At 45.9% G+C, this 461,373-nt stretch carries 377 protein-coding genes, 44 tRNA genes, 22 rRNA genes, 1 other RNA gene and 2 riboswitches (1 of these 446 cut by a window edge); of the genes, 168 read left to right on the top strand and 276 right to left on the bottom strand.

Annotation, left to right across the window (positions count from 1 at the left end; all coding sequences use genetic code 11):
* Positions 1 to 2,063 carry the 3' portion of a DNA mismatch repair protein MutS gene (gene mutS / locus OO778_RS02765; protein ID WP_264910660.1) on the top strand. It extends 529 nt beyond the left edge of the window, so the window shows 2,063 of its 2,592 coding nt (coding positions 530-2,592); its start codon lies beyond the left edge, outside the window; the stop codon is at positions 2,061 to 2,063.
* A gap of 82 nt (positions 2,064 to 2,145) precedes the next feature.
* Here mutS and rpoS read toward each other — a convergent pair whose 3' ends face one another.
* The 13 genes from rpoS to rlmD all read right to left on the bottom strand — a co-directional run bounded on the left by rpoS (position 2,146) and on the right by rlmD (position 16,432).
* The gene (gene rpoS / locus OO778_RS02760) at positions 2,146 to 3,132 is read right to left on the bottom strand and encodes an RNA polymerase sigma factor RpoS (RefSeq protein WP_005393877.1); all 987 of its coding nucleotides are present in this window, start codon (positions 3,130 to 3,132) and stop codon (positions 2,146 to 2,148) included.
* An 80-nt stretch (positions 3,133 to 3,212) separates the two neighbouring features.
* Complete coding sequence (locus OO778_RS02755; protein ID WP_264910659.1) at positions 3,213 to 4,136, bottom strand: peptidoglycan DD-metalloendopeptidase family protein; 924 nt, start codon at positions 4,134 to 4,136, stop codon at positions 3,213 to 3,215.
* A gap of 13 nt (positions 4,137 to 4,149) precedes the next feature.
* Positions 4,150 to 4,776 carry a protein-L-isoaspartate(D-aspartate) O-methyltransferase gene (locus OO778_RS02750; protein WP_046875091.1) on the bottom strand — a complete coding sequence of 209 codons (627 nt, stop codon included), beginning with the start codon at positions 4,774 to 4,776 and terminating at the stop codon, positions 4,150 to 4,152.
* Positions 4,776 to 5,552 (bottom strand): 5'/3'-nucleotidase SurE, encoded by a 777-nt coding sequence (gene surE, locus OO778_RS02745; RefSeq protein WP_005393882.1) that lies wholly within the window; start codon positions 5,550 to 5,552, stop codon positions 4,776 to 4,778. The genes OO778_RS02750 and surE overlap by 1 nt, the downstream gene beginning before the upstream one ends.
* Entirely contained in the window at positions 5,552 to 6,595 is a 1,044-nt protein-coding gene (gene truD / locus OO778_RS02740) for a tRNA pseudouridine(13) synthase TruD (RefSeq protein ID WP_139060522.1), read from the bottom strand. The genes surE and truD overlap by 1 nt, the downstream gene beginning before the upstream one ends.
* Positions 6,596 to 6,641: 46 nt before the next feature.
* Positions 6,642 to 7,118 (bottom strand): 2-C-methyl-D-erythritol 2,4-cyclodiphosphate synthase, encoded by a 477-nt coding sequence (gene ispF, locus OO778_RS02735; protein ID WP_005393886.1) that lies wholly within the window; start codon positions 7,116 to 7,118, stop codon positions 6,642 to 6,644.
* 17 nt (positions 7,119 to 7,135) lie between these two features.
* On the bottom strand, positions 7,136 to 7,840 hold the full coding sequence (gene ispD / locus OO778_RS02730; protein ID WP_104974803.1) for a 2-C-methyl-D-erythritol 4-phosphate cytidylyltransferase: 705 nt from the start codon (positions 7,838 to 7,840) through the stop codon (positions 7,136 to 7,138).
* 1 nt (position 7,841) lies between these two features.
* Complete coding sequence (gene ftsB, locus OO778_RS02725) at positions 7,842 to 8,123, bottom strand: cell division protein FtsB (RefSeq protein WP_005380907.1); 282 nt, start codon at positions 8,121 to 8,123, stop codon at positions 7,842 to 7,844.
* Positions 8,124 to 8,514: 391 nt separating this feature from the next.
* Entirely contained in the window at positions 8,515 to 9,816 is a 1,302-nt protein-coding gene (gene eno, locus OO778_RS02720; RefSeq protein WP_005383785.1) for a phosphopyruvate hydratase, read from the bottom strand.
* A 78-nt stretch (positions 9,817 to 9,894) separates the two neighbouring features.
* On the bottom strand, positions 9,895 to 11,535 hold the full coding sequence (locus OO778_RS02715; RefSeq protein WP_005393892.1) for a CTP synthase: 1,641 nt from the start codon (positions 11,533 to 11,535) through the stop codon (positions 9,895 to 9,897).
* A 211-nt stretch (positions 11,536 to 11,746) separates the two neighbouring features.
* On the bottom strand, positions 11,747 to 12,544 hold the full coding sequence (mazG, locus tag OO778_RS02710) for a nucleoside triphosphate pyrophosphohydrolase (protein ID WP_074191793.1): 798 nt from the start codon (positions 12,542 to 12,544) through the stop codon (positions 11,747 to 11,749).
* A gap of 225 nt (positions 12,545 to 12,769) precedes the next feature.
* On the bottom strand, positions 12,770 to 14,989 hold the full coding sequence (relA, locus tag OO778_RS02705; RefSeq protein WP_005393896.1) for a GTP diphosphokinase: 2,220 nt from the start codon (positions 14,987 to 14,989) through the stop codon (positions 12,770 to 12,772).
* A 123-nt stretch (positions 14,990 to 15,112) separates the two neighbouring features.
* On the bottom strand, positions 15,113 to 16,432 hold the full coding sequence (rlmD, locus tag OO778_RS02700; RefSeq protein WP_074191794.1) for a 23S rRNA (uracil(1939)-C(5))-methyltransferase RlmD: 1,320 nt from the start codon (positions 16,430 to 16,432) through the stop codon (positions 15,113 to 15,115).
* Between the two features lie 192 nt (positions 16,433 to 16,624).
* Here rlmD and barA point away from each other — a divergent pair, with 192 nt between their 5' ends.
* Complete coding sequence (gene barA / locus OO778_RS02695; protein WP_005393899.1) at positions 16,625 to 19,423, top strand: two-component sensor histidine kinase BarA; 2,799 nt, start codon at positions 16,625 to 16,627, stop codon at positions 19,421 to 19,423.
* Positions 19,424 to 19,492: 69 nt separating this feature from the next.
* Here barA and acpS read toward each other — a convergent pair whose 3' ends face one another.
* The 11 genes from acpS to rpoE all read right to left on the bottom strand — a co-directional run bounded on the left by acpS (position 19,493) and on the right by rpoE (position 28,731).
* A complete protein-coding gene (gene acpS, locus OO778_RS02690) occupies positions 19,493 to 19,873 on the bottom strand; it encodes a holo-ACP synthase (RefSeq protein ID WP_012841407.1) in 381 nt (126 codons plus the stop codon).
* Positions 19,874 to 19,883: 10 nt separating this feature from the next.
* Positions 19,884 to 20,618, bottom strand: coding sequence for a pyridoxine 5'-phosphate synthase (gene pdxJ, locus OO778_RS02685; protein WP_264910658.1), 735 nt, complete (start codon positions 20,616 to 20,618; stop codon positions 19,884 to 19,886).
* Entirely contained in the window at positions 20,615 to 21,346 is a 732-nt protein-coding gene (gene recO / locus OO778_RS02680; RefSeq protein ID WP_006743310.1) for a DNA repair protein RecO, read from the bottom strand. The genes pdxJ and recO overlap by 4 nt, the downstream gene beginning before the upstream one ends.
* Positions 21,347 to 21,461: 115 nt before the next feature.
* Entirely contained in the window at positions 21,462 to 22,424 is a 963-nt protein-coding gene (gene era / locus OO778_RS02675) for a GTPase Era (RefSeq protein ID WP_258615592.1), read from the bottom strand.
* Positions 22,417 to 23,094: a ribonuclease III gene (gene rnc / locus OO778_RS02670; RefSeq protein WP_005393907.1), complete on the bottom strand. Its 678-nt coding sequence runs from the start codon at positions 23,092 to 23,094 to the stop codon at positions 22,417 to 22,419. Before rnc ends, era begins: the two co-directional genes overlap by 8 nt.
* Positions 23,095 to 23,114: 20 nt before the next feature.
* Positions 23,115 to 24,014, bottom strand: a complete 900-nt coding sequence (gene lepB, locus OO778_RS02665; RefSeq protein WP_005380933.1) for a signal peptidase I — start codon at positions 24,012 to 24,014, stop codon at positions 23,115 to 23,117.
* Between the two features lie 104 nt (positions 24,015 to 24,118).
* Positions 24,119 to 25,912, bottom strand: a complete 1,794-nt coding sequence (gene lepA / locus OO778_RS02660) for a translation elongation factor 4 (RefSeq protein WP_074191795.1) — start codon at positions 25,910 to 25,912, stop codon at positions 24,119 to 24,121.
* 158 nt (positions 25,913 to 26,070) lie between these two features.
* Entirely contained in the window at positions 26,071 to 26,541 is a 471-nt protein-coding gene (locus OO778_RS02655; protein ID WP_074191796.1) for a SoxR reducing system RseC family protein, read from the bottom strand.
* Positions 26,538 to 27,503 (bottom strand): sigma-E factor regulatory protein RseB, encoded by a 966-nt coding sequence (gene rseB, locus OO778_RS02650; protein WP_005393918.1) that lies wholly within the window; start codon positions 27,501 to 27,503, stop codon positions 26,538 to 26,540. Before rseB ends, OO778_RS02655 begins: the two co-directional genes overlap by 4 nt.
* Positions 27,500 to 28,126 carry a sigma-E factor negative regulatory protein gene (locus OO778_RS02645; RefSeq protein WP_012841405.1) on the bottom strand — a complete coding sequence of 209 codons (627 nt, stop codon included), beginning with the start codon at positions 28,124 to 28,126 and terminating at the stop codon, positions 27,500 to 27,502. Before OO778_RS02645 ends, rseB begins: the two co-directional genes overlap by 4 nt.
* A gap of 26 nt (positions 28,127 to 28,152) precedes the next feature.
* Positions 28,153 to 28,731, bottom strand: coding sequence for an RNA polymerase sigma factor RpoE (gene rpoE, locus OO778_RS02640; RefSeq protein WP_005380946.1), 579 nt, complete (start codon positions 28,729 to 28,731; stop codon positions 28,153 to 28,155).
* A 553-nt stretch (positions 28,732 to 29,284) separates the two neighbouring features.
* On the opposite strand from rpoE, the gene nadB reads away from it, so the two are divergent.
* A complete protein-coding gene (gene nadB, locus OO778_RS02635; RefSeq protein WP_074191826.1) occupies positions 29,285 to 30,898 on the top strand; it encodes an L-aspartate oxidase in 1,614 nt (537 codons plus the stop codon).
* Positions 30,899 to 30,920: 22 nt separating this feature from the next.
* On the opposite strand, the gene OO778_RS25055 is transcribed toward nadB, so the two are convergent.
* Both OO778_RS25055 and OO778_RS02630 read right to left on the bottom strand, forming a co-directional pair.
* Entirely contained in the window at positions 30,921 to 31,403 is a 483-nt protein-coding gene (locus OO778_RS25055) for a protein YgfX (RefSeq protein ID WP_308384594.1), read from the bottom strand.
* Positions 31,351 to 31,611, bottom strand: a complete 261-nt coding sequence (locus OO778_RS02630) for a succinate dehydrogenase assembly factor 2 (RefSeq protein ID WP_005393925.1) — start codon at positions 31,609 to 31,611, stop codon at positions 31,351 to 31,353. Before OO778_RS02630 ends, OO778_RS25055 begins: the two co-directional genes overlap by 53 nt.
* Before the next feature lie 189 nt (positions 31,612 to 31,800).
* Between OO778_RS02630 and ygfZ the strand changes: the two genes are divergently transcribed.
* The 3 genes from ygfZ (at position 31,801) to OO778_RS02615 (ending at position 34,081) form a co-directional block, all read left to right on the top strand.
* Positions 31,801 to 32,769 (top strand): tRNA-modifying protein YgfZ, encoded by a 969-nt coding sequence (gene ygfZ / locus OO778_RS02625; protein ID WP_074191797.1) that lies wholly within the window; start codon positions 31,801 to 31,803, stop codon positions 32,767 to 32,769.
* Positions 32,762 to 33,235 (top strand): YbaK/EbsC family protein, encoded by a 474-nt coding sequence (locus OO778_RS02620; protein ID WP_074191828.1) that lies wholly within the window; start codon positions 32,762 to 32,764, stop codon positions 33,233 to 33,235. The genes ygfZ and OO778_RS02620 overlap by 8 nt, the downstream gene beginning before the upstream one ends.
* Before the next feature lie 639 nt (positions 33,236 to 33,874).
* Positions 33,875 to 34,081 carry a DUF1107 domain-containing protein gene (locus OO778_RS02615; protein WP_005380970.1) on the top strand — a complete coding sequence of 69 codons (207 nt, stop codon included), beginning with the start codon at positions 33,875 to 33,877 and terminating at the stop codon, positions 34,079 to 34,081.
* Between the two features lie 65 nt (positions 34,082 to 34,146).
* On the opposite strand, the gene OO778_RS02610 is transcribed toward OO778_RS02615, so the two are convergent.
* The 3 genes from OO778_RS02610 to OO778_RS02600 are packed head-to-tail and all read right to left on the bottom strand — an operon-like array spanning position 34,147 to position 37,167.
* Complete coding sequence (locus OO778_RS02610) at positions 34,147 to 35,355, bottom strand: FAD-dependent 2-octaprenylphenol hydroxylase (RefSeq protein WP_074191798.1); 1,209 nt, start codon at positions 35,353 to 35,355, stop codon at positions 34,147 to 34,149.
* 31 nt (positions 35,356 to 35,386) lie between these two features.
* Positions 35,387 to 36,565 carry a 2-octaprenyl-6-methoxyphenyl hydroxylase gene (ubiH, locus tag OO778_RS02605; RefSeq protein WP_074191799.1) on the bottom strand — a complete coding sequence of 393 codons (1,179 nt, stop codon included), beginning with the start codon at positions 36,563 to 36,565 and terminating at the stop codon, positions 35,387 to 35,389.
* A 23-nt stretch (positions 36,566 to 36,588) separates the two neighbouring features.
* Positions 36,589 to 37,167, bottom strand: a complete 579-nt coding sequence (locus tag OO778_RS02600; RefSeq protein WP_074191800.1) for a YecA family protein — start codon at positions 37,165 to 37,167, stop codon at positions 36,589 to 36,591.
* A 249-nt stretch (positions 37,168 to 37,416) separates the two neighbouring features.
* Here OO778_RS02600 and OO778_RS02595 point away from each other — a divergent pair, with 249 nt between their 5' ends.
* The 5 genes from OO778_RS02595 (at position 37,417) to serA (ending at position 40,739) form a co-directional block, all read left to right on the top strand.
* Positions 37,417 to 37,725, top strand: a complete 309-nt coding sequence (locus OO778_RS02595; protein WP_005393932.1) for a cell division protein ZapA — start codon at positions 37,417 to 37,419, stop codon at positions 37,723 to 37,725.
* Between the two features lie 8 nt (positions 37,726 to 37,733).
* A non-coding RNA gene (gene ssrS / locus OO778_RS02590) (6S RNA) lies at positions 37,734 to 37,918 on the top strand.
* Positions 37,919 to 37,923: 5 nt separating this feature from the next.
* Positions 37,924 to 38,523: a 5-formyltetrahydrofolate cyclo-ligase gene (locus OO778_RS02585; RefSeq protein ID WP_182020034.1), complete on the top strand. Its 600-nt coding sequence runs from the start codon at positions 37,924 to 37,926 to the stop codon at positions 38,521 to 38,523.
* A gap of 53 nt (positions 38,524 to 38,576) precedes the next feature.
* A complete protein-coding gene (gene rpiA / locus OO778_RS02580) occupies positions 38,577 to 39,233 on the top strand; it encodes a ribose-5-phosphate isomerase RpiA (protein ID WP_005380982.1) in 657 nt (218 codons plus the stop codon).
* A gap of 273 nt (positions 39,234 to 39,506) precedes the next feature.
* Positions 39,507 to 40,739 (top strand): phosphoglycerate dehydrogenase, encoded by a 1,233-nt coding sequence (serA, locus tag OO778_RS02575; protein WP_005393937.1) that lies wholly within the window; start codon positions 39,507 to 39,509, stop codon positions 40,737 to 40,739.
* Between the two features lie 60 nt (positions 40,740 to 40,799).
* On the opposite strand, the gene OO778_RS02570 is transcribed toward serA, so the two are convergent.
* A complete protein-coding gene (locus OO778_RS02570; RefSeq protein ID WP_264910657.1) occupies positions 40,800 to 41,492 on the bottom strand; it encodes an oxidative stress defense protein in 693 nt (230 codons plus the stop codon).
* A 227-nt stretch (positions 41,493 to 41,719) separates the two neighbouring features.
* Positions 41,720 to 42,616: a LysR family transcriptional regulator ArgP gene (locus tag OO778_RS02565; RefSeq protein WP_046875104.1), complete on the bottom strand. Its 897-nt coding sequence runs from the start codon at positions 42,614 to 42,616 to the stop codon at positions 41,720 to 41,722.
* Positions 42,617 to 42,762: 146 nt separating this feature from the next.
* Between OO778_RS02565 and OO778_RS02560 the strand changes: the two genes are divergently transcribed.
* Together OO778_RS02560 and OO778_RS02555 are read left to right on the top strand one after the other, a co-directional pair.
* Entirely contained in the window at positions 42,763 to 43,392 is a 630-nt protein-coding gene (locus OO778_RS02560; RefSeq protein WP_012841398.1) for a LysE/ArgO family amino acid transporter, read from the top strand.
* A 19-nt stretch (positions 43,393 to 43,411) separates the two neighbouring features.
* Positions 43,412 to 43,894 carry a YbaK/EbsC family protein gene (locus tag OO778_RS02555; RefSeq protein WP_046875105.1) on the top strand — a complete coding sequence of 161 codons (483 nt, stop codon included), beginning with the start codon at positions 43,412 to 43,414 and terminating at the stop codon, positions 43,892 to 43,894.
* Between the two features lie 46 nt (positions 43,895 to 43,940).
* On the opposite strand, the gene mscS is transcribed toward OO778_RS02555, so the two are convergent.
* The 5 genes from mscS to OO778_RS02530 form a co-directional block, all read right to left on the bottom strand.
* Complete coding sequence (gene mscS / locus OO778_RS02550; protein WP_005393946.1) at positions 43,941 to 44,807, bottom strand: small-conductance mechanosensitive channel MscS; 867 nt, start codon at positions 44,805 to 44,807, stop codon at positions 43,941 to 43,943.
* A gap of 434 nt (positions 44,808 to 45,241) precedes the next feature.
* Entirely contained in the window at positions 45,242 to 46,318 is a 1,077-nt protein-coding gene (gene fbaA / locus OO778_RS02545) for a class II fructose-bisphosphate aldolase (protein WP_005393947.1), read from the bottom strand.
* A gap of 154 nt (positions 46,319 to 46,472) precedes the next feature.
* A complete protein-coding gene (locus tag OO778_RS02540) occupies positions 46,473 to 47,633 on the bottom strand; it encodes a phosphoglycerate kinase (RefSeq protein WP_005393948.1) in 1,161 nt (386 codons plus the stop codon).
* A 153-nt stretch (positions 47,634 to 47,786) separates the two neighbouring features.
* Positions 47,787 to 48,824: an erythrose-4-phosphate dehydrogenase gene (gene epd, locus OO778_RS02535; RefSeq protein ID WP_104970964.1), complete on the bottom strand. Its 1,038-nt coding sequence runs from the start codon at positions 48,822 to 48,824 to the stop codon at positions 47,787 to 47,789.
* Positions 48,825 to 48,955: 131 nt separating this feature from the next.
* Positions 48,956 to 50,914, bottom strand: coding sequence for a ligand-gated channel protein (locus OO778_RS02530; RefSeq protein ID WP_005393952.1), 1,959 nt, complete (start codon positions 50,912 to 50,914; stop codon positions 48,956 to 48,958).
* Positions 50,915 to 51,054: 140 nt separating this feature from the next.
* Between OO778_RS02530 and OO778_RS02525 the strand changes: the two genes are divergently transcribed.
* Positions 51,055 to 51,948: a LysR family transcriptional regulator gene (locus OO778_RS02525; RefSeq protein ID WP_047008830.1), complete on the top strand. Its 894-nt coding sequence runs from the start codon at positions 51,055 to 51,057 to the stop codon at positions 51,946 to 51,948.
* A gap of 92 nt (positions 51,949 to 52,040) precedes the next feature.
* Here OO778_RS02525 and tkt read toward each other — a convergent pair whose 3' ends face one another.
* Positions 52,041 to 54,035: a transketolase gene (gene tkt / locus OO778_RS02520; protein WP_264910656.1), complete on the bottom strand. Its 1,995-nt coding sequence runs from the start codon at positions 54,033 to 54,035 to the stop codon at positions 52,041 to 52,043.
* Between the two features lie 315 nt (positions 54,036 to 54,350).
* Between tkt and metK the strand changes: the two genes are divergently transcribed.
* The 8 genes from metK to ruvX all read left to right on the top strand — a co-directional run bounded on the left by metK (position 54,351) and on the right by ruvX (position 61,080).
* Positions 54,351 to 55,505, top strand: coding sequence for a methionine adenosyltransferase (gene metK / locus OO778_RS02515; protein WP_005381027.1), 1,155 nt, complete (start codon positions 54,351 to 54,353; stop codon positions 55,503 to 55,505).
* A 401-nt stretch (positions 55,506 to 55,906) separates the two neighbouring features.
* Positions 55,907 to 56,704: a DUF2189 domain-containing protein gene (locus OO778_RS02510; protein ID WP_005381026.1), complete on the top strand. Its 798-nt coding sequence runs from the start codon at positions 55,907 to 55,909 to the stop codon at positions 56,702 to 56,704.
* 68 nt (positions 56,705 to 56,772) lie between these two features.
* Entirely contained in the window at positions 56,773 to 57,270 is a 498-nt protein-coding gene (locus tag OO778_RS02505; RefSeq protein ID WP_264910655.1) for a SprT family zinc-dependent metalloprotease, read from the top strand.
* A 150-nt stretch (positions 57,271 to 57,420) separates the two neighbouring features.
* Positions 57,421 to 58,116: a deoxyribonuclease I gene (endA, locus tag OO778_RS02500; protein ID WP_264910654.1), complete on the top strand. Its 696-nt coding sequence runs from the start codon at positions 57,421 to 57,423 to the stop codon at positions 58,114 to 58,116.
* 116 nt (positions 58,117 to 58,232) lie between these two features.
* Complete coding sequence (gene rsmE, locus OO778_RS02495; RefSeq protein ID WP_005393970.1) at positions 58,233 to 58,964, top strand: 16S rRNA (uracil(1498)-N(3))-methyltransferase; 732 nt, start codon at positions 58,233 to 58,235, stop codon at positions 58,962 to 58,964.
* A 13-nt stretch (positions 58,965 to 58,977) separates the two neighbouring features.
* Complete coding sequence (gene gshB / locus OO778_RS02490; RefSeq protein ID WP_006743090.1) at positions 58,978 to 59,928, top strand: glutathione synthase; 951 nt, start codon at positions 58,978 to 58,980, stop codon at positions 59,926 to 59,928.
* A 128-nt stretch (positions 59,929 to 60,056) separates the two neighbouring features.
* Positions 60,057 to 60,620, top strand: coding sequence for a YqgE/AlgH family protein (locus tag OO778_RS02485; RefSeq protein ID WP_005393973.1), 564 nt, complete (start codon positions 60,057 to 60,059; stop codon positions 60,618 to 60,620).
* Between the two features lie 34 nt (positions 60,621 to 60,654).
* Positions 60,655 to 61,080: a Holliday junction resolvase RuvX gene (gene ruvX, locus OO778_RS02480; RefSeq protein ID WP_005381017.1), complete on the top strand. Its 426-nt coding sequence runs from the start codon at positions 60,655 to 60,657 to the stop codon at positions 61,078 to 61,080.
* 62 nt (positions 61,081 to 61,142) lie between these two features.
* Here the strand turns inward: ruvX and OO778_RS02475 are convergent, their stop codons facing one another.
* Positions 61,143 to 62,249 carry a PilT/PilU family type 4a pilus ATPase gene (locus tag OO778_RS02475; RefSeq protein WP_005381016.1) on the bottom strand — a complete coding sequence of 369 codons (1,107 nt, stop codon included), beginning with the start codon at positions 62,247 to 62,249 and terminating at the stop codon, positions 61,143 to 61,145.
* A gap of 30 nt (positions 62,250 to 62,279) precedes the next feature.
* Positions 62,280 to 63,320, bottom strand: a complete 1,041-nt coding sequence (locus tag OO778_RS02470; RefSeq protein ID WP_005381015.1) for a type IV pilus twitching motility protein PilT — start codon at positions 63,318 to 63,320, stop codon at positions 62,280 to 62,282.
* Between the two features lie 28 nt (positions 63,321 to 63,348).
* On the opposite strand from OO778_RS02470, the gene OO778_RS02465 reads away from it, so the two are divergent.
* From OO778_RS02465 to hemW, 7 genes are all read left to right on the top strand, one after another.
* Positions 63,349 to 64,050: a YggS family pyridoxal phosphate-dependent enzyme gene (locus tag OO778_RS02465; protein WP_053304144.1), complete on the top strand. Its 702-nt coding sequence runs from the start codon at positions 63,349 to 63,351 to the stop codon at positions 64,048 to 64,050.
* Between the two features lie 157 nt (positions 64,051 to 64,207).
* The gene (gene proC, locus OO778_RS02460; RefSeq protein ID WP_256935766.1) at positions 64,208 to 65,026 is read left to right on the top strand and encodes a pyrroline-5-carboxylate reductase; all 819 of its coding nucleotides are present in this window, start codon (positions 64,208 to 64,210) and stop codon (positions 65,024 to 65,026) included.
* Positions 65,027 to 65,078: 52 nt separating this feature from the next.
* On the top strand, positions 65,079 to 65,636 hold the full coding sequence (locus OO778_RS02455; RefSeq protein ID WP_012841393.1) for a YggT family protein: 558 nt from the start codon (positions 65,079 to 65,081) through the stop codon (positions 65,634 to 65,636).
* Complete coding sequence (gene yggU / locus OO778_RS02450; protein ID WP_005393980.1) at positions 65,636 to 65,926, top strand: DUF167 family protein YggU; 291 nt, start codon at positions 65,636 to 65,638, stop codon at positions 65,924 to 65,926. Before OO778_RS02455 ends, yggU begins: the two co-directional genes overlap by 1 nt.
* Positions 65,927 to 66,053: 127 nt before the next feature.
* Positions 66,054 to 66,485 (top strand): DUF4426 domain-containing protein, encoded by a 432-nt coding sequence (locus OO778_RS02445; RefSeq protein ID WP_005393982.1) that lies wholly within the window; start codon positions 66,054 to 66,056, stop codon positions 66,483 to 66,485.
* A 118-nt stretch (positions 66,486 to 66,603) separates the two neighbouring features.
* Entirely contained in the window at positions 66,604 to 67,206 is a 603-nt protein-coding gene (locus OO778_RS02440) for an XTP/dITP diphosphatase (protein WP_074191809.1), read from the top strand.
* An 18-nt stretch (positions 67,207 to 67,224) separates the two neighbouring features.
* Positions 67,225 to 68,403, top strand: coding sequence for a radical SAM family heme chaperone HemW (gene hemW, locus OO778_RS02435; protein ID WP_074191810.1), 1,179 nt, complete (start codon positions 67,225 to 67,227; stop codon positions 68,401 to 68,403).
* 60 nt (positions 68,404 to 68,463) lie between these two features.
* Here hemW and glsB read toward each other — a convergent pair whose 3' ends face one another.
* From glsB to trmB, 3 genes are all read right to left on the bottom strand, one after another.
* Positions 68,464 to 69,384, bottom strand: a complete 921-nt coding sequence (gene glsB / locus OO778_RS02430; protein WP_005393987.1) for a glutaminase B — start codon at positions 69,382 to 69,384, stop codon at positions 68,464 to 68,466.
* Positions 69,385 to 69,482: 98 nt separating this feature from the next.
* Positions 69,483 to 70,511: a DNA methylase gene (locus tag OO778_RS02425; protein ID WP_074191811.1), complete on the bottom strand. Its 1,029-nt coding sequence runs from the start codon at positions 70,509 to 70,511 to the stop codon at positions 69,483 to 69,485.
* 17 nt (positions 70,512 to 70,528) lie between these two features.
* Positions 70,529 to 71,248 (bottom strand): tRNA (guanosine(46)-N7)-methyltransferase TrmB, encoded by a 720-nt coding sequence (gene trmB, locus OO778_RS02420; RefSeq protein ID WP_006743099.1) that lies wholly within the window; start codon positions 71,246 to 71,248, stop codon positions 70,529 to 70,531.
* Between the two features lie 203 nt (positions 71,249 to 71,451).
* On the opposite strand from trmB, the gene mutY reads away from it, so the two are divergent.
* The 16 genes from mutY (at position 71,452) to OO778_RS02340 (ending at position 77,565) form a co-directional block, all read left to right on the top strand.
* Positions 71,452 to 72,528, top strand: a complete 1,077-nt coding sequence (gene mutY / locus OO778_RS02415; RefSeq protein ID WP_074191812.1) for an A/G-specific adenine glycosylase — start codon at positions 71,452 to 71,454, stop codon at positions 72,526 to 72,528.
* 19 nt (positions 72,529 to 72,547) lie between these two features.
* Positions 72,548 to 72,820 carry an oxidative damage protection protein gene (locus OO778_RS02410; RefSeq protein ID WP_005381002.1) on the top strand — a complete coding sequence of 91 codons (273 nt, stop codon included), beginning with the start codon at positions 72,548 to 72,550 and terminating at the stop codon, positions 72,818 to 72,820.
* Between the two features lie 78 nt (positions 72,821 to 72,898).
* Positions 72,899 to 74,038, top strand: a complete 1,140-nt coding sequence (gene mltC / locus OO778_RS02405; RefSeq protein ID WP_005393998.1) for a membrane-bound lytic murein transglycosylase MltC — start codon at positions 72,899 to 72,901, stop codon at positions 74,036 to 74,038.
* A 100-nt stretch (positions 74,039 to 74,138) separates the two neighbouring features.
* Positions 74,139 to 74,214: transfer RNA gene (locus OO778_RS02400), tRNA-Phe, on the top strand.
* A 66-nt stretch (positions 74,215 to 74,280) separates the two neighbouring features.
* A tRNA-Thr gene (locus OO778_RS02395) sits at positions 74,281 to 74,356 on the top strand.
* A gap of 7 nt (positions 74,357 to 74,363) precedes the next feature.
* Positions 74,364 to 74,439 (top strand) — tRNA-Phe (locus OO778_RS02390).
* Positions 74,440 to 74,493: 54 nt separating this feature from the next.
* A tRNA-Asn gene (locus OO778_RS02385) sits at positions 74,494 to 74,569 on the top strand.
* A gap of 70 nt (positions 74,570 to 74,639) precedes the next feature.
* Positions 74,640 to 74,715, top strand: a tRNA-Thr gene (locus OO778_RS02380).
* Positions 74,716 to 74,722: 7 nt separating this feature from the next.
* Positions 74,723 to 74,798 (top strand) — tRNA-Phe (locus OO778_RS02375).
* A gap of 38 nt (positions 74,799 to 74,836) precedes the next feature.
* Positions 74,837 to 74,912, top strand: a tRNA-Asn gene (locus OO778_RS02370).
* A gap of 283 nt (positions 74,913 to 75,195) precedes the next feature.
* Positions 75,196 to 76,821, top strand: a complete 1,626-nt coding sequence (locus OO778_RS02365; RefSeq protein WP_074191337.1) for a methyl-accepting chemotaxis protein — start codon at positions 75,196 to 75,198, stop codon at positions 76,819 to 76,821.
* Positions 76,822 to 77,055: 234 nt separating this feature from the next.
* Positions 77,056 to 77,131, top strand: a tRNA-Phe gene (locus OO778_RS02360).
* A 53-nt stretch (positions 77,132 to 77,184) separates the two neighbouring features.
* Positions 77,185 to 77,260, top strand: a tRNA-Thr gene (locus OO778_RS02355).
* Between the two features lie 22 nt (positions 77,261 to 77,282).
* Positions 77,283 to 77,358: transfer RNA gene (locus tag OO778_RS02350), tRNA-Asn, on the top strand.
* Positions 77,359 to 77,398: 40 nt separating this feature from the next.
* Positions 77,399 to 77,474: transfer RNA gene (locus tag OO778_RS02345), tRNA-Thr, on the top strand.
* A gap of 15 nt (positions 77,475 to 77,489) precedes the next feature.
* A tRNA-Asn gene (locus tag OO778_RS02340) sits at positions 77,490 to 77,565 on the top strand.
* A gap of 283 nt (positions 77,566 to 77,848) precedes the next feature.
* Here the strand turns inward: OO778_RS02340 and OO778_RS02335 are convergent.
* The 14 genes from OO778_RS02335 to OO778_RS02270 form a co-directional block, all read right to left on the bottom strand.
* A complete protein-coding gene (locus OO778_RS02335) occupies positions 77,849 to 79,285 on the bottom strand; it encodes an NAD-dependent succinate-semialdehyde dehydrogenase (protein WP_083612672.1) in 1,437 nt (478 codons plus the stop codon).
* Between the two features lie 596 nt (positions 79,286 to 79,881).
* Positions 79,882 to 79,958: transfer RNA gene (locus tag OO778_RS02330), tRNA-Asp, on the bottom strand.
* Positions 79,959 to 80,004: 46 nt separating this feature from the next.
* Positions 80,005 to 80,121, bottom strand: a 5S ribosomal RNA gene (gene rrf / locus OO778_RS02325).
* A 93-nt stretch (positions 80,122 to 80,214) separates the two neighbouring features.
* Positions 80,215 to 83,104 (bottom strand): 23S ribosomal RNA (locus tag OO778_RS02320).
* A gap of 264 nt (positions 83,105 to 83,368) precedes the next feature.
* A tRNA-Ala gene (locus OO778_RS02315) sits at positions 83,369 to 83,444 on the bottom strand.
* Between the two features lie 45 nt (positions 83,445 to 83,489).
* Positions 83,490 to 83,566 (bottom strand) — tRNA-Ile (locus OO778_RS02310).
* 66 nt (positions 83,567 to 83,632) lie between these two features.
* Positions 83,633 to 85,185: ribosomal RNA gene (locus OO778_RS02305) — 16S ribosomal RNA — on the bottom strand.
* The 16S, 23S and 5S rRNA genes sit together here with 3 tRNA genes alongside, the layout of an rRNA operon.
* A gap of 532 nt (positions 85,186 to 85,717) precedes the next feature.
* Entirely contained in the window at positions 85,718 to 86,971 is a 1,254-nt protein-coding gene (locus OO778_RS02300; RefSeq protein WP_054868202.1) for an HD-GYP domain-containing protein, read from the bottom strand.
* Positions 86,972 to 87,099: 128 nt separating this feature from the next.
* On the bottom strand, positions 87,100 to 88,098 hold the full coding sequence (locus OO778_RS02295) for a LacI family DNA-binding transcriptional regulator (protein ID WP_074191861.1): 999 nt from the start codon (positions 88,096 to 88,098) through the stop codon (positions 87,100 to 87,102).
* 105 nt (positions 88,099 to 88,203) lie between these two features.
* On the bottom strand, positions 88,204 to 88,959 hold the full coding sequence (gene chbG / locus OO778_RS02290; RefSeq protein ID WP_006742368.1) for a chitin disaccharide deacetylase: 756 nt from the start codon (positions 88,957 to 88,959) through the stop codon (positions 88,204 to 88,206).
* Positions 88,960 to 88,977: 18 nt separating this feature from the next.
* Positions 88,978 to 90,300: a 6-phospho-beta-glucosidase gene (locus OO778_RS02285; protein WP_005397437.1), complete on the bottom strand. Its 1,323-nt coding sequence runs from the start codon at positions 90,298 to 90,300 to the stop codon at positions 88,978 to 88,980.
* A gap of 10 nt (positions 90,301 to 90,310) precedes the next feature.
* Entirely contained in the window at positions 90,311 to 90,622 is a 312-nt protein-coding gene (locus tag OO778_RS02280; RefSeq protein WP_031780628.1) for a PTS lactose/cellobiose transporter subunit IIA, read from the bottom strand.
* A gap of 51 nt (positions 90,623 to 90,673) precedes the next feature.
* The gene (locus OO778_RS02275; RefSeq protein WP_005397441.1) at positions 90,674 to 92,008 is read right to left on the bottom strand and encodes a PTS sugar transporter subunit IIC; all 1,335 of its coding nucleotides are present in this window, start codon (positions 92,006 to 92,008) and stop codon (positions 90,674 to 90,676) included.
* Positions 92,009 to 92,096: 88 nt separating this feature from the next.
* Positions 92,097 to 92,402 (bottom strand): PTS sugar transporter subunit IIB, encoded by a 306-nt coding sequence (locus tag OO778_RS02270; protein WP_025767645.1) that lies wholly within the window; start codon positions 92,400 to 92,402, stop codon positions 92,097 to 92,099.
* A gap of 247 nt (positions 92,403 to 92,649) precedes the next feature.
* Here OO778_RS02270 and OO778_RS02265 point away from each other — a divergent pair, with 247 nt between their 5' ends.
* Positions 92,650 to 93,933, top strand: a complete 1,284-nt coding sequence (locus tag OO778_RS02265) for a carbohydrate-binding protein (RefSeq protein WP_256955522.1) — start codon at positions 92,650 to 92,652, stop codon at positions 93,931 to 93,933.
* A gap of 328 nt (positions 93,934 to 94,261) precedes the next feature.
* Here the strand turns inward: OO778_RS02265 and OO778_RS02260 are convergent.
* Positions 94,262 to 94,346 (bottom strand) — tRNA-Leu (locus OO778_RS02260).
* A gap of 190 nt (positions 94,347 to 94,536) precedes the next feature.
* On the bottom strand, positions 94,537 to 95,202 hold the full coding sequence (locus OO778_RS02255; protein ID WP_225461995.1) for an SDR family NAD(P)-dependent oxidoreductase: 666 nt from the start codon (positions 95,200 to 95,202) through the stop codon (positions 94,537 to 94,539).
* Positions 95,203 to 95,429: 227 nt separating this feature from the next.
* Here OO778_RS02255 and OO778_RS02250 point away from each other — a divergent pair, with 227 nt between their 5' ends.
* Together OO778_RS02250 and OO778_RS02245 are read left to right on the top strand one after the other, a co-directional pair.
* The gene (locus OO778_RS02250) at positions 95,430 to 96,698 is read left to right on the top strand and encodes a DUF2254 domain-containing protein (RefSeq protein WP_104970976.1); all 1,269 of its coding nucleotides are present in this window, start codon (positions 95,430 to 95,432) and stop codon (positions 96,696 to 96,698) included.
* A 184-nt stretch (positions 96,699 to 96,882) separates the two neighbouring features.
* Positions 96,883 to 97,362 carry an RDD family protein gene (locus OO778_RS02245; RefSeq protein ID WP_074191859.1) on the top strand — a complete coding sequence of 160 codons (480 nt, stop codon included), beginning with the start codon at positions 96,883 to 96,885 and terminating at the stop codon, positions 97,360 to 97,362.
* A gap of 87 nt (positions 97,363 to 97,449) precedes the next feature.
* On the opposite strand, the gene lptG is transcribed toward OO778_RS02245, so the two are convergent.
* Positions 97,450 to 98,520, bottom strand: coding sequence for an LPS export ABC transporter permease LptG (gene lptG / locus OO778_RS02240; RefSeq protein ID WP_046873614.1), 1,071 nt, complete (start codon positions 98,518 to 98,520; stop codon positions 97,450 to 97,452).
* 3 nt (positions 98,521 to 98,523) lie between these two features.
* A complete protein-coding gene (gene lptF, locus OO778_RS02235) occupies positions 98,524 to 99,624 on the bottom strand; it encodes an LPS export ABC transporter permease LptF (protein ID WP_006742363.1) in 1,101 nt (366 codons plus the stop codon).
* A 200-nt stretch (positions 99,625 to 99,824) separates the two neighbouring features.
* Here lptF and pepA point away from each other — a divergent pair, with 200 nt between their 5' ends.
* From pepA to OO778_RS02210, 5 genes are all read left to right on the top strand, one after another.
* A complete protein-coding gene (gene pepA / locus OO778_RS02230; protein ID WP_005397459.1) occupies positions 99,825 to 101,333 on the top strand; it encodes a leucyl aminopeptidase in 1,509 nt (502 codons plus the stop codon).
* Positions 101,334 to 101,448: 115 nt separating this feature from the next.
* Positions 101,449 to 101,898, top strand: coding sequence for a DNA polymerase III subunit chi (locus OO778_RS02225; protein ID WP_046873623.1), 450 nt, complete (start codon positions 101,449 to 101,451; stop codon positions 101,896 to 101,898).
* 96 nt (positions 101,899 to 101,994) lie between these two features.
* Positions 101,995 to 104,853: a valine--tRNA ligase gene (locus OO778_RS02220; RefSeq protein ID WP_264910653.1), complete on the top strand. Its 2,859-nt coding sequence runs from the start codon at positions 101,995 to 101,997 to the stop codon at positions 104,851 to 104,853.
* 214 nt (positions 104,854 to 105,067) lie between these two features.
* Positions 105,068 to 105,472 (top strand): DUF2061 domain-containing protein, encoded by a 405-nt coding sequence (locus OO778_RS02215; RefSeq protein WP_005397464.1) that lies wholly within the window; start codon positions 105,068 to 105,070, stop codon positions 105,470 to 105,472.
* A gap of 115 nt (positions 105,473 to 105,587) precedes the next feature.
* Positions 105,588 to 106,493 (top strand): bifunctional helix-turn-helix transcriptional regulator/GNAT family N-acetyltransferase, encoded by a 906-nt coding sequence (locus OO778_RS02210; protein WP_104969824.1) that lies wholly within the window; start codon positions 105,588 to 105,590, stop codon positions 106,491 to 106,493.
* Between the two features lie 19 nt (positions 106,494 to 106,512).
* Here the strand turns inward: OO778_RS02210 and OO778_RS02205 are convergent, their stop codons facing one another.
* Complete coding sequence (locus tag OO778_RS02205; protein WP_264910652.1) at positions 106,513 to 107,313, bottom strand: hypothetical protein; 801 nt, start codon at positions 107,311 to 107,313, stop codon at positions 106,513 to 106,515.
* Between the two features lie 166 nt (positions 107,314 to 107,479).
* Complete coding sequence (rraB, locus tag OO778_RS02200) at positions 107,480 to 107,893, bottom strand: ribonuclease E inhibitor RraB (protein ID WP_005381081.1); 414 nt, start codon at positions 107,891 to 107,893, stop codon at positions 107,480 to 107,482.
* A gap of 583 nt (positions 107,894 to 108,476) precedes the next feature.
* Between rraB and arcA the strand changes: the two genes are divergently transcribed.
* The 6 genes from arcA (at position 108,477) to OO778_RS02170 (ending at position 113,065) form a co-directional block, all read left to right on the top strand.
* Positions 108,477 to 109,697: an arginine deiminase gene (arcA, locus tag OO778_RS02195; protein ID WP_006742359.1), complete on the top strand. Its 1,221-nt coding sequence runs from the start codon at positions 108,477 to 108,479 to the stop codon at positions 109,695 to 109,697.
* A gap of 156 nt (positions 109,698 to 109,853) precedes the next feature.
* Positions 109,854 to 110,858, top strand: coding sequence for an ornithine carbamoyltransferase (locus OO778_RS02190; protein ID WP_047009140.1), 1,005 nt, complete (start codon positions 109,854 to 109,856; stop codon positions 110,856 to 110,858).
* 99 nt (positions 110,859 to 110,957) lie between these two features.
* A complete protein-coding gene (locus OO778_RS02185; RefSeq protein ID WP_031780631.1) occupies positions 110,958 to 111,053 on the top strand; it encodes a hypothetical protein in 96 nt (31 codons plus the stop codon).
* 87 nt (positions 111,054 to 111,140) lie between these two features.
* Positions 111,141 to 112,070 carry an aspartate carbamoyltransferase gene (pyrB, locus tag OO778_RS02180; RefSeq protein WP_005397473.1) on the top strand — a complete coding sequence of 310 codons (930 nt, stop codon included), beginning with the start codon at positions 111,141 to 111,143 and terminating at the stop codon, positions 112,068 to 112,070.
* A gap of 15 nt (positions 112,071 to 112,085) precedes the next feature.
* Positions 112,086 to 112,547 (top strand): aspartate carbamoyltransferase regulatory subunit, encoded by a 462-nt coding sequence (gene pyrI / locus OO778_RS02175; RefSeq protein WP_005381086.1) that lies wholly within the window; start codon positions 112,086 to 112,088, stop codon positions 112,545 to 112,547.
* Positions 112,548 to 112,675: 128 nt separating this feature from the next.
* Positions 112,676 to 113,065, top strand: a complete 390-nt coding sequence (locus OO778_RS02170) for a RidA family protein (protein WP_074191857.1) — start codon at positions 112,676 to 112,678, stop codon at positions 113,063 to 113,065.
* Between the two features lie 85 nt (positions 113,066 to 113,150).
* On the opposite strand, the gene OO778_RS02165 is transcribed toward OO778_RS02170, so the two are convergent.
* The 8 genes from OO778_RS02165 to mlaF all read right to left on the bottom strand — a co-directional run bounded on the left by OO778_RS02165 (position 113,151) and on the right by mlaF (position 118,592).
* Positions 113,151 to 113,876: a 1-acylglycerol-3-phosphate O-acyltransferase gene (locus OO778_RS02165; protein ID WP_005381088.1), complete on the bottom strand. Its 726-nt coding sequence runs from the start codon at positions 113,874 to 113,876 to the stop codon at positions 113,151 to 113,153.
* A gap of 146 nt (positions 113,877 to 114,022) precedes the next feature.
* Entirely contained in the window at positions 114,023 to 115,288 is a 1,266-nt protein-coding gene (gene murA / locus OO778_RS02160) for a UDP-N-acetylglucosamine 1-carboxyvinyltransferase (RefSeq protein WP_074191856.1), read from the bottom strand.
* A 9-nt stretch (positions 115,289 to 115,297) separates the two neighbouring features.
* Complete coding sequence (gene ibaG, locus OO778_RS02155) at positions 115,298 to 115,552, bottom strand: BolA family iron metabolism protein IbaG (RefSeq protein ID WP_264910651.1); 255 nt, start codon at positions 115,550 to 115,552, stop codon at positions 115,298 to 115,300.
* Between the two features lie 3 nt (positions 115,553 to 115,555).
* A complete protein-coding gene (locus OO778_RS02150; protein ID WP_005396231.1) occupies positions 115,556 to 115,876 on the bottom strand; it encodes a lipid asymmetry maintenance protein MlaB in 321 nt (106 codons plus the stop codon).
* Positions 115,876 to 116,514: a phospholipid-binding protein MlaC gene (gene mlaC / locus OO778_RS02145; RefSeq protein ID WP_006742355.1), complete on the bottom strand. Its 639-nt coding sequence runs from the start codon at positions 116,512 to 116,514 to the stop codon at positions 115,876 to 115,878. The genes OO778_RS02150 and mlaC overlap by 1 nt, the downstream gene beginning before the upstream one ends.
* A 2-nt stretch (positions 116,515 to 116,516) precedes the next feature.
* Positions 116,517 to 117,005, bottom strand: a complete 489-nt coding sequence (gene mlaD, locus OO778_RS02140) for an outer membrane lipid asymmetry maintenance protein MlaD (protein WP_012841383.1) — start codon at positions 117,003 to 117,005, stop codon at positions 116,517 to 116,519.
* A 2-nt stretch (positions 117,006 to 117,007) separates the two neighbouring features.
* On the bottom strand, positions 117,008 to 117,799 hold the full coding sequence (gene mlaE, locus OO778_RS02135; RefSeq protein WP_074191855.1) for a lipid asymmetry maintenance ABC transporter permease subunit MlaE: 792 nt from the start codon (positions 117,797 to 117,799) through the stop codon (positions 117,008 to 117,010).
* Positions 117,789 to 118,592 (bottom strand): phospholipid ABC transporter ATP-binding protein MlaF, encoded by an 804-nt coding sequence (gene mlaF, locus OO778_RS02130; RefSeq protein ID WP_005396235.1) that lies wholly within the window; start codon positions 118,590 to 118,592, stop codon positions 117,789 to 117,791. Before mlaF ends, mlaE begins: the two co-directional genes overlap by 11 nt.
* A gap of 374 nt (positions 118,593 to 118,966) precedes the next feature.
* On the opposite strand from mlaF, the gene OO778_RS02125 reads away from it, so the two are divergent.
* From OO778_RS02125 to mgtE, 11 genes are all read left to right on the top strand, one after another.
* Positions 118,967 to 119,932 carry a calcium/sodium antiporter gene (locus OO778_RS02125; protein ID WP_005396236.1) on the top strand — a complete coding sequence of 322 codons (966 nt, stop codon included), beginning with the start codon at positions 118,967 to 118,969 and terminating at the stop codon, positions 119,930 to 119,932.
* A gap of 29 nt (positions 119,933 to 119,961) precedes the next feature.
* Positions 119,962 to 120,933 carry an arabinose-5-phosphate isomerase KdsD gene (gene kdsD, locus OO778_RS02120; protein ID WP_005396237.1) on the top strand — a complete coding sequence of 324 codons (972 nt, stop codon included), beginning with the start codon at positions 119,962 to 119,964 and terminating at the stop codon, positions 120,931 to 120,933.
* A gap of 86 nt (positions 120,934 to 121,019) precedes the next feature.
* Positions 121,020 to 121,583 carry an LPS export ABC transporter periplasmic protein LptC gene (gene lptC / locus OO778_RS02115; protein ID WP_005396238.1) on the top strand — a complete coding sequence of 188 codons (564 nt, stop codon included), beginning with the start codon at positions 121,020 to 121,022 and terminating at the stop codon, positions 121,581 to 121,583.
* Complete coding sequence (gene lptA / locus OO778_RS02110) at positions 121,564 to 122,058, top strand: lipopolysaccharide transport periplasmic protein LptA (RefSeq protein WP_005396239.1); 495 nt, start codon at positions 121,564 to 121,566, stop codon at positions 122,056 to 122,058. Before lptC ends, lptA begins: the two co-directional genes overlap by 20 nt.
* 1 nt (position 122,059) lies before the next feature.
* Positions 122,060 to 122,785, top strand: a complete 726-nt coding sequence (gene lptB, locus OO778_RS02105) for an LPS export ABC transporter ATP-binding protein (protein ID WP_074191854.1) — start codon at positions 122,060 to 122,062, stop codon at positions 122,783 to 122,785.
* 50 nt (positions 122,786 to 122,835) lie between these two features.
* On the top strand, positions 122,836 to 124,305 hold the full coding sequence (locus OO778_RS02100) for an RNA polymerase factor sigma-54 (RefSeq protein WP_074191853.1): 1,470 nt from the start codon (positions 122,836 to 122,838) through the stop codon (positions 124,303 to 124,305).
* A gap of 24 nt (positions 124,306 to 124,329) precedes the next feature.
* Positions 124,330 to 124,617: a ribosome hibernation promoting factor gene (gene hpf / locus OO778_RS02095; protein WP_005381114.1), complete on the top strand. Its 288-nt coding sequence runs from the start codon at positions 124,330 to 124,332 to the stop codon at positions 124,615 to 124,617.
* A 2-nt stretch (positions 124,618 to 124,619) separates the two neighbouring features.
* Positions 124,620 to 125,066: a PTS IIA-like nitrogen regulatory protein PtsN gene (gene ptsN / locus OO778_RS02090; RefSeq protein WP_005381116.1), complete on the top strand. Its 447-nt coding sequence runs from the start codon at positions 124,620 to 124,622 to the stop codon at positions 125,064 to 125,066.
* A 14-nt stretch (positions 125,067 to 125,080) separates the two neighbouring features.
* Complete coding sequence (gene rapZ, locus OO778_RS02085; protein WP_006742353.1) at positions 125,081 to 125,944, top strand: RNase adapter RapZ; 864 nt, start codon at positions 125,081 to 125,083, stop codon at positions 125,942 to 125,944.
* Positions 125,945 to 125,946: 2 nt separating this feature from the next.
* On the top strand, positions 125,947 to 126,222 hold the full coding sequence (locus OO778_RS02080) for an HPr family phosphocarrier protein (RefSeq protein WP_005396244.1): 276 nt from the start codon (positions 125,947 to 125,949) through the stop codon (positions 126,220 to 126,222).
* A 148-nt stretch (positions 126,223 to 126,370) separates the two neighbouring features.
* On the top strand, positions 126,371 to 127,729 hold the full coding sequence (gene mgtE / locus OO778_RS02075; protein WP_006742352.1) for a magnesium transporter: 1,359 nt from the start codon (positions 126,371 to 126,373) through the stop codon (positions 127,727 to 127,729).
* Positions 127,730 to 127,790: 61 nt separating this feature from the next.
* Here mgtE and pmbA read toward each other — a convergent pair whose 3' ends face one another.
* The gene (pmbA, locus tag OO778_RS02070) at positions 127,791 to 129,134 is read right to left on the bottom strand and encodes a metalloprotease PmbA (RefSeq protein WP_074191852.1); all 1,344 of its coding nucleotides are present in this window, start codon (positions 129,132 to 129,134) and stop codon (positions 127,791 to 127,793) included.
* A 110-nt stretch (positions 129,135 to 129,244) separates the two neighbouring features.
* Between pmbA and yjgA the strand changes: the two genes are divergently transcribed.
* Positions 129,245 to 129,772 carry a ribosome biogenesis factor YjgA gene (yjgA, locus tag OO778_RS02065; RefSeq protein ID WP_005396253.1) on the top strand — a complete coding sequence of 176 codons (528 nt, stop codon included), beginning with the start codon at positions 129,245 to 129,247 and terminating at the stop codon, positions 129,770 to 129,772.
* Between the two features lie 87 nt (positions 129,773 to 129,859).
* Here the strand turns inward: yjgA and OO778_RS02060 are convergent, their stop codons facing one another.
* Both OO778_RS02060 and rluA read right to left on the bottom strand, forming a co-directional pair.
* Entirely contained in the window at positions 129,860 to 130,822 is a 963-nt protein-coding gene (locus OO778_RS02060; RefSeq protein ID WP_074191851.1) for a D-2-hydroxyacid dehydrogenase, read from the bottom strand.
* Positions 130,823 to 130,915: 93 nt separating this feature from the next.
* Complete coding sequence (gene rluA, locus OO778_RS02055; RefSeq protein WP_005396255.1) at positions 130,916 to 131,668, bottom strand: bifunctional tRNA pseudouridine(32) synthase/23S rRNA pseudouridine(746) synthase RluA; 753 nt, start codon at positions 131,666 to 131,668, stop codon at positions 130,916 to 130,918.
* Between the two features lie 342 nt (positions 131,669 to 132,010).
* On the opposite strand from rluA, the gene OO778_RS02050 reads away from it, so the two are divergent.
* Complete coding sequence (locus tag OO778_RS02050; protein ID WP_074191850.1) at positions 132,011 to 133,276, top strand: divalent metal cation transporter; 1,266 nt, start codon at positions 132,011 to 132,013, stop codon at positions 133,274 to 133,276.
* 108 nt (positions 133,277 to 133,384) lie between these two features.
* Here the strand turns inward: OO778_RS02050 and rapA are convergent, their stop codons facing one another.
* The gene (gene rapA, locus OO778_RS02045; RefSeq protein WP_256964575.1) at positions 133,385 to 136,294 is read right to left on the bottom strand and encodes an RNA polymerase-associated protein RapA; all 2,910 of its coding nucleotides are present in this window, start codon (positions 136,292 to 136,294) and stop codon (positions 133,385 to 133,387) included.
* A 561-nt stretch (positions 136,295 to 136,855) separates the two neighbouring features.
* On the opposite strand from rapA, the gene OO778_RS02040 reads away from it, so the two are divergent.
* Entirely contained in the window at positions 136,856 to 138,232 is a 1,377-nt protein-coding gene (locus OO778_RS02040; RefSeq protein WP_256935779.1) for a PhoH family protein, read from the top strand.
* 67 nt (positions 138,233 to 138,299) lie between these two features.
* Here OO778_RS02040 and tldD read toward each other — a convergent pair whose 3' ends face one another.
* The 26 genes from tldD to OO778_RS01910 all read right to left on the bottom strand — a co-directional run bounded on the left by tldD (position 138,300) and on the right by OO778_RS01910 (position 169,607).
* Positions 138,300 to 139,745 (bottom strand): metalloprotease TldD, encoded by a 1,446-nt coding sequence (tldD, locus tag OO778_RS02035; RefSeq protein ID WP_047009150.1) that lies wholly within the window; start codon positions 139,743 to 139,745, stop codon positions 138,300 to 138,302.
* A gap of 11 nt (positions 139,746 to 139,756) precedes the next feature.
* A complete protein-coding gene (locus OO778_RS02030) occupies positions 139,757 to 140,578 on the bottom strand; it encodes a carbon-nitrogen hydrolase family protein (protein WP_264910650.1) in 822 nt (273 codons plus the stop codon).
* 33 nt (positions 140,579 to 140,611) lie between these two features.
* The gene (locus tag OO778_RS02025) at positions 140,612 to 144,493 is read right to left on the bottom strand and encodes a YhdP family protein (RefSeq protein WP_243328134.1); all 3,882 of its coding nucleotides are present in this window, start codon (positions 144,491 to 144,493) and stop codon (positions 140,612 to 140,614) included.
* 12 nt (positions 144,494 to 144,505) lie between these two features.
* Complete coding sequence (gene rng, locus OO778_RS02020) at positions 144,506 to 145,975, bottom strand: ribonuclease G (protein ID WP_005381138.1); 1,470 nt, start codon at positions 145,973 to 145,975, stop codon at positions 144,506 to 144,508.
* 18 nt (positions 145,976 to 145,993) lie between these two features.
* Positions 145,994 to 146,563 carry a Maf family protein gene (locus tag OO778_RS02015; RefSeq protein WP_104974768.1) on the bottom strand — a complete coding sequence of 190 codons (570 nt, stop codon included), beginning with the start codon at positions 146,561 to 146,563 and terminating at the stop codon, positions 145,994 to 145,996.
* Between the two features lie 4 nt (positions 146,564 to 146,567).
* The gene (gene mreD, locus OO778_RS02010) at positions 146,568 to 147,056 is read right to left on the bottom strand and encodes a rod shape-determining protein MreD (RefSeq protein ID WP_012841380.1); all 489 of its coding nucleotides are present in this window, start codon (positions 147,054 to 147,056) and stop codon (positions 146,568 to 146,570) included.
* Positions 147,046 to 147,945, bottom strand: coding sequence for a rod shape-determining protein MreC (gene mreC / locus OO778_RS02005; RefSeq protein ID WP_005396268.1), 900 nt, complete (start codon positions 147,943 to 147,945; stop codon positions 147,046 to 147,048). Before mreC ends, mreD begins: the two co-directional genes overlap by 11 nt.
* Before the next feature lie 150 nt (positions 147,946 to 148,095).
* Entirely contained in the window at positions 148,096 to 149,139 is a 1,044-nt protein-coding gene (locus OO778_RS02000) for a rod shape-determining protein (RefSeq protein WP_005381144.1), read from the bottom strand.
* 151 nt (positions 149,140 to 149,290) lie between these two features.
* Positions 149,291 to 153,907 carry a DUF6701 domain-containing protein gene (locus OO778_RS01995; protein ID WP_264910649.1) on the bottom strand — a complete coding sequence of 1,539 codons (4,617 nt, stop codon included), beginning with the start codon at positions 153,905 to 153,907 and terminating at the stop codon, positions 149,291 to 149,293.
* A gap of 4 nt (positions 153,908 to 153,911) precedes the next feature.
* A complete protein-coding gene (locus tag OO778_RS01990) occupies positions 153,912 to 154,346 on the bottom strand; it encodes an MSHA biogenesis protein MshP (protein ID WP_213871926.1) in 435 nt (144 codons plus the stop codon).
* Entirely contained in the window at positions 154,336 to 155,046 is a 711-nt protein-coding gene (locus OO778_RS01985) for a prepilin-type N-terminal cleavage/methylation domain-containing protein (protein ID WP_264910648.1), read from the bottom strand. Before OO778_RS01985 ends, OO778_RS01990 begins: the two co-directional genes overlap by 11 nt.
* Entirely contained in the window at positions 155,046 to 155,627 is a 582-nt protein-coding gene (locus OO778_RS01980) for a type II secretion system protein (protein ID WP_264910647.1), read from the bottom strand. The genes OO778_RS01985 and OO778_RS01980 overlap by 1 nt, the downstream gene beginning before the upstream one ends.
* Complete coding sequence (locus tag OO778_RS01975; RefSeq protein WP_264910646.1) at positions 155,624 to 156,112, bottom strand: type II secretion system protein; 489 nt, start codon at positions 156,110 to 156,112, stop codon at positions 155,624 to 155,626. Before OO778_RS01975 ends, OO778_RS01980 begins: the two co-directional genes overlap by 4 nt.
* A gap of 115 nt (positions 156,113 to 156,227) precedes the next feature.
* Positions 156,228 to 156,461 (bottom strand): MSHA biogenesis protein MshA, encoded by a 234-nt coding sequence (locus OO778_RS01970; protein WP_005388453.1) that lies wholly within the window; start codon positions 156,459 to 156,461, stop codon positions 156,228 to 156,230.
* Between the two features lie 73 nt (positions 156,462 to 156,534).
* Complete coding sequence (locus tag OO778_RS01965; protein WP_264910645.1) at positions 156,535 to 157,029, bottom strand: type II secretion system protein; 495 nt, start codon at positions 157,027 to 157,029, stop codon at positions 156,535 to 156,537.
* A gap of 291 nt (positions 157,030 to 157,320) precedes the next feature.
* Positions 157,321 to 157,782 carry an MSHA biogenesis protein MshF gene (locus tag OO778_RS01960; protein WP_264910644.1) on the bottom strand — a complete coding sequence of 154 codons (462 nt, stop codon included), beginning with the start codon at positions 157,780 to 157,782 and terminating at the stop codon, positions 157,321 to 157,323.
* Positions 157,783 to 157,785: 3 nt separating this feature from the next.
* Positions 157,786 to 159,009: a type II secretion system F family protein gene (locus OO778_RS01955; protein ID WP_048626840.1), complete on the bottom strand. Its 1,224-nt coding sequence runs from the start codon at positions 159,007 to 159,009 to the stop codon at positions 157,786 to 157,788.
* Positions 159,010 to 159,017: 8 nt separating this feature from the next.
* Entirely contained in the window at positions 159,018 to 160,742 is a 1,725-nt protein-coding gene (locus OO778_RS01950) for a GspE/PulE family protein (RefSeq protein WP_074191841.1), read from the bottom strand.
* Complete coding sequence (locus tag OO778_RS01945; protein WP_256899829.1) at positions 160,739 to 161,845, bottom strand: tetratricopeptide repeat protein; 1,107 nt, start codon at positions 161,843 to 161,845, stop codon at positions 160,739 to 160,741. Before OO778_RS01945 ends, OO778_RS01950 begins: the two co-directional genes overlap by 4 nt.
* A complete protein-coding gene (locus tag OO778_RS01940; RefSeq protein WP_005397403.1) occupies positions 161,830 to 162,675 on the bottom strand; it encodes an AAA family ATPase in 846 nt (281 codons plus the stop codon). The genes OO778_RS01945 and OO778_RS01940 overlap by 16 nt, the downstream gene beginning before the upstream one ends.
* 44 nt (positions 162,676 to 162,719) lie before the next feature.
* Positions 162,720 to 164,363: a pilus (MSHA type) biogenesis protein MshL gene (gene mshL, locus OO778_RS01935; protein ID WP_074191839.1), complete on the bottom strand. Its 1,644-nt coding sequence runs from the start codon at positions 164,361 to 164,363 to the stop codon at positions 162,720 to 162,722.
* A gap of 20 nt (positions 164,364 to 164,383) precedes the next feature.
* A complete protein-coding gene (locus OO778_RS01930; protein WP_046873588.1) occupies positions 164,384 to 164,716 on the bottom strand; it encodes a hypothetical protein in 333 nt (110 codons plus the stop codon).
* Positions 164,709 to 165,359 (bottom strand): type II secretion system protein GspM, encoded by a 651-nt coding sequence (gspM, locus tag OO778_RS01925; protein WP_047009166.1) that lies wholly within the window; start codon positions 165,357 to 165,359, stop codon positions 164,709 to 164,711. Before gspM ends, OO778_RS01930 begins: the two co-directional genes overlap by 8 nt.
* Complete coding sequence (locus tag OO778_RS01920; protein WP_264910643.1) at positions 165,356 to 166,801, bottom strand: MSHA biogenesis protein MshI; 1,446 nt, start codon at positions 166,799 to 166,801, stop codon at positions 165,356 to 165,358. The genes gspM and OO778_RS01920 overlap by 4 nt, the downstream gene beginning before the upstream one ends.
* Positions 166,802 to 166,812: 11 nt before the next feature.
* The gene (gene csrD, locus OO778_RS01915) at positions 166,813 to 168,822 is read right to left on the bottom strand and encodes an RNase E specificity factor CsrD (protein ID WP_048626836.1); all 2,010 of its coding nucleotides are present in this window, start codon (positions 168,820 to 168,822) and stop codon (positions 166,813 to 166,815) included.
* A 242-nt stretch (positions 168,823 to 169,064) separates the two neighbouring features.
* Positions 169,065 to 169,607 carry a single-stranded DNA-binding protein gene (locus OO778_RS01910; RefSeq protein ID WP_258615631.1) on the bottom strand — a complete coding sequence of 181 codons (543 nt, stop codon included), beginning with the start codon at positions 169,605 to 169,607 and terminating at the stop codon, positions 169,065 to 169,067.
* 277 nt (positions 169,608 to 169,884) lie between these two features.
* On the opposite strand from OO778_RS01910, the gene OO778_RS01905 reads away from it, so the two are divergent.
* From OO778_RS01905 to OO778_RS01890, 4 genes are all read left to right on the top strand, one after another.
* Positions 169,885 to 170,529, top strand: coding sequence for a LuxR C-terminal-related transcriptional regulator (locus OO778_RS01905; protein WP_005397417.1), 645 nt, complete (start codon positions 169,885 to 169,887; stop codon positions 170,527 to 170,529).
* A gap of 158 nt (positions 170,530 to 170,687) precedes the next feature.
* Positions 170,688 to 171,560 (top strand): UTP--glucose-1-phosphate uridylyltransferase GalU, encoded by an 873-nt coding sequence (gene galU, locus OO778_RS01900; protein WP_074191834.1) that lies wholly within the window; start codon positions 170,688 to 170,690, stop codon positions 171,558 to 171,560.
* Positions 171,561 to 171,709: 149 nt separating this feature from the next.
* A complete protein-coding gene (gene uvrA, locus OO778_RS01895) occupies positions 171,710 to 174,532 on the top strand; it encodes an excinuclease ABC subunit UvrA (RefSeq protein WP_074191833.1) in 2,823 nt (940 codons plus the stop codon).
* A gap of 67 nt (positions 174,533 to 174,599) precedes the next feature.
* Complete coding sequence (locus OO778_RS01890) at positions 174,600 to 176,381, top strand: PglL family O-oligosaccharyltransferase (protein ID WP_074191832.1); 1,782 nt, start codon at positions 174,600 to 174,602, stop codon at positions 176,379 to 176,381.
* A 59-nt stretch (positions 176,382 to 176,440) separates the two neighbouring features.
* On the opposite strand, the gene OO778_RS01885 is transcribed toward OO778_RS01890, so the two are convergent.
* On the bottom strand, positions 176,441 to 177,562 hold the full coding sequence (locus OO778_RS01885) for an alanine--glyoxylate aminotransferase family protein (protein WP_047009173.1): 1,122 nt from the start codon (positions 177,560 to 177,562) through the stop codon (positions 176,441 to 176,443).
* Positions 177,563 to 177,782: 220 nt separating this feature from the next.
* Positions 177,783 to 177,961: riboswitch (Lysine riboswitch) on the top strand.
* 101 nt (positions 177,962 to 178,062) lie between these two features.
* Between OO778_RS01885 and lysC the strand changes: the two genes are divergently transcribed.
* Complete coding sequence (gene lysC, locus OO778_RS01880; protein WP_042523508.1) at positions 178,063 to 179,415, top strand: lysine-sensitive aspartokinase 3; 1,353 nt, start codon at positions 178,063 to 178,065, stop codon at positions 179,413 to 179,415.
* Between the two features lie 86 nt (positions 179,416 to 179,501).
* Here lysC and metH read toward each other — a convergent pair whose 3' ends face one another.
* The gene (metH, locus tag OO778_RS01875) at positions 179,502 to 183,182 is read right to left on the bottom strand and encodes a methionine synthase (protein WP_074191829.1); all 3,681 of its coding nucleotides are present in this window, start codon (positions 183,180 to 183,182) and stop codon (positions 179,502 to 179,504) included.
* 191 nt (positions 183,183 to 183,373) lie between these two features.
* Between metH and OO778_RS01870 the strand changes: the two genes are divergently transcribed.
* Positions 183,374 to 184,705, top strand: a complete 1,332-nt coding sequence (locus tag OO778_RS01870; protein WP_053306797.1) for a sodium:proton antiporter — start codon at positions 183,374 to 183,376, stop codon at positions 184,703 to 184,705.
* A 521-nt stretch (positions 184,706 to 185,226) separates the two neighbouring features.
* Here OO778_RS01870 and OO778_RS01865 read toward each other — a convergent pair.
* The 18 genes from OO778_RS01865 to dusA all read right to left on the bottom strand — a co-directional run bounded on the left by OO778_RS01865 (position 185,227) and on the right by dusA (position 203,755).
* Positions 185,227 to 185,303: transfer RNA gene (locus OO778_RS01865), tRNA-Asp, on the bottom strand.
* A 31-nt stretch (positions 185,304 to 185,334) separates the two neighbouring features.
* Positions 185,335 to 185,451 (bottom strand): 5S ribosomal RNA (rrf, locus tag OO778_RS01860).
* 57 nt (positions 185,452 to 185,508) lie between these two features.
* Positions 185,509 to 185,584: transfer RNA gene (locus OO778_RS01855), tRNA-Thr, on the bottom strand.
* A gap of 101 nt (positions 185,585 to 185,685) precedes the next feature.
* Positions 185,686 to 185,802: ribosomal RNA gene (gene rrf, locus OO778_RS01850) — 5S ribosomal RNA — on the bottom strand.
* Positions 185,803 to 185,908: 106 nt separating this feature from the next.
* Positions 185,909 to 188,798: ribosomal RNA gene (locus OO778_RS01845) — 23S ribosomal RNA — on the bottom strand.
* Positions 188,799 to 189,061: 263 nt separating this feature from the next.
* A tRNA-Ala gene (locus OO778_RS01840) sits at positions 189,062 to 189,137 on the bottom strand.
* A 45-nt stretch (positions 189,138 to 189,182) separates the two neighbouring features.
* Positions 189,183 to 189,259: transfer RNA gene (locus tag OO778_RS01835), tRNA-Ile, on the bottom strand.
* Positions 189,260 to 189,325: 66 nt separating this feature from the next.
* Positions 189,326 to 190,878: ribosomal RNA gene (locus OO778_RS01830) — 16S ribosomal RNA — on the bottom strand.
* A 315-nt stretch (positions 190,879 to 191,193) separates the two neighbouring features.
* Positions 191,194 to 191,310: ribosomal RNA gene (gene rrf / locus OO778_RS01825) — 5S ribosomal RNA — on the bottom strand.
* 106 nt (positions 191,311 to 191,416) lie between these two features.
* Positions 191,417 to 194,306 (bottom strand): 23S ribosomal RNA (locus OO778_RS01820).
* 302 nt (positions 194,307 to 194,608) lie between these two features.
* Positions 194,609 to 196,161: ribosomal RNA gene (locus tag OO778_RS01815) — 16S ribosomal RNA — on the bottom strand.
* Positions 196,162 to 196,752: 591 nt separating this feature from the next.
* Positions 196,753 to 197,532: a phosphoadenylyl-sulfate reductase gene (locus OO778_RS01810; protein WP_006743230.1), complete on the bottom strand. Its 780-nt coding sequence runs from the start codon at positions 197,530 to 197,532 to the stop codon at positions 196,753 to 196,755.
* A complete protein-coding gene (cysI, locus tag OO778_RS01805; RefSeq protein WP_053807695.1) occupies positions 197,525 to 199,261 on the bottom strand; it encodes an assimilatory sulfite reductase (NADPH) hemoprotein subunit in 1,737 nt (578 codons plus the stop codon). The genes OO778_RS01810 and cysI overlap by 8 nt, the downstream gene beginning before the upstream one ends.
* Positions 199,261 to 201,132, bottom strand: a complete 1,872-nt coding sequence (locus OO778_RS01800) for an assimilatory sulfite reductase (NADPH) flavoprotein subunit (RefSeq protein ID WP_074191318.1) — start codon at positions 201,130 to 201,132, stop codon at positions 199,261 to 199,263. The genes cysI and OO778_RS01800 overlap by 1 nt, the downstream gene beginning before the upstream one ends.
* A 117-nt stretch (positions 201,133 to 201,249) precedes the next feature.
* On the bottom strand, positions 201,250 to 201,480 hold the full coding sequence (locus OO778_RS01795; RefSeq protein ID WP_005455817.1) for a hypothetical protein: 231 nt from the start codon (positions 201,478 to 201,480) through the stop codon (positions 201,250 to 201,252).
* Positions 201,481 to 201,637: 157 nt separating this feature from the next.
* A complete protein-coding gene (locus OO778_RS01790) occupies positions 201,638 to 202,297 on the bottom strand; it encodes a TIGR04219 family outer membrane beta-barrel protein (RefSeq protein WP_193448365.1) in 660 nt (219 codons plus the stop codon).
* Between the two features lie 98 nt (positions 202,298 to 202,395).
* Positions 202,396 to 202,611, bottom strand: a complete 216-nt coding sequence (gene pspG / locus OO778_RS01785; protein WP_005398086.1) for an envelope stress response protein PspG — start codon at positions 202,609 to 202,611, stop codon at positions 202,396 to 202,398.
* Between the two features lie 163 nt (positions 202,612 to 202,774).
* Entirely contained in the window at positions 202,775 to 203,755 is a 981-nt protein-coding gene (dusA, locus tag OO778_RS01780; RefSeq protein ID WP_046874642.1) for a tRNA dihydrouridine(20/20a) synthase DusA, read from the bottom strand.
* A 321-nt stretch (positions 203,756 to 204,076) separates the two neighbouring features.
* Here dusA and zur point away from each other — a divergent pair, with 321 nt between their 5' ends.
* Both zur and OO778_RS01770 read left to right on the top strand, forming a co-directional pair.
* A complete protein-coding gene (gene zur, locus OO778_RS01775) occupies positions 204,077 to 204,541 on the top strand; it encodes a zinc uptake transcriptional repressor Zur (RefSeq protein ID WP_193304229.1) in 465 nt (154 codons plus the stop codon).
* Between the two features lie 9 nt (positions 204,542 to 204,550).
* Entirely contained in the window at positions 204,551 to 205,012 is a 462-nt protein-coding gene (locus tag OO778_RS01770) for a chemotaxis protein CheX (protein ID WP_005381269.1), read from the top strand.
* A 100-nt stretch (positions 205,013 to 205,112) separates the two neighbouring features.
* On the opposite strand, the gene pgi is transcribed toward OO778_RS01770, so the two are convergent.
* On the bottom strand, positions 205,113 to 206,765 hold the full coding sequence (gene pgi, locus OO778_RS01765; RefSeq protein WP_046874641.1) for a glucose-6-phosphate isomerase: 1,653 nt from the start codon (positions 206,763 to 206,765) through the stop codon (positions 205,113 to 205,115).
* A 306-nt stretch (positions 206,766 to 207,071) separates the two neighbouring features.
* Between pgi and OO778_RS01760 the strand changes: the two genes are divergently transcribed.
* The gene (locus tag OO778_RS01760; RefSeq protein ID WP_046874640.1) at positions 207,072 to 207,491 is read left to right on the top strand and encodes a secondary thiamine-phosphate synthase enzyme YjbQ; all 420 of its coding nucleotides are present in this window, start codon (positions 207,072 to 207,074) and stop codon (positions 207,489 to 207,491) included.
* Positions 207,492 to 207,529: 38 nt separating this feature from the next.
* Here OO778_RS01760 and alr read toward each other — a convergent pair whose 3' ends face one another.
* Both alr and OO778_RS01750 read right to left on the bottom strand, forming a co-directional pair.
* A complete protein-coding gene (alr, locus tag OO778_RS01755) occupies positions 207,530 to 208,606 on the bottom strand; it encodes an alanine racemase (RefSeq protein WP_031777284.1) in 1,077 nt (358 codons plus the stop codon).
* A gap of 13 nt (positions 208,607 to 208,619) precedes the next feature.
* Complete coding sequence (locus OO778_RS01750) at positions 208,620 to 210,020, bottom strand: replicative DNA helicase (RefSeq protein ID WP_005395704.1); 1,401 nt, start codon at positions 210,018 to 210,020, stop codon at positions 208,620 to 208,622.
* Positions 210,021 to 210,241: 221 nt separating this feature from the next.
* On the opposite strand from OO778_RS01750, the gene OO778_RS01745 reads away from it, so the two are divergent.
* On the top strand, positions 210,242 to 211,006 hold the full coding sequence (locus tag OO778_RS01745; protein ID WP_006743223.1) for a DUF481 domain-containing protein: 765 nt from the start codon (positions 210,242 to 210,244) through the stop codon (positions 211,004 to 211,006).
* A 79-nt stretch (positions 211,007 to 211,085) separates the two neighbouring features.
* On the opposite strand, the gene rplI is transcribed toward OO778_RS01745, so the two are convergent.
* The 14 genes from rplI to pilM form a co-directional block, all read right to left on the bottom strand.
* The gene (gene rplI, locus OO778_RS01740) at positions 211,086 to 211,538 is read right to left on the bottom strand and encodes a 50S ribosomal protein L9 (protein ID WP_005381278.1); all 453 of its coding nucleotides are present in this window, start codon (positions 211,536 to 211,538) and stop codon (positions 211,086 to 211,088) included.
* 33 nt (positions 211,539 to 211,571) lie between these two features.
* Positions 211,572 to 211,799 (bottom strand): 30S ribosomal protein S18, encoded by a 228-nt coding sequence (gene rpsR, locus OO778_RS01735; protein ID WP_000090472.1) that lies wholly within the window; start codon positions 211,797 to 211,799, stop codon positions 211,572 to 211,574.
* Between the two features lie 16 nt (positions 211,800 to 211,815).
* A complete protein-coding gene (gene priB, locus OO778_RS01730) occupies positions 211,816 to 212,118 on the bottom strand; it encodes a primosomal replication protein N (RefSeq protein ID WP_005381298.1) in 303 nt (100 codons plus the stop codon).
* A gap of 8 nt (positions 212,119 to 212,126) precedes the next feature.
* Positions 212,127 to 212,516: a 30S ribosomal protein S6 gene (gene rpsF, locus OO778_RS01725; RefSeq protein WP_005381299.1), complete on the bottom strand. Its 390-nt coding sequence runs from the start codon at positions 212,514 to 212,516 to the stop codon at positions 212,127 to 212,129.
* 242 nt (positions 212,517 to 212,758) lie between these two features.
* Positions 212,759 to 213,430: a ribulose-phosphate 3-epimerase gene (gene rpe / locus OO778_RS01720; protein WP_005395709.1), complete on the bottom strand. Its 672-nt coding sequence runs from the start codon at positions 213,428 to 213,430 to the stop codon at positions 212,759 to 212,761.
* A 92-nt stretch (positions 213,431 to 213,522) separates the two neighbouring features.
* On the bottom strand, positions 213,523 to 214,362 hold the full coding sequence (locus tag OO778_RS01715) for a Dam family site-specific DNA-(adenine-N6)-methyltransferase (RefSeq protein WP_047009939.1): 840 nt from the start codon (positions 214,360 to 214,362) through the stop codon (positions 213,523 to 213,525).
* Between the two features lie 69 nt (positions 214,363 to 214,431).
* Complete coding sequence (locus OO778_RS01710; RefSeq protein ID WP_264910642.1) at positions 214,432 to 215,946, bottom strand: AAA family ATPase; 1,515 nt, start codon at positions 215,944 to 215,946, stop codon at positions 214,432 to 214,434.
* A gap of 52 nt (positions 215,947 to 215,998) precedes the next feature.
* Positions 215,999 to 217,099 (bottom strand): 3-dehydroquinate synthase, encoded by a 1,101-nt coding sequence (gene aroB, locus OO778_RS01705; protein ID WP_258614184.1) that lies wholly within the window; start codon positions 217,097 to 217,099, stop codon positions 215,999 to 216,001.
* Between the two features lie 32 nt (positions 217,100 to 217,131).
* The gene (gene aroK, locus OO778_RS01700; protein ID WP_005381319.1) at positions 217,132 to 217,650 is read right to left on the bottom strand and encodes a shikimate kinase AroK; all 519 of its coding nucleotides are present in this window, start codon (positions 217,648 to 217,650) and stop codon (positions 217,132 to 217,134) included.
* A 187-nt stretch (positions 217,651 to 217,837) separates the two neighbouring features.
* A complete protein-coding gene (locus tag OO778_RS01695) occupies positions 217,838 to 219,580 on the bottom strand; it encodes a type IV pilus secretin PilQ family protein (protein WP_080955983.1) in 1,743 nt (580 codons plus the stop codon).
* Positions 219,581 to 219,611: 31 nt separating this feature from the next.
* Entirely contained in the window at positions 219,612 to 220,127 is a 516-nt protein-coding gene (locus tag OO778_RS01690; RefSeq protein WP_005395715.1) for a pilus assembly protein PilP, read from the bottom strand.
* The gene (pilO, locus tag OO778_RS01685) at positions 220,117 to 220,710 is read right to left on the bottom strand and encodes a type 4a pilus biogenesis protein PilO (protein WP_012841351.1); all 594 of its coding nucleotides are present in this window, start codon (positions 220,708 to 220,710) and stop codon (positions 220,117 to 220,119) included. Before pilO ends, OO778_RS01690 begins: the two co-directional genes overlap by 11 nt.
* Positions 220,703 to 221,278: a PilN domain-containing protein gene (locus tag OO778_RS01680; RefSeq protein WP_074191323.1), complete on the bottom strand. Its 576-nt coding sequence runs from the start codon at positions 221,276 to 221,278 to the stop codon at positions 220,703 to 220,705. Before OO778_RS01680 ends, pilO begins: the two co-directional genes overlap by 8 nt.
* Complete coding sequence (gene pilM, locus OO778_RS01675; protein WP_164667087.1) at positions 221,262 to 222,278, bottom strand: type IV pilus assembly protein PilM; 1,017 nt, start codon at positions 222,276 to 222,278, stop codon at positions 221,262 to 221,264. Before pilM ends, OO778_RS01680 begins: the two co-directional genes overlap by 17 nt.
* Positions 222,279 to 222,421: 143 nt before the next feature.
* On the opposite strand from pilM, the gene OO778_RS01670 reads away from it, so the two are divergent.
* Positions 222,422 to 224,983, top strand: coding sequence for a PBP1A family penicillin-binding protein (locus OO778_RS01670; RefSeq protein WP_264910641.1), 2,562 nt, complete (start codon positions 222,422 to 222,424; stop codon positions 224,981 to 224,983).
* Positions 224,984 to 225,034: 51 nt separating this feature from the next.
* Here the strand turns inward: OO778_RS01670 and oxyR are convergent, their stop codons facing one another.
* Positions 225,035 to 225,946: a DNA-binding transcriptional regulator OxyR gene (gene oxyR, locus OO778_RS01665; protein ID WP_005395720.1), complete on the bottom strand. Its 912-nt coding sequence runs from the start codon at positions 225,944 to 225,946 to the stop codon at positions 225,035 to 225,037.
* Between the two features lie 170 nt (positions 225,947 to 226,116).
* Here oxyR and OO778_RS01660 point away from each other — a divergent pair, with 170 nt between their 5' ends.
* The 3 genes from OO778_RS01660 (at position 226,117) to OO778_RS01650 (ending at position 229,170) form a co-directional block, all read left to right on the top strand.
* The gene (locus OO778_RS01660) at positions 226,117 to 226,845 is read left to right on the top strand and encodes a redoxin family protein (RefSeq protein ID WP_005395721.1); all 729 of its coding nucleotides are present in this window, start codon (positions 226,117 to 226,119) and stop codon (positions 226,843 to 226,845) included.
* A gap of 192 nt (positions 226,846 to 227,037) precedes the next feature.
* Positions 227,038 to 228,510, top strand: coding sequence for a dihydrolipoyl dehydrogenase (locus OO778_RS01655; RefSeq protein ID WP_264910640.1), 1,473 nt, complete (start codon positions 227,038 to 227,040; stop codon positions 228,508 to 228,510).
* A gap of 390 nt (positions 228,511 to 228,900) precedes the next feature.
* Positions 228,901 to 229,170: a DUF3624 domain-containing protein gene (locus tag OO778_RS01650; protein WP_012841349.1), complete on the top strand. Its 270-nt coding sequence runs from the start codon at positions 228,901 to 228,903 to the stop codon at positions 229,168 to 229,170.
* Positions 229,171 to 229,376: 206 nt separating this feature from the next.
* Here OO778_RS01650 and argH read toward each other — a convergent pair whose 3' ends face one another.
* The 4 genes from argH to argC form a co-directional block, all read right to left on the bottom strand.
* The gene (gene argH / locus OO778_RS01645; protein WP_046874629.1) at positions 229,377 to 231,251 is read right to left on the bottom strand and encodes an argininosuccinate lyase; all 1,875 of its coding nucleotides are present in this window, start codon (positions 231,249 to 231,251) and stop codon (positions 229,377 to 229,379) included.
* A gap of 253 nt (positions 231,252 to 231,504) precedes the next feature.
* Positions 231,505 to 232,719, bottom strand: a complete 1,215-nt coding sequence (locus OO778_RS01640) for an argininosuccinate synthase (RefSeq protein WP_017821738.1) — start codon at positions 232,717 to 232,719, stop codon at positions 231,505 to 231,507.
* Between the two features lie 84 nt (positions 232,720 to 232,803).
* On the bottom strand, positions 232,804 to 233,595 hold the full coding sequence (gene argB, locus OO778_RS01635) for an acetylglutamate kinase (protein WP_048626700.1): 792 nt from the start codon (positions 233,593 to 233,595) through the stop codon (positions 232,804 to 232,806).
* A 21-nt stretch (positions 233,596 to 233,616) separates the two neighbouring features.
* Complete coding sequence (gene argC, locus OO778_RS01630; RefSeq protein ID WP_264910639.1) at positions 233,617 to 234,621, bottom strand: N-acetyl-gamma-glutamyl-phosphate reductase; 1,005 nt, start codon at positions 234,619 to 234,621, stop codon at positions 233,617 to 233,619.
* A gap of 144 nt (positions 234,622 to 234,765) precedes the next feature.
* Here argC and argE point away from each other — a divergent pair, with 144 nt between their 5' ends.
* The 3 genes from argE (at position 234,766) to OO778_RS01615 (ending at position 239,774) form a co-directional block, all read left to right on the top strand.
* The gene (argE, locus tag OO778_RS01625) at positions 234,766 to 235,902 is read left to right on the top strand and encodes an acetylornithine deacetylase (protein ID WP_012841347.1); all 1,137 of its coding nucleotides are present in this window, start codon (positions 234,766 to 234,768) and stop codon (positions 235,900 to 235,902) included.
* A gap of 272 nt (positions 235,903 to 236,174) precedes the next feature.
* Positions 236,175 to 238,808, top strand: a complete 2,634-nt coding sequence (gene ppc, locus OO778_RS01620) for a phosphoenolpyruvate carboxylase (protein ID WP_074191330.1) — start codon at positions 236,175 to 236,177, stop codon at positions 238,806 to 238,808.
* A 426-nt stretch (positions 238,809 to 239,234) separates the two neighbouring features.
* The gene (locus OO778_RS01615; protein WP_005395734.1) at positions 239,235 to 239,774 is read left to right on the top strand and encodes a PadR family transcriptional regulator; all 540 of its coding nucleotides are present in this window, start codon (positions 239,235 to 239,237) and stop codon (positions 239,772 to 239,774) included.
* A gap of 70 nt (positions 239,775 to 239,844) precedes the next feature.
* Here the strand turns inward: OO778_RS01615 and metF are convergent, their stop codons facing one another.
* The 3 genes from metF to OO778_RS01600 all read right to left on the bottom strand — a co-directional run bounded on the left by metF (position 239,845) and on the right by OO778_RS01600 (position 244,593).
* The gene (metF, locus tag OO778_RS01610) at positions 239,845 to 240,747 is read right to left on the bottom strand and encodes a methylenetetrahydrofolate reductase (protein ID WP_046874624.1); all 903 of its coding nucleotides are present in this window, start codon (positions 240,745 to 240,747) and stop codon (positions 239,845 to 239,847) included.
* A gap of 261 nt (positions 240,748 to 241,008) precedes the next feature.
* Positions 241,009 to 243,417 (bottom strand): bifunctional aspartate kinase/homoserine dehydrogenase II, encoded by a 2,409-nt coding sequence (locus OO778_RS01605; protein WP_264910634.1) that lies wholly within the window; start codon positions 243,415 to 243,417, stop codon positions 241,009 to 241,011.
* A 12-nt stretch (positions 243,418 to 243,429) separates the two neighbouring features.
* On the bottom strand, positions 243,430 to 244,593 hold the full coding sequence (locus OO778_RS01600) for an O-succinylhomoserine (thiol)-lyase (protein WP_005395740.1): 1,164 nt from the start codon (positions 244,591 to 244,593) through the stop codon (positions 243,430 to 243,432).
* Positions 244,594 to 244,818: 225 nt separating this feature from the next.
* Between OO778_RS01600 and metJ the strand changes: the two genes are divergently transcribed.
* On the top strand, positions 244,819 to 245,139 hold the full coding sequence (gene metJ, locus OO778_RS01595) for a met regulon transcriptional regulator MetJ (RefSeq protein ID WP_005381353.1): 321 nt from the start codon (positions 244,819 to 244,821) through the stop codon (positions 245,137 to 245,139).
* Between the two features lie 112 nt (positions 245,140 to 245,251).
* On the opposite strand, the gene OO778_RS01590 is transcribed toward metJ, so the two are convergent.
* The 12 genes from OO778_RS01590 to fkpA form a co-directional block, all read right to left on the bottom strand.
* Entirely contained in the window at positions 245,252 to 246,529 is a 1,278-nt protein-coding gene (locus OO778_RS01590; protein WP_006742766.1) for a malic enzyme-like NAD(P)-binding protein, read from the bottom strand.
* A 203-nt stretch (positions 246,530 to 246,732) separates the two neighbouring features.
* Positions 246,733 to 247,209 carry a bacterioferritin gene (gene bfr / locus OO778_RS01585; RefSeq protein ID WP_005395745.1) on the bottom strand — a complete coding sequence of 159 codons (477 nt, stop codon included), beginning with the start codon at positions 247,207 to 247,209 and terminating at the stop codon, positions 246,733 to 246,735.
* Positions 247,210 to 247,310: 101 nt separating this feature from the next.
* Positions 247,311 to 247,499 (bottom strand): bacterioferritin-associated ferredoxin, encoded by a 189-nt coding sequence (locus OO778_RS01580; RefSeq protein ID WP_031780493.1) that lies wholly within the window; start codon positions 247,497 to 247,499, stop codon positions 247,311 to 247,313.
* 331 nt (positions 247,500 to 247,830) lie between these two features.
* Positions 247,831 to 249,015, bottom strand: a complete 1,185-nt coding sequence (gene tuf / locus OO778_RS01575; RefSeq protein ID WP_012841343.1) for an elongation factor Tu — start codon at positions 249,013 to 249,015, stop codon at positions 247,831 to 247,833.
* A gap of 153 nt (positions 249,016 to 249,168) precedes the next feature.
* The gene (gene fusA / locus OO778_RS01570) at positions 249,169 to 251,268 is read right to left on the bottom strand and encodes an elongation factor G (RefSeq protein WP_005397643.1); all 2,100 of its coding nucleotides are present in this window, start codon (positions 251,266 to 251,268) and stop codon (positions 249,169 to 249,171) included.
* A 75-nt stretch (positions 251,269 to 251,343) separates the two neighbouring features.
* Positions 251,344 to 251,814 carry a 30S ribosomal protein S7 gene (rpsG, locus tag OO778_RS01565; protein WP_005382796.1) on the bottom strand — a complete coding sequence of 157 codons (471 nt, stop codon included), beginning with the start codon at positions 251,812 to 251,814 and terminating at the stop codon, positions 251,344 to 251,346.
* 101 nt (positions 251,815 to 251,915) lie between these two features.
* The gene (gene rpsL / locus OO778_RS01560; RefSeq protein ID WP_004399892.1) at positions 251,916 to 252,290 is read right to left on the bottom strand and encodes a 30S ribosomal protein S12; all 375 of its coding nucleotides are present in this window, start codon (positions 252,288 to 252,290) and stop codon (positions 251,916 to 251,918) included.
* Between the two features lie 177 nt (positions 252,291 to 252,467).
* A complete protein-coding gene (gene tusB, locus OO778_RS01555) occupies positions 252,468 to 252,743 on the bottom strand; it encodes a sulfurtransferase complex subunit TusB (RefSeq protein WP_047010412.1) in 276 nt (91 codons plus the stop codon).
* A gap of 7 nt (positions 252,744 to 252,750) precedes the next feature.
* Positions 252,751 to 253,107: a sulfurtransferase complex subunit TusC gene (gene tusC, locus OO778_RS01550; protein WP_005397648.1), complete on the bottom strand. Its 357-nt coding sequence runs from the start codon at positions 253,105 to 253,107 to the stop codon at positions 252,751 to 252,753.
* Complete coding sequence (gene tusD / locus OO778_RS01545; protein WP_074190101.1) at positions 253,104 to 253,499, bottom strand: sulfurtransferase complex subunit TusD; 396 nt, start codon at positions 253,497 to 253,499, stop codon at positions 253,104 to 253,106. Before tusD ends, tusC begins: the two co-directional genes overlap by 4 nt.
* On the bottom strand, positions 253,496 to 254,218 hold the full coding sequence (locus tag OO778_RS01540) for a transcriptional regulator (RefSeq protein ID WP_031780643.1): 723 nt from the start codon (positions 254,216 to 254,218) through the stop codon (positions 253,496 to 253,498). Before OO778_RS01540 ends, tusD begins: the two co-directional genes overlap by 4 nt.
* 143 nt (positions 254,219 to 254,361) lie before the next feature.
* Positions 254,362 to 255,144 carry an FKBP-type peptidyl-prolyl cis-trans isomerase gene (gene fkpA / locus OO778_RS01535; protein WP_005397659.1) on the bottom strand — a complete coding sequence of 261 codons (783 nt, stop codon included), beginning with the start codon at positions 255,142 to 255,144 and terminating at the stop codon, positions 254,362 to 254,364.
* Positions 255,145 to 255,272: 128 nt separating this feature from the next.
* On the opposite strand from fkpA, the gene OO778_RS01530 reads away from it, so the two are divergent.
* On the top strand, positions 255,273 to 256,259 hold the full coding sequence (locus OO778_RS01530) for a PQQ-binding-like beta-propeller repeat protein (RefSeq protein WP_031780644.1): 987 nt from the start codon (positions 255,273 to 255,275) through the stop codon (positions 256,257 to 256,259).
* A complete protein-coding gene (locus OO778_RS01525; RefSeq protein WP_005381455.1) occupies positions 256,256 to 256,483 on the top strand; it encodes a SlyX family protein in 228 nt (75 codons plus the stop codon). The genes OO778_RS01530 and OO778_RS01525 overlap by 4 nt, the downstream gene beginning before the upstream one ends.
* A gap of 82 nt (positions 256,484 to 256,565) precedes the next feature.
* On the opposite strand, the gene OO778_RS01520 is transcribed toward OO778_RS01525, so the two are convergent.
* The 5 genes from OO778_RS01520 to kefG all read right to left on the bottom strand — a co-directional run bounded on the left by OO778_RS01520 (position 256,566) and on the right by kefG (position 260,874).
* The gene (locus tag OO778_RS01520; protein ID WP_074190103.1) at positions 256,566 to 257,507 is read right to left on the bottom strand and encodes an isoaspartyl peptidase/L-asparaginase; all 942 of its coding nucleotides are present in this window, start codon (positions 257,505 to 257,507) and stop codon (positions 256,566 to 256,568) included.
* Between the two features lie 130 nt (positions 257,508 to 257,637).
* Positions 257,638 to 258,174 (bottom strand): peptidylprolyl isomerase, encoded by a 537-nt coding sequence (slyD, locus tag OO778_RS01515; protein ID WP_005397664.1) that lies wholly within the window; start codon positions 258,172 to 258,174, stop codon positions 257,638 to 257,640.
* A 92-nt stretch (positions 258,175 to 258,266) separates the two neighbouring features.
* Entirely contained in the window at positions 258,267 to 258,467 is a 201-nt protein-coding gene (locus OO778_RS01510; protein WP_005381449.1) for a YheV family putative zinc ribbon protein, read from the bottom strand.
* Positions 258,468 to 258,500: 33 nt separating this feature from the next.
* Complete coding sequence (kefB, locus tag OO778_RS01505; protein WP_170892574.1) at positions 258,501 to 260,297, bottom strand: glutathione-regulated potassium-efflux system protein KefB; 1,797 nt, start codon at positions 260,295 to 260,297, stop codon at positions 258,501 to 258,503.
* Positions 260,281 to 260,874, bottom strand: a complete 594-nt coding sequence (gene kefG, locus OO778_RS01500; RefSeq protein WP_134648346.1) for a glutathione-regulated potassium-efflux system ancillary protein KefG — start codon at positions 260,872 to 260,874, stop codon at positions 260,281 to 260,283. The genes kefB and kefG overlap by 17 nt, the downstream gene beginning before the upstream one ends.
* 209 nt (positions 260,875 to 261,083) lie before the next feature.
* Between kefG and OO778_RS01495 the strand changes: the two genes are divergently transcribed.
* The 6 genes from OO778_RS01495 to crp all read left to right on the top strand — a co-directional run bounded on the left by OO778_RS01495 (position 261,084) and on the right by crp (position 266,696).
* Positions 261,084 to 263,003 carry an ABC transporter ATP-binding protein gene (locus OO778_RS01495; RefSeq protein WP_031780646.1) on the top strand — a complete coding sequence of 640 codons (1,920 nt, stop codon included), beginning with the start codon at positions 261,084 to 261,086 and terminating at the stop codon, positions 263,001 to 263,003.
* Positions 263,000 to 263,488 (top strand): TIGR02444 family protein, encoded by a 489-nt coding sequence (locus OO778_RS01490; RefSeq protein ID WP_005397673.1) that lies wholly within the window; start codon positions 263,000 to 263,002, stop codon positions 263,486 to 263,488. The genes OO778_RS01495 and OO778_RS01490 overlap by 4 nt, the downstream gene beginning before the upstream one ends.
* Before the next feature lie 87 nt (positions 263,489 to 263,575).
* The gene (locus OO778_RS01485; RefSeq protein WP_046874535.1) at positions 263,576 to 264,583 is read left to right on the top strand and encodes a hydrolase; all 1,008 of its coding nucleotides are present in this window, start codon (positions 263,576 to 263,578) and stop codon (positions 264,581 to 264,583) included.
* 33 nt (positions 264,584 to 264,616) lie between these two features.
* A complete protein-coding gene (locus OO778_RS01480) occupies positions 264,617 to 264,829 on the top strand; it encodes a YheU family protein (RefSeq protein ID WP_048626696.1) in 213 nt (70 codons plus the stop codon).
* Positions 264,830 to 264,953: 124 nt separating this feature from the next.
* A complete protein-coding gene (locus tag OO778_RS01475; RefSeq protein ID WP_005397679.1) occupies positions 264,954 to 265,823 on the top strand; it encodes a phosphoribulokinase in 870 nt (289 codons plus the stop codon).
* Positions 265,824 to 266,063: 240 nt separating this feature from the next.
* Complete coding sequence (gene crp, locus OO778_RS01470) at positions 266,064 to 266,696, top strand: cAMP-activated global transcriptional regulator CRP (RefSeq protein WP_005381432.1); 633 nt, start codon at positions 266,064 to 266,066, stop codon at positions 266,694 to 266,696.
* Between the two features lie 145 nt (positions 266,697 to 266,841).
* Here the strand turns inward: crp and OO778_RS01465 are convergent, their stop codons facing one another.
* The 6 genes from OO778_RS01465 to OO778_RS01440 form a co-directional block, all read right to left on the bottom strand.
* Positions 266,842 to 267,633 (bottom strand): DUF1338 domain-containing protein, encoded by a 792-nt coding sequence (locus OO778_RS01465; protein WP_264910614.1) that lies wholly within the window; start codon positions 267,631 to 267,633, stop codon positions 266,842 to 266,844.
* A gap of 249 nt (positions 267,634 to 267,882) precedes the next feature.
* The gene (astD, locus tag OO778_RS01460; RefSeq protein WP_085344616.1) at positions 267,883 to 269,340 is read right to left on the bottom strand and encodes a succinylglutamate-semialdehyde dehydrogenase; all 1,458 of its coding nucleotides are present in this window, start codon (positions 269,338 to 269,340) and stop codon (positions 267,883 to 267,885) included.
* A 28-nt stretch (positions 269,341 to 269,368) separates the two neighbouring features.
* Complete coding sequence (astA, locus tag OO778_RS01455; RefSeq protein WP_258459454.1) at positions 269,369 to 270,388, bottom strand: arginine N-succinyltransferase; 1,020 nt, start codon at positions 270,386 to 270,388, stop codon at positions 269,369 to 269,371.
* A 109-nt stretch (positions 270,389 to 270,497) separates the two neighbouring features.
* Positions 270,498 to 271,709, bottom strand: coding sequence for an aspartate aminotransferase family protein (locus OO778_RS01450; protein ID WP_005397689.1), 1,212 nt, complete (start codon positions 271,707 to 271,709; stop codon positions 270,498 to 270,500).
* Positions 271,710 to 272,070: 361 nt separating this feature from the next.
* Entirely contained in the window at positions 272,071 to 272,658 is a 588-nt protein-coding gene (locus OO778_RS01445) for an aminodeoxychorismate/anthranilate synthase component II (protein ID WP_005397690.1), read from the bottom strand.
* 175 nt (positions 272,659 to 272,833) lie between these two features.
* Positions 272,834 to 275,788, bottom strand: a complete 2,955-nt coding sequence (locus OO778_RS01440; RefSeq protein WP_264910610.1) for an ExeM/NucH family extracellular endonuclease — start codon at positions 275,786 to 275,788, stop codon at positions 272,834 to 272,836.
* 607 nt (positions 275,789 to 276,395) lie between these two features.
* Here OO778_RS01440 and OO778_RS01435 point away from each other — a divergent pair.
* Positions 276,396 to 276,707, top strand: a complete 312-nt coding sequence (locus tag OO778_RS01435) for a hypothetical protein (protein WP_256875587.1) — start codon at positions 276,396 to 276,398, stop codon at positions 276,705 to 276,707.
* Positions 276,708 to 276,762: 55 nt separating this feature from the next.
* Here the strand turns inward: OO778_RS01435 and trpS are convergent, their stop codons facing one another.
* From trpS to nsrR, 5 genes are all read right to left on the bottom strand, one after another.
* Positions 276,763 to 277,779, bottom strand: coding sequence for a tryptophan--tRNA ligase (gene trpS / locus OO778_RS01430; RefSeq protein ID WP_053807770.1), 1,017 nt, complete (start codon positions 277,777 to 277,779; stop codon positions 276,763 to 276,765).
* Positions 277,780 to 277,894: 115 nt separating this feature from the next.
* A complete protein-coding gene (locus OO778_RS01425; RefSeq protein ID WP_005395368.1) occupies positions 277,895 to 278,581 on the bottom strand; it encodes a phosphoglycolate phosphatase in 687 nt (228 codons plus the stop codon).
* A gap of 99 nt (positions 278,582 to 278,680) precedes the next feature.
* Positions 278,681 to 279,427, bottom strand: a complete 747-nt coding sequence (gene rlmB, locus OO778_RS01420; protein WP_005395369.1) for a 23S rRNA (guanosine(2251)-2'-O)-methyltransferase RlmB — start codon at positions 279,425 to 279,427, stop codon at positions 278,681 to 278,683.
* A 70-nt stretch (positions 279,428 to 279,497) separates the two neighbouring features.
* On the bottom strand, positions 279,498 to 282,002 hold the full coding sequence (rnr, locus tag OO778_RS01415) for a ribonuclease R (RefSeq protein ID WP_046874538.1): 2,505 nt from the start codon (positions 282,000 to 282,002) through the stop codon (positions 279,498 to 279,500).
* A 115-nt stretch (positions 282,003 to 282,117) separates the two neighbouring features.
* Complete coding sequence (gene nsrR / locus OO778_RS01410; protein WP_256949954.1) at positions 282,118 to 282,543, bottom strand: nitric oxide-sensing transcriptional repressor NsrR; 426 nt, start codon at positions 282,541 to 282,543, stop codon at positions 282,118 to 282,120.
* 157 nt (positions 282,544 to 282,700) lie between these two features.
* On the opposite strand from nsrR, the gene hmpA reads away from it, so the two are divergent.
* Positions 282,701 to 283,885 carry an NO-inducible flavohemoprotein gene (hmpA, locus tag OO778_RS01405; protein ID WP_074190097.1) on the top strand — a complete coding sequence of 395 codons (1,185 nt, stop codon included), beginning with the start codon at positions 282,701 to 282,703 and terminating at the stop codon, positions 283,883 to 283,885.
* An 84-nt stretch (positions 283,886 to 283,969) separates the two neighbouring features.
* On the opposite strand, the gene OO778_RS01400 is transcribed toward hmpA, so the two are convergent.
* Both OO778_RS01400 and OO778_RS01395 read right to left on the bottom strand, forming a co-directional pair.
* Positions 283,970 to 284,605: a tetratricopeptide repeat protein gene (locus tag OO778_RS01400; protein ID WP_005387944.1), complete on the bottom strand. Its 636-nt coding sequence runs from the start codon at positions 284,603 to 284,605 to the stop codon at positions 283,970 to 283,972.
* A gap of 219 nt (positions 284,606 to 284,824) precedes the next feature.
* Positions 284,825 to 286,141, bottom strand: a complete 1,317-nt coding sequence (locus OO778_RS01395) for an adenylosuccinate synthase (RefSeq protein ID WP_005395372.1) — start codon at positions 286,139 to 286,141, stop codon at positions 284,825 to 284,827.
* A 172-nt stretch (positions 286,142 to 286,313) separates the two neighbouring features.
* Here OO778_RS01395 and OO778_RS01390 point away from each other — a divergent pair, with 172 nt between their 5' ends.
* Positions 286,314 to 286,499: a DUF2065 domain-containing protein gene (locus tag OO778_RS01390; protein ID WP_005381383.1), complete on the top strand. Its 186-nt coding sequence runs from the start codon at positions 286,314 to 286,316 to the stop codon at positions 286,497 to 286,499.
* A 62-nt stretch (positions 286,500 to 286,561) separates the two neighbouring features.
* Here OO778_RS01390 and hflC read toward each other — a convergent pair whose 3' ends face one another.
* From hflC to tsaE, 8 genes are all read right to left on the bottom strand, one after another.
* On the bottom strand, positions 286,562 to 287,542 hold the full coding sequence (hflC, locus tag OO778_RS01385) for a protease modulator HflC (protein WP_005395373.1): 981 nt from the start codon (positions 287,540 to 287,542) through the stop codon (positions 286,562 to 286,564).
* 2 nt (positions 287,543 to 287,544) lie between these two features.
* Positions 287,545 to 288,750, bottom strand: coding sequence for an FtsH protease activity modulator HflK (hflK, locus tag OO778_RS01380; RefSeq protein ID WP_005395374.1), 1,206 nt, complete (start codon positions 288,748 to 288,750; stop codon positions 287,545 to 287,547).
* A 45-nt stretch (positions 288,751 to 288,795) separates the two neighbouring features.
* Positions 288,796 to 290,085, bottom strand: coding sequence for a ribosome rescue GTPase HflX (gene hflX, locus OO778_RS01375; protein WP_264910606.1), 1,290 nt, complete (start codon positions 290,083 to 290,085; stop codon positions 288,796 to 288,798).
* Between the two features lie 38 nt (positions 290,086 to 290,123).
* Complete coding sequence (gene hfq, locus OO778_RS01370) at positions 290,124 to 290,387, bottom strand: RNA chaperone Hfq (protein ID WP_005381379.1); 264 nt, start codon at positions 290,385 to 290,387, stop codon at positions 290,124 to 290,126.
* Between the two features lie 193 nt (positions 290,388 to 290,580).
* On the bottom strand, positions 290,581 to 291,513 hold the full coding sequence (gene miaA, locus OO778_RS01365) for a tRNA (adenosine(37)-N6)-dimethylallyltransferase MiaA (RefSeq protein ID WP_005395375.1): 933 nt from the start codon (positions 291,511 to 291,513) through the stop codon (positions 290,581 to 290,583).
* Positions 291,510 to 293,522 carry a DNA mismatch repair endonuclease MutL gene (gene mutL / locus OO778_RS01360; RefSeq protein ID WP_104969879.1) on the bottom strand — a complete coding sequence of 671 codons (2,013 nt, stop codon included), beginning with the start codon at positions 293,520 to 293,522 and terminating at the stop codon, positions 291,510 to 291,512. The genes miaA and mutL overlap by 4 nt, the downstream gene beginning before the upstream one ends.
* Before the next feature lie 18 nt (positions 293,523 to 293,540).
* Complete coding sequence (locus OO778_RS01355) at positions 293,541 to 295,256, bottom strand: LysM peptidoglycan-binding domain-containing protein (RefSeq protein WP_005395379.1); 1,716 nt, start codon at positions 295,254 to 295,256, stop codon at positions 293,541 to 293,543.
* Positions 295,250 to 295,714 (bottom strand): tRNA (adenosine(37)-N6)-threonylcarbamoyltransferase complex ATPase subunit type 1 TsaE, encoded by a 465-nt coding sequence (gene tsaE / locus OO778_RS01350; RefSeq protein ID WP_005395381.1) that lies wholly within the window; start codon positions 295,712 to 295,714, stop codon positions 295,250 to 295,252. Before tsaE ends, OO778_RS01355 begins: the two co-directional genes overlap by 7 nt.
* Positions 295,715 to 295,991: 277 nt before the next feature.
* On the opposite strand from tsaE, the gene queG reads away from it, so the two are divergent.
* Positions 295,992 to 297,119 carry a tRNA epoxyqueuosine(34) reductase QueG gene (gene queG / locus OO778_RS01345; protein WP_264910601.1) on the top strand — a complete coding sequence of 376 codons (1,128 nt, stop codon included), beginning with the start codon at positions 295,992 to 295,994 and terminating at the stop codon, positions 297,117 to 297,119.
* A gap of 619 nt (positions 297,120 to 297,738) precedes the next feature.
* Here queG and OO778_RS01340 read toward each other — a convergent pair.
* The 13 genes from OO778_RS01340 to orn form a co-directional block, all read right to left on the bottom strand.
* A tRNA-Met gene (locus tag OO778_RS01340) sits at positions 297,739 to 297,815 on the bottom strand.
* 59 nt (positions 297,816 to 297,874) lie between these two features.
* A tRNA-Gly gene (locus OO778_RS01335) sits at positions 297,875 to 297,950 on the bottom strand.
* Positions 297,951 to 297,985: 35 nt separating this feature from the next.
* Positions 297,986 to 298,061 (bottom strand) — tRNA-Gly (locus OO778_RS01330).
* 36 nt (positions 298,062 to 298,097) lie between these two features.
* A tRNA-Gly gene (locus tag OO778_RS01325) sits at positions 298,098 to 298,173 on the bottom strand.
* A 30-nt stretch (positions 298,174 to 298,203) separates the two neighbouring features.
* Positions 298,204 to 298,280: transfer RNA gene (locus OO778_RS01320), tRNA-Met, on the bottom strand.
* 42 nt (positions 298,281 to 298,322) lie between these two features.
* A tRNA-Gly gene (locus OO778_RS01315) sits at positions 298,323 to 298,398 on the bottom strand.
* Between the two features lie 30 nt (positions 298,399 to 298,428).
* A tRNA-Met gene (locus OO778_RS01310) sits at positions 298,429 to 298,505 on the bottom strand.
* 42 nt (positions 298,506 to 298,547) lie between these two features.
* Positions 298,548 to 298,623: transfer RNA gene (locus OO778_RS01305), tRNA-Gly, on the bottom strand.
* A 30-nt stretch (positions 298,624 to 298,653) separates the two neighbouring features.
* A tRNA-Met gene (locus OO778_RS01300) sits at positions 298,654 to 298,730 on the bottom strand.
* A gap of 42 nt (positions 298,731 to 298,772) precedes the next feature.
* Positions 298,773 to 298,848 (bottom strand) — tRNA-Gly (locus OO778_RS01295).
* Positions 298,849 to 298,878: 30 nt separating this feature from the next.
* Positions 298,879 to 298,955: transfer RNA gene (locus tag OO778_RS01290), tRNA-Met, on the bottom strand.
* 42 nt (positions 298,956 to 298,997) lie between these two features.
* Positions 298,998 to 299,073: transfer RNA gene (locus OO778_RS01285), tRNA-Gly, on the bottom strand.
* A 156-nt stretch (positions 299,074 to 299,229) separates the two neighbouring features.
* The gene (gene orn / locus OO778_RS01280; protein WP_005395387.1) at positions 299,230 to 299,775 is read right to left on the bottom strand and encodes an oligoribonuclease; all 546 of its coding nucleotides are present in this window, start codon (positions 299,773 to 299,775) and stop codon (positions 299,230 to 299,232) included.
* Positions 299,776 to 299,902: 127 nt separating this feature from the next.
* Here orn and rsgA point away from each other — a divergent pair, with 127 nt between their 5' ends.
* The 4 genes from rsgA (at position 299,903) to OO778_RS01260 (ending at position 304,544) form a co-directional block, all read left to right on the top strand.
* A complete protein-coding gene (gene rsgA / locus OO778_RS01275; RefSeq protein ID WP_005395388.1) occupies positions 299,903 to 300,967 on the top strand; it encodes a small ribosomal subunit biogenesis GTPase RsgA in 1,065 nt (354 codons plus the stop codon).
* Between the two features lie 116 nt (positions 300,968 to 301,083).
* A complete protein-coding gene (asd, locus tag OO778_RS01270; RefSeq protein ID WP_264910598.1) occupies positions 301,084 to 301,941 on the top strand; it encodes an archaetidylserine decarboxylase in 858 nt (285 codons plus the stop codon).
* A gap of 167 nt (positions 301,942 to 302,108) precedes the next feature.
* Positions 302,109 to 303,524, top strand: a complete 1,416-nt coding sequence (locus tag OO778_RS01265; RefSeq protein ID WP_012841332.1) for an SLC13 family permease — start codon at positions 302,109 to 302,111, stop codon at positions 303,522 to 303,524.
* A 132-nt stretch (positions 303,525 to 303,656) separates the two neighbouring features.
* Positions 303,657 to 304,544, top strand: a complete 888-nt coding sequence (locus tag OO778_RS01260; RefSeq protein WP_264910596.1) for a DMT family transporter — start codon at positions 303,657 to 303,659, stop codon at positions 304,542 to 304,544.
* Positions 304,545 to 304,626: 82 nt separating this feature from the next.
* Here the strand turns inward: OO778_RS01260 and gpmM are convergent, their stop codons facing one another.
* Positions 304,627 to 306,159 (bottom strand): 2,3-bisphosphoglycerate-independent phosphoglycerate mutase, encoded by a 1,533-nt coding sequence (gpmM, locus tag OO778_RS01255; protein WP_264910594.1) that lies wholly within the window; start codon positions 306,157 to 306,159, stop codon positions 304,627 to 304,629.
* Positions 306,160 to 306,706: 547 nt separating this feature from the next.
* Here gpmM and OO778_RS01250 point away from each other — a divergent pair.
* The 5 genes from OO778_RS01250 (at position 306,707) to OO778_RS01230 (ending at position 311,158) form a co-directional block, all read left to right on the top strand.
* Positions 306,707 to 307,141 (top strand): rhodanese-like domain-containing protein, encoded by a 435-nt coding sequence (locus OO778_RS01250; protein ID WP_005395399.1) that lies wholly within the window; start codon positions 306,707 to 306,709, stop codon positions 307,139 to 307,141.
* A gap of 247 nt (positions 307,142 to 307,388) precedes the next feature.
* Positions 307,389 to 307,853, top strand: coding sequence for a protein-export chaperone SecB (gene secB / locus OO778_RS01245; RefSeq protein ID WP_005395400.1), 465 nt, complete (start codon positions 307,389 to 307,391; stop codon positions 307,851 to 307,853).
* A gap of 195 nt (positions 307,854 to 308,048) precedes the next feature.
* Positions 308,049 to 309,086 carry an NAD(P)H-dependent glycerol-3-phosphate dehydrogenase gene (gene gpsA, locus OO778_RS01240; RefSeq protein WP_264910592.1) on the top strand — a complete coding sequence of 346 codons (1,038 nt, stop codon included), beginning with the start codon at positions 308,049 to 308,051 and terminating at the stop codon, positions 309,084 to 309,086.
* A 78-nt stretch (positions 309,087 to 309,164) separates the two neighbouring features.
* Positions 309,165 to 309,986 carry a serine O-acetyltransferase gene (cysE, locus tag OO778_RS01235; RefSeq protein WP_005395410.1) on the top strand — a complete coding sequence of 274 codons (822 nt, stop codon included), beginning with the start codon at positions 309,165 to 309,167 and terminating at the stop codon, positions 309,984 to 309,986.
* A gap of 26 nt (positions 309,987 to 310,012) precedes the next feature.
* On the top strand, positions 310,013 to 311,158 hold the full coding sequence (locus OO778_RS01230) for a murein hydrolase activator EnvC (protein WP_047010262.1): 1,146 nt from the start codon (positions 310,013 to 310,015) through the stop codon (positions 311,156 to 311,158).
* A 73-nt stretch (positions 311,159 to 311,231) separates the two neighbouring features.
* Here OO778_RS01230 and OO778_RS01225 read toward each other — a convergent pair whose 3' ends face one another.
* From OO778_RS01225 to epmA, 4 genes are all read right to left on the bottom strand, one after another.
* Positions 311,232 to 312,188, bottom strand: a complete 957-nt coding sequence (locus OO778_RS01225) for a DHH family phosphoesterase (RefSeq protein ID WP_264910589.1) — start codon at positions 312,186 to 312,188, stop codon at positions 311,232 to 311,234.
* A 144-nt stretch (positions 312,189 to 312,332) separates the two neighbouring features.
* On the bottom strand, positions 312,333 to 312,968 hold the full coding sequence (locus tag OO778_RS01220; protein WP_005395413.1) for a TetR/AcrR family transcriptional regulator: 636 nt from the start codon (positions 312,966 to 312,968) through the stop codon (positions 312,333 to 312,335).
* Positions 312,969 to 312,989: 21 nt separating this feature from the next.
* On the bottom strand, positions 312,990 to 313,364 hold the full coding sequence (locus OO778_RS01215; RefSeq protein ID WP_005395414.1) for a VanZ family protein: 375 nt from the start codon (positions 313,362 to 313,364) through the stop codon (positions 312,990 to 312,992).
* 9 nt (positions 313,365 to 313,373) lie between these two features.
* Positions 313,374 to 314,345, bottom strand: a complete 972-nt coding sequence (epmA, locus tag OO778_RS01210) for an elongation factor P--(R)-beta-lysine ligase (RefSeq protein ID WP_264910585.1) — start codon at positions 314,343 to 314,345, stop codon at positions 313,374 to 313,376.
* Positions 314,346 to 314,781: 436 nt separating this feature from the next.
* Here epmA and frdA point away from each other — a divergent pair, with 436 nt between their 5' ends.
* Genes frdA through frdD form a run of 4 tightly spaced genes read left to right on the top strand, consistent with a single transcriptional unit; the run spans position 314,782 to position 318,113 of the window.
* Positions 314,782 to 316,581 (top strand): fumarate reductase (quinol) flavoprotein subunit, encoded by a 1,800-nt coding sequence (gene frdA, locus OO778_RS01205; RefSeq protein ID WP_005381487.1) that lies wholly within the window; start codon positions 314,782 to 314,784, stop codon positions 316,579 to 316,581.
* The gene (locus OO778_RS01200) at positions 316,581 to 317,339 is read left to right on the top strand and encodes a succinate dehydrogenase/fumarate reductase iron-sulfur subunit (RefSeq protein WP_005381489.1); all 759 of its coding nucleotides are present in this window, start codon (positions 316,581 to 316,583) and stop codon (positions 317,337 to 317,339) included. Before frdA ends, OO778_RS01200 begins: the two co-directional genes overlap by 1 nt.
* Positions 317,340 to 317,341: 2 nt before the next feature.
* Positions 317,342 to 317,725 carry a fumarate reductase subunit FrdC gene (gene frdC / locus OO778_RS01195; protein WP_098414573.1) on the top strand — a complete coding sequence of 128 codons (384 nt, stop codon included), beginning with the start codon at positions 317,342 to 317,344 and terminating at the stop codon, positions 317,723 to 317,725.
* A gap of 10 nt (positions 317,726 to 317,735) precedes the next feature.
* Complete coding sequence (frdD, locus tag OO778_RS01190; protein WP_264910583.1) at positions 317,736 to 318,113, top strand: fumarate reductase subunit FrdD; 378 nt, start codon at positions 317,736 to 317,738, stop codon at positions 318,111 to 318,113.
* Positions 318,114 to 318,214: 101 nt separating this feature from the next.
* Here frdD and OO778_RS01185 read toward each other — a convergent pair whose 3' ends face one another.
* Both OO778_RS01185 and efp read right to left on the bottom strand, forming a co-directional pair.
* On the bottom strand, positions 318,215 to 319,618 hold the full coding sequence (locus tag OO778_RS01185) for an SPFH domain-containing protein (RefSeq protein WP_005395423.1): 1,404 nt from the start codon (positions 319,616 to 319,618) through the stop codon (positions 318,215 to 318,217).
* A 265-nt stretch (positions 319,619 to 319,883) separates the two neighbouring features.
* Entirely contained in the window at positions 319,884 to 320,450 is a 567-nt protein-coding gene (gene efp, locus OO778_RS01180) for an elongation factor P (RefSeq protein WP_005395425.1), read from the bottom strand.
* Positions 320,451 to 320,482: 32 nt separating this feature from the next.
* On the opposite strand from efp, the gene epmB reads away from it, so the two are divergent.
* Together epmB and OO778_RS01170 are read left to right on the top strand one after the other, a co-directional pair.
* Positions 320,483 to 321,505: an EF-P beta-lysylation protein EpmB gene (gene epmB, locus OO778_RS01175; protein ID WP_134648273.1), complete on the top strand. Its 1,023-nt coding sequence runs from the start codon at positions 320,483 to 320,485 to the stop codon at positions 321,503 to 321,505.
* Between the two features lie 95 nt (positions 321,506 to 321,600).
* A complete protein-coding gene (locus tag OO778_RS01170) occupies positions 321,601 to 322,098 on the top strand; it encodes an MgtC/SapB family protein (protein ID WP_005395427.1) in 498 nt (165 codons plus the stop codon).
* A 99-nt stretch (positions 322,099 to 322,197) separates the two neighbouring features.
* Here OO778_RS01170 and OO778_RS01165 read toward each other — a convergent pair whose 3' ends face one another.
* Positions 322,198 to 322,761: a hypothetical protein gene (locus OO778_RS01165; RefSeq protein ID WP_005395435.1), complete on the bottom strand. Its 564-nt coding sequence runs from the start codon at positions 322,759 to 322,761 to the stop codon at positions 322,198 to 322,200.
* Between the two features lie 419 nt (positions 322,762 to 323,180).
* Here OO778_RS01165 and OO778_RS01160 point away from each other — a divergent pair, with 419 nt between their 5' ends.
* From OO778_RS01160 to OO778_RS01145, 4 genes are all read left to right on the top strand, one after another.
* Complete coding sequence (locus tag OO778_RS01160; protein ID WP_005395439.1) at positions 323,181 to 324,476, top strand: site-specific integrase; 1,296 nt, start codon at positions 323,181 to 323,183, stop codon at positions 324,474 to 324,476.
* A 42-nt stretch (positions 324,477 to 324,518) separates the two neighbouring features.
* The gene (locus OO778_RS01155; RefSeq protein ID WP_264910567.1) at positions 324,519 to 325,355 is read left to right on the top strand and encodes a hypothetical protein; all 837 of its coding nucleotides are present in this window, start codon (positions 324,519 to 324,521) and stop codon (positions 325,353 to 325,355) included.
* Between the two features lie 188 nt (positions 325,356 to 325,543).
* Positions 325,544 to 326,098 (top strand): recombinase family protein, encoded by a 555-nt coding sequence (locus OO778_RS01150; protein WP_264910565.1) that lies wholly within the window; start codon positions 325,544 to 325,546, stop codon positions 326,096 to 326,098.
* A 192-nt stretch (positions 326,099 to 326,290) separates the two neighbouring features.
* Positions 326,291 to 327,229 (top strand): hypothetical protein, encoded by a 939-nt coding sequence (locus OO778_RS01145; protein WP_264910563.1) that lies wholly within the window; start codon positions 326,291 to 326,293, stop codon positions 327,227 to 327,229.
* Positions 327,230 to 327,370: 141 nt separating this feature from the next.
* Here the strand turns inward: OO778_RS01145 and OO778_RS01140 are convergent, their stop codons facing one another.
* The 3 genes from OO778_RS01140 to OO778_RS01130 form a co-directional block, all read right to left on the bottom strand.
* Positions 327,371 to 327,910, bottom strand: a complete 540-nt coding sequence (locus OO778_RS01140; RefSeq protein WP_264910561.1) for a hypothetical protein — start codon at positions 327,908 to 327,910, stop codon at positions 327,371 to 327,373.
* Positions 327,911 to 328,280: 370 nt separating this feature from the next.
* Positions 328,281 to 329,927, bottom strand: a complete 1,647-nt coding sequence (gene groL, locus OO778_RS01135; RefSeq protein ID WP_005381509.1) for a chaperonin GroEL — start codon at positions 329,925 to 329,927, stop codon at positions 328,281 to 328,283.
* 77 nt (positions 329,928 to 330,004) lie between these two features.
* A complete protein-coding gene (locus OO778_RS01130; RefSeq protein WP_005381516.1) occupies positions 330,005 to 330,295 on the bottom strand; it encodes a co-chaperone GroES in 291 nt (96 codons plus the stop codon).
* A gap of 240 nt (positions 330,296 to 330,535) precedes the next feature.
* Between OO778_RS01130 and OO778_RS01125 the strand changes: the two genes are divergently transcribed.
* A complete protein-coding gene (locus OO778_RS01125) occupies positions 330,536 to 331,918 on the top strand; it encodes an MATE family efflux transporter (RefSeq protein WP_104974720.1) in 1,383 nt (460 codons plus the stop codon).
* Positions 331,919 to 332,012: 94 nt separating this feature from the next.
* Here the strand turns inward: OO778_RS01125 and pfkA are convergent, their stop codons facing one another.
* From pfkA to OO778_RS01110, 3 genes are all read right to left on the bottom strand, one after another.
* Positions 332,013 to 332,975, bottom strand: a complete 963-nt coding sequence (pfkA, locus tag OO778_RS01120) for a 6-phosphofructokinase (protein WP_048626679.1) — start codon at positions 332,973 to 332,975, stop codon at positions 332,013 to 332,015.
* Positions 332,976 to 333,259: 284 nt separating this feature from the next.
* Complete coding sequence (gene fieF / locus OO778_RS01115) at positions 333,260 to 334,168, bottom strand: CDF family cation-efflux transporter FieF (protein WP_005397530.1); 909 nt, start codon at positions 334,166 to 334,168, stop codon at positions 333,260 to 333,262.
* Positions 334,169 to 334,279: 111 nt separating this feature from the next.
* Positions 334,280 to 334,792 (bottom strand): CpxP family protein, encoded by a 513-nt coding sequence (locus tag OO778_RS01110; RefSeq protein ID WP_264910555.1) that lies wholly within the window; start codon positions 334,790 to 334,792, stop codon positions 334,280 to 334,282.
* A gap of 190 nt (positions 334,793 to 334,982) precedes the next feature.
* Between OO778_RS01110 and OO778_RS01105 the strand changes: the two genes are divergently transcribed.
* From OO778_RS01105 to trmL, 4 genes are all read left to right on the top strand, one after another.
* On the top strand, positions 334,983 to 335,672 hold the full coding sequence (locus tag OO778_RS01105; RefSeq protein ID WP_005397534.1) for a response regulator: 690 nt from the start codon (positions 334,983 to 334,985) through the stop codon (positions 335,670 to 335,672).
* Positions 335,672 to 337,066: an envelope stress sensor histidine kinase CpxA gene (gene cpxA, locus OO778_RS01100; RefSeq protein WP_145533591.1), complete on the top strand. Its 1,395-nt coding sequence runs from the start codon at positions 335,672 to 335,674 to the stop codon at positions 337,064 to 337,066. Before OO778_RS01105 ends, cpxA begins: the two co-directional genes overlap by 1 nt.
* A 176-nt stretch (positions 337,067 to 337,242) precedes the next feature.
* Complete coding sequence (locus tag OO778_RS01095) at positions 337,243 to 337,851, top strand: superoxide dismutase (RefSeq protein ID WP_005397537.1); 609 nt, start codon at positions 337,243 to 337,245, stop codon at positions 337,849 to 337,851.
* A 136-nt stretch (positions 337,852 to 337,987) separates the two neighbouring features.
* The gene (gene trmL / locus OO778_RS01090; RefSeq protein ID WP_005382381.1) at positions 337,988 to 338,467 is read left to right on the top strand and encodes a tRNA (uridine(34)/cytosine(34)/5-carboxymethylaminomethyluridine(34)-2'-O)-methyltransferase TrmL; all 480 of its coding nucleotides are present in this window, start codon (positions 337,988 to 337,990) and stop codon (positions 338,465 to 338,467) included.
* A 69-nt stretch (positions 338,468 to 338,536) separates the two neighbouring features.
* Here trmL and OO778_RS01085 read toward each other — a convergent pair whose 3' ends face one another.
* Positions 338,537 to 339,055 (bottom strand): FxsA family protein, encoded by a 519-nt coding sequence (locus OO778_RS01085; RefSeq protein ID WP_005397539.1) that lies wholly within the window; start codon positions 339,053 to 339,055, stop codon positions 338,537 to 338,539.
* A gap of 430 nt (positions 339,056 to 339,485) precedes the next feature.
* On the opposite strand from OO778_RS01085, the gene aspA reads away from it, so the two are divergent.
* The 4 genes from aspA (at position 339,486) to OO778_RS01065 (ending at position 345,217) form a co-directional block, all read left to right on the top strand.
* Positions 339,486 to 340,937 carry an aspartate ammonia-lyase gene (gene aspA, locus OO778_RS01080; protein ID WP_005397540.1) on the top strand — a complete coding sequence of 484 codons (1,452 nt, stop codon included), beginning with the start codon at positions 339,486 to 339,488 and terminating at the stop codon, positions 340,935 to 340,937.
* Positions 340,938 to 341,112: 175 nt separating this feature from the next.
* On the top strand, positions 341,113 to 342,420 hold the full coding sequence (locus tag OO778_RS01075; protein ID WP_005382378.1) for an anaerobic C4-dicarboxylate transporter: 1,308 nt from the start codon (positions 341,113 to 341,115) through the stop codon (positions 342,418 to 342,420).
* 161 nt (positions 342,421 to 342,581) lie between these two features.
* Entirely contained in the window at positions 342,582 to 344,393 is a 1,812-nt protein-coding gene (locus tag OO778_RS01070; RefSeq protein WP_074190082.1) for a protein-disulfide reductase DsbD, read from the top strand.
* A 194-nt stretch (positions 344,394 to 344,587) separates the two neighbouring features.
* Positions 344,588 to 345,217 (top strand): response regulator transcription factor, encoded by a 630-nt coding sequence (locus OO778_RS01065; protein WP_005397542.1) that lies wholly within the window; start codon positions 344,588 to 344,590, stop codon positions 345,215 to 345,217.
* 2 nt (positions 345,218 to 345,219) lie between these two features.
* Here the strand turns inward: OO778_RS01065 and OO778_RS01060 are convergent, their stop codons facing one another.
* Positions 345,220 to 346,965, bottom strand: coding sequence for a potassium/proton antiporter (locus tag OO778_RS01060; protein WP_047010251.1), 1,746 nt, complete (start codon positions 346,963 to 346,965; stop codon positions 345,220 to 345,222).
* Positions 346,966 to 347,485: 520 nt separating this feature from the next.
* On the opposite strand from OO778_RS01060, the gene OO778_RS01055 reads away from it, so the two are divergent.
* From OO778_RS01055 to OO778_RS01035, 5 genes are all read left to right on the top strand, one after another.
* A complete protein-coding gene (locus OO778_RS01055) occupies positions 347,486 to 347,749 on the top strand; it encodes a DUF4212 domain-containing protein (protein ID WP_005397548.1) in 264 nt (87 codons plus the stop codon).
* Positions 347,750 to 347,761: 12 nt separating this feature from the next.
* On the top strand, positions 347,762 to 349,489 hold the full coding sequence (locus tag OO778_RS01050) for a sodium:solute symporter family protein (protein ID WP_005397550.1): 1,728 nt from the start codon (positions 347,762 to 347,764) through the stop codon (positions 349,487 to 349,489).
* A 256-nt stretch (positions 349,490 to 349,745) separates the two neighbouring features.
* Positions 349,746 to 350,228, top strand: coding sequence for a hypothetical protein (locus OO778_RS01045; RefSeq protein WP_139059577.1), 483 nt, complete (start codon positions 349,746 to 349,748; stop codon positions 350,226 to 350,228).
* 201 nt (positions 350,229 to 350,429) lie between these two features.
* On the top strand, positions 350,430 to 350,807 hold the full coding sequence (locus OO778_RS01040) for a hypothetical protein (RefSeq protein WP_258488038.1): 378 nt from the start codon (positions 350,430 to 350,432) through the stop codon (positions 350,805 to 350,807).
* Between the two features lie 17 nt (positions 350,808 to 350,824).
* Positions 350,825 to 352,210, top strand: coding sequence for a class II fumarate hydratase (locus OO778_RS01035; protein WP_264910545.1), 1,386 nt, complete (start codon positions 350,825 to 350,827; stop codon positions 352,208 to 352,210).
* A gap of 93 nt (positions 352,211 to 352,303) precedes the next feature.
* Here OO778_RS01035 and OO778_RS01030 read toward each other — a convergent pair whose 3' ends face one another.
* A complete protein-coding gene (locus OO778_RS01030) occupies positions 352,304 to 355,735 on the bottom strand; it encodes a PAS-domain containing protein (RefSeq protein WP_264910544.1) in 3,432 nt (1,143 codons plus the stop codon).
* Positions 355,736 to 355,878: 143 nt separating this feature from the next.
* Positions 355,879 to 357,066, bottom strand: a complete 1,188-nt coding sequence (locus OO778_RS01025) for a 3-phenylpropionate MFS transporter (RefSeq protein WP_005397849.1) — start codon at positions 357,064 to 357,066, stop codon at positions 355,879 to 355,881.
* Positions 357,067 to 357,296: 230 nt separating this feature from the next.
* On the opposite strand from OO778_RS01025, the gene OO778_RS01020 reads away from it, so the two are divergent.
* The 9 genes from OO778_RS01020 (at position 357,297) to fis (ending at position 367,096) form a co-directional block, all read left to right on the top strand.
* Positions 357,297 to 359,123: a DUF294 nucleotidyltransferase-like domain-containing protein gene (locus OO778_RS01020; protein WP_074190079.1), complete on the top strand. Its 1,827-nt coding sequence runs from the start codon at positions 357,297 to 357,299 to the stop codon at positions 359,121 to 359,123.
* Positions 359,124 to 359,158: 35 nt separating this feature from the next.
* Positions 359,159 to 359,788 carry a 3'-5' exonuclease gene (locus OO778_RS01015; RefSeq protein ID WP_005382363.1) on the top strand — a complete coding sequence of 210 codons (630 nt, stop codon included), beginning with the start codon at positions 359,159 to 359,161 and terminating at the stop codon, positions 359,786 to 359,788.
* 237 nt (positions 359,789 to 360,025) lie between these two features.
* Positions 360,026 to 361,978 (top strand): acetate--CoA ligase, encoded by a 1,953-nt coding sequence (gene acs, locus OO778_RS01010; protein ID WP_264910540.1) that lies wholly within the window; start codon positions 360,026 to 360,028, stop codon positions 361,976 to 361,978.
* Between the two features lie 303 nt (positions 361,979 to 362,281).
* Complete coding sequence (aroQ, locus tag OO778_RS01005) at positions 362,282 to 362,731, top strand: type II 3-dehydroquinate dehydratase (protein ID WP_074190077.1); 450 nt, start codon at positions 362,282 to 362,284, stop codon at positions 362,729 to 362,731.
* 61 nt (positions 362,732 to 362,792) lie between these two features.
* Complete coding sequence (gene accB / locus OO778_RS01000) at positions 362,793 to 363,257, top strand: acetyl-CoA carboxylase biotin carboxyl carrier protein (protein WP_005397840.1); 465 nt, start codon at positions 362,793 to 362,795, stop codon at positions 363,255 to 363,257.
* A gap of 14 nt (positions 363,258 to 363,271) precedes the next feature.
* Entirely contained in the window at positions 363,272 to 364,615 is a 1,344-nt protein-coding gene (gene accC, locus OO778_RS00995; RefSeq protein ID WP_005397839.1) for an acetyl-CoA carboxylase biotin carboxylase subunit, read from the top strand.
* Positions 364,616 to 364,780: 165 nt separating this feature from the next.
* Complete coding sequence (gene prmA / locus OO778_RS00990) at positions 364,781 to 365,668, top strand: 50S ribosomal protein L11 methyltransferase (RefSeq protein ID WP_005397838.1); 888 nt, start codon at positions 364,781 to 364,783, stop codon at positions 365,666 to 365,668.
* 139 nt (positions 365,669 to 365,807) lie between these two features.
* Positions 365,808 to 366,776, top strand: coding sequence for a tRNA dihydrouridine synthase DusB (gene dusB, locus OO778_RS00985; protein WP_264910536.1), 969 nt, complete (start codon positions 365,808 to 365,810; stop codon positions 366,774 to 366,776).
* A gap of 23 nt (positions 366,777 to 366,799) precedes the next feature.
* Positions 366,800 to 367,096, top strand: coding sequence for a DNA-binding transcriptional regulator Fis (gene fis / locus OO778_RS00980; protein ID WP_000462885.1), 297 nt, complete (start codon positions 366,800 to 366,802; stop codon positions 367,094 to 367,096).
* Positions 367,097 to 367,170: 74 nt separating this feature from the next.
* On the opposite strand, the gene OO778_RS00975 is transcribed toward fis, so the two are convergent.
* The 17 genes from OO778_RS00975 to zntR form a co-directional block, all read right to left on the bottom strand.
* On the bottom strand, positions 367,171 to 368,328 hold the full coding sequence (locus tag OO778_RS00975; protein ID WP_074190076.1) for an MFS transporter: 1,158 nt from the start codon (positions 368,326 to 368,328) through the stop codon (positions 367,171 to 367,173).
* Positions 368,325 to 369,896, bottom strand: a complete 1,572-nt coding sequence (locus OO778_RS00970) for an ABC-F family ATP-binding cassette domain-containing protein (RefSeq protein WP_074190075.1) — start codon at positions 369,894 to 369,896, stop codon at positions 368,325 to 368,327. The genes OO778_RS00975 and OO778_RS00970 overlap by 4 nt, the downstream gene beginning before the upstream one ends.
* 942 nt (positions 369,897 to 370,838) lie before the next feature.
* A tRNA-Asp gene (locus tag OO778_RS00965) sits at positions 370,839 to 370,915 on the bottom strand.
* 46 nt (positions 370,916 to 370,961) lie between these two features.
* Positions 370,962 to 371,078 (bottom strand): 5S ribosomal RNA (gene rrf, locus OO778_RS00960).
* Positions 371,079 to 371,171: 93 nt separating this feature from the next.
* Positions 371,172 to 374,061: ribosomal RNA gene (locus OO778_RS00955) — 23S ribosomal RNA — on the bottom strand.
* Between the two features lie 263 nt (positions 374,062 to 374,324).
* Positions 374,325 to 374,400 (bottom strand) — tRNA-Ala (locus tag OO778_RS00950).
* Positions 374,401 to 374,445: 45 nt separating this feature from the next.
* Positions 374,446 to 374,522: transfer RNA gene (locus tag OO778_RS00945), tRNA-Ile, on the bottom strand.
* Positions 374,523 to 374,588: 66 nt separating this feature from the next.
* Positions 374,589 to 376,141, bottom strand: a 16S ribosomal RNA gene (locus OO778_RS00940).
* 315 nt (positions 376,142 to 376,456) lie between these two features.
* Positions 376,457 to 376,573 (bottom strand): 5S ribosomal RNA (rrf, locus tag OO778_RS00935).
* A 106-nt stretch (positions 376,574 to 376,679) separates the two neighbouring features.
* Positions 376,680 to 379,569 (bottom strand): 23S ribosomal RNA (locus tag OO778_RS00930).
* Between the two features lie 301 nt (positions 379,570 to 379,870).
* Positions 379,871 to 379,946 (bottom strand) — tRNA-Glu (locus OO778_RS00925).
* A gap of 90 nt (positions 379,947 to 380,036) precedes the next feature.
* Positions 380,037 to 381,589 (bottom strand): 16S ribosomal RNA (locus tag OO778_RS00920).
* Between the two features lie 818 nt (positions 381,590 to 382,407).
* On the bottom strand, positions 382,408 to 384,543 hold the full coding sequence (locus OO778_RS00915; RefSeq protein WP_005481757.1) for a lysine decarboxylase CadA: 2,136 nt from the start codon (positions 384,541 to 384,543) through the stop codon (positions 382,408 to 382,410).
* A gap of 115 nt (positions 384,544 to 384,658) precedes the next feature.
* Positions 384,659 to 386,002, bottom strand: a complete 1,344-nt coding sequence (cadB, locus tag OO778_RS00910) for a cadaverine/lysine antiporter (RefSeq protein WP_203346840.1) — start codon at positions 386,000 to 386,002, stop codon at positions 384,659 to 384,661.
* Positions 386,003 to 386,406: 404 nt separating this feature from the next.
* The gene (locus tag OO778_RS00905; protein WP_264910529.1) at positions 386,407 to 386,601 is read right to left on the bottom strand and encodes a hypothetical protein; all 195 of its coding nucleotides are present in this window, start codon (positions 386,599 to 386,601) and stop codon (positions 386,407 to 386,409) included.
* Between the two features lie 97 nt (positions 386,602 to 386,698).
* On the bottom strand, positions 386,699 to 388,267 hold the full coding sequence (gene cadC / locus OO778_RS00900) for a lysine decarboxylation/transport transcriptional activator CadC (protein ID WP_104971041.1): 1,569 nt from the start codon (positions 388,265 to 388,267) through the stop codon (positions 386,699 to 386,701).
* Positions 388,268 to 388,430: 163 nt separating this feature from the next.
* Entirely contained in the window at positions 388,431 to 388,829 is a 399-nt protein-coding gene (gene zntR / locus OO778_RS00895) for a Zn(2+)-responsive transcriptional regulator (protein ID WP_005397290.1), read from the bottom strand.
* Positions 388,830 to 389,094: 265 nt separating this feature from the next.
* Here zntR and purH point away from each other — a divergent pair, with 265 nt between their 5' ends.
* Positions 389,095 to 390,687, top strand: coding sequence for a bifunctional phosphoribosylaminoimidazolecarboxamide formyltransferase/IMP cyclohydrolase (gene purH, locus OO778_RS00890; RefSeq protein ID WP_264910527.1), 1,593 nt, complete (start codon positions 389,095 to 389,097; stop codon positions 390,685 to 390,687).
* Positions 390,688 to 390,841: 154 nt separating this feature from the next.
* A complete protein-coding gene (gene purD / locus OO778_RS00885; RefSeq protein WP_046874616.1) occupies positions 390,842 to 392,131 on the top strand; it encodes a phosphoribosylamine--glycine ligase in 1,290 nt (429 codons plus the stop codon).
* 83 nt (positions 392,132 to 392,214) lie between these two features.
* On the opposite strand, the gene OO778_RS00880 is transcribed toward purD, so the two are convergent.
* Positions 392,215 to 392,913: a DUF1481 domain-containing protein gene (locus OO778_RS00880; protein ID WP_264910524.1), complete on the bottom strand. Its 699-nt coding sequence runs from the start codon at positions 392,911 to 392,913 to the stop codon at positions 392,215 to 392,217.
* Between the two features lie 39 nt (positions 392,914 to 392,952).
* Positions 392,953 to 393,225, bottom strand: a complete 273-nt coding sequence (gene hupA / locus OO778_RS00875) for a nucleoid-associated protein HU-alpha (protein WP_005382524.1) — start codon at positions 393,223 to 393,225, stop codon at positions 392,953 to 392,955.
* A gap of 253 nt (positions 393,226 to 393,478) precedes the next feature.
* On the opposite strand from hupA, the gene OO778_RS00870 reads away from it, so the two are divergent.
* Positions 393,479 to 394,612, top strand: a complete 1,134-nt coding sequence (locus tag OO778_RS00870) for a hemolysin family protein (RefSeq protein WP_005397285.1) — start codon at positions 393,479 to 393,481, stop codon at positions 394,610 to 394,612.
* 79 nt (positions 394,613 to 394,691) lie between these two features.
* Here the strand turns inward: OO778_RS00870 and OO778_RS00865 are convergent, their stop codons facing one another.
* On the bottom strand, positions 394,692 to 395,279 hold the full coding sequence (locus tag OO778_RS00865; protein WP_074190724.1) for a DUF416 family protein: 588 nt from the start codon (positions 395,277 to 395,279) through the stop codon (positions 394,692 to 394,694).
* 66 nt (positions 395,280 to 395,345) lie between these two features.
* On the opposite strand from OO778_RS00865, the gene OO778_RS00860 reads away from it, so the two are divergent.
* Positions 395,346 to 396,269 carry a D-2-hydroxyacid dehydrogenase gene (locus OO778_RS00860; RefSeq protein WP_074190725.1) on the top strand — a complete coding sequence of 308 codons (924 nt, stop codon included), beginning with the start codon at positions 395,346 to 395,348 and terminating at the stop codon, positions 396,267 to 396,269.
* A 2-nt stretch (positions 396,270 to 396,271) separates the two neighbouring features.
* A complete protein-coding gene (locus OO778_RS00855; protein WP_074190726.1) occupies positions 396,272 to 396,844 on the top strand; it encodes a uracil-DNA glycosylase family protein in 573 nt (190 codons plus the stop codon).
* Positions 396,845 to 397,083: 239 nt separating this feature from the next.
* Here OO778_RS00855 and hemE read toward each other — a convergent pair whose 3' ends face one another.
* On the bottom strand, positions 397,084 to 398,151 hold the full coding sequence (gene hemE, locus OO778_RS00850; protein WP_006743188.1) for a uroporphyrinogen decarboxylase: 1,068 nt from the start codon (positions 398,149 to 398,151) through the stop codon (positions 397,084 to 397,086).
* Between the two features lie 246 nt (positions 398,152 to 398,397).
* Positions 398,398 to 399,195 carry an NAD(+) diphosphatase gene (gene nudC, locus OO778_RS00845; protein ID WP_006743187.1) on the bottom strand — a complete coding sequence of 266 codons (798 nt, stop codon included), beginning with the start codon at positions 399,193 to 399,195 and terminating at the stop codon, positions 398,398 to 398,400.
* A 177-nt stretch (positions 399,196 to 399,372) separates the two neighbouring features.
* Here nudC and OO778_RS00840 point away from each other — a divergent pair, with 177 nt between their 5' ends.
* On the top strand, positions 399,373 to 399,864 hold the full coding sequence (locus tag OO778_RS00840) for an Rsd/AlgQ family anti-sigma factor (RefSeq protein WP_031780615.1): 492 nt from the start codon (positions 399,373 to 399,375) through the stop codon (positions 399,862 to 399,864).
* A gap of 187 nt (positions 399,865 to 400,051) precedes the next feature.
* On the opposite strand, the gene rpoC is transcribed toward OO778_RS00840, so the two are convergent.
* The 13 genes from rpoC to OO778_RS00775 form a co-directional block, all read right to left on the bottom strand.
* The gene (rpoC, locus tag OO778_RS00835) at positions 400,052 to 404,254 is read right to left on the bottom strand and encodes a DNA-directed RNA polymerase subunit beta' (protein WP_005397277.1); all 4,203 of its coding nucleotides are present in this window, start codon (positions 404,252 to 404,254) and stop codon (positions 400,052 to 400,054) included.
* A gap of 103 nt (positions 404,255 to 404,357) precedes the next feature.
* Complete coding sequence (rpoB, locus tag OO778_RS00830) at positions 404,358 to 408,386, bottom strand: DNA-directed RNA polymerase subunit beta (RefSeq protein WP_005397275.1); 4,029 nt, start codon at positions 408,384 to 408,386, stop codon at positions 404,358 to 404,360.
* A 252-nt stretch (positions 408,387 to 408,638) separates the two neighbouring features.
* Positions 408,639 to 409,007 (bottom strand): 50S ribosomal protein L7/L12, encoded by a 369-nt coding sequence (rplL, locus tag OO778_RS00825; RefSeq protein WP_005397273.1) that lies wholly within the window; start codon positions 409,005 to 409,007, stop codon positions 408,639 to 408,641.
* 57 nt (positions 409,008 to 409,064) lie between these two features.
* Positions 409,065 to 409,559: a 50S ribosomal protein L10 gene (gene rplJ / locus OO778_RS00820; RefSeq protein WP_005397270.1), complete on the bottom strand. Its 495-nt coding sequence runs from the start codon at positions 409,557 to 409,559 to the stop codon at positions 409,065 to 409,067.
* Between the two features lie 293 nt (positions 409,560 to 409,852).
* Positions 409,853 to 410,554 carry a 50S ribosomal protein L1 gene (gene rplA / locus OO778_RS00815; protein WP_005384683.1) on the bottom strand — a complete coding sequence of 234 codons (702 nt, stop codon included), beginning with the start codon at positions 410,552 to 410,554 and terminating at the stop codon, positions 409,853 to 409,855.
* Positions 410,555 to 410,558: 4 nt separating this feature from the next.
* Positions 410,559 to 410,987: a 50S ribosomal protein L11 gene (gene rplK / locus OO778_RS00810; protein WP_005384682.1), complete on the bottom strand. Its 429-nt coding sequence runs from the start codon at positions 410,985 to 410,987 to the stop codon at positions 410,559 to 410,561.
* A 164-nt stretch (positions 410,988 to 411,151) separates the two neighbouring features.
* Positions 411,152 to 411,700, bottom strand: a complete 549-nt coding sequence (gene nusG / locus OO778_RS00805) for a transcription termination/antitermination protein NusG (protein WP_005384681.1) — start codon at positions 411,698 to 411,700, stop codon at positions 411,152 to 411,154.
* Between the two features lie 13 nt (positions 411,701 to 411,713).
* A complete protein-coding gene (secE, locus tag OO778_RS00800; protein WP_005397258.1) occupies positions 411,714 to 412,094 on the bottom strand; it encodes a preprotein translocase subunit SecE in 381 nt (126 codons plus the stop codon).
* Between the two features lie 266 nt (positions 412,095 to 412,360).
* On the bottom strand, positions 412,361 to 413,545 hold the full coding sequence (gene tuf / locus OO778_RS00795; protein WP_012841309.1) for an elongation factor Tu: 1,185 nt from the start codon (positions 413,543 to 413,545) through the stop codon (positions 412,361 to 412,363).
* Positions 413,546 to 413,647: 102 nt separating this feature from the next.
* A tRNA-Thr gene (locus OO778_RS00790) sits at positions 413,648 to 413,723 on the bottom strand.
* Positions 413,724 to 413,736: 13 nt separating this feature from the next.
* A tRNA-Gly gene (locus OO778_RS00785) sits at positions 413,737 to 413,811 on the bottom strand.
* A 35-nt stretch (positions 413,812 to 413,846) separates the two neighbouring features.
* A tRNA-Tyr gene (locus tag OO778_RS00780) sits at positions 413,847 to 413,931 on the bottom strand.
* A 36-nt stretch (positions 413,932 to 413,967) separates the two neighbouring features.
* Positions 413,968 to 414,043, bottom strand: a tRNA-Thr gene (locus OO778_RS00775).
* 205 nt (positions 414,044 to 414,248) lie between these two features.
* Here OO778_RS00775 and coaA point away from each other — a divergent pair.
* Positions 414,249 to 415,172, top strand: coding sequence for a type I pantothenate kinase (coaA, locus tag OO778_RS00770; protein ID WP_005398335.1), 924 nt, complete (start codon positions 414,249 to 414,251; stop codon positions 415,170 to 415,172).
* 7 nt (positions 415,173 to 415,179) lie between these two features.
* On the opposite strand, the gene birA is transcribed toward coaA, so the two are convergent.
* Positions 415,180 to 416,145, bottom strand: a complete 966-nt coding sequence (gene birA / locus OO778_RS00765) for a bifunctional biotin--[acetyl-CoA-carboxylase] ligase/biotin operon repressor BirA (protein WP_053809528.1) — start codon at positions 416,143 to 416,145, stop codon at positions 415,180 to 415,182.
* Positions 416,142 to 417,185, bottom strand: a complete 1,044-nt coding sequence (gene murB / locus OO778_RS00760) for a UDP-N-acetylmuramate dehydrogenase (protein ID WP_047010309.1) — start codon at positions 417,183 to 417,185, stop codon at positions 416,142 to 416,144. The genes birA and murB overlap by 4 nt, the downstream gene beginning before the upstream one ends.
* 101 nt (positions 417,186 to 417,286) lie before the next feature.
* Between murB and OO778_RS00755 the strand changes: the two genes are divergently transcribed.
* Together OO778_RS00755 and pssA are read left to right on the top strand one after the other, a co-directional pair.
* The gene (locus tag OO778_RS00755) at positions 417,287 to 417,718 is read left to right on the top strand and encodes a GNAT family N-acetyltransferase (RefSeq protein WP_031780708.1); all 432 of its coding nucleotides are present in this window, start codon (positions 417,287 to 417,289) and stop codon (positions 417,716 to 417,718) included.
* Positions 417,719 to 417,789: 71 nt separating this feature from the next.
* Positions 417,790 to 419,130 carry a CDP-diacylglycerol--serine O-phosphatidyltransferase gene (pssA, locus tag OO778_RS00750; RefSeq protein ID WP_031780707.1) on the top strand — a complete coding sequence of 447 codons (1,341 nt, stop codon included), beginning with the start codon at positions 417,790 to 417,792 and terminating at the stop codon, positions 419,128 to 419,130.
* 476 nt (positions 419,131 to 419,606) lie between these two features.
* On the opposite strand, the gene OO778_RS00745 is transcribed toward pssA, so the two are convergent.
* The 10 genes from OO778_RS00745 to OO778_RS00700 form a co-directional block, all read right to left on the bottom strand.
* Positions 419,607 to 419,683, bottom strand: a tRNA-Asp gene (locus tag OO778_RS00745).
* 46 nt (positions 419,684 to 419,729) lie between these two features.
* Positions 419,730 to 419,846, bottom strand: a 5S ribosomal RNA gene (gene rrf, locus OO778_RS00740).
* 94 nt (positions 419,847 to 419,940) lie between these two features.
* Positions 419,941 to 422,830 (bottom strand): 23S ribosomal RNA (locus OO778_RS00735).
* A gap of 322 nt (positions 422,831 to 423,152) precedes the next feature.
* A tRNA-Val gene (locus OO778_RS00730) sits at positions 423,153 to 423,228 on the bottom strand.
* A 28-nt stretch (positions 423,229 to 423,256) separates the two neighbouring features.
* Positions 423,257 to 423,332, bottom strand: a tRNA-Lys gene (locus tag OO778_RS00725).
* 2 nt (positions 423,333 to 423,334) lie between these two features.
* Positions 423,335 to 423,410: transfer RNA gene (locus OO778_RS00720), tRNA-Glu, on the bottom strand.
* 90 nt (positions 423,411 to 423,500) lie between these two features.
* A 16S ribosomal RNA gene (locus OO778_RS00715) occupies positions 423,501 to 425,053 on the bottom strand.
* 316 nt (positions 425,054 to 425,369) lie between these two features.
* A 5S ribosomal RNA gene (gene rrf, locus OO778_RS00710) occupies positions 425,370 to 425,486 on the bottom strand.
* Between the two features lie 106 nt (positions 425,487 to 425,592).
* Positions 425,593 to 428,482, bottom strand: a 23S ribosomal RNA gene (locus tag OO778_RS00705).
* 302 nt (positions 428,483 to 428,784) lie between these two features.
* Positions 428,785 to 430,337: ribosomal RNA gene (locus tag OO778_RS00700) — 16S ribosomal RNA — on the bottom strand.
* Positions 430,338 to 430,891: 554 nt separating this feature from the next.
* Between OO778_RS00700 and OO778_RS00695 the strand changes: the two genes are divergently transcribed.
* Complete coding sequence (locus tag OO778_RS00695) at positions 430,892 to 431,347, top strand: RNA-binding protein (protein ID WP_031780357.1); 456 nt, start codon at positions 430,892 to 430,894, stop codon at positions 431,345 to 431,347.
* Here OO778_RS00695 and murI read toward each other — a convergent pair.
* The 3 genes from murI to btuB are packed head-to-tail and all read right to left on the bottom strand — an operon-like array spanning position 431,310 to position 434,732.
* On the bottom strand, positions 431,310 to 432,113 hold the full coding sequence (gene murI / locus OO778_RS00690) for a glutamate racemase (protein WP_074190020.1): 804 nt from the start codon (positions 432,111 to 432,113) through the stop codon (positions 431,310 to 431,312). The two genes, OO778_RS00695 and murI, sit on opposite strands and share 38 nt — an antisense overlap.
* A 40-nt stretch (positions 432,114 to 432,153) precedes the next feature.
* Positions 432,154 to 432,837 (bottom strand): adenine nucleotide alpha hydrolase, encoded by a 684-nt coding sequence (locus OO778_RS00685; protein WP_264910509.1) that lies wholly within the window; start codon positions 432,835 to 432,837, stop codon positions 432,154 to 432,156.
* Positions 432,838 to 432,896: 59 nt separating this feature from the next.
* On the bottom strand, positions 432,897 to 434,732 hold the full coding sequence (gene btuB / locus OO778_RS00680; RefSeq protein ID WP_258670334.1) for a TonB-dependent vitamin B12 receptor: 1,836 nt from the start codon (positions 434,730 to 434,732) through the stop codon (positions 432,897 to 432,899).
* A 55-nt stretch (positions 434,733 to 434,787) separates the two neighbouring features.
* Positions 434,788 to 434,988: riboswitch (cobalamin riboswitch) on the bottom strand.
* 184 nt (positions 434,989 to 435,172) lie between these two features.
* On the opposite strand from btuB, the gene trmA reads away from it, so the two are divergent.
* Complete coding sequence (gene trmA / locus OO778_RS00675) at positions 435,173 to 436,282, top strand: tRNA (uridine(54)-C5)-methyltransferase TrmA (RefSeq protein ID WP_264910505.1); 1,110 nt, start codon at positions 435,173 to 435,175, stop codon at positions 436,280 to 436,282.
* A 210-nt stretch (positions 436,283 to 436,492) separates the two neighbouring features.
* On the opposite strand, the gene OO778_RS00670 is transcribed toward trmA, so the two are convergent.
* Positions 436,493 to 437,434: a hypothetical protein gene (locus OO778_RS00670; RefSeq protein WP_104969916.1), complete on the bottom strand. Its 942-nt coding sequence runs from the start codon at positions 437,432 to 437,434 to the stop codon at positions 436,493 to 436,495.
* A 444-nt stretch (positions 437,435 to 437,878) separates the two neighbouring features.
* On the opposite strand from OO778_RS00670, the gene OO778_RS00665 reads away from it, so the two are divergent.
* Entirely contained in the window at positions 437,879 to 438,523 is a 645-nt protein-coding gene (locus OO778_RS00665; protein ID WP_104969917.1) for an inovirus Gp2 family protein, read from the top strand.
* Positions 438,524 to 438,564: 41 nt separating this feature from the next.
* Here OO778_RS00665 and OO778_RS00660 read toward each other — a convergent pair whose 3' ends face one another.
* Both OO778_RS00660 and OO778_RS00655 read right to left on the bottom strand, forming a co-directional pair.
* A complete protein-coding gene (locus tag OO778_RS00660) occupies positions 438,565 to 439,011 on the bottom strand; it encodes a hypothetical protein (protein WP_104969918.1) in 447 nt (148 codons plus the stop codon).
* 109 nt (positions 439,012 to 439,120) lie between these two features.
* Positions 439,121 to 440,110: a GTPase gene (locus OO778_RS00655; protein WP_264910500.1), complete on the bottom strand. Its 990-nt coding sequence runs from the start codon at positions 440,108 to 440,110 to the stop codon at positions 439,121 to 439,123.
* A gap of 77 nt (positions 440,111 to 440,187) precedes the next feature.
* On the opposite strand from OO778_RS00655, the gene OO778_RS00650 reads away from it, so the two are divergent.
* Positions 440,188 to 440,397 (top strand): AlpA family transcriptional regulator, encoded by a 210-nt coding sequence (locus OO778_RS00650; protein ID WP_104969920.1) that lies wholly within the window; start codon positions 440,188 to 440,190, stop codon positions 440,395 to 440,397.
* A gap of 58 nt (positions 440,398 to 440,455) precedes the next feature.
* Here OO778_RS00650 and OO778_RS00645 read toward each other — a convergent pair whose 3' ends face one another.
* The 3 genes from OO778_RS00645 to radC are packed head-to-tail and all read right to left on the bottom strand — an operon-like array spanning position 440,456 to position 441,839.
* On the bottom strand, positions 440,456 to 440,887 hold the full coding sequence (locus OO778_RS00645) for a DUF2787 family protein (protein ID WP_020904487.1): 432 nt from the start codon (positions 440,885 to 440,887) through the stop codon (positions 440,456 to 440,458).
* A 38-nt stretch (positions 440,888 to 440,925) separates the two neighbouring features.
* Complete coding sequence (locus OO778_RS00640) at positions 440,926 to 441,375, bottom strand: DUF2787 domain-containing protein (RefSeq protein WP_264910496.1); 450 nt, start codon at positions 441,373 to 441,375, stop codon at positions 440,926 to 440,928.
* Positions 441,372 to 441,839 (bottom strand): DNA repair protein RadC, encoded by a 468-nt coding sequence (gene radC, locus OO778_RS00635; RefSeq protein WP_032473088.1) that lies wholly within the window; start codon positions 441,837 to 441,839, stop codon positions 441,372 to 441,374. Before radC ends, OO778_RS00640 begins: the two co-directional genes overlap by 4 nt.
* 317 nt (positions 441,840 to 442,156) lie before the next feature.
* On the opposite strand from radC, the gene OO778_RS00630 reads away from it, so the two are divergent.
* From OO778_RS00630 to OO778_RS00595, 8 genes are all read left to right on the top strand, one after another.
* Positions 442,157 to 443,260, top strand: a complete 1,104-nt coding sequence (locus tag OO778_RS00630; protein WP_264910494.1) for an AAA family ATPase — start codon at positions 442,157 to 442,159, stop codon at positions 443,258 to 443,260.
* Entirely contained in the window at positions 443,257 to 443,922 is a 666-nt protein-coding gene (locus OO778_RS00625; RefSeq protein WP_264910492.1) for a DUF4276 family protein, read from the top strand. The genes OO778_RS00630 and OO778_RS00625 overlap by 4 nt, the downstream gene beginning before the upstream one ends.
* Before the next feature lie 175 nt (positions 443,923 to 444,097).
* Positions 444,098 to 446,413 carry a DEAD/DEAH box helicase family protein gene (locus OO778_RS00620; RefSeq protein WP_264910491.1) on the top strand — a complete coding sequence of 772 codons (2,316 nt, stop codon included), beginning with the start codon at positions 444,098 to 444,100 and terminating at the stop codon, positions 446,411 to 446,413.
* 1 nt (position 446,414) lies between these two features.
* Entirely contained in the window at positions 446,415 to 448,178 is a 1,764-nt protein-coding gene (locus OO778_RS00615; RefSeq protein ID WP_264910489.1) for an ATP-binding protein, read from the top strand.
* 3 nt (positions 448,179 to 448,181) lie between these two features.
* Positions 448,182 to 449,666 carry a type I restriction-modification system subunit M gene (locus tag OO778_RS00610; protein WP_264910488.1) on the top strand — a complete coding sequence of 495 codons (1,485 nt, stop codon included), beginning with the start codon at positions 448,182 to 448,184 and terminating at the stop codon, positions 449,664 to 449,666.
* A 2-nt stretch (positions 449,667 to 449,668) separates the two neighbouring features.
* Positions 449,669 to 450,853, top strand: a complete 1,185-nt coding sequence (locus OO778_RS00605) for a restriction endonuclease subunit S (RefSeq protein ID WP_264910486.1) — start codon at positions 449,669 to 449,671, stop codon at positions 450,851 to 450,853.
* Between the two features lie 9 nt (positions 450,854 to 450,862).
* Entirely contained in the window at positions 450,863 to 452,005 is a 1,143-nt protein-coding gene (locus OO778_RS00600; RefSeq protein ID WP_264910485.1) for an SIR2 family protein, read from the top strand.
* Between the two features lies 1 nt (position 452,006).
* Positions 452,007 to 453,749, top strand: a complete 1,743-nt coding sequence (locus tag OO778_RS00595) for an ATP-binding protein (RefSeq protein WP_020904476.1) — start codon at positions 452,007 to 452,009, stop codon at positions 453,747 to 453,749.
* A gap of 73 nt (positions 453,750 to 453,822) precedes the next feature.
* On the opposite strand, the gene OO778_RS00590 is transcribed toward OO778_RS00595, so the two are convergent.
* The 3 genes from OO778_RS00590 to fabR all read right to left on the bottom strand — a co-directional run bounded on the left by OO778_RS00590 (position 453,823) and on the right by fabR (position 456,395).
* Complete coding sequence (locus tag OO778_RS00590) at positions 453,823 to 455,091, bottom strand: site-specific integrase (protein WP_140315580.1); 1,269 nt, start codon at positions 455,089 to 455,091, stop codon at positions 453,823 to 453,825.
* A 297-nt stretch (positions 455,092 to 455,388) separates the two neighbouring features.
* Entirely contained in the window at positions 455,389 to 455,754 is a 366-nt protein-coding gene (locus tag OO778_RS00585) for a YijD family membrane protein (protein ID WP_005378634.1), read from the bottom strand.
* The gene (fabR, locus tag OO778_RS00580; RefSeq protein WP_005378632.1) at positions 455,754 to 456,395 is read right to left on the bottom strand and encodes an HTH-type transcriptional repressor FabR; all 642 of its coding nucleotides are present in this window, start codon (positions 456,393 to 456,395) and stop codon (positions 455,754 to 455,756) included. The genes OO778_RS00585 and fabR overlap by 1 nt, the downstream gene beginning before the upstream one ends.
* Positions 456,396 to 456,688: 293 nt before the next feature.
* Between fabR and sthA the strand changes: the two genes are divergently transcribed.
* The gene (gene sthA, locus OO778_RS00575; RefSeq protein ID WP_005393772.1) at positions 456,689 to 458,089 is read left to right on the top strand and encodes a Si-specific NAD(P)(+) transhydrogenase; all 1,401 of its coding nucleotides are present in this window, start codon (positions 456,689 to 456,691) and stop codon (positions 458,087 to 458,089) included.
* Between the two features lie 57 nt (positions 458,090 to 458,146).
* On the opposite strand, the gene dinF is transcribed toward sthA, so the two are convergent.
* Both dinF and OO778_RS00565 read right to left on the bottom strand, forming a co-directional pair.
* Complete coding sequence (gene dinF, locus OO778_RS00570; protein WP_258683943.1) at positions 458,147 to 459,496, bottom strand: MATE family efflux transporter DinF; 1,350 nt, start codon at positions 459,494 to 459,496, stop codon at positions 458,147 to 458,149.
* A gap of 55 nt (positions 459,497 to 459,551) precedes the next feature.
* Positions 459,552 to 460,346 carry a class I SAM-dependent methyltransferase gene (locus OO778_RS00565; RefSeq protein ID WP_005393777.1) on the bottom strand — a complete coding sequence of 265 codons (795 nt, stop codon included), beginning with the start codon at positions 460,344 to 460,346 and terminating at the stop codon, positions 459,552 to 459,554.
* On the opposite strand from OO778_RS00565, the gene OO778_RS00560 reads away from it, so the two are divergent.
* Entirely contained in the window at positions 460,329 to 460,544 is a 216-nt protein-coding gene (locus OO778_RS00560; RefSeq protein WP_258615200.1) for a hypothetical protein, read from the top strand. The genes OO778_RS00565 and OO778_RS00560 overlap by 18 nt on opposite strands.
* A gap of 6 nt (positions 460,545 to 460,550) precedes the next feature.
* On the opposite strand, the gene lexA is transcribed toward OO778_RS00560, so the two are convergent.
* Complete coding sequence (gene lexA, locus OO778_RS00555) at positions 460,551 to 461,174, bottom strand: transcriptional repressor LexA (protein WP_005393778.1); 624 nt, start codon at positions 461,172 to 461,174, stop codon at positions 460,551 to 460,553.
* Positions 461,175 to 461,373 lie beyond the last annotated feature (199 nt).

Raw genomic sequence — 461,373 nt, 5'->3', positions numbered from 1 at the left:
TTCAGCGTACCGCACCACGTGAGCTACTATTCCCAGAAGATTTTGAACCTGTACATTTAATGGCGAGCCGCAATGGTAACCGTCGTCGCCCAGTATGGGAGTTTGAGCTTGATACGGCTAAGCAACAACTCAATCAACAGTTTGGCACCAAAGATTTGGTTGGTTTTGGCGTAGAACATGCATCCCTAGGGTTATGTGCTGCTGGTTGTTTGATCCAGTATGTGAAAGATACACAACGTACGGCTTTACCTCATATTCGCTCTTTAACGTTTGATCATCAGGACCAATCCGTCATTCTTGATGCCGCTACCCGACGCAACCTGGAAATTACTCAAAATCTAGCAGGCGGAACCGATAACACGCTAGCTGCGGTACTCGACCATTGTGCGACGCCGATGGGCAGCCGAATGCTGAAGCGTTGGTTACATCAGCCTATGCGTTGCATTGAAACGTTAAACAATCGTCTTGATGCGATTGGTGAGATTAAAGAACAAGCGCTGTTTGCCGATCTTCAACCAACGTTAAAACAAATTGGTGATATTGAACGTATCTTAGCACGCCTTGCACTACGCTCTGCTCGCCCTCGCGATATGGCTAGACTTCGCAATGCCATGCAGCAGCTACCAGAGCTAGAATCTGTCACCGCTTCTTTGACCCATCCATACCTAGCAAAACTGGCGCAATACGCAGCTCCGATTGACGAAGTATGTGATCTGTTAGAGCGTGCAATTAAAGAAAATCCGCCGGTTGTTATTCGTGATGGTGGTGTGATCGCTGAAGGCTATAATGCCGAGCTCGATGAATGGCGCAAATTAGCAGACGGTGCAACAGAATACCTTGAGCAGCTTGAGCGAGATGAGCGTGAACGACACGGCATCGATACGCTTAAAGTCGGCTACAACAACGTACATGGCTTCTTTATTCAAGTGAGCCGTGGCCAGAGCCATTTGGTTCCACCGCACTATGTACGTCGCCAAACACTAAAAAATGCCGAACGCTATATCATCCCAGAGCTCAAAGAGCACGAAGACAAAGTACTTAACTCGAAATCGAAAGCGCTGGCACTTGAAAAGCAGCTGTGGGAAGAACTGTTTGATCTATTGATGCCAAATCTGGAGAAGCTGCAGAATTTAGCTTCTGCTCTGTCTCAACTCGATGTACTACAAAACCTAGCAGAGCGTGCAGATTCGTTGGATTACTGCCGACCAACGCTTGTGAAAGACGCTGGCATTCACATTCAAGCAGGTCGTCACCCAGTCGTAGAGCAAGTAACAACAGAACCGTTCATTGCGAACCCAATAGAGCTTAACCCAGCTCGTAAGATGTTGATCATCACCGGTCCAAACATGGGTGGTAAATCCACCTACATGCGTCAAACTGCGCTGATTGCATTGATGGCACATATCGGCTCTTATGTACCTGCAGAATCTGCACAAATTGGTTCTTTAGATCGTATATTTACTCGTATTGGAGCGTCAGATGATCTCGCATCTGGTCGTTCTACCTTCATGGTAGAAATGACGGAAACCGCTAATATTCTGCACAATGCAACTAAAAACAGTTTAGTGCTAATGGATGAAATCGGTCGCGGTACCAGTACTTACGATGGCCTATCTTTAGCTTGGGCAAGTGCGGAATGGCTCGCAACACAAATTGGTGCGATGACACTATTTGCAACTCACTACTTCGAATTGACAGAGTTGCCAAACCAACTGCCAAACTTAGCGAACGTTCACTTGGATGCCGTAGAACATGGTGACAGCATTGCCTTTATGCACGCAGTTCAAGAAGGTGCGGCAAGTAAGTCTTACGGCTTGGCTGTTGCGGGCTTAGCTGGCGTACCAAAAACGGTCATCAAAAATGCGCGTAACAAGCTATCTCAGCTAGAGCAACTGGGGCAAAACAGTGACACACCGCGTCCAAGTGCAGTAGATGTGGCTAACCAGTTGAGCCTGATTCCAGAGCCTAGCGAGGTCGAACAAGCTCTGTCAGGTATTGATCCTGACGACTTAACGCCACGCCAAGCTCTTGAAGAGCTGTATCGCTTGAAGAAGATGCTGTAAACAGACTCACACCAACGAGCAAAAAAGAAAAAAGGCTATGGGGAACCATAGCCTTTTGCGTATCTAGTGAAATACGGATTATTTAATCGTCTTCTACGTTAAATAAGTTTTCCATATTCAAACCTTGTTTGATTAGGACTTCACGAAGACGACGTAAACCTTCCACTTGTATTTGACGTACTCGCTCACGTGTCAGACCAATCTCTCGACCAACTTCTTCAAGCGTCGAAGGCTCATAGCCTAGAAGACCAAAACGTCGTGCAAGTACTTCTTTCTGTTTTGGATTCAACTCTTCTAACCAATGAATCAGCGATGATTTGATATCGTCATCTTGAGTCGAGACTTCTGGATCGGAGTTGTTTGCGTCGGGAATAATATCCAACAGCGCTTTTTCACCGTCACCACCGATTGGTGTGTCGACAGAACTGATACGCTCATTGAGACGTAGCATTTTGCTTACATCTTCGACTGGAATATCTAACTGAGCAGCAATTTCTTCTGCGGTAGGTTCGTGATCGAGCTTCTGAGAAAGTTCACGCGCAGTACGCAGATAAATGTTCAGCTCTTTCACGACATGAATAGGTAGACGGATCGTACGAGTTTGGTTCATCAACGCACGTTCGATCGTTTGTCGGATCCACCAGGTCGCATAAGTAGAGAAGCGGAAACCACGCTCTGGATCGAACTTCTCGACCGCACGGATCAAACCAAGGTTACCTTCTTCAATCAGATCGAGTAGTGCTAGGCCGCGATTACTATATCGACGAGAGATCTTGACCACCAAACGTAGGTTACTTTCGATCATACGTTTACGTGCCGCTTCGTCGCCACGCAGGGCTCGTCGAGCATAAAGCACTTCTTCTTCGGCAGTAAGTAGAGGTGAGAAGCCAATTTCACCTAGATACAACTGAGTTGCGTCTAAGCTTTTACTGCTCGCGTCAAATTCTTCACGCGCAGCCGTTTTGCTTTCTGTGGATGATGATTTTTCGAGTTCGTTATCAATGGTCTTCACTGACGCATTGTCAAATGCAAACTCTTCAACTTTGGTTACTGTGTTGCTGATACTCATAACGCCTCCCCCTGGCGAGTTAGCAAGGCATGACAACTCAATATGTCGCTAAATGATGTCGCAAGTTGTTTTTCAAAGTTTTAAGGCAAATAGCGTTTTGGATTCACCGATTTACCTTGATAGCGAATTTCAAAGTGTAGCTTGACTGATTTTGCACCTGAGCTACCCATGGTGGCGATTTTCTGTCCGCTTTTTACACTTTGTCCTTCTGATACCAGCAGCTTGTCATTATGTGCATAGGCGCTTAAATAATTGTCGTTATGCTTTACTATAATTAAGTTGCCATAACCTCGTAGCGCATTGCCTGAATAAACAACGGTGCCGGCTGCGGTTGAAACGATAGGTTGACCACGCTGTCCTGCGATGTCGATACCTTTATTTCCCTGTTCTCCCGCCGAAAAGTTCTTGATTACTCTCCCTTTTGTTGGCCACAACCACTTAGAAACTTTATCACTCTTCGCCGTGGTAACTGGCGCTTTTTGCTTCACTTTTTGGTTATCTTTTGAACCAACATACTCCTTTGTTTTCGATTGTTCAACCTTCTTTGGAGGCTGTTTTTGTACGACTTTAGGCTTAGTCTCTGTAGGTTTTTGACTAGAGTTTTTACTTGAAGTTTTCGGTTTAGAGGCTGTTGATGTTTTCGTCACTGGGGCTGGTGGCGTCGTAACAACAGGAACCACAACGGGTTCAACTTTTTGGCCATATTTAGGGGCGACATATTTCGGAGCCCAAAGTTTTAGCCTCTGTCCAGGGTAGATGGTGTAAGGCTGAGTTAACTCATTGTAACGGACAAGATCATTTACATCTTTATCTGTGACATAAGCTATGAAGTAAAGTGTATCGCCTTTTTTTACCTCATAATAACTCCCTCTGTAACTTCCTCTTTCAAGGCTTGAATAGTCTTTCGTTAAGCTAGAGACAGGTGCAGGAGAATGCGCTGCACAACCAACTAGTCCTGCAGCAAACACAAAGCTAATACCAATATGACGTAATAACTTACTCACCTATCCCTAACCCTTAAGCTAAATCACCCGCAACCAGAGGTACAAATCGAACCATTTCCACAACAGTAGAGAGATATTCATCTCCCTTACGTTCAATTTTTAGTAACTGTTGCTCCTTATCTCCAACAGGAATCACCATCTTACCGCCATCTTTTAATTGTGCGAGAAGTGCTTGGGGGATCACTTCTGCAGCTGCAGTAACAATGATAGCATCGAAAGGACCACGAGCTTCCCAGCCTTGCCATCCATCAGCATGCTTGGTTGAAACATTGTAGATATCCAATTGTTTCAGACGGCGTTTTGCTTCCCATTGCAACGATTTAATTCGCTCAACGGAGTATACATGGTCAACAATTTGCGCCAGTACTGCGGTTTGATAACCGGAACCCGTTCCGATTTCCAGTACGTGACTCGTTGGCTCTAGTTCGAGTAACTCGGTCATACGAGCAACAATATAAGGTTGAGAAATAGTTTGTCCCTGACCAATCGGTAACGCATTGTTATCGTAGGCTTGGTGCATCATCGCTTGAGAGACAAAGCTTTCTCGTGGTAAGCGTTGGATAGCATCCAGAACTCTTTGGTCTTTGATGCCACTGGAGATAAGAAACGCTATCAACCTGTCAGCATGTGGGTTACTCATTACTTCTCTTCCTTTAACCAACTATCCATTGCACGCAGCGACTCATGAGCAGTGAGATCAACTTGCAGAGGCGTCATTGAAACTCGACCATGTTCAATCGCATAAAAGTCGGTGCCCTCCCCCGCATCTTGCTCTTTTCCTGGAGGCCCTAGCCAATAAATATCATGACCTCGCGGATCTTTCTGCTTAATCATATTCTCTGCGTGATGACGCGCACCTAAACGCGTGACTTCGATTTCGCCCAGGTTTTCTGCTGGTAAGTCAGGCACGTTTACGTTCAATAACCGATTCGTTGGAATCGGAGACGCTAAATGCTGTTGCACAATTTGACGTGCAATTTTTGCGGCAGATTCGAAATGACGCTTACCCACCAGCGAAAAAGCAACCGACTGAACACCAAGGAAATGCCCTTCCATTGCTGCAGCTACCGTTCCTGAGTAAAGAACGTCATCACCCAAATTTGCACCATGGTTGATGCCTGATAAAACAAGATCGGGCAAATCATCTTTCATCAGCTCATTCAGCGCGAAATGTACACAATCTGTAGGCGTTCCTTGCACTGAATAGATATTTGGGGCAATTTCAGTTACGCGTAATGGTTGCTCTAGTGTCAGTGAGTTCGAAGCACCTGAACGATTTCGGTCGGGTGCGACAATGGTCACTTCAGCGATATCTCGCAACTCATCAGCAAGTGCATGAATCCCTTGCGCATGTACGCCATCGTCATTGCTGATTAAGACTCTTAGGGGCTTCGCGTTTAGTGAATCCTGTTCCATTAGTATTCTCTTTCTACTTCAACCTCATTAACTAACTCACGAACGATAGATGTTGCAAAAGATCCCGCATCCAGTGAGAAAGTCAGCGTAATGTTGTTACCTTCAACCGTCCAAGATAAATCTTTTGGCTTCAGCGCAATATCGCGACGGTCGTGGCGCATGCGATTACCACGAATCAGCGCCATGAGATCAGGCTCTTCATCTAAGAACGGTTGTTCTAAAGTAAGCGCATCCGCTTGAGTTGGAAGCGCATTATCGCCAGCAAGCGCAGCGGTAATTGCCACTTCACCAGCAGCAAATTGTGCTTGTAGATCTGCGATATTGCTTGCATCAACCAACTGAGTGCCAGAACTTGTCTGTGCAATATCACCATCGATGAATTTATCAAACACACCACTTTCTAGACGAGCAGAAACGATACGGTTGAAGATCCACGAACGCGCCGCTGATAAATACATGCTGCGCTTATTTTGATTACGGGTACGAACGTTTTCGCGTCCCCATCGACGTGCTTCTTCAAGGTTGTTGCCATCATTGCCAAAACGCTGACTACCAAAGTAGTTTGGCACACCAACTTGTTTCACTTTTTCAAGGCGTTGCTCTACATCTTCAACGTCAGTCACTTCAGACAAAGTGACAACAAACTCGTTCCCTATTAAGTCTCCAGGACGCAGTTTTTTGTTGTGTCGATCAGTCGCTAAGATTTCAATACTCGGATATTGAGCTAGGAATGCCGAGAAGTCCGGCGTTTCCCCTTTCGGTAAATGGACACTCAGCCACTGTTCCGTCACGGCATGGCGGTCTTTAAGGCCCGCCCAGCTAACGTCTTTCGACTTTACGCCACAAGCTTTCGCCAACTCATTCGCAACAAAACTGGTATTTTCTCCAGTTTTTCGAATACGCACCATTAGGTGCTCGCCTTCGCCCGTAAAGGCAAAACCTAAATCCTCACGAACCTGAAAATGTTCTGGTTGCGCTTTGATTTTTGCCGATGCAACAGGCTTACCCGTTAGATAAGCCAATGAAGATAAAATATCTGACATGATGTTTTTCCGCTGTTTACACAGCATTAAGGAGCAAGTTGGTTAATTATTGCTTGAACAGAAGCACCACGGCTTCCGTTGCAATGCCTTCTTTGCGTCCAGTAAAACCGAGACGCTCTGTCGTCGTCGCTTTTACGTTAATGTTACTAATATCGGTTTCTAGGTCTTCCGCAATCGCCGCACACATCGCGTCAATATGAGGTGCCATCTTAGGTGCTTGTGCCATGATGGTGACATCGGCATTACCAAGGCGGTAGCCTTGCTCTTTGACACGACGATAAACGTCTTTCAACAATTCGCGGCTATTAGCCCCTTTCCATTTATCGTCGGTATCCGGGAAGTGACGACCAATATCACCCGCAGCAATCGCGCCAAGCAGCGCATCAGTCAAAGCATGAAGAGCAACATCACCATCTGAGTGGGCTACTAAGCCCTGCTCGTAAGGGATAGCAACACCACCGATAATGACCGGGCCTTCACCACCAAATTTATGCACGTCAAAACCGTGACCAATTCGAATCATTTTTTATCCTTTCTTTTTTAGCCGCGCTCACGGCTCAGATAAAACTCGGCTAACGCGAGATCTTCTGGCTGAGTAATTTTTATGTTGTTCGCATTACCCTGGACTAAAGCAGGCGTTTCGCCCAACCACTCTAAAGCCGATGCTTCATCCGTGATGGCTACGCCTTGTTCTAATGCGTCAGCCAGTGCTCGAGTCAGTTGTTGAGTTTTAAACATTTGTGGAGTCAGTGCATGCCACAATGCTTCTCTCTCTACCGTATGACCTATATCTTGTGCTGCATTCGCTCGCTTCATTGTGTCTCTCACTGGAGATGCAAGGATGCCACCCGTTGGGTGAGCGCAGCAAATATCAATCAAACGGTCAATGTCGGATGTTAATACACATGGCCTTGCAGCGTCGTGGACCAATACCCACTCGCTTTCCAGATGTTCATTGACATAGTTTAGCCCTGAAAGTACGGAATCAGCGCGCTCTTTACCACCCGCGACTTGAATTACATCGGGATGGTTCGCGATGGTTAACTCAGGGAAATAAGGGTCACCTTCGGTAATGGCGACAACCACTTTCGAAATTCGTGGGTGCGACAGCAACTTTTCTACAGTGTGTTCCAGCACCGCTTTTCCGTCGATCAATAAATATTGCTTAGGGCGGTCAGCCTTCATTCGACTACCGACACCGGCAGCAGGAACAATTGCGACATGCGATGAGTTCACATCCAACATTTTAATGATTTTCCTCACCTATAATGCGGTAGAAAGTCTCGCCATCTTTAACTAAACCAAGCTCATGACGCGCACGTTCTTCAATCGCATCAAGACCTTGCCTTAAGTCATCAATCTCAGCAAACATTTCATTATTGCGAGCTTGTAGCTTGCTGTTCACTTGTTGCTGAACTTCAATTTCATCTTTTACTGTGTAGTAGTCAGACACTCCGTTTTTACCAAACCATAGAGTGTATTGAAGCAAGCCAAACAGTAGCGTAAGGGCTATAACAAAGATTCGCATATCGCTGCTAACATTCTGTACCGGAAGGAATTAGATAAGGTGACATATATAGCATAAATGCGAGGTTGCCTCTAGGGGAGAAAGGGAGACTCACACGCTCCTTACAAGAAATAAGCAGCAAAATGAAACAAAGACATATGAAGCTATTCTTAGCACTCACCAAAGTAAGACCAAGAAATACAAGCCTATAGATACAAAACCCCCCCGAAAAATCAGGGTATTTCAAAGCTTCAATCTAAGCGGTTAATCCAATGAAGAACTAAGCTTGAACTTCTTTAAGACCGCTTCTTTGAAACATGGAGGAGCGCGCTCATCGCTCTTAAATAAAAAACGCCCCACCGAAGTGGAGCGTTTCTAGAAAGCTATTTAGCTAAACTTATTCAATTAAGAATTAAGCTTGACCTTTAACTTCTTTAAGACCGTTGAAAGGAGCGCGCTCACCTAGAGCTTCCTCGATACGGATTAGTTGGTTGTACTTAGCAACACGGTCAGAACGGCTCATAGAACCAGTTTTGATTTGACCTGCAGCAGTACCTACCGCTAGGTCAGCGATAGTTGCATCTTCAGTTTCGCCAGAACGGTGAGAGATTACTGCTGTGTAACCTGCGTCTTTAGCCATCTTGATTGCAGCTAGAGTCTCAGTTAGAGAACCGATTTGGTTGAACTTGATAAGGATAGAGTTAGCTACGCCTTTCTCGATACCTTCAGCAAGGATCTTAGTGTTAGTAACGAATAGGTCGTCACCCACTAGTTGAAGCTTGTCACCTAGTAGTTCAGTTTGGTGCTTGAAGCCATCCCAGTCAGACTCGTCTAGACCGTCTTCGATAGAAACGATTGGGAATTGGTTAGCTAGCTCAGCTAGGTAGTGGTTGAACTCTTCAGAAGTGAAAGTTTTACCTTCGCCTTTCATGTTGTAGATGCCAGCTTCTTTGTCGAAGAACTCAGATGCTGCACAGTCCATAGCTAGAGTAACGTCTTTACCTAGTTCGTAACCAGCAGCTGCAACAGCTTCTGCGATAACTTCTAGAGCTTCAGCGTTAGATTTAAGGTTAGGAGCGAAACCACCTTCGTCACCAACTGCAGTGCTGTAGCCTTTAGACTTAAGAACTTTAGCTAGGTTGTGGAATACTTCTGCACCGATACGTAGACCTTCTTTAAGAGTCTTAGCACCAACTGGTTGGATCATGAACTCTTGGATGTCAACGTTGTTGTCTGCGTGCTCACCACCGTTGATGATGTTCATCATTGGTAGAGGCATAGAGAACTGACCAGCTGTACCGTTTAGTTCAGCGATGTGCTCGTATAGAGGCATGCCTTTAGCTGCAGCAGCAGCTTTAGCGTTTGCTAGAGAAACAGCTAGGATAGCGTTAGCACCGAATTTAGATTTGTTTTCAGTGCCGTCTAGTTCGATCATTACTGCGTCGATTGCAGCTTGGTCTTTAGCGTCTTTGCCAACTAGAGCTTCAGCGATTGGGCCGTTTACAGCTTCAACTGCTTTAAGAACACCTTTACCTAGGAAACGTGCTTTGTCACCGTCACGTAGCTCAAGAGCTTCGCGAGAACCAGTAGATGCGCCAGATGGAGCTGCCGCCATACCTACGAAACCGCCTTCTAGGTGTACTTCAGCTTCTACAGTTGGGTTACCACGTGAGTCGATGATTTCACGACCTAGAACTTTAACGATCTTAGACATTAATGTTTCCTCTCGTTTCAAATATAAATGTCAATTTTAAAGGGCAGCAGCACAACCTTCGCCGCCGCCCGTATCCTTTTACTTCTCGAATTCGCCGCGTGCGTTTTGGCCCGCAGCCTTAACGAAACCTGCAAACAATGGGTGGCCATCGCGAGGAGTCGATGTGAATTCTGGGTGGAACTGAGCCGCTACAAACCATGGGTGAGCTGGGTTCTCAATCATTTCCACTAACTTCTTGTCCGCTGATAGGCCAGAAACTTTCAGACCTGCTTTTTCGATTTGCGGACGAAGCACATTATTCACTTCGTAACGGTGACGGTGACGTTCATGGATCGTCGCGCTACCGTAAAGTTCACGAGCTTTCGTACCTTTCTCTAGGTGACATAGCTGTGAACCAAGACGCATCGTACCACCTAGGTCAGACTTTTCAGTACGCTCTTCTACGTTACCTGACTCGTCTACCCACTCTGTGATCAAACCTACCACAGGGTACTTAGTCTCTTTGTTAAATTCTGTTGAATGTGCACCTTCCATACCCGCAACGTTACGCGCGTATTCAATTAGTGCAACTTGCATACCCAAACAAATACCTAGGTAAGGCACATTGTTTTCACGTGCATATTGAGCCGCACGGATCTTGCCTTCAATACCACGATCGCCGAAGCCACCTGGAACTAGGATCGCGTCTAAGCCTTCTAGCAGCTCAACGCCTTTTGTTTCGATATCTTGTGAGTCTACATACTTAATTGTGACACTTAGACGGTTTTTCAAGCCAGCGTGTTTAAGCGCTTCGTTCACAGACTTGTATGCATCTGGCAATTCAGTGTATTTACCAACCATACCGATGGTTACTTCACCAGTAGGATTTGCTTCTTCGTAAATAACCTGTTCCCACTCAGAAAGGTCAGCTTCAGGAGCTGTGATGCCAAAGCGAGCACACACAAGATCATCTAGACCTTGAGACTTGATCAATTGAGGAATCTTGTAGATAGAATCTACGTCCTTCATTGAAATTACTGCTTTTTCTGGAACATTACAGAATAGTGCGATTTTCTTACGTTCATTCGCTGGAATAACGCGGTCGCTACGGCAAACTAGGATATCTGGCTGAATACCGATAGATAGAAGTTCTTTTACAGAGTGTTGAGTCGGCTTAGTTTTCACTTCGCCCGCTGCCGCTAGGTAAGGAACAAGTGTTAGGTGCATGAACATTGCGCGCTCACGGCCTAGTTCAACGGCTAGCTGACGAATCGCTTCCATAAATGGTAGTGATTCGATATCACCAACGGTACCGCCAACTTCAACGATAGCCACATCATGGCCTTCAGAGCCAGCAATTACACGGTCTTTGATCGCGTTAGTGATGTGAGGGATAACTTGAATAGTTGCGCCTAGGTAGTCACCACGACGTTCTTTACGAAGTACGTCGGCATAAACACGACCTGCAGTAAAGTTGTTACGCTTGGTCATCTTGGTACGGATGAAACGCTCGTAGTGACCAAGGTCAAGGTCAGTCTCTGCGCCATCTTCTGTAACGAACACTTCACCGTGCTGAGTAGGGCTCATTGTGCCCGGGTCAACGTTGATGTAAGGGTCAAGCTTCATCATAGTCACTTTAAGACCACGAGCTTCTAGAATAGCCGCAAGAGATGCTGCTGCAATACCTTTACCTAGAGAGGATACAACCCCGCCAGTAACAAAAATGTAATTTGTCGTCATGTTTAACCTGAAATTGGTTGAATGAGGGAAATGGAGTGCTTCTGGACGGGAGATAAATATACCAGAAGCTCCTTACCGCCACAACGTGAAATCTATCACACCGTAATTTTTTATTTTTTGCTTCAAATCAAAGTGAGCAAAGACAAACCAAAGTCCGTTTTCGTGTTAAGAGGTAAACTGGCCTCATATTGTATTTTCCGCTTATTTCCCCCTATCTAGACTCTTCTCGCTTTACTTCACCCCAGAAATCGTCGAGCTCTGATAAAGAACAATCTGTAAGCGCTTTGCCTGACTGCTGAACCTTTCCTTCAACTTGTTTAAAACGTCGCGCAAACTTTACGTTTGCTTTTCCTAGCGCGACTTCTGGGTTTTTATCAAGGTGGCGAGCCAAATTGACAGTCGCAAATAGCAAATCACCGAGTTCCAACTCAACTTTCTCTTCATCGGGCTGAACTTGCAGTGCCTCTTCCATGACTTCGTCAATTTCTTCTCGTACTTTATCGACAACCGGGCCAAGTGAATCCCAATCAAACCCAAATTTTGCACATTTTTTCTGAATTTTTGTAGCACGATAAAGTGCCGGTAAAGAGTTTGGTATTGAGTCTAGGATACTTTCTTCCGCTTTGCCTACTAGGGCTTTTTCTTTTGCTTTTTCCGCTTCCCAGTTCGCGTTAATTTCCTCGTCAGATTCAAACTCAACATCTGAAAAAACATGCGGGTGGCGACGAGTCAGTTTTTCGTTCACGGTTTCGACGACATCCGAAAAGTCAAACAGCTCTTGCTCTTTCGCTAGCTGACTGTAAAAAATCACCTGAAACAACAAATCCCCTAGCTCTTCTTTTAGATTGGGCCAATCTCGATTTTGAATCGCGTCCACCACCTCGTAGGTTTCTTCTATTGTATGCGGAACGATGGTGTCAAAGGTTTGTTTTAAGTCCCAAGGGCAACCGTTTTCTGGGTCACGCAACTTCGCCATGATTTGTTCTAATTGTTCAATTGGATGACTCATTTTTTGTTCCTTTAAACCTTTCTACTAAAGAAAAAGGTGAGCGGCCAAAACCACTCACCTTCTACATTATATTTTCTCAGCAGCTTTCACTAAGTAATTGTTACTTTGACAAGGCAACAAGTTTTCGCGACTCCTGAGCATAGCTCGCCTATGTGATGAGCCTGGGCCGGCACTCCGGAGTGAGCGCAGGCAACAACGCTATCAGCTTCAAGTATGACGAGAATTTTAGCCGAGGCGTTTCACCGTCATCACATCCTTAATCTGTTCCACACGCTTCGAAACCCGCGAAAGCACCTCAATATTGGTGACTTCTAGGTCAAAGTCCATGATGGCAAGTTGACGTCTGTAGTCGACTCGGTTCTTCATACTGGTCACTTTGATCTTTTCGTTGGCGAACAGTGTCGTAATGTCTTTGAGTAGACCACCTCGCTCCATCGCTTCAACACGGACGGTGAGGATGTATGACCCGACGAAGCCACTGCCCCAGACAGTATCGATGATACGCTCTGGCGCGTGATGGCGCAGTTCTTCTAACTGCTCACAGTCACTGCGGTGTACTGAAATCCCGCGACCTTGCGTGATGTAACCACAGATATCATCACCTGGAATCGGCTGACAGCAACGCGCTAGGTGCGTCATTAGATTATCGACACCTTCTACAACGACGGCGTCTTTTTTCGGTCGGCTTTGCGCTGGTGATTTGTGCTCTGCTTCTTGCAGTTTTTCCAGTGCTTGCTGGTCTTCTTCTTCTGCCGTTGGCTTGTTAACGAGCGCATTAATATGGTTAATGATTTGGTTGATACGCAAATCACCGCTACCAACACCAACGTAAAGCTCATCTGGTGTTTTGACGTTAAACCGTTTCAGAGCGTAATGCTCAGCATCTTTTAACGTTGCGCCAATTTTTGCTAACTCATGTTCAAGAATTTCACGACCCGCTTCGAGGTTCTTCTCACGGCTTTGCTTTCGGAACCAGGCGTTAATTTTGGCACGCGCGCGGCCAGAATGAACGAAGCCTAATGATGGGTTTAACCAGTCTCGCGATGGGTTAGGCTCTTTCTGAGTGATAATCTCAACCTGATCACCCATATGTAGTTTATGAGTAAACGGTACTATGCGGCCTCCGACTTTGGCGCCAATACAACGGTGTCCCACTTCGGAGTGAATATGGTAGGCAAAATCTAGCGGCGTTGCCCCCATAGGTAAATCGACAACATCGCCACGAGGCGTAAACGCATAGACGCGGTCATCAAAGACTTGGCTACGTAGCTCATCAAGCATTTCGCCAGAATCTGACATTTCTTCTTGCCAATCCAGTAGCTTACGCAGCCACGTGATCTTCTCATCATAACCGCTTCGGCTGCTTGCCCCTTCTTTATATTTCCAGTGCGCTGCAACACCCAGCTCCGACTCTTCATGCATTTGCTTGGTACGAATCTGGATCTCGATGGTTTTGCCTTCTGGCCCTAGAATTACGGTGTGGATCGATTGATAACCGTTTGGTTTAGGGTTAGCAACGTAGTCATCAAACTCGCTCGGTAGGTGCTTGTATTTGGTGTGAACTACGCCCAAAGCCGCGTAACAGTCTTGCAGTTTGTCTGCGATGATACGTACTGCTCGAACATCAAACAGCTCATCGAATGCCAAACTCTTCTTCTGCATTTTTCGCCAAATGCTGTAGATGTGCTTAGGTCGACCACTCACTTCGGCGTTAATACCTGACACTTCCATTTCGTGCGTGAGGTCTTCAACAAAGTCTTTGATGTACTGCTCACGAACGATGCGTCGCTCAGAAAGCTGCTTGGCAATTTGTTTGTAAGTTTCCGGCTGTTGGTAGCGGAAAGCGTAATCTTCAATTTCCCATTTCAGCTGACCGATACCTAATCGGTTTGCTAGCGGCGCATAGATGTTGGCACACTCTTTTGCCGCCGCACGTCGAACTTCATCAGGTGCTTTTTTAACTTCAATAAGGTTACAAATTCGTTCCGCGAGCTTGATAACCACGCAGCGGAAGTCATCCACCATGGCAAGCAGCATGCGGCGTACGTTATCTACCTGAGATGACGCTGCACTGCCTTCCATGTTGACGTTGAGTTGGCCAATAGCCGCCATTTCTTCAACGCCGTCGATTAATTTTATGATTTCTTTGCTGTATTTCTCTTCCAGAATTTCTCTGTTAAAAGCACCACTTGAAACCAAAGGAAACAGTTGTGCAGCCACTAAGGTGGCCTGATCCATAGACAAGGTGATCAAAATTTCGATCATTTCTCGTCCACGCCACAACAACAGTTCCGCTTGCTCGTTATCGGCTAATACCGTCTGGCAATCTCGATATACTTCGATTAAGCGTGAGGCTGTGTTTTTCTCTTGTCCTAGGCTAGCCACCCAGTTTTCGAGTTCAAACTGTTCATCTTGGTTTAAATGCGCGCTTCTTACCGCAACCATCTCATCATCCTAATTATTATATTCGTGTGGTTTGACTAACACCGTCCAGGTTAGTTCTTTTACCTGCGCGTAAACGCTGGCTTTATGACCACCCACCACAAATAAGGGGCCAAAGTCCTAAAGTTAGGACTTTTCAAACAATGCCATCGATTCTAGATGACTGGTATGAGGGAACATGTCCAGCATACCTAATTTAGTTAATTTATAGCCTTGCTCCATCAAGCTTTGGCTGTCCCTAGCAAGGGTAGCAGGATTACAAGAAACATAAACTACACGCTGTGCGCCAAGCTCAGAAACTTGATCGATGATCCCACTTGCCCCCGCGCGTGCTGGGTCTAACAGCACTTTATCAAACTGTTCTGCCGTCCAGACCTGCCCTTCAAAATCTTGCTCAAGGTTAGCGTGATAAAATTGCGCATTATTGATTTGGTTCAAGGATGCATTATTTGTGGCTTTTTCGACCATCTCTGCAACACCTTCAACCCCAACCACGTGCTTAGCTAACTTCGCAATCGGTAAACTGAAGTTGCCTACGCCGCAAAACAAATCTAACACTCGGTCACTCTTTTGCGGGTCTAACCACTCAACCGCTTGCTTGACCATTTTTTTGTTTACGGCTTGGTTCACTTGAATAAAATTATTTGGCGCAAAAGGAATTTTCACGCCAACTTCTTGATAGAAAGGCATATCGCCTTCAACAAGGTTTAGCTGATCTGTTGCTGGCATTAGGTACAGCGATGCACCATGACGTTTTGCCAACTCCGTTAGAGATAGAGTTTCACTCGCTGTCAGAGCACTCAAGTGACGCAACGTAATACACGGCCCATTATCACCAAGTACCAGCTCTACATGACCCAATTGCTCCGGCTTTTTAAACGCTTTTAGTGCTGAATAAATCTCTGGAAGCAGAACGTTCAGTTCCGGCGCCAGCACTGGGCAGTCAGTCACTTGCGCGATTTGCTTACTCTGCTTTTTACGGAAACCAAAATGTAGCTGACGTGTTTTTTTATCGACAAATAAGCTCACTCGCGCACGACGACGATAGGCCAGTGAATCCCCTAATAATGGCGCATCAAGCTCAATATCATTGCCTGAAAATTTTCGCATCAGCTGACGCAGTGTTTGCTGTTTGTGCGTCAATTGTTGGTTATAATCTAGGTGTTGCAAGTCACAGCCACCACACTCGTGGTAATGCGGACAAAATGGCTCCACGCGAGTGTCACTCGGCTTAAGAATCTTAATCAGTTTACCGCGAGCAAATTTACTTTTTTCTTCCACTAATTGTGTGACGACTTCTTCTCCCGGCAATGCGCCATCAATAAACAGCGGTTTTTTCTTTAGGTAAGCAATACCTGCGCCGTGGTGATCTAAACGCTCCACTTGCACCGCTTGATGACGAGTATTGAGTTGGGTTTTCTTTTTCGGTTGAAAGATGCGTGCCATGCTCTATGCCTGATTTATGTCTAATTGCTCTTCGGCTTCACTATTCTTGATTGCAGCCGTTGTGTGATTCGAGTGACTTGATTATGCTTACCGTTTATTAGGTGACGTCACTTCTTTGCTCAACGCCTTATCGTGCGCTTGAGAAATAATGCGTTATTTTCCCATATCCAGACTCCGATGTAATTAGATAACATGACCAGATATGGCTTACGAGCACGTGTAATTACACTGACTCTCGCTCCCACTCTCATCATTGGTTTATTACTGAGCGGTTTTTTCTCATTTAATCGCTACCAAGACCTTGAGAAACAAGTTATCACCACTGGTAACAGCATCATTGAGCCGTTAGCAATTGCCAGTGAAACTCATCTACTATCAGAAAGCCGAGAGGCGGTACGTCGCTTGATAAGCTACGCCCATCGCAAAAACTCTAAACTGGTTCGTAGTATCGCGGTGTTTGATGAACATCATGAGCTCTTCGTGACATCTAACTTTCACCCTAATTTCGAAGCCTTGATGTTCCCTAAAGATAAACCGATCCCGCAACTGGGCAATTCGGAAATCTACGAAAACTCACTGATATTGCGCGTACCTATTTTGTCCGAGGGTCACTATTTAGCGGAGTTATCGAACGAAAGCCAAGGAACCAAAGCAATTGGTTATATTGCCGTTGAGTTAGATCTCTCCTCTTTGAGGCTGCAACAGTATCAAGAAGTTTTCTCTGCTTTTTTAGTTCTTATACTCGGTCTTGGCTTGGCAAGTGTGTTTGCTTCACGTCTGATGCACGATGTTACCCAGCCTATCACCCACATGAAGAATGTCGTTGACCGCATTCGCCGTGGTCACCTAGACGTGCGTATCGAAGGTAAAATGCACGGTGAGTTAGACCAACTGAAAAACGGTATTAACGCCATGGCGGTATCGCTATCGGAATATCACGTGGAGATGCAGCACAGTATAGACCAAGCCACATCAGACTTGCGTGAAACGCTTGAGCAGCTAGAGATTCAGAACGTTGAGTTAGATATCGCGAAGAAACGCGCGCAAGAAGCGGCCAGGGTTAAATCTGAGTTCTTGGCGAACATGTCGCACGAACTGCGTACTCCGCTCAATGGGGTTATTGGCTTTACTCGTCAAATGCTTAAAACACAGCTTTCTAACAGCCAAACTGATTACCTACAGACGATTGAGAAGTCGGCGAACAATCTACTGAACATCATCAATGACATTCTCGACTTCTCGAAACTAGAGGCGGGTAAGCTAGCGCTGGAAAACATTCCGTTTGATTTCCGAGAAAGTTTAGAAGAAGTTATTAACCTACAAGCCACGAGTGCACATGAGAAAGGGTTAGAAATCACCCTAAAAGTGGACCCTAAAATTCCACCGGGTTTAGTTGGGGACCCACTACGTATCCAGCAAATTTTGACGAACTTAGTCGGTAACTCAATCAAGTTTACCGAGCGAGGCAACATTGATGTTAGTGTTGAAATGCGCTCTCAATCTGGGGACTCCGTCGAGTTGCAGTTCATGGTGCGCGATACCGGCATTGGTATTTCTGAACGTCAGCAAGCGCAATTATTCCAAGCATTTAGCCAAGCGGATGCCAGCATTTCACGTCGCTACGGCGGCACAGGGTTAGGTTTGGTTATCACGCAGAAATTGGTAAGCCAGATGGGTGGCGAGATCAGCTTAACCAGCCGCCTACACCAAGGTTCGACGTTCTGGTTTACGGTGCGCTTGCACTCAACAGAGATGCCAATGAGCGAACTGATTGAAGTGGAGCTTCTAACGGGCAAACAGTTGCTGTTGATTGAACCAAACATGCAAGCCGCATCCGTAACCCAACAGATTCTAAGTCAAGAAGGTATCTTAGTAACCTACCGCTCTTCGCTACCGAAAAACGAAGAACAATATGACTATGTATTACTGAATTTAGCGGCGAATCAAACGCATGATGCAGACGTCATTACACCTTGGATAGAACAAGCGAAACGCATGGCTCCGAGTGTGATCCTAGGGACGCCGAGTACCGAACTGGCACTTGCCGACCAAATTATGACAGAGCATCACGTCCAATGCCTGACGAAGCCGTTGTCTCGCCGTAAACTGCTACAAAGCCTGATTAGCGAACATGTCGAATCACCACCAACATTGAGTGCTCCAATTACGCCAAGCGAAGGGGAGCGTTTGCCTCTGACGGTGTTAGCGGTGGATGATAACCCAGCGAACTTGAAACTGATTTCCGCTCTGCTTCGCGAACGAGTAGAAACCGTCACCGCCTGTAGCAATGGCCAGCAAGCGGTGAACCTTGCGACGGAGAAAAAGTACGACTTAATCTTCATGGATATCCAAATGCCACAAATGGATGGTGTGACCGCTTGTCAGCACATTAAAGAGTTGGAGTTAAATAAAGACACGCCAGTGATTGCGGTAACTGCGCATGCCATGGCGGGTGAAAGAGATCGCTTGCTCTCGGCAGGAATGGATGACTACTTGACCAAACCTATTGAAGAGCATGTGCTACAACAGGTTTTGGTTCACTGGAACCCAAATGCTTGTACAGAGAGCATTGGCAAAGTCGCCCCTTCATACGTTGATGAGCCTGAAGGGAGCGCGCCTCAATCCGTTTCTTCGCCTCAGCAGGATGTGATTATTGATTGGCAAGCTGCCTTAAAACAGAGCGCGAATAAAGAGGATCTCGCCAAAGACATGCTGCGCATGTTGATTGAGTTCATCCCTGAAGTAGAAGCAGTCGTTGACCAAGCTCTGGAGCAAGAAGATATCTCCCGTGATGACCTAATTCATGTCATCCATAAGCTGCACGGCAGTAGCTCATATTGCGGAGTGCCTAGGCTGAAATCACTCTGTGCGACGCTTGAGCAAGCACTGCGCTCAGGGATCAGTCTTGAGGAGGTTGAGCCTGAAATGTTCGAGCTGCAAGATGAAATGATTAAAGTCACAACGACTGCAAAATTATACCTTGAACAGTAATCTGCTCGAGAGACAAGAAAGCCAGAGCAGATGCTCTGGCTTTTTAGTATTTTGTTTCAGACTTACAAGCTAGGATTCAAAAATGACCGTCGCCACAGCGTAATGACGCTCATCGGAAATGGACAGGTGAATGTGGTTAACGCCCATCGCATCCGCTATTTGTTTTGCTGTGCCCGTCAATGCGAGCACTGGTTTTCCAAGCGCATCGTTCGAGATGGAAAAATCGTGAAACGTGACCCCTTTTGCGATCCCTGTCCCCAATGCTTTTGAGGCCGCCTCTTTGACCGCAAAGCGCTTAGCAAGATAACGGCCTTGCAGCTTAAGCTGTGAAAATTTAGCCATTTCTTCTTCTGAAAGAATACGCTGAGCAAAAGGCTCACCACTACGAGCTAACGCTTTTTCAATACGCTCAATTTCTGCAATGTCGGTGCCTAACCCTATAATCGCCATCTAGATAGCCCTATGACTGGCGAGCCTCAATCATCAGTGCTTTCATGTCCGCAACCGCTTTATTCAAACCATCAAATACCGCGCGACCAACGATTGAGTGACCAATGTTGAGTTCGTAAATTTCTGGTAATGCCGCAATTGGCGCGACATTGTGATAAGTCAGTCCATGCCCGGCATTAACAATAATACCTAGGTCATGAGCATAACTCGCACCAGCGGCAATCTTCTTCAGTTCTGCTTGCTGTTCGTCTTCTGTCGTCGCATCAGCATAATGACCCGTGTGCAGCTCAATAAACGGAGCACCACACTTTTTCGCAGCTTCAATCTGTTGACGATCAGCATCAATAAAGAGTGAAACTTTAATGCCTGCATCTGTCAGCTTTTTCGTCGCAGTTTTAATTTTTTCAAGCTGGCCTACTACATCTAAGCCACCTTCCGTCGTCAGTTCTTCACGCTTTTCAGGCACTAAACACACAAACTCTGGTTTAGTTTGCAGCGCAATCTCAACCATTTCGTCCGTCACAGCCATCTCTAGATTCATGCGCGTTTGAATGGTTTCACGCAGAATACGTACATCACGGTCCAAAATATGGCGACGGTCTTCACGTAAGTGAATTGTGATACCATCCGCGCCTGCACGCTCAGCAATTTCTGCAGCGTGCACAGGATCAGGGTATTTTGTACCACGTGCATTACGTAGAGTGGCAATATGGTCGATATTGACGCCTAAATAAATTGAGCTCATTTTCCGTTACTCCGTGCTCTGGGGGTCTGAATGAAAAATTCACGACTTTTTAAAGGTTTGCCGCCAAGATACGGCTTTAAGGCTATACGTGTAAAGCGTTTTGCCGCTTTTAGCTGCTCTTTAGTGACGAACCGCCGCTCACTGATAGCAATCAGCTCATTCCCTAAAAACGTAAGGTTATCGCGCCTAACCGAAGCTATGAAGCCTTTTTGTTCCCGGTAACGATACGTCATCTCTGGGTCGACGGGCTCGCCAGTACCTGCACAGTGCAAGAAATCCACGCCATACCCCATAGAAGAGAGCAATGCTAACTCAAAACGACGCAGTGCTGGCTCAGGGTTCTCGTTGTGTGCCAACTCTGTTAACGCATGCAAATAATCATGAAATAGCGCTGGCATCGGCACTTCAGCCATCAAGATACGGCCAATCAGTTCATTGACGTACATGGCTGAGTAGAGATTAATGCCCGTTAACGGTAAACCTAGGCTTATCGGCTCAGCTTGACGCAAAGTCTTCATTGAACCTTTTCCCGACCATTTAAGTAACAGCGGAGTAAAAGGTTGCAATGCGCCTTTTAAGTTCGAACGCTTACTGCGCGCGCCTTTGGCCATTAAAGTCATTCGCCCATATTCCTCACTGAATACATCAAGGATTAAGCTCGATTCACTGTAAGGGCGGCGATGTAATACAAAGCAGCGCTGTAAACCTTCAGAAGACAGATTACTCATCTAAGTCATTGTGCCTAAAAAGTGTGAAATAAAAAATAAGGAGCCAAGCGGCTCCTTATTTTAATCGATACTGAGTTTTCATCGATGTTGGAGCGAAGCATCTTCGCAGCCAAGATTATAAGTCGTCGATATAACCCAACGAGCGCAGTGCTCGTTCATCGTCTGCCCAGCCAGATTTCACTTTTACCCAGGTTTCTAGGTAAACCTTACGACCGAACAACTCTTCCATATCTAAACGTGCTTCACGACCAATGGTCTTGATCTTCTCGCCACCTTTACCAATAACCATTTTCTTCTGGCCATTACGCTCAACAAGAATCAAGGCATTGATATGGAAACCGTCTGTTTCTGGGTTGTAATCAAAACGTTCAATCTCAACCGTTACCGAGTATGGCAATTCTTCACCCGTGAAACGCATTAACTTTTCACGCACAATTTCAGATGCCATAAAACGCTGGGAGCGATCAGTCACGTATTCTTCTGGGAAGTGGTGCGTTGCTTTAGGTAAGTGATTACGCACGTGCTTACGCAGTACATCAATGTTCTTCCCTTGCTTCGCTGAGATTGGCACAACGTCAACGAAGTCCATCTTTTTAGACATCTCCGCCATGTGCAGCATTACTTCGTTACGATCTTGCACGTTGTCGACTTTATTGACACAAAGCACAACTGGGAAGTTCGATTTTTGAAGCTTAGTTAGCACCATTTCATCGTCTTTAGTCCAATGCGTACCATCGACTAAGAAGAACACTAGGTTTACATCACTTAGAGATGAGTTAGCCGCACGGTTCATCAAGCGGTTAATCGCACGCTTTTCTTCGATGTGAAGTCCTGGCGTGTCGACGTAAATCGCTTGGTAATCGCCTTCCGTGTCCACACCCATAATTCGGTGGCGTGTTGTTTGCGGCTTACGTGAGGTGATCGAAATCTTCTGACCCAAGATTTTGTTCAGAAGTGTCGACTTACCTACGTTTGGGCGACCAACAATAGCAATGAAGCCACAGTGCTGGTTTTCTGGCGAGCTTGGCTCACCTTGTGATGCGAAAAACGCATCGATATCGAATTCGTTATCAGCCATTTGTTAATTGCTCAAGTGCTGTTTCAGCGGCCGCTTGTTCTGCCTTGCGGCGGCTGGTGCCTTTCCCGATTACAGGCTTGTCCACACCTGCTACTTCACACTCAACCGTAAACTCTTGGTTGTGCGCTTCACCTTTAATATTAGTCACTGTGTACACAGGCAGCGGTTTTCTTCTGCCTTGTAGGAACTCTTGTAGGCGAGTTTTCGGATCTTTTTGTGAGACGCCTGGTTTAATGGCTTCAAGGCGAGAGTTGTACCAACTCAGTACAATGCCTCGCACAACTTCAAGATCGCTGTCTAGGTAAATTGCGCCAATAATGGCTTCAACCGCATCGGCTAAAATAGAGTCTCGGCGAAAACCGCCACTCTTCAATTCACCTGGACCTAATTTTAAATAATCTCCTAGATCGAATTCACGACCCAGTTCCGCCAATGTATGTCCACGAACCAAAGTAGCACGCATACGGCTCATGTCACCCTCGTTCACTTTCGGGAAACGATGGTACAGATCATCAGCGATGACAAAACTTAAAATTGAATCGCCCAGAAACTCAAGACGTTCATTATGCTTACTGTTGGCGCTGCGGTGAGTCAGCGCCAAGTTGATAAGCCCGGCATCTTGAAACTGGTAGCCGAGCTTTCTCTCTAGTTTATCAATTGGAGAATTCATACTCTCTCGATATAAAATGGTTAGTGAATACCACCGATGCGGTTAAAACGCACACCAGTTGGAATCCATGAAGGTAGAACGCTATCTGCGCCACGATCAAACTCGAAGCTGATCCAAATGGCGACAGCTTTGCCGACTAAGTTTGCTTCAGGAACGAAGCCCCAGTAACGGCTGTCAGCACTGTTGTCACGGTTATCACCCATCACAAAGTACTGACCTTGTGGTACAACCCACTCTGTCGTGCCGCTACGTGGGAAGTATTGCTCCACACGGTTACGAACAAGAGGGTTAACCAAAATATTGTGCTCCACGTTACCCAATTTTTCATCCAGTTGGATCATTGGAATACCGTTCGAGCTAAACTGACTTTCTTCAACATTGCTCAGTTTAACTGGTTTACACGCCGATTCACCTTGGCTTTGCACGCAAAGCTGCTTATCACTTGAATAACGCACGATATCACCAGGCAAACCAACAACACGCTTAATGTAATCCACACTTGGTTGTGGCGGATATTTGAATACCACGATATCACCACGCTCAGGTTTACCTGTTTCAACTAACTGCGTGCGCCATACCGGATCTTTCAAGCCATAGGCGTATTTTTCTACCAAGATAAAGTCACCCACCAACAAAGTCGGCATCATTGAGCCTGATGGGATTTGAAATGGTTCGTAGATAAAAGAACGCAATACTAAAACGAACGCAATCACAGGAAAAATTGAGACGCTATTTTCAACCCACCAAGGCTGACGCTCAACTTTTTGCAAAGTCACTGCATCCAAACCATTAGACGTCTGAGCTTGAATCTCAGCCAGTTTTTCCTGACGCTTTTTCGCGAAAACCAGCTTTTCCAGTAGCCAAACCACGCCAGTTACCAAAGTCGCAATAACCAGCATCAGTGAGAATGTATTCGCCATTAAATTCCCTTATCTAAAAATACGAAAGTGAAAGAGCCGAAACCCTTTCACTTATTTTAATATCTAACGTCTTAAGACCGACAAGTGTGAGACAAAGTTCAACTTTAGTCTTTACCTACGTGAAGGATGGCTAGGAACGCTTCTTGAGGCAGCTCAACGTTACCGATCTGCTTCATGCGCTTCTTACCTTCTTTCTGTTTCTTCAGAAGTTTCTTCTTACGACTTACGTCACCGCCGTAACATTTCGCGATTACGTTCTTACGCAGCTGTTTTACAGTTGAACGTGCGATAATGTGGTTACCAATCGCTGCTTGGATTGCGATATCAAACATTTGGCGAGGGATAAATTCTTTCATCTTCTCTACCAGCTGACGACCGCGAGTCTGAGACTGGTCTTTGTGTGTGATCATCGCCAATGCATCAACGGTGTCACCGTTCAGAAGAACGTCTACACGTACCATATTCGAAGCTTCAAAACGCTGGAAGTTGTAATCCAAAGACGCATAACCACGAGATGTCGATTTCAGACGGTCGAAGAAATCCAGTACCACTTCTGCCATTGGAATATCGTAAGTCACGGCAACCTGGTTACCGTGGTAAACCATATCGACCTGAGTACCACGCTTTTCAACACACAGCGTGATGACGTTACCTAGATACTCTGAAGGTACCAGGATATTACAACGAGCGATCGGTTCACGAATTTCTTCAATATCATTGATCGCTGGTAGTTTGGCAGGACTATCAACGTACAGCAGTTCACCATCCGTTTTTTCAACTTCGTAAACTACGGTTGGTGCCGTGGTGATGAGATCTAAGTCGTATTCACGCTCTAGACGCTCTTGGATGATTTCCATGTGCAGCATGCCAAGGAAACCACAACGGAAACCAAAGCCAAGTGCCGCGGAGTTTTCTGGCTCGTAGAATAGCGATGCGTCGTTTAGGCTTAATTTGCCCAGCGCATCACGGAAGTTCTCGTAATCGTCAGAAGATACCGGGAACAGACCTGCGTAAACCTGAGGTTTTACTTTCTTAAAACCTGGTAGCGGTTCTTCACAGCCATTCTTAGCCATAGTCAGCGTATCACCAACTGGTGCACCAAGGATGTCTTTAATACCACAAACCACCCAACCTACTTCACCAGTACGAAGGATGTCGGTATCTACTTGTTTTGGTGTAAAAATACCAAGACGGTCTACACCCCAAACTTGACCCGTGCTCATCACTTTGATCTTGTCGTTCTTCTTCAGTTCGCCGTTTTTAATACGTACTAGAGAAACAACGCCAAGATAGTTATCAAACCATGAGTCAATGATCAGCGCTTGTAGTGGCGCATCTGGATCACCTTCCGGTGCTGGAATCGCTGACACAATGTTCTCTAGAACGTCATCAACACCGATGCCTGTCTTCGCAGAACAGCGGGTTGCTTCCATTGCATCGATACCAACGATTTCTTCAATTTCTTCTGCCACGCGCTCAGGATCGGCTGCTGGTAGGTCAATCTTGTTCAAGATTGGCACAACCTCTAGATCCATCTCAATCGCGGTGTAACAGTTAGCCAGTGTTTGAGCCTCAACACCTTGACCCGCATCTACAACCAATAGCGCACCTTCACAAGCCGCTAGAGAACGTGATACTTCATATGCAAAGTCAACGTGCCCCGGAGTATCAATGAAGTTCAGCTGATACGTTTCACCGTCTTTAGCGGTGTAGTTTAGCGTCACACTCTGAGATTTAATGGTGATACCACGCTCACGTTCAAGATCCATAGAATCCAGAACCTGTGCGGCCATTTCACGATCGGTTAACCCGCCACAAACTTGGATTAGACGGTCTGATAGGGTCGACTTACCATGGTCGATGTGGGCGATAATCGAAAAGTTACGAATGTGCTTCATAGATTTAGGGTGACTAACTCTTTACAAATAGGGACAGTAAGAAACGCCATCTACTGACGGCATTTCAATCAAGTTGGCAGATTCTACCGAATTTCGTTAACGGGCGCACGTAATTTAAAGTACATACCCAAATAACCTTAAGCGGAGGGGGACAGCGCTTACTGGATTGGCTCTCCAAGTACCCGAACAAGGGTAACTTGGCGCTTGGATTCATCCTCTAACGGACGAGAAACACGTTTTGCGATCCACATTCCACCAGCTGCAAATAATACTGATGCCAATATGATGATACCTTCCCCGCCCGCGGTCAGCGGCGCTAATAGGAAGTGACCAAACATCGCACCGATAATCAAACCAAACAACGGCAGTAAATAAACCGCCATTGCTGATTTTATCAGGCTCGACTCAGGAAAGCCTATCTCGACGACTTGACCTATCTTCACTGATTTATCCGTGCTCAGGTGCCAAGATAAACTCTTGTTACCAATGGCTTTAGTCACAACGCCCGTTCCACAGCTTTTCTGTGAAGAGCAACTACTGCAACTGGTCTGCGGTTCGCAGCTTAAATCAATTTCGTATTGTTTACCGCGACGATGTACGTCTGTCACAGTAGCCAACGCGGTCATCATTGTTGTTTACTCTTTGTTACATTAAATGTGACAGATTGGGCGATACGTTGTGCTGTGGTCGGCGGAATGTCTCCTACAACGGAGATTTCATGTTGACCGCTCACAAAACTGTGTAGCGTTCTTCTGCCTTGGCGAACCAACTGCCCTTTTAACGAATGCTCATCTTTGTTTGCTACGTAAACAGAGAAGCTAAACAGACCATCAGAATACAGCTGGCTCTCCACCATTTGATTAGTAACGGCCATACGATAGCGGTTGAGCTCGTTCGGCTCGAAACCTTCAGGGATCCAACCTACCTGCCAATTACTGGTCCCAATATCGCCTTTTGGCATGGTGAGAACAGCTGGTAATTGAACATCTTGTAGGCCACTCATTAACTCTGCGATTTTTGGATTCACCGTGTAAGAAATAGTGCGATATTGTTCAAGCATCTCACCATCTCGGTCCACAAGGTCGGCACGTAACGGCAATTTACTCTTTTCATCGATCCATAGTACGTATGAATAGCGCAGACCGTCTTTAGGGACGACACGCAGCACTTGTGTTGCTACACCTGCTTCACGAGCTCTACCCACTTTTACATAGTCGTAATACAAGTTTAGCTCATCGATATTGGTGTTGAGCATAGGCATGGTCGGAGCGACCATTTTACCTGACTCTATGGTGAATGGTTCTAAACCCGTTTCGATATAGCTTACTTCTGTGCCACGACGAATCACTTCGCGCACAGGGCCGCTTAAATAAACAAGATGAGCATATTGATCGTCACCATGCGTGGCATGACGATACAGCAACGGCTCAATGCTGTTCTTTTTGATAAGGATATAAGAGAGTTCGTAACTTAAATTCTTACTCGCCTCGCTCATTTGATGCAATAAAGCCTCCGCTGGCTTATCACCAGCAAAGGCTTGAGAAGACATCATACTGAACAGAGCGCAAGCGCTGATCAGAAATTTTTTCATTCAATATCCGGATTCAGATTTGCATCTTGTTGAGATGCATCACTGTTAATTCGTAACTGCAATTCGTAGTCTCGCAGCATAGCATGAACACGCTTACGTTGCTCTTGCATATTTGCTTCACCTACAGAACGCTCAACAGACTCACGAGTTAAACTCACAGGCTCTGCGCTGCCAGCAAACGGAACTGTCTGCAACACAGGCAATTGGTCTGTTTGCGGCGACATTGAATCGCTACCACCGTACTGCTGTACACCTAAAATAACGACAAGCGATACACATGCAGCAACTGCAACTTGACCAAACTGTGTCAACCAACCTGGCAACTGACGTTTTGCTTTTTGCGGTTCTGGTTGCGACTCTTTTGGCGTATCAGCGATTGAGATAACATTTGCACTGTGCGCATCAAACGCACGGTGTGCAGGTTCATCTTCTAACGCTAACGCCACGCTTTCAGCAATATTCCACTCAGGTTTTGCTGGCGCTTCGCCTCGCATCACATCACCGATCAGGTGATAGTTCTGCCAAGCATCACGGCTCTCTTGGTCTTGCTCTAACTCTTGAATTAAAGCCTTATCGACCAATTCTCCATCCATGAGAGCTGAAAGTTTTTCTTTGTCAGCCATTATTTTCACCATAGTTATTACTTGTACTAGCGTTGCAAAAGAGGTCTGATTTTCTTTTCCACCGCCTCACGAGCACGGAAGATACGCGATCGTACCGTTCCTACCGGGCAATCCATCACTTCTGCAATTTCTTCATAACTCAAGCCATCGAGCTCTCGTAATGTCATTGCGGTTTTTAAATCTTCAGGTAAAGCTTCGATTGCACTGAACACCACCCGTTGCAATTCTTTGGACAACGTTAAGTTCTCAGGGTTCGATATTTCTTTAAGTGCACTACCTGTTTCGTAAAATTCAGCATCTTCAGCATCGACATCTGTCGCTGGAGGTCTACGCCCTTGAGCAACAATGTGATTTTTCGCAGTATTCACTGCAATGCGATACAGCCACGTATAAAACGCACTCTCCCCACGAAAGCTGGGAATAGCTCGGTAAGCTTTAATAAACGCTTCTTGTGCTACATCTGGTACATCGCCAGGATTACTAACGTATCTGGAAATAAGATTACATACCTTGTTCTGGTACTTCGTTACCAGCAGATTGAATGCTTGCTTATCGCCATTCTGAACTCGCTCAATCAATACTTGATCGGTCAGCTGCTCGTTCATTCGAGCGGATACTCCTATTTGTTATGCCCCTACTCTTCTCAGATATGGGTACTAATTATGCAAAACGTAGTATTGACACCACTGCTTACTTGAGCACTATTGTGACCCTAACGTGAATGAGAAAGTTCCATGGTTTCTCAAGTTTTTTGTCATTGTTTTTTCACAGTGTGATGTCTATACCCAAATGACCACCGTTGCCTGACTTTAGTCTAAGTTTGACAAGCGAGCATCTTGAGGGGAAATGGGTATAATGAATGATCTCTGTCCCAGATTGTGCTGGGTCGAGCATGGAAAAGCAATGGCATTGACAAACTATTACTTTTCATTTGCATGGCTAATGGCTATCTGAACACCGCGTTACAAATATAACTTAGGAAGCATGCTCATGCTCTGCATGAAAAAGAAGAGTGGCTCAGTCACCGCAGTAACACGGATGTCGATAGGTCTCCCAACTTAGCCCTTAGCGACAGGTGTCGCGATAATGGAATGCACATGGTGTGCAAATAATACACAAGGTGACTTTGTTACCTTAGCTTGGGATTATAAAAGTTATATGAACACAAATCGTGAACATGAGTGTGATGTGTTAGTGGTAGGGAGTGGCGCGGCTGGTTTGTCGTTGGCTTTGCGCGTTGCTAACCACTGTAAAGTGATGGTGCTGAGTAAAGGGCCACGCAGCGAAGGGGCGACCTATTATGCCCAGGGTGGTATTGCTGCTGTATTTGATGAGTCAGACACCATTGATTCACACGTTGAAGATACGCAAATCGCCGGCGATGGTATTTGCGATGAGGACACCGTGAGGTTCATTGCTGAACATTCAAAAGAGTGCGTACAGTGGTTGATCGACGGTGGTGTCCCATTTGATCGTGAAGAGGATGACTCTGACGATAAGCCTCGTTACCACTTAACTCGTGAAGGTGGCCATAGTCGTCGTCGTATTCTTCACGCGGCAGATGCAACAGGTATGGCGATGCAAACCTCTCTGCAAGATAACGCTCACAACCATCCAAATATTCATGTTCTCGAACGTCACAATGCGCTGGACTTAATCACCGAAGATAAAATTGGCGGTGATAAAAACAAAGTTATCGGTGCTTATATTTGGAACCGCAACGAAGAGCATGTCGAAACCGTGCGGGCCAAATTTGTGGTTCTCGCTACAGGTGGCGCTTCAAAAGTTTATCAATACACCTCTAACCCAGATGTTTCGTCTGGTGATGGTATTGCCATTGCTTGGCGTGCAGGGTGTCGTGTGGCAAATATGGAGTTTAACCAGTTCCACCCGACGTGTTTATACCACCCCGAGGCGCGTAACTTCTTGTTGACCGAAGCGTTACGTGGTGAAGGTGCTTACCTGCGTCGTCCCGATGGTTCTCGCTTTATGCCAGATTTCGATGAGCGTAAAGAGCTTGCTCCGCGTGACGTCGTGGCTCGCGCTATCGACTTCGAAATGAAGCGTTTGGGTGCCGACTGTATGTACCTCGACATCAGTCACAAACCTGCGGACTTTATTACGAAACACTTCCCAACCATTTACTCACGCTTGATGGACTTGGGCATTGATATGACCAAAGAGCCAATCCCAATCGTACCTGCTGCGCACTACACTTGTGGCGGTGTCATGGTGGATAGAAATGGCTGCACCGATCTTAAAAACTTGTATGCGATTGGCGAAGTCAGCTATACAGGGCTGCATGGTGCTAACCGCATGGCATCAAATTCACTTCTCGAATGCGTGGTTTATGCTTGGTCTGCGGCGAAAGATATTCTAAAACATCACACTAACGTGGAGCTTCCTTCACAGGTGCCATGTTGGGATGAAAGTAAAGTGACCAACAGTGATGAAGAAGTGATCATTCAGCACAACTGGCACGAGCTTCGTCTGTTTATGTGGGATTACATGGGCATTGTACGAACTGACAAGCGTTTAGAACGCGCCTTGCGCCGTATCCAACTGTTGCAACAAGAAACGCATGAGTACTACAGCAATTTCCGTGTCTCGAACAACTTATTAGAACTGCGTAACCTTTTACAAGTAGCAGAGCTGATGGTTCGTTGTGCGATGCAGCGTAAAGAGAGTCGAGGTTTGCACTACACGCTTGATTATCCGAACCAACTGGAAAACAGCGGACCAACGATTTTGGTTCCAGCTAAACAGCTTTAATTCGACAAAATAAACTATTACATCAACAGGGAGCATTGGCTCCCTGTTTCATTTCCCACTGGCGTAATACCAAAGATAATTGACGGTAATGCTGATCGTCACAGCTATCACGCCAAATCGTGACGCTACGGCCAGACTGCAATCGAAATGTTATCTTGAATGGCAATGTCGATGTATCGACTCGTTGTAACTGATCCTTTTCAGACTCAAGAGCCGCCGAACATTCACTATACTCAAGGGCCTCAAACCTAACCGAGCCATCGCAATGCACATACCAATAACCCTGACTTGTCGGTTTAACAAAGCCTTGGCTCAGTAGTGCCTTAACAATCATTAATAACAAATAAATCGATAATACGAGAGGGATGCTAGAGAGGGTAACGGCCCAAGTCATCAGTAAGAAAAGTATTACATTGAGAACTCGGGCAGTCAGAGAGGGAGAAGCGGTAAAATTAACGAACTTTGCTGAGGTTATGGGCGACAATTTTATCAACCATTGCAGCATGACCTAAGTTTTCGCTGCGGCCATGCCCCATTATCCAAGTAAACAGATCAGGATCATCGCATTCAAGTAAAGAAACAAAGTCACGCTGCTCTTGTTCACTCAGAGTATCAAAGCACTCTTCAAAAAACGGCATAATTACTACGTCAAGCTCAAGCATGCCTCGACGACAAGCCCATTTAATACGCGCTTTTTCTTCCGGAGTGTACATTCACTATTCCTTCATAGATGTCTTGTTGTTAGTGCGGAGTGTAACAAGGGATGTGCTACGTCACTAGTGTGCGGGTCACAATACGATAGTGAAAGCAGACAAATGTTGATTCGTAAATCGCTCCCCTAGTATCTCAAGGTTATTTGGGTATAACATAGCGGAAAAATATCTTCAAAAGGCATTGTAATTATGGAATGGCAAACTCGTTTTTCAGCACTACCTCTCTCAACTCAAGACGCACTTCCAGAGTTATCTATCTCGCTGCTGGACAATTTCGGCATGATCACCATGGTCGGTGACGATAAAAAATCATACTTACAAGGTCAGGTTACCTGCGATGTCGTTTCTTTAGAACAAGACCAATCAACATTAGGCGCACATTGTGATGCGAAAGGTAAAGTGTGGAGTGTGTTCCGCCTTTTCCATCACCACGATGGCTACGGCATGATCCAACCAAAATCGGCGATTGACGTAGAACTTAGCGAAATAAAAAAATACGCCATTTTCTCTAAAGTAACGATTGAAGCTTCTGATGAAGTTATCTTAGGTGTTGCCGGCGTCAAAGCCGATGAGCTTATTTCTTCAATGAGCAAAACGACTGGCAGCGTTCGCCCTGTTGAAGGCGGCACCGCGGTACAAGTTTCACAAAACCGCTGGCTACTGATATTAAGTGCGCCAGCTGCGCAACAAGTCGTTGAAAATACAGATGCTGCCCTTACGACAAATGAGCTTTGGAATCGTTTCGACATTGAAGCTGGTTTACCATTTGTCTCTGCATCCGCGCAGAATGCTCACATTCCACAAGCACTCAACGTGCAAGCTTTAGGAGGCATTAGCTTCACAAAGGGCTGCTACACAGGACAAGAAACGGTAGCACGAGCTAAGTATCGCGGTACAAATAAACGTGCGATGTACATCGTAAAAGGGGCAACTTCTGCTTCATTCAGTGACGAGCCAATTGAGCTCGAACGCAGCGTAGGTGAAAACTGGCGTTCAGTGGGTGCTTTATTAAACCACTACCAGTTCAGCGACAATCACGCGATTGGCCTGATCGTACTGCCCAATAATCTCGATGAAGACACTCGTCTTCGTTTGGTTGCTCAACCAGAATGTGAATGGACAATCGAATCACTGCCTTACAGTCTTGATGATGAGTAATACAATCAATACTCCTTTGATGCAATTTCTCACAGCCCAACACATTCCGTTTCGTCTGTTACCGCATCAAAGACCAGCAACCACTATTGAGGATGCCGCGCAACAACGCGGCATTCGCCCTTCTCAAATGGTAAAAGCGATCTTGCTACGAGACATGGGTAATCAATATGCTCTCGCCTGTGCGCCTGGTGATCGTAGTGTCGATCCCAAAAAAGTGCGCTCGTTACTGCAATGCCGCCGGATGACTTGCGTTGATCAAGCCGACGTTGAGGCCATCACGGGTTACAAAATTGGTACTGTCACTCCACTATTACTCAAACGACACATGCCGATCGTGTTCGATCCTAGCTTACTAGAAGAACAGGAAGTCACGATCAGCAGTGGTGATCGTATGGCTGGACTGGCGCTTTCTATCCAAGATCTTATCCAATTGTGTCAGCCGACCGTAGCTGAGATCTGTCGTTAGTCGTCTAAAAATAATGTAATAGCACGTAGTTTTTCTATCACCACGTGATCTCGCTCATATCTATAAAAATAGACGAGAGAATTTTTAATCACATATAAAACATAAATAGTCACAAAGATAAAACTCGTATATGCTGAATTTGTTGGTTAAGTTTCAAACAAGCACTTAACCAACATAAAGTGAATCAGCTGACTGAATGACAGTATTCATGCCGTCAGCTGTCCACTTTTGTGTAATGCATCTGTGACTATTCGCCCGCTGAAGCGGGCTTTTTTTTGTGCGGAACTTTTTTCTCTTCCTCTTTCTCTAACCATTAGGACGTAAAGTTTGTTCTGTTGGATACCACCTTAATAGAAACAATTAGCAAACAATCATTTTCGTTCTATTCTTAATTCTGTAACAAAACTATTGCTTAATGCGTCACGTAAAAAGGAGTGTATTGTTGTAAGGGTTCCTTGAACGGTGATTTTTTGGGGTAATCCTCACGCTATTTAAGAGATGACACTGTCAAATTGTCTAAGACAACACAAATCTCTGACGCAACACCCTACATCTGTATTTAATACTATGGCTGTCACAATAATTTTCGCGTCCAAAACGTAGAATACCTAGGCTAGGTTAGATAAAAGGAAAGTAAATATGAGACTGTTTAAGCGCTATACACCAAGTATGATTGCTAAACATATAAGTCGTCTTTTTAAAGGAAGAATTTATATTTACGGGGTCGGTAGATTCGAGTTTGATAACGGCAAGTTAATACTGCCGGAGAAAGCAGAGCAACGCCATTTCCGAGCGGTCAAAGAGATCAACCAAGAAATAATGAAACTCCGATGCGCATATGCTTAGCAAAACGTTGATAAAACAAAGGCTGGATTAACCAGCCTTTTGTGTATTTGAAGTTCGCTTTACACCTACTGACGTGCCAGATCAGGCAGATGACCTTTTAGACCAAGCGCACGCTTCATGATCTCATCTTTCGCTCCCGGCAATTGACCCGCTAAACTCAAACCAATGCCACGAACCAGCTTCTTAGCAGGATTCTCTCCAGAGAACAGGTCTCGGAACCCTTGCATTGCAGCGATCATCTTTGCTGCTTCCGCTTTGCGCCAACGCTCATAACCTCTTAGGTTACGTTTGCTGCCAATATCTTGGCCTTGCTTCCATAGCGCTAGCACCTCTTGAGCGAGGCTGGCTGCATCTAATAAACCTAAATTTACCCCCTGGCCCGCTAGAGGATGAATGGTATGCGCTGCATCACCAACCAATGCGACTCGCTCCACAACAAAATCTCGCGCATAACGCATTTTCAGAGGAAACGCGGCACGCTCTCCCACGACTTCACATAGACCAAGTCGTGTATCAAATTCGCTCGTCAATGCTTTGTTGAAATCATGCTCACTCATTGCCAATAGCTGCTCTGCACGATTTGGCTCAGTGGACCAAACAATAGAGCACATATCTGGTTGCGACATTGGCAAAAACGCCAATGGCCCTTGAGGAGTAAAAATCTGTCGTGCAACGCTATTATGCGGAGCAGCGGTTTTAACATTCGCGACCAGAGCATGATGCCCATAATCCCAATGCGTTAACGGAATATCCATTTGATGACGAAGCCACGAGTTTGCCCCATCGGCTCCGACCACTAACTTAGCCGTCATGGCTTGACCATTGTCGAGCGTCAACCAACTTTCTTGTTCGCCCACCGCTAAGGTCGCGCAACGTGCAGGCATAAACATAGTGACGTTATCGAGCTTTTGGACTTGTTCGAGCAGTGCGAGTTGAATCACTCGATTCTCAACAATATGCCCTAAATCAGGTTGTGCCATGCTTTGTGCATTGAACTCAATACTAGCAAAGCTATCTTGCTCCCACACTTCCATACCGTAGTATGGTGAAGCTCGGCGTTGCTCTATCCCCTGCCAAGCGCCAAGCTTACGCAAGATCGTCTCACTAGAACGGCTCAACGCAGACACACGCACATCAGGTAACTCTTTCAACGACTCATCTGGCACCTTGCCTTCTATTACGGCGACACGCAGATCACTGTCCTTGAACGCGGCAGCAAGTGCCAACCCAACCATCCCTCCGCCGATGATGGCGATATCTACACTTTGCATCATTGCTTTTTATTACCTAATTCAGTGCGGCCGTTCATCGTTTTACCAAACCAAGCGTATGGCGCAGTAGCGGCTGCTTAAAAATAGAAAGGTTATCCATCGCTGCTAAGGCTGTATTTCGCCCAATTCGCATCGCGGGTAAATCATTTGAAAAAATATGCACTAAGGCACTGGTTAGCCAGATCGTTTCGCTTCGATCTGCCTCTCTACGCTGACTAAAGCGCATCAAGCCTTGATAAAGACCAACATCATCGCTTTGCTGCACGATTTCTTCTGCTAGCGAGACAACGTCGCGGATACCAAGATTAAAACCTTGTCCAGCTATCGGATGCAGCGTTTGCGCCGCATTCCCAACAATCGCAAAACGATGAGAAATATTTTGCTTTCGATGGCGAAGAAGCAATGGGTAACTTGCACGGCGTCCCACTTTTTTCATCGCGCCTAAACGCCAACCAAAATCTTGTTGTAAACGTTGGAGAAATGCTTGGTCAGATAACTCAAGAACTGCTTGGGCTTCTTCAGGGTGCAGACACCAAACTAAAGACATTCTATTGTCACTCATTGGCAATAAAGCAACAGGGCCATTTTCAGTAAAACGTTCAAAGGCTCTACCTTGATGAGGTTCTTGAGTCACAATATTGGCAATGACAGCCACTTGTTCAAAATCTTGCTCAGAAAGCTCTAAACCAATTTTCTGACAGCAGGTTGAAACAGCACCATCGGCTGCCACCAACAGTTTTGCGTCAAGCTGCTCACCGCTTTTCAACGTAATATGGGTACAGTCTTGCTCGCGCTCGATATCGGTAACAGAGTCAGGGCAAAACAGTGTAATGGATGCGCTGCTATCTAATAATTCTTGATATACGCGACCAACATCGGCTAATTCGACAACATACCCTAGTGCTTCAACGCCAATCTCTTGCTTGGTAATTTCCGTCATCCCAGCATGAGAGCGATCAGAAACGTGAATATGTTCAATGGGTGTGACAAACGGTTCTACTGAAGTCCAGAGCTGTAGTTGACGCAACAGATTGACAGTACCGTAAGACAATGCGATTGAGCGAGAGTCAAAACCAGGGTGCATATCTGACTGCGCTTTAAAAGGCTCAACGACGGCAATGCGGAGCTTTCCCTGGGACAAATGGTCAATCGCCAATGCTAACGTTGCACCAGCCATGGCACCACCAGCAATGACTACATCATATTGCTTCATGCTAACCTCTGGACCATCTACGATTAATGAATAGTAGGCTTTTTATCGCCACTTTCAGGGCGAACACCAAACTCAGCATGAATCGTTAGTACGCAAGCTTTGATGTGTTCAATCACTTGTTCTAGCAATTGCGCTTGTTCACCGAGGTCGTCATCTTCATCAATGCCTAATTTAGCAATCTCTTCTAGGTCAGCCAATGCTTCTTTAGCGTCATCTGACGCTTTATTTAGCGCAACACCTGCTAGACCTAACCCAGAAATAAAGTGGTTTACGAAATCGGACACGCTGTCAGCCAACGCGAATAAGCCTTCTTCTCCCGGCTCATCTGGTAATAATAAAGACAGCTCCATCGACGTGCCCGTGAGTTCATTGACAGTAACGGTGAATACGCTTTGAGCAAACGCTAGCGCGGTAGAAGGCCAACCCATACCATCATTGGTGTAGTCAAACAGAATAGGCTGCCAAGTTTGATCATTAATCGCCAATCCACCACTTAACATGCCGACAAATAAGCCATGTAATTCCGCAGGTGTTACTGCCAGGCTTGCAGATTGCAGTTCAGCAGCAATAGATTGGTATTCAGGAAGGGTGATTTCACTCATAACTTGGCTCATTCTTGCATAATAATGTATTGGTATATCCTACCATCAAGGTTAGTGGTCTGAAACGGCTATCAAATTCAATTTTGAACAGCATTTGCTCAATTTGCCCAATTCCTGTGTGATCTCGTCATCATTTCTCTTTCTGTGATGGGAAATGCTTGAATCTTAATAGCGGTTTTCCTATAGTTTGCTCCTCGGTAGTTGTATGAAGCAACACCTTAGATAGCGCGAATATAGAGTTTATTCATCATGAGCAATCAAGCGATCGACGTTGAAATATTAGGCAAAGTTACACGAGTGAATTGTCCGACAGGACAAGAAGAGTCTCTTGTTGCAGCGGCAAAAGATCTGGATCGCCGATTGAAAGAAATGAGCGAACGTACTAAGGTAACCAATGAAATCCAACTGCTGACCTTCGCTGCATTGAATATTTGTTATGAGTTGCACACCAAGTCATACGAATCAAACGGTCAACAGCAAGAAATTACTGAGCGAATGGAAAAGCTCACTGCGTCTCTTGAGAACGCACTAAGCAAAGTTACGCAAGGACAGCAGTAAATACAAAATTTACCCTGGGGTGTGCGTCAGCAGGATTTAAGTCCCTGAGCCGATAAGCAATACCTAAGGGTTAGTATTTGGTAACTATTGAGCAAGCTCGGCATGCACCGAGAAGCCTACGGTTGTCATTGCTGATCCGCCTTGAACCAGCTGGTTCAAGGGCCACAATCCTCAACGGCACCCTGGGGTATTCTCTCTATGTCAGACCTCTCTCGACAAGACTTCCGCAAACTGATTCGTGAAAAGCGCAACGCATTGTGTAGCGACACGCAATTCCAAGCGGGGATCGACCTTGTCACTCAGTTCTCTCAACTTCCTGAAATCCAGCAAGCACAGCATATTGCTATTTATCTTTCTGCTGACGGTGAACTTGATACCAAGCCGCTCATTGAGTGGTTGTGGCTACAGGGAAAATCGGTTTATCTACCTGTCATCCATCCGTTTTCCAAAGGTCAGTTACTGTTTCTTCTGTACGTAAGTGATGATCAATTGGTCTACAACAAATACGGCATCTTAGAGCCCAAACTGGACATCCGCCACCTCAAGCCCGTTCGTCAACTTGATATCATTTGTACACCTTTGGTTGGATTCGACAGCATCGGCCACCGCTTAGGCATGGGCGGAGGGTATTATGACCGTACCCTGTCTCATTGGTTTATAACCGGAGAAGGTGCCAAGCCTGTTGGTATCGCTCACGACTGCCAACATGTAGAACGCTTACCAATTGAAAGCTGGGACATTCCATTACCTAAGATCGTGACCCCAAGCCGAATATGGCAATGGGAAAGTGGCAAGTAAGCCGCTATAATCACGCCCGCAAACGTTAACGAACATCTATTCAGGAGATTGGCATGACTCAAGATGAAATGAAAAAAGCGGCTGGTTGGGCAGCACTAAAATATGTTGAGAAAGGCAGCATTGTCGGTGTTGGTACTGGCTCTACCGTGAATCACTTCATCGATGCACTAGGCACTATCAAAGACGATATTAAAGGTGCAGTGTCTAGCTCTGTCGCTTCAACTGAGCGCCTTAAAGAGCTTGGTATTGAAGTATACGAGTGTAACGACGTAATGAAGCTGGATGTGTATGTTGATGGCGCAGACGAAATTAACCCAGCACGTGAAATGATCAAAGGCGGCGGCGCGGCTCTGACTCGTGAGAAAATTGTCGCAGCAATCTCTGATAAGTTTGTATGTATTGTTGACGGCACCAAAGCAGTTGACGTACTAGGTCAGTTCCCACTACCTGTAGAAGTGATCCCAATGGCACGCTCTTACGTTGCGCGCGAATTAGTAAAATTGGGCGGTGACCCGGCTTACCGTGAAGGCGTTGTGACTGACAACGGCAACGTAATTTTGGATGTACACAACATGCAGATTACTAACCCGAAAGAAATGGAAGACAAGATCAACGGTATCGCGGGTGTGGTGACTGTGGGTCTTTTTGCTCACCGTGGTGCTGACGTCGTAATCACAGGTACACCAGAAGGCGCAAAAATTGAAGAATAAATAACAGCTCAAATCGACCTATCTGGTTCACTTTTCTGTTATTTCATTACATACGGTGCTGCAAGGCACCGTTTTTTATTCCTTTCTCTAAGAAAATTATCTCTTATTCCGTAATTTTCTTACCCAAAGCAATTTTTTTTTGTTACTTTATTGAAAAGAAGACGCACAAGGAAACGTTTGTCCTCCTACAAAACTATCAATTATCCCCTTTTTAATAGTTTTGCCCAATGTGCGCCACATTAGCCCACCTTTCCATTTTAAGGACGAGAAAAAATGGCCAAAGTTTCACTGGAAAAAGAAAAGATTAAGATCCTCTTGTTAGAGGGACTCCACCCTTCTTCAGTTGAAGTTCTTCAAGCAGCTGGTTATACCAACATTGAGTACCATAAAGGTTCCCTTCCGGAAGAAGAATTGATTGAAGCGGTTAAAGACGTGCACTTCATCGGTATTCGCTCCCGTACGAACCTATCCGAAGAGGTAATCAATGCGGCGAATAAACTGGTTGCAATTGGCTGTTTTTGTATCGGTACTAACCAAGTAAACCTAGACGCAGCAGCAAAACGCGGCATTCCTGTGTTTAATGCACCGTTCTCTAACACACGCAGTGTGGCTGAGCTGGTACTTGGTCAAATCCTACTACTTCTGCGTGGCATTCCTGAAAAGAATGCGCTTGCACATCGCGGTATTTGGAAGAAAAGTGCTGACAACTCTTACGAAGCACGTGGCAAACGTCTTGGCATTATCGGATACGGCCACATTGGTACGCAGCTAGGTATTATTGCCGAAAACTTAGGTATGCGCGTTTACTACTACGACATCGAAAACAAGCTGTCCCTTGGTAATGCGACGCAAGTACATACCATGAGTGAACTACTAAACAAGTGTGACGTAATTTCTCTGCACGTTCCTGAAACGCCAGAAACAAAAAATATGATGGGTGAAGCTGAGTTTGCTCGCATGAAGCCAGGCTCAATCTTTATTAATGCAGCACGCGGCACTGTCGTGGATATTCCAGCGCTTTGCCATAGTTTAGAAGCAGGTCATATTGCGGGCGCTGCGATTGATGTATTCCCAACGGAACCGAAAACGAATGCCGACCCGTTCGAATCTCCTTTGCAGAAGTTCGATAATGTCATTCTCACTCCACACGTTGGTGGTTCAACGCAAGAAGCACAAGAGAACATCGGTGTTGAGGTCGCAGGAAAACTGGCGAAGTACTCTGACAACGGCTCTACGCTTTCAAGCGTAAACTTCCCAGAGGTGTCACTGCCAGAGCACGGTGGTGAATGCTCTCGCTTGCTTCACATCCATAAAAACCGTCCTGGTATTCTTACTCAGATCAACACCATCTTCGCGGAAGACGGCATTAACATTGCCGCACAGTACCTACAAACAGCCGCTGAAATCGGCTACGTAGTGATCGATGTTGAAACCGAGCGCTCAGAAGAAGCGCTAGCGAAACTGAAAAGTATTGAAGGCACTATCCGTGCTCGTATCCTTCACTAATTTGTGAAGCAGAAATAACAAAGGCAGGGAATACCCTGCCTTTTCTTTTTGCACCCAGTATTACTTCAGCTTGTAAACCACGTCAACTTGATCGCGAATAATCATGGTAGAATCCTGGTAGCTGTTTGCCCCTTCTTTACTGTCCATCGCCATCGAGCGCATTAGAACTGGCTGAACGTGCATCTGTCTGTAATTGATCTGCCAGACATCACCCAATTTTTTCTCAAAGCCAGTAGCCAGTGACGCTGCTTTTTCTCGCGCATCTTGGATAGCCGCCATGCGTGCCTTTTGCTGATACTCAGCCTGGTTGCTTACCTTAAGTTGAATATTATCAACCTGATTAATCCCTGCTTCTAACGCCATATCTAGGTACTGGTTTAGGTTTTTTATATCCGTAACCGTCACATCAATGCTACGAGAAGCGCGATAACCAACGAGCTCTGCTTTACCAGATTTAGGGTAGTGGTATTGAGGCGCAAGGTATAAATTCGAGCTGGTAACATTGTCTTTTGATAAGCCAGCATCGGACAGATTTTTCAGAAATTGCTCAACGGTTTTGTCAACTGACTGCTTGGCCTGTTCAGCAGTCATTGTCGTGTCTACCACTTTCACAGAAAACGTCGCCATATCTGGTGTAGCAATAACTTCACCATAACCTGTCGTCGTTACGTGAGCAAATTCAGGCGAGTTCGCCAACACTGAAGCACTAGTAAGGCTGAGTGCAGAAGCCAGCAAAAATGAATACAGTCTCATTCAATAAATCCATCCATACAAAAATAAAGTACTTACTCTCAGCAGAAAGGCTCAAGATTCAGACAAAACTATCACTACTGAGAAAGTGTATGGTTTCATAATAGAAACTTCTGTCGATTATCCAAGCACTCAGAATGACTTCTAACACAACTTTGACTATGTAACATTGGCGTAATTTTTCAACGAAACACTCTATCGGCAATGAACCCATCGCTGCGACAATGAACTTATTGAGGTAAGTGTCGCTGAGCATACCCGACTATCGCGTGTGAGATTTCTTGTAGAACCCCCGTTTCCAGTTGCCAATGATGCCAATAAATCCGATGGGACATTAAAAAACCGGGAGTAACATCAACCAACGCGCCACGCTCTAGCTCGTCGGTAATTTGCAAACGAGGGATTAAGCAATAGGCTACACCAGCTAACGCCACTTTTAGAAACGCTTCAGAGCTGCTGATGTTATGGTGAATGACGCTATCAGGGCTGACATTGAAATGCTCGGTAAGAAAGGTTTTATGTAGGTCATCATATTGATCATACGAAACGGCCGGCGCCTTGGCCAAAGTCTGGTTATTAACGCCTTGAGCAAAGTAACGCTGATAAAACTCCGGGCTCGCGACACAAACGTAATCAACACGTCCCAAGTAATCCGCTCTACAGCCAGGTATCGGCTGGGATTCTAAGCTGATCGCCCCCGTCACTTCGCCACTTTTTAGCTTTTCGATGGAACGAGATTCACCATAGATAGTGAGTTTGAGTTCAACTTGACGCTGCTTCATGACATCTTGCAGTGCAGGCAGTAGCCAAGTAGCAAGGCTATCAGCATTGGTCGCCAAAGAGAGTTGTACAGGTCGAGTACTGGTATCATTCTTGAGTTCGGGCAGAATTTCATGCTCGAGTAAGCGCACTCGACGATAAAGGCCTAATAACTTTTTACCAATCGGCGTTGGCTTGGGTGGTTGACTACGAACTAAAACGGGTTGTGCGAGAAACTTCTCTAATTGTTTAATACGTTGAGAAATCGCTGATTGCGAGACAAATAAATGCTCAGCTGCACGCTCAAAGCTCCCCTGATAAACCACGGCATCTAATGCCTCAATCCATTTATAGTCCAACCCTCTCATCCTGCTCTTCCTCTCCTGATAAAACATCAACCCTTAAATTAGCCTAGCTAATATAATATTAAAATCATTAATTATACTTATTTAGATAAACTCTTTATCTTTCACTCTTCTGAGAATTTATTGGTTATTTTGAAGTGAGGTGAAGTGTGAGCTTGTGGGTTCTATTGCAAGGGTTTGGTTTAGGGGCATCAATGATCATTCCGATCGGCGCACAAAATGCGTATGTCTTAAATCAAGGCATAAAGCGCAATCATCACCTGACGACTGCCACTATTTGTAGCATCCTAGATATGATCTTCATTTCTCTAGGTATCTTTGGTGGTGGTGCGATTCTGTCTCAAAACGAAATCTTACTAACATCGGTGACGCTTGGTGGTATTGCCTTCCTGAGCTTTTATGGATTACTGTCACTTAAGAGCGCGTTTAAGTCAGACAGTGAGTCAGAATCAAAAGGTGAAGTCGTCGCTCGTGGTCGTCGAACGGTCATATTAGGCGCGTTAGCCGTCACTGTACTTAACCCACATTTGTACTTAGATACAGTCGTTATTCTGGGCTCTATTGGTGGGCAGTTTGAAGGCCATGACCGAATTGCTTTTGCACTAGGTACGATGATGGCTTCCTTTGTTTGGTTCTATACCTTGTCGATAGGAGCCGCAAAACTAGGCCCTACCCTATCAAAGCCAAGAGTGAAAAAAGGCATCGACATCGCGGTCGCAGTAATGATGTTCACGATAGCGTATATTTTAGCTAGCGAACTTATTGAAAAGTACTGGTAATCAACAGGACAACATAGACATGGAGTCACTAAAGCGTATCTATGATATCAATAGAGAGCGACTCAACGCGCTCTCTATTCCTTTTAGGGAATGGCAGCATGAAGCCATCTTAGACTTTGACACGGATATAAGAGTTGCGTCCGAGCTTGGATGGACAGGCACGCACACCAAAAGCCTCTTCTTAAAACTTAAAGGACAAGGCTACGCAATTTATCTAACAGAAAAAGACTCTCGCCTCGATGCCAAACAAATAAAAGCCGTCACAGGTAAACGCCCCTCAATTTGTGACGACGATGAAATGGTCGAAGTGTTAGGTTGTTTGCCTGGAGCGGTATGTCCGATTGGCTTACCTGAATATGTCACGCTCATTGTTGATACAACCCTGTATCAACACGAAGAGTTGCTCTACACGCCAGGATTGCCTGAATTCACCTTTGGCTTTGCAGGTAAACATCTAAAACGTCTATTGCTTGCCGGTAATCACATCCTTTATGAGATATAAAAAAGCGAGGCCAATTGGCCTCGCTTTCGAATATCTGCCGCTTGTATTAAGCGTCGATTTTGTTCAGATGAACATCCATTTGTGGGAATGGAATCTCGATACCATTTTCATCCAATGCTTCTTTAATACCTTGCATTGCATCAAAGTATACGCCCCAGTAATCTGCAGTTTTCACCCAGGGGCGAACCACAAAGTTTACTGAAGAGTCTGCCAACGTAAGTACGCCTATTGTGATATCAGGATCTTTCAAGATACGCGGATCTTTTTCTAGCGTCTCGCGAATTACTTTCTTCGTTAGTTTAAGATCCGCTTTGTATGACACACCAATCACTAAGTCGACACGTCGCGTTGCATGACGAGAGTAGTTAGTAATTGCACCACCGATTACTGACGAGTTAGGCACAACAACCATCTTGTTGTCTGGTGTTTTTAGAACAGTTTGGAAGATTTGAATTGCTTCAACACTACCCGCTACACCGCCAATTTCTACGTAGTCGCCAGATTTGAATGGACGGAACGCAACAATGAGTACACCAGCTGCAAAGTTTGATAGTGAACCTTGTAGCGCAAGACCAACAGCAAGACCTGCCGCACCGATTACAGCCACAACTGAAGCGGTTTGAACGCCTAATCGACCAAGAGCGGCGATAAGTACGATTACAAATAGCAAGTAACGAACAAGACCGTGAATAAATTCAACGACAGCCTTATCCATGTTTTTCTTTTCTAGTACTTTAGAAACACTACCAGCGACTGCTTTAACGATAATATTACCGATAAACAGAATAAGCAGCGCAGAGATAATGTTCACACCGTACTGAACCAGTAGATCTGAGTTGTTTGTCAGCCAAGTTTCAGCCTGAGTTAGACCATCCGTTAAAGTGGTATCGATACCCACCGATTCACCTGCCATAATTCTTATCCTCAAAAATAAAGATATATAAATCCAATTGCCGTTAATTTATGAACCTTGTTTTTTAAAGGCTCTTTTCTAAAACAACATCCCTATTGCCCCACTGAACAGTGTCAGATTTTTGGCACAATATCCCAACTTTGACTTTTTTCAAAGTCAGAGTTTCGCAAAGATATGCAAAACAAGACTTTATCAGAGTTTTCTGATATTGGCTTGTTACAGGTTACGCAATGCACTCTTATTTCGCCACTCCTATGACTGATATTCCTATGCTTTTATTTAAAAACGTTAAAGGGGGAACATCCCACCAGAAAATACAACCTGACGCATAAAGATATCAATAGGAAAACAGGGAAAGAAATATAGGGGCAAAATGATAGACATAAAAAAACCCGCTCAAAAAGCGGGTTTTTAAGTAACTTAATCAGTAACGATTATAGTACGTCAACTGCGTTTAGGTCAGCAAATGCTTGCTCTAGACGAGCTACCATTGAAGCTTGACCAGCACGTAGCCATACGCGTGGATCGTAGTACTTCTTGTTTGGTGCATCTTCACCAGTTGGGTTACCGATTTGACCTTGTAGGTAATCGTGGTTTTCAGCTTCGAACTTACGGATACCATCCCAAGTTGCCCACTGTGTATCAGTATCGATGTTCATTTTGATAACACCGTAACCGATAGACTCACGGATTTCTTCTAGAGAAGAACCTGAACCACCGTGGAATACGAAGTTTAGAGAGTTCGCTGGAAGACCGAATTTCTCAGAAACGTGCGCTTGAGAATCACGTAGGATAGTTGGAGTTAGAACAACGTTACCTGGCTTGTACACGCCGTGTACGTTACCGAAAGATGCTGCGATAGTGAAACGGTGGCTGATTGCGCTTAGTTTCTCGTATGCGTATGCAACGTCTTCTGGAGAAGTGTATAGCTCAGACGCATCCATATCAGAGTTGTCAACGCCGTCTTCTTCACCACCAGTACAACCTAGTTCGATTTCTAGAGTCATGTTCATTTTAGCCATGCGCTCTAGGTACTTAGCAGAAATTTCGATGTTCTCTTCTAGAGACTCTTCAGAAAGGTCGATCATGTGAGAAGAGAATAGTGGCTTACCAGTTTGCGCGAAGTACTCTTCACCAGCGTCTAGTAGACCGTCGATCCAAGGAAGTAGTTTCTTAGCTGCGTGGTCAGTGTGTAGGATTACTGGAACACCGTAAGCTTCAGCTACAGCGTGAACGTATTTCGCACCAGCAACAGCACCTAGGATTTGAGCTTCTTGACCTTCAAGTTTTAGACCTTTACCAGCAAAGAAAGCAGCGCCACCGTTAGAGAACTGAACGATAACTGGAGCTTTAACTTTTGCAGCTGCTTCAAGTACTGCGTTTACAGAGTCAGTACCCACACAGTTTACTGCTGGAAGTGCAAAGCTGTTTTCTTTTGCAACTTCAAATACTTTCTGAACGTCATCGCCAGAGATAACACCTGGTTTTACGAAGTCGAAGATCTTAGACATGGATGTAATCCTATTTATCTGTCGTTTTTAAACAAAACTTGTTAAGTTGAAAATCTTGCAAACGTTTGCTCACAACTGAGGCTATTCTAGCAGAGTTCCTCACACGTTGCAGCAAACAAGAAAGCGGGAGAATCACTCCCCCGCTTTGCTTTAATTACTTAGCGCGTGCTTCTAGCATTTCTACTGCTGGAAGAACTTTACCTTCTACGAACTCAAGGAAAGCGCCGCCACCTGTAGAGATGTAAGAAACGTCAGCTTTGATACCGAACTTGTCGATAGCTGCTAGCGTGTCACCACCACCTGCAACAGAGAAGCCTTCAGATGCTGCGATAGCTTCTGAGATACCTTTAGTACCTGCTTCGAAGTTCTTGAATTCGAATACGCCTACTGGACCGTTCCATAGGATAGTCTTCGCGTTCTTAAGGATTTCTGCTAGTTCAGCTGTTGAATCTGGGCCAAGGTCGAAGATCATGTCGTCGTCTTGTACTTCAGAAACGTGCTTAATTTCTGCTTCTGCGTTTTCGTCGAATGCTTTCGCACATGCAACATCAGTTGCTACTGGAATTGCACACTCATCCATTAGCTTCTTAGCAGTGTCTACTAGATCCGCTTCGTATAGAGACTTACCAACGTTGTGGCCAGCAGCTGCGATGAATGTGTTAGCAATACCACCACCAACAACTAGTTGGTCAGCGATTTTAGATAGAGACTCAAGTACAGTTAGCTTAGTAGAAACTTTTGAACCACCTACGATAGCAACCATTGGGCGAGCTGGGTTGTCCATTGCTTTACCTAGCGCTTCAAGTTCGTTTGCTAGAAGAGGGCCAGCACAAGCGATAGGTGCGTGCATACCAACACCATGAGTTGACGCTTGAGCGCGGTGAGCCGTACCGAATGCATCCATTACGAATACGTCACATAGTGCTGCGTATTTCTTAGATAGCTCTTCGTCGTTTTTCTTTTCGCCTTTGTTAAAGCGAACGTTTTCTAGAACAACAAGTTCACCAGCGTTTAGCTCTAGGCCATCTAGGTAGTCTTTTGCTAGCTTAACTTCACAATCTAGTGCGTCGTTTAGGTAGTTAACAACTGGTTGTAGAGAGAACTCTTCAGCGTATTCACCTTCAGTTGGGCGACCTAGGTGAGACGTAACCATTACTTTAGCGCCTGCTTCTAGGCAGTGCTTAATAGTTGGAAGAGATGCGATGATACGTGCATCTGAAGTTACTTTACCGTCTTTTACTGGCACGTTTAGGTCAGCACGGATAAATACACGTTTACCTGCAAGATCCAGGTCAGTCATCTTGATTACAGACATGATGTGTCCTCTCAAATATTGATAATTAAAGTTTTTGAAAACTCGGCAACCCTGCCAAGCCTGTTAATTCTTCAAACTGGTTATAGATGATATGGAGATATCATGGATTTATTTCAAGGCTTGAAATAAAAATTCTCCATCACTTCTTCGTCATTACTGCTCCACTTGCGAAGAAGCTTGCATTGCTAAGGCAGTATCCAGCATCCGGTTAGCAAAGCCCCATTCGTTGTCGCACCAAACGAGCATTTTTACGAGTTGCCCGTTACTCACTCTAGTCTGGCTTCCATCCACAATCGCACTATGGGGGTCGTGGTTAAAGTCGATGGAAACGAGTGGCGATTCAGTATAGTCAACAATGTTACGTAATGTACACTGAGATGCGTTAACAATGGTTTGATTTACGTCATTAACTTTCACATTTGTATTAATTGTGACACTTAAATCCATTGCGGTGACGTTAACGGTTGGGACACGAACAGAAATTGCTTCGAATTTGTTGGAAAATTTCGGGAAGATTCTTTCAATCCCCTTATGCAACTTGGTGTCAACCGGAATAATAGATTGGCTCGCTGCGCGGGTACGGCGTAGATCGTTATGGTACGCATCGATTACTTGCTGATCGTTCATGGAAGAGTGAATCGTGGTTATGGTACCGGACTCAATACCGAAGGCTTCGTCTAACACTTTAATGATGGGAACGATACAGTTGGTGGTGCAAGAGCCATTGGAGACAACACGGTGTTCGTCTTTCAGAGTTCCGTGGTTCACACCATAGATAATCGTATTATCTATGTCGTTTGCGCCCGGGTGTGAAAACAGCACTTTCTTCGCGCCAGCTTCTATATGCGCTTGCCCATCGGCTTGTGAACCAAACACGCCAGTGCAATCCAAGACAATATCGACTTCTAAATCGCGCCAAGGAAGTAGTTCGAGTTCAGAGAGGTGAAGAATGCGAATAGAGTCATATTCGCCGCTGTCATGATGAACATGCAAGTGTTCTTGGTCGTGGGAGATTTTTTTACCGAAGCGACCATGACTAGTGTCATATTGCAGTAGGTGCGCCATCGCTTCTGGCTGCGCTAATTCGTTAACCGCCACAACCTTGATCTGCTGATGTTTTCCGCTTTCATATACGGCTCGCAGAACATTACGACCTATACGTCCAAATCCATTGATCGCAACCTTTAGCATTTATCCTTCGCCCTACCAAAAATTTCGTGTCACAGATACTACCTGATCAGGCTGAAAAACGCACCTGTTGAATCATAGTAAAGCAGGATTAAAAAAGGCCGAGACAATGCTCGGCCTTATTACAACAATAATTAAAATGCGACGTCTAAACCTAACCAGTAGCGACGACCATCTTCGACATATCCGTATTCTTCGTAACTGATTTCCTCATCCAGCAAGTTATAGATCGCGCCTTTAATACGAGTATTATCGGTTAACTGGTATGTCACACCAGCGTCCACAAAGGTATAAGCAGGCTCTACAATACTGTTTCTTGATGGGCCAGTAACCGGATCCATTTCTTTACCTCGGTAAGTGACTTTAGCCCAGCTTTCTAGATCTGTTGTTGTTTGCCAAGTTACATCCACATTAAACAGATGCTTTGGTAACTGTTGCAGCGGCATGCCTTTGTATTCACCTGTTTTTTGCTCTGAGTCGGTAAATGTGTAGCTCGAGCTGAGGTAAATGGTTTCCGTTAATGGCGATGCTAAGGTCGCTTCAATACCTTGTGTGACCGCTTCGTCCACGTTAATGCGGTACGTTGGATCTGCCCCCCATTGGTTTGGTCCATCTGTACAGATGGTATCTGGACAAACAACACGTGTGATCTTGTCTTTGAACTCATTATGGAACGCAGTCAAAGAGACATCTAAACCAGAGTCACCTTGATACAAGACACTGATTTCTTTGTTTAGCGACGTTTCAGGGTCAAGGTCTGGGTTACCGTAGATATTACCGCCGCCACTGACTTGCGCCCAACCAGGAGTAATTTCACGTAATTGCGGAGAACGGAAACCTGTTGCCACGCCACCTTTCACAGTCCAAGATGGGTCAACTCGCCATACACCATAGACACGCGGACTAAAGTGCGCACCATAGTTTTCGTCATGATCTAGACGACCACCAAGCGTAACGCTAAACGGATCGGCGATTCTCCACTCATCTTCAATGAAAACAGCCCACTGCGTATTCGATGTTTCGGTCTTCGATGACGCTTTATTGGAAGTAAAATCTTCAAGCTCGGCGTGAGTAGCATCCACACCGGTTGTCAGCGTATGGTTTCCAATACCAGTCACTAAGCTCGATTTGAACGTGGTGTTGGTGATCGTCATCTCGCGAGATTTGTTCTCGCTCTCTTCACGTTGTAAGTAAGTATCTGAGATGCCAACCGAGTCCCAGTCGCCATTGTGACTTAGCGTTACATAATTACGACGATATTCGTTGAGTGAATCCTCACAACCTCTTCGGCACCCCGTCGTTGGTACGGAAAGGCCAACGTTACCGCGACGACTTTGTGCCGATGTGCCACCCTCTAGTTGCACAGAATGGCGGTCATTAATCTGGTAGGTCAGTTTTGAAGAGATACTTTGCATATCTTTATCTTCATAGCCGTATTCAATATCGTCTTCTTCTCTTGCGGTATACTGACCGTATACTTGGAGAGATAGATTTTCGGCTAGCGGCCCATTGACGAAGAAATTCGCGCTCTGCTCTCCGCCCGAACGACTGTTTTCTTGCAGAACCGTGCCTAGCTGAACATTACCTGTCCACTCCATCGCGTCTTTTCGCGTGATCACGTTAATTACACCACCAATCGCATCAGAGCCATAAAGCGTCGACATTGGACCACGGATAACTTCAATTCGCTCAATCGCTTGAAGAGGAGGCAACCAACCTTGTTCGATACCAGGGCCGTCACTATTTGGGCGAGTTTCACGTGTGCTTTGACGTTTACCATCGACCAGTATCAAAGTGTATTTAGAACCCATACCACGGATACTGATATCGGTAGTGTCACCACCACCTGTTACGACGACACCAGGCACGCTTTTTAGTGCATCAGTCACATCGCGGTAATAACGAGAGTCCAACTCCTCACGCGAAATCACACTAATACTTGCAGGCGCGTCCGCTTGAGATTGCTCATAACTTGATGCAGTTACAACCACTGTTTCCATTTTAGAAACCGCATCATTGGCAAACACATGAGGAACACTGACGAAGGCTAAAATACCAGTTGCAGTAATAACTGGCAGTCTAAGAGTAGACATCTACATCTCCATAATTGATAATGATTATTATTTTCGAAAGTGAATTATTCACAAATAGAATGAGATGCATAGTGAGAGTTATGGAACGGTTCTTCCCATTTATGGAACCCGTGCATAACGCAGTAAGGAGTAAATGAAATATGCACGACTTAGCATCAATTCGAGCCTTTGATGCGCTCAATCAGCATAAGAGTTTGACCGCCGCTGCCAAGGCCCTTAACCAGCCTAAATCAACGCTGAGTCGTCGCTTAGCACAATTAGAAGAAGATTTCGGTCAGGCTCTCACCGCAAGACAAGGTAACCGATTAGTTCTGACAAGGGCGGGAGAAATTTTTGCCCACTACAGTCGCCAGATTCTTGAGCTAAGTGAAGAGAGTTATGACGCACTTCAAGGTTTAACAAACCAAGTTTCAGGGCCGCTGCATATTGTTTGTCACACAGCATTAGTTAGAAGTTGGCTAGGAGGTGTGCTCAACGGCTTTCTTGCCGATAATCCTGACGTTAGGGTTCAACTTACCAGTGACTTTTCTGAAGCGCACCATGACCCAGATTTGTTCATCTGGCTCGGTGAGCGTAAAGATCTCGATTGGCGCAAAGAGGTATTAGGCTCATTTCGTTACACGCCCTTTGCCTCTCCAGCTTATCTTGATAAGCACGGTTCGATCCTGCACCCCAAAGAGCTTGAAGCGCATCCGTGGATCGATTTTGGCTCGGTACAAGAAAATGGATTGATGCTCTCACACCCTCAACACGGTGAGTTCTTTTTAGAGCCATTTGTGAGTCGCTTATACAGCGACAACATCGCAATGCAGATCGACAGCATCGCGAATGGTCATGGTATTGGACTGTTGCCAACTTGGACAGCAAGCGGCTACGAGAAACATCATCCGGGTCGAATCACACCTTGCTTAGAAGGTTGGCTTTCAGAGCCCATCTCCATTAACTGCTATACGCCTGCAGGAAGACCACCACTGCGCTTATCCGTACTTTTAGACTGTATTCACCAAAGCATTCCACAAGGTTGGAAAACCTGACAAAAACAAAAAAGGCCATCGCAATGATGGCCTTTCCAACTTTAGCATCTAACAGTCGTCCTTTACGTTCGACTATTGAGACAATCTAGCAGTTACGCTAGCAATTCTTTTGCTGTGTTCACTACGTTTTCAGTCGTGAAGCCAAACATCTCGAATAGCTGACCAGCAGGTGCAGATTCACCAAATGTCGTCATGCCGATGATGCGACCATCGAAACCAACGTACTTGTACCAGAAGTCTGCGATGCCCGCTTCGATAGCGATGCGTGCTGTTACGTCTGATGGCAATACTGCTTCACGGTAAGCGGCGTCTTGTTTGTCGAATGCATCCGTTGATGGCATTGAAACAACGCGTACTTTCTTACCTTCTGCCGTTAGTTGAGTCGCAGCTTCTACTGCTAGCTCAACTTCAGAACCTGTTGCGATAAGGATTAGCTCTGGCTTGCCTTCGCAATCTTTCAGGATGTATGCACCTTTCGCGATGTTCGCTACTTGCTCAGCTGTACGATCTTGTTGCGCTAAGTTTTGACGAGAGAAGATAAGTGCTGTTGGTGCATCTTTACGTTCAATCGCTAGTTTCCATGCTACGGCAGACTCAACCTGGTCACACGGACGCCATGTGCTCATGTTTGGCGTTACGCGTAGAGATGCCATTTGCTCAACAGGTTGGTGAGTTGGGCCATCTTCGCCAAGACCGATAGAATCGTGCGTGTACACTTGGATGTTCTGAATTTTCATCAGCGCAGCCATACGCATTGCGTTACGCGCGTATTCCATGAACATTAGGAATGTCGCACCGTAAGGAACGAAACCACCGTGCAATGCAATACCGTTGATGATAGCGGTCATACCGAATTCACGTACACCGTAGTGGATGTAGTTGCCAGAGAAGTCATCCGTTTCTAGAGACTTAGAACCAGACCACATGGTCAGGTTAGAAGGCGCTAGGTCAGCAGAGCCGCCCATGAATTCAGGAAGCATTTGACCAAACGCTTCTAGTGCATTTTGCGATGCTTTACGTGATGCAATATTCGCTGGGTTTGCTTGAAGATCAGCAATGATTTGGTTCGCTTTTTCTTCCCATTCTGCTGGAAGTTCGCCGTTTAGACGACGTTTAAGCTCTGCTGCTTCTGCAGGGTAAGCTGCTGCGTATGCTTCGAACTTTTCATTCCAAGCCGCTTCTTTCGCTACACCTGCTTCTTTTGCGTCCCACTCAGCGTAAACATCTGCAGGGATTTCAAATGGACCGTACTCCCAACCTAGGTATTCGCGAGCCGCTTGAATCTCATCGTGACCTAATGGTGCACCGTGACAGTCGTGTGAGCCAGACTTGTTAGGAGAACCGAAACCGATAATTGTTTTAGTACAGATTAGAGTCGGGCGAGGATCCGCTTTAGCCGCTTCAATCGCTGCGTTGATTGCTTCAGGATCGTGACCATCTACCGCTGGGATTACGTGCCAGCCGTAAGCTTCGAAACGCTTAGGTGTATCGTCAGAGAACCAACCTTCAACGTGACCGTCGATAGAGATACCGTTGTCATCCCAAAACGCGATCAGTTTGCCTAGACCTAGCGTACCTGCTAGAGAGCATGCTTCGTGCGAGATGCCTTCCATTAGACAGCCGTCACCCATGAACACATACGTAAAGTGGTCAACGATGTCGTGACCTTCTTTGTTGAACTGTGCCGCTAGTGCTTTCTCTGCGATAGCCATACCAACAGCATTAGTGATGCCTTGGCCAAGAGGACCCGTTGTTGTCTCGATACCAGGCGCGTAGCCGTACTCTGGGTGACCTGGGGTTTTTGAGTGCAATTGACGGAAGTTTTTCAGATCGTCAATAGATAGCTCATAACCGCTTAAGTGCAGTAGAGAGTAAATAAGCATTGAGCCGTGACCGTTTGACAGCACGAAGCGGTCGCGGTCGGCCCACTCTGGGTTTGATGGGTTGTGGTTTAGGTGAGAGCGCCAAAGAACTTCAGCGATATCAGCCATACCCATTGGTGCGCCTGGGTGGCCTGAGTTAGCTTGTTGAACACCATCCATGCTTAGAGCACGAATTGCATTGGCAAGATGTTTACGAGACGACATGTCTGCTCCTGAGTACATTAAGCGAAACGAAAAGTAGGTCATAATTCTCTCAAAGCCCTGTTGGGTGTGCAAACGTTTTCCAGTCCAAAACCTCACAAATATTGCACCTTTCGCGCCAAATCGTTCGAAGTTCTTAAAATTATCAATAGATCAGGCAAACGTTTGGTTATAACAAAAACCAAAAAAGAGCTTGTAATTCGAGCAATCAAATTTAGAATAGACGTCTAGATGTAGATACACCTACAAAAATTAGTATTAATTTGCGCTGGAGAGTTTATCATTCCCCAGTTTTAAACCAGATATAGTGGAGCTAACATGGCTAAGCACCTGTTTACTTCTGAGTCAGTATCAGAAGGTCATCCAGATAAAATTGCAGACCAGATTTCTGATGCGGTTCTTGACGCGATTCTAGAGCAAGATCCAAAGGCTCGTGTTGCATGTGAGACTTACGTTAAAACCGGTATGGTAATGGTGGGTGGTGAAATCACGACTTCAGCATGGGTAGACATCGAAGAGTTAACTCGTGAAACCGTTCGTGAAATCGGCTACGTACATTCAGATATGGGCTTTGACGCAGATTCTTGTGCGGTACTAAACACAATCGGTAAACAGTCGCCAGATATCAACCAAGGCGTTGATAAAGCTGACCCTAAAGAACAAGGTGCAGGCGACCAAGGCATCATGTTTGGTTACGCTTGTAACGAAACTGAAGTACTAATGCCAGCGCCAATTACTTACTCTCACCGTCTTGTTCAAAAGCAAGCAGAAGTTCGTAAAAACGGCACACTACCTTGGTTGCGCCCTGATGCAAAATCTCAGGTAACATTCCAATACGATCAAGGTAACATCGTTGGTATCGACGCGGTTGTTCTTTCAACTCAACACTGTGATTCAATCTCAACTTCAGACCTGCGTGAAGCGGTAATGGAAGAGATCATTAAGCCAGTGCTACCTTCTGAGTGGATCAACAAAGAAACAAACTTCTTCATCAACCCAACTGGTCGCTTTGTAATCGGTGGTCCTATGGGTGACTGTGGTCTAACAGGTCGTAAGATCATCGTAGATACTTACGGCGGCGCAGCTCGTCACGGTGGCGGTGCTTTCTCTGGTAAAGATCCATCGAAAGTTGACCGTAGTGCAGCATACGCAGCACGTTACGTAGCGAAAAACATCGTAGCGGCTGGCATGGCTGACCGTTGTGAGATCCAACTTTCTTACGCAATCGGTGTTGCGGATCCAACGTCTATCATGGTGGAAACGTTCGGTACTGAGAAAGTATCTCACGACATCATCATTGAAGCGGTTCGTCAATTCTTCGACCTACGTCCATACGGTCTACAAGAAATGCTTAACCTTCTTCAACCTATCTACAAGAAGACAGCGGCTTACGGTCACTTCGGTCGTGAAGAATTCCCGTGGGAAGCGACAGACAAAGCTGCACTTCTACGCGATTTCGCTGGCATCAAATAATCAAGCCAAGCAAGAATCAATCAAGCCCTCGCCTATGGCGGGGGCTTTTTATTTTCAGCAACTTTTATCCAGCCATTTCAGCTCATACCGCCCAGCCTCACGAAGTAGTCGTGTTTTTCCCTCATTTTTATACCGAATAAATTTTAAGCAATTATTTGTAAATTATCCCATCTCCGCCAATAGTTAAAATATTGTTAATTCCAATTTAAATAGAGACGTCGGATGCTGGCGACTGTGGCAACAACACTTACGAAAGACACGAGTCAGGCATCTTTATGGCCGATACCAAACTAAGCCAATGCTCAGAAGTAAGCTTGAAAAAGTCGCTTCAAGTTTGACTGAACAAAAACCGCTGTCAGTTGGTATAAGCGGATAATGTGGGAATAAATCAAGGAGGAGTTATGCCTCGAACTGTTAATCCATCGGACTTCCACAACAAGCGAAAGGAAGTGCCAGATAACGAATACGCCAGAACCATACCGTGCAATACGGTCAATCTTTCTGCACCTTTTCATTGGCTCGCATTAGGTCTGCATGATTTCGTGCGAATGCCCCTCATCAGTGCTTTCTATGGCATCTGTTTTATGGCGGCTGCGATAGGTATTGTTTTGCTCGTACAATGGCAAGGCACACACTTGGTCGTCATGCCCAGTTTGATTGTTTATATGTTAATTGGTCCGTTTCTCGCGCTCGGCTTGTATGATGCCAGTTGGGAGAGAGAGCGCGGACACAAAGCAAGCTTGTTCCATTCAATGAAAGCGATCGGTCGTAACTCAACATCTCAATGGGCATTCGCCGTGTTACTCGCAGTGTGTATGATATTTTGGATGCGCATTGCCGCTCTACTTCATGCGCTCTACCCTTCTGTTCAAGGGGCACCTTTAAGTGAGTTTCTACCCTTCCTTGTCATCGGCTCTCTAGTTGGCTTTGTTTTGGCTTGTGTGGTGTTTAGCATTTCAGCCTTTTCTATTCCGCTTATGATGGAGCGTCGCGTAGACATGATGACCGCTGTATTTACCAGCTTTAATGCGGTGAAATCCAACATTCCAGCGATGATTGTTTGGGCAGCGATCATCTGCGGCGGTATTCTTATCGGCTTTGCGACCTACGGGATCGGAATGTTGTTTACCATGCCAATTCTAGGCTACGGTACATGGCATGCTTACCATGCCACCATCAAGAAAAAACACACTCCGTAATTAACTGATGCTATGATCTGGCCCTCGCAAATGCGGGGGCTTTTTTATTTGATTTATCGAGGTGAATTGTGGATATAGAACTAAGCTATAAAGCCAAGCAAGTGATGGCGGACTGCATCGCGATGGCAGAGCAAGCTTTCAAACGTTCTTTCCCTATTCCAACAATCACCTTCAACGTCCGCGGGAAAGCGGCAGGAAAAGCCTACCTTCAATTGAATCAAGTGCGCCTGAATCCCGTTTTATTTCGCGAAAACACCCAAGCATTCTTAGATGAAGTCATTCCTCACGAGGTGGCACACCTGATTACTTATCAGGTTTACGGACGAGTTAGGCCTCACGGCAAAGAATGGCAAGGTGTCATGGAAGCCGTATTTAGAGTGCCGGCCAAAACCACTCACAGCTTTGAAGTAAAATCCGTTCAAGGTAAAACCTTTGAGTATCGTTGTGGTTGTATGACCTACCCTCTATCGATTCGCCGTCATAATAAAGTGCTGCGCAAAGAGGCGACGTACTCTTGTCAAAAATGCCGCCAACCACTTAACTTCACCGGCATTCAATTATCGTAGCCCTTACCTCATAGTGTTACTTGCGTTCCCAAAATAAAGATCGAGTTGATCAAAACCTTCCCTTCGCCACTTATTGTTAACTTACTCATCACTAAAGCTATTTTATGCGTGTTATCATGAATAAAGTCATACTTTATAAAGACTTTTATCATGAAATACTTACTCTCTCTGTTGCTTATCGCGCTTTCTAGCACTGCGATTGCCGCGCCACCGAGCTCATTCTCTGCAGCCAAACGTGAGGCGGTCAAAATTTATCAAGACCACCCAACAAGCTTCTACTGTGGCTGTAACATTCAATGGCAAGGCAAGAAAGGCTTACCCGATTTAGCCTCTTGCGGTTACCAAGTCCGTAAACAAGAAAAACGGGCTGCACGAATCGAATGGGAGCACGTTGTTCCTGCGTGGCAATTTGGCCACCAGCGTCAATGCTGGCAAGATGGCGGACGTAAAAACTGTAAGAAAAAAGACAAAACTTTTCGTTTGATGGAAGCAGACTTGCACAACCTAACTCCTGCTATTGGTGAAGTAAACGGTGACCGTTCGAACTACAACTTTAGCCAATGGAACGGTATCGATGGCGTGAGTTATGGTCGCTGTGAGATGCAAGTGAACTTTAAGCAGCGTAAAGTCATGCCACCAGACCGTGCTCGAGGTTCGATTGCTCGTACCTACCTATACATGAGCAAAGAGTACGGCTTTAAATTATCAAAACAGCAAACGCAGTTGATGAGTGCTTGGAACAAAACCTACCCAGTCGATAAATGGGAATGTGAGCGTGACGAGCGCATTGCCAAAGTACAAGGCAATCATAACCCATTTGTTCAAAAAGCCTGTCGCGCACTCTAGTGCTCCTCTACCTTGAAGCGTTTCAATAACTGATATTGAAACGCTTCTTGCCCCTTGTTTTTTCGGTTTAAAGCATCCATGTTAGGGTTTAAGTTTATTCTCTTGCTGGAAATCTCATGCGTATCCCTCGAATTTATCATCCAGAAACCATTCATCAACTTGGCTCACTTGCTTTAAGTGACGATGCAGCAGGCCATATTGGCCGTGTTCTGCGCATGAAAGAAGGCCAAGACGTTCTCCTATTTGACGGCAGCGGCGCAGAATTCCCAGCGGTTATCAGTGAAGTCAGCAAAAAGACGGTTTTGGTTAACATTACTGAGCGTGTAGAAAACAGTATTGAATCCCCTTTAGACCTGCACCTTGGTCAAGTTATTTCACGTGGCGATAAGATGGAGTTCACTATCCAAAAGTCAGTGGAACTTGGCGTCAATACCATCACACCTCTGATTTCCGAACGTTGTGGCGTCAAGCTTGACCAAAAGCGCTTTGAGAAAAAACTCGCGCAATGGCAAAAAATCGCCATCAGTGCCTGTGAGCAGTGTGGACGCAATGTCGTTCCAGAAATTCGTCCAATTATGAGCTTGGAAGAGTGGTGTAAAGAAGAGTACGATGGCTTAAAGCTCAATCTTCATCCTCGTGCTAACTACTCAATCAACACACTACCAACACCGGTTGAAAAAGTGCGCCTACTGATCGGCCCTGAAGGCGGTTTATCGTCTGAAGAGATCGAGATGACTCGAGAATATCAATTTGAAGAAACGCTACTCGGCCCTCGCGTTCTGCGCACCGAAACAGCGGCTCTGACAGCAATTACAGCCTTACAAGTTCGTTTCGGCGATCTTGGTTAAACGGAGAAAAATAATGATCAAACTCGGCATTGTGATGGACCCAATTTCGTCCATTAACATCAAAAAAGACTCTAGCTTTGCCATGATGCTTGAAGCGCAACGACGCGGCTATGAAATCCACTACATGGAAATGAATGATCTGCATCTCGATCAAGGCGTTGCCATTGCAGATACTAAAGTGGTGGAGCTAAAAGAAGATCCAAACGGTTGGTACGAGTTCAAATCAGAGCAAACGATCGAACTGTCTGAGCTAGACGCTGTACTAATGCGTAAAGATCCTCCGTTTGACACAGAATACATCTACGCGACTTACATCCTTGAGCGTGCAGAAGAACAAGGTGCACTGATCGTTAACAAACCTCAAAGTCTACGTGATTGTAATGAAAAACTGTTTACAGCGTGGTTCCCTGAGCTGACACCAACGACAATCGTGACGCGAAAAGCAGAGAAAATTAAAGAGTTTCGTGAAAAGCATGGTGATGTCATCCTAAAACCGCTTGATGGTATGGGCGGCGCATCTATCTTCCGCGTAAAAGAAAACGACCCTAACGTCTCTGTAATCATCGAGACACTGACCAACCACGGTCAAAACTACGCAATGGCGCAAACCTTCGTGCCAGACATCAGCAACGGTGACAAACGTATCTTAGTCGTAGATGGCGAACCAATGCCTTACTGTCTAGCTCGTATTCCTGCAAAAGGTGAAACGCGCGGTAACCTTGCAGCTGGTGGCACAGGTGAGGCTCGACCACTAAGCGAGACCGATATTAAGATTGCTCAAACTGTGGCTCCTACACTGAAAGAAAAAGGCCTTATCTTTGTTGGCCTTGACGTAATTGGCGATAAGCTAACGGAAATCAACGTCACCAGCCCAACCTGTATTCGCGAAATTGAAGCAGCTTTTGACATCTCAATCACTGGCAAACTGATGGATGCGATTGAGCGTCGAGTAAAAGGCGAATAACTCAAACTGTATTACAGTTAATAGAGAGCGTAGTACATTAACTTAAGCAAACTCATGCACATACCTAGATGGTAAACTGTATGATGTTTGCTTAAGGGCATTTACGAGAGTTAAGGGTCAATATGAGTATGAATCTCACAAATCACTTTTTAGTTGCCATGCCTGGGATGAAAGATCCGTACTTTCAAAACAGCGTGATCTACGTTTGTGAGCACAACGAAGACGGCGCTATGGGGTTGATGATCAATGCTCCTGTTGATATCACCGTCGGCAACATGCTCAAGCAGGTGGAAGTTCAGCCAGTACACCCGCGCCTATTTGAAGCCAGCCTAGATAGACCAGTCTACAATGGCGGCCCAATCTCGGAAGATCGTGGTTTTATTCTGCATAAACCTAAAGATTACTACGAGTCCAGCGTCCAAATGACCGATGACCTCGCTGTAACCACTTCACGTGATATTCTTTCGGTGTTAGGAACAGAAGCAGAACCAAGTGATTACTTAGTGGCACTTGGCTACTCAGGTTGGAGTGCAGGCCAATTAGAAAATGAGCTGGTCGAAAACTCTTGGCTCACCATTGAAGCGACGCCTGAAATTATCTTTAATACACCAATCAACGAGCGTTGGAAGAAAGCGGTCGAAAAGCTGGGCATCGACCCAAGTCATCTTTCAGCAGACTCTGGACATGCTTAGTCCGAAATACAGTTACATTAGATAGAGACACCTTATGTCACGCACAATTATGGCTTTTGACTTTGGAACCAAAAGCATTGGTAGCGCTATTGGCCAAGAAATTACTGGTACGGCTTCCCCATTAAAAGCCTTTAAAGCCAATGACGGTATTCCAAATTGGGACGATATCGAAAAGCAAATCAAAGAGTGGCAGCCAGATTTGCTAGTGGTCGGTTTACCAACTGATCTTCATGGCAAAGACCTTGAGACCATAACCCCTCGTGCACGAAAATTTGCTAAGCGTCTGCAAGGCCGATACGGCTTACCTGTTGAACTGCATGATGAGCGATTATCTACAGCAGAAGCTCGTGCGGAGTTGTTCAGCATGGGCGGCTACAAAGCCCTATCGAAAGGGAATGTGGACTGCCAGTCAGCGGTGGTGATTCTAGAAAGCTGGTTTGAAGCCCTCTGGGGTGAATAAAACACAATACTCAAAACAAGAAAAGGTTGGCAAGTGCCAACCTTTTTTTCGTCTAAACACGCTTAATCCATATCGATCTTAACGTTAGCAAGACTGCCCGTAGAGAATGCTTCGCCACGCTGTGTTTTCAACATCAAGCGCAAATCATTCGCCGAATCGGCACTGTGCAGCGCGTCCTCTTCGCTGATCTTACCTTGCATCACCAACTTATAAAGAGATTGATCGAACGTCAGCATACCAAACTCATTTGAGCGAGCCATGGTTGACTTCAACTCATGCAAATCTCCGCGGCGGATCAAATCCGATACTCGTGGGCTATTTAGCAAGATCTCAAACACACCATGACGCCCCTGCCCATTCTTATCTCGGATCAGCTGCTGACCAACCACACCTTTTAGGTTCATCGACAAATCAAACAAGAATTGTTCTTTTTGATCTTTCGGTACCAAGTGAAGAATGCGCTCTAAAGCTTGGTTGGCATTGTTGGCGTGCAACGTTGCCATACACAAATGGCCCGTTTCGGCGAAGGTCATCGCGTATTCCATTGTTTCACGGCTACGGATCTCACCAATCAAAATCATATCTGGCGCTTGACGCAGCGAGTTTTTAAGCGCAACTTCATAGCTTTCCGTATCTAACCCAACTTCGCGTTGAGTCACGATACAGCGCTTGTGCTCATGCACGAATTCGATCGGATCTTCGACCGTCAAAATGTGTCCCGTCTTGTTGCTGTTTCGATAGCCCGTCATTGCCGCCATTGTGGTGGATTTACCTGACCCAGTAGCACCAACCACCAGCACCAAACCACGCTTGGCTATCGCTAAATCTTGCAACACTAACGGTAACTTTAATTGCTCAAAGGTGGGAATATTGGTTTCAATACGACGAATCACCGCACCCGGTAGTTCCCGCTGAAAAAAAGCACTAACACGGAAGCGGCCACAATCTCTCACAATGGCAAAATTCGACTCACGACTTTTACGAAATTCCTGACGCCGATCTGGCTCCATAGCACTGTCGAGTAATGCCGCTACATCACTCTCGGTGAGTTTTTCACCTTGTGGTCGCAATTCGCCATCCACACGAAATAGAATTGGCGCTCCAACCGTGATGTAAAGATCCGACGCTTTCAGCGCCAGCATGCCTTCGAGAAATTTATCTAGATCCATCTTCCGTATTCACCATTATCTGTATGAACGTTACGAGAATTGCTGCACTTCTAACCCGATCTTACTATCGACCTCTTCACGAGCGACCATACCTTGTGCCATTAACTGACGAGCATTTTGCTCCATGGTTTGCATGCCGTGAGCCGCACCAGTTTGAATGATCGAATACATCTGCGCGACTTTGTCTTCGCGGATCAAGTTACGAATCGCAGGCGTTGCCATCATGATTTCATGGCATGCAATACGGCCACCACCATTACGTTTCAATAATTTTTGTGCGATAACCGAACGAAGGGACTCAGAAAGCATCGATCGCACCATGTCTTTATCACTGCCAGGGAACACATCGATAATACGGTCAATGGTTTTTGCCGCTGAGCTAGTGTGTAACGTGCCGAAGACTAAGTGCCCCGTTTCCGCCGCCGTTAACGCAAGGCTGATGGTTTCTTTGTCACGCATCTCACCAACCAGAATGACATCCGGGTCTTCACGCAATGCGCTGCGCAGTGCGTTTTGGAAACTATGCGTATCACGGTGTACTTCACGCTGGTTGATCAAACATTTATTGTTGTTGTGAACAAATTCAATCGGATCTTCAATTGTGAGTACGTGCTTGTTGTGATTACGATTAATGTAGTCAACAATGGCTGCTAAGGTCGTCGATTTACCAGAACCTGTTGGGCCAGTAACCAGAACTAAGCCTTTTTCAGCGTTCGCAATTTTTTTGAAGATCTCGGGAGCTTCCAGCTCTTCCAAAGTTGGAATGCTACTTGGAATGGTACGGAATACTGCCGCACAGCCACGAGATTGGTTGAAAGCGTTGACACGGAAACGACCAACGTTATGCAACTCAAAAGAGAAGTCGACTTCGAGTTTTTCTTCGAACTCACTGCGTTGGGCATCGTTCATGATTTCGAAAACCAAACGATGCACTTCTTGGTGTGTAAACGCTGGAATGCCTAGTTTTCTCACATCCCCATCAATACGAACCATTGGTGGGACACCTGCAGAAAGATGTAGATCCGAGGCATTATGTTTTACACTAAAATCCAGTAACTCAGTGATATCCATTTAAAATCCTTAAGTCTAAAGTACAGCTATGAGTAGTATTCAACAAAATATTGAACATATCACCTCTCAAATTCGATATGACGAGCAAAAATGTGGTCGAACTCCAGAGTCAGTGCAACTTCTAGCGGTAAGCAAAACTAAACCTGTCGAGGCAATTCTCGAAGCCTACCAAGCGGGACAAACCGCCTTTGGTGAAAACTACGTCCAAGAGGGCGTCAGTAAAGTTCAGCACTTTGCCGAGCATTATCCAGATAATCGAATCGAATGGCACTTCATTGGCCCGATTCAGTCGAATAAATCGCGACTTGTTGCCGAACATTTCGATTGGGTTCACACCATCGATCGAACCAAGATTGCTCAACGCCTGAATGATCAGCGTCCAAGCGAACTTAAACCGCTACAAGTTCTGATTCAGGTTAACACCAGTGGTGAGACATCTAAATCTGGTGTCACTGAAGCGGAAGTATTCGAGCTTGCGGAGTTGATTTCTCGCCTACCCAACCTCACTTTAAGAGGGTTGATGTCGATTCCTGCCAACGTGTCTGACTACGAATCACAACTTCATGAGTTTCAGAAGTTGGCCACATTGAAGCAAACACTCGAAGCTCAGTTCCCAGAAATCGATACATTATCAATGGGAATGAGTGGTGATATGACCGCTGCAATCGAAGCTGGTAGTACAATGGTTCGTATTGGAACCGCTATTTTCGGCGCGCGAGACTACAGCTAAATCAACAAAACGCTCACTAGCGACATAAATTCGTCGTTAAATTAAAGAGTAAATCGCGCAATCATCTTACTCGCCAATAGGAGCAGTAAGTAACAGCGGCGCCATTATACACCTGAGCGCACAACAAACTCTAAATATCATGATGGAAATCAGACAAATGGAACATAAAAAAATCGCCTTCATTGGTGCTGGCAACATGGTGAGAGCCATTGTTTCTGGCTTGGTTGCTAACGGATACCCAGCGCAAAACATTACCGCGACAGCTCCTTCAGAGGCACGCCGTCTTCCGCTAGAACAAGATTTTGGCATCCGTACCACCAGCGATAACATCCAAGCTGCGACCGAGGCGGATGTGGTGGTATTGTCTGTGAAACCGCAAATGATGGCTGATGTTTGTAAACCACTGCAAGCGATCGATTTCACTAATAAACTGGTGATTTCTATTGCCGCTGGCATCAACTGTTCACGATTGGATGATATGCTAGACACCAAATTGAACTTGGTTCGTGTTATGCCAAATACGCCATCACAACTTGGGTTGGGCATGAGTGGTTTATTCGCACCAGCCCATGTAACTGAGCAAGACAAAGCTTTTGCTGCAGAGTTAATGGAAGCGGTCGGTAAAGTATGTTGGGTTGAGCAAGAGTCTGGCATCAATAATGTGATTGCCGCAGCTGGCAGTGCTCCGGCATACTTCTTCCTGTTTATGGAGGCGATGCAAGCAGAAGCGATTGCTCAAGGCTTTGATAAAGACACCGCTCGACTATTGGTTCAGCAAGCTGCATTGGGCGCGGCCAGTATGGTGGTTAGCAACCCAGAAACTGAGCTATCGACCCTGCGTGAGAATGTGACATCGAAAGGTGGGACAACGGCAGAAGCACTGCATACATTCAACGAACATCAACTTTCAGATATTGTTGCTAAAGCCATGCAAGCTGCTGTGGCTCGCGCGGAAGAAATGGAAAAACTGTTTTAATTATTTGGATGAACTCCGTTTAGTATCATCCATCACTTGTTAAGGGTACCTTATGAATTCAATGAGTTTTCTCATCTCAACCCTATTTGACCTGTACATCATGGTCGTAATTTTGCGAATTTGGTTGCAAGCTGCACGCGCAGACTTCTACAACCCATTCTCGCAATTCATAGTAAAAGCGACTCAGCCGGTCATTGGTCCACTGCGCCGCATTATTCCTTCCGTGGGGAATATTGACCTAGCAACCGTGTTGTTTGCCTACGTGTTGTGTGTGCTTAAATTTGTCGTTCTGATCCTGATAGCTTCGAACGGTTCCGTCTCTTTCAGCGCTGATTTCTTGTTCTTAGGCTTGTTATCATTAATCAAAGCCGCTGGAGGTCTGCTGTTCTGGGTACTATTGATCCGTGCAATTTTGAGCTGGGTAAGCCAAGGTCGCAGCCCTATCGAGTACGTATTCCATCAATTAACCGAGCCAATGTGCGCACCAATCCGTCGTATTATTCCGGCTATTGGTGGTCTTGATTTGAGCGTACTGGTGCTGTTTATCGGCTTGCAGTTCGCGAACTTCTTGATGGGTGATATCATTGGTCCAATTTGGTTCCAGTTATAATGTCAGCCGCAGTTTGGCAAGATGGCGAGGACATCATCCTAAAGCTCTATATTCAACCTAAAGCAAGCCGCGATAAAATTGTTGGCTTGCATGGTGAAGAGCTCAAAATCGCCATTACTGCTCCACCTGTCGATGGCAAAGCTAATGCGCACCTAACTAAGTTCTTAGCCAAGCAGTTTAAAATCGCTAAGGGTTTGGTTCACATAGAAAAAGGTGAATTAGGACGGCACAAACAAATTCGGATAGAATCACCTACCCAGATACCGACAGAAATTAAAGCCATCTTATGATGGCTTTTTATTTACAATTTTGTACCACACTTACTAGTACCAACGACTGAGTTCGCATTTTTACCCCGTGACCAAGGTAAAATTGCGACTATGGTTGTTTTATAACAAGTGCTTTGAGGAAGTAACAATGAGCAAATGGATTACCGCATTACTGATCAGCCTATTGTCGTTACCAAGCTTCGCCGATCAGTTTAAAAATATGAAAGATATCGAAGTACACTATGTCGCGTTTAACTCGACATTCTTAACACCGAAAGTCGCACGTAGCTACGATATCAAGCGTAATGGATACCTCGCTGTGGTTAATATTAGCGTGCTAGATAGAGCTTCATTGGGTAAACCTGCATTAGAAGCAAAAATTGCTGGACGCGCGAAAAACCTCATCGGCCAAACTCAGACCTTGTCCTTTCGTGAAGTCAAAGAAGGCAATGCGATATACTATTTAGCCGAACTGCCAATTACCCACGAAGAAACTTTTACTTTCGATATTGACGTAAAAGCTGGAAACAAAGGCTCAGGTAAGCTTAAATTCACCCAGAAGTTTTATGTTGAAGAGTAATTGGGTTGTGATGATCCAAAAGCTTTTGGATCTAAGCAGGCTAAAAACTACTTATTAGTTAAAGAATATCTAGAGGAGAACGATTTGTTCTCCTCTATCACTATTAAAAGAGATTCCCATGAAAAAAATTGTGCTAGCAACTGGTAACCAAGGCAAAGTTCGTGAAATGGCAGATTTATTGTCTGACTTCGGTTTTGAAGTATTAGCGCAAAGTGAATTCAATGTATCGGAAGTAGCAGAAACGGGTACAACCTTCATTGAAAACGCGATCATCAAAGCTCGCCATGCCGCACAAGAAACAGGGCTTCCTGCGATTGCAGATGACTCTGGCTTAGAAGTCGATTTCTTAAAAGGCGCTCCGGGCATTTACTCTGCACGTTACGCAGGCGAGAACGCATCTGATCAAGAGAATCTAGAAAAATTGCTAGCGGCAATGGAAGGCGTACCAGAAGCAGAACGTACAGCACGTTTCCACTGCGTATTAGTCCTCATGCGCCACGAGAACGACCCAACGCCTATCGTCTGCCACGGTAAATGGGAAGGCCGAATTCTAACTGAAGCACACGGTGAAAATGGCTTTGGCTACGACCCAATCTTCTTTGTTCCTGAAAACAACTGTGCGTCAGCCGAACTTGAACCTGCACGTAAGAAACAACTGTCTCACCGCGGTAAAGCGCTCAAGTCGTTGTTTGCTCAACTGTCTGAGCAAGTGTCTCAGTAATCACGAGCGAATTAGACCATGTTAACGCCCCCAGCACTCAGCTTGTATGTACACATCCCTTGGTGTGTACAAAAGTGCCCGTATTGCGACTTTAACTCTCACGCGCTCAAAACCGAGATTCCAGAAGAAGAGTACATCAGTGCTCTTCTAGAAGATTTAGATACTGACATTCAGAAATACCGCCTTAACGAAGTGCCACGTCCACTGCATTCAATCTTCATTGGTGGTGGTACGCCGAGTTTGATTTCGGCAGAAGGCATTGAGCGTCTACTTAAGGGCATTGAAGCGCGTATTCCTTTCAAGCCTGAAATTGAGATCACCATGGAAGCTAACCCAGGCACCATCGAAGCAGAGCGTTTTGTTGGCTACCGCAAAGCTGGTGTAACGCGTATCTCTATCGGCGTGCAAAGCTTTGAGCAACAGAAGCTTGAGCGTTTGGGGCGCATTCACGGCCAAGACGAAGCCGTCAATGCTGCTAAATTAGCGCACCAAATCGGTTTAAACAGCTTTAACCTCGATCTCATGCACGGCTTACCTGATCAAAGCATCGAACAAGCCTTGGCAGATTTGGACAAAGCGATTGAGTTGGCACCGCCGCACCTGTCTTGGTATCAGCTGACCATCGAACCAAACACCATGTTCTACTACAAGCCACCAACGCTACCTGATGATGATGACTTGTGGGATATTTTCGAGCTCGGACACCAAAAACTTGCAGCCGCGGGTTATGTGCAATATGAAATCTCGGGTTACAGTAAGCCGGGCTATCAGTGTCAGCACAACCTCAACTACTGGCGCTTTGGCGATTACCTTGGTATCGGTTGTGGCTCTCATGGCAAACTCAGTTTTACCGACGGGCGTATTATTCGAACGACAAAGGTAAAACACCCGCGTGGCTATTTAGCGGCTTATCAAAATATGGTCAAACCTTATCTGCATACAGAACATGTCGTCGCGGATGAAGACCGTCCATTCGAGTTCTTTATGAACCGATTCCGCTTAATGGAAGCATGCCCGAAGCAAGATTACGTGGACACCACAGGCTTGCCGCTCAGTACGATTCAAGAAACTATTGATTGGGCGTTAGAAATGGGCTACTTGAGTGACACCGCCACTCATTGGCAAATTACTGAAAAAGGGAAGCTCTTCCTTAATGATTTGCTCGAAGCCTTTATGGCCGAAGAAAGCGAAGAGTAAAGCAGCCCAAAAACAAAAAAGCCTCTCAATTGAGAGGCTTTTTATATAGAACATTCAACATTAGAAAATCGAACGGCCAATTCGCTCCGATAGCAATTCAAGCGCCTTAGTACCAGCAAGGGAGTTACCTGAAGGGTCAAGCTCTGGAGACCATACTGCAATGGTCATTTCGCCAGGTACTACCGCGATAATGCCACCACCGACACCAGACTTACCAGGCATGCCAACACGATAAGCAAATTCGCCCGCGCCATCATACAGGCCACACGTTGCTAACAGTGCATTAAGTTGTTTGGTTTGCACGGGAGAAACAACGGGCTTACCCGTTTGTACCGATGTGCCCTTATTTGCCAAATAGCTAAACGTTTTAGCCAAGTCGACACAGCTCATCTTCAGTGCACAAGCGTGGAAGTAGTTTTGCAGCACTGGAATTACTTCATTTTCGAAGTTACCAAACGAGCGCATGAGATAAGCAATCGCCGCATTACGATCACCATGCATCATTTCGGATGCCGCGACGACTTTGTCATACACAATATGAGTATCACCAGAAAGCTGACGTACAAATTCCAATAGGCGCTGACGAGGTGCAGATAAGCGAGTTTGCAACAGATCCGCCACAACTATCGCTCCAGCATTAATAAAAGGATTGCGAGGAATACCTTGCTCCATTTCTAGCTGGATTAGCGAATTAAATGCCTGCCCCGAAGGCTCTTTTCCCACTCGAGACCAAATTTCTTCTTGCTTGTACAAGCACATCGCTAACGTCAAGCTCAATGCTTTTGAAATAGATTGGATAGAGAAAGGTTCATCGGCATCGCCCGCCTTAATAACCTCACCTTCGTTGGTGTATACCGCAATACCTAACTTGTTGCTTGGTACTTTTGCCAGAGCAGGAATGTAATCAGCCACTTTGCCTTGGCCGATTAAAGGGCGCACTTCCGCCAAAATATCTGTCAAAATTTCCACTGTCGGTTTCATTCTCTACCTTCTATTTACAAGAGAACTCGTTGAGCTCAGAGGTAAAAAAAGCCAACGTGTCGTTGGCTTTTCCATAGGGTTCGTTCGACTCAAGTCGATTATGGTTTTACTGCCACAATAATATTGCGGTTGATAGATTGATCAACACGGTGAAGATAACCGATGTAAGGCTCTTCTGAAAGTACCTTCCAACCTTGCTCTTCAAATAATGCCGCGACGTCTTTCCATTTCAATGTAAATTCATTGAAAGACAACACCACTGAACCTTGTTTTTTCAGTACCACTTTCCATGCAGGCAGAGCCTCTTTTAAAAGCTCTAGTGGGCTCCGGTTCAGTTTGCTGTCCTTGGCATTTTTGCTGCCGTGCTGCACACCATAAGGCAGATCAGACACCATCACATCAACTGAGTTCTTTTTCACGACTTGATCAGCGATACGTGTATCAGCCGAATACAGCTTCATAAACTGAAGGTTGCCTTGGTTGTAATCTTCTTTATTTGCTGCAGCTTCAACCACGAAACCATCCGCCACTTTCTTGCCACCCGCAGTGCGCTTTTCTTTGCTCACTTTGTGCTTAAAGCGACCATTCTTCATGAACTTAACGATAAAGGTCTGGATCTCTTGCACCCACTTGGCATTGATCTCTACCCCCACCACGTTCAAACCATGGATCAAGCCTTCAAACAAGGTTGTACCTTTACCACACATTGGATCCATTAAGGTCAGCTGCTCACTTCCCGTATTGGACGCACTAATGCCGATATTCACCATCAAGCGAGTAAACTGCTCGTTTGTTTTCCCGGTATAACGCAGAATCTGACTCATGCTTTCCGGGAAAGTATTGAACGCTGGCGCTTGAATTGGTCGAAGTAAACCATCTTCGCGCACTTCAAATAGTGCATAGTAAATCGAAGAGGCTGCGATTCTTCGCGTCTGCTCATCGCTTAGAGCTTCCTGACAAGAAAACACCAACGCTGCAGGTAAGCCAACCTCTTTACTACCAATTTCTGTCACATCCACGCCTTGTGAAGCTAAAATTGCTTTTAGCTCTGAACAGGCAATGGTCATTGCGCTATCAAAGTAAATTCGGTTATGACCCGGATTCGCTAATATCGCGTAATGGTACATCCCATGAACTCCTCTAGTTACGCGATACGCTTATATTTGATATCCCACACACCGTGACCAAGACGGTGACCACGAGCTTCAAACTTCGTTAAAGGACGGTCGTCTGGACGAGGAACGAAATCACCATCTTTAGCAATGTTTTCGAAACCTGGCGCTTGGTTCATAACTTCAATCATGTGCTCTGCGTAGTTTTCCCAGTCTGTCGCCATGTGGAAAATACCTTCATTAGGGATCAGCTTCTCACGAACCATTTCAGCAAAACCTAATTGAACGATGCGACGCTTGTGGTGACGTTTCTTGTGCCAAGGGTCTGGGAAGAACAACTGCAGTGTCGATAGGCTGCCGTTTGGAATCATATGCTCAAACACTTCCACTGCGTCATGGCACATCACACGCAGGTTAGTAACTCCCGCCTCACGCGCATCCGCAAGACAAGCACCAACACCTGGGCTGTGTACTTCGATACCAATGAAGTTCTTCTCTGGTGCATTCTTTGCCATTTCAACCAATGAAGCACCCATACCAAAACCGATCTCTAGTACAACGGGGTTGTCGTTACCAAACACTTCTTTCCAATCGAGAAGTTCAGCTTTGAAGTCAATACCCATCGTTGGCCAGCATTCATTCATCGCGCTCTCTTGACCTTTAGTCAAACGCCCTTCACGGCGCACAAAGCTGCGGATTTTGCGGATCAGCTTTCCGTCTTCGTTGTATTCGTTAGTGGTTACTTCACTCATTGATTTTGCCTGCACATTGATTAATCAAAGCGGGGATTATCCAAAGAATTTACTGAGGTGCAAGTATTTGTTGAGCTCTTGGCCTATGGCAGCCCAAAAGCAATAGCACACCTCTTTATATCCCTACTGTTTATCCGTTGTACTTCTTGCCCATTATGTGGTGCAATTTTGCACCTAACCAATAATAGAATACAGAGCAAGTCGTGACACCTTTCGCCAATGCCATCCTAGAATGGTATGACGCATATGGAAGAAAAGATCTTCCGTGGCAACAAAATAAGACCGCATACAGTGTCTGGTTGTCTGAAATCATGCTTCAGCAAACTCAGGTCACTACGGTTATTCCGTATTACCAACGTTTCTTGGAGCGTTTTCCAACCGTGATCGATCTTGCCAATGCTGAGCAAGATGAAGTCCTGCACCTTTGGACTGGCTTAGGGTATTACGCCCGAGCCCGTAACCTTCACAAAGCAGCACAAGAGGTCGCCTCTACATACAATGGTGAGTTTCCTCTTGATATAGAGAAAATGAACGCCTTACCGGGGATTGGCCGCTCTACCGCAGCCGCCGTTTTATCGTCTGTGTATAAACAACCACATGCGATTCTTGATGGCAACGTGAAGCGCACCCTATCCCGCTGTTTCGCAGTCGAAGGATGGCCAGGACAAAAAAAGGTTGAAAACCAGCTGTGGGAAATTGCCGAAACGCACACCCCACAAACGGACGTAGATAAGTATAACCAGGCAATGATGGACATGGGCGCAATGGTCTGCACACGCAGCAAACCCAAATGTAGCCTCTGCCCTGTTGCGGATCTGTGTGTGGCAAAACAACAAGGCAATGTGCTCGACTACCCGGGTAAAAAACCGAAAAAAGACAAGCCAATCAAGCAAACTCGTTTTGTAATGCTTCACCACAACACCGAAAATGGTCATGAGGTGTGGTTAGAACAAAGACCACAAACAGGCATTTGGGGTGGCTTATTTTGCTTCCCACAAACCGAACATGTGGATGTAGAAAGCGACATTGAATTGCTACTGGATCAACGTGGCATTCAAGCCAGCAATATCAAGCAGCAGCAAACACTGATTACCTTTCGTCATACATTCAGCCATTACCACCTAGATATCACGCCAATTTTGATTGATTTATCAAAGCAACCGGACGTGATAATGGAAGGCAACAAAGGTCTTTGGTATAACTTATCTAAACCTGAAGAAGTCGGTTTAGCCGCGCCAGTAAAACTATTGCTGGAAGCGCTACCCCACGAACTTCGTTAATTGAATACAAGGAGTCATTATGAGCCGCACTGTATTTTGTGCTCGACTAAAAAAAGAAGGCGAAGGTCTAGACTTTCAACTTTACCCTGGTGAACTAGGTAAACGCATTTTCGACAACATCTCGAAAGAAGCGTGGGCTCAGTGGCAACACAAACAAACCATGTTGATCAACGAAAAGAAACTCAACATGATGGATCCAGAGCACCGAAAACTGATCGAAACAGAAATGGTAAACTTCCTCTTTGAAGGAAAAGACGTTCATATCGAAGGTTACACACCGCCGAGCGAATAAAGTTGCTTGAGTTAAAACAATGACATCACAACCACTTGTGGTGTCATTTTTCTATTACCTTCAATAGCCCTGATACTTATGAAAAAAATTGTCTTTATTGCTGCCGCACTTTTAATGGCTGGCTGTAGCCGTGAATTCGTCGAAAAGATTTATGACGTCAACTACGAGCCCACAAACCGTTTTGCCAATAACTTAGCTGAGCTACCTGGACAATTTGAAAAAGATACCGCCGCGTTGGATGCCCTGATCAATAGTTTCTCTGGTAATATTCAAAAGCGCTGGGGTAAAAAAGAAATTAAGTACGCAGGCAAAAGTAATTACGTCAAATATATCGATAACTACCTTAGCCGTGCCGAAGTCGACTTTCGCAAAGGCGTGATCACGATTGAAACCGTATCACCGACCGAGCCCCAAAAGCACCTCAAAGAGGCGATTGTCACTACCTTACTCACGCCAGACGATCCAGCTCACGTCGACTTGTTCTCCTCAAAAGGAATCACGTTAGAAGGGCAACCATTTCTGTATAAACAAGTTGTCGATCAAGACAATAAGCCAATTCAGTGGTCTTGGCGGGCAAACCGATTTGCGGAGTATCTCATCGCAAACAAGATCAAGACCAAAGACGTTGATTTCAAGAAAGCGTATTACGTCGAAATCCCCATGGTTGAAGACCATTTTTCAACACGCAGCTACCAATACGCCGATATCGTGCGCCGAGCTTCTAAGAAATACGATATTCCAGAAGATTTGATATACGCCATTATTAAAACCGAGAGCAGCTTCAACCCGTACGCAGTAAGTTGGGCAAATGCGTATGGCTTAATGCAAGTTGTACCTAAAACCGCCGGTCGGGACGTATTCAAGCTCGTGAAAAAGCGCTCAGGCCAACCAAGCCCGGAATATTTGTTTAATCCAGAAAACAACATCGATACCGGTACTGCGTATTTCTACATCTTAAAAAATCGTTATTTAAGAGAAGTCCATCACCCAACCTCTCTCGAGTACAGTATGATTTCCGCTTACAATGGTGGTACTGGAGGTGTTTTAAACACATTCCATCGCAGCGATCGCAAACGCGCAATGCAAGATCTTAATTCGTTGCAACCCAACCAAGTTTATTGGGCACTAACTAAGAAACATCCGAACGCAGAAGCACGTCGTTACCTAGAAAAAGTTACAAATTTCAAAAAGGAATTTAACTCAAAGCAAACTTTGTAGTGACAGTTGAATAAAAAGCGTTCGAACAAGCACTTTTTTGAAATTATTTAAAAAAAGTGGTTGACGCAAAGCGGGAAAATCCGTTTAATAGCGCTCCGTCGCCCGGATAGCTCAGTCGGTAGAGCAGAGGATTGAAAATCCTCGTGTCGGTGGTTCGATTCCGCCTCCGGGCACCACAATTTGATTTGTTGGTGTCTTAACGAAATGTTATAACACGGACAAAAGCACAAAGAATAAAGTGTGCCGACTTAGCTCAGTAGGTAGAGCAACTGACTTGTAATCAGTAGGTCACCAGTTCGATTCCGGTAGTCGGCACCATTCTTTTGCCTCGATAGCTCAGTCGGTAGAGCAGAGGATTGAAAATCCTCGTGTCGGTGGTTCGATTCCGCCTCGAGGCACCATATTTGGTGCGCTTGCTTAATTTAAATCATTGGCAAGACACAAAACAGAATAGTTCCTCCTTAGCTCAGTTGGTAGAGCGACGGACTGTTAATCCGCAGGTCACTGGTTCGAGTCCAGTAGGAGGAGCCAACTTCAAGAATTTCATATGAATGAGATTCTTAAAACGAAGAGTTCATCTCTTCTAAAAAGAATAAAGTGTGCCGACTTAGCTCAGTAGGTAGAGCAACTGACTTGTAATCAGTAGGTCACCAGTTCGATTCCGGTAGTCGGCACCATTCTTTTGCCTCGATAGCTCAGTCGGTAGAGCAGAGGATTGAAAATCCTCGTGTCGGTGGTTCGATTCCGCCTCGAGGCACCATTATTTGGTGTCATTGCTAAACACGATACACGAATAATTCCTCCTTAGCTCAGTTGGTAGAGCGACGGACTGTTAATCCGCAGGTCACTGGTTCGAGTCCAGTAGGAGGAGCCATTTTTAAAAGCCGCATCTTTTGATGCGGCTTTTTGGCATCTGCCCTACGTTCATTTCATTCCCCCAGTTTCTCTGTTTCTCTGTTTCTCTGTTTCTAGCATCGCAAAATATTAAGCCCAATCTCTAAAAAACACTTATTTTACGCTAAAAATTTAATCCTCATCATAATTTCAATACGCACTAGTATGCGCTCATATTCATCTTCACTAAGATGCCCGAGTTATTACATTTCTTCTTTTAACTATGCCTTGCATAGTGATGACACTTTATTTGTGAGCCAAATATGAAACTAAAAACTCAAGCCTATTTATTATCTGCGATCATATTGCTAGCACTCCTAGCACTGACCGCAACGGGCTTATGGACACTTCGCGTCGCAAGTAACCTTGATAACAAAGCTCGGGTTACTGAGCTATTCAAAAGTGCGTACAGCATTCTTACCGAAGTAGAAAAAATGGCTATCGAAGGCAAAATGCCAGAGGACGAAGCGAAATCATTAGCCACTCGCCTACTCCGTAATAATATCTACAAAGACAACGAATACGTTTATGTCGCAGATGAGAACATGATTTTTGTTGCAGCTCCGCTTGACCCTCAATTACATGGAACAAGCTTTCACGACTTTCGTGATGGAGATGGCAACAGCGTCGGCCAACTTATCTTAGATGTTTTGGGGCGCAAAACAGGTCAAATCATCGAATATACTTGGAGTCAAAAGCAGGCCGACGGAAGCATTGAAGAAAAACACTCTATTGCCGAGAAAACACCACATTGGGGCTGGGTTGTAGGTACAGGGATCGGTTTTAATGAGGTGAATGCTCGCTTCTGGGCTACCGCCCAATGGCAGCTTGTACTGTGTTTAGTTATCGCGGGGAGTATTCTCGGTGGCCTGATAATCTCGATTCGCAAGATGCTCAATCTACTTGGTGGAGAGCCAAACGATGTGCGCAAAGCCGTTCAAGCTGTCGCACAAGGCGACATTCAGACCAGTTTTGATGCAGTGGCGCCGAGAGGAAGTATCTATCGTGCGGTACAAGATATGAGTCAATCACTAGCCACCATGGTGACAAACCTTGAGAAATCCATGCACGCACTGCGCGCTGAGCTATCTGCCGTAGAATCTCGCTCAAATACGATTGCCGAACTCACCGTATCTCAGCAGCAGTCAACAGCAATGATTGCCACTGCGATGACTGAAATGGCATCTTCAGCCAACCATGTTGCCAACTCGGCAAGTGATACAGCAAACAACACAGACGAAGCCGATAAACAAAGTCAGCATACTCAGAAGCTGATTCACAGTACTGTTGAAAACATTCAAGGTTTGGCTTCTCAATTAAATACTGCAAGTAAAGCGGTCGCCGATCTAGATCAGGATGTAAATAGTATAGTGAAAGTGCTCGATGTAATTGGCGATATTGCAGAGCAAACAAACTTACTCGCACTCAATGCTGCCATTGAAGCAGCACGTGCCGGAGAGCAAGGTCGAGGCTTTGCCGTTGTTGCCGACGAGGTGCGTAACCTGGCAGGCCGAACACAAGATAGCACTAAAGAGATTCAGCATATGATCTCCAACCTGCAAGAAGGTTCCCGTAACGCTATTCACACAATGGAAGTGTGTGCAGAAACCAGTGAGGGCACAGTAACAGAGTCTAAGAATGCCTCTGAAGCTCTGCAGCAAATTGTAACGGCTTTAGAATCTATCACCGCAATGAGTCAGCAGATCGCGACCGCAGCAGCCGAACAAACTCAGGTTAGCGATGATATTGCGCTGCGCGTAAATCTTATCGAGGAAAGCGGAAGCCAGCTCAACTCTGTGGTAACGGAGAGTCAATCAAGCACTCAAAGTTTAGCTTCGCTGGCGGATGAGCTAGAAGGTTGGGTAAACAAGTTCTCTGTAAAGCACTAGGTTAAAGTCAATTGTTTAGTATAAAGCACGTTTTCAAGCGTGCTTTTTTTTGTTTTTATCCATTTACTCTACTTTCAAACTCCTATCTTTCCATTAAAGAAAGCTTAGTTGATGGTGGATTTGTATCAAAAATGCATAAAAACAGCCCACTCCGAGCACATTTTCATCAAACGATATTTTATTTTAATTTTATGGTTGACCTAAGAGCCGAAAAACCGTTTAATACACCTCGTCGCCCGGATAGCTCAGTCGGTAGAGCAGAGGATTGAAAATCCTCGTGTCGGTGGTTCGATTCCGCCTCCGGGCACCACAATTTATTAATTGTTGGTGCTTAGCACGAACAATAGTTAAAGAATATAGTGTGCCGACTTAGCTCAGTAGGTAGAGCAACTGACTTGTAATCAGTAGGTCACCAGTTCGATTCCGGTAGTCGGCACCATTTATTCTTTTAAAAAGACAATTCCTCCTTAGCTCAGTTGGTAGAGCGACGGACTGTTAATCCGCAGGTCACTGGTTCGAGTCCAGTAGGAGGAGCCATTTTTCAGTTAGTAAGTCGATTACTTATTAACGAAAATGTGCCGACTTAGCTCAGTAGGTAGAGCAACTGACTTGTAATCAGTAGGTCACCAGTTCGATTCCGGTAGTCGGCACCACTTATTAAAATTTGTTCCTCCTTAGCTCAGTTGGTAGAGCGACGGACTGTTAATCCGCAGGTCACTGGTTCGAGTCCAGTAGGAGGAGCCATATTAGAAAAAGCCGTATCTCTTGATACGGCTTTTTTGCATTGGTTTAAAGTCAAACTCTTTTCTACTCATGTCACTCAGGAAAGAAAATCAGAGTTTAGATCATTACCTTGAAGGCATCGCTTAACTTAGAGTGGAATATCTGCTCACCAACAACTCTGCTTTCTATCGATAGTCCCACCATAAGCAATGTTCACCAATAAATAATAATCATAGTGGGTGGCACACATCTCCCAGATCAAAAAAGCCAGGTAAAACCCAGCTTTTTGCTTAAATCAACCAACTCAGCTTAAACCACCGAGACAAATATACTTTGTCTCCAAATATTCATCGAGCCCTTGTTTCGCACCTTCTCGGCCAACTCCTGACTCTTTCACTCCACCAAACGGGGCCACCTCAGTAGAAATAATCCCCTCATTGACACCAACCATGCCGTATTCCAGACCTTCGCTGAAAGCAACAATACGCTTGAAGTTATTCGTGTAGAAGTAACAAGCCAAACCATACTCTGTGTCATTCGCCATTCCGAGAACTTGCTCATCATTCTCAAAGGTAATAATAGGTAATACAGGCCCGAATAGCTCTTGCTGAACAATCGACATATGCTGCTTGACGCTATCCAAAAGAACGGGCTCCATAAAGCGCCCAGGGCGTCTCTGCGGAGAGTTGGCAATAGAAGCCCCTTCTTGTACAGCTTGATCGATCACCGCCTCTAGGCGATGTTTAGAAGCCATCGTAATAACAGGGCCTAATGTGACACCTTTCTCTAAACCATTACCAAGCTGTAATTTGTTTAACTTCGACAATACTTTTTCAATAAAAGCTTGTTTTACATCTTCATGGATATACAGCCGATTGGTACAAACACATGTTTGCCCTGCATTACGGAACTTCGAAGCGACAAGCCCTTCCGCAGCCGCATCTAAATCTGCATCTTCAAAAACAATAAAAGGTGCATTACCACCTAACTCCATCGAAACCGCTTTGACAGAGTCACTGGCTTGTTTCATCAAAATCTTCCCGACTCGCGTAGAGCCCGTAAAAGAAACTTTCTTAATCCTAGGATCAGTACTTAGTACTTGGCCAAACTCAGCAGCCTGCTCTGATACCACCACAGGAAGCAGTTCTTTTGGGATTCCTGCCTGATAAGCTAATTCAACAACAGCAATTGCAGTAAGAGGGGTAAGCTCAGAGGGTTTAATCAGCATACCACAGCCTGCCGCCAGGGCTGGTGCTGCTTTTCTTGTAATCATCGCAATAGGGAAGTTCCACGGCGTAATTGCAGCGCATACCCCTACAGGCTGGCGAATAGCAGACAGACGTCGATCTGTCGTGGGTGCAGGTATAACTTCGCCATAAGCACGTTTGGCTTCTTCTGAGAACCACTCGACAAAAGAGGCGCCATACATCACCTCCCCTTTACTCTCGGTTAATGGTTTCCCCTGCTCTAAGGTAATAATTGTGGCAATGTCTTCTGCATTATCAAGGAGTAATTGATACCACTTTTTCAAGCGACGAGAGCGCTCTTTGGCACTTAACTTTGCCCAGCGAATTTGCTCGGTTTTACACTTACCAATAATGTCATCTAATTCCTCAAGAGCACTGGGCTTTAATCGAACTAACTCTTGCTCAGTTGCAGGGTTGATGACCACAATTCCCTCTTCGGAAGACCATTGCTTAAGTACGGATTTCAAGGTTTCATTTTTTATTTGTTGCATCATCAAACTTACTCCTACGAGAACTCCTCTTAGGTTAATCGTTACTAGCAAGATCAGCAAAGAAAACAAAGTTTTCTAAAAGACATGAATGTTCGAATGACTTTACTCTCTTAACAGTCTAGACGCTCATTCTCTTCCAATGACTAAATCAGACTAGCTGACTAGCTGTAGCTATCCATTCTCCTAGGGACTATCCAGAACACTAGAACGATGAATATTTGCGAAGTAGCAGTAGAAAACTCTTATTAGAGAGGAGCGTTAACGAAATGCGCAGTGACAAGAATGCAGACTACGAGCTAGCTTATGCGGATTCTCTGGTCTAATGACCGGCATAACCCATCAGTCTCCAGCATTTACTACAGGCTCGAATCTGTAGAGAAATGGGCAAGATTACATTCAACTAGAATTGTGCAACTCGGTTACAGAGAAAGCTGGTCCTACAGATACCAAAAATCTTAGTCTTTCAAGTGAAGCTTAATATAAGTGGCAGCGGTTCCGGGCTACTAACAGGCCTTTCCGCAGGACTCATTCGATTGAAGGGGAAAATATACTCGCATTAACGAAAAAGCCCCAGTCTTTCGACTGGGGCTTAATATAAGTGGCGGAGTGGACGGGACTCGAACCCGCGACCCCCGGCGTGACAGGCCGGTATTCTAACCAACTGAACTACCACTCCGCAGTGGTATCACTCGCTTGTAATCAGCAAGTGTCCAAAATTTAAAGCCTGGCGATGTCCTACTCTCACATGGGGAAGCCCCACACTACCATCGGCGCTATTTCGTTTCACTTCTGAGTTCGGCATGGAAATCAGGTGGGTCCAAAACGCTATGGTCGCCAAGCAAATTCTTTAATTCGGAAAGCTGTTTCTTAATTCTCGTTCTTACACATTCAACGTTCTTTCATTGAGTCCATCAAAACCCCTTGGGTGTTGTATGGTTAAGCCTCACGGGCAATTAGTACAGGTTAGCTCAACGCCTCACAACGCTTACACACCCTGCCTATCAACGTCGTAGTCTACGACAACCCTTTAGGATACTTAAAGTATCAGGGAGAACTCATCTCAAGGCTCGCTTCCCGCTTAGATGCTTTCAGCGGTTATCGATCCCGAACTTAGCTACCGGGCAATGCGTCTGGCGACACAACCCGAACACCAGAGGTTCGTCCACTCCGGTCCTCTCGTACTAGGAGCAGCCCCTTTCAATTCTCCAACGCCCACGGCAGATAGGGACCGAACTGTCTCACGACGTTCTAAACCCAGCTCGCGTACCACTTTAAATGGCGAACAGCCATACCCTTGGGACCGACTTCAGCCCCAGGATGTGATGAGCCGACATCGAGGTGCCAAACACCGCCGTCGATATGAACTCTTGGGCGGTATCAGCCTGTTATCCCCGGAGTACCTTTTATCCGTTGAGCGATGGCCCTTCCATTCAGAACCACCGGATCACTATGACCTGCTTTCGCACCTGCTCGAATTGTCATTCTCGCAGTCAAGCGGGCTTATGCCATTGCACTAACCTCACGATGTCCAACCGTGATTAGCCCACCTTCGTGCTCCTCCGTTACGCTTTGGGAGGAGACCGCCCCAGTCAAACTACCCACCAGGCACTGTCCGCAACCCCGATGAGGGGTCGACGTTAGAACATCAACACTACAAGGGTGGTATTTCAAGGACGGCTCCACGCAATCTAGCGACTGCGCTTCAAAGCCTCCCACCTATCCTACACATGTAGGGTCAATGTTCAGTGCCAAGCTGTAGTAAAGGTTCACGGGGTCTTTCCGTCTAGCCGCGGGTACACTGCATCTTCACAGCGATTTCAATTTCACTGAGTCTCGGGTGGAGACAGCGTGGCCATCATTACGCCATTCGTGCAGGTCGGAACTTACCCGACAAGGAATTTCGCTACCTTAGGACCGTTATAGTTACGGCCGCCGTTTACCGGGGCTTCGATCAAGAGCTTCGACCGAAGTCTAACCCCATCAATTAACCTTCCGGCACCGGGCAGGCGTCACACCGTATACGTCATCTTGCGATTTTGCACAGTGCTGTGTTTTTAATAAACAGTTGCAGCCACCTGGTATCTGCGACTCTCAATAGCTCCATCCGCGAGGGACTTCACCGTCGAGAGCGTACCTTCTCCCGAAGTTACGGTACCATTTTGCCTAGTTCCTTCACCCGAGTTCTCTCAAGCGCCTTGGTATTCTCTACCCGACCACCTGTGTCGGTTTGGGGTACGATTCCTTACAATCTGAAGCTTAGAGGCTTTTCCTGGAAGCATGGCATCAATGACTTCACACCCGTAGGTGCTCGACGTCGTGTCTCAGCCTTAAGAAGAGCCGGATTTACCTAACTCTTCAGCCTACGCACTTGAACCTGGACAACCGTCGCCAGGCCCACCTAGCCTTCTCCGTCCCCCCATCGCAATTGTAAGAAGTACGGGAATATTAACCCGTTTCCCATCGACTACGCCTTTCGGCCTCGCCTTAGGGGTCGACTTACCCTGCCCCGATTAACGTTGGACAGGAACCCTTGGTCTTCCGGCGAGGAGGTTTTTCACCCCCTTTATCGTTACTCATGTCAGCATTCGCACTTCTGATACGTCCAGCATGCGTTACCACACACCTTCAACCGCTTACAGAACGCTCCCCTACCCAATACTCAAAGAGTATTGCCGCAGCTTCGGTTTACTACTTAGCCCCGTTACATCTTCCGCGCAGGCCGACTCGACCAGTGAGCTATTACGCTTTCTTTAAATGATGGCTGCTTCTAAGCCAACATCCTGGCTGTCTGAGCCTTCCCACATCGTTTCCCACTTAGTAGTAATTTGGGACCTTAGCTGGCGGTCTGGGTTGTTTCCCTCTCCACGACGGACGTTAGCACCCGCCGTGTGTCTCCCGGATAGTACTTACTGGTATTCGGAGTTTGCAAAGGGTTGGTAAGTCGGGATGACCCCCTAGCCTTAACAGTGCTCTACCCCCAGTAGTATTCGTCCGAGGCGCTACCTAAATAGCTTTCGGGGAGAACCAGCTATCTCCAGGTTTGATTGGCCTTTCACCCCTAGCCACAAGTCATCCGCTAATTTTTCAACATTAGTCGGTTCGGTCCTCCAGTTGATGTTACTCAACCTTCAACCTGCCCATGGCTAGATCACCTGGTTTCGGGTCTATATCCAGAGACTGAACGCCCAGTTAAGACTCGGTTTCCCTACGGCTCCCCTAGATGGTTAACCTTGCCACTGAATATAAGTCGCTGACCCATTATACAAAAGGTACGCAGTCACAGGACAAAGCCTGCTCCTACTGCTTGTACGTACACGGTTTCAGGTTCTATTTCACTCCCCTCACAGGGGTTCTTTTCGCCTTTCCCTCACGGTACTGGTTCACTATCGGTCAGTCAGTAGTATTTAGCCTTGGAGGATGGTCCCCCCATATTCAGACAGGATATCACGTGTCCCGCCCTACTCGATTTCACTGAATATGCGTCGTCAGTTACGGGGCTATCACCCTGTATCGCCAAGCTTTCCAGCTTGTTCACCTAACGCCTATAAAGCTTAAGGGCTAGTCCAATTTCGCTCGCCGCTACTTTCGGAATCTCGGTTGATTTCTTTTCCTCGGGGTACTTAGATGTTTCAGTTCCCCCGGTTCGCCTCGTTATGCTATGTATTCACATAACGATACTTACTTATGTAAGTGGGTTTCCCCATTCGGAAATCCCAGACTCAAGTGGTTTTTACTACCTAATCTGGGCTTATCGCAAGTTAATACGTCCTTCATCGCCTCTGACTGCCAAGGCATCCACCGTGTACGCTTAGTCACTTAACCATACAACCCGAAGGAGTTTCGAGTTGATGAACAAGTCACCAAAGTTGTCTCTCATTATTTGAATGAGCGAGAGACATATCGATTTTGCCGGACTCAAATTCCAAGAACACTTGAATGTGTTTTTAGTTGTATTCATAAATGAATACTTTGAGAACTTTACAAACAACAATAAATTGTTGTTTTGTCAGCTTTCCAAATTGTTAAAGAGCGAGATTTTCTGATGAAAACCATTTTTAAAGATTCTTTTTCAAGAACACTTAAAGATGGTGGAGCTATGCGGGATCGAACCGCAGACCTCCTGCGTGCAAGGCAGGCGCTCTCCCAGCTGAGCTATAGCCCCATCAAGGTGTGTCGATACTGTATGCCAATTCCTTGGGAAGGAAATTGGTGGGTCTGAGTGGACTCGAACCACCGACCTCTCGCTTATCAGGCGAACGCTCTAACCACCTGAGCTACAGACCCAGTATCGTCTCTTTACTTTATAAACCGTATCAATCTGTGTGAACACTCATCGCAATAATCATCGTATAAGGAGGTGATCCAGCGCCAGGTTCCCCTAGCGCTACCTTGTTACGACTTCACCCCAGTCATGAACCACAAAGTGGTAAGCGTCCCCCCGAAGGTTAAACTACCTACTTCTTTTGCAGCCCACTCCCATGGTGTGACGGGCGGTGTGTACAAGGCCCGGGAACGTATTCACCGTGGCATTCTGATCCACGATTACTAGCGATTCCGACTTCATGGAGTCGAGTTGCAGACTCCAATCCGGACTACGACGCACTTTTTGGGATTCGCTCACTTTCGCAAGTTGGCCGCCCTCTGTATGCGCCATTGTAGCACGTGTGTAGCCCTACTCGTAAGGGCCATGATGACTTGACGTCGTCCCCACCTTCCTCCGGTTTATCACCGGCAGTCTCCCTGGAGTTCCCGACATTACTCGCTGGCAAACAAGGATAAGGGTTGCGCTCGTTGCGGGACTTAACCCAACATTTCACAACACGAGCTGACGACAGCCATGCAGCACCTGTCTCAGAGTTCCCGAAGGCACCAATCCATCTCTGGAAAGTTCTCTGGATGTCAAGAGTAGGTAAGGTTCTTCGCGTTGCATCGAATTAAACCACATGCTCCACCGCTTGTGCGGGCCCCCGTCAATTCATTTGAGTTTTAATCTTGCGACCGTACTCCCCAGGCGGTCTACTTAACGCGTTAGCTCCGAAAGCCACGGCTCAAGGCCACAACCTCCAAGTAGACATCGTTTACGGCGTGGACTACCAGGGTATCTAATCCTGTTTGCTCCCCACGCTTTCGCATCTGAGTGTCAGTATCTGTCCAGGGGGCCGCCTTCGCCACCGGTATTCCTTCAGATCTCTACGCATTTCACCGCTACACCTGAAATTCTACCCCCCTCTACAGTACTCTAGTCTGCCAGTTTCAAATGCTATTCCGAGGTTGAGCCCCGGGCTTTCACATCTGACTTAACAAACCACCTGCATGCGCTTTACGCCCAGTAATTCCGATTAACGCTCGCACCCTCCGTATTACCGCGGCTGCTGGCACGGAGTTAGCCGGTGCTTCTTCTGTCGCTAACGTCAAACAACGCCGCTATTAACGACGCCGCCTTCCTCACGACTGAAAGTACTTTACAACCCGAAGGCCTTCTTCATACACGCGGCATGGCTGCATCAGGCTTGCGCCCATTGTGCAATATTCCCCACTGCTGCCTCCCGTAGGAGTCTGGACCGTGTCTCAGTTCCAGTGTGGCTGATCATCCTCTCAGACCAGCTAGGGATCGTCGCCTTGGTGAGCCCTTACCTCACCAACTAGCTAATCCCACCTAGGCATATCCTGACGCGAGAGGCCCGAAGGTCCCCCTCTTTGGCCCGTAGGCATCATGCGGTATTAGCCATCGTTTCCAATGGTTATCCCCCACATCAGGGCAATTTCCTAGGCATTACTCACCCGTCCGCCGCTCGACGCCGTTATCATTCCCCGAAGGTTCAGATAACTCGTTTCCGCTCGACTTGCATGTGTTAGGCCTGCCGCCAGCGTTCAATCTGAGCCATGATCAAACTCTTCAATTTAAGATTTTTTTCGGCTCAATGAATACTGAACATTACATAAGTAATGTTTGAATTGACTGTGCTCTTATTGGTTTTCACTTTAGAAAAGTAAAACAAAACAGCTCAAGGCTGCTTCCCAATTCGAATGGCCACTTCGTTTCATTGAAACCTAATTTGATACCGAGGTATCGAATTGGATTATCATCAACGAGTGCCCACACAGATTGATAGGTCTATATTGTTAAAGAGCTTGCTTTGCGAGAATTTTTTCCCTCAGAGCGGAGGTGCATTCTAGCGATTTGGTAGTTAGTGTCAAACACTTTTTTCAACTAACTTTTCGTAGAACCTTTTTACCTCTTCGACATTGCTGAAGCCTTGTGGCGTCTGCCGTGTCGATGGATGCGCATTATAGGGATAAGATTTTCTTTGGCAATACTAAAAATACATTTTTTCTAAAAAAACATGCCAAGTGGATACTTTCCATCCAACCCAAAAATTACCCCGAAATAACACTCAAGATTCCTACAACTTACCCACAAAAACCTGTGGATAACTACTCATCACTATCGAAGAAGTAAGAAATGCGTGAACGCGGATTAAGATACTCTTTGATTTTCTCCGGCAATTTAGACGGATGAATCGCGTTAACTATCTTTATATCCTTTGATGCAAGATCAATGATTGGCGCCTGCGTCCTTGGCACTGATGGGTCGTAAACCAATACATTTGGGAATAATAGATGCGATGCATTCACTGAGATAACCAAGCCCACCATATTATTGGAAAGCTGAACCACAGTGCCTGGAGGAAACACGCCCATAAACTTAATCAGGATATTCAGGTTTTCTTCTTTATATAGGTGTTTACAGTTCTTATATAAATGAGAGAGTGCGGTATAAGGAATTTTTTGATCTGAGACTATAGGTGTATGACACAAGTTATCAAATGCGTTAGCTACAGCAATAATTTGAGCAAACTCGTTGATCTCATCTCCTTTCAGACCTTTGGGATAGCCAGACCCATCTCTTAGTTCATGGTGCTGTGCAATCACAACTCTTGCAACTTCGGGAAAACCTTCTATTTGACTCGCAAGGTCTACTCCATATTTGGTGTGCAACTTTAAGTAGTTAGTTTCTGGTTCCGTCAGCGGTGCTTGCTTTCTTAATATTGCGGTAGGAATTTTTATTTTCCCGATATCGTGGAATAGCGCTGAGAATGAAAGCTCTTTCAACTGCGCAGCTGAGTACCCCTTAGCACGGCCAATCATCATGGCGATAACAGCAACGTTCAACGAATGGAAATAAATATCTTCAAACTCATTTTTACCGTTCATCAGGTGTAGAGTGACATTATCATCACACATTAACTTCTCGACGATATCTTCAATAAGAAGCTTCGCTTCATCAACGGCAGCTGTTGGACGATTACGAATTTTCGTCATGACCGAGCGCATACGCGCAAGAGAGCGCTCAAACTCTTTTTCGCACTGGATAACGCGTCGACGATACGCACTTAACTTTTCTATGCGGTTTTGTTTTTCTTGCCAAAGTTTTTGAGTTTCATGATCTAGCGACGCTTCATTCGTTACTCTATCAGCTTGTATCTGGTCGACTGGAAGTGGTGCGGCATCACTTTGCTCTGGATTAAAGTAAACGAACTTTACACCGAGGTGACGGATCATCTCGACTTGTTCTTGATCTTTAATCTTAAAACTATTGAGTAGAAAAGGGTGATCGTTCCACTTTAGCGGAAGACGGATATGTAATCCGGGTTGAATACGATCGACCGTAAGTTTAATGGCTGCCACTTATTCACTACTGATTTACGTTGCCTAAGAGAGTTAGAATACTAGTAAATTTTGTGAATAAATTCATCAGTAAGTATCAAAACATCAGATGGTCATTTCTAATGACTCATTTAATGAGCAAAAGCAAGCTACTTTAAGGTTCGATCTGCTTTGCGTATTTTAAGCTGAGCCTTGAACGTTGGCTTATCTATTATTTCTTGACCTTTGACTAATCCCATTAATGTTTGTACCGCTACACGGGCCATATCACTGATAGGAAAGTGCACTGCCGACACTGTAGGATAAAGGCTTTCACAAAGGTCAACACTGTCAAAGCTAGTTAAAGAGATTTGCTCCGGTACTGAAATATTGTGCTCGTGTAAGTACTGCATTGCACCGACCGTCATTTCCTCACTGCAAGAAAAGACTGCAGTAACTTCAGGGTGTCGTTGTAAAATTGCAGCCATTGCATCATAACCACTTTGCCGACCATAATTCCCTTCTTCACACCAGCTTTCGTCAATATCGATACCTGCGTCCTTCATCGCATCAACGTACCCAAGCTTTCTTAATAAACTATTATGACGTTGGGATGGACCGGTAATACAGGCGATTTTTCTATGACCACCAGCTAAAAGATGCTCGACGGCAATACGGCTTGCATGATGATGATTAAAAGTAACGCAACGCTCTTCTATTCCTTCAACATAGCGATCCAGAAGAACGAAAGGCGTAGGCTGTTTTGCTAATTCACGTAAATCATCATCTGACAAATAACGACTATGGAGGACATAGCCATCACAACGCAGATCATTAAAACGCTGAATGGCTTCCTTTTCACCTTCTGCAGAATGATGTCCTTGAGCGGTAATCAGAAACTTTTTATGAATATCCAGCTCAGTCTGAACCTGCTCCATCATCTCTCCAAAGAAGCCCCCCGTATAGTAAGTCACCAATAAGCCAACCATATTACTGGATGAGGTTGCGAGTGAACGAGCAATCGCACTCGGGCGATAATTCAGTTGCGCCATAGCTTGCTCTACTTTTTTTCGAGTTTCTTCGCGAAACTTCCCCTCCCCATTAATGATTCGAGAAACGGTAGAGCGATTTACACCGGCGAGTTCGGCGACATCTTTAATCCTTGCCATAATGCTATTGGGTCCAACTGCAATTGTTATTAAATATCCGTTTGTGTCGAACGGCTGCCAGCAATTCGTAAGGTGCTTATAGGGGGCGAAGCTGGCAGCCTTTAATCATACACCGACCATTTGATTGGTAGAAACGAGCTCAGAGTAATCCGTGACAGCTATACCATGTTGAGCTAACTGTTCTTTTAAAATGGGAGAGGTTAGAACTTGTAACTCTAGCTCTCGCTGAAGCGCATAACCACTCTTTAAAATCAGCGCTTGATCGGCCTCTGCCGGGTGGCACATCACCTCAACCAAATCATAGTTTGTCTTTAGACTCAATAAATGCGCCATCAAACCATCTAAACTTACTTTTTGATCGTAAAACTCGTCAGTAAAGACATACCTTGTTGTCATCGATTCTTGACACAAGCCAGTGCCCCGCAGTGGCACTCGGTATTCACTCGCTACCTCTTTAATAACGGGCAAAATTTGAGGGTGAGTATGCGCGTGATGATGGCTATCTAAGTGGCTTAGCTCTAACCCAAGCGATAAAAAATGTTCCACCTGAGCTTTTGCTTCGTCATAAATGACCTGAGTTTCGAAGTCCTGCTTACCCCACAGCTCGTCGTATTTGATAAAATGCGCTCTACCGTTGGTCAAATTAGGGTGCCCAGTTAGAGGTACTCCCGCTGTAAACCTAAGATGAACGCCAATTCTCAAGTCTGGATTATGGCGAGCCAACTCTAAAGCATGTTTCTCAGCATCCATACCGACCATCATGGTGGTTGAATGAACAACACCTTGCTGATGAGCTTTTACGATGCCGTTATTTACACCTCTCGTTAAACCAAAATCATCAGCGTTAAAAATGACTTTCATTGGCGTCCTTCCTTAGTACTACAACGTCGTTAGTTTAAATTGAGGTAAATATGGAGCGTTCACCGCCAGAATATCATCCAGAATTGACTTGGCACGACCAATGTCTGGCACCAATGGGTTGTTGGTTAATGCCATGAGCGCTTTGTCATAATTACCTTCAACAGCAGCGTCTATTGTCAACTGTTCATATGCTTTGACTTGATAGAGTAATCCTTTGATATTGTTTGACAGCTCACCAACCGCAAGAGGTTTCGCGCCCCAACTACCAATCACCGCGCTACACTCAATCACAGCATCGTCGGGGAGGCCGTTAATCGCTCCGTTATTTAAGACGTTAACAACATGAATACTATTACGATTGTTATAAATTGAATCAACCAAGTTTAGTGATGCATCTGAATAATAAGCCCCACCCCGCTCTTCTAACTCTTTCGGCTTATGATCGAGATTAGGATCTTGATAGAGCTTGAATAGCGCATTTTCTGTTTCCATTACCTGCTCAGCACGAGTGCCCTTTTCACCCGCGCTTTGTTTCTCTTCAGCGAGCATAGCATCGGTTTGATAGAAATAACGATGGTAAGGACATGGTATCGCCCCCAGCGCTTTTAGAAATGCTGGATCCCACGGTTCTTCCCAGATGTTCTTCATGCTGAAGTTAGCACCATCACCGACTTTCTCTAATACTGTTTGAGTAATATCTTCTCCATTGAGCCATGCTTTGTGCACCCAAACGAGATGGTTTAATCCGGCAAACTCAAGTTGTAGCTCTTTTGGCTCGCACTCCATCATTTCTGCGATCATCATTTCCATCGAAACCGGCACATTACATAAACCAATGCTCTTTACTTTGGTGTACTTACTGACGGCTTCAGAGACCAAACCCGCAGGGTTGGTGAAATTGAGCATCCATGCATTGGGTGCCAACTCTTCAATATCTTTACATATATCAAGAATAACCGGGATGGTTCGCAGTGCTTTAGCAAACCCACCAGGGCCTGTTGTTTCTTGGCCGATGACGTCGTATTTAATTGGAATTCGCTCGTCATTAGCACGAGCAGCAAGGCCACCCACACGGAACTGCGTCATCACAAAGTCCGCATCTTTTATCGCAGCACGACGATCAAAGTCTGCTTTTATCTCAATCTTTGCACCTGCTTTATCAACCATTCGCTGCGCTAGACCTTTGATAATCTCAAGCTTCTCAGCTCCTGACTCAATGTCCACAAAATGAATCTTCTTAACGGGTAAATATTCTAAGCGCTTAATAACCCCTTCAACCAGTTCAGGGGTATAGCTACTACCACCGCCAATAATGGCAAGTTTGATCGCCTCTCTAGACATTTTTCTCCCCTTATTTGTTCGAGATTTTTTTGTTCAGTGCAACGATTTCTACAGCCATTTCTTGAGCCAAAATCGTGGTCATTAAGTGATCTTGAGCATGTACCATCACTAACGTCATCGGGACTTTCCCTTCCCCCTGATCTTCCTCAATCAACTGAGTCTGAATTAAGTGGGCTTTGTTAATGCACTCTCTTGCTTGAGAGAGCTTCTCCTCAGCCGCATCAAAATCTTGTTCTCTAGATAAACGCAACGCCTCGTAGCTCAAACTTCTGGCTTCGCCAGCATTACAGATGATCTCCATCACAACCAATTCTTGTTCCATCATTTTCTCTCCAAAAATCGGGCCGCGGTAATTGCGGCCCATTAAGCACCGTTAAGCAGTAACACCTTCGCCTGAAGGTTGCGCCTCATCTTTAGTTTCTTTTGTCGTTGGTAGTTCTTGCTCCAACATTTGCTTCTCAAACATTTTGAAGAATGGGAAGTAGATAATTAGATCAAGAATCAATAAACCAATGACGAGCAATACTGGAGCAAAGGTCCAACCGCTACCCCACGAAGCACCTATCAGTGCTGGTGTTGTCCAAGGCGTTGTAGCGACACCCATACCCACAAAGCCGACATGCACAGCAAAGTACGCAATCGTAGCGTTGATGACTGGAGCGAAGACGAACGGGATAAACAAGGTCGGGTTCATCACAACTGGGCTACCGAAGATCACAGGTTCATTGATTTGGAAGAAGCCAGGCACCGCACTCATTCGACCAATACTCTTAAGGTGAACAGAACGGCTAAATGACATCAGCATAACAAGAGCAAGTGTTGCACCAGAGCCACCGATAAAGATGTAAAAATCCCAGAAAGGCTGAGTAAATACGTTTGGAATCGGTTCACCTGCAACAAAGGCTTCGATGTTGGCACCAATGTTGGTCAAGAAAATTGGAGAAAGCAGCCCCACAACAATTGCAGCACCATGGATACCCGCAAACCAAAGTAGTTGGCAAAGCAATAGAGCGCCAATAATGGCAGGCAATGAGTTAGACGCACTAATTAAAGGCTTAAAGACAGCCATGACCGCATCTGGAATCAGCATGTCGTACTGGGTTTGCACGAAAAGGCTAAGTGGATATAAGGTAATAAATATCGCTAAGACTGGTAACAGTACTTCAAATGATCGTGCAATCGCCGGTGGAACTTGCTCTGGCATGCGAATCGTAATGTTGTGCTTTTTCATAAAACGGTAGAGCTCTACCGAGAAGAATGCACACATCACTGCGGTGAAGATCCCGGTTCCTCCCATGTGTGACATAGACAACGCGCCATCTTTAGCAGGGGCCGCGATGAGTAAAAAAGACATCAGCGACAATACAGCACTCGTGATCCCATCCATCTTGTAAGCCTTAGCTAAGCTATAAGCAACGCCGAGCGAAACAAAAATGGTCATGATACCCATCGACATGTTGTAGGGCATCATTATGGTATCAAAATGTGTGGTGGCGAAATCGAGCCAAATTCGACCAAAAGTAAAGGTCGTGTCTTCGGCAAATGGTGGGAATGCAAAAATCAAAATGAAACTACCGACAATAATAAACGGCATTGCAACTATAAAACCATCTCTCATTGCTCGAACATGGGGCTGATTCCCCACTTTTGCTGCTATAGGGGCTATATGCTTTTCGACTGCGCCTATAATTGCGTCATAAAGCTTCATAGAATCCATCCTTATTTTAGGCAAAAGAATCCCGCATCAAATATTTATATTTGATGTACAGTTATCTTTTTTAATTTAAAACTATGGTTTAGTTAATTAATTCTAATGCTTGCTCTAGTACTTCCTCTCCCTTCATCATTCCATAATGCTGAGGAGAAATCGCATCAATGTTTTTACCATGCTCTTGCGCCGTTTTTCTTAGCTCTTCTAGCTGAAAACGTACTTGAGGCCCGAGAAGACAAACATCGTACTCTTTAATTGCATCTTCAAATGCATTCACTGACATCGCATCAATTTTGCACTCAATTCCTTTATTTTCAGCAGCTTGCTCCATTTTTTTAACAAGCATACTGGTTGACATCCCTGCGCTACAGCATAAAAGGATCTTTTTCATAGCCTTACTCCCGTTGTGTAAATTTCAACCTGCAAAAACTGTAGCAAAAATAACCAAGACAAAAAAGCGCAACCGGTTGCATTATTCGTGAACACAATCCCAATTTAGAAAATACGACCTGTTTTTTAGTAATTATTTAGGTCTAGGATAAAAACCAGGAAATAAATTAAGACACCACATTAGGTTTCAAATTATCAATATATTACTACTGACAACGTCGTTATTAATTTCTAAAAAGGAATAGAGAATGAAATTTAATAAATTGGCTATTGCAACGCTTGTAAGTGCCGCACTATCACAATACTCATTTGCTCAAACCGACTCTAAAGGCACCATTTATCTAACGTTTGATGATGGACCAATCAATGCGTCTATTGACGTTATTCAAGTACTTAACCAAGAAGATATCAAAGCGACGTTTTACTTTAATGCTTGGCACTTAGACGGAATTGGTGATGAGAATGAAGACCGTTCGCTAGAAGCCTTAAAGCTCGCATTAGACACTGGTCATATTGTCGCGAACCATAGTTACGATCATATGGTTCATAACTGCGTTGATGAGTTTGGACCTAATAGCGCAGCAGAATGTAATGCTACCGGCGACCACCAGCTTAACTCGTACCAAGATCCTGTTTACGATGCCTCAATGTTTACAGAAAACTTATCTGTTTTAGAAAAGTATCTGCCTAACATTACAAGCTACCCGAATTATAAGGCGACAAAGTTTGCAAGACTGCCCTACACCAACGGCTGGCGCGTGACTAAAGACTTCAAAGCAGATGGATTATGCGCAACGTCTGATGACTTTAAACCTTGGGAACCAGGCTACGTTTGTAATATCAACGACCCGTCAAACAGTGTGAAAGCCTCAATTGCGGTACAAAACATTCTGGCTAATAAAGGCTATCAAACACATGGTTGGGATGTGGATTGGGCACCTGAAAACTGGGGGATAGCAATGCCAGCCAACAGTCTAACAGAGGCAGAACCTTTCCTAGGTTACGTAGATGCAGCATTGAACAACTGTGCTCCTACCACCATCAACCCTATCAATTCAAAAGCACAAGAGTTTCCATGTGGTACACCACTCCACGCAGACAAGGTCATTATTCTAACGCATGAGTTTTTGTTTGAAGACGGTAAGCGTGGAATGGGCGCAACCAAGAATTTACCTAAATTAACGGAATTTATCCGACTAGCAAAACAAGCTGGCTATGTATTCGATACGATGGATAACTACACACCAAACTGGCAAGTTGGTCATAGCTACAACGCTGGCGACTACGTCCTACATTTAGGCACCGTTTACCAAGCAGTGACCAGCCATAACGCACAGCAGGACTGGGCACCTTCCCCAACCTCTAGCCTTTGGACCAATGCTGATCCGGCAACAAATTGGGAAGTGAATGTTTCATATAAAGAGGGAGATGTTGTGACGTACTCTGGCAAACGTTATCTCGTCAACGTCCCACACGTATCTCAAGCCGATTGGACACCTGACTCACAGAACACCTTGTTCACAGCTCTATAAGCTGTTCCCTACTATTATTATGTAGTAGCTTGCGCGAGGTAATACCTCGCGCTTTTTTATTTTTAGAAAAGTAAAAATGGAAAGCAGTAAAGAGTGGACTGACTGGGCCTGGCATTTCTGACGCCACGCTGGATTTGAATTCACAAACCCTAAATACAACAAAGCCCCGACTTACGTCGAGGCTTTATCATATGAATTATGGTACCGGTGGACGGAGTTGATTGGACTGGCATTCCTGCCGCCACCGCGAAGGCAACGCTAACTTTCTTTTGATATTTACGAACACCTAAAACGACGAAAGGCCGCTATAAAAGCGACCTTTCTAATATGGTACCGGTGGGCGGACTTGAACCGCCACGCCCGAAGGCAACGGATTTTGAATCCGTCGTGTATACCAATTTCACCACACCGGCATCTTTGGGCTCTTGCCCTTTGATGGTTGGCATTATACGGAAGCTTTTGACCTGCGCAAGCAGAAATACCTTAAATAACTATCGTTTGCTGATAATTTCGCCACAAAGTGTGACAAAGCTGTACTGATAAGAAACGTACGCTCCATTTCCTACTACTGATCCAGGTGAAAATGTGTATACGTAACTCTTTTTAAATTCTATTCACTGTAATATCAGAAACATAACCATTCCCAATGCTCAACAAAGCTGTATGGAGCATCTCGGCAGCATCTTCCGCTTGCATGAAGTGACTCGTGTCCATCGTGTTGCCGCTTGTTTTCCAGAATTCCGTATCCATTCCACCAGGATAAACCGCGATAATTTTCATTGGCTTTCCTTTTAACTCCAAACGAACCGACTCGATTAATCCTTTGACAGCCCACTTCACAGCACAATACGTAGACTCTTGCGCTTTAGGCTGTTGCGCAGCAGTAGACATAACCATGACCACTTTTATCGGTTGATCTTTGTAACGCTTTACTAACTCTCTTAATACATGAATGGCAGAATTCAGGTTATTATCAATCAGTTTTTGAATCTCTTCCGGCTCCTGCTCTTCCAGTTCGCCAAAATAACCACTTCCTGCACTATGAATGACCATTTCAGGCGGCTGTTTCATCCCATCAAATAGGCGTTTCACATCTTGATGTAATGAGAGGTTGCAAGCTTGATAGCCGACGCTATGAGAGAGTTGTTTAGCTAGTGCGGATAGTTTTTCTGTGTTTCTTCCTATGATATACGTCTCTTTGTCTTCCGCATCATAACGCTTTGTCAGCTCAGCCCCTAAACCGCTACTTGCACCTGTAATTACAATCATGGCTACCTCTTTTCTATCACATACTTTTAATGCATCTATCAATTAAGGTAACAGAATCTTGGTAATTCACACCTCAAGAACACCATTCTTTGAAGCAAGCGGCTTTCTTACTCTCATGATGCATGAAATACCAAGTAGAACGAGGAAGATTTAACCTATGCTTAAGCAAGAATAACTTTCTGAATTTTCTATCTACTTTCAAGTAAGAACTGAATAGGAGCATACGAATGACTGGGTCAAAATGGCAATGGTTACTGAAGCAAATGACGCGCAAACTGTGGGTTCGCACGTCACTTTATGCCTTACTTGCTGTCGCCACCGCCCTAATATCCATTGTTTTAAACCAGTTCATTACTCTGCCTCCTGCAATCAACGTCAGTAAGGATTTGCTTAACAACATATTAAATATCCTCGCGACTTCCATGCTTGCGGTGACCACATTCTCGCTCAATATAATGGTCTCAGCGTACAGTGCCGCTAGTGCAGGGGTAACGCCACGGGCCACCAAACTGTTGATGGAAGACAGCACAACGCAAAATGCTTTGGCAACCTTTCTTGGCTCTTTTTTATTTAGCTTGGTAGGCATTATCGCGCTAGGCATTGGTGCCTATCATCAACAAGCACAAATTTATCTGTTCATCGTGACCATCGCCGTAATCGTGATGATCATACTCACTCTGCTACGTTGGATTCAGCACCTTTCCGTACTAGGGAGGGTCAGTGAAACCACGTCATACGTGGAGCAAGCCTTGTTAGATGCGATAAGAAAACGGGGCAAAGAGCGTTGGCTAGGTGCTCACCCGTGGAGCCACCCAGAACATAAACCCAGAGGAAGCAAGCCTATTTTCAGCCAAGAAATTGGCTACTTACAGCATGTTGATATGCATCATCTAGATAGTATTGCTGAAGCAAACCAATGCACCATCTATCTTGAACGACAACCAGGAAGTTTTGTGTATGTGAGTCAACCATTGGCTTGGGTTTGTGGAGCGTTGCCAGACGAAAACGAAATAACTGCGGCCTTCACGATTCGAACGGAGCGTTCCTATGATCAAGATCCTCGTTTTGGATTAGTCGTCATGGCGGAGATCGCCTCACGAGCTCTCTCCCCCGCCGTGAATGATAACGGTACCGCGATTGATGTTCTTGGGCGTTCTGTACGAGCGCTTTCATTATGGGGAGAGTTACTCAGCGAGCCGCCTACCAAAACTCGATACCCTAGGCTATTTGTGCCCGCATTGAGCTGCCAGGATTTGTTTGATGATGTCTTTTTGCCAATCGCGCACGATGGTGCAGCGCAACTCCAAATACAGATTCGCCTACAAAAAGCCTTGCTGGCTCTTTCTAGTATGCACCCCAAGTTGTTTTTATCACCTGCAACCAAGCTATCAGAAAAAGCTTTAGAGCTCTCCTTGAGCCAGCATTATACCGAAGATGAGAAACACCAACTCTCTCATCTGTCTAATCTAGTTACAGACCAAAAAGCTAATGGTTAGACAAGTAAAGTTCAGTTGAAATAGATTACTGAAAGGCCTTGTACATCATGATATGTGTTCATAACACACAGCAGAAAAGTCACTTCGTTTAAGCATAATTAAAGACTCTGTGCGTTAGGTCTCTTTTCTCTTGGTGAGGGAATCTATATTCTGACGCACAATTTTTAAGGTAAGTGATGGAATAATGACAACGTCTACAACTCTTCCACCTGCTGGTCTCTTTCGTCGACTTGCAGCGTTGATTTACGACACATTGATTATTATCGCAATTGAAATGATGGCCGCAGGTATTGTTATGGCCGTTGTATTTGCACTAAATGCAGCAGGGCTGTTGAGCTATGGCGAGTACGCAGATGCCGCTGATATGCTCGGGAAGCACCCTATATTAAGCCCTCTGTTTACACTGTATCTTGCGGTTGTGTGGATATACTTCTTTGTCTTCTTCTGGACGCGAGCAGGACAAACACTTGGGATGCGCGCTTGGAAACTTCGAGTTCGCAATGCCAAAGACGGCGCGCCGATTACAGTCACTCAAGCCCTGATTCGCATTGCAACATCTGGCTTTGGTTTGGCAAACCTGACTGTACCGATTGATCCCAAGAAACGTGGGTTCCACGACATTTGGGCAAAAACAGAGGTTGTTGTGTTGCCTAAGGCAAACTAACTTATCCGGGAATACAAAAAAGGAAGGCATAATGCCTTCCTTTTACATTTAGTCCGATGAAACATGGTTTATTCGGTGATACTTCAGCTACAGCTTTCTTCTCAGCAGCGCAATCGCAATAGCTAAGAACACCAGGCTCGGGGCCAATGCACCAAACACAGGTGATATGCCATACACCAAGCTTAATGGGCCAAAGAACTCACTGGATATATAAAAAGTAAACCCGGCAACCACGCCCGACAATACCCTTGCCCCCATGGTCACACTTCTGAGTGGACCGAAAACAAACGATAGCGCCATCAACATCATCACGGCAATTGAAAGCGGCTGTGTCAACTTACGCCAAAACGCCAATTCATAGCGAGACGCATCTTGCTCTGATGCTTTCAGATAGGTCACATAATCATACAAACCGCTCAGTGATAACTCTTCAGGCTTTACCGTCACCACAGCTAGCTTATCTGGAGCCAATGACGTATGCCATTCCATCTGTTCGATGTCTTGCTTCGAAATCACGTTTTCATTTTTCATATCCGTGATTTGTACGTCTCGCATCAACCAATTGTTATCTTGTTGATAGTCGACCTCTTCAGCAAAGATAACCTTTTGTAGATTCTTATCATCATCAAAACGCCACATATTTAAAGCATAAAGCTTGTCGTCTTCGACTTTACCTATAAAGATAAAGTCGTTTGCGTCACGAGCCCAAACTCCAGAACGAACTGAGACAATACTACCTCCCGATATCGCAAACGCACGTAAGTCACGCGCCATTTTTTGTGCTTCTGGAGCGCCCCATTGCCCTAACGTCATAACGATAAGCATAAGTGGCACCGCCGTTTTGAGCACCGACAACCCGATATCCAACTTTGAGAAACCAGCAGCTTGCATCACCACCAGCTCAGAGCTTGACGCCAACATACCTAAGCCGATCAGGGCGCCGAGTAATGCCGCCATTGGGAAGAACATTTCGATATCACGCGGCACACTCAGCAACACAAAATACAATGCATGAGTGAGGTCATACACGCCTCGCCCTACTTTACGTAACTGTTCTACGTATTTGATGATGCCCGATAAGCCAACAAACGTCGCTAAAACCAAGGCAGTGGTAGAGATGATGGTTCTACCGATGTAAAGGTCTAAGATTTTGAACACAGCTTACGCGAGCCTCTTCTTACGGAATTTGTCTTTTATTCGTCGAGCAGCAACGCTGTCCATCATATTGGCCATGATTGCGACAATCAGTAACATCGCATTAATAGGCCACATGCCGATTGCCGCCGGAATGTCACCATCTTCTAATGCAGATTTTGTTGCACTAATCGCCAGGAAATACGCTAGATAAATAAGAATCGCGGGCCCCATTTTGGCAAATCGTCCCTGACGCGGATTCACCGCTGACAAAGGAATAACCAACATCGTTAAGAGTGGAATACATACAAATAACGAAATGCGCCATTGCAGCTCTGCTTGTGCTTCTGGGTCTGGGTGTCCAATCAAATCAACCGTTGGGTACGCTTCCCAATCTCGCCCTTTCTTTTTGACCTCACGCTGGCCGATAACGCCTTCGTATTCATCGAATTTTGTGATCATATATTCAACGCGAGTCGGCACACCTTCATAACGCGTGCCTTCTTTCATGGTGATGACCTGACGGCCGTCCGACAGTTCTTTTACTTCACCAGAGGACGAGAACATCACACTCGGCAATACTGAATCTCTCGGGCGCATCTGCGCGACAAAAACGTTGCTCAATGTATTGTCTTTAATGTCATCAATGAACACAACCGATGAACCATCTGGCGTGCCTTGGAATTGCCCTTTCTTTAGCAAGTCAACGCTGTTTTCTGCCGCCACTTGTTCATAAAGTTGCTCTACACGGTCTTGAGACCACGGCGATAACCACAATGCATTAAAAGCCGCCACAGCAGAAGTAATCAGCGCTAAGTACAAGGCCGCTTGTACCAAGAATTTGTTACCAATACCTGTCGCGTTCATCACGACAATTTCGCTCTCTGCATACAGACGACCAAATGTGATCAATATGCCGATATACAGACTTAAAGGCAGCATTAATAGACCCATTGCTGGCATATTCAAACCAACAATCGAGAAAATCAATCCAGCAGGAATATCCCCATCAGAAGCATCAGCAAGAACACTTATGAATTTCTGGCTTACAAACACCAAAAAAAGTACGAAAAAAATCGCAAATTGGCTCTTGAGTGTTTCGCGGATCAAATATCTAACAATAATCACGCTGAAATTACCTATACAAAACTTGTTTTTTTGGTCGAATCACTATAGTTTCCCGTTGAACCATTTATTTTTTTAAAAATTATAAACTAGATGTTAGTCGCTTAATCAGCTCTGCATGTAAGCCTGGAGCTAAAATTCAACAAGTAAGCGATCATTATCTAACATTTAGAGCAATTTGTCTTCAGGATGTAGGAGTACGCATGGAGTTCAGTGTAAAAAGTGGCAGTCCAGAGAAACAACGTAGCGCATGTATCGTTGTTGGTGTGTTTGAACCACGTCGCCTTTCTCCAGTAGCCGAACAACTTGATAAAATCAGTGACGGTTACATCAGTTCACTACTTCGCCGTGGTGATCTAGAGGGTAAACCTGGTCAGATGCTGCTACTGCATCAAGTACCAGGTGTTTTGTCAGAGCGCGTTTTACTTGTCGGTTGCGGCAAAGAACGTGAACTTGGCGAGCGCCAGTACAAGGAAATCATTCAAAAGACGATCAGCACACTTAACGAGACAGGCTCAATGGAAGCGGTATGTTTCCTAACTGAACTGCATGTTAAGGGTCGCGATACATACTGGAAAGTACGCCAGGCTGTAGAAGCGACTAAAGATGGTCTATACACATTTAATCAATTCAAGAGCGTTAAACCTGAAACTCGCCGCCCACTGCGCAAGCTTGTTTTCAACGTACCAACGCGTCGTGAATTAAACTTGGGTGAAAAAGCAATCACTCATGGTCTAGCTATCGCATCAGGTGTCAAAGCTTCAAAAGACCTTGGCAACATGCCGCCAAACGTAGCTAATCCAGCTTACCTTGCTTCTCAAGCTCGTCGTCTAGCGGACGATTACGAAACCGTAACCACCAAAATCATTGGTGAGCAAGAGATGGAAAAACTGGGTATGACCTCTTACCTAGCAGTAGGCCGTGGTTCTAAAAACGAATCTATGATGTCTATCATCGAGTACAAAGGTAACCCTGACTCAGATGCAAAACCGATTGTGCTAGTAGGTAAAGGTCTAACCTTCGATTCAGGCGGTATCTCTCTAAAACCGGGCGAAGGTATGGATGAGATGAAGTACGACATGTGTGGTGCGGCATCGGTATTCGGTACAATGAAAGCGCTAGCGAAGCTAAACCTACCAATTAACGTTATTGGTGTTCTAGCTGGCTGTGAAAACATGCCTGGCAGCAACGCGTACCGTCCAGGTGACATCCTAACGACAATGTCTGGTCAAACTGTAGAAGTTCTGAACACGGATGCGGAAGGTCGTCTTGTTCTTTGTGACGCACTGACTTATGTAGAGCGTTTCGAACCAGACTGTGTTGTTGACGTTGCAACGCTAACCGGCGCTTGTGTTATCGCACTAGGTCACCACATCAGTGGCGTTATCTCTAACCATAACCCACTGTCTCACGAACTAGTGAATGCTTCTGAGCAAGCAAGTGACCGTGCATGGCGTCTACCAATGGCAGATGAGTACCACGAGCAGTTGAAGAGCCCGTTTGCGGATATGGCAAACATTGGTGGCCGTCCTGCTGGTACTATCACTGCGGGTTGCTTCTTGTCTAAGTTCGCGAAGAAGTACAACTGGGCTCACGTCGATATCGCAGGTACTGCGTGGAAATCAGGCGCAGCGAAAGGCTCAACGGGCCGTCCTGTCTCAATGCTTGTCCAATTCCTTTTGAACCGCAGCGGCCAAGAGACAGAAGAGTAATTTCTGAACAACATCTAAAAGGGCCGCAAGGCCCTTTTTTATTATCCTAATTTTCTAAAATGAAAGTGGGACTTAAGATGGTCTTAGGAAGAGACCCAAGGCAAGTGAGAGAATGATGCAAACTGCAACCTTCTACATCATTAACGAAGAGAGCCCGCAAGCAACGGTGGCTGGCTTTGAAGAGTACATTGTGTTTTTGGCGCAGCACTTTGCCCGCCAAGGCGCTAAAGTGTATTTAAACTGCCAAGACAAACCACACGCCGAGCAGCTCGCTGAAGCCTTTTGGCAAGTTGATGCAGACAAGTTCATGGCACATAACCTCGTAGGCGAGGGACCGAAATACGCCACCAATATTGAGATCGGCCATAACGGTGTAAAGCCGTCTTGGAATCGTCAATTGGTAATTAATTTGGCGGAAAATGAGACAACCTTTGCGAACAAGTTTGCTCAAGTGGTAGACTTCGTGCCCTGCGAAGAAAAAGCTAAACAACTCGCAAGAGAAAGATATAAAATTTACCGTCAAGCAGGTTACCAGCTGCAAACGATCGAAATTCAATATCCTTAACGGTCAATCCTTATAGTTAAGGCGATCTTGTTAAGATCCCTCACTTATAAAGATTGACTAAGATTCAACCATCAACGTATCCATTAAAAGAGCGCTATGGAAAAGACATACAACCCAACTTCAATCGAACAAGCTCTGTATCAGACTTGGGAAGAGAAAGGCTACTTTAAGCCACACGGTGACACTACTAAAGAATCATACAGCATCATGATCCCGCCACCGAACGTCACTGGTAGCCTACACATGGGCCACGCGTTCCAAGATACGATCATGGATACGCTTATCCGTTGTGAACGTATGAAGGGTAAAAACACCCTTTGGCAAGTAGGTACTGACCACGCTGGTATCGCAACTCAGATGGTTGTTGAGCGTAAGATCGCTGCAGAAGAAGGCAAAACAAAACACGATTACGGTCGTGAAGCTTTCATCGACAAAATCTGGGAATGGAAAGGCGAATCTGGTGGCACTATCACTAAACAGCTTCGTCGTCTTGGCGCATCAGTAGACTGGGACCGTGAGCGCTTTACGATGGACGATGGTCTATCTAACGCCGTTCAAGAAGTGTTCGTACGTCTATACGAAGACGATCTAATCTACCGCGGTAAGCGTCTAGTTAACTGGGATCCAAAGCTACACACAGCGATTTCAGATCTAGAAGTAGAGAACAAAGATACTAAAGGCCACATGTGGCACTTCCGCTACCCATTAGCAGATGGCGCTAAAACAGCGGACGGCAAAGACTACATCGTTGTTGCAACGACTCGTCCAGAGACCATGCTAGGCGATACGGGTGTTGCAGTTAACCCAGAAGATCCACGTTACAAAGATCTTATCGGTAAAGAAATCATCCTTCCTATCGTTGATCGTCGCATCCCAATCGTGGGCGATGAGCACGCAGATATGGAAAAAGGTACTGGCTGTGTGAAAATCACACCTGCGCACGACTTCAACGACTACGAAGTTGGTAAGCGCCACCAGCTACCAATGATCAACATTCTGACTTTCGACGCGAACATCCGCGACGCAGCAGAAGTATTCAACACTAACGGCGAAGCAAGCGACGCTTACAGCACTGAGCTACCAGCTAAATACCACGGTATGGAGCGTTTTGCCGCTCGTAAAGCTATCGTTGCTGAATTCGACGAGCTAGGTCTACTTGAAGAAGTAAAAGATCACGATCTACAAGTTCCTTACGGCGACCGTGGTGGCGTGGTTATCGAACCAATGCTAACTGACCAATGGTACGTACGTACTGCGCCTCTAGCGAAAACAGCAGTTGAAGCAGTAGAAAACGGCGACATCCAATTCGTTCCTAAGCAATACGAAAACATGTACTTCTCTTGGATGCGTGACGTTCAAGACTGGTGTATATCTCGTCAGCTATGGTGGGGTCACCGCATCCCAGCTTGGTACGACAACCAAGGTAATGTTTACGTAGGTCGCACTGAAGAAGAAGTGCGCAAGAACAACAACCTAGAGTCAGTAATTGAGCTGCACCAAGACGAAGACGTACTGGATACATGGTTCTCTTCTGCGCTATGGACGTTCGGTACTCAAGGTTGGCCAGAGCAAACTGACGATCTGAAAGTATTCCACCCTTCAGACGTTCTAGTAACTGGTTTCGACATCATCTTCTTCTGGGTTGCGCGCATGATCATGATGACCATGTACTTCGTGAAAGACGAAAATGGCAAACCACAAGTACCATTTAAGACAGTTTACGTTACCGGCCTAATCCGTGACGAAAACGGCGACAAGATGTCGAAGTCGAAAGGTAACGTACTTGACCCAATCGACATGATCGATGGTATCGACCTAGAGTCTCTAGTAGAGAAGCGTTGTGGCAACATGATGCAGCCTCAGCTAGCGAAGAAGATCGAGAAGAACACGCGTAAGACGTTTGAAAACGGTATCGAAGCATACGGTACAGACGCACTGCGTTTCACTCTTGCAGCAATGGCATCAACAGGTCGCGATATCAACTGGGATATGAAGCGTCTTGAAGGTTACCGTAACTTCTGTAACAAACTATGGAACGCAAGCCGTTACGTAATGATGAACACAGAAGAGCAAGATTGTGGTTTTGGTGAAGGTGAGATCGAGTACTCACTAGCAGACAAGTGGATCGAGTCTCAGTTTGAACTCGCAGCGAAAGCGTTCAACAACCATATCGACAACTTCCGTCTAGATATGGCTGCAAACACACTTTACGAATTCATCTGGAACCAATTCTGTGACTGGTACCTAGAGCTAACTAAACCCGTTCTATGGAAAGGTACTGAAGCGCAACAGCGTGGTACTCGCCGTACACTAATCACGGTACTTGAGAAGACGCTACGTCTAGCTCACCCTGTGATTCCTTACATCACAGAAACTATCTGGCAAAGCATCAAGCCACTAGTTGACGGTGTTGAGGGCGAGACAATCATGCTACAAACGCTGCCTCAATTCGACGAAGCAAACTTCAACCAAGAAGCGCTAGATGATATCGAATGGGTGAAGGCGTTCATCACTAGCATCCGCAACCTACGTGCTGAGTACGACATCAACCCGGGCAAGCCTCTAGACGTTATGCTGAAAGCAGCGAATGAGAAAGACGCCTCTCGTCTAGAAGCAAGCAAACAAGTATTGATGTCTCTAGCGAAGCTAGAAGCAGTACGCGTGCTTGAAGCTGGCGAAGAGACCCCTGCGTGTGCAACGGCACTGGTTGGTAAGTCTGAGCTGATGATCCCAATGGCGGGTTTGATCGACAAAGATGCAGAGCTTGCTCGTCTAGATGGCGAAATCAAAAAGACTCATGGCGAAATCAAGCGTATCGAAGGCAAACTAGGTAACGAAGGCTTCGTGGCGAAAGCACCGGAAGCGGTTGTTGCTAAAGAGCGTGAGAAACTTGAAGGCTACAAAGAGACACTAGCTAAGCTAGAAGAGCAAAAAACCACTATCGCGGCGCTGTAATCGTTTGATCAGAAGCGAAATACTTCAAGACTTAGATTTATAAAGCACTAAAAATCAAAAGGTTGGCTATCATGGTCAACCTTTTGTATATCTTTCACCAAAAACCATCATCAATAGCTTTCCCCTATCGCAACAATACTCATCATCCATTAGTATTAATGAGAATTATTATCGATAATAAACTCATCGAAACAAACACGATTGAGTAATTATCATGAAAAAGACACTAACTTTCGCAGCACTGCATTTTACTATCGCATTTAGTGTCGCTTACGTACTCACAGGCGACATTTTAATTGGTAGTTTAATTGCCATGATTGAGCCTTCAGTGAACACCGTAGCCTTCTACTTTCATGAAAAGGCATGGGCAAAAGTCCCAGCACTTAAAGCTCGTCAGTGGATGACCAAATTAAAAACCGCAAGCTTTGCGACCGTGCACTTCAGCGTCGCTTTTACCGTGGTTTACTTACTAACAGGTGATGCATTTGTCGGCGGCGTAATGGCGATGCTAGAGCCGAGTTTGAATACGGTGGCTTACTACTTCCACGAGAAAGTATGGATGCGTAAATCATCAGCAAAAACTCCAGCACCGCAGTTTTGTTTACATCACCACGCTTAAACATGGAGGCTCACTACGTCTCCTAACGAGCCAAATGACATTTATCATTGACAAAGTTGCGCACCGCAATTAATTTAATTGCGGTGCGCAGCTTTATTTTTAGAGGTAAGTGATAATGAACGCTCGTCAACTCCGACACTACTCCCGTCAAGCCGTCCGATTGCTTGGTATGCTCGATAAACAATGCGGCGATGTCGCTCTTACCCCGGTACAAGCGCACGCATTAGGTGAAATCCAATTGCAGCCATTGACCATCAACCAACTGGCGCAGCAGCTTAGTGTCGACAAGTCCAATGCAAGCCGCACCATTACTGGTTTGATTAAATTAGGTTTGGTTGAGAGCATCGAAAACCCGAAAGATAAACGAAGCCAACTCGTAGTGCTCACAATTCAAGGACAGCAGGCGTTATCGCAACTAGACCAACAGCAAAACAGCTTTTTTGAGCAGTTGCTTACACAACTTGATGACTGTGAGCAAGAACAACTCAAACTTGGTTTAGAGACTTACCTAAAAGGGCTGATAAAAGTATGTCAGGCAGAGGAATACGTTCTTCGACCTCTTACAAAAGCAGACAACCCGCAAGTGGCAGACGTAATTCGTAAAGTCTCTGCTGAATACGGCTTAACCGCAGACAAAGGTTATGGTGTGGCCGATCCAACGCTTGATGATATGTATTCGGTTTACAATCAATGCGGCGCCGCCTATTGGGTCATTGAACATCGCGGAGAGATCGTTGGTGGCGGTGGCTTTGCCCCTTTAGCTGGTGAGCCAAATGTGTGTGAGCTGCAAAAGATGTACTTCTTACCTCAAACACGAGGACACGGTTTAGCCAAACGCATCGTCGCATTGAGCTTACAACTGGCGAAACAGTTTGGGTATCAGCAGTGCTATTTAGAAACGACCGAATGTCTAAGAGAGGCGGTAGGCTTGTATGAAAAGCTAGGCTTTGAGCATCTCGATGCCCCGCTTGGACAAACAGGGCATGATGCATGTGAAGTCGTAATGCTTAAGGTACTGTAATAAAAAATATTATCAGACGTTAAAGCACAACATGGGTAACGCAAAGCTCCTGGCTCAATGCAACAGTGAAGTTTTGGCGTTGCCCATCCAATTCAACAGACAACTGATAGAGATCATTTGGATCAGGGTCATTAAGATCAGCATACTTTGGCGCTTCAATCTGAAAGAGTGCGCTGGCGTGATCTGCACGAACGTCAATTGGGATATGGTAAGTCATGCCATTAAACTTTACCGCTGCTGACACTAGCCCTGGTGCAAATGTCTGGTAATACAAATCGACCTTAAATTCACACCCGCCACCATGGTGCCAAATCTGCTCGGTTGCCACGCGATCTAAACGCACGTTGCGAATAAACTGCAAGTACGGTTCTTGCCACACGCCCAGTCGCTCATCACTTTTCTTATATTGATGTTCAGAAAGCGGGCACAGTTCTGGCCTATCCTCATCGAATAAAAGATCTTCTTCTTCATCTAGGAACAATATCTCAAAGCGATTACGCCCCATTTGCATGTATGGGCGAATGTCTTTCTTATACACACTTTGCGAGCCATCACAATCAAACACAGCCACGCCGTTCAAACGTACCTCCGCATGGTAATCAACACCACCCATTACCATTTCCACTGCAGGAAATGCCATCATCGCCTCATCCACTTCAATGTCATGCATCAGGTGCCATTCTTGTTGACGGATCGCTTCCTCCGTCAATTCATCAGGCAGGACCAGACTTAAAGGGGCGGGAAAAGTGATGTCATCCTGTGGAATCGAGAGGTCCGTCAGTGGAGAGACTTGCCATAAACCGGCGAGTGAGAGTTGCATATACACCTTGCGCTAGATCAATTTTCACGCATTATAGGGAGAAATCCCCTATAAACTCAATGTGAATTATTTATCACCTCCACATTCATCTGTTGTTGGATGCCATTTTCAAGGTATAAAAAAACCAGCGTTAAACGCTGGTTTTTCTAAAATAAGTGAGCTTTGATTACTCGTCGTCTTCATCTTCTTCAGGGTAAAGCGCATCTTCGCCTTCGTAGTACGTACCCCAACCGTCATAGATGATGTCGTATTTTTCTGCCAAGTGAATCAGTTTTTCAACTTGCGCATCAATGGCTTCTGCGTCTAATGCTGATTCCATGGTTGCGTCACAGCAAAGCAACTTGTTGCCATCTTCATCTTCAGTTTCTTCCGCTTCAAGCACTTCAAAGCCCATCTTGAATGCTTCAACTACCGCTTTTTCTAGCGTGTCAAAATCTTCTGCAAACAGGTGGTGCTCGATTTCGTATAGCGAATCTGGATCGCTGCCATCTTCTAGCAATGCTGCAATGATATCGCGAGTCTCTTCCTTTTGAATCTCAATTAATTCTTCTACTGATAGATATTCATCTTCGTGAGACATGTTTTGGCTCCAGATTAGTTACTTGATAGAAACACTATACCCGATACTGAGTATGCTGATCCGGTGAAATATGGCATGGATTGCGATGAAAAGCCACAAACAAACATCATACCACCGCGATTCTTATCGGTTATTTGAATATAAATATTAAACCGACCACGCAAAGAAACAAAAAATTAACAAAAAATGGCATTTTTTAATATTCAGAACATCCTAACTGACACTTAATGCGGTTATTTTCTCTTTCTGTGCGTGTTTATGGCGCTTTCTTGAATACACTCACGTGTAAAACGAAGAAGCATAACGAATAAATTCACTTTAATAATGCATAATTGAGAATAAAGATGCACGTTTTATGCACTATGCATGTATTCTTTCTCAACGGGAAAATTAGAATAAAAACGCACGCTCTCCACATTTCACAAAATAGAATTTAAACCCAAACCAAGACTTAATCAGCAAAACATCCAAAACTAAAATCTAAAAAATAATAAAAACTCAGAATATAGGCAAAGCGTAGTGATTTGCATCTTTCTAGGAAGCTTGTCATAACTAACGGCTGGAAAATTTGTAAGGATACAAAATGAGCAAGCTGTACGTTGGATCAGAAGTTGGTCAACTTCGACGAGTTCTATTAAATCGCCCAGAGCGCGCCCTAACCCACTTAACTCCATCAAACTGTCATGAGTTACTGTTTGATGATGTTCTTGCTGTAGAAGCGGCCGGTGAAGAACACGATGCGTTCGCACGCACGCTACGCGATCAAGATGTAGAAGTGCTTCTCCTCCACGATTTACTGGTCGAAACTCTCGCCGTTCCAGAAGCAAAACAGTGGCTGCTAGATACTCAGATTTCTGACTTTCGTTACGGGCCAACCTTTGCGCGAGACCTACGCCAATATTTTTCAGAAATGGATGATGAACACCTTGCCAGCATCTTTTTAGGTGGCTTAGCTTACTCAGAGCTGCCGATCACCTCATCTTCTATGCTGCCAAAAATGAAGCGTCCGCTGGATTTTGTTATTGAGCCACTACCTAACCACCTATTTACGCGTGATACCTCATGCTGGGTTTATGGTGGTGTATCGCTCAACCCAATGATGATGCCTGCACGCCAACGTGAAACAAACCACTTACGTGCGATTTATCGTTGGCACCCAATTTTTGCTGGCCAAGACTTTATCAAATACTTCGGTGATGATGATCTGCATTATGATAATGCGAATGTCGAAGGCGGTGATGTGTTGGTTATTGGTAAAGGTGCAGTTCTGATCGGTATGTCTGAGCGCACGACCGCGCAAGGTGTAGAAAACCTTGCAGCGAGCCTGTTTAAGGCAGGACAAGCAACCGAAGTGATTGCGATTGATCTGCCTAAACACCGTTCATGCATGCATTTAGACACCGTGATGACCCATATGGATGTGGACACGTTCTCTGTTTACCCAGAGATCATGCGCAAAGATCTCGACACATGGCGCTTAACACCAAAAGGCAATGGTGAAATGCATGTTGAAGCATCTCATAACTACCTGCATGCGATTGAATCTGCTCTTGGCTTAGATCAGCTGAAAATCATCACCACTGGTGGCGACAGCTATGAAGCGGAACGCGAACAATGGAATGACGCCAATAACGTTCTTACCGTAAAACCGGGCGTTGTGATTGGTTACGAACGCAATGTATACACCAACGAAAAATACGACAAAGCTGGTATCAAAGTACTGACAGTCCCAGGTAACGAGCTTGGCCGTGGCCGTGGTGGCGCCCGCTGCATGAGCTGTCCGATAGAGCGAGACGATATATAACCAATTCGTCCTTTTACATTAAATGAATAAAAACTAAGGTTGATGTGAATGCATCAACCTTTTTTAGTTTTACATAAAAATAATTATTCACAAATAAAGCATTTATATGTTTTAATGCATTCTATTAATTCAATCACACGTACTAAGGGACGAGCTATGGCTTTCAATTTACGTAACCGCAACTTTTTGAAGCTATTGGATTTCTCAACCAAAGAAATCCAGTTCTTGCTCGAACTGTCTGCAGAGCTAAAAAAAGCAAAATATGCAGGAACAGAGCAGAAGACACTTCAAGGTAAAAACATTGCACTCATCTTTGAGAAATCTTCGACTCGTACCCGATGTGCGTTTGAAGTCGCTGCTTTTGATCAAGGCGCTCAAGTCTCTTACATCGGCCCTTCTGGTTCTCAGATTGGCCATAAAGAATCAATGAAAGACACCGCGCGCGTACTTGGCCGCATGTATGATGGCATCGAATACCGCGGTTTTGGCCAATCCATTGTTGAAGAGCTTGGCACTTATGCTGGTGTTCCAGTGTGGAATGGTTTGACTGATGAGTTCCACCCAACCCAAATCCTTGCTGACTTCCTGACCATGCAAGAGCACGGACGCGGTAAGCAGCTGCATGAAATGACCTTCGCTTACCTAGGCGATGCACGCAACAATATGGGCAACTCGCTCATGGTGGGTGCCGCTAAAATGGGCATGGATATTCGCCTTGTCGCGCCAAAAGCGTTCTGGCCTGAAGAAGATCTGGTGGCAACTTGCCAAACTATCGCGCAGCAAACTGGTGCAAAAATCACATTAACTGAAAGCGTGGAGGAAGGCGTGAAGGGTTGTGACTTCCTTTATACCGATGTTTGGGTATCTATGGGTGAATCCGCTGAGGCATGGGATGAACGTGTGGCTTTAATGACACCATATCAAATCAATATGGAAGTGATTAAACAAACGGGTAATCCACATGTGAAATTTATGCACTGTCTTCCGGCTTTCCACAATGATGAAACTACCGTTGGCAAAGAAGTCGCTGAAAAATACGGCATGAAAGGCCTTGAAGTAACAGAAGAGGTATTTGAGTCAGAATACTCCATCGTATTCGACGAAGCTGAAAACCGTATGCACACCATCAAAGCCGTGATGGTAGCAACATTAGGAAGCTAAACTAACAAGCCAAAACAGCTGCTAAAAACCATGATGTAATCGCTTGCGCTCACGAAAGTTAAGCGTATAATGCTCGGCAATTTGTCTGAGGATTAAGAAATGACCAAGCTAATTGCCGACATGAAAACGCGATTTGCTCTAGCTAAGCGACTACGCTTACGTGGTGTTATTTTCGTTAATTCTATTGAATTTTAAAACCTCCCCATTTGGGGAGGTTTTTTTATGTCCAAAATTCCTTTCGGCAATTTGGATGTAGTCATCAATGTTATAGGGAAGAAGATCATGGCGAACTCGCTTTACCAGAAGCACATCATCTCTATTCCAGAGCTTTCACGTGAAGAGCTGGAACTTATCGTAGAAACAGCAGGCAGCCTTAAAAAAGCACCTCGACCAGAACTGATTAAAAACAAAGTCGTTGCCAGTTGTTTCTTTGAACCATCAACGCGTACTCGCTTGTCGTTTGAAACGGCGATTCAACGCATTGGTGGTGACGTGATTGGCTTTGATAATGATGGTAATACCTCTCTGGCGAAAAAAGGCGAAACACTCGCAGATTCAGTACAGGTCATCTCTTCTTACGTCGATGCCTTTGTGATGCGCCATCCACAAGAAGGCGCCGCTCGCTTGGCCTCTGAATTCTCAAATGGCGTGCCAGTGATCAACGCTGGTGACGGTGCAAACCAACACCCAACTCAAACGCTACTCGACCTATACACCATCGCGGAAACACAAGGTCGTCTAGACAACTTGAACGTCGCGTTCGTCGGTGACCTAAAATATGGCCGCACGGTGCACTCTCTGACTCAAGCATTAGCGAAGTTTAATAACATCCGCTTCTTCTTTGTTGCACCAGAAGCATTGGCAATGCCAGATTACATCTGCGAAGAGCTAGACGAAGCAGGCATTCAATATAGCCTGCACACAGACATGGAGAGTGTGATTCCTGAACTGGATATTCTGTACATGACGCGCGTACAGAAAGAACGCTTTGATGAATCGGAGTACGCGCACATTAAATCGGCGTATATTTTGACAGCGGCATTACTCGAAGGGGCGCGCGAAAATCTAAAAGTACTCCACCCCCTCCCTCGCGTGGATGAAATCACAACCGATGTTGATAAAACACCTCATGCTTACTTCTTCCAGCAAGCTCAAAATGGCGTATACGCTCGCCAAGCACTGTTGGCGCTTGTTCTAAACGAAACACTGTAATCGAGGAGAAAACCCATGGCTAAAGAAACTCAATTGCAGGTAGAAGCAATCAAAAATGGCACAGTCATCGACCACATCCCTGCGCAAATCGGCATCAAAGTATTAAGACTGTTCGATATGCACAATTCATCACAGCGCGTTACGATTGGTCTGAACTTGCCATCATCGGCACTCGGTCATAAAGATCTACTGAAAATAGAAAATGTGTTTATTAATGAAGAGCAAGCGAGCAAGCTAGCGTTGTATGCTCCTCACGCGACCGTGAATCAAATCGAGAATTATGAAGTGGTGAAAAAGCTCGCGTTAGAGCTTCCTGAGCGCATCAATGATGTATTTGAATGCCCGAATTCAAACTGTATTTCTCACAATGAACCAGTAGAAAGCAGCTTTAGCGTATTCGAAAAGAAACAAGAAATCCGCCTAAAGTGTAAGTACTGCGAGAAAGTGTTCTCACGTGAGATCGTAACCGAACGATAAACACACCGTACGACTAGGCGTGATACGTTTAAAATACCCCGCAATGCCGGGGTATTTTACTCTTTACCTACCACGGGTTTAGAGGCAAACTGAGAATCTTTATTCCCTACAACTGATGGAAAAATCAAATGACGAAAGTACTTCACACTGAATCTGCACCAGCAGCAATCGGTCCTTACGTTCAAGGCGTAGATCTAGGTAACATGGTTCTTACTTCAGGCCAAATCCCAGTAAACCCAGCGACAGGTGAAGTGTCTGCTGATATCGCAGAGCAAGCTCGTCAGTCTCTAGAAAACGTAAAGGCTGTGGTTGAATCTTCAGGCCTTAAAGTGTCAGATATCGTGAAGCTAACGGTTTTTGTTAAAGACCTAAACGACTTTGGCACGGTGAACGATGTTTACGGCAAGTTCTTTGATGAGCACGGCGTAGCAAACTACCCTGCACGTTCTTGTGTAGAAGTCGCTCGCCTACCGAAAGATGTTGGTATCGAGATTGAAGCAATTGCAGTTCGCAAATAATTGCACTTGCTGACAAACAATAAAAAACGGGTAGCTCAGGCTACCCGTTTTTTATTGTCTTTTCGTGATGATATCGCAGCAAAACTTAAGCGGCATTACGCTGTTTGACTTCTTCATCTAACGATTCAAGCTTCTCTTTCATCTGTTCACGACAGATATTTGCTAGCTCGCGAATGCCCTCTTTACCATAGCCTTCAGTGCTGATTGGAGGTAGCATTTCAACAATCACATGACCATTGTTCCAACGGTTCAGCTTAATTTTATTCGTCGAGCTACATACGATAGGAATGATTGGCACACCTGCACCAATTGCCGCATGAAAAGCACCTGTTTTGAATGGCAGCAAACCACGCCCACGAGAACGCGTGCCTTCTGGGAACATCCACACCGAAACATCACTTTCTTTCATGCTGCTCACGACCTGATCGATAGTACCTTTTGCTTTAGAGCGATTCGCTCGGTCAATCAGAATGTTACCCGTAAGCCAGTAAAGCTGACCAAACAGTGGCATCCAAGCCAAGCTCTTTTTACCTACTGTCACAACTTTCGGAGTCACAGCCGCAGAAACAGTAAACATGTCCCAATTGTTCTGGTGGTTAGCAATGTAAACATGTTGGCCGCGTGAATACGCATCTTCAGGGATACGCAACTCTAACTTAATCCCAAACACACGAGACATCTTGGCAAACAAGCGGCCAAAAGTGAAAACGTGTTTAGGGTTTCGGGGGCTTAACAGGCAGTAACCACAACCACCAATAAACATAACAATCGCAAAGATAGCGACAGCAAATACACGTAACAGTGCAATCATTCTTGTTCTCCAGGAACCGGCTTTTGCCAGATACAGCTATTAATTTCTCTCTTTCCATAAAGGATAACTATGGTCATGAGAGTGATATAAAAAAGCCGAAACTCAGGTTTCGGCTCTCTTGATATCCAAGTTACCTGCGGTGCAGTTTAACTTGCCTCGCTCACTCGCTCAATATTTGCGCCAAGTGCAGCCAGTTTATTTTCGATTTTGTCGTAACCGCGGTCGATATGGTAAATACGGTCAACGATGGTTTCGCCTTTAGCAATACAGCCCGCAATTACCAAACTAGCCGAAGCTCGTAGGTCAGTTGCCATGACTTGCGCACCACTTAATGACTCAACATCACCACAGATAACGGTGTTGCCTTCAATCTCGGCTTTCGCGCCCATACGCATGAGTTCTGGTACGTGCATAAAGCGGTTTTCAAAGATAGTCTCAGTGATCACGCCGCCGCCTTTCGCCATCATGTTTAGTAGCGTAAATTGCGCTTGCATATCGGTCGGGAAGCCTGGATGCGGCGCTGTACGTACACTCACTGCTTTCAGCTCGCGATCAGTCATATCAACTGAAATCCAATCTTCACCCGTTTCGACAAGCGCGCCAGCTTCTTCTAGCTTGGCTAAAACCGCTTCAAGCAAATGAGCGTTAGTGTTACGACATACTACTTTACCGCCAGATACCGCAGCAGCGACAAGGAATGTTCCCGTCTCAATACGGTCGGCAACCACGTTGTGTTTACAACCACCTAGGTGCTCAACACCTTCAATCGTGATCGTATCTGTACCTGCACCAGAAATTTTTGCACCAAGCTTATTTAGGAAATCCGCTGTATCTACAATTTCAGGTTCACGCGCCGCGTTGTCTAGCGTTGTAGTGCCTTCAGCAAGTGCTGCAGCACACATGATGGTGATCGTCGCGCCTACGCTGACTTTATCCATCACGATGTGCGCACCTTTTAGACGACCATCAACCTCAGCTTTAACGTAACCATCTTCAAGCGTAATCGTTGCGCCAAGCTGCTCTAGGCCAGAAATATGCAGATCAACAGGACGAGCACCGATAGCACAACCGCCAGGTAGAGAAACCTGACCTTGACCAAATCGCGCTACGAGCGGACCCAAAGCCCAAATAGAAGCACGCATGGTTTTCACCAAATCATACGGTGCGCAGTATTCAGTAATGCTACTTGGATCGACGTGAACAGAACCATTACGGCTTACTTTCGCGCCTAAACGCTTAAGCAGTTCCATGGTTGTATCGATATCACGAAGGTGTGGCACGTTTGCCACTTCTACAGGCTCTTCCGCCAAGATAGACGCAAATAAAATCGGCAGTGCTGCGTTTTTTGCACCGGAAATGGTCACTTCACCAACGAGTGGTTTATCTGACCCAATAACTCGAAACTTTTCCATCAATAAACCTTAAAGCGACATCAGTTTCTTATCACGAGCCCACTCTTCTGGTGTGAACGATTTAATTGATAATGCGTGAATGTCGTTACGCTGGATGTATTCCATCAGAGGACCATAAATTAACTGCTGCTTCTTAACGCGGCTCATTCCATCGAAACAAGCATCAACAGCAACCACCTCATAGTGGCTACCTTCACCTTTTACATGCACTTCTTGAAGGTTTAGTGCTTCTTCTAATAACTGTTGTACTTTTGCGCTATCCACAATTTACCCCTGATAATTCTGTATGTGTTTGGCCACTAAAGATTCAACATTGCTCAGTTGAAACAAAGTGCGCAGTTGCGCCGGCACGAAACTGAGCATTATATGACAGTTTTGCTTTTTTGCATGCTCTAATAAGTGGATTAACATCACCATTCCTGCAGAGTCGACGCGCTCTATCTCTTTTAACGAGCATTCCAGCTCAGCTTGAGCTGGTTGCCATTGCTGAGCATACGCCCACAATGAGGGCACTGTATCTCTATCAAGTGCCCCTGTTAGCTTAAGAATGTTTTGATCTAATTGCCACTGAGCGGGAGTCTGGGCCATTATTTCTTCGCCTCAAAGCGAACCGGCTCCGCAGCTAATTTTTCTAGATCTTTCGCGACAGATAAAATGCCTTCTTGACGAATTTTGCTATTCCATTCTGACTGTTTGCTAGAGAGTAAACTGATGCCTTCCGCAATCATATCGAACGCTTCCCACTCACCAGATTTGTTGTCTTTACGCAATTTGAACTCTAGCTTGATGTTTGGACGCGGCGTATCGATGATATCAACTTTAATGCTGGTGATACGCTTAGAGTCATCAATACTAGGCTCAGGACCAAATTCAATTTTCTGGTCACTGTATTGCGTTAGCACTTGGGCATATGAAGCAATTAAATACGCGCGAAATGCATCGATAAACTCAAGTACGTCTTCACGTTTCGCTCCTTTTAGGTTTGGACCTAGGAGCTTTAACCCAGCATAGCGGTAGTTGACGTAAGGCATTAGCTCTTCTTCAACAATCACCTTGAGTAAATCTGGGTCTTGTTTGATTTTCGGCTGCTCGGCTTTTAGTCTTTCGAACGTGACTTCAGCCACTTGCTTCATCATCTTATAAGGTTCAGTTTTATCCACTTCTGCTGCACTTGTACCAAACGCGCTAAACACAGCACAAACTGAAAGTAATAATCTCGCTAACATAGTTATTCCTTACTTGAATCGTCTGAACCACCTACGCTGTAAAGCACTTGACCAATTAAGTCTTCAAGCACGAGCGCTGATTTGGTGTCTTCGATGGTATCGCCATCGACCAGCATGACTTCATCGTCAAAAACAAAGCCTGGTACTAAACCAATGTATTGCTCACCAATCAAGCCAGACGTCAAAATTTGTACGCTCGACGTTTCTGGGAATTGATTGTATTTGCTATTGATCGATAGAGTTACAACAGGTAATAAGTTATCTGGGTTAAGCGAAATATTGCTTACCCGGCCAATCACAACCCCACCCACTTTTACTGGCGAGCGAACTTTTAAACTACCAATATTATCGAACTCAGCTTTGAGGGTGTAAGTATCACCAGAGCCAATGCTTTTTACGTCAGCAACTTGAAAAATCATCACAAGAATCGCGCAAATTCCCGCTAATACAAAGCTGCCAACCCATAATTCAGTTTTACGTGTTTGTTGCATGATTAATTCCCAAACATCAATGCGGTCAGTACAAAGTCTAGTCCTAGTACTGCTAAAGAAGAATGCACAACAGTGCGCGTAGTTGCTCGGCTGATCCCTTCCGAAGTTGGAATAGCATCATAACCGTTAAATAGAGCGACCCAAGTAACCGTAATTGCAAACGCAAAGCATTTGATCATACTGTTACCAATATCCTGTCCTAGTTCAACTGAGGACTGCATCGCTGACCAAAAACTGCCATGGTCAACACCTTTCCAGTCAACACCAACAAGCTGAGCGCCCCAAATACCCACTGCCATGAAAATCATAGCCAGTAATGGCATTGAAATAACACCAGCCCAAAAACGTGGCGCGATCACTCTTTTCAGCGGATCTACCGCCATCATTTCAAGGCTAGAAAGTTGCTCCGTCGCTTTCATCAAACCTATCTCTGCAGTTAACGCAGAGCCTGCACGACCAGCAAACAGAAGTGCAGTGACAACGGGCCCTAATTCTCGTAGCAATGAGAGCGCCACCATTTGCCCCAAACTGCCCTCTGCGCCGTAATCCACCAGCACAACATAACCTTGTAGGCTCAAGACCATACCAATGAACAACCCAGATACGACGATAATCGCCAGAGACTGGACGCCTACGGAATAAAGTTGTTTAACGAGCAGAGGAAAGCTTTTGAGCGGTTGTGGCTTAGTAAACAGTGCCCCAATCAGCATGAAAGTCGCACGACCAAATGCTCCGCAGATGGAGAGCGTTCGTCTACCTAGTGAGGCGACAAAATGCATAAAGTTATCGACCATCAAATAAGTCCTTTTCGATACTTTGAGAAGGAAAGCGAAACGGTACAGGACCATCTGCATCACCTTGTAAGAACTGCTGAACGCGAGGGTCAGGATTCTGATTAAGCTCTTCTGGTGTGCCAAAAGCGATAATTTTGCCATCGGCCATCAGATAAACCCAATCGGCAATACTCATCACTTCAGGCACGTCGTGAGAAACGACTATAGAAGTTAAACCTAACGCTTGATTTAGATTACTAATGAGCTCAACCAAGACACCCATGGTGATTGGGTCTTGTCCGACAAATGGTTCATCATACATGATTAAATCAGGATCCAGGGCGATCGCACGCGCCAACGCAGCGCGTCTAGCCATGCCACCCGATAGTTCGCTCGGCATCAATTGTGCCGCGCCGCGTAGACCGACGGCTTCAAGCTTAAGCAACACCATGGTACGAATCAGCTCTTCAGATAAATTCGTATGCTCTCGCAATGGGAAGGCGACGTTATCAAAGACATTCAAATCAGTGAATAAAGCTCCTGATTGAAACAACATGCTCATTTTCTTTCGAGCATGGTAGAGTTTTTTACGCGAGAGAGAGGGAATATTGTCGCCATCAAACCAGATCTCTCCTTGCTCGGGATACAACTGACCACCAATTAAACGCAGCAGTGTAGTTTTACCTATTCCCGATGGTCCCATAATGGCCGTCACTTTGCCCTCAGGAACATGCAGATCAATACCATCAAAGATCTTGCGCTCTCCCCGTGAAAAAGTGAGGTTGTTCACGGTGACTAAATCGTTGTTCGACATATCATCTCTTCTACTGTCGGAGCGTTGCAACTCACGGCATCATCAACCAGACACACAACGGAGTTGAATTTCACGTTTAATAAAGTAACGTCGGTACATTTATTAGGCTGCAATCATAAGCACATTGGCTTTGAATTTAAAGCACTGTTCAATTAAATAAAGTCGAGTATATACCTGCAATTTTTTGTGGATTACGATCAAATCAGCGCAAAGTGTTTAAATCCTAGACAAGAATTGCTGATTTAAATGAACGACATTTGCATACATTTTCGTTACTAACCTTTAATTTATTCGTCGTTTATCTTCCATTTTAGGCCGCAAAAGGTCAAAATTAGCGGTTATTCATTTTACTTATTTAATACTTAGGAATTCTCATGCTCGAAGCCGTAGCGTTGCTTATAGTCGGTCTTGTTTTGCTCGTATGGAGTGCAGATAAACTTGTTTTTGGTTCTGCAGCGATAGCCCGCAACGTCGGTATTTCACCTCTTGTCATCGGCATGACAATCCTTGCGATGGGCTCTTCTGCGCCAGAGATGATGGTTTCTGCAACCGCAGCCTGGGACGGAAAAACCGATACTGCAGTGGGTAACGTTTTAGGCTCAAACATCGCGAACATCGCGTTAATCCTTGGTATTACAGCACTCATCAAGCCTCTGTCGATTAGCTCCGCGGTCATCCGCCGGGAACTGCCATTAATGATTGCAGTAACAGTACTCGCCGGTATTCTGCTTTGGAATAGCCATCTCGGTTTTTATGAAGGTGTCTTATTGTTTGTACTCTTTGGGGCATTTTTATTTGCTATGTTGCAGATCAGCCGCAAAGAACAAAAATCAGGTGATGTTTTTCTTGATGACCAAGAGTCAGAGATCCCAGAAGGCGTCAGCAACCCTAAAGCGATCATGTGGGTGGTTATTGGCCTGATACTGCTTCCTTTGGCAGCAAGCATGCTAGTGGATAACGCGGTGATTATTGCAAAGTATTTTGGCATGAGCGATCTTGTCATCGGTCTGACTATCATTGCCATCGGCACTAGTCTACCTGAGCTCGCAGCATCGCTTGCTGGTGTTTTAAAAGGTGAAGACGACATGGCCGTCGGTAACATTATTGGCTCGAATGTGTTTAATATTCTGGCCGTAATGGGCATTCCTGGCATCATTAATCCATCGGTGCTGAGTGAGTACGCGATGGGACGTGACTTCTGGGTCATGTTAGGCGTTTCACTGTTACTTGTCGCGATGTGTTTGGGTAAATCACGCAGTATTAACCGTATTGAAGGTGCAATCTTGTTTGCATGCTTCCTAGGTTATCAAGTGTACTTATTCGCAAACATGGCCGCTTAATTACCACGATAAATAAGTAGAGAACTGATATGTCCAATCAATTTGATTTTCGCGCTGCTGCTAAACAAGTTCTTGATATCGAAGTTGCTGCTCTGCAAGAGCTGGATACCTACTTTGATGATCAATTTGAGAAAGCGTGCGAACTGATCCTTTCCAACAGCGGCAAAGTAGTCGTTATGGGTATTGGCAAGTCAGGCCACATTGGTAACAAGATTGCTGCGACTCTGGCAAGCACGGGGACTTCTGCGTTTTTCGTTCACCCTGGCGAAGCAGCACATGGCGACTTGGGCATGATCAGCCCTGGAGATATTGTGCTCGCAATTTCTAACTCTGGTGAGTCAAACGAAATTCTGTCTCTATTTCCGGTATTAAAACGCCTGAACATCAAGATAATTAGCATGACAGGCAAGCCAGAATCCAATATGGCAAAACTGTCTGACTTGCACCTGCAAATCACGGTACCTCAAGAAGCTTGCCCACTAGGGTTGGCACCGACCAGCAGTACCACGGCCACATTAGTAATGGGAGACGCATTAGCCGTAGCCCTACTTCAAGCGCGTGGTTTTTCTGCCGAAGATTTTGCCCTATCTCATCCAGGTGGCGCGTTAGGGAGAAAACTGCTGCTTAAGTTGTCTGATATTATGCACTTTGGAGAAGCGTTACCTAAAGTTTCTCCAAACGCATTGATTCGCGATGCCCTGCTTGAAATTTCAGAAAAAGGGCTAGGCATGACCGCTATCGTCGATGAACACGATGCTATGCTTGGTATATTCACCGATGGTGATTTACGTCGCACCTTAGACAAACGCATTGATATTCATACGACCGCGATTGGCGAAGTCATGACGACAAATCCAACCACAGCGCACCCTGATATGCTAGCGGTTGAAGGTTTGAACTTGATGCAGAATAAAAATATTAACGCTCTGATTTTATGTAAAGACGAAAAAATTGTGGGTGCACTGAACATGCACGATTTACTAAAAGCTGGCGTGATGTAATATCAGCACAAACATTTAAATCATTTATTACACAAATAAAGGCAATGGTCAGGGAAGTACTGAGCTAAACGATAGGCCTTCATTATATGAGTTTTACTCGCCTTATTTATTTGCTCTTGATCTTCGTTGTCGCATGGTGCGGTTATTACCTACTGACCCCAAAAGGCAACGACGCAATTCAAGTAGCACCAGATTCTGAACTGCCCATGTTCAGTGGTACTGGACTGGAAAACATCACCTATGGTGAAGATGGTGTCCGCAGTTACATCATCCGCTCCACGAACTTAGACCATTATGCTAAAAGTGGAGATACCATTTTTAATAACCCGACTTTGATGGTTTACCGTGAAGGTAGCGTCATTGAATGGAAGGTGACGGCCACAAGAGCCGTGTTAGATGAAGACCAAGTCTTAACGTTATATGACAAGGTCTTAATGCAAAATCTTCTGCCAGGTGCGAGTTTTGATACCATGGCAACAGACAAGTTAGTCATTAATCTAACCAATCGTGATTTTAAAGCTGATCAACAAGTCATGTTGGTTGGGCCACAATTTGAAACTACTGGAGGCGCAATGCAAGGCAACTTAAAGCAGCATACCGCAACTCTGACAGACGAAGTTCAAGGTCGATATGAAACCGTTACACCTTAGCCTACTGGCACTGGTATTGGCGGCGCCTCAAGCGCTGGCACTTAAGTCGGATACTCAACAACCGGTTTACATTAACTCTGACACCCAACAAGTGGATATGAAGAGTAACCAGGTTATTTTTAAAGGCGATGTATCTCTTAAGCAAGGTAGCATCAATATCGATGCTGATAGAATCGTGGTAACGCGCGATCCTAAAACCGAAGCCATCAAACAGATTCAAGCATTTGGTAAACCTGCCAAGTTTTCTCAGCTGATGGACGATGGTAAGACACTGAGTGGTCAAGCTGTGGAGCTGGATTACCGTATTTCTACAGACGAATTGACCATGAAAGGTCAAGCGCAACTGGCACAAGACAACAACACCATTAAAGGTTCTTCGATTCGTTACCAAATTGGTAAACAAAAGCTAGTCGCTGATAGCTCTAAGGAAGAGCGCGTTACGACCATTTTGCAACCCAATCAGATAGAGAACTAATATGGCAGTACTGAGTGCGAAAAACTTGGCGAAAAGCTACAAAAAGCGCAAAGTCGTAACCGATGTTAGCTTGGAAGTTGAATCTGGTCAGATTGTTGGGCTGCTAGGCCCAAACGGCGCAGGTAAAACCACCTCGTTTTATATGATTGTCGGCTTGGTGCCACGAGATGAAGGCACCATCACCATTGATGATAAAGACATCAGTATTCTGCCGATGCATAGTCGTTCGCGTCTCGGGATTGGCTACCTTCCGCAAGAAGCGTCGATTTTCCGTAAGCTGTCGGTAGAAGATAACATCATGGCTGTACTCGAAACTCGTAAAGAAATGACACGTGAAGAGCGCCAAGATAAGCTGGAAGATTTGTTGGAAGAATTCCACATTCAGCACATCAGAACCAGTGCAGGTATGGCACTATCAGGGGGTGAGCGACGCAGAGTGGAAATCGCTCGCGCTTTAGCAGCCAACCCTCAATTCATTTTGTTGGATGAACCTTTCGCAGGTGTTGACCCAATCTCGGTTAATGACATCAAGAAAATCATCGAGCATCTACGCGATCGCGGCCTCGGAGTGTTAATCACTGACCATAACGTGCGTGAAACACTGGACGTATGCGAAAAAGCCTATATCGTAAGCCAAGGGCACCTAATTGCATCGGGAACTCCGGCAGAAGTTCTCAATAATGAACAGGTGAAACAAGTTTATCTCGGCGAACAATTCCGTCTATGATTATATTAGGAACGGTAAGATTCTGAGCATTACAAGGTAAGTAACACTGAATGAAACCTTCATTACAACTCAAGCTAGGTCAACAGTTAGCCATGACGCCACAGTTGCAACAAGCGATTCGCTTACTGCAACTGTCGACACTCGATCTTCAACAGGAAATCCAAGAAGCCTTGGATTCAAACCCATTATTGGAAGTTGAAGAAGGCCAAGATGAGCCTCTAGCAAACGGTGAAGATAAATCAGCGGTCGAGGCTGCTGATAGCAACAGTGCTAACGAACCAGCAGACATTGACGTTCCAGACAGTTCAGACGTAATTGAGAAATCAGAGATCAGCTCTGAACTTGAAATCGATACCACTTGGGATGACGTCTACAGCGCGAATACCGGTAGCACTGGCTTAGCTCTTGATGATGATATGCCCGTCTACCAAGGCGAAACCACGGAATCATTGCATGACTACCTAATGTGGCAGCTTGACCTGACACCATTCAGTGAAACCGATCGTACGATTGCATTAGCGATTATTGACGCTGTTGACGACTACGGTTACCTAACCCTATCGCCTGAAGAAATTCATGAGAGCTTCGATAACGAAGAGGTTGAGTTAGACGAAGTAGAAGCCGTTCGTAAACGTATTCAGCAGTTCGATCCGCTCGGTGTGGCATCACGCAACTTACAAGAGTGCCTACTGCTACAGCTAGCGACTTTCCCAGAAGACACACCGTGGCTTGCTGAAGCCAAAATGATTCTTGCGGATCATATTGATCACCTGGGGAACCGTGATTACAAGCTCGTTATTAAAGAGACTAAGCTGAAAGAAGCCGATCTCCGTGAAGTCCTCAAACTTATCCAGCAGTTAGATCCTCGTCCCGGTAGTCGTATCACACCGGATGATACCGAGTACGTAATTCCAGATGTGTCCGTTTTTAAAGACAACGGCAAATGGACCGTTTCTATCAACCCAGATAGCGTTCCAAAATTAAAAGTAAATCAACAATATGCTCAATTAGGCAAAGGCAATAGCGCGGATAGCCAGTACATCCGCAGCAATTTGCAAGAGGCAAAATGGTTAATTAAGAGCTTAGAGAGTAGAAACGAGACGCTACTCAAAGTTGCAAGATGTATTGTTGAACATCAACAAGATTTCTTCGAGTATGGTGAGGAAGCCATGAAGCCAATGGTACTAAATGATGTAGCCTTGGCAGTGGACATGCATGAATCCACGATTTCTCGTGTAACAACACAAAAATTTATGCATACACCACGTGGCATTTTTGAATTGAAGTACTTCTTCTCTAGCCATGTTAGTACTGACAACGGCGGAGAATGTTCGTCAACAGCAATTCGCGCACTCATTAAAAAACTGGTCGCAGCAGAGAATACTGCTAAGCCATTGAGTGATAGCAAGATTGCTGCTCTTCTGGCTGACCAAGGGATTCAGGTCGCGAGACGTACGATAGCCAAATATCGAGAATCCTTGGGAATTGCCCCTTCAAGTCAGCGTAAACGCCTATTATAAGGCACTAACTGAAAAGGAAAGTCTATGCAAATCAATATTCAAGGCCATCACGTTGATCTTACCGATTCAATGCAAGACTATGTAAATTCTAAGTTTCAGAAGCTCGAAAGGTTCTTCGACCATATCAATCAAGTACATGTTGTACTAAAAGTTGAAAAAATCACTCAAATCGCGGAAGCTACGCTTCATATAAATCAAGGCGAAATCCACGCATCAGCTGATGACGAAAATATGTATGCCGCGATCGATTCGCTGGTAGATAAATTGGTTCGCCAACTCAATAAGCACAAAGAAAAACTAAACAGTCATTAATCATGCAACTGAGCGAAATACTGTCATTGGACTGCACCAAGAGTGCGGTCCACTGCACGAGTAAAAAACGCGCCCTTGAAATGATCAGCCGCATCGTGGCTGATCAAACGGGCCAAGATTCTACCGAACTGTTCGAGTGCATGCTCAACAGAGAGAAAATGGGCAGTACTGGTATCGGAAACGGTATTGCGATCCCACACGCTAGAATGCAATCGAGCGACAAGGCTATTGCTGTCTTGCTGCAATGTGATGAAGCAATTGAATTCGATGCGATTGATAATCGACCTGTCGACCTTCTTTTTGCGCTCCTTGTACCAGAAGAACAGTGCAAAGAGCACCTCAAGACTCTATCCTCTATGGCAGAACGTCTGAGCGATAAGCAAGTATTGAAACTACTGCGCAATGCTCAGAGTGATGAAGAACTTTACGACATCATGATTCACCAATAAGCAGGACGGACATCATGCGACTAATCGTGGTTAGCGGGCACTCAGGTGCCGGTAAGAGTATTGCGCTGCGCGTACTGGAAGACTTAGGTTATTACTGTGTTGATAACCTCCCAGTGAATTTGCTGGACGCATTTGTTCACTCTGTTGCTGACAGCAAGCAGAATGTTGCGGTAAGCATTGATATTCGCAATATCCCTAAAAAGCTAAAAGAACTGACTGGTACACTGGAGCAGTTGAAAACAGAGCTTGATGTGACCGTGCTTTTCTTGGACGCCAATAAGGAAACGCTACTCAAACGCTACAGCGAAACACGCCGAATCCACCCTTTATCTTTAGGTGGCACCTCTCTCTCCCTTGACCAAGCCATCGAGCGTGAGAAAGAAATTTTAACGCCACTTAAAGCGCATGCCGATCTTGTACTGAACAGCAGTGGACAATCTTTGCATGAGTTGAGTGAAACCGTGCGTATGCGTGTTGAAGGCAGGGATCGCAAAGGGCTTGTTATGGTATTTGAGTCTTTTGGCTTCAAATATGGCCTGCCTTCCGATGCCGATTACGTATTCGACGTTCGCTTCTTGCCCAACCCACATTGGGAACCAGCGTTGCGCCCTCTTACGGGTTTGGATGCCCCTATCGCCGCATTTTTGGAGCAGCACCAATCGGTGTTAAGTTTGAAATACCAAATTGAAAACTTTATAGAGAATTGGTTACCTCTGCTCGAGAAAAACAACCGCAGCTATTTGACCGTTGCAATAGGTTGTACCGGTGGTAAACACCGTTCGGTGTACTTAACTCAGCAAATCGGTGAGTACTTCGCCAATAAAGGACACCAAGTGCAAATTCGCCATACCTCACTAGAGAAAAACACTAAGGAGTAGCTGTGGAGTTAAGTCGTAAAGTATTGATTCAAAATCGCCTTGGCTTACATGCTCGCGCAGCCGTCAAACTGGTCGAACTGGCCCAGAGCTTTGAAGCGGTCATCACTATCGACAATGAAGAAGACAAAACCGCCACAGCAGACAGCGTAATGGGTTTATTAATGCTTGAGTCTGCTCAAGGACAGTACGTCACAATCCACGCTGCGGGTGAGCAAGCAGAAGAAGCACTGGATGCCGTTTGCCACTTAATCGAAGATAAATTTGATGAAGGCGAGTAATTTACTCGCTTTTTTATTACCTCTCACTCTCCTTCCCCTCACTGCTCCAAGAAATAAATTTGCTTAGTATCATAAGTTGTTATTAAAAGGCGCCTAGAATTAAGTTATTATTCAACGCATTGTAAATATCAGGAATTGGGAGGAATGAATGGCAGAGCAAATTGAATTCGACCAAGCTCACCAAGCCCTCCAAGAAGTCACAGAAGCGCTAGAAAATGGCCGCTTCGTCCATGTTCGTCGTCAGTTACAGGACATGGAACCTGAGGATATCGCTCACCTTTTAGAAGCCTCTCCACGAAAAAGCCGTGAAGTTCTCTGGCAACTCACCGACCCTGAAGACTACGGTGAAATCCTCGACGAACTGAACGAAGACGTCAAAGATAGTCTCGTATCCAAAATGGCACCAGAAGCGCTTGCAGAAGCGACAGAAGGCATGGATACCGATGACGTGGCTTATGTACTGCGTAGCTTGCCAGACAACCTGTCACGCGAAGTCCTATCGCAAATGGACTCCTCTGACCGTCTGCGTGTCGAAACCGCCCTGTCCTACCCAGAAGACACTGCAGGTGGACTGATGAACACCGACGTTATCACGATTCGTGGTGACGTAGATGTGGACGTGGTTTTACGTTATCTGCGTATGAAAGGTGAACTACCAGAAGCAACGGATGCACTTTATGTCATTGATGAAGAAAGCAAACTGATTGGTGAACTACCCATTACTCTGCTGATCACGACCCAGCCTGATGTCAAAATTGTCGACATCATGGAAGATGCTGACGAAGCGATCACTGTCGATACCAGTGATTCAGATGTTGCTAGTCTGTTCGAACGTCGTAACTGGGTCTCTGCTCCTGTCGTAGACGAGAATCAGCATCTCGTTGGCCGTATCACTATCGATGACGTAGTTGACGTTATCCGTGAAGATGCCGAACACTCGATGATGAGTATGGCAGGTATGGACGATGACGAAGATACCTTCGCACCCGTTGTAAAATCAGCTCGCAAACGCAGTATCTGGCTTGGGGCCAACGTGTTGGCCGCACTAGCTGCCGCTTCTGTTTCTAACATGTTTGAAGCCACGCTAGACCAGATGGCGGCCATTGCCGTATTGATGACGATTGTTCCTTCCATGGGTGGTGTCGCTGGTAACCAAACCGTCGCACTAGTGATTCGTGGTCTTGCTCTTGGTCATATCGGTGACTCGAACAAACGAGAACTGTTGATGAAAGAAGCCTCGATCGGTTTACTCAACGGCATCATGTGGGCGCTGATTATTGGCGGCATTGTTGTCGCTTGGAAAGGTAACTGGATGCTAGGGGGAATCATTTCCGCAGCGATGCTGACCAACTTATTGGTCGCTGGGGTTGCCGGAGTAACGATTCCAATCCTCTTAAAGAAAATGAACATCGATCCAGCTTTAGCTGGTGGTATGGCGTTAACGACCGTAACGGATGTAATTGGTTTATCAGTATTCTTAGGGCTTGCCACAATACTGATTACCTAACTGCAAAAACTAAAAAGCCTGATGAACACATCAGGCTTTTTTAATTCTGAATTAGGAAAGCTTACTCACCCGCCACTTTCATCGCATCCAGTAAGATTGAACCCGTTTGAATTTGCGAGCGCGTTTCAACGTCGCTACCTACGGCAACAATCTTATTGAACATGTCTTTTAGATTACCAGCAATGGTAATTTCCGATACTGGGTATTGGATTTCGCCGTTCTCAACCCAAAAGCCTGCAGCACCGCGAGAGTAATCACCTGTTACCACGTTCACGCCTTGCCCCATCACTTCTGTCACTAGCAAACCAGTGCCGAGCTCTTTAAGCATTTGTTCGAAGTTTTGACCAGTCGATTTCACGTACCAGTTGTGGATGCCACCAGCGTGACCTGTCGGCGCCATCTTCATTTTACGTGCGGCATAACTGGTTAACAGGTAAGTCGCTAGCACACCGTCAGTGATGATCTCACGATCTTGAGTGTACACGCCTTCGCTATCGAAGGGGCTTGACGCCAAACCACGTAATACATGTGGACGCTCCGAGATATTGAACCACTCAGGAAGCACTTGCTTACCAAGGTGATCAAGTAGAAAAGAAGATTTACGGTACAGGTTACCACCGCTGATCGCCATAACAAGGTGACCAATCAAGCCAGTTGCAACATCAGCGGCAAACATGATTGGGTATTTACCTGTCTTTAAGCGCTGCGCATCTAAGCGGTTAATCGTATTCTCTGCCGCCTTACGACCCACTGTTTCTGGAGTCCATAAGTCATCGCGATGACGTGCCACTGTGTAGCTGTAATCACGCTCCATTTCGCCATTTTGACCAACGCCAATCACACAACAGCTGGTACTGTGGCGGCTAGACGCATAGCTTGCTAATAAGCCATGGCTGTTACCATACACTTTTACACCGTAGTGGCTATCATAACTCGCGCCATCACTTTGCTTGATTGCACTGTCATAACTTAACGCTTCTTTCTCAGCGGCGATCGCCACATCGGCAGCATAGTCAGGATCTGGTGCGTCTGGGTGGAAAAGATCAAGCTCAGGGAGCTCTTGCACCATGTATTCTTTGGCAGCGGGCCCTGCGAATGGATCTTCAGATGTGTAATGCGCAATATCCAGCGCCGCAATAACGGTTTGCTCGATAGCAGCTTCACTTAAATCAGACGTGGAAGCACTGCCTTTACGTTGACCTCGGTAAACGGTAATGCCCAGCGCACCATCGCTGTTGAACTCGACATTTTCTACCTCGCCCATGCGAGTAGATACACTTAAACCAGTGCTTTTGGTAATTGCGACTTCGGCGGCGTCAGATTTTGCCGATGCAAGTTTTAAGGCTCTTGCGACGGCTTGCTCTAGCTCGGTACGTTGCTCAGCAACCTGCTGTTTAATATCCATTGTCTTTCACATCTTGTCTTTGATGAACAATAGGATAACAAGAATTTCGCTTTCTCCCCACGATTCTTGTTAAAATAGTCATAATATTAATCAAAACACAGGCAACTGAAATGGCACGTAAGAATCAAAAAGCGCCATGGGAACCAGAAGAAGAGATCATCTGGGTAAGCAAATCCGAGATGAAGCGAGACATGGAAGAACTGCAAAAGCTAGGTGAGGAGCTTGTCGGCCTCAAACCTGCAGTTCTCGAAAAGTTTCCATTGAGCGAAGACCTGCGAGAAGCAATTGCAGACGCACAACGCTTTAAAAACGAAGCACGTCGTCGCCAATTACAACGTATTGGTAAGTTGATGCGTTATGAAGATCCAGAGCCAATCCAAGCGGCATTGGATAAGATTCGTAACAAGCACTCTCAATTAACGGCGGTATTCCACAAGCTTGAAGCTCTGCGTGATCGCGTGGTGGAAGAAGGCGACAAAGCCATTGATGACGTAATGGAAATGTACCCAGAGGCGGATCGTCAGCGTCTACGCCAATTGGCTCGCCAAGCAGCGAAAGAGAAAAAAGCGGGGAAACCAGCAAAAGCGTACCGCGAAATCTTCCAGATCCTAAAAGGTCTGAACGAAGAAGAGTTTTAATTCGACGGTTCGATGCCAACGAGCATTCAATTAACGAAAAAAGCAGACATGATGTCTGCTTTTTTATCTTTTACTTAAATGTCAGCGTTACACCAAGCGATTAATACGCTCTCCGCGCTCGAAAGCGTTAATGTTCTCAATCAAGATTTCCACTAAACGTTGAATCGATGAGTCGCTGCCCCATGCAACATGCGGTGTAAGTAACAAATTAGGTAAACCCATATTGGCAATCAGCGGATTGCTCTCATCAGCTGGTTCTTGGGTAAAGACATCAAAGCCAGCCGCAGCGATTTCTCCCTGCTTTAGGGCATCCACCAGCGCTTGCTCATTCACCAAGCCTCCACGCCCCGTATTAATTAGAATGGCGTTGGACTTCATTTGCTGTAATTCTGCTTGACCAATCAAATTCTGAGTATGCTTGTTGAGCGGACAGTGCAAAGTCAACGCATCAGAGCGTTTCAATACTTCCTCAAACGGCACATAACCAGGTCGGCATTCTGATGCACCTTTACGCTCAGCAAAGATCACCTGCATGCCTAGCGCATCAGCTAACTGTGCTGTCGCTTGCCCTAAAGCGCCGCTGCCAATAACACCTAGTGTGCTACCACCTATATCCCCGATTGGGTGCGTAAAAAAGCAGAACTGCTTATTACGCTGCCATTCGCCAGCGGCAATATCTTGATGGTAACCAAATAAGTTTCGGCGTAAAGCAAACAGCATCGCCATCACGTGCTCAGGTACCGAACGCGTCGCGTAACCACGTACATTGGCAACCGCAATATCATGCTTAGCACAGTAGTCCACATCGACGTTATTAAAACCAGTCGCGGCAACCGCGATCATCCGCAAGTGTGGTAGTTGCTCTAATACATTTTGGTCAAGCAGGACTTTATTGCTAATCACGATATCTGCATCTGCTAACCTTTCTATTACCTGCTCTGGCGCGGTTAAGTCGTACTCACGCCAGTAGTGCTGAAAGCTAGGTCGTGGGATCTCAATATGTTCTGGGATGGTCGCACGGTCCAAAAATACGATGGTCGGCAAAGACATAACAACTCCTTGTTCACGGCTGAAAGACAGGATACATCAACCACAGTAACGAAATAGCGAACTAGAAAGAACCGTTGTTGACTGCGGCTGGCATTAAGGGTGTGGCAACGTTTTATAATCAGGCAATGTACGTTCTGGCGAAAAATAGTTAAAGATCGCCGCCTCGGCTTCAGGATAAAAGTCACAGGGTACAAAAATACTGCTCAGCTGATCCGTGGCTGGGTGATAAAAACTTAGCTCCGCAGCGTGCAACTCTAAACGTTCTGAAAACTGATACGCCTCTTCGCTTGCATAAAACTCATCACCCACAATCGCATGACCAATCGCCATCAAATGCACGCGCAACTGATGCGATCGACCAGTAATGGGGAGTAACCGCACAACGGTCGTATGGGTGCCATCTGGGTGCACTTCACGCTTCACCACTTGGAATAAAGTTTGAGATGGCTTGCCGTCGTCGAAGCATACTTTTTGTCGCGGACGATTTGGCCAATCACAAATTAATGGAAGGTCAATATTCCCTTCTTGCGGCTCGACATGCCCCCAAACACGTGCGTAATACACCTTGTGGGTGAGACGATATTGGAACTGCTTTTTTAATGCTCGCTCCGAAGGTTTGTTTTTCGCCAGCAGCATCAACCCTGATGTCGACATATCCAAGCGATGCACTACTTGGATTTCTGGATGCACCTCCTTGAGGCGGCTCCACATGCTGTCGTAATGCTCTTCAAGGCGACCAGGAACAGACAGCAACCCTGATGGCTTGTTCACTGCCAGAATGTCGTCATCCTCAAAAACGATATCGACCCAAGGATCGGTGGGAGGGGTATATTCAAGCATTGCCATGGGAGATCTCTACAAAATAAAAACGCCGCGATTATATACCCAAATAGCACCCAGATGCAGGATTCTGAAGAAAAGTCCAAACCAATAACACAAAGTCAATCCTTTAGCATAAAAACTAAAAATAGCACGTTGTAAATTTAGTTTGACAACAAGACGCATAACTGAATAGAGTGCTAGATGCACACAGCATGATATTCGCAAAGAATACTTAAAATAAATACATCAAAACACAGCATTTAAAAGACATTACCGTTGCGCAGTATAGGGCGAGCGCTCAGCTTGTCATGTACTGCGGTATGTATCTCTTTAGAAAGGTACATAAGATAAAAAGGACAATAAGCAATGGACTCCGCCGTTATAGATAAACCCCAATCCAAACTTTCCTTATTTTTTCGTTCGTTAGGCCCCGGCATATTAATGGCATCTGCTGCGGTGGGTGGCTCTCACCTCGTCGCATCAACCAAAGCTGGTGCGATTTATGGCTGGCAACTGGCGGCGCTGATTCTGCTCGTAAACCTGTTTAAATACCCTTTTTTCCGAGCGGGTGTACAGTACACCATGGGGACAGGGCTCACCTTGGTTGAGGGCTACGCGAAATTAGGTCGGCCTTATCTATGGCTATTTCTATTTCTGAGCGTGGTCTCAGCCGTAATCAATACCGCCGCTTTGTTGATGTTTAGCGCTAGCTTGCTGGGCTACTTCATTCCGTTTTCACTATCAATGGCGTCACTCAGTATCATTGTGATTGTCACCTGCCTGATCATATTATTTGCTGGTCATTACAAAGCGCTCGATACGCTATCTAAGGTGATCATGTCGGTGTTAACCATCGCGACTTTACTTGCCGTTTCTATCGCCTTTGGTAACCCTGTTGAGCAAGTGGCCAACTTCGAGCCACCGTCACCTTGGTCGATTGCGGCAATTGGCTTTATCGTCGTAACAATGGGGTGGATGCCAGCACCGATAGAGATCTCCTGTTTAACCTCAGCATGGTTAAAACGCCAATCAAGCCAGCAAGAAGTAACATACCGCTCTGCTCTATTTGACTTTAATGTCGGGTATATTGGCACGGCTTTTCTTGCCATTATCTTTGTATCGTTAGGTTCTTTGATGCTCTATGGTTCTGGCGTTGAACTTGAAAGCTCAGGCGTTGGCTTCTCCCACCAATTGGTTGGCTTATATGCGGCAACAATTGGCGAATGGTCTCGTTATTTGATCGCGGTAATTGCGTTTTTCTGTATCTTTGGCAGCACGATTACCGTTATTGATGGCTACTCACGCGTTATTTCTGACTCTCAACGTCTACTGCGCTCACAACCAGACACTAACCCTAAAACCACATCAGCGATCATGCTGGTGGTCGCCTTACTTGCATTAGGTATTGTGGTTTTCTGGGCTTCTGCGTTATTGCCTATGCTGAACTTTGCGATGATCCTCGCCTTTATGACCACGCCATTCTTTGCTCTGCTAAATTACACATTAGTGAGCAAAACCGAGTTACCTGAGCCTTTGGCTGTTGGACCTAAACTGAAGTGGTTGTCGATTGCAGGCCTGATTTACTTGTTTGGCTTCTTGGCTGTGTTTATCTGGTGGAAGTGGTTGATGTAAATGAGGTAGCTATCAGTGAGTAATGCATTCCGCATAAAGAAACTAAACCGCAAATAAAGAAAAAGGTCTTCAACTGAAGACCTTTTTTAATGAGCAATAAATACTTACTTAGTTGTGGCTCACCACAATCAAACGTAGCGAGTCGAGCTGCACTTGAGCTTGGTTGATGTAACCAGTGAGCTCCTTAATTTGTGCATCAATGGCTTCAATTTCTTCGTCACGAATATTTGGGTTTACCGCTTTCAGTGCTTGCAAACGCTCAAGTTCTGCATTCAAGCTATGCTGCATATCTTGATGAGCTTGCTTGCGTACTTCCTCAACCTTCGCTTCGATAAGATTGTCCCCCGCTTCGATCAAGCGGTGTACGTCTTTCTGTACCGACGTGACCAACTTGCTGCCTAAGTGACGGTTTACAGGGCTGAGCTGGCGGTTAAAGCTTTCAAATTCCACTTGAGCAGACAAATCATTACCACGCGAGTCCATCATTAAACGGATTGGCGTTTTCGGTAAGAAGCGCGCGATACCACTGCGTTTTGGCGCTTGCGCATCTACCGCGTAAATCAACTCAAGAAGAATGGTCCCGACTGGTAGCGCTTTGTTTTTCAGTAGAGATACCGCAGACGTCCCCACCCCTTCACTCATCAGAAGATCGATACCACCTTGGATCATTGGGTGCTCCCAACTGATAAAGTGCATATCTTCACGAGATAAAGCCGTATCACGATCAAACGTGATCGTCGCCCCTTCGTATGGCAGGCCTGGGTAGCTTGGTACCATCATGTGCTCAGATGGGGTCACAATCAGTGCGTTTTCGCCTTTGTCATCTTGGTTCAAACCAATCGTGTCAAATAGAGAAAGTGCGAAGGTGACCAGATTGGTATCACCATCGGTTGATTCAATTTTCTCAACGATTTGTTGTGCTTTTTCCCCGCCATTTGAATGCATTTCTAATAGGCGATCACGGCCTTGCTCCAATTGGGATTTCAGCTCTTTATTCATTTTTGCTGACGCTTCAATGATCTCATCTAGCGTGCTGGTGTCACCAGAAGCAAGGATTTCAATCAGATCATCAGAGTACTTATCGTAAACGGCACGGCCTGTTGGGCAAGTTTCTGCAAAAGCGTTTAAACCTTCATCAAACCAGCGAGCAAGAATGGCTTGCGAGGTACCTTTCAGGTAAGGAACATGAATGTCGATGTCGCGGTTCTGGCCGATACGGTCCAAACGACCGATACGTTGCTCAAGCAAGTCAGGGTTGAACGGCAAGTCAAACATGACTAATTGGTTGGCAAACTGGAAGTTACGACCTTCAGAGCCGATTTCACTACAGATAAGAACCTGTGCACCACCTTCTTCTTGCGCAAAGTAAGCGGCTGCTTTGTCACGCTCAAGGATCGACATACCTTCATGGAAGACGGTCGCACGAATGCCTTCACGCTCACGCAGTGCTTGCTCCAATTGCAGAGCCGTACTTGCACGAGAGGCAATCACCAGAATTTTCTCGCTGCGCTTCTCTTTTACCTTTTCAAGTAACCAATTCACGCGCGAGTCAAACTGCCACCAGCTTGCATCATCGCCTTCAAATTCTTGGAAGATCTCTTCTGGGTAAAGGTTCTTCATTGCACGTGCTTCCGAACTCATCTTACCGCCGATCATCCCAGCAACACGCATTGACGTGGTGTATTGCGGTGGGATATCCATTGGCATCAGGTGCACGTTACGCGCAGGGAACCCTTTGATAGCCGCACGTGTGTTACGGAACAGAACTCGTCCCGTACCGTGACGATCCATCAAGTTGTCGATCAACTCTTGGCGCGCTGACGCTTTCGCTTCTTCGTCCGCTTCACTTTCGATAATGCGGAAAAGTGGTTCTACGTCTTGTTCAGACAACAACTCAGTAATCTGGTTTTTCGCTTCATCAGGCAGTTTTTCACCAGAGAAAAGTGAAGTAATCGCATCCGCTACAGGTGCGTATTGCTCTTCTTCCTCGACAAACGCTTCATAATCGTAGAAACGGTCAGGATCCAGCAAGCGCAGACGAGCAAAGTGGCTCTCACGACCAAGCTGTTCTGGCGTTGCCGTCAGTAGCAGTACGCCCGGAGTGCGTTCAGCCAAGCCTTCCACTACTTGGTATTCACGGCTCGGTTTATCTTGGCTCCACTCAAGGTGATGCGCTTCATCGACAACCAGTAGGTCCCATTCGCCTTCCAGTGCTTGTTCAAAACGCTTGCGGCTCTTGCGTAGGAAGTCCAAAGAACACAGCACGTATTGCTGGGTATCAAATGGGTTTTCTGCATCCGCGAATGCTTCGATACAACGCTCTTCGTCAAAGATAGAGAAATGCAGGTTGAAACGACGCATCATCTCAACCAGCCATTGATGTTGCAGTGTTTCAGGTACCACAATCAAAATACGTTCTGCACGGCCAGACAGCACTTGCTGGTGGATGATCATGCCCGCTTCGATGGTTTTACCCAAACCAACTTCATCCGCCAGTAATACGCGTGGCGCGTGGCGACGGCCAACTTCGTGCGCGATGTAAAGCTGATGAGGGATCAAACCTGCACGCATACCACATAGGCCACGCATTGGGCTCTTATGCTGCTCAAACTGGTTGGTTAGCGCACGGTAACGCAGAACAAAGTTGTCCATGCGATCAATTTGACCGGCGTACAACTTATCTTGAGGTTTATTAAAACGAATTTGGTTACTAAGGAAAATCTCACGCAGAACAACGGCGGTTTCTTGCGTGTCTTCACGAGTACCGAAATAGGTGTATAGACCTTCATCTTCCAGTACTTCTTCAACTTTTAGAGACCAACCTTCTTGGCAGTCGATGACATCACCAACGTTAAAGGTGACTCGGGTAACAGGTGCATCGTTACGTGCGTAAACTCGGTTTTCCTCTGACGCTGCAAACATCAATGTCACAGTACGAGCATCCATTGCTACAACGGTACCTAAACCTAAATCGCTTTCCGTATCGCTAATCCAGCGCTGCCCCAAAGCAAATGTCATGAATTGACTACCTCGTTATTAGTTCTTGATTCGTGTTTCTTGTTGGTCTACTCATGCCCGTAGGCATGGATAATAGTTTAGATCTGATTCTGGCTTCTGCTATGCCGATAGCATTCGTCATTCCAGTATGAACTGAGTATTTTTAAGCCAGCTCAACATGATAAATCGGACGTAGCCTATACGCAGAAAAAGGTCGCTAATCTTACTTGAAGCTGTGATTTAGGTCACGCCGAAACCGCACCAAGCAGAAACTTTTTTTCCCCAAACTATAAATGCAATCAAATTGTAAAATACTCATGCCAATTATTAAGTTGTAGAACGTAAATATTACGTATACTTCTAGTGAGGGGCGTTTAAAACCATTGCATATGATTTAAGCGCGTTAGTACACGATTAGGATCAACACGGGTTTGCAGTAAGTTGTCTTGCTACTCGGTTGCACACTAACCGACATCAGCCCGACAACCTCTATTGCAAGCAATCAGAGTTAGGCCGCTTCACACCTATTTGAGAACGACCTAACCACTCGCATGCAGAGCCGTATTACGGCAAGGAGACGCTATGGGCGATACCGATCGGAAACTGTTTGTACTTGATACCAACATTCTTCTTCATGAACCCTTTGCCATCTTCTCTTTCCAAGAACACGATGTCGTTATCCCCATGACCGTGTTGGAAGAACTCGACCGAATCAAAGACAGCAAACGCGATGTCGCAAGAGACGCTCGCGTGGCTATTCGCGCTTTGGAAGATTTGTTTAAAGAAGCAACGCCCGATGAAATTTCTGAAGGTATTCCTGTTTCTAAAGACAGCCCCGACCAAGGCACCATTTCCATTTTGGCGGATTTTGAACTGCAGGAAACCGTCAAAGCCTTCGCCGACAAAGCCGGTGACAACCGCATACTCAATGCGGTGCTTTATCTGCAAAACAAGCGAGCACCACGTGAAGTGGTACTGATCACGAAAGACATTAACATGCGTCTGCGCGCCAAAGGCGCTGGCGTACGTTTTGTTGAAGACTACCGAACCGATCAACTGATTGACGACATTCAATACCTCACCAAAGGTTTTCAACTGCGTGAGGGGGACTTCTGGAGTGATATTGAGGAAGTGGAAAGTTATGCGCTGGGCGGAAAAACCTATCACAAGCTCAGTCGTGAACCTTTTGAACCAACCTTTATTAACCAATATGTGATTGATGAAGACAGCGACTTTGCTGGCCGCGTGGAAACCATCAATGAAGACAAATTAACGCTACTCGACCTGAGCCGCGAACGCATGATGCACCGTAAGGCTTGGGACATCACACCAAAAAACATCTACCAAGGAATGGCGTTGGATGCCTTACTTGACCCGGATATTGACCTAGTGATTTTAACCGGTGCCGCTGGTAGTGGTAAAACGCTATTAGCCATGGCAGCAGCACTGGAGCAAACCATTGAAAAAGGCATGTTCGATAAAATTATCGTGACGCGTAACACGCCAGACATCGGTGAATCCATCGGCTTCCTACCCGGCTCAGAAGAGGAGAAAATGATGCCGTGGTTAGCGGCGGTGACCGATACCTTGGAAGCGCTACATAAACACGATCACTGCACTGAAGGCTCATTGAAGTACATCTGCGATAAAGCCAATATTCAGTTTAAATCGATCAACTTTATGCGTGGCCGTTCTATTCAAAATGCGTTTGTGCTGCTTGATGAGTGTCAAAACCTCACCGCTTCACAAATCAAAACCATCATCACCCGCTGCGGCGAAGGAACCAAAATCGTCTGCTCCGGTAACTTGGCGCAGATTGACTCCCAATACCTCACCCCTGTGACCTCTGGTTTGACCTACATGGTTGAACGCTTCAAGAACTTTGAAGGCAGCGCGAATATTCACCTTAACGGCGTGGTTCGTAGCCGCTTGGCAGAGTTTGCCGAAGAGAACCTGTAGTCGACATCGACTCACAAAAACAAAAGAGCGCTCTAATGAGCGCTCTTGTTATAACGATTCGAATGAGTTACTCAGTGCCACCCACCGTCAGTGAGTCTAATTTCAAGGTCGGCTGACCAACACCAACTGGCACACTTTGACCTGCTTTACCACATACGCCAACGCCCTTGTCGATACTTAGGTCGTTGCCGACCATCGATACTTGCTGCATAGCTTCAATACCAGAGCCAATCAACGTCGCACCTTTAACAGGGCGCGTAATTTTGCCATTTTCAATCAAGTACGCTTCCGATGCGGAGAACACAAACTTACCCGAAGTAATGTCCACCTGACCGCCACCAAAGTTTGGCGCATACAACCCTTTTTCTACCGTCGAGATGATTTCTTCTGGCGTATGTTCACCTGGAAGCATGTAGGTGTTGGTCATACGCGGCATCGGCAAATGTGCATACGACTCACGACGACCGTTACCTGTTGGGTTCACACCCATTAACCGCGCGTTTAGCTTGTCTTGCATGTAACCTTTCAGCACACCATTTTCGATAAGCGTGTTGTACTGGCCATTCACCCCTTCATCATCCACATTGAGTGAACCACGAAGGTCTTTTAATGTACCGTCATCAACAATGGTACACAGTGAAGACGTCACTTGTTGACCCATTTTGCCAGAGAAAACCGAAGATTCCTTACGGTTAAAGTCACCTTCTAGGCCATGACCTACCGCCTCATGTAGCAATACGCCTGGCCAACCTGAGCCCAATACCACTGGCATCATGCCTGCTGGTGCGGCTTCTGCTTCAAGGTTTACCAACGCCATGCGAATCGCTTCGTCTGCATAATGGAAAGCTTGTTTCACACCATTGCTTTCCGTTAAAAAGAAATCGTAACCAAAACGGCCACCGCCACCAGCGCTACCTCGTTCACGTCGTTCACCTTTTTGAGCGAGCACGCTAATAGACAAACGTACCAAAGGACGAATATCGCCTGCATAAGTACCGTCTGTTGCCGCAACAAGCATCTGCTCATGCACACCGCTGATGCTGATCGAGACTTCTTTAATCAATGGTTCTTTAGTGCGGATGTAAGCATCTAGAGACTTAAGTAATTCTGTTTTTTGCTGCTTTTCCCATTCAGCTAGTGGATTCACAGCCGCGTAGTACGCTTGGTTCTCCGTACGTTTAAACGCATGAACTTTGCCATTTTGCCCTTGCTGAGCAATACCGCGCGCCGCCATTGCACTCTGCTTCAGGCCTTCAGGCTGGATTTGATCAGAGTAGGCAAAGCCTGTTTTTTCGCCAGTTACGGCGCGGACACCAACACCACAATCAATGTTAAAAGAGCCATCTTTGATGATGCTGTCTTCTAGAACCAGAGACTCATGCCAGCTGGACTGAAAGTAAATGTCCGCATAATCGATCTGGCGCGTCGCAATGCTGGCAAGCGTGTCAGCAATGTCTTGTTCTGTCAGACCATTTGGGGCAAGGAGTGCCTGTTCTATTTGGTTTGTGCTCATAGTTAGCTCTTTTATTTCCGTCTCAATTCATTTTGAAAGCGACTGTGTTGAGTCAGCGGCATATTCTGCCTTACTTGTTGGCTTTGTGACAAATCTATCTCTGTCACTAACAAGCCTACTTCATCCTGAAGCTGCTTATGGATACGTCCCCAAGGGTCAACGACCATCGAGTGTCCCCATGTTTTTCGTCCACATGGATGCGCTCCAGTTTGTCCGCTTGCCAAAATCCAACATTGTGTCTCAATCGCTCTAGCTCGCAATAATACTTCCCAGTGAGCTTGCCCCGTCACAGCGGTAAACGCAGCAGGCACCACAATGATATCCGCGCCTTCTTGGCGTAATACTTTATAAAGCTCAGGGAAACGAAGATCGTAACAGATGCTCAATCCAACGCTGCCGATATCGGTTTCCGCCACGACTATTTGATTACCCGCCATAAACGTGTCCGACTCACGATAACTACCATAACCATCGGCTACGTCGACATCAAACATATGCAGTTTGTCATAGTGAGCAATGCATTTACCGTGCGGCGGCAATACAAGCGTTGTGGTCGTGACACCTTTTGCGGTTTGAATGGGCATGCTTCCGACAATCAGTGTTAACTGGTTCTTTCTTGCGATTTCAGAGAGCCGCTGTTGAATCACGCCACTCCCAAGTGGCTCTGCATGTTGATGGTACGCTTCGCGGTTGGCAAACAGCACCGTATTTTCAGGGGTAAGGACAAGCTTGGAACCTTGCTTACTCGCCAAAGCACACTGTTTTTCAATAAAGTCCAGATTCGCGGTGATATCTGGACCCGATGTCATTTGAATAATGCCAACACGTTCCATGTGTTTCCTCCTTATTCCATTTTAGTCGGTGAGTTATTTGGCTTGTTCACGCAGCTTTTCTGGCAGTTTGTATTCACCTTTACTTCGCGAAATTTCTTTTACCGTTGGTGAATCTAGTGGGCCTTTCACTTCATAATTGACTTGAGTGAAGACCTCAACCACCGGAGAAATCACTGTTGAGATGGCTAAAACATACAACGCGGTTTGTGGCGCTACTGCAAACGCGGTCAGCATTGGTAGGCCTGATGTGATGTCTGGGGTGAACTTCACTTCCGCATCGACCATTCTGCTGTTCATATTGGCGATGCCGCGGATCTGCATTTCCCCTGCTAACGCATCCATCACGATATCGTTGGTGATAAATACGCCATCTTGGATTTTGCCCGTGCCTGTGATCGAGTTAAACGCCATGCCTTTGTCGAATACGTCGGTAAAGTCGAGCTGCATCTTACGGATGATAGAATCCAAACTGAACAAGCCTAACAAGCGTGCCGCACCACTGACTTCACTGATCACACCTTTACCAAATTCCGTTGAGACATTCCCTTGCAAGGTTTGTGTCTTCATCGACCAAGGCGCGCCGTCCCATTCCATATTGGCGTTGATCTCAAATGGTGCCTGCTGAATACCTGATGTGATACCAAAGCGCTCCATAAGGTCAGTGTTGTTATCACCTTTCATTTTCATGGTTAAGTTGGAATGGCTATTCTCTTTTGTCAGGTCCCACCAACCGCTCATATCAATACGGTTTTTGCCGCTGCTAAAGGTGATATTTTTCCACTCCAAACGGTTCTCGCGACGCTGTAAATCAACATTCACCTTCCCCACTTTGTAACCTTGCAACCAGAAATCATCGATATTCAAAGTTAAGTTTGGCATCTCAGCGTGAAACTGGCGGTCAAAATTGGTAATCAAAGGTGCGTTTTGATCCTCACTGGCAAAGAGCGAGCTACGCTCTTTGGTCATCTCTTCAAACCCTGGAATATACAGGTGCAAGTGCTCCAAAGAGACCGATAAGTCATACGGTTTCAGATAGTTAGCCTTACCTTTAACCTCTTGACTGTCCACATCGAGTTGCCAGCTCAAATTCTTTTTGCTTGCGGAGAAGTCCACATCATGAAACTCAATCCCACCAAGCTGCAAGTTTGGCGTTTCAACATCAATCCGTGTCGGCAATGGAATACTCGGCGTCTTCATGCTTGCCAGAACAGATGAGGATTGCTTACCTTCCGAGCCCTGAACCAGCTCTGCCCACTGGTCTAAATTAAGCTCAGCGACACGCACTGATGCATCGTGTCCGACAATAGGGCTGATCCTGAAACCACCTTTGCCGACCATTAAATGAGTCGCCGTCAGAACAGGTACGTCGCCAGTTATATCTATCTCGGTTTGATACTTAGCATTTGGTATCTGTAGTCTTGCTGAAATACTTTCTTGGTTGCCGGATGCCTGTAGTTTTGCTTGCCCGGACTCGCCAACTTGTTTCGCTAGCGGATAGGGATATTGACTCGCTAAACGATTTAGCTGCGCCAACACATCAAGTTGATAGGTGAAGCCTACATCATTAAGTTGTAAGTCAATGTCCATTTGCCACGGCGCATGCCCAGAAACAAGCTTTAACCAACGCTCACCAACATAAGGTTTGAGAGGCTCAACGTCCCAATCCCCTAATGTATTAATCGTCACATTGTAGCCCTGTTCCGCACTCTCACCACGAAAATCGAGGGAGATAGGCTGGGTAAGCAACTCTGCAGACAAACCCGATGTGGTGACCACATCATTATCGAAGTGGATACGCCCTGTGGCTTTCTCCAGCGTCATTGGCGGCGCTTCAATATCGACACGGTTTTCTGTTAAATCGGCATAACCCCAAGCACGGGACTCTTTTTCAAAATCAAACGGAATGTTGAGCTGGAACTCAGAGTAAACCGGACCACTCACTTGCAGCGCCGTCAACGCTGCCCCGACCGAGTCCACCAATGGCGTCGCCATCATGTAGTCACGAACTTCATTACCCGGCGCGCTCGCTTTGGCTTCAATCTCAATGTGTCCACCCTCCGCCAACTCAGGGATTCGCCCAGTAATACGCTTGGCATGAACACCATTTAGCGTGGCGGACTTTGAATCCAAATACATGGCATCATTTTCAAACAGCAAGTCCAGCTGCAGATCAGTGATGGTTGGCCACGCCGTATCAAAGCTAAATTTCGCGTCTTTTAAACCGACCCACGCCTGAAACATGCCATTATGATCTTTGTAAGGAAAATCCCCTAACTCGCCATACCACAGCAGCTTAGCCGTATTCACTTTACCGCCTTGAATCGCAGTCGATAGGTAATCCGTTAAGTCTTGTCCAAGTGCCAGAGTCGGCAGGTAACGCCATGTTTCACCTGCGTTATAGAGATCTGCTTCAGCATAAAACGATAAAAATGGGCTTTGTTCTTTTGGAAAATCAAGACGGAATGCTCCTAGTACTTGAAGATCCGGTGTCGCTGCCGTCACTTTATCAGACCACAAGCGCCAGCCACTCTCATCTTGTTGCCAGATAATATCGACTTCACCTTGTTTGATATTCAGCGGAGCTTGAAATACATCACCGTACGGAAATACATCATCAATGACGGTTACTTTCGCTTTTGCCTGATCTAAATCACCAGATACACTGCCCTGTACATGATGGAATCCTGGTAGCAGTTCCCATTGCGTCATCGCAAGTTCATCCAGTTCCGCGGAGTAGCGTAACGTGTCTAAACCACCGTTCATGGACAAGCGAACATCTTCAACTCGGCCTTTCGGTGCCAATTTGTTGATAAGGTCACTGGTCGATTCTGACTCTGGAGCCAATTTGATGAGCGGAATAAGTGCTTCGATATCGAGTTGAGAAAGGTTGAGCGTCCAACCATTCGGTTGCCAATCAAACGCTGCGTCTAGCTCCGGCCAAGGGGTGTTGTCGGTTCGGATCCGAAGTGAGTGACCGTTTACTTTCCAACCTTGTTTATCTGGTCGAAGATTGAAAATACCTGACTCGATAAACAGCTCATGACGACCGTTTTCATTCCACACCAGCTCAGAAGGCAACAGTTCAACATACGCATCATTCGGTTGGCTGTGTTTCAGCGTCAGCCAAGTGTTTAAGCTGACCTTACCCGACTCAGCACCCGACTCTTCTTGCATGTAAGTGGTTAACCAAGGCGTCACTGAGACATCTTGGGCACTTACGTAAAACTCACCAGACACATCACGCAGCGAACCATGGTCTTTAAAGTTAGCGCTCACTAACAGTGAATTCAGACGAACATCGGCAATGTTCACGGTGCCTTCTGCTAAGTGGTGCTTGCCTTGGTTGCTCCAACGGAGCTGCTCGATATCTAAACGGCGAGTCTCACCAGATACCGATTTATACCAAATCCGTGAGTCGGTAATGGTGAAGTCTTCAAACTGACGTAAAAGAAGTGAGTCGAGTTGGTCGATGAGCTTCACTTCGCTCTTGTCCACACTCGGTTCCTGCTCTTGACGACTAGAGGTCGGCAGAATGTCTACGGTGTGAATATCCAGAGCGAGGTTATGGATGGTGAGGTCAGCAACCACCGGTTTGAGTTGCAAAAGAGATTGAATGAGATCGAATTCAATTTGGATTTCTTCAACGGCAAAGCGTGCATCCTGAATATTCGGCAGATTCGCTTCTAAACCGAGTAGCGCGATCGAGGGGTGATTATTGCGCCACGTCCCTGCGACGTTGGCGATAGAAAAGTCAAAACCTGTGTCCTGCTTGACCCAGGTTTTGATCTCATCTTGGAAGTGGTTAAGTTGTGGCAATGTGACGCGCAGTGTGGTTACTAATATGGCCAATAACACCAGTACAGTAACTAAACTCCACGCACAAAAACGCCCAAAACGGTTAACACCAGAATTCACAAATGTTCCAAATTACATCATTACGACGTCAAACTGTTCCTGAATGTACAGGGGCTCAGCCTGAACTCGCACTTGCTTGCCAATAAATACTTCGAGCTCAGCCAATGCATGAGACTCATCACCCAACAGCGCTTCAGCAACAAACGGCGATGCGTACACAACAAAATTATCGGCGTCGTAAGCACGGTTTACACGAGTAATCTCGCGTAATATCTCAAAGCACACAGTTTCAACCGTTTTCACGCTACCACGGCCCTCACAAGTAGGACAGCCAGAACACAAGATATGTTCAATACTTTCTCGTGTGCGCTTACGCGTCATCTCGACTAAGCCGAGCTGAGTAAAGCCGTTGATGTTGGTTTTTACTCGGTCTTTAGCCAGTGCGGTTTCCAATGAGGTGAGCACTCGCTGACGGTGCTCTTCAGACGCCATATCGATAAAGTCGATAATGATGATGCCGCCGAGATTGCGCAAACGCAGCTGACGAGCAATAGCTTGCGTTGCCTCAATGTTGGTATTAAAGATAGTCTCTTCGAGATTACGACGACCAACAAATGCACCAGTGTTGATGTCGATAGTTGTCATAGCTTCAGTTTGATCAATGATCAAATAGCCACCCGACTTTAGCTCCACCTTGCGCTCTAAAGAACGCTGAATTTCATTCTCGGTGTCGTACATGTCAAAGATTGGCTTGTCACCTTCGTAAAGCTCAAGCTTGTCTGTTAGCTCAGGTACATACTCAGAAGTGAATTCTTTCAGGTTTTCATATTCGAGGCGGGAGTCGACCATGATTTTATCGAGCTCTGTGCCGACAAAATCACGTAGAATGCGCTGGGCTAAACCAAGTTCACCGTAAAGCGTTGAACGCGTTTTGTATTTTGAACGACGCTCCATGACTTTTAGCCACAAGCGCTTAAGAAATGCCGCGTCTTGAGAAAGCTCTTTTTCATCTGCGCCTTCCGCTGCGGTACGAATGATAAAACCACCGTGCTCATCACAGTAATGGTTCACCACTTTTTTCAGACGCTCGCGCTCTTTCTCACTCTCAATACGCTGCGAGACACCAACATGGCTGGCCCCCGGCATAAAGACAAGATAACGTGAAGGTAAGGTGATATCCGTCGTTAAACGCGCGCCTTTCGTGCCGAGCGGATCTTTGACCACTTGTACAACAATGTCTTGTCCCTGACGTACCAGCTCAGAGATATCACGGACTTGAAACTGCTGTTTTTCGTTCTCTGCCACACATTCGGTATGCGGGACAATATCTGACGCATGTAAAAACGCCGCTTTATCTAAACCGATATCGACGAAAGCCGCTTGCATACCTGGCAGTACTCGGCTGACTTTGCCTTTGTATATATTGCCCACAATGCCGCGACGCGATTCGCGCTCGATATGTATTTCTTGTAGTACTCCACCTTCAATCATGGCCACACGAGTTTCACTCGGGGTCACGTTAAGCAGCAATTCTGCACTCATGTGCACACCTCAAAACAATTATAAAAATTCTTGAATTAGCTGATCGGTTTCGAACAAAGGTAAGCCTACTACAGCGTGATAACTGCCTTCGATTCGGGTGACAAATCGCCCTCCGAGTCCCTGAATACCATAACTTCCAGCTTTATCGCATGGCTCTCCTGACTGCCAATATTGTTCGATTTCTTCGTGAGTCAGTTGTTTGAACCACACGTCAGTGGTGACGACCACTGAATGTTGTTGTTCCGATGATACGACGCTCACCGCAGTCATCACTTGATGACGACGACCGGATAAGTCAGTAAGCATACGCTTTGAATCTTCAAAACTTTTGGGTTTTTCTAGCACACGTTCATCGCATACTACGACCGTATCAGAGCCCAATACAACGGAATCAGGCTTAGCTAATGCTAAGCCTGCCTGAGCTTTTTCCAAAGAAAGACGCAGCACGTACTCTCGTGCCTGCTCATGAGCCTGTTTAGCTTCCTCAATATCAGGCAATACGATCTCAAAATCATAACCTAGTTGAGCAAGCAGCTCTTTTCTTCTCGGAGAACCCGAAGCGAGAACGAGAGATAAGCTTTTCTTCACCGCTTTACCTTACGTGCCATGCACGACGAACTCGTCGCATTAATAAAAACATCCATGGCCAAAGTATACAGTTTATTGCTGCCGTCCACAGAGATAATGGATTAAATACTACGTCCTGGTTCAAATATTCCCCACAGAATATCAAAACTTCCAATAACGCAGTAAAAAAGGCAATTAAAATCGACTGTTGCCACAATGCCATGTTACGAATCAACAGGAAATTCAACGCCACCAGATAGATGACAATCGACATCATCATGCCGCGAATTCCAAGCGTTGAGCCGATCAAGATATCCCATAATAAACCCAGCACTAGCGCGGTTCCAACGTTCACTCGGTGCGGCAGTGCCAACACCCAATAACACGTGACAAGGAACAACCATGATGGACGTAAAACATCTAACACACCTGGCCACGGAATGGTTTGCAATACCAGCGCAACGAAGAAACTGACACCAATCACCATTCGGCTGCTCACTACATTATTGGCCATCAGTTACCTCTTGTTCTTCTTGCTCTAGCCCTTCATCCACATTGGATCGCAGCACTTTGTGTTGACGATCTTCATTCGGCCAAATCAGCAGTAGGTAACGTAAGCGATCAAACTCTACAACTGGCTCAGCCTTGATTGACGCAAACTCTTGGCGCGTATCGTGATCCACATTGGTAACCGTCGCGACTGGGTACCCTTCTGGGTAAATCCCACCTAGGCCGGATGTCACCAATAGATCGCCAACCTGAATATCAGTACTGGTTGGAATGTGCTCCAGTTGGATTTCATCCATTTCACCATTGCCCGACGCGATCACTCGAATATCGTTACGGATCACCTGGACAGGAATCGCATTTTTCGCATCCGTTAGCAACAGAACACGTGCGTTGTGCGCTGCGACAAACGTGACCTGACCAACAATGCCTTTTTCGTTGATCACTGGCTGTCCGACGTATACACCGTCTATTTGTCCTTTATCAATCACCACTTGATGACGATAAGGTGAGGTATCAACCGCCATCACTTCAGTTACGACTTTCTTTTCATCCCGGACAAATGAAGAGCCTAACAATTTGCGTAGACGTTGGTTTTCTTCTTTATATTGATCGAGCAAGATCAGCTCGCTTTTCAGGCGTAGCACTTCTCGCTTTAAGTTGCGATTGCCTTCAACTAATGCCTGACGAGTATTAAAACGTTCAAATACGCCATCGAACATGCTGCGAGGCAAATTGGCTGCGTATTGAATGGGCGCAACCATACTGTTCAATAAGTATCGGACGTTGGAAAACGTATCTAGACGACTATCAGCCAGCATTAAGCTCGCCGACACGATGACAGCAAAAAACAGACGTAATTGCAGAGACGGACCTCTGCCAAAAATCGGTTTCATCTTGTTTTTGACCTGATTGCTTCCATGATTATTGAGCCTTACTTGGCAACCTAAAAATACTTAAATAAATACTTTTAGGTATGGAGCATGTTTGAATTACAGAGAGAGCAGAAATGAAGGTGAAGCCCGACATGAGCTTCACCTAAACCTTTATTCTTCAGAGAACAGATCGCCACCGTGCATGTCGATCATTTCTAGTGCTTTACCGCCACCACGCGCAACACACGTTAGTGGATCTTCCGCGATAACCACAGGGATACCGGTTTCTTCCATTAATAGACGATCGAGATCTTTCAGTAGCGCGCCACCACCAGTCAGAACCATGCCGTTTTCAGAAATGTCTGAAGCAAGCTCTGGTGGACACTGCTCTAGTGCAACCATGACTGCTGAGACGATGCCAGATAGCGGCTCTTGAAGCGCTTCTAAGATCTCGTTTGAGTTCAAGCTAAAGCTGCGTGGTACACCCTCTGCAAGGTTACGACCGCGAACTTCAATCTCTTGAACTTCATCGCCAGGGTAAGCAGAACCGATTTCGTGTTTGATCTTTTCAGCCGTGGCTTCACCAATCAAGCTGCCGTAGTTACGACGTACGTAGTTAATTACCGCTTCATCAAAGCGGTCACCACCGATACGTACAGACGATGAGTAAACCACACCGTTTAGAGAGATAACAGCAACTTCAGTTGTACCACCACCGATATCAACCACCATTGAACCAGTCGGCTCAGACACGCGCAGGCCAGCACCGATTGCTGCCGCCATTGGCTCGTCGATTAGGTAAACTTCACGCGCGCCAGCACCGAGAGCTGATTCACGAATTGCGCGACGCTCAACTTGGGTAGAACCACAAGGAACACAAACAAGAACACGTGGGCTTGGCTTTAGGATGCTGTTGTCATGCACTTGTTTGATAAAGTGCTGAAGCATTTTTTCGGTTACGTAGAAATCAGCGATTACGCCGTCTTTCATTGGGCGGATAGCGGAAATGTTGCCAGGTGTACGACCAAGCATCTGTTTTGCTGCGTGACCGACTGCAGCAACGCTTTTTGCAGAACCTACACGATCTTGACGAATAGCAACTACAGAAGGTTCATCAAGGACAATACCTTGCCCTTTTACGTAAATTAGAGTGTTGGCTGTACCTAAATCGATAGATAGATCGTTAGAAAACATGCCACGAAGTTTCTTAAACATACTCTTCGCTCATCCTGCAAAAATATAGAAGACAAAAATTGCTCTAAATGTACCAATGCCTCGCTGTCACAGCAAGGTATTGGTACACAAACATGAGCAGAAAGCCTCAATTTCTTGCAGTTTCCTAACTTAAGGCCAAAAACCTAAGTTGTTACTGTCCGGTTAACCCAGGCTCACCACGGTAAATCACACGGTCATTACCACGATGAATACCGAAGGTTACTACGGATGATGGGTTTTCTTCGGAGCCATCATTGTCCCAGTCGTATTTGAGCCAAGGTAAGCCATTTTTTGAATCATCAAGATCTAACCAAACGCGCGTTTGCTGACGAACTTCATTATCACAACCTTGTACAGCGGTTAAACGCTCTCTATTTGCATTTGGTAATATGCCCCCGGTAACTTTAGCACTGGATGTTTCAATGTCTGCTGAATCAAGAACTTGAATATTGATATCACAGGCAGTAACACCATCTGGACTGCTCCAAATCAGTTTATCATCGCCTTGTTCTACAGCAGAAACGGCCGTTCGGTTGTCCTTAGAATTGACAACAAATCGGTTCTTATTCCAGTACTCAACTTTAAGAGGAATGCTGAGTGTATCCCCTTGTCTTCCGCCAATATCATCTAAAACCATACGCCCATACCTAACATCAGGTTGAGATAACAGTTGTTGCTCTACGGTACGAGATTGTTTGCCATCATTACCTTCTGTCAGAAATAGAGTTGGGTCAATATGTGCTGTCTTCGTACTCGCTGTCTTATTAAGAGACAACGCAATTGATGACTCAGTAGAACTATCTGTTGATACTTTGGAGTTAAATGGACCATCTAAATTAGCAGCTTTGCTCCAATCAACAGAATTAACCCAGGTTTTACTCCAAATCGCACCAGACCAGTTTTTACTCGTTAGATCAGAGTCCAAGATACTCAGTCGGTCAGAAAAGCTTCCAGCTAAATGCAAGTCTGCTTTCAAAGAATCGGCAAAACTACCATAGTTCTGCGTAGCATACCCATCAGCGTTATATGCGGTGACTTCAAACTTAACTGACGCAAAGTTTTGCCCCATATAAACAGAGTCATTCTGATTATCAGGATAAGTCCACTCGGTTCCTGTTACTTTAAAATAATCAGGATAGAAGCGACCAATTGTTGACTTGCCATCTGCAATTTTAAAAGCTTTGCTGCCAAGATACAGAGATGTCCCAATATCATCGCCATTTTCATCTTTAGCAACTGGTGCCTCAGCAATAAGCTCGAAAACACCGACTTCTGAAACCGATTGGTCAAACTTCACATTACCGCCAGACCATTTACTTGATTCTGGTAATCTCTCATTCAGAAGTTTGGCTAATGAACCATTAGACGGGTACTTCACTTTATTACTAACCGTAATAGTCTTCTCTTGATAGTTCTCAGCAACTGAACCGTCATCCTGCAGCGCAGAAATAGTTAGTTCAAAAACTTCACCAGCAGCAACAAACCCCGAAGAACAGCCATTTTCACTGTTGGTGCACTCTCCGCTCTTATCACCACTCTTTGCAGTTACTTTCAGTTTTGAAGGAAAACTAACGAAGCTGCCGAATCCATCCGAGTCATCAACGCCTTCAACACTGGCTTTAAGTTTGACCTTTCCAGCTTCAGCGTATCTCAACTTAAAGAATGCCTTGCCTTCATCATCAAAATAAACATTAGGCAGGTATTTATTAGCCTTGGTTAGCTCGACATCTGAACTCCATTCCACAGCCTGATCTTTCACTTTTTTCTTGTAAGAAATCACGACAGGTTGAGAGCTATCGACCGGTGCTATTTCATATGCAATAGACATATTAACACCACGAGACTCACCTTGCTCTTCCGTACGAGTTGAACAAAATGATAGGTAATTATCAGCAGCAGTTTCTCGACTAGCCACAACATCAGCAACATTTACAGCAAGAACACTTTGAGCAAAGGTGACAATACAGTTATCAACTGATAATGGACCACCATTTTTACGGCAACGTGCTCCATCAAAACCAAACTGTGGCACAGAGCTTTGAGCCACACCTAAAGTCACTTCTCCTGCTCTTGAGCCCTGTAAACTAAGTTGTGTCTCATTTTTAAACTGAATGTTTGTACCACCGACCCAGTTGGCAACATTGTTCCCTGCAGATGGAAGTAGAGTAACGGATAGTGGCTTTAAAGAACCCTCATCATATGCATCACTAGGATACTGTTCAGAACAACTTTCATTCATACACGCCCTAAGCGTTACATCAGAAGCCTGACAAGTACTACCGGAACCAGAGTAATCAAACTCAAAGTGGTGAATACCATTAGTGATTTTCTGATATTTATCGGCACAAACTTGGAAGTTATCAATCGCATGCGTGTTCGTGTCATAACCCGTTGAAGCCGTTACCGATAAGCGGAAATTTTCTGGGATATAGTTAAACCCACCTTCCGTTAATAAATCAAACTCCTCAATAACAGGCTCCCCCCAGTCTTCACTATCACCCACCTTTCTCCACACAGATAGGGTAATAGAACCAGAATCTCGAGAGTTTAAAACCACTTTATAACGATGTCGTTGATCTCTTCGGTTATCCAAAAAGCCAGTGTACTTTTTCTCTTTAATAAACGGATAACCTTTTAGCCATTTACCTTGGCTGTCTTGAGCACCGGCACCACGCACCACTACGTTGTCTGCAACAGCATTTCGTGTGACTTGTTCACCGCCTTCTCGTCTGAAATTACCATACTCATCAATACCAATCCCCAGCCAGCCACCAGCGAAACCTTCCGTATCCTCAGTCACATCCGAATGTGGATAATCCTTAAGCTTCATACCGTAACCAAGCGGACCGCCAAACGCCCCCGTTTTAGGAGGAACACTCGCGTCAGAAATCACTAATGCAACCCCATCAGCACCATTACCGCCGTAGGCATAGTGATCAAACTCGACTTCTAAATAATTTTGATCTGACGGGAACACATAATTGTACGCGGAGGCTGTGGCCTGATATTGCTTATTTGAGTTTAAAATGAAACGTTGGTCAGACACGACAGGGGAATCACTAACATTACCCTCGCTGTCTTTAAAGCCCATAACCGACCAGTTTGACAGTGAGCCTGAATTGAAATTTTCTTCTGGCAATAGTGTACATTGCTGAGGCTGAGGCGGAAGCCAACATGATCCTGGATATTTAGGCTTTTCAATTTTTGTTGACTCACGCATATCCAGTCTAAGGCTCGTAACCGCACCATAGATATACTCACTGGTATCAAGCATGATGCTTTTAGCTAAAATAAAGCCTTTGAATACCTGTCCTGAATCCGTTTTAAAATGGAAGCTCGCTTCAGGACCATAAATAACAGGCAAAATAAGTTCGTCTTTAACAGTGCGATAATCAAAATGCGCGTCTTCTAATTTAAAATCTGCTGAGTTAACAGGGCCAACAGGCTGATTTATGCCTACAACATTAAATTTCACATTACTGCCGAAAATAAGTTTCGGGTTTGAACCTTTATTTCTAAACGTTTTTACCGTTAGTTCGGCATTGTCACTGAAGTAAAGGGATAGATCATAGCCAGAGTCATAAACAAACTCTTCAATGGTTCGTTGTCCATCCAACTGCAGCTCTACCGTCTTATTTGTATTATAGCCATTAATATCCAGGCTCTTCAGGTCACGTTTCAGGCGAATAACAACCTTGCCATTAGTCTCACTGAACGAACACGCATCAGAGCCTGACGAGCACACTTTTTCATAGAAGTTCGCATCAGTGTCTTGCATGCGAATCACTAGATCGCGACCGGAATTAAAAGACTCTGTTATAGGCGTAGGTTTGTTCGCTTTGCGTGTTTCAACAAGACCGTCACCACCTCCTGGCTCGGCATCGTCCGGTAAACATCCCATATTATCGTCACAAACCTTTGAATTTGAGTTCTGATAAAGTTGCCAAGCTTGCCCCCCAGAATCAAAACCTATTCTTAGTGTTTGCCAACTTTGGCCATTGGTTTCTTGAGTGTACCTATTTTGGCTATCCGCAAGGTACTCAGGGGACCAGCCTAACACTCTCACTGCCGAGTTAGTCACGATGAGTTCGCTCTCAGCCTGCTTCCACCCTTGAATTGGCTCAGGAAACGATTTACAAACATTGTCAGGTACTGAAAACTCTGGTTCTGGATTGGGCTCTGGTCTCGAAGAAGGTTGACAGTTTAAATCGAATAAGTCTTCATCTTGTTCGAAAAACACATCAGAGCTGTTCGACAGATCATCAAACTCAACTCTACTTTCGATTCCTGGTTTAAGAAGTGTTGTTCCATCATATAAAAAGTAAGACAAGTTTACGGTATAACTATTCCCGCTCTTTTCGATATCATTAAATTCAATACGAATGGTATAAACTGTATCCCCATCTAAATGGTCTTCGTCTTCATTAAAAATACCATCGACATCGTCATTGGCAGACCATAAACGGTATAAAACACTTTTACTATTGCCATTGCCATTAACATTGCCATTGCCATTGCCATTGCCATTGCCATTAACATTACCTTCTTTTTTTAGATAAATAACATCCTCTTTAAGTTCTATTGTGTTGTCTTTTTTCCCTCGAACATAAAATTTGATGTCATCAGTATCGCAGTCATCGCAATACTTAGCTTCAATAGCAAATGAATCTTTGAGTTTTACACGACACGACTCAGTCTCATCCCAATCGTCAGCATGAGAAAAAAACGGCATAGTTATCAAAGCAAACATTAAGACTATCTTGTTCATTGTTCTACTCCCTAACCCAAACTTCTTGCTGACGCTGCACTTGAGACAGCCCTGAACCACAAATGGCGGTTGCTTGCACTCTAAATAAAGACTGTGCCTCTGAGGTTCCCTCATTCAGAACCCCCAACTTTAAACAACTCATCTTATTAATCCTACATGCCGTATTCTGTATAACATTAGGGGTTGCACCGCTGACCTCATTCAAACAAATATCTGCGATATCAGGGTCATCATCGTTAAGCGGGTACAACTGTGTCAGTGCCCATTCGTTGGCAGATTGAGCAACAAACCAAGCTTTTGTGCCTAAGAACTCCCGGGTTAGTCCACTTTGATTTGACCAACTTATTCTCATAAGAGAGGCGGCTAAATAACCCATCACAATAATGACAAAAAGCACCACGATGAGAACATTACCTTGCTGATTTCGTTTACGGAACATTGAGCACCTGCACGTCTTGCTGATACACACTACGCTCCCCATCCTGTAAAAACTCTAAGTTAATATGTACTAGTCCACCACGTTGTAGAGTTGGCTCAACATAACGCATGTAACTCGCTGATGTATCAATACTATCCGTGACAATGACATTATTACGAAGTACTTGACCGTTATCGAAGCAATAACGGACTTCAGAACTGGGTTGGTATATGTAATGACGACCCGAGACCGATGTCGCACCTATCGTACTGGCAGCACCACTGACGACAAATGCTTCTTTCGCTTTGGTTAAACCACTAATATCAATACTTTGGGAAGATGACTGAAGGTCCGCATAGCGGCTAGGGTTAATCACCATGCGATTCTTCTCTGGAATGGACTCAAGATCAGGATCATTACCGACTAAAAATTCAATATCGTTCGCCGTAAATACATAAAAGCCAGAATATTCAATGGGTACAAACTCCAAACAATTGCTTGTCCCAACTGGCTCATGAAAACTATTTGGCACGGCATGGCGAATTTCACGGGACATTTTCTCGATCACAAACTGTGCTTCTGTTTGTATTCGCTGGCGGTCAATGCTGTCTGCGTACCCTTTTATCCCTAGTTTAATATAACCGGCAATACCCAACATGATGATACTACCTATAACTATCGTAACGACCATCTCAATTAAAGTGAAACCACGATCTTTCATCAGTAGTTCCCCTTAAGAGCTGTTAAAGTAAGGGGCTGCGTGTTCCCTGCAAAAATCCTTAATGTTACTTTTTTGTATTCGGTTATTTCATCGGGAGCTTTATCCGTCAGATCATCATAGGCAACGCTAATTTCTAATCTAAAGTTTTTGTACTGCTCAGTACTGTCCGCACCAAGTACATCACTGATATTCCCTCTAGGGATACCATCACACTGAGAAGCCGTTGTAGATGTGCTCCAACACCCGATATAGTCATCGACATCATTGAAATCACTAGGCGTTGTTTCCAAGGAACCGTCTAGTTTTTTATCCGCACCTAATTTATTTACGTCAGTGCAGCTCACTCCATTCTCACCACACCGAACGGTGCCACCATCAAAGTCGCTGTTTTCATCGAAGCCTCGCGCCAATATCTGAGACATAAAGCTTTGAGCTAAAGCTGAGGCACGGGTTTGATAATGGGGATTGGCTGAATCTCGAATCTGAGGAACAAGAAAAGAGGTGAATGCCACCATCGCAATGCCCATCAATACGATAGCGATGATCATTTCAATTAAGGTCATGCCGCGAGCTTTTCTCATGAGCACAATCCTTTTGAAACATAGCCTTGGCTGTTGATATCAACCTCACAACGACTGCCACCATTCTTATTCTCGATGAGTATAGATACACCGCTACTTGCTGAATTCAGGGGATTTCCGAGTAAGCTAAAGTCAATGGGGCTTTCAACATCGCCTTTAATGGAGAACTGAGCAGAATCATCAGCGACAAAATCGCTACGAGAATCTCGCTGACTATCTCCAAGCGCACAGGCGGCCACTGAGCCAATACATGAGCTTGAAACTTGTAGACGAAAATTGTCATCCGAGCCATCAATATTCGACTGCATACGATTCACCTGCACTTGGCGAATAACAGAGATCACGCGTTCTTGTAATGCATATGCAGAGAAATTGCCAGAGCCCATAAAACGGCTGGCTGCAAAAAGTGAAAGGATAGAGAGGAGAACAATCACGAGGATTAACTCCATTAACGTGAACCCTAATGCAGAGCTGCGAATTTTCATAACCCAACCTTAGGCTTAGAACAAGCGAAATAAGTATACGATGAAATTATGAGATTAATGATAGGTTTATAATTTTTCGATTCGAAATGTGAACAGACGAACAAATAACCAATATCTAGTTATTTTGCCCTTTTGAACGGCCAATCTCTTCTTCTATTCGATCGTAAGTTTCTTTATTGCTTAACGTTTCAGAAACATGCTCAGCGGTTTGCTTGGTTTGCTCCCACTTTGCTTCGTAAGTTTCTGGCTCAAAGCTGATAAATCTTGGTAATACCACATAACCGATCACACCTAAGATAATCAGCACAACGACAAACTCAATTGCACTAAGACCCGATGATTTACGCATATGTACTATTCCGAGATTCATAAAAATAAAGAGGTAAAGGCCAGACTAGCTGGCCTCTGTACGATAACTAGACTTAACAATTTTTGTCTACTTTATAAACAGGAACTGCATCAGCGTCTGACTTATCTAGAGCATAACTAACATAGCATTTAGAAGGAGCTGCTGTTAAAGCTTCACCTGTTTGGAAAGTAGCAAATACTGTGCTGTTTGCCTCATCAACATACACGGACCAATCACCACCAGTTCCAGTTTCTAAGCCATCAACCAAGGCGATAATCCCGTCAGCATTTGGAGCAGGGTATCCGACATGAATTTCAGTGCCGTCGTCGAGAGTAGGGTATTTATCAGTGGTAGAATTATATTTTTCAGTTTCAACTCCTTCTATAGCCGCCTTACCATACGCAATACCAGAAGCTCCAGTCATTGCTCCTTTCAAGCCTTGTAATGAAGACTGACGAGCATCAGATTGCAGGTTAAGGAAACGTGGTGCTGCAGTTACCGCTAGAATACCTAGGATTACAATTACCACTACCAATTCGATAAGGGTGAAACCACCTTGTCTTTTCATTGTTTACTCTCTCTATGTAAGCATGCAGTACAACTGCAAAGTTTCGTTTAGGTCACGCGACCATTTTGGATATTGTCAAAACGGTTTGGGGCAGCAACGTTCACTAAAACTGACCGTGAAGTGGATACTGTATCTACCGCTTGAGCAGAATGACGATTCGCCATTATTCAGTTCATGCTGCAATGAGAAAAACACATTATTGTTTACCCTCTATTACAGCTTCTTACTTATGGTAATGATTGCATTATACCGACTTTCAATACCAATTATAGTGATTAGGTGTCAAAAAATTCACTCCGCCGACATTCCGACGTCTATTTTCAGTTGATTAGCTATTGAAATAACTACAATCGACTGACCATTTTCATAAGTATAGTGACAGACATAACGATCAGTTTCGATGGCTCCACTGATATCTATTAACTTATTGGTCATTATTTTACGTTGTGGATAATGCACTGCTAGCCAATAACCACAATCTAAAACACCTTGTTGAGTAAAGGGAGATACTAGCCCGCCCTCAGTCATGGTGAGATTAAAACCATCCATCAGCATATGTTCTGGCTCGCCTTTTACGAGCCAAGCTTGACGATAACGCTGAACACTATCTTGCATCCAAACTCTCGCCAACTTCGCTCCGGTCACTTGCGCCTGCTCGGTAACAGGACGTAATTTGACCGCCAAGCCAACAGCAATGATGGTCGCAATTACCCCAAAAACGATTAGCGTCGCTCGACTTTGATTTTCAACCACCTATTAGCCGCCTTTGATGATGTCTAGCATTCCCCACATTGGCAGGAAGATACCCAGTGCCAGCACCATGACCATGCCGGCGACAATCACCAAAAGTAGCGGTTCTATTCTTGCGGTTAGTGTTTTTAGATCGTAATCAACTTCTCTATCGTAAAAATCCGACACTTCTAGCAGCAGCTCATCAATACGACCAGTTTCTTCCCCTACTGCAATCATCTGAATCACCAAAGGGGTAAAGATTTTACTGTTGATGGCAGTCACTGAGATGGTGCTACCCGCTTCAATCGCGGATTTCATCTCAAGAATTCGATTTTCTAAAAAGCGGTTCCCCAGAGCTTCCCCGGCTAAAGCTAAAGACTGGTTAAGTGGAACGCCTGACTTAAGCATCAACGAGAAGGTTCTGGCAAAACGGGAAAGCTGCGCGCGATTAACGATATCGCCCACAATTGGAAGCCGAAGCCGAAACTTATCGAACTTTTCCCGACCATCAGCCGTCGCCACCCAGGCTCTGAAAACCGCAAACGCGCCAATCATTGCCACAATCAACAACACCCAATAATTAACAAAGAAATTAGAAGTAGCGATCAAAATACGCGTCGGCAGTGGTAACTCAACACCAAAGCGCGTAAACATCGATGCAAACTCAGGGATCACCAAGATATTCAATATAAACATGGCGATAGTGATAAAGATAATGACAAACGTCGGATAACGCATCGCCGCTTTGATGCGTTTACGAGTCTCGAGTTCCTGCTCGTAGTAATTCGCCAGTTGCAATAGTGCTTGATCGAGTCGACCCGTATTCTCACCTACATTGATCATAGAAACGAACAGTGGGCTGAATACTTTGCTGTGTTGCTGCATCGCAGAAGACAAACCTCGGCCATTACTCAGTTCAGAAACGACATCTTCCAGTGCCTCTTTGAGCTGTTTGTTTTCACAATTTTGCAGCAGGCCACGCATAGAACGCAGCAACGGTACGCCCGCTTTAGTTAAGCTAAACAACTGGCGAGAGAAAAGAATGATCACTTCCAATGGAATGGCTGGCACAAATAGCTTAGACAAGCTCATTTGGCTTTTTGCCGACTCTTTCTCTAACCGCACATTGAGCGGGATGATCCCTTTGTTCATCAACGCTTCCGCTGCAGCTTCTGAGTTCACTGCCTCGATTTTGCCGTTAGTGGATGAGCCGTCTAGAGTACGACCTTGATAACGAAAAGTTGGCATTCACTTACCTATATGAAAATGGGATCAGTCTTACCAGAAGCGTCACCTTCACCTAGGGTCATCACTTCATCCAAGCTGACGGTGCCTTGCAGCGCCAGTTCCATCGCCGAGGCAAGCAGCGGCTTATAGTTTTCTGAGCGACGCGCGGCTTGGGCAAAGCCAACCGCATCATTGGCGCGCAGTTTATCCATCATTTCTTGCTCCAGTTCGAGCATTTCAAACACACCGATTCGGCCTCGATAGCCAGTCAAGTTACAGTTTTGACAGCCTGCACCTTTATAAAAAGTGGTGCCCACTTGGTTTGGAAAACGCCCAGCTAACCACTGTTGGCGTGAATCGTCTAGATGGTCTTCTGTTTTGCAATCTGGACAAACACGGCGAACAAGACGCTGCGCCACCACAGCTCTGACCGCACTAGCAACCAAGTAACCCGGTGCGCCCATATCGATCATGCGTAACGCACTGTCGACAGCATCATTGGTGTGAAGAGTGCTCAATACTAAGTGACCCGTTAGTGCAGCTCGTAGACCAATTTCTACCGTCTCTTGGTCACGCATCTCACCAACAAGAATGATGTCTGGGTCTTGACGCAAGAAGGTTCGAAGCACACGCGAGAAAGTCAGATCGATCTTACTGTTTACCTGTACCTGAGTGATGCGAGGCAGGCGATATTCAACCGGGTCCTCTGCTGTAATGATCTTTTTCCCAGGTTCGTTGAGCTCACTTAATGCGCCGTAAAGCGTGGTGGTTTTACCTGAACCTGTCGGCCCCGTAACCAAGATCATGCCGTGCGGACGAGCCAACTGTCGACGTAAACGAGCAAGCAAATCTGGCGGCAAACCTGACTCTTCTAATGGACGCAAACCAGCAGACTGGTTAAGCAGACGCATTACCACGGACTCCCCGTATTGCGTTGGTAGCGTCGACATACGAATATCGATTGATTGACCACGCACTTTGATATTGAATCGGCCATCTTGTGGCAAGCGCTTCTCAGAGATGTCTAGGTGCGCCATCAACTTCAATCGAAGAACCAAAGCCGATGCGATATTCACTTCATTCAGGATGGTTTCATGCAGTACACCATCAATACGCTGACGTAAGCGCAATATCTGATCGTCTGGCTCAATATGAATATCCGATGCCCCGACTTGTACCGCATCTTCAAACATGGAATTAACCAGCTTTACAACGGTAACTTCCTCACTGTCGGTTCCATCAATACCGTAATCGAAGCTTTGCTCGTCTTTATGCTCTTCATGCAACTGTTCCGCGAAAGAAGCGATCTCTTTAGTGCGGCGATAATAGCGGTCAAAGCTTGAAATGAGTTGGCGCTCTGAAGCCACAATGAACTCAAGGTTGTATTCACCTAGCAAATTCATCAGTGACTCTTGGATGAACAAATCTGCAGGGTCACTCATAGCAACGCGCAACGTGTCCCCATTTCGAGCAACCACCATCGCACGTAAGCGACGTGCGTGTACCTCTGGTAGAATCTGTACCGCTTCCGCATCCACAGGTGCGCGACCAAGATCGATCAATGGCAAACCAAGTTGTTGGGACAAGAAGTCCAACATTTGCTTCTCAGTAATAAAGCCGAGATCAATTAACGCATCGCCTAGCTTCTGCCCGGTACTACGTTGTGCGTTTAGTGCTTGCTGGATTTGTTCTTCAGAGACGATGCCTTCTTCAACCAGAAGATCGCCTAAGCGTTTTCTCAACTGAATTTTCATTGTGCATTCTCCAGCTGTTTCAAGATGCTCAAACGGTCACGAATAAACGCTTGCGATTGATTCGAAATGCCAACTTTACCCAGAGCTTGGTTGTAAGAGTTGATCGCGGCGGTAAACGTCAGCGCGCGCTCTTGTTGAATCGCTAAACCTAGCCACCAGCGCGCATTTTCCGGCTCACGCTGAGTAAGGAGTTGATAACTCTCAAGCGCAATATCATTCTGCTTGTGTTTTTGTGCCAATGCCGCACGCATCGCCAAGTAATCTCGACTTGGTATTGGAGGCAAATGCACAAGCGGACTCAGCGCCGCTTCAGGTTGATTAGCTTTCACTAACAACTTAGACAAGGCTAAACGAAGTACTTGGTTGTTCGTGTCAAGGTTGATGCCTTCTTGGATAATCTCATACGCTTTACGCGTGTCGCCTTTGCCAAAGTACAACGCCGATAATTTTTGACGCGTGTCTGCATTCATTGGCTCATAACGTAACGCCTCAGCATAAGCCGACAACGCCGTTTGCATATCGTTAGCATCCAGTGCTTTTTCCGCTCGGCTAACCGCTTTAAGAGATAGCTGGCGGTGCGTCAACTCAACCTGCTCAATACGCATTGAACTGTTTTCTGCTGTCGTGCGGGTTACGTGATTAGATTGCTCATCGCTTGGCATCGTTGCCACTTGCGCGAGTAGCACTGCATCTTCAGAGACCGCATTTACCTCCGCTCTTGGCGTGAACCTATCAGCCTCTGGCATATGAAGCTGTTGCGCAGCCGGTTGTGTCACTGGCTTCGTGTAAACCACATGGGCTGTCTCGGGCGTCATTTTACTCGTTGGCGAATGAGTACGCTCTGATGATGTGATTGACAAAGCATTCACTGGCGACAATAGCATGGTTTCTGTTTGAGCAGATGAAAGCTCGCCTGAAGGGATAGGACCGCGAGAGACCGCCCAGCCGCCCACCGCAAGGCTTAACGAGAAACCGGCAACGAGCCAAAGCCAAGGTTTACTGCGTGAAGCGTTGGGAATGTCCGCACGAGTAAGCTCTGACGGTGATGTTTTTTCAGCGAGTTCTGATAATGCTTTATTGATGGCACTCAAGGTTGACTCCATCCCCAAAATACGGGTGTTTTAAACTTAGGTTTACGGGCATCAAACGTATCGTGCATAGCTGCGTAAACGTGATGATTTTTTAATAGTGTGCAACGATCATTAAATGCCGCAAGCAACGACTTGTGGCTAATTTGGTTGATCAAACGTGGAATCCCCATGGATGAACGCCAAATCGCTTTTTTCTGCTCAATAGAAAAAATGTGCGCTCCATTGCCTGCCTTGTCTAAACGATTATTGATGTAAGCCACGCCTTCATCGATAGAAAGAGGACGCAGCTGACAACTAAACGTAATACGTTGACGAAACTGCCTTAGCTCGTGGCTGGCTAACCGCTCATCCAACTCCGGTTGTCCGAATAACACCAGTTGAATGAGTTTATCTTGTTCCGTTTCTAGGTTACCGAACAGACGCAATGTTTCTAAAGCTTGTGGAGAAAGAGCTTGCGCTTCATCGACGATCAAGACGGTTTTCTTTCCCGCAGAATGCACTTGAATCAGGTGTTCTTGAATGAGAGAAACAATACGTAGCGGGTCATCGTTATCGATGCCTAACTCTCTGGCGACAGCAAACTGCAACTGCTCTCCATTCAAAACTGGATTAGGTAAGTAAATCAGCTCGACTTCAGATTCAATCTGCTCAATTAACTTACGACATACCATGGTTTTTCCGGTGCCGACTTCTCCCGTCACCTTAATCACCCCTTCTCCCATTTGCACAGCGGCTAAAATGGTTTGGATCGCCTCATAGTGAGGGACTAACCCCAAGAACATTTCTGTGTTTGGGGTTAACGAAAAAGGCTGAACTCGAAATCCAAAATGTGACAAGTACATACTCGAATCACAAACTCATTGAAAAACGGAACCTTTCCCCGCGCTTATTGCGCATCTGGGAACCACTCTTGCAGCAGATCACGAGAGCGCTCTAGCTCTTTCTGCCAAGAGTTCACACCAACTACGGTCGGTTTTAGCAAGATGACCAATTCTGTTTTCTCAGTCACGTTATTTACGTTGCGGAACAAATGCCCCAATGCGGGCACATCGCCTAAGAATGGGACTTTAGAAACAAGCTCACGATTTTGCTGTTTCATCAAACCGCCGATAACCACAACATCGCCATCTTTAGCACGAATAACCGAGTCAGATTCACGAATAGAGCTTTTTGCCAATGGCAATTGGATGTTTTGGAACTCACCGCCCAAGTTCAATTTCTTCACTTCTTCCGAGACTTCAATAACCGCAGGGTGAACATGCAGGAACACATTGCCTTTGTTATCAATTTGCGGAGTCACATCGAGAGAGATACCTGAGAAGAATGGTGTCAATTCCACTTCTGGAACGGCATTTGAGTTTTCACCGTTGCCTGCATTGCTCGATAACTCGGTAACAAAATACTCATCGGTACCCACTTTGATGACCGACTTTTGGTTGTTGGCTGCGGTAATACGAGGGCTCGAAAGAACGTTCAAGTCACCTTGCGTAGACATAAAACTCAACACAGCATTGAAGTTGCCATCAGAGATAGTCACGTTGGTTTGGCCGCCCAATAGCGTGCCAATCGCATCCAACGGTGGTAATGCCGACGCTGGACGGTTCACGACGACACTACCCGAGTTACCAATTGACGCCGATAAGTTCGACCAGTTGATGCCTTGTTGGTAGCCATCATTCAACGTCACTTCTAGAATTTTAGCTTCAAGAATGACCTGACGCTGCATGCGCTCCTGCGATACACCTAAGAACTCACGGACTTCTCGAATATCATCTGGAAACGCTCGAACCGTAATCACTCCTGCTTGTGGTGTTACAACAACGCTTTGTCCTTTGCCTGAACCAATTAGATTCGCAACGGCTTGCTGCAGCATCGGCCAGAAGTCACTTTCAGTGATGGTTTCGATGCGCGTACCGCCCGTAGAAGTCGTCGAGCTATCGCCGTTGTTACTTCCATTGTCAGAGTCTGATGAGTCAGAACTGTCTGAGCTACCGCCAGAATTAGACGTACCAGCCGAGGTCACTGAGCCCGTGACAATGCTCGTCAATGATCGACCAGAGCGTTTGAACTGGAGGTAATCAACAGGAATGGTTACCGTACGCATACCAGCAGGGTAGATTTGAATAACTTTGCCAGACTTCACCACATCATAGCCATACATGTTCTGTACAACGCTCAGGACTTCATCCAACGTAACATCTGACAAGTTGACGGTGATATTACCTTGTACCGCAGGATGAATCGCCACGCTGTACTCAGTACCTTTGACTAGCGAGGCAAAAAAGCTTCGTGCATCGACCGCATTCGCTTGAATACGGAAACGCTTCGAGGTACCTTGCTCTGAAGCAACATTCGAGTCTAAGTTAGGCATCAGGTCCGCTTCGACAGAAGAAGGAATTTCTTCTAACGTGCGGCTGTTCGCTTGATTGATAGATTCATTGAGCGCTTCTTTGACTTCCACTGGGTCACGATGACCCATTGAACATCCCATTAAAGAAGCAATCGTTATTCCTACAACTAATTTGCGCATATCTGATCAGGCTCTGGTTATTATTTTTTTACGTTTAAACCAAAAAGCTCTAGGTCCCACTGACGGTTACCACGCTTTAAAGTTACAAATTCACTATTAATGCTCGCGACGCGATAACCCTTAAATAGCTCGCCTTTTTCAACAAGCTTGTTATCCATAATCGCGACACAAGCAGTACTTGGCTTACACACAATACTGTTGAGCGTAGGCAGTCGGTACTGTTTTGCTTTTGGTTTCGCTGACGTTTCAACCGCAGGCTTTTCCCAGCCAAGTGGTGCCGTTGGATCTTGGTTCGCCCAAGCGGTTCCTGCCGCAGCCATGACAAGTAATGAGATGATGAGTTTTTTAACCACCAATAAACTCCTCTCGAGATCCTAGTGTGTAGACTTCCAACACAAGCTTCGCTTTCGGGTACTCTTCGACTTTGTAACTAAAGCTGCGCCAATAATAACTGGCAGGAAGGCTCTCCAACTTATTTAGATAATTGGCAATAGAAAAGTAGTCGCCAGTCAGCTCCATGCGTACAGGGTGCACGTAGTAACCAGAGTATTGCGATGCTTCTTTATCTTCCGTAATTGGCTCAGATGGCAAAGTTTGCAAAGACAAAAGGTGAATGCCACTTTGCTGCTCTAATACATTTTCCAGCAGCTCAGCCATTTGCGAAGGTGTAATAAGGTGTTCGATGATCTCCGCTAGCTGCATCGAAAGGTGCTGACTTTCTGTTAGCAGGTTAGATATCGAGCGATCAATCTCAGCGTTTGGATCTTTCTTCAGCTGCGCTTGAATACGTAGCGTGTCGATTTCAATCTTTTGATTGGCTTGCTTTAAATTGCTTAGTTGCCTCTCATTACTGATGATCTCGTTAAGCTTTGGTTCCAGTACCAGCGTAAAAAGCAACATGATCACGACAACTAAACCACACAGCGCGATAAGCAATTTTTCACGCGCGCTCATTTCGCCAAAGCGCTCTTCTAATGAGAGCCAGAATTCGTTCATTTCTCTTTATCCTCGCGCGTTTTTAGCTCAAACGTCACAATATCCTTATCATTTCGGCCAATTTTGACGTCGTCAAATGTCCGGCCAACCAAGCTAATTTCATTTTTAAATTGGTTAACCCAACTTGGTACTGAGCTCGGCTTTTTCGCCAGTCCCTTCAGATCTAAGGTATGGTTATTGATTCGAATTTCGGACAAAGAAATTTCTTGGTTTCCTAGCTTAGCTAATGATTGCATCACGCCAGAGTAACCCGTGCGCTGCGAGTCATCGTATTTCCCGACGGCTTTAAGCGAGTCTCGCTTCGCCTTGACTTCACGCTCTAAGCGGGCTTTAGCTGCCAGCTTATTATTGTCGGGTTGATGCTTACGTAGCTTGACTTGATAGCGTTCAAGCTCTGACTTCATGATATCGCCTTTGCTTTTTACAATAGCAATTTCATCTTCTAAACCACTGCTCTGCCAAGTCACATAGCCGTAAGAGAGTAGAATGGCCGCAGCCGCGACACCCCAAGATAACGCGATATTTCTTAGTGTCAGGAGCTCTTTTTTCGGCTTTAAGTAATCAGGGTATAAGTTAACGCGTCGAGTATTAGAAGCAGCAGCAGCATCTGCTAAAACGTGTCCTGATAGCTCATGTTCTGGTGGTAATAACGGAGAAACTTTAGTGCTTAAACGGTAGTTCAGAGACTGAACAAGCTCACTCTCATCCTCCTCATCACAACACACTTTCAATTGATGCAGCTGCACATGGCGCAACTGAGAAGAAAGATAATCAATCGAACGTTGCAGTTCTAACGAGAGGCTATCCATCTGTAACTCGCTAGACGGAACCCCCGTTAACGGTGGCGTCACACTTCGAATCGAACGATGGAACGCGATAGTATTTTCGACAAAAGCGCTAATACGGAAGTGACCACGCACACTGCGTTGTAATAATAGGAAGTTACCTAGTTCACCTGCGGTCTCTCCCCAAATGTCGTCTTCAGGAAGAATAGCTTCTAATGGCAACTGGGCGCGACTGGCCAGTAACACGATCTTATCCAACATTTTTCGTGATAAGACGTAAGCTTGCACTTTGGTTGAATTGGGTAGCTCTACCGCATCTGCAATGATGTCAACGGCACGCTCAGAGAGCAGTTCTTTCAACAAAAACGGTAATGCTGCAGGCCATTCTTGGCGCGGCATGACAGGTTTGTCGATTTGATACATCTGATAATAGTTATGAGAAAGGACAACCGTCAGAGAATCATACGCACTCGCAGCAACGCTCAATGCTTGCTCTACGGCTTTCTCCCAATTGGATTCAGAAATATCAAATTGGTATGGGCGACCACTTTTTATTGAAGATGATAAATAAACGGCGTCTGGCTGAATAACCAAAAAGCAGGAACGACCACCACCAGATGATCGTTTGAGCTTGTCGAGTAGTGCTTTGAAATCCATGATTATTATCTTTATTTTTTACGCCAGCGATTTCGTCTTCCCAATTTCACTTGGGATTCTGATTGAGAACTTGGCAATGCTTGTGGACGAGGAAGAAACTGCTGCTCTGCAGAGAAGTAGCGCCCTTGCCCACCATAAACCCCGAGCTCAATTAACGTGTTGAGCTCGTTTTGATTCTCAATTCCCACTGCTATGATTTTAGTTTTACTGTTTGCCGCAGCACCTAGCATGCTGCGGACAAATAGCTGGTTCTCATGTCGCTGGTCGATTTTTGCTACTAAACTGCGATGAAGTTTAAGGTAACGAATATCCACTTCTTTTAAATAGTGAGTGCTGACGATGGTCCGTCCAGCCTGCCCAACCATTAAGTGGCACCCTAAACCGGCCAGCATTTTAGCGACTGGTCGCATAAAGTCTAAGTGTCTTACAAATTGTGCTTCAACAAACTCAAAACTGAGACACTTTCTCTGTTCACGTGACAACTGTAAGAGTTCATCACGAAACCATTTAAAGTACTCTCGGTTAGAAAAAGGCGTTACATTCAAATTGAGCGCATACGATCTTGAGTTATCAAAATTATCCTTAAATTCTCTTAAGAATTTATTAATAACTGACTTATCCATTTGCGCTTCATAACCAACCTGTCTGATCGCAGAAATAAACCGAGACGCTTTAACAATGCCATTCTCAGGATCGCGAATCCGACATGTTAACTCTTCATATAATGATTTTTTATGCGTTGCGTCACTTATTGGGTGCACAGATTGTGCGTAGAGTATCACATTTTCTGGTGTAAGTGCTGTGTCAAATAACGTTCTCCACCTCACACTTCCGCGAGCTTCTTCATCGTGGTTCCATTTTTTGAAGCGACTCCAATTATTGTTATTTTGTAGTTGCGCACTACGCAAAGCTGTCTCTGCTTCATCGATGATTTGGCTGTGTCGCTCACCCTCTTTATAAGTAGTGATGCCTATATGGCACCAGTTGTCTGGGTCGAGTGGCTCTGGCGGAATTAATTTTTCTAACTGGCGAATGCATTGTGATGCCAAATTAGCCACATCTTTGGCACTTTGATGCGGCAGAAATAACGCAAAATCAGCATCGTAATAACGAGAAAACACAACATCAGGGTATCGCTGAACTAAGTTGGATAATAAACTCCCAACTTCAACAATAAACTCATCCGTTATTTGCTTATCTTGCTCTTCTTCAACCAACTTCCAATCTTGAATGCGCACCAGCAACACGGCACCGCGAGCCCCACTTTCTAGTAACGCCGATTCCAGTTTGCTATCAAATAGCACTCGATTGGCGGTACCTGTTAACTTATCAAGGAAGGTTTGAGTTCGAATAAAGGTATCAAATCGGCTTCGCTCTTGACGCGCATCTTGTAACTCTTCAATTAATACATCGAGCGCTTCACTGGCAGTATAAGGCCATTCTTTTTTGTCACCTTTTGCATACTGCTCTACCCGACCAGCAAGGATCATCCTGCCTCGCTCTTCGAGCATTTCAGAGCCTTCTAATTGCTCCTTAAGCCACGCAACACCGCGCATTAAACAGAAGATGATCAGGATAACGGCAAGCGTGATCGACCAAAGCGCCTGCATTGAGTAGCTGTAACCTAAGTAAGGCGGGATCGCTTTAAAATGAATCGTGTAATCTTGATTGTGAGTCAGTTGGTATTCTGTCTCAAACAAGACTGACGCTTCCATTTGATGAGAAGTATCTTTGAAGCGATAAACAACCGCATTGTTGGTCGACAATGTCATTTCGACAATATTGGAAGCCTGCAGCATTTTCGGCATCCAGCGCTGCATAGAATAAGCAGCGTCAGGATCTTCCATCTCCTTGTCGACCACCTCTACGATCCCTTCTAAATAATGGGTGAGATATTCCTGCCCAAGACGTTTAAAAGAGAGGGTGCCACCGACAAACAAGATAAACATGGCGCAGATGACGATCATGGTGACAAAAGCCACCAGCCGTGTGCTTAACTTAAGAGTTGGGGTATACCTCATGAATACCAAATTCCTTTTTTATTCATCATATACCTTATTGAAATATTTATACTTGATAAGAGTTCATCAAACAATCGGATTCGTCTGATAGTGAGAGGCTGGAGCATAAAGAACATCACACTCATTGATAAGTTTTATTGTTACGCCTAACCTTGCTGAGATAAGCCTTTGAGATCATTAGATAGCGACAATAAAAAAGACCGCGATATTCGCGGCCTTTTCGATTCAAGCATAAGCAGAATTTAGAACGGGATATCGTCGTCAAAATCCATTGGTGGCTCATTGTACTGCTGCTGTTGTTGCTGCGGAGCCTGCTGTTGTTGCTGTTGCTGTTGCTGAGGCGCATTGTACTGCTGCTGAGCTGGTTGTTGAGGCTGACCCCATCCACCTTGCTGCTGCTGTTGACCGCCCATTGGTGCGCCGCCACCTTGACCACGACCGCCAAGCATTTGCATCACGCCGTTGAAGCCTTGAACAACGACTTCAGTTGAGTAGCGATCTTGACCGCTTTGGTCTTGCCATTTACGAGTTTGCAGTTGGCCTTCAATGTATACTTGAGAACCTTTACGCAAGTACTCACCTGCTACTTCCGCAAGTTTGCCGAACAACACAACACGGTGCCATTCCGTTTTTTCGCGCTGTTCGCCAGTCGCTTTATCACGCCATGAATCAGAAGTCGCAATAGTAATGTTTGCTACTGCACCGCCGTTCGGCATGTAACGAATTTCAGGGTCGTTACCTAGATTCCCCACCAAAATAACTTTGTTAATTCCACGGCTGGCCATGATGTGCTCCGTTTCACTCTGGATATATAAAATTTTAGCGCATTAGAATAGCACGCTTTAATGTTTTGATTAAAGTCTAATACCATTGTGATCTAATGAGTCATCTACTAGAACCCAAATCGCATTTCAACTTACGCATGTAGCACTTTTGATTCGCGTTGCAGACAGCGTTTCGTGAAGCTTTGAATTCGAACGCATTTATTCAGTAAAGCTATGGTTACAACCTCTCTTTAATGCCAACTTATGGCCTTTATTGAACACTGGGAGATTTGAACACGTGAGAAAGTCGGCTTACGCAAGAAAGCTATTTCTGATCAGTATGGAAGATAATGCGCAAAAAAAGGTGGCGGCACTCGAAAAGTACATTGATATGAGTATCCCGGTGATTTCGACCGAAGCACTCATGGAAGCTAAGCCACAGCATCGTAATAAAATCCTACTGATCGACTTCAGTGAACATAAATCACTCGTTCAATCGATCAAAAACTTACCGCTGGTATGGAAGAACTTTGAAACCGTTGTGTTCAATGTCCCTAAAAGGCTGACCACGGATGAGCTTCTTTCATTTGGTCAATTAAAGGGGCTGTTCTATTCCGAAGATACGCTAGAGCAAATTGGAGAAGGGTTAAAGGGCATTGTTAACGGTCAAAACTGGCTGCCGCGTAATGTAACCAGTCAACTTTTACACTATTACCGTAACGTCATTAACACTCATACTGCCCCAGCCACGGTAGACCTAACCATTCGCGAGCTGCAAGTACTGCGTTGCTTGCAAGCTGGCGCATCGAACAGCCAAATGGCCGAGGAATTATTTGTCAGTGAATTCACCATCAAATCGCACTTGTATCAGATATTCAAAAAGCTATCAGTGAAGAATCGCGTTCAGGCTATCGCGTGGGCAGATCAAAACTTAATGTCATGATGCGATGCCGCGACTCTAATGACTGAAATGACGAGTCGCTCATCTTTTTTCCGCACTGAGTCTCACACTTTTTCCTACTTTATTCATGATTCATTGACGACTCTCGTGTTAAAGTTATGCGCAGATTCTTGATAATAACGAGATAGGATATTCCCCCAATGATTAAAAAATGTCTGTTCCCTGCTGCAGGCTATGGCACTCGCTTCTTACCGGCAACGAAATCTATGCCAAAAGAGATGATGCCAGTCGTGAATAAACCGCTTATTGAATACGGCGTTGAAGAAGCAATTCAAGCTGGTATGAACGGCATGTGTATTGTGACGGGTCGTGGCAAACACTCTATCATGGACCACTTTGATAAGAACTACGAACTGGAACACCAGATTAGCGGTACCAATAAAGAAGAGCTATTGGTAGATATCCGTGAAATCATTGAATCTGCAAACTTCACTTACATCCGTCAACGCGAGATGAAAGGCTTAGGCCACGCGATTCTGACCGGGCGTGAACTGGTGGGTGACGAACCATTTGCCGTCGTTCTTGCTGATGACCTTTGTGTCAACGAAGAAGAAGGCGTGCTAACTCAAATGGTGGCGCTATTTAAACAGTTCCGTTGTTCTATCGTTGCCGTACAAGAAGTCCCAGAAGATGAGACTCACAAATACGGCGTTATCTCTGGTGAAATGATCAAAGATGACATCTACCGCGTAGACGACATGGTAGAAAAACCTGAGAAAGGCACGGCACCAAGCAACCTTGCGATCATTGGTCGCTACATTCTGACCCCTGATATTTTCGAACTGATTGAAAACACAGAGCCAGGTAAAGGTGGTGAAATTCAAATCACTGACGCGCTACTTAAACAAGCAAAAGCGGGCTGTGTCTTGGCTTACAAATTCAAAGGCAAACGCTTTGACTGTGGTAGTGTTGAAGGTTACATCGAAGCAACCAACTACTGTTTTGAAAACCTGTATCTAAAAGATGAAAAAGCCTCAGAGTTAGGTAAACACGCAACCCAAAAAGCGGTATAAAGCATCGTCGTAGTACGAAATTATTGTTTCTAAAGCCCAGCATTATGTTGGGCTTTTATTTTTACTGTTTTTTTATCCAGTAATTTTCTTTGCACATTTCTCACACTATGTAATACTTGCCCCACTTGGTTATACATAGAGCAAAAACGATGGATAAAATAGAAGTTCGCGGTGCCCGAACCCATAACCTCAAAGACATTAATCTTACAATCCCTCGCGATAAACTGATTGTCATTACTGGACTAAGTGGCTCCGGTAAATCCTCTCTCGCTTTCGATACATTGTATGCAGAAGGCCAACGACGCTACGTAGAGTCTCTCTCTGCCTACGCTCGTCAGTTTTTGTCTCTGATGGAAAAACCCGATGTCGACCATATTGAAGGGTTATCACCCGCGATTTCTATTGAACAGAAGTCTACTTCTCATAACCCGCGTTCAACCGTAGGTACAATTACCGAAGTCTACGACTACTTACGTCTGTTGTATGCTCGTGTGGGTGAACCCCGCTGTCCAACGCACCATACCCCTCTTGCCGCACAAACCATCAGTCAAATGGTGGACAAAGTTCTAGAGATGCCAGAAGGCAGCAAAATGATGCTGTTGGCACCCATTGTCAAAGAGCGTAAAGGTGAGCATGTTAAAACGCTTGAGAATCTAGCGGCTCAGGGCTTTATTCGTGCGCGTATTGATGGAGAGACATGCGATCTATCTGATCCTCCAACGCTAGAGCTACATAAAAAGCACACCATTGAAGTCGTGGTCGACCGCTTTAAAGTTCGTCCCGATCTGCAACAGCGCTTAGCCGAATCTTTTGAGACCACGCTCGAGTTATCAGGAGGAATTGCGGTTGTCGCGCCAATGGATGGCGACGGTGAAGAGATTATTTTCTCCGCCAACTTCGCTTGTCCACAATGTGGTTACAGCATGCAAGAGTTAGAGCCGCGACTTTTCTCATTCAACAACCCTGCTGGTGCATGTGGCACTTGTGATGGTTTGGGTGTGCAGCAATACTTCGATCCAAGCCGAGTAATTCAAGATGATTCATTAAGCTTGGCACAAGGTGCGATTCGCGGTTGGGATCAAAAGAACTATTACTACTTCCAAATGCTCACGTCATTGGCTGATCATTATGGTTTTGATCTCCATGCACCTTTTAATTCTCTGCCAAAGAAAACGCAAGATGTCATTCTAAAGGGCTCAGGTCGTACTGAGATTGAGTTTAAATACATCAACGATCGTGGCGATATTCGCGTTAAACGCCATCCATTCGAAGGTATTCTGAATACCCTAGAACGTCGCTATCGTGATACAGAATCCAACTCTGTCCGTGAAGAGCTTGCGAAGTACATCTCCACTAAATCTTGTTCAAGCTGTGGCGGTACTCGTTTACGCCTTGAAGCACGTAACGTGTTTATTGCTGATACGACGCTACCTGAGATTGTTGAACTCAGCATTGCTGATGCATTGGAATTCTTCCATTCCTTGAAACTGGAAGGTCAACGAGCCCAAATCGCTGAAAAAGTGATGAAGGAAATCAACGATCGCCTGCAGTTCTTGGTTAACGTTGGTTTGAACTATCTGAACCTTTCTCGCAGCGCCGAAACGCTCTCTGGTGGTGAAGCACAACGTATTCGTTTAGCAAGCCAAATTGGGGCGGGTCTTGTTGGTGTGATGTATGTTCTGGACGAACCGTCGATTGGTCTCCACCAGCGAGATAATGAACGCTTATTAAAAACGCTTACTCATTTGCGCGACTTGGGGAATACCGTACTCGTGGTAGAACACGATGAAGATGCTATTCGCTGTGCGGATCATGTCATAGATATCGGTCCTGGCGCTGGCGTACACGGTGGTAATGTTGTCGCGGAAGGCACCATGGAAGAGATAATCGCAAATCCGAATTCTCTGACAGGTCAGTACTTAAGTGGCGTTAAAGAAATCGCAGTACCGAAAGATCGCACGCCGCGTGATCCGAAAAAAACGGTTGAGCTCTTAGGCGCAACAGGTAATAACCTTAAGAACGTTAATCTCTCTATTCCTGTTGGGTTATTCAGCTGTATTACAGGGGTATCTGGCTCAGGTAAATCAACGCTGATTAATGATACTTTCTTTAAAATTGCTCACACCCAACTCAACGGAGCAACAACGGCTCAACCTTCACCTTATAAATCGATTAAAGGCCTAGAGCACTTCGACAAGGTTATCGATATCGATCAAAGCCCAATTGGTCGTACACCTCGCTCTAACCCTGCAACCTATACGGGGATCTTTACCCCAATCCGTGAACTGTTTGCAGGCACACAAGAGTCGCGTTCTCGCGGTTACAAGCCTGGACGTTTTAGCTTTAACGTACGCGGTGGTCGTTGTGAGGCCTGTCAAGGTGATGGTGTCATTAAAGTTGAAATGCATTTCCTACCAGACGTTTATGTGCCATGTGATGTATGTAAAGGTAAGCGCTACAACCGTGAAACACTTGAAGTACGTTACAAAGGCAAAACCATTGATGAAGTGCTAGAAATGACGGTCGAAGACGCCCGAACGTTCTTTGAACCCGTACCTGCTATAGCACGTAAGCTACAGACTCTAATGGATGTTGGCTTGTCTTACATTCGCCTAGGTCAAGCGGCAACGACACTCTCCGGTGGTGAAGCACAGCGTGTGAAACTAGCGAGAGAGCTATCCAAGCGTGATACGGGAAAAACCTTGTACATTTTGGATGAACCAACAACCGGCCTGCACTTCCATGATATCCAGCAGTTGCTCACTGTATTGCACAGACTTCGCGACCACGGAAATACTGTCGTGGTGATCGAGCATAACCTAGATGTCATTAAGACTGCGGACTGGATTATCGATCTAGGGCCTGAAGGGGGACAGGGTGGCGGCGAGATAATCGCTCAAGGCACACCTGAAGATGTGTCGCAAATCGAGGGTTCGCACACAGCTCACTTCCTTAAGCCTATGTTGAAGTAGAAAAAACAGGTAAAGTACCGAGACCAGCAAGTGCTGGTCTTTTTTCATTCAAAACAACGCAATAACTATGGCTACTATACATGTAAGTGGAACAAAGCTTTCTCCCGAAAAAGTACAGGTTCCCCTCAATCGCAAGTTTCTCATTGCCTTGGCAACACTATTTGTGTTGGCAATGCACTTTTTCATGCCCAACCCCGGCGGTTCAGGACTTTCACTTTCCTTCAATGCGACAACTTGGATTGCTTTTAGCTTTGCATTAGGCATTGGGTGCTACCAACTCGCGAATAATCGAGCGCTACGTTACTCAAAATTAACCATCGGCTTGTTCATTAGTGCTCTTATCATGACGGTGCCCATTCTGTACCCAAATGCGAATAGCAGTTTGGCAGCCAACAAGCTCATTGGTCTGTGGTGTGGTGTCCTGTTCTTTATTGTCTTACAACAATTTCATTTCAGTAATAAACATCGCCAACGCCTATTATGGTTCATTGTCCTTGCGGTTGTTATCGAAGCCATTTTTGGTCTGACACAATATCTGTATCTCAAACCAGGCAATCCGTTTGGTTACGACACGGTGGCCAATCGTCCTTATGGTATTTTCCAACAGCCCAATGTAATGGCCAGCTTTCTTGCGACAGGGTTGGTGATTGCTAGCTATTTACTTGCACGTCAGCCCTACAAATACGACCGTAAGTTAAGCGATGTTTACCTTCTCTATGCCGTGCCAGTTTTAACCTTACCACTAATTGTGGCGTTGGCTTCACGCACTGGTTGGTTAGCATCGATCATCGCCGTTTTGTTGGTCATCCCATACATGTATCGCTTTGCAACCAAAGGGCGCTTTATCCGCTGGGTTACGTCGCTTGTCACTGGGCTCGCACTCTCAGTCGTTGTCATGTATCTTGCCTTTCCTGATGGAAGTGGGTTAGCCGCAGAAAAAGTAAATATGGAGTCTCCTCGAGCGTATACTTTTCCACAAACATTAGACATGGTGATTGAAAAGCCTTTTACTGGTTATGGATATGGCAAGTTTGAATCTGAGTACATGCTGTATACGGCTCGTCAACATGCCCTAAATGAGAATTACCCAGTTGGTTTGCCAGCCATGGATCATCCGCATAATGAGCTACTTTACTGGGGAGTAGAAGGTGGCTTGCTGCCAATACTCGGCATCTTCTTAGCGATGGCACTGGTACTGTATCGAATCTATCAAGCCAAACGCGGAACTCGTCTTGCGTTGCTGGCCTTGTTTATACCTATCGTATTGCACTCGCAACTGGAATACCCTTTCTACCACTCTCTCGTGCATTGGTTGATCTTCGTTATCCTGCTGTACTGGGTAGATCAGCGCGTCTCTCGTTATCGACAAGTCGGCTTTAGTAATGTGACCAAAAGCTTGCTGCGTGTTTTTAGTTTGGTACTTCCCGTTGCGTTTACGTTTTACATGGTAAGCGCATTGCATACGAACTATGTATTGACGAAGTTTGAGACCACTAGGCCAACTAACCCTGATATTCTGAATCAAGTCAGTAACCCTGTGGTTTGGAAAGATAGGTTTGATTGGGATGTCTATAGCACATTTTTAAACATTGGGCTGTACCAACAAGATGCAACCTTGATTCAGCCTTATATCGATTGGTCGCTAAAAATCATCAAAGATAAGCCTCGCCCTGCATTTTATAATAATTTGATTTTGGCCTACCAAGGCTTAGATGACTCAAGTAAAGCGGAGCAAATCAGAGCTGAAGCGCAGTTTTTGTTCCCGAAGATTGATTTCAGTGACGTCAATTACCGACCACCTTCTCAAGCAATCTCTGCCTCACCAGCCCCCACTTCAGGAGCTGAGTAATAAATACAAAAAAGCGAAGGGATGACCTTCGCTTTTCTTTATCTCATTGCGGTATAGCTTTATTCAGTGAGTGACTCTTCTAACGCTTTTAAGCACAGTGCAACGTTTTCAGGTCGAGCGCCGTAACCCATTAAGCCAATACGCCACGCTTTACCAGCTAATGCCCCGAGGCCTGCACCAATTTCTAGGTTATAGGTTTCTAGCAAGTGAGCACGAACTTTTGCTTCATCAATTCCTTCAGGCACGTAAATCGCATTTAATTGTGGCAACCGATGGGCTTCGTCCACAACAAATTCAAAGCCTAACTTTTGTAAGCCATTTTTGAGTTTTTCATGCATCAGTTGGTGACGAGCCCAAGCGTTTTCTAATCCTTCATTTTTCAGTATCAATAAAGCTTCATGAAGCGCATACAAGCTATTAACTGGCGCCGTATGATGGTAACTACGCTTGCCTTCTCCACTCCAATACCCCAAAACTAAACTCTGATCGAGGAACCAACTCTGTACTGGTGTTGTTCTTGCTTGAATCTTTTCAATCGCGGCAGGAGAAAACGTCACTGGTGAGAGCCCTGGTACACATGACAAACATTTTTGACTGCCAGAGTAAACCGCATCCAGTTGCCATTCATCCACTTTTAACGGCACACCACCAAGCGATGTCACCGCATCAACAATAGATAATGCATTATGCTGTTTCGCCAGCTTACCCAATGCTTGAGCATCACTGACTGCACCAGTTGAGGTTTCCGCATGCACAAAAGCAAGAATTTTTGTATCTGGGTGCTGTTCGAGTGCTTGCTCGACTTTATCAATGGAAACAGGCGTCCCCCATTCATCATCGACGATAACAACTTCACCACCAGCACGGACGACATTTTCGCGCATGCGTTCACCAAATACACCGTTACGGCAGACGATCACTTTATCGCCTTCCTCGATTAAGTTTACAAAGCAGGTTTCCATCCCTGCACTGCCTGGCGCTGAAACTGCAATAGTGAATTCATTGTCAGTTTGAAAGGCATACTTCAATAGCTGCTTGAGCTCATCCATCATACCGATAAACAGAGGATCAAGGTGACCTACCGTAGGACGGCTTAGTGCTTGTAACACTTGAGGATAAATATCAGAAGGACCAGGTCCCATTAAAATACGGTGAGGCGGAATAAAGCTTTGGATCGACATGTCAGCTCCTTGATTATCTTTTATCCTGAGCATTCTAAAAGTTCTATTCAATAACATGGCTCAGGTGTAGGGTTCTTCACCCTAATAGATTTTTCCTCTATCAGCAATTAGCCGTAAGTATGGAGGTCAAACCAGTGTCACAAAATCGTTAATAAAAAACACCATAAAGGTTGAAATATTGATTGACATTAAGGCCTCAAAACCGTTCAATGTTTGAGCTTTATGTAGAAGAGGAGCGCTACCCAGGTAGATGATTTGTGGAACCGCAATTCCAACACCAATCATTGAGGGGGAGTAGTGCCGAGGTAAGTCAAAGTTGCAGGGTTTGACTTGTCGGTTGAATTGGGCTGAATCCCATCAACTGTCATCAGCGCTGTCTGATGAAGGGCTTCTGAGGGTAAATTTTTCAAATAGCATTCTAAATACCTCTCTTTTTGCTCTGTTCCTTTTCTCACTAAACATTGGATGTACAATTTTTTAGGAAGTCGTGGGAGAACGCAGTGAGCGCATTTAACGTAGCTAAATTCGGTGGAACCAGTGTTGCCAACTTTGAGGCAATGAGTCGTTGTGCCACCATTATCGAAAACAATCCAAATACTCGCTTGGTCGTGAGCAGCGCTTGCTCTGGCGTCACCAACCTATTGGTAGAACTCGCCAACGGTGTTCAGGATCAAACGCACCGTACTGAGCTGCTGCAAAATTTGGCCAACATTCATGACGCCATTTTAACTCAGCTCGAAGACAGCACGAAAACTGCTGCCGAGGTGTATGGCATATTAGATACCGTAACCAGCCTGGCCGAGGCTGCATCTATCCAAGCTAGTGCGAAGTTAACCGATCATTTAGTCGCATGTGGTGAACTCATGTCGACGCACATTCTAACTCAGTTAATGTGTGAGCGAGGCATTCAAGCAGTGCGCTTTGATATCCGCGATGTGCTGCGTACTGATGACAACTTTGGTCGCGCGGAGCCAAACATTGAAGCAATTTCGACGCTTGCGCAAGATAAACTCGTACCACTTTGCCAACAATCCGTTGTTGTTACTCAAGGCTTCATAGGATCTGACGAAGCAGGTAATACAACAACACTAGGTCGAGGAGGCAGCGATTACAGCGCCGCCTTAATTGCTGAGAGCGTCAAAGCGGCAGGGTTAGAAATCTGGACTGATGTACCGGGCATCTACACAACAGACCCGCGAATTGCGCCAAAAGCCTCACCAATTCCCGAGATCAGCTTTAGTGAAGCTTCAGAAATGGCTAACTTTGGCGCTAAAATCCTTCACCCTTCTACGCTAGTACCCGCATTGCGCCACGACATTCCGGTATTTGTAGGGTCATCGAAAGAGCCAGAAAAAGGAGGAACTTGGATTCGCCACCAAGTCGAAAGCTCACCGTTGTTCCGTGCGCTAGCTTTGCGTTGTAACCAAACCATGGTAACGCTACGCAGCGCCAATATGTTCCACGCATACGGCTTCTTAGCAAAGGTCTTTGAGATCCTTGCAAAACATAAGATCTCTGTCGATTTGATCACGACATCTGAAATCAGTGTATCGTTAACACTTGATCAAACTGATACCTCTGGCGGAGCACCACAGCTGCCGCAAGCTGTACGAGAAGAGTTAGAAGAGTTATGTAAGGTAGAAGTTGAACATGACCTATGCCTCGTTGCTCTCATTGGTAACAACATGAGTGAGAGTAAAGGCTACGCGAAACAGGTTTTTGGCACGCTAGAAGACTTTAACCTACGCATGATTTGTTATGGTGCTAGCCCTCACAACTTATGCTTCTTGCTCCATGAATCGGTATCGAAACAAGCCATACAAAAACTCCACACCGAGTTGTTTGAGAAGTAAGTTCAACTCAATAAAACAAAGGGCTGCGTATCTGCAGCCCTTTGTTGTTTCAATAGTTGTTACGTTTGGACGAGGTAAACATCAATTTAACCGTTAATGTTTGGCCCTAACCATTTTTCAGCCTCGATCCTATCCCACCCCTTACGATCGGCGTAACTCTCTAGCTGATCTTCTTGGATCTGTGCGATCGCAAAGTAACGTGAGTCAGGATGAGAGAAATACCAACCAGAGACTGACGCGCCCGGATACATTGCATAGCTGGAGGTTAGAGTCATGCCAATATTCTCTTCCACATTAAGTAGCTCCCAAAGCGGTCCTTTTTCAGTATGCTCAGGGCACGCTGGATAACCTGGTGCAGGGCGAATACCTTGGTATTTTTCACGAATGAGATCATCGTTAGATAAATCTTCATCCGCAGCATAACCCCAAATTTCTTTACGGACACGCTCATGCAAATACTCAGCAAACGCTTCGGCTAGGCGATCCGCCACCGCTTGAATCATAATTGCGTTGTAATCATCTCCCTGTGCTTTGTATTCATCAGCAAGCTCTCGTTCACCAATACCACCAGTGACAGCAAATGCCCCTATCCAATCATGTTTACCCGACTCTTTAGGTGCGATGTAGTCGGATAAACAATAGTTGAATCCTTTTGGTTTCTCGGTCTGTTGTCGCAAGTTACGTAATACTTTCACAACGTCGGTACGAGTTTCATCAGCATAAACTTCAATGTCGTCCCCCACGCTCGCAGCAGGGAATAAGCCACACATTCCACGCGCTTTTAACAGGCCTTCTCGCTCAACTCGATCAAGTAACTCGTTGGCATCTTCGAATAAACGTTTTGCTTCTTCACCAACTTCTTCATGTTGGAAAATTGTTGGATACTTACCCACAAGTGACCAAGTCATAAAGAATGGTGTCCAATCGATGTATTGACGTAATATAGCCACATCAAAATCATCGAAGATATGAATGCCAGGCTTAACAGGCACTGGAGGAGTATAAGCTTCCCAATCGATCGCAACTTTATTCGCTCGAGCCGCTTCTAATGTCACTGGTTTGGTTCTCGGTTTCTTTCGATTATGTTGATCACGTACTCGTTCGTAATCAGCTTCAAGTTTTTCAACAAATTCAGGGCGACGTTCATCTGACAATAGAGAAGTACATACGCCCACTGCACGTGAGGCGTTGTTCACGTAAACCACTGGATGCTTGTAATTTTGCTCAATCTTAACTGCTGTATGGGCTTTTGACGTTGTTGCGCCACCGATGAGAAGAGGTAAGTTAAAGTCGAGACGCTCCATCTCTTTTGCAACATGCACCATTTCGTCTAATGAAGGCGTGATCAACCCTGATAAACCAATAATATCGACGTTTTCTTCTTGCGCTACTTTTAAGATCTTTTCGCAAGGAACCATGACACCAAGATCGATAATTTCGTAGTTATTGCACTGCAATACAACGCCAACGATATTTTTCCCGATATCATGTACATCACCTTTGACCGTCGCTAGCAAAATCTTACCGTTTGTTTGTCCCACCTGCTTTTCTGCATTGATGTAGGGCTCCAGATGCGCGACTGCTTGCTTCATCACTCGTGCAGATTTTACGACCTGAGGAAGGAACATTTTACCTTCACCAAACAAGTCTCCGACGACGTTCATCCCATCCATTAGTGGGCCTTCAATCACCTCTAATGGCTTTGAAGCATTGACACGAGCCTCTTCGGTATCATCAACGATAAACTCGGTTATTCCTTTCACTAACGCGTGTTCTAAACGCTTTTCAACAGGCCAAGTTCTCCACTCAAGTGCAGAGGCATCCTCCTCTTTACCTACCCCTTTGCCTGCGTATTCCGCCGCGATATCTAACAACCTCTCAGTGGCATCATCGCGACGGTTAAGAACGACATCTTCCACAGCCTCACGCAGCGTTTCCGGCACGTTATCGTAGATTTCTAACTGACCCGCATTCACGATCCCCATATCCATACCATTCTTAAAACAGTGGTAGAGGAATACCGCATGAATCGCCTCACGAACATAGTTATTCCCTCGGAAAGAGAACGAGACGTTAGAAACACCACCCGAGATCATAGCGTGTGGTAAATCACGTTTGATATCGCCAACGGCTTCAATGAAATCCACCGCGTAGTTATTATGCTCCTCGATACCCGTAGCAATGGCAAAAATGTTTGGGTCAAATATGATGTCTTCTGGTGGAAAGCCCACTTCATCAACGAGAATTCGGTAAGCGTTGGTACAAATTTCCACTTTGCGCTCACGTGTATCTGCTTGCCCTATCTCATCAAATGCCATCACAATCACAGCCGCACCATAACGGCGAATCAACTTAGCTTGTTCAACGAATTTCTCTTTGCCTTCTTTGAGAGAGATCGAGTTAACAATGCCTTTGCCTTGGATGCACTTAAGACCGGCTTCAATAACCTCCCACTTGGAAGAGTCGACCATGATTGGTACTTTTGAGATTTCAGGTTCTGACGCACAAAGGTTTAAAAATCGAACCATACAAGCTTGTGCATCCAACATGCCTTCATCCATGTTGATATCGATAATTTGAGCGCCATTTTCAACTTGTTGACGAGCCACATCGAGCGCTTCATCGTACAGCTCTTCTTTAATCAAGCGCTTAAAACGCGCAGAACCGGTTACATTAGTACGCTCACCGACATTGATAAATAAAGAGTCTTTATCAATAGCGAGTGGCTCTAGGCCAGACAAGCGACAAGCGACGGGAAGGTCAGGTAATTGACGAGGGGCGATATTTTCAACCGCAAGTGCCATTTGGCGAATGTGCTCAGGAGTTGTACCACAGCACCCACCAATCAAGTTTAAAAAGCCACTTTGAGCCCACTCTTGAACATGCTTAGCCATATCTTCTGGCGATAAATCGTATTCGCCGAATGCATTCGGAAGCCCGGCATTTGGGTGAGCGGAAACAAAAGATTCTGATATACGCGAAAGCTCTTCAACATAAGGACGAAGCTCATCTGGGCCCAGCGCACAGTTCAAACCAAACGAAATCGGTTTAACATGACGTAATGAGTTGTAAAACGCTTCTGTAGTTTGACCTGATAATGTTCTACCAGAAGCATCAGTAATAGTCCCCGAGATCATCACAGGTAACTCAATACCCATCTCTTCAAACACACTTTCAACAGCAAATGAACAAGCCTTAGCGTTAAGAGTATCGAAGATGGTCTCGATAAGAATAAGGTCAGAACCACCTTTAATCAGCGCTCGAGTCGATTCAGAGTAAGCCTCAACTAACTCGTCGAAAGAAACATTTCGATATCCGGGGTCATTTACATCAGGAGAAATAGAACAAGTCCGGTTCGTCGGCCCTAAAACCCCTGCGACATAACGCGGTTTATCGGGTGTTTTTGCGGTCCATTCGTCTGCAACTTCACGTGCAAGCTTGGCAGCTGCAAAGTTAATTTCTTCACTTAGGCTTTCCATCTCGTAGTCAGCCATCGCAATGGTTGTTGCGTTAAACGTGTTGGTTTCGAGAATATCTGCACCCGCTTCTAAATATGCAGCGTGAATTTCCTTGATAAGTTGAGGCTGACTTAGAACCAACAGGTCGTTGTTACCCTTTAGATCACAATGCCAATCCGCAAAGCGCGTTCCTCGATAGTCTTGCTCTTCAAGTTTGTATCCCTGAATCATGGTTCCCATACCACCATCAATCAAAAGAATACGTTGCTTCAATTGAGCTTCAATCTGTTGTCTTACATTACTTCCCACAGTACAACCTCATTCCTTTAGTTATCATTCCATCCTATCACACAAACTTCAGGAGTCTAGACGTCTAAACGTGGAATTAATGATTATTTTATCTCCTTCTTAACTTACAAAATAATCGCGAAAAAATGTTTGCTATTTAAGCAGCATCAGCCGAGAATCCCATTCATAAAATGTTACAAATAGAGAGCTCTATGTCGGTCTATCATACTTTATGTTTTCTATCCGCAGCTGCAATGCTAATTGCTTTTGTAAACAGCAAGATAGGAAAGATGCAAACCACCATTGCGATTACCGCAGGTTCAATGGTGCTTTCACTTCTAATCTTAATTGCAGGTCAAAACAACTGGTTCCACCTCACCGAAATTGCGACAGAAACGGTCACAAGGATCAACTTTGAAGATTTCTTGCTCAAGGGCATTCTTGGCTTCTTACTATTTGCGGGTGGATTAGGCATCAAACTCCCGAACCTTAAAGATCAAAAATGGGAAATTACCGTTTTGGCTCTCGGAGCCACCCTATTTTCCACTTTCTTTATCGGGTTTGCGCTCTACGGATTCTGTCAGTTAATTGGCATCCAATTTGATTTGGTCTACTGCTTACTATTTGGTGCTCTAATATCGCCAACTGACCCAATCGCTGTATTGGCTATAGTTAAAAAGCTCGATGCTCCCAAACGTATCTCCACCCAGATTGAAGGAGAGTCGCTCTTCAATGACGGCTTCGGTTTGGTTATCTTTGTCACTCTATTTACGATTGCATTTGGTACTGAGGCACCAACTGTAGGTAGTGTCACCTTACTCTTCATCCAAGAAGCTATCGGTGGTATCACTTATGGTTTCGTCCTCGGTTTGCTATTCCACTACTTAATCAGTGCCACCGATGATCACTCAATGGAATTGTTACTTACCATTGGTGTCCCAACGGCAGGTTACGCATTTGCTGAATACATCCATGTATCAGGCCCACTCGCGATGGTTGTATCCGGTATTATGATTGGCAACTGGACACGCTTTATCGGCTTTTCAAAAGAGAGTGAAGACCACCTTGACCACTTTTGGGAGCTCGTCGATGAGTTCTTGAATGGCGTGTTATTCCTACTGATCGGTATGTCGATGCTGCTATTTGAATTTCACAAAGAAGACTGGATCATGATGGCTATTTCAGTCCCTCTTGTACTAGCAGCTCGCTATCTAAGTGTATTTCTTTCTTACATAGGCTTTAAACGTTACAGAAAATATAATCCATGGTCAGTGCGTATTTTGACGTGGGGCGGTTTACGCGGAGGCCTGGCGCTAGCGATGGCACTTTCTATTCCATCTGGTATTTGGGTGATTCAAGATAAGTTAATCGATGTAAAAGAGATTATTCTTGTAATGACCTACTCCGTCGTTGTTTTCTCTATCCTCATTCAAGGCTCAACAATCACCCCAATGATTGAAAAAGCAAAAGCAGAAGAGAAAAAGATGGAAGAGAACAACCAAGCAATAACCACTCCGGAACATACGGAGCCAGTGGACTCTTAAAGACACGTAACTTAATAGATAAAAAGCAGCTACCTAGCTGCTTTTTTCATAACTAATTTTCAGACTCCCCTTCAAGGACGAATGCTCCTTATTCTTTGATATACCTTCAAATATACTAAGAATCGCTACGCTACATTTTCATAGATACTAACTATTGCCGATAGATAGTATTCATAGACGAGCCTTTTAATTTACCCATTTTCATCTGTATCACTTCTCTTCCCTTGGCAATATAGGCTCTTCGCAAACATCAAAGCTAAACTTCCACAACACTAACAATGAGCGACTTTGTATTTGTATAGAGAAAGAAGCATTGAGGATGATTGCGAATCACTATCCAAACGGACTAGAAATCACACAGAACTGCGCATCAACTCGTTCATGAAAGGGCCTAGAAATCATAAAAAGAAAGGAGTATATCTCTCGATACAAGATTTCAATATGATGGAAATGAGGGTTAAGGGATGCCGGGTAACCAAAACGAAAAAAGCCCCAGTCTTTCGACTGAGGCTTAATATAAGTGGCGGAGCGGACGGGACTCGAACCCGCGACCCCCGGCGTGACAGGCCGGTATTCTAACCAACTGAACTACCGCTCCGCACTGGTTAGACTCTGGAGTCTAAATAAGAACCTGACGATGTCCTACTCTCACATGGGGAAGCCCCACACTACCATCGGCGCTACTTCGTTTCACTTCTGAGTTCGGAATGGAAATCAGGTGGGTCCAAAGCGCTATGGTCGCCAAGCAAAATTCTTTACGTTTTGTTTTAAGCTTTAACTTAAAGCGCAAAACAAACAGTAAATGGTGCTGATACCCAGAATCGAACTGGGGACCTCATCCTTACCAAGGATGCGCTCTACCGACTGAGCCATATCAGCACATTATCTGTGTCCGTGAGGACTAAAAAAGCCCGCTTTTTCAAACGGGCTCTCTTAACTTTTGTCTTCACCTTCTTAAAAAGGCAAAAACTAAATTTAAAGCCTGGCGATGTCCTACTCTCACATGGGGAAGCCCCACACTACCATCGGCGCTATTTCGTTTCACTTCTGAGTTCGGCATGGAAATCAGGTGGGTCCAAAACGCTATGGTCGCCAAGCAAATTCTTTAATTCGGAAAGCTGTTTTTTTAATTCTCGTTCTTACACATTCAATGTTCTTTCATTGAGTCCTGGTTACCCAAAATCAAAACCCCTTGGGTGTTGTATGGTTAAGCCTCACGGGCAATTAGTACAGGTTAGCTCAACGCCTCACAACGCTTACACACCCTGCCTATCAACGTCGTAGTCTACGACAACCCTTTAGGATACTTAAAGTATCAGGGAGAACTCATCTCAAGGCTCGCTTCCCGCTTAGATGCTTTCAGCGGTTATCGATCCCGAACTTAGCTACCGGGCAATGCGTCTGGCGACACAACCCGAACACCAGAGGTTCGTCCACTCCGGTCCTCTCGTACTAGGAGCAGCCCCTTTCAATTCTCCAACGCCCACGGCAGATAGGGACCGAACTGTCTCACGACGTTCTAAACCCAGCTCGCGTACCACTTTAAATGGCGAACAGCCATACCCTTGGGACCGACTTCAGCCCCAGGATGTGATGAGCCGACATCGAGGTGCCAAACACCGCCGTCGATATGAACTCTTGGGCGGTATCAGCCTGTTATCCCCGGAGTACCTTTTATCCGTTGAGCGATGGCCCTTCCATTCAGAACCACCGGATCACTATGACCTGCTTTCGCACCTGCTCGAATTGTCATTCTCGCAGTCAAGCGGGCTTATGCCATTGCACTAACCTCACGATGTCCAACCGTGATTAGCCCACCTTCGTGCTCCTCCGTTACGCTTTGGGAGGAGACCGCCCCAGTCAAACTACCCACCAGGCACTGTCCGCAACCCCGATGAGGGGTCGACGTTAGAACATCAACACTACAAGGGTGGTATTTCAAGGACGGCTCCACGCAATCTAGCGACTGCGCTTCAAAGCCTCCCACCTATCCTACACATGTAGGGTCAATGTTCAGTGCCAAGCTGTAGTAAAGGTTCACGGGGTCTTTCCGTCTAGCCGCGGGTACACTGCATCTTCACAGCGATTTCAATTTCACTGAGTCTCGGGTGGAGACAGCGTGGCCATCATTACGCCATTCGTGCAGGTCGGAACTTACCCGACAAGGAATTTCGCTACCTTAGGACCGTTATAGTTACGGCCGCCGTTTACCGGGGCTTCGATCAAGAGCTTCGACCGAAGTCTAACCCCATCAATTAACCTTCCGGCACCGGGCAGGCGTCACACCGTATACGTCATCTTGCGATTTTGCACAGTGCTGTGTTTTTAATAAACAGTTGCAGCCACCTGGTATCTGCGACTCTCAATAGCTCCATCCGCGAGGGACTTCACCGTCGAGAGCGTACCTTCTCCCGAAGTTACGGTACCATTTTGCCTAGTTCCTTCACCCGAGTTCTCTCAAGCGCCTTGGTATTCTCTACCCGACCACCTGTGTCGGTTTGGGGTACGATTCCTTACAATCTGAAGCTTAGAGGCTTTTCCTGGAAGCATGGCATCAATGACTTCACATCCGTAGATGCTCGACGTCGTGTCTCAGCCTTAAAGAGAGCCGGATTTACCTAACTCTCAAGCCTACGCACTTGAACCTGGACAACCGTCGCCAGGCCCACCTAGCCTTCTCCGTCCCCCCATCGCAATTGTAAGAAGTACGGGAATATTAACCCGTTTCCCATCGACTACGCCTTTCGGCCTCGCCTTAGGGGTCGACTTACCCTGCCCCGATTAACGTTGGACAGGAACCCTTGGTCTTCCGGCGAGGAGGTTTTTCACCCCCTTTATCGTTACTCATGTCAGCATTCGCACTTCTGATACGTCCAGCATGCGTTACCACACACCTTCAACCGCTTACAGAACGCTCCCCTACCCAATACTCAAAGAGTATTGCCGCAGCTTCGGTTTACTACTTAGCCCCGTTACATCTTCCGCGCAGGCCGACTCGACCAGTGAGCTATTACGCTTTCTTTAAATGATGGCTGCTTCTAAGCCAACATCCTGGCTGTCTGAGCCTTCCCACATCGTTTCCCACTTAGTAGTAATTTGGGACCTTAGCTGGCGGTCTGGGTTGTTTCCCTCTCCACGACGGACGTTAGCACCCGCCGTGTGTCTCCCGGATAGTACTTACTGGTATTCGGAGTTTGCAAAGGGTTGGTAAGTCGGGATGACCCCCTAGCCTTAACAGTGCTCTACCCCCAGTAGTATTCGTCCGAGGCGCTACCTAAATAGCTTTCGGGGAGAACCAGCTATCTCCAGGTTTGATTGGCCTTTCACCCCTAGCCACAAGTCATCCGCTAATTTTTCAACATTAGTCGGTTCGGTCCTCCAGTTGATGTTACTCAACCTTCAACCTGCCCATGGCTAGATCACCTGGTTTCGGGTCTATATCCAGAGACTGAACGCCCAGTTAAGACTCGGTTTCCCTACGGCTCCCCTAGATGGTTAACCTTGCCACTGAATATAAGTCGCTGACCCATTATACAAAAGGTACGCAGTCACAGGACAAAGCCTGCTCCTACTGCTTGTACGTACACGGTTTCAGGTTCTATTTCACTCCCCTCACAGGGGTTCTTTTCGCCTTTCCCTCACGGTACTGGTTCACTATCGGTCAGTCAGTAGTATTTAGCCTTGGAGGATGGTCCCCCCATATTCAGACAGGATATCACGTGTCCCGCCCTACTCGATTTCACTGAATATGCGTCGTCAGTTACGGGGCTATCACCCTGTATCGCCAAGCTTTCCAGCTTGTTCACCTAACGCCTATAAAGCTTAAGGGCTAGTCCAATTTCGCTCGCCGCTACTTTCGGAATCTCGGTTGATTTCTTTTCCTCGGGGTACTTAGATGTTTCAGTTCCCCCGGTTCGCCTCGTTATGCTATGTATTCACATAACGATACTTACTTATGTAAGTGGGTTTCCCCATTCGGAAATCCCAGACTCAAGTGGTTTTTACTACCTAATCTGGGCTTATCGCAAGTTAATACGTCCTTCATCGCCTCTGACTGCCAAGGCATCCACCGTGTACGCTTAGTCACTTAACCATACAACCCGAAGGAGTTTCGAGTTGATAATCAAATCACCAAAGTTGTCTCTCATTATTTGAATGAGCGAGAGACATTCGATTTTGCCGGACTCAAATTCCAAGAACACTTGAATGTGTTTTTAGTTGTATTCCTAATGGAATACTTTGAGAACTTTACAAACAACAATAAATTGTTGTTTTGTCAGCTTTCCAAATTGTTAAAGAGCTAGATTTTCTGATGAAAACCATTTTTAAAGATTCTTTTTCAAGAACACTTAAAGATGGTGGAGCTATGCGGGATCGAACCGCAGACCTCCTGCGTGCAAGGCAGGCGCTCTCCCAGCTGAGCTATAGCCCCATCAAGGTGTGTCGATACTGTATGCCAATTCCTTGGGAAGGAAATTGGTGGGTCTGAGTGGACTCGAACCACCGACCTCTCGCTTATCAGGCGAACGCTCTAACCACCTGAGCTACAGACCCAGTATCGTCTCTTTACTTTATAAACCGTATCAATCTGTGTGAACACTCATCGCAATAATCATCGTTTAAGGAGGTGATCCAGCGCCAGGTTCCCCTAGCGCTACCTTGTTACGACTTCACCCCAGTCATGAACCACAAAGTGGTAAGCGTCCCCCCGAAGGTTAAACTACCTACTTCTTTTGCAGCCCACTCCCATGGTGTGACGGGCGGTGTGTACAAGGCCCGGGAACGTATTCACCGTGGCATTCTGATCCACGATTACTAGCGATTCCGACTTCATGGAGTCGAGTTGCAGACTCCAATCCGGACTACGACGCACTTTTTGGGATTCGCTCACTTTCGCAAGTTGGCCGCCCTCTGTATGCGCCATTGTAGCACGTGTGTAGCCCTACTCGTAAGGGCCATGATGACTTGACGTCGTCCCCACCTTCCTCCGGTTTATCACCGGCAGTCTCCCTGGAGTTCCCGACATTACTCGCTGGCAAACAAGGATAAGGGTTGCGCTCGTTGCGGGACTTAACCCAACATTTCACAACACGAGCTGACGACAGCCATGCAGCACCTGTCTCAGAGTTCCCGAAGGCACCAATCCATCTCTGGAAAGTTCTCTGGATGTCAAGAGTAGGTAAGGTTCTTCGCGTTGCATCGAATTAAACCACATGCTCCACCGCTTGTGCGGGCCCCCGTCAATTCATTTGAGTTTTAATCTTGCGACCGTACTCCCCAGGCGGTCTACTTAACGCGTTAGCTCCGAAAGCCACGGCTCAAGGCCACAACCTCCAAGTAGACATCGTTTACGGCGTGGACTACCAGGGTATCTAATCCTGTTTGCTCCCCACGCTTTCGCATCTGAGTGTCAGTATCTGTCCAGGGGGCCGCCTTCGCCACCGGTATTCCTTCAGATCTCTACGCATTTCACCGCTACACCTGAAATTCTACCCCCCTCTACAGTACTCTAGTCTGCCAGTTTCAAATGCTATTCCGAGGTTGAGCCCCGGGCTTTCACATCTGACTTAACAAACCACCTGCATGCGCTTTACGCCCAGTAATTCCGATTAACGCTCGCACCCTCCGTATTACCGCGGCTGCTGGCACGGAGTTAGCCGGTGCTTCTTCTGTCGCTAACGTCAAACAACGCCGCTATTAACGACGCCGCCTTCCTCACGACTGAAAGTACTTTACAACCCGAAGGCCTTCTTCATACACGCGGCATGGCTGCATCAGGCTTGCGCCCATTGTGCAATATTCCCCACTGCTGCCTCCCGTAGGAGTCTGGACCGTGTCTCAGTTCCAGTGTGGCTGATCATCCTCTCAGACCAGCTAGGGATCGTCGCCTTGGTGAGCCCTTACCTCACCAACTAGCTAATCCCACCTAGGCATATCCTGACGCGAGAGGCCCGAAGGTCCCCCTCTTTGGCCCGTAGGCATCATGCGGTATTAGCCATCGTTTCCAATGGTTATCCCCCACATCAGGGCAATTTCCTAGGCATTACTCACCCGTCCGCCGCTCGACGCCGTTATCGTTCCCCGAAAGTTCAGATAACTCGTTTCCGCTCGACTTGCATGTGTTAGGCCTGCCGCCAGCGTTCAATCTGAGCCATGATCAAACTCTTCAATTTAAGATTTTGTTCGGCTCAATGAATACTGAACATTACATAAGTAATGTTTGAATTGACTGTGCTGAATCCGAAGATTCAATGGTCACTTCGTTTCATTGAAACCTAATTTGAAACCGAAGTTTCTAATTGGATTATCATCAACGAGTGCCCACACAGATTGATAGGTTTATATTTTTAAAGAGCTTGGCTTTCAGTGCCTTAGCACTTAAGCGAGTTGCGTATAATACGCTTTCCACTTTGAAAGTCAACATAAAACTCTAAAAAGATTAGAACTTTATGGTGACTTGCTTAAATCTCAAGCAAGTGCAAAATAAAGCCTGGCGATGTCCTACTCTCACATGGGGAAGCCCCACACTACCATCGGCGCTATTTCGTTTCACTTCTGAGTTCGGCATGGAAATCAGGTGGGTCCAAAACGCTATGGTCGCCAAGCAAATTCTTTAATTCGGAAAGCTGTTTTTTTAATTCTCGTTCTTACACATTCAATGTTCTTTCATTGAGTCCTGGTTACCCAAAATCAAAACCCCTTGGGTGTTGTATGGTTAAGCCTCACGGGCAATTAGTACAGGTTAGCTCAACGCCTCACAACGCTTACACACCCTGCCTATCAACGTCGTAGTCTACGACAACCCTTTAGGATACTTAAAGTATCAGGGAGAACTCATCTCAAGGCTCGCTTCCCGCTTAGATGCTTTCAGCGGTTATCGATCCCGAACTTAGCTACCGGGCAATGCGTCTGGCGACACAACCCGAACACCAGAGGTTCGTCCACTCCGGTCCTCTCGTACTAGGAGCAGCCCCTTTCAATTCTCCAACGCCCACGGCAGATAGGGACCGAACTGTCTCACGACGTTCTAAACCCAGCTCGCGTACCACTTTAAATGGCGAACAGCCATACCCTTGGGACCGACTTCAGCCCCAGGATGTGATGAGCCGACATCGAGGTGCCAAACACCGCCGTCGATATGAACTCTTGGGCGGTATCAGCCTGTTATCCCCGGAGTACCTTTTATCCGTTGAGCGATGGCCCTTCCATTCAGAACCACCGGATCACTATGACCTGCTTTCGCACCTGCTCGAATTGTCATTCTCGCAGTCAAGCGGGCTTATGCCATTGCACTAACCTCACGATGTCCAACCGTGATTAGCCCACCTTCGTGCTCCTCCGTTACGCTTTGGGAGGAGACCGCCCCAGTCAAACTACCCACCAGGCACTGTCCGCAACCCCGATGAGGGGTCGACGTTAGAACATCAACACTACAAGGGTGGTATTTCAAGGACGGCTCCACGCAATCTAGCGACTGCGCTTCAAAGCCTCCCACCTATCCTACACATGTAGGGTCAATGTTCAGTGCCAAGCTGTAGTAAAGGTTCACGGGGTCTTTCCGTCTAGCCGCGGGTACACTGCATCTTCACAGCGATTTCAATTTCACTGAGTCTCGGGTGGAGACAGCGTGGCCATCATTACGCCATTCGTGCAGGTCGGAACTTACCCGACAAGGAATTTCGCTACCTTAGGACCGTTATAGTTACGGCCGCCGTTTACCGGGGCTTCGATCAAGAGCTTCGACCGAAGTCTAACCCCATCAATTAACCTTCCGGCACCGGGCAGGCGTCACACCGTATACGTCATCTTGCGATTTTGCACAGTGCTGTGTTTTTAATAAACAGTTGCAGCCACCTGGTATCTGCGACTCTCAATAGCTCCATCCGCGAGGGACTTCACCGTCGAGAGCGTACCTTCTCCCGAAGTTACGGTACCATTTTGCCTAGTTCCTTCACCCGAGTTCTCTCAAGCGCCTTGGTATTCTCTACCCGACCACCTGTGTCGGTTTGGGGTACGATTCCTTACAATCTGAAGCTTAGAGGCTTTTCCTGGAAGCATGGCATCAATGACTTCACACCCGTAGGTGCTCGACGTCGTGTCTCAGCCTTAAGAAGAGCCGGATTTACCTAACTCTTCAGCCTACGCACTTGAACCTGGACAACCGTCGCCAGGCCCACCTAGCCTTCTCCGTCCCCCCATCGCAATTGTAAGAAGTACGGGAATATTAACCCGTTTCCCATCGACTACGCCTTTCGGCCTCGCCTTAGGGGTCGACTTACCCTGCCCCGATTAACGTTGGACAGGAACCCTTGGTCTTCCGGCGAGGAGGTTTTTCACCCCCTTTATCGTTACTCATGTCAGCATTCGCACTTCTGATACGTCCAGCATGCGTTACCACACACCTTCAACCGCTTACAGAACGCTCCCCTACCCAATACTCAAAGAGTATTGCCGCAGCTTCGGTTTACTACTTAGCCCCGTTACATCTTCCGCGCAGGCCGACTCGACCAGTGAGCTATTACGCTTTCTTTAAATGATGGCTGCTTCTAAGCCAACATCCTGGCTGTCTGAGCCTTCCCACATCGTTTCCCACTTAGTAGTAATTTGGGACCTTAGCTGGCGGTCTGGGTTGTTTCCCTCTCCACGACGGACGTTAGCACCCGCCGTGTGTCTCCCGGATAGTACTTACTGGTATTCGGAGTTTGCAAAGGGTTGGTAAGTCGGGATGACCCCCTAGCCTTAACAGTGCTCTACCCCCAGTAGTATTCGTCCGAGGCGCTACCTAAATAGCTTTCGGGGAGAACCAGCTATCTCCAGGTTTGATTGGCCTTTCACCCCTAGCCACAAGTCATCCGCTAATTTTTCAACATTAGTCGGTTCGGTCCTCCAGTTGATGTTACTCAACCTTCAACCTGCCCATGGCTAGATCACCTGGTTTCGGGTCTATATCCAGAGACTGAACGCCCAGTTAAGACTCGGTTTCCCTACGGCTCCCCTAGATGGTTAACCTTGCCACTGAATATAAGTCGCTGACCCATTATACAAAAGGTACGCAGTCACAGGACAAAGCCTGCTCCTACTGCTTGTACGTACACGGTTTCAGGTTCTATTTCACTCCCCTCACAGGGGTTCTTTTCGCCTTTCCCTCACGGTACTGGTTCACTATCGGTCAGTCAGTAGTATTTAGCCTTGGAGGATGGTCCCCCCATATTCAGACAGGATATCACGTGTCCCGCCCTACTCGATTTCACTGAATATGCGTCGTCAGTTACGGGGCTATCACCCTGTATCGCCAAGCTTTCCAGCTTGTTCACCTAACGCCTATAAAGCTTAAGGGCTAGTCCAATTTCGCTCGCCGCTACTTTCGGAATCTCGGTTGATTTCTTTTCCTCGGGGTACTTAGATGTTTCAGTTCCCCCGGTTCGCCTCGTTATGCTATGTATTCACATAACGATACTTACTTATGTAAGTGGGTTTCCCCATTCGGAAATCCCAGACTCAAGTGGCTTTTACTGCCTAATCTGGGCTTATCGCAAGTTAATACGTCCTTCATCGCCTCTGACTGCCAAGGCATCCACCGTGTACGCTTAGTCACTTAACCATACAACCCGAAGAAGTTTCGAATTGACGGTAAACAACCAAAGTTGTCTCTCATTATTTGAATGAGCGAGAGACATGTTCGATTTTGCCGGACTCAAATATGAATAACATCATTGATGTTATTCCCAAGAACACTTGAATGTGTTTTTAGTTGTATTCCTAATGGAATACTTTGAGAACTTTACAAACAACAATAAATTGTTGTTTTGTCAGCTTTCCAAATTGTTAAAGAGCATAGTTAGCCCCAAGCTTGCGCTTGTGAACTATCAATCTGTGTGGACACTTGTCTTAATAATCATCGTATAAGGAGGTGATCCAGCGCCAGGTTCCCCTAGCGCTACCTTGTTACGACTTCACCCCAGTCATGAACCACAAAGTGGTAAGCGTCCCCCCGAAGGTTAAACTACCTACTTCTTTTGCAGCCCACTCCCATGGTGTGACGGGCGGTGTGTACAAGGCCCGGGAACGTATTCACCGTGGCATTCTGATCCACGATTACTAGCGATTCCGACTTCATGGAGTCGAGTTGCAGACTCCAATCCGGACTACGACGCACTTTTTGGGATTCGCTCACTTTCGCAAGTTGGCCGCCCTCTGTATGCGCCATTGTAGCACGTGTGTAGCCCTACTCGTAAGGGCCATGATGACTTGACGTCGTCCCCACCTTCCTCCGGTTTATCACCGGCAGTCTCCCTGGAGTTCCCGACATTACTCGCTGGCAAACAAGGATAAGGGTTGCGCTCGTTGCGGGACTTAACCCAACATTTCACAACACGAGCTGACGACAGCCATGCAGCACCTGTCTCAGAGTTCCCGAAGGCACCAATCCATCTCTGGAAAGTTCTCTGGATGTCAAGAGTAGGTAAGGTTCTTCGCGTTGCATCGAATTAAACCACATGCTCCACCGCTTGTGCGGGCCCCCGTCAATTCATTTGAGTTTTAATCTTGCGACCGTACTCCCCAGGCGGTCTACTTAACGCGTTAGCTCCGAAAGCCACGGCTCAAGGCCACAACCTCCAAGTAGACATCGTTTACGGCGTGGACTACCAGGGTATCTAATCCTGTTTGCTCCCCACGCTTTCGCATCTGAGTGTCAGTATCTGTCCAGGGGGCCGCCTTCGCCACCGGTATTCCTTCAGATCTCTACGCATTTCACCGCTACACCTGAAATTCTACCCCCCTCTACAGTACTCTAGTCTGCCAGTTTCAAATGCTATTCCGAGGTTGAGCCCCGGGCTTTCACATCTGACTTAACAAACCACCTGCATGCGCTTTACGCCCAGTAATTCCGATTAACGCTCGCACCCTCCGTATTACCGCGGCTGCTGGCACGGAGTTAGCCGGTGCTTCTTCTGTCGCTAACGTCAAACAACGCCGCTATTAACGACGCCGCCTTCCTCACGACTGAAAGTACTTTACAACCCGAAGGCCTTCTTCATACACGCGGCATGGCTGCATCAGGCTTGCGCCCATTGTGCAATATTCCCCACTGCTGCCTCCCGTAGGAGTCTGGACCGTGTCTCAGTTCCAGTGTGGCTGATCATCCTCTCAGACCAGCTAGGGATCGTCGCCTTGGTGAGCCCTTACCTCACCAACTAGCTAATCCCACCTAGGCATATCCTGACGCGAGAGGCCCGAAGGTCCCCCTCTTTGGCCCGTAGGCATCATGCGGTATTAGCCATCGTTTCCAATGGTTATCCCCCACATCAGGGCAATTTCCTAGGCATTACTCACCCGTCCGCCGCTCGACGCCGTTATCGTTCCCCGAAGGTTCAGATAACTCGTTTCCGCTCGACTTGCATGTGTTAGGCCTGCCGCCAGCGTTCAATCTGAGCCATGATCAAACTCTTCAATTTAAGATTTTGTTCGGCTCAATGAATACTGAACATTCCTTTGCTAATAAATAGCTAAAGTAATGTTTGAATTGACTGTGCTGAATCCGAAGATTCAATGGTCACTTCGTTTCATTGAAACCTAATTTGATACCGAAGTATCTAATTGGATTATCATCAACGAGTGCCCACACAGATTGATAGGTCTATATTGTTAAAGAGCAACTCTTCTTTGTGATTGACATCACTTCGGAAGAGGCGGCCATTCTAGCGAGATAATTTATTGTGTCAAACACTTTTTCAAATTATTTCGTTTTTCTTTTCAGCCTTGCCGACTTTGCTTAAACCCTTGTGAGCCCTTGCCCTGTCGACGAGGAGGCATTATAGAGATCGCGCTCACATTGGCAAGCGTTATTTTTCAAAAATTGCAAAAATAATGGTTAAGCGATGAGTTTTCGATCAAAGCTTTATTTATTCAACTTTACCCCAAGAACTCGCACAACTTATCCACAGAGTTATTCTATAAAGCGTGTTTTTCAGGTGCTATAAATAAAGAGAGCTGCTTTATTGCAGCTTTCTTTATTTACTCTAAACTCGATTTAAAGGTCACTATGGTTATATGCCGGACCCATCTTGTTCTGAACCATCATCTTCATGTAAACCACACTCTCGTTTTAAACCAAAGAATCGAGTTTCTTCCTCTGACATTCCCGGCTCCCATTTACGAGTGGTATGAGTATCACCAACTGAAAGGTAACCTTCATCCCACAATGGGTGGTATTTAAGGCCGTGTTGTTCTAAGTAGTAATGAACGTCTTTATTAGTCCAGTCAATTACTGGCAAAAACTTAAACACACCGTTCTGAATTGATAGTATCGGTAAACCTGCTCGTGATTTACTTTGCTCTCGACGTAGTCCAGAGAACCACGTTCCAACATTAAGCTCTTTTAGCGCTCGACGCATTGGCTCCACTTTATTGAGCTTGTTGTATTTTTCAATTCCCTCTACACCCTGCTCCCATAACTTTCCATATCGAGCCTCTTGCCAATTCGCACTTTCTTTCGCTCGATAAACTTTTAAGTTTAGGTTGAGAGCATCTGTCAGCTCATCAATGAATTGATAGGTTTCAGCAAACAGGTATCCTGTATCGGTTAGAATGACGGGGATATCCGCTTTGACTTGAGTCACTAAATGAAGCATAACCGCGGCTTGAATACCAAAACTAGAAGAAACCGCAAACTCGCCCTCTAGATTTTCTAAAGCCCACTTTACTCTATCTTGTGCCGAAAGCTTTTCGAGCTCGACATTAATTTGAGCAAGACGGAGGATTTGCTCCGTCTTTGTTAATGTCAATAACTCTGTAAGCTCAAGCCTGGATGCTACAGAATCAAGCATGAAAGTCCCTCTTTGATACGAGCACTTCTTGGATAATACCAGCACGAATTGTGAAATCGCCGAAGGCTTCGCCTTCTTCACGCTCTTTCGACCATCGAGCCACCAGCAGATCAATCTCTTCTAAGATTTGCTTATCCGTGATGTTCTCTTTGTACATTTTTGGTACTCGAGTACCAGCACGGTTACCACCTAAATGTAGGTTGTAACGACCTGGCGCTTTACCAACTAAACCAATTTCAGCCAACATGGCACGACCACAACCGTTTGGACACCCAGTTACACGCAAAATGATGTTGTCATTTTCTGGTAGGTTGTGCTTTTCCAAAATCCCCTCCACATCAGTAACAAACTGAGGAAGGAAACGCTCTGCCTCTGCCATCGCTAGCGGACACGTTGGAAAGGCAACACACGCCATTGAGTTTTTGCGCTGCTCACTGATATTGTCATCCATCAAGCCATGTTCACGAGCGATCTTTTCGATCTTCGCTTTTTCGCTTTTAGGTACCCCCGCAACAATTAAGTTCTGGTTGGCAGTCATACGGAAATCGCCTTTATGGATTTTGGCAATTTCAGCAACACCCGTTTTAAGTGGTTTACCTGGGAAGTCCAGCAGACGACCATTTTCGATGAAAAGTGCTAAGTGATGTTTACCATCAATTCCTTCTACCCAACCAATACGGTCACCACGCTCAGTAAACTCGTACGGGCGGCTTGCTTCAAACTGAATGCCTGCTCGCTTTTCGACTTCGGCTTTAAAGACATCAGTACCTACACGGTCAAGTGTGTATTTGGTTTTGGCATTTTTACGGTTTGAGCGATTACCCCAATCACGCTGAGTGGTAACCACCGCCGCTGCAACATCAAGCGTTTTCTCTAATGGGATGAAACCTAAGTCATCAGCGCGGCGCGGATAAGTTGACGTATCGCCATGCGTCATCGCTAAGCCGCCGCCGACCAGGACGTTAAAACCAACCAGCTTGCCGTTATCTGCAATCGCTACGAAGTTGAGATCGTTAGCGTGTACATCTACGTCATTTTGCGGTGGGATAACCACTGTGGTTTTAAACTTACGTGGTAAGTAGTTCTTGCCTAGAATCGGTTCGTCTTCTTCCGTGCTTTCTACTTTTTCACCGTCCAGCCAAATCTCAGCGTAAGCACGTGTTTTCGGAAGCAGGTGTTCACTGATCTTCTTCGCCCATTCGTAAGCTTCTTGATGAAGTTCTGATTCAACCGGGTTCGTGGTACACAACACGTTTCGGTTTACATCACCCGCGGTTGCAATCGAATCAATGCCAATACTGTTGAGCGTTTGATGCATCAACTTAATATTCGGTTTTAATACCCCATGAAACTGGAACGTTTGGCGAGTCGTCAGACGAATACTTCCATATAAAGAGTGCTCCGTTGCGAACTTGTCGATCGCTAACCATTGCGTTGGCGTGATGATGCCTCCAGGCATGCGAGCACGAAGCATCACGTTATGCAATGGCTCTAGCTTTTGCTTTGTGCGTTCATTGCGGATATCACGATCGTCTTGCTGATACATACCGTGGAAACGAATTAACTGGAAGTTGTCGGCAGTAAAGCCACCAGTAATACGGTCCTGTAAATCTTGCTCAATGGTGCCACGTAATAAGTTACTTTCTCGCTTCAGGCGCTCGTTATCAGATAGCGGCCCTAGCTCTTCGCCTAATACAATCTGCTTGTTATTTTCAGTAGAAAAAGTCATTAGTACACATCCCTCTGATAACGTTTCGCTTTACGTAGGTCATTAATAAATTGTTCTGCATCGTCACGCGGCATCTTGCCTTCTTGTTCAGCAACGATAACCAGTGCGTCGTGCACATCTTTTGCCATACGCGTTGCATCACCGCAGACATAGATATAAGCGCCTTCTTGGATCCACTGCCACACTTGAGCTGCGTTTTCTAAGATGCGGTGCTGTACGTAAACTTTTTCTACTTGGTCACGACTAAAAGCAACATCCAATCGGCTTAGTACTCCTGACTTGAGGTACTTCTGCCATTCCACTTGGTATAAGAAGTCTTGAGTGAAAGTACGATCACCAAAGAACAACCAGTTTTTGCCTTCAGCATCACGGTTTTCACGTTCCTGAATAAAGCTACGGAATGGTGCGATCCCAGTGCCCGGACCAACCATGATAATTGGAGTGCTATCATCTTCCGGCAGTTTGAAGTTGTTGTTATGCTCCACAAATACTTTAACTTCATCTCCCTCTTCGAGACGCTGTGCTAAGAAACTAGACGCACCACCATATCGTTTTTCGTCGTTTTGTTCGTACTCAACCAAAGCAACCGTTAGGTGTACTTCTTCATCGACCTCTTCTTGGCTTGATGCAATAGAGTAAAGGCGAGGAGTAAGACGACGAAGCAAACTAATCAACTCATCTGCGGTTAACTTGGTTTTCTTCTCTGCCAATACATCAACAATTTGAGTATTTGCAGAGTACTCGCGAAGTTTATCTTTATCGTCAACCAGCTTTTGTAGCTTCTTGCTACCGGATAACTCGGCAAACTTTGTAATGAGCTGTGGGTTAGATGTTGTGATTTCATATTTACTCACGAGAGCACTATGAATTGACAAGCTTTCGCCATCAACATCAACGGTTTCAACCCCAGACAAACCGACCTTACCAAGAATGGCATTAGCAAGTTCTGAACTATTTTCAAACCACACACCTAGCGCATCACCAGGCTGATACGTTAACCCCGAACCTTCCAAGTCAATTTCTATATGACGAACATCCTTTCCAGAATCACGACCCGTGATTTTTTGACTGGTCAGTAACGTCGCTGTGTATGGGTTTTGTTTATTGTAAGGAGAGTGCGCAGTCGCAGCTTGACCCACAGGAAGTTGAACCACATCCGCTTCAGTGCCAGAAGAAAGCGTATCTTTTACCTTACCTAACGCATTCTTACGCCATTCAGCTGCTGGTGCTTCATAATCCACATCGCAATCAAGACGATCGATAAATGGGGTCGCGCCTAACTTTGATAGGTAAGCGTCGAAGTCTTTACCGGTTTGACAGAAGAATTCGTAGCTCGAGTCACCCAGAGCAATAACGCCATATTGAAGGTTTGACAGCTTAGGAGCTTTCTTAGATTGCAAAAACTCGTGTAGCTCTATAGCGTTATCTGGTGCTTCGCCTTCGCCGTTCGTCGATGCCACAATAATGACATGCGTTTCTTTGGCTAAGTTTTTACCTTTGTAATCACTTGCATCAAAAAGTTCGACAGCAATTCCTTCTGCTTTTGCTTCCTGTTCTAGAGCTTCAGCAACGCCTTTAGCGTTGCCAGTTTGGGAAGCAAAAATAATACTCAACTTACCTGCAGGCTTCGCTGATACGGCTGCCGTCGCTTGTGCAATTGGCGTTACCGCTGTATTTGGTTGATTTTGAGCTAATCCCCAAAAATACCCACTGACCCAAGCAAGTTGCTGTGAAGACAACTCAGAGACAGTTTGTTGGAGTGAGCTAATTTGTTGGTCATTCAGAGGGCTTGCGATTGGAGGATTTCCTCCTTGCCCATTATTATCTTCAGACACATTCTTGTGAGAATACTCATTCTTTTGAAAAGACATTATCACGACATCCCTATTCATTGCGTGACGATAGAGTACCCACTCTCCTTAATAACAAGAAAGAATAGAAGTGAATGTTTTATAACTTTTTGGAAGTAAGAACGGCTTACTTTTTGCTCATCGATCTTCAATGCGGACTTGTTGAAAGCCTACTGCCATTGCCGATTTTGACGCTGCATCCAAATCTTCATAAAGACATTCTTCACCATGACTGTCCGTCAGAAAAACAAAACCACCGCGCGCATGTCTGAACTCCACAACCCAGCCACCCTCTTGGATTGCAGGTTCAATAATCGCTTCGACAAGCTGATTTTCACGGAATAGATGTCTTAGTTCGTTTATTGTCATCGCTATCCCTGCTTTAACTTTCACATTGCTCCTAGGTAAGCATGGTCTAAGTCAGCAAAATAGGCAGAAAATTCGATTGGATATAATGAAGTGATATAAAAAAACGCCGCTTATAAAGCGACGTTTTAAAAAAATCGAGTATCTAATCTGGCTGCATTTAGAATGCGTATTCTGCACTCACAAAAAAGCCGTTAGCAAAAATAAACTCTTTCCCTAGATCCGACATGAATTTCTCGGACTCCAAATCAATCACGCGGTAACCACCACGAAAAGCCAGTTGAGCTTTTTCGAGCGGTACATGGTATTGAACACCGGCCATGAAATCAGTGCTTTTGATACCTTTGTTGTCACCAAAGTTTATCTCACCAATCACATCAAAATTTGTGTCCGGAACTTGAATCTCTGCGTAACCGTACCAAGCCCAAATCAGCTCATCAAACTCTTCTATACGCTTGTTTGAGCCAGCATCAATGTATTTAGTGTCACTTAAATTACTGAATGTAACACCCGCATCAAAATGCAATAAATCATGCTCCAGAACTTGGTAGTACATGGTGAAATCGAGCTTATCGAACCCCATGTAATCCGCATCAACACTTGAGTAGCGAAGGCGCGCATTAGGAACGTATTTAACATCATGTTCAATCGCCGCGTAAAATGCGCCTGTTGTGCTGCTATCTCGTCTTACTTCATTTACTTTAGTGTCAGCAGCCCAGATCTCTGCGCCGACTTTCGTCGATACAGAATAATCTGCAAAAACAGGAAAAGATACTGCCAACGATAATGCTGTTAAAGCGATGGTCGCTTTATTTGTCATGTAGTGTGTACTCCGAGATAGCTGATGTTCACGTTGAAGACGTGAGAGGAAATATACCATACTCTCACGTCTCTCTATCAACTAAATCATGTCACTCGTTATTTATAGCGGGGCTGGGCAACGTAATTCTTGAAGAACCAAACACCCAATGCAATCACGATTAACCATGGTAATAGTTTGAGTACCGCTCCGACCATTCCCAGTAAAAACATCACAACTAACGCAATACCGGTTGCTGCGAATACGGTCATCATTGTGATACCGGTAACCAATAGGGTCGCCGCAAAGACTAAAATAAAGATTAGCTCCAACATAATCACTTCTCCATTTGTTTTTAATAAACAGAGCAGTTTCCATACCAACTTACCAAGATGACGATAACACAATGATTTTTATTCAAAAATAAAGCCAGAGGCATTTCTGCACTCTGGCTTACTTGTTCTTTAGTTGGTAATTTTAGCCAACCACTGGTGAATTTTACACATTCAATTCTTTTGGAATCTTCGCTAACGCGTCTTGCAGCACTTCTAAACCAGAACCCGGCTTGTGCGCATTTTCACTGATATGACGACGCCATTGACGAGCACCTGGCATGCTTTGGAACAAACCTAACATATGACGGGTAATATGACCAAGGTACGCACCTTTCGCTAATTGCGCTTCAATGTATGGGTACATTTCTTCAACAATTTCGCTGCGTTTCTTCACTGGAGCATTAGAGCCAAACAACTCTTGGTCTACCGATGCCAGTAAATATGGGCTTTGGTATGCTTCACGACCAATCATCACACCGTCAAGATGCTGAAGATGTGCTTTTGCTTCTTCTAATGATTTCACGCCACCGTTAATCGCAATCGTTAGGTGTGAGAAGTCTTGCTTCAATTGGTAAGCGCGTGGGTAATCCAATGGTGGGATCTCACGGTTTTCTTTCGGACTAAGACCACTTAACCAAGCTTTACGCGCGTGGATAGTGAACTGCTCACAGCCTCCCTTTTCTGAGACAATAGAAACAAAATCCGTTAGGAACTCGTAAGAATCTTGATCATCAATACCAATACGAGTCTTGACTGTCACAGGAATATCAACCACGTCCTTCATTGCAGCGACACAATCCGCAACCAACTGTGGTTCCGCCATTAGACAAGCACCAAAGCGACCGTTTTGTACACGGTCAGACGGGCACCCCACATTGAGATTAACCTCATCGTAGCCACGCTCTTGAGCCAGTTTGGCACACTTTGCCAAGTCTTCTGGATTTGAACCACCCAACTGAAGGGCCAACGGATGCTCTTCTTCGTTGTAAGCCAGGAAATCTCCTTTTCCATGAATGATCGCACCTGTCGTCACCATTTCAGTGTACAGCAGGGTTTCTTTGGTCATTAAGCGATGGAAGTAGCGACAATGACGATCGGTCCAGTCGAGCATTGGTGCTACGGAGAGCCTGCAAGAATGAGTCATGATATAAACACCCGTTTTTATGTTGCCAAGGTCGAGCGCAGCAGTACGCTCAAAAAATAAGTCGGGTATTGTATACCCAAGCACTTCTAGGTGCTAGTTTCAGCGAGAATGATTTGGTTGTCTGGCTAGCCAAATGCTTAGGAATGCGCAGCAGTAATACGAATCTGTCACTCGTTGATTCATTCTGTGATGACTATTCCGACTTCACACCACCACCGACTTGCTTTAATTCATGATTTTCGTTCTGATAGTGGGTAAAATGAAGCATTTCTAAACGAACTTCGTATAGAAATGATTTATCATAGAGCACGTCCGATAGTTATGGTGAAAGGTTTGAACCCAACAATCATTGAACAAATTGAAAGTATCTGCGTAGAGCGTGGAGTACGATTGACTCCGCAACGCCGACGCGTATTTGAACTCATTTGTTCTAATCGCCGCGCCTCAAGTGCGTATGAGCTATTGGAGCAACTAAAAGAGAGTGAGCCTCAGGCTAAGCCTCCCACTGTTTATCGAGCATTAGATTTTCTCCTAGAGCAAGGCTTCATCCACCGAGTGGAATCGACAAATAGCTTTATTACTTGTTGTTCTTTCAATACTCAGCAGCACTTTTTCCAATTACTAATTTGCGATAAATGTGGTGATGTCGTTGAACTCGAAGATGAGACGCTGATATCCTTGTTAGCCGAAAACGCCGAGAAGCATGGATTCAAACTGACCAACCAAGTTATTGAAACTCATGGTGAATGCCAGGCCTGTTCCTCCGAGACGAAAGAAAAAGTATAGAAGAACGTTATGCGCGCTGAATTTGTAAACCCGTTTTTAGCTTCTTTAATGAACGTGCTAAAAACCATGGCTTCTCTTGAGCTGAAGCCACAAAAACCGCGAATCAAAAAAGATGAGATCGCACGAGGTGACGTTTCTGGTCTGATTGGCATGGTAGGTCCACAAACTCGTGGTTCAATGTCGATTACCTTTGATGAAGCGCTAGCTCTAGAAATCATGCAGAACATGCTTGGTGAGCGTCCAAATGGACTCAATGAAGAGGTCACCGATATGGTGGGTGAGATCACCAACATGGTTACTGGTGGTGCGAAACGCATTCTGGCGGAAAGTGGTTTTGATTTTGATATGGCAACACCGGTAGTGGTTTCTGGCCGAGGCCATACGATTCGCCACAAGTGTGAGGGCTCAATCATCATCATGCCTTTCTCTTCCCAATGGGGAAATGCCTTTATCGAAATTTGCTTCGAATAAAAGAGAAAAAATAGGTTGGCACTGGCCAACCTATTTTGTTTTTGCCTCAGGCAATAAAAAAGGTCAGCATTTGCTGACCTTTTCTTTATCTATTCAAACATTAAGCTTTGAACGCTTTAAATGCGTTGATTAGGCCGTTTGTTGAGCTGTCATGCGAGCTGATTTGAGACTCGTCTGCAAGCTCAGGTAGGATTTGGTTAGCCAGTTGTTTACCTAGCTCCACGCCCCATTGGTCAAAGCTGAAGATATTCCAGATAACACCTTGTACGAAAATTTTGTGTTCGTACATTGCGATCAAGTTACCTAGCGTACGAGGCGTGATTTGCTTCACTAGGATAGAGTTTGTTGGACGGTTACCTTCAAACACTTTGAATGGCGCAATCGCTGCCACTTCTTCAACGTTCTTACCTGCTTTCACCAACTCTTCTTTCACTGTTTCTTCACTCTTACCAAACGCTAGTGCTTCAGTTTGCGCAAAGAAGTTGGACATCAGTTTTTGGTGATGATCGCTAGCTGGGTTGTGGCTGATTGCAGGTGCAATGAAGTCACATGGGATCAGCTTAGTGCCTTGGTGAATCAGTTGGTAGAACGCGTGCTGACCGTTGGTACCTGGTTCACCCCAAATAATAGGGCCCGTTTGGTAAGTCACAGCATTGCCTTCACGGTCAACGTATTTACCGTTTGATTCCATGTTACCTTGCTGGAAGTATGCCGCGAAACGGTGCATGTACTGATCGTAAGGTAAGATAGCTTCTGATTCCGCACCGTGGAAGTTGTTGTACCAAATACCGATAAGCGCAAGGATCACAGGGATGTTGCTTTCTAGGTCTGTTGATACGAAGTGCTTGTCCATCTCGTGAGCACCTTCAAGCAGCTCAACGAAGTTGTCGTAACCTACCGCTAATGCGATTGATAGACCGATTGCAGACCATAGTGAGTAACGGCCACCAACCCAGTCCCAGAATTCGAACATGTTCGCGGTATCAATACCGAACTCAGACACGGCTGTCGCGTTCGTTGAAAGCGCAGCAAAATGCTTAGCCACGTGCGCTTGATCACCCGCAGACTCTAGGAACCAATCACGAGCAGTGTGCGCGTTAGTCATGGTTTCTTGCGTTGTGAACGTCTTAGACGCGATCAAGAATAGCGTCGTTTCTGGGTTAACTTTCTTCAACGTTTCAACGATGTGCGTACCATCAACGTTAGATACGAAGTGAAGGTTTAGATGATTTTTGTATGGTGCTAGAGCTTCCGTCACCATGTAAGGACCAAGGTCAGAACCACCGATACCGATGTTCACGATATCTGTAATTGCTTTACCTGTGTAACCTTTCCACTCACCGCCGATAACGCGTTCAGTGAATGATTTCATTTTTTCTAGAACCGCGTTCACTGCTGGCATTACGTCTTCGCCGTCTACCATTACTGGTGTATTCGCGCGGTTACGTAGTGCAGTGTGAAGAACAGCGCGACCTTCTGTTTGGTTGATCGCTTCGCCACTGAACATCGCTTCAATTGCAGATTTCAGCTCAGTCTCGTTCGCAAGAGCGAACAGGTGCTTCAGAGTTTCCTCATTGATGAGGTTCTTTGAGTAATCGACTAGGATGTCTGAGCCGAAACGTGCAGAGTATTTGTCGAAACGCGCTGCGTCTTGAGCAAATAACTCTTTAAGATCCATATCTTGTGCAGATTCGAAATGCGCAGTTAGCGCTTTCCAAGCTTGTGTTTGCGTTGGATTGATATTTTTCAACATGGTCTTTATCCCGATGTTACAGTAGGTTCCATTCCTTACAGTCTAGCGAAAACTGTGGAATCCCCGATTTAGCAAATAGAATATTAATTAGATGTTTGGGCGAATTGCCACAAAACAAGTCTTTGTAATTTTTTTTCAGGTGCCAATTATGACTGAGAGATTTTACACTCACATTGAGTTAGGTCACGTTCCCTGCCCTGAAAATGAACAATTCACTTACGATGACAAGAATCATATCACTTACTAATGACAGGCTCTAATTGGAATAGGATAGACGCCAATTTATAAATTTCCAAAGGAACACGTATGTGGGCACAAAAAACACTGCAATTAAAAGCGAGAAGCCGCGGTTTTCACCTAATAACTGATGAAATTGAACAACAATTACCACAAATAAACGAGCTTTCAGTAGGTTTATTACATCTATTTATTCAACATACCTCCGCCAGTTTGACCTTAAATGAGAATGCTGATCCAACCGTGCGTATGGACATGGAAGCGCACTTCAATAAGTTTGTGCCAGAGCGTGCTCCTTATTATCAGCACACCTATGAGGGGGATGACGACATGCCAGCACACATTAAAGCATCCCTACTTGGCAGTAGTGTGACGATACCAATCCAAAATGGTCGATTAGCTTTAGGAACATGGCAGGGCATTTACTTGGGTGAGCACCGAGACTTTGGCGGCGGCCGCCGCGTTATTGCTACGATTAACGGTGAGTAGATAAAACAAAGGCTAACCTTATGTTAGCCTTTCGCTGTTTATTTTGAGTACTCCATCTCGACGCGAGGCGTTAGCTTAGTCACGAGTTCATACGCAATGGTACCAATGTGACCCGCCACTTCTTCTACTGGGAGCTCTTTCCCCCAAAGAATCGCTTCGTCGCTGACTTTATCCGTTGCGTCTGGTCCCAAATCGACCGTCAGCATATCCATGGAAACTCGACCTGCAATAGGTACTTTACGGCCATTAACCCACACCGGCGTACCGTTTGGAGCACTTCTTGGGTAACCGTCGCCATACCCTACTGCGATGACCCCAACTTTTGTATCTCGCTCACTGGTCCAAATACCACCGTAGCCAACACTTTCACCCTTTTTCACTTCACGTACCGCAATAAGGTGGGATTTAAGTGTCATGACAGGCTGATACCCAAGATCTTGCGCCGTTTTGTCATCGAATGGCGACACACCATACATGATAATACCCGGACGAACCCAATCTAAATGGCTTTGAGGCCATGCCAATAACCCCGCAGATGCCGCCAGTGAACGTTCCCCTTGGCAACCAGAAGTCAACGATTTAAACAGCTCAATCTGTTGTGGGGTAATATCGCTATCCAGCTCATCTGCACAGCCAAAGTGGCTCATGTAACGCAACGGCTTGGCTACGTTTGGACACTCTTTCAACCGCGTGACAAACTCATCATATTGCTCAGGGCGAACGCCAAGACGGTGCATCCCACTGTCAATCTTAAGCCACACGACAACCGGAGTTTCAAGGTCGGCTTGCTCCAAAGCGATAAGCTGCTCTTCACAATGCACCACGGTTTGGATGTTGTTCGTCACAAGAACAGGTAAGTCACCTGGAGAGTAAAAACCTTCTAGCAATAGAATCGGCTTTACTACTCCACAAGCGCGCAGTTGCAATGCTTCTTCAATGCGAGCCACACCAAACGCATCCGCATGGTTGGCATGTTTTGCAACGTGACGTAATCCGTGACCATAGCCATTGGCCTTCACTACAGCCATCACTTTACTTTGGGGCGCTTGCGCTTTCACGCGCTGTAAGTTGTGCTGCAACGCAGACAAATCAATGCACGCCTTGGCCGCTTTCATATAGCTCATGGGGTTACTCATCATCAATATCGAATGCAGGACCCGCGTAGTTGTCAAAGCGCGAGTGTTGACCTTGGAAGGTGAGACGCACAGAGCCGATAGGGCCGTTACGTTGCTTACCAATGATGATTTCTGCCGTACCTTTGTATGGGCTATCTGGGTGATACACCTCGTCACGGTAGATGAACATGATCAAGTCGGCATCCTGCTCGATAGAGCCCGACTCACGCAAGTCCGAGTTTACTGGGCGTTTATCTGAACGTTGCTCTAGGGAACGGTTAAGCTGAGACAGCGCCACGACGGGCACATTCAGCTCTTTTGCCAGCGCTTTCAGAGAGCGCGAAATCTCCGCAATTTCCAGCGTACGGTTATCAGAGAGTGCAGGCACGCGCATAAGCTGAAGGTAGTCGACCATGATCATCGACAGACCGCCATGTTCACGTGCGATACGGCGAGCGCGTGAACGCACTTCGGTCGGAGTTAGACCGGAGCTGTCATCAATGTACATGTTTTTCTTCTGCATCAAGATACCCATAGTAGAAGAAATACGCGCCCAGTCTTCGTCATCCAACTGACCCGTACGGATCTTGGTTTGGTCAACGCGAGACAAAGAGGCCAACATACGCATCATCAACTGCTCGGCTGGCATCTCTAGCGAGAAAATAAGCACAGGCTTCTCTTGTTGCATGGCCGCATTTTCACACAAGTTCATCGCAAAGGTCGTTTTACCCATCGACGGACGCGCTGCGACAATCACCAAATCAGAACCTTGCAAACCTGCGGTTTTCTTATTGAGGTCAGTGAAACCTGTGTCGACACCCGTCACACCATCTTGCGGCGTTTTATATAACAACTCGATACGTTCTAACGTCTTTTCGAGGATGTTATCGACATTTTGTGGCCCTTCGTTTTCACTGGTTCGTGACTCAGCGATGGCGAAAACTTTACTCTCCGCCATATCAATCAGATCTTCCGAACTTCGACCTTGAGGATCGTAACCCGCATCCGCAATCTCATTCGCGACACCGATCAAACCACGGACGATCGCACGCTCGGCAACAATATCAGCGTACGCGTTAATGTTAGCGGCACTTGGCGTATTTTTCGCCAAATCTGCAAGGTAAGCAAAACCGCCCACATCTTCTAATTGCTCGTGACGCTCCAGGTATTCCGATAAAGTAATAAGATCGAGAGGCTTGCCCGCTTCAAGAATTGTTTTTACACCTTCAAAAATTAGGCGATGCGGACGACTATAGAAATCACTGCTTACAACACGTTCAGCAACGGTGTCCCAACGTTCATTGTCCAGTAAGAGACCACCAATTACTGATTGCTCGGCTTCTAGTGAGTGAGGTGGCACTTTGATTGCGTCGACCTGACTGTCTGAAGGTTTGCGATTTCTGTTTTCCGCCATGACTTTGCTCGATAACTACTATTGACCCACGATTATAACCTTAACCTAACTGAGATGCTTCCCCGAAGCGACAATTACTTGTTAAGAAATCAACATGCGAACCGCACAAGTAATAGCCTGGTTCTTCCGCCCAGCTCTAATAAAAATTAACCTACCATTGACCCAACAAAATATCTGTATCAGTATCATGCCCCTCCTTTTTAATTACGTTCGAGGTTGATGTGTCCCGATACTGGTTACTTAGCTTTAGCCTACTATGCGCTAGTGCATCGTATGCTGACGAATCAGTACAGCCAGAGCAAAATATTGATGTGCCCGACCCATTAAAAACCGAGGTGGAGTTCGGCTATCAAGCTCACACAGGTAACACGGACTCTCGTTCCCTGAATGCTCGTTTGAGTGCTGAATATACGTCAGGTCGACACCGTTCTAATGGTGAATGGAAGTACTACAACTTGTACAAAGACGGTGAAGAAGACAAACGCTCATCCACCTACGCCCTACAGAGTGACTACAAGTTAGGTCCTAAAACGTATTTGTATGGCAGCTTTAAAGGGGTGGATTCTCGTTACAGTGCCTATTTTAAAGACTACACATTATCAGGCGGTTTGGGTTACCAGTTCTCCTACACTGAAAACTTCATTTTAGAGGTAGAAGTCGGTCCTGGTTTTCGTTATCAAGAACCAAATTTAGATGAGATAGATGATGACGACATTGTCTTTCCCGATATCGTTCGAGAAGGCATTTTTCGAGGGAATATCAATACGACTTGGCACGCACTAGATAATTTGAGTTTCGCGGCTGATATTACGTTGGTAACAGGTAAAAGTAACACTCGGGCCGATAGTGAACTCAGCGTGACCAATGATATTACTGAAGATATTGCACTGAAACTGGCACACTCTCGTCAGTATCACGATAAAGTGCCTGAAGGCTTAAGCAAAGCGGATAGCGTATTTTCCGTTAATTTACTCTTCGCTTTTTAACCCGTTTTTTCTCCCAGTTTTAGAAATAAAAAAAGCACCTCCGAAGAGGTGCTTTTTAGTATTTCGTCTTGATACTGAATTACTCAGCAGCAACAACTTGTAGGTTCACAGTTGCGAAAACTTCAGAGTGAAGTTGAACGCTGATCTCGAACTCACCAGTTGTACGTAGAGCACCTTCAGGAAGGCGAACTTCGCTCTTAGCAACTTCAACGCCTGCAGCTGTGATAGCGTCAGCGATGTCACGAGTACCGATAGAACCGAATAGTTTGCCTTCGTCACCAGCTTTAGAAGCGATAACTACAGCTTCTAGAGCGTTAACTTTCTCTGCGCGAGCTTCTGCAGCAGCTAGTTGCTCAGCAACTTTAGCTTCTAGTTCAGCACGACGAGCTTCAAACATTTCAACGTTAGCTTTAGTTGCCATAACTGCTTTACCTTGTGGGATAAGGAAGTTACGAGCGTAGCCAGATTTAACGTTTGCAGTATCGCCAAGACCACCTAGGTTACCAATTTTATCAAGTAGAATAACTTGCATTGCTTAATCCTCTTTCTTAATAAAATGAACCGATTACTGATGCTTGTCAGTGTACGGTAGTAGAGCTAGGTAGCGTGAACGCTTGATAGCACGTGCTAGTTGACGCTGGTACTTAGCGCTTGTACCAGTGATACGGCTAGGTACGATTTTACCAGCTTCAGTGATGTAGTTTTTAAGAGTTGCTACGTCTTTGTAATCAATCTCTTGTACGCCTTCTGCAGTGAAACGGCAGAATTTACGACGACGGAAGAAACGAGCCATGGGCTATCTCCTGATCTTAAATTTGAGTAATGTTGTCGGCGTGTAACACTAATTTTCCCACGCCATTTCGGCCGGTTTGATAAGTGACAAAACCACTTACCTTAATGTTACTGCCTTGAACTAAATTCTGAGTTAGTGCTTGTGACCCAAGCCCGCTGACGACTACCGGCATACGACAATAAACTTGTCGAGGTAAGTCAGCTTCGATAATAGTAGAGCGATGCTCCAGCCAAAACCGACAGTGTTCAATGCCACCAGGGCTTTTACTACGAATGGGCGGTTTGGCTATGGTGCCGCTCAGCTCCATTCGATTGGCCATAAGAAAACTTACTCAGCAGCTTCTGACTTAGCTTCAGGCTTAGCTTCAGAACGCTCTTCACGACGTGGAGCACGCTCTTCTTTTTGCTTAAGCATGATAGATTGCTCAGTGATCGCTGCTTTAGTACGCATGATCATGTTACGTAGAACTGCATCGTTGAAACGGAAAGCAGTTTCTAGCTCATCAATTACAGCTTGGTCAGCTTCAACGTTCATAAGAACGTAGTGAGCTTTGTGAAGCTTGTTGATTGGGTAAGCCAGTTGACGACGGCCCCAGTCTTCTAGACGGTGGATTTTACCGCCAGCTTCAGTGATTGAACCAGTGTAACGCTCGATCATGCCAGCAACTTGCTCGCTTTGATCTGGGTGCACCATGAATACGATTTCGTAATGACGCATTGGTTGCTCCTTACGGATTATTCAGCTTCCACAAATGGCTCAGTCGTCCAGAGGAAGCAAGGAACTAAAGATAATTGACTGAGTTTAAGGAGCACGAATAGTACAGAAAGGGCGCAAAATAGGCAAGTGATTATTTGCTCAACGCAGGGGATATTTTATTTCATCCAACGCTAGAAATAACAAAGGCTGCCAATAAAGTGACAGCCTTTAAAATCAGGGCATTATCGCGCGTATATCGGGACTTATTTTACTTCAGCCAGTTCCGTGCGCATTTGGTCGATCACTTGTTTGTAATCTGGCTGACCGAAAATCGCCGAGCCTGCAACAAACATGTCTGCGCCCGCTTCTGCGATTTCACGAATGTTGTCAACCTTCACACCGCCATCAATTTCTAAACGGATATCGCGACCAGACTCATCGATCATCTTACGAACTGCACGCAGCTTATCTAGTGTGTGAGGAATGAATGATTGACCACCAAAGCCAGGATTAACCGACATCAGTAGAATCATGTCGACTTTGTCCATGATGAACTCAAGGCTCGCAAGTGGCGTTGCTGGGTTTAGTACCACACCAGCCTGACAGCCGTGCTCTTTAATTAACTGCAGTGTACGGTCTACATGATCAGAAGCTTCCACATGGAATGTAATCATCGACGCACCCGCTTTTGCGAAATCAGGAATAATGCGGTCAACCGGTTTCACCATTAGGTGAACATCGATTGGTGCTGTGATGCCGTAATCGCGTAGTGCTTTACACACAGGTGCACCAAAAGTCAGGTTTGGTACATAGTGGTTATCCATAACGTCGAAATGCACCACATCCGCACCCGCTGCGAGTACTTTCTCAACATCTTCACCGAGACGAGCAAAATCTGCCGATAAAATGGATGGAGCAATAAGAAAATCTTTCATACCTGACCTCAGTAGTAATGAGCAAACAATCTGCGCGCAATTCTACCGAAGCCAGTGGGGAGATCCACTATTTAGATTTAATAGTGTGAGAACTAAGAGCTTGGTTTATCCATCTCAGGGGCATGAAAAAGCGCAAGCAGCTCATCGACTTTATTACGACCGCTGCCATTGCGGCTAATGGTGCGCTTTACTTTTACTACATTGAGATCCGCACCGTGATACAACCGACGCGTCAGCGTAGTGTCGTGGTTAGAAATCAGAACCGGAATACCACGCTCAGTCGCCGTTCTTTCAGCAATGTCGGCTAATGCAGCCTGATCATCCAACGTGAAACCATTACCTGCGTATGAGGTGAAATTTGCCGTGTTTGAAAGCGGTGCATAAGGAGGATCGCAATACACCACACTCCCCTTACGTGCTCGACGAAAAGTTTCTGGATAACCTTCACAAACGAACGTGGCTTTCTTGGCTTTTTCGGCAAAAAACTCCAATTCCGCCTCTGGGAAGTAAGGCTTTTTATATGAACCGAACGGAACGTTAAAACCGCCTTTTTTGTTGTAACGGCATAAACCATTAAAACCAAAGCGGTTCATGTACAAAAACGCTAAAGAGCGGTACATCACGTCATCGGTTTTATTAAACTCAGCGCGAATGTGTAAGTAGGCTTCTTTACGGTTATTCTCGGCAACAAACCAACGCTTCGCTTCAGAGATGTACTCTTCCGGGCGCTCTTTTAGTAGGTTGTACAGATTGATCAAATCTGGATTGATATCTGCCAGTAGGTAATGGTCATAGTCGGTATTCAGAAACACTGAGCCCGCACCAACAAAAGGTTCAACTAGCTTTCGAGCCGGTGGTAAATGACGTTGGATGTCTTCAACCAGTCCGTATTTTCCTCCTGCCCATTTAAGAAAGGCTCGTTGCTTTTTCATCTACTGCTCTATCTATCGACCAAAAATTAAGGCTGCGGAATGTAACATATTTTTCAGCGAAGCTCAGGTTTATTTCACGCGATCAATTTCGCGATGAACCTGACGGAGTGATTTTGCCCAAGGACTCACCGACTTAACCGAATCAGGCAAGCTTGCAACGGCATCGCGAGCCATTTGAATTGTCGGATAGTCTTGGTATGTGATGATATACCACTCGGTGTCATTGCGAACGGTAGGATAAATTCGTACTTGATCATTCAGCTGATGCTCATCGAGGAAGGCTTGTACATCGTCCATTGACGTCATAGCAGCAAGCTGCAGTGTATAGGCTCTTGGTGATAGTGCTTTTAATTCTTCGCGAGCAAATGAAAACTTAACCACAGACAGCTTCGCACCGTCTTCTTCTGGCTGAGCAGAAGTTTGCGTCATACCTTGATTTGGTTTTACGACTTTTATTAGGGGTGAGCTGGTTTCATCAGTGGCGTCTTGATTCTCAACGCCCACGACATCATCAATCGCTTTTGTGTCTGCTGAATCAGCTTTACCTTCAAGCAATGCATCGACCACATTCGACTCAATCACCACTCTCTGTTGATTGTCATCACTGCCAACGCTCGCCACTTCTTCCGTTACTGCTGGCGGTAATGAATCAGAATCATCAATCGCGCCAGAGCCATCAAGGCCACTGCTAGTGTCATCAGTCACAGATTGTAGTGAAGACTGCGCAGCACTGATTCCTGACTCTTCAAAAGTTGGAATAGCCGTTTGCTCTAAACTACCAGCAATTTGCTGCGCTTTATCATCAGGGCTTGGTTGATTATACATCCACCAATAGCCACCAGCAGCAAGCAACAGTAATGCTAATACCACTAACGCAATATTCAGCGGTGAACCGACAATCGAGCGGATAATGATCCTTTTTTCCACTTTCATCTCTCCTAACGCCATGATGTCACCCGGTACTGGGTCAACTTTTTTAAATGCATCTCGAACCCGCTTCTCCGCCTCATCATCAACATAGCGCGCAACAAGTGATTCAAAGAAACGACGGGCTTCCACTTCGGACAACATATCAATATCAAGCTCAACAGGCTTTATCTCTTGTCCGTAACTGAGACGTGACAGCAATCCTTCTAAGCGCCCAGACTGCGTAAATAATAAGACATTGATGGTCCAATTCGGCTTATAATGCGCCTCTAAAACCAGCATCCAAAGCTCAGAAACGAGCGTCTCACTTAATAAATGCGCATCATCAACCACAATCGCGATATCACAAGGCTCATCACCCAATAGTCTTTCGAGGCTATCAAGTAAAGGCTCTTGCTGATTAAACAATGCGTCCAAAACCAGTTGACTCAAAATAAGGATGCGGCGCTGCACATCATCTTGATTAGAATGACAAAGTAACAAACATTGATTCTTGTTACTGGCACCCACTTCAAGGTATCGCTGCGCTAACCAAGATTTTCCATAACCATCATGACCATTAATCGCAATGAAGTTGGAACCAAAATTAGTCAGCAATCCTAACCTATCAAGCAACTCGATTTGAGAATCTAATTCCAGAACGTGAGCAACACTCATCTAATAACCTTAATACACTACAAGAATGACGCCCAAAGGCGCCATTACAAGGTTAAATATCGCGACCGAAGTCTATCGCCTGTTTGAGTACGTCTTGTGTCGTATCAGCAATGACCTCAGCACTACCAATGCCTGTAGGTAGAACTAATCTTAATTGACCATAGAGGACTTTTTTATCTCGCATCATATGTTTGAGGAAGTCATCGAAGCTCATACTTTCTGGAGTATGAACAGGCAGTTTGGCACGACGCAAAATCGCAACAATACGCTCAAATTGCTCTGCTGAGATAAGACCGCGCAGATGCGAAGTTTTGGCCGCCATAACCGTGCCAGCAGAAACCGCTTCACCATGCAGCCAATTGCCGTAGCCAAGCTCAGCTTCAATCGCATGACCAAAGGTGTGACCTAAGTTGAGCAGAGCGCGGATGCCCGATTCTTTCTCATCCTGAGCCACCACTTCCGCTTTTATTTCACAGCAACGTGCAATGGCATAAGTTAGCGCTTCTTCATCCAACGCGTACAAGCGTTCAAGGTTTTCTTCCAACCATACAAAAAAGTCTGCATCGTAAATGATGCCGTACTTAATGACTTCTGCGATACCTGCTGCGAATTCACGCTCAGGCAACGTCGATAAACAGTTGGTATCGATGATCACGGCTTTAGGTTGGTAAAACGCACCTATCATGTTCTTACCCAACGGATGGTTAACCGCGGTTTTTCCACCCACCGAAGAGTCCACTTGAGATAGTAATGTCGTTGGTATTTGAATAAAGTCGACCCCACGCTGGTAACAGGCAGAAGCAAAACCCACAAGGTCGCCAATAACGCCACCACCTAACGCGATGATCACAACATCACGAGCGTAATTCCCCTCGAGGAGGAAGTTCATCACTTGGTTAAACACATCCAAGTTTTTGTACTGTTCGCCGTCAGGCAATTCTAACAAGGATGCACTACAACCGAGCTGCTCGAGTTGCTTTAAAATTTTGTCAGCATACAAAGGCGCCACTGTGACATTACTGATCACAACAACTTTTTGTTTTGCATTTTTGTTTGAGAGAACTTGAGAGAGGTACGCCGGGTCCTCAAATAACCCGGCGCCAATAGAGATTGGGTAGCTACGCTCAGCTAGGTTGACCGTAATCCGTTCCATCGGTTTGCTCCAATTAAAAAAAAGATAAAAACTTATCTCTCTTCTAGCATTTTTACGATCTGGTTGGCTACCACTTTTGCACTCTGATCGTCAGTGCGAACAGTGTAATCCGCTACTTCTTCATACAGAGGATTACGTTCTTCAGCTAATTGCTCCAATACTTCGCGAGGGTTGTCCGTTTGAAGTAGAGGACGCTTCTTGTCACGGTTTGTGCGCGCAAGTTGCTTTTCAATCGTCGTTTCTAAGTAAACAACAACACCACGTGCCGAAAGACGATTACGGTTTTCTTTGCTCTTAACAGAGCCACCGCCAGTCGCAAGCACGATGCCTTGCTCTTGTGTTAGGTCTTCAAGTACCGCTTCTTCACGCTTGCGGAAGCCTTCTTCACCTTCTACATCAAAAACCCAAGAGATGTCTGCACCAGTGCGTTCTTCGATCACTGTATCGGAGTCAACAAACTCCATATGCAGTTGCTGTGCTAGATGTCTACCAATTGTACTTTTGCCGGCGCCCATTGGGCCAACAAGGAAAATATTACGTTTCTCAGCCATGTTTAGCAGTAATTTACAACATTGATTCAATAAGATCGCCACAAGAAAACACAGCTAAATCGCTGTTCTACAAGGCTTGTGGCACCAGTTCCTCACAGATAATTCGTGATAAGACCCGAAATTATCCAAGCATGGTGCCACTATTGCAACTTTATTTTTGATTTAATCAGTTTTTCACGAGGTAGAACTACTGAATCACCACCTTAGGGGTGACGAAAATTAACAGCTCACTTTTGCCAACATTTTCATAACTTCGACGGAAAAGCGCACCTAATAGTGGCAGATCGCCTAACAAAGGCACTTTGTCCACCGAGTTAGTAATGCTGTGCTGGAAAATACCACCAAGAACGACGGTTTCACCGTTATTTACTAACACTTGCGTCCCGATACGCTGAGTATCAATCGCAACGGCTTCACCAGTGCCTGTTTTCACGACTTGTCCAGGTCTATCTTGCGTAACGCTTAAGTCCAACACAAGACGGTTATCCGGTGTAATTTGTGGCGTCACCTTCAAACTCAATACTGCTTTTTTGAACGTTACCGTCGTAGCACCACTTGATGAGGACTCTAGATAAGGTATCTCGGTACCTTGCTCAATATAGGCAGGCTTCTTATTGGTAGTGATCAAACGTGGGCTTGAGATAATCTCAGCTTTGGACTCTTGTTGCAGCGCAGAAAGCTCGAGGTCTAACAAGGTGTCTGAGCCTAATTTTGCAACCTGAAAAGCAATGCTAGTCGCGTTTGGACTAGTTGCAGCTAAGTTTACGTTTAGGAAGTCATCGATACCTACTCCATCACCGTCACCACCGTCTTCTCCTTCACCACCACCGTTATATAAACCGATCGTGGCAAGGTTGTTTTCGATAGAACCACCAACCGTGTTATTGCCATTAATAGAGGTAAAGCCCCAGCGAATTCCCAACTCGTCCATGTTGCCTTCATTGATGGTCACAATACGCGCTTCAATTTGAACCTGCTTCACCGGGATATCCAAAGATTCAATAATTTCTCGAATCACTTCAATGTTTTCAGGTAGCTCACGAATCAATAACGAGTTAGTCCGCTCATCAATGGTCATACTGCCTCGCTCAGACAACATACTGATGTTCCCTTCTCCGTTGATCATCTCTGCAATATCTGATGCTTTAGCGAAGTTTACCTTGATGATTTCAGACGAAAGCTCTCCCATCGTTTGTTCTAGCTGCTGCTTTTCGAGTTGCTGTTTTTCGCGCAGATCAAGCTCATCTGTTGGAGCAACCAGAATCACGTTGCCATCAACACGCTTATCTAACCCCTTAACTTGCAAAATAATATCCAGCACTTGCTGCCACGGAACACCATCAAGACGAAGTGTGAGGTTACCTTCTACGGAGTCTGAGACAACCAAGTTGAACTGGTTGTAGTCAGCAATCAGCTGTAACACGTTACGTACAGGAATATCTTGGAAGTTAATTGAAATGAGCTTGCCTTCTTTTTCTAGAATGCTTTTATCCGGGGCTTTCTCATTGGGTTTGATCTTAGCCACTTTGATTTCCAAGAATCGCCCCGTTAAACGGTAATCATGCGTATATTCTTCATTAATGTGCGCAACCAAGCGCGTAGTTGAGGTATCGCGAAACACCTCTACACTTTCAACCACAGTCGAGAAATCTTTTACGTCTAGGAGATACAGTTGCTCGTCTTTTACCGAAGTATTAAGCAAATCGATACTTAACCCTTCCTGTACGCGTTTGACATCAACAATCGCGGCAGGTGACGCCAGTTCAACGACTATAACGGCGTCTTTATCTTTATTAGTGCGAAAGTCGATACTCTTTAAGGCATTAGACGATACTTCTTCTGCTGCCACTAAAGGGGCTAAAAATACAAACAACCATAAGGAGAAGAGCCCAGTTAGTATCCTTGTTGTACGTGTTAATCCTTGTCTCATTTTCATTACTCAATATCAAAAATAAATGGGGCTATCTCAAAGCCAACTTAACTTTACGCTTCTGCCAACACCCTAAGCCGTCGGGCAACGTTTCATTAATTAACAAATAGGAATGGCTGACGTGGGTCACTTTGCCATTGTTGCGTCCGAGGTATTGCCCCGGCTTCACTTTATAAACGGTGCCATTGGGTGCCTGAACGAGACCAGAAACCGTATTACCCATGCCCATAACTCCTTTCAAACGTAATTGGCTTAATGGGAATTTTTCTAATTTGCCAGTGCGCCTTCTTGAAGGCGGTTGCCAGCAATCTTTTCTTGCAACGGGCTGAGTGGCGATCGTGGCTTCTTTTGGTAACTCAAAGGGCGCACGCTGTACTTCAGGTGCGTACGTGACGGCAACATACTTATCTGCAGGCTTAAGTTTCTCGACATCTCGACGCGCCTGACTTTCCACCCCTCGAATAAAATCCGTTAATGACTCATCATTCGCCTGACATCCAAGTAGCAGAGACCCCATCAGTACCAGTAACAAATGCTTACTTGTCATTGTTCGTCTCCTCTGGCTTAAACTGATAGGTATTGGCTCGTACCCTAAAGTGCAGAGTTTCACTTTCTTGGCTGACACGCTGCCAAGTCACATCTTTAAACGTGATGATTCGAGGTAGCGTTGCTATCGCCTGAGAAAAATGTCCGATGTCATGAAAATCTCCCGTTAACTCAATGTTTAAAGGAAGACGATAGAGGAAATGCTCTGATTGCTTTTCACCCCAGTCGATACGGGTAAAGGTCAACTTATTGTCGATACCGAGTTCATTCACCGAAGCGAGCATCGTAGCCAACTCTTTTTGCGCGGGCAGTTGTTGTAGCAATAACTCGTAACGCGTGGTGAGTTCATCCAATTGAGATTGAAGCTGAGGCAATGCAGCTACTTTGTTCGCTTTGATCTTCAGTGCTACCTTGAGCGTCTGCTCCTGCTGGACCAAGTTATTCAATTGCTCTTCTTTTGGCTTAAGGTAAAACCAATAGCCAAAACCTTGAATGAGGAAAATCAGCAGCGCGATAACCACAAGCTGAGGCAACAATGGCCACTCTGCCATTTCATCTATTTCGAGATCCTGCCAATCAACCATGCTGGGCCTCCGCTTTTTTCTCCGGCACTTTGAACATGAAAGACACTTTGAACGTTTGGAACTCTTTTCCAAAACGCGCTTTTCCGTGAACGATGGAGTGCATTTCTACATCATTCAACTTGGCCGAACGCTCCATGTTGTCCAGCATCGTGGCAAGTTTTGGAGTGCTATCAGAGATCCCCGAGATCTCAATTTCCAGATCATTCATTTTGATCTTGTCGACATATACACCTTCAGGAATGACGGCTGGCATCAAGTTCATAAACTCGGTCGTTTTGTTTCTACCGTTTTGTAACCCTTCAACCACTTTTAAACGTTCGAGGATTTTGCTGTGCTCTTGCTCGGCGATTTTCATTGCTTCAATACGCTGGTCGAGCTCAGCAATGTAGTGAGTAAGGTAATCAAGCCGCTCCTGCTGCTGATCTTGTTGGTACTCAAAAAACTTTCCAATACCCCATTGAATACCAATGGCGACCAACATGCCTAACGCGATCAAGCTAATGAAACGACGTCGGTGCTCTTCTCTTTGGTTCTCTCGCCAAGGAAGTAAATTAATGCGATAAAGCACGCGCACCTCCTAGCCAATGAATGCCACGAATCGCGAGTCCTGCGGCTGTAGAGAAATGCTGCCAATCCGCGGCACGACGTTTACGTTTGGACACCTTCATCTCAAATAGCCCTAGCGGGTTTAGCAAATCACACTCTAGTGACAGTTGCTGAGATAACTCTTCCGCGAGCATTGGTGTCGAAGCTCCTTCCCCTGATAACCAGATACCTTTGATATTTTGCGAGCCATTAATTGAGGTGTAGAGCTGCATCTGACGTTTCACCCGTTCCACGATTTGGCGATTAAACAGCTCTGTTTTCTCCTGAGCATCATCGGACATCAAATCATCTTGAACAGGGCTGTTTGCTCCTCGAGTGCCGCAAGCAAACTCTTTGTGAAATAGCTCACCTTGTTCGGTAAACATGGTAAAGGAGCTCGATGAGGTGCCAATATCGAGTAAGCAGTACTTATTTTTGTCAGGAAAGCGATCGGCGGTGAGCTTCCAGATATGACCAAGACTTTGTGAATGCACGTCCACTAAAACGGGTTTTAGTCCGGATTTTTGTAATGCATCCACGCGACTATCGACCACATCTTTTCTTGTCGCAAACACTTGATAGTTATCAGTCCCACGCAACCCATCTTCGGCACGAAGACGGACGAAGTCTAAACTCAGCTCTTCGACAGGGAACGGCGATTGATGAGAAAATGCCTGAATCACAGCAAACTCAACTTCGCTATCTTCAAGATTTTGTTCTATTTGCAGTTTTTTACTGATCACCGAATTATCAGGCACTGAAATTGCGACCTTTTTAGCACCAAAAGGCAGTTCTTTTTTAATCAGCTTTAGGGTCTTTACAATTTCTTGATGATTTATAGTGTTATTTTCAGCGACAATACCTTCCTTTAGTAATATTTCTTTGTAACCCAACAGAGCGTAATTGTTGCCTGTGGGTTTAAGTACTACGGCTTTGAGGCTGTTATGGCCTATATCGATGCCGGTAACGATTAGCTTATCCATCTCTTACTCTCGCTCCGAAATTTCTTCGTGCAAAGGTTGTTATTAGCACCCAAATAAGAGTTAATATCTCTATGTGCTAAATTTTTGACCTAAGAGTACAAGGGTTTGCCGTTACACAGCCTCAACCAATCAGGGATTCTCCGGTGAAGTTCATAAAGCGTTTATTATTTTTAACATTGATTTGCATAATTCTTGGAGTCACCACAATATTTGGCTTCTATCAGTACGTGAAGCCTGAATTGCCAGATGTTGCAACTCTAAAAGACGTTGAATTACAAACACCTATGCAGGTGTTTAGTCAAGACGGGAAGCTGATCGCACAGTTCGGTGAAAAGCGTCGTATTCCTGTTACTTATGATGAAATTCCTCAAGACTTAATTCATGCGCTAATCGCAACCGAAGATAGCCGTTTTTACGAACACCCAGGTATCGATCCTATCGGCATCACTCGTGCAGCCGTTGTAGTTGCGATTTCAGGTTCTGCTAAGCAGGGCGCAAGTACCATTACGCAACAGCTAGCGCGTAACTTCTTCTTATCTAATGAGAAGAAGATCATGCGTAAGATTAAAGAGATTTTCATTGCTATCCACATTGAGCAGCTTCTGAGTAAGCAAGAAATCATGGAACTTTATGTCAATAAAATCTTCCTTGGTTACCGCTCATATGGTTTTGGTGCGGCCGCTCAAGTTTACTTTGGTAAGAGCCTTGATGAATTGACGTTAAGCGAACTTGCGACACTCGCAGGGATGCCAAAAGCGCCATCAACGATGAACCCAATTTACTCTCTCGAGCGTGCGACAAAACGCCGTAACGTCGTGTTAATGCGAATGCTCGATGAGAAATACATCACGCAAGAACAGTATGACGAAGCACGCAACGAACCTATCGTGGCGCGTTACCACAGTGCTGAAATTGAACTTTCCGCTCCTTATGTGGCAGAACTAGCTCGTGCATGGGCCGTAAAAGAGTACGGTGAAGAAGAAGCCTACACCTCTGGCTTGAATATCTACATGACAGTGGACTCTAAACTGCAAGATGCCGCGAATACATCCGTGGTAAATAATCTGCTGTCATACGATGAACGTCACGGCTACCGCGGTGCGGAAAAAGTGCTTTGGAAAGAAGGTGAAACCGCTTGGGACAGCGAGCAAATAGAAAAGCATCTTAAGAAGCAACCAACTTATGGTGACCTTTATCCTGCCGTCGTGACAAAAGTCGATGATAAGACTGCACAAGTTTGGGTTAAAAACCATGAAGAGCAGACCATTCCTTGGACTGGAATGCATTGGGCACGTAAATACATCACCGAAAACCGCCAAGGCTCAACGCCAAAATCAGCGCATGATGTTCTAGCGACGGGTCAACAAGTTTGGGTTCGCGAAGTGAGCGAAACCAATGAAGATGACAACACGACACAAAGCTGGAAACTGAGCCAAGTGCCAACAGCGAACACCGCGTTTGTCGCGATGAACCCGGAAAATGGTGCGATATTATCGTTAGTGGGTGGTTTTAACTTTGTTCATAGTAAGTTTAACCGTGCCACTATGTCAGTGCGTCAGGTTGGCTCAAGTATCAAACCATTTATCTACTCAGCAGCAATTGACAAGGGACTTACCCTAGCCACTCTGATCAACGATGCGCCGATTAACAAATGGGACGCAGGTTCTGGTTCGGCTTGGCGACCTAAAAACTCACCACCAACCTATGGCGGTCCAACTCGCCTTCGCCTCGGCTTAGCTCAGTCAAAGAACGTGATGGCAGTGCGTACGCTGCGTGAAGTAGGCCTTGATGAGACTCGTCAGTACCTTACTCGTTTTGGTTTTGATATTAACCAAGTACCACGTTCAGAGACCATCGCGCTCGGTGCTGGTAGCTTAACACCAATGAAAGTGGCACAAGGCTACTCAGTATTTGCGAACGGAGGTTATTACGTCGAACCGTTCTACGTAGAACGCGTGGAAGATGCATTCGGTGAAGTGCTGTTTAAAGCGAATCCAAAGAGCGTTTGTCATAAGGATTGCCCACAAATGAGCGATGAGCCAGACAATCGCTATGCCGATGAGTTTGGCGAACAAGACGTCGCGATTGATGGTTTGGCAACAGACAACGCACTGGAAAATGATGAACCTCAATATGCTCCACAAGTTATCTCTGAGCAAAACGCATTCTTGATGCGTGAGATGATGTACAGCAACATTTGGGGTGGTGGTAACTGGCGTGAAGGTACGGGGTGGAACGGTACTGGCTGGCGTGCACAAAAACTGGGGCGTCGTGATATCGGTGGTAAAACGGGTACAACGAATGACTCCAAAGATGCTTGGTACAACGGCTATGGTCCTGGTGTTGTTGCCATTGCTTGGGTTGGTTTTGATGATCACTCACGCGCCCTTGGTCGCACAACGGTTAATAGCAACCTAGGCAAAGGCCAAATTTCTGGTGCTGAATCGGGTGCGAAAACCGCAGAACCCGCTTGGATTGACTTTATGCGCGTTGCACTAGAAGAAACACCTGAGCAAGGTAAAAATATTCCAGATAACATCATTCGTGTTCGTATTGATCGCAACACTGGCATGCTAACGCACAAAGTAGACAGCACATCAATGTTCGAATACTTTGAAAAAGGCACTGAGCCTACCGAATACGCAGGAGACCGTTTGGAAGACAGTATTTATTCTTCCGGCTCTGGCGCAGAAGAGCTGTTCTAAATCACTAAAGCAAAAGGGAGAGCATTCGCTCTCCCTTTTTTATGTCGGCTTTTACGCCGCGGCGTTCAATGAAGGATAAGAAGCCAATACTTCTTTAATCTTCGCCGCCAAAGCTTCAAACCTTGCACGCAGTGGTGAACCCGGGCGATATACAAGGACTATATTGCGCGAAGGCGTAGGGTTAACGGCTGGTACATAGCACACACCATCTTTTTGCTTCTCATTGGGGATAGAAAGCTGAGGCAATAACGTAATCCCAGCACCAGCAGCGACCATATTCCGCAGTGTCTCCAAACTGGTTGCCTTAAAGCGTTCATCGTCTTTCGCTCCGGCAGCAAAACAGAAACCTAACGCTTGATCACGCAGACAGTGACCGTCTCCTAGCGCTAAAACGGTTTTACCATTCAACTCCAACATATCAACATGGTCGAGAGAGGCCCACTCATGATCACATGGCACCGCTACGCTTAACGGCTCGTTATACACTTCGATTTCTTTAAAAGGTGCCGTTTCATCAACCGAAGCCAAGACCAAGCAGTCCAATTTACCTTCTTCTAATTGACGCACCAACTGATGTGTTTGAGCTTCGTGCAGGAACAGCTCCAGTTCAGGAAATGCTTCTTTTATCTGCGGCAGAATTTTGGGTAGTAGATACGGACCTACCGTCGGGATGAAACCGATATGCATAGGCCCAGTCATTGCTCCGCTCTGACCACTCGCCATATCTTTAAAAGTTTTCACTTCACTTAAGATACGCTTAGCTTGCTCCACCAACTGCAACCCTGAATCGGTAAACAAAACGCGACGGCTGCTTCGCTCTAAAAGCGTGGTACCGAGTTCATCCTCTAGCTTACGAATTTGTCCACTCAATGTTGGTTGGCTAACAAAACATGCTTCTGCCGCTTTGCGAAAGTGCTTATGTTCCGCAAGTGCAACTAAGTACTCAAAATCTCGAATATTCATAACTCACAATTCGCTTCTTTTAACAATAGCTAATACCTATCAAAACCATAACACCAAACGATTAGAGCTATCAAAAGATTTTTACAATAATGGGCTCAACAGAACGAAACAGAGCAAAGAAAAACGCTAAGCTCTATACGCATAATTTAAAATAGTTAAAGGAAATCATTATGTTTGTATCTAAAGAAGGTCAACAAGTTCCTCAAGTTACTTTTCCAGTTCGTCAAGGTGACTCTTGGATGAATGTAACGACTGATGAGCTATTTAAAGGTAAGACCGTTATCGTATTTAGCTTACCGGGTGCATTTACTCCAACCTGTTCATCAAGCCATCTACCTCGTTACAACGAATTGTTCCCTGTATTTAAAGAGCACGGAGTGGATGAGATTATTTGTGTCTCAGTCAATGATACGTTCGTGATGAATGCATGGAAACAAGACCAAGAAGCAGAAAACATCACCTTCATTCCTGACGGTAATGGTGAGTTCACCGATGGCATGGGCATGTTAGTGGATAAAAACGACATCGGCTTTGGTAAACGCTCATGGCGTTACAGCATGCTAGTAAAAGATGGCGTAGTAGAAAAAATGTTCATTGAGCCAAACGAACCTGGCGACCCATTCAAAGTGTCAGACGCAGACACCATGCTGAACTACATAGCGCCAGACTACAAAACGCAAGAATCCATCACGGTGTTCACTAAACCAGGCTGCCCTTTCTGTATGAAAGCGAAACAAAACCTGATTGACCACGGTCTTCAATATGAAGAAGTGATTCTGGGTAAAGACGCAACGACAGTTAGTCTACGAGCTATATCTGGTCGCACGACTGTTCCACAAGTCTTTATCGGTGGCAAGCACATCGGCGGTAGCGAAGAGCTAGAAGCGTATCTAGGCTAAGCTGTCCATAGCCTACACCCTCGGTCTCCGGTGCCTTTGGCTCGGAGGCCAACCCTAACTCACTTCTTCTACTAGTCTAGATAAGTAGTCGTCTACCGATAAGGTGACTCCTTATACAGATTCAACGACCCAATTCACTCTCCAAGCTCAATGTAGCTAGCTTGGCTTAAAAACGAAAAGCGAGAGTTCACGATGAAACAAGTTAATGTCGACGTAGCGATTATTGGTGGTGGTACTGCTGGTCTTGGCGCTTATCGAGCAGCAAAAGCTCATACTAATAGCGTAGTAATGATTGAAGGCGGCCCTTACGGAACAACCTGTGCTCGCGTCGGTTGCATGCCCTCTAAGCTGTTGATTGCGGCCGCAGAAAGTGTCCACCAAATCGAAAAAGCGCCTGGATTTGGGATCCATCCGCAAGGTGAAATACGCATTAACGGACAAGAAGTCATGGATCGTGTAAAACGCGAACGTGATCGTTTTGTTGGCTTTGTGCTTGAAAGCGTCGATGATATTCCCGCAGAAGACAAGTTGTCAGGTTACGCGAAGTTTGCCGATGATCATACACTTATCATAGATGACCATACTCAGGTCACCGCAAAACGGATTGTGATCGCTACGGGCTCTCGTCCTGCCTATCCAGCAGCTTGGAATGAGTTGGGTGACCGTCTCGTAATGAATGATGATGTCTTTGATTGGGATGATTTGCCTGAGTCCGTTGCGGTATTTGGCCCCGGAGTGATCGGACTTGAACTCGGTCAAGCTTTGCACCGCCTAGGGGTGAAAGTGAAGCTCTTTGGTCTTGGTGGTCAAGTTGGTCCACTGACAGATCCAGAGGTGATGGCTTACGCAGATAAAACTTTTAAAGAAGAGTTCTATCTTGATGCCGATGTAAAAGTAGAAAGCATGAAGCGCATACCATCATCGAATGCAGCAGGCGCAGATAAAGTTGAAATCAAATTCATTAACCACGACGGTGAATTAGAAACCTTTATTGTTGATTACGTTTTAGCAGCCACTGGACGACGTCCAAACGTAGATAAGCTAGCGATCGAGAACACCAATATTACCCTCGATGAACGCGGCGTACCAACCGCAGATCACTATACATTGCAAACTTCGGTAGAGAGCATCTTCATCGCAGGTGATGCAAGTAACCAAATTCCACTGCTGCACGAAGCCGCTGACCAAGGTCGCATTGCTGGTGATAATGCTGGTCGCTTCCCGGATATTCGTGCAGGTCTGCGTCGTTCGCCAATTTCAGCTGTATTCTCCGATCCGCAAATAGCTATGGTCGGTGAAACTTTCAAACAACTGGAAACTCGCTTAGGAAGCTGTGGTTGTTTTGTTACTGGCGAAGTCTCGTTTGAGAATCAAGGACGTTCGCGTGTCATGCTACGAAACAAAGGGATGTTACATGTCTATGGCGAGCAAGGTACTGGACGCTTTTTAGGTGCAGAGATGATGGGGCCGAACGCAGAACACCTCGCGCATCTTTTGGCTTGGGCACACCAAAATAGAATGACGATTTCTGAGATGCTAGATATGCCCTTCTATCATCCAGTGATCGAAGAGGGTGTCCGCACCGCTCTACGTGATTTGAATGCAAAACTACACTTAGGGCCAGAAATGGTGAAACATTGCCTTGACTGTGGGCCTGGTTGCTAACGCTTTCATGCTCAATCGAGCCAGTCTTTACATACCAAACAAAACAGAAAGCCTCGTGATTAACGAGGCTTTCTGTTGACTACTTTGAGGCGATTACATAAGTACTACACTGCCATCATTGCGTAACGACTTACCATGATGATCGCGACTACACCGATCGTAAAAAAGCCACCAGCGATACTCAGCGCAAATTTCAATTCTGTCGACATGATTATTTTTCCTATTAAAGACTGACAGCGCACCATACATCAATCACGTGCCACATAAGATCTACAAAGCTAACTTTCCATTTTTGGTGGTGTTCCTGCGCTCTAAGCTGCGACAAAAAACGCTTTCTCTCTTTGTGTTAGGTATATAATCTGAAGCAACACTGATGCCTTGGAAAACACTATGACTTGTCGCCGTTGCGAGGAACATTGGTTTTGGAAAAAGCTTGGGCGTTGCCAACGATGCTTGGATCAGTTAACGGTGCTTTCGGTACTGTGCTGGATTGTGTGGTGGTTTGCGTTCAAAGATGATCCACAAAGCATCGAGTCGATCGCTTTGATCTTTGCTGGTTTCGCTTTCAATATTTTATTGTTTTTGCACTTATGGATGCGTTTTGTCATCTTGCCGTGGCAACGTCGGCGAGGACGAAAAGAGACGGATAAAAAAGAGTAAAGTGGCAGATAGAAAAAAGCCCCAAAACCAATATCAGTTCTGGGGCTCTCTTAGATTCTTCTAAGAAAAAGCAGTGGTACTTTAATAGACCGAGCTTCCTCTCAAAGGTTCCAAATTTTTTCGATTTTTTTAGCAAATACTGATGTAAGTGAATCAGAAAATAACTATGTCATTGAATGCTAATAAAATCACTCCGAAATTTCAGCTCATGCCACATGCGATTTTTGGATCACTTGCTCCATTAAATTGATCTCTAGCGCCACTTCATCACACGCGTGCTGACGTGGACACTGATCGCAATCTTTCAAGACTTTTTCTGGCAACAGCGACTTCGATGTTGGTAAGAAGCTCTGCTTCATAAAGAACTCTGGCGTTCGAGTGAGGACAAAGACCTTCTTTATCGCCATTTGACGTGCTTTCTCAACCAAGTGATTTACGATTGCACTGCCCTGCCCTTGACCTTGCCAGCCTGCTTCGATACCAAGAGAGCGTATTTCAGCCAACCCTGAGTCATACACATATAGAGAAGCGCAACCTGTCACTTCACCATGATGCTCTGCCACCGCGAAGGAGCCAATATCTCTCACGAGCTCATTACGAGAGCGGGGTAGATTCTCACCGAGGTTCGCCCAATAAGCCACCATGCCCTCTAGTGTTTCAATGTCCGTCAAACGTGCAGGACGCACTTTCACTGCCGAGCTGTCACGCTGGCTCAGACGTTTATCCGCTTGCTCTACCGCATAAGCGACTTGGTGAGGCGAAACGCCACCCAGCGCACAACGTTTTTCCAAACAAGACTCTATTGTCAGAATGTCATACACATCATCTTCAATCACCTCAGAGAAGGCTTTTAGCTCTTGCAGAGACAATTCTTCCAGCGCGCAGCCTTTGTCAATTGCCCCTACCACCGCTACGCCCACAATATGGTGCGCCTCACGGAATGGGATGCCTTTCGCCACTAAGTAATCAGCTAACTCAGTCGCGTTCGCATACCCTTGCTTCGCAGCTTCAAGCGTACGCTCACCATTTACTTTAATGCCATCAAAACACAGCGCTGCCATTTCCATGCAATCATTCCATGTGTCTAACGCATCAAACAACCCTTCTTTATCTTCTTGCATGTCTTTGTTGTACGCCAATGGTAAGGCTTTCACTGTCATCATCATGCTCGATAATGCGCCATAGACACGCCCTGTCTTACCACGGATCAACTCAAGTGCATCTGGGTTTTTCTTCTGTGGCATCAATGACGAACCAGACGTCACCGTATCCGCTAACTCAATGAAGTTAGACTCCCCTGAGTTGTAGAAGATCATATCTTCTGCAAGACGAGAAAGGTGCAACATAGAAATCGAGGCCACCGACATCAGTTCCATAACATGATCACGATCCGAAACCGAATCGAGTGAATTACGCGTAGCGCGGTGGAAACCAAGGTTATGAGCTAATTGTTCACGATCAATCGGATAAGCCGTGCCAGCTAAAGCACCCGAGCCAAGTGGACAAGTGTCGAGGCGCTGTAAGGCATCATTCAGACGAGAGTAGTCACGCTCGAACATTTCAACATAAGCCAAACACCAGTGAGCAAAGGTGACAGGTTGAGCGCGCTGAAGATGAGTATAGCCAGGCAATACAGTGCCTTGGTGCTGCTTAGCAACATGAACCATTTGCGATTGCAGACGATCTAAAGCAATCAACAGTTGCTGGCCTTGCTGACGACACCAAAGTTTTAGGTCTGTCGCTACTTGGTCATTACGAGAACGCCCAGTGTGGAGTTTTTTACCTAAATCTCCCACTTTACTAATCAGCTGCTGTTCAACCCACGAGTGGATATCTTCTGCATCTGAGCGAAGAATTTGATGAGGATCTTCCATCACTTCTAACTTCAGCTCGTTTAAAGCAAGTTCCAGCTTTTGCTGTTCTTCTGCCGATAGAACATCTACAGAAAGCAGAGCTTTAGACCATGCGATTGAACCTACGATGTCTTGCTCAGCCAATCGGTAGTCAAAACGCAACGAATCGTTAAACTCTTTAAATCTAGTGTCTGCCGCTTGGGTAAATCTTCCGCCCCATAATGCCATTGCGTTTCTCCTGATGACTATTGCTTACTCTAACGTTCTCGAATGAGTAGTAACCAATTTGATGGTCATTTGCTCACTTTTTCTTATGGGTCAACGTTACGGCAATTTCGACAAAAAATAAAGTATAAATTCAATATTTTTACATATATATTCAGGCGGGATGCATTTGCATCTTTGTACTCATAGACGTAAGCCAACAAAAAAGACCTGCTATCCAATAGCAGGTCTTTACTCAATCCGAGATGTGGAGAGATTATTTCTTCTGGCTGTTCAACGCACGGATACGGCTTGATAGCGAGTAAAGACGGATGAAACCACCCGCATGGCTTTGGTCGTAAACCTCATCTTCACCAAAAGTCGCGAACTCTTCTGAGTACAAGCTGTTGTCAGAACGTTTTTGCGTTACCGTGGCTTGGCCTTTGTAGAGCTTAACAACCACTTCGCCATTCACGTCTTGCGCTAGCTCTTCTGAAGCGGCAAGGATCGACTTACATAGTGGCGTAAACCAACGGCCATCGTACACAAGGTGAGACGCTTTTAGACCTAGCTCCTCACGGAATTCGAATGATGACTTATCTAGCACAAGCTGCTCTACAGCACGCAGCGCTTCCATCATGATGGTGCCTCCCGGTGTTTCGTAGCAGCCACGAGATTTCATTCCCACAAGACGGTTTTCAACGATATCGATACGACCAACACCGTGCTTCGCACCTTTTTCGTTTAGATACACCAACGCGTTGTATGGTGTCATCGCTTCGCCATCAACTTCGACCACTTCACCTTTTTCTACTTTCAGCGTGACGTATTCCGCTTCATTTGGTGCTTGCTCTGGGTCTACAGTCCATACCCAGCAATCTTCGTTTGGTGCGTTCCACGTATCCTCTAGGACGCCACCTTCAGTGGAAATGTGCCATGCATTTGCATCACGTGAGTAGATCTTAGTAAGAGACGCTGAACAAGGAATGTTACGCTCAGCTAGGTAATCTAAACATTCTTCACGGCTCACTAGGTCCCATTCACGCCAAGGGGCAATCACTTGTAGATCTGGTGCTAGTGCTGCGAATGCGCCTTCGAAACGAACTTGGTCATTACCTTTACCTGTACAGCCGTGACACAATGCGTCCGCGCCCACTTTACGTGCGACTTCAACCTGTGCTTTAGCAATAATTGGACGCGCCATTGATGTACCCAGCAGGTACTTACCTTCGTAGTACGCGCCGGTTTTTAGCGTCGGGTAAATGTAGTCTGCGACCATTTCTTCTTTCAAGTCAGCGATGTAGCACTCAGAAGCACCAGAGGCTTTTGCTTTCGCTTCAATACCTTCTAGCTCTTCTGCGCCTTGACCAACATCGGCAACGAAAGCAACGACTTCACAATCGTAGTTCTCTTTTAGCCACGGGATAATTACTGAGGTATCTAGACCGCCTGAGTATGCGACTACCACTTTATTTACGTTCACTTTGCTCATCTTTCTTCTCCAAACTTAACTGGCGCTGCGCTCGGCGGTCAGTGCCAACTACTACTTCCTAATATTGAATTCTTTTGCTGATGCTTATTGAGGCAAAAATTGCGTTCCAATACTTTCACCAGCGAATAGCTGTACTAATTTTTCTGGGTAACGCCAGGTGGCGACTTCGATAGGGCGACCAAGATCATTGGCCGCCTCCAAAGCAGCTTTAACTTTGACGATCATGCCGTCTGTGATCACATGTCCATCGATCAACATGTTCGCTTGTTGTTCCGACAGGGTTTTGATCAAATGGCCTTTACCATCTAATACACCACTCACGTCTGATAGCAGGACCAACTCCGCATCTAATGCGCCCGCAACCGCGACTGCGGCTTGGTCAGCATTCACATTCATCATCTGGCCATCTGTGGTTAAGCCAATTGAACTGATGATCGGCAGTGCGCCTGTGTTTAATACCGCTTGTAATAGCGTTGAATCACCCGGTGATGCTTTACCTACCGCGCCCAACTCTGGGTCAAGTTCTTCAACAAGACACAAACCACCATCCGCAAGGCTAAGACCTACTGCATTGAGTCCATCTGCGATGGCTTGACCTTGAAGTAGCTTATTCGCTGTGCCTGCAAGCGCGCCTGCAATCACCGGAATTTGATCGTAAGGCGTTACGCGTAAACCGTTTTTCTTTACGGTTTCAAGCTGAAGCTTTGCCATCAACTCATCAACTAGGTAGCCACCGCCATGAACGATGGCGATTTGTCGCTGTGCCGATTTTTGGTAAGCCGCAATGGCACCAAACAGTTGGCTTAAGGTTTGAGTGCAAGATAGAGCAGCACCGCCTAGCTTAATGACTAAAGGAGCTTGATTGGTTTGCGTCATCGCATTTCCCTCTTTCAACGACTACAGCAACGCTGTCAGTTCTGGGTAACCATAATGAATATTGAGACATTGCATCGCTTGACTTGATGCACCTTTGAGTAGGTTGTCGATGGCTGAAATCACAATGATGTGTTCGCCTTGTACCTTCCAGCCGATATCGCAGAAAGGGGTATTTTCGACATCCTGAATACGTGGAATGCCATCGCCTTTTAAACGCACGGCTGGCTTTCCTAGATAAGCTTGTTCAAATGCTTGAGCGACTTGTGGCTCTGTAACGCCTGATGCTAGCTTCATGGTGATCGTGGCAAGAATGCCGCGTTTAAAGTTGCCTAGGTGCGGAGTAAAAATCACATCGCAACCTAAGTGTTGAGCAATTTCTGGTTGGTGACGATGAGTAAATACACCATAAGGTTGCAAGCTCACTTCACAGAAACTGTTCACCATAGAAGCTTTACGCCCAGCTCCGGACACACCGCTAGTCGCGTTAATGACAGGCCATTGATTGGTATCCACTAATGCATTTTCGAGTAGAGGTTTGATGGCTAACTGCGAAGCAGTCGGGTAGCAACCTGCTACAGCAACTAAGGGAGCAGTTTTAATTGATTCCTGGTTCCACTCTGCTAAGCCGTATGCAGCTTTATCTAGCCAGTTATTATGTTGATGCTCGAAGCCATAAAAGGTGTTGTAAAAACCTTCACTTTGGACGCGGAATGCCCCCGATAAATCGAATACCTGACAGCCTGCCTCCAAGAAAGTTGGGGCTAGATCGTGGCTCACCTCATGAGCCGTTGCTAAAAACACCACATCCGATTCTTGAGCGATTTGCAGTGGATCCGTTAGTGGCGAGACCGGCATATCAATGATGCCTGCTAACTTACCGTGCAGCTGCGCAATATTCTTTCCTGCATCAACACTGTTGGCGGAAACGTATAAACCTGATAGCGTGAGTTGTGGGTGTTTATTAACCATTAACGCTAACTCTGCGCCGGTGTAACCGCTGGCTCCAATAATCGTGGTTTTTAGCATTGTGTGACATCCATATACTTAAAGGCTCAAATGACTATTCATATTTAATTTTTGCTTTATTTTGATTTTTTATTCATTAAATATGATTTAATATGTGTTTTACATTTTTGTGGTCTGTCTGTCAACAGGAGATTTGAAGAATCCATGCAATTACCAACTTTTCTAGAGGTCTATGAAGGACTCATCAGCACCTCTTCTATCAGCTCCACGGATCCGAGCTGGGATCAGGGCAATGCAAAAGTCATCGAAAAACTCGCATCTTGGTTTAAAGATCTGGGTTTTAGCGTTGAAGTGATCGAAGTCGAGCCAGGCAAGCACAATATGATCGCACGTATGGGAGAGGGTGAAGGTGGCCTTTTACTTGCTGGCCATAGTGACACCGTGCCATTCGATCAAGGGCGATGGAACTTTGATCCACATAAGCTGACTGAAAAAGACAACCGCTTTTACGGTTTAGGCACGGCAGACATGAAAGGCTTTTTTGCCTTTATTTACGAAGCCGTCAAAAAAGTCGACTGGAGCAAGCAGACCAAGCCACTATACGTATTAGCCACTTGTGACGAAGAAACCACCATGTTGGGTGCACGACATTTCACCGTAAATGCCCCTTTTAAGCCGGATTACTGCATTATTGGTGAGCCTACCAGCCTCGTTCCTATTCGCGGCCACAAAGGTCATGTGGCGAATGCAATTCGGGTCACGGGTAAGTCAGGCCATTCATCCGATCCTGCCTTAGGCGTTAACGCGATTGAGATCATGCATGAAGTGATGTTTGCCATGATGCAACTGCGCGATAAATTGGTGAAAGAATACCACCATCCGGGCTTTGCCATTCCAAGCCCTACCCTAAACCTTGGACACATTCACGGCGGTGACAGCGCTAACCGTATTTGCGGTTGCTGTGAACTGCACTATGATGTTCGCCCACTACCAGGGATCAGCCTGGATGGACTAGAAAATATGCTGCGCGGAGCATTAAAAGAAGTCGAAGCAAAGTGGCCTGGACGCTTGGAGATAATTCCGTTACATGAACCAATTCCGGGTTACGAATGCCAACATGACCACCCATTTATCGGTGGTGTTGAAGAGATCTGCCAAACCAGTTCAGAAACCGTGAACTACTGTACTGAGGCGCCCTTCTTACAACAGCTCTGTCCAACCTTAGTTCTTGGCCCGGGTTCAATTGACCAAGCGCACCAACCGGATGAGTTTCTCTCATTTGATTTTATCGATCCAACAATTGATGTGCTTTCAAAGGCAATGGTCAAGTATTGCTGTTAATACGCGAATAAACTCAAAAGTCAGTGCAGCTCGATTGAGCTGCATCTTTTTATCTTCACAATTTAGCGCTAGCCTTAACACTTATTTAACTTGTTATTTTGTAATTAATTTTCACTTCTTATTCTACAGCTGCCGTAAATTTGCTCTAAATCAGGAGACAGCGGAATAATTGCAAACTTAGTCTGCTTTATTTGACTATAACTGGTGCTTTTCGCTAGATTGGAGTCTTAACAAGGACAATGGATGTAGTTTTTTTACGAGGCAGGACGACAATGAACGAGAAATACGCCGCACTCAAAAGTAATGTGCGCATGTTAGGCCACTTATTGGGTAACACCATTCGCGATGCCCATGGCGAAGAAATCTTCGAGAAAGTGGAAACCATTCGTAAATTATCCAAATCGGCTCAAGCAGGTAATCAAGCAGACAGGGAAAGCTTGATAGAAGAAATCAAACACCTACCCGATGAGCAACTAACGCCCGTTACCCGTGCGTTTAACCAATTTCTAAATCTCACCAATATTGCTGAGCAATACCACACGATTTCACGCCATTGTGAAGAGCACATTTGTGAACCAGACGCGATTAACTCGCTGTTTTCTAAACTGGTACAAAACGATGTGAGCAAACTGGACACTGCACAAGCGGTTCGTGATCTGAATATTGAATTGGTATTGACGGCTCACCCAACGGAAATCACGCGTCGCACGATGATCAACAAGTTGGTCAAGATCAACGAGTGCTTATCAAAGTTGGAACTGAGTGATCTTTCTTCTAAAGAGCGCAAGAAAACTGAGCGTCGTTTAGAGCAACTGATCGCACAAAGCTGGCATTCAGACGTAATTCGACAACAGCGCCCTACTCCGCTGGATGAAGCAAAATGGGGTTTTGCAGTCGTTGAAAACTCACTATGGGAAGCGGTGCCAGACTTCTTACGTGAAATGCACGATCGCTTGAAATCTTACTTGGGTGAAGGTTTACCAATTGATGCTCGCCCTGTGCACTTCTCTTCTTGGATGGGGGGCGACCGCGACGGTAACCCGTTTGTCACTCATAGCGTGACACGTGAAGTATTGCTTCTGTCTCGTTGGAAAGCCGCAGATCTTTATCTCAATGACATCAACGAGTTGATCAGTGAACTGTCTATGACGGTTTCAAACGATCAAGTTCGTGAACTTGCTGGCGAAGATCAGCACGAACCATATCGTGCAATCCTGAAACAACTTCGCTCACTATTGAACGAAACCAAAGATATTCTCGATGCTAAGATCCATGGTCAAAAACTGGCCGTTAAAGCTCCGTTGCAAAAAGTCGAGCAACTTTGGGAACCTCTGTATGCCTGTTACCAGTCGCTAAATGAATGTGGCATGGGTGTGATCGCAAATGGCTCTCTACTAGATACATTGCGCCGCGTAAAAGCATTTGGTATTCATCTTGTTCGCCTTGATATCCGCCAAGAGAGCACGCGTCATTCAGACGTATTGTCTGAATTAACCCGCTACTTAGGCATTGGTGATTACGAACAATGGAGCGAGCAAGATAAGATTGCTTTCCTAACCAACGAACTCGCATCTAAGCGTCCTCTTCTGCCTCGTGATTGGGAACCATCAGAACCTGTCAAAGAGGTTTTGGACACCTGTAAGATTATTGCAGCACAACCGCGTGAAGCATTCGGTGCCTACGTAATTTCTATGGCACGCACTGCATCGGATGTGTTAGCAGTCCACCTACTTCTGCAAGAAGCTGGCTGCCCATATCGTATGGATGTTTGCCCATTATTCGAGACACTAGACGACTTGAACAATGCAGAATCGGTCATCAAACAGCTGATGGGTATCGACCTATACCGTGGCTTTATCCAAAACCACCAAATGGTCATGATTGGTTACTCTGACTCAGCGAAAGATGCGGGTGTCATGTCTGCAGGCTGGGCTCAGTACCATGCAATGGAGTCGTTAGTAAAAGTGGCGGAAGAAGAAGGTGTTGAACTGACTCTATTCCACGGTCGTGGCGGTACAGTAGGCCGCGGCGGCGCGCCAGCACACGCTGCACTTCTGTCTCAACCACCAAAAAGCTTGAAAGGTGGTTTGCGCGTAACAGAACAGGGCGAGATGATCCGCTTTAAACTGGGCCTTCCAGATGTCGCCGTAAACAGTTTTAACCTTTACGCGAGCGCGATTCTAGAAGCTAACCTATTGCCACCGCCAGAGCCAAAACAAGAATGGCGCGACTTAATGGAAGTGCTATCAGAAGTTAGCTGCGAGTCTTATCGCAACGTAGTTCGCGGCGAGCCTGATTTTGTGCCTTACTTCCGTCAAGCGACACCTGAGCTCGAGCTCGGTAAGTTGCCACTTGGCTCTCGTCCTGCAAAACGTAATCCGAAGGGCGGAGTGGAAAGCTTACGTGCAATCCCGTGGATCTTCTCGTGGAGCCAAAATCGTTTGGTACTTCCAGCATGGTTAGGTGCGGGTGAAGCGATTCAATACTCCATCGATAAAGGCCACCAAGCGTTGCTCGAAGAGATGTGTCGTGAATGGCCGTTCTTCTCGACTCGCCTTGGCATGTTAGAAATGGTGTACTCGAAGTGTAATATCGATATTTCTCGCTATTACGATGAGCGATTGGTGGATGAATCACTCCGTCCACTCGGTGAAAAGCTTCGCGCTCAGCTTCAAGAAGATATCAAAGCAGTACTGAATGTAGAGAACAACGAAAATTTGATGCAGCATGACCCTTGGGGACTCGAATCGATTCGCTTGCGCAACATCTACGTTGAGCCATTGAACATGCTACAAGCCGAGTTGCTATACCGTACACGCCAAACCGAAGAAGCATCTGCAAACCTAGAAGAAGCGCTAATGGTGACAATTGCTGGTATTGCAGCTGGCATGCGCAACACAGGCTAATCGCTTCATTTGTAATAAAAAAGCTGAGCAAGTGCTCAGCTTTTTTTTTGGCGCTGGATAATTGCGCAACCAAAAGGCAGTTTAATAAACTATAAAAAGCCCAAAAATTACCACGCAAAAAGAACAAAAAACCACAAGTTAACACTATTGATTATTATGTTAGTTTTTTAGGGTAATTTTGTCCTACTATTCCACTTCATGCTTATTATTTATATACTACTTGCCTGCTGAGAGCTCATAAATCCAATCATACCTGCTCCAGCCATGATGGGACTCCCCATCTCTCTAGGTGATAAACGGCTTTAAGGTGACAGGACCAACATTGTTGGTGCTACTTATACATTAAAAAACTCAAGTGCCAGAAAGAGCACAGCTGAAAGTATAAGTAGCTTGTTTACAAGTTTATTGACCATTTGGATTGAAGACATGTCATTACCACACGTAATCTTAACTGTTCTTAGCACTCGCGACGCAACCGGTTACGATATCACTAAAGAATTCTCTGCTAGCATCGGTTACTTCTGGAAAGCAAGCCACCAACAAGTGTACCGTGAACTCAATAAAATGGCCGAGAAAGAGCTGGTTACTTGCGTATTAGAACCCCAAGAAGGCAAACCAGACCGTAAGGTTTACTCCATCACAGATGCTGGTCGCAGCGCTTTAGGAGAATGGTTTGATCAACCAACTGCACACCCGACTGTTCGTGATGAATTTTCAGCGAAATTGATGGCATGTGCCGTTCAACCATCAACACCTTTCCGTGATCAACTCGCCGAACTGGTTGAAGAGTCTCGCAAACTGGTTTCTCACTACAAAGAAATTGAAGCGGCTTACTACGCAACGCCGTCAACTTTAGACAAACAAGCTCGCCTAGAGCGTTTAACGCTTCGTCGTAACCTACTGTTACGTGAAACGTGGATCACGTGGGCTGAAGAAGTCCTAACAGAACTTGAAGTGATTGGTTAATTTCCTTTTACTTTGATACAACGAAAAAGGCTTGCCACTTGGCAAGCCTTTTGTCTTTTTGAAACCCGATTTATGCACCTACTGCAGCGCGAGGACGAACGCCTAGCGTATGACATAAAGCGTAAGTCATTTCTGCACGGTTTAGGGTGTAGAAGTGGAAATCCTTAACGCCTTCACGACTAAGTACGCGCACCATATCAATAGCTTGGCTTGCTCCCACAAGCTGACGAGTCACCGGATCATCATCCAAGCCTTCGAACTGTTTACTCATCCAGCCTGGTACTTTCACATTGTTCTGCGCAGCAAAGCGAGAGGCTTGCTTAAAGTTCGACACTGGCAAAATACCAGGAACAATTTCCACATCAATTCCTGCCGCCACACAGCGATCGCGGAAACGAAGGTAAGACTCAACATCAAAAAAGAACTGAGTAATTGCACGGTTTGCACCTGCATCTACCTTACGTTTTAGGTTCAATAAGTCAGACTGCGCACTTTTAGCTTCAGGGTGAACCTCAGGAAATGCGGCTACTGAGATATCAAAATCGTGACGTGATTTCAGCAGCTCAACCAGATCCGAGGCATACATGTCAGGCGCACCGCCACCAGGAGGAATATCACCACGCAGAGCAACGATATTTTCAATGCCATTATTCCAGTAATCATCGGCAATATTAATCAACTCTTCGCGAGTCGCATCAATACAAGTGAGGTGAGGAGCAGCAACCAATCCTGTTGTTGCTTTGATTTCTTTAATGATGGAGTGCGTTCTGTCACGCTCGCCAGAGTTCGCGCCGTAAGTCACAGAAACAAACTTAGGTTGGAGCGTTTTAAGACGGTGCACAGAATTCCAGAGTGTCTCTTCCATCTTCGCGCTGCTTGGTGGAAAAAACTCAAATGATACATTGATGTTGTCTGACAACTCAGCAATATTCTGGTTCAAGGCGTCAATATGGCCTGCGTGCGTATATCCCATCTTACTCTCCCTGTGGCACTCCGCCACGAAAACAAATTCCTTAAATCGACGTTTAGACGTCTATATGTCTACAGAATGTATTGAATACGATTTAATGTCAACCTTGTAATTATGAATTTTTCTCAAGTTAATAATGAGGATAGTTCAAGTTATTACTTGAACGTTATTTCACCACTTATCACAAGCCGATACTTCAGTATGGCACTGAAGGAAAAATAAAAAACCCTGGTCGGGTTCCAGGGTTTTAGGTATCTCGCAACTTTAGAATAAACCGGCTAATCGGTTGAGGTCGGATTGAATCGCGCCGGCTGTCACTTCTCTTCCTGCGCCAGGCCCTCGAATAACGAGTGGGTTATCTTTGTACCACTTACTTTCAATGGCAAAAATGTTGTCGCACGGCAGTAGGTTGGCGAGCGCATGTTCACGAGATAACGCTTCTACTCCCACCGTCGCTTTACCATTTTTTTCTAAACGCGCAACGTAGCGAAGCACTTGGTCGTTTCTCTGTGCTTTTGTCAGGCGCTCTTGCAGTATTTCACTCAACAGCCCTCCGTTATCGAAGAAGTCATCGATGCTAAGTTCTCTTAATTCTTCTGGTACCAGAGATTCAACCTTAACGCTGCCCGGCTCAATATCGAGACCAGACTCTCGAGCTAAGATAACCAGCTTACGCATCACATCTGAACCATCTAAATCAGAACGAGGATCAGGCTCTGTTAAACCTTGCTGCCAAGCGAGGTCGACTAAATCATTAAATGGTACTGAGCCGTCAAATTGTTGGAATAACCATGATAACGTCCCTGAGAAAATACCCGATAGAGCAACGATCTCATCCCCACTTTCACGTAGGTCTCGCACGGTATGGTTTATTGGTAACCCTGCACCAACCGTCGCGTTGTACAGCCAATAACGACCAATTTTAGCGAATGCATCTTGAACCTGATGGTAATACTGGCTATCTGCCGAACCCGCCACTTTGTTAGCGGAAATCAAATGAATGCCCTGCTGCGCAATTTCTACATAGCGCTGAGCTAAGTCTTTACTCGCTGTCACATCAAGCACTACGGCTTCATCGTAATTTTTTAGCGCTCCTAATTGAGTCAACCAAGACCCATCGTTTGCTAGGCTTTCATCATCAAATCGTTCAGCAACACTTGCTGCATCAATACCTTGCTCATAGAACCAGTAGGTTTGACTATCCACGACCGCGACAAGGTCGAAGCTCATGCCATGACGTTTTTCGAGCTCACCTTTTTGAGTTGCAAATAAATTTAACCAACTAGAACCAATGTTGCCCTTGCCACATAAAGCCACCGCCACGCGCTTTTGCGCTTGGAACAACTGGCTATGAATCGTTTGAACCAACACTTCGGTATCAGTACGACGCAAAACGGCGACTAAACTCAGCCCCGACTCAGTTTCAGAAATAAATTCAACCGGAGAGTGTTTTAACTTCTGATAAAAACCAAAACAATGGTTGGCGTTTTTCGTAACGCCAGCGCCTACCGCCGCTAAGAGAGAGTAGCCTTCTTTGAGCTTAATCTCCGCTTCAACCGCAAGCTCTTGTAAGTGTTTCAGTGCGCCACCGGCAATTTCTGCGGTATACGCCAAGCGCAACGTGTGTTGATCGGGCTGTGCCTCAAATGCCAATGGCTCCAATTGCGCTCGCTGCAACGCTTGTAATACATCATTCTGTGTTTTTTCGAAGTCGTGCCCATGCATGAAAGACAGCTGCACCAATAAAACATCATCCAGCGAGGTAATAATTTTAGCGCCACGGCCAGACGCCAAGACACGCTCAATACGAGTAGAGCCCGATTCCGGCAGATAGCTACATTTGAGGTTGAGATCCATAGTACTTTGCGCCACAGGCTGAAGTGTACGACTGTGTAGGACTGGGGCGGCTAAACGGGCGAGTTCGCTGGCTTCATCCAATCGAAGTAACGGTAACAGACACGCGTCTGCCACCAAACGCGGATCGGCACTATAGACACCAGCAACGTCACTCCAAATGGTGACCGTGCTCACTTCAGCCAGAGCACCAATGACAGTTGCAGAATAGTCAGAGCCATTACGACCAAGTAAAATGGTTTCGCCCGCCTCGTTCTGAGCCATAAAGCCAGTAATTACCACACGTTTATGATTGTGTTGCGCGAGAACTTCTTTTATCAAAGGATATGAACGAGCGCGATCAACTTCAGGTTGAGTCCCGGTTTCCGCACGTAAAAACGCTCGTGCATCTTGTGCAACAGCGGGGATAGAACGTTGAGATAATAACGCGGCCAATAGGCGAGCAGACCAAACCTCTCCGTGTCCTAGTACCGCGGCTTTTTGCGCGCCAGTGAGTGGTGCTGTCAGCTCAGATAAGGTACTGAACTCATCATGCAGTAACGCTAATAGCTCTTCTTGTACTTCATTTTCCAACAAGTTTTCTATTAGCTCCGTTTGGAACTGCCTTAGGCTTTGAAGTGCTTCATGCGCGATTCGGCCATCTTTGTCTAGCCCTTCCAGGAACTCAATCAAGCGGTTAGTGGTTTTTCCTGCCGCCGAGACGACCACAAGATCATTTTCCGTCGAATACTCCTTAAGAATATCCACAACGCGTAAATAGCATTCTGGGTTTGCTAAGCTACTGCCACCAAACTTATGCAGCTGACGTTGTAAAGTCATTATTATCGTCTCCTATTGTTGGGCAGCTTTAGCGAATGCTTGCTCTAAATCTGTGATGAGATCTTGTGCATCTTCCAAGCCGACAGACAAACGCAATAGTTGATGCGACACCCCCGCATCTGCAAGTGCTTCCTCTCCCATAGCGCGATGCGTCATGGATGCCGGATGACAAATCAAGCTTTCTACTCCACCTAATGACTCAGCCAATGAAAACAGTTGGAGCTCTTTAACGAACACTTTTAACTGCTCAAACGAACCGGCAAACTCAAAGCTCAGCATAGAGCCAAAGCCCGTTTGCTGCTTTTTAGCAATGTCATGACCTGGGTGCTCCGGCAGGCTTGGATGATAAATGGTTTTAACTAACGCTTGCTTCTGGAGATAAGCCAGTACCTGCTGTGAACTCTCTTCATGCACTCGCATGCGAGCACCAAGTGTACGAATGCCTCGCAACGTCATATAACTATCGAAAGGTGTGCCAGTCGCACCAATGCAATTTCCCCACCATGCAAGCTCTTCTGCATGCGCTTCTGTTTTGGTGATGATCACGCCACCAATCACGTCTGAATGACCGTTGATGTACTTCGTTGTGGAGTGGATAACAAAATCCGCACCTAGTTCTAAAGGTTTTTGGTACACGGGTGTCAAAAAGGTATTGTCCACCGCAACTAACGCGCCGACTTGTTTCGCTTTTTCACAGGTAGCTGCAATATCCACTACGCGAACCAGAGGGTTTGACGGAGTTTCTAGCAAAATGAGTTTTGGTTTTTGTGCTAATGCTGCATCCAAAGCTTGCTCGTCTGATTGATCGACAAACTGAACCTTAAAATCGCCTTTGTTGGCTCGGGTATTAAAAAGACGATAGGTGCCGCCATAACAATCGTGAGGAGCAATAATGAGATCATCAGGGCCAAGAAAAGCGGACACCCATAAATTTAATGCCGACGTACCGCAATTCGTGACAACCGCTCCTTTTCCAGACTCGAGTTCAGATAACGCACTTTCCAACAGTCCGCGGTTTGGATTTCCAGATCGTGTGTAATCATACTTAGGTACTTCACCAAAGGCAGGGAAACCATAGTTAGTGGAAAGATAAATAGGTGGAACGACAGCGTGATATTGGCTGTCTGATTCAATACCAGTGCGTACTGCAATGGTCGCAGGTTTGCGAGAGCTCATGGGTGTATCCTTTCACGGGTAATGACTTCTAAATAGGAATGCGCTATATCTAATGAGTAAAATAAAGTGATCAACACGCTTCCTTTGCTGTTCTGTTCACTTTACTCGTCAAAAAATGAGACGTCAACACTTCTAGACGTCTATATGTCTTTGCTTATGGCGGTAAATGCAGCTAAAATCAGCACCTAAATTATTTTTAACCGATTACATAAATGAAGGTGTGCAATGGCTGACTGGAATGGCGAATACATTAGCCCATATGCAGAGCACGGCAAAAAAAGCGAACAAGTAAAAAAAATTACCGTCTCTATCCCGCTAAAAGTTTTAAAAGTGCTAACTGATGAGCGTACTCGCCGTCAGATCAATAACTTACGCCATGCAACCAATAGTGAATTACTATGCGAAGCATTTTTGCACGCGTATACAGGTCAGCCACTTCCAACAGATGAAGACCTTCGTAAAGACCGTCCAGATGATATTCCAACAGAAGTAAAAGCACTGATGACCGAAATGGGCATCGAATTTGAGTCGTTTGACGAAGAGTAAAAAGCGAGACTGGAGGCTTCAGATAGCAATTCTTATCTCGAGCCAAAAGAATGATATAAAAAATGGGACGCGATTGCGTCCCATTTTTTGTACATCACATCTAATAGATATATTACTCTGCCATGTAGTTTTCAGGCATCTCGATACGAGCAACACCTGAATCAACTGCCGCCTGAGCCACAGCTTTTGCAACACGTGGTAGTAAACGTGAATCCATTGGTTTTGGAATGATGTAGTCTGCACCAAACTCAAGCTTATCGACGCCTGCGGCCTTCAATACAGTTTCAGGTACAGGCTCTTTTGCTAGCTCACGAATCGCCTCAACGGCTGCAAGTTTCATTTCATCATTGATTTCACTTGCGCGCACATCAAGAGCACCACGGAAGATGAATGGGAAACATAATACGTTGTTTACTTGGTTCGGGTAATCACTACGGCCAGTACCCATGATCAAATCATCACGAACAGCGTGGGCAAGTTCAGGCTTAATTTCAGGATCTGGATTCGAACATGCGAATACGATTGGCTTATCTGCCATCAGCTTCAACGCTTCCGCTGGCAATAGGTTTGGACCAGATACACCTAGGAACAGATCCGCGCCTTCAATTACATCTTCTAATGTGCGTTTGTCCGTGTTGTTTGCGAATAGCTGCTTGTATTCATTAAGATCATCACGACGAGTGTGGATCACACCTTTACGATCCAGCATGTAAATTTTTTCGCGCATTGCACCACATTTAATCAGCAGCTCCATACACGCAACAGCTGCAGCGCCAGCGCCAAGACAAACGATCGTTGAGTCTTCAAGCTTCTTACCTTGAAGTTCGATCGCGTTCAGCATGCCTGCCGCCGTTACAATCGCAGTACCGTGCTGATCATCGTGGAATACTGGTACATCACAACGCTCAATTAGACGCTTTTCAATCTCAAAACAATCTGGTGCTTTAATATCTTCAAGGTTGATACCACCAAAGGTGTCTGCAATGCTTGCAACAGTATCAACAAATTCATCGATCGTGCGGTGCTTAACTTCAATATCAATCGAGTCAAGGCCAGCAAAACGTTTAAACAGTAACGCTTTACCTTCCATCACTGGCTTAGATGCAAGTGGACCTAGGTTACCTAGACCCAGGATAGCGGTACCGTTAGAAATAACAGCAACCATGTTGCCTTTCGCTGTGTACTTGTACACGTTATCAGGGTTTTGTGCGATTTCACGCACTGGTTCTGCAACACCTGGGCTGTAAGCAAGGGCAAGATCACCCGCCGTTTCCGCAGGTTTTGTCAATTCGACAGCAATCTTCCCTGGAGTTGGATAAGCATGGTAATCCAATGCTTTTTGGCGATGTTCTTCTTCTGGAGTGGCTGCTTGGCGATTGTCTTCAGACATGGACGTTTCTCTTTTTTATTTTTAGGTAAGGGGGGATAAATTCTATCGGATAGAAATCAAACTTCATAGGCAAGATTGCGAGCAATATCCTTAAAAAGCCGATAATAAAAGAGATTAGACCAGATAGCGGGGATAAGCACCTGATTTTCGAGTCAGGTGCTCTTTTCTTCTTACAATTGAAGTACGCAAAATCCTGGACGCTATTACTCTTCGTCTACGTATTGCGCTTGGAGGTAGTTCTCAATGCCAGACATTTCAATCAAGCCAAGTTGCGTCTCTAGCCAGTCAACATGCTCTTCTTCATCTTCAAGAATATCTTGAAACAGATCGCGAGACACATAGTCTCGAATGTCTTCAGCATAGGCAATCGCATCTTTTAAATCTGGAATGGCGGCCATTTCAAGCTTTAAGTCACACTCGAGCATTTCTTTAGTATCTTCACCTATCATCAACTTGCCTAAATCTTGTAGATTCGGTAAGCCCTCAAGAAACAAAATACGCTCAATCAGATGATCGGCATGTTTCATCTCATCGATAGATTCGTGATATTCCTTATCTGCTAGGTGCTTTAACCCCCAGTCCTTATACATTCGAGCATGAAGAAAATACTGATTAATAGCGATAAGCTCATTTCCGAGCACTTTATTGAGATGTTGGATGATGATTGGATCGCCTTTCATGACAAAAACCTCCTCTTTAGCTTCATTTAAATGTAGAAGCAAATGAGAAGGTGTCAAAACGCTAGGCAAATAATTACTTAATTACCGCATGCTCACAGTAATTAGCTAGCTTGTTTGAATACCGTGTAACTGGTTTCCGCTAAAATATCCTTGGCCTGTCTGATGCACTTACCACATTGGCTACCCAATGCTGTGCATTTTTTGATTCCTTTAATATCCGTTACGCCTTCATCTATCGCCAACTTCCTAATTTTCTTGTCGGAGACCCCATGGCAAAGACAAACGTACATACTCAAAAACCTATTAAATTAACCTGTGGCAACCAATATAAACAAGAATAGTTCTTGTTACCAGTCGCATTGATAGGCCTGTTCAGAATATTTTGTTATATAGATTTGGTGACAGTAGGCAAAGATCAGAGGGTTAGGTGTTACGACTAAAGGTGTTGAAAAATAGAGCCGGTAATATTCTGTTTTTAAATTAAAAAATTAACGTATTTCCTACGAACACTTATAACCAAATATAATTTAGATATAAAAAAGGGAAGCCTAAGCTTCCCTTTCTCGATGCGCTTTCTTCATAAAGAAGAAGAGTGCAAGATTTCGTTTAATTCGTTATGAATTAGTCGAAGATCTTAGCAACAACACCAGCACCTACTGTACGGCCACCTTCACGGATCGCGAAACGTAGACCTTCGTCCATTGCGATTGGTGCGATTAGCTCAACAGTCATCTGTACGTTGTCACCTGGCATTACCATTTCTACGCCTTCTGGTAGCTGGATGTCACCAGTTACGTCAGTTGTACGGAAGTAGAACTGTGGACGGTAGCCTTTGAAGAATGGAGTGTGACGACCACCTTCATCTTTAGACAGTACGTATACTTCTGATTCGAACTTAGTGTGTGGAGTGATTGAACCAGGCTTCGCTAGTACTTGACCACGCTCAACTTCGTCACGCTTAGTACCACGTAGAAGTGCACCAACGTTCTCACCTGCACGGCCTTCATCTAGAAGCTTACGGAACATCTCAACACCAGTACATGTAGTAGTAGTAGTGTCTTTGATACCTACGATAGCAACTTCGTCACCTACAGTTAGGATACCACGCTCGATACGGCCAGTTACTACTGTACCACGACCTTGGATTGAGAATACGTCTTCGATAGGCATTAGGAATGGCTGATCTACCGCACGCTCTGGCTCAGGGATGTAAGTATCTAGAGCTTCAGCTAGTTCAACGATTTTCGCTTCCCACTGCTCTTCGCCGTTTAGTGCGCCTAGTGCAGAACCTTGGATAACTGGTAGGTCATCACCTGGGAAATCGTATTCAGATAGAAGTTCACGAACTTCCATTTCTACTAGTTCTAGTAGCTCTTCATCGTCAACCATGTCACATTTGTTCATGAATACGATGATGTATGGGATACCAACCTGACGGCCTAGTAGGATGTGCTCACGAGTTTGTGGCATTGGGCCATCTGTCGCAGCAACAACTAGGATACCACCGTCCATCTGTGCAGCACCAGTGATCATGTTTTTAACGTAGTCCGCGTGTCCTGGACAGTCAACGTGTGCGTAATGACGAGTTGGAGTGTCGTACTCAACGTGAGAAGTTGCGATTGTGATACCGCGCTCACGCTCTTCTGGAGCGTTATCGATAGATGCGAAGTCTTTAGCTACACCGCCGTAAACTTTAGCAAGAGTAGTACAGATAGCTGCAGTTAGAGTTGTTTTACCGTGGTCAACGTGGCCGATAGTACCAACGTTAACGTGCGGTTTCGTACGTTCAAATTTTTCTTTAGACACGATCGTGTTCCTTCCTAGTTATGATTCGTCGTGATCATTATTGATCGACGACGCGCCAGAAATTGTTATTTTATGCGCCAACGCCCGTTAGCGCAATATTTGGACGCCCTGATCTCGCAAAAAGTCGTAAACTTTTTGTAGTTCAATCGTCAATTAGTAACCACGCTCTGCAATAATTTTATCTGCGAAGTTTTTCGGCACTTCAGCGTACTCGTGAAACTCCATAGAGTAAGACGCACGGCCTTGAGTTGCAGAACGTAGATCAGTTGCGTAACCGAACATTTCAGATAGTGGTACTTGAGCACGGATGATCTTAAGACCAGCCACACCTTCGTCCATGCCTTCAATGATACCGCGACGACGGTTTAGGTCACCAACAACGTCACCCATCCAGTCTTCCGGAGTGGTTACTTCGACATTCATCATTGGTTCTAGAATCACAGGTTGTGCTTCTAGTGCACCTTTCTTGAATGCCATCGAGCCAGCGATCTTAAACGCCATCTCGCTTGAGTCTACATCGTGGTAAGAACCATCAAATAGTGTAGCTTTAATATCTAGTACAGGGTAACCCGCTAGAACACCACTATTCATTTGTTCCTCGATACCTTTCGATACCGAACTGATGTATTCCTTAGGAATCACACCACCCACGATTTCGTCTACGAATACGAAACCTTCGCCAGGTTCAGAAGGCTCAAGTTTGACCCACACATGACCGTATTGACCACGACCACCTGATTGACGAACAAACTTACCTTCAACTTCCGCTTTACCACGAATGGTTTCACGGTAAGCAACCTGAGGTTTACCAACGTTACAATCAACGCTGAATTCACGCTTCATACGATCAACGATAATGTCTAGGTGAAGTTCACCCATACCTGAGATCAGAGTCTGACCTGATTCGTCGTCCGTTTCCACGCGGAATGATGGATCTTCCGCAGCCAGTTTACCTAGCGCGATAGCCATTTTCTCTTGGTCTGCCTTAGAACGAGGTTCTACAGCAATCTGAATAACTGGTTCAGGGAACTCCATGCGCTCTAGAATCACTTTGTGGTTCTGATCACACAGTGTGTCACCTGTCGTCACGTCTTTCAGACCGATAGCAGCAGCGATATCACCAGCGCGAACTTCTTTCACTTCTTCACGCTTATTCGCATGCATCTGAACGATACGACCGAAACGCTCTTTCTTCTCTTTTACAGAGTTGTAAACAGCGTCGCCGGAGTTTACAACACCAGAGTAAACACGCATGAACGTTAGCGTACCCACGAATGGGTCAGTCGCGATCTTAAATGCTAGCGCAGAGAATGGTTCGTTGTCGTCAGCGTGACGCTCAACTTCATTTTCTCTTTCGTCAACACCTTTAATTGCAGGTACGTCAACTGGCGATGGCAAGAACTCGATCACTGCATCTAGTACCGCTTGAACACCTTTATTCTTAAACGCACTACCACAAGTGGCCAATACGATTTCGTTGTTTAGTGTACGAGTACGTAGAGCTTGTTTGAGCTCAGCTTCAGTCAATTCACCTTCTTCAAGGTACTTGTCCATCAGCTCTTCGCTAGCTTCAGCAGCGGATTCAACCATGTGGTTGCGCCACTCTTCAGCAAGTTCGATCATGTCAGCTGGGATGTCTTCGTAAGTAAACGAAGTGCCTTGATCGGCTTCATTCCAGTTGATCATCTTCATCTTGATAAGGTCGATGACACCTCTGAACTCATCTTCTGCACCAACGTTCAGTTGGATTGGAACAGGGTTCGCACCAAGACGATTTTTAATTTGGTCCACAACGCGTAGGAAGTCTGCGCCCGCACGGTCCATCTTGTTTACAAATACCAAACGTGGAACGTGGTATTTGTCTGCTTGACGCCATACAGTTTCAGACTGAGGTTCAACACCAGATGAGCCACAGAACACAACCACAGCACCATCAAGTACACGAAGAGAACGCTCTACTTCGATAGTAAAGTCAACGTGTCCAGGGGTATCAATGATGTTTACGCGATGCTCAGGGAACTGTGCTTCCATACCACGCCAGAATGTAGTAGTCGCAGCGGATGTGATAGTGATACCACGTTCCTGCTCCTGCTCCATCCAGTCCATGGTTGCTGCACCATCGTGAACTTCGCCGATTTTGTGAGAAAGGCCAGTGTAGAACAGAATACGCTCAGTTGTGGTTGTTTTTCCTGCATCTACGTGAGCACAGATACCGATATTACGGTAGCGCTCAATAGGAGTTTTACGAGCCACGATTGTATCCTCTTACTAAGGTGTACCTTAGAGTATAGAAAAGTGCTGCGAGAGAACCTCGCAGCACAGAAGGTATTACCAGCGGTAATGAGCGAACGCTTTGTTTGCGTCAGCCATGCGGTGAACGTCTTCACGTTTCTTAACCGCAGTACCTTTGTTCTCAGACGCGTCTAGCATTTCAGCTGCTAGGCGTTGAGCCATAGATTTTTCACCACGCTTGCGCGCAGCTTCAACCAACCAACGCATAGCAAGTGCGTTACGGCGAACCGGACGTACTTCTACAGGTACTTGGTAAGTTGAACCACCAACACGGCGAGATTTAACCTCTACCGCAGGGCGTACGTTTTCAAGAGCTTCTTCAAAAATAGCTAAGTGGTCTTTACCAGACTTTTCAGCCATAGCATCTAGTGCAGTGTAAACGATTTTCTCTGCAGTAGATTTTTTACCGTCAACCATTAGGATGTTAACGAATTTTGCCAGCAATTCAGATTTGAATTTTGGATCTGGAAGGATCTTACGCTGACCAATGACGCGACGACGTGGCATGGATTTATCTCCGTTGTCTTCTTCAGGTTTTATCCAAAACTTTTCAGTTTTTTCAAAAAATTAAAAATAATTTAGTGTTTGGCCTTACTTAACGGAATCCATTAAGACTTAGGACGCTTCACACCGTACTTAGAACGACCTTGTTTACGGTCGTTAACGCCAGCACAGTCAAGTGCACCGCGAACAGTGTGGTAACGTACACCCGGAAGGTCTTTTACACGACCGCCACGGATTAGTACAACACTGTGCTCTTGAAGGTTGTGACCTTCACCGCCGATGTACGATGTAACTTCGAAGCCGTTTGTCAGACGTACACGACAAACTTTACGAAGTGCTGAGTTAGGTTTTTTAGGTGTAGTAGTGTAAACACGAGTACATACACCACGTTTTTGTGGGCACGCTTCTAGTGCAGGCACGTTGCTTTTAACAACTTGCTTTGCACGAGGCTTACGTACCAACTGGTTAATAGTTGCCATTAACTAGCTCCTGATTTACTTGAAAGTAAGCTTTGTGAAAAATCTATCCCCAACTACCATTGCAGTTAGGGACGCAAAATTCTATGCAGCAGTGAGAGGTGTGTCAAGAAATATACGGATCTTTTTTGTTCAATTAGGACAATTCATCCGTAAAGCTTTAGCGACAGTAAATCACGTTCAATCCCAAGTAAGCGATTTATCCTGTTTAACTGTGAGCTCAACGAAGCCTGAGTAATTCACGATCGTCAGTGATGGACTGATACGATTCGCAATACCGCGAGCGTGAATATCGCTCTCTAGCACAAATACACTGCGGTTTTTTAGGTGGGAAAACGCTTTATGCTGCGAGTTAGCAGCGTACACGGCATCTTCTATAAGTAAGATGTCATCCTGTACATTACATAAGGGCATGGCGTCTTCTAGGGCGGAGACCGTTTTTATAATATGTAGCATAACTTCCTCAGAACGACAGTAGCTTGCCAGCGTGTTGCAACTTATCTTTGAGCTGCTCTGAGCTTAAAGCTTGAGCTTCAATGACTAAATCAGCTTGAGCCAAACCTCGCTGAGCTAATGACTCTGAGCACACAAAGACTTGTTCAATATCGTATAAATCGAAGAGCTTCAGCATCGGCGCATAATCTTTGCTCAAGATCTTACTCGGTTCTTGTCCTAGTAGAAGCTGGTAAACCCCATCTCCCATGAAAATGACGCTGATATCTTCACAGTAAGCCGACGCGGCTAATAGTGCATCCACACCTTCACGACCAGCCGCACTGCCATGCGGCGCACTACGAAATAGATAAGTTAGCTGACTCAAAACTGTACCACTCTGTCTTGGGTTAACATCGCTTCGGCTAAGCTACCTAAGCCGGCTTGCTCAAAACTTTCCGCTAGATTGCTCTGGACCAAACCATGTTGATTCGCTTCTTCTTCACTTACGATCCCGCGACGCAAAGCCGCAGCAACACAAGTTTCTAGACGAACACCATGCTCTTTTGCCAAAGATTGCCATGCCTTATTGAGATCAAATTCGTCGTTGGCAGGCACACTCAAAGCAGTACCATTGGTCACGCCCTCTTGATAAAAGAAAACGCTCACTAACTGATGGCCTTGCTTAATCACCGCCTTGGCGAACTGATAAGCACTGCGCGCTGACTGGCTACCGTAAACAGGACCGTTCACCACTAACGTGTAAGTCAGTTTACTCACTTTTCATCGTCCTCGGTTTTACGTTGACGAATGTATAAGTAGACGGTGTGTTTTGAAATGTTAAGACGATCTGCAACGCGGTTGATGGCATCTTTAATATCGAAGATGCCTTTGTCGTACAACTCCATCACGATTTGGCGGTTCTTGGTGTTGTTCGATACGGATTTATCCGCATTGATCTCTTCGATGGTGCGTTCAACAGTTTGGTCCACCAGCTCTTCTACGTCACTAGCAAAGTTAACCGAGGAAGCCGCTTCTTTTGCTTCTTGCGTTGGCATAAAAGATTGAAGGACTTGCGAGAAGGGCGCGTCCAAGTTGACGTTGATACACAACAAACCAATCACGCGATTTTCACCATTACGAATGGCAACAGTGATCGACTTCATCAACACGCCACCTTTTGCACGGGTAAAGTACGAACGTGAGAAGTTGCGCTCCGAGCCTTCGATGTCTTTTAGCATTTTAAGCGCTAAGTCAGTGATCGGTGAGCCGACTTGGCGACCCGTGTTTTCACCGTTAGCGATTTTAATTGCAGAGGTATTTAAGTCTTCTAGCGAGTGAAGAACGATTTCACAAAAGGGACCTATCAGGCTGGCGATACCATCAACGACCGCCTCATAAGATCTTAAAATGATTTTGTCGTGCTCGGTAAACGGCATCACGTTAACGGATTCCATTTCGAGCAACATCTCCGCGTTTATTGTTTCTGTAGTTGTCATAAGCCTTCGAGCGAAAAATCAACAAATTGGTGTAAGTTTATCAGAAAATTTGAAAATCAACCTAGCAAACTCACCAACTAGTGACCTAGAACAAAAAAGGCCCGTTAAACGGACCTTTTTCAATAACTTATCGCGGCTTATTGTTATTGCTCTGCGTTGTCGTTCTCGACTTTTAGCAGCTCAACTTCAAATACTAGCGTTGAGTTAGCAGGAATGCTTGGTGTGTCTTGATCACCGTATGCTAGCTCTGGCGGGATAACGAATTTGAATTTAGAACCCACAGGCATTAGCTGAACACCTTCTGTCCAACCTGGGATTACACGGTTAAGTGGGAATGTTGCAGGTTCACCACGATCGTAAGAGCTATCAAATTGCGTACCATCGATTAGCGTACCTTTGTAGTGTACTTGAACCGTATCAGTGTCTTTTGGCTTCTCTCCTTCAGCTGGAGTAATAACTTGATATAGAAGACCTGTATCTGTCTTCACTACGCCTTCTTGCTTCTCGAACTCAGCACGGAAATCATCGCCAGCTTTTTTCGCTTCAGCTGCTTTCTCAGCCGCTTGTGCTTGCATCTTTTCAGCAACACGCTTATCTAGAGATTCTAGTGCTGCACGTGTTTCTTCTTCATTCAATTCAGCATTGCCTTTGAAAACGTCTTCGATACCTTTTAGTACCAAGTCTTTGTTAAGATTAATGCCGATTTCGCTTGGCTTGTCGATGCTTGTGCTTAGGTAGTTAGCAAATGAAACACCGATTGCGTATGCCGCTTTATCGTCGTCGGTTTTAAAGTGAACCGCTTTACCGGTTTCTGCTTGAACTTGTTCTGCTTGAGGTGCGGCTTCTGTTTTAGTTTCTTCTTTCTGACAACCTACCGCTAGCATAACTGTTGCAGCAAGTAGCGACACTTTTAAAACTGATTTCATTAAATTCTCCCAATAATGGCTTTGCCATTGGTTGTTGTGCACAAATCTTCTATGAGACTAGTGAAGACAATCGTTATACCAATATACTAGCTATATGTCTTAAGACACAAACCGGATTATTAGATGTGATGCAAAGAATTTCTCATTTATTCCTATATTTAATTGTCATCACCACGTTAAATGGTTGCTTTTTCGCCGAGCGTGAAGTGCAGCGTTGGCCGATAGAACCTCAGGGTGCGACGAGCTTCGCACTTAGCAGAGATGGACGATTTGCTCTGCTCTATTCTCAGCAACACCATTTGATGTTGTGGGACCTAGAGCAAAATGAACAACTAGCCAACCTGGGTGAGCTCGATGCCGATGCCAACGTGGTATCCCATATTCGTATCTCAGACAATGGTCGCTATGCAGTCACAGCAAGCCAAATGAACTTCGCAGTTTGGGACTTAGGTTGGACGCAATCCGAAGGCCTTTGGTCTATTTCTGATGCGCTCATTCGCGACGTTGATATCACCAGTAACGGTGAGCAAGTTCTGCTCGGGTTATCCAACGGTAAAGCAATTTACGTCAACTTAGTCACCGGACGTCGCTTGGAGTTCCTTGCGCATCGTGAAAAAGTCAATTCCGTCGCCATTTCTCCTAACGGCCGCTTCGCACTGACTGGTGGTAATGACTACAAAGCGTATTTGTGGGACACCGAAACCGGACAAGTGCTGCGGACCTTCGAACATGAACAACGGGTTGTTCGTGTTGCCCTGCAACGAGATGGCAAGTTAGCAATGACATCCGATGGCGGAAACCAAGCGGTAATTTGGGATTTAAAAACTGGACAAGAAGTCACACAGTTGAGCAGTTGGTCGCGCCAATTGATCTTCTCTACTGCGCGGTTTTCTGATGACGGAACTCAGTTAGTGACAGGAACGCCTTCTGGCCGCGTTTCAATATGGGATACTCAAACCGGAAAACGGATTGGCGGATTTGAAGTTGAGCCCAAAAAAGACACTCGCCCTCCCCGTGCGGTCGTGTATGATGCAGCCTTTGATTCAAAACAACGCGTAATTACTGCTACTTCAGCAGGTATTGCCCAAGCTTGGCAGTTAGAGAACGGATCATGACAGAAAAAATCATTCAGCAATTGGAAGCACGCATTAATGACTTAGAATGTCAGCTTGCGTTCCAAGAACAGACTATTGAAGATCTGAACGGTGCCTTATCGCAGCAGCAACTGCAAATTACCAAGATGCTCGATCAGATGAAATATGTGGTAGGTAAAGTAAAAAATATGGACTCGTCGAATTTAGCCGATCCGTCAGAAGAAACCCCACCACCGCATTATTAAAATGCAGGCTCAAATAGCATAAAGCCCAGAACATGTTCTGGGCTTTGTTGTATTGATTACTTAAGAGGTACTCAAGAGGAAGCTATTCGTCGGCGTAAATTTTAACGCTCAGCTCGCCTTGCGTATTAATGCCAGCTCGGTACATGCCAGAGCTGTTCATCGCAAAGTGCAGCTCACCTTGCGCGTCAATTGCGATTAAACCGCCTTCGCCGCCCATCTCTTTCAGTTCCCCCTGAATAATATGCTCACAAGCAGTATGAATATCTTCTTGTAAGTAACGTATCCGCGCGGCGACGTCTTCTGCGACACGTTTACGGATAAAAAACTCACCGACACCCGTAGTTGAAACTGCGACAACGCCATTTTCGGCCACCGTGCCACAGCCTATCAAAGCCGAATCCCCAACTCGATTGTATTGCTTATTCGTTACGCCACCCGTACTGGTGGCAGCGGCTAAGTTACCTTGTTGGTCCAACGCTACGGCTCCGACGGTGCCATGTTTACGATCATCTGGGTAGCGAGATTCCGACAAAGCAAACAGCCCTTTCTCACGCATAGACAGCAACTGCTCATAACGGCGATCAGTAAAGAAGTAATCCTGTTCGGTATACTCATGGCCTTGTTCAAAAGCAAACTGCTCTGCGCCCTCACCCACCAACAACACGTGATTGCTGTTTCGCATCACGTCACGAGCGAGCTCAATTGGATTCTTGATATGACGAACACCAGCGACCGCGCCTGCGGCTTGGTTTCGACCATCCATGACAGAGGCATCCATTTCTACCATTTCGTTGTTGGTCAGCACCGAGCCTTTACCCGCATTAAAGTTAGGCGAGTCTTCCAATACTTTTACTGCAGCAACAACCGCATCCAAAGCGTCGCCGCCTTTCTCTAGAATTTGATAGCCAGCTTTTACCGACGCTTCCAAATCAGCCAAGATCGATTGCTGAAGTTCATTGCTCATCTGTTCACGTAAAATGGTGCCTGCGCCACCATGAATCGCAATCGAGAAAGGTTTTGTCATCGCTTTTTCCATGAGTTGTTCTTTTCTTCTATGCACTACACCTTAGATAAACAAAAAGCGCAAGTTGAAACCTCAACTTGCGCTTTTCAAAGCTTTACTAGATAAGATTATCTAGTGAAGGAGCTTGTGATTAGTGAGAACCACAGCTGCCGCCGCCACAGCAGCCTTCATCATCGTGATCATGGTCATGACCACAACCACCAGCTTGATGGATATGACCGTGTTCGATCTCTTCTGCTGTTGCTTCACGTGTAGACATAACTTCTACTTCGAAAGTTAGTGTTTGACCAGCTAGCATATGGTTACCGTCAACAACCACTTCGTTGCCATCAACTTCTGTTACTTCTACAGGGATTGGACCTTGGTCAGTGTCAGCCAGGAAGCGCATGCCCACTTCAATTTGGTCAACGCCTTGGAATACGTCCGCAGGAACGCGTTGTACTAGCGCATCGTTGTGCTCGCCGTAAGCTTCTTCAGGAGCTACCGTTACTGAGAACTTGTCGCCAGCCACTTTACCTTCAAGCTCTTTTTCAAGACCAGTGATTAGGTTGTTGTGACCGTGAAGGTAATCTAGAGGCGCTTCTGCTGTTGATTGATCAACAACGACACCGTCTTCCATCATTACTTTGTATGCAAGGCTTGCAACAACGTTCTTTTCAATTTTCATACTAACTCCAGGGAGATTAATTGACTTAACCTGAATGGGGTTAAGTACTGAGATATCTGGGTGTATTATGGGGATCAATTATCGAAGTTCAATTATTCCGGCTTAAAAATTCCGATCATTTCCTGATCTGAGTGTTTATTTTTCTCTACAGATTGCGGTTTACGCTGCTCAGTAAACTCACACTCGACACACTCAACTAACTCGATATTATTTTCAATCCACCAGCGCAGGGTATCTTGCTGGCTGCAATTTGGGCAGCTAGCGCCGGCAATAAAACGTTTCTTGATTTTCACGCTATTTCCTTAGCTTGAGTCTTGGCTCAAGTACTACTTCCAATGATTAGGTGACTGATGGTCGCTCTCCATCTCACGACCAAAAATTTCTTCTAGCTCTTTGCGTGCCTCTTTCGCTCTCTGAGCCAATTTCTTATCTTCATTGTGCTGAGGCAATAAGTCCTTAAGCATAGCATTATCTAACTTACGAAAATGTGCTTCTGCCCGCTTTGCTTGATATGGGTGCATACCAAGTTCTACGAGCGCTTGGCGACCGAGATCCAATGCCCCTAAAAATGTTTCACGAGAGTAATTCTCGACACCGTGGCTCATTAACTGATACGCCTCGACACGGCTTCTTGCTCGGGCTAGCAACTTAAGTTTCGGGAAGTGCACGCGGCAGATATCAACGATGGCCATCACCTCATCAGGTGAATCGGTACAAATGACCAATGCTTCTGCTTTATCTGCGCCAGCAGCCCGTAAAAGATCAATTTGGGTAGCATCACCATAAAACACTTTGTAACCATACTTGCGCAGTAGGTGGATTTGGCTGGCATCACTTTCTAATACCGTCACTTTGATTTTATTGGCATACATTAAACGTCCGACGATCTGACCGAAACGTCCAAAGCCTGCAATGATCACGCGTGGCCGGCGATCCACTACTTTCGTGGTCATGCCCTCTTCTTCTTGATTCAGGGTATGAGCAAACCATTTTTTTTGTCCCATCAGCAAAAGTGGTGTCGTCACCATGGATAAACTGACCACCACCAACAAAAACGCTACTTGCTCTTTGGATAAAATGCCCTCTTGGCTCGCTGCGGTAAATATGACAAAGGCAAACTCACCACCTTGGCTTAAAATCGCGGCCATACGGCTTCTCGCTTTGGCTCCGACATGGGCAGCTCTCGCCAATGCATACAAAACCAAGCCCTTAACCACGACCAAAGCCACCACCGCGCCCAGAATCTCTAAAGGGTGTAATGCCAATAACCCCAAATTTACCGCCATGCCAACCGCGATGAAGAACAACCCCAACAACAAACCTTTAAACGGCTCGATAGCGATTTCCAATTCATGTCGATACTCACTCTCAGCCAGCAGAACGCCGGCTAAGAAAGTCCCTAGAGCCATAGAAAGCCCGAGCTTTTGCATCACGACAGAAATCCCAAGCACAACCAACAATGCGGCGACGGTAAAGAGCTCACGAACGCCGCTCATCACAACAAAACGAAATAGTGGACGCAATAAGAAATGACCACCAATCAACAGGGCCACCACACTACCTAATACCGTGAAGACATCTAACCAACTACCGCCACTCTGCCCGCCAGCAAGCAAGGGCAACATTGCCAACATTGGGATCACGGCAATATCTTGAAAGAGCAATACCGCAAAACCAGACTGACCCGTTTCGGTGCCATTGAGCCCTTGCTCTTCAATCACTTTAAGAGCAATTGCCGTCGAGGACAGCGCCAACCCCATCCCAATCACCAAACTCACTTGCATGCTTACGCCGAACATACTGACGACACTGCCGATCACGGCGGTCGTAACCACCACCTGCGCGCCGCCTAAACCTAGAATCGGTCCTCGCATTTGCCACAGTTTTTTAGGATTTAGTTCAAGGCCGATCAAGAACAGTAACAACACGACCCCAAGTTCAGCAAAGTGCAAAATAGCATCAACATCACTGATTAAGCCAAGGCCCCAAGGGCCAATCAACACACCGGCAAGTAAATAACCTAAAACCGAGCCAAGTCCGAGACGCTGAGCAATCGGCACCGCGATAACCGCAGCCGAGAGAAAGACCACGCTACTTTGAAGAAACTCACTGGTTATCGCCATACTGACCTCCTTGGTCTGTTGCTTCCCAGTTTTCAAGTGGGTTGTTCAACCACCGACGATACAATTCGGCGTGCTCATACCGCTCAATATCCGAGACATTACGCGACCAATACAACACCAAAGGTTCAATCCAGTGCATTTGACACAAGGCGGCCGTCAGTTCAAACGGTTGTAAGATTTGCTGTAATGGATATTTGTTGTACCCCTTCGCGCTAAAGGCCTCTTCTTTCCCACCCGTTGTAATCACACTGCGCCAGTATTTTCCCTCTAGCGCCGAACCTCCGCCAAAAGCAAAACCTTTGCCCAGCACTCGGTCCAACCACTCTTTTAACAGGGCTGGGCATGAATACATATAAAGCGGGTGATGAAACACGATCACATCATGCGTAAGCAACAACTCATGTTCGTAATTCACATCAATAAAGAAGTCAGGGTAAACACCGTAAAGATCGTGCACAGTGACGTGATCAAGCGACTGAGCTTTTTTAATCATCACTTGATTAGCAATCGAGTTATGTGGCTCTGGATGAGCATAAATGACCAGAACTCTTGGGAGAATAGACGGTGCAACAGCCAAATGGTCGTCCTTGTGGTTATTTTTATCCGTTATCAAATTGTTATACTTTTTTGTACAGCATAATGCAATTAAAGCGAATCAATCGACTTTTCCGGCCAATACCCCTACTATTCACCGCTAGATATATACCCAAGTGGCTTTAAAAACGATTGAAACCACTTCGCTATGTAACCAAGCAACGCGCACTGCGCAAAGTGAATGAAAACTTTATGATTACCTTCTCTGATATTCAGTTACTGCGTGGCGGTAAACCTCTTTTAGATCAAGCTTCAGCGACTATCCATCCTGGCGATAAAGTCGGCCTTGTGGGCAAAAACGGCTGCGGTAAATCAACGCTATTTGCATTGCTGAAAGATGAACTGTCGATTGATGCAGGCTCATTTAGCCAACCTCAACATTGGGAGTTGGCCTGGGTCGCACAGGAAACGCCTGCGCTAGAGCGCACTGCACTGGAATACGTCATTGATGGTGATCGCGAGTACCGAGCGCTCGAAAAGCAGTTGGCTGAAGCGGAAGCACAAGACAACGGCACCTTGGTTGCCGAGATCCACGGTAAAATTGAAACCATCGGCGGTTATAGCATTCGCGCTCGCGCGGCAGAATTGCTCGACGGTTTAGGTTTCAGCCAAGAGCAAATGAGTTGGAGTTTGACTCAATTCTCAGGTGGTTGGCGTATGCGCCTTAACTTAGCCCAGGCGCTATTGTGCCGTTCTGACTTATTGCTACTCGATGAGCCAACCAACCACTTGGACTTAGACGCAGTGATGTGGCTTGAACGTTGGCTACAAAACTACCCAGGCACACTGATCCTGATCTCGCACGACCGTGACTTCCTTGACCCAATTGTTGGCCGTATTATTCACATCGAAAACCAACAATTGAACGAATACACGGGTAACTATTCGTCGTTCGAAAACCAACGAGCGCAAAAAATGGTGCTGCAGCAAGCGATGTTCGAGAAGCAACAGAAACAGATGTCGCACATGCAAAGCTACATCGACCGCTTCCGTTATAAAGCCTCTAAAGCACGCCAGGCTCAAAGCCGTATTAAAGCTTTGGAGCGCATGGAGAAAGTGTTACCCGCTCAATTCGATAACCCATTTAGCTTCCAATTCCGTGAGCCCGCGGCGCTGCCAAACCCAATCATGATGATGGATGAAGTATCGGCAGGCTACGGTGACAACCTGATCTTAGAGAAGATCAGGTTGAACTTGGTTCCTGGCAGTCGCATTGGTCTACTCGGCCGTAATGGCGCGGGTAAATCGACCTTGATCAAATTGCTCTCTGGTGAGCTTAACGCGCAAGGTGGCGATCTGACTTACTCACAAGGCGTAAAAATAGGTTACTTTGCCCAGCATCAATTAGAAACGCTGCACCCAGAGGAAACGCCGCTGCAACACATGATGCAGATCGCGCCGGATCAAACCGAACAACAGCTACGTGATTACCTAGGCAGCTTTGGCTTCCAAGGCGACAAAGCACTGGAGAAAGTCGCACCGTTTTCGGGTGGTGAAAAAGCCCGTTTAGTGCTGGCCTTAATTGTGTGGCAAAAGCCAAACCTGTTGCTACTTGATGAACCAACCAACCACTTGGATTTGGACATGCGTCAGGCATTGACGATGGCACTGCAAACGTTCGAAGGTGCAATGGTGATTGTTTCGCACGACCGTTACCTATTGCGTGCTACAACCGATGACTTGTACTTGGTGCACGATCGTCAAGTTGCGCCGTTCGATGGTGACTTAAACGACTACTACAAGTGGTTAACCGAGCAACAAAGAGCGGAACGCAAAGAGGCACAAGCCGCACAGCCAGCCAAAGATAGCGCCAACAGCGCTGCAGCGAAAAAAGAGCAGAAACGTCGCGATGCAGAATTTCGTAAGCAGACGGCGCCAATTCGCAAAACGCTGACACAATTAGAAAATAAAATGGATAAGTTAGGTGCTGCACTGGCCGAAGCTGAAGAACAATTGGCAGATAACTCACTGTATGAAGCCGAAAATAAAGCTAAACTTAACCAAGTGCTGGCTCTTCAAGCTTCTAGTAAGGCAGAGCTCGAAGAAATTGAAATGGAATGGATGTCTGCTCAGGAAGAACTGGAGCAGATGGAGCTAGAGTTTAATCAATGAGTAATCAACACGCTGAATACACACTCACCCTAGAACACCTTTGGCAGTTCAGTCTGCAGTTTTATGGTGTGCGAGAAGTGAAAGAAGCGTGTTTATCATTGCAGAACAATTATCACGGCAACGTGAACCTACTCCTGCTGCTCAGATGGCTCGATGAGCAGCAACTCATTTTCCAAGAAAAAGACTGGCCTCTGGTACAAAGCTGTCTGGGCCGAAGCGAAACCTTATTGCACTCTTTTCGCGACTTACGTCGCCATCTTAAGTCTCAAGTCAATGACGCTTTATATCGTGAAACCTTGCAGTTTGAGCTGCAACTAGAAAAGCAGCAACAAGCGGATTTGGTGAACTGCATTAACTCGCTCACGCTGGTCAAAAATGATGGCGCCCCACTCACGCTGAGATACTGTCGTCAACTTGGTGGTGAGCATTTGCAACAGGCCTTTGCTATTCCGGTGCCAAACATTCACCCACCAAAACGCCCATAAATCTGTAGAATACCTATAATCTTTATAAAGGATTATATTAATAAGTTCTTCAACTGACACCGAAGAACCGCATAAGAGCAGTTAGGTATGACACAATTTTTCGCAGCCGCCGGGATCAAAAACCCGCATCTTCAAACGCTTTTACCGCGTTTTATTCGCAAAAAAGCGTTGTTTACGCCGATTTGGCAAACCCTCGATACATCCGATGGCGACTTTCTCGATCTCGCATGGAGCGAGGACCCAACCCAAGAACCTGCGCAAAAAAAGCCGATTTTTGTTTTATTTCATGGACTAGAAGGCTGCTTCTATAGCCCTTACGCCAATGGCCTAATGAATGCATTTGCTCAATCCGGATGGCTGTCGGTGATGATGCATTTCCGCGGTTGTAGCGGTAAGCCAAACAAGAAAGCTCGCGCCTATCATTCTGGTGAAGTGACTGACGCCCGCCACTTCTTAGAGCACCTTGAGCAACGCTTTCCTGATAACCCCAAAGTTGCGGTCGGTATTTCTCTTGGCGGTAACATGTTGGCGAATTATTTAGCCCAATACAAAGACCACCCCATTTTGAATGCGGCGACCATTATCTCAGCGCCTTTAGACCTAGCAGCGTGTGCGAACCGTATTGAACAAGGCTTTTCGAAAGTGTATCGCCGTTACCTGCTCTCTTCGCTCAAACGCAACGCGTTGCAAAAACATCACTTGTTGCATGGCGAGCTCGCTTTGTCCTACAACTCAATAAAACGTGTTACACGATTGTATGAATTCGATGATTTGATCACGGCACCACTGCACGGTTTTAAAGACGCACAAGATTATTACGATCAATGTTCTGGCTTAAGTAAATTACAACAGATCACGCTACCGACACTGATCATTCACGCCAAAGACGATCCATTCATGACCGACGATGTGATCCCGAAATTTGTTCTGCCAGATAATATTGATTACCGTCTCTTTGAGCACGGTGGGCATGTTGGTTTCCTGACAGGTTCAGCGCTCAAGCCGAAATTTTGGTTGGAAGAAGCGCTGCCAGCGTATTACGAAAGTATTGCCGCAGATTACCTTTCTGCTGTATCCAAGCAGCGAAAGCAGTAAACTAGCCGCTCATCATAAAAGTTCGAGGTATTTATGATCATTCCATGGCAAGACATTGCGCCAGAAACATTGGAAAACTTAATTCGTGAATTCGTCTTACGTGAAGGCACGGATTACGGAACCGTCGAGATTTCTTTGCAAGACAAAGTGGATCAAGTAAAAACTCAATTAGAAAAAGGCGAAGCGGTTATCGTGTTCTCTGAACTGCACGAAACCGTCGATATTCAGGTAAAAACAAAATTTTAGACCCTTCACATTTTACCGTACCCCACTCAATGACAAGGCATTGTTACGTGCTATAGTGGGTTATCGACCGTGCAGTAGCAGCCTACTGCACATTACAGGTAAGTAATTTTCGACAAGGTTTGTCATGTCAGCTAAACACCCAATTATTGCGGTTACTGGTTCATCCGGTGCCGGCACGACCACTACATCTGAAGCCTTCCGTAAGATGTTCAATATGATGAACGTTAAACCCGCATGGGTTGAAGGCGACAGCTTCCATCGCTTTACTCGCCCTGAAATGGATATAGAAATCCGTAAAGCGCGCGAGCAAGGTCGACACATTAGCTACTTTGGCCCTCAAGCTAATGACTTTCCAGGATTGGAAGAGTTTTTCCGTAAATATGGTCACGATGGCGCAGGCAGCGTACGTCGCTACCTACACACCTTTGACGAGGCCGTACCTTATAATCAAATGCCTGGAACCTTCACACCGTGGCAGGACTTACCGGAGAACAGTGACGTTCTCTTCTATGAAGGCTTGCACGGCGGTGTTGTGGATGGCGATGTTAATGTCGCGCAGCATGTGGATTTCTTGATTGGTATGGTACCAATCGTAAACTTAGAGTGGATCCAAAAGTTTGTGCGTGATACTCGTGACCGCGGTCATTCACGAGAAGCAGTAATGGATTCTATCGTGCGCTCGATGGACGATTATCTTAACTACATCACTCCGCAATTTTCTCGCACTCATATTAACTTTCAGCGCGTCCCAACGGTCGATACCTCTAACCCACTTAACGCGAAAGGTATCCCAAGCCTGGATGAGAGCTTTGTCGTAATTCGCTTGCGTGGGATAAAGAAAGTCGACTTCCCATATCTCCTAGCTATGATTGATGGCTCATTCATGTCACGCCACAACACGATTGTCGTGCCAGGCGGTAAGATGAGCTTTGCAATGGAGCTCATAGTGCGGCCTATCCTACAACAGCTCATCGAAACAGGGAAAATTGGCTAAAAACCTGCCTGCGAAGATGTTTACTTTTCATACCGTGATCATGTGCACAGTTTTGCTTACAAAATCTCAATCATGGCACGATTAAAATCAAGAAATCGTTTTCGAAAAAGGATACTATTTCTTACCGAAACACAAGAGAGCTTGCAGCATATAAAAAGTGCTCTTATTCTAGTAGGCCTAATTCAGGCTTAGCTAAAATATGGATAGCGCAAGCGTACCCTGCAGAGGAAGTGAGATATTATGGTTCTAGGTAAACCTCAAACCGACCCAACATTAGAGTGGTTTCTTTCACACTGTCATATTCATAAGTACCCTTCAAAGAGCACGCTAATTCACGCGGGCGAAAAGGCAGAAACTTTGTACTACATCGTTAAAGGTTCTGTTGCGGTTCTTATCAAAGACGAAGAAGGTAAGGAGATGATCCTTTCTTACCTAAACCAAGGAGACTTTATTGGTGAACTTGGTCTATTCGAGGAAGACCAAGAGCGCACAGCTTGGGTTCGTGCTAAATCTCCTTGTGAAGTTGCTGAAATTTCTTTCAAGAAATTCCGTCAGCTTATCCAAGTAAACCCAGACATCCTAATGCGCCTTTCTGCGCAGATGGCTCGTCGTCTTCAAGTAACTAGCCAAAAAGTGGGTGACCTGGCGTTCCTAGACGTAACTGGTCGTATCGCTCAGACGCTTCTGAACCTTGCAAAACAACCAGACGCAATGACTCACCCAGACGGCATGCAAATCAAGATCACTCGTCAAGAAATCGGTCAAATCGTTGGCTGTTCTCGTGAGACAGTAGGTCGTATCTTGAAAATGTTAGAAGAGCAGAACTTAATCTCTGCGCACGGTAAAACTATCGTGGTTTACGGTACTCGTTAATCTCAAACCAGAGTGACGCGAACAAAATTATAAAAGCCACCAATGGCGACATTGGTGGCTTTTTATTTGTCTTGTAACCACATTGAGCTCAGAGCAACAAAAGACTAATGAGCAAGTTGGTTAGTCGAAAGGTTCACCCTAAAAGTTAGCCATTCGTACTTTCAAAGATTTTGTCCGCTGAAGCCGCCACAAAACCTGGGTACAGCTCACCATTTTCCATCGGGTAGCGCTTAGCAAACTCGTAAAAGCCACCAGGGATAATTTCAGTGCCTTCGCTAAAGCGAACCGCCACTTTATCCGCCATGGTCGATGATTGTTCTAGTAGCACCTCGGGAGTGCCCTTCACTTCCCCGCCGTTTTCATTGATGGTAAATCCGGCCGTGCGTAAGTGATCGTTTACTTGCTTCACTTCTTCGTATTCATTGAGCTGGTTAACGCTCACCGTGAAGTGGTTTGCGCCGTAACCATGCGCAGCCAACCAAGATGCATATTCACTTTCTTTAGCCAACGTTTGGTAGTCAGCAAAGCTTAAATCCCACAAGCGTCCACCATGTAAGAATGCGCTATCGTTCAGCTTGCCTGCATCGACTTGTGTCACCAGCTTTTTCACAATCTCTTGCAGCTCAGGTGAACACTCCTCAACTTTTAGCTCACTAATAAAGACTTTCGGTTGCTTCGGATCAGGGTGTTCATAGTGCTTAGCAACCAGCTTTTTACTTTCGAAAACGTAGTCACCACATGCCTGGTAGCCAATGGCTACAAATGGTTTAGCTAAGGTTTCGATACCAAGAGGCGCAATATTGAAGGTACGTAAAGCTATATGATCATTAATCAGAGGCTCATCTTCTTGAAGCAGCTGATGTACTTTCGCAGCAGAGGGGCAAAGACGTTGAATGTAATCTTGCCATAGCGATTCAAATAACACATCGGGCGTCATAACGACTCCTTGTTACGAGATGTAGAGTTAAAAGGTAAGCGGAAGTTGACTGCTCGTTCACAACGAAAAGTTGTCCAGAATAATGAACGAGCAGCCATCAACCTGTGACGGTAAATGCCAGTCAGTCAACACGCTTTTCCGAGTCTTTGCTCACTTTCCGTGTTCTGCCAACGATCACTACAACCCATACCTAAATGATTCGCCGGCAAGGTGAGCCGCAATACATGGTTGCGACTCTGTTATTAAAACTTATAGCGCCACACCTGGGCTTAATGTTGCAGGCAAGATAGTCTCTTGACCTTCCATTGATGCCATCGGGTACGCACAGTAGTCTGCTGCGTAATAAGCGCTTGGACGTAGGTTACCTGACGCACCAGGGCCACCAAATGGCGCATCACCACTTGCACCTGTGAGCTGGCGGTTACGGTTCACGATCCCTGCACGAATATGGTCAACGAAGTATTCCCATTCTTGATCGTCTGTTGATACAAGACCTGCCGACAGACCAAAGCGCGTGTCGTTCGCCAGTTCTACGGCTTTTTCTAGCCCTTCGTAACGCACCACTTGCAGAAGTGGACCGAAGTACTCTTCATCTGGTAGCTCAGCAATGTTCGTTACATCAATAATGCCCGGAGAAACAAACGCCGCCTCTCCTGCTTTAGCTTCAATCAAGCTTTCACCACCAAGTGATTGAAGGTTCGCTTGTGCATCTAGAATGAACTTGGCTGCGGCAACGGAGATTTGCGGCCCCATAAATGGCGCAGGCTCTGCAAATGGTTGGTCTACGCGAATATTGAGTGTCGCCTCGACGAGCTTGGTGATAAGCGCATCGCCTTTCTCACCCAATGGCACGTACAAACGACGAGCACACGTACAACGTTGACCAGCACTGATAAACGCTGACTGGATGATGGTGTACACCGTGGCATCCAAATCACCGTATTTATCAGAGATCACCATCGGGTTATTACCACCCATTTCTAGTGCTAACATCTTGCCTGGTTGACCCGCAAATTGACGGTGCAATACATGCCCTGTGTTCGCGCTGCCCGTGAACAGTACGCCATCAATGCCTTTTGCGTCAGCAAGCGCAATACCGGTTTCTTTCGCACCTTGGACAAGGTTGATCACACCTTTCGGCAGACCTGCCTCTTCCCAAAGTTTCATGGCTAGCTCGCCAGTCCAAGGCGTTTGCTCGGATGGCTTGAACACAACGGTGTTACCCGCTAGTAACGCAGGCACAATGTGACCATTTGGTAGGTGACCAGGGAAGTTATATGGCCCAAATACCGCCATCACGCCCAGTGGGCGATGACGCAACACAATTTGGTTGCCCGCCGCTTCACGGCTCGCTTCACCGGTGCGGTCATGGTAAGCACGAATAGAGATTGCAATTTTACCTGCCATTGCCGCTGCTTCAGTGCGCGTTTCCCAAATTGGCTTACCAGTTTCTTTGGCAATGACTTCGGCGATTTTCTCGCTGTTCTCTTTTACTTTCTCAGCAAAAGCCAACACGATCGCTTCACGCTCTGCAAATGGGCGTTTTTTCCAGTCAATAAACGCTTCACGCGCTGCAGATACCGCTTGATTCACCTGCTCTGCCGTTGCACCGTTGCCTTGCCAGATCACTTCTTGGTTGTAAGGTGACAGAGACGTAAATGCTTCACCCTGACCTTGTACCCATTCACCTGCAATCCAATGTGTCATTGTTTCTATCCTTAAATTCTATCGTCTGTTACTGCGGAAGAAGGCGAACAAAATCCCCTTCCTCAACCAAAAGTGCATCCGCAACGTCTGGTGCGATCATGACGCTTTGTGTTTCAGGGTCATACGCCGCTTTGGTGACTGCTGCGCGGAAGTTTTCGAACGATGAGTTGCACATCAAGAAGTCTTGCGTACTGCTATGTTGTGCAATTTTCACTTGCGCACGGAACGAGTGACGTACCGATTCAATATTGCGTAAGTCACATTCAACGGTTGGACCCGCATCGAAAATATCCACGTAGCCACGGTTAGTGAAGCCTTCACGCTCAAGCAGCTTTAATGCTGGGCGAGTATTGTCATGTACTTGACCAATCACGACTTGCGCTTCTGGACTCAACAGGTTGATGTAAATAGGCAGCTTCGGCATTAAGTCAGCAATAAAGCCTTTCTTGCCGATACCTGTGAGGTAATCCGCAAGCGTGAAATCGATGGAGAAGAAATGCTCTTGTAACCATTGCCAGAACGGCGAGTTGCCTTCGTCGTCTGAAACACCACGCATCTCCGCAAAGATCGTTTCAGAGAAACGCTCTGGGTGCTCAGCCATCATGAGGAAACGACACTTCGACATTAGACGACCATTCAGACCTTGGCGGAATTTCTCACGCAAGAACAAGGTACAAATTTCGCTGTTACCCGTGTAGTTATTACCAAAAGTAAGCAGTTTGACGACATTATTGACGCCAAGCTTTGGTGACGAGTGCACCACTTTACTAATGTGATACGAGTAAAATGGGACATCCCAGCCGATAGATGCTTCGATTCCGGTGGTACCCGCAACCTCACCCGTTTCAGAGTCAAAGCCGACCATCAGGTAGCCTTCATCACCTGGTTCTGCCACATCTGGCTTACCAAAGCTGTACTCTGAGTGTTTGATTCGATTGGTTAACAGTTCTTCGTTAACCGGTAGAGATGTAAATCCGTGACCAGACTCCACCGCACAAGTGTGCAGCGCGTCATAATCCGACATCGCGATAGGGCGAACTACTAGCATCAATACTCCCTCCAGATGCAAGAAGATCCTAACTATATTGTAGGAACAATTCCCCCATCAGAGATCCTTGACGGGGGTGTCTGCGTTGACGTTGAAACTGATATCGCGCTTAAACTAAAGTCGCGATCGCTTTATCCAGTTTCGCCAAGCCTTCTTCAATTTCTTGTTGTGTAATAACGAGTGATGGTGTGAAACGTACGACATTGGCACCCGCAACCAATACCATGAGACCTTGTTTGCCTGCAGCGACGAGAACATCACGTGCGCGGCCTTGCCATTCTTCATTTAGTGCAGCGCCAAGCAATAGGCCTTGACCACGAACTTCTGAGAAGATGTTGTACTTAGCATTGATCTTCTCTAGACCTTCGCGGAACATCGCTTCGCGTTCTAGCACACCAGCCAACACTTCAGGCTTAGTAACTTCGTTCACAACTGCTTCTGCTACAGCACACGCGAGTGGGTTACCGCCGTATGTTGAACCGTGCGTACCGACTTTCATGTGCTCTGCTAATTTTGCAGTAGTCAGCATTGCACCGATTGGGAAACCGCCACCGAGTGATTTCGCGGTGCTTAGAATATCAGGTGTAATACCTAAACCTTGGTAAGCGTAGAAGTTACCTGTACGACCATTACCGGTTTGCACTTCATCGAAGATCAGTAGCGCGTTGTGTTTGTCACACAGCTCACGTACTGCTTGAGCAAACTCAGGCGTTGGTGGCACGATACCGCCTTCACCTTGTAGCGGCTCCATCATCACCGCACATGTGCGATCAGACATGTGTGCCTGTAGTGCTTCGATATCATTGTAAGGTAAGTGGGTAACGTCACCAGGCTTAGGACCAAAACCGTCAGAGTAAGCCGCTTGACCACCAACCGTTACGGTAAAGAACGTACGACCGTGGAAACCTTGTTTGAATGCGATGATTTCTGATTTCTCAGCGCCATGTACGTCAGCAGCGTAACGACGTGCCAGCTTAAGTGCCGCTTCGTTCGCTTCTGCGCCAGAGTTAGCAAAGAATACGCGCTCAGCAAAGCTCACTTCTGTTAGCTTTTTCGCCAGACGAAGTGCTGGTTCGTTCGTCATCACGTTACTTAAGTGCCAAAGCTTGTTAGCTTGCTCTGTTAATGCGTTTACCATTACTGGATGACAATGGCCAAGACAGCTCACTGCAATACCACCAGCAAAGTCGATATATTCATTACCTTCCTGATCCCAAACACGTGAACCTTCACCTTTAACAGGGATCATTTCCATCGGGTTATAGCAAGGTACCATTACCTCATCGAATAAACCGCGCTCTACTTTAATTTCCGTTGTCATTGCACATTCCTTCTTGATACCGCATGCGTAGCAGATAAGCGAATTTAACCGGCTCTCTTTGCCAGCAAATAATGTTTTGCATTTAAGCTATTGCGGCATTGTATTTACATTTAATTAACCATTTCAATAGTGATTTATTCTTTTCGTTCTCGAAAGCAACTTCCATTAATCACTGCTTATGACTATTTATGCATCAAGAAAGTAAAATAGAGAAGAGATTTTTTATAAATGTTATGTAATACAGGGGATAGAAGGTTTAAAAAGACATGAATAGACAAAGAGGCCAGAATGAACCGCATAGTTTTGCAATCCACTCACCTCGGCAAAAAGATGAATGATTTGTTAAGAAAAGTGATCGCGATCAGATAGCTTTACGTGCTAAAAAGTTCGCGAGCAACTCGTGACCTTGCTCTGTTTTGATCGATTCTGGGTGAAACTGCACTGCGTCAATTGGTAGGGTTTTATGTTGGTAACCCATGATTTCGTCCATACTTCCATCCGGCAGCTCAGTCCATGCGGTCAGTTCAAACACATCGGGTAACGTACCGTTTTTCACCACGAGAGAGTGATAACGGGTTACGGTGAGTGGGTTATTCAGGTTTTTAAACACACTGCGACCATTGTGACGAATAGGTGACGTTTTCCCATGCATCACTTGTCGAGCGCGCACAACTTCCCCACCAAACACTTGCGCTATCGCTTGATGACCAAGGCAAACACCCAATATTGGAAGCTTACCAGCGAAGTATTCGATAGCTTGTAGAGAGATACCTGCCTCGTTTGGCGTACACGGTCCAGGTGAGATCACCAAGTGAGTTGGGTTCAACGCTTCAATCCCTTGAATGTCGATTTCATCGTTACGCACGACTTTTACACTAGCGCCAAGCTCGCAAAAGTATTGGTAGAGGTTGTAAGTGAAAGAATCGTAGTTATCGATGATCAACAACATAGAGTGTCAGCTGCTCCAATCCGTTTAGGCAAGACTTAAGAGATGATTGTCTGGTTTGCGACAATTAAGGGCGGTATTTTGCAACACCAAACTAGAAAGGCAAGTCTTTGTGCAATAAAAAGGCCAGCATCGGCTGGCCTTTGGTCTTTACAGCTGTATTTTAGGAGATAAAGGCTTAGTTGCGGCGACGTAGTAAGCCAAGTCCAAGCATCGCGAGTAGCGCGCCAAAACCAAACGAACCACCATCTGAATCCTTCGAACCTTCTGCACCCGTTTCAGTTTGCGTCATTGAGACATCACGAACAGAGCTAAACTTAACGACGTTGCCTGTCGAGTCTGTCACTTTCTCTTCTAACTGGTAATTACCTTGTTCTGGCGCTTGTTCAAACTCAATATTCACGCTGCGTGCGTCAATGTCAGTTTGAGTCAAGGTTTGGCTAGCCGAGTAAACTTTTGCATCACTGCTTGTCGAGGCCGCTTGTGTGGATGCTGTTAAGTTCACTGTCACAATATCGCCCGCAACCGCAGTTGGTGGTAGACGTACATCAATAGCTAAGTTTTCACCCGCTTTCGGTAAATCGATATCATCATCTGGCAAATCAATAGCAATAATCACTGGATCATGATCAGACGCTGAGAACGCATCTTTGTACTTCGGCATGTCACCCGTGTATTTGCTGCCGTATTCAAACAAGTTACTTTCTAGGGAGTTGATGTGCCAATCTTCAATCGCCACCACTTTTTGCGCTAAACTGCTGCTTGCCAATGCATGGTCCAAGTTCCCCAACTCACCTGAATAGGTGTACGAGAACGTATCAGTGCCATGCAGCAAGGTGTTTAAATTGTGTAGGCCATAGCCTTTTTCAATCTTGGTTTTCTCTACTTGAAGCTCACCGCCACCAATGGTTGTGTAAGCGGCAGTGTAGATATCACGGCCGTATTTCTCTTTTGAGTAATCAGTGAGGGTAAGTAACGGATCTTCTTTGCCGTAAGCGTTCAAATCGCCCATGACGAGCACATCGCCATCAATATCTTTCAGCGCTTCACCAACGACTTTCGCAGCAGAAACACGGAAGTTGTTGCAGTTACCTTGCAGATCCGCGGGTTCTGAGTCTTCTACACCAGCAATCCACTCTTCAATACATTCAGAACCTTTCGATTTAAAGTGGTTCACGACCACTGAAAGATCTTCGCCAGTCTCTTTCACTGTAAAGGTCTGTAATAAGCTATGGCGTTGATATTTGTCGTAAGCAGGGTTACTTTCTGTGCCCTCTTTACGAGTAATTGTGTTTTCTGCAATGTGCTGCTCTGGCGTGATGATCACTTTTGCAGCGTCTTTTGGCGTTACTGCGTTAGCACGATATAAAATCGCCACCATGATCGCATCACTGCCAAAGTATTCCTCTTGGTATTTGTCTTGCTCTTCGATTTCGACATACGTGTAATGATCTTCCACGTCATCAATCTCAGCGTTTAAAGCATCAACCAAGTTTTGGATAGCACTGCCATCACCAAAGCCGTTGTTTTCCACTTCCATCAAGCCAATGATGTCCGCGTCCATCTTATTCATCGCTGAAACGATTTTCGCTTGCTGGATCAAGAACTCATCAAGGTTTGTCGCGCCACGATTTTGCCCGGTTGGGTTGTCGTGCCCGCTGTCAGCAACCGAAGTGAAGTAGTTAAGAACGTTGAAGCTCGCTACTCGTAAATCAGAATCTGCAATGGCTGGCGCCGCTTTACGCGCAACGTCAAAGTCATCACCTGACGTGACAAAGTTGCTGCTATCAACTTCATTGGTCGCAATTAGGCGGTACTCGTTATAGCTGTAATTCACTACACCTTGCAGGCCTTCGACGCGAGAGCCTAGGCGAATGTGCTGCTCTGAAGAGCCATTTTGGTCAAGATCTTGTGCAAACGTTGGGAAATATGGGATTTGACCATTTGGCGCTTTGCTATCTGATTCCAAGTAAATACGGTTGGCCGCATTCTCTTTGGCAAGGGTAACCGCAGCGTCACTCTCTGCTGCATGCAATTGAGTCGGCTTAAACAACGGTGCTTCATGAGACAACATCATGTTGTTGCGTCGAGAGTCATAATCGTAAGAAAAGTTACGAGTAACGAAAAGTTCGCTAGCCGAGCTGAGCTCAACTTGCATACCTTCATGACGCTCTAGTGCATCACGTAGTGTTTCCCCTTCCTTAATCGTTAACGGAGTAACCAAAGAGGCGTTTGATGTGCCTGTTTTTACATAACTGTTTGCATCAGAAGAAAGCTGAGTGTTGCTGTAGTACTCTTGTACTTTCCCTTTCACACAAACAACATCACCAGCTTTCAGCTCTGTATCTGCAACATCGGTGTGAATAAACAAACCTTCAGATGTCTTGTCGTTGCCATCATTCTCAAGTGCTTGCAGGTAGAAGCCTTTAGTTAAGCCTGTTGTTACAGCACTGACCACACCAGTTACGAAGTGATCTTCGGTCGTGATGTAAGGGTAGCCATCAATAAATGGAGAAGAAGCACCTTCACCTTGAATCTCTTGGATGGTGGTAAAGGCTGGTTCTTGTCCATCTACTTCACAAGCAAATGGCGCAGGTGGCTCAGTTGTATTTAATTCCCCTAAACCATCAATATTATCTTTGGCTAAGGCTGTCCACTGAGTGGATTGGTAGGTAGTTGAAGGTGTAAGCGCATCACTGTTACGAACTAACGTGGTGTCTTTAGCGAAATCCACGTCCCCCATCACACCTAATATATCGTGCACTTCCCCATCTTTAAGAAGTGCCAACGGATCGTCGCCATTAAAGTTCGCTACATTTTTATCAGTGTAATCCGCAACCGCCTTTATTGCTTCGCTCGCATCGCCATGAGCAAGCACATACACTTGCTTCGCTTGTAACGTTACGTCACTAAGATCAAGAGTGCTGCCCCACGAGCCGCCACCATTCGAAGATTTTGCTAATTCATAGCCTGTGAGTGTCACCGCAGTATCACCTGTATTGGCGATCTCGACCGCTTTATTATAAGCGCCGCCTTCCACATACTGGGAAATAATAATCTCTGCGTTCGCGTTTGCGCTAAGTGCACTGGCGATGGTTAGTGCGAGTATTGAGGGTTTGATTAACGTGTCCATTGTCATACCTGATATTTATGTAAATGCAAACTTAGCTCTGATCAGAGCCTACCATTTGCGTCTACTATCAGGTTTATTTATGAAATAAATAAGAATGAGCAATTAAAGCCGTGAAATGAATCACATGTGAATGTAAGAAAATATGCCAGAACATCCCATTCAAACATTTTTTGTAATAAATACAGAACGCTATTGATAAACAAATCAAAATTTAGATTAATTACTCAGTTTATTTTTTCACTTCATGTTAAGGAGTAGAAAATACATCGCTCGTGAAGTGGCTTATTAACCAAGCTCACTTTGTTATAAATGAAAATATAATTAATCACTAATTTAGAAAGCTTTGATTTTCATTTTTATAGCCATGTTTAAACTTAAGTCACCAATTATTCGCTCGGCTTTTCTTACGCATGACCCTCATACTTCAAAATTTTCATCATTTGCTCAATAACTTCTCCTTATTCACTAGCCAAATTCATACACAAAAGATATAACTCCTGCGCGAGACATTAAGATCTCATTAGCTGTAAACTCAGGAACGATAAATGAAAAAATTCAACGCAGTGCGCTAGCTCTCTTCTTACTTGGCTTGATAACGGGATGTCAGTTGACCGCCAGTGAGCCACTTCAACCTACCGCGAATCAAAACATCATCGAATCAGCCAAAAATGAGCTGGATGGAATTGAAGAGTTAGAGGTCAGTGACGAGGGTGTTATTACTTTTACCCAGCGTCTAAGAACACCAGGAACCTACTGGATCCCAGCGAGAATTAAAGAACTTAGCTACGATATATCATGCGTGCAGCTCAGTTACTTCATTGATAGAGGCATGGTGGTGAAGTCCGCCTTTTTAGGTGCTCGAGGACGTGTTGAATATTACGATATGGAACGTTGCATGAAAGACACGCCATTCCAGTAAAAAGCATAAAAAAAGCTCCACTAACGTGGAGCTTTTTGTAATCTATTCTTAGCAACTATGGGCGAGCGACAAAGCCTACCGCTTTGTATGCTTTCTTCAGCGTTTCAGCGGCGCGAGCCGATGCTTTTTCTGCACCTTGCTGCATTACCTCATCCATGTAAGCACGATCAGCGCGAATACGATGGTATTCTGCTTGAATTGGCTCCAGCATTGCTACAACCGCCTCACCAACATCTTTCTTAAATGGACCATACATTTCTACGCCTTTGTACTTGGCTTCGATCTCTTCAAAGCTCATTCCTGTCGCCGCAGAGTAAAGTCCCATTAGGTTCGCGATACCCGCTTTGTTCTCGATATCATGGCGAATGCTTGGTGGGGTTTCGGTGTCTGTTTGCGCCTTGTTGATCTTCTTGATGATCGACTTTGGCTCTTCAAGCAGAGTAATCACGTTCTTACGGTTATCATCTGACTTCGACATTTTCTTCGTCGCGTCTTGAAGACTCATCACACGCGCATTGACTGTTGGAATGTACGGCTCAGGAACGGTAAAAATCGGACTCTCTGGTGAGTAGATGTTGTTAAAACGCGTTGCGATATCACGTGCTAACTCAAGATGCTGTTTCTGGTCGCTACCAACTGGCACTTGGTGTGCGCCGTAAAGCAAAATATCTGCTGCCATCAACACAGGGTAATCAAACAGCCCCACGTTTACGTCATTTGCGTAACGTGCCGATTTGTCTTTAAACTGAGTCATACGGCTCAGCTCACCCATTTGCGTGTAACAGTTAAGAAGCCAACCAAGTTGAGCATGCTCTGGTACGTGTGACTGAACAAATAGCGTGCTCTTCTTCGGATCAACACCAACTGCCAGACAAATTGCCAGTGCGTCTAATGTCGCTTCATGCAGTGCTTTAGGATCCTGACGAACCGTAATCGCATGAAGGTCTACTACACAGTATTGGCAATCATAATCGTCTTGCATCTGCTGCCATTGACGTAGAGCACCCAAGTAGTTACCGATACTTAGTTCACCTGACGGTTGAACACCACTCAATACAATGGGTTTGCTCATTAGAATGATTCCTTTGACTTCTTAATCTAATTAAAATGAAAAACCGTGCGGCTTTTAGCGCACGGTTTACTCAGTGTACTCATTAACAAGTATTTTGGAAGATCTTTTGTTGCCGTTATGCAGAAACAGCGACGACTTCCAGTAATTCCGCGAGGCGGTTCGCCACTACGTCAGGGTTCGAAGCTGAAATGGGCTCGCCGTGGTTATAACCGTAAGTTAAACCAAATGAAGCACAACCCGCATTTTTCGCCGCCAAGATATCGTTTTTCGAATCCCCAACCATCAGCATCTCTGCTGGTTTTACCTGGTGCTTTTCCATTAGCCAGTTCAGCGCCACCGGGTTTGGTTTTTTCTCTGGAAACGCGTCACCACCTAATACGTCTACGAAGTACTTGGCGATGTCATGCTGCTCTAGAATTTCTGGTACGAATTTCGAGGGCTTGTTCGTCACAATCGCCATCGTAAAACCAGCTTGGTGTAGCTCTTCAAGCGTCTCTTTTACTGTTGGGTAAAGGTGACTTAGCTTATGGCCGCTTTGCTTGTAGTATTCATCAAACAGCTCACGCGCTTTAGCACGCAGCTCATCACTCAAATCACTGCTGATGGTCATGCTTTGGCTTAATGCACGTCCAATCAATATATCTGCACCATTACCAACGTAATCACGCACCTGCTCTTCTGATACAGAAGGATAGCCTAACGCCTGAACTGCTTGATCGGCCGCTACGGCAAGATCTGGCACGCTATCAAGCAGTGTTCCATCCAGATCAAAAGCAATCAATTTAATATCTTGTTGGGTCATAAATTCCCTAGCTAAAATAACACAGGATGGTTCCCCATCCTGTGTGCTTAATCTTGATGTCACTCAGTGTCACACTCAGCGACGCTTAGTGTGCTCGCCTTATTTTTGGGCAGCCAAACGCTGACGAACCGCTTCAAACAAACAGATACCAGAAGCCACTGATACGTTCAAGCTTGATACACTGCCCGCCATAGGGATCTTAATTAAATCATCGCAGGTTTCGCGAGTAAGACGACGCATACCATCACCTTCAGCACCCATCACGATAGCAAGAGGACCAGTAAGCTTAGCTTGATAAATGTCGTGCGTAGCTTCACCAGCCGTACCCACAAACCAAATCCCTTTTTCCTGTAGCGTACGCATTGTACGTGCAAGGTTGGTTACACGAATCAGAGGCACAACCTCTGCAGCGCCACATGCTACTTTACTTACCGTGGCATTCATTGGTGCAGAACGATCTTTCGGTACGATGATCGCCGCAGCGCCTGCCGCATCTGCGTTACGCAAACACGCACCAAGGTTGTGCGGGTCCGTCACACCATCCAGCACTAACAATAGCGGTGATTCATGCTGCGCTAAGATGTCATCAATGTCGTTCTCGTTCAGTTGTTTTGCTGGTTTTACGCGAGCAATGATGCCTTGGTGATTTGCACCACGCGCTTTATCATCCAGAGTTTTACGCGTCATTTGTTGAATAGAGACACCACAAACCTGAAGATCATTTAGGATTGGCATCAGGCGATCATCTTGACGACCTTTTAAAACGTATGCCTCGATAAAACGCTCTGGTTCGCGCTCCAATACCGCTTTCACTGCGTGAATGCCGTAGATAAATTCGTTACTCATTGTTTAACCTGTTGTTCGGGTCGTATTGCCTGCACCAGCCGAGTTTGAACTGAGCTGGCGCTTCAGCCTACTACGCTTCTTTTTTAGTGCGCTTGGTTTTCTTCGGCTTACTGTGTGGCTTTTTTTTACGTGCTTTTTTCACTTTAGGCTTCTTTTTGCCTTCGGCGTCATCACGTTTGGGGCCATTGCGCTTACTCACTGCGCCCGTTTCTTCTGGACGCTTAGTTGGCTCTATCGCAGGAACTGCGCGAGGCGCGCCACCTTCTTTCGATGAAGAGCGAGTCGCAGCGCGTTTTTTATCTTTCGCTTTGCGTTTTGCTTCCGCTGCGCGTTTCTTCGCAGTCTTACCTTCACCGCGTAGCTTACGACTTGTTTCGACCAATTCAAAGTCAATTTGCTTATCATCGAGGTTAACAGCCAGTACTTTTACTTTTACTGCATCACCTAAGCGATAGATGTTACCGAAACTTTCACCAATAAGTCGTTGACCAATAGGGTCAAATTGATAGTAGTCGTTCGCAAGGGTAGAAATATGCACCAAACCATCGATGTGCAAATCCGTTAAACGTACAAAGAAGCCAAAGCTAGTGACATTAGCAATCACACCGTCTAGCTCATCACCGACGTGGTCTTGCATGTATTCACACTTCAGCCAATCCGCAACATCACGTGTTGCATCGTCCGCACGGCGCTCTGTCATCGAACATTGTTCACCGTAAAAGTCCATATCATCGAACGAGTAATGGTAGCCACCCGTTGGTGTCCAGCGATCTTGATTACGACCTTCTTCTTTCGCAATCAGATACTTGATTGCACGGTGAAGTAACAGGTCAGGGTAACGACGAATTGGCGACGTAAAGTGCGCATAGCGTTTCAGTGCCAATCCAAAGTGCCCCGCGTTATCTGCGTTGTATACCGCTTGCTTCATTGAACGCAGCAGCATGGTTTGAATCAACTCTTGATCTTGACGCCCAGAGATTTGACGTGCGAGATCAGCATAGTCCGTTGGTGAAGGCTCTAGACCACCTTTTAGCTCAAGACCAAGTTCACTTAAGAAGTCACGGAAACCTTGCAGGCGTAATTCACCTGGAGATTCGTGGATACGATAGAGCGCAGGCTCTTTCGCTTTTTCTACCAGCGATGCCGAAGCAATGTTGGCTAAAATCATACATTCTTCGATGATCTTGTGCGCGTCATTACGAATCACTGGTTCAATGCTTTCGATTTTACGTTCCGCATTGAAGATAAATTTGGTTTCAACGGTTTCAAATTCGATTGCACCGCGTTGATCTCGTGCTTCTTTCAGCACTTTGTACATCTTGTGCAGCTCTTCTAGGTGAGAAACAAGCGGCTGGTAACGCTCACGTAGTTCCTCATCCCCTTCTAGAATCGCGCTCACTTTGCTATATGTGAGACGAGCGTGCGAGTTCATCACGGCTTCGTAGTGCTTGTAGCCCGATAGTTTACCCGTCTCTGAGATGGTCATTTCACACACCATACACAGACGATCAACTTGTGGGTTAAGTGAACACAAACCATTTGATAGCACTTCCGGTAGCATTGGCACTACTTGCGATGGGAAGTACACCGAGTTACCACGGTTGATAGCTTCTTTATCCAGCGCAGAGTCAGGACGAACGTAGTAACTGACGTCAGCAATCGCTACCCATAAACGCCAACCACCTTCTTTGTTCTTCTCACAGTAAACAGCATCATCAAAGTCTCGTGCGTCTTCGCCGTCAATGGTCACAAGTGGTAACTCACGTAGATCCACACGACCAACTTTGGCTTCTTCTGGTACTTCTTCGCCTAAGTTTTCGATTTGTTTATCGACGGCCTCTGGCCACTCGTGAGGAATTTGGTGTGTACGAATCGCAATTTGCGTTTCCATACCTGGTGCCATATTTTCACCAAGTACTTCAACCACTTTCCCCATCATGCCACGTGAGCGTGAGCCACGATCAGTAATTTCAATCACGACCACGTTACCCATGCGTGCACCCGCTTTGTGCTCATTTGGGATCAGAATATCTTGGCTGATACGCGAGTCATCAGGGACAACATAGGAATAACCATATTCGAGGAAGAAACGACCGACGATTTGATCATTACGCTCCTCTAACACTCGAACCAAGCGCCCTTCACGACGACCGCGCTTGCTGTTGTCTGTAGGTTGCACTAAAACAAAGTCACCGTGGATGATGTTCTTCATTTGATGGTGCGGTAACAGAATATCATCATCCTTGCCGACGCTGCCTTCTGGACGCACCCAACCGTGGCCATCACGATGACCAATCACGTAACCTTTCACCATTTCAAGTTTTTCAGGCAATGCGTAGCACTGACGGCGGGTAAACACCAGTTGACCATCTCGCTCCATCGCACGTAGCCGACGACGCAACCCTTCGTATTGCTCTTCGCCCTCAAGCTTTAGTGCCTCAAACAAGTCGTTGCGATTCATTGGAACGCCCGCTTGCTCTAGAAACTCGATGATAAACTCTCGGCTTGGAATTGGATTTTCGTAATTTTTGGATTCACGATCTGCAAAAGGATCGTTTGGAATATTGTCTGACATAGGCACGCCTATCTAGCAAGGAAGGTATATGGCTAGTATATCTGAGTCTCTCGATAAGCTACAGAATTGCTTTGAAAAAAGAATGATCGAGATCGACTCTAGACGTGCAAATGAGTTAAGGACGAGCCAGTAAGATCAACAACTCAGAATTGTCGCTCAGCAAGGATTCGATCGTGCAATCATCCAGCTCCGCCAAAAAGGCACTTTTTGCTTTTGCCAATTTATCTTTGAGGCGACAGGCAGGGGTAATATGGCAAAAATCTACGCCGCAATTGACCAAACCTAACGGCTCTAAATCTCGCACGACACCACCTACTGTGATTTCAGAAGCAGGTTTCATCAGTCGAATACCACCGTTTTTTCCACGCACGGTGTGGACATAACCTAGTTGCCCTAAACGGTTGATAACTTTGACCATATGGTTACGTGACACACCAAATAAATCCGTCACTTCAGTGATATTAGTTAACTCATCTTCCGGCAACGAAGCCAAGAAAATTAAGGTTCTCAACGCATAATCAGTAAAGCTCGTTAACTGCATATTCTCTCCCAAAGTGCGACTCAATAACTCGCTGGTGACACTAAAACGCCAAACTTGAGCTATCGATAAAAGTGTAAATCTTTTCTTGATCGAAAGATACATTTGAGATACAACTTTAAACATGCATTATAAATACAACTTAAAGTAGGAAGCCCTTATGCTCAGCAATCAAACCATCGAGATCGTCAAAGCGACCGCACCACTTATCGCCGAAACGGGACCAAAACTGACCGCGCACTTTTACGAACGTATGTTTACTCATAACCCTGAGTTGAAAGATATTTTTAATATGAGTAACCAGCGCAACGGCGATCAGCGTGAAGCGCTATTCAACGCCATCTGCGCCTATGCTGCCAATATTGAAAATTTGCCAGCTCTACTTGGCGCAGTAGAAAAAATTGCGCATAAACACACGAGCTTTTTGATCACAGAAGATCAGTACCAAATCGTTGGTAAACATTTACTTGCGACAATCGATGAGCTTTTTAATCCAGGTCAAGAAGTGTTGGATGCTTGGGCTGAGGCTTACGGCGTACTTGCGAATGTATTTATTCAGCGCGAAGAACAAATTTACCAACAAAATGAAGCTTTGGAAGGCGGCTGGCGCGGTCTACGCGAATTTGAATTAGTCGATAAACAAATCGAGAGCGAACACATTTGCAGCTTTGTGTTTAAACCAACCGATGGCCAAAAAGTGGCACCGTATAAACCGGGACAATATCTTGGCATCTATATCAACAGTGACCAGTTAGAAAACCAAGAAATTCGCCAATACAGCCTATCCTCTGCGGTCCAAGAGAACACTTACCGTATCTCGGTAAAACGTGAAGAAGGCGGAAAAGTATCGAACTTCCTGCACGATAGCCTGAACATTGGCGAAAAAGTGCAGCTTGCCGCCCCTGCCGGTGATTTCTTTATGGATGCCGAACCACAAACACCCGTTGTTCTAATTTCTGCAGGTGTAGGACTGACGCCAACGCTGTCCATGCTAGAAAGTCTCTCAGCACATCAAGCACCTGTAACTTGGGTTCATGCAACAGAAAATGGTCAACAGCATGCTTTCAAGCAACACGTGAACCAACTAGTCGCGGCGAAAGAAAACATGAACGCGCTCGTTTGGTATAACCACCCAACGGCAGAAGACAAGCTAGGTGAAGACTTCCACTTCAAGGGTTTTGTCAATCTGTATGAAATTGAAGCCGCATTAAAGCAAGATAACGTGCAGGTGTACTTCTGTGGCCCTGTCGGGTTCATGCAGCACGTAGCGAAACAACTATTAGAACTTGGCGTACCACAAGAGCAATTCCATTACGAATGCTTCGGTCCACACAAAGTCGTTTAATCGCTCAAGATTACTCTTCGGGAAAACAACAAAGCCCATATTATGTGGGCTTTGTTGTATGAAGTTGTTTGCCTTGATAGGACGTTACCAAAAGGTGTCTCGCCGTTTGGCTCGAGCAATAACGTTTTGTGGCATGCGCTGCTCAAGGCCATTTCTCAATACAGTGATACGCTTATGCTGCCGCTTATCTGCTGTGACAGAGTTATATAACCAACGATACGCATCTTCGTAATCAAGTGGGCTGCCGTAATCACGCAGGAGCAATTCGGCTAAATGAATACGCGCATTTAGGTTTCCCATTGAGGCGGCTTCTCGCAAGTAAGGAATTGCTCGTTCTTTATCTTGCTGCACTAAAGTGCCACGCGAATAGTATCGGCCAATCTGCTCTAGCGCGGCAGGTAATCCCTGATGTGCTGCATTTTCGATGTAGTAAAGGCCCAGTTCGACATCTTGCTCGACACACACACCCCACGCCAACATGTCGCCGTACAGAAATTCATAAGCGGGCAAGTTAATTCGAGTCGCACGAGCAACGATATCCTCCACCAGCTGGCAGTTATCAGCGCGCACACGTTGTAAGTGCTTATTTTGCTCAATAAGCTTTATCAGCTCTGCTTCGGTGTAGATAGGAACTGGCGCCCCCACATCAGCAACATTGGCTTTCGCTGTGGTAGCTACCAAGGTCAATAACAGTGAAGCAGCCACTGTTCGTAACTTCATAAACGTACTCTTTAAGGTATCTAAGAAACCAAAGATCGATGAAGGATCTCCTCTGCTTGATAACCTTATCGGCAAAAGCCAGTTAAGCTTTAGACAATTTTTGCCTCTGACTTAGACTCAGCGGCAAAAATTTGCCATATGAGAATCACTGCCGTTTTTTGTTCAGATACAAAAAAGCCGACCAGAAGGTCGGCTTTTGCAATCTTTAACGACTATCAATTAAGCTTCGAATGGATGAACCTTAATGATAGTTTCGTTACGGTCAGGACCTGTTGAAATGATATCTACAGGCACACCTGTTAGCTCTTCAATACGTTTGATGTAGTTAAGAGCCGCTTGTGGTAGATCTTCTAGCGCTTTAGCACCGAATGTGTTCTCAGACCAACCTGGCATTGTTTCGTAGATTGGCGTTGCTTTTTCGAATGCTTCAGCAGCCATCGGAGAAACTTCTAGCACAGAGCCATCTTCCATCTTGTAACCAGTACAGATTTTTAGCTCTTCTAGACCATCTAGTACGTCTAATTTAGTTAGACAGAAACCAGATACAGAGTTGATTTGGATTGCACGACGCATTGCAACAGCATCGAACCAACCTGTACGGCGTAGACGACCAGTTGTCGCACCGAACTCGTGGCCAACTTCACCTAAGTGCTTACCAATTGGATCTTGCTTATCTAGACCATCGTATAGCTCAGTTGGGAATGGACCAGCACCAACGCGAGTGCAGTACGCTTTCGCGATACCCAAGATGTAACCGATGTGACGAGGACCAAAACCTGAACCTGCAGCAACACCACCAGCAGTCGTGTTAGAAGACGTTACGTATGGGTAAGTACCGTGGTCGATATCAAGTAGCGTACCTTGTGCACCTTCGAACATGATCTTATCGCCGCGCTTACGTGCTGCGTCTAGTTCGTCAGTTACGTCGATAACCATTGAAGTAAGTAGCTCTGCGTAGCCTTTTGCTTCTTCAAGCACAGCTTCGTAGCTTACTGGTTCCGCTTTGTAGAAGTTAACGAGTTGGAAGTTATGGAACTCCATGACTTCTTTTAGCTTCTCAGCGAACGATTCCATATCGAATAGGTCGCCAACGCGTAGACCGCGACGAGCAACTTTATCTTCGTATGCTGGACCGATACCACGACCTGTTGTACCGATAGCTTTTTTACCGCGAGCGATTTCGCGAGCTTGGTCCATTGCAACGTGGTAAGGAAGAATTAGCGGACATGCTTCAGAAATGAAAAGACGCTCGCGTACTGGAATACCGCGCTCTTCAAGAGGTTTCATTTCTTTAAGTAGAGCTTCAGGTGATAGTACAACACCGTTACCGATAACACATTTTACGTTATCGCGAAGGATACCTGATGGAATTAAGTGAAGAACGGTTTTTTCACCGTCAATTACGAGAGTATGACCTGCGTTGTGACCGCCTTGGTAGCGTACCACGTATTTTGCATCTTCAGTTAAAAGGTCTACGATTTTACCTTTACCTTCGTCACCCCATTGGGTGCCTAGAACGACTACGTTATTTCCCATCTTTCCAAGTCTGATTGCTAGTTAAAAATGGATTCTAGCACCGAATCACGCTTCTTGCAGTCATTTTTTGTTCACAGAGTTGCTACCAGAATGTCATCTTGCTGCTTTGCTCATTTTGAAATCAGCATATCACTGATAGTATTTAGTTTTCTTTATTCGACTGGAAAGCGGTATGTCTGAATCCATATGGTTGGCGATTGGGCTCGTCTTGATCGTGGAAGGCATTGGACCACTCATTGCTCCAAACGGTTGGCGGAATATGGTGGCTCAATTAAGTGAACAGCCCAACAATCAGCTACGACGCATCGGTGGCTGCCTAGTAGTTGCTGGAGCCGTAATCGCCATAATGATGAGCTAGCACTTAGCATCAGATACAAAAAAGGCTCCCTAAGGAGCCTTTTGTTTCATTTGACGCTGAGATTATTTCTCCATGCCGCCCTTCGACTGGTTCATGTATTGGAAGAACTCACTCTTCGGATCAAGTACCAGGATATCGCTCTTAGAGCTGAAGGACTTCTCATACGCACGTAGCGAACGTAGGAAGCTAAAGAATTCAGGGTCTTTGTTGTATGCTTCAGCATAAATCTTCGCTGCTTCTGCATCCGCTTCACCTCGTGTTACACGAGCAGTCTTATCAGCTTCAGCTAGAATGGTTGCCACTTCTAGCTCAGCTTGAGCACGAATAACTTCCGCTTTCTCACGACCTTGAGAACGGTGCTTACGAGCTACAGACTCACGCTCTGCACGCATACGACGGTAGATAGACTCACTGATTTCATCAGGCAGGTTGATTTTCTTCATGCGGAAATCAACAACACGAACACCTAAGTCTTTCATCGCGCTTTCACGCGTGTCTTTCAACACTTCAGACATAATTAGGTCACGTTCACCATCAATCTCAAGCGCTTCACGTGCCGCTTCAGTTGCGACAACATCTGCACTTGCATCTTCTGGTAGTACATCATCGTTACGTGGACCAGATACAATCTGTTTGATTTCACGAGCACCGATTTCAGAACGAAGCACATCTGTTACTTTACGCTCAAGTAGTGCCTCCGCCGTTAGCGAATTACCACCGCCTGTCGCTAGGTAGTAACGACCAAAGTCTTCAATACGCCACTTCACGTAGGTATCAATAATAACGTCTTTTTTCTCAGACGTTACGAAACGGTCTGCACGGCCATCCATCGTTTGGATACGTGCATCAAGTTGTTTCACACGGTCAAACAGAGGCATCTTGAAATGCAAACCAGGCTCGTAAATTCGAGTGATGTCGTTGTTGTCTTTAAGAACACGACCAAATCGAACCACGATACCGCGCTCACCTTCAGGAATCACAAACAGAGACATCAACATTAATGCCAGTGCGATTACCAATACAGGGATCATTAACTTACGCATTCTTAGTATCTCCCTTGACGTGAACCTGTTGAACGAGACTGCGTGTTCGAAGTGTCTTCTTGTGTACGCTCAGACTCCAGTTGAATTTGATCGTAGGTTGAAGATGACTTCGATTTACGTTTTGTGTCTGCCTGACCTTCTTGGCCCGCCAACTTATCGATTGGAAGGTACAGAAGATTGCCGCTTGATTCAGAGTCAATCAACACTTTCGAAGTGCTTGAGTACACTTCTTCCATTGCGTCAATGTACAGACGGTCACGCGTTACACCTGGTGCCGCTTGGTATTCTGGTAGTAGTTTTTCGAACTGTGCTACCTGACCAAGAGCCTCGTTAGTGACACGCTCATTGTAACCTTGTGCTTCTTTCTTCAAACGTTCAGCACGACCCGTTGCCTTCGGCAAAATTTCGTTCTTGTATGCTTCAGCTTCACGGATGAAACGCTCTTCATCCTCACGAGCTGCGATTGCATCATCAAACGCATCTTTCACTTGCTCTGGTGGACGGGCAGACTGGAAGTTTACGTCAACAAGTACCAGACCCATATCATAGCTATCAATGATTTGGTTCAGTGTTTCTTGCGTAGTTTGACGAATTTGCTGACGACCACTGGTTAGAATGCTATCCATCAATGAGTCACCAATTACTGCACGTAGTGCAGAATCCGTTGCTTGACGCAAGCTATCGTCCGCATTGGTTACACGGTACAAGTATTTGTACGGGTCAGTCACTCGGTACTGAACATCCATCGCGACTGTTACGACGTTTTCATCTTTAGTCAGCATTAGACCAGATGCACGTAGTGAACGAATCGCTTGTACGTTTACCGCTTCGTATTCATCAATAAAACGAGGGCGCCAGTTAAGGCCTGGGTCTACGATACGATCGTATTTACCTAAACGCAGCACAACACCACGCTCTGCTTCACCGATGGTGTAAAAACCAGCGAAGAACCAAACTGCAACAGCAATAAGAGCAATCACGCCAAAGCCAATTGCACTACCACCACCGCCGCCGATTGGAGAACCACCGCCGCCTTTTTTACCAAACTTGCCACCCAGTTTTTGACTCAGTTTATTGAACACTTCATCTAAATCTGGCGGACCTTGATCTCGGCCACCAGGACGCTGGCCACCACGATTATTATTACCCCAAGGGTCATTATCGCGGCCATTGTTGCCGTTGTTATTTCCAGGCTCATTCCACGCCATTAGAAAGCTCCATCATTTGATATGACGTTATACTGTAGCAGTCCTTTAAGTGACTATAAAGCCAGTCAAAACTGCCCCTTCTCTTTTTTCAAGTCTAGACCAATCTACTTGCTGCATTCGAATATCGATCAACAAGTTACCATCCTGGTCATATTCCTCACGTTGAATACACTTCATTTGGAAGAAGGTACTACGGAATCGTCCTTGATACTGTGGAGGAATTCGCAACTGATGCTCGACCATTTGTGACGCCAGACGTTCCGTCAGTGCCTCAAACAGGACATCAATGCCCAACCCATCCATTGCTGAAACCCAAACTGCGCGAGGTACGCCTTCCTCGTCTCGTTCTATACGTGGTTTCTGCGAATCTAGATTGTCGATTTTGTTCATGACAACCAGAGTCGGCACCTCATGTGCGTCGATCTCTTCTAGTACTTCATGAACAGCTTGAATATTCTCACGAAAACGCTCATCACTGGCATCAACAACATGTAACAAAATGTCAGCTTCTTGCGTTTCCTGCAAGGTTGCCTTGAAGGCCGCAACCAAGTCGTGAGGCAAATGTCGAATAAAACCAACCGTGTCAGCCAAAATGGCAGGCCCAACATCTGCTAACTCTATCTTACGTAAAGTCGGGTCCAAAGTAGCAAATAGTTGATCAGCGGCATACACGCCAGCTTCTGTAATACGGTTGAAGAGTGTCGACTTACCCGCGTTGGTGTAACCCACGAGTGAAACCGTTGGGATTTCAGCTCGATTTCGGGCGCGGCGCCCTTGTTCACGCTGCTTCGCTACTTTGTCTAAACGTCGCAGGATGGCTTTGATTCTGTCACGCAATAAGCGACGGTCGGTTTCCAGCTGGGTTTCACCCGGGCCACGTAAACCGATACCCCCTTTCTGCCTTTCAAGGTGCGTCCAACCACGAATCAAACGAGTAGAGATATGACGAAGTTGAGCCAGCTCTACCTGTAGCTTACCTTCGTGTGTTCGAGCTCGTTGAGCAAAGATATCGAGAATAAGACCAGTGCGGTCGAGAACTCGACATTGGCACAGTGCTTCGAGGTTACGTTCTTGGGCAGGAGAGAGGGCGTGATTAAAAATCACAATTTCGGCACCTGTCGACTGTACCGCAGTAGCAATCTCTTGGGCCTTACCCTCTCCGACATAGTATTTCGGGTGTGGGGATTGACGACTACCAGTTACCACTTGTAGCGCCTCTACCCCAGCAGAAGAAACCAGCATTTCGAACTCAGCCAGATCTTCCCATTCACCTTCTTGCGTGAAGTTGATATGAGCAAGTACGGCTCGCTCACCGGATTCATAACGGTCAAACAAGCAATCAACTCCTTATTTTAAAAATACTCGATGAAGAATTAATCTTCTGATTTCTCTTGTGGACGCTCACCTTGTGGACGTTCACCGCTGTGATGGCTCACTGGACGAGCCGGCACAACTGTTGAGATCGCGTGCTTGTACACCATTTGGTTAACAGTATTCTTCAGCAGGATCACAAATTGATCGAACGATTCGATCTGACCTTGTAGTTTAATACCATTCACAAGGTAGATAGATACCGGGATACGCTCACGACGTAGCGCGTTTAGAAATGGGTCTTGTAGAGATTGCCCCTTAGCCATTTTATTTTCCTTATTTAATTTGTAGTTGTAATTATTTAGCTAGTGGTGCAATGCAAAAGATACTGCTTTTGCATCTGAGCTAAACGAATCAAAAATGCACTCTAAGTAATTAGCAGCATAGTATAAAAACCGCCAACAACAGATCCTTTGAGAGTGCGTTCACGCAAAAACGATCACATTATACACAGCTATGTCAATCAGATGCTATTGCTTCCGACATCGTTTCTAATGCCTGTTCAATGTTCTCGCTATCCAACCAAGTTAAGTCATCCCAGCTGCGTAACCAGGTGATTTGACGCTTGGCCAATTGACGAGTCGCGCATACGCCACGAAATACTGCTTCGTCACGTGTACACTCCCCATCTAAATACTCCCACATCTGTCGGTAACCGACGCATCGTATGGAAGGAAGATCGGGGTGAAGATCTTTTCGCGAATGTAGCGCTTTCATTTCTTCTTCAAAGCCCGCTTCCATCATCTTTTCGAAACGAAGTTCAATTCGACGGTGAAGTTCTGCCCTATCCTTGGGAGCTATTGCAAACTGCTTGACTCGGTATGGCAGGCTTTCACCTTTCGTTTGAGTCAATTCAGTCAAAGTTTTACCTGAAATACGAAAAACTTCCAATGCCCGAGATAAACGTTGGGGATCATTGGGATGGATTCTCGCTGCTGACACAGGATCAACCTCTTTGAGTTCATCGTGCAACACTGACCAACCTTTAGTCAATGCTTCTTGTTCAATTTGCTGACGAATTTCAGGATTTGCAGCAGGAAGTGGGGATAAACCTTCAAGTAGCGCCTTATAATACAGCATTGTCCCACCCACTAAGAGTGGAATTTTTCCTTCTGCAACAATATCATCCATCGCTTTCAATGCATCACGACGAAAGTCGGCTACAGAGTAAGATTCGCTCGGATCCAAAATATCAATCAAGCGATGAGGCGCTAAACTTAACTCTTTTTCATCCGGTTTCGCCGTACCGATATCCATCCCTTTATAGATCAAAGCAGAATCAACACTGATGATCTCAACCGGGAACTTTTGACGAAGACGAATCGCCAACTCAGTTTTGCCTGATGCAGTTGGCCCCATTAAAAATAGCGCCAAAGGTAGTTTATCTGTCATGGTTTTAATTTGGCTATCGTGGCAGAGAAATCAACAGCGGATACAAATTTTGTATCTTCTAATGGCAATTGACCATCTCTTAGCTGTTCAAGTTCCGCAATAATTTGAATTGCTTCAGAAAAAGTATAGTGACTCTTCACTGTCGTGACCTGCAATGCGAGCCAATCTATCAACTCAGACAGCATCTGAGCCGTTGCTATACCTTCCTTCACACAAGATTGCGCGTAAGATAACAGATCTGGTACTAGATTTTGTAAGTTTTGTTGACGTAGCGGCGCGGGAACGCCCATCACCATTAAGGCTTGCTCATTTCTCGCTTTCAATTGAATGCCAAGTAACGCCAAATCTTGTTGATAATCTTGAGCCAGCTTCACTAACTCGGCCTCTAACTTAATAGATAGAGGAACGAGTAAAGGCTGTGCTTTAAGCGCGCCATCGCTTGGAGTGAGCTGCCCTTTTACACGATAAAATTCCGCTCTAGGTAACGAGACTAACGCCGCCCCACTGTCACTGCTCATCAAAACAAATTGTTCATCGACCACCATCAGCGCTTTGCCTAATGCAGTAATCGATGGCATTGATGTGTGCGAAGTTATCGTTTGGGGCGCTATTGGAGTGACTGCCTGAGCCTCAAACTCTGGCGTTTTCAACAGCTCGTGATAAGCGCGCACTTCTTGTTTAGTTGGCGCTGGTTCTACGTGGCGCTCTTTACTGTGACTTGGCTTTGGTGCGGGTTTGGATTCCACCCAATCAGTACGCTTGAACGAGTCCGCAACGCGAGCTTCTCGCACGGAAGTATCCCTAGGACTGCGATCGCGAGGTTTAACTTCATAATCACTGCGTCCAGGATAAGCCGGTGTACTCTCTATCGCTTGATAAACCCGCTCTGGTACTGGTGAAGATGCTGGCTCTTGTACTTTTTCAGGAGCAGGCGAATGCTCAACCTCTTCGGACTCATTCGGTTCCACACGATGAAATGCGGATTCATTAACCTGTGGTTTATCAATCACGGCGCTTTGCGCAAGTGCATCCGCCAAAGCTTGATAGATGAAATCATGCACTAAGCGAGCTTGGTGAAAGCGCACTTCATGCTTAGCGGGGTGGACATTCACATCTACCTGGTGCGGGTCTAACTCAATAAAGAGCACATAGGCAGCGAACTGATCTGGCTTTAAGCTCATTTCATAGCTTTGACGAATCGCGTGATTGATTAATTTGTCACGCATCATTCGGCCATTCACATAGCAATACTGTAAATCGCTTTGCTGCCTTGCTCCCTCTGGAGTGGTAATCCAACCATGTAGCTTTAACCCTTGATGCTCAAGCTCGATTCTGAGCATATGCCGCACAAACGCATTACCGCAGACAGCTGCAATACGTTTTTCGGTTTGAAGCTGATTTTTCGCCGCACGATATTGACGGATGATCTTGCCGTTATGACGCACATTGATGGTGACATCAAAGCGGCTTAACGCAATGCGTTTCAATAACTCATCAATATGAGCAAATTCGGTTTTCTCGGTACGCAGAAATTTGCGGCGCGCGGGAGTATTAAAAAATAAATCCAACACCTCAACAGTCGTACCAATCGGGTGCGCTGCAGGCTTAAGCTTCACCTGCATATCACGCCCTTCAGAGTAGGCACTCCAGGCTTCTTCTTGCGCCGCAGGACGCGATGTGAGCGTCAAACGCGAGACTGAGCTAATACTGGCTAACGCTTCACCACGAAAGCCTAGACTCATGATGGCTTCGAGATCATCCAAGGTATGTATCTTAGATGTAGCATGACGACTGAGCGCTAAGCCGAGTTCATCTTTCGCGATACCTTTGCCGTTATCACGAACACGAATCAGCTTTGCGCCTCCTTTCTCGATATCGATATCGATTCGAGTTGCGCCAGAATCAAGACTATTTTCAACCAGTTCTTTAATCACAGAAGCAGGTCTTTCGACCACTTCCCCTGCTGCGATTTGGTTTGCAAGTCTAGCTGGCAAAATTTTAATCGTCATAATGAGTTAAAAGCTCACCTACTTGTTTGGAATGATAAGAACTTGCCCAACCGCCAGCTGATCAGAGCGTAAGTTGTTCGCTTTACGAATGCTCGAAACGCTGACGCCGTATTTGGACGCTATTTTACCAAGGTATTCACCTCGAGAAACTTTGTGCTTACGGATCGGCTTATCTTTGACAGCGACTGTTATCTTCAACTTTTGTCCTACCCACAAGGTATCTGACTTCAAGTTGTTCTCACGGCGGATATCTGAAACCTTCACTTTATAGTGACTCGCGATCTTACCTAAGAACTCACCTGACTTAACCTTGTGAATAATGGTTTCTGTCTCAACAGTAATCGGTTTACTTGGCACTTTAATCGTGCCAGCAGAAGGGATTTTGAGCTTCTGACCAATTGCCAACCCAGTCGACTTCAAGTTGTTTGCCGACATCAGCGCTTTAGAGCTAAGCCCATATTTATTCGCAATCACCGATAACGACTCGCCACGTTTTACGGTATGCACTATTGGCTTCGCTGAAGGCGAGAATACCGTACCCTCTGGTGGATTATCTTTTAAGTACTTAACGACCGCCTTGGTGATCGCCTGAGCTAACTTATCTTGGTGCGCTCGTTGAAACAGCAACCGCTCTTCTGTTGGGTTAGAAATAAAGCCCGTTTCCACTAATACAGACGGAATCTGCGGAGAGCGTAAAACAGCAAGGCTAGTATTAATCGGTTTGGTGTTATGCAGGTGCGCAACACGCCCCATCTCACCAAGGATTTCTGTTGCCAGCTTATATCCTTCTTTTTGTGAATGACTAAACTGCAAGTCCAACAAAGTTTGGTTCACGTTACGATCTTTGGTCTTAGTGAAGAACGCATTACCCGAACCACCTAATATTTCAGATTGTTTCTCATGGTTCTCAACCCAGCGAGCAATTTCAGTATTTGCACGACGGGTATTCAGTACGAAAACCGAACCTCCGCGAGGCTTCGGTGAGGTAAACGCATCAGCGTGAATGGAAATCAGTAAGTGCGCATCATTTTCACGGGCAATAGCCACACGACGGTTTAGATTCACAAAGTAATCTCCGGTACGTGTCATACGCGTTTTAATCCCAGGCGTAGCATCAAGCTGAGCGGCGATTTTTCGTGAAATACTTAATACTGCATCTTTTTCATACTTACGGCGTGAAGGGCCAATAGAGCCAGGATCTTCACCACCGTGACCAGGGTCGATAACGATCAAGACTTCTTGAGCTCGTTGTACTGAACTCATGTCTTTACTGGTCGCCGCTGGCTTGCTCGGTTTAGAGGCTGAAGTCGATGCTTTCTTACCGTGCGGCAGGTCAATCACCAAACGGTGACCATATTGCCCGCCAGGTGTTGGGCTTAATTTAAACAATTCCGCTTGAACGCTCTTTTTCAGTTCAAACACCAAACGATAGGTGCCCTTCTCTGGCGGAGAGCTTTTTCGAACTAGCTTTAAAACCGGGCTGTCCGTAACAGTAACAGGCAGTTTGGCCTGCATGGTCGTGCTTTTTAAATCCACGACAAGACGATCCGGTCCGGATAAAGAGAAATAGGAATAGTCAGCTTCCGAGCCTAAATCGATGACAACACGCGTTTCATCAGGAGAAGGCCAAACTCGAAAACTCTTAACGACGTTAGCAAATGCTAAATTGGGGATGAGAAGGAGAAAAGTGGCGACAAACGTCGCCACTACTCTAAAATTTGAAAAACTCAACATAGCTCCAATCGACTGAGTAACTGCACACCATAATCATTATTAGCTGTTAGTTCGGCTACACGCTGCTCACCTTGGTAGCGAATGTTCACATCAAGATCCGGTTGTGGCAACAAACCATGCCCTTTTTCAGGCCATTCAACCAAGCAAATTGCATCATCTGTGAAGTAATCTCGAATCCCCATGAACTCAAGCTCTTCAGGATCCGCAAGACGATAAAGATCGAAATGGTACACTTGCCACTGATCCAACTGATACGGTTCGACTAGAGTATAAGTTGGGCTTTTCACGTTACCTTGATGGCCAAGAGCACGGACAAAACCACGACTAAAGGTTGTTTTACCTGCACCCAAATCACCATGCAGATAAATTGTGGTTTGTTGCGAACAAAGGTGAGCCAGAGCGGTACCTAGTGCAACCGTTTCGTGCTCATCTTTTAAATTGAATTGTTTCGTGCTCATTGATGCTTCTCTAACTAATGATCGTTGACTATATAAAAATCAAAAGAACAGGAATAGTAAACCGTGTTGGTTTTGAGAGACAAGCTTTCAAATGTCATATGTGCGAAAAAAGTATCCAAGGAACGGTATCTTAATCACCTTAGTATCGACCTAGATTTAGAATATATGCAAATGACTTCAATAAGCAGTATTCACAGCATCAAAAACGTCCCTAACTGGGTAGCACCAAAGCCAGAGATCCGTTAAGATCCGCCCCCCTTTTATTCCGGTGGTTAGCATGAACTACGAACAACTCGCACAACAAATCAAAATTTGGGGAAAAGAGCTCGGCTTCCAAAAAGTTGGGATCTGCGACGTTGATCTGAGTGAGCATGAAGCCGCACTGCAAAAATGGCTCGATGCAGGCTACCACGGCTCAATGGACTGGATGGCTCGTCACGGCATGATGCGAGCTAGACCCAATGAGCTACTCCCGGGAACCGTTCGTGTGATCAGCGTTCGGATGGACTACCTACCACCAGAAGCACAATTCGCTTCGAACCTAGCGAATAAAAATCATGCCTATATTAGTCGCTATGCATTAGGGCGTGATTATCACAAGCTCGTCAGAAAACAACTGAATAAACTTGGCAAACTTATTGAACAAGAAGTTGGTCAGTATGGTTACCGACCTTTCGTCGACTCCGCACCAATATTGGAGCGGCCACTCGCCCAAAAAGCAGGCTTAGGCTGGACAGGGAAACATTCCCTGATTTTAGATCAGGACTGTGGCTCGTGGTTCTTTTTAGGCGAGTTACTTATCGACTTGCCACTTCCCGTTGACGAGCCAAGCGTTGATCAGTGCGGTAAATGCAAAGCATGCATTACCTCATGCCCAACACAAGCCATCGTTGAAGACAAAGTTGTTGATGCTAGACGCTGCATCTCTTACCTCACCATCGAGTTCGATGGCGTGATCCCTGAAGAGTTTCGCAAGCCAATGGGTAACCGCATTTATGGCTGTGATGACTGCCAATTGGTTTGCCCATGGAATCGCTACGCCGACATAACGGAGCAGAGTGATTTCCATCGTCGCGATAGTTTCAAAAACCCGGATCTCGTTGACATGTTTAACTGGGATGAAGCGACTTTTCTAAAAAATATGGAAGGCTCCGCTATTCGTCGCATTGGTCATATACAGTGGCTGCGTAATATTGCTGTCGCACTTGGTAATGCAGAATACAATCAACGAGTCATTGATGCGTTAGAAAGTCGACAAGGTGAAAATAAATTACTTGATGAACACATCAAATGGGCTTTGGCCGAGCAACTGAATCAACTCCCCATTGAGAATAAAGCATCTACAGAGACGAAAAAGCAGCGCTTAATAAGAATCGTCGAGAAGGGGCTACCAAGAGACGCATAGTGCGTAGTCTATATGCAAGAGATTGAAAGCACTTTTACATGTTCAATTCATGACCTTGTTCTCAATTTTGTAATGTGGAAAAAAATTTGAGATTCAAGAAAAACAAGCTAGCAGAAAAAAGTTAAACACAGCTTGGAGAAATGACTAGGATCAAAAAAATACCAGTTAATGATCGTATTTTAACGTATCCGATCCGACAAAAAACTTATTTTTCTCTTAATTAACAAAGACTTAATCAATATTTCGCTATTATTTCGACTTTCCTTCAGCGAAAAGATCTTTCTTCTCCATCGCAAAAAGTCAAGCTAAAAACACTTTATCAACTAACTTATCCACAGAACGACATATGTGGATAACTCTGTTAATTAAAGTAGATAAAACATGCAGAACCTCATCATGCTTGTACGCCAGCCGATTCATATCGTGTTTTAAACACAAACGAAATCGTCCGACATCATATGATGCGGATAAAATTTAGTTTTTGGGGATTCATGCTTCGCAGCATTATGAAAAGAGCGATGTGATTGGTTGCGAGAAGCAGGAATTGAATCAAGCGGCGCATCCGTCGACGATTTAGGATTGTGCTAATAAATAAGCATTCAATCTATCGTCTTGTATTTGGTTGCGGGGGCCGGATTTGAACCGACGACCTTCGGGTTATGAGCCCGACGAGCTACCAAGCTGCTCCACCCCGCGTCCGAGTGCTTCATCTTTGTTGATGATGAAGGCTTTGCTTTCATTTATAAAAAAGAAACTGGAGCGACACACGAGGTTCGAACTCGTGACCTCAACCTTGGCAAGGTTGCGCTCTACCAACTGAGCTAGTGTCGCTTTTGTCACCGTTAAGCACGATGAGGGCTATATATTGGAGCGACACACGAGGTTCGAACTCGTGACCTCAACCTTGGCAAGGTTGCGCTCTACCAACTGAGCTAGTGTCGCATTTCGTCACCGTTAAGCACGATGAGGGCTATATATTGGAGCGACACACGAGGTTCGAACTCGTGACCTCAACCTTGGCAAGGTTGCGCTCTACCAACTGAGCTAGTGTCGCATATTAACAGCAGTCGCTATTAATGGAATTTGGTTGCGGGGGCCGGATTTGAACCGACGACCTTCGGGTTATGAGCCCGACGAGCTACCAAGCTGCTCCACCCCGCGTCCGTATTGTGTCACCGTTAAGTACCGTGAGAACTATGAAACTGGAGCGACACACGAGGTTCGAACTCGTGACCTCAACCTTGGCAAGGTTGCGCTCTACCAACTGAGCTAGTGTCGCATATCAACAGCAGTCGCTATTAATAGAATTTGGTTGCGGGGGCCGGATTTGAACCGACGACCTTCGGGTTATGAGCCCGACGAGCTACCAAGCTGCTCCACCCCGCGTCCGTATTGTGTCACCGTTAAGTACCGTGAGAACTATGAAACTGGAGCGACACACGAGGTTCGAACTCGTGACCTCAACCTTGGCAAGGTTGCGCTCTACCAACTGAGCTAGTGTCGCATATCAACAGCAGTCGCTATTAATAGAATTTGGTTGCGGGGGCCGGATTTGAACCGACGACCTTCGGGTTATGAGCCCGACGAGCTACCAAGCTGCTCCACCCCGCGTCCGTATTGTGTCACCGTTAAGTACCGTGAGAACTATGAAACTGGAGCGACACACGAGGTTCGAACTCGTGACCTCAACCTTGGCAAGGTTGCGCTCTACCAACTGAGCTAGTGTCGCATATCAACAGCAGTCGCTATTAATAGAATTTGGTTGCGGGGGCCGGATTTGAACCGACGACCTTCGGGTTATGAGCCCGACGAGCTACCAAGCTGCTCCACCCCGCGTCCGTATTGTGTCACCGTTAAGTACCGTGAGAACTATGAAACTGGAGCGACACACGAGGTTCGAACTCGTGACCTCAACCTTGGCAAGGTTGCGCTCTACCAACTGAGCTAGTGTCGCATCAACAACGTTTCCGCTGTTTAGGGCTGCGAATTATAAGAGCATTTTTTTGTGATGCAAGTCCTTCCTTCAAAAAAACTTTATTTTTTTACTGAACGATGAAAAAGCAATCAAAAGCGATATAAATTACAACAATTTGGATCGCAACCTTAACAGTTAAATCTTGAAAATAGTACCACGATAGTACTTAAGTTCCGCAATCGACTCGCGAATGTCGTCCAAGGCCAAATGTGTTCCCTGTTTTGTGAACCCATTTAATACTTCAGGTTGCCAACGACGCGCCAATTCTTTAAGAGTGCTGACGTCAACATATCGGTAATGAAAGAACTCTTCTAATTCCGGCATGTGTTTGTACAAGAAGCGACGATCCTGCCCAATGCTGTTACCACATATTGGCGACGCCCCTTTCGGCACCCATTTTTCTAAGAATTCAATGGTTTGTGCGACCGCATCTTGTTCTGAGATTTTACTGTTGCGAACGCGTTCCACCAAGCCGCTTGCCGTATGCGTATTGGTGCACCAATCGTCCATTTTCGCTAGCTCTTCTTCCGGCTGATGAATCGCTAATACTGGACCTTCAGCTAAAATATTTAGTTCGCTATCCGTGACAATAGAAGCAATTTCAATGATTTTGTGTGTTTCAGGATCAAGCCCTGTCATCTCTAAATCAACCCAAATTAGGTTTTGATCGCTAAAGGACATGGTTACGCCGCCTATTTGTTTATCGATAAAAGAGGTACTATACCTCAAAATACGGGAAACACGATACTCACGCAGAGCCAAGAGCACGGCTCAACCATTTGAGTAAATTCACATAAAGTACAGAATTGTGGCAAAGAAGAAAAAGTTAACCAAAGGTCAAGTGCGACGCGTACGCAGCAACCAACAAAAGCGTTTAAAAAAGCAAGAAGAGTCCATCCAGTGGGATGAAAACATGCTAGGCGCAAGCAAACAAGGTCTCGTGATCACTCGTTTTGGCCAGCACGCGGATATTGAAGACCTTGAAACAGGCGAGATTCAACGCTGTAACCTTCGCCGTGGTATCGAATCTTTAGTATCTGGCGATCGAGTTTTATGGCGCGAAGGCTTGGAGTCTATGGCTGGCATTTCTGGCGTTGTTGAAGCGGTAGAACCTCGTTCTTCAGTGCTCACTCGTCCAGATTACTACGATGGCCTAAAGCCCGTAGCTGCCAATATTGATCAAATGGTCATTGTCTCCTCGGTACTGCCCGAGCTATCACTGAATATTATTGACCGTTACCTCGTAGCATCAGAAACACTGAATATCGCACCATTGCTGGTCTTAAACAAAGTCGATCTTCTAGAAGCCGATGATCGTGCAATGTATGAAGAATGGCTCAAAGAATATGAACGTATTGGCTATAAAGTGCTTCTGGTCAGCAAGAAGTCTGGAGAAGGCATTGCTGAACTAGAAACCCTGCTGCGTGACCGAATTAATATCTTTGTTGGTCAATCAGGCGTAGGGAAATCCAGCTTAGTCAACGCGTTAATGCCGGAACTAGAGAGCGAAGTGGAAGAAGGCGAAGTTTCCGAGAACTCTGGTTTAGGCCAACACACCACGACAGCAGCGCGCTTGTATCATATTCCGACGGGTGGCGACTTGATCGACTCTCCTGGAGTGCGTGAATTTGGGCTTTGGCATTTGGAAGCAGAAGAAGTAACGAAAGCATTCGTTGAATTCCGACCATACTTAGGCGGTTGTAAGTTCCGAGATTGTAAGCACAATGACGACCCTGGCTGCCTTCTACGTGAAGCTGTTGAGAAAGGGGAAATCAACGAAACTCGCTTTGAAAACTACCATCGCATTTTGGAAAGCATGGTTGAAAACAAAGCAAACCGTCAGTATTCACGCAATAAGAAAGCCGATCTGTAATTAAGTTAAGACTGTAACTGTGTAAAAAGTCTTCACCTAATACTGACAAGCAAATTAAATTTCAGTAACATCACGCGCCCTAAAGCGCGAATCTAACAGAAGTATCGGAATTAAAGATGGACAAGTTTAAAGTTGGACTGCAGTACTGGATCCCACAACACGGCCTCACTCGCCTAATGGGTAAACTGGCTTCAGCAAAAGCTGGCGGTCTAACAACAGCAGTTATTCGTTGGTTTATCAAACAATACAATGTGAACATGGATGAGGCGAAGCACTCAGATCCTAAGCATTTTAAAACGTTCAACGAGTTTTTCGTTCGTGAGCTAAAAGAGGGCGCACGCCCAATTTCTGAAGGCGAAAACGTCATCACTCACCCAGCCGACGCTTGTGTTAGCCAATTTGGCCCTATTGAAGATGGTCAACTTATCCAAGCAAAAGCTCATCACTTCTCAGCGCAAGAACTGCTGGGCGGTGACGCGAATTTAGCAAACGAATTTAAAGATGGATCTTTTGCCACGCTGTACCTGTCTCCGCGCGATTACCATCGTGTACACATGCCGTGTGACGGCACACTGCGCCAAATGATTTACGTGCCTGGTGACCTGTTCTCGGTAAACCCACTTACGGCAGAAAACGTTCCAAATCTATTCGCACGTAACGAGCGTGTGGTGTGTATCTTTGACACTGAGTTTGGTCCTATGGCACAAGTGCTTGTTGGCGCAACCATCGTAGGTAGCATTGAGCAAGTATGGGCTGGCACGATCACTCCGCCTCGTGGCAATACTGTCTACAAATGGGATTACCCAGCTGAGGGTGACAAGGCCGTGATCTTGAAAAAAGGCGAAGAGATGGGCCGCTTCAAACTGGGCTCTACTGTTATTAACCTATTTGCCAAAGACGCGATTGAGTTTGACGCAAGCATGGAAAACGGTAAGCCAACCGTAATGGGCACACCTTACGCCTTGAAAAAATAAACAAAACCCCGTTAAAAGAGCCCTTTCTCAAGGGCTCTTTTTATTGATAAAAAGCAAAATTCCGTTCAAAATTTAGCCTCTATTTCTCAAACTCATACCTGCCTCTAAGACCTTCATTCCACAATCAATTATCCTGCGCTTAGGATGAATATTTAGAGGGGCAGCCAATGCCAAAGATGAGTGTAAACACGCTGGCGAAATTGCTGGTATGCTTTTTAATTCCGCTCGGTGTTTTGATGATGCCGATTGATGCTATTCCTATTGATGATCTTACTTTAATTCAGCATCGTCTGTTGGCTATTTTTCTTCTTGCTGCCCTACTTTGGGTTCTTGAGCCGGTACCCGTTTTTGCTACGTCCATTCTTATTATCGCTCTTGAACTGATCATGATATCGGATAAAGGTTTGCATCTATTTCGCAATCCACCAGCGGGGCATGATTTAGGAGAGTTAATTGCTTACACTGATATTTTCTCTGCCTTCTCTTCACCGATCATTATTCTTTTTATGGGTGGGTTTGCCCTCGCCATCGCGGCTTCCAAATACGAACTCGACAACAATCTCGCCCGAGTATTACTAAAACCATTCGGCACACAACCTAAGTTCATCATGCTGGGTTTGATGCTCATTACCGCCGTTTTTTCAATGTTCATGTCCAACACTGCCACGACGGTCATGATGTTGGCGCTGCTCGGTCCAATCGTCGCTTCTGCACCTAAAGGGGATCTAGGGATTAAAGCGCTGGTGCTGTGCATTCCAATTGCCGCGAATACTGGCGGCATTGCAACTCCGATAGGCACGCCACCTAACGCAATAGCGCTCCAATACCTCACCGGAGAAAACGCCATAGACTTCCTATCTTGGATGACAATGGGCCTACCATTTGTGCTGATACAACTCACTGTTGCTTGGTTTTTGTTGCAGAAGCTGTTTCCGTCCAGCGAACCAGAAATGAAACTAAAGCTGGATGGTACATTCAAAAAGAGCTGGCGCGCGATCGTCGTCTACATCACTTTTGCACTAACCATTGTGCTTTGGATGACGACAAAAGTGCACGGCATGAACACGTATGTTGTTGCGATTATCCCGCTTGCGGTGTTCACCTTAACGGGCATTATGGGAAAAGAAGAACTCAAGCTGATTAACTGGGACGTGCTATGGCTGGTTGCTGGTGGTATCGCAATTGGTATTGCCTTAGACAAAACGGGTTTAGCCGAAGCATTGGCACACGCCATTGATTACAGCTTACTATCACCATTTGCCGTTGTCTTTGCCCTATCGGTAGTATGTTGGTTAATGGCGAACTTTATGTCTAATACCGCAACGGCAAACTTATTAATGCCTATTGCTGCCGCTATTGGTACATCCATGCCAAGCCTTATTGCGGTTGGTGGCCTACAAGGTTTACTGGTTGTCGTCGCATTCTCCGCATCACTTGGCATGATCTTACCGGTTTCCACGCCACCAAACTCTTTGGCTTATTCAACAGGCCTAATCGAGAGCAAAGACATGGCGAAAGTGGGGCTGATTCTTGGTTTGATTGGTCTATTTATCGTGTATGGCGCAGTTCTGGTGCTGTTTTAATCGATAAGCTCCGTGACAGAGCTTGTTGTCATGGAGCTGTTCGCCAGCTATTGCCCTCACAGAGCAGCTTTTACATCCATTAAATTTCGTGCATATTAAGACTCCTCTACTCTACAAGGACGTCGACACATCATGGGTTACGAATGGCTTGCTTTATGTGCCGCTTTTCTGTGGGCAGTTTCTAGCCTTATTTCTGTCATTCCTGCACAACACCTAGGCGCTTTTTCTTACAGCCGCTGGCGCATGGGCTGTACGGCCGTGATCTTATCAACAATGGCCTGGATAACTGGCGGCTGGTTAACGGTTTCTTGGGAACATGTAACGCCAATGATGGCGTCGGGTCTGATTGGAATTTTCATCGGTGATACCGCTCTGTTTGCGTGCTTGAATCGTATGGGACCAAGACAAGCCGGACTACTGTTTTCCTGCCATGCGGTATTCTCGGCCATTTTGGGCTACTTCTTATTTAGTGAAGTCATGACCACAACAGAACTACTGGGCGCATCATTGGTATTTAGCGGCGTGGTGATGGCGATATTCTTTGGTCGAAGAGGCCAAGTGAATAACGTCTTGGAAGACATTAAAGGTAACATCTGGGTGGGCATTGGACTTGGCTTAACCGCAGCAATGTGCCAAGCATTGGGCGGCATCATCGCCAAGCCAGTAATGCAAACCAGCATTGACCCCGTTGCGGCTTCTGCTATTCGAATGATCAGTGCATTTTTCGCCCACAGCATGTTGTTAGTTCTGGGGGTCAAAATCGCTCGCTCGACACAACACATTACTTGGCGAATATTTGGTATTACTGCGCTTAACGGTTTCTTGGCGATGGCCGTCGGCATGACGCTGATCTTATACGCACTGCAAGAAGGAAATGTAGGTATGGTTGCACTGCTATCTTCAACCACGCCAATTATGTTGCTACCGCTACTCTGGATTTACACTAAACGCCGACCAAACCGATTTGCATGGTTGGGCGCAGCCCTAGCTGTGATTGGTGCTGGCATTTTGGTTCAATAACCTTACAGACCAGCCCTTATTGCCAGATACAAAAAAGCCCGAGTTTAAACTCGGGCTTTTGTCATTCTGAGCAGTTAGTTAATTATTTAACTAGCACTTCACCCGTCATTTCTGCTGGGATTTCTAGACCTGCTAGAGAAAGCATGGTTGGTGCAAGGTCAGACAGTTTTCCGCCTTCTTTGAACTCAACCGCTTTATCACCTACGTAAATAAGAGGAACCGGTAGGTTAGTGTGCGCTGTGTGAGTACCACCCGTTTCTGGGTCAACCATCATTTCTGCGTTACCGTGGTCCGCAGTGATCAGTAGCTGACCGCCAACTTCTTTGATTGCTTCAACTACTTTGCCAACACTTTCATCTAGCGCTTCGATTGCTTTCTCAGCTGCTTCGTAAACGCCAGTGTGACCAACCATATCTGCGTTCGGGTAGTTACAGATGATAGTGTCGAACTTACCAGACTTGATCGCCGCAACCAGTTTCTCTGTAAGCTCAGGGGAGCTCATTTCTGGCTGAAGGTCGTAAGTGGCTACTTTTGGAGAAGCAACAAGCTGGCGCTCTTCGCCTTCAAATTCGTTTTCAACACCGCCGTTGAAGAAGAAAGTCACGTGTGCGTATTTCTCTGTTTCAGAGATACGTAGCTGAGTTTGACCTTGCTTAGACAGCCACTCACCGTACGTGTTTTCTAGAGACGCTGGTGGGAATGCGATTGCTAGAGGGATATCTGCCGCGTATTGAGTCAACATAACGAAGTTAACTGCCGGGAATACCGCACGCTCAAAACCATCAAAGTCAGGCACGAATGCGCGAGTGATTTGACGAGCACGGTCAGCACGGTAGTTCATGAAGATAACCGCATCACCGTCTTGCATGATTGCGTCTTCTTCGCCTTCCGCTTTAATGGTTGTCGCTTTCACGAACTCATCGTTCTCTTCACGAGCGTAAGCGGCTTCTAGACCAGCAACGGCGGTTTCTGCTGTAAACTCAGCTTTCGCTTGAGTCAGAAGATCGTAAGCCACTTGAACGCGATCCCAGTTGTTGTCACGGTCCATAGCGTAGTAGCGACCTACTAGAGAAGCAACACGACCTTTACCTAGTTTCGCGAATAGATCTTGGAAACGTTGTAGCGAGTTTTCAGCACTACGTGGTGGCGTGTCACGACCGTCTAGGAAACAGTGTAGGTAGATTTTCTCAGCGCCACGAGCCGCTGCCATTTCAACCGCTGCGTAGATATGGTCTTCATGAGAGTGTACGCCACCTGGAGACATCAGACCCATGATGTGTACCGCTTTCTCTGCTTTAACAGCAGCATCAACTGCTTCAACAAGCGCTGGTGTTTCAGCGAACTCACCGTCAGCGATCGATTTAGTGATACGAGTTAGATCTTGGTATACAACGCGACCTGCGCCAATGTTAGTGTGACCAACTTCTGAGTTACCCATTTGACCATCAGGAAGGCCAACATCCATGCCTGAAGCAGAGATTAAAGTGTGTGGGTTATTCGCAATCAGAGCATCCATTACTGGTGTTTTCGCATTCGCAATTGCGTTACTTGCTGTGTCTTCACGGTAACCGTAACCGTCAAGGATAACTAGAGCCAGTGGCTTCTTAGCTGACATAGTGATGACCTCATCAAATTTAAGTAACTTTTGGCGTAGGGCCTCGCTGCCCTATCTAACCTTGAAACAAAACTAGCGTAATTTTACTACACTTTTTAACCAAAACTGTAGGTTAAGATCAAATAATGTTTGCGATTTATTGTTGCTATCTTACAAGTTAAGCGAACAACGAGTCAGTGCCGACAAACGTGTTCCACAAGCATAGTCATTCCTAATACGCTTTGTACACCCCAGTCTAGGTTCGGTTTTCTTACGCTTCTGATTCTTGTTTTTGCACCTGAAACAGCGCTTATTTAACGCATGATCGAACAAGATTGGTTAGTTCCTATTGTTCGCTTTTTTCGGTAAAACAAAAGTCACTTAAGTCGATAAATCCAATAGGCAAAAACAATCAAGCTACCATAGTCCAAGGCACGGATGGCAATAACATAAAGGGTTTATAGAGATCTCAATTATTCGTTAGAAAATTTTAACCCTCTCGCCTAAGAGGCTTAACCCCGCTATACTCCTGCTTTATTTTTCCGCCAACAGCGTAAGAGCTCAAGACATGCAAGAGTACATTGAATTTTTCCAACAGAACATGATTCTATCTTTGGTTTGGGTAGGTCTTCTTGTCGCCTTTATCATGAACATCGTGAAGTCAGCGACGGCCGCATACAAAGAAATCAACGTAAACCAACTGACTCATCTTATGAACCGTGAAAACGGCGTTGTAGTGGATATCCGCACAAAGGACGAGTTCAAAAAAGGTCATATCACCGACTCACTTCACATTTTACCGTCAGATATCAAAGCGGGTAACTTTGGTAGCCTTGAAAACCACAAATCAGACCCAATCATTGTGGTATGCAAGACAGGGCAAAACGCTCAAGAAAGCGCGAACCTATTAGTAAAAGCAGGCTTTGAAAAAGTAAGCCTACTGAAGAACGGCTTGATTGCATGGAACGAAGCGAACCTGCCTTTAGTACGTGGTAAAAAGTAATACCCGGCAGCTTCGATAACGTGGCAGAGGCAAAAGATAAGGTACGCATTCCAGCGTGTTTTTGCCAAGCTTCGTGGATAATAAACTGAGCAAATTGAAAGCAGTTGAAGCATTAAGTTGTGACGCTTTGCACGTAATACACGCTTCATCTAGTCAAGGTAGATTGGCTCAGTTAGTCTCGGGACATACCAGTTTTCTGAGTTTAGACGTTTCTAGGCTCTACAAATATTTATTTAAGGATTAAAAAATGGCTGAAGCAGCACCTCAAGAAGCACAACAAAACTTCGCAATTCAACGCATCTTCCTAAAAGACGTTTCTTTCGAAGCGCCAAACTCTCCAGTAATCTTCCAAAAAGAATGGAACCCAGACGTTAAACTAGACCTAGACACTCAAAGCCGTGAGCTTGGTGAAGGCGTTTACGAAGTGGTTCTACGTCTAACTGTAACTGTGAAGAACGAAGAAGAAACAGCGTTCCTATGTGAAGTTCAACAAGGTGGTATCTTCACTGCTGAGCAAATGGAAGCAGGCCAACTTGCACATTGCCTAGGCGCATTCTGCCCGAACATCCTATTCCCATACGCTCGTGAAACTATCTCAAGCCTAGTGGTTAAAGGTACGTTCCCTCAACTGAACCTAGCGCCAGTTAACTTCGACGCGCTATTCATGAACTACCTACAACAGCAAGCTCAACAAGGCGAAGCTGAAGCGTAATTCACGTTTTGTAAGTGACGAATAGCCTGAGTGCTGACGTCACCGACTCTAATAAAATGCACAGAGCGTCTACCATCCGATGCAATGTGCATTTTTTATTTCTGACAAAAGTTCCTAGTTCCTAATCGCCAGAAGGCGTAAAATTTGACGATTAGGAACTAGATTCTACTAGTAGAAAGACAATTAGGCGGTAGCATGACACAAGCAAATACAAACAATGCTTACGGTAAAGACATCGCAATGACGGTGATTGGCGCAGGTTCATACGGTACCTCTCTGGCGATCTCACTCGCTCGTAACAGCGCGAACGTAGTCCTTTGGGGACACGAGCCTGAGCACATGGCACGTTTAGAAGCGGATCGCGCGAATCACGCTTTCTTACCTGGTGTTGATTTCCCTGAAAGCTTGATCATTGAATCGGATTTAGAAAAAGCCGTACAAGCAAGCCGAGATTTATTGGTTGTGGTTCCAAGCCATGTTTTTGGCATCGTGCTGAACAGCTGTAAGCCTTTCTTACGTGAAGACTCTCGTATCTGCTGGGCAACCAAAGGTCTTGAGCCAGAAACGGGTCGTCTGCTGAAAGATGTCGCTTATGACATTATCGGTGAAAACTACTCACTGGCTGTATTGTCTGGCCCAACGTTCGCCAAAGAGCTCGCGATGGGCATGCCTACTGCAATTTCAGTTGCTTCTCCAGATGCTGAATTTGTCGCTGACCTACAAGAAAAAATCCACTGCAGCAAAACCTTCCGCGTGTACGCCAATAGTGACTTTATCGGCATGCAATTGGGCGGTGCGGTGAAAAACGTTATCGCAATTGGTGCGGGTATGTCTGACGGCATCGGTTTTGGAGCCAACGCGCGTACTGCATTGATTACTCGTGGTTTGGCCGAAATGAGTCGTCTTGGTGCTGCGCTTGGTGCAAAACCAGAAACCTTCATGGGTATGGCTGGTTTGGGCGACCTTGTCCTAACGTGTACCGACAACCAATCACGTAACCGCCGCTTTGGTTTAGCGCTAGGTCAAGGTAAAGACGTCGACACGGCACAAGAAGAAATTGGCCAAGTCGTAGAAGGCTACCGCAACACGAAAGAAGTATGGATGCTCTCTCAACGCATGGGTGTTGAGATGCCAATTGTTGATCAAATTTATCAAGTATTGTATCAAGGTAAGGATGCACGCCTGGCAGCGCAAGATTTACTTGCTCGTGACAAAAAAGCCGAAGGAAAGTAGCACTCTACGCCCCTTCGCACCTCATCTGAGAAGAATAGAAGTTGTCGGGTCACGGAAGAACCACTCAGGATATTGAGAATGAAACACTGCGAAAAACAAAAAGTCTGGAACAGAATTGTCTCAGAAGCCCGCGAAATGTCAGAGCAAGAGCCAATGCTGGCCAGCTTTTACCATGCCACCATCATCAAGCATGAAAGTTTCTGTGCCGCGCTCAGCTACATTTTGGCAAACAAGTTAAACACGGCATCGATGCCAGCAATGGCAGTACGTGAAGTGGTAGAAGAAGCGTTCTCTGCCGACCCAACCATTACCGATTGTGCCGCTTGTGACATTTGTGCCACGGTTAATCGCGACCCTGCAGTTTCGATGTACTCTATGCCGCTGCTGTACTTAAAGGGCTACCACGCTCTGCAAGGCTACCGCGTGGCAAACTGGCTATGGAAACAAGGGCGCCATGCACTGGCAACCTACCTGCAAAACCAAATTTCGGTTGCGTGTCAGGTAGACATTCACCCGGCAGCACGCATTGGTAGCGGCATCATGCTCGACCACGCAACGGGGATCGTCATCGGTGAAACTGCAGTTATCGATAATGACGTCTCAATTCTACAAGACGTTACCTTAGGCGGTACGGGTAAAGAGTGCGGCGATCGTCACCCGAAAATCCGTGAAGGTGTGATGATTGGTGCAGGTGCAAAAATTCTTGGCAATATCGAAGTGGGCGAAGGCGCGAAAATCGGCTCTTGCTCTGTGGTATTGCAAGCAGTACCACCACACACAACTGTGGCGGGGGTTCCTGCAAAAATCGTCGGTCGTCCAAAAACGGACAAACCTTCTCTCGATATGGATCAAGGCTTTAATGGTAAATCACAAAGCTTTATCCATGGAGATGGTATTTAATCGTCAACAAACCTTTTGACAACAACGTGGTAGGTAAATCTCAAGTGCGAAAACAAAATCACCCTGTTCTACGCTCGGCTATTTTATTAACTTGTGCTTTATCTGCCACATATCCCCTCACCTCTTCTGCCGCTAGTCAACAAGAGCTCAAAGGCGTATCAAGTGAGATAAGCCGTCAACGCAAATCTCTCTCTTCCCAAGAAAAGCAACTCAATGAGCTACAAAAATCGCTCAAAGAGCAAGAACTTGGCATTTCTAAACTTGAACGCGAAATAAGACAAACCAAATCTGAGCTAGCACAAGCAGACAAAAACATAGACAAGCTAGAAGAGAAAATTGCCTTGCAAGAAGCGCAGCGCCAAGAGCAAGAGGAAGAGCTCAAACAGTTGCTGCAAACATATTACGTGACCGAACGAGCAAAAGCCAATGGTCACTTGTTGAATCAAGGTGTGGAAGAAGACCGCATGAGTCAATACTTCCAGCACTTAGCCAAAGCGCGTGCGGAAGTGATTGATGCAATCACCAAAACCACTCAAGAATTGGCACACAACAAAAACCAGCTTGAGCTAGAAAAAGAGCAAATCGAGACGTTACTCAAACAGCAATCTGAGAAACGTACGGCGCTGGCAAGTACACAATCCAAACGTAAGCAAACCCTGAATAAAATTCAGAGCAGTATCAAGAACGATAAACGCTACCTTGCTGAACTGCAGCGCAACGAAACACGGCTAAAAGCTGAGATAGCCAAAGCGGCTAAGCGTAATGCCGTGCCAATGGACGGACTGGGCAAACAGCGCGGTAAACTGCCATGGCCACTCAAAGGTCGTGTATTACACAACTTCGGTACTCGCCAAACCGGGCAAGTAAACTGGAAAGGCATGGTGCTTGCGGCCAATTACGGTCAACAAGTGAAAGCCGTTTACCCGGGCACTGTCGTATTTGCGGAGTATTTACGCGGTTATGGCTTAGTGGTATTGCTTGACCACGGCAAAGGTGACATGACGCTCTACGGCTACAACCAAGCGTTGACGAAAAAAGAAGGCGATCGAGTGACCGCTGGCGAAGTGATCGCTCTTGCGGGTGATACTGGCGGGCAAGATCGCGCATCACTCTACTTCGAAATTCGCCGCAACAGTGAAGCGCAAAACCCGAAATCTTGGTTGAAGCGCTGATTATCTGACTCATCGACTTATAATAAAAAAGGAGCCACTCGGCTCCTTTTTTGTATTCATATTTTGGCAAATGCTATGCGTAGTACGTTTCTACCGCATCAATAAAAGCACTTACATCATCTTTGCTTAAGGCGTTGATGCCTGCCGCCGCTTCTCGGCCGCCACCAGTTGGAAACTGCCCACACACGGCAACGGCGCCTTGTTTGTTGTTCAACGGGGCACGTAGAGAGACCGTGTAAGTGCCATCTGCATTTTCGGTGAGTACTGCATGAGCAGAATCTGGGTTTTGATTTGCCAGCCAGTTGCCATACACACCGCTGATTCTACTTGATGCGGCCGTGTTTGGTAGTTCGAACAGCTTCAGCTTACCGCTCTCATGCGTGGCAGGCACTGCCAGAGCGGCATCCATATCTTGTCGGTAAGCAGATTGCAGTTGGTAGTAAGGCGAAGTTTTATCTTCAATAGCGTCAAATGGCGACGCGTACTTCAGCAAAGCTTGGTATAAATCCGCTGGATGGAAATGTAAGTCATCCACTTTCGAACCGTAACCGTTGTAATTAATCAAAGTGCCCAGCTCTTTAAGCTGCGCTTTCTGATCGTGTGACAAGCCGACCTTGTCAGCCAATTCATCTGCTTTCGCGATCATGTTATCGCCATAAGCCGCCGTAATCGCCCATGTGTGAAAACGTCCATTTAGCAATTGATCGACAATTAAAGCCGTACACATGTTGGCATCGAGATCGATGTGCGCATCCAAGTTGCCATGCTGAGGAATATCACCCGCCTTATGGTGATCGGCGTAAAACACGTGCGCGCCTTGAGCCAATGCTTGCTCTAGGCCTACCATGTTCTTTTCCATCGAAATGTCTAACACCGTTAGCTCATCACCCGCTTGCACGTCTACTTTTTCCACCAGCTTGATGTCGCGCTTTACACCAGTAATTAACTGAGCCTCGATAGGATCAGCCAAGCGTAATTGTAGAAGCGCAATGATGCCATCAGCATCGCCATTAAAAATGTCGTAATTCATGGAGCGATAGTTCCTTTATCGAGAGTCATATCCCAGAGAGGGCTGAACGGTATGAGGACTATTGTGCGTGGCATATTTGACAAGTCAACTCGAGCCACGACTCGAAAATGAGAGTGACTCTCGAAATATTAAGCAGTTTGACGTTTAACTGTGTAGATTGCTGACTGCATCTTCCAGTAACAGTAGCTGCTCTAACCCCTGCTCAGTTGCTAATGGCTTAACGACATTAAGCATCTGCAACATCCCTTGCTTCACCATTTGCTCAGTGATGCTGGTTTTCGAAGCCATTGCAGATTGATATGCCAACCAGCTACACGCAATCAAATGCAACGTACACACCAGTGACTTCAACTGCTGTTGATCAACATTAAGCAGCTTTAGCGATACAAACTCCTGCATGATCGCAATGAGGTTCGCTTGCAGCTTTTCTTGCACATCGATGTACTGCTCATGTAACTGCTCATCTCGTGACAAGATCTCAGGTAGATTCGCGTAGAAAAAGCGGTATTTCCACATTAGCGTAAAGATGGAGTCTAGGTAGCTCTTCAGCATAGTCAGGCTTTCCTGTGAGCCTTGAATAGGGGTAAATCTTTCTAAAAGTTCTGCTGAATAAAGCGCAAAGATCTCACGAACGATTTCTTGCTTATTACGGAAGTGGTAATACAGATTACCTGGGCTAATTTCGATGTGATCGGCAATGTGATTGGTGGTGATGTTGCGTTCACCATGTTGGTTGAACAACTCCAGTGCCGCGTAGACGATTTTGTCGCGCGTTTTCATTGTTATCGTGTTCCCTCTTCATTAACGAATCGAGTATAGCGACTTCACCAACCTAGGTCGATAGAGGCTCCAAATACGGTAACATAACAGACCAGTTAGAATACCCGTTGAGTTGGCGACAAGGTCTAACCAAGAGGTTTGTCTGCCGACATACCCTTGTAGCCATTCGATGGCAGCACTAAATAATAAGATACCAATCGCCACCGCCCAACGTTGACGCCAACGCCACACGCAAAAGCAACCTAAAAACGCAAATCCGCTGTACGCCATGGCGTGCTGCATTTTATCAAGATACGCAATGTTGCCCCAATCTTGCAACTCGCCCGAGCTCAACGATAAGTAAGCGATCAGTATTGCGTAGCTGAGAATGACCAAACGTGCAGCAGCCAAGTTCATTGAATATCCTTATGCGATTGGGAATGGAAAAGCCGTCACTTGATCAATGTGGTCACAGCCGAGCGCTAGCATGATCAAACGATCGATGCCTAACGCAACACCCGCACAATCTGGCAACCCTGCCTCCAATGCGGAGATCAAATGATAGTCGATTGGCTGCGGTTTTAAACCCATGTCGAGACGCTTCGCGTTATCTTGCTCAAAACGCGCCAGTTGCTCTTTCGGGTTATCGAGTTCATGGAACCCATTTGCCAGCTCAATTCCCTTAAAATACACCTCAAAGCGATCCGCAACACGATGGTCTTGAGGATTGATTTTCGCAAGCGCCGCCTGCGATGCCGGGAAGTCGTACACAAAAGCAGGCACATCCTGACCAATTTTGTGTTCGACTCCCACGCTAAATAGCAATTGCAGTAACGTATCGCGATCTTCTTCAGGCTCTGCAATGTCACTTAAACCCAGCTTGCTTGCCGCTGTTTTCAGCTCCGTCATCGAGCCTTCTAGTGGACACACACCCAACACATCAATGAAGGCTTGTTGATACGTCATGCGCTGCGCTGCACCACACTTCAATACCAACTGCAACAGATCATCCATTTCATCCATCAGCTTGTGATGGTCAAAGCCAACGCGATACCACTCCAACATCGTGAATTCTGGATTGTGGTAACGACCATTTTCTTCGTTACGAAATGCTTTGTTGATTTGATAAATACAACCGCTACCCGCTGCCAAAAGACGCTTCATGTGGAATTCGGGGCTGGTCATAAAGAACAGCTTACTGCCATCGGCGTAACCCGGACCAACAAACTCGGTTTGGAAAGTATGCAAATGAATGTCGGTCACGGTTGCGTGACTCATGGCTGGCGTGTCGACTTCCATCACCAGTCGATCAGCGAAGAATTGGCGAATCGACGCGATTAACGTCGCACGTTGACGAAGTTGGTCAATGGAAGCAGTAGGTTGCCAGTTGGTTTGCATAACAAGTCTCTCAAAACTCTAATTTAGCGCGTAAAAACCCATTCTACATGCTTTTTACTCTTCAAGAAGAGAGGAATATCCCTTCTTCTTTTTACTAACGTGCTCGCCTATTTGAGGCAAGCATTACTCGTGCCGCAGCACAAAAAACACTCAGTTAAAATCCTATTATCCATGCGGTTAATGTCACGCAACACAGGTTTAACATCCCTAATGTTAATGCTTGAGGACCAAAACCTCGATGCCGTGATAGCAGTCACATAACCTATAAATTCTATGCCCTTAAGTGCATTACCGAAGCAAAAACCCAATTACATCAATTTTTCGGCCATGTGGCTCATCTACACTAACCCTACTACTTTTGGGGAGTTCTTTTTAAAGAGCGCCTCGTAATGACAATAACAAGCGGATTTCCGCAATCACACACTGGAGGATAACTGTGCAAATTATCACCACAGATATCGCAGTCATCGGCGCAGGCGGCGCTGGTCTTCGTACTGCTATTGCAGCGGCTGAAGCAAACCCAGACTTAGAAGTCGCTCTGATTTCTAAAGTTTATCCAATGCGCTCCCACACGGTCGCTGCAGAGGGTGGCTCAGCAGCAGTTATCAAGGATGAAGATAGCTTAGACAACCACTTCAACGACACTGTTGGCGGTGGTGACTGGCTATGTGAACAGGATGTTGTTGAATACTTTGTAGAGAACGCGACTCGCGAAATGATCCAAATGGAGCAATGGGGTTGCCCATGGAGTCGTAAAGAGAACGGTGAAGTCAACGTACGCCGCTTTGGTGGTATGAAGGTTGAACGTACTTGGTTCGCTGCAGACAAAACTGGCTTCCACATGCTTCATACGCTATTCCAGACATCAATGAAGTACAGCAACATCAAACGTTTTGATGAGTACTTTGTGGTGGATCTGCTTGTTGATGAAGGCGAAGTTCAAGGTCTGATTGCTATTCACATGTCTGAAGGCGAGCTTGTTACTATCAAAGCAAAATCGGTTGTTCTAGCAACAGGTGGCGCGGGCCGTGTTTACCACTGTAACACCAACGGCGGTATCGTAACGGGCGATGGTATGGCAATGGCTTACCGTCACGGCGTTCCTCTACGTGATATGGAATTCGTTCAATACCACCCAACCGGTCTTCCAGGCACAGGTATCCTGATGACGGAAGGTTGTCGTGGTGAAGGCGGTATCATCGTTAACAAGAACGGCTATCGTTACCTACAAGATTACGGCATGGGCCCTGAAACTCCAGTTGGCCAACCGAAGAACAAATACATGGAACTGGGTCCTCGTGACAAAGTTTCTCAAGCTTTCTGGCACGAACAACAGAAAGGCAACACCATCAAACACCCACTGGGTGACGTGGTGCACCTAGATCTTCGCCATCTTGGTGAAGAGTACCTACAAGAGCGTCTACCGTTCATCTGTGAGCTAGCAAAAGCTTACGTAAACGTGGACCCTGCAAAAGAGCCAATTCCAATTCGTCCAACCGTTCACTACACCATGGGTGGTATTGAAACGGACGGCGGTTGTGAAACTCGCATTAAAGGCCTATTCGCGGTGGGTGAATGTGCGTCTGTTGGTCTTCACGGTGCAAACCGTCTAGGTTCTAACTCACTGGCTGAGTTCGTGGTATTTGGCCGCGTAGCGGGTGAAAATGCAGTGAAACGCGCAGCAGAATTCAAAGGTTGGAACGACGCGGCAATTGACGCGCAAGTCAAAGCCGTTGAAGAGCGCATCGCGAAACTGATGAACCAAGAAGGCGACGAAAACTGGGCAGAAATCCGCACAGAAATGGGCCACACCATGGAAGCTGGCTGTGGTATCTACCGCCAAGAAGATTTGATGCAAGCGACTATCGACAAAATCACTGAGTTGAAAGAACGCTACAAACGCATCAGCATCAAAGACAAAGGTAAAGTGTTCAACACAGACCTTCTATACGCAATCGAAGTGGGTTACGGCCTAGAAGTCGCAGAAGCGATGGTTCACTCTGCGATTCTACGTAAAGAATCGCGCGGCGCGCACCAGCGTCTAGACGACGGTTGTACAGAACGTGATGACGTGAACTTCCTAAAACACTCACTTGCTTTCTACAAGCCAGAGTCAGCACCAAGTATCGATTACAGCAATGTGACCATCACTAAGTCACAACCAAAAGCTCGTCTATACGGTGAAGCAGCAGAAAAAGCAGCGGCTGAAGAGAAGAACGCAGAGGAGCAAGCATAATGTCAGCAAATCGCATTCAAAAAGTAGACATCCTGCGTTACGACCCAGAAAAAGATGCAGAACCATACAAGCAAACATTCGAAGTCCCATTCGATGAAACCATGTCTGTACTTGACGCACTTGGTTACATCAAAGACCACCTAGACAAAGATCTGTCTTACCGTTGGTCTTGCCGTATGGCGATCTGTGGTTCTTGCGGCATCATGGTGAACAACGTACCGAAACTTGCTTGTAAGAGCTTCCTACGTGACTACCCAGACGGTGTGACTATCGAACCTCTAGCGAACTTCCCAATCGAGAAAGACTTGATTGTTGATATGACGCCATTCATCGAGCGCCTAGAAGCAATCAAACCATACATCATTGGTAACGATCGTAAACCAGAAGACGGTACGAACTTGCAAACGCCAGAACAGATGGCGAAGTACAAGCAGTTCGCTGGCTGTATCAACTGTGGTCTGTGCTATGCCGCATGTCCTCAGTTTGGTCTTAACCCAGAGTTCATCGGTCCTGCTGCACTAACGCTAGCCCACCGCTACAACCTAGACAGCCGTGACAACGGTAAAGATGAGCGCATGAAGCTTATCAACGGTGAAAACGGTGCTTGGGGTTGTACGTTTGTTGGTTACTGTTCTGAAGTTTGTCCGAAGAACGTTGACCCAGCAGCGGCAGTAAACCAAGGCAAAGTGGAGTCTTCTATGGACTTCGTGATTGCTATGTTGAAACCTGATGGTTCACCAAAGAAAGTGGAGGCATAAGGATGAGCAATCGTAAACCTTACGTTCGTGAAGTAAAACGCACTTGGTGGAAGAACCATCCTTTCTACCGCTTCTACATGCTACGTGAAGCGACGGTGCTTCCGTTAATCCTATTCACTCTGTTCCTAACTTTCGGTTTAGGTTGCTTGGTGAAAGGTCCTGAAGCATGGCAAGGTTGGTTAGCGTTCATGGCGAACCCAATCGTAGTCGCAATCAACATCGTTGCACTACTAGGTAGCCTATTCCACGCTCAAACTTTCTTCAGCATGATGCCACAAGTAATGCCAATTCGTTTGAAAGGCAAACTAGTGGACAAGAAAATCATCGTATTGACTCAGTGGGCCGCGGTTGCGTTCATCTCACTGATCGTTCTCATCGTGGTGTAAGGAGCTGAGCATGAAACCGAATTATAGTGTAAACACATCACCAAAACGTTCTGATGAGCCAATCTGGTGGGGTCTATTTGGTGCTGGCGGTACTTGGTTCGCGATGATTACGCCAATCACGGTATTGGTACTGGGTATCTTGGTCCCACTAGGCGTGATTGATGCAGAAGCGATGAGCTACGAGCGTGTCTCCGAATTCGCAACCAGTATCATCGGTGCGCTATTCGTCATTGGCACCCTAGCTCTACCAATGTGGCATGCGATGCACCGTGTACACCACGGCATGCACGACCTTAAATTCCACACTGGTGTGATAGGTAAAATTGCATGCTATGCATTTGCAGGCCTCATTACTGCACTAGCCGTTATCTTTATCTTCATGATTTAAGATACTGACTAAAAAGAAAAAGCTGGCTCTATGCCAGCTTTTTTATTGCTTTGGGTTACCCATGTTCTTTTTGCTTTTTAAGCTTTTGACCACCGATGATCTTATTGCTGTATGACCTTCTTCGTTTGGTCCATAAGACCCAGGGCACCAAAGCCAGTAATCACATCTAGGTTTGTTTTCAAGCCCGTTTCTTCGCTACCACCAATGTAGTTTTGTGGCATCTGAACTTGGAAGTTTTGCAAGTTGTTGTACAACGAGTTCGCTACGTCTCGATTCAACTCTGCCAAATAAACTTCACGGTTTGCCCCTAACGCCGAGTACTTCGCTTTTAGGACTTCAGATTCTGCACGACCTTTCGCTAATATCGCTTTCGCTTCAAACTCAGCAGAAAGTGCGTTCGCCTTTTGAATGGCTAAGTTAGCCTCTGCGATAGCTAGCTCTTTCTCCTTCTCGACTTCAGCAAGTCGTTTGGTTTTTTCCACTTCAACGATTTCACGCTCTGCAATCTGACGTGCAACTTCCACTTCTTTTTGCTGAGCAATAATAGCGAGTTCTTTACCACGCTGAGCGTCTTGCACTTCACGTGTTCGTTGAATCTCTTTGCGTAACTGCTCGGTCTCTGCTTGTGCTTTTGACGTTTCTTGCTCCTGAATCGCGCGAATACGATCCGCCACTAAACGCTTTTTATCCGCCAATAGCTGATCTAACTGCTTTTCTGGCTGTGGATCACCAATGGTCACCTGCGTCACTTGAATGCCGTATTGTTGTAACGGGTTGTCTTGACGAATTGGTTGCCCGGTTTTATCTACAACTGGCACCGTTTTCCAAACCAGTTGATTGGTGCGCTGTAGTTGGTTCGCATTGGCCTGATTCGCCCCAACAGGCGCAAGATCCAACTCTTCCACTTCAACCTGACGTCGCTCTGTTAGATAAATCCCCTCTCGCAACTGATCGCCAAGTTTCGATTTGAACTGGTTCAAACCACCTTGGAAAAACTCTTCACCCGTGTATTGGGTAGCAGTAATCACCGTCACGTTACGTGCGTTCTTTACAAGCAGCGCATCAATCAAGTTACTGTTGTTACGGAACTCTTTGTGCATCTTCTTCACCGCTTCAGGGTCATTACTGAGCTTAAAGCGGAATGTTACGGGGATCTGACCAATGTAGGTGTCGGCAAACCGAACCTGAATCGCATCAAGACGTTGATAAAAATCTTCGCCCTTGCTGTTACCGAATGACACAGTGATCACTTGGTCATACTTGGTGATTTTGGACAGAAATGGCATACGAAAATGAATGCCAGGTTCAGTAAACACATCCAACTCACCAGTGATATTGTTCTGATGCACGTAGCTGTAACCTGCATCGGTCATCAGCACAGAGCTATTAATCGTTAAGCCTATTGCCAACAGCGGTACGCCAAACACCGCAGCTTTCAATCCTTTGTGTAGTAACTGACGTCTTTCTTCCACCTTTAAACCCCTTCCTAAGCCTCTGCTTTCCATTTTGTTCTCCTTTTTGGATTGTTACTGAGTTAAATCGATAAAAATCAGATTGCTATGCAACTCAACAACAAGCACTAATGTATCAAAATGTTACATTAAGGAATAATCGACAGATTCATGAAATAAATAAGATTTTTACGAATAATACAAAATCATCGAAAATTTGCGGAGGATATCGATTTTCTATGCAGGGACATTCAAGAGAGAATTACAGGCAATAAAAAAGGCCGCCGAAGCGACCTTTCAAACAATCAATCTAAAGTGCTTACTTGACACGGCCTACGTATTCAGCCGTACGAGTATCTACGCGAATCACTTCACCAATTGAGATGAACAGAGGAACACGAACAACAGCGCCAGTTGATAGTGTAGCTGGTTTACCGCCAGTACCTTGAGTATCACCTTTCAGGCCTGGATCTGTGTCTACCACTTCTAGCTCAACGAAGTTTGGTGGAGTAACAGTAATTGGGTTACCGTTCCAAAGAGTGATCATACAAGTGTTGTTTTCTACCAACCACTTAGCGTTGTCACCTACCGCTTTTGCGTCTGCTGCGATCTGTTCAAACGTTTCACTGTTCATAAAGTGGTAGAATTCGCCGTCTGAATATAGATAATCTAGGTCGATATCCATTACGTCTGCCACTTCACAAGTGTCACCAGACTTGAATGTTTTCTCTAGCACTTTACCAGAAAGAAGTTTACGAATTTTAACGCGGTTGAACGCTTGGCCTTTACCTGGTTTAACGTATTCGTTTTCCAGAATTACACAAGGCTCGTTATCAAGCATTAACTTAAGACCGCCTTTAAATTCATTGGTGCTAACTGTAGCCATTTTTTCCTCTTACATTCTTAGAGCTAAATTCAATGCCGCACATAATAACCCGAAAAGTCGAATCTGTTGAGCAAAACTGGCTCAAACAGTTGGCGAATGGGATCTCTGATCCTGCAAAATTGCTCGAAATACTGGAAATTGATCCTTCACCGTGGCAAGACGGGTTTGCCGCGCGCAAGCTGTTTGCACAGCGTGTACCGCAAAGTTTTGTCGATAGGATGGAGAAAGGCAACCCTAAAGACCCTCTTTTACGTCAGGTTTTACCATTAAGTGACGAATTTGAAGTACATCCGGGCTATTCCAACGATCCGTTAGAAGAGCAGGATAATGAAGTCCCTGGTCTGCTACACAAGTATCGCAACCGCGCCCTAATGATTGTCAAAGGTGGCTGCGCGGTAAATTGCCGTTACTGTTTTCGTCGTCATTTCCCATATCAAGAAAATAAAAGCGGCAAGCAGGCATGGGCAAAGTGCTTAGAGTACATGGCTCAACAACCAGAGTTGAACGAAGTTATCTTCTCAGGTGGTGACCCATTGATGGCAAAAGACGATGAAATTCATTGGCTTTTAGAGCACATTGCTCATATACCTCACATCAAACGTCTGCGTATTCATAGCCGTTTACCTGTGGTGATTCCCGCTCGAGTCACTGATGAACTATGCCAACTGCTGCAAGCATCAAGGTTACAAATCATCCTTGTGACTCACATCAACCATGCCAACGAAATCAATGACGAATTTGCTGAACAGATGTTCAAGCTCAAAAGAGCGGGCGTTACGCTTCTAAACCAAGGCGTTCTACTGAAAGGTGTGAATGATTCGGTAGAAGCTCAAGTGGCGTTAAGTGAAGCCTTATTTGACGCGGGTATCTTGCCTTATTACCTCCACGTTCTTGATAAGGTGCAAGGCGCGGCGCACTACTTTATTTCGGACGAAGAAGCAAAAGCCATTATGCGCGGACTCATCACACGTGTATCGGGTTATCTGGTACCAAAACTGACACGAGAAATTGGTGGCAGGCCAAGTAAAACGCCGTTGGATTTGCATTTAGAATAGGTCCTGACGCTCAATTAAATTTGTCGTCACGACCGTTCCTTTTTGTTCGCTTTGCACGGTAAGTCTATGCATACTCCGCTCTTTTGGAGGTCAAGATGCATACAGCACTCGAACAAATTTTCGATCTTGGCCCATTCAGCTGGCCTGCCCTACTATGCTGTGCCATTAATGGGCTAATGATCGGTATCGAACGCCAAACTCGTGGTAAACCTGTTGGCATTCGCACGGCAATTCTTATTATTTCAGGCACTTACCTGTTTATGTCGATGGCAGTATCGTTATCGCCAAATACACTCGATCAAGCACGCGTGCTTGGTCAGATTATTACTGGCGTCGGCTTCTTGGGTGCAGGGGTGATGATGACACTCGATGGAAAAATCCACGGCGTAACATCCGCAGCGGTTATTTGGGTACTGGCAGGATTAGGGTTGATGATCGGTTTGGGTTATTTAACGCAGTCGGTGGTCATTACCCTACTGGCTTTAACGGTGTTGCTGGGCGTGGATAAAGCAGAAAACCACATCAAAGCATTGCGCCGAGGGGTTCACCAAAGAATTCAACAACGCAAAACCTCATCCCGCTTAATTAAATAGTTAACGCGCCGATAACTCGCTTCACCCCATCAGTAATTAAAAAGCCCTCGACGAATATCGAGGGCTTTCGGTATCTAAAGATTCTGACTTGCTCAGGGATTATTTAGCGAAGTTGATGAGTGGGAAACACTTGAAGAAACCGTTATCCGCACAGTTCAAAAGACCAATTTGTACGCCATCAATTTGATCGGTCATGTTGAAGAAGCCAAACTGGAAGTTAGACTTTTTAGAGATACTCGCTAAGCCCACATCCGCCATGGTGTAGCCTTCAGAATAGTTCACCGCGCTCCAGTTCAAGCCTTTTACATTGTTCGTAATGTTGACAGCACCCAAGTTAACACCCGTCGTCTGACCTTGGTTCCAGTTAACTAAGCCTAAAGACGCACCTTTCATTTCTTGGTTTACCTTTGCTGCACCAAAAAACAAACCGAAGTTCACACCTGTCGTACGATCCGTTTCTGACATACCAAGCAGTGAAAAGTCGACACCTTTAACCTCATTCACCTGTCCATGCAACACGGCTAAACGAACACCACCAACTGACGAGTTAGAAGGTGCGTTTGTGTTGTCGATAGTAGAGAACATCACAGGTGTACTGTCAGCAAGAGCAACTGGTGATGCGATAGCGGCTGCAACCGCCAATGACGTCATAAGCTTTTTCATTTTCATCTCCATGATGGGAAGCAACAATTTACAACATAGTGTAATGTTCAGATTTTGCGCTATCCACGTTCAAAAAGTGTTAGCGGTAGGTCAGATTTAACCATCTGACTCAAAAGAAAAAATTTTATCGCTTCTATTTTCATGTTTTTCCACTGACATTTCTTGAACTCGCCTCTCACAATCGAAGCCACATCAGAATGCTATATTTCTCGGATAACGCACATAAAAAAGTCGAGGCAAATGCCTCGACTTTTAAAGGTTTGGTCGGTTATCTTTCCGCTATAAGGATTCCCTTAGAGCAAAGAGATAAGCTGGCTTACATCATGCCGCCCAAATAAAGGACAAACCCCCAAACTACCGATATTTAAGGGATTGTGGTAACATTTGTCTCTACATTAGTCTCTACTTTTGGGTATACAATGCCTCAAGATACAAAGTATTTAAAGAAGCGTAAGAACCGTGATGTTTGGCTTTTTTCTAAACGTATCCCTAAGCAGATACAGCACCTTTATGAAGGGAAAGAAGTCTATACCAAATCCTTAAAAACCTCTTGCATCAAAACAGCGAGACTGCGTAGAAATGCAATTCTTGCTGAAATGAGCTTGAAAGAGGAACAAGCCATTGACGGAGGGCGAGCAACTTTCGTCAGTTTCTACAAAACACTCAAAGAAGCCAAAGAGATACATGGCTATGACCCTTACGGCTCCCATCACAATATTGATGTAGAAGATGTGACCAACACAAATCTCTACCCCGAAATACAACAAGAAGCGTTTAGAGCAGTCTATTTAGGTGAAACACCTATCAAATATACCTGCACATTAAGGGAGTCGATGTCTGAGTGGCTAGAACTAAATAGAAACAAAAATAAAGACACTATATCCAAAGTGAAATCTACAACCGAACGTTTTCTTAAGCACTGTGGAGTTTTTGACTTACCACTGCTCAGTATTGAGCGATCTTCCGTTGTTAACTTCATTCATGAGCTCTCAGGAGAATGCTCAGTATCAACAATCAGAGCTCACTTAAGTAGGTTGAAGACGGTTTACAAACATGCGTGGGACATGGGACACATTAAGAACAAAGACAATCCTTTTGCTGACCATTCACTAGCTCACCTTGAGGCTCGGAAAGAAAAGAACCCGAAGCAATTGTTTAGTAGAGAGCAAATCCATTTACTCGTGAAGTGGGCTGATGAACAAACGGCTAAAGGCTCAAACATGGGTCTATTGTTTCGTCTGGGCCTGTTCACTGGCAGTAGAATTGGAGAACTGTGTAGGATCAAGGTTAAAGATGTATATACAGACTCTGGGATTACTGCAATCAAAATCAGAGTAGGTAAAACCTCTTCAGCTCAACGGACTGTACCATTAACTGACTCGCTAGCCTCCGAAGTAAAACAACTAACGGATGGTAAAGACCCTGAGAGCAAACTGCTTGGGTTGAACGGAGACAAGGCTAGTCGTGACTTTTCACGATTTAAAGTTGCAAATGTCAGTAAAGATTCGTCTCAATGCTTCCATAGTCTTCGTGTTCACTTGTCCACAGCAATGTTAAGAGCTGGGATTCAAGAACATCGTTCTGCTTTCATAGTAGGGCATGAAGGCGGTAAGACCATGACTTATGGTTACTACGCCAAAGGGGATGAGTTAAAGACCCTCAAAGAATATGTTGATAGAGCTGAAGCAATTATCCAGAGAGACTGGTTAAGTTAGCGATGTAACCATATGAGCGAAGACATACATATAAGGTGCCAGATGTTAAATAGTACAGAAAGTTACTTTGATGAGATGCTACAGCGGATGAGAGATGGACTTGACGCAGGCTTGAGCTATGACGATATCGTGGGAACAGAGCATGCTATTGCTTCAGAAGCTGGTATCAACTTAGATGAGCTACAAGAACAGTGGATCAAGGAGGCCAGAGAGAAGCGCGCGGTTGAAGAAGTTCAGTACAAACAAAGCTTCGACTATTTACTTAAGCATAAAGACTCTGCCATCTCTCAACTAATTCAAGCAAATGCCCTTAACCTCAAAACCTGTGAACCAGAACTAGGTAGAGGTGTTCATGGGATAGCCTTTAGAACTACAGCGAACACAGTGATAAAAGTCACTTTAGATAAAAGGGAATTTCTACTTGCAAAAGTCTTAGCGAGAGTACCTCATAAGTTCAACTGCAATCATTTAGCAAAAGTTTACAATACTCATAAGTACTCAGATAAGCTTTATGTCATCCATTTAGAATATGTAGAGACAACAGGGCTTTGCCCTGAAACGCTGAGTACCTATAGGAGTGAATTGTCATCTAATCGAGATGTATTTTTTAGCTGGGAAGATTATGTTTGTGGAGATCCACTACCGTCAGAGGTTAATCCGAGCAAAGAAGCACTAAGGTTTCTAAATGCGATTCGTGAGGTTGTACTAACACTAGATGATTTGGGGATTGAGCTTGATATCTCTGAAACAAGAGTAGACAACATAGGTATTACGTCTGATGGGAGGTACGTGCTATTCGACCAAGTACCTAACGTCCCCTACGACGATGTACAGGAATGGGCAGATGAGTTAGATGATTACTATCACGAACTATATTAGCCACTGTGCTGTACAGAGTGTAATAGCTCCCTGTATTTAGTAGTAATAACAAAACACTCGCGTACCCATTAGGTATACCCAAACGACTACGGTCAAACCTTGATCAAACAGTACCCAATAGGATGTTAGAAATCTTATTGTGACCACAATAAGATTTCTAACATCCTAGAGTTAAACGGGTACACCTAATGGCACACATAGCTTATCTACGTGTTTCGACCACAGACCAAAATACAGACCGTCAACTTACAGATTCTGGTATCCCCTTTGATAAGAGCTTTACAGATAAATGCAGTGGTGGCTCAACTAAACGACCAGCATTAGAAGCTCTTAAAGACTACGTTCGAGAAGGAGATACAATCCACGTTCATAGCATCGACCGCCTAGCGCGTAATTTGGTTGATTTAAAGCAGCTAATAAACGACTGGACTAACCAAGGCGTTAGCGTGAGATTCCACAAGGAAAACCTAAGCTTTAATGCTGGTGGAAGCGATCATATGTCTGAGCTCATGCTGAACATGCTAGGAGCTGTAGCTCAATTCGAGTTAGCAATGATTCAGGAAAGACGTCAGGAAGGCATTGAGAAAGCTAAAGCAGCAGGGAAATATAAAGGTAGACCAACTAACACAACTAACCACCAGCGTATCGCTGAGCTACGTTCACAAGGTTTTTCCTTGAGAAAGATAGCCTCCGAAGTGGGAGTCTCCTTATCCACAGTCCAAAGAGCCTTAGCAAAGACTTAGTACACCGTAATTACCAAAAAAAATGAAGTTTTATAAATCCCGTTTTGTGTGTGCGTAACGGTACGCCGCAATCGTAATCGATATGTATTACCCCGAACCCTCCCCCCTCCTAGGGTTCCAATCAAACCAAAAAGAGAAATATTAATAATTAATCATAGACCTACAGGTACATAACACACTATGAATCAATTCATGGCAGATAGCAGATTTGCGTATTTAGACCCTCGAACTCTCATACTCGATCCCGCGATGCAAGCCCGTGACGTTGAACTCATAAAAGACAAACGAGAACGTTCAGCGCAAGAGATTAAGCAAGAGAGCCAAAGCAAGGAGATTCTTGAAGACCTTCGTAATGGACAGCCTATAAGGCAACCTATCACTGTTTTTGTGATTGATGACAAGTATTACGTAGTGGATGGTTTCCACCGCACTGGAGCTTGTTTGAAGTACCTTGAAGAAAACCCCGATGCTGAATTGATGATTAACTCATTGATCATAGAAAACCGTACCTACGCTGAGGCATTCTCAGCAGCCCAAGATGTCAACCAAGCACATGGGGTTGGAGTTACTAAAGATGAAGCAACGCAAGCTAAGTTTCGCAAGCTAATTGTTAACCGAGAGTTTGACCTAAGCGTCTCTCAAATAGAGGAGCTTGTTGGGTGTAGCCGTGGTCAGGCTGGACACATCGCTAACGGCTTAAAAGCTTGCAAAGAAGCATTAGGGAATACCATCGAGATGAACGACTTAGAGAGCTTTGTTGAAAACCTCAAGTTTGGCTTGGAGTCACGTTATTACCTACCCCAAAGCTGTTGGGACTCTAAGGGTTTCCCGAAGATTAGACGACTCTCAGATGCTTTTAAGGGTAAGGAGTATGTACCTGACAAAGATGATGAGCAGTGGGAGCAAAAGCAAATTAAAGACGTCTCAAAGAGCATCAGCCGCCTCGTTGAGTTCTTTGGAGAGGATATCTTCAGGGAAGGCTTAAGGAAGTTCACTAGGGGCTCTCAACTAGGTATCTCGATATCTCAACGGAGTAAGTGGCTGGAAAAAGCTGGGACTATCGAAGGAAGTATTCAAGATAAAAATAGTGGAAATAAAGCCCCTAACGTAACAGAAAACTACGAGTTATAGAAATGACATTGTGAGCTCGTAAGCCTTATACCACAAGGCCTACGGGCTAATTCAAACCAAAGTGTACACGTGTGTACAGTGGGGAGACTTTAGGTGTACACAACAGTAAAAGGAAGCAGTATAACAATGCTACGTGGCGCGTCAGTCAGGATAATAGATAGACATAAACATATCCCCAATCGATGAATCAGGCGGCACTTCTAGACCATAACTCTTAAAGATATTTATCCATTCAGTGCACGTCCAGAACAACACCATCATAAGATTTTCTGAGCTACCCTCTGCATTAATTATTTCCAATGAAGGGCGTTCGATTGATAGATCGTGACGATAGCTTCCATCCATAAACATGGGTACTAACGTCTCAATTTTTTCATTAACACCAGATACATTGGATTTTCGCTCCTTCTTCAACGAAAAGTGTTTGGACGAATTAGCTATATCACCGCAATATTTCAACCACTTACTCTGAGAGTGCTTATTATAAAAGTCATCCTTGTCTTTACCATCAAGCTTTAGACTATTAATGCACCAATCTCTTAATGACAGAGATGTAATACAGAAATTAAAGAAATGGTCAGCAGTATTTTCAACTTCATTGGCTTGCCAAACTCTTTTCCCCTCTCGAATCAACTTCATATATAGATCTAAAGGGTCTTTATAAACTTTAATAACTGACATCTGGGCTCCTTCAAAATTAGAGTTACTTTCTTAAAAATTATCCATTTATAGCTCTGGTTAACATCAGCAAGAGACAGGAAAATGCAACTCGTGGCATATTTAAGGTAGGCAACATTGAACTACTGCGCAAGTGGTTTATGAATTCAAAAAAGAGCAACAACAAAAAGTGAGACACTAGACAGAAGATATTAACAAAAAGGCTACCAAGCGGTTAAGCCTGATAGCCTCTTATTGAGCTTAGATAGTGGTCGTAACGTCCTTAAAGGACATGCCATTGATACCCCAAACGGGCCTATAAACGTCTCTACATGCGTCTCTACACGCCAAGAAAAAACCTTTAAAAATCAATAGCAAGTTACGGCATAGATTGTTACATCATGCCACCCATACCGCCCATGCCACCCATACCGCCCATGTCAGGCATCGCTGGTGCGTCTTTTTGCGGTAGGTCAGTAACCATTGCTTCAGTCGTGATCATCAGACCCGCAACCGATGCTGCGAACTGTAGCGCAGAACGAGTTACTTTCGTTGGGTCTAGAATACCCATCTCTAGCATGTCGCCGTATTCGCCTGTTGCCGCGTTGTAACCGTAAGAGCCTTCACCCGCTTTCACGTTGTTCGCAACCACTGAGTCTTCCTCACCTGCGTTCTTCGTGATTTGACGGATTGGCGCTTCCATTGCACGTAGTGCAACGCGGATACCAACGTTTTGCTCTTCGTTGTCACCCGTTAGGTGAGCAATCTTAGATGCCGCGCGGATAAGTGCAACACCACCACCAGCAACAACACCTTCTTCAACCGCTGCACGAGTTGCGGCTAGCGCATCTTCTACACGGTCTTTCTTCTCTTTCATTTCAACTTCAGTTGCTGCACCAACTTTGATTACTGCAACACCGCCAGCCAGTTTCGCTACGCGCTCTTGTAGTTTCTCTTTGTCGTAGTCTGAAGTTGCGTCTTCGATTTGTTGACGAATTTGAGCTACGCGACCAGAGATCATCTCTTCTTCACCGATACCATCGATGATAGTCGTGTTTTCTTTCGTGATAGAAACACGCTTCGCTTGACCTAGATCTTCTAGTGCTACTTTTTCAAGCTCTAGACCGATTTCTTCAGAAATCACAGTACCGCCAGTTAGGATAGCGATGTCTTGTAGCATTGCTTTACGACGGTCACCGAAGCCAGGTGCTTTCACTGCAGCAACTTTCACGATGCCACGCATGTTGTTGACAACCAATGTTGCTAGCGCTTCGCCTTCTACATCTTCTGCGATGATAAGCAGTGGACGAGACGCTTTCGCTACAGCTTCTAGCGTTGGAAGAAGTTCACGAATGTTTGAGATCTTCTTATCAACTAGCAGGATGAATGGGTTTTCTAGATCAACACTGCCTGACTCTTGGTTGTTGATGAAGTAAGGAGATAGGTAACCGCGGTCGAACTGCATACCTTCTACTACGTCTAGCTCATCTTGTAGCGCCTGACCTTCTTCAACAGTGATAACGCCATCACGGCCCACACGCTCCATTGCTTCAGCAATGATGTTACCTACGCTTGCGTCTGAGTTTGCAGAGATAGTACCAACCTGTGCGATCGCTTTCGTGTCGTTACATTCAACAGAAAGCTCTTTTAGTTGCTCTACTGCTGCTGCTACTGCTTTGTCGATACCACGCTTAAGGTCCATTGGGTTCATACCCGCTGCGACTGCTTTTAGACCTTCGTTTACGATAGATTGTGCTAGTACTGTTGCTGTTGTTGTACCGTCACCTGCCGCGTCGTTTGCTTTAGACGCAACTTCTTTAACCATTTGTGCGCCCATGTTCTGGAATTTATCTTCCAGTTCAATTTCACGCGCTACTGATACACCATCTTTCGTGATAGTCGGTGCACCAAAAGATTTGTCTAGAACGACATTACGTCCTTTAGGACCCAGTGTTACTTTTACTGCGTCAGCCAGAACGTTTACACCTTCTAGCATTTTAACTCGTGCGTCATTACCAAATTTAACGTCTTTAGCAGCCATCTTTGATTTCCTTTCTAAAATTCTTTGTGTGTAATTTCGTAATTGAATCTGAGCAAAAAATTACTCAATGATTGCTATTATTCAACGATCGCCATGATGTCGTTTTCAGACATGACAAGCACTTCTTTACCGTCGATTTTTTCAGTTTTTGTACCGTAACCTTCAGCGAAGATAACAGTATCACCAACTTTAACGTCCAGCGGCAGTACTGTGCCGTTTTCTAGGATGCGGCCTTTACCCACAGCTAGAACAACACCGCGAGTTGATTTTTCTGCAGCAGAACCAGTCAGAACGATGCCACCAGCAGACTTAGATTCAACTTCTTTACGTTCAACGATAACTCGGTCATGTAATGGACGAATGTTCATCGGTCGTCTCTCCTGAAAATTTCCATGTTTATTTGATAATTGTCCTTAGGGACTTTAGCCCCAGACACGTGATCCCTATATAAGGGGTCGAAGCAGCGATCCCAAGGGGGGGGCACAAAATTTTTGTGACTTAGTTAAAATAACGAACAACTAAGCAACGGTTTGCGTTCGAAATGCTCACTCGCCCGGCATCTCGCTTTCTTGTATCCTTGCAGTTTGCTCACCACATAGTTGTCATACATGCAGGAAAATAACAAGCTGGAACCCCAAGCGACCGATAAGCATGGTTTGTTGACCGCACCCATTCCTGAAACGCTGCGGAAAATGACCGTCCCCATGACCATGGGCATGATCGCGATTTTGATGTTTAACTTGGTGGACACGTTTTTTATCTCGTTGCTTGGTACTCAAGCGCTAGCGGCGATCAGCTATACCTTCCCTGTAACCTTTGCGGTTAACTGCATCACGATGGGAATAGGGATGGGTCTATCGACCAATATTGGTCGCTTACTTGGACAAGGTCACGCCCCACAAGCCGCTCGGTTTACCACTCACGGTTTGTTGTTAGCGGTGTTACTCGTGGCTATCGCCTCTTCGATTGGCTTTGCCACTATTGCACCACTGTTCCGCTTTCTTGGCGCAGCCGACGACCTAATTCCACTCATCGAAGAGTACATGCAGGTGTGGTATCTCACCATTCCATTGTTGGTGATCCCAATGGCGGGCAATAGCGCGATACGAGCATCTGGGGATACAAAAACACCTGCCAAAATCATGATGTTGGCGGGCTTGATTAACGGCATGCTCGATCCGCTACTGATCTTCGGACTTGGCCCATTCCCCGAGCTTGGCATCCAAGGGGCGGCAATAGCCAGTGCTTTTAGCTGGTTAGGTGCACTATGTGGCTCATTCTATGTGCTAGTTAAACGCGAAAAGTTGCTCGCTCAACCCCAATGGTCCTTGCTGAAACAAGATTGGCAGCAAACGTTAAAAATCGGCACTCCTGCCGCACTGTCGAACGCGATGAATCCATTGTCCGGTGCCATTCTGATGATGCTTTTATCCAGCCACGGTACGGCAGCGGTTGCGGCTTACGGTGCGGCGCAGCGTATTGAGTCTATTTTGATCCTAGTCTTGATGTCGCTGACCTCAGCACTCACGCCATTCATGGCACAAAACTTAGGGGCGAAAAACCCTCAACGCGCCTTTTCCGGCTTATTTATCAGCATGCGTTTTGCGGTGGTGTTCCAAGGGTTTATCTTCTTGATGATGGTGCCATTGAGTATTCCTCTAGCGGCGTTGTTCTCGCAGGAAGAAGCGGTAAAAAATCTGCTGTGGCATTACCTGCTTGTGGTGCCGTTCAGTTATGGTTTTCAAGGCATTGTGATGATGTTAATCAGTGGTTTGAATGCGATGCACAAACCATTACGAGCATTTCAATGGAGCTTTATGCGTCTGTTCGTGTTTACCCTGCCATCAGCATGGATCGGAAGCCAGATTTACAGTATTGAAGGCTTGTTTATAGGTATCGCTGTGGGGAATACGTTAGGTGGCCTACTGGGCTATATGTTTGCACTGCGCGAACGTAAATTGACGCTCATTGAACAGAGCAGCGCTTCGTAAGATTTTGTCCGATGCGTCAGCTTCCTTTTGCTGATACTCAAATACAAAAAAACCGCGGAAAGCCGCGGTTTTTCTTTATCTATTTCAAACTTGCTTAGAACAGTTCTTCAGCAACTTTGTATAGATCGTTGCGTACTGGACGCTTCATGTTTTCGATCGCGTCGATGATGTCGTGGTGAACAAGTTGCTCTTTCACGATACCTACACAGCGACCGCCATGACCTTCAAGCAGTAGGTGAACAGCGTAGTTACCCATGCGAGATGCTAGAACGCGGTCAAATGCCGTTGGACGACCACCACGTTGGATGTGACCAAGTACTGTTGCACGAGTTTCACGACCTGTCGCCGCTTCGATGTCACGAGCCAGTTCATTGGCATCCATCATTAGCTCAGTCAACGCGATGATTGCGTGTTTCTTACCTTTTGCGATGCCGTCTTGGATGTTGCTGATCAGCTTGTCTTTGTCTAGGCCAGTTTCTGGAGTGATGATGTACTCACAACCACCCGCGATTGCAGACATCAGAGTTAGGTCACCACAGTGACGACCCATGATTTCTACAATTGAAATACGTTGGTGAGATGAAGAAGTATCACGTAGACGGTCGATCGCATCGATAACTGTGTTTAGTGCACTTAGGTAGCCCACTGTGTAGTCAGTACCAGCGATATCGTTGTCGATTGTGCCTGGCAGACCGATACATGGGTAACCCATCTCAGTCAGTTTCTTCGCACCCATGTACGAACCGTCACCACCGATCACGACTAGCGCATCAATACCATGTTTTTTCAGGTTCTCAATCGCTTTTTCACGCACTTCCACTTCTTTGAATTCAGGGAAACGTGCAGAACCTAGGAACGTACCACCTTTGTTGATCACATCTGAAACGCTAGAACGATCTAGCTTCTCGATGCGGCCTTCGTATAGGCCTAGGTAGCCGTCGTACACACCGAATACTTCCAATCCCTCGGATAGTGCTGTACGTACTACGCCGCGTATCGCCGCGTTCATACCAGGTGCGTCACCGCCACTTGTTAAAACACCGATCTTCTTAATCATGCTCACCCTCGATCTTTGGCAATCAATTATTTAATTTTCTTTTAGGCCCCTTGTTACCAAGCAACCTGCATAATCCAGAACTGTGCGTTATGTTACATTTCCTCTACAGGATTACCAATGAAAACGCACTTTTTTATGTAACTTTTCTACTTATGTAAGAGTATTACAGTTTCTCTATGAAACTTTGTTGATTCACATCAGGATCACGAATCTTAATAAGTATTGATGGAAAGATAGTCAATAAGTGCCTGTTTGTCGTCAGGCACTTATGGATTTTTCGAGCCCTACCAATCTTGCGCTTTTTGCTCTTTCTCTGGCCCAAAAACGACAGACAATGGATCTTGATGGATCAAAACATCCGCATCAGGAAACAAAGCTAAAAGGTTTTCCTCAACTTTATCGGCAATATAGTGCGCTTCGATTAAACGTAAGTTATCGTCTAGCTCCAAGTGCAACTGAATAAAGCGTGTCGGCCCTGACATACGGGTGCGCAGTTGATGAACCCCAAGAACCCCTTTCACATTCAAACATTCATTACGGATTTGCTCCAATTCGGAATCCGGTAGCTTTCGGTCTAATAACGTCTGAATCGCTTCGCTGACCATTTTGAAGGCGCTGTAAAGAATGAAGACACCAATGCCAATCGCAAACACCGCATCCGCTTGCGTCACGCCAAAGTAGCTGAGTCCCAGAGCCACCATGATCGCAGCGTTCATATACAAATCAGTCTGATAATGCAGAGAATCCGCCGCGATTGCTTGGCTCCCTGTCACGCGTACCACATGTTTTTGGAACATCACCAAGCCAAGTGTGACCACTATCGCAAACAGCGATACATAAACACCGAGCTCCGGCGCATGCAGTGCGTGTGGGCGGAAAAATCGGTCAATCCCGTTCAGGATCAAAAACACCGCCGACCCCGAAATAAACATCGCCTGAGCCAAGGCCGCTAAAGACTCAGCTTTACCATGCCCAAACGTATGTTCGCGATCTGCTGGTTGTAAGGCATAACGGACAACAACGAGATTTACCACCGACGCGGCGATATCCAACATTGAGTCGATCAGTGATGCCAATAGGCTAACTGAGCCGGTCACCCACCACGTGATGACTTTTACAATCAAGAGAAGAGTCGCCACAATAGTTGCAGTCCAAGCTGCGGTCGTCACTAAACGTGCATATTGCTGTTTCATAATCAAAGAGTTAACTCAAACCATACGTTGAGTATATTGAATGCCCATGAAATAACCAGATCAAAAAGAGGCAACCAATGGCTGCCTCTTTATATAACATCAATTCATGACTTAATAATTGCGGTATTTTTCCATGCGCTTATGCATTCTGTCGCCACACTCTTGCATGCGTTCATTTTGCAACTTCACAAACTCTGCTTTTTGTTCTGGCGTTAATACGCTCAGCATTTGGTGCTTTCTTTCTAGCATTTGCACACGGTGCTCAGTTTGGCGTTCAACCATTTCTTTTGCTAATGCGGTCGCTTGCGCTTCATCAAAACTATCCGCTAGTAAGAGTGACTGCATTTTTGCGTGGTGTGCTTGTCGCTCAGCCATACGAGCTTCGCGATTTTCAGAATATTTGCCTTTCATCTGTGCGCGGTTTGCTTCACGGAAAGACTTAAGCTGATCTTTTTGAGCATCCGTCAAATTCAAATCACGCATAATGCCACGGTCCATTCCCATGCCACATTCATCACGCGGGCCTTGATGATGGTTTTTACCACCGTATGCGAATGCGCTTGCTGCGCCGAGAGTGAGAGGTAGAACAACAGCAGCTAACACAAGTTTTTTTGCAGATTTCATAATTTGATTCCTTACACAGGTGAGTGATTCTTCTGAGCTGTTCTCACAGCGCTTGAGTATAGAATACGACCCACTAGGTAAAGCGACGTATAGGGAGCGTAAAGAATCGTAAAGAGTGATTTTTACCCTCTTCGCAGCACATCATTCCAATGTAATATTAAGCTATCGGTAACTTACTATAGGTGCCCCCATGGCAAACATTCTTTTAATTGATGACGATATCGAGCTAACCAGCTTATTAAAAGAAGTACTCAGTTTCGAAGGATTTGACGTCAGCGAAGCAAATGATGGCGAAGCAGGCTTAGCTGCGGTCAATGATAAGATTGATTTGATTTTGTTGGATGTCATGATGCCGAAGCTAAATGGCATGGAAACCCTTAAACGCTTGCGTGAAAACTGGGAAACTCCTGTCTTGATGCTGACCGCTAAAGGGGAAGAAATTGACCGCGTGATCGGTTTAGAGCTAGGCGCGGATGATTATTTACCGAAACCTTTTAGTGACCGTGAACTGTTAGCACGTATTCGTGCGATCTTACGCCGTACCAGCAGCACACAGAAAAACACCAAAAACAGCGATTGCATTGAGTATCAAGAGCTCCGCCTCTATCCAGGTAAACAAGAAGCATACTGCGATCAACAGTTGCTCGATCTCACAGCAACCGAGTTTGCTCTGTTGACCCACTTTGTGCAAAACCCAGGACAAGTGCTAACTAAAGAAACATTGAGCCTAGATGTGCTTGGTAAACGACTCGCCGCTTTTGATCGCGCGATCGATATGCATGTTTCGAACTTACGTAAAAAATTACCAGATCAGAGCAATGGCAAGCCGCGAATCAAAACCCTGCGTGGTCGTGGCTATATGCTGCTTGAGGAGGATTAATGCGCCTATCACGCATCAAACTGCCAAACATCAATAGCTTGTATGGACGCATCTTTGCCATTTTTTGGTTCACTATGTTATTGGTGTTGATAGCCGTGCTATCACTGCCACATTTGGACCCTCGCAAAGCTCGCGACATTCCAGAAGAGCACTATAAACGTATGGTAGAAACGCGTGACGCAATCCAACAAAAATACAGCCAGCAAACTGATTTAGGTCGAATACTATTTCGTATCGAGGGTAACCGTCACGGTAAGCATGACCCTCGTCCGCGCGTATTTTTTTCTGACTACAGCGGTAATGTTCTTACGACAGAAAAACGCAGTAACTTCCAATTGCGTGCCATGCAAAACTTTGTCACCAGTATCGAAGATTACAACCAGCCAAAGCAGAAACTGTATGGTCGATACATGATTGCCGGTCCAATCCCAATTACTTTGGCTGGCTCCGATATCTTGATGTATGTGGGCTTCAAGTGGAATGAGCCACCACCACTACTCTTGCGTCTGTTTGATCACCCATTCCAGCTATTGCTCGCGGTCATGCTGGTTAGTACACCATTGCTGTTATGGCTTGCATGGGCACTAAGTCAGCCAGCGCGGCGTCTTGAAGCCGCCGCTCAACGTGTCGCGAAAGGCGAATTTGTCACAGACCCAAATTTAGAAAAAGGCACGGCAGAGTTTCGTCAAGCTGGCAGCAGCTTCAACCAGATGGTCGAGGCGGTCAATCAGATGATTTCAGGACAACAACGCCTGCTATCCGATATCTCTCACGAGTTGCGCTCACCTTTAACGCGCCTACGCATGGCGAGCGCATTAGCGACGCGTAAGCAGGGTGAAAGCCCAGAACTGACTCGTATCGATACCGAAGCGCAGCGCTTGGAACAGATGATCAGCGAATTGCTTGAACTGTCTCGCATGCAGGCTAACAGCCATATGACTCGCGAAACGCAGCCACTGGAAAGTTTGTGGGAAGAGATCATTAAAGATGCTCAGTTTGAAGCTGAGCAAATGGGCAAGCACCTACACTATTCTGAACTGCCAAAACGAAGTATCTCCGGCAATCCTAAACTGCTGATGAGTGCGGTGGAAAACATCGTTCGTAACGCCATTTATTACGGGAAAGATGAGGTGACAATCGACATCAAGGCCGATGATGATACGCTGCATATCACGGTTGATGACAATGGCGAGGGCGTTCCAGAAGAAGAATTAGCCGCGATTTTTCGCCCGTTTTATCGCGTTTCGACTGCCCGCGATCGCCACTCCGGCGGCACGGGTCTCGGCCTAACCATTACCGAAAGTGCCATCCGCCAGCACAGTGGAACGATCGTCGCCAGTCGAAGTCCGTTAGGCGGATTGCGCATGAGTATCACCTTACCTATCAATCGTTAACTTCAAACCGATGAGCTAACAGTAAGCCACACCCTATTTCTAGAGTGAGAGATTCACGGCTTCATCTTCACTTTAGAAATTGGGTGGGAACGCCTTCGAATACCCTTACAAAGATCAAAGTTGATAATAATTATCGTTAGCATTAAAGTAAATTTTCCAATTAAGGAGGATTTACTATGTCACATACATTTCCCGCTCTGCCTTACCCGTACGATTCACTAGAGCCGTACATCGACGCGAAAACCATGGAAGTGCATTACAGCAAACATCACAAGACTTATTTCGATAAGTTCGTAAGTGCCGTTGAAGGGAGCGAGCTCGAAACTCAGTCATTAGACGAGATCTTTGACAATATCTCTAAGCTCAGCCCTGCAGTGCGTAATAATGGCGGCGGCTACTACAACCACATCATTTATTGGAATTGCATGTCACCAAACGGTGGCGGAGAGCCTCAAGGCGCGCTTGCTCAAGCAATTAACGATAAATTTGGTAGCTTTGCGCAATTTAAAGAGGCGTTTGCCCAAGCTGCCATCAATACCTTTGGGTCTGGCTTTGCATGGCTGATCGTAAAAGATGGTGAGATTCACATTACGTCTACCAGCAATCAAGATAACCCTCTGATGGACGTAGTGGATGTACGCGGCGAGCCAATTCTCGCTCTTGACGTGTGGGAGCACGCGTATTACATCAGCTACCAAAACCGTCGTCCAGAATACATTGACGCATGGTGGAACGTCGTTAATTGGCGAGCGGTTGAAGAAAATTACGCTCACGCTCTATTATAAAGAGCATCGATACTTACGGTATTAGCGTCCGCGCTAATGCCTGCTTTCATACCCAGGTCAATCTTGCTGAATCTCGCATATCTTGCTGACTTGGGTATATACTGCCCCTCTATTTGACCAACTCTATTTCAATACCATGTTTGATATCGCTTTATACGAACCAGAAATCGCGCCGAACACCGGCAACATCATTCGACTTTGTGCCAACTGCGGTGCAAACCTTCACTTAATTGAACCTCTGGGTTTCGATCTTGAAGAGAAGAAAGTCCGCCGCGCTGGTTTGGATTACCATGATTTAGCTCGCGTAACGCGTCATAAGAACTATCAAGCATTCTTAGAATATTTAGAGAAAGAGAAACAAGGGAACTACCGATTGTTTGCCTGCACCACCAAAACCACCGGTCACCACGTTGATGCACAATACCAAGCAGGTGATGTTTTGATGTTTGGTCCAGAAACTCGTGGCTTGCCTGCTGAAATCATCGATAGCTTGCCAATGGAGCAGCGTATCCGCATTCCAATGATGCCAGATGCGCGCAGCCTAAACCTTTCGAACGCCGTTGCGATCATTGCTTTTGAAGCATGGCGTCAAATGGGGTTTGAAGGCGCGTTGTAAGCACCACGATTTTCAGACACAAAAAAGGGCGCTCGTGCGCCCTTTTGTTTTCTTTACTCTCTGACTCAATCAGTTGAGCTTGTTACGATCATCATCGTCTTTACGCTCGTATTCCCCTTCAAAGGTATTACCATCGTCTGACTGGGAATCAAATGGGTCACGGCGGAACGGGTCTTGCTCAAATGGCCCTTGGTTAGAGAAACCACCTTGGAAGCCACCACCATGCATGGTTTTCACCACCATTTTACTCATCAAGTATTTGGCAATCGCGGCGCGTGGCGCAGGAAGCAACACTAGCATACCAAGAGCATCGGTCATAAAGCCCGGTGTTAACAGCAGTACGCCAGCCACCGCTAGCATTACGCCTTCAAAAATTTGCTGGGCTGGAATTTCACCTTGTTCCAGACGCCCCTGCACCGACATCAGAGTTTGGATGCCTTGGCTGCGCACCAACGATGCACCGACAAATGCCGTGATTAATACTAATGCGATAGTCGGCCACAAACCTAAAAAGCCGCCCACCTGAATAAATAAGCCGATTTCAATGATCGGGACAAAAATAAACGCCAATAATAAGATAGGAAACACACGCCCTCCTTTGTTTAATTCAGTGTAATGGTAAAAGCGGACTAAGCTCAAACGAATCGTTGTAAAAAAGCGTGTTCATACTGGTCTCTTCCTACTCAGAAAAAGTGGTAGTGGAGTGTTTCATTCAATTGCATACCGATTTTTTCGTGCTTTTAAAGTGCTAATTTCGAACTCTAAAAACCCATGTTTGTCGAGGAAAATCGAGTACCCATAAAGGGTTATTAATAACCCGTTCATACTTTGCAAATTATTGACTCATGAAAAACGAAAAAGGTGATCTAGTTACTATTTTTATGCGCTAGGTGCAGTATCATGTGCCACATAAGTCAGGACGGATTTTCCAGCCAAAAATTCTGATGAATGGATTCTAGATTGCAGAAATGGCTAATAAATAACTTTATTATCAGAATTATCATCTAAGGATCCTGCTATGGCTACCCTATCTGATGCTCCAAAAACAGCAAACCCAGCCACTCGTATTGAAGAAGATCTATTAGGTCAACGTCATGTCCCTGCAGATGCGTACTACGGTATTCATACGCTACGTGCGATCGAGAACTTCAACATCTCTAATATGACCATCTCTGACGTACCAGAATTTGTACGCGGTATGGTAATGACCAAAAAAGCAGCGGCGTTGGCAAACAAAGAACTTGGTGCGATTCCAAAAGACGTTGCAAACTACATCATCGAAGCGTGTGATTTGATCCTAGAAACTGGCAAGTGCATGGATCAGTTCCCATCAGACGTATTCCAAGGTGGTGCGGGCACTTCCGTGAACATGAACACAAACGAAGTGATCGCAAACGTTGCGCTTGAGCTAATGGGTAAAGAGAAAGGTCAATACGAATTTGTTAACCCAAATGACCACGTAAACAAGAGCCAATCAACCAACTGTGCGTACCCAACAGGTTTCCGTATCGCGGTTTACAACAGCGTACACAAACTAATGGAAGCAATTGAGTACCTAAAAGGCGCATTCGAACTTAAAGCAATTGAGTTTAAAGATGTACTGAAAATGGGTCGTACTCAGCTACAAGACGCGGTACCAATGACTGTAGGTCAAGAGTTCCACGCTTGGGCAGTAACACTAAACGAAGAGATTCGTGCTCTAGATTACACCTCTAAACTACTCCTAGAAATCAACCTAGGCGCAACCGCAATCGGTACAGGTCTAAATACACCGACTGGCTACCAAGCTCTTGCAGTAAAACACCTAGCGGAAGTAACAGGTCTTGACGTTGTTGCGGCAGAAGACCTTATCGAAGCGACTTCTGACTGTGGCGCATACGTAATGACGCACAGTGCACTAAAACGTCTAGCGGTGAAACTATCGAAGATCTGTAACGACCTTCGTCTACTTTCTTCTGGCCCACGCGCTGGTCTAAATGAATTGAACCTACCTGAAATGCAAGCAGGTTCTTCAATCATGCCAGCAAAAGTAAACCCAGTTATCCCAGAAGTAGTAAACCAAGTTTGCTTTAAAGTTCTAGGTAACGACAACACGGTTTCTTTCGCAGCAGAAGGCGGTCAGCTACAGCTAAACGTAATGGAACCAGTTATCGCACAAAGCATGTTTGAGTCTATCTCTCTACTACACAATGCGTGTGTGAACCTACGTGATAAATGTATCGACGGCATCACAGTCAATAAAGAGACTTGTGAAAACTACGTTTACAACTCAATCGGTATCGTCACTTACCTAAACCCATACATCGGCCACCACGAAGGTGACATCGTAGGTAAGATTTGTGCGGAAACCGGTAAGAGTGTTCGCGAAGTTGTGCTAGAGCGCGGCCTGCTAACCGCAGAAGAGCTTGATGAAATCTTGTCAGTAGAAAACTTCATGCATCCAACTTACAAAGCGAAACGCTACGAGTAATAACTAATTCGAAGGGGGCCACTCAGGCCCCTTTTTTAGGCTCTCATACGGTTAACCACATTTTTTATATGCTTTTATTGCCATTAGGCCACTGGGTTCTAATTCTCTGAGCATTTACTCCTGTTCCTGAGTGTTCAAAAAATCAGAATCAATAAAAAACTAAAGAGGTATCAATATGGTCATGGTCGAACTCTTCGTGGTTCTGCTCTTCATCTATTTGGGGGCTAGAATCGGCGGTATCGGCATTGGTTTTGCTGGTGGTGCTGGGGTCATTGCGTTGTCTTTGATCTTAGGTGTGCCAACAAGCCAAGCTTACATCCCAGTTGACGTAATTTTGATCATCATGTCGGTCATCACGGCTATCGCAGCAATGCAAGTGGCAGGTGGTTTAGACTGGATGGTGCAAGTTGCTGAAAACTTTTTGCGCAAGCACCCTGAGCGCATCACCTTTTATGCGCCTATCGTAACTTACCTAATGACGCTGATGGCTGGTACCGGCCACACGGCATTCTCTACTTTGCCAGTAATTGCAGAAGTCGCGAAAGGCCAAGGCGTGCGTCCTTCTCGTCCACTGTCTATCGCAGTAGTGGCATCGCAAATCGCTATCACCGCATCACCAATCTCAGCGGCAGTAGTGGCGTTCGCTGCGATGCTGCATCCATTCGGCGTTGACTACCTAACACTATTGGCAATCTGTATCCCAACGACGTTCATCGCGTGTATGATCGGTGCGTTCGTTGCGAACTTCATGGGCTGTGAGCTAAAAGACGATGCTGAATACCAAGAGCGTCTAGAAAAAGGCTTAATCAAGCTAAATACAGAAGCAAAACGCGAAATCCTACCAACAGCGAAGAAAGCGACGTTCATCTTCCTAGGCGCAATCGCATTCGTAGTGTGTTACGCAGCAGCAATTTCTGGCTCTGTTGGCCTTATCGAGAACCCCGCTCTAGGTCGTAACGAAGCTATCATGACGGTAATGCTAGCAGCCGCGGCAGCTATCGTAATGAGCTGTAAAATCGACGCTGGCAAAATTCCAGCCGCAGCAACATTCCGCTCTGGTATGACAGCGTGTGTGTGTGTTCTTGGTGTGGCATGGTTAGGTTCTACCTTCGTTAACGCGCACGTTGACGGCATCAAAGAAGTCGCTGGAGCACTACTAGCAGACTACCCATGGATGCTAGCGCTTGTTCTATTCTTCGCGTCTATGCTGCTTTACTCGCAAGGTGCAACCACGGTTGCGCTGATGCCAGCAGCACTTGCTATCGGTGTGGCACCACTTACCGCCGTTGCATCTTTCGCAGCAGTAAGTGCGCTATTCGTACTGCCAACTTACCCAACGCTTCTAGCAGCGGTTGAGATGGACGACACGGGTTCAACGCGTATCGGTAAGTACGTATTCAACCACCCATTCTTTGTACCTGGTGTGGTAACCATTGCTTCTGCGGTAGCACTTGGCTTCGCATTCGGTGGTCTACTGATCTAGTAGAAACAGAGTCTTACTCGGGGAGCTTCGGCTCCCTTTTTTATTGCCTGTTGTCTTGATTTATGCTCAATAAATCTTCATTTTCATGAAACTTATTGACTCGCCTCCGGGTCTGATTGAGTTACACTAACGGCAATTATCTAAGATGAATTGACTCTTTTATGCGCGCATTACTTTCCGTTTTACTCTTAGGGCTTATTACCTTTTCCACTCCGTCTTTAGCTTTATTTGGCAAAGACCAGTTTACCAATAGCCAGAACAACAGTTTTGGTAGCAGCAGCGACAACTTTGTTCCGGTCGATCAGGCATTTCCGTTTAATTTCTACCAGCAAGACGACAAATTGATGCTCGATTGGCAGGTACGCGATGGTTATTACCTGTATCAAGAGCGTTTATCTGTGTCTGGTGAGAACATCTCACTGGGCGAACTGCAAATGGAAAACGGCACGCCACATAAAGATGAATTCTTTGGTGATGTGCATATCTATACCACACCACTATTTGTCAATATCCCAATGAGTAATTGGCAAGAGGGCGCACGTGTCATTGTGCAATATCAAGGCTGTGCGAAAGCGGGCTTCTGCTACCCACCAGAAACGCGTGAGATTCCAATCAGCGCGTTTTCTTCATCCAATTCCGACACCGTAGCACCGACTGCCAAGGCACCGACGACAGAAAAAGCACAGCCAGCAACAAAACCAACCACCACTTCAGTACCAGTCAGTGAGCAAGATAGCTTAGCCGCGAATCTAGCCGACAAGTGGTGGACGCCGTTGTTGTTTTTGGCACTTGGTGTGGGTCTAGCATTTACCCCTTGTGTGCTGCCGATGTATCCCATTCTCACCAGCATCGTGCTTGGCAGTGGCAAACTGAGCCAACGTCGTGCGCTTGGTTTGTCCTTTGTTTACGTACAAGGCATGGCGCTAACTTACACACTGCTCGGCCTTGTAGTGGCGTCTGCGGGCATGCAGTTCCAAGCGGCGATGCAACACCCTTATGTGCTGATTGGTTTGAGTGTACTGTTCATTGCATTAGCTCTGTCGATGTTTGGTCTGTACTCATTGCAGTTACCAAGCAGCGTGCAAACGTGGCTGAATAACTTAAGTAACAAGCAGCAAGGTGGTAGCAGTGCTGGCGTGTTTGCAATGGGGGCAATATCTGGCTTGGTTTGTTCTCCGTGTACTACCGCCCCACTCTCTGGTGCGCTGCTTTACGTCGCACAAAGTGGCGACTTACTCACTGGTGGGGTCGCCCTTTACGCGCTGGCGATGGGCATGGGGATTCCGTTGATCCTTGTGGCGGTATTTGGCAACAAGTTGCTACCAAAAGCCGGCGGTTGGATGGACCGCGTGAAAACGCTGTTCGGCTTTATTCTGCTTGCTGCGCCTATCTTCTTGTTGGAACGCATCATGCCAGAAATGTGGTCAACAATTCTGTGGTCAACACTGGGCATCGCTGCCTTTGGTTGGCTGTATCATGTGAAAAACAGCTTGGAGTTTGGTGGCTGGAAACAAAGCGCCGTTGGCATCATCGCCGTATTGGGTTTGCTCGCGTCAGCACAGCCAGTATTAAATTACTGGTTTGGTAATAACGTAACGCAAGCTCAACAAACTTCCGTAAGCTTTACACGCATTGCCAATGTTGCAGAGTTGGAAGAACAACTAGCGCTAGCCAAAGCAGCTGGCAAACCTGTGATGCTCGACTTCTACGCCGATTGGTGTGTGGCGTGTAAAGAGTTTGAGAAGTACACCTTCCATGATCCAAGCGTCGAAGCCAAGCTAAAAGACTTTGTTCTTCTGCAAGCTGATGTAACCAAGAACCAAGTGCAAGATATTGAGTTACTCAAACACATGAACGTACTTGGCTTGCCAACCATCGAGTTCTGGGATGCGAATGGCGAACACGTTTCAAACGCGCGTTTAACCGGTTTTATGCAAGCCGAGCCTTTCTTAGAGCACATCCAACAATTCTGATCACCAGATATTCAAACGCCAGTGATGACCACTGGCGTTTTTTATTACCCAGATTTGAATGAGAAAATTGCGCTTATATGCAATTTTCCTAATAAAAGTCGATTTGGTTCAGACTTTTAGCGAATAAATATTGTCCACTCTCTCAAAGCTGGACAATAATAAATTTAACGAAATAGTCAAAAGTGTTTAACGTCATGGATTCGACCTACACCATCATCATTGCAGATGATCACCCACTCTTCCGTAATGCCTTGTTTCAATCTATCCACATGGCAATCAGTGGGGCAAATTTGCTTGAAGCGGACTCACTCGACGCACTGCTGGCTTTGTTAGAGCGAGAAGAAGAGCCAGATTTGGTGCTATTGGATCTTAAAATGCCAGGAGCAAATGGTATGTCTGGCTTGATTCACTTGCGAGCAGAGCACCCAGACTTACCAATCGTCGTCGTCTCGGCTAGTGAAGAGCCAGCGATCGTGACACAAGTGAAAAGCCATGGTGCGTTTGGTTTTATTCCTAAATCGAGCGACATGCGCGAATTAGTGAATGCGCTCAATCAAGTGCTCAATGGCGACCCGTATTTTCCAGAAGGGCTGATCACCAATAACGCGGCATGTAATGACTTAGCGGAGAAGATTGCCGCGCTAACGCCCCAGCAATATAAGGTATTGGGGATGTTGTCAGATGGCTTACTGAACAAACAAATCGCCTACGAATTGAATGTTTCAGAAGCCACCATCAAAGCGCATATGACGGCGATTTTCCGCAAGCTCGGCGTAAAAAACCGCACACAAGCCGTCATCATGCTAACGGAGATGAACGACTAGACTCACTCCTCGTCAGCGAGCAGGCTTTGCTCGCTTGGCAAACGGATACCTACTTTGGTGACTTGTTGGTCAACGACATCGGCAATGATCCATTGCAAGCCTTGCCACTCGAATTGGTCCCCTAACACTGGTGTACTCCCCAATTGTTCTTCTACAAGGTTTCTTAAGCTTTTATCGAGTGATTCATCGCCCAAGTTCAGGCCATACATCATCGCAATATCGGCAAGGTTCACTTCAATATCTAGGAAGAAATCACCAAAGAATCGTGCCAATGACGCTTTCTCAGGCGCTTCACTAAATAGCAAGCTCAGGGCATCCAAATCCTTTTCTTGCGCCAACACACACAAGGTATCGTCTTCTTCGAGGCGCGTGCTGCCTGACGGGTGCAATAACGCTTTATTGCGAAATACTGCGGCGATGCGCGTTCCATCCGGCATCGAAAGACTACGCAATGGTTCACCAATACACCATTTATCCGCTTTAAGCTTATAGATAAACAGTTCCCACTCACTAGTTGGGTAAATCTCCACACCTGTGCGTGAAATTGGCTCAGGTTTAGAAGGTAGCTCTACCTTCGCCAGAGACATCGCTTTAGTCAATGTGCCACCTTGTACAATCAAAGAGACCATTACCACGAAAAACGCCAAATTGAAGTACAACTGCGCATCTGGCAATCCTGCCATCATTGGAAATACCGCCAGAATAATTGGGACAGCACCGCGCAAGCCCACCCAAGAAACAAACCACTTTTCACGTGGTGTGAAACTCTTGAATGGCAGTAAACCGATCCAAACCGAGATTGGACGGGCAAATAAAATCATCCCAAAGGCCAGCGCCAAACCAGGCAACGCAATAGAGAGCAAGTTGGAAGGCGTAACCAATAAACCAAGCACGAGGAACATACCGATTTGAGCTAGCCACGTCATGCCATCTAGCACATGAAGAATGGAATGGCGGCTGCGTGTTGGACGATTACCTAGCAGTAAACCAACCAGATAAATTGACAGAATACCGCTGCCACCTAATGCATTAGATAAAGCGAAAATCAGCAAGCCACCACTGACGGTTAAAATCGAATATAAGCCATCCGGCAGTTGATTACGATTGATGACCTTCCACAAAATCCAGCCACCAGCAAAACCGAGTAAAGCGCCAATACCAAACTGCTTAAGAAAACTGAGCGCCAAAAAGCCCACACTCAAATCTGCATCTGGGTTCGCTAAAATAGCAATCAGAGTAACAGTCAGAAACACCGCCATAGGATCATTGGTGCCGGATTCAATTTCCAGCGTTGAGCCAACACGTTCGTTAAGACTACGACCTTTGAGTAGAGAAAAAACCGCGGCAGCATCTGTGGAGCCGACAATCGCACCAACTAATATACCTTGCAGCAAGTCTAAGTCGAATAACCACGTTGCCATCAGCCCGGTCAAAATAGTGGTGATCGCAACCCCAAACGTTGCCAAGGACACCGAAGGCCATAACGCCACCCTAAAGCTGGCAACCCGTGTTCTCATACCACCATCGAGCAAAATGATGGCTAATGCGAGGTTACTGACCAAGTAAGCGATCGAAAAATTATCAAATAAAATACCGCCTAAACCGTCTTCCCCCGCCAGCATTCCAACGGCTAAAAATACCAAAAGAATTGGGATTCCCAACTTAGAGGAAACTGGGCTTAAAAGAACGCTAAGTGCGATTAACAACGCACCTATAAGAAAAAAACTGTTAATGGTGTCTGCGTCCATTCTCACCCTCCCTTAATGAAAAACGATATGCTTGTGATGAGCTAAGGCGACTTCGTTAATAAGTTAATGCCTTAATCTGCCTCCTCCTTAAACCGTCCCAAAGCGCGAGGTTGTACGAGAATGACTCAGTTATATTACTTTATTGTGCGCTAAAACGGTGATTTGGTACGAAAACTTTATGTAAATAAATTACTTGTGAATTTTTCACGCCAATTTTTTCGCTGATTGATAAAAAGAAGAACGCAGAATGTTTCTGTTAAGGATCGCTAAAATCAATGAAGAAAAAATTAATCACGTCTCTTATTCGTGCTTTTTATCATTTTTCTCCTTAGACCTTTGGCTAATTTAACAGCTTTTTAACATTAACAAATAACCCTAACTATTCTCTAAGCGCCCATATCACGGGAGTTTTTTATTTTTTATACCCCGACTAAAGTTGAAAAGAGTTCTTGCCAACACCTTGCTAATGTACATGTTGAAACATTTTTTTAACAACAATACCAATCGTAAGGAGACGGCAATGGCATTTGAAAGCGAAGAAAGAGCCAAAGCCTATTGGGACAAAAACGTGAAGCTCATGATTGGCCTTATGGTCATCTGGTTCGTAGTGTCTTTCGGCTGCGGCATTTTATTTGTCGACGTACTTAATCAATTTCAATTAGGTGGATACAAACTTGGTTTCTGGTTTGCTCAGCAAGGCTCCATCTACACCTTCCTAGGTATTATTTTCTATTACGCATGGAAGATGCGCCAAATCGACCGTGAATTCGGCGTAGATGAGTAAGGAGTAACTCAGATGGATTTGAAAACTATTACCTACCTGGTTGTTGGTGCAACCTTCGTCCTCTACATCGGTATTGCGATCTGGGCGCGTGCGGGGTCAACCAAAGAGTTCTATGTCGCAGGTGGCGGGGTCAACCCAATCGCTAACGGTATGGCAACCGCTGCTGACTGGATGTCGGCGGCATCGTTCATCTCAATGGCGGGTCTGATTGCCTTTATGGGTTACGGCGGCTCCGTATTCCTAATGGGTTGGACGGGTGGTTACGTACTGCTTGCACTGTTGCTCGCCCCTTATCTACGTAAGTTTGGTAAGTTTACGGTGCCAGAGTTTGTTGGTGAACGCTTCTACTCGAACACGGCACGTATCGTGGCGGTTATCTGTCTTATCATCGCATCGGTCACTTATGTTATCGGCCAGATGAAAGGCGTTGGCGTTGCCTTCGGTCGCTTCCTAGAAGTTGATTACTCAACAGGCCTACTGATTGGTATGTGTATTGTATTCATGTACGCAGTACTTGGCGGCATGAAAGGCATCACATACACGCAGATTGCTCAATATTGCGTACTCATTCTTGCTTACACTATCCCTGCAATCTTTATCTCTCTGCAACTTACAGGTAACCCGCTACCTCAGATTGGCCTCGGGAGTACCATTCAAGGCACCGATGTTTATCTGCTCGATAGGCTCGACCAAGTGGTGACCGAACTCGGCTTTAGTGAGTACACCACACAGGTTCGCGGTAGCACACTAAACATGTTCGTCTACACCATGTCATTGATGATCGGTACTGCGGGTCTACCACACGTTATCATCCGTTTCTTTACGGTACCTAAGGTACGTGATGCGCGTACTTCTGCTGGCTGGGCACTTGTGTTCATCGCGATTCTATACACAACAGCGCCAGCAGTTTCAGCAATGGCTCGTCTAAACCTAATGGATACCGTTAACCCAGCTCCGGGCCAACACCTTGCGTATGATGAGCGCCCTGATTGGTTCAAAAACTGGGAAACAACAGGTCTATTAGGCTTTGATGATAAGAATGGCGATGGCCTGATCGAGTACACCTCAAACCCTGACACCAATGAGTTGCGAGTTGACCGTGACATCATGGTACTAGCAAACCCAGAAATCGCTAAGCTACCAAACTGGGTCATTGCACTCGTAGCCGCTGGTGGCCTCGCTGCAGCGCTATCCACAGCAGCGGGTCTGTTGCTTGCTATTTCGTCGGCGATTTCCCATGACTTAATTAAAGGGGTTATAAATCCGAACATATCCGAGAAGAAGGAGCTGCTTGCCAGCCGAATCTCGATGGCGGTGGCAATCGCAGCCGCAGGCTATCTCGGATTGAATCCTCCTGGCTTTGCAGCTGGTACGGTGGCGCTCGCCTTTGGTCTTGCTGCGTCATCCATCTTCCCTGCGTTGATGATGGGTATCTTCAGTAAAGGCATCAATAAAGAAGGCGCAATCGCCGGTATGATTGCCGGTATCAGTATCACGCTGTTCTACGTATTCCAGCACAAAGGCATCCTATTCGTTGCTGACTGGAAATATCTAGAAAGCTGGGGAACCAACTGGTTCCTAGGTATTGAGCCAAACGCGTTTGGTGCTATCGGCGCACTATTTAACTTCATCGTGGCATTCGCGGTATCGAAAGTTACGGCGGAAACACCTCAAGAAGTTAAAGATCTTGTTGAACACGTTCGTGTCCCTGTTGGTGCAGGCGATGCCGTGGACCACTAAAATATAACGCAAGCCACAAAAGCCCCACTTGGGGCTTTTTTATTCACCTAACTTATTCTAATAATTAGATTCCCTGAGCCGTAGCAAGGAAGCACACGAATGGCATTGGTTATATGTTCGGGGAACGCAGAAACCATTGTTTAGAACAAGGCAAAGATTGCAGCAAGCTAGTTGCTCTACCTTCAAAATCATTAACGAAGTTATTAGTGATTTTAGCCAGTTAAAATGAACAGATAATTGATGGAATTAGTATTTTATGTTCAAAAACAAGCACTTTATTCTCGCTCTGCTGATTGCGCCGATTCTTTCTTTGATCGCCTACTTCGGCACCGATATGGCACTCAGCGAGAAACCCCACGCGGCACAAGAAGGGGAAACTTACAAACTCGCGAGTAAGTCTAACTGTCGTTACACCAGTGGACTGTGTGACATGGAAAATGGCGACTTTAAAGTGAAGTTTCGCTCAGAACAGCTCACGAAAAATGGCTTAGAATTGTCACTCAATGCCGCTTATCCACTCGAAGGGGTCAAAGTTTCGATCGTTAATGACGAAGATAAAAATGCTCAGCCGGTTGATATGAAGCCCGCCGATCAGGCTGGAAAAAGTTGGTACATTACCTTACCAAGACCAGCATCCGCAGAAAGTTGGTTAAGAGTCGTCATTCAATCTGGAGGCACACTTTATTACGGCGAAACACAAACCGCGTTTGTGAAGTACGAAACCTTATTTACAGAGTAATGGCCACAGATAAAGACACCGATATCCAAAACGTCGATACCTCATTGTCACCTCAGGACTAAATAATTCCCTCTCTGCCGACGCTTTTACGTCGGCTTTTGTTTCCGTAAGTCTTTCTTCAACAACCTCTTACTCTAAAAAGAGTTGCCAACCCACCACTTAATTGATAATAATTATCATTACACTGAACAAGAGGTGGTTATGGACAACAAACGGGACATCTTCAACGCATTTTTTAAAGCACAAGATAGATTCCTTCTCGCCGCACCACACGGCTTTGAGCCAGACGTAATTCATGACTATATTCATTGTGGAATGGTGTTGTCTTCCTGCTATGAACACGGTGCCGATGAAGAAAATCTATTGTTGTGTGAGCTGTTTTTGCGTCAGGTTTATTTCCATCTACTAGACGCAATTCAAGACTCCACTCGCAGTCGCATCTTCCGTCGTGTCTGTCTCGATTCTATCCATACGCCATTATTCTGTCTCAAACGCTATTACTATCAGTTTGAACAAGGCGACGTGAAATTTCTCGCATTACAACAACAATTACGCCTGATTCAAATCTCACTCGATTAACCAAAAGGATCCCTACCATGAGCACCGAATTCCGCATAGAAACTGACAGTATGGGCGAAGTGAAAGTCCCAGCAGATGCACTCTACCAAGCCCAAACTCAGCGCGCCGTCGATAACTTCTCATTCAGTCAACATAAGATGCCATCTGGCTTCATCCAAGCGTTGGCACACATCAAGCAGACTGCGGCACTCACCAACGCACAATTGGGGCTGCTTGAAGGTGATATCGCTAATGCGATTGCTGACGCAGCTCAGGCGATTATCGAGGGCAATCATATTGAGCAGTTCCCAATTGACGTATTTCAAACCGGATCAGGCACCAGCTCAAATATGAATGCGAATGAAGTGATTGCAACACTGGCCTCCCAGCATCTAGGCGGTACCGTCAGTCCTAATGATCACGTCAACATGGGACAAAGCAGTAACGATGTGGTGCCAACCGCAATTCAAGTGAGCGCAGCATTAGCCATTGAAAAACAGCTCTTTCCGGCCCTGTCACACCTCAGCCAAGCACTAGAGTCTAAGCAGCAAGCACTGAAAGATGTTGTAAAAACCGGGCGCACTCACTTAATGGACGCGATGCCTATAACCTTTGCTCAAGAGCTTGGCGGTTGGCAGTTCCAAATCGACCATGCTAAGCAAGCGATTGAGCAAGCACTGCCAGCGGTAAAAGCCTTAGCCCAAGGTGGTACGGCGGTTGGTACAGGGATCAATGCCGATCCACGCTTTGCAGACTTATTCGCTAGCAACCTAACCCAGTCAACTCATATTCAGTTCACGGCCAGTGATAACTTCTTTTTCAATTTAAGCAGTCAAGATGCGATCGTCGCCCTATCGGGACAGCTCAAAACAGCAGCAGTTGCGATCATGAAGATCGCAAACGATCTTCGCTGGATGAACTCAGGCCCATTGGCTGGTTTAGGTGAGATTGAATTACAAGGCTTGCAACCGGGCTCTTCCATCATGCCTGGCAAAGTAAATCCTGTGATCCCAGAAGCCGCAGCTATGGCCTCAGCGCAAGTCATTGGTAATGACACCACGATTACCGTCGCGGGCCAAGCAGGCAACTTCCAACTAAACGTCATGCTACCTGTCATTGCTCATAACGTATTGGAGAGCATCGAGTTGCTCGCTAACAGCGCAACCGCTTTAGCCGATAAGGCCATTGCAACATTCGAAGTTCGTCAAGATAACTTGGATGTAGCGCTCGCCAAAAACCCAATTTTGGTCACGGCCCTCAACCCGGTCATTGGCTACCTAAAAGCGGCAGAAGTCGCGAAAAAAGCCTATAAGCAGGGGCGTGCGATTATTGATGTCGCGGAAGAAGAAACCGATTTAGATAGAGTAACGCTCGAACGATTGCTTAATCCCGCAAAACTCACCCAAGGTGGTGTCGCGGAATAAGCGGCAAAATCAGCCTACAAACCAAAATAAGATTCAAACACAGAGACCTCCATTCGGAGGTCTCTTTTATAGCAACGCTAAAACACTCTAAATCTATTCGACGCGGTTGAGCACCGAACGCAATTTAAGCGGCTTAACTGGCTTCGCAATAAAGCTGAACCCATTTGCCTTGATGCCATCAAGCATATCATCGGTGCGATCCGCGCTGATGATGACACCTTCAAAGCAGCTGCCTAGTCTCAAGCGACATTGCTGTAGCACTTCCAAGCCAGTACGACCATCATCAAGTCGGTAATCGGAAAAAATCACGTCCGGAATCCAACCATCCTCGAGAGCTTGTAGACTTTCGACCAAATCGGTCGCCACTCGCGTATCGCAGCCCCATCGAGAAAGTAAGTTTTCCATGCCGACTAAAATATCAGGCTCATTATCCACACATAGAATTCTTAGATGACCAAGTTCAGACTGGTTACTTGTCGTGACTTGAACTGGGTGCGGCTGCACATGATCGGCTTTATCAAGCGTGATAGAAAAGACACTGCCTTTACCAACCCAAGAACGCATCGAAATTTCATGCCCGAGCACTTGAGCAATTCCTTTAGAAATCGCCAAACCAAGTCCGAGACCTTGGTCGGAACGAACTTGAGTTCCGCGATTAAACTCTTCAAAGATCTCTTGCTGCTTCTCTTCTTCAATACCTACACCGTTGTCCCACACATCAATACGCACTCGCCCTTTTACCCGGCGAACACCGAGCGCCACTTTGCCATTCGGGTTATAACGAAACGCATTGGTCAGGAAGTTTTGTACCACACGGCGCAGCAGTTTGGGATCCGATTTAACCATGAGTGAGGATGGAATCATGGTGAATGCTATACCTTGTTGCTTGGCTAATGCGCTGAACTCCGCATTCAAATTCGACAACACATCGTTTAACGCAAAACCGTGCACATTGACTTCCAGCTTGCCCGACTCCAAGCGCGAGATATCCAGCAAATCTCCTATCAGGTCTTCGGCCGCCTCTAAAGCACTCTCAATGTGTGCCGACAGCTTTTTGGCTTCGCTGTCTTTGGCTACTTCCGACAATGAAGAAGCGAACAGGCGTGCCGCGTTGAGTGGCTGCATCAAATCATGGCTTACTGCCGCCAAGAACCGTGATTTGGACTTCGATTCCAAATCCGAGCGCTGCGTCGCTGCCACCAGCTGCTTGTTAAGTTGTTCCAATTCTCGAGTCCGCAGACGCACCCTTTCTTCCAATGTCTCGTTGGCGTCTTTCAGTGCTTGCTCTGCATCACGGAATACGGTGATGTCGGTAAAGCTCATCACAAAGCCACCACCTGGCATTGGGTTACCTTGCACCTCTATCACGCGACCATCGGGACGGACCCGAGAAGAAGTGTGCCGAGTCCCTTGCTCAAGGTGATACACACGGCGACGGACGTGGTCATCAGGATCGCCTGGTCCACATAAACCTTGCTCTGCATTGTGCCGAATCACATCCGCAATCGGTCGCCCAACTTGGATCAAGCCTGGCGGAAATTCAAAGAGTTCTAAGTAGCGTTGGTTCCAAGCCACCAAGCGTAATTGCTTATCGACCACCGCAATACCTTGGCCGATATGTTCAATCGCCCCTTGAAGTAGGCCTCGGCTAAAATCGTACAGTTCAGAGGCTTCATCGACGATAGTCGCCACCTCTTCAAGCTGCATGTTTCTTCCTTGCAGAGCAGAAGTAAGTACTAACTTAGCAGAAGAAGCACCGAATACCCCGGCTAATACACGTTCGGTATGTCGAATCAGAGAAGATGGCGCTTGCTGATTCGGCATTAGCTCTTCTCGTTGCTGGCTCCAATACGCTTGAAAAGCCGCTTTTACTCGCGTTCGCCCAACAAACCTAGACGCTAGCATTTCTAGTTCAGCAACCGTAACACGACTCTGGTATAGGCTCATGTTTTCGCTTTCAGGCAGTGGCGTACCAACGAATGACGCCGATTGTAAGCGCTCACTTAGGCTTGGTCGTGTAGTCATAGAAACCACAACAAAACATACTGCATTGGCAACAACGCTGAGGATCATCCCCCAATCTGAAATCGCAATGTCAAAGCCAGCCAATACCTCTGGTGGAGTGATCAACCAAATCAAAAAGTTGTTACTGGCATTCCCGGCAAGCATGTCCGTTTGGCTCATTAACGTTATCAGCCAAATGGTAAAGCCTACCGCCAAGCCAACATACACACCTTTCTTATTCCCTTGACGCCAGTACATACCGCCCACCAGCGCAGGCGCGAATTGCGTGATCGCCGCAAATGAGAGAAAGCCGATCGCTGAGAGTGAGTGAATGGTATCTAACGCTTGATAAAAACCCCAAGCGCCAATTAGTAGGACTAAAATCAGACCACGGCGGATCCGCAGTAATAATTTAGAGAAGTGATGATGGTTACGCTGCGTCAATCGCATGCGACGCAATAATAGTGGCATAACCAAGTCGTTCGATACCATGATCGCTAAGGCAATCGTCGACACGATAACCATGCCACTGGCCGCCGAAGTGCCACCTAAAAATGCAAGCAAAGCGATTTCACTCGCCCCTACCGACATCGGCACACTGATCACATAAGTATCAGGCGAAGCACCACTCAACAAACCTTGCCCTACCCACGCAATAGGTAAAACAAAAATCCCCATCAAGATCAGATAAATGGGAAACAACCAACGAGCAACATGCAAATCTTGCGCGCGTTCGTTTTCCACCACCATCGTATGGAATTGTCGTGGAAGACAAACAATCGCCAGCATCGTGAGTACGGTATGAATCAATATCGTCGGGATATTCGGTGACTGATACGTCTGTGCGGCAACGTCAACTAAGCTCAAATTCTCGGTGTTCATCGCCAGCCAAACAATGAATACACCGACCACTAAAAACGCCAACAGTTTGATAATCGATTCGAAAGCAATCGCCATCATCATCCCACGATGGTGTTCCGTGTTATCAATGTGCCGGGTACCAAATAGCATGGTAAAAATTGCCAGTGCGACCACGACAAACCACGACACGCTATCGTTTTGGTAACCAAAATCGGTAGCCAGTTCTGGAGCAATGATTTCAAGCCCCATAGTGATACCACGCAACTGCAAAGCGATATATGGCAAAATTCCCGCAACCGCAATGAGTGTAACGACTACGGCCAAACCTTGAGATTTGCCGTAACGAGCTCCGATAAAATCAGCAATCGACGTGATGTGTTCCCGTTTAGCAATCAAAATAAGCCGAGCTAAAACGCGCCATCCGATGGTAAACACTAAAATGGGGGCAATATAGATGGGCAAGAAAGACCAAGGGTTACTGCTGGCCTGCCCGACCGTGCCGTAGAAGGTCCACGATGTACAGTACACCGCAATGGAAAGGCTATAAATCCACGGCCGCCAGCGTGCTAACCACCTTTTCTGAATGTCGCCGTACCACGCGATGATAAATAAGGCTCCCAAATACGCCAAAGAAACGGGAACCACCAGCCATCCTTGCATCCGATATCCTTTCTTGCCTTTCTTGCCTTTCTTGCCGTTTTAAGGCAAGAGAATAAAAAAACCTCTCCATTAGGGAGAGGTTTCATTTAACACTGCTTTCACAACGGAGACAAAGCTTAGTTTTTAACCTTTGTCACAGAAGTCTAATTCTGTGTTTCCAGTGACTTGTCTGATACATCGACCACATGATGTGGCTCTTGTGGTTCGAGCTTGATGAACAGTGCCAATAACCCCATCGCGGCCATGCCCCAGAACACAAGTGGCCCCCAGTGCTCATAACCCCAACCGCTCAACACGGTCATCAGTGCGATGAATGCGCCTAGCGGAATCGCGTTATACAATGCTTGCAGCGCCACTATCTTATTCTCTTCCGAGTTTTGGATATATTGAATCGCAGCAATGTGTGCCGTTGCGAATGTCACGCCATGCAATAATTGAACAATCACCAAAGCAACAATCGACGTTGTCGATGCCGTAATGCCCCAACGCATCATCACACCAACGGCAGCAACAACAAATAACGCGCGCATTGACCAACCGACAAATAAACGCTTGCTCAGCGCAAACACTGCCACTTCGGCTGCAACACCCAAGCTCCACAGATAGCCAATCACATCTTCCGAATGACCTGCGGCTTTCCAGTGAATAGCGCTAAAACCGTAGTAAGCCGCATGACTGCCCTGAATTAATGACACCAACACTAAGAATTTAAGTATCGGCTTGTCAGTCAAAAGAGCACTCAGTTTTGGACGCTCCGCGCTTTGCCCACCAAGCGTAACGGGCATCGGGTTAGTCATACGCATTGAAAATAGCAACGAAACTAATACCCCGGCCATCGCCGTGTACAAGATCATATCAGAGCCAAATTCAGCCACCAGATAACCCACGGCCGTCGAACCCGCGATAAAGGCGATCGAGCCCCATAAGCGCGTACGGCCGTAGTCGAGCATTTTCAGACGAGCGTAGTAGTTTGCCATCGCATCCGATAATGGAACAATCGGTCCACAACAGAGGTTAAATAGCACCGTCGCTAACGCCATTAACCAAAAACTGCCACCTGTAAAAAAGTGAAATCCAACAAAAAGGAGGGCAGCGAAACTCAACCAACGTAAAGCAGGCATAAGGTGTTCAACTTTGTGCACTCGTGGGGTGATCACGATATTGGCGACACAACGTGTCGCAAGACCTAACCCAACTAGCAAACCGATGTCGGTCGAAGAGACACCTTGCTCCTTAAACCAAAGTGACCAAAATGGCAGATATACGCCATACGCAAAGAAGAATCCGAGAAAGTACTGGGAAATCCAGCCATACGGAGAAGGTTTCAACATTACTAATATCCTAAAACGGGAACATCAACGTTCGAGCCGGGAATTATGGATCGCTATGCGTATTATAAAAAGGGAAGAATAGGCAACTTATCGTTTCCTCGATGGAATACTAACTTTGCGACATTGGCCATCTTAAAGCGAAATCATCGTGATTTAGACCAAAGTCGTCTGGCTTCCGGTAGGAAATTTGTCAGACTTAGAGAGTGTTCCTTCCATCATTGGGTGTTCTCATGCCTGACAAATTTAACATGCAATCTCCACCGTTCGACCGCTTAACTGAAGCACAACAGACACGACTGCGCTCGTCTCTGGACGTTGCCTACTATCGAGCTCGAGATGTAATTTTATCTTGCGGACAGAAGAACCCTCACTTGCATATTCTGATCAAAGGCGCGGTAGAAGAGCGCTCCCAAGATCAGCAGGAAGTGTTCGCGCATTATGCCAACGACGATATGTTTGATGTGCGCTCATTACTTGAAGACAACGTACGTCATCAATACATCGCACTTGAAGACACGCTCTCCTATCTGCTACCGAAAGACGTCTTTCTGGCGCTTTACAACGAGAATGGTCAGTTTGCGGCCTATTTCGATAACAATTTATCAAAGCGACAAGAACTCATCGAAGCCGCTCACCAACAACAAAACTTGGCAGAGTTTATCCTCACCAAAGTTGACCGCAGCATTTATCACCCACCGATGATCCTTGAGCCAAATACGCCGATTAACGAGGTGACGCACACCCTAAAAGCAAATGGGATCGATGCAGCACTTGTCAAACTCAATGATGACGATCCGCGATTAGAAAAATGGCCCTCGGCTCATCCATACGCCATCGTGACGCGAACCAACATGCTGCACTCCGTGATGTTAGATGGCAGCGCACTCAATACCCCTGTTGGTGATATCGCCACCTTTCCTGTCTATCACGTTGATGATGGTGATTTTTTATTCAATGCCATGATCACCATGACCCGAAATCGAATGAAACGTCTCATGGTATGTGATGGCAACCAAGCCATCGGCATGCTGGATATGACCCAAATTCTCAGCGCGTTCTCTACCCACTCTCACGTGTTAACGCTCAGTATTGCCAGAGCAAGCAGTGTGGAAGAGCTCGCATTAGCCTCAAACCGCCAACGTCAATTGGTCGAGAGCTTATTGAGAAACGGCATCCGCACTCGCTTTATCATGGAGTTAATTTCCGCCGTGAACGAGCAAATTATCGAAAAAGCGTTCGAGTTAGTGGTTCCACCAGCCTTGCACGATCATTGCTGCTTAATCGTACTCGGCTCAGAAGGTCGAGGAGAACAAATTCTCAAGACAGACCAAGACAATGCTCTAATTATTCAAGATGGTTTGGAATGGCCTCATTGCGAACAAGTGATGCAATCCTTCACGCACACTCTACAACAGCTCGGTTATCCACTTTGCCCGGGTAAAGTCATGGTCAACAACCCGAAATGGGTCAAAACGCAGCAAGAATGGATAAACACCTTAGACCGCTGGATAGCCAAAGCCGAACCACAACAAATCATGGACTTAGCCATTTTCAGTGACGCCCATGCTGTTGCGGGTAATCGCGAGCTGCTGGCTCCAATCGCGGCCCACCTTCGCGACACAATGAAAGATCGCATGTTGATACTGTCTGATTTTACTCGCCCTGCCTTGCAGTTTTCTGTGCCCCTAACTCTGTTTGGCAACGTAAAAAGTGCTAAGGACGGATTAGATATTAAACGCGGCGGCATTTTCCCAATTGTGCACGGCATTCGCACCTTGTCTTTGGAATATGCCATTGAGGAGAAGAACACGTTTGAGCGCATTGAAGCACTTCGGAAAAAACGCATCTTAGAGCCTGAAACGGCAGATAACCTCAACGAAGCACTGAAATTGTTCTTTAAGGTTCGCCTTAATCAACAACTCAAAAAGCAAGAAGCATTGAATAACATTGATATTAAACAACTGGATAGAACCGAGCGTGATTTACTTCGCCACAGCTTACATGTAGTGAAAAAATTTAAGCAATTTTTAGGCTTCCACTATCAAATTCGTGATTAACCATGATTTTCATAAATCATACAGAGGCGTAGGCAATGAACTGGTTACAACGCAAATACTGGCACTACAAACTGAAAGGCTCTCCTTATCAGTCGCTTTTTTGCACGCCCGATAAAACGGAATACGTTTCGCTCGACTGCGAAACCACCAGCCTTGATCCAAATCGCGCCGAGTTGGTGACCATTGCGGCCACGAAGATCATCGACAACCGCATCATCACTAGCCAGCCATTTGAAGTCCGCTTACGCGCGCCGCAATCGCTCGATTCTGGCTCAGTCAAAATTCATCGAATTCGCCACCAAGACTTAGTCGACGGGATTAGCGAAAAAGAGGCGCTGCTCGAGCTGCTCGACTTCATCGGCAACCGACCACTTGTCGGTTATCACATTCGTTACGATAAAAAGATCTTAGATCTTGCTTGTCTGAGGCAACTTGGCTTTCCACTTCCTAACCCGCTCATCGAGGTAAGTCAGATTTATCACGACAAGCTGGAAAGACATTTGCCGAATGCCTATTTCGACTTAAGTCTGGATGCGATTTGTAAACACCTCGAACTTCCTATCCAAGATAAACACGACGCTTTACAAGATGCGATTTCTGCCGCTTTGGTCTTTGTTCGCTTAACGAAAGGCGATTTGCCCAACCTAACCGCGCCGTATACATAAAAATCAGTTGACCTAGCTCCCAGAAATACTTTTGTTTCAGCGATTTCACGACGCTTCCTTCACTCTCATCCTAAAGTCTAATTGTGGAAATACGCGCAGTGACTGACAGTTATAAGCACAACGTCGTCATTACCACGACCAAGTTATTTAGAACCAAAAAACAGCCCTACAAAAACATATTCAAAATCTTATCTAGATTGGTGTAAGGCCGAGAAATAAGGCACAAGGAGAGAAGCCATGAGCGAAGCCCACGTTTATCCGGTAAAAGAAAATATTAAAACTCATACACACGCGGATAATGATACTTACTTAGCCATGTATCAGCAGTCGGTAACCGATCCAGAGGGCTTCTGGAACGAGCACGGCAAAATCGTTGATTGGATCAAACCTTTCACCAAAGTAAAAAGCACTTCTTTCGACACTGGCCATGTTGATATTCGCTGGTTTGAAGATGGCACACTGAACGTCTCGGCTAACTGTATTGACCGTCATCTCGCAGAACACGGGGACGACGTCGCCATCATTTGGGAAGGCGATGATCCAGCCGACGACAAAACACTCACTTTCAACGAACTACACAAAGAAGTGTGTAAGTTCTCCAACGCATTGAAAGAGCAAGGCGTACGCAAGGGCGACGTGGTATGTCTCTACATGCCAATGGTGCCAGAAGCCGCAGTGGCTATGCTCGCTTGTACCCGCATCGGTGCGGTTCATACCGTTGTATTTGGCGGTTTCTCACCAGAAGCTCTCTCTGGCCGTATCATCGACTCTGACGCTAAAGTCGTGATCACCGCTGATGAAGGCGTGCGCGGCGGGCGTGCCGTTCCACTGAAAAAGAACGTGGACGAAGCACTAACTAACCCAGACGTAAAAACCATCAATAAAGTGTTGGTGCTTAAACGTACAGGTGGTGATGTCGAATGGCATGAACACCGTGATGTTTGGTGGCACGAAGCAACAGCTAACGTTTCTGACGTTTGCCCACCAGAAGAGATGAAAGCCGAAGATCCGCTCTTCATCCTTTACACTTCAGGTTCAACAGGCAAACCTAAAGGTGTACTACACACGACTGGTGGTTACCTCGTCTACGCGGCGATGACCTTCAAATATGTGTTCGATTACCAACCAGGCGAAACCTTCTGGTGTACCGCGGACGTGGGTTGGATTACCGGTCACACTTACCTAATCTACGGTCCACTTGCAAATGGGGCGAAGACCATCTTATTCGAAGGTGTACCAAACTACCCAAGCACAAGCCGTATGAGCGAAGTGGTTGATAAACACCAAGTCAACATTCTATACACCGCCCCAACCGCGATTCGTGCGCTAATGGCAAAAGGTGATGAAGCGGTTGCAGGCACATCTCGTTCAAGCCTGCGCATCATGGGCTCAGTGGGCGAACCAATCAACCCAGAAGCGTGGGAGTGGTACTACAAAACGATTGGTAACGAGAACTCACCTATCGTCGATACTTGGTGGCAAACGGAAACTGGCGGCATCTTGATTGCGCCACTACCGGGGGCAACCGATCTAAAACCAGGCTCTGCGACTCGCCCATTCTTCGGCGTCCAGCCTTCTCTTGTCGATAACATGGGCAATATTCTTGAAGATACTGTTGCTGAAGGTAACTTGGTTATCCTTGATTCTTGGCCAGGCCAGATGCGCACGGTTTACGGCGACCATGAGCGCTTTGAACAGACCTACTTCTCAACCTTTAAGGGTATGTACTTCACCAGTGATGGTGCGCGTCGTGACGAAGACGGCTACTACTGGATCACTGGCCGTGTTGATGACGTACTAAACGTGTCGGGTCACCGTATGGGTACCGCTGAAATTGAATCAGCGCTAGTGGCGCACCACAAGATTGCAGAAGCGGCGATTGTTGGTATTCCACATGACATCAAGGGCCAAGCTATCTACGCTTACATTACATTGAACGATGGTGAATTCCCGTCAGCAGAGCTGCACAAAGAAGTTAAAGATTGGGTGCGTAAAGAGATTGGTCCAATCGCGACACCAGATGTACTGCACTGGACGGATTCCTTACCGAAGACTCGCTCTGGTAAGATCATGCGTCGAATCCTGCGTAAGATTGCAACGGGCGATACAAGCAACCTCGGAGACACATCAACGCTTGCCGATCCGAGCGTGGTAGACAAACTCATCGCAGAGAAAGCAGAATTGGCATAAATTCAACCAACTGTTTTAAAAGCACTTTAAAAACCGCCATCACTCATGGCGGTTTTTTGCTTTTGCGCACAAATTAACCACACAACGAACGTGGCAATTATGTTGTTTTTGTTAACTTGGTTACAGAAACGAAGGTGGCTATTAGGAGATTAGACCAGTAAATTGCTGCTAATTGCTATGAATTAGCTATAATCTTGGTCGATTTTTTAAAATTTGCTCGGTTTTAACAAAAAAATCGTGCTGAACTATCGTATATTTGGGAATATAAACGTTCCACTCACGATAAGGGAAGATAGCAACATAATGCCTGCAAAGTCACGGATTCTTGTTCTAAACGGACCAAATCTTAACCTATTAGGTCTGCGCGAACCGACACACTATGGTCACAGCACCTTAGCACAAGTTGTGGATGCTCTTACGAAGCAAGCTCATAACGCTGGGGTGGAACTGGAACACCTACAATCAAATCGTGAGTACGAACTGATTGAAGCCATTCATGCTGCTTATGGCAAGATTGACTTCATCATCATCAATCCAGCGGCTTTCACTCATACCAGTGTGGCACTGCGAGATGCATTACTTGGCGTCGCCATCCCATTTATTGAGGTGCACTTATCAAATGTGCACGCACGTGAACCATTTCGTCATCACTCTTATCTGTCAGATAAAGCAGAAGGCGTGATTTGCGGTTTAGGCGCACAAGGTTATGAATTCGCTCTGTCTGCCGCGATTAATAAGCTACAGGCAAAGTAACCCTAACACTCTGCAACCCCACGAGGGTTGTCTTAATCACAAGATAAAAGAGAAAGAAAAGATGGATATTCGTAAAATCAAGAAGCTAATTGAGTTAGTTGAAGAGTCTGGCATTGCTGAGCTAGAGATTTCTGAAGGTGAAGAGTCAGTACGCATCAGTCGTCACGGCACTGCAGCCCCTCAAGCACCAGTTCACTACGCAGCAGCTCCAGTAGCGGCACCTGCTCCAGCAGCAGCGGCACCAGTAGCAGAAGCGCCAGCAGCAGAAGCTCCAGCGGCTGCAACGCCTGCAGGTCACCAAGTTCTTTCTCCAATGGTTGGTACTTTCTACCGTTCTCCAAGCCCAGACTCTAAAGCATTCGTAGAAGTGGGTCAGAAAGTAAATGCTGGCGATACGCTATGTATTGTTGAAGCAATGAAAATGATGAACCAAATCGAAGCGGACAAATCTGGCGTTGTTACAGCGATCCTAGCTGAAGACGGCCAACCAGTTGAATTCGACCAACCTCTTGTTGTAATCGAATAAGCGGGGCTTGCCTTATGCTAGACAAAGTAGTCATCGCGAACCGAGGTGAAATTGCACTTCGTATTCTTCGCGCTTGTAAAGAGTTAGGTATTAAGACCGTCGCTGTTCACTCGACAGCTGACCGCGATCTTAAGCACGTACTACTCGCAGACGAAACCGTATGTATCGGCCCTGCTCGTGGTATCGACAGCTACCTAAATATCCCACGAATTATTTCTGCAGCAGAAGTAACAGGGGCCGTTGCCATTCACCCTGGTTACGGCTTCTTGTCAGAAAACGCAGACTTCGCTGAGCAAGTTGAGCGCAGTGGTTTCATCTTCGTTGGTCCAAAAGCAGACACTATCCGCCTGATGGGTGACAAAGTGTCGGCTATCAACGCAATGAAGAAAGCTGGCGTTCCTTGTGTACCTGGCTCTGACGGTCCTCTGGACAACGACGAAGAGAAAAACAAGGCGTTTGCTAAACGCATTGGTTATCCAGTCATCATCAAAGCGTCTGGTGGCGGCGGTGGCCGTGGTATGCGTGTCGTTCGCGCAGAAAAAGATCTAATTCAAGCGATTGCAATGACGCGTGCTGAAGCAAAAGCAGCGTTCAACAACGACATGGTTTACATGGAGAAATTCCTAGAAAACCCTCGTCACGTTGAAGTGCAAGTTATCGCTGACGGTCAAGGCGGCGCAATCCACCTTGGTGAGCGTGATTGTTCAATGCAACGTCGTCACCAAAAAGTAGTGGAAGAGGCGCCAGCACCAGGTATCACTGAAGAGATGCGTAAGTACATCGGTGAACGTTGTACTCGTGCATGTATCGAAATTGGTTACCGCGGCGCAGGTACGTTCGAATTCCTATACGAGAACGGTGAATTCTACTTCATCGAAATGAACACTCGTATTCAGGTAGAACACCCAGTAACAGAAATGGTTACCGGCATCGACCTAATCAAAGAACAGCTTCGCGTTGCAGCGGGTCAACCTCTGTCATTCACTCAAGATGACATTAAGATCCGTGGCCATGCGATTGAGTGCCGTATCAACGCAGAAGACCCAGAACGCTTCCTACCATCTCCAGGTAAGATCGAGCGTTTCCACGCGCCTGGCGGTATGGGTGTGCGTTGGGAATCACACATCTATTCTGGTTACACAGTACCACCTCATTACGATTCAATGATTGGTAAGCTAATCACGTACGGTGAAAACCGTGATGTGGCGATTGCGCGCATGAAGAATGCTCTGGGTGAGATGATCATCGAAGGCATCAAAACCAACGTGCCACTGCAATTCTCCATTATGAATGACGAAAACTTCCAACACGGTGGTGCAAACATCCACTACCTAGAGAAGAAGCTCGGCTTACAATAAGCCTTAGCTAACGTCTTAAAAAATGCCCACATCCGTGGGCATTTTTGTTTTGTATGTACTCTAAGCATTCAACAAATACGTAGGCTTATTTGGGTATATACTCAAACAAATCGTAGAGTTCTGGTAAACTCTGCGCCACTTCATTCACTTTAAGAGCAAAAACCAATGCCTTGGATTCAAATCAAACTCAACGCGACCAATGAAAACGCTGAGCAAATCGGCGATATGCTAATGGAAGAGACTGGCGCGCTGTCTGTTACATTCTTAGACGCGCAGGATACACCTGTATTCGAACCTCTACCTGGCGAAACTCGCTTATGGGGCGATACTGACATTCTGGCACTGTACGATGCAGAAGCAGACACCAACTTCATCATCGACCAAATTAAAGCGAGCAATATGCTGGCTGACAATTTTGCTTACAAAGTAGAACAGCTTGAAGATAAAGACTGGGAACGCGAATGGATGGAAAACTTCCACCCAATGAAATTTGGTGAACGCCTATGGATTTGTCCAAGCTGGCGCGACATTCCAGATCCTGACGCTGTTAATGTTATGTTGGATCCTGGCCTTGCATTCGGTACGGGTACTCACCCTACAACAGCACTTTGTCTTGAGTGGCTAGAAAGCATGGACTTAAGCGGTAAGACCGTTATCGACTTCGGTTGTGGCTCTGGCATTCTGGCGATCGCGGCGATCAAACTGGGCGCTGAAAAAGTGATAGGGATCGACATTGATCCTCAAGCACTGCTTGCTTCAAAAGACAATGCTGAGCGTAATGGCGTTGCAGACAAACTAGAAGTTTACTTACCGCAAAATCAACCAGAAGGTCTGATTGCAGACGTGGTTGTTGCTAACATTCTTGCTGGCCCACTGCGTGAACTTGCACCAATCATTAAAGGCCTAGTTAAACCAAATGGCGACCTTGCAATGTCTGGCGTATTAGACACGCAAGCCGAAGATGTTGCGAACTATTACCGTGACGAGCTTCACATTGACCCGATTGTTGAGCAAAGTGAATGGTGTCGCATCTCTGGTCGTAAGCAAGGCTAGACAAGGTTTTCAGAGCTAATTGTTTGAAATTCATACAATTTACAAAAACAATTTGTAAATGCTCAAATATTAGTCTTTTCACGCAGTGAAAAAATGCGTAAAATGCGCGCCCTTGCTGGTACAGAACTGTGATGACGTTTTGAAAATCGGAAACTATCAACTTAAGAACAATCTAATCGTAGCCCCGATGGCTGGTGTAACGGATAGACCGTTTCGCGAGTTGTGTCTTCGCTATGGTGCGGGAATGGCCGTCAGTGAAATGATGTCTGCTAACCCAAAACTATGGGGAACGTCAAAGTCGAAACAGCGCATGGTACACGAGGGCGAATCGGGCATTCGCTCTGTACAGATTGCGGGTTCCGATCCACAGCTTATGGCGGACGCAGCTCAATTCAGTGTTGAGAACGGTGCACAAATCATCGACATCAACATGGGCTGCCCGGCAAAAAAAGTGAATAAGAAGCTAGCGGGCTCTGCTCTGCTTCAATACCCAAACATTATCGAAGAGATTTTGAAAGCGGTCGTGAATGCAGTGGACGTTCCTGTAACGTTAAAGACTCGAACTGGCTGGGATACAGACCACAAGAACTGTGTCCAGATCGCTAAATTAGCCGAAAACTGCGGCATACAAGCTCTTGCTCTGCATGGCAGAACGAAAGCATGTATGTACAAAGGTGAGGCCGAATACGACAGCATTAAAGCGGTAAAAGAGGCGATTTCAATTCCGGTTATCGCGAACGGTGATATCGATAGCCCGGAGAAAGCCAAATTTGTACTGGAGTACACCGGTGCGGACGCTTTAATGATTGGACGCCCTGCCCAGGGTCGTCCTTGGATTTTCCAGGAAATCCATCACTATTTGGAAAACGGCACCACAATGGAGGAGCTTCCAACTGAGGAAGTGAAAACCATTATGCTTGGTCATGTAAATGCTCTGCATGAATTTTATGGGGAGTTCTTAGGTCCACGTATCGCGCGCAAGCACGTTGGGTGGTACCTGAAAGAGCATGAACAGGCAAGTGAGTTTCGCCGTACCTTCAACGCTATCGACGCAGCTCCGCTGCAAATTGAGGCGTTAGAAGGTTATTTTGATAACGTTGCATCATAATTAAGAGAAGAGCTAGACCGAATATGTTCGAACAAAATCTGACTTCAGAAGCATTAACAGTAACTACAGTAACGTCACAAGACCAGATTACTCAGAAGCCTTTACGTGACTCTGTTAAAGCGTCTCTTAAAAACTACCTTGCTCAACTAAACGGCCAGGAAGTAACAGAACTATACGAATTAGTTCTAGCTGAAGTTGAACAGCCACTATTAGATACTATCATGCAGTACACTCGCGGTAACCAAACTCGCGCGGCAACTATGATGGGTATCAACCGCGGTACTCTTCGCAAAAAACTTAAGAAATACGGCATGAACTAAGACCGGCTTTCAAAAAGTATTTGGAACAAGCCGTTACCTTTTTAGGTAACGGCTTTTCTTTATCTACTAAAACACTACGAATAACGCTCACTTTGTTCAGTATTACCAACTGGCTTTAATATAACTACCGCTGAGCCAAACAATAACAAAGCCACGACAGCGACCCATTCATGACCTACAGAATAAGCAAAGCCCGCCAAGGCAGACCAAATCGCGACACCAAAGTGCATCATACTCATTCCAGAAGACATCAGCACACCTCGATGTTCATCAGATAAGCTTGCTATATGTGCTTGTAACGCCGGAGAGCCTACCCCTCCAGCAAGAGACCAGAGCACTAGAGCTGGAAGATAAGCAGTCACCGTACTCATCTCATTTGAGAACACCCATGCACTGCAAGGTATGCACACCATTAAAGCCGCTCGCATAACGGCTCGAGAGCTACCAAGCCAACGGCAAGCTCTCCCCACGCACATATTTCCAACCACACTCACGATCCCTAGAACAGCATAAATAGCGCCCACCCAACCGAGCGCCAACTCGCTGGTATCTCGAATATGAAGGCCTATCAGGTTAAATACACCAATACCTCCCCCTAGGCCTAAACACATCGCTAGAATCGCCCTCAACGCGCCTGGAAGATGAATGACGTCTGTGATAGGCGGCAGAGTATCTGACTTCTTGGACTCATTATGCTTGTTGTTCATGAACACTACGCTCATGGCACCGACAAGAAGAGCCGCAACGCCCAAAATAATAAAAGCGGCACGCCATGATAAAAGCTGGGTCAACAATGCTCCGATCGCCGGGCTGGTTATCATACCCAGCGTTAATCCCGCCTGAACCATCACAATTTGACGCATCGCTCTATTACCCTTCGCGTCTCCCGCCAACGCGAATGCAATTGGCAACATGCCTGCACTTGCAATACCTGTGATCACTCGACTTGCAATCGCAAGTTCAAAATCATGAACTATGCCCGTCGTAATAGACGCGACCCCAAATACGAAGCAAGCAGGCAACATGATACGAATACGCCCAACCCGGTCTGATAAACGTCCCAGGTAAGGAGCACAAATTGCTATAGCTAAACTATATGCCGTAATAAATAACGTAACCTGACTCGGTTGAACACTTAAATCATTTCCGATAGGTTCAAGAATAGATCCAAGCATCAACTCATCAGCACCAACAAGAAAAGCAACAAGAAATAGGATCATGGACTGCATCATAGCGCCACCTCCTGTTCTGTTTCCGATTCAGCATAAGTGAGCAACGAAATATCTAAAACTCTATCAGGCCAAGATTGTAAAAACGCCTTCTCATGAGATACCACAATCACACTACCAGAAAAGCGCTGGAGAGCCTCTTTAAGCGCATTTTTACTGCTGCTATCCAAATGTGTCGTTGGCTCGTCCAACAGCAAAACATTGCATTTCTGGACTGATAAACAACAAAGTTTCACGCGAGTTTGCTCACCTCCACTTAATGTATCTAGGTGGCGCTGCGTCTTATCTCCGGTGACCCCAAAGCGAGCTAATAGCTTGCGTGATTCTTTGCTTGATATCGTTGGATCACAAGAGCATAGCTCCTGCTCAGGCGTGTGCTGAGGGTGACGCCAAGACAAATCTTGAGAAAAATACCCAATCATTGCACCTTTTGCCAATACCACCTCACCAGAGAGCGGCTCGATCTCCCCCATAAGGGTTTTAATTAAAGTCGACTTACCTACGCCGTTAAAACCAGAAACGACCAACTTCTCCCCGCGCGCTAACGTGATATCAAGCGCAGGAAGCAGAGGCTGCTGATAACCTATCATCAACGCTTTTGCGTCAATCACATACTGTTGCCCAATAGGCTGGTGAGCAAAGTCAAACATCGAAACTTTCTCTATACAATTCAGTTGAATACGTTCGATTTTATCCAGTTTTTTCTTGCGTCCCTTAGCAAGACTCGCGTTAACTCCAGCGCCATTTTTGGCAATAAATTGCTCTAACTTTCGAATTTCATTTTGCTGAGCCTTATATTGCTTTTCTAACAAAGCACCGTCGTGATGCTTTTGCTGCATTGCTTTGACATAAGTGCCGCTGTATTTTCGGACCGTTTGATAATCAATATCACAAATACTGGTCGCTACTTGATTAAGGAAGTCAATATCATGAGAAACCAGTAAAACAGTGCCAGTGTACTCGTTGAGAAACGTGACCAACCATTCAATGTGCAGAGCATCAAGATAGTTTGTCGGCTCGTCGAGAATTAACACATCGGGGTTGCGGAGTAACAACCTCCCTAAAAGGACCTTGTGTCTTTGACCCCCACTTAGCGAGACAAGCGGTGTATCTAAGCCAAATTGATAAATGCCAAGACCTACAGCAACTTGTTCAATTTTGGTATCAATTGCATAGAAGTCTTCATCTTCTAAATATGCCTGTAGTTGGGCGACTTGGCTTAAAAGAGATGTAGAGTGAGACTCGGTCATCGCCTGATACAAAGTCCAAAGCTTCTGCTCGGCAGCGTATAAGTTCTCAAAAGCACTCTTTAAGCATTCATAAACCGTCAGCGCATTATCCATCTTAAAATGTTGCTCTAAATACCCCACCTCAAGGTTTGGTAACCAGTCAATGCAGCCCTTATCTGCAGATAATTCACCGATAAGCAGTTTTAATAAGGTGCTTTTTCCAACGCCATTCGCTCCGGTGATACCTATTTTCTCTCCCACGTTAATTCGAAATGTCGCGTTGTTATATAAACTCTTATCAGCGATCTGATAAGACAAATTTTTAACTTGTAAAATACTCATGTTTTTAACCAAATAAAAAGGGCCGGTGATCAATACCGGCCCTTATTTCAATACTGGATAATGCTTTGTAGCTGCTTAACAGATACAAAAAGGCCGATGATGAAATATCACCGGCCATCTCTTATCTTTTATCAGGTGTACAAACGCCTGCGTATAACTTCAGCGAAGTTGCTCACGCATAAAACACCTGATGAAGATTAATTTAAGACTCCGAGCAACACTTCATCGCGTTTTTTGCACGGAGTTCAGCCTTCTTACAAAGCTTTTAAACAAGAGATATAACATGATTTACTGTCGAAAAAACATTCGATGTGAAGCGTACACCTTTAGAATAAAAAGTACCAGATAATTATTAAAAACTATCGTGACTTAGACGAAGATCCACTGAAAGAAGACCTTTCCTCAGTCAATGTGCTAGGTGAACGACTTACTCAGCAAGCACAGCTATGAGAGCAGCTATACCGCTCACGTTATACGAACGTAGTGGTGGCTTTGTAGGTTGGAGAGGGTTAGAGGGAAGAAGTAGCGAATATCCTTTAAGGCAGGCACTGGCTTAAATAGATCTGCAAACAAAATCCATGTTCGGAAAGTTTTAAATGCGCTGAGTTTATTTTAATGAGCGCCTGTGGCTAAATCAAAACATCTAAAGCAGAGAAATCTTCCCCGAAAATAACATAACCTAGTGAATAAACTTTCCAGGTAATAATAAAGGAAGCTTTGGTAAGTAAGCACAAGGGCTCAAAACTAGCGCTCGAGACTGGGACCCGGCTCAGCAGAAACCGCAGGAACTGCGCAACACCTCACTCATGACAGAGCTTAGAAAGCATAGCGAGAGAAGAGCCTGCCTCTCGATGCAAGGTTTCAATATGGAAATGAGGTTAAGGTAAGTCGGGTAACCAAAACGAAAAAAGCCCCAGTCTTTCGACTGGGGCTTAATATAAGTGGCGGAGTGGACGGGACTCGAACCCGCGACCCCCGGCGTGACAGGCCGGTATTCTAACCAACTGAACTACCACTCCGCAGTGGTATCACTCGCTTGTAATCAGCAAGTGTCCAAAATTTAAAGCCTGGCGATGTCCTACTCTCACATGGGGAAGCCCCACACTACCATCGGCGCTATTTCGTTTCACTTCTGAGTTCGGCATGGAAATCAGGTGGGTCCAAAACGCTATGGTCGCCAAGCAAATTCTTTAATCTGGAAAGCTGTTTCTTAATTCTCGTTCTTACACATTCAACGTTCTTTCATTGAGTCCATCAAAACCCCTTGGGTGTTGTATGGTTAAGCCTCACGGGCAATTAGTACAGGTTAGCTCAACGCCTCACAACGCTTACACACCCTGCCTATCAACGTCGTAGTCTACGACAACCCTTTAGGATACTTAAAGTATCAGGGAGAACTCATCTCAAGGCTCGCTTCCCGCTTAGATGCTTTCAGCGGTTATCGATCCCGAACTTAGCTACCGGGCAATGCGTCTGGCGACACAACCCGAACACCAGAGGTTCGTCCACTCCGGTCCTCTCGTACTAGGAGCAGCCCCTTTCAATTCTCCAACGCCCACGGCAGATAGGGACCGAACTGTCTCACGACGTTCTAAACCCAGCTCGCGTACCACTTTAAATGGCGAACAGCCATACCCTTGGGACCGACTTCAGCCCCAGGATGTGATGAGCCGACATCGAGGTGCCAAACACCGCCGTCGATATGAACTCTTGGGCGGTATCAGCCTGTTATCCCCGGAGTACCTTTTATCCGTTGAGCGATGGCCCTTCCATTCAGAACCACCGGATCACTATGACCTGCTTTCGCACCTGCTCGAATTGTCATTCTCGCAGTCAAGCGGGCTTATGCCATTGCACTAACCTCACGATGTCCAACCGTGATTAGCCCACCTTCGTGCTCCTCCGTTACGCTTTGGGAGGAGACCGCCCCAGTCAAACTACCCACCAGGCACTGTCCGCAACCCCGATGAGGGGTCGACGTTAGAACATCAACACTACAAGGGTGGTATTTCAAGGACGGCTCCACGCAATCTAGCGACTGCGCTTCAAAGCCTCCCACCTATCCTACACATGTAGGGTCAATGTTCAGTGCCAAGCTGTAGTAAAGGTTCACGGGGTCTTTCCGTCTAGCCGCGGGTACACTGCATCTTCACAGCGATTTCAATTTCACTGAGTCTCGGGTGGAGACAGCGTGGCCATCATTACGCCATTCGTGCAGGTCGGAACTTACCCGACAAGGAATTTCGCTACCTTAGGACCGTTATAGTTACGGCCGCCGTTTACCGGGGCTTCGATCAAGAGCTTCGACCGAAGTCTAACCCCATCAATTAACCTTCCGGCACCGGGCAGGCGTCACACCGTATACGTCATCTTGCGATTTTGCACAGTGCTGTGTTTTTAATAAACAGTTGCAGCCACCTGGTATCTGCGACTCTCAATAGCTCCATCCGCGAGGGACTTCACCGTCGAGAGCGTACCTTCTCCCGAAGTTACGGTACCATTTTGCCTAGTTCCTTCACCCGAGTTCTCTCAAGCGCCTTGGTATTCTCTACCCGACCACCTGTGTCGGTTTGGGGTACGATTCCTTACAATCTGAAGCTTAGAGGCTTTTCCTGGAAGCATGGCATCAATGACTTCACATCCGTAGATGCTCGACGTCGTGTCTCAGCCTTAAAGAGAGCCGGATTTACCTAACTCTCAAGCCTACGCACTTGAACCTGGACAACCGTCGCCAGGCCCACCTAGCCTTCTCCGTCCCCCCATCGCAATTGTAAGAAGTACGGGAATATTAACCCGTTTCCCATCGACTACGCCTTTCGGCCTCGCCTTAGGGGTCGACTTACCCTGCCCCGATTAACGTTGGACAGGAACCCTTGGTCTTCCGGCGAGGAGGTTTTTCACCCCCTTTATCGTTACTCATGTCAGCATTCGCACTTCTGATACGTCCAGCATGCGTTACCACACACCTTCAACCGCTTACAGAACGCTCCCCTACCCAATACTCAAAGAGTATTGCCGCAGCTTCGGTTTACTACTTAGCCCCGTTACATCTTCCGCGCAGGCCGACTCGACCAGTGAGCTATTACGCTTTCTTTAAATGATGGCTGCTTCTAAGCCAACATCCTGGCTGTCTGAGCCTTCCCACATCGTTTCCCACTTAGTAGTAATTTGGGACCTTAGCTGGCGGTCTGGGTTGTTTCCCTCTCCACGACGGACGTTAGCACCCGCCGTGTGTCTCCCGGATAGTACTTACTGGTATTCGGAGTTTGCAAAGGGTTGGTAAGTCGGGATGACCCCCTAGCCTTAACAGTGCTCTACCCCCAGTAGTATTCGTCCGAGGCGCTACCTAAATAGCTTTCGGGGAGAACCAGCTATCTCCAGGTTTGATTGGCCTTTCACCCCTAGCCACAAGTCATCCGCTAATTTTTCAACATTAGTCGGTTCGGTCCTCCAGTTGATGTTACTCAACCTTCAACCTGCCCATGGCTAGATCACCTGGTTTCGGGTCTATATCCAGAGACTGAACGCCCAGTTAAGACTCGGTTTCCCTACGGCTCCCCTAGATGGTTAACCTTGCCACTGAATATAAGTCGCTGACCCATTATACAAAAGGTACGCAGTCACAGGACAAAGCCTGCTCCTACTGCTTGTACGTACACGGTTTCAGGTTCTATTTCACTCCCCTCACAGGGGTTCTTTTCGCCTTTCCCTCACGGTACTGGTTCACTATCGGTCAGTCAGTAGTATTTAGCCTTGGAGGATGGTCCCCCCATATTCAGACAGGATATCACGTGTCCCGCCCTACTCGATTTCACTGAATATGCGTCGTCAGTTACGGGGCTATCACCCTGTATCGCCAAGCTTTCCAGCTTGTTCACCTAACGCCTATAAAGCTTAAGGGCTAGTCCAATTTCGCTCGCCGCTACTTTCGGAATCTCGGTTGATTTCTTTTCCTCGGGGTACTTAGATGTTTCAGTTCCCCCGGTTCGCCTCGTTATGCTATGTATTCACATAACGATACTTACTTATGTAAGTGGGTTTCCCCATTCGGAAATCCCAGACTCAAGTGGTTTTTACTACCTAATCTGGGCTTATCGCAAGTTAATACGTCCTTCATCGCCTCTGACTGCCAAGGCATCCACCGTGTACGCTTAGTCACTTAACCATACAACCCGAAGGAGTTTCGAGTTGATAATCAAATCACCAAAGTTGTCTCTCATTATTTGAATGAGCGAGAGACATTCGATTTTGCCGGACTCAAATTCCAAGAACACTTGAATGTGTTTTTAGTTGTATTCCTAATGGAATACTTTGAGAACTTTACAAACAACAATAAATTGTTGTTTTGTCAGCTTTCCAAATTGTTAAAGAGCTAGATTTTCTGATGAAAACCATTTTTAAAGATTCTTTTTCAAGAACACTTAAAGATGGTGGAGCTATGCGGGATCGAACCGCAGACCTCCTGCGTGCAAGGCAGGCGCTCTCCCAGCTGAGCTATAGCCCCATCAAGGTGTGTCGATACTGTATGCCAATTCCTTGGGAAGGAAATTGGTGGGTCTGAGTGGACTCGAACCACCGACCTCTCGCTTATCAGGCGAACGCTCTAACCACCTGAGCTACAGACCCAGTATCGTCTCTTTACTTTATAAACCGTATCAATCTGTGTGAACACTCATCGCAATAATCATCGTTTAAGGAGGTGATCCAGCGCCAGGTTCCCCTAGCGCTACCTTGTTACGACTTCACCCCAGTCATGAACCACAAAGTGGTAAGCGTCCCCCCGAAGGTTAAACTACCTACTTCTTTTGCAGCCCACTCCCATGGTGTGACGGGCGGTGTGTACAAGGCCCGGGAACGTATTCACCGTGGCATTCTGATCCACGATTACTAGCGATTCCGACTTCATGGAGTCGAGTTGCAGACTCCAATCCGGACTACGACGCACTTTTTGGGATTCGCTCACTTTCGCAAGTTGGCCGCCCTCTGTATGCGCCATTGTAGCACGTGTGTAGCCCTACTCGTAAGGGCCATGATGACTTGACGTCGTCCCCACCTTCCTCCGGTTTATCACCGGCAGTCTCCCTGGAGTTCCCGACATTACTCGCTGGCAAACAAGGATAAGGGTTGCGCTCGTTGCGGGACTTAACCCAACATTTCACAACACGAGCTGACGACAGCCATGCAGCACCTGTCTCAGAGTTCCCGAAGGCACCAATCCATCTCTGGAAAGTTCTCTGGATGTCAAGAGTAGGTAAGGTTCTTCGCGTTGCATCGAATTAAACCACATGCTCCACCGCTTGTGCGGGCCCCCGTCAATTCATTTGAGTTTTAATCTTGCGACCGTACTCCCCAGGCGGTCTACTTAACGCGTTAGCTCCGAAAGCCACGGCTCAAGGCCACAACCTCCAAGTAGACATCGTTTACGGCGTGGACTACCAGGGTATCTAATCCTGTTTGCTCCCCACGCTTTCGCATCTGAGTGTCAGTATCTGTCCAGGGGGCCGCCTTCGCCACCGGTATTCCTTCAGATCTCTACGCATTTCACCGCTACACCTGAAATTCTACCCCCCTCTACAGTACTCTAGTCTGCCAGTTTCAAATGCTATTCCGAGGTTGAGCCCCGGGCTTTCACATCTGACTTAACAAACCACCTGCATGCGCTTTACGCCCAGTAATTCCGATTAACGCTCGCACCCTCCGTATTACCGCGGCTGCTGGCACGGAGTTAGCCGGTGCTTCTTCTGTCGCTAACGTCAAACAACGCCGCTATTAACGACGCCGCCTTCCTCACGACTGAAAGTACTTTACAACCCGAAGGCCTTCTTCATACACGCGGCATGGCTGCATCAGGCTTGCGCCCATTGTGCAATATTCCCCACTGCTGCCTCCCGTAGGAGTCTGGACCGTGTCTCAGTTCCAGTGTGGCTGATCATCCTCTCAGACCAGCTAGGGATCGTCGCCTTGGTGAGCCCTTACCTCACCAACTAGCTAATCCCACCTAGGCATATCCTGACGCGAGAGGCCCGAAGGTCCCCCTCTTTGGCCCGTAGGCATCATGCGGTATTAGCCATCGTTTCCAATGGTTATCCCCCACATCAGGGCAATTTCCTAGGCATTACTCACCCGTCCGCCGCTCGACGCCGTTATCGTTCCCCGAAAGTTCAGATAACTCGTTTCCGCTCGACTTGCATGTGTTAGGCCTGCCGCCAGCGTTCAATCTGAGCCATGATCAAACTCTTCAATTTAAGATTTTGTTCGGCTCAATGAATACTGAACATTACATAAGTAATGTTTGAATTGACTGTGCTGAATCCGAAGATTCAATGGTCACTTCGTTTCATTGAAACCTAATTTGAAACCGAAGTTTCTAATTGGATTATCATCAACGAGTGCCCACACAGATTGATAGGTTTATATTTTTAAAGAGCTTGGCTTTCAGTGCCTTAGCACTTAAGCGAGTTGCGTATAATACGCTTTCCACTTTGAAAGTCAACATAAAACTCTAAAAAGATTAGAACTTTATGGTGACTTGCTTAAATCTCAAGCAAGTGCAAAATAAAGCCTGGCGATGTCCTACTCTCACATGGGGAAGCCCCACACTACCATCGGCGCTATTTCGTTTCACTTCTGAGTTCGGCATGGAAATCAGGTGGGTCCAAAACGCTATGGTCGCCAAGCAAATTCTTTAATTCGGAAAGCTGTTTTTTTAATTCTCGTTCTTACACATTCAATGTTCTTTCATTGAGTCCTGGTTACCCAAAATCAAAACCCCTTGGGTGTTGTATGGTTAAGCCTCACGGGCAATTAGTACAGGTTAGCTCAACGCCTCACAACGCTTACACACCCTGCCTATCAACGTCGTAGTCTACGACAACCCTTTAGGATACTTAAAGTATCAGGGAGAACTCATCTCAAGGCTCGCTTCCCGCTTAGATGCTTTCAGCGGTTATCGATCCCGAACTTAGCTACCGGGCAATGCGTCTGGCGACACAACCCGAACACCAGAGGTTCGTCCACTCCGGTCCTCTCGTACTAGGAGCAGCCCCTTTCAATTCTCCAACGCCCACGGCAGATAGGGACCGAACTGTCTCACGACGTTCTAAACCCAGCTCGCGTACCACTTTAAATGGCGAACAGCCATACCCTTGGGACCGACTTCAGCCCCAGGATGTGATGAGCCGACATCGAGGTGCCAAACACCGCCGTCGATATGAACTCTTGGGCGGTATCAGCCTGTTATCCCCGGAGTACCTTTTATCCGTTGAGCGATGGCCCTTCCATTCAGAACCACCGGATCACTATGACCTGCTTTCGCACCTGCTCGAATTGTCATTCTCGCAGTCAAGCGGGCTTATGCCATTGCACTAACCTCACGATGTCCAACCGTGATTAGCCCACCTTCGTGCTCCTCCGTTACGCTTTGGGAGGAGACCGCCCCAGTCAAACTACCCACCAGGCACTGTCCGCAACCCCGATGAGGGGTCGACGTTAGAACATCAACACTACAAGGGTGGTATTTCAAGGACGGCTCCACGCAATCTAGCGACTGCGCTTCAAAGCCTCCCACCTATCCTACACATGTAGGGTCAATGTTCAGTGCCAAGCTGTAGTAAAGGTTCACGGGGTCTTTCCGTCTAGCCGCGGGTACACTGCATCTTCACAGCGATTTCAATTTCACTGAGTCTCGGGTGGAGACAGCGTGGCCATCATTACGCCATTCGTGCAGGTCGGAACTTACCCGACAAGGAATTTCGCTACCTTAGGACCGTTATAGTTACGGCCGCCGTTTACCGGGGCTTCGATCAAGAGCTTCGACCGAAGTCTAACCCCATCAATTAACCTTCCGGCACCGGGCAGGCGTCACACCGTATACGTCATCTTGCGATTTTGCACAGTGCTGTGTTTTTAATAAACAGTTGCAGCCACCTGGTATCTGCGACTCTCAATAGCTCCATCCGCGAGGGACTTCACCGTCGAGAGCGTACCTTCTCCCGAAGTTACGGTACCATTTTGCCTAGTTCCTTCACCCGAGTTCTCTCAAGCGCCTTGGTATTCTCTACCCGACCACCTGTGTCGGTTTGGGGTACGATTCCTTACAATCTGAAGCTTAGAGGCTTTTCCTGGAAGCATGGCATCAATGACTTCACACCCGTAGGTGCTCGACGTCGTGTCTCAGCCTTAAGAAGAGCCGGATTTACCTAACTCTTCAGCCTACGCACTTGAACCTGGACAACCGTCGCCAGGCCCACCTAGCCTTCTCCGTCCCCCCATCGCAATTGTAAGAAGTACGGGAATATTAACCCGTTTCCCATCGACTACGCCTTTCGGCCTCGCCTTAGGGGTCGACTTACCCTGCCCCGATTAACGTTGGACAGGAACCCTTGGTCTTCCGGCGAGGAGGTTTTTCACCCCCTTTATCGTTACTCATGTCAGCATTCGCACTTCTGATACGTCCAGCATGCGTTACCACACACCTTCAACCGCTTACAGAACGCTCCCCTACCCAATACTCAAAGAGTATTGCCGCAGCTTCGGTTTACTACTTAGCCCCGTTACATCTTCCGCGCAGGCCGACTCGACCAGTGAGCTATTACGCTTTCTTTAAATGATGGCTGCTTCTAAGCCAACATCCTGGCTGTCTGAGCCTTCCCACATCGTTTCCCACTTAGTAGTAATTTGGGACCTTAGCTGGCGGTCTGGGTTGTTTCCCTCTCCACGACGGACGTTAGCACCCGCCGTGTGTCTCCCGGATAGTACTTACTGGTATTCGGAGTTTGCAAAGGGTTGGTAAGTCGGGATGACCCCCTAGCCTTAACAGTGCTCTACCCCCAGTAGTATTCGTCCGAGGCGCTACCTAAATAGCTTTCGGGGAGAACCAGCTATCTCCAGGTTTGATTGGCCTTTCACCCCTAGCCACAAGTCATCCGCTAATTTTTCAACATTAGTCGGTTCGGTCCTCCAGTTGATGTTACTCAACCTTCAACCTGCCCATGGCTAGATCACCTGGTTTCGGGTCTATATCCAGAGACTGAACGCCCAGTTAAGACTCGGTTTCCCTACGGCTCCCCTAGATGGTTAACCTTGCCACTGAATATAAGTCGCTGACCCATTATACAAAAGGTACGCAGTCACAGGACAAAGCCTGCTCCTACTGCTTGTACGTACACGGTTTCAGGTTCTATTTCACTCCCCTCACAGGGGTTCTTTTCGCCTTTCCCTCACGGTACTGGTTCACTATCGGTCAGTCAGTAGTATTTAGCCTTGGAGGATGGTCCCCCCATATTCAGACAGGATATCACGTGTCCCGCCCTACTCGATTTCACTGAATATGCGTCGTCAGTTACGGGGCTATCACCCTGTATCGCCAAGCTTTCCAGCTTGTTCACCTAACGCCTATAAAGCTTAAGGGCTAGTCCAATTTCGCTCGCCGCTACTTTCGGAATCTCGGTTGATTTCTTTTCCTCGGGGTACTTAGATGTTTCAGTTCCCCCGGTTCGCCTCGTTATGCTATGTATTCACATAACGATACTTACTTATGTAAGTGGGTTTCCCCATTCGGAAATCCCAGACTCAAGTGGTTTTTACTACCTAATCTGGGCTTATCGCAAGTTAATACGTCCTTCATCGCCTCTGACTGCCAAGGCATCCACCGTGTACGCTTAGTCACTTAACCATACAACCCGAAGGAGTTTCGAGTTGATAATCAAATCACCAAAGTTGTCTCTCATTATTTGAATGAGCGAGAGACATTTCGATTTTGCCGGACTCATCTCTTTACCTTCATTTTTAGAAAAATGAAAACAAAAAGCCAAGAACACTTGAATGTGTTTTTTGGTGTTTATCTTTCGATAAACATTGAGAACTTTACAAACAATCTTAAAGATTGTTTTGTCAGCTTTCCAAATTGTTAAAGAGCTAATCACTTCTAATGAAGTAACCATTTTTAAAAACTCTCAAGAGAGAATGTTTAAAGATGGTATCCCGTAGGGGAGTCGAACCCCTGTTACCGCCGTGAAAGGGCGGTGTCCTAGGCCTCTAGACGAACGGGACACTAAGTTGAAGATATTGGGATATCTTCTATCTCTTAAACTTCATAAACCATATCAATCTGTGTGAACACTCATCGCAATAATCATCGTTTAAGGAGGTGATCCAGCGCCAGGTTCCCCTAGCGCTACCTTGTTACGACTTCACCCCAGTCATGAACCACAAAGTGGTAAGCGTCCCCCCGAAGGTTAAACTACCTACTTCTTTTGCAGCCCACTCCCATGGTGTGACGGGCGGTGTGTACAAGGCCCGGGAACGTATTCACCGTGGCATTCTGATCCACGATTACTAGCGATTCCGACTTCATGGAGTCGAGTTGCAGACTCCAATCCGGACTACGACGCACTTTTTGGGATTCGCTCACTTTCGCAAGTTGGCCGCCCTCTGTATGCGCCATTGTAGCACGTGTGTAGCCCTACTCGTAAGGGCCATGATGACTTGACGTCGTCCCCACCTTCCTCCGGTTTATCACCGGCAGTCTCCCTGGAGTTCCCGACATTACTCGCTGGCAAACAAGGATAAGGGTTGCGCTCGTTGCGGGACTTAACCCAACATTTCACAACACGAGCTGACGACAGCCATGCAGCACCTGTCTCAGAGTTCCCGAAGGCACCAATCCATCTCTGGAAAGTTCTCTGGATGTCAAGAGTAGGTAAGGTTCTTCGCGTTGCATCGAATTAAACCACATGCTCCACCGCTTGTGCGGGCCCCCGTCAATTCATTTGAGTTTTAATCTTGCGACCGTACTCCCCAGGCGGTCTACTTAACGCGTTAGCTCCGAAAGCCACGGCTCAAGGCCACAACCTCCAAGTAGACATCGTTTACGGCGTGGACTACCAGGGTATCTAATCCTGTTTGCTCCCCACGCTTTCGCATCTGAGTGTCAGTATCTGTCCAGGGGGCCGCCTTCGCCACCGGTATTCCTTCAGATCTCTACGCATTTCACCGCTACACCTGAAATTCTACCCCCCTCTACAGTACTCTAGTCTGCCAGTTTCAAATGCTATTCCGAGGTTGAGCCCCGGGCTTTCACATCTGACTTAACAAACCACCTGCATGCGCTTTACGCCCAGTAATTCCGATTAACGCTCGCACCCTCCGTATTACCGCGGCTGCTGGCACGGAGTTAGCCGGTGCTTCTTCTGTCGCTAACGTCAAACAACGCCGCTATTAACGACGCCGCCTTCCTCACGACTGAAAGTACTTTACAACCCGAAGGCCTTCTTCATACACGCGGCATGGCTGCATCAGGCTTGCGCCCATTGTGCAATATTCCCCACTGCTGCCTCCCGTAGGAGTCTGGACCGTGTCTCAGTTCCAGTGTGGCTGATCATCCTCTCAGACCAGCTAGGGATCGTCGCCTTGGTGAGCCCTTACCTCACCAACTAGCTAATCCCACCTAGGCATATCCTGACGCGAGAGGCCCGAAGGTCCCCCTCTTTGGCCCGTAGGCATCATGCGGTATTAGCCATCGTTTCCAATGGTTATCCCCCACATCAGGGCAATTTCCTAGGCATTACTCACCCGTCCGCCGCTCGACGCCGTTATCGTTCCCCGAAGGTTCAGATAACTCGTTTCCGCTCGACTTGCATGTGTTAGGCCTGCCGCCAGCGTTCAATCTGAGCCATGATCAAACTCTTCAATTTAAGGTTTTGTTCGGCTCAATGAATACTGAACATTACATAATGTAATGTTTGAATTGACTGTGCTGAATCCGAAGATTCAATGGTCACTTCGTTTCATTGAAACCTAATTTGAAACCGAAGTTTCTAATTGGATTATCATCAACGAGTGCCCACACAGATTGATAGGTTTATATTTTTAAAGAGCTTTTCTAACTTATCCAGCAACTTAGTTGCTCGTCGTTAGGGGTGCGTATCTTACTCCGCACCGTGAGAGAGTCAAGCATTTTTTCAAATTTCTTTTTCTCTCACTTCCGACTCGCTGTGTGACTTTCGTCTCACTCCGTGTCGGTGGATGCGCAGTATAGGGAGTTGAGAAATTAGTACAAGCGTTTTTTGCAAAAAAAACTTTCAACCGAACAAATAGCAATCACTTTGTGTATATACCAAGCGATCTTGGCTATTTTCTCTCATTTAAAAGGATCTTTCCTCAAGAAAAAGGGCGTTTCTACCTGAATTACGATCTTCAAATTTGATGTAATTGAAGCAAATGATATTCGCTCAACGTGCTTTTTCTTTTCTGCCTGCTGTATAAAAGATAAAAAAAGAGCAGAACGATAACGAACTGCTCTTTGGTCTTTGCTTTTCACTTGGGGTACTTCAGGTGAAGTCTTGGAAATTGCTTCTTCTATATAGAAGAAAAGATCAGAGCATCCTTGCCCTTCTCTTTTACGACAGATTAGCTAGGGGTATATCTAAATGTCGTGGTTGTTCGATGACACATTGAGCTCGTAAGAGTGGAGCATGCTTGCATTCCCAATGGCGTCATCTTCGAGAGGAACTTAGTTCTTCAATACTTTTACGGTGTAGCTACCATCTTTTTGTTGGTACAGACCGTGGATGTCGGTTTCGAAACCAGGGTAATGCGCACCGATCTCACAAAGCATCTCGAGGAAGTCCAGCACAGGGCGAGACTCTTGAGTCACCATTTCACCAGGAAGTACTAGTGGCACGCCTGGAGGGTAAGGAAGGATCATGTTCGCACTTACGCGACCAACCATTTCTTCCAGTTTGATTTCTTCTACGTTACCGCGAAGCTCTTCTTGCCATGCTGCGTGTGGTGTTACTTTCATTTCTGGAAGAACATCGAACGCTTTGTACATTAGCTCTGGTAGATTGTATTTCTTAGTTAGGTCGTGAATTGCTTGTGCTAATTCTTGAACGCGCATGCCTTCATAGAAGCTTGGGTCTTCATTATATAGCGAAGGTAGGAAGCTCTTGATGGTTAGGTTCAAGTCGTACCCACGTTTAAATTCAGTCAGACCGCGTAGCAATTGCATTGCTTTTGATTTGTCGATACCGATTGAGAATAGGAACAACAAGTTGTATGGACCTGTTTTCTCTACCACGATACCGCGCTCGTCTAGGAATTTAGCCACCAGCGAAGCAGGAATACCTGATTCTTCTAGTTCGCCTTCTTTATTCATCCCTGGAGTCAGTAGCGTTACTTTGATTGGGTCAAGATACATGTGGTTGTCATCCATGTTCTTGAAGCCGTGCCATGTGTCGCTAGGGTCTAGTTTCCAACATTCTGTGGTATCGATGTTTTCTGGTTGCCATACATCGAAGAACCAGCTGTCGCTTTCTGCTTCTAGACGTTTGATCTCTTTACGGAAGCGGATTGCGCGATCGATAGAGTCTTGCATCAACTTCTTACCAGTGTTGCCGCGCATCATTGCCGCTGCAGTTTCAGTAGAAGCAACAATGCCGTACTGAGGTGAAGTTGAAGTGTGCATCATAAATGCTTCGTTGAAAGATTCTTTATCAAAGTCGCCTTTCACGTGAATCATTGAAGCTTGTGAGAACGCTGCCAACAGTTTGTGTGTTGATTGTGTCTCGTAGAACACTTTGCCTGGCATCGCTTCACCACTCATACCACATTTACCTTCGTAAATTGGGTTGAAGTTAGTGTAAGGCACCCAAGCACTGTCGAAGTGGATGTGTTTACAGTCTAGCGACTCTTTGATGAATTGTGTGTTGTACAACAGACCATCGTAAGTTGAGTTAGTCACTACTGCGTAACTTGGCGCTGTTGCACCTGGTGTTTTCGCAACTTTCTCTGCGATTACATCGCGGCTGAATTCGCTTTGTGGAATACCACCAAGGATGCCGTATGCGTTACGAGTTGGACGGAAGTAGATTGGTGTCACGTCGCTCATCATCATTAGGTGAGTCAGAGATTTGTGACAGTTACGGTCAATCAGTACTGTGCTGCCCGCAGGCGCTGAGTACATACCAACGATTTTATTCGATGTAGACGTACCGTTAGTTACGATGTAAGAGCTGTCTGCATTGAATGTGCGTGCGATGTATTCTTCTGCATCTTTATGTGGACCTGAGTGGTCTAGTAGAGAACCTAGCTCAGGCATTGAGATTGATACGTCCGCTTTAAATGTGTTTGGACCGTAAAAATCGTAGAAGATGCTACCAGCAGGGCTTTTCTGGAATGCAGTACCGCCCATGTGACCTGGAGTACAGAAGGTGTATTTACCTTCTTCTACGTATTTGAATAGCGCTTTAGTGAATGGAGGCATGATGGCATCTTTGTATGCCTCAGTCGCTTGGTTGATTTTGATGGCGATGTCATCAGCCATACCTAAAGCGTACTCGAAGAAACTCACGTTTAGACGTAGGTCTGTTAGTGAAATATCTAGAGTAGACTGTTCGTTAGCAAATGCGTGAACAGGCAGTTTTTCGTTGATTTGGCTGATACGTTCACATAGCTCTAGTGAGTATTTATCCCAGTCGAACAGCACACCGCAAATGCGTGGGTTCATCTCAATCATTTTGATCAAGTCTTTATCATCTACTGGGTAAACCACTTCGTAGCCCGCTTTCTCAAGAGCAGCGTGAAGTTGACGAACTGGCTCTTCTTTAAAGAACACACCCATGTGGTTCAAGATAGCGAAAATATTCATTTGGACATCTCCAAGGCGAATGAAGGCGCTCTCTGCCATTTACAGGCAGTGAGTAAGGTGAGCGCCGAGTGAATTTGTTTTTTATTGGCGGCACCGAAGTGCCAGCATTTGGGGATTAGTTGCTTGCTTGAGCAGGCATGTCGTCAGCGTGTAGCTTCACGTACTGAGCAAGACCTGCTTTTTTGCTGTAGAACATCAAGATAACGAGAGACACGATGAAGGTTGCTGTGAGCGTACCGCCTTCTGCACCCGCTAGTGCGATGAAGCAGAACAGACAAGCCACACCAGAGAACAGCATTACGAAGCCGTTGCGTGTTGTCATACCTTCGAAGCGAATCAAGTTAATGCTTGAGTAGAAGTAAGGCAGCATAGTTAGTAGAACTGCATCAGTCGTTAGCTGGTTGAACAGGTCTGATGCGTGTGCTGTTTTAGAGCTGAAGAACATCAGTACAACCATTAATGCTGTCATCTTGATTGACGCAAGGATTAGACCTTTCTTAGGCACACCGTTTTTGTCAGTTTCGCCGTAGATTTTAGGGAAGTTGCCATCGCTTGCTGCACGTTTACCAGCCTCGCCCACCAGCATCATCCAAGAACCTAGCGAAGTGAAACATGCTAGTGCTGTGAATGCTGATACGAATGGTGCTGTCCAGCTACCGAATAGCTCAGTGGTTGCCAATGCAAATGGCGCACCTGATGCCGCAACTTCAGAAGCAGGGAACATGCCGCTGATCATTTGAGTTGATAGGATATAAATCACACCTGCGATACCAGTACCCAGCATGGTTGCTAGCGGTACAGTACGTTTAGGATTTTCTACCATGCCTGTTGATACTGCGGCTGATTCCACACCAACGAATGACCATAGACAGATAAGAACCGCTGTCACAATCGCATGGCTATCCGTACCCGCAGATACGTTCCAGTTTTGGCTGTATAGCGCAGTGTCGAAGTGCGTCCAACCAAACGCCGCTGTACCAACAACTGGAATGAGGATTAGAACAAGACCAAGCGTACATAGACGGCTTACCCAGCTACCACCAAGTAGGTTAACGAAAGTGAAGATCCATACCGATGCAATCGTCGCAATACCTGCTGGGATTGGGTCATTAAGCACAGGGAAGAATACTGAAAGGTAAGAAACACCTGTAATAGCAATAGCTAGGTTACCAATCCAGTTCGCGTGGTAATAAAGCACGCCCGTTTGGAAACCAAAGACAGGTGAAACTTCGCCAGCGTAAGCGATAGGACCACCTTCTTGAGGGTTTTTGGTTGCCAGACGAGCGTAAACAAACGCAAGGCTCAGTGCACCGATCAAACAGATCAGCCAACTGAAAATTGAAACAGAGCCTACTGAAGCTAGGCTAGAAGGTAACAGTGCAATACCACTACCCATCATGTTACCGGCTACTACACCCGTACAGGCAATTAGGCCGATTTTTTTCGTATTCGATGACATAACATCTCCAAATCTATTCTACTCAAGTCAACGTGACTCAAACTGAACGGTTATTAGCGAGATGCTATGAAGTAGATACCTGCTCGACCTCGCTAAATTTCGAAGTGAAGACTACGCCCAAAAATCGGGAAAAAAATAAACTTGGCGTTATCAATAAAATGATTAGTTAATCAACATCAAGTTGAGATAAACATGATAAACACAAAAACATAAAACTATATTATTCATGCGGTTATAAGAAAAACATCAAGCCTTCTACCGATAGATAAACTCTCATCAACTCGTTGGTAATCGCGGCAAAAGTTATCAACCTCTATCAACTTCCCCGTCCCGAAGGGTTGATTCCCTGAACTGTTGATTCCATAAATCTCTCCCTGATCGCGCTTTTTGACCCACATCAATATTCATCTCGCCTCCAAGAAAGCATCAGAATCATTCTCGCCAAATAACTCAGCCAGACACTCCATACAATCAATAGAGATAGAGATAGAGATAGAGATAGAGATAGAGATAGAGATAGAGATAGAGATAGAGATAGAGAGAAAACCGGATATGTCTTCCCGTTGCAAGCTTGCGTTACTGGCTCCTTCGTAAGTCATTACCCCACCGGCCACCCTTTTCACTTTTCGACAGCTACAAAAAAGCCCCTCACCGAAATGAGGAGCTAGTATTAAACTGACGTAGAGTGCGAGAGAATTAAAGCATTCGAACGACAGAAGGGTGAACAGCGCGATACATGGCGTAATCAATCGCCTTCATGTTACTTGGGAAGACCAAGTTTTCGCACAGCAGGTACGTCTCAACCGACGTATCAATATAGAAAGCTTCGCTGTAAGACTCACTGGCCAAATCCAGATCACCATCCAATTCAGCGTGCTTACCACGAATCACATAAGAAAGCACCGAATCACGTAACCTCAAAGCCTGCCCAAGATGCTGCTTGGCTGAAGCCATGTCACCAATAATGGTTTCGTGCAAGGCTAAAGCTTCATAAATTCGCGGTTGAATTGGCCCAACCATCATTTTTACGTTAGTTTCTAGTGCGTCACTCAACTGCTGCACTCGCCCTTTCTTCAACTCCTGTGAAAAGTCGAGCACCTTCTGCACGTGGTAAGCAATCAATAACTCTGCCTGAACGTAAGCATTATCTGGCTCAATTTCTAAAATGTTTTCCATCAAGTTGACGCCTTGGCGAAATTGCTTGGCATCCGAGACATTGAGATAATGGTTAGCTTGAACAAACAGCTCCAAAGCATCCGGGTTTATCGGCATTCCCGCCACCAGCATCGTGGATTTCAGCTTGGCATCCGGTACTTTCAGGACTTGCATCAAGTCTAACGACGCTTGTTGAAGCACAGTCTTTAAATGGCTGCTGGTTAACGCGTATTGACGACTAAACAACACCTTTTCAGATGAGTTATTGCGATATTCCACCTCTAAAAAGCTGCCACCCTCATTTTCACGAACCCGCACCACAACCGATTTGCCCGGCACAATACCCGAGGTAAACGACGCCTTCTTTAGCATGACTCGGTAATCGCTCACTTGAGCAATGTCAGACATCAACTTTTGGGCAAACCCGTCTGCCAAGTCGTAGCTTAACCCTTCGCTCGTGAAGTTATCTTGAAACTTGAATTCGATAAGGTGAGTATCGATGGCTTGGGTAATACGCACTTCCGATTGCTTGTAGGTAAACACGCCCATCACCACGACCAAAACACTGATCCAAATGAAGTTCATGATCCCCAGTCGCCACGGACTGATTTTATTTTTTTTCTGAGGGGCCTTTTTCTCTTTAGACATCTCACAGACCGCGCGAGTCAGAGGGCCAGCAGGAAAGGTGACGGCAGGTGCGATAGGTAGAGTATCTTCTTCTGATTCTTCAACAATAGGAGGAAGAGTTTCTGAATCACAATGACGACTTGCGAGGAATTCCTCGAGTGTCATTGGGGTCACATTCGCCACCAGCTTGTAACCACGTTTCGGCACTGTAATGACGTAGCTGGTATTTTCTTCCCGACCGTCCCGCAGTAATTTACGCAACTCAAAAATGGACTGAGTCACCACTTGATCGGTCACAATCGCCCCAGCCCAAACGTATTGGATCAATTCCTCACGATTGAACACCTCATTCGCATGCTCCGCTAGGAAATGCAGAAGATTAATTAAGCGTGGCTCAACAGTAACTTCCCTATCTTGTCGATACAGCTTATTTTCATCAACGCTTAAAACCCAGTCATTGATTTGAAAATAGACTCCAACCATGTATGAAAACTCTCGTATCTACAGACAGCGCTACGGCAGGAATCAAACAATGGTCAATTCCTACTGGTAACTAAAGGCGAGATTATAGGTGGGAAAACGGCGTGCACCTAGAAAAGCAAGCCGCCAAAAATGCAAACTTAAGTTAAGTGATGCAGAAATGAGACTACTCAAGTGCTGCAAGGATAGAACAATGAGTAGCATCATCGTCCGTATGACCGCAGCAAGCATCATTGATCTTCTTCAAAGCTCGACGAATTTTCGTTAGCTCGTTAATTTTTCCATCAATCAGCTCTAACTTAGCAGAAGTAATAGCTTTAACCTCTGCACAGCTGTGTTCTGTTGCTTCTAGTTTGATTTCTAGTAGCTCTTTAATCTCATCCAGGCTCAGGCCCAGCTCTTTACCTTTAAGGATGAAGTGTACCTGCTTTTGATTCTCTTCATTATAGAGACGATAACCTGATTCACTTCGACCTGCGGGCTTTATCAGCGCGTTTTTCTCATAAAAACGCAGCGTATCTGCCGTCACACCACAACGTTTTGCCAGTTCACCTATCTGAAACATAACTTTCCCTATTAACTATCTCGTTACTTTTAAAGTTAAAGAACCTCTTTTTCACAATTATTTTTGAGATGCCAAACGATTGCGCGAGCTTTTTTGTAATAAATTGGTTAGAATACGCGCCATCAAATGTGGAGACTGTTTTCTAACCAGAAAACATCCGGCAAAGGTCTTTACCAAAACTGGCCAATATTTTACCCCAAGAGGTAAAAACAAGTTCATTTTTGGCAAACATCTTTAACTCCGTGAATTTGAGGAAAATGGAAGCATGAATAACGCTCGTCCTATTCGCCGTGCGCTTATCAGCGTATCAGACAAAACAGGTATTGTTGAGTTTGCACAAGCTCTTGCTGAGCGCGGTGTCGATATCCTATCTACTGGTGGTACAGCACGCCTACTTGCCGAACAAGGCATCGCAGTAACAGAAGTCTCTGACTACACAGGTTTCCCAGAAATGATGGACGGCCGCGTTAAAACGCTTCACCCGAAAGTTCACGGTGGTGTGCTTGGTCGTCGTGGTCAAGATGACGACGTGATGGCAAAACATGGCATCAACCCTATCGATATGGTTGTCGCAAACCTATACCCATTCGCAGAAACCGTTGCCAAAGAAGGCTGTACACTAGCTGACGCGGTTGAAAACATCGATATCGGCGGCCCAACTATGGTTCGCTCTGCAGCGAAAAATCACAAAGACGTGACTATCGTTGTGAACGCTCATGATTACGATCGCGTTATCGCTGAAATGGACGCGAACGAGAAATCTCTAACACTAGAAACTCGCTTCGACCTAGCTATCGCAGCATTCGAGCACACTGCTGCTTACGATGGCATGATCGCAAACTACTTCGGCACTATGGTTCCATCTTACGGTGAGAACAAAGAAGGTGATGAAGAGTCTAAATTCCCACGTACTTTCAACCAGCAATTCGAGAAAAAACAAGACATGCGCTACGGTGAGAACAGCCACCAAGCAGCCGCATTCTACGTTGAAGCAAACCCACAAGAAGCATCTGTTTCTACTGCTCGTCAAATCCAAGGTAAAGCCCTCTCTTACAACAACATTGCAGACACTGATGCAGCACTTGAGTGTGTGAAAGAGTTCAACGAGCCTGCATGTGTAATCGTAAAACACGCCAACCCATGTGGCGTTGCGCTAGGTAAAGACATCCTCGAAGCGTACAACCGCGCTTACCAAACTGACCCAACGTCAGCGTTCGGCGGCATCATTGCATTCAACCAAGAGCTAGATGCAAAAACGGCTAGCGCTATCGTTGAACGTCAATTCGTTGAAGTGATCATTGCACCTTCTGTTTCTGCTGAAGCGATTGAAATCGTTGCAGCGAAGAAGAACGTACGTCTACTAGAGTGTGGCGAGTGGTCAACGAAGACAACGGGCTTTGACGTAAAACGCGTCAACGGTGGTCTACTGGTTCAAGACCGCGACCAAGGCATGGTAAGCCTAGACGATCTTAAAGTCGTGTCTAAACGTCAACCGACAGAAGAAGAGCTAAAAGACGCCCTATTCTGCTGGAAAGTAGCGAAATACGTGAAATCTAACGCGATCGTTTACGCGAAAGGCGACATGACTATCGGTGTAGGCGCAGGCCAAATGAGCCGCGTTTACTCAGCGAAAATTGCCGGCATCAAAGCCGCAGATGAAGGCTTAGAAGTTGCCGGTAGCGTAATGGCATCTGACGCTTTCTTCCCATTCCGCGACGGTATCGATGCCGCAGCAGAAGCCGGCATTAAGTGCGTAATTCAGCCAGGTGGCTCTATGCGTGACGACGAAGTTATCGCAGCAGCAGATGAGCACGGCATGGCGATGATCTTCACGGGTATGCGTCACTTCCGCCACTAATTTCCTCATCGTATTTGGCACTGTGGCGTTGTTAACTGCTTTCGCCCACCCCAGTTACGTAGCTGGCTATGTTTCCGGGATGGGCTCAATTGTAGCCTAGCCACATCATCAAATACTTTGAGTAAACAGTATTTATAAGATTAAGGATTTTCATATGCGAGTTTTAATCATTGGTTCAGGCGGTCGTGAACATGCGCTAGGCTGGAAAGCAGCGCAAAACCCAAATGTTGAGACTATTTTCATTGCTCCAGGCAACGCAGGTACGGCACTAGAGCCAAAACTAGAGAACGTAAACATCGATGTAGAAGACATCGCTGGCCTTGTTGCTTTCGCCAAAGAAAAGGCGATTGAACTGACTATCGTTGGCCCAGAAGCACCATTGGTTATTGGTGTGGTTGATGCGTTCCGCGAAGCGGGCTTACCAATCTTTGGCCCTACCCAAGCCGCAGCGCAGCTTGAAGGCTCCAAAGCGTTTACTAAAGACTTCCTTGCTCGTCACCAAATCCCAACCGGTGCATACGCAAACTTCACAGAAATTGAACCTGCGCTTGCTTACGTGCGTGAGCAAGGTGCGCCGATTGTGGTGAAAGCCGACGGCCTTGCGGCTGGTAAAGGCGTGATTGTGGCAATGACGCTAGAAGAAGCCGAAGACGCAATCAAAGACATGCTAGCAGGCAACGCATTTGGTGACGCAGGCAGCCGCGTGGTTATCGAAGAGTTCCTAGATGGCGAAGAAGCAAGCTTCATCGTGATGGTGGATGGTGAGAACGTTCTGCCAATGGCCACCAGCCAAGATCACAAACGCGTAGGTGACAAAGATACAGGTCCTAACACTGGTGGCATGGGCGCGTACTCGCCAGCTCCTGTGGTAACACCAGAAATTCACAACCGCATCATGGAAGAAGTCATTTACCCAACGGTACGTGGCATGGCGTCTGAAGGTAACCCATACACAGGTTTCCTATACGCGGGTCTGATGATCGACAAAGATGGTACGCCTAAAGTGATCGAGTACAACTGCCGCTTCGGTGATCCAGAGACACAACCAATCATGATGCGTATGGAATCGGATCTGGTTGATCTTTGCTTGGCTGCGATTGACCAAAAACTGGATCAAGTTGAATCAAAATGGGATCCACGTGCGTCGATTGGTATCGTACTCGCAGCCGGTGGTTACCCAGCAGCGTACAACAAAGGCGATGTGATCTCTGGTCTGCCACAAGTTGAAATTGAAGGCGAGAAAGTCTTCCACGCGGGTACAGACAATAAAGATGGCAACATCGTAACAAACGGCGGTCGTGTTCTTTGTGCAACCGCACTTGGCAATAGCGTATCAGAAGCGCAGCAACGCGCTTACGAGCTTGCAAAACAGATCAGTTGGGACGGCATGTTCCATCGCAGTGACATCGGCTACCGTGCGATTGCACGTGAGCAAGAAAAATAAAAACAACTTAAGTTGGCTAAAAAAACAAAAGGCGCATTCAGCGCCTTTTTTATTACTCTGTCAGTTAGTAAGTCTCACCAAGCTTACTCAGCGAGCAATGCTGGTCGTGGTACACAATCAAAGTCATCATCATTGAGCATCAACAGTTCATCAACCGTTGCTTTATTTCGTGACTGCTTGCCGACAAAAGCCACGTAACTGTCTACAGATGAGAGACGCTCGATAATAAATTTTGGCAACGTCTGATTAAACTCGAGTGTCGAGAACGCTCTACCTTTGCAGGTTTCAAACGACTGGCCATTCCAATAACCTTGAATGAGGCTCTGACTGTTACGAGACTGCGCCTTAACCGACGCCACTACGTCATTCGCTTCTGTCTTGTAACGTTCTAATTGTTCATGCTGAAGTGGTAAGACTTTACGATTAACGCGATATTGTTGGTAAACCGCTTCGCCATCTTTATTAAAACGGATGTGGATTTGAAAAGGCACCAACTCTTGCTTGGTATCAACTTGCTCACCTTTTCGAATCAACTCTCGAAGCTCACCTTCATCCCAACGGTAGTCACTTTGAAACCAGCCATTATCCCCCATCGTTACGTAATCAGCAGCCGTACTCACGCGAGTGAGTTTCTCGGTCATCCAGTACAAGCTACTTGCGTCTCCAGCAACTTTGCCGCCAGAGAAGTGAGTGAATTGTTCTAAATTAGGAGTTTCAACCGACGAACAGCCAAAAAGGGTAAAGCTAGATAAGAGAAGTGAAGCGAGTAGATGTTTTTTCATGAAGTTGCACCGAGGCAGGATACCTCGGTGCATTCTAACTTAGTTTACTGATTCTTTCAGCGCTTTACCTGCTACGAATGCAGGTACGTTAGCTGCTGCGATTTGAATCTCGTCACCAGTCTTAGGGTTACGACCAGTACGTGCAGCGCGGTGGTTTACTTTGAATGTACCAAAACCAATTAGTTGAACTTGGTCACCCTCTTTAAGTGCACCAGTTACACCATCAAGAGTCGCTTCAAGAGCAGCTTTTGCTTGTGCTTTTGATAGGTCTGCTTTCTCTGCGATAAAGTCGATTAATTGGGTCTTGTTCATTAGGTTTCCCTTCTCATAGGTTATCGAATTCGTCTCACTCTAAAACATAAATGCCCCATCTGGCAAAGGTTTGTAAGCGATCTTTCGATTTTCTGACGTACTTTTAGCCATAATATGAGTAATAACTCACAATTTGTTACCACATACCCCCTGAAAACCCTTGCTTTCCAAGGTATTTGGACCAATTTATAAGGCACTTTTGCGGTTATAATAGCTGCAAATAACCACTATCAAACTACATTCAAGGGCAACTATGCTGCTGTTATCCATTTATATCTCTATTGCAATCGGCATTTCGTTTATCTGTTCGGTGCTGGAGGCGGTACTGCTGAGTATCAGTCCGAGCTACATTGCGCAGCTCAATCAACAGGGGCATCCCGCTGCTGGGCAACTGGCTAAGCTAAAATCAGATATCGACCGACCATTGGCATCCATTCTAACTCTAAATACCATCGCTCATACCATCGGCGCGGCCACTGCTGGTGCACAAGCTGCGGTTGTATTTGGTAGCGAAGCGTTAGGTATCTTTTCGGCTGTGCTCACACTGGCGATCTTGGTGCTTTCAGAAATCGTACCGAAAACAATTGGCGCAACTTACTGGCGTCAATTGGCGCCAACCGCGGCAGTCGCATTACGTTGGATGGTATGGGCGCTAACGCCATTCGTATGGTTTTCAGAGCAAATCACCAAGCGTCTTGCTCGTAACCACGAAGCTCCGAAAATGCGTGATGAACTGTCGGCAATGGCGATTCTGGCACGTGAAAGCGGTGAATTTGCCGAGGGTGAATCAAAAATCTTAAGCAACCTGCTGGGCATCCAAGATGTACCTGTAACGCAGGTTATGACGCCACGTCCTGTGGTATTCCGTATCGATGCCACGATGACCATCAATGAGTTCCTAGAAAAACACAAGGATACACCTTTCTCACGCCCATTGGTTTATAGCGAGCAGAAAGACAACATCATTGGTTTTGTGCACCGCCTTGAGTTGTTCAAACTGCAACAATCAGGTTGTGGACAGAAACAGCTGGGAGCAATCATGCGCCCGATTCAAGTGGTGCTAAACAACACGACTTTACCGAAAGTGTTTGACCAAATGATGACTCATCGCCTACAGCTAGCCCTTGTCGTTGACGAATACGGTACTGTGCAAGGCTTGGTGACGTTGGAGGATATTTTTGAACACCTCGTGGGTGAAGAAATCATCGATGAAGCGGATAAAAGTACCGACATGCAGGAGCTGGCTTACCAACGTTGGGAAAGTTGGAAAGAGATGCACGGCGTAATCGAAAGCCGCGATGACGATGAAGAAGAGGAAGAACTGGAGAAGCATCACAAGGAGCCAGAAACTCAAGAAGCGACAAAACCAGGCTCTAAAGAATCGTAATCAGCATTGGGCATAACTGCTCAAACGCCGCAAACAAAAAGGCATCCATTTGGGATGCCTTTTTCTATCTATTCAACGACTAAAGTGCGATACCGATATTGCTCACGCCTTCTTCACGTAACTCTTCACGTAAATCTTTAATCAAGCTGATGTCACGCTCTACCGCTTCACGTAGTGGACGGAAAATAGCCCACTGCACGTCCCATTCTTCACATACGGCTTCATTTTCTTTCTGATTGTCGTTGATGATTGGCTCTTCACCTTGCGCTTGCTCTAGATCAGCAACGGTTTGTACCGACTGTTGGCTCACTTTAAGCATTGAATCGAAAAGGTAGTCGCGATCCAATAGGCCATGCAGTAACGTAGACAAACCCTGACACGCGTCCATCGCTGGGTAAACCCCGTAAAAATCGAACTCATCCGCACTTGGGAACAACTCTTCTAACTTCTCTAATTGACGTTCGAAGTTAATTTTCGCGTTCTTAACTGTCAAAATTTCCCATACACTATCAAGAATCGCTCGGTACGCACGCGGGTCAGCAAATTCTGTGTTCTCACAAAACATCGCATAGTTTGGATACATGCGTTCACATAGACACGCCATAAAGGTAATTTGTTGCCAAGGTTCTAGTTTTTCTAAACGAACCTGAAGAGGATTCTTAAGCATAGTCACTCAATCATTGAAGAAAAAAACAGCGAAAGTGTACTTGATTCATCACAGGGAAAAAAGTTAATGCCGCATTCAAATCAGATTTTCCTGCTCTCAGAGCATCGTGACACCTACGAAACGTTATTGACGGAGAGAAAGCTACCAGATCTGAGCATCACTGATAAGCCAGAGGAAGCTCAAATAGTTCTTGCTGATCCGCCATTACTATCCAATAGATTAGACGAGTTTTCACAGCTTGGGTGGGTGCAATCCACATTTGCGGGGGTGAACGCTTTAATGTCACCGGATCTGCGCCAAGATTACACACTGACCAACGTACGCGGTATTTTCGGCCCATTAATTGCCGAATATGTGCTGGGTTACAGTATTGCCCATTACCGCCACTTTGCCCGGTACCACCAGCAACAACAAAACAAACGATGGCAGCCTCATCTCTATACATCATTACAAAGTAAAACCATGGTGATTCTCGGTACTGGTAGCATTGGGTGTTATTTGGGCAATGCCGCTAAAGCAATGGGAATAAAAACCATCGGTATGAACCGCACAGGTATTCCCACCTCAGGTGGTGAATTTCATCAGACCTTTCATATCAGTGAACTAAGTAAGGCATTTGAACAAGCCGACATTGTTGTGAATACCCTACCAAGTACACCGGAGACGCAACAGTTACTCAATCGTCAAACACTCAGCCAACTAAGTCAGGCGTTATTGTTTAACGTAGGTCGTGGCGACGTACTGGATGAGGCAGGGTTGCTCTTCGCTCTGAAAAACCGTTGGGTAGAACACGCCTTCTTAGATGTGTTTGAGCAAGAACCGTTATCGGTAGAACATCCGTTTTGGAAACTACCGCAAGTCACCATCACTCCACACATTGCTGCGCTGAGTTTTCCCGAGCAAGTCATCGAGATTTTTGCTGACAACTATCTACGCTGGCGCGATGGGTTTTCATTAAATTATCAAGTGGATTTCGAAAAGGGTTACTAAGAATGTCGTTAGACGAGCTATTGCAGCAAGTGAGGGCCTGTCAGATTTGCGCGGATAATTTACCTTTGGGTGCAAACCCTGTCGTACAAGCCGCAAAAGACGCACGCATCCTAATCATCGGTCAGGCCCCAGGCACACGTGTACACAAAACCTCGATACCTTGGAATGACCCAAGTGGTGATCGATTACGCCAATGGCTCGATATCGACAAAGACGTTTTCTACGACCCAAATAAAATTGCCATTGTCCCAATGGGATTCTGTTATCCAGGCAAAGGGAACTCTGGTGATTTACCGCCTCGTAAAGAATGTGCGCCCACTTGGCATAAAAAGATTCTTGAGCAGCTGCCCAATATAGAGCTCACTCTACTAATTGGTCAGTACTCGCAGCAGTACTACCTGGCCAATAAGCCCAAAACACTCACGCAAACTGTTCAGCAATGGCAGGATTGGGAACCTGATTTTATCCCACTCCCTCACCCATCTCCACGCAATACATTGTGGTTAAAGAAGAATCCTTGGTTTGAATCTGAAGTCGTGCCATACCTTAAAAAACGCGTTCACTCGATGCTTTAGGTTACCCATGATCTAATTGCTTTTTTATCTGTACAAGAAAATGAGCACACAAACACAAACCGCTAAGCTGTTGTTTATAATAAGATTAAACAATAAGCGTACAGGCTAAATAGTAATTAGATCATAGCAAGCCAAATACTACTAGAGCTGTACAGCCTTGAGTCTCAGATAGAAAAACTGAATTTTAGGTAAAAAAATACCGGCACTGAATGCCGGCATTTAATTTCAAAACATCTAACTTACTTGTGGTATGGCTTAGATAACTCGTGTACCGCTTCCACAAATACGCCCGCATTTTCTGGCGGTACATCCAAGTGGATACCGTGACCTAGGTTGAACACATGACCAGTCCCCGTATCACCAAAGCCTTCTAGGATATCCGCTACTTCTTCGCGGATACGCTCTGGCGAAGCGTAAAGCATTGATGGGTCCATGTTACCTTGCAGCGCCACCTTATCACCAATACGTGCTTTCGCGTCTGCAATGTTGATTGTCCAGTCTAGACCAACAGCATCACAGCCCGTTGCTGCGATTTGCTCAAGCCACATACCGCCATTCTTAGTAAACAGTGTGACTGGCACGCGACGACCATCGTTTTCACGAATCAGACCATCAACGATCTTGTGCATGTATTGCAGTGAGAACAGATTGTAATCACGAGGCGTTAGTACGCCACCCCATGTGTCAAATACCATTACCGATTGCGCACCCGCTTTAATTTGCGCGTTTAAGTACTCGATAACGCTATCTGCCAGCTTATCTAGAAGTAGGTGCAGAGTTTGTGGTTCCGCGTACATCATCTTCTTGATCTTGGTAAACGCTTTAGAGCTACCACCTTCGATCATGTACGTCGCAAGAGTCCAAGGGCTACCAGAAAAACCAATCAGCGGCACTTCACCCTTCAGGTCTTTACGGATCTGGCGTACTGCGTTCATTACGTATTGCAGTTCACCTTCAGGATCTGGCAAACCAATTTTTTCCACGTCGGCTTTACATGTAATTGGGTTATCAAAAACAGGTCCTTCACCCGCAGCGAAACGTAAACCAAGCCCCATTGCATCTGGAATCGTTAAGATGTCCGAGAATAAGATCGCGGCATCAAGAGGAAAACGGCGTAATGGTTGAAGTGTCACTTCGGATGCTAATTCTGCATTTCGACACAAAGACATGAAATCACCCGCTTCTGCACGAGTCGCTTTGTATTCTGGTAGGTAACGACCTGCCTGGCGCATCATCCATACTGGCGTGTAATCTACCGGCTCTTTTAAAAGCGCACGCAGATAACGATCATTTTTTAATTCAGTCATTCCGTAATTCCAACTGTTAGGCTTTCTGTGAAAGGGGGTATTCTATCACTGATTTAAGTCCAATAGCTGTGTGCTTTGCAACCTGGATCAAGTTATTAACTTTTAAATCAATGCTTAATTTGCACCCAATCGGTATCAGTGTTAAAAATTTGTTCGCTAGCGAAAACTACAATTATAAACTGAGTACCCGTACTCAGCATCTCATAACGACATCTTACTTACCCCCTCCCTCTCGGAGGGTTTTTTTTATCTATTTATCAGATAATTAGAATCAATATCTTGTAGCGTTTGTTCGATAAGCGCTCTTGCAATCGTTCCTTTAGGCGCAACAGGCGGCATCTCGTCAATACCAAACCATTGTGCATCAGACAGCTCAGTGTAGTCTGGACTTAACTCTCCCGATTCATAGTCAGCTAAAAACCCCATCATCATACTCGATGGGAAAGCCCAAGGCTGGCTGCCAAAGTAACGAATATTTTTAACGAGAATTCCTGTTTCTTCATGAATTTCTCGAGCCACACACTCTTCTAATGTCTCACCAACTTCTAGAAAACCGGCAATGACGGTATACATACCATTTCGATGCCTTGGATGTTGAGCCAATAAGATCTGATTCTCTTTACGCACAGCAACGATAATACATGGAAATATTCGAGGATAATGGAGAGTACGGCATTCGCCACACTGCATAGCTAACTGGTTATTATTAAGAAAGTTTCTTCCACCGCACTGTGGGCAAAAACGCAGACTTTGCGTCATGTGCCCATACTGGACCGCTTTACTTAACAACATAAATAATGGCTCAGGAAAATGCAGGCAGTCGCGTAGTGAGACTAATGGTAGATCATGCTCCAGATCAGACAAATTAAGCCACATGACGGGCGAACCTGAATACTCACCAATGGGTCTTGCACTCACTTCAGGCAGTGATAACTGCTCTGCAGACCCGAAAGGCACAGCACCATCCACCAGCCAAATTTCACTTCCTGCAACAACACACCAGTATGCATTTATCGCGCGGTTAACATCACCTTTTCTTAACATTACACCATCCCTTTGCTTGAAGTTCGTTCATTTTACTGGCAATCTAATTTCATACTAGAGTTTGTCGTTAAGTAAATTCGCACTCTAAATTCTAGTAAGGACAAGAGTTTGTAATAACTTTACTAACTTTGCTTTGCAAAGGATACGTTCGCCAACAGGCGATCAGATCATGAGGGCATGGTCATGCTAAAAAAATTCAAACAAACACAAGACCAGTGGGGTGGCTCAAGTGATGTCATTGATCACTGGTTAGAGACACGACAATCCCTGATTGTTGAATATTGTAAGCTTGCAGCACTGCAACCTTGTTCGAAAACCAATGTTATTGAACTCCCATCTCCTTCCGAATTGCAGGATTTCTGTCAGCATCTCGTTGATTACATCTCCGAGGGCCATTTTAAAATCTATGACATGGTTATGGATCGCTGGAAAGCAACTGGCTTTGTCGTGACCAATGAGATCAATCAAACTTATGGCCAAATAGTCCTGACAACTGAACCGCTATTGAACTTTAACGATAAGTACTCAGAAGTTACTGAAGATGATGAATTAGATGATTTCGATTCTGATATGTGTCTCATTGGCGAAATTCTTGAGACTCGATTTGAAGTCGAGGACTATCTGATACAGCAGATCGCAGAAAGTCTGTCTATGCCCCCAGGGGCTTAGTGTTTGCGAATATTCAGAGACTGAAGGATAGAAAAGACTGACGATCATCGTCGGTCTTTTTTGTTTCTAGCCTTATCACTATTACCTTCTCTAAGAACCCTCTCGAAGAAAAAGGCAGGATAAAAACTAAAAAGGCACCCGAAGGTGCCTTTTTTCTTAAGCTTCTAACGATTACTCGTTAAATGGCTTACTCTTCAGAAGAGAAACCAGCGTTTAGAAGTGCCGCTAGGTTGTCCGTTGCTTGCTCAGCAGAAGGACCATCTTGCGCTTCAGAACGTTTAGCTTGACGCTCTTGGTGGTATGCGAAACCAGTACCAGCTGGGATCAGACGACCAACAATTACGTTCTCTTTCAGACCACGTAAGTCGTCACGCTTACCAGAAACTGCTGCTTCTGTTAGTACGCGAGTTGTCTCCTGGAACGATGCCGCAGAGATGAACGACTCAGTCGCTAGAGATGCTTTAGTGATACCTAGTAGTTCACGTTCGAAACGTGCAGGCTCTTTGCCTTCAGCTTCTAGGTTACGGTTAGCAATCTTAACTTGTGAGTACTCAATCTGCTCACCAGGTAGGAACTCAGAGTCACCAGAGTGAGTAATAGTACACTTACGTAGCATCTGACGAACGATAGTTTCAATGTGCTTATCGTTAATCTTAACGCCTTGTAGACGGTAAACTTCCTGTACTTCGTTAGCAATGTACTGCGTTACCGCGTGTACGCCACGTAGACGTAGGATGTCGTGTGGAGACTCTGGACCATCTGCGATCACGTCACCACGTTCAACTTTTTCACCTTCGAATACGTTCAACTGACGATGCTTAGGAATCATCTCTTCGTAAGCTTCACCGCTTTCACGTGTGATCACTAAGCGACGTTTACCTTTGGTCTCTTTACCGAAGCTCACAGTACCTGTGTGCTCAGCAAGGATTGCAGGCTCTTTCGGCTTACGTGCTTCAAATAGGTCAGCAACTCGTGGAAGACCACCGGTGATATCTTTGTTACCGCCAGACTTCTGAGGAATACGTGCTAGTGTCGCACCAACACCTACTGCTGCGCCATCTTCGATGTTTACAATCGCTTTACCAGGTAGGAAGTAGTGAGCTGGCATATCAGTACCAGGGATCATTACATCGTTACCTTGCTCGTCAACAAGTTTGATAGCTGGACGCATATCTTTACCTGCTGAAGGGCGAGCTGCTGGGTCAGTTACTTCGCTTGAAGATAGACCAGTTAGGTCATCAGTTTGACGAGATACTGTTACGCCGTCGATCATATCTACGAACTGGATGCGACCTGCTACCTCAGTAATGATAGGTAGTGTGTGCGCTTCCCAGTTTGCAACTGTTTCGCCAGCTTGAACTGTATCGCCATCGCCTTTGCTTAGTAGCGTACCGTAAGGCAGTTTGTGTTTCTCTTTCGTACGACCAAACTCATCAATAATAGTTAGCTCTGTCGCACGAGAAGTGATAACGATCTTACCGTCATCTGCTAGTACAGATTTAGCGTTGTGTAGCTTGATAGAACCGTTGTTCTTAACTTGAACACTGTTCTCTGCCGCTGCTGTCGATGCCGCACCACCGATGTGGAACGTACGCATGGTAAGCTGTGTACCTGGTTCACCGATAGACTGAGCAGCGATAACACCTACTGCTTCACCTTGGTTCACTAGGTGGCCACGTGCTAGGTCACGACCGTAACACTGTGCACAACAACCGAAGTCAGAATCACACGTTACTACAGAGCGCACTTTCATGCTGTCTACTGAGTTCTCTTCCATGATTTGACACCACTTCTCATCGATCAGGGTGTTACGTGGAATAAGAACGTCTTCAGTGCCAGGTTTTAGTACGTCTTCAGCAACAACACGACCAAGAGCAAGCTCAGAAAGTGCAACTTTAACATCACCACCCTCGATGTGAGGCATCATGTCGACACCTTCGTGAGTGCCACAGTCATGTTCAGTTACAACAACGTCTTGAGCAACGTCTACTAGACGACGAGTTAGGTAACCCGAGTTCGCTGTTTTCAGTGCCGTATCCGCAAGACCCTTACGAGCACCGTGCGTTGAGATAAAGTACTGAAGTACGTTTAGACCTTCTTTAAAGTTCGCTGTGATCGGCGTTTCGATGATTGAACCATCTGGACGCGCCATCAGACCACGCATACCCGCAAGCTGACGAATCTGTGCTGCAGAACCACGAGCGCCCGAGTCCGCCATCATGTAGATGCTGTTGAATGACTCTTGCTGTTCCTCTTCACCATCACGGTTAACTACCGTTTCAGATGAAAGGTTTTCCATCATTGCTTTCGCAACACGGTCGTTGGTCGATGCCCAGATATCGATAACTTTGTTGTAGCGTTCGCCCGCAGTAACAAGACCTGATTGGTACTGTTCCTGGATTTCACGTACTTCTTCTTCCGCTTCAGCGATTTCAGTGTACTTAGCTGCTGGTACAACCATATCGTCGATACCAACAGATACACCAGAAAGTGCCGCGTATGCGAAACCTGTGTACATGATTTGGTCAGCGAAGATTACCGTGTCTTTCAGACCTAGTTTACGGTACGCCTCGTTAAGTAGGTTAGAGATTTGCTTCTTACCTAGCTTTTGGTTAACGATGCTGTACGGTAGACCAGCTGGCACGATTTGCCATAGCATTGCACGACCAACAGTGGTATCTACCATCTTAGTTTCAGTAGTGCTGTTGCCGTCTTCGTCTACAACGGTTTCTGTAATACGTACTTTAACGCGTGCATGAAGCTCAGCTTGTTTAGTGCGGTATGCTTTCTCAGCCTCTTCTGGGCCAGAAAGGTACATGCCTTCACCTTTCACGTTGATCTTTTCACGAGTCATGTAGTACAGACCCAATACAACGTCCTGAGAAGGTACGATGATCGGATCACCTGACGCTGGCGACAGAATGTTGTTTGTCGACATCATCAGAGTACGAGCTTCAAGCTGTGCCTCTAGAGTTAGAGGTACGTGAACCGCCATTTGGTCACCATCGAAGTCCGCGTTGTACGCCGCACATACAAGTGGGTGTAGCTGAATCGCTTTACCTTCGATTAGTACTGGTTCGAACGCCTGGATACCGAGACGGTGAAGTGTCGGTGCACGGTTCAATAGTACTGGGTGTTCACGGATTACTTCGTCTAGGATATCCCAAACGACCGCTTCTTCACGCTCTACCATTTTCTTAGCAGCTTTGATTGTAGTCGCAAGACCACGAGTCTCTAGCTTGCTGTAGATGAATGGTTTGAATAGCTCAAGTGCCATCTTCTTAGGAAGACCACACTGGTGCAGACGAAGGTATGGACCTACTGTGATTACAGAACGGCCAGAGTAGTCTACACGTTTACCTAGAAGGTTCTGACGGAAACGACCTTGTTTACCCTTGATCATATCAGCAAGAGATTTCAGAGGACGCTTGTTAGAACCTGTGATCGCACGACCACGACGACCGTTATCTAGTAGCGCATCAACAGACTCTTGCAGCATACGTTTTTCGTTACGTACGATGATGTCCGGAGCAGCTAGCTCTAGAAGACGCTTCAAACGGTTGTTACGGTTGATCACACGACGGTATAGATCGTTAAGATCAGAAGTCGCAAAGCGACCGCCATCTAGAGGTACTAGAGGACGTAGATCTGGCGGAAGTACTGGAAGTACTGTTAGGATCATCCACTCTGGGTTGTTACCCGATGCGATGAACGCTTCTACCAGCTTAAGACGCTTAGTTACTTTCTTACGCTTAGTTTCAGAGTTTGTTGTCTCTAACTCTTCACGCATTTGTTCTGCTTCAGCGTGCATATCCATAGAACCTAGTAGGTCCTTGATAGCTTCCGCACCCATCTTAGCAGTGAACTCGTCGCCCCACTCTTCTAGACGATCTAGATACTCTTCTTCCGTAAGCATCTGACCTTTTTCTAGATCAGTCATACCTGGTTCTGTTACTACGTACATTTCGAAGTAAAGAACACGTTCGATATCACGTAGAGGGATATCCATCAGTAGACCGATACGAGACGGTAGCGATTTTAGGAACCAGATGTGAGCTACTGGTGAAGCCAGTTCAATGTGGCCCATACGGTCACGACGAACTTTAGTTTGTGTAACTTCTACACCACACTTCTCACAGATAACACCACGGTGCTTCAGGCGCTTGTACTTACCACAAAGACATTCGTAGTCTTTAACTGGACCAAAGATACGCGCACAGAACAGACCATCGCGTTCAGGTTTGAACGTACGATAGTTGATCGTTTCAGGTTTTTTAACTTCACCAAAAGACCATGAACGGATCATGTCTGGTGAAGATAGACCGATTTTGATTGCATCAAATTCTTCGGTCTTATGCTGTGCTTTTAGAAAGTTTAATAAGTCTTTCACAATCAGCTCCTGTAAGGAGTTAAAAGGAGCTCACTCGCTAAAGTGAGCACCTTCTTCCAAATAATCGCTTTGATTCTCTCGACTTTCATCAAGAGAGAAAGGATTACTCTTCGTCTTCTAGCTCGATGTTGATACCTAGCGAGCGGATCTCTTTCAACAGTACGTTGAACGATTCTGGCATGCCAGGTTCCATGCTGTGGTTACCGTCTACGATGTTCTTGTACATCTTAGTACGGCCGTTAACGTCATCCGACTTAACCGTTAGCATTTCTTGTAGCGTGTAAGCAGCACCGTATGCTTCTAGTGCCCATACTTCCATCTCACCGAAACGCTGACCACCGAACTGAGCTTTACCACCTAGTGGCTGCTGAGTTACTAGGCTGTACGAACCAGTTGAACGAGCGTGCATCTTGTCATCAACAAGGTGGTTCAGTTTCAGCATGTACATGTAACCAACAGTTACAGGACGCTCAAACGCATCACCTGTGCGACCATCAAATAGCGTTAGCTGACCTGATGTTGGTAGATCTGCTAGCTCAAGAAGTGCTTTGATTGACTCTTCTGGAGCACCATCAAATACAGGAGTCGCGATTGGTAGACCGCCACGCAAGTTCTTGATCAGAGTACGTACTTCATCATCAGATAGAGAAGCAATGTCTACTTTCTGGCGAGTGTCGCCTAGGTCGTAAACTTTTTGTAGGAACTCACGGAATTTCGCTAGTTCTTGCTGCTCTTTAACCATCTGGTTGATCTTGTCACCGATACCTTTCGCTGCCAGACCTAAGTGTACTTCTAGGATCTGACCGATGTTCATACGCGAAGGTACACCCAGTGGGTTAAGTACGATGTCTACAGGCTGACCTTTTTCATCGTATGGCATGTCTTCAACAGGGTTGATCTTAGAGATTACACCCTTGTTACCGTGACGACCCGCCATCTTATCACCAGGCTGAATGCGACGTTTAACCGCTAGGTAAACCTTAACGATCTTCAGTACGCCAGGTGCTAAATCATCACCTTGAGTGATCTTACGACGTTTAGTTTCGAACTTCTTATCGAAGTCAGCTTTTAGCTCGTCCCACTGCTCAGCAAGTTGCTCAAGCTGAGTTTGTAGTGCGTCATCTTCTAGCGTTAGCTCTAGCCACTTCTTACGATCAGTCGTGTCTAGTTTCGCTTCAGAGTAACCGCCTTCAATCAATACAGCTTTAACACGGTTTAGAAGGCCACCCTCAAGAATCTGGAATTCTTCAGTTAGGTCTTTCTTCGCTTCTTTAAGCTGCATCTGTTCGATTTCAAGCGCACGCTTGTCTTTCTCTACGCCATCGCGAGTGAAGACTTGAACGTCGATGATCGTACCTGATACAGAGTTAGGTACACGTAGTGAAGTATCTTTAACATCAGATGCTTTTTCACCGAAGATAGCACGTAGTAGCTTCTCTTCAGGCGTTAGCTGAGTTTCACCTTTAGGTGTTACTTTACCAACTAGGATGTCGCCACCCTTAACTTCAGCACCGATGTAAACGATACCTGACTCGTCTAGTTTAGACAGAGCAGATTCACCTACGTTTGGAATATCAGCTGTGATCTCTTCAGAGCCCAGCTTAGTATCACGCGCCACACAAGTAAGTTCTTGAATGTGGATTGTCGTGAAGCGGTCTTCTTGAACTACGCGCTCAGATACTAAGATCGAGTCTTCGAAGTTGTAACCGTTCCAAGGCATGAACGCGATACGCATGTTTTGACCAAGCGCTAGCTCACCTAGGTCTGTCGAAGGACCATCAGCAAGCACGTCACCGCGTGATACAGGTTCACCTGGCATCACACATGGGCGTTGGTTAATACATGTGTTCTGGTTAGAACGTGTGTATTTAGTTAGGTTGTAGATATCGATACCAGCTTCACCTGGTACTAGCTCTTCTTCGTTTACTTTAACAACGATACGAGAAGCATCTACTGACTGGATTACACCACCACGTTTCGCAACTGCAGTTACACCTGAGTCAACGGCTACGTTACGTTCAATACCAGTACCAACAAGCGGTTTGTCAGCTTTCAGTGTTGGAACTGCCTGACGTTGCATGTTCGCACCCATCAATGCACGGTTCGCATCATCGTGTTCTAGGAACGGGATAAGCGATGCAGCGATAGATACAACCTGGTTTGTCGCAACGTCCATGTACTGAGCGTGCTCACGAGGGTGTAGACCAGATTCACCTTTCTGACGAGCTGTGATCAGCTCATCTGCAAAAGTACCATCTTCGTTTAGCTTAGCGTTCGCCTGAGCGATAACGAATTGGCCTTCTTCGATTGCAGACAGGTAATCTACTTCGTCTGTTACTACGCCATCTACAACGCGACGGTATGGTGTCTCTAGGAAACCGTACTCGTTACAACGCGCAAACGCAGATAGAGAGTTGATCAGACCGATGTTTGGACCTTCAGGCGTTTCGATAGGACATAGACGACCGTAGTGCGTTACGTGTACGTCACGTACTTCGAAGCCAGCACGTTCACGAGTTAGACCGCCAGGACCCAATGCAGAAATACGACGTTTATGCGTTACTTCTGATAGCGGGTTGTTTTGGTCCATGAACTGTGAAAGCTGTGAAGAGCCAAAGAATTCTTTAACTGCCGCAGAAATTGGCTTCGCGTTGATCAAGTCTTGAGGCATGATTGCGTCAAGATCGCCTAGGCTTAGACGCTCTTTAACTGCACGCTCAACACGTACTAGACCTACACGGAACTGGTTCTCAGCCATTTCGCCTACAGAACGGATACGACGGTTGCCTAGGTGGTCGATATCGTCCACTTCGCCCTTACCGTTACGGATCGCGATCAGCTTCTTCATCACTTCGATGATATCAGTTTCATCGAGTGTGCCTTGCTCTTGAGCATCTTCACGGCCGATTGAGCTGTTGAACTTCATACGACCAACAGTCGATAGATCGTAACGCTCTTCAGAGAAGAATAGGCTTTCGAATAGAGCTTCTGCAGCTTCTTTTGTTGGCGGCTCACCAGGGCGCATCATGCGGTAGATTTCTACCAATGCAGAAATACGATCAACCGTGCTGTCGATACGTAGTGTTTCTGACATGAATGGACCGTGGTCTAGATCGTTCGTGAATAGAACTTCTAGTGCTTTGTGGCCAGCCTGAGATAGGTTCGCTAGTGCTTCCAGGCTGATTTCCTGGTTAGCGTTAACAATGATCTCGCCAGTTGCTTCATTAATGTAATCTTTTGATGCAACTTTACCTACGATGTACTCAACTGGTACTTCGATGTGATCAACACCATCTTTTTCTAGTTGGCGGATATGACGAGCTGTTACGCGACGACCTTGCTCAACGTAAACTTTACCATTCGCTTCGATGTCGAATGACGCAGTTTCACCACGTAGACGATCTGGAACCAACTCCATCAATAGAGTTTGGTCTTTCACTTCGAAGTTCACTTTCTCGAAGAAGAGATCTAGGATTTCTTCTGTCGACTTACCTAGTGCACGAAGAATGATCGATGCTGGTAGCTTACGACGGCGGTCGATACGAACGTACAAGTTATCCTTAGGATCAAACTCGAAATCAAGCCATGAACCACGGTAAGGAATAACACGTGCGTTGTATAAAACTTTACCTGAAGAGTGGGTCTTACCCTTATCGCTGTCGAAGAACACGCCTGGGCTTCGGTGCAGCTGGGATACGATAACCCTCTCGGTACCGTTAATTACGAAGGTACCATTGTCTGTCATGAGTGGAATTTCACCCATGTAGACTTCTTGTTCTTTAATGTCTTTTACAGTACCTGCTGGCGCGTCTTTATCAAAGATAACTAGGCGTAGTTTTACACGTAGTGGCTTTGAGTAAGTTACACCGCGGATTTGACATTCTTTAACGTCAAAAACTGGCTCACCAAGACGGTAGCTAACGTATTGCAGCTCAGAATTGCCGTTGTAGCTCTGAATCGGGAATACAGAACGGAAAGCGGCTTCAAGACCGTATTGACCTTCAGGATCCTGTTCGATGAATTTGTCGAACGAATCGAGCTGGATCGATAGCAGGTATGGAATGTCCAAAACTTGTGGACGAGTACCAAAGTCCTTACGGATGCGCTTTTTCTCGGTATAAGAGTAAACCATGGGGTTCCTCAGCTCGCTGATAAGTGACCCAAACTGTCCGCCCGCTCCTAGTTACTTAAGGGGGGTAAGGGACAGTGACTAATATAGCTGTTTACTGTAGTGACATTTCATTTCGTAAGAATGAAATGTTTTTTGCATGGATATCAGGCGCTTAAACAGCGGGAAAATTCGCCTATACCCTACAGCGCAAAAAGGCCGGTGGTTAAAAAACCACCAGCCAATTAGCCGTTAGGCTAAGAAACTATGCAATAATTACTTAACAGCAACAGTTGCACCAGCTTCTTCTAGCTGAGCTTTAAGAGCTTCAGCTTCTGCTTTCTCAACACCTTCTTTAAGAGGTGCTGGAGCGCCGTCTACAAGAGCTTTAGCTTCTTTAAGACCTAGGCCAGTTGCGCCACGTACTGCTTTGATTACAGCAACTTTGTTACCGCCAGCAGCTTCTAGGATTACGTCGAATTCAGTTTGCTCAGCAGCAGCTTCGCCGCCAGCAGCGCCGCCAGCTACAACAGCAGCAGCAGCAGAAACACCGAATTTCTCTTCCATTGCTTCGATTAGTTCAACAACTTGCATTACAGACATTTCTGCAACTGCGTCTAGGATTTGCTCGTTAGTAATAGACATAACAATTCTCTTTTAAGTCAACAATAAGTTTATTAAGCAACCAGTAAAAAGCAAGGCTTATGCCGCTGCTTCTTGTTTTTGATCGCGGATAGCTGCGATAGTACGCGCCAGCTTGCCAGCCGAAGCTTCTTTCATGCACATCATTAGGCGTGCAATTGCTTCGTCGTAAGTTGGTAGTGTTGCTAGTACTTCAGCGTCAGTTAAAGCGCCTTCATAAGCAGCAGCTTTGATCTCGAAATCTTTGTTCTCTTTAGCGAAGTCTTTGAAAAGACGCGCTGCAGCACCTGGGTGCTCATTAGAGAATGCGATTAGTGTAGGACCAGTGAAAGTGTCAGTTAGACACTCGTACTCAGTACCTTCAACCGCACGACGAGCAAGAGTGTTACGAACAACTCTCATGTAAACGCCAGCTTCACGAGCTTGTTTACGTAGAGAAGTCATCGCGCCAACTTGAACGCCACGAGAATCAGCTACAACTGCAGAAAGTGCACCACTGGCAGCTTCGTTGACTTCAGCAACAATTGCTTTTTTGTCTTGAAGGTTTAAAGCCATCTTGGATTTACTCCTGGTTGTCGTTACACCACTCACTATCATCACGACAGTGAGAGCTATTGAGGTGCTTCCCCAGAAGAAAGTTAACTATATTACATAGAGCTTTCTGTCAGTTCGGGCACCATCTACGTAGGATAATTAAGTTTGTTTTTACACAAACACCTACGGTCTTGGACGGAGACTGGGTCTTAATTCATTTCGAACTAGGAGACAGTTCAAAGAACCAAAGTTCAGCCCCAACCACAAATATTAGGCGCAAAATTATACACTAATTTTGCGCCTAAGCAAATAAATTATGCTTGAGTGTTCAGGCTAGCCTGATCAACAGCAACACCAGCACCCATAGTAGTAGAGATGCTTACTTTCTTCAGGAAAGTACCTTTCGCTGAAGATGGCTTAGCTTTCTTCAGAGCAACTAGAAGTGCTTCTAGGTTCTCTTTGATCTGCTCAGCAGAGAAGTTTGCTTTACCGATAGTAGTGTGGATGATGCCGTTTTTGTCGTTACGGTAACGAACCTGACCAGCTTTAGCGTTTTTAACTGCTTCAGCAACGTTAGGAGTTACAGTACCAACTTTAGGGTTTGGCATAAGACCGCGAGGACCTAGGATAGTACCTAGTTGACCTACAACGCGCATTGCATCTGGAGAAGCAACAACTACGTCAAAGTTCATTTCGCCTTTCTTAACTTGCTCAGCAAGATCTTCCATACCTACGATGTCTGCGCCAGCTTCTTTAGCTGCTTCCGCGTTAGCACCTTGAGTGAACACTGCAACGCGGATTTCGCGGCCAGTACCGTGAGGTAGTACAGTTGCACCACGTACGTTCTGGTCAGATTTACGAGCATCAATGCCTAGGTTAACAGCAACGTCTACAGACTCAACGAATTTCGCAGTCGCTAGTTCTTGAAGAAGAGCAACAGCTTCGTTGATTTCGTATTCTTTAGTTACGTCAACTTTTTCGCGGATTACGCGCATGCGCTTAGTTAGTTTTGCCATCTTATTAACCCTCTACCACTAGGCCCATTGAACGAGCAGTACCAGCGATAGAACGCTTCATCGCTTCGATGTCAGCACCAGTCATATCAGCAGCTTTAGTTTCTGCGATTTCTTGGATTTGAGCGTCAGTTACAGTACCAACTTTTTCAGTGTTTGGACGACCTGAACCAGACTTAACGCCAGCAGCTTTCTTAAGAAGAACTGCAGCAGGTGGAGTCTTAGTTACGAACGTGAAAGAACGGTCGCTGTATACTGTGATAACTACTGGAGTTGGTAGACCTTTCTCAATAGATTCTGTTTTTGCGTTGAACGCTTTACAGAATTCCATGATGTTCACACCGTGTTGACCTAGTGCAGGACCTACTGGTGGACTAGGGTTAGCCATACCAGCAGCAACTTGTAGCTTGATGTAAGCTTCAACTTTCTTAGCCATGATAATTCCTAAGTTTGGGTACAAACGCTAATCGCGGATCAGCTCCCCGTTTGTGTAAGAAACTTTTTACTTCACTTGAAGTAAAAAGGCGCGAAATTATAGTCATAATCCGCGCCTTATACAACCCTAAAAAGGTGATTTTTTATACTCTTTAACGGAGAGTCTTAGTCCAGCTTTTCAACCTGACCAAATTCAAGCTCAACTGGTGTCGCACGACCAAAGATCGAGACAGACACTTTCAGGCGGCTCTTCTCGTAATCCACTTCTTCAACAGTACCGTTGAAGTCAGCAAATGGACCTTCGTTAACACGTACCACTTCACCCGCTTCGTACATTGTACGTGGACGAGGCGCTTCACTCGCTTTCTCAAGACGATTAAGAATCGCGTCAGCCTCTTTATCCGTGATAGGTGCCGGACGGTCTGAGGTACCACCAATGAAGCCCATGACACGCGGCACACTGCGTACTAGGTGCCATGATTCATCGTTCATAATCATCTGAACAAGGACGTAACCTGGGAAGAACTTACGCTCAGATTTGCGACGCTGACCCGCGCGCATTTCCACTACTTCTTCAGTAGGAACCAGTACTTCACCGAATAGCTCTTCCATGCCGTGCATTTTGATATGCTCGCGCAGAGATTGAGCTACACGACCTTCAAATCCAGAGAAGGCTTGAACCACATACCAGCGTTTTTTTGGAGCTTCACTCATGAATAAAAACCCTCTATACCCCAGTTGCTAGAGCTACTAGACGAACCATAATTCCGTCAATACCCCATAGCACTAGAGCCATTACAATACTTACAGCTAAAACGATCAGTGTTGTTTGCATGGTTTCTTGGCGAGTAGGCCAAACAACTTTACGTACTTCCATACGCGATTCTTTTGCAAAACTGATCGCTGCTTTACCTTTAGTCGTTGTTGCTGCAACGCCTAAGGCAGCTGCAATAAGAACAACAACGCCTGCAGCACGAACCACTACAGACATTTCACCATACAGGTAATTACCCACAACAGCGGCAGCTGCCAATACGAAAGCGGCTAACCACTTAAACGTATCTGCTGCGTTTGAGCTATCAGGAGTTTCAGCATTATTTGCTTTCATAAAACCAACCTGTTACAAGTCTTAATATAGACGACAACAACCCCGCTGTTGCAGGGCAAACTCCATATCGCTGAAAAAATCAGCGTACTCTTCTTAAGATTAAGCATCTTTGCTTAATCTTGCTCTGCGCCCAACCCACTTCTGAACAAGAAAACAGCAAAAATAATGTTGAGTGCAGAAAAAGGGCATCAAATGATGCCCTTTTTGCTACTGGTTCGTCAAATCTAATTCAAGATTTTCCGAAAGCATCGCTAATTCGCTATGAATTAGTCGAAGATCTTAGCAACAACACCAGCACCTACTGTACGGCCACCTTCACGGATCGCGAAACGTAGACCTTCGTCCATTGCGATTGGTGCGATTAGCTCAACAGTCATCTGTACGTTGTCACCTGGCATTACCATTTCTACGCCTTCTGGTAGCTGGATGTCACCAGTTACGTCAGTTGTACGGAAGTAGAACTGTGGACGGTAACCTTTGAAGAATGGAGTGTGACGACCACCTTCATCTTTAGACAGTACGTATACTTCTGATTCGAACTTAGTGTGTGGAGTGATTGAACCAGGCTTCGCTAGTACTTGACCACGTTCAACTTCGTCACGCTTAGTACCACGTAGAAGTGCACCAACGTTCTCACCTGCACGGCCTTCGTCTAGAAGCTTACGGAACATCTCTACACCAGTACATGTTGTAGTAGTTGTTTCCTTGATACCTACGATAGCAACTTCGTCACCTACAGTTAGGATACCACGCTCGATACGACCAGTTACTACTGTACCACGACCTTGGATTGAGAATACGTCTTCGATAGGCATTAGGAATGGCTGATCTACCGCACGCTCTGGCTCAGGGATGTAAGTATCTAGAGCTTCAGCTAGTTCAACGATTTTCGCTTCCCACTGCTCTTCGCCGTTTAGTGCGCCTAGTGCAGAACCTTGGATAACTGGTAGGTCATCACCTGGGAAATCGTATTCAGATAGAAGTTCACGAACTTCCATTTCTACTAGTTCTAGTAGCTCTTCATCGTCAACCATGTCACATTTGTTCATGAATACGATGATGTATGGGATACCAACCTGACGGCCTAGTAGGATGTGCTCACGAGTTTGTGGCATTGGGCCATCTGTCGCAGCAACAACTAGGATACCACCGTCCATCTGTGCAGCACCAGTGATCATGTTTTTAACGTAGTCCGCGTGTCCTGGACAGTCAACGTGTGCGTAATGACGAGTTGGAGTGTCGTACTCAACGTGAGAAGTTGCGATTGTGATACCGCGCTCACGCTCTTCTGGAGCGTTATCGATAGATGCGAAGTCTTTAGCTACACCGCCGTAAACTTTAGCAAGAGTAGTACAGATAGCTGCAGTTAGAGTTGTTTTACCGTGGTCAACGTGGCCGATAGTACCAACGTTAACGTGCGGTTTCGTACGTTCAAATTTTTCTTTAGACATGAGTGGTCCCTCTAGGTACGGATTTAGGTGGCCCAAATTGACCACGCAACCAAAAAAAGATAATTGGTAAATCTAATATCAAAAGGAAATAAACTTGAGAGCTGGTGCTGATAGGCAGACTCGAACTGCCGACCTCATCCTTACCAAGGATGCGCTCTACCACCTGAGCTATATCAGCACTCAAATTAGAGTGGAGCGGGCAGCGGGAATCGAACCCGCATCATCAGCTTGGAAGGCTGAGGTAATAGCCATTATACGATGCCCGCAACACGTAACTCTGAGAGCTATTTCCTAAAGAATATGGTGGAGGGGGACGGATTCGAACCATCGAAGGCAGTGCCGGCAGATTTACAGTCTGCTCCCTTTGGCCACTCGGGAACCCCTCCAAATTTTCAAGCCATTCAGACTACTAAAGGAAAGAATGGTGCCGACTACCGGAATCGAACTGGTGACCTACTGATTACAAGTCAGTTGCTCTACCTACTGAGCTAAGTCGGCATAAGTGGTGCGCATTCTATTGAATGATTTTCGAGGTTGCAATAGTAATTTTAAAAAAAATCATAAAATTCGATTTTTTAGATTCGTTTGCTGCAAATTCGTACAAACTTGGCTTTTTTAAAGTAAACTTCGACCTTTGTCGTTTGCTTTGAAGTTCGCTTGATGTATGTTCTTGCTTCTACTAAACCAAGGATAAAAGAGACCCATGAGTCCATTTTTGTCATTTGACCGTGCAAACTGGGCCGAGTTAAGAAACTCTGTACCGATGACACTTTCTGAAGACGACTTGACTGCGCTTCAGGGCATTAATGAAAACCTAACCATGGAGGAAGCGGTAGAAATCTACCTTCCTTTGTCTCGTCTTTTGAATCTGTACGTCCAAGCCCGTCAAAGCCGCAACTCTGTATTACAACAATTCTTGAATACGGAAGAACATGCCCCTCCTTTTGTGATTGGTATCGCCGGCAGTGTCGCTGTAGGCAAAAGTACGACAGCTCGTATTCTGACCGCATTGCTTTCTCGTTGGGAGAATCATCCCAAAGTGTCCTTGGTCACTACAGATGGCTTTCTATATCCGAAAAAGGTACTAGAAGAACGCGGTATCATGCATCGTAAAGGGTTTCCTGAGTCCTATGATATCAAACGTTTAGTTGAGTTTATGTCTGACGTTAAAGCGGGTAAGCCGGATCTTGAAGTACCTATTTACTCCCACATCACGTATGACATTACGGACGAACTAAGAAAAGTTGATAGACCGGATGTTCTTATCATTGAAGGTTTAAACGTTCTACAAAGTGGAATGGATTATCCGCATGATCCACATCGCGTCTTTGTCTCTGATTTTTTGGATTTTTCGATCTATGTCGATGCTGAAACAGAGACAATTGAACAGTGGTATGTGGAACGATTTTTAAAGTTTCGCCAAGGGGCTTTTACTAAACCCGGTTCTTATTTTAGTCACTACACGCAACTGTCAGTCGATGAAGCAAAGCAAAAAGCGAAACAAATTTGGCATGATATTAATGGGCTCAACTTGGAGCTAAATATTCTTCCCACCCGAGAAAGAGCCCATTTGATTCTACACAAAGGCGTCAACCACTTGGTTGATAAGGTGTCTTTACGAAAGTAATTGAACGTCAATCGCTTTTACGCAACGAGATTTCCCCACCAATGTAAGTCTCTAGCCCTTGCGAGGTTTCGAGTAATATCCCGCCTTGATGATCGATGCCGCGTACGACGCCGTGCACCTCTCTAGGTCCGATGAGCAGCTTGACTTGACGATTGAGAAAGTTATCTAATCGATTCCAACGTTCGACAAAGCTGGTAAGCCCTTTCAGTTCATACTCGATAAGTGCGGAATTCCAATGCTTGATAAGCGTCGTCGCTAGGACATTTCTATCGATCACGAGACTCTCGTTTACCTGATTCAATGTTGTCCATGGTTGATCAATCTCAGGTTGCTCATCAGGCATTCCAATATTGAGCCCCATCCCAATCACAAGATGAGCAGCACCACCGGCCTGCCCTGACATCTCCACTAAGATTCCTGCCAGTTTTTTATCTTGATAATACAGGTCATTTGGCCACTTGAGTTTAACGCCTTGTATGCCCATTTCTTCTAGTGCTTCCACTGCGGCAATACCAATAACAAGGCTTAAGCCCATTGCCGCGGCCATTCCCGCATCTAATCGCCAGTACATGGATAGGTATAAGTTAGAGCCAAATGGAGAGATCCATTGTCTACCGCGGCGACCACGTCCTTGTGCTTGATACTCAGCTATACAAACACGGCCCTTTTCTGACTCTGCAACTCTATCAAGCAAATACTGGTTGGTTGAGTTAATCACAGGAACAAGCTCAACAAGTGACTCCGCACTAGCAGTAAGGAGAGCTTCATCTAGCAACTGCAATGGTGATGCCAACTGGTAACCGCGCCCTTGCACTCGATAAATATCAATGCCCCACTCACTAAGACCTTTAATATGCTTAGCTATTGCCGCTCTGGATACATTCAGGGCTTCGCCCAGCGCCTCTCCAGAATGAAACTCGCCGTTACTTAATGACTTTAAGATATGAAGTTTCGTAGAGTGATCTTTTCTCATCTTAACGCCTCGATCTGAGCCAGGTTGGTTTCCCCGGTACGGTTCAGAAATCGAACTTCATGCTCAAGTTCTATTTGGTATTTATCCCACACTGCCTGCTTCACTAGGGAAGCAAGTGCGACAACATCATCGGCACTGCAGTTGTCCATGTTGGTCAAAACCAAGGCTTGCATAGGGTTGACCTGTGCACCATGCACAGACTTCCCCTTTAATCCGCACTGATCAATCAGCCAACCAGCCGCGACTTTCATTCCGCCAGGAGTTGGATAGGCCACGATATTAGTATGTTGCTTCATGAGCCGATCATAATGATCTTGAGTGATCACTGGGTTTTTAAAGAAACTCCCTGCGTTACCTACCTTGACTGGATCCGGCAGTTTCTCCGTTCGCACTTGGCAAACTCGCTCGAAGATTGTTGCTGGGCTAAGTTGTTCTTCCGGAATATCTTTTAAAGGACCATATTGATTAATCGGCTGCCATTGTTTAGCCAGCTTAAGCCCTAGTGCGGTAATAAAGCACTTTTCATGCAAAGCGTGTTTAAAAATGGAGTCTCGGTAGCCAAATTCACAGTCTCTGGCGCTCATTCTTCTATTTTCAAACGTAGTTAGATCAAGAACATCCACGTAGTCACAAATGTCTTTTAGCTCTAGCCCATAGGCTCCAATGTTTTGAATAGGAGCCGAGCCTGCACAGCCAGGGATCAGGGCTAGGTTTTCTAACCCACCAATTCCCTGACTCACACACCAGGAAACCAATTCAGGCCAGTCTTCACCACCTGCAATATGCAATAGGTATTGGTCATCCGTTTCCGTCACATTTTTACCCATGATTCGATTAACGATCACTAACCCGTCAAAATGCTCAGTGAAAAGAACATTACTTCCTTTACCTAAAAAAAGTTTCGGTAAATGGGTGAATCTCGGGTCTTGAAATAGTTGGGTAACCTCCTCGAGCGACTCGATGGTCGCTAAATAGGAACACGACTGTTCAATCCCAAAAGTATGGTAAGCCTTAAGGCTTGCATTTGTTTTAATTTGCATAGTAGGTTTGCAACGTCAGATAAGATTCTCTTAAACTGTCGACATTCTACATTAGTTATCTTTTAACCGCAGTGACAATACCTGACTCATTAATCATAGAAGTGTTAAATCCTATCAAGCTCCCTCTCATTAAGAGGTTGTACAAAGCGCATTACCCTTCGGGTCGAGCAAAAAAGGATGAACTGATCATTACTGCGAGCCATAAAGGTGAAATCGTTGCGTTACTACGCTTAAAAACCGTAGATAGATCTCGATTGCTGACGGGAATGCTGGTCATTCCAACACTTAGGGGAACTGGCATTGGAAAAGAACTACTAACTCATTGTAAAAACAATGTTTTCACTGATGGCGATTATTGCTTCGCGTTTACACATCTCGAATCCTATTATTCCAAGCATGGATTCAAAACCATTGATTGCTCTGAGCTACCACACCCGTTAAAAATGGCATTTCAACGCTATGTAGATAGCGGTAAAGATCTCATTCCAATGCAATTCATCTCTTCAACGACATCAAAACGCGCGCTTTTGTAGCCAGGCAAATCATATCTTTGATAAAATGGCAGGTTCGCAATATTGCACTAAACTAAGGTACTCATACCGATATGATAGTAAGTAGGAATCCATTCGAACAGTTGCCAAGTCTCGCTGTCAATCCGGAAGACTTTGATGTTCTGTATTCAGCAGAATCATTCAGGACTCGTCTTTTGGATGCAATCAGCAAAGCAACGTCGCGAATTTACCTAGTCGCTCTATATCTGGAAGATGATGAAGCTGGACGTGAAATTCTCACTGCGCTTTATGAAGCGAAACAGCGCAATCCTGGGTTGGACATCAATATCTGTGTCGACTGGCATCGAGCGCAGCGTGGCCTGATTGGTGCGGAAACATCTGAGGGTAATTCTGCGCTTTACAAAGCGTATGCCAATAAGTACCAACACCCGATCCCTGTCTATGGCATACCTGTGCGTGGCAGAGAGGTTTTTGGGGTACTGCATTTAAAAGGCTTTATTGTCGATGATACTGTCATCTACAGCGGGGCAAGCTTAAATAACGTTTATCTGCACTATCACGAACGCTATCGCTTTGATCGTTACCATGTGATTCGACATGAGTCTTTAGCTAATTCAATGGTGCAATTCATTCAGGAAGAGATGATTGCTCACCCAGCTGTCAATGATCTTGCTGGAAAAGATAAGCCAGAAACCAAAGAAATTAAGTCGGCGATTCGTCAACTGAGAGCTTCACTTGCTCAAGCTAATTATCAGTTTGAAGACCAACCAGCAACAGAAGAAAGTGTAAAAATCACCCCGCTAGTTGGTCTAGGCAAACGCCGTAATCTACTCAATCAACAGATTGTAAAGTTACTAGCGGCCGCCCAAAACGAAATCTTTATCTGTACGCCTTACTTTAACTTCCCTAAAGCGCTGCATCGTGAAGTGAAGCGAGCTATGAAACGCGGTGTGAAAGTAACTATTGTTGTGGGCGACAAGACAGCAAACGACTTTTATATTGCCCCTGAGGAAGACTTTAAAACCATTGGCGGACTTCCATATCTGTATGAAGTAAACCTACGCCGCTTTGCGAAAGCAAATGAAGCGAATATCGCTGCGCGTAAACTGTCAATTCACCTCTGGAAGCATGACAATAATAGCTTCCATCTCAAAGGCATTTGGGTTGATAAACGCTATATGCTACTGACGGGGAATAACTTAAATCCTCGGGCTTGGTCACTTGATCTAGAAAATGGACTTCTCATCCAAGACAATTATGCGAAACTCACTGATAAGTTCGAAGATGAGGTTTCGCGTATCCTTGAGCATACCCACCTTATCTGTACTTATAAACAGTTAGAAAAAGTGGAAGATTATCCGATAGGGGTGCAGCGGTTAGTAAGAAAAATAACCCGCCTAAAAGCAGATGGGGTTTTAAAACGCATCCTGTAAGCATAATTAACTTCAAAGCTCAGCATTTTCCTGCTGGGCTTTTTTATTATTCCTAGCTCCAACAGCTTAATACTCTATTAGACCTCTATATTAGTAGACTTCAGTAAATAAGCTTGCGAGACGCAACGTAACCCCAAACGCAACAACCTAGAATCTAGAAAGGCAATACATGCGTAAGTGGCTAGGTGCTTAATAACTCAGTCTTCCGATCTTACTCTTTCTTACACTACGCTAGTGAATAAGCTTTCTAACACGTAAGTCAGCACAGGGGCTCAAAACTAGTCCTCGATACTGGGACCCGGTTCAGTAGAAACCGCACAGAGTTGCGCATCAACTCGTCATGGCAGGGCTTAGAAAGTATCGCGAGAGAAGAGCCTGCCTCTCGATGCAAGGTTTCAATATGGAAATGGGGTTAAGGTAAGTCGGGTAACCAAAACGAAAAAAGCCCCAGTCTTTCGACAGAGGCTTAATATAAGTGGCGGAGTGGACGGGACTCGAACCCGCGACCCCCGGCGTGACAGGCCGGTATTCTAACCAACTGAACTACCACTCCGCAGTGGTATCACTCGCTTGTAATCAGCAAGTGTCCAAAATTTAAAGCCTGGCGATGTCCTACTCTCACATGGGGAAGCCCCACACTACCATCGGCGCTATTTCGTTTCACTTCTGAGTTCGGCATGGAAATCAGGTGGGTCCAAAACGCTATGGTCGCCAAGCAAATTCTTTAATTCGGAAAGCTGTTTTTTTAATTCTCGTTCTTACACATTCAATGTTCTTTCATTGAGTCCATCAAAACCCCTTGGGTGTTGTATGGTTAAGCCTCACGGGCAATTAGTACAGGTTAGCTCAACGCCTCACAACGCTTACACACCCTGCCTATCAACGTCGTAGTCTACGACAACCCTTTAGGATACTTAAAGTATCAGGGAGAACTCATCTCAAGGCTCGCTTCCCGCTTAGATGCTTTCAGCGGTTATCGATCCCGAACTTAGCTACCGGGCAATGCGTCTGGCGACACAACCCGAACACCAGAGGTTCGTCCACTCCGGTCCTCTCGTACTAGGAGCAGCCCCTTTCAATTCTCCAACGCCCACGGCAGATAGGGACCGAACTGTCTCACGACGTTCTAAACCCAGCTCGCGTACCACTTTAAATGGCGAACAGCCATACCCTTGGGACCGACTTCAGCCCCAGGATGTGATGAGCCGACATCGAGGTGCCAAACACCGCCGTCGATATGAACTCTTGGGCGGTATCAGCCTGTTATCCCCGGAGTACCTTTTATCCGTTGAGCGATGGCCCTTCCATTCAGAACCACCGGATCACTATGACCTGCTTTCGCACCTGCTCGAATTGTCATTCTCGCAGTCAAGCGGGCTTATGCCATTGCACTAACCTCACGATGTCCAACCGTGATTAGCCCACCTTCGTGCTCCTCCGTTACGCTTTGGGAGGAGACCGCCCCAGTCAAACTACCCACCAGGCACTGTCCGCAACCCCGATGAGGGGTCGACGTTAGAACATCAACACTACAAGGGTGGTATTTCAAGGACGGCTCCACGCAATCTAGCGACTGCGCTTCAAAGCCTCCCACCTATCCTACACATGTAGGGTCAATGTTCAGTGCCAAGCTGTAGTAAAGGTTCACGGGGTCTTTCCGTCTAGCCGCGGGTACACTGCATCTTCACAGCGATTTCAATTTCACTGAGTCTCGGGTGGAGACAGCGTGGCCATCATTACGCCATTCGTGCAGGTCGGAACTTACCCGACAAGGAATTTCGCTACCTTAGGACCGTTATAGTTACGGCCGCCGTTTACCGGGGCTTCGATCAAGAGCTTCGACCGAAGTCTAACCCCATCAATTAACCTTCCGGCACCGGGCAGGCGTCACACCGTATACGTCATCTTGCGATTTTGCACAGTGCTGTGTTTTTAATAAACAGTTGCAGCCACCTGGTATCTGCGACTCTCAATAGCTCCATCCGCGAGGGACTTCACCGTCGAGAGCGTACCTTCTCCCGAAGTTACGGTACCATTTTGCCTAGTTCCTTCACCCGAGTTCTCTCAAGCGCCTTGGTATTCTCTACCCGACCACCTGTGTCGGTTTGGGGTACGATTCCTTACAATCTGAAGCTTAGAGGCTTTTCCTGGAAGCATGGCATCAATGACTTCACACCCGTAGGTGCTCGACGTCGTGTCTCAGCCTTAAGAAGAGCCGGATTTACCTAACTCTTCAGCCTACGCACTTGAACCTGGACAACCGTCGCCAGGCCCACCTAGCCTTCTCCGTCCCCCCATCGCAATTGTAAGAAGTACGGGAATATTAACCCGTTTCCCATCGACTACGCCTTTCGGCCTCGCCTTAGGGGTCGACTTACCCTGCCCCGATTAACGTTGGACAGGAACCCTTGGTCTTCCGGCGAGGAGGTTTTTCACCCCCTTTATCGTTACTCATGTCAGCATTCGCACTTCTGATACGTCCAGCATGCGTTACCACACACCTTCAACCGCTTACAGAACGCTCCCCTACCCAATACTCAAAGAGTATTGCCGCAGCTTCGGTTTACTACTTAGCCCCGTTACATCTTCCGCGCAGGCCGACTCGACCAGTGAGCTATTACGCTTTCTTTAAATGATGGCTGCTTCTAAGCCAACATCCTGGCTGTCTGAGCCTTCCCACATCGTTTCCCACTTAGTAGTAATTTGGGACCTTAGCTGGCGGTCTGGGTTGTTTCCCTCTCCACGACGGACGTTAGCACCCGCCGTGTGTCTCCCGGATAGTACTTACTGGTATTCGGAGTTTGCAAAGGGTTGGTAAGTCGGGATGACCCCCTAGCCTTAACAGTGCTCTACCCCCAGTAGTATTCGTCCGAGGCGCTACCTAAATAGCTTTCGGGGAGAACCAGCTATCTCCAGGTTTGATTGGCCTTTCACCCCTAGCCACAAGTCATCCGCTAATTTTTCAACATTAGTCGGTTCGGTCCTCCAGTTGATGTTACTCAACCTTCAACCTGCCCATGGCTAGATCACCTGGTTTCGGGTCTATATCCAGAGACTGAACGCCCAGTTAAGACTCGGTTTCCCTACGGCTCCCCTAGATGGTTAACCTTGCCACTGAATATAAGTCGCTGACCCATTATACAAAAGGTACGCAGTCACAGGACAAAGCCTGCTCCTACTGCTTGTACGTACACGGTTTCAGGTTCTATTTCACTCCCCTCACAGGGGTTCTTTTCGCCTTTCCCTCACGGTACTGGTTCACTATCGGTCAGTCAGTAGTATTTAGCCTTGGAGGATGGTCCCCCCATATTCAGACAGGATATCACGTGTCCCGCCCTACTCGATTTCACTGAATATGCGTCGTCAGTTACGGGGCTATCACCCTGTATCGCCAAGCTTTCCAGCTTGTTCACCTAACGCCTATAAAGCTTAAGGGCTAGTCCAATTTCGCTCGCCGCTACTTTCGGAATCTCGGTTGATTTCTTTTCCTCGGGGTACTTAGATGTTTCAGTTCCCCCGGTTCGCCTCGTTATGCTATGTATTCACATAACGATACTTACTTATGTAAGTGGGTTTCCCCATTCGGAAATCCCAGACTCAAGTGGTTTTTACTACCTAATCTGGGCTTATCGCAAGTTAATACGTCCTTCATCGCCTCTGACTGCCAAGGCATCCACCGTGTACGCTTAGTCACTTAACCATACAACCCGAAGGAGTTTCGAGTTGATAATCAAATCACCAAAGTTGTCTCTCATTATTTGAATGAGCGAGAGACATTCGATTTTGCCGGACTCAAATTCCAAGAACACTTGAATGTGTTTTTAGTTGTATTCATAAATGAATACTTTGAGAACTTTACAAACAACAATAAATTGTTGTTTTGTCAGCTTTCCAAATTGTTAAAGAGCTATGTTTCTTCACAAGGAAGTTACATTTTCTAAAGACTTTCAGAGTCAAAAATGCCAACCAGTATCAATTGCTTGTTCTGGTTTGGACGTTTTATTCCAAAAATACTTAGAGAATGGTGGGCGATACCGGGCTCGAACCAGTGACCCCCTGCTTGTAAGGCAGGTGCTCTCCCAACTGAGCTAATCGCCCACATTATTTTGATTTCCGTGGAAGGAAATGGTGGGTCGTGCAGGATTCGAACCTGCGACCAATTGATTAAAAGTCAACTGCTCTACCAACTGAGCTAACGACCCAATGGTATCCCGTAGGGGAGTCGAACCCCTGTTACCGCCGTGAAAGGGCGGTGTCCTAGGCCTCTAGACGAACGGGACACTAAGTTGAACATCTTGGGGGATGTTCTATCTCTTAAACTTCATAAACCGTATCAATCTGTGTGAACACTCATCGCAATAATCATCGTATAAGGAGGTGATCCAGCGCCAGGTTCCCCTAGCGCTACCTTGTTACGACTTCACCCCAGTCATGAACCACAAAGTGGTAAGCGTCCCCCCGAAGGTTAAACTACCTACTTCTTTTGCAGCCCACTCCCATGGTGTGACGGGCGGTGTGTACAAGGCCCGGGAACGTATTCACCGTGGCATTCTGATCCACGATTACTAGCGATTCCGACTTCATGGAGTCGAGTTGCAGACTCCAATCCGGACTACGACGCACTTTTTGGGATTCGCTCACTTTCGCAAGTTGGCCGCCCTCTGTATGCGCCATTGTAGCACGTGTGTAGCCCTACTCGTAAGGGCCATGATGACTTGACGTCGTCCCCACCTTCCTCCGGTTTATCACCGGCAGTCTCCCTGGAGTTCCCGACATTACTCGCTGGCAAACAAGGATAAGGGTTGCGCTCGTTGCGGGACTTAACCCAACATTTCACAACACGAGCTGACGACAGCCATGCAGCACCTGTCTCAGAGTTCCCGAAGGCACCAATCCATCTCTGGAAAGTTCTCTGGATGTCAAGAGTAGGTAAGGTTCTTCGCGTTGCATCGAATTAAACCACATGCTCCACCGCTTGTGCGGGCCCCCGTCAATTCATTTGAGTTTTAATCTTGCGACCGTACTCCCCAGGCGGTCTACTTAACGCGTTAGCTCCGAAAGCCACGGCTCAAGGCCACAACCTCCAAGTAGACATCGTTTACGGCGTGGACTACCAGGGTATCTAATCCTGTTTGCTCCCCACGCTTTCGCATCTGAGTGTCAGTATCTGTCCAGGGGGCCGCCTTCGCCACCGGTATTCCTTCAGATCTCTACGCATTTCACCGCTACACCTGAAATTCTACCCCCCTCTACAGTACTCTAGTCTGCCAGTTTCAAATGCTATTCCGAGGTTGAGCCCCGGGCTTTCACATCTGACTTAACAAACCACCTGCATGCGCTTTACGCCCAGTAATTCCGATTAACGCTCGCACCCTCCGTATTACCGCGGCTGCTGGCACGGAGTTAGCCGGTGCTTCTTCTGTCGCTAACGTCAAACAACGCCGCTATTAACGACGCCGCCTTCCTCACGACTGAAAGTACTTTACAACCCGAAGGCCTTCTTCATACACGCGGCATGGCTGCATCAGGCTTGCGCCCATTGTGCAATATTCCCCACTGCTGCCTCCCGTAGGAGTCTGGACCGTGTCTCAGTTCCAGTGTGGCTGATCATCCTCTCAGACCAGCTAGGGATCGTCGCCTTGGTGAGCCCTTACCTCACCAACTAGCTAATCCCACCTAGGCATATCCTGACGCGAGAGGCCCGAAGGTCCCCCTCTTTGGCCCGTAGGCATCATGCGGTATTAGCCATCGTTTCCAATGGTTATCCCCCACATCAGGGCAATTTCCTAGGCATTACTCACCCGTCCGCCGCTCGACGCCGTTATCGTTCCCCGAAAGTTCAGATAACTCGTTTCCGCTCGACTTGCATGTGTTAGGCCTGCCGCCAGCGTTCAATCTGAGCCATGATCAAACTCTTCAATTTAAGATTTTGTTCGGCTCAATGAATACTGAACATTACATAATGTAATGTTTGAATTGACTGTGCTGAATCCGAAGATTCAATGGTCACTTCGTTTCATTGAAACCTAATTTGAAACCGAAGTTTCTAATTGGATTATCATCAACGAGTGCCCACACAGATTGATAGGTTTATATTTTTAAAGAGCTTGGCTTTCAGTGCCTTAGCACTTAAGCGAGTTGCGTATAATACGCTTTCCACTTTGAAAGTCAACATAAAACTCTAAAAAGATTAGAACTTTATGGTGACTTGCTTAAATCTCAAGCAAGTGCAAAATAAAGCCTGGCGATGTCCTACTCTCACATGGGGAAGCCCCACACTACCATCGGCGCTATTTCGTTTCACTTCTGAGTTCGGCATGGAAATCAGGTGGGTCCAAAACGCTATGGTCGCCAAGCAAATTCTTTAATTCGGAAAGCTGTTTTTTTAATTCTCGTTCTTACACATTCAATGTTCTTTCATTGAGTCCTGGTTACCCAAAATCAAAACCCCTTGGGTGTTGTATGGTTAAGCCTCACGGGCAATTAGTACAGGTTAGCTCAACGCCTCACAACGCTTACACACCCTGCCTATCAACGTCGTAGTCTACGACAACCCTTTAGGATACTTAAAGTATCAGGGAGAACTCATCTCAAGGCTCGCTTCCCGCTTAGATGCTTTCAGCGGTTATCGATCCCGAACTTAGCTACCGGGCAATGCGTCTGGCGACACAACCCGAACACCAGAGGTTCGTCCACTCCGGTCCTCTCGTACTAGGAGCAGCCCCTTTCAATTCTCCAACGCCCACGGCAGATAGGGACCGAACTGTCTCACGACGTTCTAAACCCAGCTCGCGTACCACTTTAAATGGCGAACAGCCATACCCTTGGGACCGACTTCAGCCCCAGGATGTGATGAGCCGACATCGAGGTGCCAAACACCGCCGTCGATATGAACTCTTGGGCGGTATCAGCCTGTTATCCCCGGAGTACCTTTTATCCGTTGAGCGATGGCCCTTCCATTCAGAACCACCGGATCACTATGACCTGCTTTCGCACCTGCTCGAATTGTCATTCTCGCAGTCAAGCGGGCTTATGCCATTGCACTAACCTCACGATGTCCAACCGTGATTAGCCCACCTTCGTGCTCCTCCGTTACGCTTTGGGAGGAGACCGCCCCAGTCAAACTACCCACCAGGCACTGTCCGCAACCCCGATGAGGGGTCGACGTTAGAACATCAACACTACAAGGGTGGTATTTCAAGGACGGCTCCACGCAATCTAGCGACTGCGCTTCAAAGCCTCCCACCTATCCTACACATGTAGGGTCAATGTTCAGTGCCAAGCTGTAGTAAAGGTTCACGGGGTCTTTCCGTCTAGCCGCGGGTACACTGCATCTTCACAGCGATTTCAATTTCACTGAGTCTCGGGTGGAGACAGCGTGGCCATCATTACGCCATTCGTGCAGGTCGGAACTTACCCGACAAGGAATTTCGCTACCTTAGGACCGTTATAGTTACGGCCGCCGTTTACCGGGGCTTCGATCAAGAGCTTCGACCGAAGTCTAACCCCATCAATTAACCTTCCGGCACCGGGCAGGCGTCACACCGTATACGTCATCTTGCGATTTTGCACAGTGCTGTGTTTTTAATAAACAGTTGCAGCCACCTGGTATCTGCGACTCTCAATAGCTCCATCCGCGAGGGACTTCACCGTCGAGAGCGTACCTTCTCCCGAAGTTACGGTACCATTTTGCCTAGTTCCTTCACCCGAGTTCTCTCAAGCGCCTTGGTATTCTCTACCCGACCACCTGTGTCGGTTTGGGGTACGATTCCTTACAATCTGAAGCTTAGAGGCTTTTCCTGGAAGCATGGCATCAATGACTTCACACCCGTAGGTGCTCGACGTCGTGTCTCAGCCTTAAGAAGAGCCGGATTTACCTAACTCTTCAGCCTACGCACTTGAACCTGGACAACCGTCGCCAGGCCCACCTAGCCTTCTCCGTCCCCCCATCGCAATTGTAAGAAGTACGGGAATATTAACCCGTTTCCCATCGACTACGCCTTTCGGCCTCGCCTTAGGGGTCGACTTACCCTGCCCCGATTAACGTTGGACAGGAACCCTTGGTCTTCCGGCGAGGAGGTTTTTCACCCCCTTTATCGTTACTCATGTCAGCATTCGCACTTCTGATACGTCCAGCATGCGTTACCACACACCTTCAACCGCTTACAGAACGCTCCCCTACCCAATACTCAAAGAGTATTGCCGCAGCTTCGGTTTACTACTTAGCCCCGTTACATCTTCCGCGCAGGCCGACTCGACCAGTGAGCTATTACGCTTTCTTTAAATGATGGCTGCTTCTAAGCCAACATCCTGGCTGTCTGAGCCTTCCCACATCGTTTCCCACTTAGTAGTAATTTGGGACCTTAGCTGGCGGTCTGGGTTGTTTCCCTCTCCACGACGGACGTTAGCACCCGCCGTGTGTCTCCCGGATAGTACTTACTGGTATTCGGAGTTTGCAAAGGGTTGGTAAGTCGGGATGACCCCCTAGCCTTAACAGTGCTCTACCCCCAGTAGTATTCGTCCGAGGCGCTACCTAAATAGCTTTCGGGGAGAACCAGCTATCTCCAGGTTTGATTGGCCTTTCACCCCTAGCCACAAGTCATCCGCTAATTTTTCAACATTAGTCGGTTCGGTCCTCCAGTTGATGTTACTCAACCTTCAACCTGCCCATGGCTAGATCACCTGGTTTCGGGTCTATATCCAGAGACTGAACGCCCAGTTAAGACTCGGTTTCCCTACGGCTCCCCTAGATGGTTAACCTTGCCACTGAATATAAGTCGCTGACCCATTATACAAAAGGTACGCAGTCACAGGACAAAGCCTGCTCCTACTGCTTGTACGTACACGGTTTCAGGTTCTATTTCACTCCCCTCACAGGGGTTCTTTTCGCCTTTCCCTCACGGTACTGGTTCACTATCGGTCAGTCAGTAGTATTTAGCCTTGGAGGATGGTCCCCCCATATTCAGACAGGATATCACGTGTCCCGCCCTACTCGATTTCACTGAATATGCGTCGTCAGTTACGGGGCTATCACCCTGTATCGCCAAGCTTTCCAGCTTGTTCACCTAACGCCTATAAAGCTTAAGGGCTAGTCCAATTTCGCTCGCCGCTACTTTCGGAATCTCGGTTGATTTCTTTTCCTCGGGGTACTTAGATGTTTCAGTTCCCCCGGTTCGCCTCGTTATGCTATGTATTCACATAACGATACTTACTTATGTAAGTGGGTTTCCCCATTCGGAAATCCCAGACTCAAGTGGCTTTTACTGCCTAATCTGGGCTTATCGCAAGTTAATACGTCCTTCATCGCCTCTGACTGCCAAGGCATCCACCGTGTACGCTTAGTCACTTAACCATACAACCCGAAGAAGTTTCGAATTGACGGTAAACAACCAAAGTTGTCTCTCATTATTTGAATGAGCGAGAGACATGTTCGATTTTGCCGGACTCAAATATGAATAACATCATTGATGTTATTCCCAAGAACACTTGAATGTGTTTTTAGTTGTATTCCTAATGGAATACTTTGAGAACTTTACAAACAACAATAAATTGTTGTTTTGTCAGCTTTCCAAATTGTTAAAGAGCATAGTTAGCCCCAAGCTTGCGCTTGTGAACTATCAATCTGTGTGGACACTTGTCTTAATAATCATCGTATAAGGAGGTGATCCAGCGCCAGGTTCCCCTAGCGCTACCTTGTTACGACTTCACCCCAGTCATGAACCACAAAGTGGTAAGCGTCCCCCCGAAGGTTAAACTACCTACTTCTTTTGCAGCCCACTCCCATGGTGTGACGGGCGGTGTGTACAAGGCCCGGGAACGTATTCACCGTGGCATTCTGATCCACGATTACTAGCGATTCCGACTTCATGGAGTCGAGTTGCAGACTCCAATCCGGACTACGACGCACTTTTTGGGATTCGCTCACTTTCGCAAGTTGGCCGCCCTCTGTATGCGCCATTGTAGCACGTGTGTAGCCCTACTCGTAAGGGCCATGATGACTTGACGTCGTCCCCACCTTCCTCCGGTTTATCACCGGCAGTCTCCCTGGAGTTCCCGACATTACTCGCTGGCAAACAAGGATAAGGGTTGCGCTCGTTGCGGGACTTAACCCAACATTTCACAACACGAGCTGACGACAGCCATGCAGCACCTGTCTCAGAGTTCCCGAAGGCACCAATCCATCTCTGGAAAGTTCTCTGGATGTCAAGAGTAGGTAAGGTTCTTCGCGTTGCATCGAATTAAACCACATGCTCCACCGCTTGTGCGGGCCCCCGTCAATTCATTTGAGTTTTAATCTTGCGACCGTACTCCCCAGGCGGTCTACTTAACGCGTTAGCTCCGAAAGCCACGGCTCAAGGCCACAACCTCCAAGTAGACATCGTTTACGGCGTGGACTACCAGGGTATCTAATCCTGTTTGCTCCCCACGCTTTCGCATCTGAGTGTCAGTATCTGTCCAGGGGGCCGCCTTCGCCACCGGTATTCCTTCAGATCTCTACGCATTTCACCGCTACACCTGAAATTCTACCCCCCTCTACAGTACTCTAGTCTGCCAGTTTCAAATGCTATTCCGAGGTTGAGCCCCGGGCTTTCACATCTGACTTAACAAACCACCTGCATGCGCTTTACGCCCAGTAATTCCGATTAACGCTCGCACCCTCCGTATTACCGCGGCTGCTGGCACGGAGTTAGCCGGTGCTTCTTCTGTCGCTAACGTCAAACAACGCCGCTATTAACGACGCCGCCTTCCTCACGACTGAAAGTACTTTACAACCCGAAGGCCTTCTTCATACACGCGGCATGGCTGCATCAGGCTTGCGCCCATTGTGCAATATTCCCCACTGCTGCCTCCCGTAGGAGTCTGGACCGTGTCTCAGTTCCAGTGTGGCTGATCATCCTCTCAGACCAGCTAGGGATCGTCGCCTTGGTGAGCCCTTACCTCACCAACTAGCTAATCCCACCTAGGCATATCCTGACGCGAGAGGCCCGAAGGTCCCCCTCTTTGGCCCGTAGGCATCATGCGGTATTAGCCATCGTTTCCAATGGTTATCCCCCACATCAGGGCAATTTCCTAGGCATTACTCACCCGTCCGCCGCTCGACGCCGTTATCGTTCCCCGAAAGTTCAGATAACTCGTTTCCGCTCGACTTGCATGTGTTAGGCCTGCCGCCAGCGTTCAATCTGAGCCATGATCAAACTCTTCAATTTAAGATTTTGTTCGGCTCAATGAATACTGAACATTACATAATGTAATGTTTGAATTGACTGTGCTGAATCCGAAGATTCAATGGTCACTTCGTTTCATTGAAACCTAATTTGAAACCGAAGTTTCTAATTGGATTATCATCAACGAGTGCCCACACAGATTGATAGGTTTATATTTTTAAAGAGCTTTTCTAACTTATCCAGCAACTTAGTTGCTCGTCGTTAGGGGTGCGTATCTTACTCCGCACCGTGAGAGAGTCAAGCATTTTTTCAAATTTCTTTTTCTCTCACTTCCGACTCGCTGTGTGACTTTCGTCTCACTCCGTGTCGGTGGATGCGCAGTATAGGGAGTTGAGAAATTAGTACAAGCGTTTTTTGCAAAAAAACTTTCAACAGGTCATTAGTTAGCCAAAAGCGTGATATTTGCATATTTCTTCGTCACATTTGAGACATATCACAGCAATTGGTTGGAAAAACACCAACCATATACGTAAGATTCATGTGTCTATTCTGTTAATGGACAATCGATCTCTTTATCACTATGTGTAGTAATTAAAATGACGTCTAAAAAAAATCTGATTTTATGTGCTGGGCTGGCCGTCGTTGGGGGAATCGTCTTCTCTCAAGTCACCATCCCACCAGCCTTGAGTTTTCTCATTGGTGTTATCGCTACTGCTTTTTTATTTTCATTTTCTAGCCAGACACCTTCTATTCAATCAACGGACTCGGATCCATCGACTAAAACTCTGTATGTCGGCAACCTTCCTTATAAGGCCAATGAGAGTCACGTTCGCGATTTGTTTGCTGAATATGGACAGGTCTATGCAGTACGCTTAATGAAAGATAAGCGCACTGGAAAAAGAAGAGGGTTTGGTTTTGTCGTGATGGCTGCGGCAGATGCCAAGCCAGCTATCGCTAAACTTAATGAAAAGGAATATATGGAGAGAACGCTAAAAGTGAGAATTGCGAACGATCCTAAACACCCGGATGGTGGTAAACCAGAACAGGATTAAAACCTAGCTTCTTTAAACGAATGTTCAGTGCATCTTCCTGCCAAGGAGTTGCACTGGCATAAATCGACTTACTTCCCTCTTCCGTATCCTCAATTTCATCACTTAATAGTAATGCTTTTACTCGACGTGCAATGGCTGCACCCGAATCAATTAAAGTAACGTCCCCACCCAAAGCTTGATGAATTTCCTCTTTGATTAAAGGGAAGTGAGTACAACCGAGTACCGCAACGTCTACTTTATCGCGAAGCGGAAGCAGGATTTTTGTCAGTTCGTCTAGAGAAACGCTGTTGCCTCGCAACTTCTCTTCGGCCATATCCACCAAGCGAGTTGATCCCAACAGCTCAACTGGTTTGCCTTGCGCAAAGTCTCGTATTAACTCGTGAGTATATTGGCGTGTTACTGTCGCCGGAGTGGCGATCAGCCCTACCCCTTTTGATGCCAAAAGCGATGCGGGTTTAATCGCAGGGACAACACCAACAACGGGAATCGATAGATTTTCACGTAAGGAAGGAAGCACTATGGTGCTTGCCGTATTACAAGCAATGACAACAATGTCGACTTGGTGTTCTTCGACTAATGAAGAGACCAGTTGGTTAACTCGTGAAATGAGTACCGCCTGATCGAGTTCACCATAAGGGTAAGCCTGATTATCGAATAAGTATAAGTAGTCAAGATGCGGCAATAGGCGATGTATCTCTTGGAATACAGAAAGACCACCAACACCGGAGTCAAAAACTAGGACTTTTTTCTTACTTGCTACTCGCACGAGCCTTACCTAAAGAACAGAAACGTTGCGATCATACTGCTTAGATTTGTTTTGGCAATGCTTTAGCATGGTATCTTTGATGGCTGAATCTATCTCCAGATTCTACATCTCGCTTCGTCAGCTCGATATACCCTTGAAAAGACGGCGAAGACGTGACCAATGTGTGAAATTCACCATTTTCCCCACAGGGATCAATTTGACTTGGTAACGACTCTATTAAGACTTTGTCATACCAGAGACCACACCATTCTGGAGGGAGAACACTTCCGTCGATGGTGATTAACATAGTTTGAATACCACGCTCTATGATTTCCATCGCTAGTTTGTCGCTGCTCTCCCCTAATAGCGGAAAGACGCACTCCCAGCCAGCAGGTTCAATATAGCTGCGTCGGTACTCGGCAATGCCATTGCAAAACATATCGCCAAATGCGACAGCTTCTATATTCAGACCACTACTTTGTAATGCATTAACGATGGTCGATTGATAAATGTCGTTACTCGGAAAGACTTCAGGTAGCTCGATAGTAATGAGCGGAAGCGCAAGTAAGTCGGCTTGCATTTGTACGACTTCAAGCGGAGTTGCTTGGAAAGGGACTTCTTTCCCTACGTAAGTCGTGTACAAACCGACAACTTGATAATTTGGATTCTCGTTAAGGCGCTCAAGCGTTAATGTCGAATCTTTACCGCTGGACCAACTGATCACCACTTGCTTGGGTTTCTTCATTCGATTTTCCACCACAAAATATTAAAAACCGCCCGAAGGCGGTTTGTGTTCATTCACGATTAGAATTCGTAGCCAACGTTTAGATAGTACGCTCGCTCAGCGGCAGGGTAACCTTTTGCCATCTCATACTCTTCATCAAATAGATTATCGATACGAGCGCTAATAGAGGTCGACTCATTCGGATAGTAAGTCACAGCCGTATCAACCAACGAGTAAGAAGAAAGCGTGATATCTTGTGAAGGCCAAGTGCTGTAATCCACATCTGGACGCTTACCTACGTACTGATAGCTAACCGACCAGTCCACTTTATCGAAGCTCACTAAAGCGTTCCACTTATACATTTCTTTAGCGCGGCGCTGCAACTGATGCCCTTTATCGTCTTCAGCATCTTTGTAATCCGCACTCAACTGGTGCTGCACAACCCCTGTATCAAACTCAGCAACAAGCTCCACACCTTGGATATGTGTTTCACCATCGACATTCAAATATTTGTATGTGGTTGGATGGTAATCGATAAGATTCGTGATTTTATAGTCATAACCCGTTACGGACCAAAAAACGCCTTGGACATCACCGCTGAATGCTAGCTCCCAAGCATCTGACTCTTCCGGCTTAAGATCTTTCTCACCGTATGTTGGGTCATACTGTTGATATAGGTTTGGAGCCTTAAACGCAGTACCAAAAGAAGCTTTAACCCCAAACTCTGGCACAAACTGGTAACCAGCCGCTAAGCTGTAAGTGAACTCACTACCGTATTCTTCGTTATCATCCAAGCGAGCACTGCCCTCAAGCATTGCTTTATCAATACTAGTGGTTGCCATACCAAACAGAGCGCCATTGGTACGATCAAACGTTTTATTCGCACTCTTGTCTTTATAAGATTCGTTGCGCCAATCAATACCACCAGCAAACGTCGTATTGTTGTTTAGCAAGTAACTGTTGGTCCACTGGACATTTTGCTGCTCAAGTTCATCTTCAGTACCTGAGTGTTTACCTTTTGCTTGCTCATAGTTCCAAGACTTCTGTTTCTGTGCCGTTACTTGTAGTTCTGACATCACATTATCAGACTGATACTTACCGCCCAGAGTGACAGAAAGATCGTCTTTTTCTGCTTCGTAGTAACCGCGACTGCCGTAGCTGCTGTCATATTGATAAACATTTTCGTAAGCACGTAGGTTACCAAATGCAGACCACTGGTCATTGAAGTTATGCACGTAACCTAGCAGACCATTCTTTGTATCAAAGCCATGGCGATCGCCGTCATTAACTCCCGGTACAGGACGAACGTTATAACCATCATCACTTTCACTACCAAGCGCGATATTTAGCTGGCCGCTCTCTGTGACTTTAATACCAGATGCCACACTCAATTCCTGGTAATCTAAGCTGCCTAAACCCGCACTTAACTTCGTTCCTTCTTCGTCAGCACGCGCAATGGTGATGATATTGATCACGCCACCAATCGCTTCTGAGCCATAAAGTGACGCACGCGCACCACGCACGTACTCAATACGTTGAACGTAAGTAAGTGGGATTTGGTTAAAGTCCACAGCGCCCTTCGCTGCTCGTGCAAAACGTACGCCATCAACCAGTACTAAAACTTGGTCGGAACTGGTTCCACGAACAAATAAAGACGCTAACTGACCACGACCACCATTTTGTGAAACTTGAATCCCCGTAAGACGACGCAATATATCTGGAAGGGTTTTCGCTTGAATGCGATCGATGTCTTGTCGAGTAACTACTTCGACATCTGCCAACGTGCGGCTTTCGGCTTGCTCAAAACGGTTTGCCGTAACAACGATGGTTTCGTCAGTGGAAGTTTCTTGGGCCTGTAGATAAGAGACAGGTGAAAGCAGCGATGCCAAAGTGATCGCCAGTGCGGATTTTCTCATTGTATTGTCCTAAATCGCGTAATTCCTTCCGAGCCCTGTCGTCATGACAGTCCAGTGCTGTGGCTCAGTTGTTGGCAGGTATTCGGACTCAAGAGCACGGGTGTACCGCCTACTTGCTCGACTTCCCACATAAACTAATGCAGTGTCTGATGAGCGTTCGTTCTCTTTTACCGCTGCGCGTCAGTTCTGGATTCACACCAGATTCCCATTTCAGCCATCTAGATTGCTAGATAGCACCAACTTGAGGCAAATATTATTCAGCTATTGATTATTTGTCCAGCCAATATTGCCCTTAGAAGTTGTAACGTTTTGATTGATTTTGCTTTCTACTCTGTCTGTACGCACTATCTTTAAATCAATTCCAGTACAAAACTGGACATCCTATTGAGATTGAATAAAATCTGCGCTCTTAAATTGAATGCACCATAAAAGGTAAGATCATGGCTACTCTTGATGTAAACCCACAACGCTACCAAGAACAACTGGCTGAAAAAGTCGAACGTCTCACGGATATGTTCGCGCCATACAACATGCCAGAACTGGAAGTGTTTGAATCACCAGAGCAGCATTACCGCATGCGTGCTGAGTTCCGTGTTTGGCATGAAGGCGAAGATCTTTACTACATCATGTTCAACCAAGAAACTCGTGAGAAGTACCGTGTTGACCAATTCCCTGCAGCAAGCCGTCTGATCAACGACCTGATGCCGCTATTGGTTGAAGCGATGAAAGACAACGACTCACTACGTCGTAAACTGTTCCAGGTGGATTTCCTATCGACGCTAAGTGGTGAGATTCTGGTTTCACTGCTTTACCATCGCCAGCTTGATGAAGAGTGGATTGAAAACGCGAAAGCCCTTAAACAGCGTTTAAATGATGAAGGCTTCAACCTAAACATCATTGGTCGTGCTCGTAAGATGAAGATTGTCCTAGACCGCGACTACGTGATCGAGAAGCTCGATGTAAATGGTCAGAGCTACATCTACCAACAAGTTGAGAACAGCTTCACTCAGCCGAACGGCAAAGTCGCAGAGAAGATGCTGGAATGGGCGGTCGACTGTACCCAAGAAAGCACTGGCGACCTACTAGAGCTTTACTGTGGTAACGGTAACTTCTCGCTGGCGTTGGCACAGAATTTCGACCGCGTCCTGGCAACTGAGCTAGCTAAGCCATCGGTTGTATCTGCACAGTACAACATCGCCGCCAATAAGATTGATAACGTACAAATCTTACGTCTATCAGCAGAGGAATTTACTCAAGCGATCGAAGGTAAACGTGAATTCCGTCGTCTACAAGATGCAGGTGTGGATCTGAAGAGCTACAACTGCAACACGATTTTTGTCGACCCACCACGTGCTGGGATGGATGTCGATACTTGTAAAATGGTGCAAGGTTACGAGCGCATCATGTACATCTCTTGTAACCCTGAGACTCTAAAAGAGAACTTGGACATTCTATGCGAAACACACAACGTGACGCGTTTTGCTCTGTTTGACCAATTCCCTTATGCCCACCACATGGAAGCAGGTGTACTGCTAGAGCGCATTAAGTAAGGGATTAAACGGCTTTTAATTGTAGCAAAAATCACTCTGGGTACGGCTTGGGGTACGGGAGCATCTAAAATGCTCGATTGCTATGATTGGATTTGATGTCAACGCCACCAGCTTTGCTCGTGGCGTTTTTGTTTCGGACATAACTAAAATCAGAAATCAGTACGCGCTCATTTTCATAACCAATCCGTTCTGAGAACTAAAACATCTAGGCTATTTTTTAGTTTGCTTGGTGTACTCCTGCTCGATGAGATACTCAATAAGTTTGTTTTTCTTCATATCAAGTGCTTTAGACAGGTGATCAATTTTCTTTTGCAGAGACTCCTCCATCTCAAAACTGTAGGCCTTAACCTTTTTAAGCTTGTTCTTCTCTCTATGCTTATATTGATTCCATGAAAGATTCAGTTTATGAACGTACACACTTTTGCCAACAATGTACTCCTCACCTGAGGTATTTATTGAAAACTGAGAGCTTTGGTCCCAAAAAAAGAACGATATCGCTAACGATAAGCTATGCGCTTTTGCACTAACAGGAATCTCAATGGGTAGAAAAATGCCGTCATTCTCTAGCCTACTTTCTGTCCATTGAGCCCTGTCTCTATTGTCTTCCAAAGTTAGTTTGAAGAATGCTGATTGCCTAAACTCAAGATATCTCCTCTTGAGAGCATACAACAATTCTTTCTGTGATTTTGCATCAACTTTATTTTCTGAAAACAAGTAATGTAAATAAAGAATAGTATGCATCTTTGACTTAGAGTTATTCTCACGAAAGCTCGGCACTGTAATAGTAGTGATACGACCTAAGTGACTGTTAGCGAAAACCGTCTTGAAATCCATGTTCAGATTCCTGTTTAACAGCTTAGTGTTATTGGTCTTGCAACGAAAACCGAGCAGCATGAAGTACCAGACAAAATAACATGTCTCGTAATCTCTAAAATCAATCCATTCATATTCACTCAAAGCGACATTACTTTCTGCAAAGCGGTTTCTTTTTTGCTTGAGATCTTCGACTTTACCCTTCCTAACCGCATCTTTCGCAATGTCTATTCTTAAGTCGATGTCATCCTGATTACTTACAATGTTTAGCTCAAAGCTCACATCAAAAAGAAACCTAGGGTCACTATCTACATTTATATTCTCGACAACACCAGCCATTTATTACTCAGTAATTTTAAAGTATTTATTAGGTATTTTTTAAATGTTTTTAAGGTGTTTTTCAAGTATAAATATGAAAGAAGATCCACCGCCAAACCTAGCTTTAGCAAGGTTATCATAGCCTTTTCATTGAGAAATCACTGAGATTAGACCTGTTCTTATGTGACAGCGTAAGCTCAGGCATGACGTGATTGGCAAAATGACATCGTTTGATGTCTGTTTTTTTGAAAAGGAAAGAGGCGTTTCGCCAAACTGATGGGTAGTTTTTATCAGAGTAACTTTTGCAAGTTTTGAAGCCACTGGAAGCCTTGTTGAACAAAGATACGTGGCTGGAGGAATGGAGTGAAAGACTGTCGGTAATAATAGTATTTATATGAATCTTATCTAATTAATTACAACAACCTATCTACCTATTGAGAACACTAACCAATAGGAATGATAGAAATGAACAATTATCTTGAACATACAGAAAGACTCACCATTGATGATATGGACTTACCGGTATACTCCAAGAAAGGACCTCTAATACCTTCCTGCCTTTTAGCTATTAAAAGCACTTTTGATAGGGCTCTAGACCAATACCCTCGAACGTTGTTTCTTCGTTTCGATTTGAGATATCCCCAAGGCTTTTCAAGCGAGAAAGTATCAAGTAAGCAGATCACAAAATTTCAAGAATCCTTCAAAGCGATTATGTATGCTTACCTAAAACGTAAGACGCACAACCGCCACTCTAAGCCACGATTTATCTGGTGCAAAGAGGCCGTCAAATCAGAGCATCCACACTATCACGTTGCTGTGTTACTAAATGGTGATGTTTTTCAAGGAATGGGGCCTTACAATGATGTTACGGGAGAATACGTTTCAGGGATGATTGCTAAAGCTTGGGCAAGTGCAACTGGTCTTTCGGTTGAACAAGTAAGTAGTGCGGTTCATTTTGCTGAGAACGGCACGTGTGAAATCAATAAGAGGTGCGATAAAGAGCTCTATGAGAATCAATACAATCAAGCCTTTTACCGTGTTAGTTACTTTGCTAAAAAAGAAAGCAAACTACCTGGGAACGGAAGAAGCTTCGGTTACAGTCGCTATTGAGTTTACAAAAAAAAGAAAGGCCCCTGTGGCCTTTCAGTTGTTTAATCCGCATTAAAGCGGTAACTCCCTTCACTAGAGTGAATGTCAATTTGTAGGACTCTACAGGGCATTGTAGTGACATAACCAGTAGACTCTCCGTACTTCAAATCCACTTCGGGATAAGGAAGCCATTTCACACCATTAGACTTGTTGTTACTGGAGGGCTTTTTGTAATCAGGGTTGCTCATGTTTTTGAGTAACTCTTCAGATTGGCTGTACTTATTCTTGTTGACGGTAATCTTTGGTGTTTCTGGTCTAGCGACTTCACAGTTACCTCGGTTAACTTCGATCCCGAAGACAGTCGAGTAGTCAAAGAGGGACGTTACATATATTTTCGTCTTTGGTCCCCATCGGGTGTTGATGTCTTTGTATTCGACTTTGTAGCCCTCAGCAGACGCAGTAAAGGTCATAAGCAGTGTTAGTGCTGCGGTAATTACAATAGGTTTCATGAGAGATATCCTTTATCTATTATTCAATGAGTTGATATTAAAAGGTGGTTGCGACAACTTATGTCGAAGAGAGGTTGGCTTTGAGAGATGTAACCGTAGTGGCGCTTATCTACCAGCCAAAGAGATAGCGTAAACTGCCTAAGCATGCCCCTAGTGCACCGCCTATAATTTTGCCCAGGTGCTTACCTGTCGTGCCAAACACACTTCCTATCTCTTCACCGTATTGCGCACCTTGAGTCGTCGTGTCGAAGATTGCCTCCCACAAACTAAGACTGGTTTTTTTGTTGTAATCACTGGCATCGTTGTCTTTCCAATTCTCATGTCGAGGGGAAAGCGTGCGATTCGCCAGTAAGACCCGTTTATTTTTTGGTAAACGTTCAACAATCAAATACAGCAACTTGGAAAGGTTATAGGGCCGTTGCTTGGCCAATCCATCACAGTGCCCCGCAACGTAGTAGACGGGCTTTAGATAAACCCCTGTTGCACGCAATACGCGTCGATGAACCGAGCGCACCATGGTTTCAAGATAAGTTTTAGACACGGGTGTCGGTGTATTGCTTTCGTAGTTCCAGGCTTGATTTCCTTTTAACGCATTATCGGCTTGATTAATGGCGATGATTAAACGGTGCTGTGCGTCTTCGCCTAATGCAGGAATAAGCACATCGTTAATCAAGCCGATAGGTGTACCTAAATCGCGTGAGCTACCATCAAGAATCACAAGTACCAAGTCAATCACGAAACGGTTCTGCTCATCTCTCGCTCTCAGCGTATTTTTCAATAAGCGAGCATGGCGCTTGTCTTCTTCGATGCCATCCCCCAGACCAGGACTATCCCAAAGAATGAGGTTGTTCAGACGATATTGCGTAACACCCTGCGTGTGCGGCTCACAACTGATGCCCACCTCTGCAACACTCATGTCAAAGAGAGCGTTAATCGTTGAGCTTTTTCCTGCTCCGGTGGCTCCTGTAATGAGGATGTTGAGCTCGGTGGCTCTCATTTGTTTGAGGTTATCGAGTAACTTGGTGCGAGTACGCTCATTGAGGGATGCCTGGCGTATCTCACTTTCAAGCGTAGTGAAAAGATCGTGCTGTTCGGACATAAGCGCTCCTTAGTTAGCGTCCGGAAAAATTACAACTAGCTACCTCCTTATGACGAACAAATCATGAGGACAGAAAAATGAGACTAATTCGACTAAAAGAAGTGCTGGATAATACAGGTTTGAGCCGTGCGTATATGTACAAGCTCATGGCAGAGGGTAAGTTCCCTAAATCGGTATCACTGGGTTTTCGCAGCGTGGCTTGGGTAGAAAGCGAGGTCCAAGACTGGATATTAGAAAGAGTGACAGAGCGAGATGAACAGTTGGGATTACCACAACCAGAAGTTTGATTGATTCTTTGGTGGAGATATAAAGCAGCAGGTTAAAGCTTAGCTAGATTGATAAAAGTTAATGAGAAATCTGAATGTCGTCGTAACACTCCCATTCGACGTACTGAAGAAAGTTTTGCTCCCACATTTGATACAGCTCATCGAAACCTGGAGAGCGAATGCTTTGCCATCCCGTGGCGACGGTAAAAGCGACTTGATTGCCAAAGTCAAAATCAATGCATCGCTCTAACTCCGGATAATAGCTCCCCATATACGCAAAATCGGTAATGTAGAGAATATCAACCGTTTTACCATTCACAATGTTGAGGCCAATCTCAACCGGATGATATCCCCCCTCTTCCGCGCTATAGCTTTTGTCTCGAAAATGGATAGAGAGGGCATGGCTGGTGGACTGTGTTGATTCCATTGAGGCATGACAATGTTGGTTTAATAACGCCAGAAGCTTATTAGAAACAGGCAGCACTGACGGCGTAAAATTCAGTATAGACATGGCTAGATCTCCTAAAAGTGGCCGAAGTTAAAATGTGATCATGAGTGGTGTTCATCGAAGGTTTGAATCATCGATAACTGAATGTCATCAAAGAGGGACTGAGTAAGGTGTCGAGAGAGCGCGTTCAGCCAAGTATCTAACAGCGCTTTCACTTGCGGGTGTGCGAGACTTGCAGCACCGCTATCTGGTTGGTAACACAAAAGATTGAAGAGATGAAAGTAGAGTTCAGGCTCCATCTCACTCGGTTTATTTTCCGAATAAGAAAAACTCGCTAAACAGACGACCTGCCAATCTTCACTGGCCGATGTTCGACGAAATTGTATTTCAATGGGATGAAGCCCCTGCCCCGTCTGGTAATAGCGTCTTTGTCGACAGTTCAGGACCATACGTTGAGCTTGTGGAGGAATCGAATAACGTTGGACTACCAAAAGCAATGCTCGATGAAAGCCATCCAACAGTTCCAGTTCACCCGATGTTTTCTGGATCATAGGAGCCCCCTTTCTGCAAAAGAGATGGCGCTATCACCAACCACGATATGATCAAGAACTCGAATGTCCACCAGCGCCAAAGCCTCTTTAAGCCTTTGCGTAATTTGTTTATCGGCTTGGGAAGGAGTGGCATCGCCAGAAGGGTGATTGTGAGCAAAGATGAGCGCGGCGGCATTGACTTTTAAAGCCGCTTTGAGGACTTCTCGGGGATAAACACTTGCTGAATCAATTGTACCAAAGAACAGCTCTTCAAAGGCAATAAGGCGATGCTGATTATCTAGAAACATCACCGCAAACACCTCTCTTTCATGGTGTTTTAACTTGCAAGATAAATAGGTTTTTGTTGCATCGGGATTGCAATATTGATCGCCTCGGAGGGCGCGTGCAGCAAGGATTTCTGCGGCCGCGTCGAGCACCCTGTCCGCCGTAATAGGACCATCAAAATAGTAGTTATTTTCGTGCATAAAAAGCTCCTAAAAATGAAACCGTTGAGGTATGCACGAAGATGATATCTATCTGAAATTGTTTTGATTGCTATGGGGCAGCAACGGCAAATCGTGGTATTTTCAGCTATAAAGTGACGCGGATTTGTGTGCTACTCTCATCTTAGACTTGATGCACAATTTTAAGACCGTCAGAGTTTGATGGAGAAAACAAAGAGAAAAGCGCAGAAAGTGACGGTTGTGAGGTATAATCGTCCATCAATCGAAATACGCTTAGTTCTGCTAAATCAACAAGCCATTCAATCAACAATACGTCGTAATCAGAAAAGAGGAAGCCAATGAGTAAGATAGACAGGTTAACCATCCAGGGTTTTAAGTCTATCCGTTCGCTGGATAAGCTACAGCTCAACAACTTAAACGTTCTTATCGGTGCAAATGGCGTCGGTAAGAGTAACTTTGTCAGTTACTTTAGAATGTTGCATGAGTTAGTTGAAGGTCGTTTGCAAGTTTGGACGAGCAAACAAGGTGGCGCTGATCGTGTATTGTCATATGGCGTCAAAGAGACTCAGAAACTTCATACCACTATACGTTTTGGGGTGAATGGCTATTCGGCAGATTTAGAGCCTACCACGGACGATAATTTCACTTTTTCGAGTGAGAAGCTATATTTCGACGGCCCATTTTTTGGGGTTACAGAGCCCAACTTAGGAGCAGGACACAAGGAGTCTAACTTAAAGAAAGAGATGCAATCAGGCACGTCATCAAAAGTGGCCTCTTTCTGTTATTCAGCAATTTCTGCTTGGAAGGTTTTCCATTTCCATGACACGAGCGACACAGCAGCAGTAAAGCGCCTTGGGACAGTTCACGATAACGAATATCTACGTTCAGATGCGGGCAACTTAGCCGCATACTTATTTAAGCTACAGCGTGAAAACTCTGAGGTCTATACACAAATCTGCAAAACCGTGCGCTTAGCTGTACCATTCTTTGATGATTTCGTTCTCAAACCTATTCCGCTTGCTTCTGGTGAAGAGCAAATACGCTTACTGTGGAAACAAACCGATAGTGACTACCCTCTTTGGCCAAGTCAGCTTTCTGATGGCTCTATCCGTTTCATTTGTTTGGTCACAGCTTTATTGCAACCTAACCCACCATCGACAATCATCATCGATGAGCCAGAACTAGGCTTACACCCTTATGCGATAACGCTATTAGGGGCATTGTTACGCAGTGCGTCAAAAAGGATGCAGGTGATCGTATCTACGCAGTCCGTTCCACTACTTAATGAATTTGAGTTGGATGATCTTATTGTTGTAGAGCGTGAAGAAGGCGCATCGACATTTAAACGCTTAGATGCTGATAAATTCCGTACTTGGCTAGATGATTATTCGGTTGGCGAGCTGTGGGAGAAAAACATCATTGGTGGGAGACCATCAAAATGACCATAGTACATGTAATTTGTGAAGGACAAACAGAAGAAGCTTTTGTGAAAGAGTTGCTGGTGGAGCCATTCGCCCTTAAAGGCATTTACTTGATGCCAGGGCTTATTGGTCGCCCAGGCCATAAAGGAGGAAACTTTAAGTTTGAACGGCTTGCACCTGATATCGAAAAGCGTTTGCTGGCAGATCAACAGTGCTATTGCACTACCTTCTTTGATTTCTACGGGTTACCAGAGAGCTTCCCAGGTAAGAATGCCGTCGATGCTAATGCATCTATCGCCGTTAAGGCTCAAACACTACAAAATGCATTCGCAGAAAAATTGACTGAGAAAATCGGTGCGAACGCTATACGTCGGTTTATCCCTTACGTGCAGATGTACGAGTTTGAAGCACTGCTCTTTAGCGATCCGATAAAAATGGCTCAAGGTATGGATAGAGTAGAACTGGAAACGGTCTTTACCGAGATAGCAAACAGCTTCGACTCACCAGAACATATCAACAACAGCCCGCAAACAGCACCAAGTAAGCGCATCGAAAAGCATATTTTCGGCTATGAAAAACCACTTTTAGGAACTTTGGCAGCTTTAGAAGTGGGTCTAGAAACCATGCGAGAAAAATGCCCTTTATTTGATACATGGCTAAAAAACATAGAAGCACTGGCTTAACCTTAGTTAAGCCAGTTTTAAGCTCACTTGATTGCATATTTTGATGCAAACCATTGTCCCTCTAATACTTTTCTCATATTCTTCCTTTAAGTTTTTATTTTGTAGTAGATAAGTTATTGACTAGGAGTCTTACAAAAATCTAGACATCCAGAGTTAAGTCCTTGTGGAGTAGAGAATGTCGTCAGAAGCAGATACCAGAGCAAACTACATCGATCCAGCGTTAAAAGCCGCACATTGGCAACCGGGCAACATCATTCGGGAACATTACTTTACCGATGGCCGTAAGCTTGCTGGCGGTGTCCGTGGTCGTCGTTGCTTCGTCGATTATCTGCTCCACAAAGACAATCGTTACCTTGCAGTTGTTGAAGCAAAAAAAGAATCAGAACATCCAACCAAAGGCCTTCAACAAGCCATCGACTATGCCAAGAAGCTACTCGTTCGCTTTGTCTATTCAAGCAACGGTAAACAAACCTATGAGTTCGACTTAGAAACTGGCAAAGGCGACTACATCGAGTTTTACCCAACACCACAAGAGCTTGAAAACCGCTACGCGGGTGTTAATTCGGATCTAGGCCAGCAACTTCGTAATGTGCCCTTTCATTTAGAAGGCGCAATGCAGCCGCGTTATTACCAAGAATTAGCGGTCCATGCCGCCACAGATGCCATTGGTAAAGGTAAGCCTCGCGTGCTGTTAACGCTGGCGACAGGTACAGGTAAAACGTTTATTGCCTTCCAAATCGTCCATAAACTGTTTCAGTCCCGTTGGAACAAAAAAACACCAGGTAGTCGACGACCACGAATATTGTTTTTGGCTGATCGCAATATTTTGGCCGACCAAGCTATCAATACTTTTAACCCCTATGAAAAAGACCTTATTAAGATAAATGGGGAAGAGGTACGCAAGCGTGGCGGTGTAGTGCCAACCAATGCACATATCTTTTTTGCTATCTACCAAGCCATTGCTGAGCGTGAAAACATTGAAGGCTATTACAAAGAGTATCCAAGTGATTTCTTTGACCTTGTAATGATTGACGAGTGTCATCGTGGCAGTGCTAATGAGACAGGCTCTTGGCGAGCCATACTCGATCATTTTGGCAGTGCAGTGCATGTAGGTTTAACAGCCACACCAAAACGTGAAGCTAATGTGGATACCTATGATTACTTTGGAACTCCTGCATTTGAATACTCATTAAAAGACGGTATCAACGATGGCTTTTTAACGCCATATCGTGTTAAGCGGGTACGTACCAACTTAGACGAGCTCGTGCTGACCAAAGATGACCAAGTGATCGAAGGTGAATCAGGGCAAGACGTCTATCAGGTAGAAGATTACGACAAGAAGATCATTGTTGATGAACGTACCGAGCTGGTCGCAAAAGCCATTTTGGAAAATATCAATTCACTAGAAAAAACCATCGTCTTTTGCGAAAACCAAAATCATGCTCTCACCATGCGCGACATGATCAATAAACATAAAAAAGTTAAAGACCCACACTACTGCGTTCGTGTAACCAGTGACGAAGGTAAAGTTGGCCGCGAGCTACTGGAAAAATTCCAAGATAATGACAAAGATATCCCCACCATTATTACCTCATCGCAAATGTTAACCACGGGGGTAGACGCCCGTAATGTACGTAACGTAGTGCTGGATAGAACCGTCGGCTCAATGGTGGAATTTAAACAAATTGTCGGTCGCGGCACCCGCGTTTTTGATGGCAAAGACTATTTCACCATTGTCGATTTTCGGGGTGCAACCAATAAGTTTTATGACAAAGATTGGGATGGCGAGCCTGAAGCACCAGAGCCCGGTGGCACAGGGGAGCCTAAACCACCGCCATACACACCAGAACCACCCGGAGGAACAGATGACCCAGAACCTGAACCGGGTGAGACAAAACCTCGGTTGAAAGTAAAGCTCGGCAAACACCGAGAACTGAAGGTCATTGACGTTGAAACTCGTTATATCGATGAAAACGGTAAACCTCTCACTGTGCAAGAATTTGTTGAGCGTTTGATCACCCAATTACCAGGGTTGTTTAAATCAGTTGAGGAATTGCGGCGGATATGGTCAGACCCAGATGAGCGCGAAACCTTGCTCAATAAACTTGTACAAGCAGGTTTTGATAAAGAACAGCTCGCCACTCTGCGACGCATGTTTGAAGCAGAAGAGTGCGATATCTTCGATCTGCTGGCTTTTTTAGCCTTTGAACAGCCAATGGCAACCCGTAAAGCTCGTGCCGATCAAGTACGCACTAACAGCACCTTCTTTAATCAGTACCAACAAGAAAAGGCACAGCAGTTTTTGCACTTTGTGCTCAATCGTTATGAGCAAACTGGCAGCTCAGAGTTATCACGCGAGCGCTTGCCTGCTCTCATCGAGCTATCAGGCTTAGGTACAGTGAAAGACGCCTCAACAGCATTCGGTGGAAAGCCAGCCTATTTACTGGCTGCTTTTAAACAATTACAGCAACAGCTATACCATGTGAACTAAAATGCAATTAACACTAGCACCTAACCCGCTACACGATCAGCCACAAACCTTACATATCAACAAAGTAGCTACTTTAATTGGCGAAAATGGCAGCGGTAAATCCACTATTTTGCAGTCAATTTTTAGCGAGGGACTTAATGGTGGCGATCATGCTCATTTGAGAACGGTATGCTTTTCATCCGGGCAAAATGAGTCTTTCTCAAAGCACTTTAATGAACATGTAAAGAAAATCAGGCGTCGTGGAAAGTCGATGGTTTTATCTTCGTTTTACTACGATAAAACTTGGTCAAAACTATTGGTCTTTTTAGCTACAGCTCTGGTTCGAGACGGCAAAACCAGAACATTTTTACTTGAAAAAGGGTACGCAAAAGAGAGTCAGGATATCAACAGAGACGATATATCAAGTAAGTTGTCATTCTCTTTTCGTGTAGATAAACGCTATGCACAGCGTGTTCAAGATGCATTAAAAAAAGAAGAAGTGGGAGAAAAAGGCACTCTTAGACAAACACCTTTCTACCGCTCGTTAGAAAGTTTTGTAGAAGAACTGATAGACCGTGAGTATTTGTTTGAAGAGAAACTTTCCACCAAGACAATCGAATTATCATCTTACGATTTACTCTCGGTAAAGTTCGCTAGGATTAATCCAGATGAAGACTTGGATGAAGTTGATTTTGGTGACGACCCATCAATCAGTTTTTTAACACAAGCTGTCAATGGCAACTTCATTAACAAAAGAAGCTTCAAGTTAAAGCTTTTGGGCAACATTGAGTTAGATGATTTAAGCGATGGTGAATACCAACTGCTCTTTCTATACGCGTTGATAGACCTTTTTGATGCGCCGAATACTTTATTCCTGTTTGATGAAGCAGATTCGCACCTGCACTACAAAAACGTAGAGAAACTATGGTCTCTATTACACAGCATACAAGGCCATGCGATTACTACGACACACCTGTTGGATTCTATTTCTGCAAAAGAAAACCGCATAGAACATCTGAAAGTGGTGGAGCACGGCCGAATTAACGAAGACAACAAGATCAAGCAACTAATCAGCCGACTCAGTGTACTTTCTCGTGCCAAATCCGTTGAATTTGAGGTGTGTGGCAAGCTGCCTAACATCGCCTTATTAGATGACTACAACGATTGGATTATTTTTACCAAACTTGCGGCACGTGCAGGGCTAGATATAAACCGTCTAGCCACTGTGCATGCCATGAAAAAGTCGTCCAGCTACGCTACTGCTAACGAAACCTTTGGCAAGGGAAAAATAGATTGGTTACATGGCTTAAGCAAGATTGAATCACCACTTGTAACAACACAGATTTTCCTAATTTGTGATCGAGACGAGGCGGCATTGGACTGGAATGCTGCCAATGGCGTTCAAGTGAACGGACAAATGTACCGTGAGTTGCTAAATGCCATTCAATGGCCTCGTGGCACCAACGTATCGCCATATCTATTGGCTTGGAAACGCCGTGAAATCAAAAACTATTTGCTATCATACACCGCATTGGCGCACCTCAATCTGCTTGGCCAAATAAACAATGGTGATATTGCGCAGTGCAATCACCTTCAGTCCAATAATCCTGGTGATAACGACGATATTCGTAGGATGAACGTCAAAGACATTATCAACCCGCTGATTAACACCGATGGCGAAGGCTTAGACCCAGAAAAACTCCAAGCCTATATCGACCTGATTCCGCCAAACGAAATCAGCGAAGACATCACCAATATGTACAATTTTATTATCGGAAAACTATAAGCCATGTCATTACAACAAAAAATTGACCGAATTACCGACATACTGCGCCGCGACGATGGCATTAGTGGTGCTATGCACTATACCGAGCAAACCTCGTGGGTACTGTTCTTAAAGTTTTTGGATGATTATGAATCTGAAAAAGAAGATGAAGCAGTACTATCAGGTAAAGATTATCAACCGGTGTTAGATGAAGAACATCGTTGGTCAAATTGGGCCTGCCCGAAAAACGTCGATGGCAGGCTAGACATTAACAAAGTTCGCACGGGCGATGACTTAACCGATTATGTGAATAACGCGTTATTCCCTTACTTAAAAGGCTTTGCCAATTCAGCTATCACTGGTTCAGGGGTAGACCCAAAGTCTTTTGCCTATAAGATTGGTGCCATCTTCCAGTATTTAGACAACAAGGTGGCGTCTGGCCATACCTTGCGTGAAGTATTGGATATTATCGATACGCTGAACTTCCAATCCAGTGATGAAATGTTTGAGTTGTCGTTGGTTTATGAAGGCTTATTGCAAAACATGGGCGATGCCGGTGGCTATGCGGGTGAATTTTACACCCCGCGCCCAGTAGTGCGTGCCATGATCAAGGCCATTGACCCACAAGCCGGGCAAACCATTTACGATGCAGCGGCTGGCTCGTGCGGATTCCTAGTAGAAGCCTTTGACCACCTGAAAGCAAAAAAGAGTGCGCTTTCTACTGAGCAATGGGACTTTATCCAGCGTGATACCTTCTTTGGTTTCGAAAAAACCTCGCTGGCTTATGTGATGGGCATGATGAACATGATTTTACATGGTATCGAGTCACCCAATTTGTTCCGTGGTAATACCTTAACTCAGAATATCCGCGATATTCAGGAAAAAGACCGTTACGACATTATTCTGGCTAATCCACCGTTTGGCGGGAAAGAAAAAGAGCAGATCCAACAGAACTTTCCCATTAAAGCGAATGCCACCGAATTGCTGTTTATGCAGCACTTTATGAAAACTCTGAAAAGTGGCGGAAAAGCAGCCGTCGTAGTTCCAGAAGGCGTATTATTCCAAACCAACAGCGCCTTCAAACAGGTAAAACAAGAACTGCTGGAAAACTTTAACCTACACACCATTTTAAGCCTACCCGCTGGGGTATTTTTGCCATATTCGGGCGTAAAAACAAACGTGTTGTTTTTTGAACGCAGCGGTTGCACCAGCGATGTGTGGTATTACGAATGTGAGCCTGAGCAAAAGCTCACCAAAAACAAACCGATCACCGATGATCACCTAAAAGAGTTTGTTGAACTGTATAGCAGCCGAGAAAGCACTGAGCGCTCTTGGACGGTATCCGCCAACAAACTCGCAGAAGACTATGACCTATCTGCCAAAAACCCAGCCAAACAAAAAGATGCCGAGCACTTAGCGCCCAGCGATATTCTCAAACAGATCCGCACCAAGGAAAAACTGGTATCTGGCCTGTTGGATGAAATTGAAGATCTGTTGGCGGAGAAATAAGCATGGAACAGGTTTTGTATAAACTGCCTGATGGGTGGGAGTGGAGTAATTTAACCGATGTCTGCACTCCATCAAGAAAAACTGTGGAACCTAACCCTGAGGAACAATATAACTATATTGGCTTAGAGAACATTGAAAGCCATACAGGGAAAGTTATCAGCAACTCTCCAACCAAAGGTTCGGAAATAAGTAGTACAAAAGTTTCGTTCAAGAAAGGGATGGTACTTTATGGAAAGTTAAGGCCATATTTAAACAAAGTAGTTGTGGCTAAAATAGATGGTATAGCTACTACAGAAATCATCCCATTTGAATGTTCTGATGTAATCAGTCCAGACTTTTTAGCTTACTATCTCCGCTCTCAGTATTTCGTTGACTTGGCAATGAATAACTGTTCAGGCGCACGAATGCCAAGAGCTACAACCAAACTGTTTACTCAAATAGCCAAAGTACCTGTTACTTCAATAACTGAACAAAAACGCATCGTCGAAAAACTCGATGCACTGCTAACCCGCATTGACACCGCCATAGAGCATTTGCAGGAAAGCGTCACATTGGCAGATGCGCTACTAAAAAGTTCACTAAGCTCGATGCTTACAAAGCAAGAGCATTGGGATAAGGTTAGGCTGAATGATGTTTGCCAAATCACTTCAAAATTGTGTGATCCTAGAGAGGAAGAATATTTAGATATGTTCCATATTGGTGGAGCAAACATTACGTCGTTTAGTGGTGAACTGATAGGACTCAAAACAGCTAGGGAAGAAAAGCTAATTTCAGGTAAGTTTCCTTTTGATAACAGTATGGTTTTGTACAGTAAAATACGACCGTATCTTATGAAAGTCGCTAGACCATCGATATCTGGTATCTGTAGTGCAGACATTTATCCTTTAACACCAGACAACCAAAAGATGAACAGAGATTTTTTATTTTATCTACTGTTATCTGATCTATTTACTCAATATGCAATTGAAGGCTCCAGTCGAGCTGGAATGCCAAAGGTCAACCGCAAACATTTATTCAACTTTGAATTCTTCTTGCCCCCGATTGATGAACAAAAATCCATATGTGAATCTCTGGATACCTTAGTTGAAAAGACCAATGAAGTGAGTAAAGAGCTGACAGGCAAATTGTCTTATTTAGCAGGCCTTAAGGCTTCAATTCTCGAATCAGCCTTTAAAGGCCAACTCTAAGGAGGGAGTATGGAATTCGATACCACAGTTTTTGAACAAAAGGAGTTCAGAGAAGCAATCAATAAACTCGAAGAATTGCTCTCACACTCAAAAGCGGTTCTGTTAGGTGCAGGAGCGAGTGTTTGCGCTGGGCTTCCATTAACAAACCAGCTAACAGAAAGAGCACTAATAAGTGACAAGCTCTCCGACGATTCAAAGCAGATATTGACTGCCATACAAAACTCTTTTGCTGGCGCAAATCCCGCTTCGCATATAGAAGACTACTTAAGCGAACTCGTAGATTGGCTTGCTATCACTGCTCGCCGAACAAATCGCAATGTAACAGCTAGCGATGTATCTATTGGTGGTACTGAATATAGCAACGATCAGCTATTGCAAGCGCTCAACGAGATAAAACTCGCTATTTTTGACGTAATTAATGTTGAAGTAGACTCTGCTGTACATGAGCGTTTTGTTCAGGCACTGCATCGACCAATGCGGCCAGGCAAAGACAGCCTTCCGAACACCATTGATTATCTGGTGATGAACTACGACACGTTAATTGAAGACTCACTCGCACTATCACAATTGCGATATGCCGATGGTTTAGAAGGCGGCGTATCAGGATGGTGGAACCCTTCGACGTTTGAACAGAACAATCTAGATGCCCGAGTGTTTAAGCTACATGGTTCCATCAATTGGGCTGAACATGCTTCTTCATCAACACCACTGCGTATTGCTCCGCATTTGAAGCGCAGTCAAGATCAAACTGCAAAGATTATGATTTGGCCTGCATCGACTAAATACCGTGAAACTCAGCTCGACCCCTACGCAAATTTAATGCACAGAGCGAGATCAGTTTTAAACCCGAAAGGTGGTAGCCAACGGGTTTTATTGATTGCCGGTTATAGTTTTGGTGATGCCCATATCAATCTAGAAATCGAACGTGGTTTAAGAGCTTCAAATGGTAACTTAACCGTAATTGCGTTTACGAGCGACGCTGAGCCTAGTGGCGTGCTACAAACTTGGTATGAAGACAGCGCGATCAACGAACAAGTACTTATTTTTGCCGATAAAGGTTGTTATCACGCTGACCACAAGGCAACCTCAGAAAATAGCATTGAATGGTGGAAGTTTGAAAACCTAACCCAGATCCTTGAAGGAGGTATTTGATATGGATAATAAATACATAAAACCCATTGAGAATCTCTCTATCGGGAAAATTATTGAGGTGGATGGCTCGCGTATTATCGCCGAGCTCGACCCTACGATTTCAGACTTGTCCCGCGTATTTGCTGGTGAAAACTATCCGATTGGGCAGTTTGGCTCAATCATCAAAGTTCATTTTGGTCGCCGCTCTATTTATGGGTTAGTTAGTCGATTACGTATGAAGGCTGACTACCAACTAGAAAAGGGCTTGCCTGTCGCGTCTTCAGATGAGCGAATAATTGAAGCTGATTTATTTGGCGAAGGGGAATGGCGCAGAAAGGGAGAAGATGAATTTTCTCTTGAGTTTGAACGTGGTGTAGCAACTTACCCTCTGCCTCAGCAAACCATTTATCTGACACCAAAATCAGAGCTTAGGTTTATTTACGGTGATGCCAAAGGCGCGGTTATTCAACTTGGTGAGCATGTTGGCTCAGGCGGTGCACCTTGTTACGCTGAATTAAATGAATTACTAGGTAAGCACACTGCCATCCTAGGCTCTACCGGTGCCGGTAAATCAGGTACTGTGGCGGCAGTTATTCACAGTATTCTCGAACGTGGCCAGGTCGCCAATCATGAGCACTGGCATCCTCAAATTATTATCCTTGACCCTCATAATGAATACGGCAAAGCTTTCCCTGCACACCAACGTTTATCGACCGATGAAGGTTCACTAAAACTACCGTATTGGTTACTCGATTTAGAAGAGTCATTGAGCTTGTTTATCGGCAAGACCGAGTTTGCAGCAACATCACAATCAAATATTGTTAAAAATGCCCTAATAGCGGTTCGTGAGGCAGCAGCTGGACAGCTTGGGCTTGATAATAATCAGTTAACGGTTGACTCGCCGATCCCTTACATTATTGGAAGTGCAGAAGGCTTAGATCATTTCGGATTCAAAGATGGAGCGCGCTACGAAGAAGGATTAATCGGTGCCATCAACGCGCAGCGACCAGAAAACAAAGATAAAAAGCAGCATGAGGATTTTAGTCGAGTTATTCGAAAGATAGATTCATTACTAAAAGATGGTCGACTCAAATTCATGATGGAAAGTTGGGATGGTGACAAAGATCCGTTACCTACAATCGTCAATCAGTTCTTAACGCAGCAAACCACAGTGCAGATTGTTGACTTGTCCGGTGTACCCAATGAAGTGGCAGGGGTAGCTAGCGCCGCAATCGCGAGAATCGTGTTTCAGCTTAAAGTCTGGCAAACCGAAGCTGAACGGCAAAATAGCCCTGTACTTTTGGTGTGTGAAGAGGCACACCGATACGTACCGAATCGTGGTGAAGCTCAGTATGAGGCAGCGCAGTCTGCAATTCGTCGAATTGCGAAGGAAGGCCGTAAGTATGGCGTTGGTCTGTTACTCGTTTCTCAGAGACCTAGTGAAGTTGAGGCAACGGTATTGTCGCAATGTAATTCATGGATTGTACTTCGAATAACCAATGATGCCGACCGCGAGCATGTTCGTAGTGTGTTACCTGATTCGATGTCCGGTTTAACCAAAATGCTTTCCGGTTTAAGACGTCAGGAGGCCATATTTGTCGGTCAAGCAGCAACGTTACCAACTAGAGTGATGATTCGCAGCTTATCTGATGACCAGTTGCCTCGCTCAAATGATGTTAATTTCGATAAAGGTTGGCAGCAACAGGCGATGACGATAGAGCAGATTGGTGCGGTGGTAACGAAGTGGCGCTATCAGTCAAAGTAAGCCTTGTCCATATTTACACGTAATAGCCGGGAGCTTGATGCTCCCGTTCTTTTTTATTTTTTGTGCCATATCGCTATGCCGATTTCGACGCAGACAACGGCACTACATTGGCAACCGTCAGAGCTTGCAACTTCTCGCCCCACGCTTGCAGTACCACTAACTGCTCTTCAAGGTAATCGTGATGGTTGTATACCCGCAACATGCCTGGTAGCTGGTGGCCAACCGTCTTTTCAATCGCCACGATATCTAACCCCATTTCGCTGCAACGGCTAATGAAGGTCCGGCGCAAATCGTGTGGTGAGAAACGTTCAAAATCATCCGGTAAGTTACGTTTGATTAGCGCACGTACCGCTGCGGGTTCTTGAACCTTCTCAACCAAAAGCTGAGGCCAAACAAGTTTCCATTTGCTTGGCACACTCTCACGCTGCTCTTTTAGAAGTGCCAGCAGGTAATCACTTAATGGCACTTTTCGGCTCTCCTGGCTTTTGGTGTGACGATTCTCTGAACTGGCAGGTAGCAACCATACCTTCTCTTGCAAATCTACTTCACTCCAGCGCATTTCAAGCACGGCACTAATACGTTGCCCACACCCAAGTAAAAACTGCATTAAACGGACGTTAGAAGGCTCTGTACGCCAAGAAGGCAAACTGGTTAGCAAAGTCTTCAACTCTGAAAAGCTCAAATTGCGCTTGGTGACTTTAGAACCACCACCGACATCCTTGGATTTCAAATGTGGTGCAGGGTGTGCACCAATCATATTCAAAGCTAGCGCATGGTTGATCACCTGATTGATAATTCTATGGCATGCACTAATCGCACCCGCTTTTCGCTGTCCATTCTCATCAACCTTTGCATCAAATACTTTATTAAGATCATGAATTCTCAACTCTTCTAGTTTGATGTGACCAAGAAATGGTTTGATATCCCGGCTATAGGTTGCCCTAGCTTGTTCTCCTCGTAGCTGCTTGGACAAACGCTTCTCGTCAAAACTGGCAAAAGCATCATCAAAAGTTTTTGCTTCCTCTTGCTCTCGCTGTTCACGTGCCAGTTCCTGCTTCGGATTTTTATTGTTTTCCAGCCAGCTACGGTAACGCCCCGCTTCTGTTCGAGCCTGTTCAAGTGTCATCCCCGTTTCCGGTTTCAACTTAACATACCGCCCCATGGTGATTTTTTCGTGTTTGTTACCAGCCTGAAAGCGAAAGATCCAAGTCATCGTGCCCGTTGGTCGAACGCGAATATTCAATCCTTCGATTTTCTTATCTGGAATTAAGTATTCCTTGCCTTGTGGCTTCAATGCTTTCAATGTGGCATTCGTACTAATTTTATCGACTGGCTTGATCATGACTGAAAAACCTCTGTATTTCTGGGTACGGTTCTGGGTACGGCGTGGGGTACGGGGAAAGACGAGTTTTCATTGTACGGCTAAAGACACCCTTGGACAATGAACAATTAAAACTCAATTAAAAACAACATATTAAAATGCAAAGTTGGATTCTATAAGACATTACAAGATTCAGAGTTCGATTTACCCACCATATGGAAGCGGGCGTGCTATTGGAGCGCAAAGCGTAACCCACCGCGTCAAATACAAAAAAAAGCGAGCTCAATGGCTCGCTTTTTTTAATTTGATTCGTTTTGCTTATTCCGCAGAAGTCTTCTTGCTGACAAAACCTAACTTCTTACCAATCCATGCGAGTAAGATCATTGAAACCATGATCGCAAAGAAGTTTGAGCCTGCTTCTGGGTATTGCGCTTTAATAAACGCAGAGTGGCCAAACGCACCTACGAAGAAACACGCCAAGCCAACTAATGGGATATCTTCTGATACCGGATTATTTAGGTACTCTTGGTAAAGAGCTTGTACAGCCAGTACGAGTGCAATCAATGGGAAGATTGAAAACGATACTTCACTCATGGTCAACCATGACAACAAAGCATCACCACACATACCTGCAACCAGTGCCAAAATCAGCGTTTTCTTTTCAGATTTATTTCCATTCGACATTATTCTATCCCGCCTTTTAATCGGTTACGTTCACGTTCTTTGCGATACCAATAGGCCCCTTTGGCTATCATTCGCAATTGCATGATCAATCGCTCGGCGAGTTCATCGCGCTCACGTCGATCTAAATCTAAAGCTTCAGCCCCCGAACTGAAAACCAAAGTCACAGACGCTTCTGCTTGAGTATACGCCTCTTCTCTGGTCACGCCGGTGCTCATTAAATACTCGGTTAATTCTGCCGCAAAATGCTGGATTTCTCGAGCAACAGCGGTACGAAATTCAGCAGAAGTGCCGGAGCGCTCACGCAACAACAAACGAAAGACGTTCGGACTACTTTCAATGAATTCCATAAAGGTTTCGACCGAGGTACGAATTACGCTACCTTCTTTCACAATACGTTGACGCGCCTGACGCATCAGTTGACGTAGTAGCAAACCGCCTTCATCGACCATAGTTAAGCCTAGCTCATCCATATCTTTGAAGTGGCGGTAAAAAGAAGTCGGTGCAATCCCTGCCTCTCGGGCGACTTCTCGCAAGCTAAGGCTGGAAAAGCTGCGATCCGCACTTAATTGACTAAATGCCGCATCGATCAATGATCGACGTGTCTTCTCTTTTTGCTGTGCGCGGATTCCCATCGATTTCATTCTTAACTTGCTCTTTTTCTGTAGGGTACAAGAGCCTCAATATAACGCAATTTGCTCCTACGGAGAAAGATATGTTACTTCACTCGCTCTGAGCGCCGAGAACGTTACTATTGGCATGCATCTAATTGCAATGTTCTCGATGCAATTTATAGACATACAACATACCAAATCATCCTTTTGGTCGATTCTGCGTGATCACTTCCACTCTCTAACAGGCATTACGTGTACCAATAGAGTAAATGAGTTAAAATCGCGCTAAAGCAATGTTAAGCAAATATAACAAGGAAGGCATCATGGCGCATGTTAATCACTATGACGTGATCGTAATCGGTAGTGGCCCTGGCGGAGAAGGGGCTGCAATGGGATTAACCAAAGCGGGACTGAATGTTGCCATTGTCGAGAAAGAAAGCAGTGTCGGCGGCGGTTGTACTCACTGGGGTACCATTCCATCAAAAGCTCTGCGTCATGCCGTTAGCCGCATCATCGAATTTAATAGCAACCCGCTATTTTGTCGAAACAACACCAGCGTTCATGCAACATTTTCTGACATTTTAGGTCATGCTAAATCGGTCATTGATAAGCAAACTCGACTTCGTCAGGGCTTTTATGACCGTAACTCATGCACACTTTTGTTCGGGACCGCACGATTTATCGATAACTACTCTATTGCAGTGATGCAAAGCGATGGTACAGAAGAAATCTATTCTGCGGATAAGTTTGTCATCGCGACGGGTTCTCGTCCGTATCAGCCTAACGACGTAGATTTCTTGCATGAGCGCATCTACGACAGTGATTCCATTTTGAGCCTGAAGCACGATCCTCGCCATATCATCATTTACGGTGCGGGCGTTATCGGTTGTGAATACGCTTCTATCTTCCGCGGACTTGGAGTGAAGACAGACCTTATCAATACCCGCGACCGCTTGTTGGAGTTTTTGGATAACGAAGTGTCAGATGCACTGTCTTACCACTTCTGGAACAGCGGTGTGGTAATTCGTAATGATGAAACCTATGAAAAAATCGAAGGCACAGAAGATGGCGTGATTATTCACCTACAATCTGGCAAGAAGATGAAGGCGGACTGCTTGTTGTATGCAAATGGTCGAACAGGTAACACCGATAAGTTGAATTTAGGTGCAGTGGGTCTGGAAGCGGACTCTCGCGGACAACTAAAAGTAAACCGTAACTACCAAACCGATATTGAACACATTTATGCTGTAGGCGATGTCATCGGTTACCCTAGCCTTGCAAGCGCCGCTTATGACCAAGGGCGATTTGTCGCACAAGCCATTACGAAAGGTCAGGCAGAAAACTATCTGATTGATGATATTCCAACGGGTATCTACACCATCCCTGAGATTAGCTCTGTGGGTAAAACCGAGCAAGAGCTAACAGCTGCGAAAGTACCGTATGAAGTAGGACGCTCTTCGTTCAAGCATCTAGCTCGTGCACAGATCGCAGGGAAAGACATCGGCAGCTTGAAGATATTGTTCCATCGTGAAACCAAAGAAATTTTAGGGATTCACTGCTTTGGCGAACGTGCCGCGGAAATTATCCACATCGGTCAAGCTATTATGGAGCAAAAAGGCTCAGCGAATACCATCGAGTATTTCGTCAATACAACCTTCAACTATCCAACAATGGCCGAAGCGTATCGTGTCGCTGCATTGAATGGTTTGAACCGCTTGTTCTAATCTATGCTTCTTGATAGCAGACAGAAAAACAGCAGGCTTGGACCTGCTGTTTTTATATCAACATTGTGCGAGGAAGGTATCCTTGTACCATTGGTAGAGAAAGATAACCCCTAAACCAATACCCCGCATCAACATAAAGCTCGTCATTGCAAACCACAGCGCGTGATTTTCCCACTCGGCGAATAAGTAAAAGACAACGAAGAAACTGCTGGTCGCGACAAACATACTATTGCGCATGTCTTTGCCTTTGGTTGCACCGACAAAAATGCCATCCAATAGAAAGCACCACATCGACGCAAGTGGCATCACCACCAGCCAAGGTAGATACACCGCTGCTTGCTGTTGTACAGCCTCAATTGAAGTGATCATGGCGATCAACTGCGATCCCGCCAAACCAAAGAGCGCGGTCAGTCCTAAGCAAATAACCAAACTCCAAAAAAAAGTACCGACAAGTGATGCACTCAATTGTTGCCTATCTTTGGCGCCAATCGCCTTCCCGACCATGGCCTCCATTGCATAAGCAAAGCCATCCATGCCATACGAGATAATCATCAGGAAGCTCATCAGTACCGCATTTGCAGCGACAACCTCATCACCAAAGCTCGCACCTTGGAACGTCATAAAGCTAAAAGCCGCTTGCAGACACAAAGAGCGTAAGAAAATATCGCGATTCAATTTCACGAAGCGCCCTAAACCGTGTTGAGTGCTGGCTAGCAACTTTTGAGGTGATGGTAATTGTCTCTCTCGCCAGGTTTTCCAGACACACATGAGACCAAAGCCCATGCCTGAGTAGTCAGCAATCACCGATGCCAGCGCAGCACCTTCTACTTTCCACTCCAAACCAATCACAAACAACAAATCGAGGGCAATATTAGTCACGTTGGTGATGATCACCATCCACATTGGTGCTTTGGAATTTTGCGTTCCGAGCAGCCACCCCAACAACACAAAGTTCATTAGCGCAGCGGGGGCACTCCACACTCGGATAGAGAAATATTGCATGCCGTAGTGCTTCACTTCAGCACTGGCGTCACTCCAACCAAAGATCAAATCAGCAATCGGGTTATGGGCAATAAGAAAGACTAACGCAAACAGTAGCGCCATGAGTGAGCCTTGCATAAACACCAAGGCAAGTTGCTTTCGGTCTTCACCGCCATAGGACTGCGCCGCCAACCCAGTAGTCGACATACGCAAAAAACCAAGCAGCCAAAACGTCACGCTAATCATGGTGCTGCCCAACGCAACACCGCCCAAATACCAAGCGTGGTCTAGATGACCGATCACCGCAGCATCGACCAAACCGAGCAATGGAACAGTAATATTCGACAGCACCATAGGTATCGCTAAAGCTAAGACTTGGCGATGAACTTTTGGGTTAGATAAAGGAGAGAAGATTGAATTTGTCACAGGCACCTCATCAGTAAGATCGACGAGTGTACCTGAGCGCTTAACGACTAGCCAATTACCACTTGATGTGAACGAGGACTGGCGTGAGGCGATGCTTCAACATTGGAATCTTATTAAGCCAACGCTGCCAAGCTTTCCAACGAGAACAGAATCGATCGAATGGCGAAAAAGCTTTCACCCACTGTGCCCATGGTAACCATTGCAATATCTGTTCTGCGGGCGCTTCAAAGCCATGTGCATAGCGATCAGAGCCAAGCTTTTGTCCCCACTTGGTTTCCGTTAAATCTCCTGCCAGCACCATACACAGTTCAGCAGAGACAAAATGTCGACCTAAGGTTTGAATAAATTTCGCGACTTGACGCTCTGTGCAATCGAGCAGTGCCATTTCACATAAAATGAGTACCGGTGCTTGCTCTGGAATGGCTAACGTCTCTAGCCACGACATTTCATCCACACTGCCACAGCGATGTTCATAACGTTCATTTTTGTGGAACAAGCGCTGACGCCATACCAAATTTTCCGTCACATCCAGCTCTATCCAATGGCAGCGTCCATTATCCAAACGATAAAAGCGGGTATCCAGCCCAGCTCCGACATTGATAATCCAAGCATCGGGATACTGCTGTAAGAAGTGACTAACCTGCTGGTCACAAAGCTGGGTCAGCGTCACGTGCAGCAATTGCTTCTGCGCAATATCACCACTCAAACAATCCGGCGCCATCTTACAACTCAAACACGCTTTAGCAGCTATCGGATCGTACACCAAGCCATTGTCGACCATGCTTTCACGGCTACGCAATAACAGTGGCTTTAATAAATGGTTAGGAACTTGATGTTTAGACTGAGACATGGGCATTTCCTGCGCCAGAGAGAAAACATAGACATTAATAAAGATGACAATGAATATCAATTACATTATCAAGCTTATAAATTGCTCAAAACAAACAAGGTCAAGATGATAAGCAAGCTTTTGGAGGAAGTAGAAAAAGAGAAAAGAAGAGAAGAGAAGAGAAAAGACAAAACAGCCCAGATGAACTGGGCTGCTTAAACACACTTACATCCAATCGGTATTACGAATAATACCAACGGCTAAGCCTTCAATCGTAAGGTGCTGAGACGTTAAATCCACTTGAATTGGGGCAAACTCTTCATTCTCAGCATGCAGTAATATGGTTGAACCTTTGCGCTCCAAACGCTTCACAGTCACATCATCATCAACACGCGCAACGACAACTTGACCATCTCTCACATCTTGGGTTTTATGCACAGCGAGCAAATCGCCATCCATAATCCCGATGTCTTTCATACTTTCGCCATTTACACGAAGTAAGAAATCCGCTTGCGGCTTGAACATCGCAGGGTCGACTTGGTAGTGCGCTTCTACGTGTTCCTGAGCCAATATGGGCTCACCCGCAGCAACTTGACCAATCAAAGGCAAGCCCTGTTCGTCATTAGCTGCAGAGTCATCAAGTAGGATACGAATCCCACGCGATGCACCTGGGATAATTTCAATTGCTTGCTTACGAGCAAGCGCTTTTAGGTGTTCCTCTGCGGCATTCGCAGAGCGGAAGCCAAGCTCACGCGCAATCTCTGCACGAGTTGGTGGCATTCCGGTGTCATCGATTTTACTTTTGATCAAATCGAAGACTTGTTGTTGGCGTGGCGTTAACGGCTTCATGTCTCACCTGTCTTTTTATACAGTTAACTGTGAGTATATCCAGTAAATGCTCAAATGAAAACCCAATTGGTTGTTTTTTAATTTATTTGTGGAGTGCACTTCGTTTGCTGCCCAAGTTCATTATTCATGCGTTTAAAACACCGCCTTTTCAGTTAATCAAAGTAAAGCAACAACTTAGGAGTTCGACTAATTTACAGCC

Source organism: Vibrio sp. STUT-A16, from assembly GCF_026000495.1.
GTDB classification, from domain to species: Bacteria; Pseudomonadota; Gammaproteobacteria; order Enterobacterales; family Vibrionaceae; genus Vibrio; species Vibrio diabolicus.
This window is presented reverse-complemented; position numbering and strand designations above follow the sequence as displayed.

Coding starts and splice junctions, on each gene's coding strand:
- rpoS (WP_005393877.1), bottom strand. CDS start 3,132: ATGAGTATCAGCAACACAGTAACCAAAGTTGAAGAGTTTGCATTTGAC.
- OO778_RS02750 (WP_046875091.1), bottom strand. CDS start 4,776: ATGAGTAACCCACATGCTGACAGGTTGATAGCGTTTCTTATCTCCAGT.
- surE (WP_005393882.1), bottom strand. CDS start 5,552: ATGGAACAGGATTCACTAAACGCGAAGCCCCTAAGAGTCTTAATCAGC.
- truD (WP_139060522.1), bottom strand. CDS start 6,595: ATGTCAGATATTTTATCTTCATTGGCTTATCTAACGGGTAAGCCTGTT.
- ispF (WP_005393886.1), bottom strand. CDS start 7,118: ATGATTCGAATTGGTCACGGTTTTGACGTGCATAAATTTGGTGGTGAA.
- ispD (WP_104974803.1), bottom strand. CDS start 7,840: ATGTTGGATGTGAACTCATCGCATGTCGCAATTGTTCCTGCTGCCGGT.
- ftsB (WP_005380907.1), bottom strand. CDS start 8,123: ATGCGAATCTTTGTTATAGCCCTTACGCTACTGTTTGGCTTGCTTCAA.
- eno (WP_005383785.1), bottom strand. CDS start 9,816: ATGTCTAAGATCGTTAAAGTTCTAGGTCGTGAAATCATCGACTCACGT.
- OO778_RS02715 (WP_005393892.1), bottom strand. CDS start 11,535: ATGACGACAAATTACATTTTTGTTACTGGCGGGGTTGTATCCTCTCTA.
- mazG (WP_074191793.1), bottom strand. CDS start 12,544: ATGAGTCATCCAATTGAACAATTAGAACAAATCATGGCGAAGTTGCGT.
- relA (WP_005393896.1), bottom strand. CDS start 14,989: ATGGTTGCGGTAAGAAGCGCGCATTTAAACCAAGATGAACAGTTTGAA.
- rlmD (WP_074191794.1), bottom strand. CDS start 16,432: ATGGCACGCATCTTTCAACCGAAAAAGAAAACCCAACTCAATACTCGT.
- barA (WP_005393899.1), top strand. CDS start 16,625: ATGACCAGATATGGCTTACGAGCACGTGTAATTACACTGACTCTCGCT.
- acpS (WP_012841407.1), bottom strand. CDS start 19,873: ATGGCGATTATAGGGTTAGGCACCGACATTGCAGAAATTGAGCGTATT.
- pdxJ (WP_264910658.1), bottom strand. CDS start 20,618: ATGAGCTCAATTTATTTAGGCGTCAATATCGACCATATTGCCACTCTA.
- recO (WP_006743310.1), bottom strand. CDS start 21,346: ATGAGTAATCTGTCTTCTGAAGGTTTACAGCGCTGCTTTGTATTACAT.
- era (WP_258615592.1), bottom strand. CDS start 22,424: ATGGCTGATAACGAATTCGATATCGATGCGTTTTTCGCATCACAAGGT.
- rnc (WP_005393907.1), bottom strand. CDS start 23,094: ATGAATTCTCCAATTGATAAACTAGAGAGAAAGCTCGGCTACCAGTTT.
- lepB (WP_005380933.1), bottom strand. CDS start 24,014: ATGGCGAATACATTCTCACTGATGCTGGTTATTGCGACTTTGGTAACT.
- lepA (WP_074191795.1), bottom strand. CDS start 25,912: ATGAAGCACATTCGTAACTTTTCGATTATCGCCCACATCGACCATGGT.
- OO778_RS02655 (WP_074191796.1), bottom strand. CDS start 26,541: ATGATGACCGCGTTGGCTACTGTGACAGACGTACATCGTCGCGGTAAA.
- rseB (WP_005393918.1), bottom strand. CDS start 27,503: ATGAAAAAATTTCTGATCAGCGCTTGCGCTCTGTTCAGTATGATGTCT.
- OO778_RS02645 (WP_012841405.1), bottom strand. CDS start 28,126: ATGGCTGACAAAGAAAAACTTTCAGCTCTCATGGATGGAGAATTGGTC.
- rpoE (WP_005380946.1), bottom strand. CDS start 28,731: ATGAACGAGCAGCTGACCGATCAAGTATTGATTGAGCGAGTTCAGAAT.
- nadB (WP_074191826.1), top strand. CDS start 29,285: ATGAACACAAATCGTGAACATGAGTGTGATGTGTTAGTGGTAGGGAGT.
- OO778_RS25055 (WP_308384594.1), bottom strand. CDS start 31,403: ATGCTGCAATGGTTGATAAAATTGTCGCCCATAACCTCAGCAAAGTTC.
- OO778_RS02630 (WP_005393925.1), bottom strand. CDS start 31,611: ATGTACACTCCGGAAGAAAAAGCGCGTATTAAATGGGCTTGTCGTCGA.
- ygfZ (WP_074191797.1), top strand. CDS start 31,801: ATGGAATGGCAAACTCGTTTTTCAGCACTACCTCTCTCAACTCAAGAC.
- OO778_RS02620 (WP_074191828.1), top strand. CDS start 32,762: ATGAGTAATACAATCAATACTCCTTTGATGCAATTTCTCACAGCCCAA.
- OO778_RS02615 (WP_005380970.1), top strand. CDS start 33,875: ATGAGACTGTTTAAGCGCTATACACCAAGTATGATTGCTAAACATATA.
- OO778_RS02610 (WP_074191798.1), bottom strand. CDS start 35,355: ATGATGCAAAGTGTAGATATCGCCATCATCGGCGGAGGGATGGTTGGG.
- ubiH (WP_074191799.1), bottom strand. CDS start 36,565: ATGAAGCAATATGATGTAGTCATTGCTGGTGGTGCCATGGCTGGTGCA.
- OO778_RS02600 (WP_074191800.1), bottom strand. CDS start 37,167: ATGAGTGAAATCACCCTTCCTGAATACCAATCTATTGCTGCTGAACTG.
- OO778_RS02595 (WP_005393932.1), top strand. CDS start 37,417: ATGAGCAATCAAGCGATCGACGTTGAAATATTAGGCAAAGTTACACGA.
- OO778_RS02585 (WP_182020034.1), top strand. CDS start 37,924: ATGTCAGACCTCTCTCGACAAGACTTCCGCAAACTGATTCGTGAAAAG.
- rpiA (WP_005380982.1), top strand. CDS start 38,577: ATGACTCAAGATGAAATGAAAAAAGCGGCTGGTTGGGCAGCACTAAAA.
- serA (WP_005393937.1), top strand. CDS start 39,507: ATGGCCAAAGTTTCACTGGAAAAAGAAAAGATTAAGATCCTCTTGTTA.
- OO778_RS02570 (WP_264910657.1), bottom strand. CDS start 41,492: ATGAGACTGTATTCATTTTTGCTGGCTTCTGCACTCAGCCTTACTAGT.
- OO778_RS02565 (WP_046875104.1), bottom strand. CDS start 42,616: ATGAGAGGGTTGGACTATAAATGGATTGAGGCATTAGATGCCGTGGTT.
- OO778_RS02555 (WP_046875105.1), top strand. CDS start 43,412: ATGGAGTCACTAAAGCGTATCTATGATATCAATAGAGAGCGACTCAAC.
- mscS (WP_005393946.1), bottom strand. CDS start 44,807: ATGGCAGGTGAATCGGTGGGTATCGATACCACTTTAACGGATGGTCTA.
- fbaA (WP_005393947.1), bottom strand. CDS start 46,318: ATGTCTAAGATCTTCGACTTCGTAAAACCAGGTGTTATCTCTGGCGAT.
- OO778_RS02540 (WP_005393948.1), bottom strand. CDS start 47,633: ATGTCTGTAATCAAGATGACTGACCTGGATCTTGCAGGTAAACGTGTA.
- epd (WP_104970964.1), bottom strand. CDS start 48,824: ATGCTAAAGGTTGCGATCAATGGATTTGGACGTATAGGTCGTAATGTT.
- OO778_RS02530 (WP_005393952.1), bottom strand. CDS start 50,914: ATGTCTACTCTTAGACTGCCAGTTATTACTGCAACTGGTATTTTAGCC.
- OO778_RS02525 (WP_047008830.1), top strand. CDS start 51,055: ATGCACGACTTAGCATCAATTCGAGCCTTTGATGCGCTCAATCAGCAT.
- tkt (WP_264910656.1), bottom strand. CDS start 54,035: ATGTCGTCTCGTAAACATCTTGCCAATGCAATTCGTGCTCTAAGCATG.
- metK (WP_005381027.1), top strand. CDS start 54,351: ATGGCTAAGCACCTGTTTACTTCTGAGTCAGTATCAGAAGGTCATCCA.
- OO778_RS02510 (WP_005381026.1), top strand. CDS start 55,907: ATGCCTCGAACTGTTAATCCATCGGACTTCCACAACAAGCGAAAGGAA.
- endA (WP_264910654.1), top strand. CDS start 57,421: ATGAAATACTTACTCTCTCTGTTGCTTATCGCGCTTTCTAGCACTGCG.
- rsmE (WP_005393970.1), top strand. CDS start 58,233: ATGCGTATCCCTCGAATTTATCATCCAGAAACCATTCATCAACTTGGC.
- gshB (WP_006743090.1), top strand. CDS start 58,978: ATGATCAAACTCGGCATTGTGATGGACCCAATTTCGTCCATTAACATC.
- OO778_RS02485 (WP_005393973.1), top strand. CDS start 60,057: ATGAATCTCACAAATCACTTTTTAGTTGCCATGCCTGGGATGAAAGAT.
- ruvX (WP_005381017.1), top strand. CDS start 60,655: ATGTCACGCACAATTATGGCTTTTGACTTTGGAACCAAAAGCATTGGT.
- OO778_RS02475 (WP_005381016.1), bottom strand. CDS start 62,249: ATGGATCTAGATAAATTTCTCGAAGGCATGCTGGCGCTGAAAGCGTCG.
- OO778_RS02470 (WP_005381015.1), bottom strand. CDS start 63,320: ATGGATATCACTGAGTTACTGGATTTTAGTGTAAAACATAATGCCTCG.
- OO778_RS02465 (WP_053304144.1), top strand. CDS start 63,349: ATGAGTAGTATTCAACAAAATATTGAACATATCACCTCTCAAATTCGA.
- proC (WP_256935766.1), top strand. CDS start 64,208: ATGGAACATAAAAAAATCGCCTTCATTGGTGCTGGCAACATGGTGAGA.
- OO778_RS02455 (WP_012841393.1), top strand. CDS start 65,079: ATGAATTCAATGAGTTTTCTCATCTCAACCCTATTTGACCTGTACATC.
- yggU (WP_005393980.1), top strand. CDS start 65,636: ATGTCAGCCGCAGTTTGGCAAGATGGCGAGGACATCATCCTAAAGCTC.
- OO778_RS02445 (WP_005393982.1), top strand. CDS start 66,054: ATGAGCAAATGGATTACCGCATTACTGATCAGCCTATTGTCGTTACCA.
- OO778_RS02440 (WP_074191809.1), top strand. CDS start 66,604: ATGAAAAAAATTGTGCTAGCAACTGGTAACCAAGGCAAAGTTCGTGAA.
- hemW (WP_074191810.1), top strand. CDS start 67,225: ATGTTAACGCCCCCAGCACTCAGCTTGTATGTACACATCCCTTGGTGT.
- glsB (WP_005393987.1), bottom strand. CDS start 69,384: ATGAAACCGACAGTGGAAATTTTGACAGATATTTTGGCGGAAGTGCGC.
- OO778_RS02425 (WP_074191811.1), bottom strand. CDS start 70,511: ATGTACCATTACGCGATATTAGCGAATCCGGGTCATAACCGAATTTAC.
- trmB (WP_006743099.1), bottom strand. CDS start 71,248: ATGAGTGAAGTAACCACTAACGAATACAACGAAGACGGAAAGCTGATC.
- OO778_RS02410 (WP_005381002.1), top strand. CDS start 72,548: ATGAGCCGCACTGTATTTTGTGCTCGACTAAAAAAAGAAGGCGAAGGT.
- mltC (WP_005393998.1), top strand. CDS start 72,899: ATGAAAAAAATTGTCTTTATTGCTGCCGCACTTTTAATGGCTGGCTGT.
- OO778_RS02365 (WP_074191337.1), top strand. CDS start 75,196: ATGAAACTAAAAACTCAAGCCTATTTATTATCTGCGATCATATTGCTA.
- OO778_RS02335 (WP_083612672.1), bottom strand. CDS start 79,285: ATGATGCAACAAATAAAAAATGAAACCTTGAAATCCGTACTTAAGCAA.
- OO778_RS02295 (WP_074191861.1), bottom strand. CDS start 88,098: ATGGCAAGGATTAAAGATGTCGCCGAACTCGCCGGTGTAAATCGCTCT.
- chbG (WP_006742368.1), bottom strand. CDS start 88,959: ATGAAAGTCATTTTTAACGCTGATGATTTTGGTTTAACGAGAGGTGTA.
- OO778_RS02285 (WP_005397437.1), bottom strand. CDS start 90,300: ATGTCTAGAGAGGCGATCAAACTTGCCATTATTGGCGGTGGTAGTAGC.
- OO778_RS02280 (WP_031780628.1), bottom strand. CDS start 90,622: ATGGAACAAGAATTGGTTGTGATGGAGATCATCTGTAATGCTGGCGAA.
- OO778_RS02275 (WP_005397441.1), bottom strand. CDS start 92,008: ATGAAGCTTTATGACGCAATTATAGGCGCAGTCGAAAAGCATATAGCC.
- OO778_RS02270 (WP_025767645.1), bottom strand. CDS start 92,402: ATGAAAAAGATCCTTTTATGCTGTAGCGCAGGGATGTCAACCAGTATG.
- OO778_RS02265 (WP_256955522.1), top strand. CDS start 92,650: ATGAAATTTAATAAATTGGCTATTGCAACGCTTGTAAGTGCCGCACTA.
- OO778_RS02255 (WP_225461995.1), bottom strand. CDS start 95,202: ATGATTGTAATTACAGGTGCAAGTAGCGGTTTAGGGGCTGAGCTGACA.
- OO778_RS02250 (WP_104970976.1), top strand. CDS start 95,430: ATGACTGGGTCAAAATGGCAATGGTTACTGAAGCAAATGACGCGCAAA.
- OO778_RS02245 (WP_074191859.1), top strand. CDS start 96,883: ATGACAACGTCTACAACTCTTCCACCTGCTGGTCTCTTTCGTCGACTT.
- pepA (WP_005397459.1), top strand. CDS start 99,825: ATGGAGTTCAGTGTAAAAAGTGGCAGTCCAGAGAAACAACGTAGCGCA.
- OO778_RS02225 (WP_046873623.1), top strand. CDS start 101,449: ATGCAAACTGCAACCTTCTACATCATTAACGAAGAGAGCCCGCAAGCA.
- OO778_RS02220 (WP_264910653.1), top strand. CDS start 101,995: ATGGAAAAGACATACAACCCAACTTCAATCGAACAAGCTCTGTATCAG.
- OO778_RS02215 (WP_005397464.1), top strand. CDS start 105,068: ATGAAAAAGACACTAACTTTCGCAGCACTGCATTTTACTATCGCATTT.
- OO778_RS02210 (WP_104969824.1), top strand. CDS start 105,588: ATGAACGCTCGTCAACTCCGACACTACTCCCGTCAAGCCGTCCGATTG.
- OO778_RS02205 (WP_264910652.1), bottom strand. CDS start 107,313: ATGCAACTCTCACTCGCCGGTTTATGGCAAGTCTCTCCACTGACGGAC.
- rraB (WP_005381081.1), bottom strand. CDS start 107,893: ATGTCTCACGAAGATGAATATCTATCAGTAGAAGAATTAATTGAGATT.
- arcA (WP_006742359.1), top strand. CDS start 108,477: ATGAGCAAGCTGTACGTTGGATCAGAAGTTGGTCAACTTCGACGAGTT.
- OO778_RS02190 (WP_047009140.1), top strand. CDS start 109,854: ATGGCTTTCAATTTACGTAACCGCAACTTTTTGAAGCTATTGGATTTC.
- OO778_RS02185 (WP_031780631.1), top strand. CDS start 110,958: ATGACCAAGCTAATTGCCGACATGAAAACGCGATTTGCTCTAGCTAAG.
- pyrB (WP_005397473.1), top strand. CDS start 111,141: ATGGCGAACTCGCTTTACCAGAAGCACATCATCTCTATTCCAGAGCTT.
- pyrI (WP_005381086.1), top strand. CDS start 112,086: ATGGCTAAAGAAACTCAATTGCAGGTAGAAGCAATCAAAAATGGCACA.
- OO778_RS02170 (WP_074191857.1), top strand. CDS start 112,676: ATGACGAAAGTACTTCACACTGAATCTGCACCAGCAGCAATCGGTCCT.
- OO778_RS02165 (WP_005381088.1), bottom strand. CDS start 113,876: ATGATTGCACTGTTACGTGTATTTGCTGTCGCTATCTTTGCGATTGTT.
- murA (WP_074191856.1), bottom strand. CDS start 115,288: ATGGAAAAGTTTCGAGTTATTGGGTCAGATAAACCACTCGTTGGTGAA.
- OO778_RS02150 (WP_005396231.1), bottom strand. CDS start 115,876: ATGGCCCAGACTCCCGCTCAGTGGCAATTAGATCAAAACATTCTTAAG.
- mlaC (WP_006742355.1), bottom strand. CDS start 116,514: ATGTTAGCGAGATTATTACTTTCAGTTTGTGCTGTGTTTAGCGCGTTT.
- mlaD (WP_012841383.1), bottom strand. CDS start 117,005: ATGCAACAAACACGTAAAACTGAATTATGGGTTGGCAGCTTTGTATTA.
- mlaE (WP_074191855.1), bottom strand. CDS start 117,799: ATGGTCGATAACTTTATGCATTTTGTCGCCTCACTAGGTAGACGAACG.
- mlaF (WP_005396235.1), bottom strand. CDS start 118,592: ATGTCGAACAACGATTTAGTCACCGTGAACAACCTCACTTTTTCACGG.
- OO778_RS02125 (WP_005396236.1), top strand. CDS start 118,967: ATGCTCGAAGCCGTAGCGTTGCTTATAGTCGGTCTTGTTTTGCTCGTA.
- kdsD (WP_005396237.1), top strand. CDS start 119,962: ATGTCCAATCAATTTGATTTTCGCGCTGCTGCTAAACAAGTTCTTGAT.
- lptC (WP_005396238.1), top strand. CDS start 121,020: ATGAGTTTTACTCGCCTTATTTATTTGCTCTTGATCTTCGTTGTCGCA.
- lptA (WP_005396239.1), top strand. CDS start 121,564: ATGAAACCGTTACACCTTAGCCTACTGGCACTGGTATTGGCGGCGCCT.
- lptB (WP_074191854.1), top strand. CDS start 122,060: ATGGCAGTACTGAGTGCGAAAAACTTGGCGAAAAGCTACAAAAAGCGC.
- OO778_RS02100 (WP_074191853.1), top strand. CDS start 122,836: ATGAAACCTTCATTACAACTCAAGCTAGGTCAACAGTTAGCCATGACG.
- hpf (WP_005381114.1), top strand. CDS start 124,330: ATGCAAATCAATATTCAAGGCCATCACGTTGATCTTACCGATTCAATG.
- ptsN (WP_005381116.1), top strand. CDS start 124,620: ATGCAACTGAGCGAAATACTGTCATTGGACTGCACCAAGAGTGCGGTC.
- rapZ (WP_006742353.1), top strand. CDS start 125,081: ATGCGACTAATCGTGGTTAGCGGGCACTCAGGTGCCGGTAAGAGTATT.
- mgtE (WP_006742352.1), top strand. CDS start 126,371: ATGGCAGAGCAAATTGAATTCGACCAAGCTCACCAAGCCCTCCAAGAA.
- pmbA (WP_074191852.1), bottom strand. CDS start 129,134: ATGGATATTAAACAGCAGGTTGCTGAGCAACGTACCGAGCTAGAGCAA.
- yjgA (WP_005396253.1), top strand. CDS start 129,245: ATGGCACGTAAGAATCAAAAAGCGCCATGGGAACCAGAAGAAGAGATC.
- OO778_RS02060 (WP_074191851.1), bottom strand. CDS start 130,822: ATGTCTTTGCCGACCATCGTATTTTTGGACCGTGCGACCATCCCAGAA.
- rluA (WP_005396255.1), bottom strand. CDS start 131,668: ATGGCAATGCTTGAATATACCCCTCCCACCGATCCTTGGGTCGATATC.
- OO778_RS02050 (WP_074191850.1), top strand. CDS start 132,011: ATGGACTCCGCCGTTATAGATAAACCCCAATCCAAACTTTCCTTATTT.
- rapA (WP_256964575.1), bottom strand. CDS start 136,294: ATGACATTTGCTTTGGGGCAGCGCTGGATTAGCGATACGGAAAGCGAT.
- OO778_RS02040 (WP_256935779.1), top strand. CDS start 136,856: ATGGGCGATACCGATCGGAAACTGTTTGTACTTGATACCAACATTCTT.
- tldD (WP_047009150.1), bottom strand. CDS start 139,745: ATGAGCACAAACCAAATAGAACAGGCACTCCTTGCCCCAAATGGTCTG.
- OO778_RS02030 (WP_264910650.1), bottom strand. CDS start 140,578: ATGGAACGTGTTGGCATTATTCAAATGACATCGGGTCCAGATATCACC.
- rng (WP_005381138.1), bottom strand. CDS start 145,975: ATGAGTGCAGAATTGCTGCTTAACGTGACCCCGAGTGAAACTCGTGTG.
- mreD (WP_012841380.1), bottom strand. CDS start 147,056: ATGGCCAATAATGTAGTGAGCAGCCGAATGGTGATTGGTGTCAGTTTC.
- mreC (WP_005396268.1), bottom strand. CDS start 147,945: ATGAAACCGATTTTTGGCAGAGGTCCGTCTCTGCAATTACGTCTGTTT.
- OO778_RS02000 (WP_005381144.1), bottom strand. CDS start 149,139: ATGTTTAAGAAACTTCGTGGCATGTTTTCTAACGATCTATCTATCGAT.
- OO778_RS01995 (WP_264910649.1), bottom strand. CDS start 153,907: ATGAACAAGATAGTCTTAATGTTTGCTTTGATAACTATGCCGTTTTTT.
- OO778_RS01990 (WP_213871926.1), bottom strand. CDS start 154,346: ATGTTCCGTAAACGAAATCAGCAAGGTAATGTTCTCATCGTGGTGCTT.
- OO778_RS01985 (WP_264910648.1), bottom strand. CDS start 155,046: ATGAAAGATCGTGGTTTCACTTTAATTGAGATGGTCGTTACGATAGTT.
- OO778_RS01980 (WP_264910647.1), bottom strand. CDS start 155,627: ATGAGAAAAGCTCGCGGCATGACCTTAATTGAAATGATCATCGCTATC.
- OO778_RS01975 (WP_264910646.1), bottom strand. CDS start 156,112: ATGAAAATTCGCAGCTCTGCATTAGGGTTCACGTTAATGGAGTTAATC.
- OO778_RS01970 (WP_005388453.1), bottom strand. CDS start 156,461: ATGCGTAAATCATCGGGTCTTAGTGCAATTGAGTTTGTCGTTGTGCTG.
- OO778_RS01965 (WP_264910645.1), bottom strand. CDS start 157,029: ATGAAAAGACAAGGTGGTTTCACCCTTATCGAATTGGTAGTGGTAATT.
- OO778_RS01955 (WP_048626840.1), bottom strand. CDS start 159,009: ATGCCAACTTTTCGTTATCAAGGTCGTACTCTAGACGGCTCATCCACT.
- OO778_RS01950 (WP_074191841.1), bottom strand. CDS start 160,742: ATGAAAATTCAGTTGAGAAAACGCTTAGGCGATCTTCTGGTTGAAGAA.
- OO778_RS01945 (WP_256899829.1), bottom strand. CDS start 161,845: ATGGAGTCAACCTTGAGTGCCATCAATAAAGCATTATCAGAACTCGCT.
- OO778_RS01940 (WP_005397403.1), bottom strand. CDS start 162,675: ATGTACTTGTCACATTTTGGATTTCGAGTTCAGCCTTTTTCGTTAACC.
- mshL (WP_074191839.1), bottom strand. CDS start 164,363: ATGCGCAAATTAGTTGTAGGAATAACGATTGCTTCTTTAATGGGATGT.
- gspM (WP_047009166.1), bottom strand. CDS start 165,359: ATGAACGAATTCTGGCTCTCATTAGAAGAGCGCTTTGGCGAAATGAGC.
- OO778_RS01920 (WP_264910643.1), bottom strand. CDS start 166,801: ATGGATTTCAAAGCACTACTCGACAAGCTCAAACGATCATCTGGTGGT.
- csrD (WP_048626836.1), bottom strand. CDS start 168,822: ATGAGGTATACCCCAACTCTTAAGTTAAGCACACGGCTGGTGGCTTTT.
- OO778_RS01910 (WP_258615631.1), bottom strand. CDS start 169,607: ATGGCCAGCCGTGGAATTAACAAAGTTATTTTGGTGGGGAATCTAGGT.
- galU (WP_074191834.1), top strand. CDS start 170,688: ATGATTAAAAAATGTCTGTTCCCTGCTGCAGGCTATGGCACTCGCTTC.
- uvrA (WP_074191833.1), top strand. CDS start 171,710: ATGGATAAAATAGAAGTTCGCGGTGCCCGAACCCATAACCTCAAAGAC.
- OO778_RS01890 (WP_074191832.1), top strand. CDS start 174,600: ATGGCTACTATACATGTAAGTGGAACAAAGCTTTCTCCCGAAAAAGTA.
- OO778_RS01885 (WP_047009173.1), bottom strand. CDS start 177,562: ATGTCGATCCAAAGCTTTATTCCGCCTCACCGTATTTTAATGGGACCT.
- OO778_RS01870 (WP_053306797.1), top strand. CDS start 183,374: ATGTCGGTCTATCATACTTTATGTTTTCTATCCGCAGCTGCAATGCTA.
- OO778_RS01810 (WP_006743230.1), bottom strand. CDS start 197,532: ATGCTTGATTCTGTAGCATCCAGGCTTGAGCTTACAGAGTTATTGACA.
- cysI (WP_053807695.1), bottom strand. CDS start 199,261: ATGACTTTTTCTACTGAAAATAACAAGCAGATTGTATTAGGCGAAGAG.
- OO778_RS01800 (WP_074191318.1), bottom strand. CDS start 201,132: ATGTCTTTTCAAAAGAATGAGTATTCTCACAAGAATGTGTCTGAAGAT.
- OO778_RS01795 (WP_005455817.1), bottom strand. CDS start 201,480: ATGACAATAAACGAACTAAGACATCTATTCCGTGAAAATCAGCTTGTC.
- OO778_RS01790 (WP_193448365.1), bottom strand. CDS start 202,297: ATGACAAATAAAGCGACCATCGCTTTAACAGCATTATCGTTGGCAGTA.
- pspG (WP_005398086.1), bottom strand. CDS start 202,611: ATGTTGGAGCTAATCTTTATTTTAGTCTTTGCGGCGACCCTATTGGTT.
- dusA (WP_046874642.1), bottom strand. CDS start 203,755: ATGACTCATTCTTGCAGGCTCTCCGTAGCACCAATGCTCGACTGGACC.
- zur (WP_193304229.1), top strand. CDS start 204,077: ATGGTGAAAGGTTTGAACCCAACAATCATTGAACAAATTGAAAGTATC.
- OO778_RS01770 (WP_005381269.1), top strand. CDS start 204,551: ATGCGCGCTGAATTTGTAAACCCGTTTTTAGCTTCTTTAATGAACGTG.
- pgi (WP_046874641.1), bottom strand. CDS start 206,765: ATGTTGAAAAATATCAATCCAACGCAAACACAAGCTTGGAAAGCGCTA.
- OO778_RS01760 (WP_046874640.1), top strand. CDS start 207,072: ATGTGGGCACAAAAAACACTGCAATTAAAAGCGAGAAGCCGCGGTTTT.
- alr (WP_031777284.1), bottom strand. CDS start 208,606: ATGAAAGCGGCCAAGGCGTGCATTGATTTGTCTGCGTTGCAGCACAAC.
- OO778_RS01750 (WP_005395704.1), bottom strand. CDS start 210,020: ATGGCGGAAAACAGAAATCGCAAACCTTCAGACAGTCAGGTCGACGCA.
- rplI (WP_005381278.1), bottom strand. CDS start 211,538: ATGCAAGTTATTCTACTTGATAAAATTGGTAACCTAGGTGGTCTTGGC.
- rpsR (WP_000090472.1), bottom strand. CDS start 211,799: ATGGCTCGTTTCTTCCGTCGTCGTAAATTCTGCCGTTTCACTGCAGAA.
- priB (WP_005381298.1), bottom strand. CDS start 212,118: ATGGCCAATCGAATGGAGCTGAGCGGCACCATAGCCAAACCGCCCATT.
- rpsF (WP_005381299.1), bottom strand. CDS start 212,516: ATGCGTCATTACGAAATCGTATTCATGGTGCACCCAGATCAAAGCGAG.
- rpe (WP_005395709.1), bottom strand. CDS start 213,430: ATGAAAGATTTTCTTATTGCTCCATCCATTTTATCGGCAGATTTTGCT.
- OO778_RS01715 (WP_047009939.1), bottom strand. CDS start 214,362: ATGAAAAAGCAACGAGCCTTTCTTAAATGGGCAGGAGGAAAATACGGA.
- OO778_RS01710 (WP_264910642.1), bottom strand. CDS start 215,946: ATGAGTGTTGCTCACGTTCTGGAATTAGATTCTCAAATCGAGTTGCTT.
- aroB (WP_258614184.1), bottom strand. CDS start 217,099: ATGGAACGGATTACGGTCAACCTAGCTGAGCGTAGCTACCCAATCTCT.
- aroK (WP_005381319.1), bottom strand. CDS start 217,650: ATGGCTGAGAAACGTAATATTTTCCTTGTTGGCCCAATGGGCGCCGGC.
- OO778_RS01695 (WP_080955983.1), bottom strand. CDS start 219,580: ATGAGACAAGGATTAACACGTACAACAAGGATACTAACTGGGCTCTTC.
- OO778_RS01690 (WP_005395715.1), bottom strand. CDS start 220,127: ATGACAAGTAAGCATTTGTTACTGGTACTGATGGGGTCTCTGCTACTT.
- pilO (WP_012841351.1), bottom strand. CDS start 220,710: ATGGTTGATTGGCAGGATCTCGAAATAGATGAAATGGCAGAGTGGCCA.
- pilM (WP_164667087.1), bottom strand. CDS start 222,278: ATGGATAAGCTAATCGTTACCGGCATCGATATAGGCCATAACAGCCTC.
- oxyR (WP_005395720.1), bottom strand. CDS start 225,946: ATGAATATTCGAGATTTTGAGTACTTAGTTGCACTTGCGGAACATAAG.
- OO778_RS01660 (WP_005395721.1), top strand. CDS start 226,117: ATGTTTGTATCTAAAGAAGGTCAACAAGTTCCTCAAGTTACTTTTCCA.
- OO778_RS01655 (WP_264910640.1), top strand. CDS start 227,038: ATGAAACAAGTTAATGTCGACGTAGCGATTATTGGTGGTGGTACTGCT.
- OO778_RS01650 (WP_012841349.1), top strand. CDS start 228,901: ATGACTTGTCGCCGTTGCGAGGAACATTGGTTTTGGAAAAAGCTTGGG.
- argH (WP_046874629.1), bottom strand. CDS start 231,251: ATGGCATTATGGGGCGGAAGATTTACCCAAGCGGCAGACACTAGATTT.
- OO778_RS01640 (WP_017821738.1), bottom strand. CDS start 232,719: ATGAGCAAAGTGAACGTAAATAAAGTGGTAGTCGCATACTCAGGCGGT.
- argB (WP_048626700.1), bottom strand. CDS start 233,595: ATGACGCAAACCAATCAAGCTCCTTTAGTCATTAAGCTAGGCGGTGCT.
- argC (WP_264910639.1), bottom strand. CDS start 234,621: ATGCTAAAAACCACGATTATTGGAGCCAGCGGTTACACCGGCGCAGAG.
- argE (WP_012841347.1), top strand. CDS start 234,766: ATGCAATTACCAACTTTTCTAGAGGTCTATGAAGGACTCATCAGCACC.
- ppc (WP_074191330.1), top strand. CDS start 236,175: ATGAACGAGAAATACGCCGCACTCAAAAGTAATGTGCGCATGTTAGGC.
- OO778_RS01615 (WP_005395734.1), top strand. CDS start 239,235: ATGTCATTACCACACGTAATCTTAACTGTTCTTAGCACTCGCGACGCA.
- metF (WP_046874624.1), bottom strand. CDS start 240,747: ATGGGATATACGCACGCAGGCCATATTGACGCCTTGAACCAGAATATT.
- OO778_RS01605 (WP_264910634.1), bottom strand. CDS start 243,417: ATGACTTTACAACGTCAGCTGCATAAGTTTGGTGGCAGTAGCTTAGCA.
- OO778_RS01600 (WP_005395740.1), bottom strand. CDS start 244,593: ATGAGCTCTCGCAAACCTGCGACCATTGCAGTACGCACTGGTATTGAA.
- metJ (WP_005381353.1), top strand. CDS start 244,819: ATGGCTGACTGGAATGGCGAATACATTAGCCCATATGCAGAGCACGGC.
- OO778_RS01590 (WP_006742766.1), bottom strand. CDS start 246,529: ATGTCTGAAGACAATCGCCAAGCAGCCACTCCAGAAGAAGAACATCGC.
- bfr (WP_005395745.1), bottom strand. CDS start 247,209: ATGAAAGGCGATCCAATCATCATCCAACATCTCAATAAAGTGCTCGGA.
- OO778_RS01580 (WP_031780493.1), bottom strand. CDS start 247,499: ATGTACGTTTGTCTTTGCCATGGGGTCTCCGACAAGAAAATTAGGAAG.
- rpsG (WP_005382796.1), bottom strand. CDS start 251,814: ATGCCACGTCGTCGCGTCATTGGTCAGCGTAAGATCCTTCCAGATCCA.
- rpsL (WP_004399892.1), bottom strand. CDS start 252,290: ATGGCAACTATTAACCAGTTGGTACGTAAGCCTCGTGCAAAGCAAGTT.
- tusB (WP_047010412.1), bottom strand. CDS start 252,743: ATGCTACATATTATAAAAACGGTCTCCGCCCTAGAAGACGCCATGCCC.
- OO778_RS01540 (WP_031780643.1), bottom strand. CDS start 254,218: ATGACAACTACAGAAACAATAAACGCGGAGATGTTGCTCGAAATGGAA.
- fkpA (WP_005397659.1), bottom strand. CDS start 255,144: ATGAAATCAGTTTTAAAAGTGTCGCTACTTGCTGCAACAGTTATGCTA.
- OO778_RS01530 (WP_031780644.1), top strand. CDS start 255,273: ATGCAAAGAATTTCTCATTTATTCCTATATTTAATTGTCATCACCACG.
- OO778_RS01525 (WP_005381455.1), top strand. CDS start 256,256: ATGACAGAAAAAATCATTCAGCAATTGGAAGCACGCATTAATGACTTA.
- OO778_RS01520 (WP_074190103.1), bottom strand. CDS start 257,507: ATGACAAAACCTTTCTCGATTGCGATTCATGGTGGCGCAGGCACCATT.
- slyD (WP_005397664.1), bottom strand. CDS start 258,174: ATGAAAATTGAAAAGAACGTTGTTGCAAGCCTTGCATACAAAGTAATG.
- kefB (WP_170892574.1), bottom strand. CDS start 260,297: ATGGCGATAACCAGTGAGTTTCTTCAAAGTAGCGTGGTCTTTCTCTCG.
- OO778_RS01495 (WP_031780646.1), top strand. CDS start 261,084: ATGATTACCTTCTCTGATATTCAGTTACTGCGTGGCGGTAAACCTCTT.
- OO778_RS01490 (WP_005397673.1), top strand. CDS start 263,000: ATGAGTAATCAACACGCTGAATACACACTCACCCTAGAACACCTTTGG.
- OO778_RS01485 (WP_046874535.1), top strand. CDS start 263,576: ATGACACAATTTTTCGCAGCCGCCGGGATCAAAAACCCGCATCTTCAA.
- OO778_RS01480 (WP_048626696.1), top strand. CDS start 264,617: ATGATCATTCCATGGCAAGACATTGCGCCAGAAACATTGGAAAACTTA.
- OO778_RS01475 (WP_005397679.1), top strand. CDS start 264,954: ATGTCAGCTAAACACCCAATTATTGCGGTTACTGGTTCATCCGGTGCC.
- crp (WP_005381432.1), top strand. CDS start 266,064: ATGGTTCTAGGTAAACCTCAAACCGACCCAACATTAGAGTGGTTTCTT.
- OO778_RS01465 (WP_264910614.1), bottom strand. CDS start 267,633: ATGACGCCCGATGTGTTATTTGAATCGCTATGGCAAGATTACATTCAA.
- astD (WP_085344616.1), bottom strand. CDS start 269,340: ATGACACATTGGATTGCAGGTGAATGGGTACAAGGTCAGGGTGAAGCA.
- astA (WP_258459454.1), bottom strand. CDS start 270,388: ATGCTAGTAGTTCGCCCTATCGCGATGTCGGATTATGACGCGCTGCAC.
- OO778_RS01450 (WP_005397689.1), bottom strand. CDS start 271,709: ATGACAACGGAAATTAAAGTAGAGCGCGGTTTATTCGATGAGGTAATG.
- OO778_RS01445 (WP_005397690.1), bottom strand. CDS start 272,658: ATGTTGTTGATCATCGATAACTACGATTCTTTCACTTACAACCTCTAC.
- OO778_RS01440 (WP_264910610.1), bottom strand. CDS start 275,788: ATGGACACGTTAATCAAACCCTCAATACTCGCACTAACCATCGCCAGT.
- trpS (WP_053807770.1), bottom strand. CDS start 277,779: ATGAGCAAACCCATTGTATTGAGTGGTGTTCAACCGTCAGGTGAACTA.
- OO778_RS01425 (WP_005395368.1), bottom strand. CDS start 278,581: ATGACCCAACAAGATATTAAATTGATTGCTTTTGATCTGGATGGAACA.
- rlmB (WP_005395369.1), bottom strand. CDS start 279,427: ATGAGTAACGAATTTATCTACGGCATTCACGCAGTGAAAGCGGTATTG.
- rnr (WP_046874538.1), bottom strand. CDS start 282,002: ATGTCAGACAATATTCCAAACGATCCTTTTGCAGATCGTGAATCCAAA.
- nsrR (WP_256949954.1), bottom strand. CDS start 282,543: ATGCAGTTAACGAGCTTTACTGATTATGCGTTGAGAACCTTAATTTTC.
- hmpA (WP_074190097.1), top strand. CDS start 282,701: ATGCTCAGCAATCAAACCATCGAGATCGTCAAAGCGACCGCACCACTT.
- OO778_RS01400 (WP_005387944.1), bottom strand. CDS start 284,605: ATGAAGTTACGAACAGTGGCTGCTTCACTGTTATTGACCTTGGTAGCT.
- OO778_RS01395 (WP_005395372.1), bottom strand. CDS start 286,141: ATGGGAAATAACGTAGTCGTTCTAGGCACCCAATGGGGTGACGAAGGT.
- OO778_RS01390 (WP_005381383.1), top strand. CDS start 286,314: ATGTCTGAATCCATATGGTTGGCGATTGGGCTCGTCTTGATCGTGGAA.
- hflC (WP_005395373.1), bottom strand. CDS start 287,542: ATGCGTAAGTTAATGATCCCTGTATTGGTAATCGCACTGGCATTAATG.
- hflK (WP_005395374.1), bottom strand. CDS start 288,750: ATGGCGTGGAATGAGCCTGGAAATAACAACGGCAACAATGGCCGCGAT.
- hfq (WP_005381379.1), bottom strand. CDS start 290,387: ATGGCTAAGGGGCAATCTCTACAAGACCCATTTCTAAACGCGCTACGT.
- miaA (WP_005395375.1), bottom strand. CDS start 291,513: ATGACAGATAAACTACCTTTGGCGCTATTTTTAATGGGGCCAACTGCA.
- mutL (WP_104969879.1), bottom strand. CDS start 293,522: ATGACGATTAAAATTTTGCCAGCTAGACTTGCAAACCAAATCGCAGCA.
- OO778_RS01355 (WP_005395379.1), bottom strand. CDS start 295,256: ATGTTGAGTTTTTCAAATTTTAGAGTAGTGGCGACGTTTGTCGCCACT.
- tsaE (WP_005395381.1), bottom strand. CDS start 295,714: ATGAGCACGAAACAATTCAATTTAAAAGATGAGCACGAAACGGTTGCA.
- queG (WP_264910601.1), top strand. CDS start 295,992: ATGAACTACGAACAACTCGCACAACAAATCAAAATTTGGGGAAAAGAG.
- orn (WP_005395387.1), bottom strand. CDS start 299,775: ATGTCCTTTAGCGATCAAAACCTAATTTGGGTTGATTTAGAGATGACA.
- asd (WP_264910598.1), top strand. CDS start 301,084: ATGGACAAGTTTAAAGTTGGACTGCAGTACTGGATCCCACAACACGGC.
- OO778_RS01265 (WP_012841332.1), top strand. CDS start 302,109: ATGCCAAAGATGAGTGTAAACACGCTGGCGAAATTGCTGGTATGCTTT.
- OO778_RS01260 (WP_264910596.1), top strand. CDS start 303,657: ATGGGTTACGAATGGCTTGCTTTATGTGCCGCTTTTCTGTGGGCAGTT.
- gpmM (WP_264910594.1), bottom strand. CDS start 306,159: ATGTCAGCTAAGAAGCCACTGGCTCTAGTTATCCTTGACGGTTACGGT.
- OO778_RS01250 (WP_005395399.1), top strand. CDS start 306,707: ATGCAAGAGTACATTGAATTTTTCCAACAGAACATGATTCTATCTTTG.
- secB (WP_005395400.1), top strand. CDS start 307,389: ATGGCTGAAGCAGCACCTCAAGAAGCACAACAAAACTTCGCAATTCAA.
- gpsA (WP_264910592.1), top strand. CDS start 308,049: ATGACACAAGCAAATACAAACAATGCTTACGGTAAAGACATCGCAATG.
- cysE (WP_005395410.1), top strand. CDS start 309,165: ATGAAACACTGCGAAAAACAAAAAGTCTGGAACAGAATTGTCTCAGAA.
- OO778_RS01225 (WP_264910589.1), bottom strand. CDS start 312,188: ATGAATTACGACATTTTTAATGGCGATGCTGATGGCATCATTGCGCTT.
- OO778_RS01220 (WP_005395413.1), bottom strand. CDS start 312,968: ATGAAAACGCGCGACAAAATCGTCTACGCGGCACTGGAGTTGTTCAAC.
- OO778_RS01215 (WP_005395414.1), bottom strand. CDS start 313,364: ATGAACTTGGCTGCTGCACGTTTGGTCATTCTCAGCTACGCAATACTG.
- epmA (WP_264910585.1), bottom strand. CDS start 314,345: ATGCAAACCAACTGGCAACCTACTGCTTCCATTGACCAACTTCGTCAA.
- OO778_RS01200 (WP_005381489.1), top strand. CDS start 316,581: ATGTCAGCAAATCGCATTCAAAAAGTAGACATCCTGCGTTACGACCCA.
- frdC (WP_098414573.1), top strand. CDS start 317,342: ATGAGCAATCGTAAACCTTACGTTCGTGAAGTAAAACGCACTTGGTGG.
- frdD (WP_264910583.1), top strand. CDS start 317,736: ATGAAACCGAATTATAGTGTAAACACATCACCAAAACGTTCTGATGAG.
- OO778_RS01185 (WP_005395423.1), bottom strand. CDS start 319,618: ATGGAAAGCAGAGGCTTAGGAAGGGGTTTAAAGGTGGAAGAAAGACGT.
- efp (WP_005395425.1), bottom strand. CDS start 320,450: ATGGCTACAGTTAGCACCAATGAATTTAAAGGCGGTCTTAAGTTAATG.
- epmB (WP_134648273.1), top strand. CDS start 320,483: ATGCCGCACATAATAACCCGAAAAGTCGAATCTGTTGAGCAAAACTGG.
- OO778_RS01170 (WP_005395427.1), top strand. CDS start 321,601: ATGCATACAGCACTCGAACAAATTTTCGATCTTGGCCCATTCAGCTGG.
- OO778_RS01165 (WP_005395435.1), bottom strand. CDS start 322,761: ATGAAAAAGCTTATGACGTCATTGGCGGTTGCAGCCGCTATCGCATCA.
- OO778_RS01160 (WP_005395439.1), top strand. CDS start 323,181: ATGCCTCAAGATACAAAGTATTTAAAGAAGCGTAAGAACCGTGATGTT.
- OO778_RS01155 (WP_264910567.1), top strand. CDS start 324,519: ATGTTAAATAGTACAGAAAGTTACTTTGATGAGATGCTACAGCGGATG.
- OO778_RS01150 (WP_264910565.1), top strand. CDS start 325,544: ATGGCACACATAGCTTATCTACGTGTTTCGACCACAGACCAAAATACA.
- OO778_RS01145 (WP_264910563.1), top strand. CDS start 326,291: ATGGCAGATAGCAGATTTGCGTATTTAGACCCTCGAACTCTCATACTC.
- OO778_RS01140 (WP_264910561.1), bottom strand. CDS start 327,910: ATGTCAGTTATTAAAGTTTATAAAGACCCTTTAGATCTATATATGAAG.
- groL (WP_005381509.1), bottom strand. CDS start 329,927: ATGGCTGCTAAAGACGTTAAATTTGGTAATGACGCACGAGTTAAAATG.
- OO778_RS01130 (WP_005381516.1), bottom strand. CDS start 330,295: ATGAACATTCGTCCATTACATGACCGAGTTATCGTTGAACGTAAAGAA.
- OO778_RS01125 (WP_104974720.1), top strand. CDS start 330,536: ATGCAGGAAAATAACAAGCTGGAACCCCAAGCGACCGATAAGCATGGT.
- pfkA (WP_048626679.1), bottom strand. CDS start 332,975: ATGATTAAGAAGATCGGTGTTTTAACAAGTGGCGGTGACGCACCTGGT.
- fieF (WP_005397530.1), bottom strand. CDS start 334,168: ATGAAACAGCAATATGCACGTTTAGTGACGACCGCAGCTTGGACTGCA.
- OO778_RS01110 (WP_264910555.1), bottom strand. CDS start 334,792: ATGAAATCTGCAAAAAAACTTGTGTTAGCTGCTGTTGTTCTACCTCTC.
- OO778_RS01105 (WP_005397534.1), top strand. CDS start 334,983: ATGGCAAACATTCTTTTAATTGATGACGATATCGAGCTAACCAGCTTA.
- cpxA (WP_145533591.1), top strand. CDS start 335,672: ATGCGCCTATCACGCATCAAACTGCCAAACATCAATAGCTTGTATGGA.
- OO778_RS01095 (WP_005397537.1), top strand. CDS start 337,243: ATGTCACATACATTTCCCGCTCTGCCTTACCCGTACGATTCACTAGAG.
- trmL (WP_005382381.1), top strand. CDS start 337,988: ATGTTTGATATCGCTTTATACGAACCAGAAATCGCGCCGAACACCGGC.
- aspA (WP_005397540.1), top strand. CDS start 339,486: ATGGCTACCCTATCTGATGCTCCAAAAACAGCAAACCCAGCCACTCGT.
- OO778_RS01075 (WP_005382378.1), top strand. CDS start 341,113: ATGGTCATGGTCGAACTCTTCGTGGTTCTGCTCTTCATCTATTTGGGG.
- OO778_RS01070 (WP_074190082.1), top strand. CDS start 342,582: ATGCGCGCATTACTTTCCGTTTTACTCTTAGGGCTTATTACCTTTTCC.
- OO778_RS01065 (WP_005397542.1), top strand. CDS start 344,588: ATGGATTCGACCTACACCATCATCATTGCAGATGATCACCCACTCTTC.
- OO778_RS01060 (WP_047010251.1), bottom strand. CDS start 346,965: ATGGACGCAGACACCATTAACAGTTTTTTTCTTATAGGTGCGTTGTTA.
- OO778_RS01055 (WP_005397548.1), top strand. CDS start 347,486: ATGGCATTTGAAAGCGAAGAAAGAGCCAAAGCCTATTGGGACAAAAAC.
- OO778_RS01050 (WP_005397550.1), top strand. CDS start 347,762: ATGGATTTGAAAACTATTACCTACCTGGTTGTTGGTGCAACCTTCGTC.
- OO778_RS01045 (WP_139059577.1), top strand. CDS start 349,746: ATGTTCAAAAACAAGCACTTTATTCTCGCTCTGCTGATTGCGCCGATT.
- OO778_RS01040 (WP_258488038.1), top strand. CDS start 350,430: ATGGACAACAAACGGGACATCTTCAACGCATTTTTTAAAGCACAAGAT.
- OO778_RS01035 (WP_264910545.1), top strand. CDS start 350,825: ATGAGCACCGAATTCCGCATAGAAACTGACAGTATGGGCGAAGTGAAA.
- OO778_RS01030 (WP_264910544.1), bottom strand. CDS start 355,735: ATGCAAGGATGGCTGGTGGTTCCCGTTTCTTTGGCGTATTTGGGAGCC.
- OO778_RS01025 (WP_005397849.1), bottom strand. CDS start 357,066: ATGTTGAAACCTTCTCCGTATGGCTGGATTTCCCAGTACTTTCTCGGA.
- OO778_RS01020 (WP_074190079.1), top strand. CDS start 357,297: ATGCCTGACAAATTTAACATGCAATCTCCACCGTTCGACCGCTTAACT.
- OO778_RS01015 (WP_005382363.1), top strand. CDS start 359,159: ATGAACTGGTTACAACGCAAATACTGGCACTACAAACTGAAAGGCTCT.
- acs (WP_264910540.1), top strand. CDS start 360,026: ATGAGCGAAGCCCACGTTTATCCGGTAAAAGAAAATATTAAAACTCAT.
- aroQ (WP_074190077.1), top strand. CDS start 362,282: ATGCCTGCAAAGTCACGGATTCTTGTTCTAAACGGACCAAATCTTAAC.
- accB (WP_005397840.1), top strand. CDS start 362,793: ATGGATATTCGTAAAATCAAGAAGCTAATTGAGTTAGTTGAAGAGTCT.
- accC (WP_005397839.1), top strand. CDS start 363,272: ATGCTAGACAAAGTAGTCATCGCGAACCGAGGTGAAATTGCACTTCGT.
- prmA (WP_005397838.1), top strand. CDS start 364,781: ATGCCTTGGATTCAAATCAAACTCAACGCGACCAATGAAAACGCTGAG.
- fis (WP_000462885.1), top strand. CDS start 366,800: ATGTTCGAACAAAATCTGACTTCAGAAGCATTAACAGTAACTACAGTA.
- OO778_RS00975 (WP_074190076.1), bottom strand. CDS start 368,328: ATGATGCAGTCCATGATCCTATTTCTTGTTGCTTTTCTTGTTGGTGCT.
- OO778_RS00970 (WP_074190075.1), bottom strand. CDS start 369,896: ATGAGTATTTTACAAGTTAAAAATTTGTCTTATCAGATCGCTGATAAG.
- OO778_RS00915 (WP_005481757.1), bottom strand. CDS start 384,543: ATGAATATTTTCGCTATCTTGAACCACATGGGTGTGTTCTTTAAAGAA.
- cadB (WP_203346840.1), bottom strand. CDS start 386,002: ATGTCATCGAATACGAAAAAAATCGGCCTAATTGCCTGTACGGGTGTA.
- OO778_RS00905 (WP_264910529.1), bottom strand. CDS start 386,601: ATGACTTACGAAGGAGCCAGTAACGCAAGCTTGCAACGGGAAGACATA.
- cadC (WP_104971041.1), bottom strand. CDS start 388,267: ATGGTTGGAGTCTATTTTCAAATCAATGACTGGGTTTTAAGCGTTGAT.
- zntR (WP_005397290.1), bottom strand. CDS start 388,829: ATGTTTCAGATAGGTGAACTGGCAAAACGTTGTGGTGTGACGGCAGAT.
- purH (WP_264910527.1), top strand. CDS start 389,095: ATGAATAACGCTCGTCCTATTCGCCGTGCGCTTATCAGCGTATCAGAC.
- purD (WP_046874616.1), top strand. CDS start 390,842: ATGCGAGTTTTAATCATTGGTTCAGGCGGTCGTGAACATGCGCTAGGC.
- OO778_RS00880 (WP_264910524.1), bottom strand. CDS start 392,913: ATGAAAAAACATCTACTCGCTTCACTTCTCTTATCTAGCTTTACCCTT.
- hupA (WP_005382524.1), bottom strand. CDS start 393,225: ATGAACAAGACCCAATTAATCGACTTTATCGCAGAGAAAGCAGACCTA.
- OO778_RS00870 (WP_005397285.1), top strand. CDS start 393,479: ATGCTGCTGTTATCCATTTATATCTCTATTGCAATCGGCATTTCGTTT.
- OO778_RS00865 (WP_074190724.1), bottom strand. CDS start 395,279: ATGCTTAAGAATCCTCTTCAGGTTCGTTTAGAAAAACTAGAACCTTGG.
- OO778_RS00860 (WP_074190725.1), top strand. CDS start 395,346: ATGCCGCATTCAAATCAGATTTTCCTGCTCTCAGAGCATCGTGACACC.
- OO778_RS00855 (WP_074190726.1), top strand. CDS start 396,272: ATGTCGTTAGACGAGCTATTGCAGCAAGTGAGGGCCTGTCAGATTTGC.
- hemE (WP_006743188.1), bottom strand. CDS start 398,151: ATGACTGAATTAAAAAATGATCGTTATCTGCGTGCGCTTTTAAAAGAG.
- nudC (WP_006743187.1), bottom strand. CDS start 399,195: ATGTTAAGAAAAGGTGATGTTAACCGCGCGATAAATGCATACTGGTGT.
- OO778_RS00840 (WP_031780615.1), top strand. CDS start 399,373: ATGGTCATGCTAAAAAAATTCAAACAAACACAAGACCAGTGGGGTGGC.
- rpoB (WP_005397275.1), bottom strand. CDS start 408,386: ATGGTTTACTCTTATACCGAGAAAAAGCGCATCCGTAAGGACTTTGGT.
- rplL (WP_005397273.1), bottom strand. CDS start 409,007: ATGTCTATTACTAACGAGCAAATCCTAGACGCAGTTGCAGAAATGTCT.
- rplJ (WP_005397270.1), bottom strand. CDS start 409,559: ATGGCTTTAAACCTTCAAGACAAAAAAGCAATTGTTGCTGAAGTCAAC.
- rplA (WP_005384683.1), bottom strand. CDS start 410,554: ATGGCAAAACTAACTAAGCGCATGCGCGTAATCCGCGAAAAAGTTGAC.
- rplK (WP_005384682.1), bottom strand. CDS start 410,987: ATGGCTAAGAAAGTTGAAGCTTACATCAAGCTACAAGTTGCTGCTGGT.
- nusG (WP_005384681.1), bottom strand. CDS start 411,700: ATGAGTGAAGCTCCAAAAAAACGCTGGTATGTGGTTCAAGCCTTCTCT.
- secE (WP_005397258.1), bottom strand. CDS start 412,094: ATGAAAGCAAATAATGCTGAAACTCCTGATAGCTCAAACGCAGCAGAT.
- tuf (WP_012841309.1), bottom strand. CDS start 413,545: ATGTCTAAAGAAAAATTTGAACGTACGAAACCGCACGTTAACGTTGGT.
- coaA (WP_005398335.1), top strand. CDS start 414,249: ATGAGTCCATTTTTGTCATTTGACCGTGCAAACTGGGCCGAGTTAAGA.
- birA (WP_053809528.1), bottom strand. CDS start 416,145: ATGAGAAAAGATCACTCTACGAAACTTCATATCTTAAAGTCATTAAGT.
- murB (WP_047010309.1), bottom strand. CDS start 417,185: ATGCAAATTAAAACAAATGCAAGCCTTAAGGCTTACCATACTTTTGGG.
- pssA (WP_031780707.1), top strand. CDS start 417,790: ATGATAGTAAGTAGGAATCCATTCGAACAGTTGCCAAGTCTCGCTGTC.
- OO778_RS00695 (WP_031780357.1), top strand. CDS start 430,892: ATGACGTCTAAAAAAAATCTGATTTTATGTGCTGGGCTGGCCGTCGTT.
- OO778_RS00685 (WP_264910509.1), bottom strand. CDS start 432,837: ATGAAGAAACCCAAGCAAGTGGTGATCAGTTGGTCCAGCGGTAAAGAT.
- btuB (WP_258670334.1), bottom strand. CDS start 434,732: ATGAGAAAATCCGCACTGGCGATCACTTTGGCATCGCTGCTTTCACCT.
- trmA (WP_264910505.1), top strand. CDS start 435,173: ATGGCTACTCTTGATGTAAACCCACAACGCTACCAAGAACAACTGGCT.
- OO778_RS00670 (WP_104969916.1), bottom strand. CDS start 437,434: ATGGCTGGTGTTGTCGAGAATATAAATGTAGATAGTGACCCTAGGTTT.
- OO778_RS00665 (WP_104969917.1), top strand. CDS start 437,879: ATGAACAATTATCTTGAACATACAGAAAGACTCACCATTGATGATATG.
- OO778_RS00660 (WP_104969918.1), bottom strand. CDS start 439,011: ATGAAACCTATTGTAATTACCGCAGCACTAACACTGCTTATGACCTTT.
- OO778_RS00655 (WP_264910500.1), bottom strand. CDS start 440,110: ATGTCCGAACAGCACGATCTTTTCACTACGCTTGAAAGTGAGATACGC.
- OO778_RS00650 (WP_104969920.1), top strand. CDS start 440,188: ATGAGACTAATTCGACTAAAAGAAGTGCTGGATAATACAGGTTTGAGC.
- OO778_RS00645 (WP_020904487.1), bottom strand. CDS start 440,887: ATGTCTATACTGAATTTTACGCCGTCAGTGCTGCCTGTTTCTAATAAG.
- OO778_RS00640 (WP_264910496.1), bottom strand. CDS start 441,375: ATGATCCAGAAAACATCGGGTGAACTGGAACTGTTGGATGGCTTTCAT.
- radC (WP_032473088.1), bottom strand. CDS start 441,839: ATGCACGAAAATAACTACTATTTTGATGGTCCTATTACGGCGGACAGG.
- OO778_RS00630 (WP_264910494.1), top strand. CDS start 442,157: ATGAGTAAGATAGACAGGTTAACCATCCAGGGTTTTAAGTCTATCCGT.
- OO778_RS00625 (WP_264910492.1), top strand. CDS start 443,257: ATGACCATAGTACATGTAATTTGTGAAGGACAAACAGAAGAAGCTTTT.
- OO778_RS00620 (WP_264910491.1), top strand. CDS start 444,098: ATGTCGTCAGAAGCAGATACCAGAGCAAACTACATCGATCCAGCGTTA.
- OO778_RS00615 (WP_264910489.1), top strand. CDS start 446,415: ATGCAATTAACACTAGCACCTAACCCGCTACACGATCAGCCACAAACC.
- OO778_RS00610 (WP_264910488.1), top strand. CDS start 448,182: ATGTCATTACAACAAAAAATTGACCGAATTACCGACATACTGCGCCGC.
- OO778_RS00605 (WP_264910486.1), top strand. CDS start 449,669: ATGGAACAGGTTTTGTATAAACTGCCTGATGGGTGGGAGTGGAGTAAT.
- OO778_RS00600 (WP_264910485.1), top strand. CDS start 450,863: ATGGAATTCGATACCACAGTTTTTGAACAAAAGGAGTTCAGAGAAGCA.
- OO778_RS00595 (WP_020904476.1), top strand. CDS start 452,007: ATGGATAATAAATACATAAAACCCATTGAGAATCTCTCTATCGGGAAA.
- OO778_RS00590 (WP_140315580.1), bottom strand. CDS start 455,091: ATGATCAAGCCAGTCGATAAAATTAGTACGAATGCCACATTGAAAGCA.
- OO778_RS00585 (WP_005378634.1), bottom strand. CDS start 455,754: ATGTCGAATGGAAATAAATCTGAAAAGAAAACGCTGATTTTGGCACTG.
- fabR (WP_005378632.1), bottom strand. CDS start 456,395: ATGAAATCGATGGGAATCCGCGCACAGCAAAAAGAGAAGACACGTCGA.
- sthA (WP_005393772.1), top strand. CDS start 456,689: ATGGCGCATGTTAATCACTATGACGTGATCGTAATCGGTAGTGGCCCT.
- OO778_RS00560 (WP_258615200.1), top strand. CDS start 460,329: ATGTTTAGACTGAGACATGGGCATTTCCTGCGCCAGAGAGAAAACATA.
- OO778_RS00565 (WP_005393777.1), bottom strand. CDS start 460,346: ATGTCTCAGTCTAAACATCAAGTTCCTAACCATTTATTAAAGCCACTG.
- lexA (WP_005393778.1), bottom strand. CDS start 461,174: ATGAAGCCGTTAACGCCACGCCAACAACAAGTCTTCGATTTGATCAAA.